408 protein-coding genes, 1 tRNA gene and 1 pseudogene (2 of these 410 cut by a window edge) are annotated in these 456,148 nt (G+C 66.2%); 220 read left to right on the forward strand and 190 right to left on the reverse strand.

What is annotated here, in order from left to right:
- The 4 genes from FBY20_RS22150 to FBY20_RS22165 all read left to right on the forward strand — a co-directional run.
- Window positions 1–295, forward strand: partial view of a CaiB/BaiF CoA-transferase family protein gene (locus FBY20_RS22150; RefSeq protein ID WP_142056149.1) — the final stretch only. Its footprint begins 935 nt before the window's first position; 295 of the gene's 1,230 nt are visible here — the last part of the coding sequence; its start codon lies beyond the left edge, outside the window; the stop codon is at window positions 293–295.
- Between the two features lie 56 nt (window positions 296–351).
- Window positions 352–1,356: a cyclase family protein gene (locus FBY20_RS22155; protein WP_142054628.1), complete on the forward strand. Its 1,005-nt coding sequence runs from the start codon at window positions 352–354 to the stop codon at window positions 1,354–1,356.
- 65 nt (window positions 1,357–1,421) lie between these two features.
- A complete protein-coding gene (locus tag FBY20_RS22160; protein ID WP_142054630.1) occupies window positions 1,422–2,408 on the forward strand; it encodes a tripartite tricarboxylate transporter substrate binding protein in 987 nt (328 codons plus the stop codon).
- Window positions 2,409–2,474: 66 nt separating this feature from the next.
- Window positions 2,475–2,921, forward strand: coding sequence for a carboxymuconolactone decarboxylase family protein (locus FBY20_RS22165; protein ID WP_056324655.1), 447 nt, complete (start codon window positions 2,475–2,477; stop codon window positions 2,919–2,921).
- Between the two features lie 57 nt (window positions 2,922–2,978).
- Here the strand turns inward: FBY20_RS22165 and hpnE are convergent, their stop codons facing one another.
- The 3 genes from hpnE to hpnC are packed head-to-tail and all read right to left on the reverse strand — an operon-like array spanning window position 2,979 to window position 6,005.
- Complete coding sequence (hpnE, locus tag FBY20_RS22170) at window positions 2,979–4,301, reverse strand: hydroxysqualene dehydroxylase HpnE (RefSeq protein ID WP_142054632.1); 1,323 nt, start codon at window positions 4,299–4,301, stop codon at window positions 2,979–2,981.
- The gene (gene hpnD / locus FBY20_RS22175) at window positions 4,298–5,161 is read right to left on the reverse strand and encodes a presqualene diphosphate synthase HpnD (protein WP_056324191.1); all 864 of its coding nucleotides are present in this window, start codon (window positions 5,159–5,161) and stop codon (window positions 4,298–4,300) included. Before hpnD ends, hpnE begins: the two co-directional genes overlap by 4 nt.
- A 13-nt stretch (window positions 5,162–5,174) precedes the next feature.
- Complete coding sequence (hpnC, locus tag FBY20_RS22180; RefSeq protein WP_142054634.1) at window positions 5,175–6,005, reverse strand: squalene synthase HpnC; 831 nt, start codon at window positions 6,003–6,005, stop codon at window positions 5,175–5,177.
- A gap of 149 nt (window positions 6,006–6,154) precedes the next feature.
- On the opposite strand from hpnC, the gene alr reads away from it, so the two are divergent.
- The 6 genes and pseudogenes from alr to FBY20_RS28045 all read left to right on the forward strand — a co-directional run.
- Window positions 6,155–7,282, forward strand: coding sequence for an alanine racemase (gene alr, locus FBY20_RS22185; protein WP_056324196.1), 1,128 nt, complete (start codon window positions 6,155–6,157; stop codon window positions 7,280–7,282).
- Window positions 7,283–7,409: 127 nt separating this feature from the next.
- Window positions 7,410–8,129, forward strand: a complete 720-nt coding sequence (locus FBY20_RS22190; protein ID WP_056324199.1) for an SDR family oxidoreductase — start codon at window positions 7,410–7,412, stop codon at window positions 8,127–8,129.
- 134 nt (window positions 8,130–8,263) lie between these two features.
- Window positions 8,264–8,815 (forward strand): sigma-70 family RNA polymerase sigma factor, encoded by a 552-nt coding sequence (locus tag FBY20_RS22195; RefSeq protein WP_255452443.1) that lies wholly within the window; start codon window positions 8,264–8,266, stop codon window positions 8,813–8,815.
- Window positions 8,812–9,795: a FecR domain-containing protein gene (locus FBY20_RS22200; protein WP_142054636.1), complete on the forward strand. Its 984-nt coding sequence runs from the start codon at window positions 8,812–8,814 to the stop codon at window positions 9,793–9,795. Before FBY20_RS22195 ends, FBY20_RS22200 begins: the two co-directional genes overlap by 4 nt.
- Window positions 9,796–9,882: 87 nt before the next feature.
- Window positions 9,883–12,309, forward strand: a complete 2,427-nt coding sequence (locus FBY20_RS22210; protein WP_255452444.1) for a TonB-dependent siderophore receptor — start codon at window positions 9,883–9,885, stop codon at window positions 12,307–12,309.
- Window positions 12,310–12,311: 2 nt separating this feature from the next.
- Window positions 12,312–13,463: pseudogene (locus FBY20_RS28045) on the forward strand (PepSY-associated TM helix domain-containing protein); the annotation flags it as partial.
- Between the two features lie 23 nt (window positions 13,464–13,486).
- Here FBY20_RS28045 and hpaI read toward each other — a convergent pair.
- The 3 genes from hpaI to FBY20_RS22230 all read right to left on the reverse strand — a co-directional run bounded on the left by hpaI (window position 13,487) and on the right by FBY20_RS22230 (window position 15,581).
- Window positions 13,487–14,287 (reverse strand): 4-hydroxy-2-oxoheptanedioate aldolase, encoded by an 801-nt coding sequence (gene hpaI, locus FBY20_RS22220; protein ID WP_142054642.1) that lies wholly within the window; start codon window positions 14,285–14,287, stop codon window positions 13,487–13,489.
- A gap of 38 nt (window positions 14,288–14,325) precedes the next feature.
- Entirely contained in the window at window positions 14,326–14,787 is a 462-nt protein-coding gene (gene hpaR / locus FBY20_RS22225; RefSeq protein ID WP_142054644.1) for a homoprotocatechuate degradation operon regulator HpaR, read from the reverse strand.
- Between the two features lie 107 nt (window positions 14,788–14,894).
- Window positions 14,895–15,581 (reverse strand): hypothetical protein, encoded by a 687-nt coding sequence (locus FBY20_RS22230; RefSeq protein ID WP_056324214.1) that lies wholly within the window; start codon window positions 15,579–15,581, stop codon window positions 14,895–14,897.
- 419 nt (window positions 15,582–16,000) lie between these two features.
- Between FBY20_RS22230 and radA the strand changes: the two genes are divergently transcribed.
- From radA to FBY20_RS22245, 3 genes are all read left to right on the forward strand, one after another.
- Entirely contained in the window at window positions 16,001–17,362 is a 1,362-nt protein-coding gene (gene radA, locus FBY20_RS22235; protein WP_056324216.1) for a DNA repair protein RadA, read from the forward strand.
- 28 nt (window positions 17,363–17,390) lie between these two features.
- Window positions 17,391–18,170, forward strand: coding sequence for a sulfite exporter TauE/SafE family protein (locus tag FBY20_RS22240; protein WP_056324218.1), 780 nt, complete (start codon window positions 17,391–17,393; stop codon window positions 18,168–18,170).
- 146 nt (window positions 18,171–18,316) lie between these two features.
- Window positions 18,317–18,535, forward strand: coding sequence for a hypothetical protein (locus FBY20_RS22245; RefSeq protein ID WP_056324221.1), 219 nt, complete (start codon window positions 18,317–18,319; stop codon window positions 18,533–18,535).
- A 161-nt stretch (window positions 18,536–18,696) separates the two neighbouring features.
- On the opposite strand, the gene FBY20_RS22250 is transcribed toward FBY20_RS22245, so the two are convergent.
- The 3 genes from FBY20_RS22250 to FBY20_RS22260 form a co-directional block, all read right to left on the reverse strand.
- Window positions 18,697–19,653, reverse strand: coding sequence for a 2-hydroxyacid dehydrogenase (locus FBY20_RS22250; protein WP_142054646.1), 957 nt, complete (start codon window positions 19,651–19,653; stop codon window positions 18,697–18,699).
- Between the two features lie 130 nt (window positions 19,654–19,783).
- Window positions 19,784–20,755, reverse strand: a complete 972-nt coding sequence (locus FBY20_RS22255; protein ID WP_128828550.1) for a tripartite tricarboxylate transporter substrate binding protein — start codon at window positions 20,753–20,755, stop codon at window positions 19,784–19,786.
- A gap of 75 nt (window positions 20,756–20,830) precedes the next feature.
- A complete protein-coding gene (locus tag FBY20_RS22260; protein ID WP_062840791.1) occupies window positions 20,831–21,832 on the reverse strand; it encodes a tripartite tricarboxylate transporter substrate binding protein in 1,002 nt (333 codons plus the stop codon).
- Window positions 21,833–22,055: 223 nt separating this feature from the next.
- Here FBY20_RS22260 and FBY20_RS22265 point away from each other — a divergent pair, with 223 nt between their 5' ends.
- The 5 genes from FBY20_RS22265 to garL all read left to right on the forward strand — a co-directional run bounded on the left by FBY20_RS22265 (window position 22,056) and on the right by garL (window position 27,681).
- Complete coding sequence (locus FBY20_RS22265) at window positions 22,056–22,985, forward strand: dihydrodipicolinate synthase family protein (protein ID WP_142054648.1); 930 nt, start codon at window positions 22,056–22,058, stop codon at window positions 22,983–22,985.
- Window positions 22,986–23,100: 115 nt separating this feature from the next.
- Window positions 23,101–23,874, forward strand: a complete 774-nt coding sequence (locus tag FBY20_RS22270) for a FadR/GntR family transcriptional regulator (protein WP_142054650.1) — start codon at window positions 23,101–23,103, stop codon at window positions 23,872–23,874.
- Between the two features lie 47 nt (window positions 23,875–23,921).
- The gene (locus FBY20_RS22275; protein ID WP_142054652.1) at window positions 23,922–25,034 is read left to right on the forward strand and encodes an Ldh family oxidoreductase; all 1,113 of its coding nucleotides are present in this window, start codon (window positions 23,922–23,924) and stop codon (window positions 25,032–25,034) included.
- A gap of 84 nt (window positions 25,035–25,118) precedes the next feature.
- Window positions 25,119–26,864: an L-arabinonate dehydratase gene (gene araD, locus FBY20_RS22280; RefSeq protein WP_142054654.1), complete on the forward strand. Its 1,746-nt coding sequence runs from the start codon at window positions 25,119–25,121 to the stop codon at window positions 26,862–26,864.
- A gap of 49 nt (window positions 26,865–26,913) precedes the next feature.
- Window positions 26,914–27,681 carry a 2-dehydro-3-deoxyglucarate aldolase gene (gene garL, locus FBY20_RS22285; protein ID WP_142054657.1) on the forward strand — a complete coding sequence of 256 codons (768 nt, stop codon included), beginning with the start codon at window positions 26,914–26,916 and terminating at the stop codon, window positions 27,679–27,681.
- 13 nt (window positions 27,682–27,694) lie between these two features.
- On the opposite strand, the gene lysA is transcribed toward garL, so the two are convergent.
- Window positions 27,695–28,927: a diaminopimelate decarboxylase gene (gene lysA / locus FBY20_RS22290; protein WP_142056153.1), complete on the reverse strand. Its 1,233-nt coding sequence runs from the start codon at window positions 28,925–28,927 to the stop codon at window positions 27,695–27,697.
- Window positions 28,928–29,041: 114 nt separating this feature from the next.
- Here lysA and FBY20_RS22295 point away from each other — a divergent pair, with 114 nt between their 5' ends.
- Complete coding sequence (locus FBY20_RS22295; RefSeq protein WP_142054659.1) at window positions 29,042–29,959, forward strand: LysR family transcriptional regulator; 918 nt, start codon at window positions 29,042–29,044, stop codon at window positions 29,957–29,959.
- 127 nt (window positions 29,960–30,086) lie between these two features.
- Here the strand turns inward: FBY20_RS22295 and rpsT are convergent, their stop codons facing one another.
- From rpsT to FBY20_RS22345, 10 genes are all read right to left on the reverse strand, one after another.
- On the reverse strand, window positions 30,087–30,350 hold the full coding sequence (gene rpsT / locus FBY20_RS22300) for a 30S ribosomal protein S20 (RefSeq protein ID WP_043542310.1): 264 nt from the start codon (window positions 30,348–30,350) through the stop codon (window positions 30,087–30,089).
- 264 nt (window positions 30,351–30,614) lie between these two features.
- A complete protein-coding gene (locus FBY20_RS22305) occupies window positions 30,615–31,586 on the reverse strand; it encodes a FecR domain-containing protein (RefSeq protein ID WP_056324243.1) in 972 nt (323 codons plus the stop codon).
- Window positions 31,587–31,781: 195 nt separating this feature from the next.
- Window positions 31,782–33,341 (reverse strand): murein biosynthesis integral membrane protein MurJ, encoded by a 1,560-nt coding sequence (murJ, locus tag FBY20_RS22310; protein ID WP_056324247.1) that lies wholly within the window; start codon window positions 33,339–33,341, stop codon window positions 31,782–31,784.
- A gap of 103 nt (window positions 33,342–33,444) precedes the next feature.
- Window positions 33,445–34,203: a 3-hydroxyacyl-CoA dehydrogenase gene (locus tag FBY20_RS22315; protein ID WP_056324250.1), complete on the reverse strand. Its 759-nt coding sequence runs from the start codon at window positions 34,201–34,203 to the stop codon at window positions 33,445–33,447.
- A 134-nt stretch (window positions 34,204–34,337) separates the two neighbouring features.
- Window positions 34,338–34,994 (reverse strand): adenylate kinase, encoded by a 657-nt coding sequence (gene adk, locus FBY20_RS22320; protein ID WP_056324253.1) that lies wholly within the window; start codon window positions 34,992–34,994, stop codon window positions 34,338–34,340.
- Window positions 34,995–35,085: 91 nt separating this feature from the next.
- Window positions 35,086–35,850: a 3-deoxy-manno-octulosonate cytidylyltransferase gene (gene kdsB, locus FBY20_RS22325; protein ID WP_142054661.1), complete on the reverse strand. Its 765-nt coding sequence runs from the start codon at window positions 35,848–35,850 to the stop codon at window positions 35,086–35,088.
- Between the two features lie 10 nt (window positions 35,851–35,860).
- Window positions 35,861–36,043 carry a Trm112 family protein gene (locus FBY20_RS22330; RefSeq protein ID WP_056324258.1) on the reverse strand — a complete coding sequence of 61 codons (183 nt, stop codon included), beginning with the start codon at window positions 36,041–36,043 and terminating at the stop codon, window positions 35,861–35,863.
- 69 nt (window positions 36,044–36,112) lie between these two features.
- Entirely contained in the window at window positions 36,113–37,282 is a 1,170-nt protein-coding gene (gene lpxK, locus FBY20_RS22335; protein WP_142054663.1) for a tetraacyldisaccharide 4'-kinase, read from the reverse strand.
- Window positions 37,279–37,692: a biopolymer transporter ExbD gene (locus FBY20_RS22340; protein ID WP_062840673.1), complete on the reverse strand. Its 414-nt coding sequence runs from the start codon at window positions 37,690–37,692 to the stop codon at window positions 37,279–37,281. The genes lpxK and FBY20_RS22340 overlap by 4 nt, the downstream gene beginning before the upstream one ends.
- Window positions 37,689–38,312, reverse strand: a complete 624-nt coding sequence (locus tag FBY20_RS22345) for a MotA/TolQ/ExbB proton channel family protein (protein WP_056324265.1) — start codon at window positions 38,310–38,312, stop codon at window positions 37,689–37,691. The genes FBY20_RS22340 and FBY20_RS22345 overlap by 4 nt, the downstream gene beginning before the upstream one ends.
- 350 nt (window positions 38,313–38,662) lie before the next feature.
- Between FBY20_RS22345 and xseA the strand changes: the two genes are divergently transcribed.
- The 6 genes from xseA to pcaF all read left to right on the forward strand — a co-directional run bounded on the left by xseA (window position 38,663) and on the right by pcaF (window position 48,874).
- On the forward strand, window positions 38,663–40,030 hold the full coding sequence (xseA, locus tag FBY20_RS22350) for an exodeoxyribonuclease VII large subunit (protein ID WP_142054665.1): 1,368 nt from the start codon (window positions 38,663–38,665) through the stop codon (window positions 40,028–40,030).
- A 45-nt stretch (window positions 40,031–40,075) separates the two neighbouring features.
- A complete protein-coding gene (locus FBY20_RS22355; protein ID WP_142054667.1) occupies window positions 40,076–43,285 on the forward strand; it encodes an ankyrin repeat domain-containing protein in 3,210 nt (1,069 codons plus the stop codon).
- A 154-nt stretch (window positions 43,286–43,439) separates the two neighbouring features.
- The gene (gene sodB, locus FBY20_RS22360) at window positions 43,440–44,018 is read left to right on the forward strand and encodes a superoxide dismutase [Fe] (RefSeq protein WP_056324270.1); all 579 of its coding nucleotides are present in this window, start codon (window positions 43,440–43,442) and stop codon (window positions 44,016–44,018) included.
- A 278-nt stretch (window positions 44,019–44,296) separates the two neighbouring features.
- A complete protein-coding gene (locus FBY20_RS22365; RefSeq protein WP_142054669.1) occupies window positions 44,297–46,012 on the forward strand; it encodes a methyl-accepting chemotaxis protein in 1,716 nt (571 codons plus the stop codon).
- Between the two features lie 95 nt (window positions 46,013–46,107).
- Window positions 46,108–47,502: a chloride channel protein gene (locus FBY20_RS22370; protein ID WP_142056155.1), complete on the forward strand. Its 1,395-nt coding sequence runs from the start codon at window positions 46,108–46,110 to the stop codon at window positions 47,500–47,502.
- A gap of 166 nt (window positions 47,503–47,668) precedes the next feature.
- The gene (pcaF, locus tag FBY20_RS22375; protein WP_142054672.1) at window positions 47,669–48,874 is read left to right on the forward strand and encodes a 3-oxoadipyl-CoA thiolase; all 1,206 of its coding nucleotides are present in this window, start codon (window positions 47,669–47,671) and stop codon (window positions 48,872–48,874) included.
- 97 nt (window positions 48,875–48,971) lie between these two features.
- On the opposite strand, the gene FBY20_RS22380 is transcribed toward pcaF, so the two are convergent.
- Both FBY20_RS22380 and FBY20_RS22385 read right to left on the reverse strand, forming a co-directional pair.
- Entirely contained in the window at window positions 48,972–49,415 is a 444-nt protein-coding gene (locus FBY20_RS22380) for a DUF192 domain-containing protein (RefSeq protein WP_370458354.1), read from the reverse strand.
- A gap of 195 nt (window positions 49,416–49,610) precedes the next feature.
- Complete coding sequence (locus tag FBY20_RS22385) at window positions 49,611–49,856, reverse strand: cold-shock protein (RefSeq protein ID WP_006220277.1); 246 nt, start codon at window positions 49,854–49,856, stop codon at window positions 49,611–49,613.
- A gap of 226 nt (window positions 49,857–50,082) precedes the next feature.
- Here FBY20_RS22385 and clpS point away from each other — a divergent pair, with 226 nt between their 5' ends.
- From clpS to FBY20_RS22450, 13 genes are all read left to right on the forward strand, one after another.
- Window positions 50,083–50,397, forward strand: coding sequence for an ATP-dependent Clp protease adapter ClpS (gene clpS / locus FBY20_RS22390; RefSeq protein WP_142054676.1), 315 nt, complete (start codon window positions 50,083–50,085; stop codon window positions 50,395–50,397).
- Window positions 50,398–50,563: 166 nt separating this feature from the next.
- Window positions 50,564–55,786: an alpha-2-macroglobulin gene (locus FBY20_RS22395; protein ID WP_174245442.1), complete on the forward strand. Its 5,223-nt coding sequence runs from the start codon at window positions 50,564–50,566 to the stop codon at window positions 55,784–55,786.
- Window positions 55,783–57,993, forward strand: coding sequence for a penicillin-binding protein 1C (gene pbpC / locus FBY20_RS22400; protein ID WP_142054678.1), 2,211 nt, complete (start codon window positions 55,783–55,785; stop codon window positions 57,991–57,993). Before FBY20_RS22395 ends, pbpC begins: the two co-directional genes overlap by 4 nt.
- A gap of 55 nt (window positions 57,994–58,048) precedes the next feature.
- On the forward strand, window positions 58,049–60,361 hold the full coding sequence (gene clpA, locus FBY20_RS22405; RefSeq protein WP_056324674.1) for an ATP-dependent Clp protease ATP-binding subunit ClpA: 2,313 nt from the start codon (window positions 58,049–58,051) through the stop codon (window positions 60,359–60,361).
- Entirely contained in the window at window positions 60,361–61,677 is a 1,317-nt protein-coding gene (locus tag FBY20_RS22410) for a paraquat-inducible protein A (RefSeq protein ID WP_056324285.1), read from the forward strand. Before clpA ends, FBY20_RS22410 begins: the two co-directional genes overlap by 1 nt.
- 47 nt (window positions 61,678–61,724) lie before the next feature.
- Entirely contained in the window at window positions 61,725–63,389 is a 1,665-nt protein-coding gene (locus tag FBY20_RS22415) for an intermembrane transport protein PqiB (protein WP_142054682.1), read from the forward strand.
- Window positions 63,390–63,395: 6 nt separating this feature from the next.
- Entirely contained in the window at window positions 63,396–64,079 is a 684-nt protein-coding gene (locus tag FBY20_RS22420; protein ID WP_062840680.1) for a membrane integrity-associated transporter subunit PqiC, read from the forward strand.
- A gap of 173 nt (window positions 64,080–64,252) precedes the next feature.
- Window positions 64,253–68,074 carry a trifunctional transcriptional regulator/proline dehydrogenase/L-glutamate gamma-semialdehyde dehydrogenase gene (putA, locus tag FBY20_RS22425; protein ID WP_056324293.1) on the forward strand — a complete coding sequence of 1,274 codons (3,822 nt, stop codon included), beginning with the start codon at window positions 64,253–64,255 and terminating at the stop codon, window positions 68,072–68,074.
- Window positions 68,075–68,313: 239 nt separating this feature from the next.
- Entirely contained in the window at window positions 68,314–69,459 is a 1,146-nt protein-coding gene (locus tag FBY20_RS22430) for a branched-chain amino acid ABC transporter substrate-binding protein (protein ID WP_056324296.1), read from the forward strand.
- Window positions 69,460–69,690: 231 nt separating this feature from the next.
- On the forward strand, window positions 69,691–70,542 hold the full coding sequence (locus FBY20_RS22435) for a branched-chain amino acid ABC transporter permease (protein WP_370458370.1): 852 nt from the start codon (window positions 69,691–69,693) through the stop codon (window positions 70,540–70,542).
- The gene (locus FBY20_RS22440) at window positions 70,539–71,627 is read left to right on the forward strand and encodes an ABC transporter ATP-binding protein (protein ID WP_056324301.1); all 1,089 of its coding nucleotides are present in this window, start codon (window positions 70,539–70,541) and stop codon (window positions 71,625–71,627) included. Before FBY20_RS22435 ends, FBY20_RS22440 begins: the two co-directional genes overlap by 4 nt.
- Window positions 71,624–72,427 (forward strand): ABC transporter ATP-binding protein, encoded by an 804-nt coding sequence (locus tag FBY20_RS22445; protein ID WP_056324304.1) that lies wholly within the window; start codon window positions 71,624–71,626, stop codon window positions 72,425–72,427. The genes FBY20_RS22440 and FBY20_RS22445 overlap by 4 nt, the downstream gene beginning before the upstream one ends.
- Window positions 72,424–73,152 (forward strand): ABC transporter ATP-binding protein, encoded by a 729-nt coding sequence (locus FBY20_RS22450; RefSeq protein WP_056324308.1) that lies wholly within the window; start codon window positions 72,424–72,426, stop codon window positions 73,150–73,152. Before FBY20_RS22445 ends, FBY20_RS22450 begins: the two co-directional genes overlap by 4 nt.
- Before the next feature lie 46 nt (window positions 73,153–73,198).
- Here the strand turns inward: FBY20_RS22450 and FBY20_RS22455 are convergent, their stop codons facing one another.
- The 3 genes from FBY20_RS22455 to FBY20_RS22465 all read right to left on the reverse strand — a co-directional run bounded on the left by FBY20_RS22455 (window position 73,199) and on the right by FBY20_RS22465 (window position 76,380).
- Window positions 73,199–74,473: a CaiB/BaiF CoA-transferase family protein gene (locus FBY20_RS22455; RefSeq protein WP_056324311.1), complete on the reverse strand. Its 1,275-nt coding sequence runs from the start codon at window positions 74,471–74,473 to the stop codon at window positions 73,199–73,201.
- 21 nt (window positions 74,474–74,494) lie between these two features.
- On the reverse strand, window positions 74,495–75,295 hold the full coding sequence (locus FBY20_RS22460) for an enoyl-CoA hydratase/isomerase family protein (protein ID WP_056324314.1): 801 nt from the start codon (window positions 75,293–75,295) through the stop codon (window positions 74,495–74,497).
- An 89-nt stretch (window positions 75,296–75,384) separates the two neighbouring features.
- On the reverse strand, window positions 75,385–76,380 hold the full coding sequence (locus FBY20_RS22465) for a tripartite tricarboxylate transporter substrate binding protein (RefSeq protein ID WP_142054686.1): 996 nt from the start codon (window positions 76,378–76,380) through the stop codon (window positions 75,385–75,387).
- Between the two features lie 127 nt (window positions 76,381–76,507).
- Here FBY20_RS22465 and FBY20_RS22470 point away from each other — a divergent pair, with 127 nt between their 5' ends.
- On the forward strand, window positions 76,508–77,209 hold the full coding sequence (locus FBY20_RS22470; RefSeq protein WP_142054688.1) for a GntR family transcriptional regulator: 702 nt from the start codon (window positions 76,508–76,510) through the stop codon (window positions 77,207–77,209).
- 54 nt (window positions 77,210–77,263) lie between these two features.
- On the opposite strand, the gene FBY20_RS22475 is transcribed toward FBY20_RS22470, so the two are convergent.
- Window positions 77,264–78,547 carry an MFS transporter gene (locus tag FBY20_RS22475; protein ID WP_142054690.1) on the reverse strand — a complete coding sequence of 428 codons (1,284 nt, stop codon included), beginning with the start codon at window positions 78,545–78,547 and terminating at the stop codon, window positions 77,264–77,266.
- 127 nt (window positions 78,548–78,674) lie between these two features.
- On the opposite strand from FBY20_RS22475, the gene FBY20_RS22480 reads away from it, so the two are divergent.
- Window positions 78,675–79,301, forward strand: coding sequence for a TetR/AcrR family transcriptional regulator (locus tag FBY20_RS22480; RefSeq protein ID WP_142054692.1), 627 nt, complete (start codon window positions 78,675–78,677; stop codon window positions 79,299–79,301).
- A 172-nt stretch (window positions 79,302–79,473) separates the two neighbouring features.
- Window positions 79,474–79,695: a hypothetical protein gene (locus tag FBY20_RS22485; protein WP_056324328.1), complete on the forward strand. Its 222-nt coding sequence runs from the start codon at window positions 79,474–79,476 to the stop codon at window positions 79,693–79,695.
- A gap of 79 nt (window positions 79,696–79,774) precedes the next feature.
- On the opposite strand, the gene FBY20_RS22490 is transcribed toward FBY20_RS22485, so the two are convergent.
- Together FBY20_RS22490 and FBY20_RS22495 are read right to left on the reverse strand one after the other, a co-directional pair.
- Window positions 79,775–81,064, reverse strand: a complete 1,290-nt coding sequence (locus FBY20_RS22490; RefSeq protein WP_142054695.1) for an Nramp family divalent metal transporter — start codon at window positions 81,062–81,064, stop codon at window positions 79,775–79,777.
- A 129-nt stretch (window positions 81,065–81,193) separates the two neighbouring features.
- Window positions 81,194–81,619, reverse strand: coding sequence for an OsmC family protein (locus tag FBY20_RS22495; RefSeq protein WP_056324334.1), 426 nt, complete (start codon window positions 81,617–81,619; stop codon window positions 81,194–81,196).
- Window positions 81,620–81,897: 278 nt separating this feature from the next.
- Here FBY20_RS22495 and FBY20_RS22500 point away from each other — a divergent pair, with 278 nt between their 5' ends.
- The 6 genes from FBY20_RS22500 to FBY20_RS22525 all read left to right on the forward strand — a co-directional run bounded on the left by FBY20_RS22500 (window position 81,898) and on the right by FBY20_RS22525 (window position 87,447).
- Window positions 81,898–83,052 carry an ABC transporter substrate-binding protein gene (locus FBY20_RS22500; protein ID WP_063955464.1) on the forward strand — a complete coding sequence of 385 codons (1,155 nt, stop codon included), beginning with the start codon at window positions 81,898–81,900 and terminating at the stop codon, window positions 83,050–83,052.
- Window positions 83,053–83,229: 177 nt separating this feature from the next.
- Window positions 83,230–84,141 carry an ectoine/hydroxyectoine ABC transporter substrate-binding protein EhuB gene (gene ehuB, locus FBY20_RS22505; protein ID WP_142054697.1) on the forward strand — a complete coding sequence of 304 codons (912 nt, stop codon included), beginning with the start codon at window positions 83,230–83,232 and terminating at the stop codon, window positions 84,139–84,141.
- 9 nt (window positions 84,142–84,150) lie between these two features.
- The gene (gene ehuC, locus FBY20_RS22510; RefSeq protein WP_062840689.1) at window positions 84,151–84,804 is read left to right on the forward strand and encodes an ectoine/hydroxyectoine ABC transporter permease subunit EhuC; all 654 of its coding nucleotides are present in this window, start codon (window positions 84,151–84,153) and stop codon (window positions 84,802–84,804) included.
- Window positions 84,801–85,472, forward strand: coding sequence for an ectoine/hydroxyectoine ABC transporter permease subunit EhuD (gene ehuD / locus FBY20_RS22515; protein WP_056324341.1), 672 nt, complete (start codon window positions 84,801–84,803; stop codon window positions 85,470–85,472). The genes ehuC and ehuD overlap by 4 nt, the downstream gene beginning before the upstream one ends.
- Window positions 85,469–86,239 carry an ectoine/hydroxyectoine ABC transporter ATP-binding protein EhuA gene (gene ehuA, locus FBY20_RS22520; RefSeq protein WP_056324344.1) on the forward strand — a complete coding sequence of 257 codons (771 nt, stop codon included), beginning with the start codon at window positions 85,469–85,471 and terminating at the stop codon, window positions 86,237–86,239. The genes ehuD and ehuA overlap by 4 nt, the downstream gene beginning before the upstream one ends.
- A 95-nt stretch (window positions 86,240–86,334) precedes the next feature.
- Window positions 86,335–87,447 carry an NADH:flavin oxidoreductase/NADH oxidase gene (locus FBY20_RS22525; protein ID WP_063955467.1) on the forward strand — a complete coding sequence of 371 codons (1,113 nt, stop codon included), beginning with the start codon at window positions 86,335–86,337 and terminating at the stop codon, window positions 87,445–87,447.
- 22 nt (window positions 87,448–87,469) lie between these two features.
- Here FBY20_RS22525 and FBY20_RS22530 read toward each other — a convergent pair whose 3' ends face one another.
- The 7 genes from FBY20_RS22530 to FBY20_RS22560 form a co-directional block, all read right to left on the reverse strand.
- On the reverse strand, window positions 87,470–88,492 hold the full coding sequence (locus tag FBY20_RS22530; RefSeq protein ID WP_142054699.1) for an SUMF1/EgtB/PvdO family nonheme iron enzyme: 1,023 nt from the start codon (window positions 88,490–88,492) through the stop codon (window positions 87,470–87,472).
- An 18-nt stretch (window positions 88,493–88,510) separates the two neighbouring features.
- Entirely contained in the window at window positions 88,511–90,844 is a 2,334-nt protein-coding gene (locus tag FBY20_RS22535) for a hypothetical protein (protein WP_160144429.1), read from the reverse strand.
- Complete coding sequence (locus FBY20_RS22540; protein ID WP_062840694.1) at window positions 90,841–91,743, reverse strand: DUF4123 domain-containing protein; 903 nt, start codon at window positions 91,741–91,743, stop codon at window positions 90,841–90,843. The genes FBY20_RS22535 and FBY20_RS22540 overlap by 4 nt, the downstream gene beginning before the upstream one ends.
- Window positions 91,706–93,760 (reverse strand): type VI secretion system Vgr family protein, encoded by a 2,055-nt coding sequence (locus FBY20_RS22545; RefSeq protein WP_142054703.1) that lies wholly within the window; start codon window positions 93,758–93,760, stop codon window positions 91,706–91,708. Before FBY20_RS22545 ends, FBY20_RS22540 begins: the two co-directional genes overlap by 38 nt.
- Before the next feature lie 349 nt (window positions 93,761–94,109).
- Window positions 94,110–94,760 (reverse strand): dUTPase, encoded by a 651-nt coding sequence (locus FBY20_RS22550; protein ID WP_142056159.1) that lies wholly within the window; start codon window positions 94,758–94,760, stop codon window positions 94,110–94,112.
- 81 nt (window positions 94,761–94,841) lie between these two features.
- On the reverse strand, window positions 94,842–95,393 hold the full coding sequence (locus tag FBY20_RS22555) for a hypothetical protein (RefSeq protein ID WP_142054705.1): 552 nt from the start codon (window positions 95,391–95,393) through the stop codon (window positions 94,842–94,844).
- Between the two features lie 13 nt (window positions 95,394–95,406).
- Window positions 95,407–96,045 carry a DedA family protein gene (locus tag FBY20_RS22560; protein ID WP_062840698.1) on the reverse strand — a complete coding sequence of 213 codons (639 nt, stop codon included), beginning with the start codon at window positions 96,043–96,045 and terminating at the stop codon, window positions 95,407–95,409.
- Window positions 96,046–96,152: 107 nt separating this feature from the next.
- Between FBY20_RS22560 and FBY20_RS22565 the strand changes: the two genes are divergently transcribed.
- From FBY20_RS22565 to FBY20_RS22590, 6 genes are all read left to right on the forward strand, one after another.
- A complete protein-coding gene (locus FBY20_RS22565; protein ID WP_056324384.1) occupies window positions 96,153–97,193 on the forward strand; it encodes a metal-dependent hydrolase in 1,041 nt (346 codons plus the stop codon).
- A gap of 145 nt (window positions 97,194–97,338) precedes the next feature.
- A complete protein-coding gene (locus FBY20_RS22570; protein WP_056324387.1) occupies window positions 97,339–98,106 on the forward strand; it encodes an IclR family transcriptional regulator in 768 nt (255 codons plus the stop codon).
- A gap of 71 nt (window positions 98,107–98,177) precedes the next feature.
- Window positions 98,178–98,882: a dipeptidase PepE gene (pepE, locus tag FBY20_RS22575; protein WP_063955477.1), complete on the forward strand. Its 705-nt coding sequence runs from the start codon at window positions 98,178–98,180 to the stop codon at window positions 98,880–98,882.
- Window positions 98,879–99,808 (forward strand): DUF1177 domain-containing protein, encoded by a 930-nt coding sequence (locus FBY20_RS22580; protein WP_142054707.1) that lies wholly within the window; start codon window positions 98,879–98,881, stop codon window positions 99,806–99,808. Before pepE ends, FBY20_RS22580 begins: the two co-directional genes overlap by 4 nt.
- On the forward strand, window positions 99,805–100,494 hold the full coding sequence (locus tag FBY20_RS22585; protein WP_142054709.1) for an AroM family protein: 690 nt from the start codon (window positions 99,805–99,807) through the stop codon (window positions 100,492–100,494). The genes FBY20_RS22580 and FBY20_RS22585 overlap by 4 nt, the downstream gene beginning before the upstream one ends.
- Before the next feature lie 114 nt (window positions 100,495–100,608).
- Entirely contained in the window at window positions 100,609–101,598 is a 990-nt protein-coding gene (locus FBY20_RS22590; RefSeq protein ID WP_142054711.1) for a tripartite tricarboxylate transporter substrate binding protein, read from the forward strand.
- A gap of 161 nt (window positions 101,599–101,759) precedes the next feature.
- Here the strand turns inward: FBY20_RS22590 and coaBC are convergent, their stop codons facing one another.
- The 4 genes from coaBC to FBY20_RS22610 all read right to left on the reverse strand — a co-directional run bounded on the left by coaBC (window position 101,760) and on the right by FBY20_RS22610 (window position 107,465).
- Window positions 101,760–102,953: a bifunctional phosphopantothenoylcysteine decarboxylase/phosphopantothenate--cysteine ligase CoaBC gene (gene coaBC, locus FBY20_RS22595; RefSeq protein ID WP_142054713.1), complete on the reverse strand. Its 1,194-nt coding sequence runs from the start codon at window positions 102,951–102,953 to the stop codon at window positions 101,760–101,762.
- Between the two features lie 156 nt (window positions 102,954–103,109).
- The gene (lspA, locus tag FBY20_RS22600; RefSeq protein WP_062840705.1) at window positions 103,110–103,640 is read right to left on the reverse strand and encodes a signal peptidase II; all 531 of its coding nucleotides are present in this window, start codon (window positions 103,638–103,640) and stop codon (window positions 103,110–103,112) included.
- 2 nt (window positions 103,641–103,642) lie between these two features.
- A complete protein-coding gene (ileS, locus tag FBY20_RS22605; protein ID WP_142054715.1) occupies window positions 103,643–106,510 on the reverse strand; it encodes an isoleucine--tRNA ligase in 2,868 nt (955 codons plus the stop codon).
- Window positions 106,500–107,465: a bifunctional riboflavin kinase/FAD synthetase gene (locus FBY20_RS22610; protein WP_063955488.1), complete on the reverse strand. Its 966-nt coding sequence runs from the start codon at window positions 107,463–107,465 to the stop codon at window positions 106,500–106,502. The genes ileS and FBY20_RS22610 overlap by 11 nt, the downstream gene beginning before the upstream one ends.
- Before the next feature lie 158 nt (window positions 107,466–107,623).
- Between FBY20_RS22610 and purN the strand changes: the two genes are divergently transcribed.
- Both purN and FBY20_RS22620 read left to right on the forward strand, forming a co-directional pair.
- Window positions 107,624–108,280 (forward strand): phosphoribosylglycinamide formyltransferase, encoded by a 657-nt coding sequence (purN, locus tag FBY20_RS22615; RefSeq protein WP_174245488.1) that lies wholly within the window; start codon window positions 107,624–107,626, stop codon window positions 108,278–108,280.
- 925 nt (window positions 108,281–109,205) lie between these two features.
- Window positions 109,206–110,576: an RsmB/NOP family class I SAM-dependent RNA methyltransferase gene (locus FBY20_RS22620; protein WP_142056161.1), complete on the forward strand. Its 1,371-nt coding sequence runs from the start codon at window positions 109,206–109,208 to the stop codon at window positions 110,574–110,576.
- Here FBY20_RS22620 and FBY20_RS22625 read toward each other — a convergent pair.
- On the reverse strand, window positions 110,560–110,940 hold the full coding sequence (locus FBY20_RS22625; protein WP_227741253.1) for a hypothetical protein: 381 nt from the start codon (window positions 110,938–110,940) through the stop codon (window positions 110,560–110,562). The genes FBY20_RS22620 and FBY20_RS22625 overlap by 17 nt on opposite strands.
- 343 nt (window positions 110,941–111,283) lie before the next feature.
- On the reverse strand, window positions 111,284–111,460 hold the full coding sequence (locus FBY20_RS28155; protein ID WP_370458371.1) for a hypothetical protein: 177 nt from the start codon (window positions 111,458–111,460) through the stop codon (window positions 111,284–111,286).
- On the opposite strand from FBY20_RS28155, the gene FBY20_RS22630 reads away from it, so the two are divergent.
- From FBY20_RS22630 to FBY20_RS22640, 3 genes are read left to right on the forward strand one after another with little or no spacing between them, the layout of a single operon-like run.
- On the forward strand, window positions 111,380–112,516 hold the full coding sequence (locus tag FBY20_RS22630; RefSeq protein WP_369818561.1) for a fatty acid desaturase: 1,137 nt from the start codon (window positions 111,380–111,382) through the stop codon (window positions 112,514–112,516). The two genes, FBY20_RS28155 and FBY20_RS22630, sit on opposite strands and share 81 nt — an antisense overlap.
- Window positions 112,513–114,807 carry a UvrD-helicase domain-containing protein gene (locus FBY20_RS22635; protein WP_056324422.1) on the forward strand — a complete coding sequence of 765 codons (2,295 nt, stop codon included), beginning with the start codon at window positions 112,513–112,515 and terminating at the stop codon, window positions 114,805–114,807. Before FBY20_RS22630 ends, FBY20_RS22635 begins: the two co-directional genes overlap by 4 nt.
- Window positions 114,808–114,812: 5 nt before the next feature.
- Entirely contained in the window at window positions 114,813–115,118 is a 306-nt protein-coding gene (locus FBY20_RS22640) for a chorismate mutase (protein ID WP_056324424.1), read from the forward strand.
- A 140-nt stretch (window positions 115,119–115,258) separates the two neighbouring features.
- Here the strand turns inward: FBY20_RS22640 and FBY20_RS22645 are convergent, their stop codons facing one another.
- From FBY20_RS22645 to dapC, 5 genes are all read right to left on the reverse strand, one after another.
- A complete protein-coding gene (locus tag FBY20_RS22645; RefSeq protein WP_142054720.1) occupies window positions 115,259–117,193 on the reverse strand; it encodes an ABC-F family ATP-binding cassette domain-containing protein in 1,935 nt (644 codons plus the stop codon).
- Window positions 117,190–118,095, reverse strand: a complete 906-nt coding sequence (gene prmB / locus FBY20_RS22650; protein ID WP_142054722.1) for a 50S ribosomal protein L3 N(5)-glutamine methyltransferase — start codon at window positions 118,093–118,095, stop codon at window positions 117,190–117,192. Before prmB ends, FBY20_RS22645 begins: the two co-directional genes overlap by 4 nt.
- A 95-nt stretch (window positions 118,096–118,190) precedes the next feature.
- Window positions 118,191–119,330, reverse strand: a complete 1,140-nt coding sequence (gene dapE, locus FBY20_RS22655; RefSeq protein WP_142054724.1) for a succinyl-diaminopimelate desuccinylase — start codon at window positions 119,328–119,330, stop codon at window positions 118,191–118,193.
- Complete coding sequence (dapD, locus tag FBY20_RS22660; RefSeq protein ID WP_056324432.1) at window positions 119,330–120,151, reverse strand: 2,3,4,5-tetrahydropyridine-2,6-dicarboxylate N-succinyltransferase; 822 nt, start codon at window positions 120,149–120,151, stop codon at window positions 119,330–119,332. Before dapD ends, dapE begins: the two co-directional genes overlap by 1 nt.
- A gap of 24 nt (window positions 120,152–120,175) precedes the next feature.
- On the reverse strand, window positions 120,176–121,372 hold the full coding sequence (gene dapC / locus FBY20_RS22665; RefSeq protein WP_174245443.1) for a succinyldiaminopimelate transaminase: 1,197 nt from the start codon (window positions 121,370–121,372) through the stop codon (window positions 120,176–120,178).
- 47 nt (window positions 121,373–121,419) lie between these two features.
- On the opposite strand from dapC, the gene FBY20_RS22670 reads away from it, so the two are divergent.
- Window positions 121,420–121,506 (forward strand) — tRNA-Leu (locus tag FBY20_RS22670).
- A gap of 301 nt (window positions 121,507–121,807) precedes the next feature.
- Window positions 121,808–123,028, forward strand: coding sequence for a diguanylate phosphodiesterase (locus FBY20_RS22675; RefSeq protein ID WP_142054728.1), 1,221 nt, complete (start codon window positions 121,808–121,810; stop codon window positions 123,026–123,028).
- 24 nt (window positions 123,029–123,052) lie between these two features.
- Here the strand turns inward: FBY20_RS22675 and FBY20_RS22680 are convergent, their stop codons facing one another.
- Window positions 123,053–123,604 (reverse strand): hypothetical protein, encoded by a 552-nt coding sequence (locus FBY20_RS22680; protein ID WP_056324441.1) that lies wholly within the window; start codon window positions 123,602–123,604, stop codon window positions 123,053–123,055.
- Between the two features lie 263 nt (window positions 123,605–123,867).
- Between FBY20_RS22680 and aqpZ the strand changes: the two genes are divergently transcribed.
- From aqpZ to FBY20_RS22695, 3 genes are all read left to right on the forward strand, one after another.
- The gene (aqpZ, locus tag FBY20_RS22685; RefSeq protein WP_142054730.1) at window positions 123,868–124,581 is read left to right on the forward strand and encodes an aquaporin Z; all 714 of its coding nucleotides are present in this window, start codon (window positions 123,868–123,870) and stop codon (window positions 124,579–124,581) included.
- Window positions 124,582–124,715: 134 nt separating this feature from the next.
- Complete coding sequence (gene kdsA / locus FBY20_RS22690; protein WP_128828510.1) at window positions 124,716–125,573, forward strand: 3-deoxy-8-phosphooctulonate synthase; 858 nt, start codon at window positions 124,716–124,718, stop codon at window positions 125,571–125,573.
- A gap of 68 nt (window positions 125,574–125,641) precedes the next feature.
- Window positions 125,642–125,950, forward strand: coding sequence for a hypothetical protein (locus FBY20_RS22695; protein WP_056324448.1), 309 nt, complete (start codon window positions 125,642–125,644; stop codon window positions 125,948–125,950).
- 26 nt (window positions 125,951–125,976) lie between these two features.
- On the opposite strand, the gene FBY20_RS22700 is transcribed toward FBY20_RS22695, so the two are convergent.
- Complete coding sequence (locus FBY20_RS22700) at window positions 125,977–126,462, reverse strand: GNAT family N-acetyltransferase (protein ID WP_056324451.1); 486 nt, start codon at window positions 126,460–126,462, stop codon at window positions 125,977–125,979.
- A gap of 161 nt (window positions 126,463–126,623) precedes the next feature.
- Between FBY20_RS22700 and FBY20_RS22705 the strand changes: the two genes are divergently transcribed.
- Both FBY20_RS22705 and FBY20_RS22710 read left to right on the forward strand, forming a co-directional pair.
- Window positions 126,624–128,273, forward strand: a complete 1,650-nt coding sequence (locus FBY20_RS22705) for an intermembrane transport protein PqiB (protein ID WP_174245444.1) — start codon at window positions 126,624–126,626, stop codon at window positions 128,271–128,273.
- 99 nt (window positions 128,274–128,372) lie between these two features.
- Window positions 128,373–128,630, forward strand: a complete 258-nt coding sequence (locus tag FBY20_RS22710) for a hypothetical protein (protein WP_056324457.1) — start codon at window positions 128,373–128,375, stop codon at window positions 128,628–128,630.
- A 25-nt stretch (window positions 128,631–128,655) separates the two neighbouring features.
- On the opposite strand, the gene FBY20_RS22715 is transcribed toward FBY20_RS22710, so the two are convergent.
- Window positions 128,656–128,964, reverse strand: coding sequence for a hypothetical protein (locus tag FBY20_RS22715; protein WP_056324458.1), 309 nt, complete (start codon window positions 128,962–128,964; stop codon window positions 128,656–128,658).
- 166 nt (window positions 128,965–129,130) lie between these two features.
- Between FBY20_RS22715 and FBY20_RS22720 the strand changes: the two genes are divergently transcribed.
- Complete coding sequence (locus tag FBY20_RS22720; protein WP_056324461.1) at window positions 129,131–129,529, forward strand: RidA family protein; 399 nt, start codon at window positions 129,131–129,133, stop codon at window positions 129,527–129,529.
- Between the two features lie 13 nt (window positions 129,530–129,542).
- On the opposite strand, the gene FBY20_RS22725 is transcribed toward FBY20_RS22720, so the two are convergent.
- Complete coding sequence (locus tag FBY20_RS22725) at window positions 129,543–130,457, reverse strand: LysR family transcriptional regulator (protein WP_142054732.1); 915 nt, start codon at window positions 130,455–130,457, stop codon at window positions 129,543–129,545.
- 123 nt (window positions 130,458–130,580) lie between these two features.
- On the opposite strand from FBY20_RS22725, the gene FBY20_RS22730 reads away from it, so the two are divergent.
- The 3 genes from FBY20_RS22730 (at window position 130,581) to FBY20_RS22740 (ending at window position 132,539) form a co-directional block, all read left to right on the forward strand.
- Window positions 130,581–131,738, forward strand: a complete 1,158-nt coding sequence (locus tag FBY20_RS22730) for a DSD1 family PLP-dependent enzyme (RefSeq protein WP_142054734.1) — start codon at window positions 130,581–130,583, stop codon at window positions 131,736–131,738.
- On the forward strand, window positions 131,728–132,150 hold the full coding sequence (locus tag FBY20_RS22735; RefSeq protein ID WP_304503148.1) for a RidA family protein: 423 nt from the start codon (window positions 131,728–131,730) through the stop codon (window positions 132,148–132,150). Before FBY20_RS22730 ends, FBY20_RS22735 begins: the two co-directional genes overlap by 11 nt.
- Before the next feature lie 95 nt (window positions 132,151–132,245).
- The gene (locus FBY20_RS22740; RefSeq protein ID WP_142054736.1) at window positions 132,246–132,539 is read left to right on the forward strand and encodes a hypothetical protein; all 294 of its coding nucleotides are present in this window, start codon (window positions 132,246–132,248) and stop codon (window positions 132,537–132,539) included.
- Between the two features lie 40 nt (window positions 132,540–132,579).
- Here the strand turns inward: FBY20_RS22740 and FBY20_RS22745 are convergent, their stop codons facing one another.
- Window positions 132,580–132,885 carry a DUF2513 domain-containing protein gene (locus tag FBY20_RS22745; RefSeq protein WP_128828503.1) on the reverse strand — a complete coding sequence of 102 codons (306 nt, stop codon included), beginning with the start codon at window positions 132,883–132,885 and terminating at the stop codon, window positions 132,580–132,582.
- Window positions 132,886–133,008: 123 nt separating this feature from the next.
- On the opposite strand from FBY20_RS22745, the gene FBY20_RS22750 reads away from it, so the two are divergent.
- From FBY20_RS22750 to FBY20_RS22775, 5 genes are all read left to right on the forward strand, one after another.
- A complete protein-coding gene (locus FBY20_RS22750) occupies window positions 133,009–133,407 on the forward strand; it encodes a hypothetical protein (protein WP_056324475.1) in 399 nt (132 codons plus the stop codon).
- Window positions 133,408–133,499: 92 nt separating this feature from the next.
- On the forward strand, window positions 133,500–133,820 hold the full coding sequence (locus FBY20_RS22755) for a hypothetical protein (RefSeq protein ID WP_056324478.1): 321 nt from the start codon (window positions 133,500–133,502) through the stop codon (window positions 133,818–133,820).
- A 371-nt stretch (window positions 133,821–134,191) separates the two neighbouring features.
- Complete coding sequence (locus tag FBY20_RS22760) at window positions 134,192–134,395, forward strand: cold-shock protein (protein WP_006220190.1); 204 nt, start codon at window positions 134,192–134,194, stop codon at window positions 134,393–134,395.
- A 137-nt stretch (window positions 134,396–134,532) separates the two neighbouring features.
- Window positions 134,533–135,096 carry a DUF924 family protein gene (locus tag FBY20_RS22765; RefSeq protein WP_056324481.1) on the forward strand — a complete coding sequence of 188 codons (564 nt, stop codon included), beginning with the start codon at window positions 134,533–134,535 and terminating at the stop codon, window positions 135,094–135,096.
- A gap of 322 nt (window positions 135,097–135,418) precedes the next feature.
- Window positions 135,419–135,625: a cold-shock protein gene (locus tag FBY20_RS22775; RefSeq protein WP_042794090.1), complete on the forward strand. Its 207-nt coding sequence runs from the start codon at window positions 135,419–135,421 to the stop codon at window positions 135,623–135,625.
- Between the two features lie 92 nt (window positions 135,626–135,717).
- Here the strand turns inward: FBY20_RS22775 and FBY20_RS22780 are convergent, their stop codons facing one another.
- Window positions 135,718–136,263 (reverse strand): TIGR00645 family protein, encoded by a 546-nt coding sequence (locus FBY20_RS22780; RefSeq protein ID WP_128828500.1) that lies wholly within the window; start codon window positions 136,261–136,263, stop codon window positions 135,718–135,720.
- Between the two features lie 259 nt (window positions 136,264–136,522).
- Between FBY20_RS22780 and FBY20_RS22785 the strand changes: the two genes are divergently transcribed.
- The 5 genes from FBY20_RS22785 (at window position 136,523) to lon (ending at window position 143,521) form a co-directional block, all read left to right on the forward strand.
- Window positions 136,523–137,278, forward strand: a complete 756-nt coding sequence (locus FBY20_RS22785; protein ID WP_056318844.1) for a M48 family metallopeptidase — start codon at window positions 136,523–136,525, stop codon at window positions 137,276–137,278.
- A 164-nt stretch (window positions 137,279–137,442) separates the two neighbouring features.
- Window positions 137,443–138,753 carry a trigger factor gene (tig, locus tag FBY20_RS22790; protein ID WP_056318847.1) on the forward strand — a complete coding sequence of 437 codons (1,311 nt, stop codon included), beginning with the start codon at window positions 137,443–137,445 and terminating at the stop codon, window positions 138,751–138,753.
- Window positions 138,754–138,757: 4 nt separating this feature from the next.
- Entirely contained in the window at window positions 138,758–139,411 is a 654-nt protein-coding gene (gene clpP / locus FBY20_RS22795; RefSeq protein ID WP_056318852.1) for an ATP-dependent Clp endopeptidase proteolytic subunit ClpP, read from the forward strand.
- Between the two features lie 102 nt (window positions 139,412–139,513).
- Window positions 139,514–140,812 (forward strand): ATP-dependent Clp protease ATP-binding subunit ClpX, encoded by a 1,299-nt coding sequence (gene clpX / locus FBY20_RS22800; protein ID WP_142054738.1) that lies wholly within the window; start codon window positions 139,514–139,516, stop codon window positions 140,810–140,812.
- 258 nt (window positions 140,813–141,070) lie between these two features.
- On the forward strand, window positions 141,071–143,521 hold the full coding sequence (gene lon, locus FBY20_RS22805) for an endopeptidase La (RefSeq protein ID WP_056318855.1): 2,451 nt from the start codon (window positions 141,071–141,073) through the stop codon (window positions 143,519–143,521).
- A gap of 183 nt (window positions 143,522–143,704) precedes the next feature.
- On the opposite strand, the gene lexA is transcribed toward lon, so the two are convergent.
- On the reverse strand, window positions 143,705–144,355 hold the full coding sequence (gene lexA / locus FBY20_RS22810; protein ID WP_056318858.1) for a transcriptional repressor LexA: 651 nt from the start codon (window positions 144,353–144,355) through the stop codon (window positions 143,705–143,707).
- A 146-nt stretch (window positions 144,356–144,501) separates the two neighbouring features.
- Complete coding sequence (locus FBY20_RS22815) at window positions 144,502–145,701, reverse strand: amino acid aminotransferase (protein ID WP_056318860.1); 1,200 nt, start codon at window positions 145,699–145,701, stop codon at window positions 144,502–144,504.
- Window positions 145,702–145,776: 75 nt separating this feature from the next.
- Between FBY20_RS22815 and uvrB the strand changes: the two genes are divergently transcribed.
- From uvrB to FBY20_RS22870, 11 genes are all read left to right on the forward strand, one after another.
- Window positions 145,777–147,843 (forward strand): excinuclease ABC subunit UvrB, encoded by a 2,067-nt coding sequence (uvrB, locus tag FBY20_RS22820; RefSeq protein ID WP_056318862.1) that lies wholly within the window; start codon window positions 145,777–145,779, stop codon window positions 147,841–147,843.
- Between the two features lie 251 nt (window positions 147,844–148,094).
- A complete protein-coding gene (locus FBY20_RS22825) occupies window positions 148,095–148,586 on the forward strand; it encodes a low molecular weight protein-tyrosine-phosphatase (RefSeq protein ID WP_006386176.1) in 492 nt (163 codons plus the stop codon).
- 192 nt (window positions 148,587–148,778) lie between these two features.
- Window positions 148,779–149,318 carry a Fe-S cluster assembly transcriptional regulator IscR gene (iscR, locus tag FBY20_RS22830; protein WP_142054740.1) on the forward strand — a complete coding sequence of 180 codons (540 nt, stop codon included), beginning with the start codon at window positions 148,779–148,781 and terminating at the stop codon, window positions 149,316–149,318.
- A 21-nt stretch (window positions 149,319–149,339) separates the two neighbouring features.
- Window positions 149,340–150,551: an IscS subfamily cysteine desulfurase gene (locus FBY20_RS22835; protein WP_056318868.1), complete on the forward strand. Its 1,212-nt coding sequence runs from the start codon at window positions 149,340–149,342 to the stop codon at window positions 150,549–150,551.
- A gap of 33 nt (window positions 150,552–150,584) precedes the next feature.
- Window positions 150,585–150,989, forward strand: coding sequence for a Fe-S cluster assembly scaffold IscU (gene iscU, locus FBY20_RS22840; protein ID WP_056318871.1), 405 nt, complete (start codon window positions 150,585–150,587; stop codon window positions 150,987–150,989).
- Between the two features lie 2 nt (window positions 150,990–150,991).
- On the forward strand, window positions 150,992–151,315 hold the full coding sequence (gene iscA / locus FBY20_RS22845; RefSeq protein ID WP_056318874.1) for an iron-sulfur cluster assembly protein IscA: 324 nt from the start codon (window positions 150,992–150,994) through the stop codon (window positions 151,313–151,315).
- 3 nt (window positions 151,316–151,318) lie between these two features.
- The gene (gene hscB, locus FBY20_RS22850; RefSeq protein ID WP_142054742.1) at window positions 151,319–151,831 is read left to right on the forward strand and encodes a Fe-S protein assembly co-chaperone HscB; all 513 of its coding nucleotides are present in this window, start codon (window positions 151,319–151,321) and stop codon (window positions 151,829–151,831) included.
- Window positions 151,832–151,902: 71 nt separating this feature from the next.
- Window positions 151,903–153,765, forward strand: coding sequence for a Fe-S protein assembly chaperone HscA (gene hscA / locus FBY20_RS22855; RefSeq protein ID WP_056318879.1), 1,863 nt, complete (start codon window positions 151,903–151,905; stop codon window positions 153,763–153,765).
- Window positions 153,766–153,774: 9 nt separating this feature from the next.
- The gene (fdx, locus tag FBY20_RS22860) at window positions 153,775–154,116 is read left to right on the forward strand and encodes an ISC system 2Fe-2S type ferredoxin (protein WP_056318881.1); all 342 of its coding nucleotides are present in this window, start codon (window positions 153,775–153,777) and stop codon (window positions 154,114–154,116) included.
- The gene (gene iscX, locus FBY20_RS22865; RefSeq protein ID WP_056318884.1) at window positions 154,116–154,310 is read left to right on the forward strand and encodes a Fe-S cluster assembly protein IscX; all 195 of its coding nucleotides are present in this window, start codon (window positions 154,116–154,118) and stop codon (window positions 154,308–154,310) included. Before fdx ends, iscX begins: the two co-directional genes overlap by 1 nt.
- 165 nt (window positions 154,311–154,475) lie before the next feature.
- Window positions 154,476–155,360 (forward strand): methylglyoxal synthase, encoded by an 885-nt coding sequence (locus FBY20_RS22870; protein WP_056318885.1) that lies wholly within the window; start codon window positions 154,476–154,478, stop codon window positions 155,358–155,360.
- Between the two features lie 3 nt (window positions 155,361–155,363).
- Here the strand turns inward: FBY20_RS22870 and FBY20_RS22875 are convergent, their stop codons facing one another.
- Window positions 155,364–156,305, reverse strand: a complete 942-nt coding sequence (locus FBY20_RS22875; RefSeq protein ID WP_142054744.1) for a LysR family transcriptional regulator — start codon at window positions 156,303–156,305, stop codon at window positions 155,364–155,366.
- A gap of 125 nt (window positions 156,306–156,430) precedes the next feature.
- Here FBY20_RS22875 and FBY20_RS22880 point away from each other — a divergent pair, with 125 nt between their 5' ends.
- Genes FBY20_RS22880 through FBY20_RS22890 form a run of 3 tightly spaced genes read left to right on the forward strand, consistent with a single transcriptional unit; the run spans window position 156,431 to window position 159,419 of the window.
- The gene (locus tag FBY20_RS22880; protein ID WP_142054746.1) at window positions 156,431–157,405 is read left to right on the forward strand and encodes a tripartite tricarboxylate transporter substrate binding protein; all 975 of its coding nucleotides are present in this window, start codon (window positions 156,431–156,433) and stop codon (window positions 157,403–157,405) included.
- A gap of 20 nt (window positions 157,406–157,425) precedes the next feature.
- The gene (locus FBY20_RS22885) at window positions 157,426–158,637 is read left to right on the forward strand and encodes a CaiB/BaiF CoA-transferase family protein (protein WP_142054747.1); all 1,212 of its coding nucleotides are present in this window, start codon (window positions 157,426–157,428) and stop codon (window positions 158,635–158,637) included.
- A complete protein-coding gene (locus tag FBY20_RS22890; RefSeq protein ID WP_142054748.1) occupies window positions 158,634–159,419 on the forward strand; it encodes an enoyl-CoA hydratase/isomerase family protein in 786 nt (261 codons plus the stop codon). The genes FBY20_RS22885 and FBY20_RS22890 overlap by 4 nt, the downstream gene beginning before the upstream one ends.
- A gap of 2 nt (window positions 159,420–159,421) precedes the next feature.
- On the opposite strand, the gene FBY20_RS22895 is transcribed toward FBY20_RS22890, so the two are convergent.
- The gene (locus FBY20_RS22895; RefSeq protein WP_062840738.1) at window positions 159,422–160,225 is read right to left on the reverse strand and encodes an enoyl-CoA hydratase/isomerase family protein; all 804 of its coding nucleotides are present in this window, start codon (window positions 160,223–160,225) and stop codon (window positions 159,422–159,424) included.
- Window positions 160,226–160,478: 253 nt separating this feature from the next.
- On the opposite strand from FBY20_RS22895, the gene FBY20_RS22900 reads away from it, so the two are divergent.
- Genes FBY20_RS22900 through FBY20_RS22935 form a run of 8 tightly spaced genes read left to right on the forward strand, consistent with a single transcriptional unit; the run spans window position 160,479 to window position 168,978 of the window.
- Window positions 160,479–161,303: an ABC transporter ATP-binding protein gene (locus FBY20_RS22900; RefSeq protein ID WP_056318900.1), complete on the forward strand. Its 825-nt coding sequence runs from the start codon at window positions 160,479–160,481 to the stop codon at window positions 161,301–161,303.
- Complete coding sequence (locus FBY20_RS22905; RefSeq protein WP_062840739.1) at window positions 161,303–162,181, forward strand: branched-chain amino acid ABC transporter permease; 879 nt, start codon at window positions 161,303–161,305, stop codon at window positions 162,179–162,181. The genes FBY20_RS22900 and FBY20_RS22905 overlap by 1 nt, the downstream gene beginning before the upstream one ends.
- 3 nt (window positions 162,182–162,184) lie before the next feature.
- On the forward strand, window positions 162,185–163,222 hold the full coding sequence (locus FBY20_RS22910; protein WP_142054751.1) for a branched-chain amino acid ABC transporter permease: 1,038 nt from the start codon (window positions 162,185–162,187) through the stop codon (window positions 163,220–163,222).
- Window positions 163,223–163,274: 52 nt separating this feature from the next.
- Window positions 163,275–164,456, forward strand: a complete 1,182-nt coding sequence (locus tag FBY20_RS22915) for an ABC transporter substrate-binding protein (RefSeq protein WP_056318909.1) — start codon at window positions 163,275–163,277, stop codon at window positions 164,454–164,456.
- 52 nt (window positions 164,457–164,508) lie between these two features.
- A complete protein-coding gene (locus FBY20_RS22920; RefSeq protein WP_142056167.1) occupies window positions 164,509–165,330 on the forward strand; it encodes an ABC transporter ATP-binding protein in 822 nt (273 codons plus the stop codon).
- Window positions 165,327–167,171 (forward strand): long-chain fatty acid--CoA ligase, encoded by a 1,845-nt coding sequence (locus tag FBY20_RS22925; RefSeq protein WP_142054753.1) that lies wholly within the window; start codon window positions 165,327–165,329, stop codon window positions 167,169–167,171. Before FBY20_RS22920 ends, FBY20_RS22925 begins: the two co-directional genes overlap by 4 nt.
- Window positions 167,168–168,322, forward strand: coding sequence for a thiolase family protein (locus FBY20_RS22930; RefSeq protein WP_142054755.1), 1,155 nt, complete (start codon window positions 167,168–167,170; stop codon window positions 168,320–168,322). The genes FBY20_RS22925 and FBY20_RS22930 overlap by 4 nt, the downstream gene beginning before the upstream one ends.
- A 5-nt stretch (window positions 168,323–168,327) precedes the next feature.
- A complete protein-coding gene (locus tag FBY20_RS22935; protein WP_062840744.1) occupies window positions 168,328–168,978 on the forward strand; it encodes a TetR/AcrR family transcriptional regulator in 651 nt (216 codons plus the stop codon).
- On the opposite strand, the gene FBY20_RS22940 is transcribed toward FBY20_RS22935, so the two are convergent.
- From FBY20_RS22940 to prfB, 4 genes are all read right to left on the reverse strand, one after another.
- Entirely contained in the window at window positions 168,962–169,282 is a 321-nt protein-coding gene (locus FBY20_RS22940; RefSeq protein ID WP_142054757.1) for a preprotein translocase subunit TatB, read from the reverse strand. The genes FBY20_RS22935 and FBY20_RS22940 overlap by 17 nt on opposite strands.
- A gap of 15 nt (window positions 169,283–169,297) precedes the next feature.
- Entirely contained in the window at window positions 169,298–170,821 is a 1,524-nt protein-coding gene (gene lysS, locus FBY20_RS22945) for a lysine--tRNA ligase (RefSeq protein WP_056318923.1), read from the reverse strand.
- Between the two features lie 10 nt (window positions 170,822–170,831).
- A complete protein-coding gene (locus FBY20_RS22950) occupies window positions 170,832–171,587 on the reverse strand; it encodes an SDR family oxidoreductase (RefSeq protein WP_056318924.1) in 756 nt (251 codons plus the stop codon).
- Between the two features lie 43 nt (window positions 171,588–171,630).
- Window positions 171,631–172,735 (reverse strand): peptide chain release factor 2 gene (gene prfB / locus FBY20_RS22955; RefSeq protein ID WP_108696343.1). Its coding sequence is split into 2 segments (ribosomal slippage): window positions 171,631–172,653 and window positions 172,655–172,735, totalling 1,104 coding nucleotides; the frame shifts between segments, so codons are not numbered across the junction.
- A 255-nt stretch (window positions 172,736–172,990) separates the two neighbouring features.
- Here prfB and FBY20_RS22960 point away from each other — a divergent pair.
- Entirely contained in the window at window positions 172,991–174,301 is a 1,311-nt protein-coding gene (locus tag FBY20_RS22960; RefSeq protein ID WP_142054759.1) for an MFS transporter, read from the forward strand.
- A 62-nt stretch (window positions 174,302–174,363) separates the two neighbouring features.
- Here the strand turns inward: FBY20_RS22960 and recJ are convergent, their stop codons facing one another.
- Window positions 174,364–176,064 (reverse strand): single-stranded-DNA-specific exonuclease RecJ, encoded by a 1,701-nt coding sequence (gene recJ / locus FBY20_RS22965; protein ID WP_056318931.1) that lies wholly within the window; start codon window positions 176,062–176,064, stop codon window positions 174,364–174,366.
- A complete protein-coding gene (locus tag FBY20_RS22970; RefSeq protein WP_142056169.1) occupies window positions 176,046–176,996 on the reverse strand; it encodes a hypothetical protein in 951 nt (316 codons plus the stop codon). Before FBY20_RS22970 ends, recJ begins: the two co-directional genes overlap by 19 nt.
- 130 nt (window positions 176,997–177,126) lie before the next feature.
- Between FBY20_RS22970 and FBY20_RS22975 the strand changes: the two genes are divergently transcribed.
- The 3 genes from FBY20_RS22975 (at window position 177,127) to FBY20_RS22985 (ending at window position 180,012) form a co-directional block, all read left to right on the forward strand.
- Complete coding sequence (locus FBY20_RS22975; RefSeq protein ID WP_056318935.1) at window positions 177,127–178,407, forward strand: lipoprotein-releasing ABC transporter permease subunit; 1,281 nt, start codon at window positions 177,127–177,129, stop codon at window positions 178,405–178,407.
- Window positions 178,400–179,113: an ABC transporter ATP-binding protein gene (locus FBY20_RS22980; protein WP_056318936.1), complete on the forward strand. Its 714-nt coding sequence runs from the start codon at window positions 178,400–178,402 to the stop codon at window positions 179,111–179,113. Before FBY20_RS22975 ends, FBY20_RS22980 begins: the two co-directional genes overlap by 8 nt.
- An 80-nt stretch (window positions 179,114–179,193) precedes the next feature.
- Complete coding sequence (locus FBY20_RS22985) at window positions 179,194–180,012, forward strand: TatD family hydrolase (RefSeq protein ID WP_142054761.1); 819 nt, start codon at window positions 179,194–179,196, stop codon at window positions 180,010–180,012.
- A 37-nt stretch (window positions 180,013–180,049) separates the two neighbouring features.
- Here the strand turns inward: FBY20_RS22985 and FBY20_RS22990 are convergent, their stop codons facing one another.
- Both FBY20_RS22990 and FBY20_RS22995 read right to left on the reverse strand, forming a co-directional pair.
- On the reverse strand, window positions 180,050–181,453 hold the full coding sequence (locus FBY20_RS22990; RefSeq protein ID WP_056318943.1) for an ATP-binding protein: 1,404 nt from the start codon (window positions 181,451–181,453) through the stop codon (window positions 180,050–180,052).
- Window positions 181,453–182,166: a response regulator transcription factor gene (locus tag FBY20_RS22995; RefSeq protein WP_056318945.1), complete on the reverse strand. Its 714-nt coding sequence runs from the start codon at window positions 182,164–182,166 to the stop codon at window positions 181,453–181,455. The genes FBY20_RS22990 and FBY20_RS22995 overlap by 1 nt, the downstream gene beginning before the upstream one ends.
- Window positions 182,167–182,377: 211 nt before the next feature.
- On the opposite strand from FBY20_RS22995, the gene FBY20_RS23000 reads away from it, so the two are divergent.
- The 5 genes from FBY20_RS23000 to FBY20_RS23020 all read left to right on the forward strand — a co-directional run bounded on the left by FBY20_RS23000 (window position 182,378) and on the right by FBY20_RS23020 (window position 188,144).
- Entirely contained in the window at window positions 182,378–184,399 is a 2,022-nt protein-coding gene (locus tag FBY20_RS23000; protein ID WP_142054763.1) for a ligand-gated channel protein, read from the forward strand.
- 42 nt (window positions 184,400–184,441) lie between these two features.
- Window positions 184,442–185,392 (forward strand): siderophore ABC transporter substrate-binding protein, encoded by a 951-nt coding sequence (locus FBY20_RS23005; RefSeq protein ID WP_082586212.1) that lies wholly within the window; start codon window positions 184,442–184,444, stop codon window positions 185,390–185,392.
- Between the two features lie 28 nt (window positions 185,393–185,420).
- Window positions 185,421–186,413 carry an ABC transporter permease gene (locus tag FBY20_RS23010; protein ID WP_056318951.1) on the forward strand — a complete coding sequence of 331 codons (993 nt, stop codon included), beginning with the start codon at window positions 185,421–185,423 and terminating at the stop codon, window positions 186,411–186,413.
- Between the two features lie 91 nt (window positions 186,414–186,504).
- Window positions 186,505–187,389, forward strand: a complete 885-nt coding sequence (locus tag FBY20_RS23015; RefSeq protein ID WP_142056171.1) for an iron chelate uptake ABC transporter family permease subunit — start codon at window positions 186,505–186,507, stop codon at window positions 187,387–187,389.
- Window positions 187,386–188,144 (forward strand): ABC transporter ATP-binding protein, encoded by a 759-nt coding sequence (locus tag FBY20_RS23020; RefSeq protein WP_142054765.1) that lies wholly within the window; start codon window positions 187,386–187,388, stop codon window positions 188,142–188,144. Before FBY20_RS23015 ends, FBY20_RS23020 begins: the two co-directional genes overlap by 4 nt.
- Before the next feature lie 13 nt (window positions 188,145–188,157).
- Here FBY20_RS23020 and FBY20_RS23025 read toward each other — a convergent pair whose 3' ends face one another.
- From FBY20_RS23025 to FBY20_RS23035, 3 genes are all read right to left on the reverse strand, one after another.
- A complete protein-coding gene (locus FBY20_RS23025) occupies window positions 188,158–190,278 on the reverse strand; it encodes a 5'-nucleotidase C-terminal domain-containing protein (RefSeq protein ID WP_142054767.1) in 2,121 nt (706 codons plus the stop codon).
- Between the two features lie 74 nt (window positions 190,279–190,352).
- Entirely contained in the window at window positions 190,353–191,168 is an 816-nt protein-coding gene (gene thiM / locus FBY20_RS23030) for a hydroxyethylthiazole kinase (protein WP_142054769.1), read from the reverse strand.
- Window positions 191,169–191,296: 128 nt separating this feature from the next.
- Window positions 191,297–191,776 carry a DUF2846 domain-containing protein gene (locus FBY20_RS23035; protein WP_255452451.1) on the reverse strand — a complete coding sequence of 160 codons (480 nt, stop codon included), beginning with the start codon at window positions 191,774–191,776 and terminating at the stop codon, window positions 191,297–191,299.
- A gap of 249 nt (window positions 191,777–192,025) precedes the next feature.
- On the opposite strand from FBY20_RS23035, the gene FBY20_RS23040 reads away from it, so the two are divergent.
- Window positions 192,026–192,661: a glycoside hydrolase family 19 protein gene (locus tag FBY20_RS23040; RefSeq protein ID WP_142054771.1), complete on the forward strand. Its 636-nt coding sequence runs from the start codon at window positions 192,026–192,028 to the stop codon at window positions 192,659–192,661.
- Between the two features lie 84 nt (window positions 192,662–192,745).
- Here the strand turns inward: FBY20_RS23040 and FBY20_RS23045 are convergent, their stop codons facing one another.
- The 5 genes from FBY20_RS23045 to FBY20_RS23065 all read right to left on the reverse strand — a co-directional run bounded on the left by FBY20_RS23045 (window position 192,746) and on the right by FBY20_RS23065 (window position 197,706).
- Window positions 192,746–193,195 (reverse strand): PA2169 family four-helix-bundle protein, encoded by a 450-nt coding sequence (locus tag FBY20_RS23045; protein WP_142054773.1) that lies wholly within the window; start codon window positions 193,193–193,195, stop codon window positions 192,746–192,748.
- A 119-nt stretch (window positions 193,196–193,314) separates the two neighbouring features.
- Entirely contained in the window at window positions 193,315–194,604 is a 1,290-nt protein-coding gene (locus tag FBY20_RS23050) for a M28 family peptidase (protein WP_160144430.1), read from the reverse strand.
- 46 nt (window positions 194,605–194,650) lie between these two features.
- A complete protein-coding gene (locus tag FBY20_RS23055) occupies window positions 194,651–195,628 on the reverse strand; it encodes a tripartite tricarboxylate transporter substrate binding protein (protein WP_142054777.1) in 978 nt (325 codons plus the stop codon).
- Window positions 195,629–195,766: 138 nt separating this feature from the next.
- Entirely contained in the window at window positions 195,767–196,690 is a 924-nt protein-coding gene (locus tag FBY20_RS23060) for a LysR substrate-binding domain-containing protein (protein WP_160144431.1), read from the reverse strand.
- Window positions 196,691–196,761: 71 nt separating this feature from the next.
- Window positions 196,762–197,706 carry an AraC family transcriptional regulator gene (locus tag FBY20_RS23065; protein ID WP_142054780.1) on the reverse strand — a complete coding sequence of 315 codons (945 nt, stop codon included), beginning with the start codon at window positions 197,704–197,706 and terminating at the stop codon, window positions 196,762–196,764.
- A 128-nt stretch (window positions 197,707–197,834) separates the two neighbouring features.
- Here FBY20_RS23065 and FBY20_RS23070 point away from each other — a divergent pair, with 128 nt between their 5' ends.
- Complete coding sequence (locus FBY20_RS23070; RefSeq protein ID WP_142054782.1) at window positions 197,835–198,365, forward strand: carboxymuconolactone decarboxylase family protein; 531 nt, start codon at window positions 197,835–197,837, stop codon at window positions 198,363–198,365.
- Between the two features lie 49 nt (window positions 198,366–198,414).
- Here the strand turns inward: FBY20_RS23070 and FBY20_RS23075 are convergent, their stop codons facing one another.
- Complete coding sequence (locus FBY20_RS23075) at window positions 198,415–199,374, reverse strand: GlxA family transcriptional regulator (protein WP_341465770.1); 960 nt, start codon at window positions 199,372–199,374, stop codon at window positions 198,415–198,417.
- 228 nt (window positions 199,375–199,602) lie between these two features.
- Here FBY20_RS23075 and FBY20_RS23080 point away from each other — a divergent pair, with 228 nt between their 5' ends.
- The 3 genes from FBY20_RS23080 to FBY20_RS23090 all read left to right on the forward strand — a co-directional run bounded on the left by FBY20_RS23080 (window position 199,603) and on the right by FBY20_RS23090 (window position 203,853).
- The gene (locus FBY20_RS23080) at window positions 199,603–200,388 is read left to right on the forward strand and encodes an SDR family oxidoreductase (protein WP_142054784.1); all 786 of its coding nucleotides are present in this window, start codon (window positions 199,603–199,605) and stop codon (window positions 200,386–200,388) included.
- 51 nt (window positions 200,389–200,439) lie between these two features.
- Window positions 200,440–201,204 (forward strand): SDR family oxidoreductase, encoded by a 765-nt coding sequence (locus FBY20_RS23085; protein ID WP_142054786.1) that lies wholly within the window; start codon window positions 200,440–200,442, stop codon window positions 201,202–201,204.
- A 267-nt stretch (window positions 201,205–201,471) separates the two neighbouring features.
- Window positions 201,472–203,853 carry a DNA internalization-related competence protein ComEC/Rec2 gene (locus FBY20_RS23090; protein WP_142054788.1) on the forward strand — a complete coding sequence of 794 codons (2,382 nt, stop codon included), beginning with the start codon at window positions 201,472–201,474 and terminating at the stop codon, window positions 203,851–203,853.
- Window positions 203,854–203,887: 34 nt separating this feature from the next.
- On the opposite strand, the gene FBY20_RS23095 is transcribed toward FBY20_RS23090, so the two are convergent.
- From FBY20_RS23095 to FBY20_RS23115, 5 genes are all read right to left on the reverse strand, one after another.
- Window positions 203,888–205,267: a four-carbon acid sugar kinase family protein gene (locus FBY20_RS23095; protein ID WP_142054790.1), complete on the reverse strand. Its 1,380-nt coding sequence runs from the start codon at window positions 205,265–205,267 to the stop codon at window positions 203,888–203,890.
- Window positions 205,264–206,541, reverse strand: coding sequence for a ribulose-bisphosphate carboxylase large subunit family protein (locus tag FBY20_RS23100; protein ID WP_142054792.1), 1,278 nt, complete (start codon window positions 206,539–206,541; stop codon window positions 205,264–205,266). The genes FBY20_RS23095 and FBY20_RS23100 overlap by 4 nt, the downstream gene beginning before the upstream one ends.
- A 25-nt stretch (window positions 206,542–206,566) precedes the next feature.
- The gene (locus FBY20_RS23105; RefSeq protein WP_056318999.1) at window positions 206,567–207,106 is read right to left on the reverse strand and encodes a VOC family protein; all 540 of its coding nucleotides are present in this window, start codon (window positions 207,104–207,106) and stop codon (window positions 206,567–206,569) included.
- Window positions 207,107–207,173: 67 nt separating this feature from the next.
- A complete protein-coding gene (locus FBY20_RS23110; RefSeq protein WP_142054794.1) occupies window positions 207,174–209,054 on the reverse strand; it encodes a TRAP transporter large permease subunit in 1,881 nt (626 codons plus the stop codon).
- An 11-nt stretch (window positions 209,055–209,065) separates the two neighbouring features.
- A complete protein-coding gene (locus tag FBY20_RS23115) occupies window positions 209,066–210,088 on the reverse strand; it encodes a TRAP transporter substrate-binding protein (protein WP_056319004.1) in 1,023 nt (340 codons plus the stop codon).
- A 112-nt stretch (window positions 210,089–210,200) separates the two neighbouring features.
- Between FBY20_RS23115 and FBY20_RS23120 the strand changes: the two genes are divergently transcribed.
- Window positions 210,201–211,262 carry a LacI family DNA-binding transcriptional regulator gene (locus FBY20_RS23120; protein ID WP_056319007.1) on the forward strand — a complete coding sequence of 354 codons (1,062 nt, stop codon included), beginning with the start codon at window positions 210,201–210,203 and terminating at the stop codon, window positions 211,260–211,262.
- A 338-nt stretch (window positions 211,263–211,600) separates the two neighbouring features.
- On the opposite strand, the gene FBY20_RS23125 is transcribed toward FBY20_RS23120, so the two are convergent.
- Window positions 211,601–212,449, reverse strand: coding sequence for a class I SAM-dependent methyltransferase (locus tag FBY20_RS23125; RefSeq protein ID WP_056319008.1), 849 nt, complete (start codon window positions 212,447–212,449; stop codon window positions 211,601–211,603).
- A gap of 125 nt (window positions 212,450–212,574) precedes the next feature.
- Here FBY20_RS23125 and FBY20_RS23130 point away from each other — a divergent pair, with 125 nt between their 5' ends.
- The 5 genes from FBY20_RS23130 to FBY20_RS23150 all read left to right on the forward strand — a co-directional run bounded on the left by FBY20_RS23130 (window position 212,575) and on the right by FBY20_RS23150 (window position 219,627).
- Window positions 212,575–214,716, forward strand: a complete 2,142-nt coding sequence (locus tag FBY20_RS23130) for a transcriptional regulator (RefSeq protein WP_142054796.1) — start codon at window positions 212,575–212,577, stop codon at window positions 214,714–214,716.
- A 115-nt stretch (window positions 214,717–214,831) separates the two neighbouring features.
- Window positions 214,832–215,287, forward strand: a complete 456-nt coding sequence (locus FBY20_RS23135) for a MarR family winged helix-turn-helix transcriptional regulator (RefSeq protein WP_056319013.1) — start codon at window positions 214,832–214,834, stop codon at window positions 215,285–215,287.
- Between the two features lie 79 nt (window positions 215,288–215,366).
- Complete coding sequence (locus tag FBY20_RS23140) at window positions 215,367–216,875, forward strand: efflux transporter outer membrane subunit (RefSeq protein ID WP_142054798.1); 1,509 nt, start codon at window positions 215,367–215,369, stop codon at window positions 216,873–216,875.
- Between the two features lie 44 nt (window positions 216,876–216,919).
- Window positions 216,920–218,089: an efflux RND transporter periplasmic adaptor subunit gene (locus FBY20_RS23145; protein WP_142054800.1), complete on the forward strand. Its 1,170-nt coding sequence runs from the start codon at window positions 216,920–216,922 to the stop codon at window positions 218,087–218,089.
- 11 nt (window positions 218,090–218,100) lie between these two features.
- Window positions 218,101–219,627, forward strand: coding sequence for an MFS transporter (locus tag FBY20_RS23150; RefSeq protein WP_142054802.1), 1,527 nt, complete (start codon window positions 218,101–218,103; stop codon window positions 219,625–219,627).
- Between the two features lie 55 nt (window positions 219,628–219,682).
- On the opposite strand, the gene FBY20_RS23155 is transcribed toward FBY20_RS23150, so the two are convergent.
- From FBY20_RS23155 to FBY20_RS23185, 7 genes are all read right to left on the reverse strand, one after another.
- Complete coding sequence (locus FBY20_RS23155; RefSeq protein ID WP_142054804.1) at window positions 219,683–220,945, reverse strand: nitrate- and nitrite sensing domain-containing protein; 1,263 nt, start codon at window positions 220,943–220,945, stop codon at window positions 219,683–219,685.
- Window positions 220,946–220,989: 44 nt separating this feature from the next.
- Window positions 220,990–221,766 carry a uroporphyrinogen-III C-methyltransferase gene (gene cobA / locus FBY20_RS23160; RefSeq protein ID WP_142054806.1) on the reverse strand — a complete coding sequence of 259 codons (777 nt, stop codon included), beginning with the start codon at window positions 221,764–221,766 and terminating at the stop codon, window positions 220,990–220,992.
- A gap of 12 nt (window positions 221,767–221,778) precedes the next feature.
- Complete coding sequence (locus FBY20_RS23165) at window positions 221,779–223,524, reverse strand: bifunctional protein-serine/threonine kinase/phosphatase (protein ID WP_142054808.1); 1,746 nt, start codon at window positions 223,522–223,524, stop codon at window positions 221,779–221,781.
- Between the two features lie 12 nt (window positions 223,525–223,536).
- The gene (locus FBY20_RS23170) at window positions 223,537–224,349 is read right to left on the reverse strand and encodes a formate/nitrite transporter family protein (RefSeq protein ID WP_056319032.1); all 813 of its coding nucleotides are present in this window, start codon (window positions 224,347–224,349) and stop codon (window positions 223,537–223,539) included.
- Window positions 224,350–224,415: 66 nt separating this feature from the next.
- Window positions 224,416–224,766, reverse strand: coding sequence for a nitrite reductase small subunit NirD (gene nirD, locus FBY20_RS23175; protein WP_056319035.1), 351 nt, complete (start codon window positions 224,764–224,766; stop codon window positions 224,416–224,418).
- Window positions 224,766–227,327 carry a nitrite reductase large subunit NirB gene (gene nirB, locus FBY20_RS23180; RefSeq protein WP_142054810.1) on the reverse strand — a complete coding sequence of 854 codons (2,562 nt, stop codon included), beginning with the start codon at window positions 227,325–227,327 and terminating at the stop codon, window positions 224,766–224,768. Before nirB ends, nirD begins: the two co-directional genes overlap by 1 nt.
- A gap of 360 nt (window positions 227,328–227,687) precedes the next feature.
- Window positions 227,688–228,563 (reverse strand): LysR family transcriptional regulator, encoded by an 876-nt coding sequence (locus tag FBY20_RS23185; RefSeq protein ID WP_142054812.1) that lies wholly within the window; start codon window positions 228,561–228,563, stop codon window positions 227,688–227,690.
- A gap of 221 nt (window positions 228,564–228,784) precedes the next feature.
- On the opposite strand from FBY20_RS23185, the gene FBY20_RS23190 reads away from it, so the two are divergent.
- On the forward strand, window positions 228,785–230,401 hold the full coding sequence (locus FBY20_RS23190; RefSeq protein WP_142054814.1) for a GMC family oxidoreductase: 1,617 nt from the start codon (window positions 228,785–228,787) through the stop codon (window positions 230,399–230,401).
- A gap of 69 nt (window positions 230,402–230,470) precedes the next feature.
- On the opposite strand, the gene cfa is transcribed toward FBY20_RS23190, so the two are convergent.
- Window positions 230,471–231,664, reverse strand: a complete 1,194-nt coding sequence (gene cfa / locus FBY20_RS23195) for a cyclopropane fatty acyl phospholipid synthase (protein WP_174245446.1) — start codon at window positions 231,662–231,664, stop codon at window positions 230,471–230,473.
- 352 nt (window positions 231,665–232,016) lie between these two features.
- Here cfa and FBY20_RS23200 point away from each other — a divergent pair, with 352 nt between their 5' ends.
- From FBY20_RS23200 to greB, 3 genes are all read left to right on the forward strand, one after another.
- Window positions 232,017–232,883 (forward strand): alpha/beta fold hydrolase, encoded by an 867-nt coding sequence (locus FBY20_RS23200; protein ID WP_255452535.1) that lies wholly within the window; start codon window positions 232,017–232,019, stop codon window positions 232,881–232,883.
- 69 nt (window positions 232,884–232,952) lie between these two features.
- Complete coding sequence (locus tag FBY20_RS23205; protein ID WP_062841093.1) at window positions 232,953–233,798, forward strand: 3',5'-nucleoside bisphosphate phosphatase; 846 nt, start codon at window positions 232,953–232,955, stop codon at window positions 233,796–233,798.
- A gap of 68 nt (window positions 233,799–233,866) precedes the next feature.
- Entirely contained in the window at window positions 233,867–234,418 is a 552-nt protein-coding gene (greB, locus tag FBY20_RS23210; RefSeq protein ID WP_056319052.1) for a transcription elongation factor GreB, read from the forward strand.
- 141 nt (window positions 234,419–234,559) lie between these two features.
- On the opposite strand, the gene FBY20_RS23215 is transcribed toward greB, so the two are convergent.
- The 3 genes from FBY20_RS23215 to FBY20_RS23225 form a co-directional block, all read right to left on the reverse strand.
- Window positions 234,560–235,588: a DctP family TRAP transporter solute-binding subunit gene (locus FBY20_RS23215; protein ID WP_063952197.1), complete on the reverse strand. Its 1,029-nt coding sequence runs from the start codon at window positions 235,586–235,588 to the stop codon at window positions 234,560–234,562.
- Between the two features lie 84 nt (window positions 235,589–235,672).
- Entirely contained in the window at window positions 235,673–236,971 is a 1,299-nt protein-coding gene (locus FBY20_RS23220; RefSeq protein ID WP_056319056.1) for a TRAP transporter large permease, read from the reverse strand.
- Window positions 236,968–237,510: a TRAP transporter small permease gene (locus tag FBY20_RS23225; RefSeq protein WP_062841090.1), complete on the reverse strand. Its 543-nt coding sequence runs from the start codon at window positions 237,508–237,510 to the stop codon at window positions 236,968–236,970. Before FBY20_RS23225 ends, FBY20_RS23220 begins: the two co-directional genes overlap by 4 nt.
- Before the next feature lie 361 nt (window positions 237,511–237,871).
- On the opposite strand from FBY20_RS23225, the gene purL reads away from it, so the two are divergent.
- Complete coding sequence (gene purL / locus FBY20_RS23230; RefSeq protein ID WP_142054816.1) at window positions 237,872–241,921, forward strand: phosphoribosylformylglycinamidine synthase; 4,050 nt, start codon at window positions 237,872–237,874, stop codon at window positions 241,919–241,921.
- 191 nt (window positions 241,922–242,112) lie between these two features.
- A complete protein-coding gene (locus FBY20_RS23235) occupies window positions 242,113–243,744 on the forward strand; it encodes a methyl-accepting chemotaxis protein (RefSeq protein WP_142054818.1) in 1,632 nt (543 codons plus the stop codon).
- 109 nt (window positions 243,745–243,853) lie between these two features.
- On the opposite strand, the gene FBY20_RS23240 is transcribed toward FBY20_RS23235, so the two are convergent.
- Together FBY20_RS23240 and FBY20_RS23245 are read right to left on the reverse strand one after the other, a co-directional pair.
- On the reverse strand, window positions 243,854–244,837 hold the full coding sequence (locus tag FBY20_RS23240; protein WP_056319064.1) for a tripartite tricarboxylate transporter substrate binding protein: 984 nt from the start codon (window positions 244,835–244,837) through the stop codon (window positions 243,854–243,856).
- A 19-nt stretch (window positions 244,838–244,856) separates the two neighbouring features.
- Window positions 244,857–245,813, reverse strand: a complete 957-nt coding sequence (locus FBY20_RS23245) for an alpha/beta fold hydrolase (RefSeq protein ID WP_142054820.1) — start codon at window positions 245,811–245,813, stop codon at window positions 244,857–244,859.
- Window positions 245,814–245,977: 164 nt separating this feature from the next.
- Between FBY20_RS23245 and FBY20_RS23250 the strand changes: the two genes are divergently transcribed.
- The 5 genes from FBY20_RS23250 (at window position 245,978) to FBY20_RS23270 (ending at window position 251,576) form a co-directional block, all read left to right on the forward strand.
- On the forward strand, window positions 245,978–246,895 hold the full coding sequence (locus FBY20_RS23250; RefSeq protein ID WP_062841086.1) for a LysR family transcriptional regulator: 918 nt from the start codon (window positions 245,978–245,980) through the stop codon (window positions 246,893–246,895).
- An 82-nt stretch (window positions 246,896–246,977) separates the two neighbouring features.
- A complete protein-coding gene (locus tag FBY20_RS23255) occupies window positions 246,978–248,450 on the forward strand; it encodes a M20 family metallopeptidase (RefSeq protein ID WP_062841085.1) in 1,473 nt (490 codons plus the stop codon).
- A gap of 69 nt (window positions 248,451–248,519) precedes the next feature.
- Window positions 248,520–249,077 (forward strand): DUF1415 domain-containing protein, encoded by a 558-nt coding sequence (locus FBY20_RS23260; RefSeq protein WP_056319076.1) that lies wholly within the window; start codon window positions 248,520–248,522, stop codon window positions 249,075–249,077.
- Window positions 249,078–249,265: 188 nt separating this feature from the next.
- On the forward strand, window positions 249,266–250,255 hold the full coding sequence (locus FBY20_RS23265; RefSeq protein ID WP_142054822.1) for a tripartite tricarboxylate transporter substrate binding protein: 990 nt from the start codon (window positions 249,266–249,268) through the stop codon (window positions 250,253–250,255).
- Between the two features lie 25 nt (window positions 250,256–250,280).
- A complete protein-coding gene (locus tag FBY20_RS23270; protein ID WP_056319081.1) occupies window positions 250,281–251,576 on the forward strand; it encodes an acyl-CoA thioesterase/bile acid-CoA:amino acid N-acyltransferase family protein in 1,296 nt (431 codons plus the stop codon).
- 12 nt (window positions 251,577–251,588) lie between these two features.
- On the opposite strand, the gene FBY20_RS23275 is transcribed toward FBY20_RS23270, so the two are convergent.
- Together FBY20_RS23275 and FBY20_RS23280 are read right to left on the reverse strand one after the other, a co-directional pair.
- Window positions 251,589–252,173 (reverse strand): YceI family protein, encoded by a 585-nt coding sequence (locus tag FBY20_RS23275; protein ID WP_056319084.1) that lies wholly within the window; start codon window positions 252,171–252,173, stop codon window positions 251,589–251,591.
- Window positions 252,174–252,320: 147 nt separating this feature from the next.
- Window positions 252,321–252,785, reverse strand: coding sequence for a MarR family winged helix-turn-helix transcriptional regulator (locus tag FBY20_RS23280; protein ID WP_142054824.1), 465 nt, complete (start codon window positions 252,783–252,785; stop codon window positions 252,321–252,323).
- Between the two features lie 53 nt (window positions 252,786–252,838).
- Between FBY20_RS23280 and FBY20_RS23285 the strand changes: the two genes are divergently transcribed.
- Entirely contained in the window at window positions 252,839–253,309 is a 471-nt protein-coding gene (locus tag FBY20_RS23285) for a cupin domain-containing protein (RefSeq protein WP_062841081.1), read from the forward strand.
- Window positions 253,310–253,322: 13 nt separating this feature from the next.
- On the opposite strand, the gene FBY20_RS23290 is transcribed toward FBY20_RS23285, so the two are convergent.
- Both FBY20_RS23290 and FBY20_RS23295 read right to left on the reverse strand, forming a co-directional pair.
- On the reverse strand, window positions 253,323–254,624 hold the full coding sequence (locus FBY20_RS23290; RefSeq protein ID WP_142054826.1) for a UDP-N-acetylglucosamine 1-carboxyvinyltransferase: 1,302 nt from the start codon (window positions 254,622–254,624) through the stop codon (window positions 253,323–253,325).
- 127 nt (window positions 254,625–254,751) lie between these two features.
- The gene (locus FBY20_RS23295; RefSeq protein WP_255452457.1) at window positions 254,752–255,477 is read right to left on the reverse strand and encodes a GNAT family N-acetyltransferase; all 726 of its coding nucleotides are present in this window, start codon (window positions 255,475–255,477) and stop codon (window positions 254,752–254,754) included.
- Window positions 255,478–255,568: 91 nt separating this feature from the next.
- Here FBY20_RS23295 and FBY20_RS23300 point away from each other — a divergent pair, with 91 nt between their 5' ends.
- Window positions 255,569–256,615 (forward strand): GlxA family transcriptional regulator, encoded by a 1,047-nt coding sequence (locus FBY20_RS23300; protein ID WP_142054828.1) that lies wholly within the window; start codon window positions 255,569–255,571, stop codon window positions 256,613–256,615.
- Here the strand turns inward: FBY20_RS23300 and FBY20_RS23305 are convergent.
- The 5 genes from FBY20_RS23305 to FBY20_RS23325 all read right to left on the reverse strand — a co-directional run bounded on the left by FBY20_RS23305 (window position 256,524) and on the right by FBY20_RS23325 (window position 260,041).
- Window positions 256,524–257,003, reverse strand: a complete 480-nt coding sequence (locus tag FBY20_RS23305; RefSeq protein WP_142054829.1) for a hypothetical protein — start codon at window positions 257,001–257,003, stop codon at window positions 256,524–256,526. The genes FBY20_RS23300 and FBY20_RS23305 overlap by 92 nt on opposite strands.
- Before the next feature lie 26 nt (window positions 257,004–257,029).
- A complete protein-coding gene (locus FBY20_RS23310) occupies window positions 257,030–257,665 on the reverse strand; it encodes a hypothetical protein (RefSeq protein ID WP_142054831.1) in 636 nt (211 codons plus the stop codon).
- 170 nt (window positions 257,666–257,835) lie between these two features.
- Window positions 257,836–258,318, reverse strand: a complete 483-nt coding sequence (locus tag FBY20_RS23315; RefSeq protein ID WP_142054833.1) for a nucleoside deaminase — start codon at window positions 258,316–258,318, stop codon at window positions 257,836–257,838.
- A gap of 58 nt (window positions 258,319–258,376) precedes the next feature.
- Complete coding sequence (locus FBY20_RS23320) at window positions 258,377–258,970, reverse strand: YSC84-related protein (protein ID WP_142054835.1); 594 nt, start codon at window positions 258,968–258,970, stop codon at window positions 258,377–258,379.
- A gap of 150 nt (window positions 258,971–259,120) precedes the next feature.
- Window positions 259,121–260,041, reverse strand: coding sequence for a CAAX protease (locus tag FBY20_RS23325; RefSeq protein ID WP_142054837.1), 921 nt, complete (start codon window positions 260,039–260,041; stop codon window positions 259,121–259,123).
- A gap of 238 nt (window positions 260,042–260,279) precedes the next feature.
- Between FBY20_RS23325 and FBY20_RS23330 the strand changes: the two genes are divergently transcribed.
- The gene (locus FBY20_RS23330; protein WP_255452458.1) at window positions 260,280–261,326 is read left to right on the forward strand and encodes a hypothetical protein; all 1,047 of its coding nucleotides are present in this window, start codon (window positions 260,280–260,282) and stop codon (window positions 261,324–261,326) included.
- A gap of 3 nt (window positions 261,327–261,329) precedes the next feature.
- On the opposite strand, the gene FBY20_RS23335 is transcribed toward FBY20_RS23330, so the two are convergent.
- From FBY20_RS23335 to FBY20_RS23345, 3 genes are all read right to left on the reverse strand, one after another.
- The gene (locus FBY20_RS23335) at window positions 261,330–261,908 is read right to left on the reverse strand and encodes a hypothetical protein (protein ID WP_056319104.1); all 579 of its coding nucleotides are present in this window, start codon (window positions 261,906–261,908) and stop codon (window positions 261,330–261,332) included.
- Window positions 261,909–262,023: 115 nt separating this feature from the next.
- Window positions 262,024–262,812 (reverse strand): DUF899 domain-containing protein, encoded by a 789-nt coding sequence (locus FBY20_RS23340; RefSeq protein WP_142054839.1) that lies wholly within the window; start codon window positions 262,810–262,812, stop codon window positions 262,024–262,026.
- A gap of 120 nt (window positions 262,813–262,932) precedes the next feature.
- Complete coding sequence (locus FBY20_RS23345) at window positions 262,933–263,832, reverse strand: LysR family transcriptional regulator (protein ID WP_142054841.1); 900 nt, start codon at window positions 263,830–263,832, stop codon at window positions 262,933–262,935.
- A 109-nt stretch (window positions 263,833–263,941) separates the two neighbouring features.
- Between FBY20_RS23345 and FBY20_RS23350 the strand changes: the two genes are divergently transcribed.
- Window positions 263,942–264,970, forward strand: coding sequence for an NADP-dependent oxidoreductase (locus FBY20_RS23350; RefSeq protein WP_142054843.1), 1,029 nt, complete (start codon window positions 263,942–263,944; stop codon window positions 264,968–264,970).
- 32 nt (window positions 264,971–265,002) lie between these two features.
- Here FBY20_RS23350 and FBY20_RS23355 read toward each other — a convergent pair whose 3' ends face one another.
- Together FBY20_RS23355 and FBY20_RS23360 are read right to left on the reverse strand one after the other, a co-directional pair.
- Window positions 265,003–265,425, reverse strand: coding sequence for a hypothetical protein (locus FBY20_RS23355; protein ID WP_056319114.1), 423 nt, complete (start codon window positions 265,423–265,425; stop codon window positions 265,003–265,005).
- A 45-nt stretch (window positions 265,426–265,470) separates the two neighbouring features.
- Window positions 265,471–267,228 carry a DUF4157 domain-containing protein gene (locus FBY20_RS23360; protein ID WP_255452459.1) on the reverse strand — a complete coding sequence of 586 codons (1,758 nt, stop codon included), beginning with the start codon at window positions 267,226–267,228 and terminating at the stop codon, window positions 265,471–265,473.
- A gap of 219 nt (window positions 267,229–267,447) precedes the next feature.
- On the opposite strand from FBY20_RS23360, the gene FBY20_RS23365 reads away from it, so the two are divergent.
- From FBY20_RS23365 to FBY20_RS23375, 3 genes are all read left to right on the forward strand, one after another.
- On the forward strand, window positions 267,448–268,197 hold the full coding sequence (locus FBY20_RS23365) for an SDR family oxidoreductase (RefSeq protein ID WP_142054845.1): 750 nt from the start codon (window positions 267,448–267,450) through the stop codon (window positions 268,195–268,197).
- A gap of 115 nt (window positions 268,198–268,312) precedes the next feature.
- Window positions 268,313–268,918, forward strand: coding sequence for a hypothetical protein (locus FBY20_RS23370; RefSeq protein ID WP_142054847.1), 606 nt, complete (start codon window positions 268,313–268,315; stop codon window positions 268,916–268,918).
- A 145-nt stretch (window positions 268,919–269,063) separates the two neighbouring features.
- Window positions 269,064–269,279, forward strand: a complete 216-nt coding sequence (locus FBY20_RS23375; RefSeq protein WP_056319125.1) for a hypothetical protein — start codon at window positions 269,064–269,066, stop codon at window positions 269,277–269,279.
- Between the two features lie 101 nt (window positions 269,280–269,380).
- Here FBY20_RS23375 and FBY20_RS23380 read toward each other — a convergent pair whose 3' ends face one another.
- The 6 genes from FBY20_RS23380 to FBY20_RS23405 all read right to left on the reverse strand — a co-directional run bounded on the left by FBY20_RS23380 (window position 269,381) and on the right by FBY20_RS23405 (window position 274,176).
- The gene (locus tag FBY20_RS23380) at window positions 269,381–270,157 is read right to left on the reverse strand and encodes an aldolase/citrate lyase family protein (RefSeq protein ID WP_142054849.1); all 777 of its coding nucleotides are present in this window, start codon (window positions 270,155–270,157) and stop codon (window positions 269,381–269,383) included.
- Window positions 270,158–270,165: 8 nt separating this feature from the next.
- Complete coding sequence (gene hpaH, locus FBY20_RS23385; protein ID WP_056319129.1) at window positions 270,166–270,948, reverse strand: 2-oxo-hept-4-ene-1,7-dioate hydratase; 783 nt, start codon at window positions 270,946–270,948, stop codon at window positions 270,166–270,168.
- Window positions 270,949–270,957: 9 nt separating this feature from the next.
- A complete protein-coding gene (locus FBY20_RS23390; RefSeq protein WP_142054851.1) occupies window positions 270,958–271,824 on the reverse strand; it encodes a fumarylacetoacetate hydrolase family protein in 867 nt (288 codons plus the stop codon).
- Window positions 271,821–272,693, reverse strand: coding sequence for an amidohydrolase (locus FBY20_RS23395; RefSeq protein WP_142054853.1), 873 nt, complete (start codon window positions 272,691–272,693; stop codon window positions 271,821–271,823). The genes FBY20_RS23390 and FBY20_RS23395 overlap by 4 nt, the downstream gene beginning before the upstream one ends.
- 12 nt (window positions 272,694–272,705) lie before the next feature.
- Window positions 272,706–273,086 (reverse strand): RidA family protein, encoded by a 381-nt coding sequence (locus FBY20_RS23400; RefSeq protein ID WP_056319137.1) that lies wholly within the window; start codon window positions 273,084–273,086, stop codon window positions 272,706–272,708.
- Window positions 273,087–273,207: 121 nt separating this feature from the next.
- Entirely contained in the window at window positions 273,208–274,176 is a 969-nt protein-coding gene (locus tag FBY20_RS23405) for a tripartite tricarboxylate transporter substrate binding protein (protein WP_062841059.1), read from the reverse strand.
- 242 nt (window positions 274,177–274,418) lie between these two features.
- On the opposite strand from FBY20_RS23405, the gene FBY20_RS23410 reads away from it, so the two are divergent.
- Both FBY20_RS23410 and FBY20_RS23415 read left to right on the forward strand, forming a co-directional pair.
- Window positions 274,419–275,051: a flavin reductase family protein gene (locus tag FBY20_RS23410; RefSeq protein WP_142054855.1), complete on the forward strand. Its 633-nt coding sequence runs from the start codon at window positions 274,419–274,421 to the stop codon at window positions 275,049–275,051.
- Window positions 275,048–275,839: an IclR family transcriptional regulator gene (locus FBY20_RS23415; protein ID WP_142054857.1), complete on the forward strand. Its 792-nt coding sequence runs from the start codon at window positions 275,048–275,050 to the stop codon at window positions 275,837–275,839. Before FBY20_RS23410 ends, FBY20_RS23415 begins: the two co-directional genes overlap by 4 nt.
- Before the next feature lie 21 nt (window positions 275,840–275,860).
- Here FBY20_RS23415 and FBY20_RS23420 read toward each other — a convergent pair whose 3' ends face one another.
- From FBY20_RS23420 to FBY20_RS23485, 14 genes are all read right to left on the reverse strand, one after another.
- Complete coding sequence (locus FBY20_RS23420; protein ID WP_142054859.1) at window positions 275,861–276,916, reverse strand: RNA methyltransferase; 1,056 nt, start codon at window positions 276,914–276,916, stop codon at window positions 275,861–275,863.
- 57 nt (window positions 276,917–276,973) lie between these two features.
- Window positions 276,974–277,528, reverse strand: coding sequence for an SMI1/KNR4 family protein (locus tag FBY20_RS23425; RefSeq protein WP_142054861.1), 555 nt, complete (start codon window positions 277,526–277,528; stop codon window positions 276,974–276,976).
- 24 nt (window positions 277,529–277,552) lie between these two features.
- Window positions 277,553–278,401 carry an SAM-dependent methyltransferase gene (locus tag FBY20_RS23430; RefSeq protein WP_056319153.1) on the reverse strand — a complete coding sequence of 283 codons (849 nt, stop codon included), beginning with the start codon at window positions 278,399–278,401 and terminating at the stop codon, window positions 277,553–277,555.
- A gap of 166 nt (window positions 278,402–278,567) precedes the next feature.
- Entirely contained in the window at window positions 278,568–279,737 is a 1,170-nt protein-coding gene (locus FBY20_RS23435) for a CMD domain protein (protein WP_142054863.1), read from the reverse strand.
- A gap of 24 nt (window positions 279,738–279,761) precedes the next feature.
- The gene (locus FBY20_RS23440) at window positions 279,762–281,111 is read right to left on the reverse strand and encodes an acyl-CoA thioesterase/bile acid-CoA:amino acid N-acyltransferase family protein (RefSeq protein ID WP_056319155.1); all 1,350 of its coding nucleotides are present in this window, start codon (window positions 281,109–281,111) and stop codon (window positions 279,762–279,764) included.
- 3 nt (window positions 281,112–281,114) lie between these two features.
- Window positions 281,115–282,686: an ABC transporter substrate-binding protein gene (locus tag FBY20_RS23445; protein ID WP_056319159.1), complete on the reverse strand. Its 1,572-nt coding sequence runs from the start codon at window positions 282,684–282,686 to the stop codon at window positions 281,115–281,117.
- Window positions 282,687–282,760: 74 nt separating this feature from the next.
- On the reverse strand, window positions 282,761–283,786 hold the full coding sequence (locus tag FBY20_RS23450; RefSeq protein ID WP_142054865.1) for an ABC transporter ATP-binding protein: 1,026 nt from the start codon (window positions 283,784–283,786) through the stop codon (window positions 282,761–282,763).
- On the reverse strand, window positions 283,783–284,796 hold the full coding sequence (locus tag FBY20_RS23455; RefSeq protein WP_142054867.1) for an ABC transporter ATP-binding protein: 1,014 nt from the start codon (window positions 284,794–284,796) through the stop codon (window positions 283,783–283,785). The genes FBY20_RS23450 and FBY20_RS23455 overlap by 4 nt, the downstream gene beginning before the upstream one ends.
- On the reverse strand, window positions 284,793–285,710 hold the full coding sequence (locus tag FBY20_RS23460; RefSeq protein ID WP_056319169.1) for an ABC transporter permease: 918 nt from the start codon (window positions 285,708–285,710) through the stop codon (window positions 284,793–284,795). The genes FBY20_RS23455 and FBY20_RS23460 overlap by 4 nt, the downstream gene beginning before the upstream one ends.
- Window positions 285,707–286,681: an ABC transporter permease gene (locus tag FBY20_RS23465; RefSeq protein ID WP_056319244.1), complete on the reverse strand. Its 975-nt coding sequence runs from the start codon at window positions 286,679–286,681 to the stop codon at window positions 285,707–285,709. The genes FBY20_RS23460 and FBY20_RS23465 overlap by 4 nt, the downstream gene beginning before the upstream one ends.
- Complete coding sequence (locus tag FBY20_RS23470) at window positions 286,678–288,153, reverse strand: NAD(P)/FAD-dependent oxidoreductase (RefSeq protein ID WP_142054869.1); 1,476 nt, start codon at window positions 288,151–288,153, stop codon at window positions 286,678–286,680. The genes FBY20_RS23465 and FBY20_RS23470 overlap by 4 nt, the downstream gene beginning before the upstream one ends.
- Complete coding sequence (locus tag FBY20_RS23475; protein ID WP_142054871.1) at window positions 288,150–289,127, reverse strand: LysR family transcriptional regulator; 978 nt, start codon at window positions 289,125–289,127, stop codon at window positions 288,150–288,152. Before FBY20_RS23475 ends, FBY20_RS23470 begins: the two co-directional genes overlap by 4 nt.
- A gap of 159 nt (window positions 289,128–289,286) precedes the next feature.
- Window positions 289,287–290,264: a tripartite tricarboxylate transporter substrate binding protein gene (locus FBY20_RS23480; protein ID WP_128828243.1), complete on the reverse strand. Its 978-nt coding sequence runs from the start codon at window positions 290,262–290,264 to the stop codon at window positions 289,287–289,289.
- The gene (locus FBY20_RS23485; RefSeq protein ID WP_142054873.1) at window positions 290,261–291,037 is read right to left on the reverse strand and encodes an IclR family transcriptional regulator; all 777 of its coding nucleotides are present in this window, start codon (window positions 291,035–291,037) and stop codon (window positions 290,261–290,263) included. Before FBY20_RS23485 ends, FBY20_RS23480 begins: the two co-directional genes overlap by 4 nt.
- Before the next feature lie 66 nt (window positions 291,038–291,103).
- Between FBY20_RS23485 and FBY20_RS23490 the strand changes: the two genes are divergently transcribed.
- Window positions 291,104–292,153: a cyclase family protein gene (locus tag FBY20_RS23490; RefSeq protein WP_142054875.1), complete on the forward strand. Its 1,050-nt coding sequence runs from the start codon at window positions 291,104–291,106 to the stop codon at window positions 292,151–292,153.
- A gap of 7 nt (window positions 292,154–292,160) precedes the next feature.
- On the opposite strand, the gene FBY20_RS23495 is transcribed toward FBY20_RS23490, so the two are convergent.
- The 4 genes from FBY20_RS23495 to FBY20_RS23510 all read right to left on the reverse strand — a co-directional run bounded on the left by FBY20_RS23495 (window position 292,161) and on the right by FBY20_RS23510 (window position 294,914).
- A complete protein-coding gene (locus FBY20_RS23495; RefSeq protein WP_226846115.1) occupies window positions 292,161–292,418 on the reverse strand; it encodes a hypothetical protein in 258 nt (85 codons plus the stop codon).
- Window positions 292,419–292,485: 67 nt separating this feature from the next.
- Window positions 292,486–292,779 (reverse strand): hypothetical protein, encoded by a 294-nt coding sequence (locus FBY20_RS23500; protein ID WP_062841045.1) that lies wholly within the window; start codon window positions 292,777–292,779, stop codon window positions 292,486–292,488.
- Window positions 292,780–292,896: 117 nt separating this feature from the next.
- Window positions 292,897–293,862, reverse strand: coding sequence for a 2-hydroxyacid dehydrogenase (locus FBY20_RS23505; protein WP_142054876.1), 966 nt, complete (start codon window positions 293,860–293,862; stop codon window positions 292,897–292,899).
- Between the two features lie 56 nt (window positions 293,863–293,918).
- Entirely contained in the window at window positions 293,919–294,914 is a 996-nt protein-coding gene (locus FBY20_RS23510; RefSeq protein ID WP_142054878.1) for a tripartite tricarboxylate transporter substrate binding protein, read from the reverse strand.
- 175 nt (window positions 294,915–295,089) lie between these two features.
- Here FBY20_RS23510 and FBY20_RS23515 point away from each other — a divergent pair, with 175 nt between their 5' ends.
- On the forward strand, window positions 295,090–295,992 hold the full coding sequence (locus FBY20_RS23515) for a LysR family transcriptional regulator (protein ID WP_056319188.1): 903 nt from the start codon (window positions 295,090–295,092) through the stop codon (window positions 295,990–295,992).
- A gap of 22 nt (window positions 295,993–296,014) precedes the next feature.
- Here the strand turns inward: FBY20_RS23515 and FBY20_RS23520 are convergent, their stop codons facing one another.
- Both FBY20_RS23520 and FBY20_RS23525 read right to left on the reverse strand, forming a co-directional pair.
- A complete protein-coding gene (locus FBY20_RS23520) occupies window positions 296,015–296,398 on the reverse strand; it encodes a hypothetical protein (protein ID WP_142054880.1) in 384 nt (127 codons plus the stop codon).
- A 43-nt stretch (window positions 296,399–296,441) separates the two neighbouring features.
- A complete protein-coding gene (locus tag FBY20_RS23525) occupies window positions 296,442–296,888 on the reverse strand; it encodes a DUF4189 domain-containing protein (RefSeq protein ID WP_160144432.1) in 447 nt (148 codons plus the stop codon).
- Window positions 296,889–297,049: 161 nt separating this feature from the next.
- Between FBY20_RS23525 and FBY20_RS23530 the strand changes: the two genes are divergently transcribed.
- The 3 genes from FBY20_RS23530 to FBY20_RS23540 all read left to right on the forward strand — a co-directional run bounded on the left by FBY20_RS23530 (window position 297,050) and on the right by FBY20_RS23540 (window position 299,105).
- Window positions 297,050–297,472, forward strand: a complete 423-nt coding sequence (locus tag FBY20_RS23530; RefSeq protein ID WP_056319198.1) for a hypothetical protein — start codon at window positions 297,050–297,052, stop codon at window positions 297,470–297,472.
- Window positions 297,473–297,499: 27 nt separating this feature from the next.
- The gene (locus tag FBY20_RS23535; protein ID WP_142054884.1) at window positions 297,500–298,594 is read left to right on the forward strand and encodes a PHB depolymerase family esterase; all 1,095 of its coding nucleotides are present in this window, start codon (window positions 297,500–297,502) and stop codon (window positions 298,592–298,594) included.
- A gap of 109 nt (window positions 298,595–298,703) precedes the next feature.
- Window positions 298,704–299,105 carry an Imm1 family immunity protein gene (locus FBY20_RS23540; protein ID WP_056319201.1) on the forward strand — a complete coding sequence of 134 codons (402 nt, stop codon included), beginning with the start codon at window positions 298,704–298,706 and terminating at the stop codon, window positions 299,103–299,105.
- On the opposite strand, the gene FBY20_RS23545 is transcribed toward FBY20_RS23540, so the two are convergent.
- The 3 genes from FBY20_RS23545 to FBY20_RS23555 form a co-directional block, all read right to left on the reverse strand.
- Window positions 299,095–299,595: a hypothetical protein gene (locus tag FBY20_RS23545; protein WP_142054886.1), complete on the reverse strand. Its 501-nt coding sequence runs from the start codon at window positions 299,593–299,595 to the stop codon at window positions 299,095–299,097. The genes FBY20_RS23540 and FBY20_RS23545 overlap by 11 nt on opposite strands.
- Window positions 299,596–299,749: 154 nt before the next feature.
- The gene (locus FBY20_RS23550) at window positions 299,750–300,127 is read right to left on the reverse strand and encodes a DCC1-like thiol-disulfide oxidoreductase family protein (RefSeq protein WP_142054888.1); all 378 of its coding nucleotides are present in this window, start codon (window positions 300,125–300,127) and stop codon (window positions 299,750–299,752) included.
- Window positions 300,128–300,261: 134 nt separating this feature from the next.
- Entirely contained in the window at window positions 300,262–300,882 is a 621-nt protein-coding gene (locus FBY20_RS23555; RefSeq protein WP_142054890.1) for a DUF2239 family protein, read from the reverse strand.
- A gap of 193 nt (window positions 300,883–301,075) precedes the next feature.
- On the opposite strand from FBY20_RS23555, the gene guaB reads away from it, so the two are divergent.
- Window positions 301,076–302,536, forward strand: coding sequence for an IMP dehydrogenase (gene guaB / locus FBY20_RS23560; RefSeq protein ID WP_056319209.1), 1,461 nt, complete (start codon window positions 301,076–301,078; stop codon window positions 302,534–302,536).
- 100 nt (window positions 302,537–302,636) lie between these two features.
- Window positions 302,637–304,229: a glutamine-hydrolyzing GMP synthase gene (gene guaA / locus FBY20_RS23565; RefSeq protein ID WP_062841038.1), complete on the forward strand. Its 1,593-nt coding sequence runs from the start codon at window positions 302,637–302,639 to the stop codon at window positions 304,227–304,229.
- A gap of 106 nt (window positions 304,230–304,335) precedes the next feature.
- Here guaA and FBY20_RS23570 read toward each other — a convergent pair whose 3' ends face one another.
- Window positions 304,336–304,725 (reverse strand): hypothetical protein, encoded by a 390-nt coding sequence (locus tag FBY20_RS23570; RefSeq protein WP_142054892.1) that lies wholly within the window; start codon window positions 304,723–304,725, stop codon window positions 304,336–304,338.
- A 78-nt stretch (window positions 304,726–304,803) separates the two neighbouring features.
- Here FBY20_RS23570 and FBY20_RS23575 point away from each other — a divergent pair, with 78 nt between their 5' ends.
- Window positions 304,804–305,940, forward strand: a complete 1,137-nt coding sequence (locus FBY20_RS23575; RefSeq protein WP_255452460.1) for a hypothetical protein — start codon at window positions 304,804–304,806, stop codon at window positions 305,938–305,940.
- A 44-nt stretch (window positions 305,941–305,984) separates the two neighbouring features.
- Here the strand turns inward: FBY20_RS23575 and FBY20_RS23580 are convergent, their stop codons facing one another.
- The gene (locus tag FBY20_RS23580) at window positions 305,985–306,782 is read right to left on the reverse strand and encodes an aminoglycoside adenylyltransferase family protein (protein WP_142054894.1); all 798 of its coding nucleotides are present in this window, start codon (window positions 306,780–306,782) and stop codon (window positions 305,985–305,987) included.
- 131 nt (window positions 306,783–306,913) lie between these two features.
- On the opposite strand from FBY20_RS23580, the gene FBY20_RS23585 reads away from it, so the two are divergent.
- Window positions 306,914–307,726, forward strand: coding sequence for an SDR family NAD(P)-dependent oxidoreductase (locus FBY20_RS23585; protein ID WP_142054896.1), 813 nt, complete (start codon window positions 306,914–306,916; stop codon window positions 307,724–307,726).
- 16 nt (window positions 307,727–307,742) lie between these two features.
- Complete coding sequence (locus FBY20_RS23590; RefSeq protein WP_142054898.1) at window positions 307,743–308,402, forward strand: imm11 family protein; 660 nt, start codon at window positions 307,743–307,745, stop codon at window positions 308,400–308,402.
- A 63-nt stretch (window positions 308,403–308,465) separates the two neighbouring features.
- Here the strand turns inward: FBY20_RS23590 and FBY20_RS23595 are convergent, their stop codons facing one another.
- Complete coding sequence (locus tag FBY20_RS23595) at window positions 308,466–310,079, reverse strand: NAD(P)/FAD-dependent oxidoreductase (RefSeq protein ID WP_142054900.1); 1,614 nt, start codon at window positions 310,077–310,079, stop codon at window positions 308,466–308,468.
- Window positions 310,080–310,428: 349 nt separating this feature from the next.
- Between FBY20_RS23595 and FBY20_RS23600 the strand changes: the two genes are divergently transcribed.
- The 5 genes from FBY20_RS23600 (at window position 310,429) to FBY20_RS23620 (ending at window position 318,429) form a co-directional block, all read left to right on the forward strand.
- Window positions 310,429–311,142: a gluconate 2-dehydrogenase subunit 3 family protein gene (locus tag FBY20_RS23600; protein ID WP_142054901.1), complete on the forward strand. Its 714-nt coding sequence runs from the start codon at window positions 310,429–310,431 to the stop codon at window positions 311,140–311,142.
- A gap of 3 nt (window positions 311,143–311,145) precedes the next feature.
- On the forward strand, window positions 311,146–312,921 hold the full coding sequence (locus tag FBY20_RS23605) for a GMC family oxidoreductase (protein ID WP_142054903.1): 1,776 nt from the start codon (window positions 311,146–311,148) through the stop codon (window positions 312,919–312,921).
- Between the two features lie 12 nt (window positions 312,922–312,933).
- A complete protein-coding gene (locus FBY20_RS23610; protein ID WP_142054905.1) occupies window positions 312,934–314,253 on the forward strand; it encodes a cytochrome c in 1,320 nt (439 codons plus the stop codon).
- 262 nt (window positions 314,254–314,515) lie between these two features.
- On the forward strand, window positions 314,516–316,162 hold the full coding sequence (locus tag FBY20_RS23615) for a VRR-NUC domain-containing protein (RefSeq protein ID WP_056318114.1): 1,647 nt from the start codon (window positions 314,516–314,518) through the stop codon (window positions 316,160–316,162).
- On the forward strand, window positions 316,159–318,429 hold the full coding sequence (locus tag FBY20_RS23620) for an ATP-dependent DNA helicase (protein ID WP_142054907.1): 2,271 nt from the start codon (window positions 316,159–316,161) through the stop codon (window positions 318,427–318,429). Before FBY20_RS23615 ends, FBY20_RS23620 begins: the two co-directional genes overlap by 4 nt.
- Window positions 318,430–318,441: 12 nt before the next feature.
- Here FBY20_RS23620 and FBY20_RS23625 read toward each other — a convergent pair whose 3' ends face one another.
- Window positions 318,442–318,804, reverse strand: a complete 363-nt coding sequence (locus tag FBY20_RS23625; RefSeq protein ID WP_056318787.1) for a group III truncated hemoglobin — start codon at window positions 318,802–318,804, stop codon at window positions 318,442–318,444.
- 366 nt (window positions 318,805–319,170) lie between these two features.
- Between FBY20_RS23625 and FBY20_RS23630 the strand changes: the two genes are divergently transcribed.
- The 8 genes from FBY20_RS23630 (at window position 319,171) to FBY20_RS23665 (ending at window position 329,365) form a co-directional block, all read left to right on the forward strand.
- Window positions 319,171–320,637 (forward strand): amidase, encoded by a 1,467-nt coding sequence (locus tag FBY20_RS23630; RefSeq protein WP_142054909.1) that lies wholly within the window; start codon window positions 319,171–319,173, stop codon window positions 320,635–320,637.
- A 252-nt stretch (window positions 320,638–320,889) separates the two neighbouring features.
- Complete coding sequence (locus FBY20_RS23635; RefSeq protein ID WP_142054911.1) at window positions 320,890–322,509, forward strand: methyl-accepting chemotaxis protein; 1,620 nt, start codon at window positions 320,890–320,892, stop codon at window positions 322,507–322,509.
- Between the two features lie 8 nt (window positions 322,510–322,517).
- On the forward strand, window positions 322,518–323,060 hold the full coding sequence (locus FBY20_RS23640) for a chemotaxis protein CheW (protein ID WP_142054913.1): 543 nt from the start codon (window positions 322,518–322,520) through the stop codon (window positions 323,058–323,060).
- On the forward strand, window positions 323,057–324,343 hold the full coding sequence (locus FBY20_RS23645) for a CheR family methyltransferase (protein ID WP_142054915.1): 1,287 nt from the start codon (window positions 323,057–323,059) through the stop codon (window positions 324,341–324,343). Before FBY20_RS23640 ends, FBY20_RS23645 begins: the two co-directional genes overlap by 4 nt.
- Window positions 324,344–324,347: 4 nt before the next feature.
- Entirely contained in the window at window positions 324,348–324,998 is a 651-nt protein-coding gene (locus FBY20_RS23650) for a chemotaxis protein CheW (protein WP_142054917.1), read from the forward strand.
- Window positions 324,995–327,310, forward strand: coding sequence for a hybrid sensor histidine kinase/response regulator (locus tag FBY20_RS23655; RefSeq protein ID WP_142054919.1), 2,316 nt, complete (start codon window positions 324,995–324,997; stop codon window positions 327,308–327,310). Before FBY20_RS23650 ends, FBY20_RS23655 begins: the two co-directional genes overlap by 4 nt.
- Window positions 327,307–328,317, forward strand: coding sequence for a chemotaxis response regulator protein-glutamate methylesterase (locus FBY20_RS23660; protein ID WP_056318132.1), 1,011 nt, complete (start codon window positions 327,307–327,309; stop codon window positions 328,315–328,317). Before FBY20_RS23655 ends, FBY20_RS23660 begins: the two co-directional genes overlap by 4 nt.
- A 34-nt stretch (window positions 328,318–328,351) precedes the next feature.
- Window positions 328,352–329,365, forward strand: coding sequence for a PleD family two-component system response regulator (locus FBY20_RS23665; RefSeq protein ID WP_056318137.1), 1,014 nt, complete (start codon window positions 328,352–328,354; stop codon window positions 329,363–329,365).
- Between the two features lie 27 nt (window positions 329,366–329,392).
- On the opposite strand, the gene FBY20_RS23670 is transcribed toward FBY20_RS23665, so the two are convergent.
- From FBY20_RS23670 to FBY20_RS23690, 5 genes are read right to left on the reverse strand one after another with little or no spacing between them, the layout of a single operon-like run.
- On the reverse strand, window positions 329,393–330,052 hold the full coding sequence (locus tag FBY20_RS23670; protein ID WP_142054920.1) for a GntR family transcriptional regulator: 660 nt from the start codon (window positions 330,050–330,052) through the stop codon (window positions 329,393–329,395).
- Window positions 330,053–330,106: 54 nt separating this feature from the next.
- A complete protein-coding gene (locus FBY20_RS23675; RefSeq protein WP_142054922.1) occupies window positions 330,107–331,159 on the reverse strand; it encodes an NAD(P)-dependent oxidoreductase in 1,053 nt (350 codons plus the stop codon).
- 2 nt (window positions 331,160–331,161) lie between these two features.
- The gene (locus FBY20_RS23680) at window positions 331,162–331,833 is read right to left on the reverse strand and encodes an RraA family protein (protein ID WP_056318150.1); all 672 of its coding nucleotides are present in this window, start codon (window positions 331,831–331,833) and stop codon (window positions 331,162–331,164) included.
- A 36-nt stretch (window positions 331,834–331,869) separates the two neighbouring features.
- Window positions 331,870–332,835, reverse strand: coding sequence for a tripartite tricarboxylate transporter substrate binding protein (locus tag FBY20_RS23685; RefSeq protein ID WP_062841021.1), 966 nt, complete (start codon window positions 332,833–332,835; stop codon window positions 331,870–331,872).
- Between the two features lie 59 nt (window positions 332,836–332,894).
- Window positions 332,895–333,770, reverse strand: a complete 876-nt coding sequence (locus FBY20_RS23690; protein ID WP_142054924.1) for an NAD(P)-dependent oxidoreductase — start codon at window positions 333,768–333,770, stop codon at window positions 332,895–332,897.
- A 220-nt stretch (window positions 333,771–333,990) separates the two neighbouring features.
- Here FBY20_RS23690 and FBY20_RS23695 point away from each other — a divergent pair, with 220 nt between their 5' ends.
- Window positions 333,991–335,274, forward strand: coding sequence for a cystathionine gamma-synthase family protein (locus tag FBY20_RS23695; protein ID WP_056318157.1), 1,284 nt, complete (start codon window positions 333,991–333,993; stop codon window positions 335,272–335,274).
- 50 nt (window positions 335,275–335,324) lie between these two features.
- Here the strand turns inward: FBY20_RS23695 and FBY20_RS23700 are convergent, their stop codons facing one another.
- On the reverse strand, window positions 335,325–336,845 hold the full coding sequence (locus FBY20_RS23700) for an MFS transporter (protein WP_056318160.1): 1,521 nt from the start codon (window positions 336,843–336,845) through the stop codon (window positions 335,325–335,327).
- 137 nt (window positions 336,846–336,982) lie between these two features.
- On the opposite strand from FBY20_RS23700, the gene FBY20_RS23705 reads away from it, so the two are divergent.
- Window positions 336,983–337,855 carry a LysR family transcriptional regulator gene (locus FBY20_RS23705; RefSeq protein ID WP_056318163.1) on the forward strand — a complete coding sequence of 291 codons (873 nt, stop codon included), beginning with the start codon at window positions 336,983–336,985 and terminating at the stop codon, window positions 337,853–337,855.
- Between the two features lie 16 nt (window positions 337,856–337,871).
- Here FBY20_RS23705 and FBY20_RS23710 read toward each other — a convergent pair whose 3' ends face one another.
- From FBY20_RS23710 to FBY20_RS23740, 7 genes are all read right to left on the reverse strand, one after another.
- The gene (locus FBY20_RS23710) at window positions 337,872–338,558 is read right to left on the reverse strand and encodes a GntR family transcriptional regulator (protein ID WP_056318165.1); all 687 of its coding nucleotides are present in this window, start codon (window positions 338,556–338,558) and stop codon (window positions 337,872–337,874) included.
- 161 nt (window positions 338,559–338,719) lie between these two features.
- The gene (locus FBY20_RS23715) at window positions 338,720–339,703 is read right to left on the reverse strand and encodes a tripartite tricarboxylate transporter substrate binding protein (RefSeq protein WP_142054926.1); all 984 of its coding nucleotides are present in this window, start codon (window positions 339,701–339,703) and stop codon (window positions 338,720–338,722) included.
- A gap of 39 nt (window positions 339,704–339,742) precedes the next feature.
- Complete coding sequence (locus FBY20_RS23720) at window positions 339,743–341,683, reverse strand: acyl-CoA synthetase (RefSeq protein WP_255452465.1); 1,941 nt, start codon at window positions 341,681–341,683, stop codon at window positions 339,743–339,745.
- 16 nt (window positions 341,684–341,699) lie between these two features.
- Window positions 341,700–342,833 (reverse strand): acyl-CoA dehydrogenase family protein, encoded by a 1,134-nt coding sequence (locus tag FBY20_RS23725; RefSeq protein ID WP_142054928.1) that lies wholly within the window; start codon window positions 342,831–342,833, stop codon window positions 341,700–341,702.
- A gap of 9 nt (window positions 342,834–342,842) precedes the next feature.
- Window positions 342,843–344,039, reverse strand: coding sequence for an acyl-CoA dehydrogenase family protein (locus FBY20_RS23730; RefSeq protein ID WP_142054930.1), 1,197 nt, complete (start codon window positions 344,037–344,039; stop codon window positions 342,843–342,845).
- A 9-nt stretch (window positions 344,040–344,048) separates the two neighbouring features.
- Window positions 344,049–345,230 (reverse strand): acetyl-CoA C-acyltransferase, encoded by a 1,182-nt coding sequence (locus FBY20_RS23735; protein ID WP_056318180.1) that lies wholly within the window; start codon window positions 345,228–345,230, stop codon window positions 344,049–344,051.
- A 24-nt stretch (window positions 345,231–345,254) separates the two neighbouring features.
- Entirely contained in the window at window positions 345,255–347,375 is a 2,121-nt protein-coding gene (locus FBY20_RS23740; RefSeq protein WP_142054932.1) for a 3-hydroxyacyl-CoA dehydrogenase NAD-binding domain-containing protein, read from the reverse strand.
- A gap of 207 nt (window positions 347,376–347,582) precedes the next feature.
- Between FBY20_RS23740 and FBY20_RS23745 the strand changes: the two genes are divergently transcribed.
- The 4 genes from FBY20_RS23745 (at window position 347,583) to sodC (ending at window position 351,881) form a co-directional block, all read left to right on the forward strand.
- A complete protein-coding gene (locus FBY20_RS23745; RefSeq protein WP_056318184.1) occupies window positions 347,583–348,515 on the forward strand; it encodes a LysR family transcriptional regulator in 933 nt (310 codons plus the stop codon).
- Window positions 348,516–348,568: 53 nt separating this feature from the next.
- On the forward strand, window positions 348,569–349,783 hold the full coding sequence (locus FBY20_RS23750) for an AI-2E family transporter (RefSeq protein ID WP_056318187.1): 1,215 nt from the start codon (window positions 348,569–348,571) through the stop codon (window positions 349,781–349,783).
- Between the two features lie 78 nt (window positions 349,784–349,861).
- The gene (locus FBY20_RS23755; RefSeq protein ID WP_062841004.1) at window positions 349,862–351,190 is read left to right on the forward strand and encodes a DUF445 domain-containing protein; all 1,329 of its coding nucleotides are present in this window, start codon (window positions 349,862–349,864) and stop codon (window positions 351,188–351,190) included.
- 166 nt (window positions 351,191–351,356) lie between these two features.
- Window positions 351,357–351,881, forward strand: coding sequence for a superoxide dismutase family protein (sodC, locus tag FBY20_RS23760; RefSeq protein ID WP_142054934.1), 525 nt, complete (start codon window positions 351,357–351,359; stop codon window positions 351,879–351,881).
- 31 nt (window positions 351,882–351,912) lie between these two features.
- On the opposite strand, the gene FBY20_RS23765 is transcribed toward sodC, so the two are convergent.
- A complete protein-coding gene (locus FBY20_RS23765) occupies window positions 351,913–352,536 on the reverse strand; it encodes a glutathione S-transferase family protein (RefSeq protein ID WP_142054936.1) in 624 nt (207 codons plus the stop codon).
- Between the two features lie 243 nt (window positions 352,537–352,779).
- Between FBY20_RS23765 and FBY20_RS23770 the strand changes: the two genes are divergently transcribed.
- From FBY20_RS23770 to FBY20_RS23790, 5 genes are all read left to right on the forward strand, one after another.
- A complete protein-coding gene (locus FBY20_RS23770) occupies window positions 352,780–353,481 on the forward strand; it encodes a response regulator (RefSeq protein ID WP_056318199.1) in 702 nt (233 codons plus the stop codon).
- Window positions 353,474–354,781, forward strand: coding sequence for an ATP-binding protein (locus FBY20_RS23775; RefSeq protein WP_142054938.1), 1,308 nt, complete (start codon window positions 353,474–353,476; stop codon window positions 354,779–354,781). The genes FBY20_RS23770 and FBY20_RS23775 overlap by 8 nt, the downstream gene beginning before the upstream one ends.
- Window positions 354,782–354,941: 160 nt before the next feature.
- The gene (locus tag FBY20_RS23780; RefSeq protein WP_056318206.1) at window positions 354,942–355,898 is read left to right on the forward strand and encodes a glycosyltransferase family 9 protein; all 957 of its coding nucleotides are present in this window, start codon (window positions 354,942–354,944) and stop codon (window positions 355,896–355,898) included.
- The gene (locus FBY20_RS23785) at window positions 355,873–357,030 is read left to right on the forward strand and encodes a glycosyltransferase family 4 protein (RefSeq protein ID WP_142054939.1); all 1,158 of its coding nucleotides are present in this window, start codon (window positions 355,873–355,875) and stop codon (window positions 357,028–357,030) included. Before FBY20_RS23780 ends, FBY20_RS23785 begins: the two co-directional genes overlap by 26 nt.
- Window positions 357,027–357,893, forward strand: coding sequence for a carboxylesterase (locus FBY20_RS23790; RefSeq protein WP_160144433.1), 867 nt, complete (start codon window positions 357,027–357,029; stop codon window positions 357,891–357,893). The genes FBY20_RS23785 and FBY20_RS23790 overlap by 4 nt, the downstream gene beginning before the upstream one ends.
- Here the strand turns inward: FBY20_RS23790 and FBY20_RS23795 are convergent.
- From FBY20_RS23795 to FBY20_RS23825, 7 genes are all read right to left on the reverse strand, one after another.
- On the reverse strand, window positions 357,871–359,121 hold the full coding sequence (locus FBY20_RS23795; protein ID WP_142054943.1) for an MFS transporter: 1,251 nt from the start codon (window positions 359,119–359,121) through the stop codon (window positions 357,871–357,873). The genes FBY20_RS23790 and FBY20_RS23795 overlap by 23 nt on opposite strands.
- A 105-nt stretch (window positions 359,122–359,226) precedes the next feature.
- On the reverse strand, window positions 359,227–360,018 hold the full coding sequence (gene map / locus FBY20_RS23800) for a type I methionyl aminopeptidase (RefSeq protein WP_142054945.1): 792 nt from the start codon (window positions 360,016–360,018) through the stop codon (window positions 359,227–359,229).
- A complete protein-coding gene (locus FBY20_RS23805) occupies window positions 360,019–360,264 on the reverse strand; it encodes a ParD-like family protein (RefSeq protein WP_056318213.1) in 246 nt (81 codons plus the stop codon).
- Window positions 360,265–360,338: 74 nt separating this feature from the next.
- On the reverse strand, window positions 360,339–361,058 hold the full coding sequence (locus FBY20_RS23810; RefSeq protein ID WP_142054947.1) for a DUF2894 domain-containing protein: 720 nt from the start codon (window positions 361,056–361,058) through the stop codon (window positions 360,339–360,341).
- The gene (locus FBY20_RS23815) at window positions 361,048–361,698 is read right to left on the reverse strand and encodes an OmpA family protein (protein WP_056318218.1); all 651 of its coding nucleotides are present in this window, start codon (window positions 361,696–361,698) and stop codon (window positions 361,048–361,050) included. Before FBY20_RS23815 ends, FBY20_RS23810 begins: the two co-directional genes overlap by 11 nt.
- Entirely contained in the window at window positions 361,695–364,991 is a 3,297-nt protein-coding gene (locus tag FBY20_RS23820; protein ID WP_142054949.1) for a DUF802 domain-containing protein, read from the reverse strand. The genes FBY20_RS23815 and FBY20_RS23820 overlap by 4 nt, the downstream gene beginning before the upstream one ends.
- Before the next feature lie 10 nt (window positions 364,992–365,001).
- Window positions 365,002–365,850 carry a DUF3348 domain-containing protein gene (locus FBY20_RS23825; RefSeq protein ID WP_142054951.1) on the reverse strand — a complete coding sequence of 283 codons (849 nt, stop codon included), beginning with the start codon at window positions 365,848–365,850 and terminating at the stop codon, window positions 365,002–365,004.
- A gap of 186 nt (window positions 365,851–366,036) precedes the next feature.
- Between FBY20_RS23825 and FBY20_RS23830 the strand changes: the two genes are divergently transcribed.
- From FBY20_RS23830 to fhuE, 4 genes are all read left to right on the forward strand, one after another.
- Window positions 366,037–366,615: a M23 family metallopeptidase gene (locus tag FBY20_RS23830; RefSeq protein WP_081101038.1), complete on the forward strand. Its 579-nt coding sequence runs from the start codon at window positions 366,037–366,039 to the stop codon at window positions 366,613–366,615.
- Window positions 366,616–366,683: 68 nt separating this feature from the next.
- A complete protein-coding gene (locus FBY20_RS23835) occupies window positions 366,684–367,913 on the forward strand; it encodes a helix-turn-helix domain-containing protein (protein WP_142054953.1) in 1,230 nt (409 codons plus the stop codon).
- 32 nt (window positions 367,914–367,945) lie between these two features.
- On the forward strand, window positions 367,946–368,590 hold the full coding sequence (locus tag FBY20_RS23840; RefSeq protein ID WP_142054954.1) for a glutamine cyclotransferase: 645 nt from the start codon (window positions 367,946–367,948) through the stop codon (window positions 368,588–368,590).
- Window positions 368,591–368,694: 104 nt separating this feature from the next.
- A complete protein-coding gene (gene fhuE / locus FBY20_RS23845) occupies window positions 368,695–370,890 on the forward strand; it encodes a ferric-rhodotorulic acid/ferric-coprogen receptor FhuE (RefSeq protein ID WP_142054956.1) in 2,196 nt (731 codons plus the stop codon).
- Between the two features lie 12 nt (window positions 370,891–370,902).
- On the opposite strand, the gene FBY20_RS23850 is transcribed toward fhuE, so the two are convergent.
- Window positions 370,903–371,832 carry a LysR family transcriptional regulator gene (locus tag FBY20_RS23850; RefSeq protein ID WP_142054958.1) on the reverse strand — a complete coding sequence of 310 codons (930 nt, stop codon included), beginning with the start codon at window positions 371,830–371,832 and terminating at the stop codon, window positions 370,903–370,905.
- Between the two features lie 119 nt (window positions 371,833–371,951).
- Between FBY20_RS23850 and FBY20_RS23855 the strand changes: the two genes are divergently transcribed.
- The 6 genes from FBY20_RS23855 (at window position 371,952) to FBY20_RS23880 (ending at window position 380,027) form a co-directional block, all read left to right on the forward strand.
- Entirely contained in the window at window positions 371,952–373,298 is a 1,347-nt protein-coding gene (locus FBY20_RS23855; protein WP_142054960.1) for a D-serine ammonia-lyase, read from the forward strand.
- A gap of 48 nt (window positions 373,299–373,346) precedes the next feature.
- On the forward strand, window positions 373,347–374,327 hold the full coding sequence (locus FBY20_RS23860; protein ID WP_062840986.1) for a tripartite tricarboxylate transporter substrate binding protein: 981 nt from the start codon (window positions 373,347–373,349) through the stop codon (window positions 374,325–374,327).
- Window positions 374,328–374,339: 12 nt separating this feature from the next.
- The gene (locus tag FBY20_RS23865; protein ID WP_142054962.1) at window positions 374,340–375,863 is read left to right on the forward strand and encodes an amidase; all 1,524 of its coding nucleotides are present in this window, start codon (window positions 374,340–374,342) and stop codon (window positions 375,861–375,863) included.
- A 300-nt stretch (window positions 375,864–376,163) separates the two neighbouring features.
- Window positions 376,164–377,291 (forward strand): TRAP transporter substrate-binding protein, encoded by a 1,128-nt coding sequence (locus tag FBY20_RS23870; RefSeq protein WP_056318248.1) that lies wholly within the window; start codon window positions 376,164–376,166, stop codon window positions 377,289–377,291.
- A 127-nt stretch (window positions 377,292–377,418) separates the two neighbouring features.
- Window positions 377,419–378,042 carry a TRAP transporter small permease subunit gene (locus tag FBY20_RS23875; protein WP_142054964.1) on the forward strand — a complete coding sequence of 208 codons (624 nt, stop codon included), beginning with the start codon at window positions 377,419–377,421 and terminating at the stop codon, window positions 378,040–378,042.
- Window positions 378,039–380,027 carry a TRAP transporter large permease subunit gene (locus FBY20_RS23880; RefSeq protein ID WP_142054966.1) on the forward strand — a complete coding sequence of 663 codons (1,989 nt, stop codon included), beginning with the start codon at window positions 378,039–378,041 and terminating at the stop codon, window positions 380,025–380,027. The genes FBY20_RS23875 and FBY20_RS23880 overlap by 4 nt, the downstream gene beginning before the upstream one ends.
- Window positions 380,028–380,546: 519 nt before the next feature.
- Here the strand turns inward: FBY20_RS23880 and FBY20_RS23890 are convergent.
- Window positions 380,547–381,296 carry an SDR family oxidoreductase gene (locus FBY20_RS23890; RefSeq protein ID WP_142054968.1) on the reverse strand — a complete coding sequence of 250 codons (750 nt, stop codon included), beginning with the start codon at window positions 381,294–381,296 and terminating at the stop codon, window positions 380,547–380,549.
- 102 nt (window positions 381,297–381,398) lie between these two features.
- Between FBY20_RS23890 and FBY20_RS23895 the strand changes: the two genes are divergently transcribed.
- Both FBY20_RS23895 and FBY20_RS23900 read left to right on the forward strand, forming a co-directional pair.
- Complete coding sequence (locus tag FBY20_RS23895) at window positions 381,399–382,316, forward strand: LysR substrate-binding domain-containing protein (protein WP_056318259.1); 918 nt, start codon at window positions 381,399–381,401, stop codon at window positions 382,314–382,316.
- 78 nt (window positions 382,317–382,394) lie between these two features.
- Window positions 382,395–383,195: a DUF169 domain-containing protein gene (locus tag FBY20_RS23900; RefSeq protein ID WP_142054970.1), complete on the forward strand. Its 801-nt coding sequence runs from the start codon at window positions 382,395–382,397 to the stop codon at window positions 383,193–383,195.
- On the opposite strand, the gene FBY20_RS23905 is transcribed toward FBY20_RS23900, so the two are convergent.
- On the reverse strand, window positions 383,186–384,097 hold the full coding sequence (locus FBY20_RS23905) for a LysR family transcriptional regulator (protein WP_142054972.1): 912 nt from the start codon (window positions 384,095–384,097) through the stop codon (window positions 383,186–383,188). The two genes, FBY20_RS23900 and FBY20_RS23905, sit on opposite strands and share 10 nt — an antisense overlap.
- A gap of 100 nt (window positions 384,098–384,197) precedes the next feature.
- On the opposite strand from FBY20_RS23905, the gene FBY20_RS23910 reads away from it, so the two are divergent.
- The gene (locus tag FBY20_RS23910; protein ID WP_142054974.1) at window positions 384,198–385,406 is read left to right on the forward strand and encodes a CynX/NimT family MFS transporter; all 1,209 of its coding nucleotides are present in this window, start codon (window positions 384,198–384,200) and stop codon (window positions 385,404–385,406) included.
- 126 nt (window positions 385,407–385,532) lie between these two features.
- Window positions 385,533–386,201 carry an HAD family phosphatase gene (locus FBY20_RS23915; RefSeq protein ID WP_142054976.1) on the forward strand — a complete coding sequence of 223 codons (669 nt, stop codon included), beginning with the start codon at window positions 385,533–385,535 and terminating at the stop codon, window positions 386,199–386,201.
- Window positions 386,202–386,215: 14 nt separating this feature from the next.
- Here the strand turns inward: FBY20_RS23915 and FBY20_RS23920 are convergent, their stop codons facing one another.
- The 4 genes from FBY20_RS23920 to FBY20_RS23935 form a co-directional block, all read right to left on the reverse strand.
- Window positions 386,216–387,373, reverse strand: coding sequence for a nitronate monooxygenase family protein (locus tag FBY20_RS23920; RefSeq protein ID WP_056318276.1), 1,158 nt, complete (start codon window positions 387,371–387,373; stop codon window positions 386,216–386,218).
- Window positions 387,374–387,494: 121 nt separating this feature from the next.
- The gene (locus tag FBY20_RS23925) at window positions 387,495–388,883 is read right to left on the reverse strand and encodes a tripartite tricarboxylate transporter permease (RefSeq protein ID WP_056318279.1); all 1,389 of its coding nucleotides are present in this window, start codon (window positions 388,881–388,883) and stop codon (window positions 387,495–387,497) included.
- Window positions 388,880–389,404: a hypothetical protein gene (locus FBY20_RS23930; RefSeq protein ID WP_142054978.1), complete on the reverse strand. Its 525-nt coding sequence runs from the start codon at window positions 389,402–389,404 to the stop codon at window positions 388,880–388,882. Before FBY20_RS23930 ends, FBY20_RS23925 begins: the two co-directional genes overlap by 4 nt.
- Before the next feature lie 70 nt (window positions 389,405–389,474).
- Complete coding sequence (locus tag FBY20_RS23935; protein ID WP_142056193.1) at window positions 389,475–390,764, reverse strand: hydroxymethylglutaryl-CoA reductase, degradative; 1,290 nt, start codon at window positions 390,762–390,764, stop codon at window positions 389,475–389,477.
- Window positions 390,765–390,895: 131 nt separating this feature from the next.
- Here FBY20_RS23935 and FBY20_RS23940 point away from each other — a divergent pair, with 131 nt between their 5' ends.
- Window positions 390,896–392,314 carry a PLP-dependent aminotransferase family protein gene (locus tag FBY20_RS23940; protein WP_142054980.1) on the forward strand — a complete coding sequence of 473 codons (1,419 nt, stop codon included), beginning with the start codon at window positions 390,896–390,898 and terminating at the stop codon, window positions 392,312–392,314.
- Here FBY20_RS23940 and FBY20_RS23945 read toward each other — a convergent pair.
- The 4 genes from FBY20_RS23945 to FBY20_RS23960 all read right to left on the reverse strand — a co-directional run bounded on the left by FBY20_RS23945 (window position 392,305) and on the right by FBY20_RS23960 (window position 395,880).
- On the reverse strand, window positions 392,305–393,132 hold the full coding sequence (locus tag FBY20_RS23945) for an anaerobic ribonucleoside-triphosphate reductase activating protein (RefSeq protein WP_062840971.1): 828 nt from the start codon (window positions 393,130–393,132) through the stop codon (window positions 392,305–392,307). The two genes, FBY20_RS23940 and FBY20_RS23945, sit on opposite strands and share 10 nt — an antisense overlap.
- Window positions 393,098–393,280, reverse strand: a complete 183-nt coding sequence (gene nrdD / locus FBY20_RS23950) for an anaerobic ribonucleoside-triphosphate reductase (RefSeq protein ID WP_056318292.1) — start codon at window positions 393,278–393,280, stop codon at window positions 393,098–393,100. Before nrdD ends, FBY20_RS23945 begins: the two co-directional genes overlap by 35 nt.
- A 93-nt stretch (window positions 393,281–393,373) precedes the next feature.
- Window positions 393,374–395,368 (reverse strand): ribonucleoside triphosphate reductase, encoded by a 1,995-nt coding sequence (locus tag FBY20_RS23955; protein WP_142054982.1) that lies wholly within the window; start codon window positions 395,366–395,368, stop codon window positions 393,374–393,376.
- Window positions 395,369–395,529: 161 nt separating this feature from the next.
- On the reverse strand, window positions 395,530–395,880 hold the full coding sequence (locus FBY20_RS23960; protein ID WP_142054984.1) for a DUF3325 domain-containing protein: 351 nt from the start codon (window positions 395,878–395,880) through the stop codon (window positions 395,530–395,532).
- A 306-nt stretch (window positions 395,881–396,186) separates the two neighbouring features.
- Between FBY20_RS23960 and FBY20_RS23965 the strand changes: the two genes are divergently transcribed.
- The 3 genes from FBY20_RS23965 (at window position 396,187) to FBY20_RS23975 (ending at window position 399,887) form a co-directional block, all read left to right on the forward strand.
- The gene (locus FBY20_RS23965; protein WP_056318301.1) at window positions 396,187–396,801 is read left to right on the forward strand and encodes a hypothetical protein; all 615 of its coding nucleotides are present in this window, start codon (window positions 396,187–396,189) and stop codon (window positions 396,799–396,801) included.
- A 12-nt stretch (window positions 396,802–396,813) separates the two neighbouring features.
- The gene (locus FBY20_RS23970; RefSeq protein WP_142054987.1) at window positions 396,814–399,189 is read left to right on the forward strand and encodes a catalase; all 2,376 of its coding nucleotides are present in this window, start codon (window positions 396,814–396,816) and stop codon (window positions 399,187–399,189) included.
- A 176-nt stretch (window positions 399,190–399,365) separates the two neighbouring features.
- Entirely contained in the window at window positions 399,366–399,887 is a 522-nt protein-coding gene (locus FBY20_RS23975) for a YSC84-related protein (protein ID WP_255452466.1), read from the forward strand.
- A gap of 51 nt (window positions 399,888–399,938) precedes the next feature.
- Here the strand turns inward: FBY20_RS23975 and FBY20_RS23980 are convergent, their stop codons facing one another.
- Window positions 399,939–400,922, reverse strand: a complete 984-nt coding sequence (locus FBY20_RS23980) for a tripartite tricarboxylate transporter substrate binding protein (protein WP_056318309.1) — start codon at window positions 400,920–400,922, stop codon at window positions 399,939–399,941.
- Window positions 400,923–400,939: 17 nt separating this feature from the next.
- Window positions 400,940–402,361, reverse strand: coding sequence for a M20 family metallopeptidase (locus FBY20_RS23985; RefSeq protein ID WP_056318312.1), 1,422 nt, complete (start codon window positions 402,359–402,361; stop codon window positions 400,940–400,942).
- A 111-nt stretch (window positions 402,362–402,472) separates the two neighbouring features.
- Here FBY20_RS23985 and FBY20_RS23990 point away from each other — a divergent pair, with 111 nt between their 5' ends.
- Window positions 402,473–403,399 carry a LysR family transcriptional regulator gene (locus FBY20_RS23990; protein ID WP_056318314.1) on the forward strand — a complete coding sequence of 309 codons (927 nt, stop codon included), beginning with the start codon at window positions 402,473–402,475 and terminating at the stop codon, window positions 403,397–403,399.
- A 1-nt stretch (window position 403,400) separates the two neighbouring features.
- Here FBY20_RS23990 and FBY20_RS23995 read toward each other — a convergent pair whose 3' ends face one another.
- From FBY20_RS23995 to FBY20_RS24025, 7 genes are all read right to left on the reverse strand, one after another.
- Window positions 403,401–403,883: a transporter suffix domain-containing protein gene (locus tag FBY20_RS23995; RefSeq protein WP_142054990.1), complete on the reverse strand. Its 483-nt coding sequence runs from the start codon at window positions 403,881–403,883 to the stop codon at window positions 403,401–403,403.
- Between the two features lie 11 nt (window positions 403,884–403,894).
- A complete protein-coding gene (locus FBY20_RS24000; protein ID WP_142054992.1) occupies window positions 403,895–404,971 on the reverse strand; it encodes a DUF2955 domain-containing protein in 1,077 nt (358 codons plus the stop codon).
- Window positions 404,961–406,124 carry an HlyD family secretion protein gene (locus FBY20_RS24005; RefSeq protein WP_142054994.1) on the reverse strand — a complete coding sequence of 388 codons (1,164 nt, stop codon included), beginning with the start codon at window positions 406,122–406,124 and terminating at the stop codon, window positions 404,961–404,963. Before FBY20_RS24005 ends, FBY20_RS24000 begins: the two co-directional genes overlap by 11 nt.
- Window positions 406,117–407,676 (reverse strand): efflux transporter outer membrane subunit, encoded by a 1,560-nt coding sequence (locus tag FBY20_RS24010; protein WP_142054996.1) that lies wholly within the window; start codon window positions 407,674–407,676, stop codon window positions 406,117–406,119. Before FBY20_RS24010 ends, FBY20_RS24005 begins: the two co-directional genes overlap by 8 nt.
- Before the next feature lie 259 nt (window positions 407,677–407,935).
- A complete protein-coding gene (locus FBY20_RS24015; RefSeq protein ID WP_142054998.1) occupies window positions 407,936–411,001 on the reverse strand; it encodes an efflux RND transporter permease subunit in 3,066 nt (1,021 codons plus the stop codon).
- Complete coding sequence (locus FBY20_RS24020; RefSeq protein WP_142054999.1) at window positions 410,998–414,078, reverse strand: multidrug efflux RND transporter permease subunit; 3,081 nt, start codon at window positions 414,076–414,078, stop codon at window positions 410,998–411,000. Before FBY20_RS24020 ends, FBY20_RS24015 begins: the two co-directional genes overlap by 4 nt.
- A complete protein-coding gene (locus FBY20_RS24025; protein WP_142055001.1) occupies window positions 414,075–415,262 on the reverse strand; it encodes an efflux RND transporter periplasmic adaptor subunit in 1,188 nt (395 codons plus the stop codon). Before FBY20_RS24025 ends, FBY20_RS24020 begins: the two co-directional genes overlap by 4 nt.
- Before the next feature lie 153 nt (window positions 415,263–415,415).
- Here FBY20_RS24025 and FBY20_RS24030 point away from each other — a divergent pair, with 153 nt between their 5' ends.
- On the forward strand, window positions 415,416–416,372 hold the full coding sequence (locus FBY20_RS24030; RefSeq protein WP_142055003.1) for a molecular chaperone DnaJ: 957 nt from the start codon (window positions 415,416–415,418) through the stop codon (window positions 416,370–416,372).
- 42 nt (window positions 416,373–416,414) lie between these two features.
- On the opposite strand, the gene FBY20_RS24035 is transcribed toward FBY20_RS24030, so the two are convergent.
- Window positions 416,415–417,665, reverse strand: a complete 1,251-nt coding sequence (locus tag FBY20_RS24035) for an NnrS family protein (protein WP_142055005.1) — start codon at window positions 417,663–417,665, stop codon at window positions 416,415–416,417.
- 242 nt (window positions 417,666–417,907) lie between these two features.
- On the opposite strand from FBY20_RS24035, the gene FBY20_RS24040 reads away from it, so the two are divergent.
- From FBY20_RS24040 to FBY20_RS24110, 15 genes are all read left to right on the forward strand, one after another.
- Window positions 417,908–419,167, forward strand: a complete 1,260-nt coding sequence (locus tag FBY20_RS24040; protein ID WP_056318336.1) for a nitrate/nitrite transporter — start codon at window positions 417,908–417,910, stop codon at window positions 419,165–419,167.
- Window positions 419,168–419,193: 26 nt separating this feature from the next.
- Window positions 419,194–420,579 (forward strand): NarK family nitrate/nitrite MFS transporter, encoded by a 1,386-nt coding sequence (locus tag FBY20_RS24045; RefSeq protein WP_056318339.1) that lies wholly within the window; start codon window positions 419,194–419,196, stop codon window positions 420,577–420,579.
- Window positions 420,580–420,796: 217 nt separating this feature from the next.
- Entirely contained in the window at window positions 420,797–424,540 is a 3,744-nt protein-coding gene (locus tag FBY20_RS24050; protein WP_142055007.1) for a nitrate reductase subunit alpha, read from the forward strand.
- Window positions 424,537–426,102 (forward strand): nitrate reductase subunit beta, encoded by a 1,566-nt coding sequence (gene narH / locus FBY20_RS24055; RefSeq protein WP_056318344.1) that lies wholly within the window; start codon window positions 424,537–424,539, stop codon window positions 426,100–426,102. Before FBY20_RS24050 ends, narH begins: the two co-directional genes overlap by 4 nt.
- A 15-nt stretch (window positions 426,103–426,117) precedes the next feature.
- Window positions 426,118–426,765, forward strand: coding sequence for a nitrate reductase molybdenum cofactor assembly chaperone (gene narJ / locus FBY20_RS24060; RefSeq protein ID WP_142055009.1), 648 nt, complete (start codon window positions 426,118–426,120; stop codon window positions 426,763–426,765).
- An 18-nt stretch (window positions 426,766–426,783) separates the two neighbouring features.
- The gene (narI, locus tag FBY20_RS24065; RefSeq protein ID WP_056318352.1) at window positions 426,784–427,467 is read left to right on the forward strand and encodes a respiratory nitrate reductase subunit gamma; all 684 of its coding nucleotides are present in this window, start codon (window positions 426,784–426,786) and stop codon (window positions 427,465–427,467) included.
- Window positions 427,468–427,489: 22 nt separating this feature from the next.
- Complete coding sequence (locus FBY20_RS24070; protein ID WP_142055012.1) at window positions 427,490–428,251, forward strand: peptidylprolyl isomerase; 762 nt, start codon at window positions 427,490–427,492, stop codon at window positions 428,249–428,251.
- Complete coding sequence (gene moaA, locus FBY20_RS24075; RefSeq protein ID WP_142055014.1) at window positions 428,248–429,246, forward strand: GTP 3',8-cyclase MoaA; 999 nt, start codon at window positions 428,248–428,250, stop codon at window positions 429,244–429,246. The genes FBY20_RS24070 and moaA overlap by 4 nt, the downstream gene beginning before the upstream one ends.
- Before the next feature lies 1 nt (window position 429,247).
- Window positions 429,248–429,913, forward strand: a complete 666-nt coding sequence (locus FBY20_RS24080) for a carbonic anhydrase (RefSeq protein ID WP_056318361.1) — start codon at window positions 429,248–429,250, stop codon at window positions 429,911–429,913.
- A complete protein-coding gene (mobB, locus tag FBY20_RS24085) occupies window positions 429,910–430,407 on the forward strand; it encodes a molybdopterin-guanine dinucleotide biosynthesis protein B (RefSeq protein WP_056318363.1) in 498 nt (165 codons plus the stop codon). The genes FBY20_RS24080 and mobB overlap by 4 nt, the downstream gene beginning before the upstream one ends.
- Before the next feature lie 92 nt (window positions 430,408–430,499).
- Window positions 430,500–432,437 carry a type IV pili methyl-accepting chemotaxis transducer N-terminal domain-containing protein gene (locus tag FBY20_RS24090; RefSeq protein ID WP_056318366.1) on the forward strand — a complete coding sequence of 646 codons (1,938 nt, stop codon included), beginning with the start codon at window positions 430,500–430,502 and terminating at the stop codon, window positions 432,435–432,437.
- Between the two features lie 14 nt (window positions 432,438–432,451).
- Window positions 432,452–433,117: a response regulator transcription factor gene (locus tag FBY20_RS24095; protein WP_142055016.1), complete on the forward strand. Its 666-nt coding sequence runs from the start codon at window positions 432,452–432,454 to the stop codon at window positions 433,115–433,117.
- Window positions 433,118–433,200: 83 nt separating this feature from the next.
- Window positions 433,201–434,217: a peptidase U32 family protein gene (locus tag FBY20_RS24100; RefSeq protein ID WP_056318371.1), complete on the forward strand. Its 1,017-nt coding sequence runs from the start codon at window positions 433,201–433,203 to the stop codon at window positions 434,215–434,217.
- Complete coding sequence (locus FBY20_RS24105; protein ID WP_235512626.1) at window positions 434,214–435,107, forward strand: U32 family peptidase; 894 nt, start codon at window positions 434,214–434,216, stop codon at window positions 435,105–435,107. Before FBY20_RS24100 ends, FBY20_RS24105 begins: the two co-directional genes overlap by 4 nt.
- The gene (locus tag FBY20_RS24110; RefSeq protein WP_056318374.1) at window positions 435,104–435,568 is read left to right on the forward strand and encodes an SCP2 domain-containing protein; all 465 of its coding nucleotides are present in this window, start codon (window positions 435,104–435,106) and stop codon (window positions 435,566–435,568) included. Before FBY20_RS24105 ends, FBY20_RS24110 begins: the two co-directional genes overlap by 4 nt.
- Window positions 435,569–435,580: 12 nt before the next feature.
- On the opposite strand, the gene FBY20_RS24115 is transcribed toward FBY20_RS24110, so the two are convergent.
- The gene (locus FBY20_RS24115) at window positions 435,581–437,752 is read right to left on the reverse strand and encodes an ABC transporter permease subunit (RefSeq protein ID WP_056318378.1); all 2,172 of its coding nucleotides are present in this window, start codon (window positions 437,750–437,752) and stop codon (window positions 435,581–435,583) included.
- Window positions 437,753–437,912: 160 nt separating this feature from the next.
- Window positions 437,913–438,935 (reverse strand): amino acid ABC transporter substrate-binding protein, encoded by a 1,023-nt coding sequence (locus FBY20_RS24120; protein ID WP_142055018.1) that lies wholly within the window; start codon window positions 438,933–438,935, stop codon window positions 437,913–437,915.
- Between the two features lie 168 nt (window positions 438,936–439,103).
- Between FBY20_RS24120 and FBY20_RS24125 the strand changes: the two genes are divergently transcribed.
- Window positions 439,104–440,243: an aminotransferase class V-fold PLP-dependent enzyme gene (locus FBY20_RS24125; RefSeq protein WP_142055020.1), complete on the forward strand. Its 1,140-nt coding sequence runs from the start codon at window positions 439,104–439,106 to the stop codon at window positions 440,241–440,243.
- A gap of 36 nt (window positions 440,244–440,279) precedes the next feature.
- Window positions 440,280–441,575 (forward strand): O-acetylhomoserine aminocarboxypropyltransferase/cysteine synthase family protein, encoded by a 1,296-nt coding sequence (locus FBY20_RS24130; RefSeq protein ID WP_128828269.1) that lies wholly within the window; start codon window positions 440,280–440,282, stop codon window positions 441,573–441,575.
- A 29-nt stretch (window positions 441,576–441,604) separates the two neighbouring features.
- On the opposite strand, the gene FBY20_RS24135 is transcribed toward FBY20_RS24130, so the two are convergent.
- Window positions 441,605–442,066: a surface-adhesin E family protein gene (locus tag FBY20_RS24135; protein ID WP_235512614.1), complete on the reverse strand. Its 462-nt coding sequence runs from the start codon at window positions 442,064–442,066 to the stop codon at window positions 441,605–441,607.
- Between the two features lie 148 nt (window positions 442,067–442,214).
- Here FBY20_RS24135 and FBY20_RS24140 point away from each other — a divergent pair, with 148 nt between their 5' ends.
- Window positions 442,215–443,633, forward strand: a complete 1,419-nt coding sequence (locus FBY20_RS24140; protein ID WP_142055022.1) for a hypothetical protein — start codon at window positions 442,215–442,217, stop codon at window positions 443,631–443,633.
- Window positions 443,634–443,660: 27 nt separating this feature from the next.
- Here the strand turns inward: FBY20_RS24140 and FBY20_RS24145 are convergent, their stop codons facing one another.
- Window positions 443,661–444,350, reverse strand: coding sequence for a GntR family transcriptional regulator (locus FBY20_RS24145; RefSeq protein ID WP_142055024.1), 690 nt, complete (start codon window positions 444,348–444,350; stop codon window positions 443,661–443,663).
- Between the two features lie 139 nt (window positions 444,351–444,489).
- Between FBY20_RS24145 and araD (FBY20_RS24150) the strand changes: the two genes are divergently transcribed.
- The 5 genes from araD (FBY20_RS24150) to FBY20_RS24170 all read left to right on the forward strand — a co-directional run bounded on the left by araD (FBY20_RS24150) (window position 444,490) and on the right by FBY20_RS24170 (window position 449,683).
- On the forward strand, window positions 444,490–446,223 hold the full coding sequence (gene araD, locus FBY20_RS24150; RefSeq protein WP_142055026.1) for an L-arabinonate dehydratase: 1,734 nt from the start codon (window positions 444,490–444,492) through the stop codon (window positions 446,221–446,223).
- Between the two features lie 53 nt (window positions 446,224–446,276).
- Window positions 446,277–446,987: a ribonuclease activity regulator RraA gene (locus FBY20_RS24155; RefSeq protein WP_062841452.1), complete on the forward strand. Its 711-nt coding sequence runs from the start codon at window positions 446,277–446,279 to the stop codon at window positions 446,985–446,987.
- 65 nt (window positions 446,988–447,052) lie between these two features.
- Window positions 447,053–448,042, forward strand: coding sequence for a tripartite tricarboxylate transporter substrate binding protein (locus FBY20_RS24160; protein WP_142055028.1), 990 nt, complete (start codon window positions 447,053–447,055; stop codon window positions 448,040–448,042).
- Window positions 448,043–448,135: 93 nt separating this feature from the next.
- Complete coding sequence (locus tag FBY20_RS24165; protein ID WP_142055030.1) at window positions 448,136–448,828, forward strand: HAD-IA family hydrolase; 693 nt, start codon at window positions 448,136–448,138, stop codon at window positions 448,826–448,828.
- A 42-nt stretch (window positions 448,829–448,870) separates the two neighbouring features.
- The gene (locus tag FBY20_RS24170) at window positions 448,871–449,683 is read left to right on the forward strand and encodes a class I SAM-dependent methyltransferase (protein ID WP_142055032.1); all 813 of its coding nucleotides are present in this window, start codon (window positions 448,871–448,873) and stop codon (window positions 449,681–449,683) included.
- Between the two features lie 15 nt (window positions 449,684–449,698).
- On the opposite strand, the gene FBY20_RS24175 is transcribed toward FBY20_RS24170, so the two are convergent.
- Window positions 449,699–450,304: a TetR/AcrR family transcriptional regulator gene (locus tag FBY20_RS24175; RefSeq protein ID WP_142055034.1), complete on the reverse strand. Its 606-nt coding sequence runs from the start codon at window positions 450,302–450,304 to the stop codon at window positions 449,699–449,701.
- Window positions 450,305–450,327: 23 nt separating this feature from the next.
- Window positions 450,328–450,924 (reverse strand): NAD(P)H-dependent oxidoreductase, encoded by a 597-nt coding sequence (locus FBY20_RS24180; RefSeq protein WP_142055036.1) that lies wholly within the window; start codon window positions 450,922–450,924, stop codon window positions 450,328–450,330.
- Between the two features lie 169 nt (window positions 450,925–451,093).
- On the opposite strand from FBY20_RS24180, the gene FBY20_RS24185 reads away from it, so the two are divergent.
- Window positions 451,094–452,047: a cation diffusion facilitator family transporter gene (locus FBY20_RS24185; RefSeq protein ID WP_142055038.1), complete on the forward strand. Its 954-nt coding sequence runs from the start codon at window positions 451,094–451,096 to the stop codon at window positions 452,045–452,047.
- Window positions 452,048–452,077: 30 nt separating this feature from the next.
- On the opposite strand, the gene FBY20_RS24190 is transcribed toward FBY20_RS24185, so the two are convergent.
- Genes FBY20_RS24190 through FBY20_RS24200 form a run of 3 tightly spaced genes read right to left on the reverse strand, consistent with a single transcriptional unit; the run spans window position 452,078 to window position 456,044 of the window.
- A complete protein-coding gene (locus FBY20_RS24190; RefSeq protein WP_142055040.1) occupies window positions 452,078–452,419 on the reverse strand; it encodes a hypothetical protein in 342 nt (113 codons plus the stop codon).
- Window positions 452,420–452,421: 2 nt separating this feature from the next.
- Entirely contained in the window at window positions 452,422–454,956 is a 2,535-nt protein-coding gene (locus tag FBY20_RS24195; RefSeq protein ID WP_255452473.1) for a cbb3-type cytochrome c oxidase subunit I, read from the reverse strand.
- Complete coding sequence (locus tag FBY20_RS24200; RefSeq protein ID WP_255452474.1) at window positions 454,953–456,044, reverse strand: cytochrome c oxidase subunit II; 1,092 nt, start codon at window positions 456,042–456,044, stop codon at window positions 454,953–454,955. The genes FBY20_RS24195 and FBY20_RS24200 overlap by 4 nt, the downstream gene beginning before the upstream one ends.
- A 56-nt stretch (window positions 456,045–456,100) precedes the next feature.
- Here FBY20_RS24200 and FBY20_RS24205 point away from each other — a divergent pair, with 56 nt between their 5' ends.
- Window positions 456,101–456,148 carry the beginning of a cytochrome c family protein gene (locus tag FBY20_RS24205; RefSeq protein WP_056318411.1) on the forward strand. The gene runs 381 nt beyond the window's last position, so only the first 48 of its 429 coding nucleotides appear in the window; the start codon lies at window positions 456,101–456,103; its stop codon lies off the right edge, out of view.

Genomic DNA, 456,148 nt, shown 5'->3' on the forward strand with positions numbered 1-456,148 from the left:
GTGCGCGGAGGTCCGGCCCGTTGAAGACATGTTCGACCACCCGCAGGTGGAGGCGATGGGATTCATGCGCCCCTATCGCAGCGAGCAGGCGGGCAACTATCTCGGGCTGGCGCAATGGGCGCACTTCGGCGGCGCCGTGCAGGATGGCGCGCAAGCAGCCGCCCATGAAGCCGGACAAGATGCCGCCGGACGCGCCGCGCCGGCGTTGGGCGAGCACAGCCGCACAATTCTGTCCGCCCTGGGATACACAGCGGACGAAATCGACCACTTGCTGCACGCCTCCGTGGTGCAATAAGCCGTAACAAACAAAGACAGGCATCGTCCGGCGAAAAGGGCGAGGAGACACAAATCATGAATGCAGCGCAACGATATCTGCGCCGTCCGGATGGATCGAACTGGGGCGATTTTGGCAGCGAAGACCAGCTGGGCACGCTGAACCATCTGGACAGCCAGGCGCGCCTGGCCGCCGTCGCCGAGATCCGCACGGGCATGTCGTTTTCGCTGAGCCTGCCGCTGACCGTGCCGCGCGCGCCGGTGCTCAATCCGCGCCGCAAGGGGCCGGTGATCTTGCCGGCCGAGAAAAACGGCGTGCCGGTCTACCGCTATCCGCTGGACCGTGACGTGCCGGGCGCCACCGACGTCATCAGCGATGACCGCGTCACGCTGTCGCCGCAATATTCCACGCAATGGGACGCGCTGGGCCACGTGGGTTCCATGTATGACGCGCACGGCACGGGCCAGCCGCAGCCCACCGGCTACAACGGCTTCGCGGTCAGCGAGCCCGCCGCCGAAGGCTTCACCGGCACGCGCGACCTGTCGATTGCGCCGATGGCGCGCCACGGCATCCAGGGGCGCGGCGTCATGGTGGACCTGCGCGCGCATTTTGGCGATGCGCAGCGCAAGGTATCCCACCGCGAACTGATGGACGTGATGCGCGCCGATGGCGTCGAGGTCCGGCCCGGCGATGTGCTGTGCCTGCATACCGGCCTGGCCGACCTGGCGTTGACGCTGGGCGATGACGAGCAGGAGCGGCTGAAGACGAGCTGCTGCGTTCTGGACGGCGCGGATGCGGACCTGCTGGCGTGGATCAAGGACAGCCGCATCGCGGCCATTGCCGCCGACAACCACGCGGTCGAGCTGCGCAACCATCACCTGGACGCGGGCAAGGGGGCGCTGCTGCCCCTGCACGAACAATGTCTTTTCAAGCTGGGCCTGCCCTTGGGCGAGCTCTGGCACCTGACCCCGCTGGCGCAATGGTTGCGCCAGCACGGCCGGCATGCCTTCTTCCTGACCGCGGCGCCCATGTATGTGCCTGGTCTGGTGGGCGCGCCGGTCAACCCCATCGCGACCGTCTGACGACGGATCGCGCCACGACCCTTGAACGATTGAACATCCCCGCAGGGGAGATCCGAGGAGCACACATGAAGAAAACCCGTCGCACGGCCCTGGCCGCCATTCGCCCGCTGGCAGCCGCCATCGGCCTGGCCACCGCATTTGGCACCGCCAACGCCGCCGGTTATCCGGAGCAGCCCATCACCGTGGTGGTGCCGTATTCCGCTGGTGGCGGCGCGGACAACGCCGCGCGCATCATCGCGCAAGGCATGGGCGAAGTCGCCGGCCAGAGCGTGGTGATCGAGAACAAGGGCGGCGCCAGCGGTTCCATCGGCGCGGCGTTCGTGGCGCGGGCCAAACCCGACGGCTACACGGTGCTGTTCGACGCGTCGTCCTTCGCGATCAATCCGGTGCTGCGCAAGCTGCCCTACGATGCCAAGAAGGACTTCATCCCGGTCTCGCAGGCCATCAGCGTGCCCAACATCCTGGTGGCCGCGCCGGGCTCCAGCTTCAACAACCTGCAGGACTTCATTGATGCCGCGCGCGCCAAGCCCGGCCGTCTGACGTTTGCGTCCTATGGACCGGGCAGCCTTGCGCAGATGGCCGCCGAGCTGCTCAAGAAGGATGCGGGCCTGGATATGGTGCACGTGCCCTACAAGGGCGGCGCACCGGCCATCGTGGACGTCATGGGCGGCCAGGTCGACGTCTACTTCGCCAACGCCGCGTCCAGCCTGAACTACGTCAGCGGCGGCAAGTTGAAGGCGCTGGCGGTCTCGTCGGACAAGCGCATGCCCGAACTGCCCAATGTGGCAACGGTGGGCGAAGCCGGCATCAGGAACTTCAACGTGGTCGAGTGGAACGGCTTCTTCCTGCCGGCCGGCACCAGCCCGGAAGTGGTGGCCAAGCTGCAGGAACTCGTGCAAAAGGCGCTGACGCGTCCCGATACCCGCGAAAAGCTCGCCAAGCTGGGCCTGACGCCGGTCGGCAGCAGCGCCGCGGACTTCGCCAAGTTTGTCGACGCGGAACAGACCCGCTGGGCCGAGGTCGTGAAAACCAATAACATCCAGGTGAATTGATCCTCCGGGGGCGGGCGCGGCATCGTTTGCACGCGCCAGCCCCCGATCCGAATGGAGATTGACCTGATGAGCCGGCAAGACGATTTCGAACGCGGCCTGGCGAACCGCCGCGCCGTGCTGGGCGATGAATGGGTGCAGCGATCGCTCGATCGCGCCACCACGTTCACCGCCGACTACCAGAACATGATCACGCGCTACGCCTGGCACGACATCTGGAGCCGCCCCGGCCTGCCGCACAAGGCGCGCCGCATGATGGTGCTGGCGGTGACGTTGTCGCTGGGCCGCTGGGAAGAATTCGAGCTGCACGTGCGCGCCGCGCTGACGGCGCAGGATGCCTCGCGCCTGACGCCCGACGAGCTCAAGGAAGTGCTGCTGCAGAACGCCATCTATGCAGGCGTGCCGGCGGCCAATACCGCCTTCAATCTTGCGCAGAACATCCTGCGCGAGGTCGCCGCGCAGATCGGCTATGAGCTGGCCCCGGCGGACCCGCGCCAAGCCGATCTGTTCGACTAGCAGGCCGGCTGACCGGCCCTTTCAAGGCAAGGGCGACGCACGATTCGCCCGGCCTTTTCAGTCCGCGCGGGGGTTGAGCACGCGGGCAGCCAGCAAGCCGCTGCGCACGGCGCCTTCCAGCACCCCGGGGTAGCCCGTGTCGGTCCAGTCGCCGGCCAGCGCCAGCGTGGGCCACGGCGTGGAGTTCAGCGGGCGGATAAGTCCTGGCACCGCGGCGAACGTCGCGCGCTTCTCAATGAAGAGTTCGGCGGCCGACACGTCCGGCATCGGCGGCAGCCTGAGCGGATGCGCGGCGGCCTGTTCGGCCACCTGGTCGATCAGGGCTTCGATCACCTGCCGCCGGTTGCGTTCGCCCATGCCGACCGCGGCGCTGGCCACCAGCGCCAGTTCGCCGGCCTTGGTATCGCCGGCAAGCTGAGCGCGGTCGAACACCCACTGGCCCGCATGACCGCGGGCCGCGTCCTCACGCAGCATCATCATCGGCTCGGGCAAGCGCCACGGGCTTGCCAGGCGGATGTTCAGCGTCGCGATGGGCAGGTAGTCGAAGGCCTTGAGCGCATCGAGCAGCCCTGTGGCGCCGGCCTTGCGCAGCGGGCCGTCCAGCAGCCGCGCGGCGAAGGTGGGCGGCACGGCCAGCACGGCGGCGTCAAAGCGCTCCTGGTTGATGTCGATGCCATCGGCTGACGGATGCAGCTGGCGCACCGTGCTGCCATACCGCATGGTGACCTGGCGAGCGGCGGCGTCCGGCCACAGCGCCGACAGGTCGGTGCAGGGCAGAAGCAGATCGCTGTCCTCGCGCGCGCCGGCCAGGCTGTCGCGCAGCACCCGGGCGAACAGCACGGCGCTGGCCGTGGCGATCGGCGTGTTCAGCGCAGCCAGGCATAGCGGTTCCCATACCTGCCGGATCAGCACGTCGGACTGCGCGTGATAGTGCAAGAGATGCAGCACCGTCCAGTCGCGCGGCGGCGTCCAGGACATGGTCTTCAAGCCGCGCATCAGGCGCAGCATCGCAAACCGGTCGCCCCAAGAAAGGCCGCGCGCACGCAGCACGGCCAGGGCCATGTTCAGCGGCGCCGGAATGCGAGGTGCGGACAGGTTAAAGCGCCCATCCAGACTGGCAAGCCGCAGGGGGCGCCGCATCAGCAGGGCGTCCGGGTTGCGGCCCACGCGGCGCATCAGCGCCAGGGTTTCCTTGTAGGCGCCGCACAAGAGGTGCTGGCCGTTGTCCAGCGGCGCATCGAATTCGTCGTGAAAGACGCGCCGCGCGCGTCCGCCCGGGGTGTGCCCGGCCTCGAACACCGTGACTTTCGCGCCGGCTTCGCGCAGGGCGACGCTGGCCGCCAGCCCGGCCCAGCCTGCGCCAATGACTGCCGCCTTCACCGCGCCAACCGGCGGACCAGGCCGCGTCCGCCGCCCACCCAGGTTTTCCAGGCAAGCCAGAGTTTGCGTAGGGGCGTGAGCGAAATGCGCTGGTGCAGCACCTGCCAGTTGTCGCGCTCGATCTCGTCGAGCAGCGCGTGGTAGATGGCGGCCATCATGAGTCCGGGCCGCTGCGCGCGGCGGTCCGCCTCGGGCAGGTTGCTCATCGCCTCGCGGTACAGCTCGCGGGCGCGGTCGGCCTGGAATTTCATCAGCGCGCTGAAGCGGTCGGAATACTCGCCATTCAGGATGTCCGAGGCCTTGACCTCGAACTGCTGCATGTCGTTGACCGGGATATAGATGCGGCCGCGGCGGGCGTCGTCGCCCACGTCGCGGATGATGTTGGTCATCTGGAACGCCAGGCCCAGCTTTTCGGCGTACACCAGCGTCTTGGGATCGGAATAGCCGAACACGCCGGCGGACAGCTCGCCCACCACGCCCGCGGCATGCCAGCAATACTTGCGCAGGCCGGGCCAGTCCAGGTAGCGGGTCTGGTCCAGGTCCATTTCCATGCCGTCGATCACGGCCAGCAGGCGGGCGCGGGTGATCGAACAGGTCTCCAGATGCGGTTGAAGTGCGCGCGTCACGGGGTGATCGGGCTTGCCGTCGAACATCTGGTCGACCTGCGTGCGCCACCAGGCGAGCTTGATGCGCGCCAGCGACGGATCGGTGCATTCGTCGACCACGTCGTCCACTTCGCGGCAGTACGCGTACAGGGCCGTGATGGCGCGCCGGCGCTCGGGAGGCAGGAACAGGAAGGAATAGTAGAAGCTGGAACCGCTTTTGGCGGCTTTTTCCTGGCAATACTCGTCAGGGGTCATTAGGCACGGCCTGTTACTTGATGGAGCGCCACAACATGATGGCCCAGTCTTTGGCGCCCAATTCGGGGCGATTCATGAAAACATCGTAGCCGCTCGCCTCGATCCGCTCCAGGACGCGCAGCCCGCCTTGCACCACCAGGCGCAGCTCCAGGCCGATGCGGCCGGGCAGGCGGCGCGCCAGCGGAGCGCCGAAGTGTAGCAGCGCCCGCGTGCGTTCGACCTGGAAGGCCATCAGCTCGCGCCAGGCGGGCGTAAGGCGGCAGGCGGCCAGGTCTTCGTCCGAGACGCCGTGGCGGCGCAGGTCTTCCTGCGGCAGATAGACGCGGTGCTTGTGCCAGTCCACCCGCACGTCCTGCCAGAAGTTCACCTGCTGCAGGCCCGTGCAGATGGCGTCGGACTCGGTGATGTTCTGCGGCGTGCTGGCTTCAAAAAGGTGCAGCATCAGGCGCCCGACCGGATTGGCCGAGCGGCTGCAGTAGTCCATGAGGGCAGGGTAGTCTTCGTAGCGCTTGACGGTCAGGTCCTGCTCGAAGGCGGACAGCAGGTCGTAGAAGGGCGTGATCGGCAACTGATGCCGGGCGATCGTCTGCGCCAGCGGCGCGAAGATGTCGGACAGGGGCGGCAGGCCGGGCGCCGGGGGCGTGCCGGGTTCGGCGCCGATGCGGTGCAGCTCGGTGCGGAACGCGGCCAGTTGGGCCAGGCGCTCCTCGTCGGTCGCGCTGCCTTCGTCGGCAATGTCGTCCGCGGCGCGGGCGAACCGGTAGATATCGGTCACGGCGCCGCGCAGCCTGCGCGGCAGCAGCAGCGAGGCAACGGGAAAATTCTCGTAGTGATCGATGGACATGGAAAGTAGCCTGTGAACAGACCAGGTCTGCAAAGACGGCGCAAAGCGGAAAACGGTCTCATTTTAGAGTAGTCGCCCGCGCTTGATCGGACCGCCTGCCGTCGGGGGCGCCGGATCAGTTAGACTTGGACGCCACAGGATCTCACACCATGCCGCGCCCAATCTCCGCTACCGTTTCCGTTTCTGCCCTTGCGCACAACCTTGACGCCGTGCGCCGCCACCTGGACCAGACCGCCGCCGCTGCCGGCGGGGTGCCGCCTTCGATCTGGGCCGTCATCAAGGCCAACGCCTACGGACACGGCATCGAGCAGGCGGTGGCCGGCTTTTCCAAGGCGCAGGGCCTGGCCATGCTGGACCTCGAAGAGGCCGTGCGCTGCCGCGAGGCCGGCTGGGGCGGGCCGATCCTGCTGCTCGAAGGGTTCTTCAACCCATCCGACCTGGACATCGTCGACCGCTACCACCTCAGCACCACCGTCCATCAACGCGATCAGCTCGACATGCTGGCCCGGGCCCGCCTGTCGCGCCGCGTGGACATCATGCTCAAGCTCAACAGCGGCATGAACCGCCTCGGTTTCACCCCGGCGGCCTTTCCCGCCGCCTTCGAGCGCGCCATGCTGCTTCAGCAGCAAGGCACGCTGGGCTCGGTCGGCAAGATGACCCATTTCGCCTGCGCGGACGGTCCGCAGGGCGTGAACGAACAACTCAGCGTCTTCAATTCGGTGACACATAAGCTGCCGGGCGCGATCAGCGTGTGCAATTCGGCCGCCGCCTTGCGCTTTGCCGACATCGCCGTCGGCTCCGAGAGCCAGTCGCACTGGGTGCGCCCGGGCATCTGCCTCTACGGCGCGTCGCCCTTTGCGGACGCCGAAGCCGCGTCGTTCGGGCTCAAGCCCGCCATGTCGCTCAATTCGGAAATCATCGCTGTCCAGGAAATCAAGGCCGGGGACTCGGTGGGCTATGGCGCCTTGTTCCGCGCGGAACGCGCCATGCGCATCGGCATCGTGGCCTGCGGCTACGCCGACGGCTACCCGCGCCACGCCTCCACCGGCACGCCGGTCGTGGTCGCCGGCATCCGCACCCAATTGCTGGGCCGGGTGTCGATGGACATGCTGGTCGTGGATCTGGGGCCCGTGCCGTCCGCAGGCGTCGGCTCGCCGGTTTGCCTATGGGGCGAAGACGGCCCCTCGGTGGATGAAGTCGCCAGCGCGGCCGGCACCATCGGCTACGAATTGCTCTGCGCCCTGGCCCCGCGGGTGCCGGTCACCCGGGATGCCTGACGCGTCCGGTGGGCAAGAATTGCTACGCAAATTACAAGACACACGACGCCGGATGGTGTCTACTTTGAAAACCGGGCGCTCAGGCGCCCGTTTTTGACCAAGAAAACAGACTGCGAGGTTTCATCCCATGAAGGACAAATGTGTGCTCATTACGGGCGCCACCAAAGGCATAGGCTGGGCGCTTACTCAGCGGTTGTCCGACATGGGCTGTCATGTGGTGGGCATCGCGCGCAACACGGCTGACGTCGATTTTCCGGGGTACCTGTACGCCTGTGATCTGGCCGACGCCGGCCGTACCGAAGAAGTCCTGCGCGAAATCCGCGAAAAATTCCCGGTCGACGCCGTCGTCAACAATGTGGGCATCGTGTCGCCGCAGCCCCTGGGCGAAATCGACCTGGCCACGCTGTACAACGTGCTGGACTTGAACGTGCGCGTGGCGGTGCAGGTGACGCAGGCGTTCATCGAATCCATGAAGGCCCGCCGCGCCGGGCGCATCGTCAACGTGGTCAGCCGTTCCATCCACGGCGCACTGGACCGCACCGCCTATTCCGCCGCCAAGAGCGCGCTGGTGGGCTGCACGCGCACCTGGGCGCTGGAACTGGCCGAATACGGCATCACCGCCAATGCGGTTGCGCCGGGCCCCATCGAAACCGAAATGTTCCGCGCCACCCGGCCCGCCGGCAGCGACAACGAAAAGCGGGCGCTGGCATCGGTGCCCATGAAGCGGCTGGGCACCCCCGCCGAAGTGGCGGCTGCCATTGCTTTCCTGCTGTCGGACGACGCCGGCTTCATTACCGGCCAGGTGCTGGGTGTGGACGGCGGCGGCAGCTTGGCCGGCCGTTCATGAACCCGGCACTGTCCGCATGAACCCACGCACCTTCGGGTGCGTTTTTTTTGCCTGGAGCAAAGGGAGAACCCGGCCAACCCGCCCAGCCGTTGTTTGTATAATAATAACTATCATTTCCATTTTGGATGCTCGCCGTGTCGGACCGAGAGCACGCAGTTGCCGCATCGCTTTCTGCCCTGTACACCGCGCATTGCGGCTGGTTGCAGAAGTGGCTGAATCGCCGTCTTCAGGACAATCATCAGGCCGCCGACCTGACGCAAGACACCTTCGTGACCTTGCTGGTGCGACGCCATGCGCTGGCCGACGTGCGCGAGCCGCGCGCGTTCCTGACCACCATCGCGCGTGGCCTGCTGGTCGATTTCTGGCGCCGCCGCGACATCGAGCACGCATGGGCCGAGACCCTGGCGGCGCGTCCTGAAGTCACCCACCCATCCCCCGAAGTGCAGGTCCAGGCGCTCCAGGCGCTGGTCGAGATCGATCGCAAGCTTCATCGCCTGGGCGTGCGCGCGCGCGCAGCCTTCCTGATGCATCGCATCCACGGCATGACGCACGAGGCGATCGCGGCGCAATTGCGGGTGTCCGAACGGACCGTCCGCAACGACATTGCACAGGCCATGCTGTGCTTTCTGCTCGACACCGATCTGCAGCCGGACGGCTTGTGCCGCGGCACGGCGAGTAGCCGATGAGCGCCGCCGCCGTCGACTCACGCATCCTGGAAGCGGCCGCCCATTGGTATGCGCTGCTTACCTCGGGCGCTTCCAGCGCAGAAGAACGCGAGCGTTGGCAGGCTTGGCTGGACGCCGATACGGCGCATCGCCGGGCTTGGCAGCGCGTCGAGGACGTTGGCGCGCACTTCGATGCGTTGATCGCGCAGCCGATGGGCCGTGAAGCCAGCGTGGCAAGCCTGAACGCCGCGGCGCAGGGCCGGCGTGAGCGCCGCAGGTTGTTGACGGTTGCGCTGATCGGCGGCGCAGCAGGATTGTTGGGATTGGGCGTCGCGCAGTCGCCAGTGGGGCGCCGCACGTGGGCGGCCTGGCAGGCTGACCTGGTCACGCCGGTGGGCGGCTCACATGAGGCCCAGCTTGCCGACGGCACCCGGGTCCGGCTCAATACCGATACCGCTTTGAAGGTGGACTACACCCGCGACCAGCGCCGCCTGGTGCTGCTGCGCGGCGAGATCATGATCGCCACCGCAGCCGACCCGGGGCGCACCTTCGTGGTGGACACGCCCGAAGGCCGGATGCAGGCGCTTGGCACGCGGTTCAACGTGCGCAGCCTTGATGGAGAAACCACGCTGGCGGTGCTGGAGGGCGCGGTGCAGGCGCATTTCACGGGCGCGCCGCCGGCGGGCTATCGGGTCGACGCCGGCATGCGCATGCGCGGCGGCGCGCAAGGCATCGAGGCGCCCGCGGCGCTGCGAGCCGCCGACCACAACTGGACGCGCGGCATCGTGCAATTCGAAGAGGCGCCGCTGGCGCAGGTCGTGGCGGAACTGGCGCGATACCGCCGCGGGCATCTGGGCTGCGCAGACGACGTGGCCGCGCTGCGCGTGACGGGCACGTTCCCTCTGCATGACAGCGATCGCGCGCTGCGCCTGCTGAGCGAGGCCTTGCCGCTGCGGATCAGTCAGCCGATGCCGTGGTGGACGACCCTGCAGCCACGCTGAGATCCCGCCGTTACAAATTAGTTTGCCGCTTTTGCCGCGCTCATCCGGCCTATGGGCAATTCAACACCCATATCGCGGATTCGTGGCATGACCAACCCCCTGATTGTTTTTCCCCTCCGTCCGATCCGCCGTGCGCGCATCCTTCCGCTGGCGCTCGCGGTCGGCGTGGCGCTGGGCGTCGCGGCGCCCGTCAGCGCCGTCCACGCGCAGGCGGCCGAAACCCAGGTCCGCCAGTTCGACATTCCACCCGGCCCATTGAGCCAGGTGCTCAATCTGTACTCCGCCGAAGCCGGTCTGTTCGTCAGCGGCCACGGCGACCTGAGCGCCGGCCGCCATAGCCCCGGCGTGCGCGGCCGCTATTCGCCCGAGGCCGGCATGGCGGCGCTGCTGACCGGCACGGGCCTCGTGGCCGAACGCCTGCCCGACGGCGGTTTTGTGCTGCGCCAGGGGCGCCAGGACGTGACCTTGCTGGAACCGATTGCGGTCACCGCCCAGATCGAACGCCCGGACGGCCCGGTGCTGGGCATCGCGGCCACGCGCAGCGCGACAGCCACCAAGACCGACACGCCGATCATCGAAACGCCGCAATCGATTTCCGTGGTGAGCGCGGCGCAGATCAGCGATCAAAAGGCGCAGAGCTTGCAAGAGGCGCTGGGCTACACCCCTGGCATCATGCCCGGCCTCGTCGCCAAGAGCTCGGTCTTCGAAGACACCATGTTCATCCGCGGCTTCGAGGCCAACCCGCAGACCGGCAGCTACTACCGCGACGGCATGCGCTACATGATCAATCAGTACAACGGCAAGCAGGAGCCGTACGGCCTGGAACGCGTGGAGGTGCTGCGGGGGCCGTCATCGGTGCTGTACGGCGCCGCCGCGCCGGGCGGCATCGTCAATACCGTGACCAAGCGCCCGCCCGGCGAATCGATGGGCGAAATCAATGTGGACGGCGGCAGTTTCGACCGCCGGCAGATTTCCGCGGACATCGGCGGCCCCATCGATGAGGCTGGCGTGTGGTCCTATCGTCTGACCGGCCTGTTCCGCGAAAGCAAGCAGTTCGTCGATTACGGCTCCGACGATCGCACCTACTTCGCGCCCGCCCTGACGTGGCGTCCGACGACGGCCACCTCGGTCACGCTGCTGGCCAACTATCAGCGCAGCAAGACGTTCAATCCGCCGGAAGTGCCGGTCACCGGCTCGCTCTGGACCAACCCGAACGGCCAGATCCCGCGGTCGCGCTTTCTGGGCGAGCCCAACCACAATCGCTTCGATATCGAATCGACCTCGCTGGCCGTGCTGATCGAGCACGCGTTCGACGACACGCTGAAGTTCCGCCAGTCGATGCGCTATTACGACGCAGACCTGAACATGCGCTATGTGCTGTTGCAGGGCGACGTGGATGCGGCGACGCAGCGCCGGGTGACCCGCTCCGCACGCGGCTTTAACGACCGCACCACGGTGCAGACGATCGACACCAACATCGAGAAGCGGTTCGAGACCGGCCCCGTCACGCAGACGTTTCTTGCAGGCTTCGACTACACGCGCTCGACCTACAACAGCGACCGCCTGCGCGGCAATCTGCCGCCCATCGATGTCTTCGATCCGGTGTACCTGCCCGGCGACGTCGTGGCCTTGCCCTGGCAGCAGCGCCGCAACACCGAGCATCGCCTTGGCATCTACCTGCAAGACCAGATCAAGATTGCGGACAAGGTCGTGGTGCTGCTGGGCGGGCGGCATGACAACGTGCGCGCGGAAAATCGCGCCTTGCATGCGCCGTCCACCAATTCGAACGACAAGGACTCGGCCTTCACGGGCCGTGCGGGTGTCGTGTACCTGGCCGACAACGGCCTGGCGCCGTATGCCAGTTTCAGCCAGTCGTTCGAACCCACCAGCGGCCGCGATCGCAACGACGGCAGCTTCGAGCCCAGCCGCGGGACGCAGTACGAAGTCGGCATCCGATACCAGCCCGCGGGCGAAGACGTGATGCTGAGCGCCGCGCTTTTCAACCTGGAGCGCAAGAACGTGCTCACGCCGGATCCGGTCGATCCGACCTTTCTGGTGCAGACCGGCAAGGTGCGCTCGCGCGGCCTGGAACTCGAAGCGCGTGCGCGCGTCACGCCGCAGGTCGACGTGATCGCCGCCTACACCTACACCGACGCCCGTGTGGTCCAGAGCAATCTGCCGGGCGAGGAGGGCGAGCGCTTCAACACGCCATTGCATGCCGCGTCCATATGGACCGACGTGAACCTGTCGGAATGGGTGTTGATGGGCTTGAAGGCGGGCGCCGGCCTGCGCTATGTGTCGGCGCGTCCCGACCTGCCGTCCAGCGGTTCGCTGGGGGGCGCGGGCTACACCTTGATCGATGCGCGGGTCAGTTATGAAAGCGGCCCGTGGCTCTATGCGCTCAACGTCACCAACCTGACGGACAAGACCTACATCCCGTCCATTTGCTACAACGGCGCGTGCAACTACGGCGAGCCGCGCCGCATCATCGGCACGGTGAGCTACCGCTGGTGAACGTGCGCGCGGCGCTGCTAAGCCTGCATCGCTGGACCGGCCTGGTGCTGGCCGGCTTTCTCTGCCTGGTCGCGCTGACTGGCATCCCGCTCGCGTGGTATGACGCGCTGGACGCCGCGGCAGCTCCCGCGTTGCACCGCGTGCCGCCGCCATCGGACGGCGCCGCGCGGCTTGACGCCTTGGCGCTGCGCGAGCGCGTGGCCCGCTTTGTGCCGGGGGCAGTAATGCCTGCCACGCCGCTTGGCGGGCAGGCCGGCCGCAGCGTGGCGTTCCCGGTGTGGTTGCACGAGGACGGCGCCGCAGGACCCGTGCTGCACGAGATATTTGTCGACCCGTACGATGGCGGCATTCTGGGCCAGCGCCGCTGGGGCGTCCTGCGCGAAGGGCTGCGCAACCTGATGCCGTTTCTGCATCGCTTCCATACGGCGCTGCTCTTCGAGGGCATCGGCGAACTGTTGCTCGGCATCGTCGCATTGGCCTGGACGCTCGATGGTTTTGTCGGCGCCTGGCTCACGCTGCCGCCGCGAAACCGCTCGCGCAGGCAGGCCCCGTCCTCATCGGTGTGGCAGCGCTGGGCGCCCGCCTGGCGCATCCGTTTGCAGGGTGGTCCCCACAAACGCAATTTCGATCTGCACCGCGCCGGTGGGCTGTGGCTGTGGGCGGCCTTGACGCTGATGGCATGGAGCAGCGTCGCGCTCAATCTGCCGGCGGTCTACGATCCGGTGATGCGCGCTGGCTTGAGTTATCAACCCGATCCCCGGCGCGGCGCAACCGCCACGGCCGGCGACCCGATGCCCCCCGAGCGCGCGCGCGACGCGGGCCGGCAATTGATGGCGCAGCTGGCCGCCCGCGAGGGGTTTGCGGTGCTGGGCGAACACTGGTTGGCGCTGGATGCGCGCCGCAACCTGTACCGCTACAGTGTGCGCAGCAGCCGCGATCTGCGCACGCGAAGCGGGGCCACGTCGGTGGTGTTCGATGCCGTGAATGGACAGCTGGTGGGCAGCCATCTGCCGACGGGCCGGGCGGCGGGCGACACGGTCAAGCATTGGCTGACCAGCCTGCACATGGCGGCGCTATGGGGCTGGCCGTTGCAGGTGGCGGTGGCGCTCGTCGGCGTCGTCACGCTGGTGCTTAGCCTGACCGGCGTCTGGTTGTGGTGGACGCGCCGCCGCGCCCGTCAGTACGGACCGTTGCCCGCGGCCACTGCCGCCACTTCCTTGAACTCGCCCGCCAGCGCTTCAGCCGCGCGTGCCAGCAGCACCGCGTCCACGCCTACTGCCACGAACGTGGCGCCCAAGGACAGATAATGCTTGGCCTGCGTCACGCCGCTGTGCAGGATGCCCGCGGCCTTGCCGGACCGCACGATGCGCGTGATCGCGTCATCGATGGTCTTTTCGACTTCCGGGTGCTCGGGCTGGCCCAGATATCCCATGCTGGCCGACAGATCGGCCGGTCCGATGAAGACGCCATCCACGCCGTCCACGGCCAGGATGGCGTCCAGCGCCTCGATGCCGGCGGGCGTCTCGATTTGCACCAGCACGCACATTTCGTCGTTGGCGCGTTCAAGGTAGTTCGGGATGCGGTTCCAGCGCGACGCGCGCGCCAGCGCGCTGCCCACGCCGCGGATGCCTTGCGGCGGATAGCGCACGGCGGCCACCGCGTCGGCGGCTTCCTCGGCAGACTGGATCATGGGCACCAGCACCGTCTGCGCGCCGATGTCCAGGATCTGCTTGATCTGGACCGGGTCGTTCCAGGCCGGGCGCACCACGGGCGCCACCGGGTAGGCCGCCACGGATTGCAGTTGGGCCAAGGTGGAGTCCAGCGTGTTGGGCGCGTGTTCGCCGTCGATCAGCAGCCAGTCGAAGCCGGCGCCCGCAAGAATTTCCGAGGTGTACGCGCTGGCCAGGCCGGCCCACAGGCCGATCTGAGGTTTGCGGTCGCGCAGGGCTTGCTTGAACGAATTCGTCAGAAGGTCCATGGACGTTGGATTGCCTAAGAGGGAAGGGGGGAACGGCGTCAGGGCGTGCCGGCATCGCGCGCGGGGCCGTCGCGCTTGATGAGATCGACCATCGCGTCCACGTCGCGGTACAGGCGATCGAGCAATTCCTTGCCGATCCTTTCTTCGATTTCCTGGTACTTGGCGTCAACCATGGGACGCATGCGGTCGATGAGCTTGTTGCTTTTGACGGTCAGGGAAATTTCCTGACGGCGCTGGTCGGCGCTGGAGCGCGTGCGCTTGATGAGTCCTTGCTCTTCCATGCCGGCCAGCATGCGCGTCAGGCTGGGGCTCAGGATCTGACAGGCGCGGGCGATCTGGTTGGGTTCCAGCGAGCCCACCTCGCTCAGCGTGCGCAATACCCTCCATTGCTGTTCGGTGACGCCCGCCGCGTGCAGCACGGGACGGAAATGCGCCATCAGCGTTTCGCGCGCATAGAGCAGCAAATGGGGAAGATTGCGGTGGTGGAAGCTCGGACTCATGGCGGCTATGTTAGCAAGAAGCCGCCCAAAAATTGCTCAATTCTTCGGGCCTGGGGGTGGCCCGCGCCGGCGCGGGGGCGGGCCGGCGCAGGGGCCGGCCCGGTGGATCACGCCGGGTTTTGGCGGGACAGCTCCTGCAGGTCGTCCGGCAGCGCGAAATCCGGCGCGCCGCGCTGCAACTCGCGCAATGCGTGAACGGCGTCTTCTTCGCGGTCGTCCACGATCAGGCCCCGAATCTGGGCCACCCGGGCTTCGATGTCCTGCTCGGTGAAGGCGGCGACCTGTTGCGATTCCGCGGGGGCTTCCTGGGCAGCGGCCGGCGCCGCTTCCTGGGCCGCAGTCTCGGCTGCCGCCGTTTCAGCCGCTGCCGGGGCGGGCGCTGCGGGAGCCGCGGCAGTCACGGCCATGGCCGGTTGCGCCGCGGCAGGTTGGGCGGGAACCGCCGGTTCCTGCTGCAAGGCGACGACGCGGCGCAGGGGCGGCGCATCGCTGGCCGGCGCCGCCGACGCCGAGGCGGCCTCTTGCGTTGCCTCGTTGGCCTGCACGGCGACCAGCTGCATCTGGGGTTCGGTGTCGTCGATGGCCTCGCGCATGTCGGTCCAGGCGAACAGGCCCGCCACCATCACGGCGCAAGCGGCAGCGCCCCAGCCGGGGTGCCAGCTATGGCCAGGGTGCCATCTGCGTCGTACCGCCGCATCCAGTTCCGGATTGGCGCCGGGACCCGGCTTGCGGTACAGGGCGCGCAGATCCCGTTCATCGTCTTCGTCAAATGGGGGGCGATAGGTAATGCTCATGCGCGTACTCCTCGCATATACGCCGGGTGGCACGACGTATCCGCGTTTGACCTTTGCGTGCGCCGCGCCGGTGGTCCGGCGTCTAGTCGTGCTGGGGTCGTGTTCCGGTTTGAGCGGCCTCTGGGGGAGGCTGCGGGTGATTGCGCCGCGATTGGCCACGAAGTGCGTCCAGAGGACGTCCATCGTGCCGGATGCCGTCCGGTCTGGACGGTTCGACAAGATGCGCTGCACTTGGCGATTATGCGCGATTTGAAACGGATCGGGCAGTAAATTTCTTGTGTTTGCATCATGTAACTGCTGTGTGTCCCTTTTTGTGAAAGCTGCCTGAAAGAAATGACCTTCGGGCCACGTCTCGCGGCGTGACATTCCGGTCATTGTTCCCGCGCGGCGCGGGCGCGTTGCCGGGTACACTTTCGCGCATGGCAAAAACCCGTACCGTTTATGTGTGCGCCGACTGTGGCGGCACCACCCCGAAGTGGCAGGGCAAATGCCCGCATTGCAACGCCTGGAACACGCTTGAAGAAACGGTGGAGTCGTCTGCGCCCGCGGCGGCCGCACATCGTTATGCGCCGCTGGCCTCGTCCAGCCCGGTGCGCAGCCTGTCCGAGATCGAGGCCCGCGAAACGCCACGCCAGCCCACCGGCCTGGACGAATTCGACCGCGTGCTTGGCGGCGGCCTGGTGGCCGGCGCCGTGGTGCTGATCGGCGGCGATCCCGGCATCGGCAAGTCGACGCTGCTCTTGCAGGCGCTGGCCTCGCTGTCCGAAACCACCAACGTGCTGTACGTGACGGGCGAAGAGTCCGCCGAACAGGTCGCGTTGCGCGCGCGCCGGCTTGGCCTGCAAACCGGCAACGTCAATCTGCTTGCCGAAATCCGCCTCGAAGCCATCCAGGCTGCGGTGTCGGAACAAAAGCCCACCGTCGCCGTCATCGACTCCATCCAGACGCTCTACAGCGGCGAACTCACGGCGGCGCCGGGATCGGTGTCGCAGGTGCGTGAATGCGCGGCGCAGCTCACGCGGCTGGCCAAGCAGACCGGCATCGCCATCGTCATGATCGGCCACGTCACCAAGGACGGCGCGCTGGCCGGACCGCGCGTGCTCGAGCACATCGTGGATACCGTGCTTTATTTCGAGGGCGACACGCATTCGTCGTTCCGCCTGGTGCGCGCCTTCAAGAACCGCTTCGGCGCCGTCAACGAGCTTGGCGTGTTCGCCATGACCGACCGCGGCCTGCGCGGCGTGGCCAATCCGTCCGCGCTGTTCCTGTCGCAGCACGAACAGCAGGTCGCCGGTTCGTGCGTCATGGCCACGCAGGAAGGCACGCGTCCGCTCCTCGTCGAGATCCAGGCGCTGGTCGACAGTTCTCACGCGCCCAATCCGCGCCGGCTGACGGTCGGCCTGGAAGGCAACCGTCTCGCCATGCTGCTTGCTGTGCTGCACCGGCATGCGGGCGTGTCGACCTTCGACCAGGACGTCTTCGTCAATGCGGTCGGCGGCGTGCGCATCACCGAACCCGCGGCCGACCTGCCGGTGCTGCTGGCCATCATGTCGTCGCTGCGCGACCGGCCGCTGCCGCGCGGGTTGATCGCATTCGGCGAAGTGGGCCTGGCCGGCGAGATCCGGCCCGCCCCGCGCGGCCAGGAACGTCTGCGCGAAGCCGCCAAACTGGGTTTCTCGGTGGCGCTCATTCCCAAGGCCAACGCGCCGCGCCAGCCCATCGAGGGCCTGGAGATCTGGGCGGTCGATCGCCTGGACGCGGCATTGGAAAAGCTGCGTTGATGCATCGCGACGTCGGTTGGAGCAACAAGTGAGTCTGTTCGTCATCGCCGCCTGCCTGGCAGCCGGCGGCCTGATCGGTTTCATGGGCGGCGTGCTGGGCATCGGGGGCGGACTGATCGCCATTCCAGCCCTCGTCCTCCTGATGGGAATGTCCCAACAGCTTGCGCAGGGCACGGCGCTCATCATGGTGTTGCCGACCATCATGATGGCGGTGCGCAAGTACAACCAGCAGACCCGCATCGACAAGCGCGTCGCGCTAGCGGGCGCGGCGGGCGCCGTGGTGTTCACGTGGGTGGGCGCGCGGATGGCGCTGGGCATCGACTCGACTTTGCTACGCCAGAGCTTCGCGGTGTTCCTGTTCTTCATCGCGCTGTTCTACGTCTGGCAGACCTGGCGCGCCTCGCGTCCGGCGGCGCGCCGCGCGCCACCGCCCAAGCGCCCGGCGCCGGTCTTCACGCCGCGCCGCGCAAGCGTCCTGGGCATCCTGTGCGGAACGCTGGGCGGATTCTTTGGCGTCGGCGGCGCGGTGCTGGCCGTGCCCATCATCACCACGGTCTTTCGCCTGCCGCAGACCACCGCACAGGCGCTCGCGCTCAGCATGGTGATCCCGGGTTCCACCATCGCACTCATCACCTATACGTGGGCGGGACAGGCGAACTGGATGGTCGGCGCGCCGCTAGCCATCGGCAGCCTGATCTTCGTGCCCATCGGCGTGCGGCTCGCCTACCGGCTTCCTGAACGCAAGCTGAGAGCTTGCTTCGCACTAATGCTGTTCGCCACCGTGGCGTTGCTGGCATTCGAGGGATAGCAACAATTCTTGAGTGACGGAAAAATTGTGGTTCGGAAGTGAACCTTCTGAAGGGGCGGGCTTCAAACCGCATACGGGACTTGCGGCATCGTGCCGCCCCGTAACGGCAAAAGGCCTTCGGCCTTCACCAACCAGGAGTACCACAAATGACGACTCACTCCCGCATTGCTGCGTTTCTTTCCACCTCGGCCCTGTGCCTGGGCCTCGCCGCCGCACCGTCGGCGTTTGCGGCCGGCGCCAGCAAGACCGGCGACACCAAGACCCAGGCGCATCACAAGCATCACAAGGCTGACAAGTCGTCCGCCAAGCATTCGGCAGGCGCAGCAAATACGCACAAGTCTGGCGCCACGACGCCGACGAAGTAACCGCGCCGGGCGGCAACGCCCACGTTCCTTTGCGCGACAAAGACTGACCGGACACGCGGGGGCCGGAAAGTCGAAAGCCTCTCGGTATGGGCGCCGAGAGGCTTTTTTGTGTCTGATGCCCGGCCGGGCGCCGCGCAGGCGGCCCGGACGAACAAAGCCGGTTATTCCACCGGCGTGATCACGCGGCCGGTTTCAAAGAACGACTGCAGGTTTTCCAGCATCATGTTTTCCATGGCCAGGCGCGTTTCCTCGGTGGCGCTGCCGATGTGCGGCAGCAGCACGGCCTTGTCGCTCTTCATCAGCGCTTCGGGCACCTTGGGTTCGTGCTCGAAGACGTCGAGCGCCGCGCAGCCCAGCTTGCCGTCTTCCAGGGCCGCGACCAGCGCGGTTTCGTCGATGACCGGGCCCCGCGCGATGTTGACGATGATGCCCTTCGGGCCCAGGGCTTCCAGCACGTCGCGATTCACGAGGTGGCGCGTGCTGGGACCGCCCACGGTGGCCACGATCAGGAAATCGGCCCACTTGGCCAGGTCCGTCAGCGATGCTTCGTAGCCGTAGGCCACGTCGTCGCGCTTTCTGCGGTTGTGATACCGCACGTCCATGTCAAAGCCCGTGCCGCGCTTGGCGATCGCTTCGCCGATGCGGCCCAGCCCGACGATGCCCAGTTTTTTGCCGCTGACGCGCAGGCCCAGCGGGATGCTGCCATGCACCTGGCCCCATTGGCCGGCCCGCACGAAGCGTTCGCCCTGACCCATGCGGCGCGCGCCGGCGATGAGCAGGCCCCAGGCCAGGTCCGCCACGCAATCGGTCAGCACGTCGGGCGTATTGCTGACCAGCACGCCACGCTTGCGCGCGGCCTCGACGTCGATCGTCTCGTAGCCCACGCCCCAGCTGCAGATGGCCTTCAGGTCCGGCAGCGCGTCGATGAGCTCGGCGTTGGCGCCGAAATTGGCGGACGTGACGACGGCGGTGATGCCCTTGCCGTGCTCGGCCAGCGCAGCCTTGCGGTCCGGGTACTTCCACAATTCGATGACGTCATAGCCATCGGCCAGGCGCTGGTTGGCGGAAGGGGAGCCGGCCAGCGAGCCGACCTGGATGATGCGTTGCTTGGTGGTCATGTTGTCGTACGGTTGGGTGGCGAAGGTTTCATGCTACTTGATTCAAGCGGGGACCTTGCGGGCCGGGCGCGCAGCCAAGGCGGCTGCGCACCCGCTGCGGGACGCCCGCATGCAGGCATCCCGCGAAGCTTTACTCCAGCTGGATGTTGGCCTTCTGGATCACGTCCTTCCAGCGCTTGACTTCAGCCTGCTGGAAATCGGCGAACTGCTGCGGCGTGTTGGCGACGACTTCGAAGCCCATGCCTTGCAGCGTTTTCTGGGTCTGGGGCTCGCGCAGCGCGGTGCGCAGCGCCTCGGCCAGCTTGTCGACGACGGGCTGCGGCGTGCCCTTGGGCACGGCAAAACCCTGCCAGGAATACACCACCATGTCCTTGATGCCGGCCTCCGTCAGCGTCGGCACATCGGGCAGGTCCGGCGTGCGGGCGTCGCCCGTGATGGCTAGCGCCTTGAGCTTGCCTGCCTTGATGTGGTTCTGCACCGCGCCCAGGTTCTGGAAGGACACGTTGACCTGTCCGCCGATGAGGTCCGCGATGGCCGCGCCGCCGCCCTTGTAAGGCACGTCCACGCCGGTGCTTTGCGTGCGCTGGCGGAACAGCACGGCCGACAGGTGATCCGACGAGCCCGTGCCCGACGAGGCGTACGACACGCGATTCGGATTCTTCTTCGCGTAGTCGACCAGCTCGGCGACCGTGCTGGCCGGGAACGAAGGCGCCGCGACCAGCACGTTGGGATTGCGCACTGCCTGCGTCAGGTAGGTGAAATCCTTGCTGGGGTTGTACGACAGGTTCTTGTACAGGGCTTCGTTGATGGCGAAGGTGCCAATGGAGCCGACCATCATGGTGTAGCCGTCCGGCGTGGAGCGGGCCAACGCCTGGGCGCCGATGGCGCTGTTCGCGCCGGGCTTGTTCTCGACGACGAAGGTCTGTCCCAGGGTCTTGGACAGCGCCGGCGTGACCGAACGCGCGGTAATGTCGGAGGACCCGCCTGGCACGAAGGGCACGATCATGGTGACGGGCTTTTCGGGGTAACCGGCGGCGTGGGCCGCCGGCGCCCCAAGCACAACGGCGCCCGCCGCGAAAACGGCGCTGATCAGTTTGTTCATGGTGTCTCCTGGTTCGCGTGATGATGAAGAGCCCGCCGCTCACGCGTTGCGGGCGGGCCCCGGATCGGTGCAGGGTCAGTCGACCTTGGCGCCGGATTTCTTCACAACGTCGGCCCACTTGACGGTTTCCTGGGCCATGAACTGCTTGAATTGGGCGGGCGTGTTGCCGGACGGCGTCGCGCCTTGCGCCTGGAGCTGCGCGCGTACGGGCTCCTGCTGCAAGGCGGCGGCCACGTCGCGCTGGACCTTCTCGACGATCTCGGGCGGTGTGCCGGCCGGCGCCAGCAGCCCGAACCAGCTCGATGCCTCGTACCCCTTCACGCCGGCTTCGGCCATCGTGGGCACGTCGGGCAGGGCAGGCGAGCGGTTGGCCGTCGTAACGGCCAGGGGGCGAAGCTTGCCGGCCTTCAGAAATCCCATGGACGAGGGCAGGTTGTCGAAGATCAGGTCCGCCGATCCGGCCATCACGTCCGTCAGCGCGGGGCTGCTGCCCTTGTAGGGCACGTGCGTCATGCGCGTGCCGGTCATGCTCTGGAAGAGCTCGCCTGACAGGTGCGTGGACGTGCCGTTGCCCGTGGACGCCATGTTGACGCTGTCGGGATTGGCCTTCAAGTACTTGATCAGGTCGGCAACGGTACGGATGCCGTGCTTGTCGGCGAACTTGGGGTTGAGCTCAAGGATATTGGGCACCGGAATCACCAGCGTGACGGGCACGAAGTCCTTGACCGGGTCATACGGCAGCTTGGCGTACACGGACTGGTTGATGGCGTGCGTGCTGACGGTGCCCATCAAAAAGGTGTAGCCGTCGGGCGTGGCGCGCGCGGCTTCGGCCGAGCCGACGTTGCCGCCGGCGCCCGCCTTGTTGTCCACCACCACGGGCTTGTTCCAGCTTTTGCCCAATTCGGCCGCCACCACGCGCGCGGCGATGTCGGCGGTGCCGCCGGCGGGGAAGGGGACGATGATCTTGACTTCCCGCTCGGGGTAGTCGGCGAAGGCCGGCGAGGCCGGCAGGGCAAAGGCGGTGGCCGTCAGGAGGGCGGCGGCAAGAAGCCGGCCTCGCGCAGGGGCTGCATACATGGAATTCGTCTCCTCGGTGTGCGCGTGGCCGCGCATCGTTTCTGGGGGTATTCCGCTCCCGGCGAGCCGGGAACTCGAAGACGCATGCGGCCCGCGCCTCATGCGCCTTGCGTGCTGCCGATCAACTTGTAAAACAAATATAGGTATTGAGCTATAGCTTGTCAACCAAGTATACTTTTTCGACCCTACTTCTCTGACAACTGCACCCGCCAGGAGCCCTTCCATGAAAACCACCCCGGTCACCGCCCAGGATCTGCAGCGCTCGGTCATCGCCGTGCCGCCGCTGGCCCGCAATGCCGACCTGTCGCTCAACGAATCGGCCAACAAGGCGTTGCTCGGCCACCTGGAAGCGGGCGGCGTGCGCAACGTCATGTATGGCGGCAACGCCAACTTCTACAACGTGGGTGTGAGCGAATATGCCCGCATCGTGGACATGCTGGCAAGCCTGGCGGGCCCGGACACCTGGATCCTGCCGTCGGTGGGCCCCGACTACGGCAAGATGATGGACCAGGCCGCCATCCTGCGCTCGCGCGCCTTCCCGACGGCGATGCTGCTGCCCATGTCCTTTCCGTACACCGACGCGGGGCTTGCCGACGGCGTGCGCCGTTTCACGGATGCGCTGGGCAAGCCGGCGGTGGTCTACATCAAGTCGGCGGACTACCTGGCGCCGGAAACCGCGGCGCGCCTGATCGAGGAAGGCCGCCTGGTCGCCTTCAAGTACGCCGTCGTGCGCGACGATCCGTCCGAAGACGCCTACTTGTCGGCGCTGCTGCAGGCCGTGGATTCGCGCTGGGTTGTCAGCGGCATCGGCGAGCGCCCGGCCATCGTCCACTACCGCCAATTCGGGCTCAAGAGCTTTACGTCCGGATCGGTTTGCGTGGCGCCGCGCGGGTCGATGCGCCTGCTGCATCTGCTGCAGGAAGGCCGCTACGACGAGGCCGAAGCCGTGCGCGAACAGTACCTCGGGCTGGAAGACTGCCGCGACAGCATCAGTCCCATCCGCGTGCTGCACGACGCCGTGACGCTGTCGGGCGTGGCGGACATGGGCCCGATGCTGCCGCTCTTGACCGGCATCTCCAGCGCCGAGCGCGAACGCGTGGCGCCCGTGGCCCGCGCGCTGGCCGCCTGGGACCGCGAGACCGCCACGGCGTGACGGCCGCGGCGCGCCGGACCCGCATTGCGGGTACGATGAGCGCCGTCCGCGTGTCGCAGCAGTCTGTCAGGGCCTGTTCCCCGCGCGTGGACAGGCCCTACTACCAGGAGGTTACGTGGCTCGACCCAAAGCATCCCCCCAACCCGCGCCGACTGCGTCCGGCGACCCGGAGGCGTCCGCCGCGCCGGTGCTGGAACGCGGGCACCGGGTACGGCTGGCGGACCAGCTTTACGGCCAGATCTTCGAACAGATCGTCTCCGGCGGACTGAACGTCGGCGACAAGCTGCCCTCCGAAAACGAAATTTCCGAACGCTACGGCGTGTCGCGGCCGGTCGTGCGCGAAGCGTTGCTGCGGCTGCGCGCCGACGGCCTCATTACCGCGCACCAGGGCTTGGGCACCTTCGTGAGCCACCAGCCCGCGCCGCGCCTGAAGGCGTTCAACGACGTGCAGAATGTCGGCGCCTATCTGCGCGCGCAAGAGGTGCGCGTGGCGCTTGAAGGCGACGCCGCGCGCCTGGCGGCCTTGCGGCGCACCGACGAACAGCTGGGCAAGATCGCCGACGCGCATGCGGCATTTGCCGATACGCTTGCCAAGGGCCAGGTGTCGGCGGAAGCGGACCTGGCGTTTCACGCCAGCATCGCCGAGGCCAGCGGCAACGACTTCTATCTGGGCGTGCTGGAAAGCATCCATGAATCCATCAGCGGCTTCATGCGCCTGACGCTCAATCTGACGCGCACGGGTTCGCGCCAGCGCGCGCAGCGCGTCGTGGACGAGCACGCGACCATCCTGGAAGCGATCCGCGAACAGGACGGCGAACGCGCGCGCGTCGCGATGCAGTTCCATCTGGGCCAGGCCCGTCACCGGTTGGTCGACCGGGACCGGGACTGACGCCGCCAACGCCGCCCGCCACACAACAAGACAACAGGAGACAGACAGTGTCAGGGAACGGAGCAAACGCCACGGCCGTGCCGGTGGAAGAGGTGCGTGAGCAGATCTTGCAGGTGCTGATGGCGTGGGGAATGGCCGAGGATCTGGCCCACACCACGGCCGGCCTGATGGCGCGCACGGACCTCTTCGGCATCGATTCGCACGGCATCTCCATGCTGCCCGCCTACGAGGAAAAATGGCGCGCCGGCACGCTGCGGCTGGACGCTCGCGCGCGCGTCGTGCGCGACAGCGGCGCCAGCGCGCTGATCGACGGCATGGGCGGGCTGGGCTATCCGGTTGCGGCGCAGGCCATGAACCTGGCCGTGGACAAGGCGCTGGAGCATGGCGTGGGCGCCGTCTCGGTCTGCAACTCGCATCACTTCGGCGCGGCGGGCGTCTACGCGCGCATCGCGGTCGAACGCGGCGTGGTCGGGCTGGTCACCAGCAGCGCAAACGGCGTCATCATGGTCCCCACGCGCGGCGCGATGCCGATGCTGGGCACCAATCCCATCGCGTTCGGCGCGCCCGCGGCCTACAACGAGCCCTTCGTGCTCGACATGGCCACGACCACCGTGGCGGCCAACAAGGTCAAGGTCTACGACTTCCTGGACAAGCCCTTGCCGCCGGGCTGGGCGGTGGACGGGCAGGGCGCGCCGGTCACGAACGCGGACGACGCGATGCAGTTCATCTTCAAGCGCCCGGAAGGCGGCCTCACGCCGCTCGGCGGCACCACCGCCATGAGCAGCCACAAAGGCTATGGCCTGGCGATGATGGCGCAGATCCTGGGAGGCACGCTCAGCGGCAGCGCGTTCGCGGCCCGTCGCGCCGCCACGCGCCGTCCCGGGGAGCCCGACGACGTCGGGCACTTCTTTCTCGCGCTCAATCCCGACGCCTTCCGCGCGGCTGGGTCGTTCGAGTCGGACATGGACGACATGATCGACGCCATGCACGACACGCCGCCGGCCGACCCGGCCGAACCGGTGCTGGTGGCCGGCGAGCCCGAAGCGGCCGAGCGCGTGCGCCGGCTGCGCGAAGGCATCCCGATTCCCGCGGCGCTGGCCGAACGCCTGCGCGGCATCTGCGAGCGCGCCGGCACGCCGTACCTGCTGGATCCCGCCTGAGTCCGTGTTGGAGATCGCGCCCCGACGGGGCGTCTTATGGTATGAACACGCATTGACCCCGCCACAGAGCAGAGGAAGCGAGACATGAGCCATTCCAACAATCGCAAGAAACCCGAAGACCTGCGCAGCCACCGCTGGTACGGCGTGAAGGACCTGCGGTCCTTCGGCCACCGGTCGCGGACCGCGCAGATGGGCTATCACCGCTCCGATTACGCGGGCAAGCCGGTGATTGCCATCATCAACACCTGGAGCGACATCAACCCCTGTCACAGCCACTTCAAGCAGCGCGTCGAAGAGGTCAAGCGCGGCATCTGGCAGGCGGGCGGATTTCCGGTGGAGATGCCGGCGATGAGCCTGTCCGAGCCCTTCCAGAAGCCCACCACGATGCTCTACCGCAACCTGCTGGCGATGGAGACCGAGGAACTGCTGCGCTCGTATCCCGCCGATGGCTGTGTGCTGATGGGCGGCTGCGACAAGACCACACCGGCGCTCATCATGGGCGCGGTGTCGATGGACCTGCCCACCATCTTCGTGCCGGCCGGGCCGATGCTGCGCGGCAACTGGAATGGCAACACGCTGGGCTCGGGGTCCGACACCTGGAAGTATTGGGCGGAACTGCGCGCGGGCAACATCACCGAGGAAGATTGGCAGGGCGTGGAAGACGGCATCGCGCGTTCGCCCGGCCATTGCATGACGATGGGCACGGCGTCCACCATGACGGGCGCGGTCGAGGCCCTGGGCTTGTGCCTGTCGGGCGCATCCTCGATCCCCGCACCGGATTCACGCCACGCGCAGATGGCCAGCCTGACGGGCAAGCGCATCGTCGACATGGTCTGGGAGGACCTGAAGCCCTCGGACCTGCTGACCGCTGCCTCTTATGACAACGCCGTGCGCACCGTGCTGGCGTTGTCGGGCTCGACCAATGCCGTGGTGCACCTGATCGCCATGGCGCGCCGCAGCGGCTTCGGGCTGGACCTGGACCGCTTCGATCACCTGGCGCGCACCACGCCCGTCCTGGCCAATCTGCGGCCGGCGGGCAAGTACCTGATGGAAGACTTCTACTACGCCGGGGGCCTGCGCGCGATGCTGGTGCAGCTGGGCGACCTGCTGGACACCGCGCAGCGCACGGTGGATGGCCGCACGCTGGGCGAGAACATCGCGGGGGCGCGCATCTTCAATGAAGACGTGATCCGTCCGCGGGCGCAGGCGCTCATCGAACGCGATGGCCTGGCGGTGCTGCGCGGCAATCTTGCGCCCGATGGCGCGGTGATCAAGCCGCCCGCGATGGAGGCGCGCCTGCAGGTGCACACCGGCCGCGCCGTCGTCTTCAAGGATTACAACGACATGGCCGAGCGCATCGACGATCCGGATCTGGACGTGGATGCCGATAGCGTCATCGTGCTGCAGAACGCCGGGCCGCAAGGCGCGCCGGGCATGCCGGAATGGGGGCAGCTTCCCATCCCGCAAAAGCTGCTCAAGCAAGGCGTGCGTGACATGGTGCGCATTTCCGATGCGCGCATGAGCGGCACCAGCTATGGCGCCTGTGTGTTGCACGTCGCACCCGAATCGTATGTGGGCGGACCGCTCGCGCTGGTCAAGGACGGCGACCGCATTACGCTGGACGTGCCGAACCGCCGGCTGGACCTCTTGATTCCGGACGCGGAACTGGCCGAGCGGCGTGCGGCCTGGCAAGCGCCGCCGCCCCGCTTCGAGCGCGGCTATGGCGTGCTGTATCTCAAGCACGTCGGCCAGGCCGACACCGGCTGCGACTTCGATTTTCTGCAGTCCGAGGAGCGCGCGGCGCCCGCGGGCGAGCCCGAGATCCATTGATGCCGATCGTCCGGGAGACACGGCATTTTTTTCTGACATGAAGGCGGCAATGAACTCACCTCTTCCCAATCGTTTCCGGCAACGCATCCTGGCCCGCGAACGGCTTATCGGATTCTGGATGTGCATGTCCAGCCACATCACCGCCGAGCTCGTCGGCCTGGCCGATTTCGACTGGCTGCTTCTGGATGGCGAGCATTCGCCCAACGAGGTGCCGATGTTCCTGCAGCAGCTCCAGGCCCTGCAGGGCAGCGCCAGCGCGGCCGTCGGCCGTCCGTCCTGGAACGATCCGGTCGAGATCAAGCGCCTGCTGGATATCGGGTTCTACAACCTGCTGATTCCCTTCATCGAATCCGAAGAGGATGCGCGCCGCGCGGTGGCCGCCACGCGTTATCCGCCGCAAGGCATCCGTGGCGTGGCAGGTGCGCAGCGCAGCAACCGATATGGCACGGTGCCCGACTACCTGCACACGATCAACGACAACATCTGCGTGCTGTTGCAGATCGAAAGCCGTCCCGGCATCGAGGCCGTGGATGAGATCGCCGCCGTCGAGGGCGTGGACGGCGTGTTCATCGGCCCGTCGGATCTGGCGGCGGCGCTTGGCCATCTGGGCAATCCCGGCCACCCCGAAGTGCAGGAAGCGATCCGCCATCTGTACCAGCGGGTGACCGCGCAGGGCAAGGCCGTGGGCATCCTGGCCCCCGTGCATGCCGACGCGCGGCGCTACCTGGACATGGGGATGCACTTCGTGGCCGTGGGCACCGACCTGGGCGTGTTCAAGCAGGCGACCTTCGCGTTGCGCGAGGCGTTCCCCACCTGAGGCCCAGGTTCGCTCAAGCCTCCAGCGCCAGCAGCTCCGCGACGGTCTGGCGCCGGCGGATCAGGCGTGCCTCGCCCTTGTCCAGCAGGACTTCGGGCGCCAGCGGGCGGCTGTTGTAGTTCGAGGACATCGACGAGCCGTACGCGCCGGCGTTGTGAAAGACCATGAAGTCGCCGATGCGCGGACGCGGCAGCAACTGGTCGGACATGACGCCGCCTTCGTTCTGCGTGAACACATCGCCCGATTCGCACAGCGGACCAGCCACCGCGATGCGCGTTTCGGGCGCGTCCTGGGGCTGTGAACCATCCGGCGCATGCACCGAGATCCGGTGATAGCTGCCGTACATGGCCGGGCGCATCAGGTCGTTAAAGCCTGCGTCGACCAGCGCGAAATCACGCTCGGGACGGCGGTTGATGGCATGCACCTCGGCGACCAGCACGCCGGATTCGGCGATCAGGAAGCGCCCGGGTTCGATCTCCAGGCGGATCTCATGCCCCAGGTACGCTGCGATCCGCTGGCGCGCCGCATCCCATTGCGAGAAGTAGTGGTCGCAGTCGATGCGCGGCTCGCCATCGCGGTAGGGGATCGACAGCCCGCCGCCCGCCGAGATGGCCTCGATGTCGTGATCCAGCGACTTCACCACGTCCACCATGGCATCGCACACGCTGGACAGATGGCCGTAGTCGACACCCGAGCCGATGTGCATGTGCACGCCCACCAGCTTCAGGCCGTGGCGGCGCACGATGGAAATAGCCTCGGCCACGTCGCCGATCCAGATGCCGTGCTTGCTTTGCGGGCCGCCGGTATTGGTCTTGTTGCTATGGCCGTGGCCAAAGCCGGGGTTGATGCGCAGCCAGACGCGATGGCCCGGCGATGCCTTGCCCACGCGGTCCAGCATGTCCAGCGACCCGGCGTTGACCGTGATGCCGTGCTTGAGCGCGGTGGCCAGCGTGGCGTGGTCGATGAGGTCCGCCGTGAAGACGATGCCTTCGGGTTCGCTGCGCGGATCAAAGCCGGCCGCCAGGCTGCGCTCGATCTCGCCCAGGGACACCGCGTCCACCACCACGCCTTGCTCGCGCATCAGGCGCAGGATGTGCAGGTTGGAGCACGCCTTCTGGGCGTAGCGGATCGTATCGAAGCGGCGCAATTGCGCAATGCGTTCGCGGATGACGGCGGCGTCGTACACCCAGAGCGGCGTGCCGTGTTCGGCGGCAAGTTGGGTGAGCTGGCGCGGATCGAAGGTCATGATGGAAGCGGAACCGTGAGGAAAGTGAATCGAAGGCGGCATGATGCCTGCCCTACGTCATCCAGTAAAATGCTTTGATTTTCGGGATCGATTCATTCCTGATATGGAGTTGGGATGCTGACGCATCGCCACATTGAAGTCTTTCGTGCCGTGATGATCGCCGGCAGCGTGACCCGCGCGGCCGAGTTCATGAACACGTCGCAGCCAACCGTGAGCCGCGAGCTGGCGCGCATGGAACAGACCATCGGCTTCGCGCTGTTTGAACGCGTCGCGGGGCGTCTGCGGGCCACCAGGCCCGCGCTGGCGCTCTTTGAAGAGGTGCGGCAGTCCTACGCCGGCCTGGAGCGCGTGGCGTCCGCCGCCGCGCGTCTGCGCGCGTTCCGGGAAGGGCAGCTCTCGGTGATCTCCCTGCCGGCGTTCTCGCATTCGATCCTGCCCGATGCGTTTCTGCGCTTTCACGGCCGCCACCCCGGGGTAAGCCTGTCGGTCGAAACGCAGGAGTCGCCGCTGCTGGAAGAATGGCTGACCGCGCAGCGCTACGATCTGGGCCTGACCGAGCAGGATTCGGCTCCCGCCGGCACGCGGCTGGAGTTGCTGACTCAGGTTGATGAGGTCTGCGTGCTGCCTGACGGCCATCCGCTGCTGGCCCGCGCGGCTCTCGGCCTGGCCGATTTCGAAGGGCAGGCCTTCGTCAGCCTGTCCGCCAACGATCCCTACCGCGTCCAGATCGACGAAGCATTCGCCCAGGCGGGCGTGCTGCCCCGGTCCATCGTGGAAACGCCCACGGCGGTGTCGGTTTGCACGTTCGTGCGTCAGGGGCTGGGCGTGGCCATCGTCAATCCGCTGACGGCGCTGGACTTCGTGGGGCGGGGGCTGCACATCCGGCCGCTGACGCGGTCGTTTCCGTTCCGCGTCAACGTGGTGTTTCCGGAACATCGACCCGGCAACCCGCTGGTCGGCGCCTTCATGGAATCGCTGCGCGACGCCGCGGCCGCCATCGAGGCCAAGCTGGCAGCCGCGCAGGGCACGTAGCAGGGACGGTGGCCTGTGGCGTCTTGCGGCCGCGAAAACCGGCAGCCAACAAAAAAAGGATGCCCGCGGGCATCCTTCTTCATTTGCCGTATTCGTGACGCCCCGAAAACCGGGGCGGCAGAATGGCTTAGGCCAGCGCCTTGATGGCGGCAGCCAGGCGGCTCTTGTGGCGAGCGGCCTTGTTCTTGTGGATGATGTTCTTGTCAGCCACGCGATCGATCACGCTGGTGGCCTTCTGGAACACTTCGCCAGCCGCAGCCTTGTCGCCAGCGGCGATGGATTGGCGGACGCGCTTGATGGCGGTGCGCAGCATCGAGCGCAGGCTGGAATTGTGCTTGTTGCGCTCAACGGATTGGCGAGCGCGCTTGCGGGCTTGGGCGGTATTGGCCATGTTGCTTTGTAAGTTGAATTCGGCAAAGTCGAACATTGTAGCAAGCCCCGTGGGGAATGCAAGCTTTTAATGTCGCTTCAACCGATGGAGCGCCCGTCAACCGGGCGGGAGGGCGCTGCTGGGAAGAATTCCCGGGTTGGAGAACCCTTGCGAGTGATCCTCTTGAAAACGCGAGGAAAATTCGCGGCGCCTACTGGATAAAAACACGGTGCGTAGTATACAACGGAAAGCGCCGCGCCCGGCAGACCTTCGTGGCCGCCGTTGTCAGGCCGCGACGCTGATGGACACGAACCAGGGCGTGAACCGGCGCACCTGGATCGGCATCAGGTCCTGCAGGCTGTCCAGCGCGGCGTCGGTGTCGTCCAGGGGGAAGTGGCCTGACACGGGCAGGCCCCCGGCGGCCATCGACACGCGCAGGGTGCCGCTGCGATAGGGGCGCAGGGCGGCGATGACTTCCGCCAGCGGGCGGCCGCGGGCTTCGACCCACCCGGACTCCCAGGCGGCTTCGGCCATCAGTTCGGCACGGGGGGTGTCCATGCGGGCATTGTCGAAGCGGGCGCCGGTGCCGGCGCGGATGGTGCCGTGAGCGCCCGACATGGTCTCGACTTCGACTTCGTGCTCGTGCACGACCACGACCGTTCGTTGCGCCTGCTGGCGCACCATGTAGCGGGTGCCCAGTGCGCGGACCGTGCCCTGCGCCGTCTGGACCAGGAACGGACGGCGGGCGTCCGGCGCGACCGACACCGTGACGGCGCCATCGAGAAGACGGACCTGGCGGTACGCGGCTGTGAAATCCAGGTCGACGCGGCTGCGGGCGTCGAGCAGGAGCTGGCTGCCGTCGGACAGCAGATAGCGGCGGCGTTCGCCGGTTGCCGTGGCTGCGTCGGCGGCGACGTTGTTCAGCGGGTAGAAGGCGTTGCCGACGTAAGCGGCGGCCGCGCCCGTACCGGCGAGCGCAAGCGCACCAGTCAGGAATCGGCGGCGGGGCGGCATGATGGCCGCGGGCGGGGGAGGGATCAGCGAGGCGGCCGCGCCCGAGGCGCCGCCGCCGCTGCCGGTGGCGTAAACATCGCCAAGCCGGCCGAACGACGATCCCGCCAGGGTACCCGTCAATTGCTGCCAGGCGTTCTCATGGACAGGGTCGGCCGCTCGCCACGCCAGGAAGTCGTTGTAGTCCTGGGCCGTTGCTTTGCCGGAGCGCAGCAGTAACAGCCAATTGATCACCTGGTCCGCCATGGGTTGTCCTTGGGCGTACTTCACTTCATATTCCCGCCAGCCGGGGCCAGCAGGGGGTCCTCTCAGTCGCAATTTTTAAATCATAAAGGTTTTTTACCAAAGATTACGGCCCGCTTGTCAATTCTTGACGAATTTAGTGCGAAAAGCCGGCGTTTGGCCGGCTTTTGGATGGCAATGTAGCCCAAACAGGGGGAATTACGGCTTCGGGCGTCGTCCGAAGTCCCTGGGGCGAAATCCAAACAGTAACAACATGCCGAAATACACCACGCCGCTGGCGGCCAGAACGCCGGCCAAAAGGAGCGCGCGCTGGCCGGCATGCGCCTGCAGGGCGATCCAATCTATGCGGGTGTCCGCATACCAGAGCAGCGCGGCCAGTCCGGCCAGGGCGGGCACCAGGCGCAAGGCAAACGCCGTCCAGCCTGCGCCCGGCTGGTAGACGCCACGGCGGCGAAGGCCGATCAACAGCGCCAGGGCATTCAGGCACGCGCCCAGGCCGATCGCCAGGGCAAGTCCGGCATGCGCCAGCGTGGGGACGAGCGCCACGTTCAGCAGCTGCGTCACCACCAGCACGGCGATGGCGATCTTCACGGGCGTGCGGATGTCCTGTTTGGCGTAAAACCCGGGGGCCAGGATCTTGACTGCAAGCAGGCCGATCAATCCCGCCGAGTAGGAGATCACCGCCAAGCGCGTCTGCAACACGTCCTGCGCGTCGAAGGCGCCGTAATGGAACAGCGTGGCGACCAGCCCATCGGACAGCAGCGCCATGCCGACGGCGGCGGGCAGGCCCAAGAGCAGGACCAGGCGCAGTCCCCAGTCGAGCAGTGCGCTGTAGCCGCCGTGATCGTCGCGGGCGTGCGCGGCGGACAGGCTTGGCAGCAGGACGGTGCCCAACGCCACGCCCAGGAGCGCCGTGGGAAATTCCATCAGGCGGTCGGCGAACGACAGCCACGTCACGCTGCCGGGCGTCAGCCACGTCGCGATATTGGTGTTGATGAGCAGCGAGATCTGCGCGACGGATACGCCCAGCGTGGCGGGCGCCATCTGCTTGAGGATGCGCTGCACGGTGGGATCGGCCCAGGCCTGGCCAAAGCGCAGCGAAAACCGCGGCGTGAGGCCCAGGCGCGCCAGCGCGACCCACTGAACGGCCAGTTGCGCCACGCCGCCGATCATGACGCCGACCGCCAGCGCATACACCGGCACGTCCATGCGCGGCGCAAGCCAGATGCAGGCGCCGATCATGGACAGATTCAGCAGCACGGGCGTGAAGGCCGGAACCGCGAAGCGGCGCCACGTGTTGAGCACGCCGGACGCGAAGGCGATCAGGGACATGCAGAGGATGTAGGGGAACATCATCCGCGTCATCCAGACCGCCGCGCCGAATTCGGTGTCGCGCGCCGCCCCGCGCAGGCCGCTGGCCATCGCCGACACCACCCAGGGCGCCGCGATGATGCCGATCAGCGTGACCAGCATCAATGCGGCGGTCAGCAGCAGGGCGACGCGGTCCAGCAGCGTGCGGACTTCGTCCTCGGAGCGGTTGTTGCGCGCGGCGCCCAGGATGGGCACGAAAGCCTGGGCGAAGGCGCCTTCGGCGAACAGGCGGCGCAGCAGGTTGGGAATGCGGAAGGCAACCCAGAACGCGTCGGTAATGGGGCCGGCGCCAAAGGCGCGGGCCACCAGGATGTCGCGGACCAGGCCGGAAATACGGGACAGCAACGTGAAACTGCTGACCGTGGCGGCCGAACGGAACAGGCTCATGGATGACTACTGAAGAGAATGCGGGCCGGATCGCCGCGGAGGAGGGGGACGGAATGCCGGCCGCCAGCACGGCCGGCCCAGGCGGGCCGGCCATTGCGCTGGATTACTTCGGCGGCATGCGGATGGCGCCGTCCAGACGGATCGTTTCGCCGTTGAGCATGTCGTTGGTGATGATGCTGTGGACCAGCTTGGCGTAGTCTTCGGGCCGGCCCAGGCGTGCGGGGAAGGGGATGCTGGCGGCCAGCGAATCCTGCACTTCCTGCGGCATGCCGAAGATCATCGGGGTGCCGAAAATGCCCGGGGCGATGGTCATGCAGCGGATGCCGGTCTTGGCCAGGTCGCGCGCGATGGGCAGCGTCATGCCGGCCACGCCCGCCTTGGAGGCGGCATAGGCCGCCTGGCCGATCTGGCCGTCAAACGCGGCGACCGACGCCGTGTTGATCATCACGCCGCGCTCGCCGGTGGGCTCGGGCGTATTGGCGCTCATGGCCTCGGCGGCCAGGCGCATCATGTTGAAGCTGCCGATCAGGTTGATCGACACGACCTTCTGGAACAGGTCCAGCGGATGCGCGCCGTTCTTGCCGACGATCTTGGCGGCGGGGGCAACGCCCGCGCAGTTCACCAGACCGAACAGCGAGCCCAGTTCCAGCGCGGCGGCCACGACCTTCTTGCCGTCGGCTTCCTGCGTCACGTCGCAGTGCACGTAGCGCTGGCCGAGTTCCTTGGCGAGGGCTTCGCCCGGCTCGTCCTGCAGGTCGGCAATGACGACCTTGGCGCCATTTTCAACCAGCATGCGGGCGGTGCCGGCGCCCAGGCCGGATGCGCCGCCGGTAACGATGAATACCTTGTTCGCGATTTCCATGTGTGTACCACCAGATCAGTTCAAGGGAAGGAAGGCGGCGCGCCGGGCGCCGGATGCGACAAGGCCTTCGGGCCAGGGCCGGAACGCGGTGCGTCCGGCCGGCGCCGAAGGCCTTTGGGCCGTCGAGGCGCCGATCAGCTTTGAACGGCTTCGAACAGGCGCGACTTGATTTCGTCGACCGCGCCCACGCCGGAGATCTTGCGGTACTTGGGGGCGGCGGCGGGATCCTGCTGCGCCCAGGCCGAGTAGTAGTCGACCAGGGGACGGGTCTGTTCGCGATAGACCGACAGGCGGTGGCGCACGGTTTCCTCGCGGTCGTCGTCGCGCTGGACCAGGTCTTCACCGGTGACGTCGTCCTTGCCTTCGGTCTTGGGCGGGTTGAAGCGCACGTGGTAGCTGCGGCCGCTGGGCTGGTGCACGCGGCGGCCGCTCATGCGTTCGATGATGTCTTCTTCGGGAACGGCGATTTCCACGACGTAGTCCAGCTTGACGCCGGCGCTCTTGAGCGCGTCGGCCTGCGGGATCGTGCGGGGGAAACCGTCGAACAGGTAACCGTTGGCGCAGTCGGGCTGCGTCAGGCGATCTTGCACCAGGCCGATGATGATCTCGTCGGAAACCAGGCCGCCGGCGTCCATGACCTTCTTGGCTTCGATACCCAGCGGGGTGCCCGCTTTCACGGCGGCGCGCAGCATGTCGCCGGTGGAGATTTGGGGAATGCCGAAGTGCTGCGTTAGAAACGCAGCCTGGGTGCCTTTGCCGGCGCCGGGGGGTCCGAGCAAGATGAGACGCATGAGTGCTCCTGAAGGGGTTTATTTTTTGTGATCCGGGGGATTATGCCGCAACGCAGCAGCCAATGCGGGGCTGCGCCATGCGAAATAACCCTTATATCGGTTTGCTGTAGATCAAGCGGACGCGCTCCAGGTCGGCCGGGGTATCTACCCCGCCTGCAGGAGGCGTCGACGCCCGATGGACGACGATCGTGTGGCCATGCTCCATGGCGCGCAGTTGTTCCAGCGATTCGAAGCGTTCCAGCGTGCCTTGCGGCAGCGTGGGGAACCGGCGCAGGAACGAGGCGCGGTAGGCGTACAGGCCGATGTGATGCCAGGCGGGCAGGCCGTCGGCCAGCACGCGGGCGCCGCCCGCCAGCGCGTCGCGCGCCCACGGAATGGGGGCACGCGAAAAGTACAGCGCGCGATCGTCCGCGGCGCAGACGAGCTTGACGACGTTGGGATTGAACAGCGCCTCGGCGTCGGCCAGCGGGCACGCGCAGGTGGCGATGTCCGCTTGCGGATAGGCCTGCAGCTTGGCGGCGACTGCGTCGATGAGTTCGGGTTCGATGAGGGGCTCGTCGCCCTGCACGTTCACGACGATCGCGTCGTCGGGCAGGCCCAGTTGCTCGACCGCTTCGGCCAATCGGTCCGTGCCGGTGGGGTGGTCGCCGCGGGTCATCAGGGCGCGCAGCCCGTGCGCCTGCACCGCCTGCTGCACGCGCAGGTCATCGGTCGCGATGAAGATCTGCGAGGCGCCCGACAGCGCGGCGCGATCCGCGGTGCGCACGACCATGGGTTTGCCGGCGATGTCGGCAAGCGGCTTGTCGGGCAAGCGGGTCGAGGCGGTGCGCGCCGGAATGATGGCGATGAAGCTCACGATGCGGCGGTCAGCGGGGGGCTGCGGCGTCGTCCAGCGCGCGCGCTTCGGACTCCAGCATGACCGGAATGCCGTCGCGGATCGGGAAGGCCAGGCGATCCGCACGGCAGATCAGCTCGGCCTGCTGGCGGTCGTGTTCGAGGCGGCCCTTGCACAAGGGGCAAACGAGGATGTCGAGAAGGCGGGATTCCATGACCGGGATTCTAAAACAGTTTTGCCGCCGGACAGCGCGCGGCTCGTCGGTGTTGCGGCAAGCCGCCGGTTACGCCGCTGGGTTGTGACCCCGTTTTTTGGCGCCGCCGTTCTGGCCTCGGCCCGGGCGCGCTTTTCGGGCGTGCAGCGCGTCGGCCAGCCAGTCAAAGAGCGCCGGGTCGGAGAACGCGGCTTGCACGGGCACTTCCCACAGCCGGGGATCGTTCAGGGCGCCGCATTTGATGGCGTCCTTGGCGGTGACGAGGATGACGTCGGCGTCCAGCGCCTGGAACGGCGACGTGGCGTAGTCGTGGTGGTCGGGTAGCGGGAGCGTCGCGGACAGCGTGATGCCGGCTGCCCGCAGCGTGGTGAAAAAGCGCTCCGGATTGCCGATACCGGCCGCGGCCGCGATGCGGGGCTGGCCGGCAAAGGCGGACAGCGGCTGCGTGTTGCGTCCCCCGATATGGCGCGCCAGACCGGGTTCGAGCCACATCTGGACCTGGCGCGGAGGGGCGCTTTCGGTGTCTGACACCCTGGGGAGACGGCCGTCAGGCTGCGAACGTGCCGCAAGGGTGTCAGACACGGACAGAGGGGTGTCTGACACCGCAGGACCGGCGCCGGGCGTGCCGATATTGGTCACCACGGCGTCCACGTCGGCCAGCCGGCTGGCGGGCTCGCGCAGCGGGCCGGCGGGCAGCAGGCGCCGGTTGCCCACCCCGCGCAGGTCCTGCACCACGATTTCGATGTCGCGCGCCAGCGCCAGGTGTTGCAGGCCGTCGTCCGAGACGATGACGTCCACCCGGGGATGGGCGTCGAGCAAGGCCTGGGCGGCAAGGGCGCGCCTGGGGTGGATGGACACCGGCGCACCGGTGGCGCGGGCGATCAACGCCGGTTCGTCGCCGAAGCGGGCGGCTTCCAGGTCGCCCAGTCCGACGCGGGGGTGGGGGCCGACCTTGACCCCATAGCCCCGGCTGACCACGCCCGGCGTGTAGCCGCGCGCCCGCAGGTTCTCGACCGTGGCGATCACCATCGGCGTCTTGCCCGTGCCGCCGACGTAGATGTTGCCGATCACGACCACCGGCACAGGGGCGCGGTACGCCACCTTGGCGCCGCTGGTGTAGCGTTCGCGCTTGCGCGCCACCGCCCAGGCGGTCAGCGCGGACAGGGGGCGCAGGGCGGTGGACAGCCAGCCGCCGCGCTGCCATTGGCGGGCCAGCAGTGATGCGCGTCTGTTTTTCAACGGTTGGTCTGGGCAGCGAAGTTGACGCGGCCGATGCCGGCGAGGCGGGCGGCTTCCATGATGTTGATCACGGACTGGTGGGTGGCCTGGGCGTCGGCGTTGATGATGATGAGCGGCTCGGTCTTGCCGGCCGCGGCCTGGCGCAGGGCCTCGGCGATTTCGGGCGGGGTCGAGACGTCGATCAGGGTGCCATTCAGGGCGTAGCGGCCATCCTGGCTGACCGCGACTTCCAGCGCGGGCGGCGTGTCCTGTTCGGAGGACGCCTGCGGCAGCGTTACCTTCAACTGCGTGAAGCGCGTGAACGAAGTGGTGGCCGCCAGGAAGATCAGGATGACCAGCAGGACGTCGATGAGCGGGATCAGGTTGATGTCCAGCTCATCGCGTTCGCCCCGGGATCCGCGGAAATTCATGGACGGGCCTCGCGGGGGGCGCGCGCCGGCGCGAGGGCGCGGATCAGGCGCGAGGCGGCCTGTTCCATCGCATTGAGGTAGTTGTCGACGCGGCCGCGCAGGTAGCGGTGCGCGATCATTGCGGGAATGGCGATGAGAATGCCGAAACCGGTGTTGTACAGGGCGATCGAGATGCCGCGCGCCAATTGGGCCGGATCGCCGCCGCCGGGGGTGTAGGAGCCGAAGATTTCGATCATGCCGACGACGGTGCCGAACAGGCCCATCAGCGGCGCGACCACGGCGATGGTGCCGATGGCGGAAATGTAGCGGGAGAGATCATGCGCGACGGCGCGGCCAGTGTCTTCGACCACGTTGCGCAGCTCTTCGCGGGGCAGGTGACGGTGACGCATCACTTCGGCCAGCACGCGGCCCAGCGGCGAATTGCGTTCCAGCCGGTGGATCGATTCGGGTGTGTCCTGGTGATTGCGCAGCATATCGGCGACCTGATCGTTCAGGCCGCGCGGCATCACCAGGCTTCGGCGCAGGGACAGGAAGCGCTCGAAGATCAGCGCCAAGCCCAGCACGGATGTCGCCAGCAGGGGCCAGATGGGCCAGCCGGCCTCGCGCAAAATGGAAAGCAAAGCGTCAACTCCTGAGAAGCCGAAGGCGCCGGAGGGGGCGCGTCGTGGCGTCTGAATAAGCCGAAACTGTAACGGCGCGGCGCGCATGTGGCAAGGCGGGGCGATCCCAAACTATCCACAGAATCTGTGGATAATTCTGTGTAGAACTCAGCCAGAAGGCTTATGGGCACAGGGCTTGCGCTTGTTTGCTTCAATTGAGTGCAGCGGCTTATCGCATAAAAATATTTATAAATCATGCGCTTACACCGAATTTGCTGCGTTTCTGGGCCGTTGCTGCAAATTCCTGGGGACGCGGTATCATTGCGGCCCGCTCCGCCTGCCCTGTGGACAGGTTCGCATCGGAAAGCCCCATGACAATTGAACTCCCAGTCACAAACAACGCATTTGCGCGGGAAATCCTTACAGTTGCCCAGTTGAACCAAGCAGTGGGGCAGTTGTTGGAGCGCAGCATCCCGGCGCTGTGGGTGCGTGGAGAGATTTCCAACTTCACGCAGGCGGCATCCGGGCATTGGTACTTCACGCTCAAGGACAGCCGGGCCGCCGTGCGGGCGGTCATGTTCCGCAGCCGCGCCAGCGCCGTGGGTTTCGTGCCCCGGGCGGGCGACCAGGTCGAGATCCGCGCCCGGGTTTCCCTGTACGAGCCGCGGGGCGACTATCAGCTGCAGGCTGACGCCATGCGACGGGCAGGATTAGGCAATCTGTACGAGGCCTTTCTGCGACTGAAAGAGCAGCTTGCTTCCGAAGGGCTGTTCGATCCGGCCCGCAAGCGCGAGCCGGTCCGGCTGCCCCGCGCGATCGGCGTGATCACCTCGCTGCATGCGGCGGCGCTGCGCGACGTGCTGTCGGCGCTGGCCCGGCGGGCGCCGCAGGTTCCGGTCATCATCTATCCGGCCCCGGTTCAGGGTGCGGACGCCGCGAGCAAGCTGGCCGCCCAATTGCGGCTGGCCAATGAACGAGCCGAAGTGGATACGCTGCTGCTCGTGCGCGGCGGCGGCAGCATCGAAGACCTCTGGAGCTTCAACGACGAGGACCTGGCGCGCCAGGTGGCGGTCAGCGAGATCCCCGTCATCAGCGGCGTGGGCCACGAAACCGATTTCACCATCGTGGACTTCGTATCCGACCTGCGGGCGCCCACGCCCACTGCCGCTGCAGAACTGGCATGCGCGCCGCGCGCCGAATTGCTCGGCCGCGTCATGCAGACCCTGCAGACCATGGTGCGGGGCCAGCAACGGCGGCTGGAGCGGGCGGCGCAGCGCCTGGATCGCGCCACCGCGCAGCTCGTTTCCCCGGCGCAGCGCTTGCAGCACCAGCGCGAACGCTTGAACAGCCTGCAGTACCGGCTGGCTTCGGCCTGGTCGGCGCCGCAAGGCCGGCGCACCGCGCGGGTCAATCTGCTGGCGCAGCGCCTCAGTCATCGCGTGCCCGACACCGGCCGGGCCGCGGAACGCCTGGCCGGCGTCGTGCGTCAGTTGGGCCAGGCCCAGGCGCGATTGCTCGTCGAGCGTCGCAACCGGCTCGCCGCCGCGTCCGCGCAATTGCGCGCGTTGGATCCGGGCAACACCCTGGCGCGCGGTTACGCGATCGCTCGAGACGAGCAGGGCCGCATTGTTCGCGACGCGGCCGCGCTATCGGCGGGCCAGCCGCTGGACCTGAGCTTTGCGCAGGGAGGCGCGCAGGTCCAGGTGCAATCCACGCGTTCCACGCGCGACCCAAGCTGATCTTTCCGCGCCGCAAATCCTTTCCACCCAAACCCTGGCGGCAGGATGTTCCACGACAGAAATCTGAAATGGGCGGCTACCGGTCTGGCCGCGGCGATATGGGCAACGGGGGTTGGCTCCGTGGCAGCGGCGGCAGCGCCCGCAGCTACTGCGCCCTCAGTCACGCCGCCCGCAGCCGCAGCCGCCGATTGCAACTGTGCGTCGCCGTACCGCGAATATAAAAACGCCGACACCCCGCAAACCGAGGCGCTGTTCGCGGCGGTCAGCCGCAACGACGAGGCGGCGTTTCTGGCCGCGCTGGCGCAGTTGGAACGCCCTGGCGACTATGCCTTGAATGGCGTGCCGTTGCTGCACGCTTTGCTGATGCCGCCCCGCGGCCTGCGATCGCAGTACGTGTATTGGGACCTGACGCCGGAAGATTCCGCGCGGCTGCGCCAGGCCCACGAGGCCGGCCTGCCGGCCCGCGCGCGGATGCTGGCGGCATTGCTGGCCACCAAACCCGCGCTGGATGACATCACGTACGAGTCGCGGCGCCCGCCGCTGCACCTGGCCCTGCTGTACGGCTCGCCAGAGACGGTGGAGGCGCTGCTGGCCGCGGGCGCCAACCCGGACCAGCGCGGCGACGCCAACGAAACGCCCCTGGAATTCCTGCTGAATCGCGATTTCGAATATGCGGTGCGCATGACCTACCTGCCGCGCCTTGTCGATCGCAAGAACATGACGCGGATGGTGGTTGCCTTGTTCGGCGCCGGCGCCAGCCGTCCCTATGCGGCGCTGGACGCTGCGGACAAGGCCGCCGCGTCGAGCGCAATGACGGACGGACAAGGCCGGGTGCGGCCGGCGGCCGACTTCCTGTGCTGGCTCCCGTTGGTGGAATTGACCGAAGGGGCAGAAGCGCTGCGCGCGTTGGCCGCTTCGGGCAGCCGTCCCGCTTATGAAGAGGAGCTGACCGCGCTGGCGTTCGCCGCCTACCAGGGTGATGCGCAGGCGGTGTCGTTCTTGATGGAGCAGGGACCGCGCACGATCCCCGCCACGGGGTGGGGCGAGAGCGGGGAACGCGATGTGTGGCTGGACGCGGCGCAGGCGGCGGTCGAAGGCGGGCACCCCGAGGCCGCCGGGTTGCTGCTGCGCGCGGACATGCCCTTTGCGCAACGCGGCCCGCAGGTGGGCTCAGGCGGTCTGCTCTTCGCCAAACCCGAGATGGGCAACCGGCCCATCATGAACCTGGCCGCACAGCGCGGCGACGCGCTGACGGTGCGGCGCCTGCTGGCCCTGGGGGCGTCGGTCGATGGCGACGCCGCGGAGCCGCATGGCAACACACCGCTGGCCGATGCCGTGCAAGCCGGCAAGCCTGACGTCGTCAAGACGCTGCTCGCCGGGGGCGCCGATCCCGGCTTGCGGCGCGATGGCTATGACCGCCAGTCGGCGCTGGACGCCGCGGTGCGGGCCGGGGACACGACGCTGCTGCGCACCCTCTTGTCCGCGATGACGCCCGGCGCCTTGCGCGCGGCGCTGCAGGATCCCGGCAACTCGCCGGTGGCGCAGCTGTTGCGGCAACCGGGCGGGCAGGGCGCGGCGGTCCTGCGCATGTTCGCGGACGCGGGGTTCGACATGAAAACCCTGGACGCGGGCGCCATCCGCCAGGCGCTGGAAAACAGCGATACGGCGCTCGCCCTGATGCTGATCGACGCTGGCGTGCCGGTGAATCCGCCGGCGCCGGCGGCCGGGCGGAATGCCGCGCCAGCGGGGGCGGAGGATGCGGGCGGCACGCCGCCCCTGTTGCTGGCGGCCACGTCCGGCCACGTCGCCGTCGTCGACGCGCTGCTCGCCAAGGGCGCGGACCCGGCCGCCATCGCACCGGACGGCGAGAGCGCCTTGTATTGGCTGATCGGCCGTCAGGACGCCACCATGCTGGATCGGCTGCTGCGCGCCGGCGCCCGCTTCGACGACCCGCGGCTACCGGCAGCGCCCAACCCATACGCGCTGCTCAACGCCGCCGTGGCGTCAGGCGACATCGACATGGTGCGCCGCGTGAGTGCCGCGAATGGCCAGGCGATTGCGCAGGCCTGCCTGCCGGACAACGCCGAGTTCGTGCTGGTCGACAAGCCCCGCTACTTTGCGCAACTGCATGCGGCCGGGTTCACCGGCCACGAATCGGCATGCGCGCGTGATGGACGCCGCCTGCCCGAGCGCGTCGTGTCGATGCTGTTGCAAAGCCGGCAACTGATCACCGCGCGGCACGAGACCGTGGTCCAGGTGCTGCGCCAGTTCAAGGACGCGGGAACCGATCTGGACGCGCCGGTGGCCGGCGACGACACGCCGCTGACGGCCGCGATACGGCTGGGCCGCCAGGACCTGGCGAATGCGCTGCTGGAGGCGGGCGCGAGCCCTGACGCCGGCGCCGCCTCGGGGCGTGGGCCTGCATGGGTTGCGCTAGAAACCGGCCAGCCCGGGATGCTGGCCTTGCTGGCGCGCCATCACGCGCGGTTCGATGCGGCTGTCGCGCCGTCCGGGCAGTCGTTTCGCATGGCGCTCGTCTGCCAGTCCGATCCGGTCTTCGCGCAGACCCTGCAGGACGCGGGCGTCACGCTGCAGGCGGACTGCGCGCCACCGGCCGCGCAAGGCCCGCGCCTGGGCGCGAAGGCCGCGAACAAATCCACCGAAGCCATCCGCGTTCCCGGGCACTATTTTCTGAGCGGTGTTCGGGAGGTCGGCAGCGAATTGCTGCTGCGCGAGGACGGCAGCTTTGAATACTTCCTGAGCTATGGCGCCGTCGACATCAACGCGCACGGCGCCTGGCGCGCCGACGGCAAGCAGATTTTCCTGGATACGCCGCCGCTGCGGCCGTTTTCAGCCATCGCCAGCGTGCGCGCCGACAGGCTGCCCGCCGAGCCCGGCATGCTGACGGTGCGGGTGTATCACCGGGGCAGGCCGGTCAGCATCGATGTGGCGGCGTCGTCGGCTGATGCCGATTACGGCGGCGGGCCGCGCCGATCGGAAGGCGCGGACGGCGTCAGCGTGCCCATTGCCGAGGGCGCGCTGAAGTCCCTGGCCGTATTCGTGCCGTTGCCGGCTGGCGAACGCTGGCATGAAGTGGATGTGAGCCGCATCGATCCGGCCACGCGGTCCATTCGCATCGATATCGACGTGCCGGACGGCGCGGCCAGCGCGCCGCTGCACAAAGTCCTGGCCGTGGCCGACGACGGCGCCTTGGTCGAGACGGCCGGCGGCAGGGAACTGCGCTACACGAAGTGACCAGATGCCCGCGGTCGCTCGCGGGCGCGGGGACGGCCCGGTAATAAGCATGTGCCCGTTAACCCCGCGCCAGCGCGGGGTTAACACGGTATCCTCAGGAGTTGCCGATACAATTGACCGGCTTGATCGTGCTCTCAACAGAAGGAACCATCACATGGCACATACTCTTCCCCCCCTGCCTTACGAACTCGACGCCCTGGCGCCGCACATCTCCAAGGAAACGCTGGAGTTCCACTACGGCAAGCATCACCAGACGTACGTCACGAATCTGAACAACCTGATCCCGGGCACGGAATTCGAAACGCTGTCGCTGGAAGACATCGTGAAGAAGTCCTCGGGTGGCATTTTCAACAACGCCGCTCAGGTCTGGAACCACACCTTCTACTGGAACAGCCTGGCTCCCAAGGCCGGCGGCGCTCCCACCGGCGCGCTGGCTGACGCCATCAACGCCAAGTGGGGCAGCTTCGACGCCTTCAAGGAAGCCTTCAACAAGTCGGCTGCCGGCAACTTCGGTTCGGGCTGGACCTGGCTGGTCAAGAAGGCCGACGGCTCGGTCGACATCGTCAACACCAGCAACGCCGCCACCCCGCTCACGACGGCCGACAAGCCGCTGCTCACCTGTGATGTCTGGGAACACGCGTACTACATCGACTACCGCAACGCGCGTCCCAAGTATCTGGAGAATTTCTGGGCACTGGCAAACTGGGATTTCGCGGCCAAGAACTTCGCCTGATCTCCAGTTCCGGGCGCCATGCGGCCCCCGCGCCGCACCCCGTGAAAACGACCCCTCGCCCCGGCGAGGGGTTTTCTTTTGTTCAGGAAAAATTCAGTTTCGAAAACCCGTGTCGACTGTCGATTTCATTACACGAAACTGACACGGGAACTGGCTTCTCTTCAGGGTAAGCCCTAGGCCAAACGTCGCTATCGTTTCCTCCGGCCTGCGCCTGCACCCCGGAGCGCAGGGCTGCGGCAACGCCGCCATAAGCCGGGGCACTCACAGGGAAGGGAAGCATGTTGCGGTTATTTTCGGGAATGCGCATCGGGTCACGCCTGACGGGCGCGTTTTTGCTGGTGGCGGTGATAGGCGGGGCGATCGGGGCGTTCGGCGTATGGGGGCTGTCGCGCATCAATGAAATGAATGACAGGCTTTACGACACCGAACTGCGCGGCATTTCGGATCTGAAGGAAGCCAACCTCAACCTCATCTACGCGGGGCGTGCGCGTAACGCCTACTTGGCCGCATCCTCCGAGGACGCGCGGCTGGCGCTGCGCAAGCAGTTCGACGATGCGGTCAAGACCATGGACGGCCTGCGGGACAAGGCGGCCGAGAATTTCTACGGCGAACCGGCCAAGCGCCTGCTGGCGCAATTCAATGAAACCGAGCAGGCATGGAAGCGCGAGGCCATGGCGTTCTTCGAGGCGGCCAAGTCGCAGCCGTTGACGCAGACCGACGCACGCGTGGCCGAGATCGACAAGCGCGTCATCGCGACGTCGCAAAAGCTCGATGATCTGATGACCGACCTGGCGGTCAACAAGGAAAAGTCCGCCGAGCTTTCCGTGCAGGACGGGACGGATCTCTACAACACGGTTCGTGCTGTCATGATCGCGCTTGCGATCGCCGGCGTGGCCATCGGCATGCTGCTGGGATGGCTGGTGACGCGAGGCATCGTGCGTCCGCTGAGCGAGGCCGTGTCGGCGGCGCGCCAGGTGGCCGCGGGCGACCTGACTGCCGATATCCGCGTTGCCACGCGCGACGAAACCGGCGACCTGATGGCGGCGCTCAAGGCCATGAACGAAAGCCTGGCTCGCATCGTCAAGGACGTGCGCGACGGCTGTGAGAACATCGCTTCGGCGTCGTCCCAGATCGCGCAGGGCAACTCCGACCTGTCGCAGCGCACGGAAGAGCAGGCGTCCTCGCTGGAAGAGACCGCGGCGTCGATGGAGCAACTGACCAGCACGGTGCAGCAAAACGCCAACAACGCCGGGGAAGCCGACCGTCTGGTCAGCCAGGCGTCCAGCGTTGCCGTGCGCGGCGGCGAAGTGGTCGAAGGCGTGGTGCAGACCATGAGCGCAATTTCCGACAGCTCGCGCCGCATCGCCGACATCACGGGCGTGATCGACGGCATTGCATTCCAGACCAACATCCTGGCGCTCAACGCCGCGGTGGAAGCCGCGCGTGCGGGCGAGCAGGGCCGCGGCTTTGCCGTCGTGGCGGGCGAGGTGCGCACGCTGGCCCAGCGTTCCGCCGTGGCCGCCAAGGAAATCAAGGCCTTGATCGATGAATCGGTGACCCGCGTCGAAGGCGGCACGCGTCAGGTCGACGAAGCCGGACGCACGATGCGCGAAGTGGTCGACAGCGTGCGCCAGGTTGCAACCCTGGTGCGCGAGATCTCGGGCGCCTCGGAAGAGCAATCGGCCGGCATCGGCCAGGTGAATCAGGCCGTGTCGCAGATGGACGCCGTGACCCAGCAGAACGCCGCCCTGGTCGAGGAAGCGGCAGCAGCCGCAGCCAGCATGCAGGAGCAGGCCACCCGCCTGGCGCAGGAAGTGCGCCGCTTCAAGGTCGATGCAGGTGGTGCGACGGCGGTTCAGGCGCAAGCCCGGTTGCTGCCGTCGGAACGCACCGCCGCGCGCAAGCCCGCCGCTGCCGCGCCGGCCGCGCGCCCGGTGCAGGCCCGGCCCGCGCTGGCCAACGCCTCGCAGGACGACGACTGGTCGTCCTTCTAAGGCGGACGGCCGCCGCGATGGGCGGCGGCCGTTCGGTTACGGGTCAGGAGGGGATGGTATGGTTGGCAACCCGCCACACCACCCATTTCTCGTCCATGCCCCTGCCCGACCCCGTCCGCCGCGTCATTGCCCGAACACGCCGGCTTACGCGCCGCAAGGTGCGTCAGGTCAACCGGCTGTCACGCAAAAGCGTGCAACTGGGGCTGCTGCTGGGTGGCGCCGCGCTGGTGGCGCTCATGTCGCTGGGTTTTGCCTATCTTGCCGACAAGGCGCTGGCGTGGAACCGGCAGTGGGTGGCCTACAACGGATGGCTCGCGCTGCTGGTGATGCCGTTCGGCCTTGCCGCCTTGCGCTGGCTCACGTTGCGCTTCGCGCCCAACGCCTCGGGCAGCGGCATTCCCCAGGTCATTGGCGCGTTGTCGCTGCCGCCGGGGCCCAGCCAAAGCAGCCTGGTGTCCTTGGCGCAAAGCCTCTGGAAAATCCCGTTGGCGTTCTTTGGCATGCTGGCGGGCGCGTCGATTGGCCGCGAGGGGCCTTCGGTGCAGGTTGGCGCGGCGCTGATGCTGGCATGGGGCGACTTCTGGAAGCGCCGCGGCTTGCAGTTGCGCGGCTTTCACGCCAACGAGCTGATCGCTGCGGGCGCCGCGGGCGGCCTGGCCGCGGCATTCAATGCGCCGCTGGCCGGGGTCATCTTCGCGATCGAGGAACTGGGCCGCGGCACGGTGCTGCGCTGGCAGCGGCTGGTGCTGATCGGCGTATTGGCCGCCGGCTTTCTGGTCGTGGCCGTTGAAGGCAACAATCCCTATTTCGGCGTGTTCGGCGGCGCGCCGCTGTCCCAGAACATGCTGATGTGGATCGTCATCTGCGGCGCGCTCAACGGCGCGCTGGGCGGCATCTTCGCGCGGTTGCTGGGCAAGGGCCCCGTCCTGGCGGCGCCGCAATCGTGGCGCGGCTGGATCCGGGCGCATCCGATCTGGACGGCGTTCATCATGGGCCTGGCCCTGGCGGTCATCGGCCTGTGCACCGCGGGCAGCGTCTACGGCACCGGCTACGCCGCCGCCGCCGATCTGCTCAACGGGAAGGACTCGGTGCCGGACGGCTTTGGCATCGCCAAGCTGTTCGCGACCGTGGCGTCGTACTGGGCGGGCATACCCGGCGGCATCTTCACGCCAGCGCTGACCACGGGCGCGGGCATCGGCCACCACGTCTGGGAGCTCGCGGGCAACGGCGTTGACCAGCGCGTGCTGGTGTTGGTGTCGATGGCCGCCTTTCTGGCGGCCGCCACGCAGGCGCCGTTGACGGCCAGCGTGGTGGTGATGGAAATGACGGGCAGCCAGCCCATGCTGTTCTGGCTGCTGGTGGCGTCGCTGCTGGCGTCCGGCGTGTCGCGCCAATTCTGCCCGCAACCGTTCTACCATCTGGCGGCCGGCCGTTTCCGCCGGCAAGCCATCGTCGAGGCAGGCCGAGCGGCCAAGGCCGGGACGCACTGATCGCGTGCACGGGCGCCCGTTTTCGGGCGCCGCACGGCCGGCTAATGTGAACGTCCATTGGACACTGTCCGTGTAGCGGACATCCGTGCAACGCACCAACTTGGCGCGAAACCGCTGCGTTAAGATCGTCCGATCCCGAGTTCTTTCACTTCACTCCGAGCTTCCCATGACCGTGAATGCCTTTATCTGTGATGCGATCCGTACCCCCTTCGGCCGCTATGGCGGTGCGCTGGCTTCCGTGCGGCCCGACGATCTGGCTGCCGTAGCCATCAAGGCCCTCGTGGCGCGCAACCCCGGCGTGCGCTGGGAAGAACTCGACGACGCCATCATGGGCTGCGCCAACCAGGCGGGCGAAGACAACCGCAACGTGGCCCGCATGGCCACGCTGCTGGCGGGCCTGCCGATCGAAGTGCCCGGCGCCACGGTCAACCGCCTGTGCGGTTCGGGGCTGGATGCCATCGGCACCGCCGCGCGCGCCATCCGCGCCGGTGAAGCCGGCCTGATGCTGGCCGGTGGCGTGGAAAGCATGAGCCGCGCCCCGTTCGTCATGGGCAAGGCCGACAGCGCCTTCTCGCGCAGCGCCGCCATCTACGACACCACCATCGGCTGGCGCTTCATCAACAAGCTGATGAAGGCGCAGTACGGCGTGGACTCGATGCCCGAGACCGCCGAAAACGTCGCCGACGACTTCAACATCAGCCGCGCCGACCAGGACCTGTTCGCGCTGGCCAGCCAGGAAAAGACGGCTCGCGCTCAGAAGGAAGGTGTCTTCGACGCCGAGATCGTGCCCGTGTCGATCGCCCAGAAGAAGGGCGATCCCATCGTCGTGTCCAAGGACGAGCACCCGCGTGAAACCTCGCTGGAGTCGCTGGCCAAGCTCAAGGGTGTGGTCCGCGAAGGCGGCAGCGTCACCGCTGGCAACGCGTCGGGCGTGAACGACGGCGCCGCGGCGCTGCTGCTGGCCGACGAAAAGGCCGCCGCCCGCCACGGCCTGACCCCGCGTGCCCGCGTGGTCGGCATGGCGACTGCAGGCGTCGCGCCGCGGATCATGGGCATCGGCCCGGCGCCTGCCACGCAAAAGGTGCTGGCCCAGACCGGCCTGACGCTGGACCAGATGGACGTGATCGAACTGAACGAAGCGTTTGCCGCGCAAGGCCTGGCCGTGTTGCGTCAGCTCGGCATCGCCGACAACGACCCGCGCGTGAACCCCAACGGCGGCGCCATCGCCCTGGGCCACCCCCTGGGCGCCAGCGGCGCGCGTCTGGCCACCACGGCAATCAACCAGCTTCATCGCACCGGTGGCCGCTATGCCCTGTGCACGATGTGCATCGGCGTCGGCCAAGGCATCGCGCTGATCGTCGAACGCGTGTAAGGCAGTGACCCCGGGCGGACAGTACCCGCCGCCCCAACGACAAGGGAGCCCTCGGGCTCCCTTTGTCTTGTATCGGTGCTGACAGTTGCCGGCCGAATCAGGGCAGCCCGTCCAGCTTCTTGCCCGCGGAGATGCCGTGGGCGTCGAACCACCCCTGCGCCATCTCCAGGGCGTAGCGCACGGGCTTTTTCGCGCAATGCGGATCCTCGGTCTGCGGCGCCATGTCCTCGATGTTGACGATCGTGCCGTCGTCGGCGATAAAGGCAATCGACAGGGGCAGCAGCGTGTTGCGCATCCAGAAGCACTGCACGTCCGGGCGGTCAAAGACGAACAGCATGCCGTCGTTGCCGGGCAATTCCCTGCGGAACATCAGGCCGTCGCGCCGCGTGGCGTCCGTGTCTGCGACTTCCGCGCGGATAATATGGATGCCTGCCGACAGCTGGGTGGTCGGCAGCTTGGGTTGCGGACCGGCCTGTTGCTGGGCGCTGGCCGGCAAGGGCAGGGCGGCGGTTGCGAACGCGATGGCTGCGGCGGCAATCACCGAACCCTTGCGGCCCGCCGAAGTTCCCGCTGACGATGCCTTGGTGAACGTTGTTTTGAACAGTGAGCGCACAATGGGAAACAAAACTGCAATCTTCAGCATGGTCCGGCGGAGTAATTAGAAAATAACAAGGCGGGGCCCGAAAGCCCCGCCTGGATAATGGCGCAACCTTACCGTTGCGCTTTAAAGGGTAACTCAGGCTGCCGTAATATTGAGCGCCTGTTTGCCTTTAGGCCCCTGAATAATCTCGAAGGCCACTTTCTGGCCTTCTTTCAGGGTTTTAAAACCATTCATCTGGATGGACGAGAAATGGGCGAACAGATCTTCACCGCCATCGTCGGGCGTAATGAAGCCAAACCCCTTTGCATCGTTGAACCATTTGACGGTGCCCGTCGATTTGGGATTGTCCCCTTGGACGGCGGTTGCGGTCGTATCAGACATGCGGCCTGCCTCATTGAATCGTATGTTGACAGAAGGGCATTGTGGTCTAGACCCCTGTCCCCCCTCCGGCTTCCTGGCAGATTTTCGGTGAATTGAAAACCCCAGAATGCGTGGATAATGCGCCGCTTTTCTTGACCTAGTCAAGTATGGATACTACGTATTTCTGCGTGTAATTTTCGGTAAGTTGAGTGGTTGCCGTCCCCAGTTTAAATAGAATACCCGCCCTATGAGTTCTACCTTGGATTCCCAGCATGACTTGGTCGTCGAAAAGGCGCCGGCTCGCGCTGCGCCGCCACCGATGTACCAGGTGCTGCTGCTCAATGACGACTACACCCCAATGGACTTCGTCGTGAAAGTGCTGCAGAAATTCTTCAATAAGAATCAGGAAGAGGCGACGCGGATCATGCTGCAGGTCCATCACGAAGGTCGAGGCGTCTGCGGTGTTTACCCGCGCGACCTCGCGGCCACGCGCATCGCGCAGGTCGGTCAATATGCGCGGGCGCGCCAGCACCCGTTGCAATGCGTGATGGAACCGGTTTGAAAACGAAAAAGACAGCGCCGCCAGCAATGGCGGCGTTGTGCTGCCGGTTGCATCCGGATGACGGGATGAACGGTTTTGCCGCGTAACGGGAAGCGCGCGGCGCATGCGGGTCGGCAGCTCCGCCGCTAAGGAGCGTTGCATTCTAGTGGGCGGGGAGGGTTTCGCCGTGAGTGGAAAGTTCAACAAGACCTGGCTGGCAGTAGCCGGGGTCGCAGTCTTGGCCGGCGCCCTTGGCGTGGGCTGGTGGATGGGCAAGGGACAGCAGCCGGCAACGCCGGCCGCGGTTCCGGCGGCGCAGACGGCAACTGCCGCTGCCCCGCAGGCGGCGAACGGCGGTGCGCCAGCGCTGCCGGCCACTGCAACGGTGGGTGCCGCGGATCCCTTCGCCGCGTTGAACTGCCAGCCTCGCCAATACAACGATGCCTTGTCGCTGGCCGTGACCTTCACGCAACCAGTGGATGCCAAGAGCAATCTGGATGCCTTCCTTCAGGTGACCGACACGGGTTCGACTGCGGGCAAGGCCGACGAGGACAGCGAATCGGCCGCCGCGGCGGGCCAGCAGCCGGCCTCCGTGCGTCCTGGCGATTCCGCGCCCAAGGGCAAGATCGTCAAGGGAAACTGGGTCGTCGGCGACAACCCGCGTGTCGTGTACTTCCCCTACGTGCAGCCGCAGCGCTCGTACGCCATCACGGTCCGCTCGGGCCTGCCGGGCGCGGGCGAGAAGGTCGCGCTGGCCGAGGCCTCACATTGCGAAGTCAGCACGCAGGCCATGCCGCCTTCGTTCTACTTCGCCAGCCGCGGCGTGGTACTGCCCGCCGGCCAGAACGGCGGTCTGCCGGTGGCCACGGTCAACGTGCCCGAGGTCGACGTGCAATTCCTGCGCGTATCGCCCGAACGTGTGCCCGAACTCTTCGACACCGTGTTGGGCGTGGGCCGCACTCCGGCTGCCTCGGACGACGAGGACGACAACGGCTACGACGAGAACGACTGGCGCTATGCCGGTAACCGCAGCCTGAAGGGCTCGGTCAGCAACTGGGACCTGGACCGGCTGAATTCGCTGACGACCAGCGTCTATCAGGGCCGCTTCATCACCGACGACAAGCCCAACCGCCGCCACGTCACGTTCCTGCCGGTCGAAGGCATCAAGGAACTGCAGGAGCCGGGCATCTATGTCGCGGTCATGAGCCAGCCGGGCCGGTTCCGTTACGAATACCAGGTCACCTATTTCTACGTCAGCGACATCGGGCTGCACGCGCGCCGTTACAGCGATCGCATCGAAGCGTATTCGGTGTCGCTTAAGTCCGGCCAGGCCATTTCGGGCGCCGTCTTCGAACTGGTGGACGGCGCCGGCAAGCCGCTTGCCAAGGCGGCTGCCGATGCGCAGGGCCATGTCCGCTTTGACGGCAGCTTTGCCAACGCACGCGTCATCCGCGCCTCGCGCGACAAGGAAATGACCGTGCTGGCGCTGGGCGAACCGGCGCTGGACCTGTCCGAGTTCGACACGGGCGGCCACGCGTCGCGCGCCAACAATCTGTTCGTCTATGCGGGCCGCAACCTGTACCGCCCTGGCGAAACGTTCCATGTGTCGGTGCTGCCGCGCGACCTGGACGGCCGTGTGCTGACGCCGTCGCCGCTGACCGCCACCATCAAGCGCCCCGATGGCCGCACGGTGCAGACCGCACTGTGGCAGCCGCAGAAGGACCTGCCCGGCTACGTCGAGCGCGCGATTGATCTGCCGCTGGATGCGCAGACCGGCACGTGGATGCTGGAGTTGCGCGTCGATCCGGCCTCGCGCGCCCCGGATGCCTCCTGGAAATTCCAGGTCGAGGAATTCCTGCCCGAGCGCATGAAGATGGCTTTGACCTCGGGCCAGGACGTGTTGTCCCCCGATGAGGAACTGACCGTCGATGTGCAGGGCGATTACCTGTACGGCGCGCCGGCGGCGGGCAACCGCCTGCTGGCCACCTTCCAGGTCAAGCGTGACCGCTTCGCGCTGGCCCAGCAATGGCCCGGCTTTATCTTCGGCGACGTGGCCGACGATACGCGGCGCAGTTTTGGCGAATTGCCGGAAACCGCGCTGGACGACAAGGGCCGCGCGCAACTGGACGTGAACCCGAACGCCTCCGGCACGCATTCGCCGATGAAGGTACGCGTGTCGGCCAGCCTGCTGGAATCCGGCGGCCGCCCCGTGGTGCGTTCCATCGAACGCACCGTCTGGCCCGCCGACAAGCTGATCGCCGTGCGTCCGCAGTTCGACAGCGACGTGGCCCGCGAGAACGCGCCGGCAGGCTTTGAAGTGATCCGCGCCAACGCGCAGGGCAAGGTCGAACCGCTTGCGCAGGCGCAAATGCGCCTGTTCCGCGAAGAGCGCCAATACTATTGGCGCTTCGACGACCAGCGCGGCTGGAACAGCGGCTATACCGAAACCGAGGAACTGGTCGATTCGCGCGAAATTGCGTTGAAGGATCGCACCCAGCTGACGGTGCCGGTCAAGTGGGGCCGTTACCGCCTGGAAATCACGGATCCGGAAACCGGCGAAACGATGCGCTATCGCTTCTATGCCGGCTGGAATGCGCAGGACGCCGACGCGATGGGCAACCGTCCCGACCGCGTGCAGATGAAGCTGGAAGGCGTGCCGGCCAAGCCGGGCGACACCGTCAAGCTGACGCTCACGCCGCCGCATGACGGCCAGGCGCTCATCACCGTCGAAGGCGACCGCATGTTGTGGTCCAAGTGGGTGGCGGTAAAGGCGACCGGCACCGAGGTCGAGATTCCGGTCGACAAGGAATGGAAGCGTCACGACCTGTACGTGGCGGCCGCGGTATTCCGCCCGGGCAGCGAAGGCGACCGCGTCACGCCGGCCCGTGCGCTGGGCCTGGCATTCCTGCCGATCGCCAGCGCCGACCGCAAGCTGGACGTCAAGCTCACCGCCGCGCCCAAGGTCGTGCCGGAGACGAAGACGACCGTGCGCGTGAAGGTCGACGGCGCGCAGGGCAAGCAGGCGATGGTGACGCTGTCCGCGGTCGACGTGGGCATCCTCAACATCAACCAGTACGCCACGCCCGATCCGCTGGATTACTTCTTCGGCAAGCACCGCTACGCGCCCGAGTTGCTGGACATGTACGGCAAGCTCATCGAAAAGATGGACGGCACCAAGGGCAAGCTGAAGTGGGGCGGCGACGCCGCGATGCGCGGCGACAGCAAGAGCCTGCCCAAGAAGGTCAAGCTGGTGGACCTGTTCTCGGGGCCCGTTGCGCTGAACGCGCAGGGCGAGGCCGACATTCCGCTGGATCTGCCGGACTTCAACGGCACCCTGCGCCTGATGGCCGTTGCGTTCACGCCCGACAACTACGGCAGCACCGACGCCGAAATGGTGGTGGCCGCGCCGATCGTGGCCGAACTGAACACCCCGCGTTTCATCACGCCGGGCGACCAGGCCGCCATTGCGCTGGACGTCACCAACCTGAGCGGCGCCGAGCAGAAGATCTCGGTCAAGCTCGAGGCGCTGGATCCGCTGGCCATCGTCGATGGCGTGCGCACCGTCACGCTGAAGGACAAGCAGCGCACGACCCTGCGCTTCACGGCCACCACCACCGGTTCGTACGGCCTTGGCCTGATGCGCCTGACGGTGGACGGGCAGGGCGGCGCCAAGCCTGTGCACATCGTGCGCGAGTCCGTGCTGCAGGTGCAGCCGGCGCACGCGCCCGAGCGCCAGGTCCGGCGTCTGCGCTTGAATCCGGGCGAATCGCAGCCGGCGCAGGCATCGTGGGTCGCGTCCTACTACCCGGACTCCACCACCGTCAGCCTCACGGTGTCCAACCGTCCGCCGTTCAACGTCAACCGCCTGGTCGAGGACCTGCTCAACTATCCGTACGGATGCACCGAGCAGACCATCAGCGCGACCATGCCGTGGGTGATGCTCGATGAGGATTCGGCCAAGCAGTTCGGCCTGAAGCCGCGCACCCAGGCCGAGCGCGCCGCCAAGGTGGCGGGCGCCATTGGCCGCCTGTCCGGCATGCGCAATTCGGTGGGTTCGTACAACCTCTGGAGCGGCTCGTCCTCGCGCGATGTGTGGCTGACGGCCTATGCCGTGGGCTTCATGCAGGACGCCCGGGACCGCGGTTTCGACGTGCCCGAATCGTCGCTGGACCGTTCCCGCACCTGGCTGCTGGAACAGGTGCAGCAGAGCACGGGCGCGTTCGGTACGTGGTCGGCCAACCTGCGCCGCAACGTCGAGGCCAACCGCATCGACAGCAGCGACGCCAACGTGCTGCGCGAAGACCATCGCCGCTTCGCCGGCCTGGCCACCGCCGCGCTCGTGCTGGCGCGCGACAAGAAGGCCCCGTTGTCGACGGTGCGTCAGCTCTTTGACAACTACCAGGAACGCGCACGTTCGCCGCTGCCGCTGGTGCAACTGGCTGCCGCCTTCAAGCTGATGGGTGACGAAGGGCGCATGAAGCAGGCGCTCGACCTGGCCATGACGCGCGCCTATGGCATCAACATCAACAACCGCAGCAGCGCCTACTACGACGAATGGATGGGCGATTACGGCAGCAGCGTGCGCGACTACGCGCTGTCCTATGCGCTGGTTTCGCAGTACGAGTTGCGTCACGAGCGCAGCGAAAACCTGCTGAACCAGCTCTCCAGCCGCCTGGGCAATCGTTCGTACCTGTCCACGCAGGAACAGATGGCGCTTCTGTTGGCCGCGCGTGCCGCGGGCGGCAGCAAGAACACGCCGTGGGAAGCCGTGCTGACCGTCAATGGCGAGCGCAAGCCGCTGTCCGGCGGCAAGAGCGACCAGACGGTCTCGCTGGCCGCGGCGGACCTGGCGGGCACGCAGCTCCAGAACACCGGCAGCCAGTCTCTGTTTGTCGAGTACGACATCCAGGGCAGCCCGACCGCGACCCCCGCGCCGCGCAACGACATCATCCAGCTCAAGCGCGGCTGGTACCGTCCGGATGGCCGCCCGTGGGATGGCGGCACGCTGCAGACCGGCGACATGCTGGTGGTGTGGGTCCAGGCCAGCGCCAACCAGAACATCCCGGACGGGCTGCTGGTTGACCGCGTGCCGGCGGGCTTCGAGGTCGAAAACCTGAACCTGTCGCAAAGCCCCGAGATGCAGGACTGGAAGATCGGCGGACGCCGCGTGGCCGACGCCATGTCGGATTCCAACATCAAGCATCGCGAGTTCCGCGACGACCGCTATGTGGCGGCGGTATCGCTGGGCCGTGGCAAGGTGGACGTGTTCTATCTGGTGCGCGTCGTGACGCCGGGCCGCTATGCGGTGCCGTCGACGGTGGCCGAGGATATGTACCGCCCCGAAATCCGCGGCGTGGGTGAGCAATGGAGCACGGTCGAAATCCGCGATCGCGGCGCCAAGCGTCCTTGAACGCCGCCGCCGCACCCGGGGCGGGCGCATCGCGCGCCCGCCGCTGGCGGCGGCGCGGCATCTTCGCGGCCAGCGCGTTGTCAGCTCTGGCCGCGTTGTTATTCGCGCTGGACCGCCTGTATCCGCTGCCCCCCATCGACTCGGGCGGGGCGGCGGTCGTCGTCGCGGCCGATGGCACGCCACTGCGCAACTATCCCAGCCGCGACGGCATCTGGCGTTATCCGGTCCAGCCCGGCCAGGTCTCGCCCCGCTACCTGGAAACCTTGCTCACCTATGAGGACCGCTGGTTCTACTGGCATCCGGGGGTGAACCCCGTGGCCCTCGTGCGCGCCGGGTGGCAGTGGGCCACCAACCGCCGCATCGTGTCGGGCGGATCGACGCTGACCATGCAGGTGGCGCGGCTGATCGATCCGCAGCTTGCCGGCAAGCCGTCGCGCACGATGTCGGCCAAGCTGCGGCAGGCCTGGCGCGCCGTGCAGCTTGAAATGCACTACAGCAAGGACGAGATCCTGTCCCTGTACCTGACGCATGCGCCCATGGGGGGCATCGTCGAGGGCGTCGAAATGGGTTCGCGGCTGTGGCTGGGCAAGCCCGCCCGCGACCTGGGGCCCGCCGAAGCCGCCATGCTGACTGCCTTGCCGCAGGCGCCGTCGCGGCTGCGCCCCGACCGCCACCCCGAAGCCGCTCAAGCCGCGCGCGACAAGGTGCTGGACCGCATGGCCGAACTGGGCCGCTGGACGCCGGCCGAGGTGGCCGACGCCAAGATCGAGACCGTGATTGCGCCACCGCTCAGGGCGCGCTGGCTGGCGCCCCTGGCCGCGCAGCGCCTGCTGCTGGAGGCGGGCGGCCCGCGCCGCGCCGGCGGACGGCCGCCACTCGTCACGTCCACGCTCGATGCCGACATGCAGGCGTCGGTGGAACAAATGTTGCTGGACCGGGTCGATAACCTTCCGCCCAAGGTGTCGATGGCGGTGCTGGTAATGGACAACGACTCGCTGGAGGTCAAGGCTTACGCCGGATCGGCAGATTTTTCCGACGATTCCCGGTATTCCCATGTGGACATGGTGCGCGGCGTGCGTTCGCCGGGCTCCACGCTCAAACCGTTCCTGTATGCGCAGGCGTTGGACGAGGGGCTGATCCACTCGGAAAGCCTGCTGATGGACGCGCCCATGTCGTTCGGCGGGTACGCGCCCGGCAATTTCCAGGCGGCGTTCGCGGGGCCAGTGAGCGTGGCGCAGGCCTTGCAGCGGTCGCTCAACGTGCCTGCGGTGGACCTGCTGGACCGGGTCGGACCGGTCAGTTTTGCCTCGGTTATGCTGGCGGGAGGCGTGAAGTTACGTATGCCCGCAGGGGCGGAGCCGAATCTGAGCTTGATTTTGGGCGGGGGCGGCACCACATTGGAAGAACTGGTCGGCGCTTATCGCGCGCTGGCCCGGGGCGGCGTCTCGGGGCGGCCCCGCCTGACGGCGGAGCAACCCCTTGTCGAGTCCCGTATGATGAGTCCTGGCGCGGCCTGGATCGTCCGGGACATCCTCGAAGGTGGTGGACACCCGGACCGGCCGTTCTACCAGTCGGGCAGCCCTGGACGGCAACTGGCCTGGAAAACCGGGACCAGTTTTGGCTTCCGGGACGCCTGGGCGGTCGGAGTGACCGACAGATGGACGATCGGCGTATGGGTCGGCAGACCCGACGGTACGCCGAACCCGGGATTTTTCGGGGCGAATGTGGCGGCGCCGCTACTGCAAGACATTGTGGCGGCGTTGCCGGAAGGCGCCCAGCAGGTCCGCGTCAGGCCCGAAACGGTGCAGGCGGTGGTGACATGCTGGCCCCTGGGTTACAGGCTGGGCAGCGAGCCCTCGGGCGCGTGTCCCGAGCAGCGGGCCGCCTGGATGCTCAATGAAACGGCGCCGCCCTCGTTTGCGGGCTATGCCGATGCCACCCAGGGACCGCTGCGGCTCGGCGGCGTGGCCAACGGTTCGGTGCTGCGGCCCGTGCCCGGCATGCGGCAAGTTGCGCTGGACGTCGACGTCCAGGGCGCTGAAGGCGAAGTATGGTGGATGCTCGATGGTCGTGTCGCAAGTCATGGCGCCGCGGGTCATCCGTTTAATTTGGTGCTGGCGCACGACGGCCGGTATACGCTAACCGTCATGGATACACATGGCCGGCACGACAGCGTGGTTTTTGAAATCGCTGGCGTTACGCCATGATCGGCATAGAATATGAATCGTGTATTAGCCCGCTTCGATGCGTTACGGAGGAAGCGTGATTTCTCAAGAGCTTGAAGTCAGCCTGCATATGGCTTTCGTCGAGGCCCGTTCGGCCCGGCACGAATTTATTACCGTCGAGCACCTGCTGCTCGCCTTGCTCGACAACGCTTCGGCGGTCGAGGTCCTGCGCGCGTGCGCGGCCAACCTGGATGACCTGCGCCGCAACCTGCGCCAGTTTGTCTCGGAAAACACCCCGGTGATCCCCAGCGGCGCCGAAGTCGACACGCAACCCACGCTAGGTTTCCAGCGCGTCATTCAGCGCGCGATCATGCATGTTTCGGCCGGCGGCACGGGCAAGAAGCCCGTCACGGGCGCGAACGTGCTGGTGGCCATTTTTGGCGAAAAGGACTCGCATGCCGTGTACTACCTGCAACAGCAGGGCGTCACGCGTCTGGACGTGGTCAATTTCCTGTCTCATGGCATTACCAAACAGCCGCAGGTGGAGTCCGCCGCCGTGCAGAAAGAGCAACAGCCCAATGGTGAAGAGCAGGGCGATTCGCGTCAGTCGCCGCTGGATCAGTACGCCACCGACCTGAACGCCGCCGCGCTTGCGGGCCGGATCGATCCCCTGATCGGCCGCGAGCACGAAGTCGAGCGCGTCATCCAGGTGCTGTGCCGCCGCCGCAAGAACAACCCGCTGCTGGTGGGCGAGGCCGGCGTTGGCAAGACCGCCATCGCCGAAGGCCTGGCCTGGCGCATCACGCGCGGCGAAGTGCCCGAAGTCCTGCAGGCCGCTCAGGTCTATTCGCTGGACATGGGCGCGCTGCTGGCTGGCACCAAGTACCGCGGCGATTTCGAGCAGCGCCTGAAGGGCGTGCTCAAGCAGATCCGCGGCAACCCCGACGCCATTCTGTTCATTGACGAAATTCACACGCTGATCGGCGCGGGTTCCGCATCGGGCGGCACGCTGGATGCCTCCAACCTGCTCAAGCCGGCCCTGTCGTCCGGGCAGTTGAAGTGCATTGGCGCCACCACCTATACCGAATACCGCGGCGTCTTCGAAAAGGACCACGCGCTGTCGCGCCGGTTCCAGAAGATCGACGTGGCCGAGCCCAGCATCGAGCAGACCGTGCAGATCCTGCGCGGCCTGAAGAGCCGCTTCGAAGAGCACCATAGCGTGCGCTATTCGGCCGCGGCGCTGTCGGCTGCCGCTGAATTGTCGGCCCGCTTCATCAACGACCGTCACCTGCCCGACAAGGCCATCGACGTGATCGACGAGGCCGGCGCCGCCCAGCGCCTGCTGCCGCGTTCGCGCCAGAAGAAGGTGATCGGCAAGGTCGACATCGAAAACATCGTTTCCAAGATCGCGCGCATTCCGCCGCAGTCCGTCTCCAACGACGACCGCAGCAAGCTCGCCACGCTGGACCGCGACCTGAAGACAGTGGTGTTCGGCCAGGACGGCGCCATCGATGCGCTGTCCGCCGCCATCAAGATGGCGCGCTCGGGCCTGGGCAAGCCTGAAAAGCCGATCGGCGCCTTCCTGTTGTCCGGCCCCACCGGGGTGGGCAAGACCGAAGTGGCGCGCCAACTGGCCTTCACGCTGGGCGTGGAATTGCTGCGCTTTGACATGTCCGAGTACATGGAGCGTCACGCGGTGTCGCGCCTGATCGGCGCGCCGCCGGGGTACGTTGGCTTCGACCAGGGCGGCCTGCTCACCGAGGCCATCACCAAGCAGCCGCATTGCGTGCTGCTGCTCGACGAAATCGAAAAGGCGCACCCGGATGTGTTCAACATCCTGCTGCAGGTCATGGACCACGGCACGCTGACCGACAACAACGGCCGCAAGGCAGACTTCCGCAACGTCATCCTCATCATGACGACCAATGCGGGCGCCGAGACCTTGAACCGTCCGTCGATCGGTTTTGCGAATTCGCGGATGGTGGGCGACGAAATGGCGGAAATCCGCCGCATGTTCACGCCTGAGTTCCGCAACCGCCTGGACGCGATCATCCCGTTTGCCGCGCTGGACCACGAGGTCATCATGCGCGTGGTCGACAAGTTCCTCATGCAGCTGGAAGACCAGCTGCACGAGCGCCGCGTGGAAGCAGTCTTTACCACGCGCCTGCGTGAACACCTTGCCAAGGAGGGGTTCGATCCGCTCATGGGCGCGCGTCCCATGCAACGCCTCATTCAGGACACCATCCGGCGCGCGCTGGCCGACGAGCTGCTGTTCGGCAAGCTGGTCGACGGCGGTTCGGTCACGGTGGATCTGGACGAGTCGGGCAAGGTCACGCTGGATTTTGACGAAAGCGGCAAGCCGCCTTCGTCGGACGCGCCGGACAAGCAGGAAGTCGAACTCGTCGACTGATGACCGCGGACCGCCAGCCGCTGATCGAGTGCGAACACTGCGCAAGCATTTATCGCCGACATCAGCTTGAACCTGGCGAGACCGCCAATTGTGCCCGCTGCGGCGCCGTGCTCTGGCGCTACAGCGGGCTTACTTTGTCCAATTGGCTGGCGCTCGCCATCACTGCCCTGATCGTCTTCGGGGTTGCCAACGCCTACCCGGTCGCGTCGATGTCCGTGCAAGGCATGGTCCAGCAGGCCTCGCTGCTGGACGCCATTTCCATCACTTGGCGCCAAGGCCACTGGGTGGTCTCCATCATGACCGGCCTGGCCGGTTTCGCGCTGCCGCTGCTTCAGTTGTCCGTGCTGCTGTGGGTGTTGGGGCCGCTGTCGCAACACCGCGAGCCCGCCGGGTTTCACGGCGCGATGCGCCTGTTGGGCCTGCTGCGGCCGTGGTGCATGGTGCCGGTGTTTCTGCTGGGCGTGCTGGTCGCGGTGGTCAAGCTGGCCGGGATGGCCGCGGTGTCGCCGGGCATTGGGCTGGCCGCGTTCGGCATCCTGACCGTGCTGCTCACGATGCTCGGCAGGCTGTCGCCGCACGTGCTGTGGCGGTATGCCGAATCCGTCGACGTCGTGCCCGTGCATGTGCCCGAGGCCGGGCCGGACGTCGTCCTGACCGGTTGCCACGTCTGCGGCCAGGTGCAGGCCCTGCCGCGCGATGCCGATCCCGAAGCGCACCATCACTGCGTGCGTTGCGACGCCGTGGTGCATTACCGCAAGCCCGATCATCTGGCGCGCACGTGGGCGTTGCTCTTGGCGGCCGTGGTGTTTTACATACCGGCGAACGTGCTGCCGGTGATGAACGTCAACTCGCTGCTTGGCGACAGCGCGCACACCATCCTGGGCGGCGTCGTCGAGCTGTGGCAGATGGGTTCCTGGGACATCGCGCTTATCGTCTTCATTGCCAGCGTGGCCGTGCCGTTGACCAAGCTGATGGCGCTGATCCTGCTGCTGCTGACCGAACAGTGGCGTAGCACAACCAATCTGGGGGCGCGTACGCGGTTGTATCAGATGGTTGAATTCATTGGCCAGTGGTCAATGCTGGATGTTTTTGTCGTTATATTGCTGGCGGCTCTGGCAGACTTCAAAGGCCTGATGGAAATCAGCGCTGGCGCGGGCGCCGCCGCGTTTGGCGTGGTCGTCATCCTGACCATGCTCGCGGCCATGAGCTTTGACCTGCGCCGTAGCTGGGACCTGGAAGATCAGGCCGAAATCGAATCAGCGCCGGTGGAGGGCCGGCATGCGCCGGCGTCTGCCGCCGGCAAGCAAGCGGGCTAGGAAAGGCCTCGCGCCGTTGTTTTCCGCTCAGAACAAGGAAAAAGTAGATGTCCGAGCAAGCACCCGGATCCGGTGAAGAGAAGTTCGCGTCACCCGCGATCTCGCGCAAGAAGAAGAGCCGGATCTCCTGGATCTGGCTGGTGCCTGTAGTGGCCGCATTGATGGGCCTGTCGCTGGTCGTGCGGACCTGGATGCAGGCCGGCCCCGACATTTCGATTTCGTTCAATACCGCCGAAGGGTTGGAGGTGGGCAAGACCCAGCTTCGCTACAAGGACGTGAACATCGGCACGGTCAAATCCATCGGCTTCAATTCGGACCGCAGCAAGGTCGTCGTGAAAGCCGAGCTGGCCAAGGACGTTTCCGATCTGGCGCGCGAGGGCACCAACTTCTGGGTGGTGCGGCCGCGGCTGGACGTCAGCGGCGTATCGGGCCTGGGCACGCTGCTGTCGGGCGCCTACATCGGCGTGGACGCGGAAGAGGGCAAGGACGGCACCGAACGGGCCACCAAGCTGTCTTTCGAAGGCCTGGAAACCCCGCCCGCCGTGACCCACGACCGCGCGGGCAAGCGCTTCATGCTCAAGGCGTCGGACCTGGGCTCACTGGATATCGGGTCGCCCGTCTATTTCCGCCGCATCAATGTGGGCCGCGTGATCGGTTATGCGTTGGACGAGAACGGCCGCGCCGTGAACGTCGAAGTATTCGTCGATGCGCCCAACGACAAATTTGTGACCAGCGGCACGCGCTTCTGGAACGCCAGCGGCGTGGACTTCAGCGTCAATGCCGACGGCCTGAAGGTGCGCACCCAGTCGCTCGTGTCGATGGCGGTGGGCGGTGTGGCCTTCGCAACCGTGCAGACCGCGCGTGACGGCGACACGCCTGCCCCGGCGGACTCCGAGTTCGACCTGTACGCCACCGAGGCCGCCGCCAAGGCCAACCCGGACGGCGAAGCCTTCCCCATCCGCATGCGCTTTGACCAGTCGATCCGCGGGCTGGCCGTGGGGGCGCCGATCGACTTCAACGGCATCACGCTGGGCGACGTCACGCAGATCACGCTGGACTTCGACCCCGAGACCAAGCGCTTCTATTCGCTGGTGGACGCCACGCTGTATCCCGAACGCCTTGGCCGCGTATACGAAGAGGTGCGCGAGCGCGCGATCAAGGACGGCGACGTGGCCGGCGGCCGCTTGCTGGGGGTGATGGTCAAGCATGGTCTGCGTGCGCAGCTGCGCACGGCCAACCTGCTGACCGGCCAGCTTTACGTGGTGCTGGACAACGTCCCGAACGCCAAGCCGGTCGAGTTCCAGATGTCAGAACCGGCGATCATCCCGACGGTGCCCGGCAATCTGGATCAGCTCCAGCAGCAGGTCACCAACATCGTCACCAAGATCGAGAAGATTCCGTTCGACAAGATCGGCGAGGACCTGCGCGCCACGCTGGCCAGCACGTCCAAGCTGATGAACCGCCTGGACAAGCAGGTGGCGCCCGAAGCGCAGAAGGCGCTCAAGGCGGCCAAGGACTCGATGGCGAACATCAACTCGCTGCTGGCCACCGACGCTTCGCTGCCGGTCAATGCGGAACGGGCCATGCAGGAACTGAGCCGCGCCGCCCGTTCGCTGCGGGCGCTGGCCGACTTCCTGCAATCCAACCCTGAAGCCCTGCTGCGCGGCAGAGGCGACGACCCCATCCCGGGCGCCGGCCCAGTCAGGAACTAGACGCTCATGAAAAGCCGACTCTCTTGCCTCGCAACCCCGTTTGCCCGCGGACGCAGCCGTGCCGCGCTGGCCGTGCTGGCGCTGTCCGGCGCGCTGGCGGCCTGCGGCTCGTCGCCGCCCGTTCACTACTACACCCTGCAGACGCCCGAGCGGGCAGGGGCGCCCGGCGCGGCGCCCGGCTCCGCCTCGTTCCTGATCGAGGTGCAGCCCGTCACGCTTGCCACGCAGGCTGACCAACCCCAACTCATGGTCCGCACCGGCGACGGCAGCATTTCCGCCCTGTATTCCGAGCGCTGGAGTTCGCCGCTGGGCGACGAGTTGCGCAATGCGTTGTCCGACGCGCTCAAGCGCGAGCTGGGCGCGCTGGACGTGCAGATGGTCAAGCCCGGGCCGGGCGCGCCGATCTGGCGCATTCAGACCGACGTCCAGCGCTTTGAGATGGTGTCCGGGCGCATGGCACAGCTGGACGCCACCTGGCGCGTGCGCCCCGTGGATGCCAAGGGCACGGGCCTGTTGTGCCGCAGCGTGGTCACCGAAGACGTGCCGGACGACGCGATCCCCAGCCTGATCGCCGCGCAGCAGCGCGCGGTGGTGAGCCTGGCCGGCGTAATGGCGGCGGCAATCCGCGGCCAGACGCCTGCGGGATCGGGCTCGGTTCAGATGATGGGATGTTCCGCGCTCAAGGAATGATCTGCCCGGACGATCCGGATAACCGCCGCGATCTCAATCGGTTAACTAGGGTTTAACCTAGGGTTAACCTTAATACAAACGCGGTTGCAACCTGTCTAGCATACGGTCCTACCCCTACTGGGTTCCGATCGGGCCCAGTTACACCTTTGCCATGCGACAGGAAGCAATCTCTTATGGCCAGCACGACCCTCGGCGTCAAAGTCGATGACGCACTCCGCGACCGCCTGAAAGCCGCCGCCCACAAGCTCAACTGCACGCCTCACTGGCTGCACAAGCAGGCGATCCTTTCCTATCTGGACAAGATCGAGCGCGGCCATCTGCCCGCCGAGATGTCGCACCTGAGCGCGGACGCCGCTGGCGAGGACGACGCGGCCGACGCCCATTCCGCGCCCACGCCGCCGTTCTACGAATTCGGCCAGGACGTGCAACCGCAATCCGTGCTGCGCGCCGCCATCACGGCGGCCTACCGCCGGCCCGAGCCCGAGTGCGTGCCGCTGCTGCTGGGCCAGGCCCGCGTGCCCAATCTTGAAAAGGTGCATGCGATGGCAGCCGGCCTGGTCAAGAAGCTGCGCGGCAAGCGCACCGGCGGCGGGGTGGAGGGCCTGATCCAGGAATTCTCGCTGTCCAGCCAGGAAGGCGTGGCGCTGATGTGCCTGGCCGAAGCGCTGCTGCGCATTCCTGACCGCGCCACGCGCGATGCGCTGATTCGCGACAAGGTGGCCCGCGGCGACTGGAAGTCGCACATGGGCGGCTCGCAGTCGCTGTTCGTCAACGCCGCCACGTGGGGCCTGATGATCACCGGCAAGCTGGTGGCCGTGAGCAGCGAGCAGTCGCTGTCCAAGGCGCTGACGCGCCTGATCGGCAAGGGCGGCGAGCCGCTGGTGCGCAAGGGCGTGAACATGGCCATGCGCATGATGGGCGAACAGTTCGTGTCGGGCCAGACGATCTCCGAGGCGCTGGCCAACAACCGCAAGATGGAATCGCGCGGCTTCCGCTATTCGTACGACATGCTGGGCGAAGCGGCCACCACGGCCGAAGACGCCGAGCGCTACTACGCGTCGTATGAGCAGGCCATTCACGCGATCGGCAAGGCCGCCGCGGGACGCGGCATCTACGAAGGCCCCGGCATCTCCATCAAGCTGTCCGCGCTGCACCCGCGTTATTCGCGCGCCCAGCGCGAGCGCGTCATGGCCGAGCTGCTGCCGCGCGTGAAGGCTCTGACCATCCTGGCGCGCAGCTACGACATCGGCCTGAACATCGACGCCGAAGAAGCCGACCGTCTGGAAATCTCGCTGGATCTGCTGGAAGCGCTTTGCTTCACACCCGAACTCGAAGGCTGGAGCGGCATCGGTTTCGTCATCCAGGCCTATCAGAAGCGTGCGCCGTTCGTCATCGATTACGTGATCGACCTGGCCCGCCGCAGCCGTCACCGCGTGATGGTGCGCCTGGTGAAGGGCGCCTATTGGGATAGCGAAATCAAGCGCGCGCAGGTCGATGGCCTGGAAGGCTATCCGGTCTACACCCGCAAGCTGTACACGGACGTGGCCTACATTGCCTGCGCCCGCAAACTGCTGGCCGCGCCCGAAGCCGTGTACCCGCAGTTCGCCACGCACAACGCATACACGCTGGCGGCGATCTATCAGCTTGCCGGCCAGAACTACTACCCCGGCCAGTACGAGTTCCAGTGCCTGCACGGCATGGGCGAACCGCTGTACGAAGAAGTCGTCGGCCCACTGGCGCAGGGCAAGCTCAACCGCCCCTGCCGGATCTACGCGCCGGTCGGCACGCACGAAACGCTGCTGGCGTACCTGGTGCGCCGCCTGCTGGAGAACGGCGCCAACACGTCGTTCGTGAACCTGATTGGCGATGATTCCATCGCCGTCGAGACGCTGGTCGCCGATCCGGTGGAAGCCGCTTCGCGCATCACGCCTCTGGGCGCGCCGCACGAGAAGATCCCGCTGCCGCGCGAGCTCTTCGGCAATCCCCAAGACGGCGCGCGCGCCAATTCGGCGGGTCTTGACCTGAGCAACGAACACCGCCTGGGATCGCTGTCGGCGGCGCTCTTGGCCAGCGCCGGCACGCCGTGGCGCGCCGGTCCCATGCTGGGAGAAGGCGGCGAACACTGGGATGCCGCCAAGGCCATCGAGGTGCGCAACCCCGCCAACCTGCGCGACGTGGTGGGTCATGTCATCGAGGCCGATTCCGCCGATGCGGACATCGCCCTGCGCGCGGCCGCCAACGCCGCGCCGATCTGGCAGTCCACGCCCGTGGCCGAGCGCGCCCAGTGCCTGCGCCGCGCGGCGCAATTGCTGGAAGAGCAGATGCAGACCCTGTTGGGCCTGATCGTGCGCGAAGCCGGCAAGTCGCTGCCCAACGCCATCGCCGAAGTGCGCGAGGCCGTCGATTTCCTGCGCTACTACGCCGATCAGGCCGAGCAGGAATTCAGCAACGACACGCACCGTCCGCTGGGCACCGTGCTGTGCATCAGCCCGTGGAATTTCCCGTTGGCAATCTTTACCGGCCAGGTGGCGGCAGCGCTTGCGGCGGGCAATACCGTGCTGGCCAAGCCGGCCGAGCAGACGCCGCTGATCGCCGCGCAAGCCGTGGCCATCCTGCGCGCGGCCGGCGTGCCCGCCGGCGCCGTGCAGTTGTTGCCGGGCCGCGGCGAGACCGTGGGCGCGCAACTGGTGGCCAACCCTGGCGTGCGCGGCGTGATGTTCACCGGCTCAACCGACGTGGCGCGCATCATTGCCCGCACGCTCGCCGATCGCCTGGACGATAACGGACACACCATTCCCCTCATCGCCGAAACCGGCGGCCAGAACGCCATGGTGGTGGATTCGTCGGCCCTGTCCGAGCAGGTGGTGTTCGACGTGCTCAGTTCCGCGTTCGATTCGGCGGGCCAGCGCTGTTCGGCGCTGCGCGTGCTGTGCGTGCAGGAAGACAACGCGGACCACGTGCTGACCATGCTGCGCGGCGCGATGCGCGAACTCGCCGTCGGCAACCCCGACCGCCTGTCCGTCGACGTCGGTCCCGTCATCGACACGGAGGCGCGCAACGGCATCCAGCGTCACATCGAAGCGATGCGCACGGCCGGTCATCGCATCGACCAGGTCGAGCTGAACGGCGAATGCCGCCATGGCACGTTCGTGCCGCCGACCATCATCGAAATCGACAACGTCAGCGAGCTGACCCGCGAAGTCTTCGGGCCGGTCCTGCACGTGGTCCGCTACAAGCGCGACGAACTGGACGCGCTGCTCGACGCGATCAACGGCACGGGGTACGGGCTGACGTTCGGCGTGCACACCCGCATCGATGAAACCATCGCGCATGTGACGGGCCAGGTTCACGCCGGCAACGTCTACGTCAACCGCAACATCGTGGGCGCCGTGGTGGGCGTGCAGCCGTTCGGTGGCGAAGCCCTGTCGGGCACGGGTCCGAAGGCGGGCGGTCCGCTGTACATGTACCGCCTGCTCGGCACGCGCCCCGCAGGTCTGCCGCCGGCGCTGGACGCCGCGGCGCCGCTGCCGCAGCGTATCGCCTTGCCGGGTCCGACCGGCGAGACCAATACCTACATGGTCGAGCCGCGCGGCGCCGTGTACTGCGTGGCCGCCACCGAGGCGGGCGCGCGCGCGCAGTGGTCCGTGGCGCGCCTGACCGGCAACCACGCCTGGTTTGCCGACACGCCGGCCGCGCAGGCGCTGCTGGCGACGCTGGACGCCGAACAGCAGGGCCAGGCGGGCATTCTGGCTGATACCGACGTCGACGACGCCGACTACCAGGCGGTGCTGTTCGAAGGCGATGGCGATGCGCTCAAGGCGCTGAATCAGCGCATCGCGCGTCGCCCGGGCGCCATTCTGGCGGTGCACGGCCTGACGTCCGACGCGCTGGCGGCCGGCGCCAGCTACGTGCCGGAGCGCCTCTTGACCGAGCGTTCCGTCAGCGTCAACACTGCCGCGGCGGGCGGCAACGCCAGCCTCATGACGATCGGTTAAACGTCACCAGGGGTAACCCTTGGGTATCCAAGGGTTATCTCCAATATCGGGCTAGGTTGCACTGGAACGAAAATCCGGTCGCACCTCTGGTCTGGCTGCCGCAATCCGGCATTCAGACTCTGCAGAAAATGCATGCGCGGGACCCGGAGATCACTGGGCCCGCGGTAGTAAAAAACCAAAAGCCTGGCTAAAAGCTCAGGTATAACAAGGCCTTAGTCCGATACCTCGGAGGATTCCCCATGAAGTTGCGCACCACTTTGAAGCTCCTCGCCGCCAGCATCGCCGCCGCTGGCATGACCGCCGCCGCGCAGGCCGCCGACATCAAGTTCGGCTTTGCCGCCCCGCTGACCGGTCCGCAATCGCACTACGGCGAGGACATGCAGAACGGTCTGAACCTGGCGCTCGAAGAAGCCAACAAGAAGGGCATCAAGGTTGACGGCGAGACGGCCAAGTTCGTGCTGGTTTCGCGCGATGACCAGGCTGACCCGCGCGTGGGCGTGCAGGTGGCCCAGCAGCTCGTCGATCAGGACGTCGTGGGCATCCTGGGACACTTCAACTCGGGCACCACCATCCCGGCATCGCGCGTCTACCACGAGGCCGGCCTGCCGCAGATCGCCATGGCGACCTCGCCCGAATACACCAAGCAGGGCTACGAAACCACGTTCCGCATGATGACCAGCGACACGCAGCAGGGCGCCGCGGTCGGCAAGTTCATCGTGCAAAACCTGAAGGCCAAGAAGGTTGCGATCATCGACGACCGCACCGCCTACGGCCAGGGTCTGGCCGACGAGGTCGAGAAGGCCGTCAAGGCCGCTGGCGGCCAGGTCGTGCGCCGCGAGTACACCACCGACAAGGCCAACGACTTCACGGCCATCCTGACCAACATCAAGGGCTCCGCGCCTGACGCCATCTTCTACGGCGGCCTGGACGCGCAGTCCGGCCCCATGAAGCGCCAGCTCGCCACGCTGGGCCTGAAGGCGCCGCTCGTGTCCGGCGAAATGACGCGCAGCGACACGTTCATCAAGCTGGCGGGCGACGCCGCCGACGGCACCTACGCGTCGCTGGCCGGCGTGCCGCTGGACAAGATGGCCGCGGGCAAGGACTTCGAGCAGCGTTACCAGGCCCGCTTCAAGAAGGCCCCCGGCGTGTACGCGCCGTACGCCTACGACGGCGCCTGGAACATGATCACGGCCATCGAACAGGCCGGTTCCGCCGAACCCGAAAAGTATCTGCCCAAGCTGGCCAAGCTGAACCGCAAGGGCGCGACGAGCGAGCACATTTCCTACGACGACAAGGGCGATCTGAAGGAAATCTCGGTCACCATCTACGAAGTCAAGAACGGCAAGTGGGAGATGGTTGAAACGATGGTCAGCCAGGCCAACTAAACCGGCTCGAAACCAGGGCGGCGCAGGCCACGCGCCACGATCCGCCCGCTTTTTTCCGCACGCGCCGTCCGGCGCTGCGGCGCGCGACGCGCGGCCAGGCCTTTGCGCCCTGGCCGCCCCGCGCGATTCTTCCAGGCTTATTCAGCGGCCCCTATGGATATCTTCATTCAACAACTGATTAACGGCGTCACGCTTGGCAGCGTGTACGCCCTGGTCGCCCTTGGCTACACCATGGTGTACGGCATCATCGGGCTGATCAACTTCGCGCATGGCGACGTCGTCATGATCGGCGCGATGGCGGCCACCACGATCGCCATTTCGCTGGTGGGCGGCGATCCCGGCGTCTCGGCCTTTGTGGTCCTGGGCGTGGGCCTGCTGGTCTCGGTGCCCCTGTGCATGGCGGTGGGCTGGACGGCCGAACGCGTGGCCTACCGGCCGCTGCGCCGCGCGCCCCGCCTGGCGGCTCTCATCACGGCCATCGGCGTGTCCATCATCCTGCAGAACGTGGCGATGATGGGCTGGGGCCGCAACTACCTGAACTTCCCGCAAGTGCTGTCGCCGCAGGTGTTCGAGTTTGCCGGCGCGCGCATGAGCACGCTGCAGATCGCCATCGTGGTGATCGCGGCGCTCATCATGGGCGGCTTGCTGGCCGTCGTGTACAAGACCCGGCTGGGCACCGCGATGCGCGCCACCGCGCAGAACCGCGAGGTCGCGGGCCTGATGGGCGTGAACATCAATACGGTGATTTCGGCAGCCTTCCTGATCGGGTCGGCGCTTGCTGCCGTGGCGGGCATGATGGTCGCCACGTATTACGGCGTGTCGCAATACACGATGGGCTTCATGCTGGGCCTGAAGGCGTTCACCGCCGCCGTGCTGGGCGGGATCGGCAACCTGGTCGGCGCCATGGCCGGCGGCTTGCTGCTGGGCATCATCGAATCGCTGGGCGCGGGCTACATCGGCGACCTGACCGGCGGCTTTTTGGGCAGTCATTACCAGGACGTGTTCGCGTTCTTCGTGCTGGTGCTGGTGCTGATCTTCCGTCCCTCGGGCCTCCTGGGTGAACGGGTGGGGGATCGCGCATGAACGCCCATCTGAAGAAAAGCGGGTTCTCCACCCGCAACCTGATCGGCATCGCCCTGATCGGCGTCGTCCTGGCCGTGCTGCCGTTCGTCATCGGCATGGCCGGCCAGAGCTGGGTCCGCATCCTGAACTTTGCGTTGCTGTACGTGATGCTGTCGCTGGGCCTGAACATCGTGGTGGGCTTTGCCGGTCTCCTGGACCTGGGCTATATCGCGTTCTACGCGGTGGGGGCCTACACGTGGGCGCTGCTTGCCTCGCCGCATTTCGGGCTGCACCTGCCGTTCTGGGCGATCCTGCCGATCGCGCTGGCGGTCGCGTGCCTGTTCGGGGTGCTGCTGGGCGCGCCGACATTGAAATTGCGAGGGGACTACCTGGCCATCGTGACGCTGGGCTTTGGCGAGATCATCCGCATCTTCCTGAACAACCTGAATGCGCCGATCAACATCACCAACGGGCCGCAAGGCATCAACCGCATCGACACCTTCAAGGTGGGCGAGTTTGTCTTTGGCCGAACGCAGAACCTGATGGGCATCCGGTTCACCGGGCCGGAAAAGTACTACTACCTGCTGCTCGCGCTGACGCTGATCATCGTCGTGGTGTGCGTGCGTCTGCAGAACTCGCGCATCGGCCGCGCGTGGGAAGCCATCCGCGAAGACGAAATCGCCGCCAAGGCGATGGGCATCAACACCCGCAACATCAAGCTGCTGGCCTTTGCGATGGGCGCATCGTTCGGGGGCGTCGCGGGCGCGCTCTTCGCATCGATGCAGGGCTTCGTCAGCCCCGAGAGCTTCTCGCTCATGGAGTCCATTTCGATCCTGTGCATGGTGGTGCTCGGCGGCATGGGCCACATTCCGGGCGTCATCCTGGGCGCGCTGATCCTGGCCGCGTTGCCGGAATTCCTGCGCGCCGTCGTGGAACCCGTCCAGCACATGCTGTTCGGCGCCGTGGTGCTGGATCCGGAAGGCATCCGCATGCTGCTGTTCGGCTTGGCGATGGTGTGCGTGATGCTGTTCCGTCCGGCCGGCCTGTGGCCGTCGGCAGTGCGCAAGCGCGAACTTGCCACCAAGACGCAAGGAGGCGCGGCATGAGCAAGCTGTTGCAGGCCCAGGGACTGGGCAAGCGCTTCGGCGGTCTGCAGGCGCTGTCGGGCGTCAGTTTCGACATCGAACAAGGCGAGATCTACGGCCTGATCGGCCCGAACGGCGCGGGCAAGACGACGCTGTTCAACGTGCTGACCGGCCTCTACATCCCCGAGGAAGGCACCTGCACGTTCAACGGCGAATCCATGTCGGGCAAGAAGCCGCACGAGGTCGCGTATGCAGGCCTGGCGCGCACCTTCCAGAACATCCGCCTCTTCGCGAACCTGAGCGCGATCGAGAACGTGATGATCGGCCGCCACATGCGCACCCGCGCGGGCGTGCTGGGTGCGGTGCTGCGCACCCGCGCGACCCGTGCCGAAGAAGCCGCCATCGAGGCGCGCGCCCAGGAGCTGTTGGACTACGTGGGCATCGGCCATCGCGCGAACGACGTCGCGCGGTCGCTGCCTTATGGCGACCAGCGGCGTCTGGAGATCGCCCGCGCGCTCGCGACGGATCCGAAGCTGCTGGCGCTGGACGAACCCGCCGCGGGCATGAACGCCTCGGAAACGGTCGTGCTGCGCAAGCTGGTGGAAAAGATCCGCGCCGACGGGGTCACCGTGCTGCTGATCGAACACGACATGAAGCTCGTCATGGGCCTGTGCGATCGCGTGCTGGTGCTGGAATACGGGAAGGTGCTGGCGATGGGCAAGCCTGCCCAGGTGCAGCGCGATCCCAAGGTCATTGAAGCGTATCTGGGCGCCGGGGCTGCGCAGGATCCGCTCATCCACAACGAGGGCCAGGCAACATGACGGCATCCCAACCCCTGCTCGAGCTGCGGGGCCTGCAAGTGTCCTACGGCGGCATCCGCGCGGTGCGCGGCATCGACCTGCGCGTGGACGACGGCGAACTGGTCTGCCTGATCGGCGCCAACGGCGCGGGCAAGAGCACGACGCTGCGCGCCATCTGCGGCCTGGTGCCGCTGGCCGGCGGCGAGGTCGTCTATGCCGGGCAATCCATCGGCGGACAGAAGTCGCACGAACTGGTCCGCAAGGGCCTGGTCATGGTGCCCGAGGGCCGCGGCATCTTCGGGCAGCTCACCATCGAGGAAAACCTGGCGATGGGCGGGTACATCCGCCGCGACGCCGCCCAGATCCGCCAGGACACGGACCGCGTCTTCACCTTGTTCCCGCGCCTGGCCGAACGCCGCAAGCAGGCCGCCGGCACGCTGTCGGGCGGCGAGCAGCAGATGGTGGCGATGGGCCGCGCGATGATCGCGCGCCCCAAGCTGCTGCTGCTGGACGAGCCGTCGATGGGGCTTGCGCCGCTGATGGTCGAAAAGGTGTTCGACGTGGTTCGCACCATTGCCAGCGAAGGCGTGACGATTCTGCTTATCGAGCAGAACGCGCGCCTGGCCCTGGAAAACAGCCATCGCGGCTACGTGATGGAGTCGGGCGAGATCACCCTGTCGGGACCCGCGCGCGACATGCTGCACGATCCCAAGGTGCGCGCCGCGTACCTGGGCGAAGTGGAGTAAGCAAGACCTGACGCAAGGCGGTCTCCCGCCTTGCGTTCTGCTGGCATCAAGCCTGCACCGGCTCGCGGTCCACGGCCGCGACCACACCGGCGTCGATCAGCGCGTCGATCTCCTGCCTGTCATAGCCGAACTCGCCCAGGATCGCAATGGAATCCTCGCCCAGCCGCGGCGCGGCGCGATGATACCGGGCTGGCGTGGCGGACAGTTTCACGGGCATGCCCACCGTGCGGACCTTGCCCGCTACCGGATGGTCCTGTTCGACCACCATTTCACGCGCCAGCGTCTGCGGGTGCGACAAGGCCTGCGCGATCGAGTGCACCGGACCGGCGGGCACGCCGGCCGCATCGAAGATGTCCAGCCATTCCTGCGCGTCGCGGGTTTTCAGGATGGCGGAAATCTCCTCGACCAGTTCGTCGCGGTTCTGCATGCGGTCGCGGTTGCGCGCAAAGCGCGGATCGTCGGCCCATTCGGGCTTGCCCAGCGCCTGCGCGATGCGCTGCCAGTTCTTTTCGTTGGCGCCGCCGATGATGATCCAGTCGGTACGCGTGGGAAACGCCTGATAGGGCGCGCTCAGCACGTGCGCCGACCCCGTGGGACCCGGCGAGACGCCGCTGCCGAAGTAGATGGCGGCATGCCAGTAGAGCTGCTGCAGGCTGGCCTCCAGCAGCGAGGTCTCCACGATCTGGCCTTCGCCAGTGCGCTGCTTGTGCTGGTAGGCCGCCAGCACGCCGAACGCCGCGAGCAGGCCCGCGTTTATGTCGGCCACCGAGTTGCCGGTGCGCAGCGGCGGCCCGCCGGGTTCGCCGGTGATGGCCATCAACCCCGAGAAGCCCTGCGCCACGAGATCAAATCCGCCCTTGTCGGCATAGGGGCCCGTGGTGCCATAGCCCGAGACGGCGCAATAGATGAGGCCCGGGTTCTCCTTGCGCAGCGTGTCGTAGCCCAGGCCCAGTTTCTCCATCGTGCCCTTGCGGAAGTTCTCGGTCACCACGTCGGCGTCGCGGATCATGCGCAAGAGCACCTTCTTGCCGTCGGGATGCTTCAGGTCCAGCGCAATGGCGCGCTTGTTGCGGTTGAGCATCAGGAAAGGCGCGGAGATGCCGTTGATCTGCGGATCGCGGTATTGGCGCGAATCGTCGCCGCCGTCGATCTTCTCGACCTTGATGACATCGGCGCCCAGGTCCGCGAGCATCATGCCGCAGGTGGGGCCGGCCATGATCTGCGACAGCTCGATGACGCGCATGCCGGCCAGCGCGCCGGCGGCGGGAGCATCGGAAGCGGGGAAGGGCGGGCGGCCGGAGCCGCGGTTGTCGTTGTGCATGCGTGTTCCTCGATCGTTCGTTCAGCGGCCGCTGAATTGCGGTTTGGCCTTGGCCAGGAAGGCGCGGTAGCCGGCGCGGAAATCCTCGGTGTCGAAGCAGTCGAAAGCTTCGTCGCGGTCGGCATCGGTCAGCGCCTTGCCTTGCACCAGGTTGCGCACGAACTTCTTGTGCCAGCGGGCCACCAGCGGCGCGCCGTCCGCGATCCGGCGGGCCGTTGCCTGGGCGTCGGCCGCCACCTGGTCATCGGCCACCACGCGCGAGACCACACCCAGGCGCAAGGCCTCGGCGGCGTCGAAGATGTTGCCTTCCAGCAGCACCTGCAGCGCCACGGTGGGACCGACCAGTCGAACCAGCGGGGCCAGTTCCGAATACGACATCACCAGCCCCAGATTCTTGATGGGCACGCCGAACCGCGAGCTTTCCCCGCAGATGCGCACGTCGGCCAGGCTGGCGATCTCCAGCCCGCCGCCCACGCAGATGCCATGGATCTGCGCCACCACGGGGTGGCGGCACCCGCCGATCGCCTCGATCGTGCGGCGCATGACGGCGCCGTACTCCACGGCCTGCCGCTTGTTGCTGCGGGCCGTCTCGAACTCTCCGATATCGTTGCCCGGCGAAAATGCCTTCTCGCCCGCGCCGCGCAGCAGCACGCAGCGCACGCCGTCGTCACGGTCCAATTCGAGAAAGGTGTCGCCCAGCAGGCGCCAGCCGTCGATGGTGAAGGCGTTGAGCTTTTCCGGCCGGTTCAGCACCACGGTTGCGATGTCGCCGTCGCGGTGCAGCAGGATGGGCGAGGAGCCCGGGGTGGAAGTAGCGGTCATGGGATTCCTTTTGCATGCGCGGGGGGAGCGTCCCCCGCCAGGTGAGTCGTGCCCGTTGTTGGGGCTTACTGCGGGGCTTTTTGCGGGCCTTACTGCTTCGTCAGGCCCAGGCTTGCGGTGAGCTTGCCGTACTTGCTCCATTCGTCCCGCACGTACGAGGCGAAGGCGGCGGGGGATTGCGGACCGCCGCCCAGGTCCATGCCCTGGTCGGCGAGCTTGGCGGCGACCTCGGGGTCGGCCAGCGTCTGGGCAAGCGCCCGGTCGAGCTTTTCCATGATCGGGTGGGGCAGCTTGGCCGGAGCCAGGACCGCGTACCACTGCACGACGTCCAGGCCCTTGATGCCGGATTCGGCCAGCGTCGGCACATCGGGCAGCCGCTTGCTGCGCTGCGCACTGGTCACGGCCAGCGGCCGCAGCTTGCCGGCCTGGATCTGGTTGATCGCGCCCGGCAGCGTGTCGAAGTTCAGGTCCACGCTGCCGCCCAGCAGGTCGGTCATGGCCTGGCCGCTGCCCTTGTACGGCACGTGCTCCATCTGCACCCCGGCAATCTGCGAGAAGCGCGCGGCGCTCAGATGCTGCGGGCTGCCCATGCCGGACGACGCGTACAAGAGTTGCTTGGGCTTGGCGCGGGCGTCGTCCACCAGGTTCTGCACCGTGGTGTACGCGTGCTTGGCGGGATTGACGACCAGCACGTTCGGCACCGACCCGATGTACCGCACCGCCGTGAAATCCTTGTTGGGATCGATGTTGGACTGGACGACGTAAGGCGCGGCCACGGTGGACTGCATATTGGCCAGCAGCAGTGTGTAGCCGTCCGGATCCGCCTTGACCACATAGTCGGCCGCAATCAGGCCGGAAGCCCCCGGCTTGTTTTCGACCACGACCTGCTGGCCCAGCAGGGTGGACAGGCGCGCCGACAGGATGCGGGCAGACACGTCGGTGCCGCCGCCGGGCACGAAGCCGACGACCAGCCGGATGGGACGTTCCGGCCACTTGACCGGGTCCTGCGCCACGGCGGGGGTGGCCGCCGCCAGGCCGGCGGCCAGCATCAATACGCCTGTCAAGGCGCGAGCATGCTTGTTCATAGGGTCTCCTTTGGTGGATGAGTCCTGCCCAGGGGCTGCTTGCTCTATGATTGGGTCAGGTTGGTATGCCTTTGGTGTTTGGTATACCAGATACAAAAATAGTCGATGTTGCGAGCATGAACAACCCATGGCTAACCCTGAACCCTTGATTGCCGATGTGTCCGTCCCCGATTTGGCCATTCACCATCCCACACTGCCGGCGGTCGTGGCGGAACGGCTGCGCCAGCTCATCATCGATGGCACGCTCAAGCCCGGCACGTGGCTGAACGAACGGGATCTGTGCGATCAACTGAAGATTTCGCGCACGCCGCTGCGCGAGGCGTACCGGATGCTGGCCTCGGATGGCCTGGTGACGCTGCAGCCCAAGCGCGGCGCAATGGTGATCGAGCTGTCCGCCGAGGACATCGAGAACATCTTCGATGTGCTGTCGGTGCTGGAAGGGCTGGCGGTGCGCAGCGCCGCCGAGCGCGCGTCCGACGCGGAGCTGGCGCAGATCGGGCGGCTGCATGCGCAGATGCTTGAAAACTATGAAAAACGGGACATCCGCGCGTATTTTGCGGCCAGCATGGGCACGCACATCGCGATCAATCGCGCCGCGCACAACCCGGCGTTGTCACACTCCTACGACCGGCTGAACCTGCAGGTGCAGGCGCTGCGCTACAAATCCAATTTCGACCTGGACGAATGGACGACGGCGGTGGCCGACCATGAGGCCTTTGTGCAGGCGTTGATGGCGCGGGAAGGCGAACGCGCCGAAGCCCTCATCCGCAAACACGTGGGCGGCAAGAAAGCCTATAACCTGCGCGGGCGCACCGGCGGCGCGGCCTGAGGGCAGGGTGGCCCGTCCGCATGCAGGCGCCTGCCTGCAAGCGCAAGAGCGAGTTCAGGCAGGTTGCGCCACGACGCGCTTTCTGCCGATCATGAGCGCCAGCACGGCGGCGATGATGCCGGTCGAGCCCGAGATCACAAAAGCCATCAGGTAGCTGCCCTGGGCTTCGCGCAGCGCGCCCGCCATCCAGGCGGCGCTTGCCGCGCCCATCTGGTGGCCCGCCACGATCCACCCGAAGACGATCGAGGCGTCGCGTTCGCCGAAGGCTTCCGTCGTCAGGCGCAACGTGGGCGGCACCGTGGCAATCCAGTCCAGACCAAAAAAGATCGCGAAGATCGACAGGCTGTAGAACGAGAAATCGGAATAGGGCAGGTACATCAGCGACAGGCCGCGCAGCGCGTAGTACACGAAGAGCAGCTTGCGCGGGTCGTAGCGGTCGGTCAGCCAGCCGGAGGCCGTGGTCCCAAGCAGGTCGAAGACGCCCATCATGGCCAGCAAGCCGGCCGCCTGCACTTCGGGCATGCCGTGGTCGCCGCAAAGTGCGATCAGGTGCGTGCCCACCAGGCCATTGGTCGTGAACCCGCACACGAAAAAGGTGGCGAACAAATACCAGAACGTGCGCGTGCGGGCCGCGCGCGCCAGCGTGCCGAAGGTGGCGGCCACCATGCCGGTGCGCGGCGCGGCGGGGGCGGGCGTCGCGTGCGGATCGCTGCCAAAGGGCACGAGACCCACGCTGGACGGGCGGTCGGGCACCAGCCACCAGGCCAGCGGCACGAGCGCGGCCGCGGCGCCGGCCACCGTCCAGACCACGCGCGTCCAGTCGCCCGACGAGGCCAGCGCGGCCAGCACCGGCAGGAACACCAGCGTGCCGGTGGCAGCGCTGGCGGTCAGAAGGCCCATCATCAGTCCGCGGTGCTTGACGAACCAGCGGTTGACCACGGTCGCGCCCATCACGATCGCCACGGCGCCCGAACTGATGCCCGAGAACACGCCCCAGGTCATGATCAGATGCCAGGGTTCGGTCATGTAGGCGCTGACGGCGCTGGAAGCCGACATCAGGATCAGCGCCGTGATCAGCACGCGCCGCAATCCAAAGCGCTCCATCGCCGCGGCTGCGAAGGGGCCGACCAGTCCGTACAGAAAAATGCCCAGCGCGGCGGCAAACGAGATCGAACTTCGGCTCCATCCGAACGTTTCCTCCAGCGGCACCAGCAGCACACTGGGCGAAGATCGCAGGCCGGCCGCGACCAGCAGCGACAGGAAAATCACGGCAACCACCACGAACGCGTACTTCTGACCGGCGCGGCGGAAGGGGAATGGAGGCTGGGCTATACTCATGTTACTGACCGGTACGTATTGAGGTTTGCGGATAGTACGTACCGGTCAGTAACATCGTCAAGCGATTTTTGGCGACCCTGTTTTCGAAGATGGCCGCTCGCGCTGTTTCGCAGAAAAGGAGCCTCGTATGGCCAGCAAGAGTTCCCCCACGTCCGCCGCACCGGGCGCCACTCCATCCAAGCCGCTGCTGGCGGCCGACCGCATCCGTAAGACCGCGCGCGAGATGTTCTACCGCGACGGCATCCGCGCCGTGGGCGTGGACGCCATCGTCAACCAGGCTGGCGTGACGAAACCCAGCCTGTACCGCAGTTTTTCCTCGAAGGACGAATTGGCGGCTGCGTACCTGCGCGATTACGACGCCGAATTCTGGGCGCGCTTTGACGCCGCGTGCGCCGCCCATCCGGGAGATCCGCGCGCCCAATTGCTCGACTACCTGACAGGCATGGCAGGACGTGCGGTGCAGAACGGCTACCGGGGATGCGGGCTGACGAACGCCGCGGTCGAATACCCCGAACCCAATCATCCGGCCCGCGCCGTGGCCGTGGAACACAAACGCGAATTGCGCCGCCGGCTGAACGCCATGGCCGCCGGGATGGGCGCGGAAGATCCCGAAGCCCTGGCCGATGGACTGCTGCTATTGATCGAAGGCGCGTTCGTCTCGAGCCAGCTTTTCGGGGCGGGTGGGCCCGCCGGGCGGGTGGCTTCGATGGCCGACAAGCTGATTCAGGCGCACCTGCCCGGCCGAACGGCCTAGGGCGTCGCACAATCACGGTGCGTAACCGCGTGCGGCATGCACCGTTGTGGTGGTGTTTGTACCCATTGCGCAACGCGGAAAAAAATGTTTGTGGTTTTTATTGCAACGCAGCATACGCGGATCTAAGATGGATTCACGTTGTTCCACATCGCGCTTTCTCAAGGAGAGAATCATGAGCGATACCGCGTTGAAAAATGCCCGTATGTCGGATGCGCTGGAGCGGTCCCTGATCCGCGAGGCCATCAAGGCGGAAACCCTGTCCGGTCCCACCGCACGCTCGCGCTGGTTGCGCCTGAAGCTGCGCATGGCTGCACTGGGCGGCGCTGTCGGCGAGGTCCTGCACAATATGGACGCCGGCCGCCGTCAACACCCGGTCGTGTCCGCGTACCACTGAAGCACCCCGCCAGAAAAAACGCCAGCTTTGATCGCTGGCGTTTTTTTTTGCCTGCCGCTGGCAGGCGGCGCTGGCCCCATCAGGCCACGATATCCAGCAGCAGATAGGCGTCCAGCACGATGATGCCCACGGTGGCGCCGATGGCGGCCCAGGCCCACGCGCCTTTCAGCACGTAGCGGCCCATCAGGCTCTTGCGGCAGGCCAGCACGACCAGCGGACCCAGCGCGAAGGGCAGGGCAAGGCTCAGGATGACCTGGCTCAGCACCAGCAACCCGTCCGGATCGTTGCCGCCCGTGAACGCCAGCAGGCCGACGGCGGCAGCGCCCGCCACCAAGCGCGTCATCAATGCGCGGCGGCGGTCGGACCAGTTGCTGCCGACCTGGAATCCCTTGGACAGGATGCGTCCGGCCAACACGCCCGTGATGGTGGAGCTTTGGCCCGCGGCGTACAGCGCCACGGCAAACACGACTGCCGCCCCGATGCCGAGCGTGTGGCCGATCACCGCATGCGCATCGTCCAGACTGGACACCGTCATGCCGGATCCGGACAGCGAGGCGGCGGCCACGATCATGATGGCCGAATTGATGAGCATGGCCACGCCCAGCGACATGATCGTGTCGTTGCGCGCCACGCGCATCGCCATGCCCAGCGCCTGCGGCGGCAGGTCCCGCGCCCGCTGCGCAAGCGAGCCCGAATGCAGATAGAGGTTGTGCGGCATGAGGGTCGCGCCCAGAATCCCCAGCGCGATCAAAAAGCCTTGCGGATCGCGCAGCGCGCGGCCGGTCTCGGTGACGCCATGCGCCACTTCCTTCCAGGCCGGATTGGCCTTGAACAGCAGGAACACAAACGACAGCGCGACCACGGACAACAGCAGGGCGATCACGCGTTCATGCCGGTCGGCATTGCCGCGCGTCATCGCCAGCACGGCAAAGGTGCCGATCCCCGTCACCGCGACGCCCGCGATGAGCGGCAGTCCGAACAGCAGCCGCAGCGCGATCGCGCCGCCGATCAGTTCGGCCAACGCGGTCGCCAGAATGGCGGCCTCGCCGGCCAGCCAGGCTGCCTTGGCCAAACGCGGGGAAAGGTGGCGGGCGGTGAGGGTGGCCAAATCCTGACCCGTGGCAAGCGCCAGGCGCGACACCAGCACCTGAAAACCCAGCGCCAGAAAGGCCGACGTGATGACGACCATCAGCAGGCCGTAGCCAAAGCCGCTGCCGCCGGCGATGTCGGTCGCCCAGTTGCCCGGATCGATGTAGCCGACGGCGACCAGGATGCCCGACCCGACCATGCGGCGCAGGTTCGCGGAAACCCGCGCGTCCTGCGCCAGGGCGGCATTGCCGCCTGATATTGCGTAGATGAATCCGGTCATGTGCTGCTCCTGAGAATGGTTCTCATTTTTCAGGAGCGCACCTGCACCGTCAAATTGATTTTGGCCACGCTCGGGATAGGGCGGGCCAATGATCCGGCCCCGTCAGGAGCCGGATTACCCTCGCGCCGGTCAGGACTTCAGCTTGGCGTCCATCGAGATCTTGGCGTTCAGCACCTTGGAAACCGGGCAGCCCTTTTCGGCCTTGCGGGCGGCTTCCTCGAACGCCTGGGCGGAAGCGCCGGGAATGACGGCCTCCACGGTCAGATGCACGGCGGTGATGGAAAAGCCGTCATCGACCTTGTCCAGCGTGACTTCGGCCTTGGTGTCCAGGCTTTGCGCGACCATGCCCGCTTCGCCCAGGATGTTGGACAGCGCCATGGTGAAGCACCCGGCGTGCGCCGCGCCCAGCAGTTCTTCGGGGTTGGTGCCCGGCGTGTCGCCGAAGCGGGTGTTAAAGCCGTAGGGTTGGCTCTTGAGCGCGCCGCTCTGCGTGGAAATCGTGCCTTTGCCAGTCTTCAGATCGCCCGACCAGGCGGCGGTTGCGGTTTTCTTCATACGTGACTCCTGTGTGGGAACGCAGCCGCGTGCGGCGCGTCCGGGGTGGGGAGAGGCACCGCCGCGGGGGCGGCGCGCCTTGCCTCAGGCGGCATCGTCGATGATACGGCCCGCCACCCCGCCCATCGCGTAAGAGACCGGTACGCAACGGCAAGCCGATGTAACGATGGCCTGGCGGGGCATTCACCTCCAACAAGGGTTGGCCACGTCAACAACCGCCGCTGGCGCATCAGGCAAAATAGCGGCATCTCCTTCACTCCCATCCAAGAGCCGTAGTCATGCCTCGCATCCTTGCCCGCTACGCCTGCGCCGTCGCGCTGGCCGTCCCCGCCCTGTCCGCCCAAGCCGAAATCGTGATCGGCGTGGACGTGTCCACCACGGGCCCCGCCGCCGCCATCGGCATCCAGACCAACAACGCGATCCGCCTGTGGCCCAACACGTTGGGCGGCGAACCCGCGCGTTACGTGGTGCTGGACGACGGCACGGACGTCAGCCGGGCGGTCAAGAACATGCGCAAGCTGACCTCCGAGGACAAGGTGGACGCCATCGTCGGCCCCAACATCACAGCTTCCGCGCTGGCCGCCCTGGACGTGCTGGCCGAAACCAAGACGCCGATGATCGCGCTGGCCGCGTCCAGCGTCATCGTGGAACCGCAGTCGGATCCCAAGCGCACCTGGGCCTTCAAGATGCCGCAGAACGACTCGCTGATGGCCACGGTGCTGGTCGAAGACATGAAGAAGAAGGGCCTGAAGAACGTGGCCTTCATCGGCTTTGCCGATTCGTATGGCGACAGCTGGCTGAAGGAGTTCACGGCCGCGGCCGGGTCCGATCTGAAACTCGTCGCCCAAGAGCGCTTCCAGCGCACCGACGCGTCGGTGGTCGGCCAGGTGCTCAAGGTCATTGCCGCCAAGCCGGACGCAGTGCTGATCGCCGGTTCGGGCACGCCGGCCGCGCTGCCCCAGAAGACGCTGCTCGAACGCGGCTACACCGGCGCCGTCTACCAGACGCACGGCATCGGCACGCTTGAATTCCTGCAGGTCGGCGGCAAGGACGTGGAGGGGACGCTGTTCCCCACCGGCCCGGGTGTGGTGGCGCGCGAGTTGCCCGATTCCAACCCGGTCAAGAAGGTGGCGGTGGCCTTTGCGGACAAGTACGAGCAGCAATACGGCCCGCATACGCTGACCCAGTTCGCCGGGGACGCCTATGGCGCCTGGATGCTGCTGGATTCGGCGGTGGCTCGGGCGCTCAAGACGGGCGCCAAGCCTGGCACACCAGAGTTCCGACTGGCGCTGCGCGACGCGCTGGAAAACACCCGTGACCTGGTCGTTCCCAATGGCGTCTTGAACATCACCAAGGAAAACCACCAGGGATTCGATGAGCGCGCCCGGGTGATGGGCACGGTCAAGAATGGACGCTTTTCCTACGCCCAATAAACGGTGCCATATCTATCTACCGTTCGTAACGTGTCCTAACGCGTCATAGGGCAACGAACGTCAAAAGCAGGCTTAGGCCTGCTTTTTCACGTCTATATCATTCGTGTAGAAATCATTTCTTAGCGTATTATTTTTAGCGAAGCCATGTACCTAGAAATAAATTCGGGAGAAAGATTCATGAACCTCATCCGATCCAGACGACTGCTGTTGGCCCTTGGCCTGGGCGTTCTCGCGGCGTGTTCGGACTCGGGCGGCGACAAGACCGCGGCAGCAGGCGATGCGCCAGCCAGCAGCGCCAGCACACTGGAAGCCGCCAAGTCGGCCGGAAAGATCCGTATCGGCTACGCCAATGAGGCGCCGTTTGCCTACATGGACAGCAAAGAGGCCAAGGTCACCGGCGAGTCGGTGGAAATCGCCCGCGTGGTGCTCAAGCGCATGGGCATCAACGAGGTGGAAGGGGTCCTGACCGAATTCGGTTCGCTCATCCCGGGGCTGGCGGCCAAGCGCTTCGACATCATTGCGGCGGGCATGTACATCACGCCCGAGCGCTGCCAGCAGGTGGCGTTCTCCAACCCCACCTATGGCGTGGGCGAAGCGTTCCTCGTCAAGGACGGAAATCCCAAGAACCTGCACAGTTACGAAGACGTGGCCAAAAACCCAGACGCCAAGCTTGGCGTGGTGGTGGGCGCCATCGAGGGCGATTACGCGCAGAAGGTCAACATCCCGGCAGGGCAGGTGGTCGTGTTTCCGGATGCGGTCAGCGCGCTTTCCGGGGTGCAGGCCGGCCGCGCCGATGCCTATGCCGCGACCGCGCTCACCATCAACGACCTGATGGGCAAGACGCAGGCGGGCAGCGGGCTGGAAAAGGCCGAGCCGTTCACGGACCCGGTCATCGACGGCAAGGGCGTGCGAGGTTACGGCGCCTATGCCTTCCGCACGGACGACAAGGCCTTCGCGGACGCCTTCAACGCCGAGCTCGCCAAGTTCATCGGCACCGACGAACACAAGAAGCTCGTCGAGCCGTTCGGCTTTACAGCCGACGAACTCCCCCAAGGGGTGACCGCGGACAAGCTCTGCAGCGGACAGTAAGGGGCGCCGATGCAGTTGATGTCTGAACATATCGCGCAGCTTGTGCCGCCCCTGCTCGAGGGGCTGGTCGTCACGCTGCAGATCATGGCGGGCGCCGTGGTCCTGGCGGTGCCGCTTGCGCTGCTGTCGGGGCTGGGCCGCTTGTCGTCCCTGCGGCCAGTGCGTTGGGCGGCGTCGATCTACGTCGAGGTCTTTCGCGGCACGTCGGCCCTGGTGCAGCTCTTCTGGTTCTACTTCGTGCTGCCGCTCTTTGGCGTGCAGCTGCCGGCCATGCTGGTCGGCATCGTGGTGCTGGCGCTGAATGCGGGCGCCTATGGGGCGGAAGTGGTGCGCGGCGCCATCCGGGCCGTGCCGCCGGGGCAGCGTGAAGCCGGCGTGGCGTTGAACCTCACGCGCCGTCAGATCATGCAGCGCATCGTGCTGCCGCAAGCCGTGCCGGCCATGCTGCCGCCCGCCGGCAACCTGCTGATCGAACTCCTGAAGAACACGGCCCTGGTGTCGCTGATCACCATCACCGACCTGACGTTCCGCGGCCAGCTGCTGCGCAGCGAAACCCTGCGCACGACCGAGATCTTCACGCTGATGCTGCTGATGTACTTTGCCGTGGCCCTGTTGATCACCGCGGGCGTGCGTCTGCTTGAGCGGAGGGTCCGAGTCCGATGACACCGATATTTGACTGGTCTTTCGCCCTGGAAATCCTGCCCACGCTGGGGTCGGCGCTCGTCATCACGATCCAGGCCACCGTGCTCGGCATGCTGGTGGCGGTGACGTTGGGGCTGGTGCTTGCCATGCTCCGGCGGTCGCGACTGCGCATCGTGTCGATGCCCACGGCGTTTTTCATCGAGTTCGTGCGCAGCACGCCGCTGCTGGTGCAGATGTATTTCCTGTTCTATGTCTTGCCGCTGACCGGCGCGCAGATGTCGCCGCTCATGACGGGGATCGTGGCGCTGGGCCTGCACTACGCCACCTATTGCGCCGAGGTTTACCGCGCCGGCATTGAAGCCGTGCCACGCGGCCAGTGGGAAGCGGCCACGGCCCTGAACATGTCGCGCTGGCGCACGGCGGTGGGCGTGGTGTTGCCGCAGGCGATCCCGCCGGTGGTGCCCGCGCTGGGCAACTACCTGGTGGCGATGTTCAAGGACACGCCGCTGCTGTCGGCCATCACCGTGGTCGAGCTGCTGCAGCAAAGCAAGATGATCGGATCCGCGACGTTCCGGTACACCGAACCCCTGACCCTGGTGGGCCTGCTGTTCCTGGCGCTGAGCCTGGTCGCGGCCTGGGGCGTGCGCGGCCTGGAGGCCCGCCTGCAACGATATGGAGGAAAGCGATGAGCGCCAGCGTGAGCATCAAGAATCTGCACAAGCGTTTTGGAGACGTGGAAGTCCTGCGAGGCATCAACCTCGAGATCCCGGCGGGGCAGACCGTGGCTGTCATCGGCCCGTCGGGTTCGGGCAAGTCCACGTTGCTGCGCGTGCTGATGACGCTGGATCCGCCCACCAGCGGCGACATCGAGATCGATGGCGAGCCGATGTGGACCGATGCCCAGGGCCGGCCTGCCGGCGTCAACTCCGCGCACTTGCGCCAGGTGCGCGGCAAGATCGGCATGGTGTTTCAGCACTTCAACCTGTTCCCGCACATGACGGCGCTGGGCAACGCCATGGAAGCGCCGCTGCACGTGCTGGGCATGCCGCGCGACCAGGCGCGCGATCGCGCCGTCGAGTATCTGGAAATGGTGGGCTTGGGCGACAAGCTCGACGTTTATCCCGCGCAGCTGTCGGGCGGGCAGAAGCAGCGGGTGGGCATCGCGCGCGCGCTGGCGATGTGCCCGCAGGTGATGCTGTTCGATGAAGTCACGTCCGCGCTCGACCCCGAGCTGGTCGGCGGCATCCTGCAGATCCTGCGCGACCTGTCCGCCCGCCGCAGCATGACGATGATCATCGTCACTCACCAGATGAAGTTCGCCGAACGCAGCTCGGACCGCACACTGTTCTTCGATCAGGGCAACATCGTCGAGGATGCCGAGTCGTCCGTGCTGTTCAGCCAACCCAAGGAGGCGCGCACGCGCCAGTTCCTGGATTCGGTGATCGAAGGGCAGTAGGCGCTGGGGTAACCCTGCCGGGGGCGTTGGGATTGACGGCGTTTGCCCGGCCGGGCGCTATGCTGTGTCGTCCAACGCACCCGGAGCCTGCCCGCATGAGCCATCTGTTCAGCCCCACGTCAATCGGCAATGTCGCCTTAGCCAATCGCATCGTCATCGCACCCATGTGCGAATACTCCGCCGAAGCGGGCTGCGCCACGGATTGGCACATGATTCACCTGGGGCACCTGGCGCTGTCGGGCGCCGCGCTGCTCTTTACCGAGGCTACCGCGGTCGAGGCCGACGGCCGCATCTCTCCCGGAGACCTGGGCCTGTGGTCCGACGAGACCGAAGCCGCGCTGGGCAAGGTGGTTGCCGCCGTGCGCCGTTACTCGCCCATCAAGCTGGGCATCCAGCTGGGCCATGCCGGCCGCAAGGCTTCCAGCGACGCGCCTTGGAACGGCGGCCAGCTGGTGCCCGAAAGCGCTGGCGGCTGGCAGGGATGGGCGCCGTCCGCCGTGCCGCACAACGCCCACGAGCCCGCGCCGCATGCGCTGGACGCGGCGGGCCTTGAGCGCATCCGCCATGCGTTCGTCGACAGCGCCCGGCGCGCGCTACGCCTGGGCTTTGACGCCATCGAAGTGCATGCCGCGCATGGCTATCTGCTGCACCAGTTCCTGTCGCCGCTGTCGAATCAGCGCGACGACGCCTACGGCGGATCGCTGGAGAACCGCATGCGCTTTCCGCTGGAAGTCTTCCAGGCCCTGCGCGAGATCGTGCCGCAATCGGTGGCGCTGGGTGTGCGCGTGTCCGCGACCGACTGGGTCGAGGGCGGCTGGGACCTGGAACAGACGTTGACCTTCGCCGAAGCGCTGAAGGCGCGCGGCTGTGAGTTCATCGACGTCTCGAGCGGCGGCGTGTCGCCGCAGCAGAAGATCCCGGTCGGGCCGAACTACCAGGTTCCCTTCGCCGAGGAAATCAAGCGCCGGATCGGCATGCCTACGATCACGGTGGGCCTGATCACCGAGGCCCAGCAGGCCGAGGACATCATTGCCCAGGGCCAGGCCGACATGGTCGCGCTGGCGCGCGGCATGCTTTACGACCCCCGCTGGCCGTGGCACGCGGCCGCCCAGCTGGGCGGCCAGGTCAGCGCGCCAAAGCAATACTGGCGGTCGCAGCCGCGCGAGTTGAAGGCGTTGTTCGGCGAGACGCGCTTCGGCCAGCGCTAGCGCCGATAGGGCATCGCGAGCTTCATTTTTTCAATGGCTCGGCTTGCTGGACGGAACAGCGATAACTGATGCCGGCGTAGTAGTCTTTCATTGTCGGCGTCTCAGGAAAGCGGAACGTGGTCATGGCAGAGAACTGAGTGGTTTCGTAATAGATGCCACCCCGCATGACTTTCTCTGTGCCGCTTTCCGGGCCGCGCGGATTGTCGACCGGCGAGTGCTGGTAGTACTGGGGGTCGTACCAGTCGTTCACCCATGATCTGGCATTCTCTCCCATTTCGTAAAGGCCAATCGGGTTCGGGGGGAATGAACCGACGTCGACCAAACGGAAGGTGCCGAACTCCGTGCTGTGCACATTTCGGCCATAGTCCAGGCTGCCGGTGTCGGTGGGATAGACGACATATCGGCCGCCGGAGCGGGCGGCATACTCGTATTGCGCTTCGGTGGGCAGGTCCACGGGCAGGCCGCTCATCTCGCCCAGCCACAGGCAGTAGTCCTTGCCGTCTTGCCATTGGCTGCGCGCTGGAAAATCAGGTTTGAACTGGCGGGCCTCGCTGATGCGATACGGGATGGTCAAGCCGAGGGCTCTCTCCTCGTCAGTGAGTTCCGAGCGGTACAGGGGCTTACCATTCATCAGACGATAGCGATCATCCTCGCCGATGGTGGTGTGGTACTTGGCCATGTAGAAGCTGTCGAGGCGGACCTTGTGCAAGGGGCGGGCATCGGATTCGGGCACCAGCGGCAACAACGCGTCGAGCTCCTGCCCGCATGGCCATTCGCACATGTTGGTGGGGTCGTATTCGCTCACCCAGCCAAAATCGCCCATCTCAAAGGTGCCGCCTTCGATAAAGACCATGTTGTCGATGGCGGTGACGACCTGCTTGAGCAAGGCCAGGCGCTCTTGGGCAGGATGCTGGTGGTAGCGCTGTTCGATGCGCTTGGCGATGGCGGCGACGTGAGTCGCGGACAGGCTCTGGCTGTCGACAGGGGGGGCGTGACAGGCGCTCAGGGCGAACGCCCCTGCTACGGGCAATAGAAGACGGTGCATCGATAAAATTCCCTAAGTTCAGGCTTTCATGCTTGAGCCACGGCGAAGAAGTTCTTTGTTGTGCGCCGTCACCAGCACTTGATGTTTGTTATGAGGAAGGACAGGATTCCAGGGCGACATCGCCAACTGGGTGTTGACCGGGGCTTGACCGGGGGAAGCAGCCAGCGCATCAAGGAACCGCGTAAACTCCCTTGTCTGCTGATCATTCAGGAAGCTTCTGATGTGTTTGAGTCCATCCTCGGCCGATTCGCGCGTTCCACTTTCGTTCACGCGCTCCAGCGTCAAGTAGAAGTGCCGCCAGGTCCGCACGGCGCGCAGCAACTTGATGATTGCTCGTTCGCGGTCCTCGCTGTAGGTCAGCACATAGTCGACCCCCAATAGGTAGATCGCCGGCCCCATGACCTCGGGCGGGAGTTCATTGAGGGCAATACTTTGACCATGAACTTCCAGGGGTTTGCCTTCGAGAATGCGCTTGGCGAGTCCCTGGGCTGCGCCGATACGTCTATTTCGGTTGGCCCACCATTCTTCGATCGACCGTAGCCCTCCCTTGAGTATCGATTCGATGGTGGCGCCGGGGGTGCTCAACGTCTTCATCACGACTTGAGCGAACAACGTAAAGGCTTTCTCATCAATGCTCAGAAGGTGCCGATAATCGATGCTGCTCAGGTTGCGGTAGACCACCATGATGAGGTTGCCGATGTGTTCCAGGTTGACCATGGTCGCGAAGCCGCCTGCTGCGCCAGGCCCGAGCACCACCTGCGCCTTGACGTGGAAATACAGCCGAAGGCCGGTCATCACGATTTTGAAGTCCAGCTCCGCGCCCGCGCCGAAGGCCACGTTGCCTTCGCCCTTTACCTCAAGCAACGCCTGCCAGGTGGCGTCAGGGTGATGCTGGTTTTCGGGGGACATCCATTCAAATGCACCCATCAATGAACCGCCCGCTTGTGCGCCGGCGAAGGCGCTTCCCTGCAGTCTGACCGCACCGCCGCGGCTGCTGAGCTCAGGCGATGTCAGCAGGGCGCTGCCACCCGCGGGGCTGCTTTTCCACTTGACGCCCGCGGTTGCGGACCCCGATGCCACTGCCCCGACAAAGCAGCTCAGCTCCAGCGCGCCCTTGATGCGGAAGGCGCCGAAGCGGTGGTAAATCATTTGACGGTCGGCATTGCGATAGGCAAAGAAGCAATCGTATCCGCCTTGGCTGGGAAGGTATCGCTCCAGGCTGATCTTGCCCTCGGCAAGCGAAAAGCTTGCCTGCGCCTTCATGCCAACGGATATCTCCCCGTTCTTGGGGTCAAAGCCCGTGAACCCCACACTGGCCTGCGCGGCAAATCGCAGCAAATGCGCTTCTGCGTTGGCAGCGTAAGGGGCGCTGTCGTGCTTGTTCGAGCTCAAGTTGATCGCTTCATAGTGCAACGCATTGAGCGCGCAGTCGTCCTTGGCAGTCCATGTCACAAGCTTGGCTTCCAGGTTGCCAAGCGGTTTGGCGCTGTCTTCGTTCAGCCCGCGGGCCACCCGTTCGCGGATTCGGGTGATCAGCTGCTTGCCGCGAATCCGCAAGTCGTCGTCGTTTAGCGGGGATTTCGCATTAAGCACGCTGACATCCACGCGGAAGTGCTCGCGAAGCACGGCGAGGTAGCGCTGCGGGATGTAGTAGTGCTTGTCGGGACGGCTGACGACGATGATTTCGACGATGCCGTTTCTGTCGGCGGCGACGGTGACTTGACGTTGCCGCTGCTCTCGGCCACCTTCCGAAACCGATGGCATGGTGGCGCTGGCGGTGGTTTCGGTGTCTTTGACGGCGGCAGGCAGTTGTTTTTCGAGGTCGGCGATGATGCCATCGATGGCTGTCGGCATGTGCTGACCAATCTTGCAGGTGAGTTCCCGGTTCCACCAATTGCACATATCGGCAAATTCTTTGCGCTGTTCGCGCAGCTGAGACAGGCGCCCTCGGATGTCTTCGGCGGATTCGATTCTTTCCAGCTCGGCTGTTGGCGTGATGTCGTCGAGTGCCATCAAGCCCGCGGCTTCGGCTTGCCTGGCCCAACGCAGCTTGCGGCAGCCCTGGCAGGGACAGGTGTCTACACTTGCCTTTCCGCTGGAGGCGGCGCAAGGAGTCGGCTTGACGGCGTCGGCGATTATTTCCCGGAACCGCTTCATGAGCGCATCGACTGTTTCGATTTGCTTGCGAAGCGCAGCCTGCTGTTTTTCCGTCAGCACGTAGTAGATGTTGCCTTCGCCCGTGATGTGGACGATGTCGGCCATGGGTTCCGAACACCGCGGTGCGCATTCGGCCTTGCTGTCGAGATCGCTGTCGGCATGTTTGGGGGGAGGGAGCGTCGCGGCGCTTGTCATGAGGCCTTTCCTTCTTCAAAGAGGTCTTCCAGCAAGGAGAGGCGCTCCGACTGCAGGCGGGTAGCGTCGCGCAGCAGGGACTCGACGTGCGGATGGCGACGATGGAAGTCCTGGCCATGGACCAAGGCAAGGCGAAACCAGCGTTCCAGCCTTGCGAGCTGCGTGATGCCATAACAGGCGGCATCCGTTAGTGTCCGGTAGCTCCATCGATGATCCGCATCACTGTCTCCGCGCGGAAAGCATTGCTCGTAGTCCAGCGTCAGCGCGGCGGCGGTATCCCAACGGCGTTCATCATCCAGGTGGGCCAACAGTGCCTTGTCGAAGACGGGACGTGTCCATTCTTCCTCGGCATCGAGTGGGTCAGACGCCCAATGGTTCCAGCGCCCCATGTCGTGCCACGACAACGCCTGCCACGGACCGGCCAGGGCTTGGCGTTGCACCGGCGTCAGCACCGTCAGCAAGGCGCGAGTCCAGCGCGGGTCAAACCAGCGCAGCTGCATGGGCCTTTCACCTTCTCCCGTGACGCTGAGCCATGTTCGGCAGTGATTGCAGAGTTGCTCCCAGGTTGCGCCGTCCTTGGGGAACAAGGTGATGCCCATCGGTTCGTGTTCCATGCGGCTGAGGATGTCGCCGATGACACGGCTGCCGCGCCATGTCTGGATGAGATGTGGTCCCACGTTGCTCAAAGGTTGAAGCGGGGTGCCCAGAAAGAGCGGCTCGACCGCCCACCCCTCGGCATCGCGTTCCGCATAAAGGGATGCGAGCAAGTTGTTGTCAATTGCGGCATCCAGAAGCACACAATGGCGATCCAGGTCCGGCGGCAACGGAATTTCCGCCTGCTGGATCAACCCGGGTAACCGGTCAGTGGCGTAGGTGAATTTTGCAGCGTCCATCAGCATCGAACTCGCAGGTTGGGGAAACAAGCAGTGCGCCTTCCTGCGCGGCGCGCAGGTACTCGTGCGGTGCTAGCGTCAAGGGTTCGGAGTCCCATGAAGTCAGCGGACGCGGCGCGGCGCCTAACCGGATGGGCACGCTGCTGTGGATTCCGCTTGGGTCCAGGCGAATTGCCTGCCCCCCGGCCTGAAGGGTGAGACTGATGCCGCCATCAAGGACGAGTTCGTCGCCCGCGTTAAGTTGCATGCGTCTGCCGGCACGGATGAGATAACTGCCGCCTATGCTCGTGGTTTGGTCCCCCCCGACATGCAGGACGTCGTCGGCTTGAGCATTTACCGTGCGTTTCCCCTGCACCAATAGCGTCGAGGTTGCCTGCACCTGGGTCGTGTCGGTGCCGGCGACGCTCAGGGCGCGGTTGCCGGTGATATGGATGGTCTCGTCGTTTTCGACGCGCTCCACGCGGTCATGCCCGATGAAGGTGGTTTCGTCGTTGTTGACGTGGTTGTTCTGATCCTTCTGGGCATGGAAGTAGATTTCTTCCAGCCCGGCCTCGTCCTCGAAGCGCATCTCGTTAAAGCCCTGGCCCTTGTGGGTCTGGCTTTTGATCGTCATCCGGGTCTTGTGCCGGGGCAGGTCGTAGGGCGGTGGCTGGGTGGCCATGTAGGTGCGGCCAACGATGATGGGTTGGTCGGGATCGCCATTCATGAAGTTGACCAACACCTCCTGTCCGATGCGCGGGATGGCCATGTGCCCCCATGCCGCGCCAGCCCAGTTCTGCACCGCACGTACCCAGCAGGAGCTTTGGCCGTCAAAGTTGCCCAGGCGGTCCCAGGGGAATTGAATCTTCACCCGGCCCCATCCATCACAGTAAATCTCTTCGCCGGGCGGGCCGACGACGGTGGCCGGCTGACTGCCGTCAATGCGCGGCTTGGGTAGCGGCTCGGCGCGCCATTCGGTGCAGTCGGTGACCAGTTCGGCAGCATAGCTGTAGCGGGTGCCCTGCTCGGAATCGGCGCCGTCCTCGGCTTGGCTGGTGTGCTGGATGCCATGGTGCTGGATGCGCACCGGGCGCCAGGCGCTGTTCCACTCATCTCGGGGGTGGCCTGCCAGCTCGAAGGAGATGCCGGGTAGCAGCCGTGGGTCGTCGCCTTCGACCCGGGCAATGCGCGCGTCGCGGCGGTGGCCGCGCAAGCGGTTCTCGGTGAAGGGTTTGCCAGCCTCGTTTCTCTTGTAGCGGCCGGGGTAATCGTAGCGCTCGTAAGGCCGACGAGCGTCCTGCGCAAGGTCACGGCCGCGCAGGCTGTGTTGCTGGTCGTAGCCGGGGTTGGTGAACACGTAGTCGCGCTGGGTTTGTTGCGCGGTGCGTACGTTCTCGACGTAGCGAAAGCGGCGCAGCGCTGGGGCGGCCGCGTCGCCGCCGGCGTTGGGGTTGTACAGCACCGGGGCGTCGCCGATGCTGCCCTGGACGGCCAGCCGGTCGCTGTGAATCAGCCGGTGGCCATCGGCGTTATGCAGGAAGGTGTAGTAGAAACCTTCCTCGCGTGCAATGCGCTCCAGGAATTGGTAGTCGGTGTCGCCAGCCTGCACGCAGTACTCGCGGGGCAGGTGCTGATTGGTGACGATCGAGCCATGGTTGAGAATGCCATGGCGCTTGAGCGCACCCTCGATGATCTCCGGGACGCTCTGGGTTTGGAAGACGCGCCAATCCGAGGACAGTTTGAGCCGTGCCAGTTCGGGCTCGATGACGGCACGGTAGCGGGTGCGGCGGAAACCAGTCTCGCCCTGTTCCAGCGCGCTGACCAGGCCGTGGACGTGGCGCACCGGCTGTTCGCCGTGCCACAGTGTGAACAGCGCGGGCCGGTCCAGCACTTGGCCGAAGTCGACCGCGGGATCGGAGCTGGCCAGGTCCAGTTCAAGGCGGAAGGTCTCGGACAGCGCTTCGTCCAGGGTAAATTCGATGACGTCGAATTCCATCCCGTCGACCACGCGGAAGGTGAAGCGCAAGTCACTCTGGTGGGCCATCCTTGTCTTCCATGGGAGTCAATCAAGTGTCAAACGTCACTTGTATTGCCAGGGACCATGGAAGGAAATCAGAGGATATCTAAACTGCGCTCAAATGCGGGGGCTTTGGATTCGGCCGTGCCTGGAGCTCCCGGCCTCCCACGTAGAGGTCGGAGGCTGACATCGGTTCGTTTTTTTATTCCCACACCGAGGCAGGCCAGGCGCGACGCTTCCCCAAGGTTCGAAGTAATGGGGAAGTGCCGAGTGCGAGGGGGCCATGTACGGCACTAGGCGCCTACTATTCCTCGGCGCAGGAAGGCGGCATTTGGCTAAAGCTTGGCCGCGGGGTCTTTAAGAGGGCAGCAGCGGCTTACAGCCGCGCGTAGGCCGCTTCCAGTTCGCGATGCAGGATCTCGGCAAAGTCCGCGCTGGCGGGATCCTGCTGCGACAGCAGGCGCGCCAGCACGACGTTGTCTTCCTCGCCGTTCCAGATCTTGATGTACGTGCCTTCCTTGTAGCCGTGCTGCTGGCGGAAGATGTTGAGCACGTTCTTGGACACGTACTGCGTGTAGGCGTCGTTCCAGGTCATGTCGCACGCGGTCATGGTCTGCTCCAGGACCTTGAAGCTGGCGCGGCCGCATACCGCCAAGCCGCCGATCAGCTCGAGCAATTCCGGCACGTTCAGGGCGGCGAGGTCATGGGACTTGCCGTCCAGCGTGACGGTGGCGGGCGAGGCCAGGTCAGCGACCAGCGCGCGCGCGGCGGTCTCCACGTCGCCCGCCGATTGAACGATCGTGTGCGACAGGTAAAAGTGCAGGATGTCGACCAGTTCCATCTGGACCTGGGGCAGGTCGATGGTTTGCTTCTTCCACCACTTCCAGCCGTAGTGTTCCAGCGCTTCGGCCGACTCGACGAAGGCGGCGCGCAGGAAGCGGGCGCCGCCATTAACCCAGTCCGGATTGATCATGCTGTTCAGGTGGCCTTGCAGCTTCAGCATCGTGGCCGCCTGGGCCTGGTTCAATCCGACTACGTTGTTCACTTTCACTCCGGGGTGGGGCAGGTTCAATGGCCGGAAATGTTAGCACCAACGCCCGCGGGCGCGTCAGGCGCCGTCCTTGCGATACGAGGAAGGCGTCAGGGGCGGCAACTTGTTCAGGGGCGTCTTGCGGGGATTGCGGGCGCCGCGGGCTGCCTTGAACAGCATGAAGGCAAAGAACGCCAGGAATAGGGCGGGCATCAGCTCATCCAGTTCGAACTGGGGGCTGTGCAGCGCGCGGAAGGCGATGTTGGCGGCGGCCCAGCCCGCCATGATGCCGGCCACGGTCAGCACGACGCCGAGCTTGCGCCGTCCCGCCTGCCGGGCGAGGGTGATGTTGGCTTCGTCGGGCTGGCCCGGCCCCGTCGCCAAAGGCGCTTGGGACGCAGAGCGCGACCGCGGGACGGACGAAGCCGTATTGCCCCACGGGGCTTCCGACAGCGAAGCCGGGGTGGGAGAGGGCGACGCCGCCACGGGCGTGGACACGGTCACCGGGGACGTTTGCCTGCGGGCGTCGCGCCGGCTTGCGATGCGGCCGGGCGAGGCGCCGCCGGCGCTGGTCAACTCTTCGATATAGCGCGCGAAATCGCCGTTCTTGGGCTCGGCATCGATGGCCATGACGCTCTCCGGATCAATTGCCCCGCCGCACACGCACCGGTTGGCGGCGCTTGCGCACCATGGCGAGGAGAAGCCCGCATCCTAGCAAAACCGACAGCCCTGCGCCGATCATCATGGCAATTTGCTGCGCGTTTTCCGCTGTGCCCAGGCTGCGCGCGGTGATGTAGCCGGGCGCCAGCATCAGCGGCATCCACAGCACGGCCGACAGCACGTTGGCCATCTGGAAGCGGCTGTGCGCCATGCCCATCACGCCCGCCACCGTGGGAATCGTGGAGCGGATGGGGCCCAGGAACCGGCCGATCAGCACGGACGCAAAGCCGTAGCGGTAGAAGAACAGGCGCGCCCGGGCCACGCCGGTGCGCTGCTGCTTGAGCGGCCAGCGCCGCAGCACGCTCGGGCCCGCCCAGCGCCCCAAGTAGTACGACAGTGCGTCGCCCACGATGGCGCCCGCGATGCCCCAGGCGATCACGCCCCAGGGCGCAAGCGTGCCGGAGCCGATGAGGCCGCCCGTGAGCAGCAGCAGCGCGGTGGCGGGAATGAACAGTCCCAGGAGCACCATGGACTCGCCCATCGTGAGGAGGAATGTGATCGGTCCGGCCCACGCCTGGTTGGCCTCGATGAACTGGCCGATCTGAGTGATGTATTCATCCATGAATGCAAAGTTGAAAATTAGCTGAACGCAATCGGGTATGTTAACGCCTGCAGGGCCAGCCGTATCGCGGGTAGGCCTTTTGGTGGAACGCTCGACGTTGGAGAAACATGGATTCAGTTACACAAGCGGTGCTGGGCGCCGGCATCCAGGGCGCCATGCTGGGGCGCGTGCAGGGCAGACGCGCCCTTGTATATGGCGCGGCGCTGGCCACCCTGCCGGATCTGGACGTCCTGATGCGCTACCCGGATCCGGTGTCGCTCATGACGTATCACCGGGGCTTTTCGCATTCCGTGTTCGTGCTGACCGGACTGGCGATGTTGCTGGCGTGGCTGATACGCAAGTTCTGGCCCAATGCGCCCTATAGCGGGCGGCGGCTCTTTCTGACGATATGGCTGGTGCTGATCACACACCCCATCCTGGATGCCTTCACGGTATACGGCACCCAATTGTTCTGGCCGCTGGCGCTGACGCCGGAGAGCTGGTCGTCCGTCTTCATCATTGACCCGGTGTACACCGTGCCGCTGCTTATTGCCGTCGTGTTTGCGGTCATCGCCGGCATGACCCGCATCGCTCGGCGCGTGCTGGTGGGGGCGCTGGTGTTCAGCACCGCTTATCTGGGCTTCGGGCTGGCAGGCAGGATGGCGGCCGAGCAGCGCGTGCACGAGGTGATGCAGGCGCGGGGCATTGCGGTTACACAGGTGCGGGCCATCCCCATGCCGTTCAACACGCTGGTGTGGCGCGTGATCGCCAAGAGCGGCGATGGCAGCTATTACGAATCGGTCAGCAGCATCTTTGATCGCCATCCGCCGGAATGGGTGCGGCTGCCGCTCAACCTGGAGGCGGGCCGCGTCCTGGCCGGTGTGCCGCTGCATGAACGCTTGCGCTGGTTCACGGACGACTGGCTGCGCTACGACGTCATCGACGACGCGCTGGTGGTGTCGGATCTGCGCATGGGCATGGCAGGGCATTACACGTTCCGCTTCAAGATGGCCGAGCGTGCGCCGGACGGCGCATGGAACGCCATCACACCGTCGGTCTGGCCCACCAACCGCGGCGGCTGGGATGAAATGAAGCTGGTGCTCGGCCGCATCCTGGATGCGCACCCGCCCTTGCCGTTGGCGCAATGGTCCGAGTTGGCCACGAAATAAGACCCGCCGGATACTCGTCCGCCCTTTGAAGGCCTCCGCGAACGCGGGGGCCTTTTACTTTCCGGGGCCGTATTGACCTGTTTCCATCGCTTGCATTATTCTTGTTCTCTAATAAGGAACTTAGGTTCCGTTTTGTGGAACAAGTATGAGTATTCTTGAAGGCGCCCAGCGCGTGCTCTCGCTCTACGCGGAAGGCGCGGCCGAATTGAGCTTCACGGAGGTCGCGGCGCGGCTGTCCATGCCCAAAAGCACGGCGTCGCGCCTGTTGAACCAGATGCAGAACTACGGCCTGCTCGACCAGGACGCGGCCACGCGCCGCTACCGCCCCGGCGCGCTGCTGGCGCAGGCGGTGCGCGCCGGCATGGCCGCCACGCCGCTGGACGAAGCCTGCCGCGGGGTGCTGGCCCGCTTGTCCGACGACAGCGGGTTGACCGCCTATCTCTCCACGCTCAACCAGCGTGAAACCGTCGTGCTGCAACGCTTGAATGGCTCGCACCCGGTGCAGGTACTGTCGCCGCCCGGCTCGCGCCGTGCCGCGTCCGGCACCGCGATGGGGCGCGCCCTGCTGTCGCGCCTGACCGATGCCGAATTCGAGGCGCTGTACGGCGCCGACCCCGCCCAGCCGCTGCCCGTCGAAGGGCGTGACTGCCCGGCCACCGTGGGCGACCTGGCACGCCTGGTGGCCCAGACGCGCGCCGACCATTGCGGGGTCGCCATCGACCAGGCCATGCCCGGCATCGGCGCCGTGGCCGCCGCCGTGCGCGACCCGGCCACCGGCGAGCTGCGCGGGCTATGCCTGTCGTTCGTCTCCTTCCAGGCCGACGAGGCGCGCGTGGCCGTGCTGCGCGAATCGGTCCTGCAGCAGGTGGGCGCGCTGGGCCGCGAGTTGAACGATCCCTACTGGCTGAACTGACCGCCTGAATTCACGGCGCCGGGCGCAATGCGCCGGGCCCAGAACCCTTACCCCTTCGGACTCTGAATTCCATGAATCTTCTGCTCCTCAGCAATTCCAGCAGCGACGCCGGCTATCTGGTGCACGCCATGCCGGACATCCGCGAACTGATCGAATCCCTGCCGCAAGGCGCGCCGGCCGTGTTCGTGCCGTACGCCGGGGTCACGCGCAACTGGGACGACTACACGGCGCTGGTCTCGTCCGCGCTGGCCGACACGGGGCTCGCCATCCAGGGCCTGCATACGGCCGAAGATCCCGTTGCCGCGCTGGAGGCCGCGTCGGTCATCATCGTCGGCGGCGGCAACACGTTCAATCTGCTGGGCCAGCTGCGCCGCCAGGGCCTGCTCGAGGTCGTGACGCGGCGTGTGCGCGCGGGTGCGGCCTATCTGGGCTGGAGCGCGGGCTCCAACCTGACGTGTCCCACCATCTGCACGACGAACGACATGCCCATCACCGACCCGCAAGGCTTTGATGCGCTGGGCCTGTTGTCCTTCCAGATCAACCCGCACTACACCAACGCGCACCCTCCGGGCCACCGCGGCGAAACGCGCGCCCAGCGTCTGGCCGAGTTCTGCACGCTGAATCCGGCCATGCCGGTGCTCGGCCTGCCCGAAGGCGCCGGTCTGCGCGTGCGCGGCCAAAACATCGCGCTGGTCGGTCCGCACGATGCGCCGCTCTTCCTGGGGCGCGAGGAACCGCGCATGTTCCGTCCCGGCCCCGTGGAAATCCCGGCATGAAGCAGGTCATCGACGTCATTGAATTGCTGTCGTCCGCGCACGTCACGGGCGAGTCCGTGGCGCAGGTGCTGCGCGACGCCGGCCATTGCGAAGTGCAGGTCACGCACCTGGAGCGTGACGGTCTTGCCACCGACTTCCTGTCCATCGTGATTCCCGGCGCGGATGCCTCGGCCCCGCAATTGGGCATCGTGGGCCGCTTGGGCGGCATCGGCGCGCGCCCCGCGGTGACGGGCCTGGTGTCAGACAGCGACGGCGCCGTCGTCGCAATCGCCGCCGCGCTCAAGCTGATGGCGATGGCGCGGCAGGGGGACGTACTGCCCGGCACGGTCCGCATCCGCACGCACATCTGCCCGCGCGCCGGCACGCGGCCGCATCATCCGGTGCCGATGATGCGCTCGCCGTTCCCCATGCGCGAGATGATGTCGCACGAAGTGGATCCGCGCATGGACGCGATCCTGTCGGTGGACACCACGCGCGGCAACCGCCTGGTCAACAAGCGCGGCGTGGCGCTGACCCCGGTGGCCAAGCAGGGCTACCTGCTGCGCATCCCCGAAACCATGCTTGACGTCATGGGCTGGGTTAGCGGCGAGCTGCCGGTCACGCTGCCGTTGACCACCCAGGACATCACGCCCTACGAAAACGGCTTGTGGCACGTCAATTCGCTGATGCAGCCGGCTATCGTCACGGACGCGCCGGTCGTCGGCGTGGCGTTGACCGCGCAGACCACCGTGCCCGGTTGCGCCACGGGCGTGACCAACGCCGTGGACGCGGACGTCGCCATGCGCTTCTGCATCGAGATCGCCAAGTTGTACGGCCAGCGCGCCATGACCTTCTTCGACGACGCCGAGTGGCACGCGCTGCAGGCCCGCTATGGCTCGATGGCGCACTTGCAGACCGTGGGCCGCGAAGACGGAGCCGCGCAATGAGCGCCCGCACACCGCGCCGCGTCGCGTTCTTCACGATCGGTCAATCTCCGCGCAGCGACGTCGTGCCCGAGATGGCGCCCGTGCTGGGCGCCCACGTGCGCATCGACGAGTTCGGCGCGCTGGACGGCCTGGACGCTGCGGGGCTGGCCGCGCTGGCGCCGCGGCCCCGCGAATACCGCTTTGCCACGCGCCTGCGCGACGGTTCCCAGATCGAACTGGACGCCGCGGCCGCCGAGGCCCGGCTGGCGCACGTGATGCGAGAGGCCGACGGGCAGGGGTACGACGTGCTGGTGCCGCTGTGCACCGGCACGGCCATCGCGCCCATGCGCACGCTGGTGGTGGAGCCGCAGCAGGTCGTGGACCACCTTGTTGCTGGCCTTGCGCAGCACTGCCGCAAGGTCGGGCTGGTCGTTCCGCTTGAGGCCCAGGTCGACGCCTTTCACATGGCCGTGCCGCTGGAATGCGAAACGCAGGTCGTGCACGCCACGCCCTACGAGGCCGACGCGCAGCAGGCCGCCCGCAACTTCGAGGCAGCCGGGCGCGAACTGGCGTCCTGCGACCTGATCGTCATGCATTGCATGGGCTACGCGCAGCGCATGCGCGATGCCGTGGCGCATGCGTCGGGGCGCCCCGTGCTGCTGTCCAACCGCCTGGTGGCCCAGGCCCTGGCACAAATACTGGAATAACGCCGCCGGACGTAATCCCGAAGCTCTGGCCGCACGGACTCGCGCGGCCGCTTCGGGCGAGCGGCGAGAGGAGACGAAGCCGACTTCGTCAATCAACTGTTGGGAGTTTTTTTCATGATCAGCCGTACCCTGCACCGCGCCGCTGGCGCACTGTTCGCCGTTGCCGCGCTCTCGGCTGCCCCGGCCCATGCCGCCGACGCCTGGAAGCCTGTCAAACCCGTGCGCCTGCTCGTGGGCTTTGCGCCGGGCGGTTCGGCCGACACGCTGGCCCGCCTGCTGGCCGAGCCGCTGTCGGCCCGCCTGGGTCAACCCGTCGTGGTCGAGAACCTGGCCGGCGCCGGCGGCAACATCATGGCGTACCGCCTGAGCCAGGCGCCCGCCGACGGCTACACCATCGGCATCGCCGCCGCCGGTTCCATGGCCATCACCCATGTCCTGAACCCCAAGGGCACGAACTACAAGCCCACCGACTTCACGCCCATCACGCTGGCTGCCGTGCAGCCCAATGTGGTCATCGTCAACAAGGACGTGCCCGCCAATAACCTGGCCGAACTGAAGGAATACTTCCAGAAGACGCCGACGGCCACTTACGGCACCGCGGGCGTGGGCATCTCGAACCACCTGATCGCCGAGACCATGCTGTACAAGCTGGGCGTGAAAGTGCCGCACGCCGCCTACCGCGGCGCCGCGCCGGTCATCACCGACCTGCTCGGCGGCCACATCGCCATGACGATGGACAACATCTCGACCGCCGCGCCGCTGGCTTCGCAAGGCAAGGTCAAGGCGATTGCCGTCGCCTCGATCAAGCGCGCCGCCCAGTTGCCCAACGTGCCGACGCTGGACGAGCAAGGCCTGAAGGGCTTTGACATGCCGACGTGGCAAGGTGTCTTCGCGCCCGCCGGTCTGCCCGCGGACGTGCTGGCCGCCTATTACGCCGCGCTGCAGGACGTGCTGAAGCAACCGGCACTCGTCGAGAAGATGGCGGGCCTGGGTTCGGAGCCCGTCACCGGCATGACGCCCGAGAAGTTCAGCGCATTCCTGGACAACGACCGCAAGCAATGGGCGGACATCGTCAAGGCCGCGAACATCAGCCTGGAGCAGTAACGCGCGGGTGGCGGCTTCAGTCGCCATAGCCGCCATGGTCGCGATAGTCGCCATAAAGCAAAACGCCAGACCCTTTCGGGACTGGCGTTTTTTTTTGATGCGTGGCGCCGGATAAGCCGGCGCGCCTTAATGCAAGCCGGGGTATCCGATATACCCCCCGGTCAGGCTGGCATGCGCGCCGCGATTTCGGCGATGAGACGGCGCGCGGCGTCCAGCTTGTTGCCGGCCGGCAGCGGGTGGGTGCCTTGGGCATCGAACAGCACCAGCTCTGTGGTGTCGGCGTCCATCACCTTGTGCGCCAGATTGCCCACCAGCAACGGAATGCCCTTGCGCGTGCGCTTGGCTTCAGCATGCTCGGCCAGTTTTTCGGTTTCGGCGGCAAAGCCGACGCACCACGGACCGTTCTCAAGCTTGGCCACTTCGGCCAGGATGTCCGGATTGGGTTCGAATTCCATCACCGGCGCGCCGCCTTCGCTGGTTTTCTTGAGCTTTTGCGTGCTGACGTTTTTCACGCGCCAGTCAGCCACGGCGGCCACGGCAATGAAGATGTCCGCGTCGCCCACGCTGGCCATGACGGCGTCGTGCATCTGGCGGGCGGTCATGACGGGCAGGGCGGTCACGCCGCGAGGAATGGGCAGGAAGGTCGCGCCAGTGATCAGCGTGACGCGGGCGCCGGCTTCGCGCGCGGCGCGCGCCAGCGCGTAGCCCGTCTTGCCGGATGACCGGTTGCTCAGCACGCGCACCGGGTCCACGGGTTCGGACGTGGGGCCGGCGGTCAGCAGCACGTGGCGGCCGGCAAGCAGCTTGGGCTGAAAGAAGGCGATCAGGTCGGTCAGGAGCTCATGCGCTTCCAGCATCCGGCCATCGCCGGTCTCGCCGCAGGCCTGTTCGCCCGCCGCGGGTCCCAGCACCGTGACGCCGTCGCCGCGAAGGGTCTCGACGTTGCGCTGCGTGGCCGGGTTGGCCCACATCTCGCGATTCATGGCTGGCGCCACCAGCAGCGGACAGGCACGCGCCAGACACAGCGTGGACAGCAGGTCGTCGGCCAGTCCGTGCGCCACCTTTGCCATGAAGTCGGCGCTGGCGGGGGCGATCAGCACGGCGTCCGCGCCGCGCGTCAGGTCGATGTGCGCCATGTTGTTGGGCACCCGCGCGTCCCAGGCGTCCACGAACACGGGGCGGCCCGACAGCGCCTGCATGGTGACCGGCGTGATGAAGTGCGTGGCCGCCTCGGTCATCACCACGTCCACCGTGGCGCCTTGTTCGGTCAGGCGCCGCACCAGCTCGGCGATTTTGTAGCAGGCGATGCCCCCGGTCAGGCCAAGGACGATGCGTTTGCGGGCGAGATCGAGCATGAGGGCGTGGCGGCGGGTTCAGCGCCGTGTAATCGAGGAATTGGAAGGGATTTTATTCTGCATTGCCGCAACGCGCCGTTCGTCATGGATTAGAGGGGGCATCAATGCAGACGAAAACCGCTGGAAACGAAAGGGGGGCAACATGCCCCCCTTTTGTCATGCTTGCGGCTTGCGGGCGCGCAGCAGTTCGTCCAGCACCAGCAGCACCGCGCCGCAGGTGATGCCGACGTCGGCCAGATTGAAGGCGGGGAACTGCCAGTCGTTCCAGTAGAAGAGCAGAAAGTCCACCACGTGCCCATACACCACGCGGTCGATGACGTTGCCGATGGCGCCGCCCAGGATCAGCGTCAGCGCCAGGCAAAAGCGCGGCTGGCCGTGCGTGCGGCGCAGCATCCAGACGATGACCACCGCTGCCACGCAACCCAGGCCGGTGAAGAGCCAGCGCTGCCAGCCTTCTTCGGAGGCCAGGAAGCTGAAGGCTGCCCCGCGGTTGAACACCAGCGTGAAGTCAAAGAAAGGCAGGATGTTGACGCGCTCGCCGTACTGGAAGGCCGTGTTGAAGTAGATCTTGGTCAACTGGTCCAGCACGATGATCAGCAAGGCCAGCGCCAGCCAGCCGCCCACGCGCGCCGGCGCGGCGCGGGCGGGGGCGGCGTCCGTCACCCCGTGTTCGGAGGGGCGGGCCATGTTCAAGCCTTGTCGCGGGCTTCGCCCGAGCCGAACAGGTTGGACACGCAGCGGCCGCAGATCTCGGGATGATCGGCGTCCTGGCCCACATCAAGGCGCCAGTGCCAGCAGCGTTCGCACTTCTTGTGAGCCGACGGCGTGACCTCGATGCGGGTTTCGCCTTCGCCAGCGTGCACGGTGGCGCGCGAGACAATCAGCACGAAACGCAGGTCGTCGCCCAGGCTGGCCAGCAATTGCTGGTCTTCGCCGTTGGCGTACAGGTCGACCTCGGCTTGCAGCGACGAACCGATGTCGCCCGCCGTGCGCACTTCTTCCAGCTTGCGCTGGACCTCGGCGCGGATGGCGCGCAGGCGCGCCCACTTGGCGGTAAGCGTCTCGGCGTCGGCAAACGGCGGCAGCACGTGATAGACCTCGGTGAAGATCGTCGTGCGGGCCGCATCGGCCTGGTTCTTCAGGGCCGAAGCCGCCAGTTCCTTCCAGGCCTCTTCGGCCGTGAACGACAGGATGGGCGCCATCAGCTTGAGCAGCGTCTGCGTCACATCCAGCAGGGCCGTCTGCGCCGAGCGGCGCGCGCGGCTGTCCGGCGCGGATGTGTACAGGCGGTCCTTCAGGATGTCCAGATAGAACGCGCCCAGGTCTTCGGAGCAGAAGGTCTGCAGGCGCGAGACGGCCGGATGGAAATCGTAGCGCTCGTAGTTCGCTTGGACTTCCGCCTGCATCTGCGCCGTCATGGCGAGCGCGTAGCGGTCGATCTCGAAGAGCTCGCCGTAGGGCACCGATTGCGACACGGCGTCGAAGTCGGCCAGGTTGGCCAGCAGGAAGCGAAGCGTGTTGCGGATGCGGCGATAGCCTTCCACCACGCGCTTGAGGATTTCGTCCGAGATGGAGAGCTCGCCGGAATAATCGGTGGACGCGACCCACAGGCGCAGGATTTCGGCGCCCAGGGAATCGGACACCTTCTGCGGGGCAATCACGTTGCCGACCGACTTGCTCATCTTGCGTCCCTGGCCGTCCACCACGAAGCCGTGCGTGAGCAGGGCCTTGTAGGGCGGCTGGCCGTAGAGCATGCAGCCAGTCAGCAGCGACGAATGGAACCAGCCGCGATGCTGGTCCGAGCCTTCCAGGTAGAGGTCGGCGGGCCAGCCGAGTTCGGCGCCGTGCGAGCCGGCGAATTCTCCGTCCTTGCCGCCCAGCACCGTGGCGTGCGTGCTGCCCGAATCGAACCACACGTCGAGCGTGTCGCGGTTCTTTTCGTACTGGTCGGCTTCGTCGCCCAGAAGCTCGCGGGGATCGAGCGCCTGCCAGGCCTCGATGCCGCCTTGTTCGACGCGCTGCGCCACCTGTTCAAGCAGCTCGGACGTGCGCGGATGCAGCTCGCCTGTTTCCTTGTGGACGAAGAACGCCATCGGCACGCCCCACTGGCGCTGACGCGACAGGGTCCAGTCCGGGCGGTTGGCGATCATGGCATGCAGGCGGGCGCGGCCCCAGGCAGGGTAGAACGCCGTGGCGTCGATGCCGGCCAGCGCCGATTCGCGCAGGGTGGGGTTGCCGTCCTTGGGCGCGACGTCCATGCCGGCGAACCATTGGCTGGTCGCGCGGTAGATGATGGGCGTCTTGTGGCGCCAGCAGTGCATGTAGCTGTGCTTGTGCTTTTCGACGTGCATCAGCGCGCCGGCTTCCTTGAGGGCTTCGACGATCTTGGGATTCGCGTCCCAGATCGACAGGCCGCCAAAGAGCGCCAGGCTGTCGACGTACTTGCCGTCGCCCATGACCGGGCTGATGAAGTCGGTGTCCTTCATGCCGTGCTCCTTGCATGACATGAAGTCCTCGATACCGTAGGCAGGCGCCGAGTGCACCACGCCAGTGCCGGAGTCGGCCGTGACGTAGTCGCCCAGGTAGACGGGCGCCTTGCGGTCGTAGGCCGCATTGAATTGCGCCAGCGGGTGGCGGAATTCAATGCCGGACAGCGCCTGGCCGGGCGCCGTGGCGATGACTTCGCCTTCGAGTGCCCAGGACTTCAGGCAGTCTTCGACGCGTTCCTTGGCGATGAGCAGCAGGGGGCCGAACTTGGGCGTGGTTTCGGACGTGACCCGCACCAGCGCGTATTCGATTTCCGGATGCACGTTCAGCGCCTGGTTGGACGGGATGGTCCAGGGCGTGGTCGTCCAGATCACGATGGCGCCGTCTTCGACCGATTCCAGGCCGAAGGCCTTGGCCAGTTTGGCGGGTTCGGCAAACGGGAAGGCCACGTCGACAGCCGGGTCCACGCGATCAGCGTATTCCACCTCGGCCTCGGCAAGCGCCGAACCGCAGTCGAAACACCAGTTCACGGGCTTCAGGCCGCGGAATACATAGCCCTTGTCCAGGATACGGCCCAAGGCGCGGATCTCGTCGGCCTCGTTGCTGTAGTTCATCGTCATGTACGGACGATCCCATTCGCCCAGCACGCCCAGGCGCTTGAAGTCCTTGCGCTGGCGGTCGATCTGCTCGAGCGCGTAGGCCCGTGCCTTGGACTGCACGTCCGCCACGGGCAGGTGCTTGCCGTACTTCTTTTCGATCTGGATCTCGATGGGCATGCCGTGGCAATCCCAGCCCGGCACGTAGTGCGCGTCGTAGCCGGCCATGTTGCGGCTCTTGACGATGATGTCCTTCAGGATCTTGTTGACCGCGTGGCCGATGTGAATGTCGCCGTTCGCATAGGGCGGGCCGTCATGCAGGACGAAGCGGGGCCGGCCGCGGCTGGCCGCACGGATCGCCTGGTAGACGTGGTTTTCCTCCCATTGCGCAATCCAGGCGGGCTCGCGCTTGGCGAGGTCGCCCCGCATGGGGAAGGGAGTATCGGGCAGGTTGAGGGTCTTTTTATAGTCCATGAACGGCAAAATAGGCGCGCGCGTTTCGCGCGTCTTCGGCGATGGCGGCAGTCAGGGAAGGGAGATCAGGAAATTTTTCTTCGTCCCGCAGCTTTTGCAGGAATTCGACGCGTACGAGTTTACCGTATGCGTTGACGGTCTCATCGAGCAAGTGTGACTCAAGCAGCACTCTGCCGCGGTCCTCGACCGTCGGCCGCACGCCCAGGCTTGCCACCGCAGGCAGCGCGCGGTCCGCCAACCCGTGAACCTGCACCACGTAGATGCCCGAACGCGCGGCGCATCTTTCGGCCACCCGCAGGTTCATCGTCGGATAGCCCAGGGTCCGGCCAAGCTTCTGGCCGTGGATGACGTGACCGCTGATATGGAAGGGGTGCCCCAGCAGATGACGGGCGCGCTCCAGGTCGCCCACCGCCAGCGCGGTGCGCACCTCGGAGCTGGAAATGCGGTGGCCTTGGCGGTCCGTGACATCGGCCAGCGTCTGGACCTCGAAACCATGCACCATGCCGGCCTCGCGCAGCAGATCGATGTCGCCGCTGCGCTTGTGCCCGAAACGAAAGTCCTCGCCCACCAGCAGCCATTTGGTCTGCAAGCCCTGCACCAGCAGGTGTTCGATGAAGGCATTGGCCGACATTTCAGCCAGCCGGGCATTGAAGCGCTCGACCACGACCTGCGTGATGCCGTAGCGCGCCAGCGCGGCCAGCTTGTCGCGCAGCCCGGAAATGCGGGTCGGCGCCAACTCCGGACGCTGGTTCAGGGTGGCGAAATACTCCCGCGGGTGCGGCTCGAAGGTCATCACGGCCGGGGTGAGACCGCGTTCGCGGGCCACCTGGCAGACGCGGGCAAGCATGGCCTGGTGGCCGCGATGGACGCCGTCGAAATTGCCGATCGTCAGCGCGCAAGGGGCGCGCCGGTCGGGCGGGGGCAGGGATCGGTAGATACGCAGCGATGGTTTCACGAGCGAGAGTTTACAATTTTGGATTACGGGTTTGTTCGTATCCCGCCAGCGTCCTCTCGCGCCGGCGCTCCCGCGCTGCGCGCGCGGGTCGTTTTCCGATGCCGGATCACGGGGGCGGACCCGCCCGATTTCCCTTGGAATTCTTCATCTTGCCGGAAATATCTTCTATCAAGCGCCGCCTCGTCATCCTGATCTCGGGACGGGGCAGCAACATGCAGGCGCTGGTCGAGGCCTGCCGCGACGAATCCTGGCCGGCGGAAATTGCCGCTGTCATCGCCAGCCGTCCCGACGCCGCGGGCCTCGAATGGGCTGCCGGCCAGGGTATCCCCACGGCCGCCCTGTATCACAAGGACTACGCCAGCCGCGAAGCCTTCGACACCGCGCTGGCCGCCGAAATCGACCGGTACGAGCCCGACTACGTCATCCTGGCTGGATTCATGCGGGTGCTCACGCCCGGTTTCGTGAATCACTACGCCGGCCGCCTGGTCAACATCCATCCTTCCTTGCTGCCCGCGTTTCCGGGGCTGCATACGCACGCCCAGGCCCTGGCGACGGGCGTGCGCGTGCATGGCTGTACCGTGCACTTCGTCACGCCGGTCCTGGACCACGGCCCCATCATTGCCCAGGGTTGCGTGCCGGTCCTGGCCGGCGACACCCCGGAGTTGCTGGCCGAGCGCGTGCTGGCCGTCGAACACCAGGCTTTTCCGGCTGCCGTTCGCTGGCTGGCCGAAGGCCGGGTTACCCTGACAAACGATCACCGCGTGGCCGTCCAGGGCGACCCCGTGCGCCTTTTTTCCTGGACGCCGGCCGTCTGAACGGCCTGAAAAGCATTTATCGGGCGCGAGCGCCTGCGCCCCACTGGACTACACCATGACCAAACCCCAATCCCCGCGTTCCCGGCTGGCCGGCTCCTTCGGCGCCGCCACGGAAGGCCGCGACGGCCGATCCTTCTTCTCCCGCCCCAAGGGCGACGCCCGCAAACCGGCGCCCCGCGACCGGTCCGAATCCGGCGACCGCGCCCGTGACGATCGCGGTGGCGATCGCGGCGGCTATGGCCAGGAGCGCGGCGAAGCCCGCGGTGGCGACCGCAATTCGTACGGCCAGGATCGCCGCGAAGGCCAGGGCCGCCCGGATTCGCGCTCGTCCTTCGGCGGGCAGCGTGGCGAAGGCCGCGGCGGCGACCGCAATTCATACAGCCAGGATCGCCGCGAAGGCCAGGGCCGCCCGGATTCGCGCTCGTCCTTCGGCGGGCCGCGCGGCGAAGGACGCGGTGGCGACCGCAATTCGTACGGCCAGGATCGCCGCGAAGGCCAAGGCCGTCCGGATTCCCGCGCGTCTTTCGGCGGCCCGCGTGGCGAAGGCCGCGGTGGCGACCGCAATTCGTACGGCCAAGATCGGCGCGACGGCCAGGGCCGTCCGGATTCCCGCGCGTCTTTCGGCGGCCCGCGTGGCGAAGGCCGCGGTGGCGACCGCAATTCGTACGGCCAGGACCGCCGCGAAGGCCAGGGCCGCCCAGATTCGCGCTCGTCGTTCGGCGGACAGCGCGGCGAAGGCCGTGGTGGCGACCGCGGTTCGTATGGACAGGACCGCCGCGAAGGGCAGGGCCGCCCGGATTCCCGTTCCTTCGATTCCCGTGCCTCCAGCGGTCAACGTGGCGAACACCGTGGCGGCGATCACGCCCCGCAAAAGCCCCAATCCAACCGCCCGCGCCTCTCGCACGGCGCCATCCGCATCGACCAGGTGCAACGCGTACTGGGCGAGATCCTGCAATGGACTTATCCGGCCGACGCTGCGCTGTCGCACTGGCTGCGCCACCACCCGAACCTGGGCGCGCGCGACCGCTCCGAAGTCGCAGAGGCCGTTTATGACGTGCTGCGTCACCTTCGACGCTACCGCCAGTACGCGGAAAGCGGCGTCGGCCCCGCTTCGCGCCGCCTGGCCATTCTGGGACTGAATGCCACGGTGGGCGCAGAACCCCTGCAAGAGGGCATGGACGCTGCCGAAGCCGAATGGCTGCAGCGCGTGTCGCGCATCGACGTGGCGACCTTGCCCCGCGCCGTGCGCGGCAGCATTCCCGATTGGCTGGACGAGCGCCTGAGCGCCATGGAAAGCCCGGACACGCTGGTCGAGGCCTTGAACCGTCAGGCCAGCCTGGACTTGCGCGTGAACCCGCTCAAGACCGAGCGCGACGCCATGCTGGCCGAACTGCAGCAAAGCGCGGGCCGCTATGAGCCGACGGCGATGCCTTTTTCGCCGTGGGGCATCCGCATGCAAGGGCGGCCCGCCATCAACCGGTGGCCCCAATTCGAGAACGGCAGCATCGAAGTCCAGGACGAAGGCAGCCAGTTGCTCGCGCTCCTGGTCGCTCCCCGGCGCGGTGAGATGATCATCGATTTCTGCGCGGGCGCGGGCGGCAAGACGCTGCTTCTGGGCGCGCTGATGCGTTCGACCGGCCGTTTGTACGCCTTTGACGTCTCGGCGGCCCGGCTGGCGCGCGCCAAGCCGCGTTTTGCGCGCAGCGGCCTGTCGAATGTCGTGCCGGTGGTGATCGACAATGAAAACGATGCGCGCGTGAAGCGCCTGGCTGGCAAGGCGCAACGCGTGCTGGTCGATGCGCCCTGCAGCGGCATCGGCACCCTGCGCCGCAATCCGGACCTGAAATGGCGTCAGCACCCCGAGGCGCTGGCTGAACTGGGTCAGCTTCAAGAGCGCATCCTGAACAGCGCGGCGCGCTGCGTCGCGCCCGGCGGGCGTCTGGTCTACGCCACGTGCAGCCTGCTGGCCGAAGAGAACGAAGTCCAGGCCGACCGGTTTCTCGCCAGCCACCCGGATTTCGAACGCGTGGACGCCGCCGAAATCCTGGGCGCGCGGTGCGAGACCCTGAAGCTGGAAGGTCCTTACGTGCAGTTGCGCCCGGACGTGCACGGCACCGACGGGTTCTTTGCCGCCGTGTTCGAGCGCAAGAAGAAGGCAGCGGCTACCGGTGCCGCTGAAGCTTCGGAGAGCGCCGAAGACGCCAAGGAGTCGGAGTTTGCCGAGCCGGTGGCCGCCGAGGAAGCCGGCGCCGAAACGGCCTTGCAGGAGGAAGCCGGCGTCAAGGACCCGGCGTGACGCCTACCGTCGCGCTGTAGCGGCGGGTTCCGATCGTCTTGTTCTGGTACTTCACTTCCCAGGACAGGGTGTCGGAGCCCGGCCGGTCGGCCTGGTAGACCACCTGCGCCACCGGCACCGACTTGTAGGCGCAGCGCCCGGAATCGTTGGATTGTCCGCGCGTCTGCAGGATGCTGGCCTTGCCCAGCGTCGGCATCTGGGTGATCGCGACGCGCGGCGCCCGCAACGCCAGGCAGTCCGACCCACGAATCTCATAGTAAGAGGCCAGGACGGCAACGTCTCCGGACTTCAGCGTTTGCGCCTGGGCAGAGGCCGAAAACCCCACGCCAAGCGTGGCGAGGGCGATGAAAAAACGGTGACGCATTGGATTCAGGGACATTAGTGGGACAAAAGAGACAGTTTTGGGGCGCGACGGCGGGCAGTGTGCCCGGCTATCGTGGCGTCTTCAAGACGGCTGGCTTGCCTGACTGGAACTTTAATCGCCAAATGTAGCCAAAACCCGGTGCCGTTGCGAAAGTCGCAGCTCTCCCTCTCGGGGGGGCGTGGACACCGGAATGGCGCCGTTGAAGGCTCTGCGTGCGCCCAAAGCGCCGCGAGCGCGGCTTTTTTGGTCAAAACCGCGGCTTAGTCCTTGATTTCTCTCAATAACTATTTTGAAACTAGATTGTCATCAGACGGCTAAGGTAAGCTAAACTTTCAGCCACTTCTCATGCGAGGCTCATAACAGCTTTATGGATTACATCCTCTCCTTCATTGCCGGCGGCCTGACCCAAGCGACTTGGTGGCAGATCGTCGTTTTCACTTTGGTCGTGACGCACATCACGATTGTTGCGGTCACGGTTTTTCTCCATCGCAGCCAAGCGCACCGCGGTCTGGATCTTCATCCGGCTGTCATGCACTTCTTCCGCTTCTGGCTCTGGATGACGACCGGCATGGTCACCAAGGAATGGGTGGCCATTCACCGCAAGCATCACGCCAAATGCGAAAAAGAAGGTGACCCGCACTCGCCCATGCTGTTCGGCATCTGGAAGGTGCTGTTCCGCGGCGCGGAGCTGTACCGCGAAGAGTCGAACAACAAGGAAACCATGGCCAAGTTCGGTCACGGCACGCCTGACGACTGGCTCGAGCGCAACGTCTACAGCAAGCACAGCCTGTGGGGCGTGCTGACCATGCTCGCCATCGACATCGCCCTGTTCGGCGCCATCGGCGTCACCGTCTGGGCTGTCCAGATGGCCTGGATTCCCTTCTGGGCCGCCGGCGTCGTCAACGGCATCGGCCACTTCTGGGGCTACCGCAACTACAACAGCCCGGACACCAGCACCAACGTGTTCCCGTGGGGCATCGTGATCGGCGGCGAAGAGCTGCACAACAACCACCATGCCCACGGCACGTCCGCCAAGTTCTCGGCCAAGTGGTATGAGTTCGACATCGGCTGGTGCTACATCAACATCCTGAAGTTCTTCGGCCTGGCCAAGATCAAGAAGGTTGCGCCCAAGCTCAAGCTGGACGACTCCCGCACGGGCATCGACCTGCGCACGCTGCAAGGCGTGATCACGCACCGCTACGAAGTCATGGCCCGCTATGCGGACGTGATCAAGAGCGCCGCCCGCGAAGAGCTGGCCAAGCTGAAGGCCTCGCGCCAGGAAGGCAACGCCGAATGCGGCTACACCAAGCTGCACAGCGTGCGCCGTGCCATCCATCGCAACGAAGAAATCCTGCAGCCCGAGCAACTGGCTGCCGTGGACAAGGCCATTGCCCAGAACAAGTCGCTGTCGACGCTGGTGCAGATGCGCCGTGAACTCGGCCGCATCTGGGAAAGCTCCAGCGCCAGCAGCGAACAACTTCTTCATGACCTGCAGGCCTGGTGCCAGCGCGCCCAGCAAAGCGGCATCGCTGGGCTTGAGCAGTTCGCTCAACATCTGCGCCGCTACGCGGCATGATGCTAGAGAAGCTCAATCCTGAACAACGCGCCGCAGTAACGTTAGAACCGCAGCACGCCCTGGTCTTGGCCGGGGCGGGCAGCGGCAAGACCCGGGTGCTCACCACCCGCATGGCCTGGCTGATTCAAACCGGCCAGGCTTCGCCTTTTGGGCTTCTGGCGGTCACGTTCACCAACAAGGCAGCCCGCGAGATGCTGGCGCGCATGTCGGCCATCCTGCCGATCGATACGCGCGGCCTCTGGATCGGCACGTTCCACGGCCTTTGCAACCGCATGCTGCGCGCGCATCACCGCGACGCAGGCCTGCCGCAGAGCTTTCAGATCCTGGACGTCACGGACCAGCTTGCGGCCATCAAGCGCCTCATGAAGGCCAACGGCGTGGACGACGAAAAGTACCCGCCCCGCGATGTGCAGCGCTTCATCAACGGCGCCAAGGAAGAGGGGCTGCGCCCCGCCGACGTCGAAGCATACGACGCGCACCGCCGCCGCCTGATCGAGATCTACCAGCTCTACGAAGCGCAGTGCCAACGCGAAGGCGTGGTCGACTTTGCCGAGCTGCTGTTGCGCGCCTATGAGCTGCTGTCGCGCAACGCGCCCGTGCGCGAGCACTACCAGCGCCGGTTCCGCCACATCCTCGTCGACGAGTTCCAGGACACCAACACGCTGCAGTACAAGTGGCTTCGCCTGCTGGCGGGCGGTGGCGCGGCCATCTTCGCCGTGGGCGACGACGACCAGTCCATCTATGCCTTCCGCGGCGCCAACGTCGGCAACATGGCCGACTTCGAGCGCGACTATGCGCATGGCACCGTGATCCGCCTGGAGCAGAACTACCGCTCGTACGGTCATATCCTGGATTCGGCCAACGCGCTCATCGGCCACAACTCGGGACGCCTGGGCAAGAATCTCTGGACCGACCAGGGCGAGGGCGAACCGGTGCGCGTCATCGAGCAGCCGTCCGATGGCATGGAAGCGCAGTGGATCGTGGACGAGATCCGTTCCCTCATCCACGAAGGCAGCGACCGCCGGGAAATCGCCGTGCTGTATCGCAGCAACGCGCAGTCGCGCGTCATCGAGCACGCCATTTTCTCGGCCGGCATCCCGTACAAGGTGTATGGCGGCCTGCGCTTTTTTGAGCGCCAGGAAATCAAGCACGCGCTGGCCTACCTGCGCCTGATGGCCAATCCGCACGACGATACGTCGTGGATGCGGGTGGTCAATTTCCCGACGCGCGGGATCGGGGCACGCACGCTCGAACAGCTGGCCGATGCCGCGCGCGAGCACGACACCAGCCTGTATGGCGCGGTAGCGCGGGTTGCGGGCAAGGGCGGATCCAATCTGGCCCAGTTCGCGCAGCTGATTCATCGGCTCATCGAAGAAACCCGCGAGCTGCCGCTGCCCGAAATGGTCGAGCACATGCTCGAGGCCAGCGGCCTGAACGCCCACTACAAGGCCGAGCGCGAAGGCGCCGAACGGCTGGAAAACCTGAACGAACTCATCACGGCCGCGGCGGTGTTTGCGTCCGAGGAAAACTACGACGGCATGCCCGCCGGCCAGGTGCCGGACGGTGACACGTCCTCCACGCTCATGCCGGGTGTGGTGGACGCGCCGGCGGTTGCAGGCGACAACCTGACGCCCCTGGCCGCGTTCCTGTCGCATGCGGCGCTCGAGGCCGGCGACAACCAGGCCCAGCAAGGCCAGGATGCCGTCCAGCTCATGACGGTGCATGCTGCCAAGGGCCTGGAATTCGACGCCGTGTTCATCACCGGCCTGGAGGAAGGGCTGTTCCCGCACGAGAACAGCATCCTCGAGCCGGCCGGCCTGGAAGAAGAACGCCGCCTCATGTACGTGGCGATCACGCGCGCGCGGCAGCGCCTGTACATCAGCCTGGCGCAAAGCCGGATGCTGCATGGCCAGACGCGATACGCCATGCGCTCGCGCTTTCTGGATGAAATTCCCGAGCAGCACCTGAAGTGGCTGACCCCCAAGGCCGGACTGGCCCCGGTCAGCGCGACGGGTGCAGGGTGGGGCGGCGGCAACCGCGGCGATGCCTTTGGCCGCAAGCCGACCAACACCATTGCGCCGCGTCAACCCCGCGGTGTCGCTACCGGCGTCACGGTGGGCGACAAGCAGTATCGTGTGGGGCAGGGTGTGCGTCACGCGCGTTTCGGCGACGGCACGATCATCGGCCTGAGCGGCGCGGGACAGGACGCCCAGGCGGAAATCCACTTCCGCGATGTCGGCGCCAAAACCTTGGCGCTTGGCATCGCCAAGCTCGACATTGTTCAGGGTTGACACATATGGCCAACAACGATTCCCCCAAAGCCGAGCTGGCGTCCCTGCGCGCCGAAGTCGACGAGATCGACCAGCAGATCATGCTGCTGCTGGGTGTGCGGTTCCGTTGCACGGACATGATCGGCGAACTGAAAACCAACCACGGGATGGATCTGGTGGACCCCAGGCGCGAGGCCCAGCAGGTCGAGCGCATCCGGCGCCTGGCCCTGGAAGCCGGCGTGCCGCCCGATCTGGCCGAGACCATCCTGCGCGAAGTGATCGACACCGTGATCGACAACCACACCCGCCTGCGCGAGCGTCCTTACTCGTGACCGCCGGCGCGCGCCCGAGGCCTGTCAGGCAAGTGCGCGGGTATAGGCCAGCCGAAAACAGCTAGCCCAAAAAAACCGGCCCCAATTTGGGGCCGGTTTCTATTTGAAGCCCGCTTATATTTGGGCCCGCTTCTTTTGGGTCAGGCTTCGCTCTGGTCGATCTCTTCCAGCGAGCCCTGCAGCTCCAGCCACTGCTCTTCCAGTTCCCCCATGCGCTTGCCGTGTTCGCCGTGGTCCGCCATCACTTTCTGGCGCTCGGCGCGACGCGCGTCGGAATACAGGTCCGGATCGGCAATCACCGCGTCCAGGGCCGCGAGCTTGCCCCGAAGCTTTTCCATTTCGGATTCCACCTTGGCCAGCTTGGACTCCAGCGGCTTGCGCAGGGCGGACAGGCGTTGCCGCTGTTCGGCTTCGGCGCGGCGCTGCGCCTTGCGATCGACGACGGGGTCATTGCCGTTTTCGGCGTTTTCCCGCGCCTCGGCGCGTTCGTCCGCATTGCGCGCGGCCAGCCAGTCGCGGTAGTCCTCCAGGTCGCCGTCGAACTCGCGCACCGCGCCGTCCGCCACGATCCAGAAGCTGTCCACGGTAGTGCGCAGCAGATGTCGATCGTGCGACACGAGCAGCATGCTGCCGCCGAAGTCTGCCAGGGCGGTGGCCAAGGCCTCGCGCGTCTCGACGTCCAAGTGGTTGCTGGGCTCGTCCAGCAGCAGCAGATTGGGCTTCTGCCAGACGATGAGCGACAGCGCCAGGCGCGCCTTTTCGCCGCCCGACATCGGGCCCACCTTGCTGGTGACGGTATCGCCCGAGAAACCGAAACCGCCCAGGTAATTGCGCAGTTCCTGCTCGCGAGCCTCGGGCGCCAGGCGGGCCAGGTGCGCGATTGGCGTGCTGTCCACGTCCAGCATGTCGAGCTGGTGCTGGTGGAAGTATCCGATCGCCAGACCGCGCGAGGCGCGGCGCTCGCCGGCCTGCACGGGCAGTTCCTCGGCCAGGGTCTTGATCAGTGTGCTCTTGCCGGCGCCGTTGGCGCCCAGCACGCCCACGCGGCTGCCCGCGCGAACCATCAGCGTCACATCGCGCAGGATGGGCACGGCATTGCCTTCGGCGTCCGTGTAGCCCGCCGACAGATGCTCAAGCGTCAGCAGCGGATCCGGCACCTGGTCGGGTGAGGGGATGCGAATGTCGATGCCGGCTTCCGCTTGCAGCGGCGCCAGCACCTGCATGCGCGCCAACGCCTTCACGCGGCTCTGCGCCTGCTTGGCCTTGGACGCCTTGGCCTTGAAGCGGTCGATGAAGCCTTGCAGGCGGGCCGCCTCGCGTGTCTGGCGGTCGTAGGCGATGCTGGACTGGCGCAGGCGCTCGGCGCGCTGCGTCAGGAAGTCGCCATAGCCGCCGCGATACCGCGTCAGCTTGGCATGGTCGAAATGCAGGATCGACCGCGCGACCGCATCCAGGAACTCGGTGTCGTGGGAGATCAGCATGACGGTGCCTTCATAGGCGGCCAGCCATTTCTCCAGCCACAGCATCGCGTCCAGATCCAGGTGGTTCGTGGGCTCGTCCAGCAGCAACAGCTCGGATGGGGCCATCAGCGCGCGGGCCAGCGCAAGGCGCATGCGCCAGCCGCCCGAAAAGCTCTCGACCGGTTGCGTCCATTCGGCAGGCTTGAAGCCCAGGCCGGCCAGGAGTTGCTCGGCACGGGAGGCCGCGCTCCAGGCGCCGGCTTCCACCAGCGCGGCTTCCACTTCGGCGATCTGCGTGCCCTGGTCGTCGGACAGCGCCGCGCGCTGCGCCTGCAATGCGCGCAGATGCGTGTCGCCGTCGATCACGAACTCGCGGGCAGGGCGGTCGTCCGCGTGCAGTTCCTGCTCGACGCTGGCGATGCGCCAACCGGCGGGTAGCGACAAGGTGCCGGCGTCTGCGTCCAGCGCGCCGGTCAGCAGCGCGAACAGCGAGGACTTGCCCGCGCCGTTCTTGCCCACGATGCCTACCCGTTCCCCCGGGTTCACGACAAATTCGGCGCCGTCCAGCAGCACTTTCGTGCCGCGGCGCAGGGTCAATCCGTTGGCGCGTATCACAGGCTCAGTTGCTCGCGGGTAAGGAGCAGAAGCTGGTCCGAGGCTTCCTCGGTGTCCAGCCAGACGGGCGACAGCTGCGGGAAGGCGGCCTCGAAGAAATCGCGCTCATGGCCGATTTCAAGCACCAGCACGCCGTTCTCCGACAGGTATTGCGGGGCGGCTTGCAGGATGCGGCGCACGAGGTCCATGCCGTCGTCGCCGCCGGCAAGCGCCAGTTGCGGTTCGTGCAGGTATTCCTGCGGCAGGGCACGCATCGAGCCGCTGTTCACGTAGGGAGGATTGCAGACGATCACGTCGTATTCGCGCGGGGGCAGGGCGTCGAAGAGGTTGCTTTCGTGCAAATCCAGGCGGTCGGCAAGCCCGTAGTCGTCGACGTTGCGGCGCGCGACTTCCAGGGCGTCGGGGGACACGTCCACCGCGTCCACGTGCGCGTACGGGAAGGCCAGCGCCGCCAGGATCGCCAGGCAGCCGGAGCCGGTGCACATGTCCAGCACGTTTTCCACGGCCAGCGCATCCTGCACCCACGGCGACAGCCCCTCGTCCAGCAGCTCGGCGATGGGCGAGCGCGGCACGATCACGCGCTTGTCCACGTAGAACCGGTGGCCGCGAAGCCAGGCTTCGTTCGTCAGGTACGCGGCGGGCACGCGCTCGGCCACGCGACGGTCCAGCAGGTCCAGCACACGCTCGCGCTCTTCGCGCACGACGCGCGCATCCAGGAACGGATCCAGCGTGTCCAGCGGCAGGTGCAGCGCGTGCAGGGTCAGGTAGACCGCCTCGTCCCAGGCATTGTCGCTGCCGTGTCCCAGCGACACCTGGGCGCCGTTCAGGCGCGAGACGCCGTAGCGGATCAGGTCGCGCACGGTCTGCAGTTCGTCGCGGGAGGTTGCGTTCGTATCAGGCATTCAAATCACCGTCCCAGGGGGAAAACGGAAAAACGCCCCCTGAAAGGGGGCTGGAAAGCGTGCGCGGCAGGACTGGCGTCCCGCCGGCGCGGGCATCATGCGGGCAGCAGCAGGTTTTCCAGCGTGCGCCGATAGATGTTCTTGAGCGGTTCCAGCGAGGCGACCTCGATGCGCTCATTGACCTTGTGGATCGTGGCGTTGCCGGGGCCGAACTCGATGACTTGCGGGCAGATCTTGGCGATGAAGCGGCCGTCCGACGTGCCGCCGGTGGTCGACAGCTCGGCGGTCACGCCGGTTTCCGCGTGGATCGCCTGCACCAGCGCGTCGGTCAAGGATCCGCGCGGGGTCAGGAAGGGCTCGCCGCCCAATTCCCAATCCAGCTCGTACTCCAGGCCGTGCTTGTCCAGCACGGCGTGAACCTGCTGCTTCAGGCCTTCAGGCGTGCTGGCCGTGGAAAAGCGGAAGTTGAACAACGCCACGGCCTCGCCGGGCACGACGTTGGTCGCGCCCGTTCCCGAGTTCAGGTTGGACACCTGGAACGTCGTGGGCGGGAAATACTCGTTGCCCTGGTCCCATTCGATGCTGACGATCTCGGCCAGCGCCGGCGCAAGCTGGTGAACAGGGTTGCGCGCCAGGTGCGGGTAGGCCACGTGCCCCTGGATGCCCTTGACCGTGAGCTTGCCCGACAAGGAGCCGCGGCGGCCGTTCTTGCAGGTGTCGCCCAGCACATCGCCCGACGTGGGCTCGCCCACGATGCAGTAATCCAGCTGCTCGCCGCGCGCCTTGAGCGCGTCGCACACGATGGCGGTGCCATCGATGGACGGGCCTTCCTCGTCGGAGGTGATCAACAGGGCGATCGAGCCGTCATGCTGCGGGTGGGCCGCCACTAATTCCTCGGCCGCCACCACAAAGGCGGCGATCGAGCTTTTCATGTCGGCCGCGCCGCGGCCGTACAGCCAGCCGTCGCGTTCCGTGGGAACGAAGGGATCGCTGTTCCACTTCTCGCGCGGGCCCGGGGGCACCACGTCGGTGTGGCCGGCAAACACCGTCAGCGGCGCGGCGCTGCCGCGCCGTGCCCACAGATTGGTGACGCCGCCCTGCGCGATGGTCTCGCAGGTAAAGCCGATGCGTTCGAGCCGGGCGGCAATCGCCGCCTGGCAGTCTTCGTCCGCGGGCGTGACGGAGGGACGGGCGATCAGGTCCTTGACCAGATCCAGTACGGCCGAATTGCTCATCAAGCCCTCAGCAGGTCGTTGATGCTGGTCTTGGCGCGGGTCTGCGCGTCGACACGCTTGACGATCACGGCGCAGGCCAAGCTGTGCGTGCCGTCGGCCGAGGGCAGCGAGCCCGGCACCACGACCGAACCCGAGGGCACGCGGCCGTAGGTGATCTTGCCGGTGGCGCGATCGTAGATCTTGGTGCTTTGCGACAGGAACACGCCCATGGCCAGCACCGAGTTCTCTTCGACCACCACGCCTTCCACGACTTCGGAGCGCGCGCCAATGAAGCAGTTGTCTTCGATGATGGTGGGGTTGGCCTGCAGCGGCTCAAGCACGCCGCCAATGCCCACGCCACCCGACAGGTGGACGTTCTTGCCGATCTGGGCGCACGAGCCGACGGTGGCCCAGGTGTCGACCATCGTGCCTTCGTCGACGTAGGCGCCGATGTTCACGTACGAGGGCATCAGCACCACGTTGCGGGCGATGAACGAGCCGCGGCGGGCCACGGCCGGCGGCACCACGCGATAGCCGCCTTGCTTGAACGCGTTGTCGCCGAATTCCGAGAACTTGAGCGGCACCTTGTCGTAGAACTGCAGGGGCGCCTGGCCCATGATGGCATTTTCGTTCAGGCGGAAGGACAGCAGCACGGCCTTCTTGATCCACTGGTGCACGACCCAGTCGTCATTGATCTTCTCGGCCACGCGCAGGCGGCCCAGGTCCAGCCCGTCGATGGTGTGCTCAACGGCTTCGCGCACTTCGGCGCTGGCGTCGGTGGGCGACAGGTTGGCCCGGTTCTCCCAGGCTTGTTCAATGGTGGTCTGCAGGTCGAGAGTCATAGCGGCTCAGCTTTTAAAGGTTGGTCAAACAGAAGTATGTACAAAATGGGCGATGCGCTCGGCCGCCTGCACGCAGTCGGCCAAGGGCGCCACCAGGGCGATGCGGATGCGTCCCTGGCCCGGATTCATGCCGTGCGCCTCGCGCGCGAGGAAGCTGCCTGGCAGCACGGTAACACCGGTACGGCCATAGAGGTCGCGCACGAACGCCGTATCGGAACCGGGCGTCGCCGCCCACAAATAAAACGAAGCCTGCGGCCGCGACACATCCAGCACCTTTTGCAGGATGGGCAGCACCGCGTCGAATTTCTCGCGGTACTGGCGGCGGTTTTCCTTCACGTGCGCCTCGTCCGTCCACGCGGCAATGCTGGCCGCGGACACGATGGGGCTCATCGCACTGCCATGATACGTGCGATACAGCAGAAACCGGCCGATCAGCGCCGCGTCGCCCGCCACGAAGCCCGACCGCAGGCCCGGCACATTGGACCGCTTGGACAGGCTGGAGAACACCACCAGATTGCGGTAGTCGTCCCGCCCCAGTCGCCGCGCCGCCTGCAATCCGCCCAGCGGGGGATCGCCCTCGTCCAGATAGATCTCGGAATAGCATTCATCCGACGCAATCACGAAACCATGGCGGTCCGACAGCTTGAACAGCGTTTCCCATTCTTGCAGCGACATCACGTTGCCGGCAGGGTTGCCCGGCGAGCACACGAACACCAGGCGCGTCTTCTTCCAGATGTCTTCGGGCACCTGGTTCCAGTCGCTGCCGAAATTGCGTACCGGATCGGCATTGACGAAGTAGGGCGTCGCACCCGCCAGCAGCGTGGCGCCTTCGTAGATCTGATAGAACGGGTTGGGGCAGATCACCACGGAACCGGCCGCGGGATCGATCACGGTCTGCGTGAACGCAAACAGCGCCTCGCGCGACCCCAGGGCCGGCAGCACTTGCGTTTCGGCATCGGGCGCCGGAATGCTGTAGCGGCGCGCCAGCCACTCCGAAATCGCCCGGCGCAGGGCCGGATCGCCCTTCGTCGACGGGTAGACGGAAAGCCCGGCCATGCCGTCGCGGATGGCTTGCGCCACGCGTTCCGGCGCGGCGTGCTTGGGCTCGCCGATCGACAGGTTGATGGGCGTAATGCCGTCCGGCTGCGAGCTGGCAGAAGCCTGCAACGCGCGCAATTTTTCGAACGGGTAGGGGTGCAGGGCATCGAGGCGCGGATTCATGACGCAAGATTTTAACAAGCAAGCTACAATAGCGGGCTTGGCCTATTGCGAAGGTGGCGAAATTGGTAGACGCACCAGGTTTAGGTCCTGACGCCGTAACAGGTGTAGGGGTTCGAGTCCCCTCCTTCGCACCACCAGACTTCCCATGTTTTTCCGTGAGTTAGGTTTCAGACCTATCAGGTTTCGAGCTAACCATTTCGGGAATTAGGAAGGAATGGCTGGACGGGAACATTTTCCCTTTTTCCACGCCGTCCTTCATCTTGCCGCTGGCCACGATCCGCATCCGCCGCGGACGCGCCTTCCACGCCACTGAAACGGGCCCGGCCGCCAAGGCCTCCTTGCCTCGCGCCCAATCTTCGCGTGCCCAACCCTGCCGCGTCTTGGCAACGCCGCCGCACCCGTCCAACGTCCGACCCGTTCGTGAAAGAACACGACATGATTTCCACACTGATATACCGCAGCCGTGCTGTCGACACCATGAATGCGCAGGATCTGACCGATCTGTTGACGCCCGCCCGGGCGCGCAACGCCGCATTGGACGTGACCGGCATCATGCTCTTTGACGGTGTGCACTTCGTGCAGCTGCTGGAAGGGCCCGATGAAGCGGTATCGCGCCTTTTCGATTCGATACGGCGCGACGACGCCCACAAGAACGTCGTGCTGCTGATGCAGGACCAGGGGCCGGCCCGCCGGTTCGGCGGCGATGCGATGGCCTTGCTTGATCTGCGCGAGCTCGGCCCGCAAGAGGTGTCCTCACGCATTCTTGCCAAAATGACAGTTTCCGCCCGGCTGGCGCGTGGAGACGACCGGGTCGTGAAGATCCTGGGCTGGTATGCCGCCGTGCGGGGGACCGATCATATCGTCGAGGGCGAGGATGCTGCCCACTGGCGGTTTGCGGCGAGCGGCGCGGCTGCGATCCAGGAAGACCCCGCAGCGCCCGCCCGCGCGTATCCCTTTGCGCTGCAACCGATCGTCGATCCCATGCGGCGCGAGGTCACATCCTTCGAGTTCCTGATCCGCGGCAGATCCGGAGAATCCCCCGAACAGATGTTCGCCAGTCTCGATCCCGCTCAGCGTTACCGCGTCGATCTGGAGTCGAAAGCCGCGGCATTCGAACTGGCGCGGCGGTTGGGCCTGGACAAGGTGAAGCTGTCGGTCAACCTGCTGCCGATGTCGCTGATCGAAGACCCGTCGGCGGTCAGCCGCCTGGTGGATCAGATTGCGGCCTGCGACCTCTTGCCGCAGCACGTGATCGTGGAAATCACCGAACAGGAGGCCATTGAGCGCCCGTTCGCCTTCAGGGACGCGATCGCACGCCTGCGCCGGGCAGGCATCGGGGTCGCGATCGATGATTTCGGGGCAGGGTTCGCGGGCCTGTCGTTGCTGGCCGAATTTCAGCCGGACAAGCTCAAGATCGACCGGCAACTCATCCAGAACATTCATCTGGACGGCCCCCGCCAGGCGATCGTTTGCGGCATTGCGCGCGCTTGCAGCGCCATGGGCATCACGCCCGTCGCGGAGGGCGTGGAACGGGTCGAGGAATGGTGCTGGCTCCAGGCCGCCGGATTTGAACGCTTCCAGGGGTATCTGTTCGCAAAGCCCGCGCTGAACGGGGTGCCCGACGTACATTGGCCCGAACGCATTCATCCAGGTTGACGCCTTCCGGTCATTGGTTTGGGGTCACGCCCGCACTTGCCGCTTGGCCGCCTTCGGCAGCCACGCAGTAAACCAGGCCGCGGCAGCGAGCGCCGCCAGGATGACGACCGTGCCTGCGGTGGCGGTGAACGCCGGCACGTACATCATCGCGAGATCCGCGAGAACGATGACCATGAACGCACCTGCCCATGCCCAGGCGATCCGATCCGCCGTGCGCCGGAACGCGGGCAGGGCGGCAACTTCGGGCGACACGCGTTCCTTTGCGTACTGAAGCGTGAAGGGCCGGCCGGCAAAGATCGACCCCAGCACGATGGCCAGGAGGCCCGCGTCCACCAGCAGGCGCACGCTCAGCAAAGAGGGGCTGAATCCGGCGACGCGCGTGGCGAAGGCGAGTGCGCCGAACAGGATCAGCGAGCCCACTTCGAGCGTTTTGGGCGAAGCATGAAGAATGAACCGGTCCCGTATCACCAGAAGGGCGGAGACGGCCGTGGCCGCCACGAGAGCCGCGTGCGTGCCGATGCGGTGTTCCAGCAAGGCAAAGGCGATGAAGGGAACAAATGCGAGCAGCAGTTTCACGGTGTTCCTCCGTCGAGGGCGGGCCGCTGAAACATAGCACTCGCCGTTTTTTGCCGTCAACGAGCGGGGATGTCCGGACACTGAAAATCGTTCGTCGCATCGCCCATCTGCACGATCCCACGTCGCGCGCCGCCGGGCTATTTTGACCACCACCTATGCGCCCGCCGCGCCGGGCATACAAGAATCGTCAAGATTATCAATTCTTGAATGTTGCCTTCCGCGCATGCCGATACCTTAAGGGCTTTCGATATCGAGGAGTGGTCATGTATTCATTACCCAAGCGTTGCGGCGCGGAGTTCTTCGGCACGTTCTGGCTGGTGCTGGGCGGGTGCGGCGCGGCGGTGCTCGCCGCCGGATTTCCCCAGTCGGGCATCGGATTCTTGGGCGTGGCGCTGGCTTTTGGCCTGACCGTCCTGACGATGGTCTTCGCAGTGGGTCACATCTCCGGCGGGCACTTCAATCCTGCGGTCACGGTGGGGCTGGTGGCGGGCGGACGCTTTCCCGCCAAGGAAATCCTGCCGTACGTCATCGTGCAGGTGCTGGGCGCGATTGCGGCGGCGGCGGTCCTGGCATGCATTGCAAACGGCAAGCTGGGCTTTGACCTGCGGGCAAGCCACTTTGCCGCCAATGGCTATGGCGCGTATTCACCCGGCAAATACACATTGCTGTCCGCGCTGGTGACCGAATTGGTGCTGACGGCCGGCTTTATCTTCGTGATTCTTGGCGCGACCAGCCGGCGTGCGCCGGCGGGCTTTGCAGCCATTCCCATCGGCTTCGCGCTGACCCTCATCCACCTCATCAGCATCCCGGTCACCAACACGTCGGTGAATCCGGCACGGTCGACCGGGCCGGCACTTTTTGTAGGCGGCTGGGCGCTGGAGCAATTATGGCTGTTCTGGGTGGCGCCCATTGTGGGCGCGATCATCGGCGCGGTGGCCTACCGGCTGGTCAGCGATCCGGCGCTCGAGCGCGCATGACACGTCCGATCCGCATCGCGCGCGTGATTTAGGGCTACCGCGGGCAGGAAAATGGGGGCAGTCAGATGATGCGGCGGTGAGGCAGGTTGTACATTACGCACTATCACCTGCCTTACCTTTACAGGATTCCCATCATGACCGCCCCAGAAGTCGTAATTTCCTCCTCGATCGCCTGCGCGAACGATCGGCCTTTCGTGCTGTTCGGCGGCATCAATGTCCTGGAATCCAAGGAACTGGCACTGCGCGCGTGCGAGGAATACCAGCGCGTGACGCGCAAACTGGGCATCCCCTACGTGTTCAAGGCGTCGTTCGACAAGGCCAACCGCTCGTCCATCCATTCGTATCGCGGTCCCGGACTGGAAGAGGGCATGAAGATCTTCGAAGCAGTGAAAAAGGAGTTCGGCGTGCCGGTCATCACCGACGTGCACGAGCCTTGGCAGGCCGCGCCGGTCGCCGAAGTCGCCGACATCCTGCAACTGCCTGCATTCCTGGCCCGCCAGACCGACCTGGTCGTCGCGATGGCCAAGACGCAACGCGTGGTCAACATCAAGAAGCCGCAGTTCCTCAGTCCCACGCAGATGCTCAACATCGTCGAGAAGTTCACCGAGGCCGGCAACGACAAGCTGATTCTCTGCGACCGCGGCACGAGCTTCGGCTACGACAACCTGGTCGTCGACATGCTGGGCTTTGGCGTGATGAAAAAAGTATCCGGCAACCGTCCGCTGATCTTTGACGTGACCCACGCGCTGCAGCAGCGATCGGCCCTGGACGCCGCATCCGGCGGGCGCCGCGAACAGGTGGCCGAACTGGCGCGCGCGGGCATGGCGGTCGGTCTGGCGGGCCTCTTCCTGGAAGCCCATCCCGATCCCAAGAACGCAAAGTGCGACGGTCCCAGCGCCTTGCCGCTGGACAAGCTGGAGCCCTTCCTGACGCAACTCAAGCAGCTTGACGACTTGGTGAAGTCCTTTGCGCCCATCGACATCGAGCCCTGACGCTGGCGCGGTCATGCCGCGGACGCCAAGCTGTTATACGATCCAGGCCACACATTAGGGAGGCCTGGATGTCTTTGTATGTGATCGTCGCCGTGCGCAAGGAGGCCATGAGTGGCCATATCGCCTACGTGCGCTGGGGGCAGGCCGTGCGCGGCGTTCCCGGGTGGATATCGGAGCCCACGACGGCGGCAGCCTCCGAAGTCATTGAACTTCTCAAGGAAGGCGCCGAGGTCGAGACCGCGATCAGCGTGGACGGCCTGACCGTCGCATCGCGCGCGGTGCGCGTGCTGGTGGATGCGCGGGGCCGCGAGCATCTCGCATCCGTCCCGGTGCCCAGCTCCACCTTGCACACGCTGTTCGACCTACCGGAGTTCTGATCGGTCTGGCTGCCGTGGTGGCCGCCTCAGCGGCGGCCTTCGGCGAAATTGCGCAATGCGTCGCCGGCCATCCGATAGCGCACCCATTCGTCCTGAGGCAGGGCGCCAATGGATTGATAGAAATCGATCGCGGGCTGGTTCCAGTCCAGCACGCTCCATTCAAGCCGCCCGCAATCGTTTGCGACCGCCTCGCGCGCCAGATGGCGCAGCAGATCGCGTCCCGCGCCGATGCCTCGATGTTCGGGCGTGACGTACAGATCCTCCAGGTAGATGCCGTTCTTTCCAAGCCAGGTGGAGTAGCTGTAGAAATAGACGGCGTAGCCGATGGCCTTGCCCTCGACCAGGCACATCAAAGCGCGGGCCGGAGCGCCTTGCGCAAACAAGGTGCGCTCGACGTCTTCAGCGCTGGCGATCACCTCATGGGCGGCGCGCTCGTAGACCGCCAGTTCGGTGATGAAGGCATGGATCTGGGCCGCGTCCGAAGGCACGGCAGGACGGATTTCGATATTCACGGAAGTTTCCTGTTTGCTGGGATGGCTATCCTACTCTTTCTTTGTGCAGCGGGCATGCGCAAACGTCGGGATTACCCTTGTTGCGCGGCGGCCCCGCTGGCGCGACGCTTTACCGGGATTGCACCCAGAGTCCGGACGCGTGCTCACGAAGGATGCCTTCAATGCCCGAGACTGCTCCTGCTGTTGCTCAAAAGCGCCCGCCGGCCCGCCGTGGCCGCCGGCTTTCCTGGATCTGGCTGGTGCCGATCGTCGCGGCGCTGGGCGGCTTGCTGCTGGTGTTGAAGGTCTGGATGGACGCCGGCCCGCAGGCCACCATCAGTCTCCAGACGGCGGAAGGGCTGGAGGCGGGCAAGACGCAGGTCCGATACAAGGAAGTGAATGTCGGCCTTGTGGAGCGTGTGGCGCTCAACGCAGACAGAACAGGCGTGATCGCGACGGTGCGGCTCAACAAGGATGCGGCAGGCCTTTTGCAAGAAGGCACCTTGTTCTGGGTGGTGCGGCCCCGGCTCACGCTTAGCGGCGTCTCCGGCCTGAGCACCTTGCTGTCCGGCGCCTACATCGGCCTGGATCCGGCGGGCCTGCGCGGTGGCGTCGATCCCGGCAAGGCAACCAAATTCGCGTTCGTCGGCCTGGAGGTCCCGCCCGAAGTGACGCAGGACCGGCCGGGCAAGCGCTTCACGCTCAAGGGCCGCGACCTGGGATCGCTGGATATCGGATCGCCGGTCTATTACCGGCGCATCGCGGTCGGACAGGTTGTGAACTACCGCCTGGACAGCACCGGCAAGGGGGTGGACATCCAGGTGTTCGTGGATGCGCCGAACGATGCATATGTGAACGAAGGCACGCGCTTCTGGAATGCGAGCGGCGTGGATTTTTCGGTGGATGCGCGGGGGCTTGACGTGCGCTCGCAATCCCTGCTGTCCGTGATCGTGGGGGGCGTCGCCTTCGATTCGATAGAGACCCGCCATCATGCCGCGGCCAAGCCGGAGGCCACGTTCGTCATCTACCCCTCGGAAACCGCTGCGCGGGCGCAGCCGGATGGCATGCCGTTGCATATCCGCATGCGGTTTGACCAGTCGGTGCGGGGCCTTTCCGTCGGCGCCCCGATCGACGCGTTTGGCGCCTCGGTCGGGCAGGTCGACGCCATCGGGCTGGAATTGGACCGCACGACCAACCAGTTCTACGCGCTGGTGGATGCCACGCTGTACCCGGAGCGGCTGGGGGCGAAGACGTTCGAAGAGATCCGGGAGTATTCCGGATCGTCGCTGGAGCATCCCAGCGGCAAGCTGATGGCGGCCATGATCGAACAGGGCCTGCGTGCGCAATTGCGCATCGGCAACCTGCTGACGGGCCAGCTGTACATTGCGATGGCGGTGTTTCCCGATGCCAAGCCCGTCACGTTCAAGATGGAAGAGGCGCCTTTCATCCCCACGGTGCCAAACAACCTGGATCAGCTGCAACTGCAACTGAACTCCATTCTGACCAAGATCGAGAAGATCCCGCTGGAGGGCCTGGGCGCGGAACTGGGCAACCTGCTTCAGGGCACCTCCAGACTGGTCAAGCGGCTGGACACGCAGCTTGCGCCCGAGGCGTCCGCGATGCTGCGCCAAGCCAGCCGATCGCTGGGCGCCGTGGGCGGGTTGCTGAGTCCCGATGCGGGCTTGCCGGTCAACACGAGCACGCTGCTGCAGGAACTGGCCCGCACCGCGCGGTCGCTGCGCGAACTGGCCGACTACCTGCAAGCCCATCCGGGGTCGCTGTTGCGGGGACGCGCGCCGGATCCGGTGACTGGGCGGGCACCAGCGCGTTGATTCATACGTTTCGCATCAGGAACGCCACTTGCTGCAAGCCATCCGGGGGCGCCAGGCGATAGCGGATCGAGCGGCGCCGCGACAGAGGGGAGACTCAGCATGGACCATAGTGAAATGATGGCGCGCATGATCACGTTGCCGGTGGCGCCTGGCAGGTTTGACGGCTGGGACGGCGTGCTTTCCACCTTGGCCGACTGCCTGTTGCACGTGCAGGGAAAGCTCTCGGACGCCGACGTGAAGCGTTTTCTGGACGTCGGCGCGCTGGTGTATCGCACCTGCTGTCAGGACGAAGCGCGCCAGCGCTGGACGGCCGAAGAACTTGCGGCGTATCACCGCAAGGGGCCTGTCGACGCCTGAGACGCAGGCGTAGCGCACCTCGGGGTCAGAAAAGACACTGCCTCAGCGCAAAAGTCCGCCCGAAGGCGCGGACTTCGTCGCCGTCCACCGACGCCGACACATCCCAATGCTCACCGCGCGTGACCAGAATGGACTGGCTGGAAAAGGCGTGCCGCAGGGCAAACTGCCAGAAAGCGCCTTCCGATCCTTGGGGCGCCAGATCATGCGGGCCGATCTGCAGGCGCGACGGCCGGGGCGTGGCGCCCAATGACCATTTCAGGGCAATCACCAGGAACGCGAAACGCGCGGACGTCGTTGCGGGCTGGATGCATAGAACTCGGATCTTCTCGCTCATGGCCGTGACCCTGGCTGAACAGACCAGCCCAGCGTAGCAAACGGCATGCCGCGGCACCATACCGCGTTTGGTCGACTCGACGCGCGTTGCCGCTGGCGCTCCGTTGGCCTCAGCGCGGTTGCTAGAATGACCAGCCGTCCCACGCCGGACTGCACAGGAGAAGCCCATGTCCCGAGTCGTCGTCAATCCCGATACGGTGTTCAATTCCGTGCAGTACGGTTTCAGCCAGGCGGTGATCGTTACCGGACAACGCCGCATGCTGCTGTCCGGCCAGGTCGGCGTCGATGCCAACGAGCGCACGGTCGGACCCGGGCTGCAAGTGCAGACCGAAGCGGCCCTGGATAACGTCGAACGTGTCCTGGCGGCCGCGGGCGGCAACCTGTCGCAGGTCATCATGCTGCGGATCTACATTTGCGACACGGTCAGCACCGAACAGGAGGTCGTGGCGCAGGCCCTGCGCGACCGCTTCAAGGTCGATCCGCCGCCTTCGTCGTGGATCATCGTCAGCGGGTTGTCGTTGCCCGAATGGCTGATCGAGATCGAGGCGGAAGCGATGCTCGATTGAGCCGTCCTTCCACCTAGGACGCCCCGCCGCGCCAGGGCGGCGCGGCGAACGCCGCGCGCAGCGCCGCCAGAAACCCTGCCGTGCGCGCGGACAGTTCCTGCCGCGATTTCACCAGCGCCACCACATTCGCATCGGGCAGGCTCCAGCCGGCCAGCAACGGGACCAGCGCGCCCGCACGGACGTGCGTGGCCACGTCCCATTCCGAACGCGCGACGATGCCGTGTCCGCCCAACGCCCACTCCAGCGCAGTGGCCCCCGCGTTGCACGACAACACGGGCGCGATGCGAACCCCGACTGCTGCGCCCCGGGCGCGCCTGAACCGCCACAGGGTCACGTCTTCGTCGTTCTCGCGCAGGGCGATGCAGTCATGGTTGCGCAGGTCTTCAGGCATGGCCGGCGTGCCGCGCCGCTTCAGGTACGCGGGCGACGCGCACAGCATGCGCCGGTTCGGCGCCAGCGGGTGCGCGACAAGGGTGGAGTCGCGCAGTTCGCCAATGTGCACCATGACGTCCCAGTTGTCCGACGCCAGGCGGGGAGGGCCGTCCGACAGCGTCAGGCTGGCCGTTACGTTCTCGCTGCGCGCTCGGAAGTCGGCCACCAGCGGGGCGATGTAGCGCTGGCCAAAGCCCAGCGGCGCCACCACCCGCAGATGCCCCGCCACAACGCCGCGCCTGCCCGCAAGTTCATCGGCCAGCACCGTCAGGTCATGACTTATCTGCCCCGCGCGCATGGCCAGCAGGCGGCCCTCGTCGGTCAGTGCGATGCCGCGGGCCGATCGGTTCACCAGTCTCACGCCCAGCCGTTTTTCCAGCGCATTGAGCCGCTGCGTGACTGCTGGGGGCGTCACGTCCAGCGAGCGCGCCGCCTGCGCCAGCGATCCGGCAGTGGAAAGACCCAGGAAAAAGCGCAGGTCGTCGGTCGTAATCATTCAGGCTGGTATTAATGGGATATTAATTTCGAATTAAACATGGGAAGCGGCGAGCGCGCCATACTTCGTCCTGATCCCGACGGGCCAGCGGTGTCCGCGCCCCTCATACCTAAAGAGATTCCCATGACCCTTGAAAGCCCCGCGCCCACCCTGGATTCGCTGGAAACGCCCTGCCTGCTGCTGGACGAAACGCGCATGACGCGAAACATCGACCGGCTGAACGCCCTGATGGCCGGCCACGGCGTCAGGTTGCGTCCCCATCTGAAAACGCCCAAATCCATCGAGGTCGCGCGCCGTCTCATGACGACCCCGCAAGGGCCAGCCGCCGTCTCGACGCTGCAGGAGGCCGAGCAATTCGCGGCCGCTGGCGTCACGGATCTGCTGTATGCCGTCGGCGTGTCTCCGTCCAAGCTCGACCGTGTGCTGGCCTTGCGCCAGCGCGGCATCGACCTGACGGTGGTGGTCGACAGCATCGAGGCCGCGCGCGCGGTGTTGGCGCGTTCCAAGGCCGCCGGCGATGCCATCCCGGCGCTGATCGAAATCGATTGCGACGGGCACCGCGCCGGTGTGCAGCCCAAGGACACCGGCCAGTTGCTGGCCATTGCGCGCGTGCTGCACGAAGAGGGCGCCTGCCTGCGCGGCGTCATGACGCACGCGGGCGAATCGTATGGCTGCCGTAGCGTCGAGGCGATCGCGGATATGGCCGAACAGGAGCGGTGGGCCGCCGTCAGTTGCGCGCAGGCGATTCGCGACGCGGGGTTGCCGTGCCCGGTGGTCAGCGTCGGCTCAACGCCCACCGCGCACTTTGCCCGCAACCTCGATGGCGTCACGGAAGTCCGTGCCGGCGTGTACGTCTTTTTTGATCTCGTGATGGCCGGCCTGGGGGTGTGCAGCGTGGACGACATCGCCGCCACGGTGCTGACCACCGTTATCGGCCATCAGCCCGATAAGGGCTGGATCCTGGTGGACGCTGGGTGGATGGCCATGTCGCGGGATCGTGGCACGGAAAAACAGCCGGTGGACCAGTTGTACGGCCTGGTGTGCGACGTGGACGGCACGGTCTACCCGGACGTGCTGCTTGCCGAAACCAACCAGGAGCAGGGCATCATCAAGGTGCGCCCTGGCAGCAACGCGGTGTTGCCCGACCTGCCGATCGGCGCCAAAGTGCGTATCGTGCCGAACCACGCTTGCGCAACGTGCGCTCAGCACGACGCCTACGAGGTCGTGCGTACCGGCGAGCCGGGCGTGGTGGCGCACTGGGAACGCTTCCGTGGCTGGTAAGCCGCGCATCATCATGGACGCTCGCATGGATCTCATCCAGACGCCCGACGCCACCCCGCCCGCGGGCCATTATTCTCAGGCGATTCGCGCCAACGGGTTCGTCTTCGTCTCGGGGCAGTTGGGCTTTTTGCCGCCTGCCGCGCCTGGCGTGCGCCCCGTCCTGGCGGCGGATGCGGCAGGCCAGACGCGGCAGGCGCTGCGCAGCGTGCGCGCAATCCTGGACGCTGCCGGTTCCTCGCTGTCGTCGGTGGTCAACGTGACCGTGTACATCCCGGACGTCAGTCTGTGGGATGAGGTCAACGCGGTGTACGAGGAATGCTTTGGCAGCCACCGGCCAGCCCGCGCCATCGTGCCTACCCGAGAACTGCACTACGGCGCGTTGGTGGAAATCAGCGTCGTGGCGCTGGCCTGATCGGGGGGGGGGCGGCCGGGCAGCGGGGGCAAACGGCGGCAGGCAGGCGCCGCCTATAATGCGTGCGCCTCAATGCCTTGGCGGAGACCGTTCCCATGCACTACGAGTATCTGTTCTGGTCCATGGCTGCCATGGTGGCCGCCGCACTTGCCGGCGGCGCCTTGTGCGGCCGCCTGCGGACGGTCAAGCAGCTGCTGATCGGCCTTGTGGCGTGGTCGGTGGCGATATTCGTGGCCGTGCTGGTGTTGTCGCGGCAGGGGGGATTCGATGAGCCGGCGGCGATGCTGTCGATCGCCGCCTTCATGTTCAGTCTGGTGATCAGCGCCGCGGCGGCGCTGTTGACGCGGCGCATCCGGCAACGCCGGCAAACGGCGCAATCATTGCGCTAAGCCGCGCGGATCGTCCGGCTGCGCCTTTCGGCGCAGCGTCTCATTCTTCGGCGTCGAAGTCCTCGTCGTCTTCGTCTTCGTCGTCCTCATCCTGCTCCAGGGCGTCGTAGCCCTTCCACGTGATGCGCCAACGCGTGGCGCCAGCGGTCGCCGCGGTCTCGCTGATCTGCTTGACCAGGCCGGCATCTTCCAGCAGGTCCAGGTGATGCGCGATGAGCTGCAGGCCCTGCTCTTCGGGGTGCGGCGCCAGGGCGGCGTTCTTGATGTCGTGCGTGCTCAGGTTGGGGCCGGGGGCGTCGCGCAGGGCGCCCAGAATCGTGACGACCAGATCGAAATCGCGTTGCATGATGTCCACCATGTTGGGATGAAAGAACACGTTGACGATAGCAGACTTCCGCGACGGCAATAGGACGGCGGGCGCGCCTGCGTTACAGTCCGGGGTTCTTGCTAAACCACATTCGAAAACACCATGAAAAAACCCGCAGAACGGGATTGTCTGGCGGTCGTTCCAGGCTACACGGGCCAGTCCGCCAAGCTATTCCTCTCCCGCGGCGAGGATGAGCGCATCGACGGCGTGACCGTCTACGACCTGCTCGGGCACGTCAAGCAGCAAGGCGATGCCGAGGCTGCCGCGGCCTGGGTGGGCGAATGGCTCGCCAAGGAAGCCGACAACCGCAAGGCGCGCCGCACGCAACTCCAGGCTCAGTTGTTCATCTGCAAGCTGGCCGCCGACGAAAAGACGGCGTTCCTCGCCGCCCAGAAGCCGCTGGCCCGGGTGCTGGCCGAAGCCGGGGTGCGTTGCCGTACCGTGGCGGCCACTTCCGGGGCCGCTCGCCAGTCGCTTGGCCCCAACGTCAAGAAACGTTAGCCTAAGGCTGTTATAGTCGCGCCTGGGCGTGCGTGTGCACCTGTGAGGTGCGTGCCCAGGCGGGCTCAGCCCGCAAATCAAGGAAGATGGAAATGGAAATACTCAGTCGGCACGTTGCCGACGTAGCGGGCGGCGTCGAGCTGCACACCACCCTGGACGGCGAGAGCATCAGCGCTTATGTCGTCATGGGCGTGGATGATCTCAATGCAATCGCAGATATCGTGCCTCGCGAAAAAGTCGATGCCGGAGCGGATATACACGCCGCCAATGTCGACAATGTTGATAATGCTCAAGAACAGATCGACCAAGTGCTGGAAAATATGAACCCCGGCGACGTGGCGGTTTTCCTTTGCTCGGGCCCCGATGCTTTTGGCGCGGCGCTCGACTTGTTGGGTTTACCTATCGACGAGTAAGCCTGGCGGCAAACCATAGTGTCATCCGAACGGCGTATTGCAGGTCGTACGCGCTTTTGATGGCATTTATATAAGCCTTGTTTGTTTTTTTATGATGTATGGGTGTTAACACCTATGCAGGGACTCGTTTACCCTTTAAAAACGTGCAGAATAACCGCGCAGTTTCTCTTTGTTGCATTATTGGCACGTGTTTTTTAGGATTATGTTGACTTGTGAGGGGAATATAACGATAGTGTCGGCACACGATCACAAGCGTTGCGATTTTCGATCAGTGCGGTGCCTTTTCCGGCTCAGCGTTATTGTTCTACTGTCCCCTCCTTGATTGATTCGTGACCTCCGGGCATTTGCCCATTATCTCTAGGAAATACAGTATGGAAACCGGCGTCGTTAAGTGGTTCAATTCGGAAAAGGGTTATGGCTTCATCACCCCGGAAGCGGGTGGCAAGGATCTGTTCGCTCACTTCTCCGAAATTCAGGGCTCGGGCTTCAAGTCTCTGGAAGAGAACCAGCGCGTCAGCTTTGTGACGGCCAATGGCCCCAAGGGCCCGCAAGCCACGAAGATCCAGGTCCTGTAAGGCTCTGAATTTTCGCAAGAAGGCCCCCTAGCGGGGCCTTTTTTGTTTTCTGCGCGTTATGCTGGGCGGCTGATTTTCCGTCGCGCTACCCGTTCTTTTGGGAATGCCAGCGCGCTCACCCTTACGCACGCATCGCCATGACCGCAACCACCCCCACGCCGTTTGTCACGCAACCTCAGGATGTGGTCGCCTTCTGGCTGCAAGCCGGGCCACCCCAATGGTTCAGCAAGAACGCACAGTTTGACGCCAGCTTTCGCCAGCGCTTCGAAGCGGCGCATATGGCAGCAGCCGCGCGCCGGCTCGATGCCTGGCTGGATGACCCCTCGGGCGCGATCGCGCTCATGATCCTGCTGGACCAGTTTCCCCGCAATGCCTACCGGGACACCGCGCATATGTTCGCCACCGACGCGCTGGCGCTGCATTTCGCGGAACGCGCGATCGCCGCGGGGCACGATCTGGAAGTCGATGCGTCGCTGCGCCAGTTCTTCTACATGCCGTTCGAGCACGCCGAGAGCCTGGCTGCGCAGAACCGCGCTGTCGCCCTGATGGAACCGCTGGGTGCAGAAGCCGTGAAGTGGGCCGTCCTGCATCGCGACATCATCAAGCGCTTCGGACGCTTTCCGCACCGCAACGCGGCGCTGGGACGGCAGACGAGCCAGGCCGAACGCGAGTTTCTGGAATCCGGCGGATTCGCCGGGTAGGACGCGCAGCCTCGCGAGGCGGGCTCCAGCGTGACGGTTTCCACGTGTATCGGTGCGTGGCAAGTTGAAAATGTTCAACCCGCCCAGCGGCCCGGCTTGCGCTTTTTAGCGGGTGTAGGGCCCGTTTTGGGGATCAAAAACAGGCCTTTCGGACATTTGACGTTTTTCCAGATTCGCCAATAAACTGGTTTCAGCGAGATTCTCAAGCGACGCGGTCTGCGTTCTCCTTGGTCGCCGTCAGTGGTGCCGCGGTTGCTATCCTCTCCCATCCTTGAAGATCTGGCGTCCCGCGAGCAATCGCTTTTTAGGTCAAGGACATCCCATGGCAACCGGCATCGTCAAGTGGTTCAACGCCGAAAAGGGTTATGGCTTCATCATGCCCGACGACGGCAGCAAGGATCTTTTCGCTCACTACTCCGAAATCCGCAGCGAGGGCTATAAGTCGCTGCAGGAAAACCAGCGGGTCACTTTCGACGTTGGAACCGGCCCCAAGGGCCCCAGCGCCAAGAACATCAAGGTAGCGGCCTGAGACCTCTCGGGTAGCGCGCCGGGTGCGCCCGGTGTTCTATCCATAAAAAAGCCCCCACGTTTGTCGCGTGGGGGCTTTTTTTGCGCGAGCGCTCAGTGCTTGGCGTTGCTGCCGGTCGAGAGCTTGTCCACCAGTGCGATCCCCAGTGCCGAAAGAATGAAGATGGCGTGGATGATGGTCTGCCACATCACGCCGGCTTCGGTGAAGCGCGCATTCGGCGTGCCGATCGTGCCTGCTTCGATGAAGGTGCGCAGCAGGTGGATCGAGGAGATGCCGATGATGGCCATGGCCAGCTTCACTTTCAGCACGCTGGCGTTGACGTGGCTCAGCCATTCCGGTTGGTCGGGATGGTTCTGAAGGCGCAGGCGCGACACGAACGTCTCGTAGCCGCCAACGATCACCATCACCAGCAGGTTGGAGATCATGACCACGTCGATCAGGCCCAGCACGATCAGCATGATCTCCATTTCGCCGAAGCTGGTGGCGTGGGTGACGAGGTGCCACAGTTCCTTGAGGAACAGCATGACGTATACGCCCTGCGCGACGATAAGCCCCAGGTAAAGCGGAAGCTGCAGCCAGCGCGAGCTGAAGATGAGATTGGGCAGCAGCCCGAGGCGAGGAGGGGGATTCGGGATCATGATGGGTGCGAGCCGTTGTGGTTTTGCGAAAAAATGCGCGGCGGCAATTCTATCAACGCCATGAGACAGCGGACATCTCTTTCAACCGGCGGCTTGCCGCTGGGCCGGATGCTTAGCATGGCGTCCTTCGAAGCGCTCGGCTTTTTGGTAAGCGAAATTCGCATTTGCGAAACTCTGTGCCGAAATACGTCGAAAGCTGGGGGCGTATATAGAATTGCCGCCTCGTTTGCATAGAACAAGTCAATAGGAGTTTGTTCCCATGAAGATCCGCTACACCGTCGCCGCGTTGGCCATTGCGCTCGCCCCTTACTCGGCCGCACATGCGTTGGATATCGGTGGGCTCGTCGGCGCCGGCGCCAAGGTCGTCCAGGCGGCCACGCTGAGCGATGCCGAGATCAAGACCCTGTCGGACAAGGCATGCGCGCAGAGCGATTCGCAGGAAAAGATCGCCGCGCCGGGCAGCAAATACGACGCTCGTCTGCAAAAGATCGCCAAGTCGCTGGGCAGCACGGTCAATGGCCAGAAAGCCAGCTACAAGGTCTATGTCACCAAGGACGTGAACGCCTGGGCAATGGCCAACGGCTGCATCCGCGTCTATAGCGGCCTCATGGACATGATGACGGACGACGAAGTGATGGGCGTGGTCGGCCACGAAATCGGTCACGTGGCGCTGGGCCACACCAAGAAGGCAATGCAGACCGCCTACACGGTGTCGGCTGCGCGTGACGCGGCTGGCGCGGCGGGCGGCGCGACCGTCTCCCAACTGAGCTCCTCGCAACTGGGCGACCTGACCGAGAAGTTCATCAATGCGCAGTTCTCGCAATCGCAGGAAAGCGCGGCGGACGATTATTCGTTCGACCTGCTGCAGTCCAAGAAGCAGAATACGCGCGGTCTTGTGACCGCGTTCCAGAAGCTGGCCGAGCTGGATGGCGGCAAGAGCGATATGATGAGCTCCCACCCGTCCTCGACCAAGCGCGCGCAGCACATCGAAGACCGCATCGCCAAGGCCAAGTAACCTCTGAGCCAGGCGTCGATCCTCGCTTTTTGGGCGATAAACGGGGCGCGAGCATCCGGGCAAATCCGGGGCTCGCGCCCCTTTGCGTCAGGGTTCCGGAAGTTTCCGGTAAAATGCCGCGTTTATCCGCCCGTAATCTCATCTCTCGGAAAATAGGTCTTTTAATGCAGCCTGTGGTTGAAACCCTCTCCGGCCTGGAGCGCCGTGTTGATCTGGCCGTCTCGGTGGCCGACGTCGAAAAGGAAGTCCAGGCGCAATTGAAGCGCGTGGCTCGGACCGCCAAGGTCCCCGGCTTCCGTCCGGGCAAGGCGCCGCTCGCCATGCTCGAGCGCAGCCATGGTCCCAGCATCCGCTACGACGTGATCAATAGCCAAGTTGGCCGTGCCTTTGAACAAGCCATCGACGGCGCCAAGCTGCGCGTCGCCGGCGCCCCGAACCTCGAGCCCAAGACGGAAGGCGTTTCCGACGACACGCTGGCGTTCACCGCCACGTTCGAGGTCTACCCGGAAGTCGCCGTGCCGGACCTGTCCGCCCTGGCCGTCACCCGCTACGAAACCGCCGTCACCGATGCTGAAGTTCAGCAGACGCTGGATGTGCTGCGCAAGCAACGCGCCACGTTCGAAGCCCGTGAAGGCCGCGCCAGCGCCGACGGCGATCGCGTGACGCTGGACTTTGCCGGCACCATCGACGGCGTGCCGTTCGAAGGCGGCAAGGCCGAAGACTTCCCGTTCGTGCTCGGCCAAGGCCGCATGCTGCCGGAATTCGAAGAAGCCGCGCGTGGCCTGAAGGCTGGCGAAACCAAGGTTTTCCAGCTCAAGTTCCCCGATGACTACCAAGGCGTGGAAGTTGCCGGCAAGACCGCCGAATTCACCATCACCATCAAGGAAGTGGCTGAAGGCGTCCTGCCCGAACTGAACAGCGAATTCGCCAAGTCGCTCGGCCAAGCCGAAGGTGACGTCGAAAAGCTCAAGGCCGACATCCGCAGCAACATCGAGCGCGAAGTGAAGGTCCGTTCGCAAGGCCGCACCAAGTCCAGCGTCATGGACGCCCTGGTCGAAGCCGGCAAGTTCGACGTGCCGAAGGCCCTGGTCGACAACGACGTGCAAGGCCGTATCTCCGCTGCCCGCGAAGAACTGAAGCAGCGCGGCGTGCCCAATGCCGAATCCGTGCCGATCCCGGCCGAAGCCTTCTCGACCGAATCCGAGCGCCGTGTCCGCCTGGGCCTGCTGGTCTCCGAACTGGTCAAGCAAGCTCAGCTGCAAGCCAAGCCGGAACAGGTCCGCGCGCGCATCGAAGAATTCGCCCAGAACTACGAACAACCCGCCCAGGTTGTCAGCTATTACCTGGCAGACCGCCAGCGTCGTGCTGAAATCGAGGCTATCGTGCTGGAAGACAACGTCGTCGCGCACGTGTTGGAAAAGGCCAAGGTCACCGACGAAAAGGTGCCTTTCGATCAGTTGATGGGGATGGCGTAACACTATGCAGAGATTCACCGATTTCTATGCGGCAATGAATGGCGGGTCTTCGGTGACCCCCACCGGCCTGGGCTACATTCCCATGGTGATCGAGCAGTCGGGGCGCGGCGAGCGCGCCTACGACATCTATTCGCGTCTGCTCCGCGAACGGCTCATTTTCCTGGTGGGACCGGTGAACGACGCCACGGCCAACCTGGTCGTGGCTCAGTTGCTGTTCCTGGAATCGGAGAATCCTGACAAGGACATTTCCCTGTACATCAACTCGCCCGGCGGGTCGGTGTACGCGGGAATGGCCATTTTTGACACCATGCAGTTCGTCAAGCCGGACGTGTCCACCCTGTGCACCGGCCTTGCGGCCAGCATGGGTGCGTTCCTCTTGGCGGCTGGCAAGAAGGGCAAGCGTTTCACCCTGCCCAACTCGCGCATCATGATCCACCAGCCCTCGGGCGGCGCCCAAGGGCAGGCCTCCGACATCCAGATCCAGGCTCGCGAAATCCTGGACCTGCGCGAGCGCTTGAACCGCATCCTGGCCCACAACACCGGGCAGAGCATGGAGCGCATCGAGCTGGATACGGAACGTGACAACTTCATGTCGGCCGAAGATGCGGTATCGTATGGACTGGTGGACAAGGTCATGGCCTCCCGGTCCGAAGGCTGACTTCCCGGTTGATCCAGACCCGCTGCCATCATGTTTGAGTAAGCGCATGCGCTAGGCCATGTACCCGGCCTGGCGCATCTTTACCTGAGATACGAAAGAAATATGCCTGAAAAAAAGGGATCGGCAGACGCTAAGGTGCTGCATTGCTCGTTTTGCAATAAAAGCCAGCACGAAGTCCGCAAGCTGATCGCGGGTCCGTCGGTATTCATCTGCGATGAATGCATCGACTTGTGCAACGACATCATCCGCGAAGAGGCGCAGGCAACCGCGCGCGCGGCGATTCGTTCCGAGCTGCCCACTCCGGCTGAAATCAAGACTTTCCTCGACCAGTACGTTATTGGGCAAACGTCACCCAAGCGCATGCTGGCCGTGGCCGTCTACAACCACTACAAGCGCATTCGCCACGGCGAGATCAAGGGCGACGAAGTCGAGCTCTCCAAGAGCAACATCATGCTGATCGGGCCCACCGGCTCCGGCAAGACGCTCCTGGCCCAGACGCTGGCTCGCATGCTGAACGTGCCTTTCGTCATGGCCGACGCCACCACGCTGACCGAAGCGGGCTACGTGGGTGAAGACGTCGAAAACATCATTCAGAAGTTGCTGCAGAACTGCAACTATGAAGTCGAAAAGGCCCAGCGCGCCATCATCTACATCGACGAGATCGACAAGATCTCGCGCAAGTCCGACAACCCGTCCATCACGCGCGACGTGTCGGGCGAGGGCGTGCAACAGGCCCTGCTCAAGCTGATCGAAGGCACGGTGGCGTCGGTTCCCCCGCAGGGCGGCCGCAAGCATCCGAACCAGGACTTCGTCCAGGTCGACACCACCAACATCCTGTTCATCGTCGGCGGCGCCTTCGACGGGCTGGAAAAGGTCATCCGTGACCGTACTGAAAAGTCGGGTATCGGCTTTTCGGCGTCGGTACGTGCCAAGTCTGAACGCGGTGTGGGCGAACTCTTCTCCGAAGTGGAACCCGAAGACCTCATCAAGTTCGGTCTCATTCCCGAACTGGTCGGTCGTCTGCCCGTGGTCGCGACGCTGGACGAGCTGGACGAAGCCGCACTGGTCCAGATCCTGACCGAACCCAAGAACGCCTTGCTCAAGCAGTTCCAAAAGCTGTTCGCCATGGAAGGCGCCGAGCTCGACGTGCGCCCGGCTGCGCTCAAGGCCATCGCCCGCAAGGCGCTGCGCCGCAAGACGGGGGCCCGCGGCCTGCGTTCCATCATCGAACAGGCACTGCTCGACACCATGTATGACCTGCCTTCCCAGGGCAACGTCAAGCGCGTGGTCCTCGACGAAAACGCCATCGAAGGCGAGGGCAAGCCCCTGCTGATCTACGCGGATGAAAATGCCGCGCCAGAGAAGTCGGAGCGCGGAGAAGTCCGCGACGCCGCCGCCTGATATTTCAAAAAAGCCCGTTCTCGTAACGGGTTTTTTTACCTAGGGCGCGCCTACATCCCCGATCGCACTTTTCAGCCGCCCGTCATGGCCGCATACTGAAGGCGGTTCCAGGGCCTTTTTGGGGCCTTTTGGTGATCCAGGCGGCCGAGATCTTGAATTTTCGGCTATTGTTCCCATAACAGACGTAATTGACGAGTTTGCTCGGGTATTACCCGGGTGCCCCGTCCCCATACGCCGAGTCATACCGAGGAACCTCATATGTCTGCCAGCCAGACCCTGCCTTCCGACCCGATCGACCTTCCCCTGCTGCCGCTGCGCGATGTCGTAGTGTTCCCGCACATGGTCATCCCGCTGTTCGTCGGCCGACCGCGCTCCATCCGCGCGCTCGAGGTCGCGATGGAAGCGGGCAAAAGCATCATGCTGGTGGCCCAAAAGTCCGCCGGCAAAGATGACCCCACGCCTGAAGACGTCTACGAGATCGGCTGCGTCGCCGGCATCCTGCAGATGCTCAAGCTGCCTGACGGCACCGTAAAGGTGCTGGTCGAGGGTACGCAGCGCGCCCGCATCAACTCCATCGAAGACGCCGATTCGCACTTCACCTGCCAGGTGTCGCCAATCGAACCGGACGCCATGCAGGGCTCCGAAACCGAAGCCTTGCGCCGCGCCATCGTTGCGCAGTTCGAGCAATACGTAAAACTCAACAAGAAGATCCCGCCCGAGATCCTCACCTCGCTGGCTGGCATCGACGATGCTGGCCGCCTGGCTGACACGATCGCCGCGCATCTTCCCCTGAAGCTCGAGCAGAAGCAGAAGATGCTCGAGATCACGGGCACCTCCGAGCGCCTCGAAGGTCTGCTCACGCAACTCGAAACCGAAATCGACATCCTCCAGGTCGAGAAGCGGATTCGCGGCCGCGTGAAGAAGCAGATGGAAAAGAGCCAGCGCGACTACTACCTGAATGAGCAGGTCAAGGCCATTCAGAAAGAGCTGGGCGAAGGCGAAGAGGGCGCGGACATCGAAGAGCTTGAAAAGAAGATCATCGCTGCCCACATGCCCAAAGAGGCGCGCAAGAAGGCCGATGCCGAGCTCAAGAAGCTCAAGCTCATGTCGCCCATGTCGGCCGAAGCCACGGTGGTGCGCAACTACATCGATACGCTCATCAATCTCCCCTGGAGAAAGAAGAGCAAGATCAACAACTCGATCAGCAACGCCGAAACGGTGCTGGACAACGACCACTACGGTCTCGAAAAGGTCAAGGAACGGATCCTCGAGTATCTTGCCGTGCAACAGCGCGTGGACAAGGTGAAGGCGCCGATCCTGTGCCTGGTCGGCCCTCCGGGCGTCGGCAAGACCTCGCTGGGTCAGTCGATCGCCAAGGCCACGAACCGCAAGTTCGTGCGCATGGCCCTGGGCGGCGTCCGTGACGAGGCCGAGATCCGCGGCCACCGCCGTACGTATATCGGTTCCATGCCCGGCAAGATCGTGCAGAACATGTCGAAGGTCGGCGTGCGCAATCCCCTGTTCCTGCTTGATGAAATCGACAAGCTGGGCATGGATTTCCGCGGCGATCCCTCGTCGGCCTTGCTCGAAGTGCTGGATCCGGAACAGAACCATACGTTCCAGGACCACTACATCGAGGTCGATTTCGATCTGTCGGACGTCATGTTCGTGGCGACCAGCAACACGCTGAACATTCCGCCGGCGCTGCTGGACCGCATGGAAGTGATCCGCCTGTCGGGTTACACCGAGGAAGAAAAGATCCACATTGCCCGCGACCATCTGCTGCCCAAGCTGATGAAGAACAACGGCGTGAAGGATACCGAGCTGACCGTGGACGACAGCGCGCTGCGCGATATCGTGCGCTACTACACCCGCGAAGCCGGTGTCCGTGCACTCGAACGCGAAGTCGGCAAGATCTGCCGCAAGGTCATCAAGCAATTGCTGACCCAAAGCGATCGCGCCAAGGCCGAGGGCAAGACGCCGGAGGTCAAGGCGGTCAACGTCACGGCCGACAACCTCAGCGACTACCTGGGCGTGCGCCGCTACGCGTTCGGCATGGCCGAAAAGGAAAACCAGATCGGCCAGGTGACCGGCCTGGCGTGGACAGAAGTCGGCGGCGACCTGCTGACGATCGAAGTCGCGGACATGCCCGGCAAGGGCGTCATCCAGCGCACGGGCTCGCTCGGCGATGTGATGAAAGAGTCGGTCGAGGCGGCGCGCACGGTTGTGCGTTCGCGGGCTCGCCGTCTGGGCTTTGCCGATAGCGTCTTCGAAAAGCACGATATGCACGTGCACGTGCCGGAAGGCGCGACGCCCAAGGACGGTCCGTCCGCGGGTATTGCGATCACCACCGCCATGGTCTCGGCGCTGTCGCGCATCCCGGTGCGCGCCGACGTCGCCATGACGGGCGAGATCACGCTGCGTGGTGAAGTCCTGCCGATCGGCGGCCTGAAGGAAAAGCTGCTGGCGGCCCACCGCGGCGGTATCAAGACGGTTCTGATCCCGGAAGAAAACGTCAAGGACTTGGCGGAAATCCCGGATAACGTCAAGAACCACCTTGAGATCGTGCCGGTCCGCTGGATCGACAAGGTGCTGGAACTGGCCTTGGAGCGTCTGCCGGAGCCCCTGGCCGAGGAAGAAGCCGTAAAGGAGCCGTTGGTTGCCAAACCTGCGGAACCTGGCTCGACCGACCCGGTGATGAAGCACTGATGGCGTCTTGAACGCCGGGGCGCCCTCGAAAGAGGGTGCCCGAAGCCGAAAGGCGTCACCAGGCCTTGTTGACGCCCGAAAGCAAAAAACCCCGCTCTCATGAGCGGGGTTTTCTTTTTGGTGGGCTTGCCTGCCAGTTTGGCCGGGTGGGGTGGGGGGGGGCGCCCGCCAGAGGACTGCAGCCTAGTGCAGCGGTTGAGTGCGGATGAGACCCACCGCAATGCCTTCCAGCGCAAATTCCTGATCGGCGTTAACCACGATCGTTTCGAAGTCGGGGTTTTCAGGCAGCAGTTCGATATGGCCGTTCTGGCGTTGGAGGCGCTTGACCGTGACGTCGTCGCCCAGACGGGCCACCACGATTTGGCCATTGCGCGCTTCAGACGCCTTCTTGACGGCCAGCAGATCGCCTTCGAGGATGCCCGCGTCGCGCATGCTCATGCCGCGCACCTTGAGCAGGTAGTCGGGGGCTTGGGCGAAAAGGCTGGGATCCACGCCAACTTCGCGCTCGACGTGCTCGGCTGCAAGGATGGGGCTGCCAGCTGCCACGCGGCCGACCAGTGGCAGGAGAAGCTGGGCGAGGGCGGGGATGGGAAGCGACGATTGCACCGGCGCGGCGGCGGCATCTTTGAGCCGGATGCCGCGTGAGGCACCGGCCGTGAGTTCGATGGCCCCCTTGCGTGCCAAAGCCTTGAGGTGGTCTTCTGCGGCGTTGGGAGAGCGAAAACCCAAGGCCTGGGCAATTTCGGCGCGGGTCGGCGGAAAGCCGGTGCGCGCGACCGTTTGCCTGATGAGGTCCAGGATTTGTTGTTGGCGATCCGTGAGTTTGCTGGCCATGGCGATGATCCGGTGTGAGCGGACTGTACATATATACAGCGCCATTCTGGGGGACGTAGCGCAAAAAAGCAAGCGGGGCACGATGCCAACAAAAACGGGACCCGAAGGTCCCGTTTTGACTGCTGACGGCGTACCGCCGACGTGATTCACAGCACGGCTGCGATGCCGGCTGCCACCTTGTCGATGTTGCCGCTGTTCAGCGCGGCCACGCAGATGCGGCCGCTGGACACGGCGTAGACGCCGTGTTCTTCGCGCAGGCGGTCCACTTGGGCGGCGGACAGGCCCGAGTACGAGAACATGCCGCGTTGCTTGAGCACGAAGCTGAAGTCCTGCTTGCCGCCGTGTTCCTTGATCTTGTCGACCAGTTGAGCACGCATCAGGCGGATGCGATCACGCATGCCGGCCAGTTCTTCTTCCCACAGGGCAAACAGCTCGGGCGTGTTCAGCACCGTCGAGACGACCGTGCCGCCGTGCGTGGGCGGGTTGGAGTAGTTGGTGCGGATGACGCGCTTGAGCTGGCTCAGCACGCGCGTGGCTTCGTCCTTGCTGCCGGCGACAACGGTCAGCGCGCCGACGCGCTCGCCGTACAGCGAGAACGACTTCGAGAACGATGAGCTGATGAACATGGTCATGTCCATGTCGGCGAACAGGCGCACGACTGCAGCGTCTTCCTTGAGGCCGTCGCCGAACCCTTGGTAGGCGATGTCCAGGAACGGGACCAGGTTGTTTTCCTTCACGACGGCGGCGATCTGCTTCCACTGGTCGGCGGTGGGGTCAGCGCCGGTGGGGTTGTGGCAGCATGCGTGCAGCACGACGATGGTCTTGGCGGGCGCGGCCTTCAGGTCGGCCAGCATGGCTTCGAAGTTCAGGCCACGGGTGGCGGCGTCGTAGTAGGCGTACGTGCCGACTTCAAAGCCGGCGCGTTCGAACAGCGCGCGGTGGTTTTCCCAGCTGGGATCGCTGATCAGCACCTTCGAGCCCGGCAACAGCTGGCGCAGGAAGTCGGCGCCGATCTTCAGGGCGCCGGTGCCGCCCAGGGCTTGCGTGGTCAGCACGCGGCCGGCGGCGGCCAGCGCGGAGTCCTTGCCCAGGAGCAGGGCCTGCGCACCGGCGTTATAGCCGGCAATGCCTTCGATCGGCAGATAACCGCGGGCGGCAGCGGCTTCGATGCGGGCGGTTTCGGCCTTGCGCACTGCGCCCAGGAGCGGGATCCGTCCCTGATCATCGTAATACACGCCCACGCCCAGGTTCACTTTACCGGGGCGGGTATCCGCGTTGTATTGTTCGTTCAGACCAAGAATGGGGTCGCGCGGCGCGAGCTCGACGGAATCGAAAAGGGTGCTCATGGGACTCTGATGAGGTGGGTGGACGCAGTACGAGGTGCTGTGGATAATGGGGGGTTTACCCTGGAACAGTCTAGCATGCCTAAGAGCGCAATAGACCCAAGCGCGGGGGCTCCCGCCGCAGGTCCGGGATTCGTCGATTTCCCTGACAGCCCGTTTCATCTCTACCAACCCTATCCGCCGGCGGGAGACCAGCCCACGGCCATCGCAGGGCTGACCCAGGGTGTCGAAGACGGCCTCATGTACCAGACGCTTTTGGGGGTGACCGGGTCGGGCAAGACGTACACCATGGCCAACGTCATTGCTCGCATGGGCCGTCCGGCGCTGGTGCTTGCGCCCAACAAGACGCTGGCCGCGCAGCTCTACGCCGAAATGCGCGAGTTCTTCCCGAAGAACGCGGTCGAGTACTTCGTTTCTTACTACGACTACTATCAGCCCGAGGCCTACGTGCCGACGCGCGACCTGTTCATTGAGAAGGATTCGTCCATCAACGAACACATTGAGCAGATGCGGCTGTCGGCCACCAAGAGCCTGCTAGAGCGCCGCGACACGATCATCGTGGGCACCGTGTCCTGCATCTACGGTATCGGTAACCCCGGCGACTATCACGCGATGGTGCTGATCCTGCGTGCGGGGGACCAGATCGCCCGGCGCGAGATCCTCGCGCGCCTGGTCGCCATGCAGTACACCCGCAACGACGCGGAGTTCACGCGCGGGGTGTTTCGCGTGCGGGGCGAAACCATCGATATCTTCCCGGCGGAAAGCGCCGAGCTCGCGTTGCGCGTGACGCTGTTCGACGACGAAATCGAAAGTCTGGAATTGTTTGACCCGCTGACTGGCCGTATCCGCCAGAAACTGCCGCGCTTCACTGTCTATCCCGGTTCGCACTATGTGACGCCGCGCGACACCGTGCTGCGCGCCATCGAAACCATCAAGGAAGAACTGCGCGAACGCGTCAAGCGCTTCGTTGACGACGGCCATCTGGTCGAGGCGCAGCGTCTCGAGCAGCGTACCCGCTTCGATCTGGAGATGCTGCAGGAGCTGGGATTCTGCAAGGGCATCGAGAACTACTCGCGCCATCTGTCCGGCGCCGCGCCGGGCGAGCCGCCGCCGACCCTGATCGACTACCTGCCGTCCGACGCGCTGATGTTCATCGACGAAAGCCACGTGACCATCGGCCAGCTTAGCGCCATGTATCGCGGAGACCGGTCGCGCAAGGAGACGTTGGTGCAGTACGGTTTTCGTCTGCCGTCCGCGTTGGACAACCGCCCGCTCAAGCTCGAAGAGTTCGAAGCGCGGATGCGCCAATGCGTGTTCGTTTCGGCAACGCCGGCCGCGTACGAACAAGAACATGCGGACAACGTCGTGGAGCAGGTGGTGCGCCCCACGGGGCTGGTCGATCCGCTCGTGCAGGTGCTGCCCGCCCGCACGCAGGTTGACGATCTGCTCGGGCAGATCAAGGCGCGTGTCACGCAAGGAGATCGCGTGCTGGTCACGACGCTCACCAAGCGCATGGCCGAAGACCTGACCGACTTCCTGAGCGAGCATGGCGTGAAGGTGCGCTACCTGCACTCGGACATTGATACGGTCGAGCGTGTCGAGATCCTGCGCGACTTGCGCCTGGGCACGTTCGACGTGCTGGTGGGCATCAACCTGCTGCGCGAAGGGCTGGACATTCCCGAAGTGTCGCTCGTCGCCATTCTGGACGCCGACAAGGAAGGCTTCCTGCGTTCGGAGCGCAGCCTGATCCAGACCATCGGCCGCGCGGCGCGCAACCTCAATGGTCACGCGATCCTCTATGCCGACCGGATCACGGACTCGATGAAGCGCGCCATGGATGAAACCGCCCGCCGGCGCGCCAAACAGCTGCAATTCAACCTCGACAACGGCATCACCGCTCGCGGTGTGCAGAAGGCCGTGCGCGAGTTGATCGACGGCATCGTGGCGCCCGCCCAGCATGACACGCTGGAGGCCGCAGTGCCCGCCGAACTGCTGAAGGACGAAAAGGCGCTGGCCCGCGAGATCAAGCGCCTGGAAAAGCTGATGATGGACCACGCGCGCAACCTCGAATTCGAGCAGGCGGCCGCGGCTCGGGATTCGCTCAATGCGCTCAAGCAGCGGGTGCTGCTCGACGGGGCGGTGTAGCGGGCTATGGATGTTTCAATTCATGTCTGCACGCTTACTGTTTCCTGAATGGCTGCAAAAAGTGGTGCGTTGCAATCATGGTGTAACCATTCGGGAATTTTGCGGGGTTTACATCTCAGTGGTTACCTGAATATAAGCTTGCAAGCCCATGATTTTGTTGTGGTTATGCCGGCCCCTGATTTGCGCTGCGTCAATTGCGCGGGCGCAAAAAAAGCTTGCCTTATCTCGGGTTTTCCCGCACACTTGCTTCCATGATGACCAAGGTACTTTTCGTTTGCATGGGCAATATCTGTCGCTCGCCGAGCGCAGAGGGCGTGTTTCGCCATTTGGTGAATGACGCGGGTTTGGGCGATGTCGTTCGCATCGACTCCGCGGGTACGCACGCGTTTCACATTGGCGAGGCGCCTGATGCCCGGGCGCAGGCTGCAGCTCGCAAGCGCGGCTACGAGATCACTCACTGCGAGGCGCGTCAGGTCACCGCGGAAGACTTCCGTGACTTCGATCTGATCCTCGCCATGGACTGGGACAATCTGTCCGCCATGCAGCAGCAATGCCCCAAGGCATACCAGCACAAGCTGATGCTGTTGATGCGCTTCGCCAATGAATTCGAAGAAGCCACCGTGCCCGATCCTTACTACGGCGGCGCCGACGGCTTCGGCAAGGTTCTGGATTACCTGGAAGATGCCTGTCAGGGCGTCCTCGAATTGGTCCGCAAGCGCGCTACCCAGTACCAGGCTGCCTGATTGCATGGTCTTGGAGCCGCTCGCAGAGCGGCTCTTCAGGTATAAGGCAGTGAAAAACCGCGCAGATGCGCGGTTTTTTATAGCCCGGAGCCATACCAAATTAGTCGGGAATAGGCTATACTTGAGCCAATTACTCGGGTATTGACCGCTGGATTCGCTGGCGGCCACTGCCGGAATCACAGGGAATTCACCATGCGGCTAACTACCAAAGGGCGTTTCGCCGTGACTGCCATGATCGACCTGGCTATGCGGCAGCATAGCGGTCCGGTCACTCTTGCGGCCATCAGCCAGCGTCAAAACATTTCGCTTTCGTATCTTGAACAGCTTTTCGGCAAGCTCCGCCGTCACGAGCTCGTGGACAGTGTCCGCGGCCCGGGCGGCGGTTATTCGCTTGCGCGTCTGGCGCGCAACGTGACGGTCGCGGACATCATCTTCGCCGTCGACGAACCGCTGGATGCGACCAGCTGTGGTGGCAAGCGGGACTGTACGAGCGGCAACGACGGCAAGCCGGGCAAGTGCATGACGCACGAACTCTGGGCGACGTTGAATCGCAAGATGGTGGATTACCTGGATTCGGTGTCCCTGCAGGATCTCGTTGATCAGCAGCGTGTGCGCCAATTGCAGGAAGCCACCAATCAAGCGCAGGCCTGCGCAGTGCGTGTGAACCGGGTGGGAGGCGCGACCGCCGCCAACGCCCTGACCACGACTGTGGCTGCCAACGCCTCCGTATAAGAAGCATCAGGAGTTGTAGAAATGACCACCCGTCCGATCTATCTGGATTATTCGGCCACGACGCCTGTCGACCCCCGTGTCGTCGACGCCATGGTGCCCTGGCTGTACGAGAACTTTGGCAACCCGGCCTCGCGCAGCCACGCGTTTGGCTGGGAGTCCGAAGAGGCCGTCGAACGCGCCCGCGAAGAAGTCGCCAAGCTGGTCAATGCCGACCCGCGCGAAATCGTCTGGACCTCTGGAGCCACCGAATCCGACAACCTGGCCATCAAGGGCGCAGCCAACTTCTACGCCGAACGCGGCAAGCACATCATCACGGTCAAGACCGAGCACAAGGCTGTGCTCGACACCTGTCGTGAACTGGAACGCCAAGGCTTTGAAGTCACGTACCTGAACGTCAAGGACAACGGCCTGATCGACCTGGATGTCTTCAAGGCTGCGCTGCGTCCCGACACCGTGCTCGTGTCGGTGATGATGGTGAACAACGAAATCGGCGTGATCCAGGACGTGGAAACGCTGGGCGAAATCTGCCGCGAAAAGGGCATCATCTTCCATGTGGACGCCGCTCAGGCGACCGGCAAGGTGGAAATCGATCTGCAAAAGCTGAAGGTCGACCTGATGTCGTTCTCGGCCCACAAGACTTACGGCCCGAAGGGCATCGGTGCGCTGTATGTGCGTCGCAAGCCGCGTATCCGCATCGAAGCGCAGATGCATGGCGGTGGCCATGAGCGCGGTTTCCGCTCGGGCACGCTGGCCACGCACCAGATCGTCGGCATGGGCGAAGCGTTCCGTCTGGCCCGCGAAGAAATGGGCACCGAGAACGAGCGCATCCGCATGCTGCGCGATCGCCTCTGGAAGGGGCTGTCGGAAATCGAAGAGGTCTACCTCAACGGCGATATGGACCAGCGCGTGCCGCACAACCTGAACGTCAGCTTCAATTACGTCGAAGGCGAGTCCCTGATCATGGCGATCAAGGAACTGGCAGTGTCCAGCGGTTCGGCTTGCACGTCCGCCAGCCTGGAGCCCTCGTACGTGCTGCGCGCCCTGGGCCGCAACGATGAGTTGGCGCACAGCTCGATCCGCTTCACGCTGGGTCGATTCACGACCGAAAAGGAAGTGGACTTTGCGGTCGAACTGATCAAGAGCCGGGTTGGCAAGCTGCGCGATATGTCGCCGCTGTGGGAAATGGCCAAGGAAGGCATCGACTTGAACACCGTGCAGTGGGCCGCGCACTAAGCGCCCGCGCCTCGAAATACGTGGAGAATTAACATGTCTTACAGCACCAAAGTTCTGGATCACTACGAAAATCCCCGCAACGTCGGTTCGTTCGACAAGTCGGACGAGTCGGTGGGTACCGGCATGGTCGGCGCGCCGGCCTGTGGCGACGTCATGAAGCTGCAGATCAAGGTGAACGAAGCCGGCGTGATCGAAGACGCGCGCTTCAAGACCTACGGCTGTGGCTCGGCCATCGCTTCCAGCTCGCTCGTGACCGAGTGGGTCAAGGGCAAGACGCTGGATCAAGCGATGAGCATCCGCAACACGCAGATCGCCGAAGAGCTGGCCCTGCCGCCGGTGAAGGTGCACTGTTCCATCCTGGCCGAAGACGCGATCAAGGCCGCGGTGCAGAACTACAAAGAAAAGCATTCGGCCACTGCCGAAGCTGTGGCGGGCTGATCATGTCCGTTACCCTGACCCAACAGGCTGCCACCCATATCGGCCGCTACTTGCAGAAGCGCGGAAAGGGTATCGGCTTGCGGCTCGGCGTTAGGACGACGGGCTGTTCCGGCATGGCCTACAAGTTGGAGTATGTCGACGAGGTCGAGGCGGAAGATGTCGTCTTCGAGAGTTTTGGCGTGAAGGTCTTCATTGACCCCAAGAGCCTTTCCTATCTCGATGGCACGGAGCTGGACTACGCCCGCGAGGGCCTGAACGAAGGCTTCAAGTTCCGCAACCCCAACGAGAAGGCGACCTGCGGCTGCGGCGAGTCGTTCACGGTGTAAGTCTTGGCTGGTGACGATCACTTCAGCCTGTTTGGCTTGCCGGCACGATTCGACCTGGACGGCCAGGCGCTTGAACACGCCTGGCGCAGCGTCGCCGCGAAGGTTCACCCCGACCGGTTCGCGACGGCCAGCCCTGCGGAGCGCCGCGTGGCGATGCAGTGGGCCGCCCGCGCCAACGAGGCATATCGCGAATTGAAGGATCCGCTGCTGCGGGCGCGCTACCTGTGCGAGCAGGCGGGCATGGACCTTCAGACGGAAAGCAACACGTCCATGGACGCGGCCTTTCTGATGCAGCAGATGACCTGGCGCGAGATGCTGGACGATGCGCGCGATGACGCCGGCGTGCTGGACTCGCTGCAAGCCGAGCTGGAAGCGGCGCGCGCCGAGATGCGAGCCACGCTGACGCGCCTCTTGGATGAGGAACGCGATTACGCGGCTGCCGGGCGCAAGGTGCGGGAATGGATGTTCGTGGAAAAGCTGGCGCAGGAGCTGGCCAACGTGCAGCCCGCGGGATAGCCAACGGCGCGCTGGGGCGTGCCCGACACGGGCGCCTGCACGGCGCGGCCTACTGACCAGAAAAAAGAATCATGGCCTTATTGCAGATATCCGAGCCCGGCGAATCGCCCGCGCCGCACCAGCGCAAGCTGGCGGTCGGGATTGACCTGGGCACCACCAATTCGCTGGTTGCTGCCGTGCGCAGCAGCGTTGCCGAAGTGCTGCCCGACGCGCAAGGCCATGCCTTGCTGCCGTCGGCAGTGCGTTATTTTCCCGGCGGCAAGGTCACGACCGGCCGTGAGCCCCTGGCCCAGCAAGCCGAGGATCCGCTGAACACGGTCGTGTCCGTGAAGCGTTTCATGGGCCGGTCGCTGGAAGAGGCGCGCGCGACGCGTGCGCCGTATGAATTCGTGGATGCCCCCGGCATGGTGCGAATCCGCACGGCGCAGGGCGATCTGAGCCCGGTCGAAGTGTCCGCGCAGATCCTGGCGGTGCTGCGCCAGCGCGCCGAAGACGTGCTCGGCGACGAACTGGTGGGTGCGGTCATTACCGTGCCCGCGTATTTTGATGACGCACAGCGTCAGGCCACGCGCGACGCCGCGCGCTTGGCGGGCCTGAACGTTCTGCGCCTCTTGAATGAGCCGACCGCGGCCGCGATTGCCTACGGCCTGGACAATGCTGCCGAGGGTGTTTACGCGGTTTATGACCTGGGCGGCGGCACATTCGATATCTCCATCCTGCGCCTGACGCAGGGTGTGTTTGAGGTGATCTCCACGGGCGGCGATACGGCGCTTGGTGGCGACGACTTCGATGTCCTGATCGCGGACCACGCCGTGGCGAAGCTGGGCTTGGGCGAGCTGTCGCCCGCCGAGCGCCGGGGCCTGCTGATGGCCGCGCGCGCCGCGCGTGAAACGCTGTCGGATTCCGACGTGACGACCTTGCAGCTGACGCTGTCGGGCGGACGCGACGTCGCGCTGACGCTGACCCGTGAAGAATTCGAAGCCCTGGCCCAGCCGCTGATCGAGCGCACGCTGGACACGGCGCGCCGCGCGCTGCGCGATGCGGCGCTCAAGCCGGCCGACGTGCGCGGCGTGGTGATGGTGGGCGGCGCCACGCGCATGCCCGTCGTGCGCGCTGCCGTGGCCAAGGTGTTTGGCACGGAGCCGCTGACCGATCTGGATCCCGACCAAGTGGTGGCGCTGGGCGCCGCGCTGCAGGCCAATCTGCTGGCGGGCAACCGCGCGCCGGGCGAGGACTGGCTGCTGCTGGACGTGATCCCGCTGTCGCTGGGTCTGGAAACGATGGGCGGCCTGGTCGAACGCATCATCCCGCGCAACAGCACCATTCCGGTCGCGCGCGCGCAGGAATTCACGACCTTCAAGGATGGCCAGACGGCCATGAGCATCCACGTGGTGCAGGGCGAGCGCGATCTGGTGTCGGATTCCCGTTCGTTGGCGCGCTTTGAACTGCGCGGCATTCCGCCCATGGTGGCCGGCGCGGCGCGTATCCGTGTGACCTTCCAGGTGGACGCGGACGGCCTGCTGAGCGTCACCGCGCGCGAGCAAAGCCAGGGCGTCGAGGCGATGGTGTCGGTCAAGCCGTCGTACGGCTTGTCCGATGACGAGATCGCCAAGATGCTGGCCGACAGCGTGGCGCAGGCCGACACCGATGCGAAGGCGCGCATGTTGCGCGAGCAGCAGGTGGATGCGCGTCAGCTGGTGGAATCGGTGCAGGCCGCGCTGGCCGTCGACGGCGACCTGCTGGACCCGGACGAACGCAAGCGCGTGGATGAATGCCTGCAAGGGGCCATTGCTGCGCAGCAGGCGCAGGACGTGGACACCGTGACGCAAGCCGTGCAGGCCCTGTCGGCCGCGACGGATGAGTTCGCCGCGCGCCGCATGGACCGCAGTATCCGCGCCGCGCTTGCCGGCCGCAAACTTGACGAAATCGCCTGATAAGAAGTTATGCCGAAACTGACTGTATTGCCTCATCCCGACTACTGTCCCGAAGGCGCGGTGATCGAAGACGCGCCCAAGGGTGTGTCGATCTGCCGTGTGCTGCTGGATAACCACATCGATATCGAGCACGCGTGCGAATTGTCGTGCGCCTGCACGACCTGTCATGTGGTGGTCAAGCAAGGGTATTCGTCGCTGGAAGACGCAACGGACGACGAGGAAGACCTGCTGGACAAGGCCTGGGGCCTGACCCCGACCTCGCGGCTGTCGTGCCAGGCGCTGGTAAGCGACGCCGACCTGACGGTCGAGATTCCGAAGTACACGATCAATCACGCCAAAGAGGGCCATTGATGAAGTGGACCGACACCTACGAGATTGCCGCCGCGCTGTACGACGCGCATCCTGACGTCGACCCCAAGGCGCTGCGCTTCACGCAGTTGCGCGACTGGGTCATGGCGCTGCCGGGCTTTTCCGACGATCCCGCGCACTGCGGCGAGAAGATCCTGGAGGCCATCCAGATGGCCTGGATCGACGAAGCCGACTGAACGTGATTTGCCTAGGACGCTCCCTTTCCGGGAGCGTTTTTTTTGGGCGTGGCCGCGCCGTGCCGTTGGCCGGCGAGGGCCTCCGCCGTGTTTGACATGCCGGCGCCGCGCAGGCCACGGTATCATCGGGGATCCGTTTGTTGTCCTTTCCAGCCGAGTCTACCGATGCCCGCTGCCCAACTGCGTTTTGGCCTGGCCGCCAATCGTTTGCACCACGAAACCCCCGACGCTGCCTTGTTCACCTGGCTGCGTTCGTGCTCGTCCACCATCCGCGAGCTGGGCGTGCAGTTGCACACGGTGGGGCGCACCCATGATGCGATCGTGCGCGAGGGCATGCTGCAGGGTTACTCCGGCCTGATTCGCTACCCGTACGGCCGCGAGGGCGGTCTGATGAAGCTGGTGGCGCGCGTGACCGAAGGCCGCGATGGCCAGGCGCCGTTCGACGGCGCGATCTACCTGATCGATCCCGTGGATCCGTCCTCGATTTTTCCGGAAGCGCTTGCGCTCAAGCGGCAGTGCATCACGCATGGCCGGCCTTTCATTTCGACGCTGGCCGGCGCCATCGAGTGGATGGAGGTCGAACGCATCCATGCGGGTCTGGCGCCGGACGCGTCCGTGTCGCGCCATTTCAATTTCTCGGGCCAGACGCTGGCGATGATCGCCCACGATGCGCTCAAGGACGAAATGGTGGCCTTTGCCAGCGAGCACTTCGATGTGCTGTCCCGCTTTGCGCGGCGCGTGGCCACGGGTACGACTGGCGGCCGCCTGAACGAGCTGGCCTGGTCGCGCGGCTGGCCCAAGGATACGCCGTGGGTTCACCGTTACCTCAGCGGCCCGCTGGGCGGCGATGCGCAGATTGCCGAATTGGTGCTGGAGCACCAATGCCAGCGCGTCATCTTCTTCGAAGACCCCCACGTCGCGCGCCAGCACGAGGCCGACATCCAGTTGCTGGAACGCGCGGTGCGCGTGGTGACCGAGTCCGCCACCTGCGCCACGTCTCCCACCGTCGCGCGCCGTTGGGCGCAAGCCGTCGAAAAGCGGGGCATCTGACCGCTACGCGTGCGTCGCGGCGGTGCCTGCGCCGGTGATGATGCGGGCGACGCGGTCCGCGACGGCCGCTGCCGCCATCGATAGCGGCAAGACATCCGAACGGCACAGAAAGACCGGCCGCGTCAGCCTGGGCTTGGCGATCCGATGCAGCACGACCAGGCCGCGCTCGGCTTCCTGGCGCACGGCCTCGTAGGAAAGGATCGTACTGGCAATGCCGGCCTGCGCCAGCTCGATGAGCTGCGGAATGGCGTTGGCCTCGGCAATGATGCGAAATTGCACCTGTTCGCGTTGCTGGTATTGGTCGAGCAGCCTGCGCAGGCTGTGCGGGTTGCCTGGCAACACCAGCGGCAGCGCCGACAGCGCGCGCAGGGTGATGGATGGTAGTCCAGCGAGATCCGAAGCCGCACGCTTGCCGCGCTTTGCCGCGGGCGGCGACACCACCACCAGCTCTTCGTCGATCAGATGCTGAAATCGAAGGTCGACCGACGCCTCGTCGCTGAACGTGAGGCCCAGATCGGCATGGCCTGAGCTGACAAAGCCGGGGATGTAGCCGGTGCTGGATTCAATGATCTTCAGATAGACGCCCGGCCACTGGGCGAGGGAAAAGCGCAGGAGCGGCACGGTCAGCAACTTGGCCATCGACATCGACATTGCCAGCGATACCGTTCCGCGCGGGGCGTTGATGTCTTCGCGCACGTCCGCGCGAGCCGCGTCGATGCGGCCCAGGATCTCGCGCGCATGCGCCAGTAGCCGTGAACCGGCGGCGGTGGGCGTGACGCCACGCGCGCTGCGATGCAGCAGCACGACGCCCAGATCTTCCTCGAGGTTGCGGATCAGCAGGCTGAGCGCCGGTTGGGCTACGTGCAGCGCGGCGGCCGCACGGCTGATCGAACCCGTTGAAACCACGGCGACAAAGCACTGCATCGCACGGATGGACATGGACATGAGAGGGCTCCGGACGGTGCGGGCCATCATTGTTTTATTATGGCCTGCATATTTAAACGGTATTTCTAATATATCAATCCACTTTCCATAATGAGCGTCATCCAAGAAAAAACACAGGAGACAACATGACGCTCAACAAACTATTCGCTGCCTGCCTTGCTTCGGCGGCGCTGTCGGCCCCCGCGTTTGCAGATGCCTGGCCCGCCAAGCCCATCACGCTGGTCGTGCCGTTTTCCGCGGGCGGCCCGACCGATTTCATCGCGCGCCTGGTGGCCGAGCCGCTGGCGCGCGAACTGGGCCAGCAGGTCATCGTGCAGAACAAGCCGGGCGCGAGCGGGAACGTGGGCTATCAAAGCGTGCTCAATGGCCCGGCCGACGGCTACACGCTCATGCACAACACGGTGGCCATGCAGGCCATCAATCCGTTGATGTACCCCAGCGCAAAGATGCACCCGGCCAAGGATTTCGTGCCCGTTGGCACGACGGGCGCCATGCCGAACCTGCTGGTCGTCAACCCCGAGCGCACGCCCGTCAAGACGCTGGCTGAACTGGTGGAGCGCGGGCGCAGCGCGCCGCAGGGCTTGAGCTACGCCACGTTTGGTCCTGGCAGCTCGCCGCACGTGTATGGGGCCTCGCTGCAGAAACTGGCCAATTTTCAGGCCGTGGGCGTGGCTTACAAAGGCAGCGCCAACGCCGTGACGGACGTGATCGGCGGTCAGGTCGACTTTCTGTTCGACAGCATGTCCACCAGCATCGGCCAGGTGCAAGGCGGCCGGCTCAAGGCGTTGGCGATCACGTCGGCGGCGCGTTCGCCGCTGTTGCCGGACGTGCCGACGCTGAAGGAGGCAGGCTATCCCGCCCTGGATCTGAAATTCTGGTTCGCGCTGCAGACGCCCGCCGGCACGCCGGATGACGTGGTGCAGAAACTGCGGGCCGCGGTCGCGAAGGTGGTGGCCAGCGACGCTTACCGCCAGGCCATGCAGGAGCGGGGCGCGGAGGCCTTTCAGGTGGCGCCGGTCAAGCTGGACGAGTTCTTCAAGCAGGAAACCGCGCAATGGACGCAGGCGGCGAAGACGATCGGGTTGAAGGCGGAGCAGTGAACATGGAAGGCGGGCATCGCATGACCCCACTGAAGAACATCACGGTCCTGGATCTGAGCAAGGTGCTGGCAGGCCCGTTGTGCGGGCAGTATCTGGGCGAACTGGGCGCGCGCGTGATCAAGGTCGAGCCGGTGGGCACCGGCGACGACACGCGCGCGTGGCTGCCGCAGGAGGCCGGTGAGTCCGCGACGTTCCTGGCGGTCAATCACAACAAGCGCAGTCTCGCGGTGGACCTGAAGACCGAAGCGGGGCGGGCGGTGGTCCATCGCCTGGCCGGCCAGGCCGATGTTGTGCTGCAGGGGTTTGGCGGCAAGACCGCGGCGCGCCTGGGCGTCGATTACGAGACGCTGAGCCGCCTCAATCCGCGTCTCGTGTACTGCGAGATCTCGGGCTACGGCCGTGAAGGGCCGATGGGCGACGAGCCGGGCTACGACGTCATGCTGCAGGCCTTCAGCGGCATGATCAGCACGATGGGCGAGCCGGATGGCAATTTTGCGCGCGCCAGCTTTTCGCCGGTGGATCTGGGCACGGGTTCGTTTGCGCTGAGCGGCATTCTGGCGGCGCTGCTCGAGCGCGGGCAGACGGGCAAGGGGCAATACCTGGATGTGTCGCTGCTGGATACGTCGCTGGGGCTGATGTCTTACATGGCGCAGAATTATTGGCGCACGGGGAAAGTGCCGCGCCGGATGGGCACGGGCCATCCGGCGATGTGTCCGTACCAGGCGTTTCGTGCGTCCGATGGCGACCTTATGCTGGGTGTGGGCAATGACGCGCAGTGGCAGCGCTTCTGTGCGGCGGCGGGGTTGCAGGAATATGTGAACGATCCGGCGTTTGCGACCAATGCCGAGCGAGTCCGCAACTTTGACGCGACCGTCGCCCTGGTGCAGTCGCGCATCGAAACGCGGTCGGTGGCGCAATGGCTGGCGTTGCTCAAACCAAAGGGAATCGCGTGTTCGGCGATCCATACGCTGGACCAGGCGTTGGCGCATCCGCAGGTCGCGGCGCGCGAACTGATCGTGACGACCGAGCATCCGGCGCTTGGCGAAGTGCGCAATATAGGCCTGCCCGTGCGTTTTGGGCGGCAGCCGCGCAAGGCCGCGCGGCCCGCGCCGATGTTGGGCGAGCACAGCCGTGAAATCCTGGCGGAGCTGGGCTTTGAGGCAAGCGAGATTGCCGCGATGCTGGTTAGTGGCAGCGTGCAGCAGCACCCCTTCGATAAAGGAACGACATGAATCCGGTGCGTTACGAAGTCCGCGATGGCATCGCCGAAATCCATCTATGCCATGCGCCCGTCAACGCGCTGGACGTGGGTGTGCTGGACGCGCTGATTGGTGCGCTGGAAAAGGCGAATGCGGATGCGGGCGTGCGGGCGGTGCTGCTGGCCAGCAGCCTGCCCGGGCGATTCTGCGCCGGGCTGGACATGAAGCAGTTGCTGCAAAGCACGCCCGCGCGTGTGCGGGAGTTGCTGACCCGGCTCTACATCAAGCTGTATGACGCGCAGTTCAACCTGACCAAACCATCGATTTCGGTGGTGTCTGGCGCCGTGCGCGGCGGCGGCATGACGGTGGCGATTTCCAGCGATATGATCGTGGCCGCCGACAGCGCGACGTTTGGCTACCCGGAGATCGACGTGGGCGTGCTGCCCGCCATTCATTACGTGCATCTGCCGGCGGTGGTGGGCAAGCATCGGGCGTTCGATCTGCTCTTTACCGGCCGCACGTTCAGTGCAGACGAGGCGCAGGCGATGGGGCTGGTGTCGCGTGTCGCCGCCGAGGCCGAACTGCTGGACGAGGCGCGCACGCTGGCTCGGTCGCTGGCGCAGAAGCCGCCGGAGGTCCTGGCGATGGGCCGGCGCGCGTTCGTGTACAGCAACGACAACGAGTATCGGCGCCGGGTGGCCACGGCGGTGGAAGTGTTCTGCAACGCCGCGGCCACGCCCGAGGCGCGCGAAGGCTTGAGCGCCTTCGTGCAGAAGCGGGCGCCGGACTGGGCAAGCGTCGGCGAAACGCGCTAACGCTATTGGCCGGTGAAGCGGGGAGGCCGCTTCTCGCGGAACGCCGCCACGCCTTCGGCGAAATCGGCGCGTGCGGCCGACTGCAGGAAGCGCGCCGTTTCCTCGGCCAACTGGGCTTCCAGCGGCGCGTGCGCGGCGCTGCGCAGCAATGCCTTGGCGCCCGCAATGCCGTGCGGCGCGTGGCGAGCGATGTCCTGGGCATAAGCTTGCCCCGCGGCAGCAAGTTCGCTGGCAGGCGCGGTGCGCGTGATGATGCCCCAGGCCTGCGCCTCGTCGGCTGTGAAGGCGTCATGACGCAAGAGAAGATCGAGTGCGCGCTTGGGGCCGGCGGCGCGCATGAGGCCATGCGTCATGCCGGCATCGGGCGTCGCGCCGAGCTTCAGGTAGGCCGTCATGAAGCGCGCGCCCGCATCGGCGATTGCGAGGTCGCAGGCCAGGACGAGCGACAAGCCGGCGCCGGCCGCCACGCCGTGAACCTGCGCGAGCCAGACCTTGTCCATGCGCGGGATGCGCGCAACGAATGCATTGAGGGGCGTGAACAGTTCCGACAGCGTGGCGCGCACCTTGTCGGGCTCTCCGGTGAACATGCCGATGTCTCCCCCCGCGCAGAATGCCTTGCCCGTGCCGCGCAGCAGCACGACTCGCACCGCGTCGCACGTTTCGATCCACTGCGCGGCGCGCAACAGGTCGCACGCCATGGCCACGTCGATGGCGTTGAGCGCGTCCGCGCGATTGAGGGTGAGCGTGGCGACGGGGCCGTCGGTCTCGAGCAACAGCGTCTGGAACTTCGGTGGTTCCTGGGTCATGGCGAGTCTCCGTTGTCGGGTAAATACCAACTGTCGATCAAAAAACCGCGATGCTATGTTTTGAACCAAGCGCTTGCTTGGTTGGGTTTTGAGCACGCTTAGCGTAACGCATAGAACGATTTTCCGGCGCTGTACTGGCGAAGGTAAAGACAGGTTCGTTGCATCTCCTGCCTCGCAGGGCCGCCAGGTTCACCGTCGTAAAAAATGTCCGCCCCAGGCGGCAAAATAACTTCGCATCAAAGCGGGGAGACAAATGGTGGATCAGTCCGACAGGCCTGCCTTGTTGCAGGCCGATGGGGTGACGCTGGCGTTTGGCGGCGTCAAGGCGCTTACCGACGTGGGCTTTCGCGTGGAGCAGGGCTCCATCACCACGGTCATCGGTCCGAATGGCGCCGGCAAGACCTCGCTGTTCAACACGATCTCCGGTTTCTACAAGCCCGCGGCGGGACGGATCCACTTCGAGGGCCGCGACATCACACGCATGCACGCGCCCGATCGCGCCAAGCTGGGTCTGGCGCGCAGCTTCCAGAACATTGCGCTGTTTCGCGGCATGACGGTGCTGGACAACATCAAGCTGGGCCGCCACGCGCACCTGCGCACCAATGTGCTGGATGCGCTTTTTTACCTGGGCCGCGCGCGCCGCGAGGAGATGGCGCTGCGGGCGGACATCGAAGAACGCATCATCGATTTCCTGGAGATCGACCACATCCGCCACGCGCCGGTTGCGGCGCTGTCGTATGGGCTGCAGAAGCGGGTGGAGCTGGCGCGGGCGCTGGCGATGCAGCCCAAGGTACTGATGCTGGACGAGCCCGTGGCGGGCATGAACCGTGAAGAGACCGACGACATGGCGCGCTTCATCCTGGATGCGCGCGCCGAGTGGGGCGTGACGGTGCTGATGGTCGAGCACGACATGGGCATGGTGATGGACCTGTCCGATCACGTTGTGGTGCTTAACTTCGGGCAGGTGATTGCCCACGGCACGCCGGCGCAGGTGCAGTCCAATCCGGAAGTCATCAAGGCGTATCTGGGCGCGGGCGACGTGGGCGATTTGCGGCGGCGGCTGCGGGAGGCGGCCTGATGGACTGGCTGTTCTTCCTGGAGGTGTCGCTGGCGGGACTGGGCAGCGGCGGCCTGTATGCGCTGGCCGCGCTGGCGTTCGTGATCGTCTACAAGGCGACCCGCGTGGTGAACATTGCGATTGGTGAATTTCTGATGCTGGGCGCGTACGTGTTCTATGCATTCGCATCGGGGATGGAGTGGCCGATCTGGCTGGCCATCGCGGGCGCGGTCGTGGTGTCGGGCGCGCTGGGCGCCGTCGTCGAGCGGCTGACCATACGCCCGATGCTGGGCGAATCGCCGATCTCTGTCTTCATGATTACCGTGGGTCTGGCGTCGATATTGGTGGGCGCGGTTGAGCTTATCTGGACGGCGGACCAGCGGCGCCTGCCGGAATTCATGCCGCGCGCGCCAGTCATGGTGGGCGAGGCGTTCGTGGCACCCAAGGTGTTCTACGGCTTCTGGGTGGCGGTGGTGCTGGCGCTTTTGGTGCTGGTGGTGTTCCGCTACTGGCGCGGCGGCGTGGCGCTGCGTGCGACGGCGTCGGACCAGGGCGCGGCCTATGCAATGGGCATCAATGTGCCGCGCGTGTTTTCGCTGGCGTGGGTGACGGCGGGCGCCATCGCCGCGGTGTCCGGCGTGATCGTGGGCGCGATCGGCGGGATCTCGTCGTCGATGGGCGTGTTCGGGCTGTCGGTGCTGGTGGTGGTGATCGTCGGCGGTCTGGACAGCGTCGCGGGCGCGCTGGTCGGCGGCATCTTCATCGGCCTGCTGGAGGCCTGGGCGGGCGCCTATCTGGGCGGCGAGTACAAGCTGCTGGCCACGTTCGTCGTGCTGGTCGTCGTGCTGATGGCCAGGCCCTACGGCCTGTTCGGCACCCGTGAAATCGAGAGGCTCTGATCCATGCGTATCGCGACCGCCAAACAGACCTACCTGGCCGACGAGGCGCTTTTCGACACGCGCACGCAGCATGTGTGGCTGGCGCTGCTGGCGGCCTCGCTGGTGCTGTTTCCCTTCGTGGCGAATGCCTATTGGCTTTATCTTGCGTGCCTGGTCGCGATCAACATCGCCAGCGCGACGGGGCTGAACATCCTGACCGGCTACACCGGATTGGTCAGCCTGGGGCAGGCGGCGTTCATGGGCCTTGGCGCGTACACGGTCGCAGTCATGGAGCTGCACCTGGGCACGCCGGTCCTGGTGAATCTGCTGGCGGGCGGCGTGGTGGCGATGTTGGGTGGGCTGCTGGTGGGTATCCCCTCGCTGCGGGTGAAGGGACTATACCTGGCGATCTCGACGATTGCCGCGTCGTTCATCGCGCACTTCATCTTCGCGAACTGGCAGTTCACGGGCGGTACCTCAGGGTTGCAGGTGCCGCCGGCGCGCATCCTGGGGCTGGACCTGGATACGTCCTTCAAGATCTATTGGCTGATCGTGCCCGTGACCGTGCTGATGGTGCTGGGCGCGGCGAATCTTTTTCGCACGCGCATCGGCCGCGCGTTCATCGCGATCCGCGACCGCGACATTTCCGCCGAGGTGCTGGGCATCCGCCTGCTGCGCTACAAGCTGCTGTCGTTCGGGCTGTCCTCGTTCTATGCCGGCGTGGCGGGCGGTCTGTGGGCGTATTTTTTCCGGGTGGTCACGCCCGAGAGCTTTCCGCTCATCATGTCGATCTTCTTTCTGGCGGCGATCATCGTGGGCGGCATGGGCTCGATCCTGGGATCCATCCTGGGCGCGCTTTTCATGACGATGGTGCCGGAGTTTCTGAAGCTTGTTGTCGGCTGGCTGCCCGTGGGCGGCGATGCGCTGCGGCTGATCTCACCGGTGCGCACCATCGTTTTCGGCCTGCTGATCGTGGGCTTTCTGATCTTCGAGCCGCACGGGCTCGCGGAAATCTGGCGGCGCGTGCGCCGATTCTTTCACCTCTGGCCTTTCCGTACGTAGCGCGATGCGTGCGGCGTGACGGCGGCCACCCATAAGACCCAGGAGACAAACCATGAAGCGCATCCGGATAGGCAGCGGTTTATCGAGGTTGTTGGCCCCGTTGGGCCTGGCGGCGGCATTGGCGGCGGCGCCCGCGGCGCAGGCGGCAGAGGACCTGGTGCTGGGCGGCTCGATTCCCTTGAGCGGCGTGTTTGCCTTTGCCGGGCAGGGCATCCACGCCGGGATCACGGACTACGTGAAGATCATCAACGACCAGGGCGGCATCAAGGGCCGCAAGCTGCGCTACGTGCCCGAGGACACGGCCTACAAGGTGGATGCGTCGGTGGCGGCGTTCAAGAAGATCACCAGCCAGAACAAGGTCAACTTCTACTACGGCGATTCGACCGGCTTTTCCAAGACCATCAATGCCGAGCTGAACCGCACGGGCGACATCCTGATGACGGGCGCGTCCTTCGCGACCGAGCTGAACGATCCGGCCAAGTATCCCGCCCAGTTCATGCTGGGCCCCGACTACACCGAGATGTTCGGCATCCTGCTGCGCTACATCGCCAAGGAGCAGCCGGGCGCCAAGGTGGCGTTCGTGTATTCGGACACGGAGTTCGGACGCGATCCGATCGCCAGTTCGCGTGCGGTGGCCGAAAAGCTGGGCCTGAAGGTGGCCACCGAGATCATGACGCCGCCGGGCAGCGTGGACGTGTCGACCGAGGTCATCAAGCTGCGCCGCGCCGACCCTGACTTCACTATCTTCCATGGCTACGTGCTGGCGCCGATTCCCGAGTTTGTGGGGCAGGGCAAGCGCATGGGCCTGAAGACGCGCTACATGGGCACGTTCTGGACGATGGACAACTCGACCGTGATGCAGATGGGCGAGGACGCCGAGGGCTTCATGGGCGTGATGCCGTACCGCTATTACTACGACCAGGCCGCCGACGCGCCGATGCTCAAGAAGATCCGCGAAATGCGGCCGCAGTACCAGAGCACGGGCTACATGCAGGGATTCCTGGCCGCCATGCTGTTCTCGGAAGTCGCCAAGCGCACGCTGGACGCGGGCAAGGAACTGACCGCCGCCAACATGAAAGCCTCGTTGGACGGCATCAAGGATTTCGATACGGGCGGGCTGATCGGCGTGCCGATCACCATCAAGGGCAATTCCATTCCGGTGGGCCGGATCTATCGCGCGGACGTCAAGCAAAAGCAGATGGTGCCGGCGTCCGACTGGATCGTGCTCAAGTGAGGCTGCCGTGAACCAGGGACAGGACGTGGCAGGACAGGGCGTTCGTTCAGGCATGAACGCGGCCGCGCCGCCCAAGGCGGTGCTCGACATCAACAACATCGAGGTCGTCTACAACAAGGCGGTGCAGGTGCTGCGCGGCTTGTCCCTGTCGGTGCCGGCCGGCAGCATCGTCGCGCTGCTGGGCAGCAACGGGGCTGGCAAATCCACCACGCTCAAGGCGGTATCCGGTCTGCTGGACCTGGAGGACGGGGAACTGGTGCGCGGCCAGATCGTGTTCGCTGGCGGCGACACGGCGGGCATCAAGCCGCAGAACCTGGTGCGGTCGGGCCTGGCGCACGTGATGGAAGGGCGCCGCGTGTTCGAAGACCTGACCGTCGAAGAGAACCTGGTGGCGGCGACCTATGCGCTGACCGGAAGGCCCGCCGCACGCGCGGACTTCGATCTGGTCTACGGCTACTTTCCGAGGCTTTTCGAGCGGCGGCGCGGGCTGGCCGGTTATCTGTCCGGCGGGGAACAGCAGATGCTGGCCATCGGGCGCGCGCTGATTGCGCAGCCGACGCTGATGCTGCTGGACGAGCCATCGCTGGGCCTGTCGCCCATGCTGGTCGAGAGCATTTTTTCGATCATCGCGCGCATCAATATCGAACAGGGGGTGTCGATGCTGCTGGTGGAGCAGAACGCTTCGGTTGCCCTGGCGGTGGCGCATTACGGCTACATCATGGAGACCGGCAAGGTGGTGATCGACGGTTCGGCCGACAAGCTGGCGGCGGACCCCGACGTGCGCGAGTTCTATCTGGGCGTGGGCGGAACGGGCGAGGCCAGGGGCTTTCGCGACACCAAGCACTACAAGCGCCGCAAGCGCTGGCTGTCATGATGGACGCGCACAGGGATCCGGGCGCCTGGCCTGAACTGACGCTGCCGCAGATGCTGCGCGAGCAGGCGCGCCGCCAGCCATCGGCGGTTGCCATCCGGCAAAAGGACTTTGGCATCTGGAAGCCGCTGACCTGGGACCAGTACTGGCAGCGCGCATGCCGCGTGGGGCTGGGACTGCGCGCGCTGGGGCTCAGCGCGGGCGGCCGGGTCGCGATCGTCTCGGACAACCGGGTGGAGTGGCTGCTGACGCAGATGGGGGCGTGCGCGGCCGGCGGCGTGGCGGTGGGCGTCTATTCCACAAGCCCGGCCGAAGAAATGGGCTACGTGCTGGCGCACGCGGACGTCGAACTGGTGGTCTGCGAAGACCAGGAGCAGACCGACAAGGTGCTGCACGTGGCGGACCGGCTGCCGAATTTGCGCCGCATCGTGGTCATTGAAACGAAGGGTCTGCGCGCGTATGGCGCGGCGGATCGGGCGCGCATCGTGACCTTTGCCGAAGTCGAGGCCGATGGCGGCCAGCGCGAAACCGTGGAGCTGGCCGCGCTGAACACGATGCTGGACGGGCAGCGCCTGGACGACACCGGGCTGATGATCTACACGTCGGGTTCCACCGGCAAGCCCAAGGGCGCGATGCTGAGCTACCGCAACATGCGCGGCGTGGCGCCGGGCATCGCCGATCGCCTGTCGATGGATGCGTCCAGCGTGCACCTGTCGTACCTGCCGCTGTGTCACGTTGCCGAGCAGATGCTGTCCACGTTCGTGCCCATCTACCTGGGCACGCAGGTGAATTTTGGCGAGTCGCTGCGCACCGTGCAGGAGGACCTGCGCGAAGTCGCGCCGACGATTTTCCTGGGCGTGCCCCGCATCTGGGAAAAACTGCACGCCGCGATCTCGATCAAGATGCAGGAGGCCGGCCGGTTGCAGCAGTGGCTGTACCGCAATGCGCTGGCACAGTGCGCGCCGTTTCTGGAGAAATCCCCCGCGCAGTATCGCGTGGGCGAGCGGCTGACGCATTGGCTGTGGTACTGGCTGGTGCTGCGCGCGCTGCAGAATTTCATTGGCCTGCGTCGTGTGCGGGTGGCAATGACAGGCGCCGCGCCGATTCCGCCGGACGTGGTGCGCTACTTTCGCACGCTGGGCGTGCCGCTGATCGAGGTGTATGGCCTGACGGAGTCGGCGGGCATGATCTTCGGACAGCATCCGGACCGCGTGAAGGTGGGCACGGTGGGCGAGGCGATCCTGGGCGTGGAATGGCGCATCGGCGAATCCGGCGAACTGCTGGTGCGTGGCGACATGGTGTTCCAGGGCTACTACAAGAACCCGGAGGCGACCGCGGACACCGTGCGTGACGGCTGGCTGCACACGGGCGACGTCGTGGCGCAGGAAGACGGGCGCGTGCGCATCGTGGACCGGCTCAAGGACATCATGATCACGGCGGGGGGCAAGAACCTGACGCCGTCCGAGATCGAGAACGCGGTCAAGGGCAGTCCGTATGTGAAAGAGTGCATCGTCATTGCCGACGGCAGGAAGTACGTGACGGCATTGATCCAGCTGGAATTCGACACCGTGGGCAAATGGGCCGAATCGCGGCGCATCGCGTTCACGCATTTCCGGTCGCTGGCGGAATGCCCGCAGGTGCGCGAACTGGTCCAGCAGGAGGTCACGCGCGCCAACGCCGGGCTGGCGCCCGTCTCGCAGATCAAGCGTTTTCATCTGCTGACCAAGGAACTGGACCATGACGACGGCGAAGTGACTGCAACGATGAAGGTGCGGCGCGCCAGCATCTACCGCGCCTACGCCAACGAAATCGAATCGCTCTATGTTGAGGAGACGACGGCATGAACCAAGCCGTGATCCTGGAAGCCGTGCGCACGCCGTTCGGGCGTCGCGGGGGATGGTGGGCCGAGACCCGGCCCGACTCGCTGCTGGCGGACACCGTGCAAGCGCTGCTGGCGCGCGCGGGCCTGACGGGCGACAAGGTTGAGGACCTGATCGCCGGCTGCGTCAGCCAGGCGGGCGAGCAGGGCGCCAACATCGGCAGGCTGGCCGCGATGCTGGCCGGGCTGCCCGAGAGCGTGCCGGGGGTGGCGCTGAACCGCATGTGCGGGTCCAGCCAGCAGGCCGTGCATTTTGGCGCGCAGGCCATCGCCGCGGGCGACATGCGTTATGTGGTCGCCGGCGGTGTCGAGAGCATGAGCCGCGTGCCGATGTTCCTGGACGTGACGCTGGGCCAAAGCGAATTCCGGGGATTCGAATCGCTGAACCCGGCGTTGCTGGCGCGTTATCCGCTGATTCACCAGATCGAGAGCGCCGAGCGCATCGCCAGCCAATGGGGGCTGTCGCAGGCCGATATGGACGCGTGGGCGCGCGAGAGCCACGCGCGCGCGTGGGCGGCTGCCAGCGCGGGGCTGCATGCCGAGCTGTTGCCGGGCCCGGCGCAAGCCGCGCGCCGCGACGAAGGCATCCGCGAAACGACGGACGCCGCCCGGATGGCGGCTATGGCGCCCGCAATGCGCGCGCCGGGCGAGGGCGGTGTGACGGCGGCCAACGCCAGCCAGCTCGCCGATGGCGCGGCGGCGGTGCTGCTGGGCGACAAGGACGCGGCGCTGGCCGATGGCTTGCGGCCCCGGGCGCGCTTCCTGGCGCGTGTGGTGGTGGGTTCGGACCCCGTGATGCAGCTGACGGGCGTGATCCCCGCGGCGCGGCAGGCGTTGGCGCGCGCGGGCCTGGCGCTGGAGGACATCGACTGGATCGAGATCAACGAGGCCTTTGCAAGCGTGGTGCTGGCCTGGCAGCGCGAACTGGGCGCGGACCTGGCGCGCGTGAATCCGTGGGGTGGCGCGATCGCGCACGGCCATCCGCTGGGCGCCACGGGCGCGGGCCTGATGGCCAAGATGCTGGCGGGGCTGGAGGCGACCGAAGGCGAGCTGGGCATGCAGCTCATGTGCATCGGCCACGGCATGGCGACCGCGACCATCATCCAGAGGGTTTGACCTGCATGGACAAGACCGGGACGGCTGCGTCGCGGGACGAGGGCGCGGAGACGCAACGGCGCCGGGAACTGGTCCTGGCGGCGGGCCGGCTCTTCAGCAAGCGCGGTTATGAGCGCACGACGGTGCGTGAGCTGGCCAAGGCGGTGGGGTTGCAGTCGGGCAGCCTGTTCCACCATTTCCGCAGCAAGGAAGAGATTCTGGTCGCCGTGATGAACAACGGGATCCAGGAAGTCATTGACCTGGGCGAGAAGGCGCTGGACTGCTATGCCGTGCCGGCAGACCGGCTGGCGGCGCTGTTTCGCGTGCATATGTGGAGCATGCTGCACGGCGCGGGCGGGGATGCGATGAACGCGCTGGTGTACGAATGGCGCAGCCTGTCGGCGCCCAGCCAGGCGTCGGTCAAGGTGCTGAGCGACCGCTACGAGGCGATGTGGCAGTCCGTGGTGGCGGGGGCGGTGCAGGCGGGTTTGCTGCGGGGCGATGCGCGCGTCATCAAGCGATGCGTGCTGGGCGCGATGAACTTGACGGTCCAATGGTACAAGCCGGGCGGGCGGCTGGCCCCCGCCGCGTTCATCGACGCCATGTTGCAGGCGGCGTTGCCGGCGCTGCCCGCCGGTGCGGGCAGGTGGCCCGTGGAGCCTAGCCGCGCCGCTTGATGAAGGCGCCGACGGCGCAGGCGACCGACAGCGCCAAAAGCGAGGCCGCGACGGGCAAGAGGAAATCGGCTTCGCCGTGATAACCGCCGCCCGTAACGCCGCCAGCCACGCCACCCATCCAGAGCAAGGCAGTCAGGATTGCAGCGATGAGCGAGATGGCGGTGGCCACGCACAAGGCAATGAACGCCGGCCGCCGCACGGGGGCGGACCGGTAGGGCGTGCCCGGCTGGACGCGGCGGGGTTGCTTGATCCAGTAGACCAGCCCCGCCACGACCAGCAGCAGCATCAGGATCTTGAAGATCATGACGCGCGCCGACGATCAGTCTTCACGGCGCAGGTGCGGGAAGAGGATGACGTCGCGGATGCTGGGGCTGTCGGTCAGCAGCATGACCAGGCGGTCGATGCCGATGCCGCAGCCGCCCGTCGGGGGCATGCCGTATTCCAGGGCGCGGATGTAGTCCGCGTCGTAGAACATGGCTTCCTCGTCGCCGGCGTCCTTGGCTTCGACCTGCGAGCGGAAGCGCTCGGCCTGGTCTTCGGGGTCGTTCAGCTCGGAGAAACCGTTGGCGATCTCGCGGCCGGTCATGAAGAGCTCGAAGCGCTCGGTGATGCCTTCGCGGGTATCGGAGGCGCGCGCCAGCGGCGAGACTTCGACCGGGTAGTCGATGATGTAGGTGGGGTTCCAGAGCTTGGCTTCGGCGGTCTCTTCGAAGAGCGCCAGTTGCAGCGCGCCCAGGCCGGCGCGAGACAGCACGGGGCCGTCTGCGTCGGCGCCCAGCTTTTTCAGTTCGGCGCGCACGAAGGCCGGATCATCGAGCTGGGCCTGGGTGTAGCCGTCGGTGTACTTGAGGATGGCTTCGCAGATGGTCAAGCGGTCGAAGGGCTTGGACAGGTCCAGCTCGCGTTCCTGGTAGGTCAGGACGGCGCTGCCGGTGGCCGAGATGGCGGCCTGGCGGATCAGCTCTTCGGTGAAGTCCATGAGCCAGCGGTAGTCCGCGAAGGCTGCGTAGAACTCCATCATCGTGAATTCGGGGTTGTGCCGCGGGCTCACGCCTTCGTTGCGGAAGTTGCGGTTGACTTCGAACACGCGTTCGAAGCCGCCGACGATCAGGCGCTTGAGGTAGAGCTCGGGCGCGATGCGCAGGAACATTTCCATGTCCAGCGCGTTGTGGTGCGTGACGAAGGGCTTGGCCGCCGCGCCGCCCGGGATCGGGTGCAGCATGGGCGTTTCGACTTCAAGGAAGCCCGCGTTCAGCATGAACTGGCGGATGCTGCCCACGGCCTTGCTGCGCGCCTCGAAGGTGCGGCGCGTGGCGTCGGTCATGATGAGGTCGACATAGCGCTGGCGGTAGCGCAGTTCCTGGTCGGCGACGCCGTGGAACTTGTCGGGCAGGGGGCGCAGCGACTTGGACAAGAGGCGCGCCGAGGCGGCGTGCACCGACAGTTCGCCCTTGTTGGTCTTGAAGACCGACCCTTCGATCGCGATGATGTCGCCGATGTCCCACTGCTTGAACGCGGCGTAGACGTCTTCGCCGAGCGTGCCGCGGTCCAGGTAGATCTGGATGCGGCCGGTGCTGTCCTGAAGCGTGGCGAAGCTGGCCTTGCCCATGACGCGCTTGAGCATCATGCGGCCGGCGACCTTGACGTTGACGGCGGCGGCGGCCAGGGCTTCCTGCTCCTGGCCGTCGTACTTGTCATGCAGGGCCGCGGCGCGGGCGTCCGGGACGAAATCGTTGGGGTACGCGACCCCGGCTTCGCGCAGTTTGGCCAGCTTGGCGCGCCGTTCGGCGATCAAGCGGTTTTCATCCTGGGCGGGTGCCGGAGTGGTCGAGTGGTCGGTCATGGTCGGGGGATCAGTCGTAATTGCGGATGTCGTCGATTTCGGTCGTGCCGAAATCTTCGCGATCCAGGTAGGCGAGGATGCGGGAGGCTACGTTGGCGGGCGAGGACAGCTTGCCGGTGGCATGGAAGTCCTGGAACTTGGCCAGCGCGGGGAAGCTTTCGGGGTCGCTTGCGCGGATGGCGGCCTGCATGTCGGTGTCGACGATGCCGGGGGCCAGCGCGACGATGCGGGCGCCGTCGGCGCCTTGTTCCTGCTTGACGACGCGGGCGTGCATGTCGAGCGCGGCCTTGGTGGCGCAGTACACGCCCCAGCCGGCGTTGGGATTGCGGCCCGCGCCGGAGGAGATGTTCAGGATGCGGCGGTCGGCCTTGATGTCAGCGACGGCGGCGAGGAACCGCCCCGTGAGCAGCATGACGGCCGTGACGTTCAGGTTGAAGGCGGCGGTGATGGCCGCGCCGTCGGTGAGTTCGTCGGTGCGCGCCACCGGATGCACCGTGCCCGCGTTGTTGATCAGCAGATAGCGTTTGGCGTCGCGCGGCAGCGCGGCGCAGATGCGTTCGGCTGCGGATTCGGCCGCTTTCAGGTCCGAGAGGTCCACGGACAGTTGTTCCAGCTGCACATCCTGCGAGCGCGCGTGGGCGGCGAGGTCGGGGTCTTCGCGGCGCGCCAGGGTAATCAGGCGGGTGCCGGGTTTGACCAGGCCGCGCGCCATGGCGGCGCCGATGCCGCGCGAAGCGCCGGTGAGAATAGCAATGGTGTCGGACATTCGTGGACCTCTGGGTGCGTGAAAGCGGGAAGAATCGCGGAACTTAGACGTTTTGCTTCAGGCTGGCCTGGATGAAGGGATCCAGGTCGCCGTCCAGCACTTTCTGCGTGTTGGAGATTTCGACGTTCGTGCGCAGGTCCTTGATCCGGCTCTGGTCCAGCACGTACGAACGGATCTGGTGGCCCCAGCCCACGTCGGTCTTGGAGTCTTCCAGCTTCTGCTGCTCGGCCATGCGGTTGCGCATTTCCAGTTCGTAGAGCTTGGACTTCAGCATCTGCATGGCTTCGGCGCGGTTGCGGTGCTGCGAACGGTCGTTCTGGCACTGCACGACGATGCCCGTCGGGATGTGCGTCAGGCGCACGGCCGAGTCGGTCTTGTTGATGTGCTGGCCGCCCGCGCCCGAGGCACGGTAGGTGTCCACGCGCAGGTCGGCGGGGTTCACTTCGACCTCGAAGGAATCGTCGACTTCCGGATACACGAAGACGCTGGCGAACGACGTGTGACGGCCGCCCGACGAGTCGAAGGGGCTTTTGCGGACCAGGCGGTGCACGCCGGTTTCGGTGCGCAGGTAGCCAAAGGCGTAGTCGCCCTCGATCTTGATCGTGGCCGACTTGATGCCCGCGACTTCGCCGTCGGATTCTTCAAGGATCTCGGCCTTGAAGCCCTTGCGTTCGGCGTACTTGAGGTACTGGCGCAGCAGCATCGACGCCCAGTCCTGCGCTTCCGTGCCGCCCGCGCCGGCCTGGATGTCCAGGAAGCAGTTCAGGGGATCGGCCGGGTTGGAGAACATGCGGCGGAATTCCAGGGCTTCGAGCTTTTCCTGGAAGGCGTCGGCGTCCTGTTCGATCGCTTCGAGGGTGTCGCCGTCATCGTCGGCGGCGGCCATTTCGAAGAGTTCCTGGGAATCGGCCACGCCGGCGCCCAGGCTCGTGAGCGTTTCCACCACGTCCTCGAGCGATTTCTTTTCACGGCCCAGGTCCTGGGCGTGCTTGGGGTCGTTCCAGACGGCCGGGTCTTCGAGTTCGGCGTTTACGACCTGGAGGCGTTCAGCTTTGGCATCGTAGTCAAAGATACCTCCGTAGAGCCTGTTCGCGCTCCGCGTAGTCGGCGAGGCGGGCTGCGAGCTGGTTCTGACGTTCGGCTTCCATGATGATCCTGTCCTGATGACTTTGTGCGAAACCTGGCATTTTACCGTGGATGGAGCCTGTTCGCGGGCGTGCGTCGCGGGCACGGGCGGCGCGTCCTATTTCCGGGGTGATGCAGGGGCGAATCCAGTTGTTCAGTTTTTTGTCAACCCGACGGCTCTAGCCTTGGCTGGTGGCCGCGATGTCCCCGTTTGGGATGCGGACCGCGACAACGCCGGCCCCGCGCCGGCCTATCCCGCCAGAGGAATGGAGACAGTGATGGAAAACACGATGCCCCCCGGGGTCTCGCCGGCGCTCGGCGCCAGCGAAGAGGACCGGATCTACCGCAAGGTGGGCTGGCGGCTGGTGCCGCTGCTGGTGGTCTGCTATGTGGTGGCGTACCTGGACCGCGTGAACGTGGGGTTCGCCAAGCTGCAGATGCTGCAGGAACTGCAGTTCAGCGAGACGGTGTATGGACTGGGCGCCGGTATTTTCTTCATCGGCTACTTTCTCTTCGAGATTCCCAGCAACATCATCCTGCACAAAGTGGGGGCGCGGATCTGGATCGCCCGGATCATGATCACGTGGGGCATCATCTCGGCGTGCATGATGTTCGTGACCAGCGTGCATATGTTCTACCTGCTGCGATTCCTGCTGGGCGCGGCCGAGGCGGGCTTCTTCCCGGGCATCATCCTGTACCTGACCTATTGGTACCCGGCCGCCCGGCGCGGACGCATCACCACGTTCTTCATGACCGCCGTGCCCATGTCCGGCCTCATCGGCGGCCCGATTTCCGGGTGGATCATGGCGACGTTCCACGGCGACCACGGCCTGTCGGGCTGGCAGTGGCTGTTCCTGCTGGAAGGGATTCCGTCGGTGGTGATCGGCGTGCTGGTGCTGATCTATCTGGATGACCGCATCAACAAGGCCAAGTGGCTGACGGCCAATGAAAAGGCCGTGCTGATCCGCAACATTGCGGCCGAGGAACAGCAAAAGGAAGATCCGCCGATCCGCGCCGCGCTGACCAAGCCGCGGGTGTGGGCGATGGCGCTGATCTACTTTTCGTTCGTGATGGGGCTGTATGGGGTGGGCTTCTGGATGCCCAGCCTCATCAAGAACACGGGCGTGCAGAGCCCGCTGGCCATCGGCCTGCTGACGGCGGTGCCCAACCTGTTCGCCGTGATCGGCATGATCCTGATTTCGCGCAATTCGGACCGGCAGCGCGAGCGGCGCTGGCACGTGGCGTTGCCGGCGCTGTTTGGCGCGGTGGGGCTGTTCCTGTCGGCGGTGTGGAGCGGCAATACGGCGCTGGCGATTCTGGCGCTGACGGTGGCCAATATCGGTATCTGCACGGTCCTGCCGCTGTTCTGGAGTCTGCCGACGGCGCTGCTGGGCGGCACGGCGGCCGCTGCGGGCATTGCGCTGATCAACTCGGTGGGCAATCTGGCCGGCTTTGTCAGCCCGTATCTGGTGGGCTGGTTGAAGGACATGACCGGCACCACGAATACGGGGCTGTACATGCTGGCCGGCTGCCTGGTGGTGGGAGCATTGGTGGCGCTGGCGCAGCCGGCGAAGCTGGTGAATAAGTAGCGCCGTTGGGAGGCGGTGTCTGACACCCAGGGAAGAGGCGCGGTGCGAGACACCGCCGCGCACTACCCGGCGTGTTCGATCACCAGTTGCACCGACACCATCCCATTCCACACGTTCTGTTCCAGACGGTACGCCGCCTGGATATGTTCCGGCAGCGATTGGTCGTGGCCGAACCAGATGGCGTCAAAGCGTTGGTGGCCGCGTTCCAGGGACAGTTTCAGGTGCTTTTCGCCGACCAGCCGCTGGTTGCGCACGACGAATTCGTCCAGGAACAGGGGGGCGGCAAAGCCGGCACCCCACACCTGCTGTTGCAGCATGCCGGCCACGTCAGCGTTGGCGTAGCCGGTTTCCAGCGACCCGTCGGTTTCGATGATGGGTTCGAAGGTGTCGCGTCCGGTGAGTTCGCGCACCGCCGCGTCGAAGGCGGGGGCGAAGGCCGGGAAATCGGCCTTGCCCAGCGTTAATCCGGCTGCCATCGCGTGGCCGCCGAACTTGCGGATCAGGTTGGGATGGCGCTTGGACACCAGGTCCAGCGCGTCGCGCAGGTGGACGTCGGGGATCGACCGGCCAGAGCCGCGGATCTCGTCGTCGCCCGCGGGCGCGAAGGCGAGGGTGGGGCGCCAGAATTTTTCCTTCAGGCGCGAGGCGACCAGCCCCACGACGCCCTGGTGCCAACCCGGGTCGAACACGCAGACGGTCGCGCCTGCGGCGGCGTCGGGCGCTTCCATGGCGGCCAGCGCCTGCTCGCGCATCTCGGCTTCAATCGTGCGGCGTTCGCGGTTGATGTTGTCCAATTCACGCGCCATTTCCAGGGCCTGCGCCTCGTCGTCCGTGGTCAGGCAAGCGATGCCCAGGCTCATGTCGGCCAGGCGGCCCGCGGCGTTGATGCGCGGACCCAGCGCGAAACCCAGGTCGAAGCCGTTGGCGCTACGCGGCTCGCGTCCGGCGACGGCGAAGAGCGCGCGCAGCCCCGGCTGCAGGCGGCCGCTGCGCATGCGCTGCAGGCCTTGCGTGACCAGCAGGCGGTTGTTGGCATCGAGCTTGACCACGTCGGCCACGGTGCCCAGCGCAACCAGGTCGGACAGCGCATCCAGGCGCGGGCCGCCGTCGGGGGCGTACACGCCGCGGCGGCGCAGTTCGGCGCGCAGCGCCAGCATCATGTAGAAGATGACGCCCACGCCGGCCAGGTTCTTGGACGGAAAGCCGCAGCCCGGCTGGTTGGGATTCACGATGGCCAGCGCGTCGGGCAGGGTGTCGCCCGGCAGGTGGTGATCGGTGATGACGACGCCGATGCCGGCGGCATTGGCGGCGGCCACGCCGTCGACGCTGGCGATGCCATTGTCCACGGTGATGATGATGTCGGGCTTGCCGGCGCGGTGGCGGCAGGCCAGCTCGACCACGGCGGGCGACAAGCCGTAGCCGGTTTCGAACCGGTTGGGCACCAGGAAGTCGACATCGGCGCCCATGGCCGACAGCGCGCGCAGGCCGACCGCGCAGGCGGTGGCGCCGTCGCAATCGTAGTCGGCCACGATCAGCAGCTTCTTGCCTGCCTGGATGGCGTCGGCCAGGACGGCGGCGGCATGCGCCGAGTGCGTCAGACCCGCCGGCGGCAGCAGGGACGGCCAGGCGAGGCGGGTCTGGTCGGGATGGGTCACGCCGCGCGCGGCCCACAGGCGGGCCAGCAGCGGATGGATGCCGGAGGATTCGAGGATTTGGCAGGCGGCCAGGTCGGCCGGACGGATCGTTAAGCGGGGTGAGACCACCAGGCGCTCCAGTTCTTCTTGGGCGCGGGCAGCAAGCCAAGCAGGCCCCCGCGCGGTTTCAGGTCAAGGGCGGCCTGGCGGTCATCGCCCAGCAGCAACAGTTCGATGGGCGTGGCGGGCAGGCCTTTGGCGGCCGCCAGCGGGCGCAGATGGCGCGCGTCCAATTCAGCCAGCGCGTCGAGCCAGGCGGCCCAGTCGCCGGCGCGTTGCGGCGCGTCCAGTTCCGTCAGCACCTGGGCCGGGCTGGCGGGCGCCGCCGTCCAGGGCGTGCCGCCGCCATACAGCCACAGGGCGTTCACGGGCGGCAGGCCGCGCGCGGCCCGGTCGTCGTTGACGGGGTGTTCGTGCCACGCCATCTGGATCTCATTGAGCAGGCGCCGCCACGGACGCGCATCAGCATCCTGGCGCCACCAGTCATTCAGGCGCTTTCCCGCCACCGCCGCCGGGCTGGCCGTCTGGGGGCGCAGGTCCGCCGGCAGGCGCAGGCGCCACCGCTGCGGCGAAAGCGGCTCGACCGAGAAGCCGGTGCCGTCAAAGAGGGGGCGGGCGGTCTCCAGCAGGGCGGCCGTTTCGGATTCCGTGAGGTCCATCAAGGCGGGATCCAGCAACGAGGCCTGGTCCGCGCCCAGGGCAAGATGAACCAGTTCGCAGAGCCAGACGGGCTCTTGCGGCGAGGCACTGGACCGTTCTGCGGCCAGCAGCGGGCCGAGGCCCGCGCTTTGCAGCAGGCCGGGCTCGGCGGCGTACCCCGCGCGTGCAAGTTGCCAGGATTCGAAGGCCGTGCAGCCGTGGGCGCGCAGGTCGTAAGCCTGCGGACGGGCGGTCGCGGCCTGCAGCCAGCCGTGCAGGGTGGGCGCGCGCTCGGGCAGGAGCTTGGCCAGTTCGGCGGCGACGGGAAGGGCGGGCAACGCGCCCGGAATGACGATCAGCATGGCCGCGATTGTAGTCCGCGGCGGCATGGGGAACTTCACGCCGTCCGGAACTGCCATACGTTGTCACGGCTGGTCTAGGATCCGCACATCCGCGCGGCGATTTGCGGACGGTTAATGCAATAATGCGCACGTGCTGAAAATACCCTACGAACTTTGGATCGGCGCCCGCTATGCGGGTCTTGCCCGTATCCGCCAGCGACGCGGCCGCCGCGATCGCTTCATCTCCTTCATCGCCGCCAGCTCCATGGCGGGCATCGCGCTGGGCGTCGCCGCCCTGATCGTGGTGCTGTCCGTGATGAACGGCTTTCAGAAAGAAGTGCGCGACCGCATGCTGTCGGTGCTGCCGCACATCGAACTCTACCTTCCCGGCGCGTCGCCCGAACGGGTGCTGGAGCAGTGGCAACAGTTTGCCACCGCCGCCGAGCGCAACCCCGAGGTCAAGGCGGGCGCGCCCTTCGTCGCGGCGCAGGGCATGCTGGTCAGGGGCCAGGCGCTACGCGGCGTTCAGGTGCGCGGCATCGATCCGGCCACCGAGGGCAATGTGTCGGACCTGCCCCGGCAAATGGTGTCGGGCAAGCTGACAGACCTGAAACCCGGCGGCTTCGGCGTGGTGCTGGGCAATGAACTGGCCGACGGCATGGGCGTCAAGGTGGGCGACACGCTGCTGATGATGGCGCCCCAGGGCTCGATCAGCCCGGCCGGTTTCGCGCCGCGCATGCGTCAGTTCACCGTGGTGGGCGTGTTCTCGTCCGGCCACTATGAATACGATTCCTCGCTGGCTTTCGTCGACAACGAAGACGCCGCCCGCGTCTTCCGAGAAAGCGGCACCGCCGGCGTGCGCCTGCGCATCGCCGACATGCAGAAGGCGCCCGAGGTGGCGGCCGAGCTGCGCAACGTCCTGCCGCCCTATGTCATGGCCAGCGACTGGTCGCGCAACAACCGCACCTGGTTTGCCGCGGTCCAGACCGAAAAGCGGATGATGTTCCTGATCCTGGCGCTGATCGTGGCCGTGGCCGCGTTCAACCTGCTGTCCTCGCTGGTCATGGCCGTCAAGGACAAGCAATCGGACATCGCCATCCTGCGCACGCTGGGCGCGGGGCCCGGCGAAGTGGCCCGCATCTTCCTGGTGCAAGGTGCGCTGATCGGCGTGATCGGCACCTTGCTGGGCGTGGCCGGCGGCATTGCCATCGCCTACAACGTCGATGTGATCGTGCCGTTCATCGAGCGCATGCTGGGCGTGCACTTCCTGCCGCGCGAGATCTATTTCATCAGCGCGCTGCCGTCCGATCCCCAGGTGGGCGACATCGTCACCATCGGCGTGACCTCGCTGGTGCTGTCCCTGCTGGCGACCTTGTATCCGAGCTGGCGCGCCTCGCGTCTGCAACCCGCACAGGTGCTGCGCCATGATTGATTCCCCGACGCACACGCCCCAGGCCGGCGCCACCCCGGCGCTGCAGGCCGAGAACATCGTCAAGGTCTACGACGAAGGCCCCGCCCGCATCGAAGTGCTCAGCAACGTCAGCCTGTCCGTCGCGCGCGGCGAGATGGTCGCCATCGTGGGCGCTTCGGGATCCGGCAAGAGCACCTTGCTGCATATCCTTGGACTGCTCGACGTGCCCACCAGCGGTTCGATCACCGTTGATGGCCAACTGGGCATCGGGCTGTCCGAATCGCGGAAAAGCGCGGTTCGCAACCGCAGCCTGGGCTTTGTCTACCAATTCCACCATCTGCTGGCGGAGTTTTCGGCGCTGGACAACGTGGCGATGCCGCTGATCGTGCGCCGCGAGAACCGCGACAAGGCGCGCGAGGCCGCGCGCGAGGTCCTGGGCCTGGTGGGCCTGTCGGCCCGCGAAGGCCACTTTCCGGGGCAGTTGTCGGGCGGCGAACGCCAGCGCGTGGCGCTGGCGCGTGCCCTGGTGACGCGACCGGTGTGCGTGCTGGCCGACGAGCCCACGGGCAACCTGGACCGCCACACCGCCCACAACATGTTCGAATTGCTGACCCGGGTGAACCAGGAGTCGGGCACGGCATTTGCGATCGTGACGCACGATCCCGAACTTGCCGCCCGTGCCGACCGTCAGTTGCTGATGGAAAACGGCCGCCTGGTGTCCGGCTAGCCCGGTCCGCAGCGAAAGCCGCCGGTCGCTGGTCCGCGCGGCGGCCGCGGGCGGATAATCCGCATTCGGAGGACACGCCCATGCTCATCGACACGCATTGCCATCTGGACGCCGCTGAATTCGACGCCGACCGCACCGAGGTCGCGGACCACGCCGCCCGCTCGGACGTCCAGGTCATCGTGATCCCGGCCATCGAACGGGCCAACTTCGCCATCGTGCGTGACCTGGCTGCCAGCGTCGCCGGCGGCGCCTACGCGCTGGGCATTCATCCCTTGTACGTCCAACGCGCCGACGACGCCGATCTGGACGCGTTGCGCGAGGCGATCAAGGCATCGCTTGGCGATCCGCGCTTTGTCGCCATTGGCGAAATCGGACTGGATTTCTTCGTGCCGGAAATTGCGTCCGGCGAGCCGCGCGAGCGCCAGGAGCGCTTCTACGCCGCGCAGCTGGACATGGCCGTCGAATTTGGCCTGCCGGTGCTGCTGCACGTGCGCAAATCCCAAGACATCCTGCTGAAATACCTGCGCCGCCATCCGCGCATCGGCGGCATTGCGCACGCGTTCAATGGCAGCGCCCAGCAGGCGCAGGCCTTCATCGATCATGGATTCGCCCTGGGAATGGGCGGCGCGATGACGTTCGAGCGCGCGCTGCAGATTCGCCGGCACGCGGTGGACGTCGGGCTGGAGCATCTGGTGCTTGAGACCGACGCGCCCGACATTCCGCCTGCCTGGCTGCACGAGCCCAACCGCCGCAATCGTCCCGGCGAACTGGCACGTATTGCCGAGGTGCTGGCGGAGTTGCGCGGCATCACGCCGGGGCAGGTGGCGCACGCGACGACCGCGAATGCCATGCGGGTGTTGCCCAGGCTGCCCGCAGCCATCCTGGCCGACGCGGACTGACCGCCACGTCCTCGACCCGGGCGCCGTGCCCGCCGTCTTACGCTGGCGTAGTCAGCAGCGGCAGGTCCATGCGCACGCTCAGGCCCTGCGGCGCCACGTTGCGGGCCGATATCGTTCCCTTGTGCGCGGCGATCGCGGCTTGCGCGATCGACAGGCCCAGCCCCGCGCCGCCGCCTGGCGTGTGGGCGGCGGCGGCCGATCCCGCGCGATAGAAGGGCTCGAACAACGACGCGAGTTCCTGCGTGGCGACGCCCGGACCGCGGTCTTCGATTTCAAGGCTGGCCTCGGTGGCGCTGGTCAGCAAGCGCACGCGGATGACGCTTTCGGCGGGCGCGTAGCGCAGGGCGTTGCGCAGCACGTTCTCGATCGCGCTGGCCAGGCTGGCGCGGTCGCCGGCGATCAGGATGGGCGCCGGCGTTTCCCAATCGATGCGCAGTCGCCGGCCCTCGGCCTCGTAGCGCGCGTCGTCCACCACGCCCGATACGACTTCGGACAGATCCAGCGGTTCGGTGGGCACGGGTAGCGCGCCCACACGGGCAAGCCGCAACGTGTTGCCCACCAGCGCGTCCAGGCGTTCGCATTCGCGTTCGATGCGGTCCAACTGCAGGTCGCGCCGTTCGTCGTTGCGCCGCGCCAGTTCCGAGGCCAGGCGCAAGCGCGCAAGCGGCGACCGGAGTTCGTGCGCGACGTTGTGCAGGAGCTGCTCGCGCGTATCGACCAGCGCCTTCAGGCGCACGGCCATGGCGTCGAAGTCGCGCGCCAAGAGGCCGAGTTCGTCCTTGCGCGTGGCGAGCTTGGCCGGGGTGTGCGTGTCCAGGCGTCCCGCGGCCAGGGCATGCGTGGCCTGGCGCAGTTGCGCGAGCGGCGCGGTGATGTGGCGGGTCAGCGCCCAGCAAAAGGGAGCGGTGACCGCCAGCGCGAACAGCAGCAGCGCGAGCGCGACGGGCGACAACGCCAGCACCTCCCAGCGCGACGAGTCAAAGGGCAGGAACAGCATCAGCATTTCCGAGCCGTCCGGCAGCATCAGCGTCTGGGGTTCCCACCAGGAGACGCGCTCGCCGGCGGGATCGGCCGGCGCGTAGTCGGACTGCGTCGCCCGGTCGGGTCCCGCGCGGTACGCGACCAGCCAGTCATGCAGCCGCGTGGGCAGGCGCCTGCCCAGGATGTCCCGGTCCTCTGCATCCATGATGTAGATCTTCAGCGCCGAGTAGTTGTCGTCCATGGCGCGGACCCAGCGCGCCAGGCCTCCTTCGCCCTGCGTGCGCGCCACCTGCGCGGCGTCGCGCGTGAGGTTGCCCGGGTTCAGGCCATCCAGCGAATTGAAGCGGTACCAGGCCACGCTGGCCGTCAGCACCATGCCGCAGACCAGGATGACCGCCATGGCGCCCCAGAACGTCAGGAATGCGCGCCAGAAAAGCGAGCGGGCGGGCAGCAGCGTCATCACGCGGCGCCCGCCAGCACGTAGCCCAGCCCGCGCAGATTCCGGATGGACAGCATGTCTGCATGTTGATCCAGGCGCAGCTTCTTGCGCAGGCTGCTGATGTGCGTGTCGATGCTGCGGTCGTACCGGTCTGGGGCGCGGCCCAGCGCATACAGGCCGATCTGGTCGCGTGCGATCACCTGGCCGGGCGCGCGCATGAGAATTTCCAGGATGCGCTGTTCGGCGCCGGTCAGCATGACCTCGTCCGCGCCCAGGCGCGCGCGGCCCGTCGCCGGATCCAGCGAGAGCGCGCCCAGGCTGAGGGACGGGCTGGCGGGGGCGGGGGCGTGCTCGAAGCGGCGCAGCACGGCCGTGATGCGCGCCTTCAGTTCGCGTGGGCTGAACGGCTTGGCCAGGTAATCGTCGGCGCCGAATTCCAGCCCCAATACGCGGTCGGTCTCGCCGCCGTGCGCCGTGAACATGATGACGGGGCGGCGTGAGCGCTGGCGGTAGTGCTTGAGCAGGTCAAGACCATTGCCGTCGGGCAGCATGAGATCCAGCAGCACGAGGTCAAAGTCGTCCTGCGCCAGCAGGGTCTGGCCTTGCGAGCGGGTGTGCGCCAGCGTGAGCTGGCACTGATTCGGTTCCAGGTATTCACGCAGCATCTGCGCCAGCTCGACGTCGTCGTCGATGAGCAGGATGCGGCGCGCCACCGCTGAATGATTCAAGAGCATGCGTGTTGGGCGTCGTGCATCCGGCAGTTTGGCCGAAGGGTGCACGGCGAAGTGTCAAGAAGTGCAAAGAAGATAAAAGTTGCGGAAAGCGTGTTGCCGCGTGCTGCAAGCCCCAATTCTAATATGAGAATGGTTTTCATTAATAAGTGGGAGCCGGCGTAACGCCGCGCGTGGGGTGCGGTGCAAACCGGGGACGGGAGAAGTTGGAATCATGAGCAGGAAAGAAGTGGCCACGGGCCAGCGCATCGCCGCGTCGCGCACGCAACTGGCCGCCGCCTTGTGCGCCGCGGGTTTCGGCATTGCGCCGCAAGCGGTCTGGGCCCAGGCCGCCGACGCCACCACGACGATGGACACGGTGGTCGTGACCGCCAGCGGTTTTGAGCAGCGCATCCAGGATGCGCCCGCCTCGATCAGCGTGATCACGCGCGAAGACCTGGACAAGAAGTTCTACCGCGACTTGAACGACGCGCTGGTGGAAGTGCCCGGCGTCATCGTCACGGGCGGCGGCGACCGCCAGGACATCAGCCTGCGCGGCATGGGACCGAAGTACACCCTGATCCTGATCGACGGCAAGCGCCAGAACTCGCGCGAAACCCGCACCAATTCGGATTCGACGGGCGTCGAAGGCGGCTGGACGCCGCCGCTATCGGCCATCGAGCGCATTGAAGTCGTGCGCGGGCCGATGTCGTCGCTGTACGGCTCGGACGCGATGGGCGGGGTGATCAACATCATCACGCGCAAGGTGCCTGAAGAATGGCATGGCGAAATCCGCATGGATACGACCATCCAGGAAAGCAGCAATTCGGGCGACATTTACCAGGGCAATTTCTACCTGGCCGGTCCGATCAAGAACGACCTGCTGGGCCTGCAGATCTACGGCCAGGCCACCCAGCGCGACGAAGACGACATCTACAACGGCTTTCGCAAGCGCAATGCCGAAAGCGTGACGGCCAAACTGGCGCTCACGCCCAACCGCGATCACGACATCGTGCTGGAAGCGACCACGATGCGCCAGAAGTTCCAGGACACCCTGGGCAAGACGGTCGAGCCGCTGCCGCCCGGCACCGCGTGCCCGCGAACGGGCTGCCCGTCGTCCTCGGAAACCGATTACCGCAGCAGCAAGTGGGCGCTGTCGCACACTGGCCGCTGGGGCTGGGGCGTATCCGACAGCTACGTGCAGCAGGAAGAGTTCGACAACCGCTCGCGCCAGATGAAGATCAAGAACCTGGACCTGCAGACCAGCTGGTCGCTGCCGCTGGGTTCGCACATGCTGACGTTGGGCGGCAGCTACCTGAACCAGCGCCTGAACGATCAGACGGGCAACCAGCTTGCCGGCGGCCCGAGCAAGGTCGAACGGTATCAATGGGCATTGTTCGCCGAGGACGAATGGCGCCTGACCGAAAGCTTCGCCGTCACGACCGGCCTGCGCATGGACCAGGACGAGAACTTCGGCAGCCATTTCAGCCCGCGTCTGTACGGCGTGTGGCACATGGCCGAACGCTGGACCCTGAAGGGCGGCGTCTCCACGGGTTTTCGCGCGCCCGACCTGCGCCAGACCGTGGCCGGCTGGGGCCAGACGAGCCGTGGCGGCAACATGTACGGCAACCCGGACCTGACGCCCGAAAAGTCCGTGACCCAGGAAATCGGCCTGCTGTATGACGATGGCCAAGGCGTGAGCGCCGGCGTCACGCTGTTCAACAACGACTTCAAGGACAAGATCACCCGGGTGGCTTGCCCCTTGACGCAGTGCACGGACGGCCCCAACCAGTTCGGCTCGAATCCCACCACCTACATGAACGTGGACAAGGCCGTGTCGCGCGGCGTCGAAGCCAGCCTCAAGTTGCCGCTGGCGGCCGATTGGTCGATGACCAGCAGCTACACCTTCACGAAGTCCGAGCAGAAGTCGGGCCAATACAAGGGCGAGCCGCTGAACCAGTTGCCCAAGCACCTGTTCACCACCACGGTGAACTGGCAGCCGTCCGACGCGCTGCAGGCCTGGGCCCGCGTGAACTTCCGCGGCCGCGAGAGCCAGCCGGTGACCGGCCCGTCTTCGGACGCGCTGGTGGCCCCGTCCTACACCTTCGTGGACCTGGGCGGTTCGTACGCCGTGAACAAGACCGTGTCGGTCTACGCCGGCATCTACAACCTGTTCGACAAAGAGGTCGCCTACGACGACTTCGGCTATGTCGAGGACGGCCGCCGCTACTGGCTGGGCGTGGGCGTGAAGTTCTGAGTTTGACGGGGCGCGAGAGCGCCCCATGACAGAGAGGTTTGCATGAACAATGGAAAACAAGCGGGCGCTGCCCGCCGCTGGGCAACGCGCACCGGCATGGCCTTGGCGCTGAGCGCCGCGGCAGCGGTTTGCGCCGCGCAGTCCACCACGCCGGTCAAGCATGCGCGTGGCGTGACCGCGGTGCCGTCGAACCCAACCAAGGCCATCGTGCTGGATCTGGCCGTGCTCGATACCCTGCACACGCTGGGCGTAGACCCCGTGGGCGTGCCCAGCGCCGCCAAGCTGCCGCCGCACCTGAGCCAGTTTGCGGACAAGCGTTACCTCAAGGCGGGCACGATGTTCGAGCCCAACTACGAGGTCATCCACGCCGCCGCGCCGCAGGTCATCTTCGTGGCGGGCCGCTCGGCGCCCAAGTACGACGAGCTCTCCAGGATTGCGCCCACGGTCGACCTGACGGTTGACGCCAAGGATATGGTCGGCAGCGTCAAGCGCAACACCGAAATGCTGGCCGCGCTGTATGGCAAACAAGACGAGGCGAAGACAAAGCTGGCGGCGCTGGACGCGTCCATTGCATCGCTGAAGGGCAAGGCGGCCAACGCCGGCACGGCGCTGATCGTGCTGACCACCGGCGGCAAGATGAGCGCCTACGGCCCGGGCTCGCGGTTTGGCGTGATCCACGACGCCTTCGGCGTCAAGCCTGCCGCGACGGGTCTGAACGTGTCGAACCACGGCCAGGCGATCTCGTTCGAGTTCATCGCCCAGACCGATCCGGACTGGCTGTTCGTCATCGACCGCGACGCCGCCATCGGCCGCGAGGGCGTGTCGGCCGAGCGCATGCTGGACAACGAACTGGTGCGTCCGACCAAGGCCTGGAAGAACCAGCGCGTGGTGTACCTGAACGGCTTTAACTGGTACCTGCTGGGCAGCGCGGGCCTGACCGCGATGCAGCAGAACGTGGACCAGATCGCGGCGGCGTTGACGCAGGGAAAGTAAGCAGCATGCAAGACGGGAAGGGCGGCTGGTGAACTGGCGGCGCGCAATCGGCGGGTGGGGCGGCCTGGCCGCCGTGGTGGTGGTATTGCTGCTGTTGTGCGTGGCCAGCGTCAGCGTGGGCGCGGGCCAGATGCCGTGGACCGCGCTGTGGGACGGCGGCGAGGCGGGCGAGCGCGCGTGGCGCCTGCTGATGGTCAGCCGCATTCCGCGCACGCTTGCGCTGCTGCTGGCGGGCATGGCGCTGGCCGTGGCCGGCCTTATCATGCAGATGCTCGTGCGCAACCGCTTCGTCGAGCCCACGACGGCCGGCACCGTCGAGTCCGCCACCCTTGGCATTCTGGTCATCACGCTGCTGGCGCCCGATACGCCCGTCATCGGCAAGATGCTGACGGCCACGGGCTTCGCGCTGGCGGGCACCTTGCTGTTCTTGGCCCTCTTGCGACGCGTGCCGCTGCGCACGCCGTTCATCGTGCCGCTGATCGGGCTGATCCTGGGCGGCGTGATCCAGGCGGTCACAACCTTCGTGGCGTACCGCTTCGATCTGCTGCAATCCCTGCATGCGTGGACGACCGGCGACTTCTCCGGCGTGCTGCGCGGCCGCTACGAACTGCTGTGGATCGGCTTTGCGCTGGCCTGCGCGGCCTATGCCGCCGCCGACCGCTACACGGTTGCCGGCATGGGCCGCGAGTTCGCGTCCAACCTGGGACTGAATCATGCAAGGCTGACGCTGGTGGGCCTGTTGATCGTTTCCGCCATTTCAGCGGTGGTGGTCGTGACGGCCGGCAGCATCCCATTCCTGGGCCTCATCGTGCCCAATGCCGTCAGTCTGGTGCTGGGCGACAACATGCGCCGGGCCATTCCGTGGGTGGCGCTGCTGGGCGGCGTGTTCGTGCTGGCCTGCGACATCATTGGCCGCCTGGTCATCCATCCCTACGAAATCCCGATCGGGACGGTGGTGGGCGTGCTGGGCAGCATTCTGTTCTTGTGGCTGCTGCGCACGCGGAGGAATCGCGTTGGCTGATATCTCGATAACGCCCTTTGCCGCGCGCGCGCCGCAGACATGGCGCCTTGCGGCGCTGGGGGCTTTTGCGCTGCTCTGCATCGTGGCCTTCATGACGCTGGGCGCCAATGGCCAGTGGTCATTCGTCATTCCTTTTCGCGGCGGCAAGCTGCTGGCGATGTTGCTGGTGGCCTATGCGGTGGCCGTGTCTTCGGTGCTGTTCCAGACGATCACCCACAACCGCATCCTGACGCCCGCCATCATGGGCTTCGATGCGATGTACCTGCTGATCCAGGCGGTTGTGGTGTTTGGCTTTGGGCAGGCGGCGGCCACCGCCAGTCATCCGGTCGAAGCCTTTCTCCTGGAAGTGTGCGCGATGACGGCGTTCGCGTGCCTGCTGTTCCGCTGGCTGTTCTCCGATGCCGTGCGCAGCCTGCATCTGATGATGCTGGTCGGCATCGTCTTCGGACTGCTGTTTCGCAGCCTGTCCAGTTTCGTCGTCCGGCTGATCGATCCGAATGAATTCCTGGTTCTGCAGGACCGCATGTTCGCCAGCTTCAATTCGGTGCGCATCGAGTTGCTGCCGATCGCGCTGGCGGCCGTCTGCGCGGCGTCGCTCCTTATCTGGCGCATGCGCCGGCGCTACGACGTGCTGGCGCTGGGGCGCGATATTGCCTTGAACCTGGGCGTGGACTACCGGCGCACGCTCATGCTGACATTGGCGGCCATTGCGGTGCTGGTGTCCGTGTCGACGGCGCTGGTCGGGCCCGTCACGTTCTTCGGCCTGCTGGTCAGCAACCTTGCGTATCACGCCATGGCGTCGGACCGGCACCGGCACACCGTGCCGGCCGCGATGCTGCTGAGCGTCATATTCCTGGTCGGCGGCCAGACGCTGCTGGAGCGCGTGCTGGGGCTGAACACCACGGTCAGCGTGGTGATTGAATTCGTGGGCGGCGTGATGTTCCTCGTCCTGATCCTGCGCAGGGGGCGCCGATGATAGAAATCCAGAAGGTCAGCAAGCAATACGGCGACACCGTCGTCATCGACGATGTCAGCCTGGATCTGCCGGCAGGCGGCGTCACCGCCATCATCGGGCCCAACGGCGCGGGCAAGTCCACCTTGCTGTCCATGGTGAGCCGGCTGTTGCCGATGAGCGCGGGTCGGGTGCTGGTCGAAGGCCTGGACGTGACGCGCGCCGACAGCCGTGAACTGGCCCGGCGCCTGGCCATCCTGCGTCAGGACAACCACCTGCCGCTGCGGTTGACGGTCAGGGATCTGGTGGCGTTTGGCCGCTACCCGCACACGGGCGGGCGGCTGACGATGGATGACAAGGTCCATATCGACCAGGCCATCGCGTATCTGAATCTGGAGCCGCTGGCCGGCCGCTACCTGGACGAGATGTCCGGCGGCCAGCGCCAGCGCGCGTTCGTGGCCATGGTGCTGTGCCAGGGCACGCGCTACGTGTTGCTGGACGAGCCGCTGAACAGCCTGGACATGAAGCACGCCGTCGCCATGATGGGCACGCTGCGCCGGGCAGCCGACGAACTGGGCAAGACGGTGGTGCTGGTGCTGCACGACATCAATTTCGCATCCAGCTACGCGGACCGCATCGTGGCGATGCGTCAGGGGCGGATCGCCCGGCACGGCACGCCGGCCGAACTGATCCGGCCGGACGTGCTGAGCGATCTGTACGAGCTGCCGATTGACGTGCACGAAATCGGCGGCAAGCGCATCTGCGTCTACTACCGGTAAGGCGGCGGGCCGCTTACTGGTTCAGATCGATCGCGTAACGCGACAGCTGCGTCACCGGGTCCGGCGTCGCGTCGTACACCGAGACGTTGGTCACGCCGTGCGCCGTGGCCATCGCCAGTGTGCCCGGCACCGACGAAAACACCACCGGTCCGGCAAGCCCGCTCACCTGCGTGAAGCGCCAGCTGCGATCCAGCCCGAAAGTGGCCAGGTCGAGCGTCGGGTTCTTCTTGATGTAGGCGATCAGCACGTCGCGGCTGGCATCCGGCGCTTGCAGCACGATGTCGCCCTTGCCGCCGGCCAAACCCGGGAAATCGCCGCCACCGCTGGCGCGGTAATTGTTGGTCACCACCAGGAACTGCGCGGTCAGGTCCAGCGGCGCTCCGTTGTACGTCAGCGCCGTGATGCGCGAGCCCTTCGGCTGCGTCACGTCGATTTCATACCGCAGCGCGTTGCCCGCCGCATACAGCACGTCGAAGTTGAACGTGGGAAAGCCGGTGTCGATCAGGTCCTGCGGCGCGACCTGTGCGGGGTCGATCTGCTTGAACTGCTCGGCCGTCTTCTCCAGCCACTGGCGGACGATGTCGCCGCTGACTCGCACCACTTGCAGCGTGTTCGGGTACAGGTACAGGTCGGCCGCGTTGTTGATGGCCACGTTGCCTTGCTTCACATACGTGAAGTCCCCGGGACCGTTGCGGCCGCCCTTGAACGGCGCCGCGGCCGACAGGATCGGCAGGCCCGCGTACGACGGACTGTTCTTGGCGATGTAGTCGGACAGGTAGTCGATCTGCGCCATGTTCACGATCTGCAGCGCGGACACGTCGCCTGCCAGCGCGTAGTACGTGGCCATGTCGAACTGGCTTTGGCCGATCGGCGTCTTTACGTAGCCGATGGTCGCGTCGTGCTCGGCCTGCACCAGCTGCTGCGCGGCCGAGTCCGGCGCGACGTAGGTCGCGGGCGTGGATCCGCTTTGCGCGGTCAGCCTTGTCGAGATGCGTTGCACCTGCGTGGCGTCCTTCTGCACCTTCCAGCCCTGGTCATACGCCAGCTTGAGCGTGATCTGGCCCAGGTTGTTGCCCCATTGGCCGGCCTGCACGGTGGGCACGCCGTTGATCAAGCCCTTTTCCAGTTCGACGCCCGGCTGCCCGGCAAACTGCGACTTGGCGTTCGTGTCGGGAAAGAGCAGATGCTGGTGGCCCGTGATGAGCGCATCGATGCCCGCCACCTGACTGAGATAGCCCGCGCCGTTTTCCATGTCGGGGCTGTAGGCCGTGGCCAGGTCGATGCCGCCGTGCGCCAGCGCCACCACCAGGTCCGCGCCCGCGGCCTTCATCTCCGGCACATAGCGCGCCGCGGTCTCCTTCCACCCCGTGACTTCCACGTGGCCTTCCAGATTGGCCTTGTCCCATTGCATGATGGGCGGCGGCGCAAAGCCGATCACGCCCACCTTGAGGGGCACGTCGATGGACTTGCCGGTGGTGTCGGTCGCCTTGAAGGTCTTTTCCAGCAGCACATACGGCTTGAAGATCGGCTGCTTGGAGGCGGCCGAGACAACGTTGGCCGACACGAACGGAAATGCTGGGGCGGCGCAATCCTTGGCGCCCGCCGGGTTCGTCTGCGCCGTGCCCTTGCCGACGCCGGCCAGCCCGAAGTCCACATTGGTGATCTGCGACAGATAGGGCAGGCCATAGTTGAACTCGTGGTTGCCCATCGTGGCCGCGTCGTACGACAGCAGCTTCATCTGCTTGTAGATCGCGATCATGTCGGAACACTGCACCGGCGACACCAGCGCCTGATAGTCCGACAGCGCCGTGCCCTGCACCGTGTCGCCGTTGTCGAACAGCAGCGTGTTCGGGTGCTGCTTGCGCGCATTGGCGATCAGCGTGGCCGTGCGGTCCATGCCGTAGCTCTTGTCTTCGGCAAGCTTGTAATAGTCATAACCGAGCACGTTCGCATGCAGGTCCGTGGTGCCCAGAATCGCGACATCCAGCGTGGCGCCTTGCGGCACGCTGGCCTGCGGCGGCGTCTCGGGCGCGGTGGTGTCGTCATCATCGTCATCGCCGCCGCAGGCGGACAGACCGGCTACCAGCGCAAAGCTGGCGGTGACTGCATAGATCTTGCGTAGGTGTGGCTTCACCGTCTTTCCTCCGTGTTGAAGGAAAGAATTTTGGGGACGGTGTGTGACCTACCCGTGACATGCACGGGGCCAAATCAACGCAGGGGAGACTCGCGCGTCAGGCAATCCGCTTCCAGCGCGGCCAGCGCATCCAGGAACCGCCATGCGAACGATCCCGGTCCGTCGGCATGTAACGCGGCGCGCTGGCCCGCAATGCCGAAGCACGACAGCGCGGCCACGGCCGCGGCAAACGCATCGTTGCGCGATACCGCGGCAAACGCCCCGACCACCGCGCTAAGCGCGCACCCGGTGGCGGTCACGCGCGGCATCAGCGGCGAGCCGCCCGTGATGTGTACGGCGCGTGCGCCGTCCGTCACGTAATCGGTTTCTCCCGTCACTGCCACCACCGTCTGGCGCTGCGTGGCGATGTCCCGGGCAGACTGCTCGGCATGCGCCACGGCGTCGCGCGCATCCACGCCTTTGCCCGAGCTGAGGCCGCCGGCCAGCGCAATGATCTCGGATGCGTTGCCGCGGATGATGGCGGGCTTGAGGTCCAGCAGCCGCTGGATGGCGTCACGGCGAAAGGCGGTGGCGTGGTGTGCGACCGGATCAAGCACCCAGGGAGTACCCGCGTGCGCGGCGGCCTGGGCCGTCAGCAGCATGCTTTGCAGCCAGGGCGAGGAAAGCGTGCCGATATTGATGACAACCGCGCCGGCGAATCCGGCGAACTCGGGGGCCTCTTCTTCGGCGTGGACCATGGCGGGCGACGCCCCGATCGCCAGCACGGCGTTGGCCGCGTAGTTCATGGAAACGAAGTTGGTCAGGCACTGCACCAGCGGCGCGTCACGGCGGACGGCGGACAGCAGGTCCTGGGCGTGATGGGCGAGGGGAGTCAGAAGGGAATGGGGCATGCCGGGCGGATGTTGCGCGGGGACGCGCTCCCCGGGTTGATGGCGTATGTTCCCGGGGGCAGGGGGAAGGTGTCAAGCTCCCGCGAGGGACGCGAAGGATTCGGTCCTGGCGCGGGAGGCCGCACTGCCTAGCCGCATTGTCCTTCGACGGCCAGCTTCACTTCGGGCTTGGAGATCACGCGTTTGCCTTCCTCTTCGGACACCTGTTCGACGCCAGCGCCGCCCACAAACACGCCCAGCTTGATGAACTGACGGACAAAATAGTTTTTGCCGGATTCCATGGTCAGCAGCAGATCGTTTGGCGAGAATTCCGATTCGGTCGACACCTTATGCTGTTTGTCGCCTTCGACCTGGGTGTAGAAGAAAACCCGGTCGGCAGTTTCGCCCAGGCAATTGCCATTGATATACACGTCTTTCTTCAATGCCTTGCCCGCATAACTGTCGCGATAAACAAACAGTCCGGATTTTCCGGCGTCCGGCGCCGCAAAGGTTTTGGCCTTTTGATTATCTTCTGCGGAAGCCAGCGGAACTTTCGCGCATCCGGTTGCCGCCAGGACGGCGGTGCAGGCAACAGCGAGTTTCAGCATATTCTTGGTCGATCGATTCATGGTCGTGGTGTCGGTTGATTGACGAGAAAGTAAGAACGTATCCAAAAATATCTGAGTGTGTCATAAATTGTTTCCCGCGTCCACGGCATGGAAGCGCAAGCTCGGGGCGGCGCGTGTACGCAATTTGAGGTATGGACGGTTTTCCCGGCAGGCTCACAATCATTGACCGGCCCCGGATCGTCGTGAAAATCGGGCACGCGACGTTATCGCCCGGGCGGCACGAACCTTTAAGCAAGCAGAGGAACCGCCATGCTGAGTTCCGAACAACTTCAACGCGTGTTTCCCGACTGCAGAGCCCCCGCCGAGTGGGCGCAAGCGTTGGCGCCCGCGTTTCAGAAATACGAAATTGAAACTCCTGACCGCATGGCGAGTTTTCTGGCGCAGACGGGCTATGAATCCAGCCAATACAACCGGATCGAGGAAAACCTTAATTACTCGACCGCCGCGCGGTTGACCAAGGTGTGGCCCAAACGATTTCCGGATGAAGCGTCCGCGATGCCTTACGTGAATAATCCGCAGGGACTCGCAAATCTGGTATACGCAAACCGGATGGGCAATGGCGATGCGCTAAGCAACGATGGTTACCGATATCGCGGACGAGGCATCATCCAGCTGACGGGACGCAGCAATTACGATTCGGCAGGCGATGCGATGGGCGTGGACCTGGTCAAGACGCCCGAGTTGCTGGCCGACCCGAAATGGGCGGCGCTGAGCGCGGGTTGGTATTGGCAGTCGCGCGGGTTAAATGAGTTGGCCGATGACCGGACCCATGACGACGATCTGGAAGACTTTGCCCGGATTACGCGGCGCATCAACGGGGGACTGGCGGGGCTGAAGGAGCGCTTTGCCTTGTTCAAGCGCGTTTATGCCGAACTGATGCGATAGCCCGGCGGCAACGCGCCGCCTGCCCGGCGCATGTTGCATCGGGCAGGCGGCGTTTCATGTACTGCTTGGTTCGCAGCGCGACGCTTACGTCGTGGCGCGGTAGCGGTTACGCAGGTCGCGGATCTGGTCGTGGTTGTGCAGCACGCCCTGGTATTGGCGTTCGACGATGGCACGCACGTTTTCCGGCAGCGTTTCCTTCAGCGCCTTGTCGTAGTCGGCCTTGGCCACGTCCTCGCCTTTCTCGCATTCCTCGAGCAGCGTCAGGTCGGTGCGGCTGGAAACCGCTGCCTTGATGTTGGTCCAGCCACGGTGCATGGCGCCGGCCACCGTGCCGCTGTCCTCGGGCTCGCCGCCCATCTGCGCCACGAGCGCTTGCAATTCCGCGGCGCCGGCGGCGCAATCGCGGGAGCGGTTGCGAAAGAGTTCCTGCAACTCGGGAGCCTTCGCGTCCTCCGCCGCCGAAGCGAAGCCCTTCTCGCCGTTCTTCGACGTTTCGATGAGGTTGTTCAGCACCTTGATCACATGATCGGCCATATCGGTCTCCTTGGTTTGGAAGGATCAGGCAGCGGGGTGCTGCCTGTGGAACCGGATATTCAGCAAGCGGCGTGCCCGGCCCGCATCGCGGCCGGGCAATCAAGGTCGCCGAGGTTGCGCTAGACGCGCGGGCAAGTGGAACCGGCTTTCAACGCATCCAGTTCCGGATCGGTCATTTCCAGCGCCAGCGACGCCATCGCGCAGGTGACGGCCAACGCGTTGCGCAGTTCGTCTTCCCGGATGATGTCCGGCAAATCGCCGCGAGACAGGATGTGGCGCACGCGGGATTCGGGCTTCTCGAAGCCTGCAACCAGACGCAGGGCAGGAATGCCTTGCTTGGCGAAATTGGCGTGGTCGGAGTTCGGCATGAAAGGCAGCCAGTGCGACACGGGCAACCCGGCGCGCGCGGCGGTGTCCTGGACCACCTCCGCCAGCGCCGGATAGTCGCTGATCAGCGCGCAGAGCGTGTCGTCGCCCGCAACGGTGTCCAGGTTGATGTCGAACTTCAGCCGTTGACGCTCGGCGGCCGGCATGTCGGCCAGATAGCGGGCCGACCCGGCCAGCGCCCATTCTTCAGCGGTGAAGAAGCAGATGCGCAGTCCGGGCGTGCCGGGCCCCAGCCGTTTAGCCAGCAACCGCGCGGCAGCCAGCGCGACGGCAACGCCCGTGGCATTGTCCAGTGCGCTCTGGCCGAGGTCGTGGCCGTCCATGTGGGCGCTGATCACGATCCGGCTGTCCCGGCCGCCGGGCAGATCCAGAACGCCCGCGCAGGCCATCGAATCGCGCAACTCTTCGCCCTGGATCTGCAAGCGGACACGGGCGCCGGGCCGGGCGGTCAATGCGGATGCGGCTTCGTGGCCAATATAGGCCGCGGGAATGCCCGCGCCGTCGCGGGGGCGGCCGGAGGAGCCGGACAAGGGGCCCGCGCCGGGCAGCGTGTTGGCAATGAGGAAAGCGGCGGCGCCCTGAGCGACCGCCATGTCGTATTTGCGGCGGCGGTGCACGTGCGTTTGCGAGAACGGATATTCATGGCGCACCAGCACGATCCGGCCGCGCACGGCATCGCCGGCACGCTCGAAGTCCTCTGGGCGGCCCGCGCCGACATCCAGCACTTCGCCTTCCAGGCCTTGCGCGGACGTGGAGGCCGAGCGCAGCAGGGGCACGCACTCCAGATCCTCGGGCGCGTCGCCCAGCAGGGTCAGGCGGCTGGACAGGCAGCGCCAGCCATCGTAGGGCACCGGCACGCGCCGCACGTCGGGTCCGATTTCCCGGAGCCGGTTCAGCGCCCAGTCCATGGCCGCATCGTCCTGCCCGGTGCCGGACAGGCGTCCGCCAAAACTGCAAAGGGTTTGAAAATCGTGCATCAAGGCCGCGTCGTCGGCGGCCTGCTGTTGCCAGCTTGTCGTCATCAATGTCTCCGGCGCCGCGCGCATGCCGCGCGGCGCTGCGTGCGTGTTATTCGAAGGTGATATTGGCGCGCTGGACCAGATCGGCCCAGCGGGCGAAGTCCTGCGTCAGCAACGCCTTGAGGGCTGCGGCGCTGGTGTCGGGCGGCAGGTTCATGCCCACGCTGGCGAGCCGCTGCTTGACGGGCTCGGACTGCATGACCTTGGCCATCGCTTCCGACAGTTTTTTCTGGACGGGCTCAGGCGTGCCGGCCGGCGCGACCAGTCCCCACCAGCTCTGCACGGTCAGGCCCGGGTAGCCCAGTTCCTGGAAAGTCGGCACGTCCGGCGTGCCGGCCTGACGGGCGGGCGAGGACACGCCAATCGGCTTGATCTTGCCGCTCTGGAACAGGGCAACGGCCGAGGCCATTGTCGTAAAGCTGGCGTCGATCTGGCGGCCGGCCAGGTCATTGACCGAAGCCGACGCGCCTTTGTAGGGGATATGTGCGAGCTTGGTGCCGGTGTTCTGCATGAACAGTTCGGCCATCAGATGGGTCAGCGAGCCGTTGCCGCCCGAACCGATGGAGACGGTGTCCGGCTTGGCCGAAGCGATCTTGACCAGCGACGGCACGTCCTGCGCCTCGAACCCGGGATTCACGAACAGGTACATGGGCGACAAGCCCAACAGCGTGATCGGCGCGAAATCCTTTTTCGCGTCGTATTTCACCCGGTCCTTGTACAGCGCCGGGACGATGGTGAACGGCACGTCGGCCAGCAACAGCGTGTAGCCATCGGGCGCTTCGGTCGCCACGTAGGCGGTGCCCAGCATCGATCCCGCACCGGCGCGGTTTTCCACCACGACGGATTGCCCAAGCTCGGCACTCAATTGATCGCTGATCGCCCGCGCCACCACGTCCGAGCTGCCGCCCGCCGAATACGGCACGACGATCTTGACGGGTTTATCGGGATAGGCGGCCGAGGCGGATTGCACGCTTGCAAAGCACGCGGGAATGGCCATGGCGGCCAGCAGTTTTTTCCACTTGAACATGATTTCTATGGTGATCCATGAATTATTCACGTCATTGTGGTGCGCGCGCTGGCCCCCCGCAAAGGAAGTATGCGCATAGGATATTCCAAACTGGAATAGGTGCTTTTGCGGGGCCGGCGGCCTGAAAGCAGTCAGGTTCTAGGCGATGCCCGCGTATTGCCGCGTTTGCCTATTCAGCGCCTGGCCCTGGGCGATGACCCACTCGCAGAACGCTTCGCAGTAGGGGCCGCCCACGTTGGGACGAGGCTGCATCAGGTGATAGCCGTAGCGGCCTTCGATGGCCTCGCCGAAAGGCCGCACCAGGCGTCCCGACTCCAGATGCTCCAGCACCATGCACAGCGGCATGATGCCCGCGCCCAAACCATTGAGCACCGCCGGCAGCAGGATCGAAAAGCCTTCGTATTCCGCCGCGGTGGCGGGGGGGCCGGACCACAACGGGGCGACGTCGGCCCGCCACTCGTCCCAGCCATAGCCGCGCTGGGCGCGCTTGAGCAACGGCAAGCGGGCGATGTCGTCCACGCACTTGACCGGATGGCGCTTGATCACCGAGGGTGCGGCCACCAGCGCCATTTCGCGGCCGCACAGATACTGCGCGCTCATGCCCGACACATATCCCGTGTGAAGCTGGATCTCCGCGTCGAACCGTTCGGAGCGGTCGCGGCCATGCAGCAGGCGAGGGCGGATGTTGACGCGGATCTCAGGGTGCAATTCAAAGAACTCGGCCAGCCTGGGCAGCAGGAAAAACTGCGCAAACGACGGCGAGACCGCCACGTTCAGTGCGACGCGCGACGCGGGGTTGGCGACCAGCGCGTCAGCCTCGTCGATGAGCCGCACCGCCGCGCTGATGCGCTCCAGGTAAAGGGCGCCCGCGTACGTCAGCCGCAGCCCCGCAGGCATACGCTTGAAGAGCGCGGTGCCCAATCGGCCCTCCAACGCCGCCACGTGTTTGCTGACCGCGCTTTGCGTCAGGCTAAGCGCTTCGGCCGCGCGGCTGAAGTTCAGCGTTTCGGCGGCGGTGAGGAAAATGCGCAGCGAAGACAGGGAGTTGCGGGAGCCTTTCATGGGAAGCGGGGCTTGATGGTTGGGTGGCGCTACTGTACTGCGTGCGTACGTCACACCATAGTCAGGGGTAATCAATTCGCCAGATCGGCTCGAGGTGATTTTCGCCATTGCGCGGGAGTCACGCCAAGATGCTGCTTGAACACGCGCTGAAACGCCGCGTCCGACTGATAACCCACGCGCTCGGCGATGCCGCCGATGGATTCGCCACTTTCGCGCAAGAGTTGTGCAGCCTTTGACATGCGTATGTCCGTCAAATACTCCGTTGCTGAACAATCCAGCGCTTCCTGGAAATGCCTGACGAAAGTGGCGCGGGACATATTGCAAAGGGCAGCCAGGTCAGGGAGTGTCCAGGCTTGTCCCGGCGCTTGAAACATCTGATTCAAGGCCGGCGCCAAGCGCGGGTTGTTGGTTAAAGCAAGCAATCCAGATGCGGCTTGTTCGGCTTTTGCCGCATGTCTCAATGCGACCGCCATCAGAGCAGTGGACAAGGCGTTAAGGATGGCGAGACCGCCTAGCTGCTCATTCATTGACTCATTGCGGATTAAACCGATCAGGTTATTGAGCTCGGTGCTCCGGTCCGCCAGATTATCCGGATTGGTGTTGACGATCAGAGCGGGAGGCAGATGCTTGCGCATGAGTCTGTCATAGGGTTGCTTCAGCATGAAGCGTCCACACAACATGTCCATCTTGGCACCCGGCCCTTGATTTTCGCCGACCGTGATGTTGGCGAGACTGCGCTTTTTGATCGGCAGGGGCGCCTTGCCACTTCCGTCATGCAGGACATGCGGGCCACCGTCAACCGCCATGAAAATCGTCCCTGCCTCAAGAAGCTGCGGCGGCTGATCTGGAAGTTCAAGCACTGCATTGCCGCTCAGTATCACGTGATAGGGAATCTCGTCGGCAGGCGCCTGTTCAAACGTCTCGCGCCAGGGGGCACCAAACAGGCAGCGCACCTCCAGGCGTCCTCTCACTGTCACGATATCCAGCAGGTTGCTTAGCCAGTCAGTATTGGTCATGTTCGCGAATTCTGCGCTTTCAGGTGTGTGAGACGAATGAGCATATTGTTGAGCCTCGCTCGTCTTCAGCAACGTCGTTTAGAGAAATACAGTGACTACTCCCATCTTTGCTCTCAAAGGAGTTAGTCATGTCCCGAATCGTTACCCCTCCGGTTGAGTCTGCCTCTGGAGCCACTGCAGAACTCTTTTCACAGATCAGCAAGGCGGCTGGTCGCGTCCCGAATGCCTACGCGGCCATCGGCGCACACAACCCTGCCGCCCTGAAAGCCATCTTGCAGGCGGACAGTGTGCCCGGCACCTTGAGCAGACAGGAAAAGGAAGTCATCAAGCTGGCCGTCAGTTCGGCATCGGGTTGCGATTACTGCCAAGCCGCGCATTTTCTGGTTGGCAAGCTGGCAGGCGTTCCGCAAGAGACGTTGAAGCAGGTCATTGCAGATCAATCTACCGGAAACGTGCGTTTCGATGCGCTTACCCGCTTTGTTCGCAAGCTTGCAAGCAACCCTGGCACGCTTGCCGACGAGGCCTTTACCGATATCAAGTCCGCCGGATTCAGCGATGCCGAAATCGTTGAAATTGGCTTGGTCGTCTCTGTGATCACATTCACCAACATCTTCAATCGCGTGAACGATACGGCAATCGATTTTCCAGAAATTCCGTAATCGCGGCGCGCGGAAAACACGCCGGGAACATTTTTCCGGCGTGTTGGAATCAGTTGATATAAACGTTGTCGCGCTTGCTGCGTGCCTGCAAGACCAAGGCCTTCGGCGTGACGCCATGCGACCGCATGAATGCGCGACGCATGCGCTCTTCATCGCCAAATCCCGTCAGCGAGGCAATACGGCTTATTGATGCATGGCCCTGATCAATGAGCGTCTCGGCAGCCTCGATTCTTAGCTTTTCAATCGCCTTCGCGGGCGCCATGCCTGTTTGCATTTGAAAAATCCGGCTGAAATGACGGGGACTCCAATGCACGTGTTCCGCCAGGTCCTCGACGCTCAGATCCTTGCTCAGGTTCTCCTTCGCAAATCTTAGGGCTTCCTTGACTCGATCAGAGCTAGGCTCCATTTCCGCCATCGCTGAGAACTGCGACTGCCCACCCGTACGGCGGTGGTAGACGACCATGAGGCGCGATATGGTCTTGGCGATTTCCACGCCTAGGTCAGCCTCGACCAGCGCCAACGACAAGTCGATGCACGCTGTCACACCGGCCGATGACCACATGTCGCCATCCTTGACGAAGATCTTGTCCTCATCAACCTGAATTTCGGGATTTTGCTCCTGCAGAAGTCTTCCGAAGTACCAGTGCGTAGTGGCCCGTTTCCCGTTCAACAGGCCAGTCTGGGCCAGGATGAAGGCACCTGTACAGATGCTTGCCACGCGCCGGGTTGCTCCGGCTGCGTGCCGAATTTTATCGATCAGGTCAGGTGTCGCATTTGGAATGCTTGTAGCGCCTGCGATGAGCAGCGTGTCATAGCTTCCCCAACCTATCGCCTCGGTGCCGACAACGACGCCGGTCGAACTTTCGATGAGTCCGCCCGAGACCGATAAGGCAGCGAATTCGTACACCACGTCTTTCTGCAAGCCGTTTGCAAATTCGAAAACGGTGAGGGCAGCCAAATCCAAAGCTTGGAAGCCCGGATAGACGACCAGTCCGATGCGCTTGATCATGGAAGTCCTTAAATGCGTGTTTTTGATTGTTGAAGACATTGCCACCAAAGCTCTGCATTGTCAATTGTTGCTTATTAAACAGTCACTTAAGGTCGTGTCTGTTATGTCTTGTCGTCAGTGATGGCAGAAATTGCGTGTTTGTTGTCTGAAATGTCTTTTCCGCTGGAAGCACAATGGCTCCATCGCATCAACAACGCAACGCGGCACTTCCAACCAAGGAGCTTGACCATGACTGACAAAACCGCACTTATCACTGGCGCGTCTTCCGGAATCGGCGCCGTCTATGCCGATCGACTGGCTCGTCGGGGCTTCGACCTGATCCTGGTGGCCCGCAACCAGGATCGACTGAGCGCGGTCGCAGAAAGGATCTCGACCGCCACCGGGCGCAACGTGCAAACCGTCAACGCTGATCTGGGCAGCAACGAGGGAGTGGCGCGAGTGGAAACCATTCTGGCCAATGGCGGCATTGACCTGCTGCTCAACAACGCCGGCTTCGGCGCGGTGACGCCGCTTGCGCAGAGCGAGATTGGCGAGATGGTCAAGATGATCGACCTCAACGTCACAGCCCTTACTCGCCTGACCTATGCCGCCGCGCCCGTCTTCATCAAGCAAGGTGGCGGCACCATCATCAACATCGCTTCCATCGCAGCCATCGGCCCGGAAATCCTGAACGGCGTGTACGGCGGCACCAAGGCGTATGTCCTGGCGCTTACACAATCCCTGCATCATGAATTGGCAGCCAAGGGCTTGCGCATTCAGGCCGTATTGCCAGGCGCCACCGCGACCGAATTCTGGGACGTGGCAGGACTGCCGCACAGCAACCTTCCGGGCGAGATCGTCATGCGCACGGAGGACATGGTCGATGCCGCTCTGACCGGCCTCGATATCGGGGAGGTCGTGACCATTCCCCCCCTGCAAGACGGCGCGGATTGGGACAACTTCGAAGCCGCTCGCAAGCAACTTTCCAGCCGCTTTGGCCACTCGTCGCCGGGCGCACGTTACTTGGTCAAGTGATTCCGCCTCGCTGCAGAACCCGTTATCTCACTTGTTGTTAAAGGATTCATCATGAACATGACCGGAAATACGATATTCATCACTGGCGGCACCTCAGGCATTGGTCGCGCTATTGCGGAGGCCTTTCACAGGCTGGGCAACCAAGTCATCATCAGTGGCCGTCGCAAGGCTTTGCTGGATGAAGTGACCCGCGCCAATCCGGGTATGCAAGGCATCGAGCTGGATGTCCAGGACCCGACTCAGATCAAGGCGGTGGCAGCAAAACTGGTTGCCGACTATCCGAAACTGAATGTGCTTTTCAACAATGCCGGCATCATGCCCTTTGACGATGCCGCCGGCGATGTGGACGAGGCCAGCATTCTTGCAACGGTGAACACCAATCTGCTTGGCCCCGTCCGCATGACCGCCGCATTGCTGCCCCATCTTAAGCAGCAAGCCAATGCCGTTGTGATTCATAACTCGTCGGTGCTGGCATTCGTCCCGATCGCCACCAACGCTTTCTATTCGGCTACCAAGGCCGCGATGCACTCCTACACGCTGTCGCAACGCTTTTCCCTGCGTCAGAGCGGAGTGAAGGTCATCGAGGTTGCGCCGCCCTGGGTGGATACTGACCTGATTTACAAGAGTGGGGATGCACGCGCCATGCCGCTGGCCGACTTCGTGGCGGACACCATGAAAGGCTTGGCGAGTGGCAAGGACGAAGTGTATGTCGATGCCATTCAAGCAATGCGAGACAACCCTGGCTCCAGCGAGCATGAACTCGTCAACGCCTTCAACCAGTCGATCGCCGACAATCCGATTCCGGTCGGCAATTAACCTCAACTTTGAAGAGCCCCCAGGCCGTGTGCTGCCGCTCAAGCAATGGCGTGCACATGGTCTGACGGGGAGTCAGACCCAATCCATTTCTTCGTTTGGCGTACTGCATTGACGCCCGGACGATGTCGGCTGGCCGAGGGGGATCGATTCGTTCACTTGCCGCTAATCCCATTCTTGCCGTGACCTACTCTCTTCGGTTTCTGGGAGAAGACCATCACGGGCCGCTCGTTCTGTATTGCGTTTGTCGCGGGCTCGGGGCTGGTGCAGATGCTGCCATCTCTGCCGGGTTCGCTCGTGCTGTGGCTAGGGGCCGCCGGGGGCTTTGCGTCCTGCGCCGTGTGGGTTCGCGTCGGGAATCTTCAATGGCGGGTACTTGCGGCGCTGGCGTTGGGGCTTTCGGCCGGCTTCTTGAATGCGGCGCTGCAAGCGCAGCAACGGTTGGACGATGGGCTTGCCGACGCGCATCAGGATCAGGTGTCGCGGCTGGTGCTGCGCGTGGCCGCATTGCCCGATGGCGACGCGAAGCGCCAGCGCTTCCTGGCCGAGGTGATGCCGCCCGCTCGTCCCGGCATTCCCTCGCACGTCCAGGTCACCTGGCAGGCGGGTGCGGGGTCCAACCAGGCCGTGCCGCAGGTGCTGCCCGGGCAAGTGTGGCGGATGGCGCTGGTGCTGCGGCGGCCGCGCGGTTTGCTCAATCCCGCGGGGCCGGATGTGGAGGGGCGCATGTTTGCCAACGACATTCGCGCCACGGGAACCGTGCGCGGGCAGCCCGTCCTGCTGGACGACCGGCCGTGGGCCACGCCCGGCATTGCCATCGAACGCGCCCGGCATCTCGTGCGCGAGGGCATGCGCGCGGCGTTGGGCGAGCATCGTTACGCGCCGGTGCTGATTGCGTTGGCGATTGGGGATCAGGCCGGCGTGGCGCGAGACGACTGGCGGATCTTCAATCGCAGCGGCATCACGCATCTGGTGTCGATCAGCGGCATGCACGTGACATCGATTGCCGGTATCGCTGGGTTGCTGGCGTCTTCGCTTTGGCGGCGCGTGCGGTGGCGGGGCGTGGGACTTGCCGAGCGGATCCCTGCGCGCGTTGCCGGCGGGGCGGTAGCGGCGGTGATCGCGTTGCTGTATTGCCTGCTGGCGGGGTGGGGCGTGCCCGCACGCCGCACGTTTTTCATGTTGCTGGTGGTGTTGGGGGCGGCGTTGTCGCGGCTGCCCTTGTCGGGTGATCGGGTGCTGGCCTGCGCGGCGGCGGCGGTGGTGGCGCTGGACCCGTGGGCTCCGATGTCTGCGGGCTTCTGGTTGTCGTTCGGCGCGGTGGCGGTGCTGTTGCGCATCGTGGCCGCGCCGATCGATGTAGACGCCAGCTGGCGCGCGCGATGCGCGGCCCGGCTGGGGCAAGCCGCGCACGTGCAACTGATGGTCACGGTAGGGCTGATGCCGTTGCTGGCCTTTCTGGTGCATCAGGTGTCGCTGGGTTCGCCGTTTGCCAATGCCGTCGCCATTCCGTCGGTGACGTTCATCGTGACGCCGCTGGCGCTGCTGTGCGCGGCGCTGTCGTCCGTGCCCGGCGCCGAGGCGCTGGCGGCGTTGGCCGGGCAAGCCGGGTTGGCCGCGTTTGACCTGACCATGACGCCGGTTGCGTGGGTCGGCAATGCAAGCTGGTCGAGCGTGCCGGTTGCCGCGGCCGGCTGGCCCTGGCTGCTGCTGGCGGTGGCGGGCATGATCTGGGCCCTGCAGGCGAAGGGCTGGCCAGGACGGCACCTTGGATGGTTCTGCATGCTGCCGTTGCTGTTCTGGCGGCCCGACAAGCCTGAGCCGGGCCATTGGCGCATGAGCGCGATGGACGTGGGGCAGGGCAGCGCCATCCTGGTGGAAACGGCGACACAATCGTTGTTGTTTGACGCGGGCCCGCGCAGCTACGGCGGCAGCGATGCGGGCGAACGGGTCGTCGCGCCGTTCCTGCAAGCGCGGGGGATCGGGCGGCTGGATGTGCTGGTGCTGTCGCATGCCGACATGGATCATGTGGGCGGCACGCGGGCGGTGCTGGGGGCGGTGCCGGTGGGGCGAAGTTATACGTCGTTCGATCTGCCCGCTTATCTACGGCGCGACGCAAGGTTGTGGCCCGACGTCGGCAATGCCGAACCGGTGTTGCCCGATACGATGGCGCGGTGCGAACGAGGGCTGGGGTGGGAAGCGGACGGGGTGGTGTTCACCTTCCTGCACCCGGGGCCGTCAGAACGCAGCGCGAAGGCAGATGACCGCAATGCCGACAGTTGCGTGCTGCGCGTGGAGGGGGCAAGCCATTCCCTGTTGCTGACAGGGGATGTCGGCGTGGCGCAGGAGCGGGACATGGTGGCGCAGGGGCTTGCCAGTGCCGATGTGGTGGTGGCGCCGCATCACGGGTCTGGGTCGTCGTCGGGGCATGACCTGGTGAACGCGACGCAAGCCGTCCATGCCATTGCGCAGGCTGGGCACCTGAACCGGTTCCGTCACCCGGCACGGGCGGTGGAGCTGCGTTGGAGTCGGGCGGGCGCCAGCTTCTGGCGTAGCGACCGGGACGGCGCCGTGATGGCGGCGTCTTGGCCGGATGTGTTGGAAGTGTGGGGACAGCGCGAGCGTGCGAGACGGTATTGGCATGGTCGTTAGCCGCCCCGGCACGTCAGAGCGCGTGGCCCGGAGGTCAGACCTTGCCGGCCGCCAACTCGTCAAACAGCCGATCCCCGCCCATCTGCCCGCCCTTGAGCATCAGCTCAATCCCGTCTGTCACCGGATCGTCGCTGCGTGCAACGCTGACGGTCACGCCCGGCGCCAGCACGCAGCGAAACGCCAAGCCCCACAATCCCAAGGCAAGCGTTGCCTGGCTGGACGTGTCGCCGCCGGCAATCCCAATGCGGTTCAGCCGGTGACCGGCCTGGGCGCTGGCGCGCACGATGTCGGCAACCAGCCTGGCGGTGGCGCGGGCGGTGGCGGTGGTCAGGTCTGCGTTGACGGCGCCGGCAGGTTTGTCAGTATGCACCAGCACGTTGCGGCCTTGGGCCAGCGTGGCGGCGGCCAACGCGACCTGTTGCGCGGCGTAGTCGTCATCCGCCAGCAGCCGTTCGACGTGCAACGCTTGGCGCGTATAGGTTTCGCATGCGGCGATCTGCCGGGCGGTGACGGGCGACAGGCTGCCCGCGACGACCAGCACCGGGCTATTGGCAGGGCCGAGTGGTGTCGCCGGTGCTGCGTCGGCGTACCCCTCGGGCCGAGCCCGGGCCAGCGCCTGTTGCACGCTGCTGGGGCCGACGGCCAAAAGGGGCGCGCGGGAAGCCGCGCGTTGAATCAAACGGCCGATCACCGGGAGCTGCGATTCGTCCACCAGATCCAGCAGCAGCGGACCGTCGGTGCTTTCGATGACCTGATCGATCCAGGCATCAAGCGCGGCTGAGTGCGCGGCGGTGTACTCAGCTGTGGCTGCAGCCGCCTTCGCACCCGGTTCCAAGGCCGAAGGGTAGGCCGTGTGCGGCACCGAGCGGATGCCCGCCAAACCCTGCGCCTCCAGGTGCAATCGCAAATCCGCCTCGTGCATGGGTGTTACGGGATGCACGCTCATCACGGGATGGCGATCAATGCGGTGAACCTCCGGCGCGGAACCTGCACGCGCGAATAGATTGGCAAAGCTGCAATACCGGCCGATGCTGGGCTGCCCACCCACGATCGGCACGATGGGATTCGCAAAATGCTGACGCAATTCGCGCACCGCCACCCCAATGCTGCCGACGTGCGGCGCGCTGTCAAAGGTGGAACAGCACTTGTAGTGCAGCACGCGCGCGCCTGTGCCTGCCATGAATGCACCGACCGCGCGCAGCTCGTCCGTCATCTCCGCTGGCGCCATGCCGCGGGCCGCGCCCGCGATGCCGATGGCATCCAATGGCCCGGCACGTTCCAGTTGCGCGGCAGAAGGCACGCTCAGAAAAAGCAGGCTGCGCAGTCCGGCGCGGGCGACCTCGGCCAACGTGTCGGTGGCGCCGGTGAAGTCGTCGCCATACCAGCACACCTGCGGCGCGGTGCCGCCAATCATGCGCGGCTTCCGAAAAATTCCAGCGCGCGCTGCAGTTCGGGTGCGTTGCGGGCGTAGTCTTGCAGGGTCTGGTTGTCGCGCACTGCGTGCCAGGCCTGGCGGATGCTTTGCATGCCGGCGGCGGGGCCGTCGGGGTGGGCCAGGATGCCGCCGCCCGACATGAAGAGCAGGTCGTCGCTGCGCACGGCGGCCCAGGTGGCGGGCACGGTGCCGGCCCATTGACCCGACGAGAAGGCGGGCATGACGGCGTCGTCGATGCCCGGGGTCAGCGATGCCAGGCAGTCGCGCGCGGACTCGACGACCTCGCTGTCTTCCTGCGAGAACTTGCCTTGCAGGCCGTGCACGTGCATGTGATCCACGCCCGCCAGCCGCCACAGCGTCTGGTACGCCTGAAATCCCATGCCCAGCAACGGATGGCGCGACAGCGCGCCGAAACCGTTGCGGTGGCCGTGCAGCGCCAGCGGCGTGTTGCGGCGCAGGGTCTGGATGGCCGAGTAACCGCACCAGTTCAGGCTGGCCATGACGCAGGTGCCGCCTTCGCGTTCGATCAGGTCGGCGTGGCGGCGCATGGCGTCGGTTTCGTCGGTGATGTTGAAAGCCACCATCACGTTGCGGCCGGTGCGTTCGCGGTGCGCGCGCACCACGGCCATGACTGCGGCGACGCGTTGGGCGAGCGGGGCGTGGGCCGGGTTGGCGCACACCTCGTCGTCCTTGATGAAGTCCACGCCAGCCGCGCAAAGCTGGGCCACCAGATGCGCGGTCTGCTCGGGCGAAAGGCCGACGTTGGGCTTGATGATGGTGCCGACCAGCGGCCCTTTGTCCACGCCGGTCAGCGCGCGCGTGCCAGCGATGCCCACCTGCGGCAGGTCGAATTGTGCGCGGTAGTTGGCGGGCAGTTCCATGCTTTCGAGCCGCAAGCCGGTGACCTCGCCCAAGTCGTACAGATTGCCGCCGACGGTGGCCGCCAGCGTGGGCAGGTTGGCGCCCACGTTGGCGACGGGAAACGCGATGCGAATCCGCGCGCGCTGGAATTTGCTAGGCATGCCGCCCGGCTGGCGCGCCAGGTAGGCGTTGGGCAGGCTGGGCGCGTCGACCGTTTCCAGCGTTTCGATAGATTCGATGCGCGCGCGCGCGCGGGCGCGCAGCTCGTCGGTTTCGCCCTGAACGCGCGTGAAGGTGCCGCAGGACTGCTCGCCGGCCATGACTTCCGCGACCTTGGCGGGGTCGACGGGGGTTTCAATCAGGTAGGTGGCGGTAAACGATTGGGAATTCATGGTGGCGGTGTGCGGCAGGGGCGTATCAGAGGCGGCTCAGGTCGGGGAAGGCGCGGACGGGGTCCTTGCCGTCCCAGTTGACCGAGCTTTCGCGGATCAGGTCGAAGAGGCGGCCCTTGGGGCCGGCGACTTCGGAGAGCTCGATGACGGTGCCGGGGTGGTATTCGGTGTCGAAATAGATGAAGCGGCCCTTTTCGCCGACTTCGCCGCTCATTTTGGGTTTGAAGCCCTGCGCCAGCAGGCGCTCCAGATCGGCGTCGTAGCTTTCGGTCCAGTAGGCGACGTGTTGCAGCCCGGTGCGGCCGGCCTGCAGGAAGTCGCGGTACATGGACGGCACGTCGTTGCGGGTCTGGATCAGTTCGACCTGCACGTAGCCGGAGTTGGCCAGCGCGACGGAATTGTGGGGCTCGTGGCGTTGGCCGTCGTATTCATAGTTCACGATCGGCACGCGGGGGTTGTAGTACCAGGGGCCCACGCCGAGCTTGGTGCTCCAGTAGTCCATGGCGGCTTCGATGTCGTGCACGACATAACCGAGTTGGCGGATCTCGCCCAGGAAACGACTCATGATGGATCTTTATAAAAGGGGTGGCTGAGGGACGGGAAGGGCGCGGCCCGCGAGGGGCCGCGTCGCGTCACAGGAAACCGATGGAGAACCAGGGGAAGGCGGCCACGACGATCAGGCCGATCAGCAGCGCGCCGATGTAGCCCCAGATCGGGCGGATGCCTTCGTTGGGATCGACGCGGCTGATGGCGCAGGCGCCGTAGTAGCCGACACCGAAGGGCGGGGCGAACAGGCCAATGCCCATCGCAAAGATCACGACCATCGCGTAGTGGACCTCGTGCACGCCGGCCTGCACCGCGATCGGGAACAGCAGGGGACCGAACAGCACGATGGCGGGGATGCCTTCCAGCACGCTGCCCAGGATGATGAAGGCCACGATGGACACCGCCAGGAAGCCGTAGCTGCCGCCGGGCATGCCCGCCATCAGCTTGGCCAGGTCGCCCGAGAAACCGGATTGCGTCAGCGCCCACGCCATGGCGGTCGCGCAGCCTACGATCAGCATGATGGCGCCAGACAGCGACGCGGTTTCGATCAGCATGGGCTTGACACGCGCCCAGTCGAAGCAGCGGTAGATCAACAGGCCCACGACGGCGGAGTACACGATGCCGATGGTGGAGACCTCGGTGGCGGTCGCCACGCCTTCGACGACGGCGGCGCGTATCACGAAGGGCAGGGCCACTGCGGGCAGCGCGATCATGAAGAAGCGGCCGATCTCCTTGAAGGTGAAGCGCTGCACACGGCTCAGGTCTTCCTTGCGGTAGCGCCACCAGACCACGGTGCACAGGGCCAGGCCCAGCACCACGGCGGGCAGCAGGCCGCCCGTGAACAGCGCGGCAATCGACACGCCCGTCACCGAACCGATGGTGATGAGCACGATGGACGGCGGAATCGTTTCGGTCTGCGCGCCGGTGGCCGACAACAGGGCGACCAGGTCGCCGGGCTTGGCGCCACGCTTCTTCATTTCGGGGAACAGCACGGGCGCGATCGCCGCCATGTCGGCGATCTTGGAACCCGAGATGCCGGACACCAGGTACATGGCGCCGATCAGCACGTAGGACAGCCCGCCGCGCACGTGGCCAAGCAGGCTGGCCAGAAACTGGATCATGGCGCGCGCCATGCCCGTCATTTCGATGAGCGAACCCAGGAAGATGAAGAGCGGCACCGCCAGCAGCATCAGGTGCGACATGCCTTCGTCCAGCCGGCCCACCATGACGACCATCGGCGTGTTGGTGGTCAGCGCCAGGTACGAGAACGTGGCAAGCGCGAAGGAAAACGCGATCGGCACGCCCGAGAACACGGTGGCGGCGACGATGCCTACGAAGAAGATCACCAGGTTCAGCTTGCCCAGCCCCGAGAACAGCGGCTGCGCCATCCAGAAGATGCCGACGACGGCGGCCACGCCGGCCAGCGCCATCGCAACCTGCGGTAGCGGCTGCGTGCGCAACAGGCGCAGCAGCGCGATGATGCCCATCAGCCCCATGCCGACCGGGATGGCGGCGGCGCGCCAGGCGTTGCTCAGCTCCAGCGCGGGGGTGATGATGAAATGCTCTTCGTGCGCATATTCGATGGCGGGCGCCAGGATCAGCACCAGAAAGGCCAGCGATGCCGCCAGCGCCGCGGTTTCCAGCTGCGCCCGGCGTGCCGGGCTGACGTTGTTCACCAGCGCCGTCATGCGCATGTGTTCGCCGCGCCGCAGGGCCACGACGGCGCCCAGCATGGACAGCCAGAGGAACAGGATGGAGGCAAGTTCATCGGACCAGACCAGCGGGCTATGGAACACGTAGCGCGACACCACGCCAGCAAACAGGACGATGATCTCGACCAGCACGATGGCTGCGGCAACGTGTTCGACCACGGTGCCCAGCACGGTGTCGAGCGCGCCGGCCGCCCGGCGCAGGGGATTGGCCGGCAGCGCGGGCGCCGCGGCGTGGGGAGCGGACAGGGAGGCCATGACGCGCGACCTCAGGCCAGCTTGCCGACGGACTGCTCCAGGAGGCCCCAGGCCTCATTGCCGAAGCGGCCCTGCCATTCCTTGTAGAAGCCCGCGGTGCGCAGTTGCTCGCGGAAGCTGTCGGCCGACGGCTGGTTGAACACCAGGCCCTTGGCTTCCAGGTCCGCCTGCACCGAGGCGTTGAGCTTCTTGATGTCTTCGCGCTGCGCGAGGCCCGCTTCATTGATGCCGCGCGCGACGACCGTCTTCAGGTCGGCGGGCAGGCCTTCCCACATGCGGCCGTTGGCGATGAACCAGTAGCCGTCCCAGATGTGCTTGGTCAGCGAGCAGTACTTCTGCACTTCGTACAGCTTGGCGACCTGGATGATCGGCAGCGGGTTTTCCTGCGCGTCCACCACCTTGGTCTGCAGCGACGAATAGACCTCGCTGAATTGCAGGCTGGCAGGCGCGGCGCCCAGGCCCTTGAACATGGAGATCGGCAGCGAGCTCACGGGCACGCGGATCTTCAGGCCGTCCATGTCGGCGGCGGTATTGACCGGGCCCTTGCTGCTGGTGGTCTGGCGAAAGCCGTTGTCCCACATCTTTTCAAAGGCATAGAGCTTGCGCTGCGCGATGGCGGCGCGCACGTGGGCGCCCAGCGCGCCGTCCATGGCGTTCCAGACCTGGTCGTAGTCCTTGAACGCGAAGCCGACCGCATTGATGGCGGCCACCGGCACCAGCGTGGCGATCACCAGGGCGGACGGCGTGAAGAAGTCGATGCCGCCGGAACGCACCTGGGCCAGCATGTCGGTGTCGCCGCCAAGCTGATTGTTCGGGAAGATCTTGATGTCGACGCGGCCGTTGCTTTCCTTGAGGATGCGTTCGGCCGCTTCCTGCGCGCGGATGTTCAGCGGATGCGTCACCGGCAGGTTGTTGCCGTACTTGAGCGAGTAATCGGCGGCGCGGGCGATCAGCGGAAAGCCGGTGCCGGCGACGGCAAGGGCGGGGACCGCGCAAAGGCGGCGCAGGGCACTGCGGCGTGTAAGCAGCTTCATGGTTGTCTCCGTTGTCGTGCTTATGATGTTTTTTGATGTGCCACAAAACCGCCTAAGCCGTGCGGCAGAATGGACAATAGTGAATAGGCGGTATCATCGTCAAATCTTATTCATGATGGTTTTTGATGTGAATAAAAACGCCTCCTCTCGTGGACTTGCCCGCCTGGCCGATGTTGCCGCCCGCGCCGGCGTGTCCACCGCCACCGCCGACCGCGTGCTCAATCGCCGCCCGGGCGTGCGCCCGGCCACCGCGCAAAAGGTCTTCAAGGCGGCCATCGATCTGGACTACCTGCCGGACGAAGCCGCGTATGCGGCGGCCGCCCCCGAGCCGATGCGGCTGGTGTTCCTGCTGCCGCGCGGCAGCAACCGTTACTTGCGCATGCTGGGCGACACCGTCAACTTTGCGCACGAGCACTTTGCGCCGCTGAACGCCAAGTGCCACGTCGAATACGTGGAGAGCTTCAATCCGGACGCACTGGCGCAGGCGCTGGCCAAGCACGGCAAGCGCGCCGACGGGATCGCATTCATGGCCCTGGAACACCCGGTGGTGCGTGAGGCCGTCAACGCGCTGGCGCAGCAGGGCGTGCCCACGGTGACGCTGATTTCCGACATCGCCAACAGCGCCCGCACGGCGTACGTGGGGTTGGACAACCGCGCGGCGGGGCGCACGGCCGGCTACCTGATCGCGCGCTTCATCGGCCTGCGCGCGGCGCACGTCGCGCTGATCGCGGGATCGCGGCACTACCGCGCCCATGAAGAGCGCGAGAGCGGATTTCTGCAGTTGTATGCCGAACAGTTTCAGGCGATGCAGGTGGTGGACCTGCGTGAAGGCTATGACGATGCGCAGCGCAACTACGAGCAGACGCGCCAGTTGCTGGAGCAGTATCCGCAGCTCGCCGGCATCTACAACATCGGCGGCGCGTCGGACGGCGTGGCCCGGGCGTTGAAAGAGGCAGGGCAGCAGCACCGCGTGGTGTTCATCGGGCACGGGTTGACGCCCGACACGCGTGCGCTCCTGATCGACGGCACGATGGACGCCGTCATCACGCAAAGCCCCATGGAAGCGCTGATGAGCTGCGTGCGCATTTTCAGCAATTTGCGGGATAAACGCAGTGCGATGAACGGGGTGGAATTGGCGCGCAGCCAGGTGATATTTCGGGAAAACTTGCCGTAGGGGCTGCTGCGCCGGTGGGCCGGTGTCTGACACCCTTGGGGCACATCCGTGGTGCGGCGACCGTCTCGCCAGGGTGTCAGACACCTAGTCTTTACACGTCAGATTCACGCGCGCCTGCATTTGCGCCGATCGGCGAGTCGCGGGCGTATGATTTCGGCTATGGGCTCGCACCCAGTGCGGCAACGGCGGGGCATGCCGCTGCCTACTTCAACGGAAGGTTCCTCTACAACGGTTGCCCGGCGCCCGCCGGACGACAGCCGGGAGGGCGCTGCGCCATGGACCACACAGCCGGCCGCCAGGAAGCTCCCGCCTCTTGCGAGGCGGGGTTTGCCATGCGCTTACCGGCGGGTGATCACGATTTCCATGTATTCGCTGGGCACCACCACCGCCGAATCGCCGGACCGGTTGAAGCGGTCGATCTGCGCGGTGATGTCGGCCGTCAGCGCCGTCTGCGCCGCGGGGTCCAGCGCGCCGAACGCCTTGAGCAACGGGCCGTAGTAGGTCTTGAAGACCTGCATCCAGTGCTCGGGCGAGCGGTAGCGGAACACGAAGTGACGCGCCTCGCACGTGATCGATGCGGCCTGCGGCCCGAACATTTCTTCGATGCGCGCCTTGGTTCCCCACAACGCGGGGGATTTGACGCCGGCGGGCGGGGGCAGGTGCTTGCCGATGGTCTTGAAGATCTGGCCGATGAAGCCGTCGGGCGTCCAGTTTGCGAGGCCGATCTTGCCGCCGTGCTTGCACACGCGCATCAGCTCGGCGGCGGCCTTGTCCTGGTCGGGCGTGAACATGACGCCGAAGGTCGACATCACGACATCGAACGACGCGTCCGGGAATGGCAGCGCCTCGGCGTCGGCCTCCTGGAATTCGACCTTCAGGCGCTCCGCGGCGGCGCGTTCGCGGCCCCGGCTCAGCAGCGCGGGCACATAGTCGGTCGAGGTCACGTCGCACCAGCGGCGGGCGGCGGCCAGTGTCGCATTGCCGTTGCCGGCGGCGACGTCCAGCACTTTCTGGCCGGCGCGGACATCAAGGGCTTCGCAAAGCTGTTCTCCTACGATCTGCAGCGTGGTGCCGACGACGGCGTAGTCCCCGGAGGACCAGGTGCCTTGCTGGCGGGTCTTCAAGGCAGCCAGGTCGGGCTGTGCGGTTTCGCGCACGTCACTGGTGGCAAGGGAGGAAATGGACATGGTGAGTCTCCGTTAGTGCGTGGGGTGCGCGACGGCATCCGTGGCCAGCGCGCCGGGGTGATGCAACCAGCGCCGCGACGATGTTCGCGTGCCGTGCGCCCCGGAAACAACGATAGGAACGGGACGTGGAGGCAGGCGTGGTAGCGGGCGTGGAATCCGGCGTGGATTCGTCAGGCGTGGATTCGTCCGGCGCGGGCATCCACGTGCACATGCTGGGGCCGATGCGCATCAGCCGGGGCGGCGTCCCGCTTGCGCTGCCGCCGTCGCGCAAGCTGCGGGCGCTGATCGCGTACCTGGCGCTGGCCCCGAACGCCGTGATGCGCTCGCACCTGTGCGAACTGCTGTGGGACATTCCGAACGATCCGCGCGGCGAACTGCGCTGGTGCCTGAGCAAGGCGCGGGGCCTGCTGGACGAGCCCGGCCGCCGCCGGGTCGAGACGATGCAGGACGCCGTGCGCCTGGACCTGTCCGACTGCCGTGTGGACGTCATCGACATCGGGGCGGCCATGCAGGCGGGTATACGCAAGGCCAGCCCGGAGCGTCTGCGCGCGCTTGCGGCCATGTTCGCGGGCGACTTCTTGGAAGGGTTGGAGATTGGCCGCAGCCCGTTCTTTCACAGCTGGCTGACCGCGCAGCGGCGGCGGCTGCGGGCCTGCCACACGGCCGTGCTGGCGCATCAGGTCGTTCTCCTGCCCGAGGGGTCGGAGGAACGGTTTGCCTGCCTGGACACGTGGCTCGCGCTCGTGCCGTTCGATCCGCAAGCCCACGAACTGAAGCTGGACGCCTTGGGACTGCGCGGGCAATGGCGTGAAGGCGAGGAGCATCTGGCCGCGGCCGTGCGCGCCTTCGAAGCCGAGGGGCTGGATGGGCGGCCGCTGCGCGAGGCGTGGCGCGATGTGCGCGCCCGGCGGGCAGGCGGCGGCCCTTCATCGGTTCAAGCGTTGAGTCCGGCCCCGGCAGGCGCCGCGGCGCCGATGAAACCTGCCCCATTGCCGGAAGCGTTCGCGGCCGGGATCGCGCCGCAGGACGTGGCCGACACGGAGTTACCAATGCGTCCGGCCGACGCGCTGCCGTACCGGCGCGGACGGGCATCGATCGCCGTCATGCCGTTCGTGGACCGGTCGGCGCAAGCGGGCGTCCGGGGCGGGCTGGCGGACGGGCTGGCGTTTGACGTCATCGCGCGGCTGGCAAAGCTGCGCAGCCTGTTCGTCATCGCGCAGGGCACCGTGTTTGCGCTGGACCAACGCAGCGTGGGACCGGAGGAGGCCGGGCGCACGCTCAACGTGGACTACGTGGTCAGCGGCTCGCTGCGGCGCCATGGGCACCGCCTGGCGGTGGACGTGCAGCTCGTCGAATCCCGCACCGCGCGTATCGTCTGGGCGGACGTGCTTGACCATCCGTTCGACGACGCCTTGCTGGCGCTGGACGAGATCGGCAACCGGATCGTGGCGTCGGTCGACATCGAGATCGAGGCCGCCGAGCGCAACCGCGCCATCCTGACGCCGCCCAATTCGCTGGACGCCTGGCAGGCGCATCATCGCGGCCTGTGGCATATGTACCGGTTCAATCGCACCGACAACGAACAGGCGCGGCACTTCTTCGAGATGGCGGTGCGGCTGGACCCGACGTTCTCGCGCGCCTACGCGGGCTTGTCCTTCACGCATTGGCAGACGGCATTCCAGCGCTGGGGCGAGCAGGAGGCGGCCATCGATCAGGCATTCGAGTCAGCCGGGCAAAGCCTGATCGCCGATGACCGGGATCCGGCGGCGCATTGGGCGATGGGGCGTGCGCTGTGGCTGCGCGGCAGCCAGGACCAGTCGGTGAGCGAGTTGCGGATCGCCGTGGACCTGAGTCCGAATTTCGCGCTGGCGCATTACACGTTGGGTTTTGTCGATTGCCAGATGGGCGATGCCGAAGCGGCCATCGGCGCCTCAGACCATTCGCGTCACCTCAGCCCCTTCGATCCGCTGCTCTTCGGCATGCTGGCCGTGCGTGCGCTGGCGTTGGTGCGGCTGGGCCGGATCGACGAGGCGGCGGGGTGGGCGGTCAAGGCGGCCGCCCGGCCCAACGCGCACGTGCACATCCTGGCAATAGCGGCGTGCTGCCTGGCGCTGGCTGGCAGGACGGACGAGGCGCTGGGATTTCTGCCGGCGATCCGCAAGGCGCAGCCGTCCTACCGCGTAGAAGACTTTCTGGCCTCGTTCCGGCTGGAGCCCGACACGCAGGCTCTTTTCCGCGAGGGCGCGCGGCGGATCGGCATCGGGTAACGCCGGATCCCGCGTTCCGAATTCACCACGCCTCAAAAGATTCCCCTTGCTATTTAACTGCCTAGGCAGCTAATATCCCGTTCATTGATTTCAACCGCGACGCGCCAGACCCATCATGAGCAACGCAACGCCTTCCGTGCTGGACGAACTGTGCACCGGCGAACTGGGTTTCCTGGTGACCTCCGTGCGCAACGGCATTCTGGATGCGCTGGACCGCGAATTGGCGCCGCTGCAGATCACGGTTCAGCAGTACGTCGTGCTCAATTGCATCGTCAAGGGGTGGGGCCGCACGCTCAGCGACTTCTGCCGCGTGCTGTCGTATGACTCGGGCGCGATGACCCGGCTGCTGGATCGGATCGTGGCCAAGGGCTTTATCCGCCGCGTCGAAAACGAAGCCGACCGCCGCAGCTCGCTGATCGAGCTGACCGAGCAGGGCAAGGCGGCGTTTCCGCAGGCTCGCCAGGCCACCGAAATCGCGTTTCGCCAGTTGCTGGATGGTTTTTCGGAAGCCGAAGCGCAGGTGCTGCACAAGCTGCTGTCTCGCATCCTGATCAACACGCGGGCGGAGTAGGTTTTCCGCCGGCGATTTTTTTTATCCATTTATCTGCCTAGGCATATACAGCCTGGGCATATTAAAAGCTCTCTCGACCATGCAAGCGCCCATCTCGTCTATCCATTGCCTCCCGCGCCTGTGGCGCAGTGCGGGCCTCGTCCTGGCTGTGTTTGTTCTGGCCGGATGTGCAAGCACGGGCGGTCTGCATACCCAATCGTCGATCGGCAGCGCGAGCGGGCTGGCAGTCAGCGCATCTTTGCAAGGATCGCCCGTCTCGCCGGCCGCGTGGCCAACGCAGGCGTGGTGGGAGACCTTCGGCGACGCGCAGTTGAACCAGCTTGTGCAGGCTGCGCTGGCCGAACAGCCCAGCCTGCGGGCGGCGGCGGCGCGGGTGCGGCAGGCCGACGCGTTGGCCAGCGTCGCGGGGGCGCCGCTGTCGCCGCAAGGAAACTTGAGCGGCCGCGCGACGCGCCAACGTTTCAGCGAGCACAGCACCACGCCGCAGCCGCTGGCCGGCGCGTGGGATTGGACGGCCGACCTGCAGGCGGGCGTGGGCTACGAGATCGATTTCTGGGGCAAGAACCGGGCGGCGCTGGACGCGGCGCTGCAACGCGCGCAGGCCGCCGAGGTGGACCTGCATGCCGCCGAGTTGATGCTCACGACCTCGCTGGTCCGCGCGTATCTGAAACTGGACGCCGCCTACCAGCTGCGCGATCTGGCCGAAGAGACGCTGCGTCAACGCGAGACCACGCTGGCGTTGACGCAGCGCCGCGTCGACGCGCAGCTGGATTCACGCCTGGACATGACGCAGGCCGAAGCCGCGCTGCCCGCCACGCGCGAGCGCATTGCCGCGTTGAACGAACAGATCGCGCTGACGCGCAATCAGGTCGCCGCCTTGGTGGGCCGGGGCCCCGACGCGGGCATCCAGTTGGGGCGGCCGGCGCTTCGCGGGCGTTTTGCCGAGGCGATCCCGACGACGGTGCCGGCGGAATTGATCGGCCGCCGGCCCGACGTGGTGGCGCAGCGCTGGCGCGCCGAAGCAGCCGGCGCCGAGATCAAGGCCGCTCGCGCGCAGTTCTATCCCAACGTCAGCCTGACCGCGTTTGCCGGCTTGCAGAGCTTGGGGCTATCGGACCTGTTAAACGCCGGCAGCCGCGTGTTGGGCATTGGCCCGGCGGTGTCGTTGCCGGTCTTTGACGGTGGCCGGCTGCGCGGCAACCTGGGCGCGCGCCAGGCGGAATACGACGCGGCGGTCGAAAAGTACAACGGCACGCTGGTCACGGCGCTGCATGACGTGGTGGACCAGCTGGTTTCCCTGCGGTGGCAGGCTGAACGCTCGGCCCAGCAGCGCGAGGCGCTGCGGCTGACGCAGCAGGCCTACGACATGGCGTCGGCGCGCTACCGGAGCGGCGTGGGCAGCTACCTGCAGGTGCTGTCCGCCGAAGGCCAGGTGCTGCAGCAAAAGCAGCTGCTGATCGAACTGGACACGCGCAACCGCACGCTGCATTTGGAACTCATCCGCGCGCTGGGCGGCGGCTATCTGCCCGGCGCATCCGGGACGCCCGCGACGGCCGATTCCGGCGCTGCGACGCAAACCCGGTCATAAGCCGCCATCCCGCCCGATCATCCTTCTCTCAACACTTGCAAGCCATGAACACCGAAGCCGCCCCAAATTCTCCATCCCCCTCATCCCGGCCGCGCAACGCCTTCGCCCGCAAGGTGGCTGCCGGCGGCGCGGCAATCCTGGCGGTCGCGGTGCTGGCCGGCGCGTATGCCGCGCATGCAGACGGCCGCTGGGTGTCGACGGAAGACGCCTACGTCGAAGGCAATGTCGTGCAGGTGACGCCGCAGGTGGGCGGGGTGGTGACCGCGATCCGCGCGGACAACACCGACAGGGTCGAACCGGGGGCGGTGCTGATCGAGTTGAACGGGGTGGACGCGCAACTGGCGCTGGACGCGGCGCGCGCCAATCTGGCGCGCAGCGTGCGGCAGGTGCGCGGCCAGTTCGCGATGGCCGGGCAGGACGGCGCCACCGTGGCGCTGCGCAAGGTGGACCTGGCCCGCGCCGAGGAAGACGTGGCGCGCCGGTCGGCGCTGGCCAAGATCGGCGCCATTCCGGGAGAGGAACTGGTGCACGCGCAGCAGGCCGTGCGCACCGCGCGCGCCGCGCTGGCGGTCGCCAGCGAACAGCTCAAGCGCAACCATGCGCTGATCGACGGCACCACGGTCGAATCGCATCCGGACGTGCAGGCCGCCGCCGTGCAGTTGCGCAACGCCAGCGTGGCCCTTGCGCGCACGAAAGTCGTCGCGCCGGTGGGCGGGGTGGTGACCAAGCGTGGCGTGCAGGTCGGACAGCGCGTGGCCGCTGGCGCGCCGCTGATGTCGGTGGTGCCGCTGGACCAGCTGTGGGTCACGGCGAACCTGAAGGAATCGCAACTGCGCAATGTGCGTATTGGCCAGCCTGTCCGGCTGACGACCGACCTGTATGGCGATGGCGTGGTCTATCACGGCCGCGTGCTCGGCCAGGACGCCGGCACCGGCAGCGCCTTCTCGCTGCTGCCCGCGCAAAATGCCACCGGCAACTGGATCAAGGTGGTGCAGCGCGTGCCAGTGCGGATCGCGCTGGACCCGGCGGAGGTGGCGGCGCAACCGCTCCAACTGGGGTTGTCGATGCGGGTCGAGGTGGACACCGAGGCGCGCGACGGCAAACGGCTGGTCGCGGCCCAAGGACAGCCGCAGGTCTACACGACGGCCGTGTACGCCGACGAACTGGCCCAGGCCGACGCGCAGGTGCGCGCCATCATCGACGCCAACCGCTGAGCCCGCGCATCATGTCCCAACCGAAACCCCCGGTCGCGCTGCTGCTGGTCATCGGCGCCCTGACGTTCATCGATTTCCTGCAGAACGGCATGGCGACGTTTGGCGCGGCGCCCATCATGGGCGAAATCGGCGCCAGTCCCGAGGAATACACGCATATCGCGCTCATCTACGCCTGCGTGGCGGTGATGGTGATCGCCTTGCAGGGGTGGCTTACGCATCGGCTGGGCCTGCGCGCCTACCTGCTCGCGTCATTGGCCGCCACCGGCGTGGGGGCGGCGGTGTGCGCGCTGTCGCAGGATCCGGGGCAATTTCTGATGGGCCGCGTCCTGATGGCGGCGGGCTGCGCGGCGATGCTCACGTCGTCGCGGCTTACGGTCAACCTGATTCCGCCCAGTCCGGCTCGATTCCTGGGCATCAAGGCCCTGGCGACCGGGCTGTGCGTGGGCACGGCGCTGGCGCCCTGGCTGGCCGCGATGGCGGTCGAGCACGACGGCTGGCCGTTGATGTTCTGGCTGATCGCGGCGCTGTCGTTGCTGGCAATGGCGCCGGTGATGCTGGTCATGCCGGGCCGCGAGGCGGGGTCGGTGCTGTCCGGCAACGTGCGCCTCGCGCCGATCGGCGCGCTGGGCGCGGGCAGTTTCCTGGTGCTGCATGCCTTGCAGCGCGCCTACTACGACTTCTTCAGCGAGTTCGCGTGGTTGGCGTTGTCCGCGGCGGCGGGCGTGGCCGCGCTGGGCTACTTCGTGTGGTCCGAAACGCGCAACGGCGCGCCGCTGCTGCGGCTGGGCGGCATGAAGGAAGTGCGTTTCCTTTGCGGGCTGGGCCTGTTCATGGCCTGCTATGTGATGCTTGGCGCCAATGGCTATCTGGTGCCGCTGATGCTGCAACGCGGGCTGGGTCAGGCCTGGTTGACGGCGGGCGAGTTCTTTGCGATGGGACTGGGGGCGGGGGTCATGACCTGGGCCGTGATGTCGCAATTGCTGCCGCGCTGGCCGTCGCCGCGCAAGTTCTTCGTGACCGGCTTTCTGGCGCTGGCGGCGTTCGGCGTGTTGATGTCGCGCCTGACTCCTACTGCCAACCTATGGACCGATGTGCTGCCGGCGCTGGCCTGCTATGGCGTCTTCATCATGATGCTCATGCCCACGACCGCGATGCAGACCTTCACCGGCTTGACGGGCGATCCCGCGGTGTTCGCCCATGCCCAGCAGGTCAAGAACATGCTGGCGCAGGTTGGCCAGGCGCTGGGCATCATGTTGGCCACCGTCGGCCAGCAGTGGTTCACGTCGCGGCACTACACGGTGCTTCAGACGGGCATCGCAACCGGCAACGCGCATTTCGAAGCGGTGATGGCACAGCTATCCGCCCACTTTGCGGCGGTGGCGGGGCCGGGGCAGGCCCAGCAGCTTGCCACGGCGCGGATCGCGCAGTTGCTGAACGAGCAGGCGGTGCTGCTGGCCAGCCTGGACCATTTCCGGGTGGTGGCGGGCGTGGCACTGGCGGCAGCGGCCGTCAGCCTGGTGCAGCGGGTGTTCCGCTAGCGTGTGTTCCGCTGGGCCGTATTCAGCAGGGCCGGCTGCAGCAACCCGCTGCGATTCAGTTGCCGCCGAGCTGGGCGATGATCTGCCGCGCCACGTCCGCCAGCGACAGGCCGCCGTCCATTGCCGCGCGTTGCAGGCGTTCGTGCGCGGCTTGCTCGGTCAGGCCGTAGCGGCTGATCAGAAGCAGCTTGGCGCGGTCGATGCGCTTTCTTTCGTCCAGCGCGCCGCGCACGCTGCTAAGCGCGTCGTCGGCGCGCTGCATGCGCAGGGTCTGCTCGCGCATCATGTCCAGGATCGAGCGTTCCATTTCGTCGCCCACGCCGTCTTCGGGGGGCACGTCCAGAATGCGGCTTTGCACGCTGAACACCATGCTGGGCGCGCGGCCGCTGGCGTGATCCGTGTACCGGCTGAGCAGCAGGCGGCGGTCGTCCAGTTCCTGGCGGGTGTCGGCAATGCGTCGCGCGCACTGTTGCGCCAGTTCCTGCGCCAGTTGCGTCTCGACCGTGCGCATGGCGTCGATGCGCGTAGTGCACAGGTCGAACCACAGTTCGGCCAGACCGGTGTCCACGCGCTGCGCGTCGCTGGTGTGTTGCGCCATGTCGCGCATGCGTTGCACCGGCTGCGCCTGTTGCTGAACCTGATCCCACGCCTGTAGCGGTGCGCCTTGCGCGTACTGCGTGAAGACACCGAAGCTGCGCGCCTGGTTCGCCGCCAAACCCAGCATCCGCGCCTTGCGCGCGTCGTCGAACCAGCCGGCGGTAAAGCCCATGACGCCGCAGGCGCGCTCCTGGCCGCTCAGTTCCTTGCCCTGCATGAAATTCAACAGCGCCACCAGCAAGCGCGTCACACCGGGGTCGAGCGAGGCGTCGGCGGCCTCGAAGACCACCGCCAGCAGGCTGCCGATCACCTGGGTGAAACGGGCGTCGGCGTCTTCGACCGGCACGCGCCGGTCGCGGACCTCGCGGCGCAAGGCGGGCAATTCGTCCAGCCGGAATAGGGCATACGCGATGCAATTGAGCAGGCGCGCCCGGCCGCTGGCGCCTGCCGGGTCGGCTTCCAGGCCGTCCAGAAAGGCGCGCACGTCGGTCTCAACCGCCTGCGCATCGCTGGACAGGCCCGCCAGCGCCGGCTCAAGCCGGTCGGCGGGGCTGCACAGGGTCAGGTTGGAATAGCCGCGCTCTTTTTGCAGCGCGTGCACCAGCGCGCTGATGCGCAGCACCAGATCGCAGGTGGCGGCCAGGGCTTCGAGGCCCTGGAGCTCGCTGCGGCGGGCGGCGAGCAGAAAGCGCAGCGGCGGCGGCATGTGGCGTTCGGCCATCGGAATCTCTATGCGTTATCAATGCGCGGGGCACCGCGCAAACCTCAGGCCATGCGGCGTTGCGGGATCGTCGCGCCGGCCGCGTCGTCCAGCACACCGAACATCCGGCAAGCCGCAACGTCGCCAATGACCAGCACGGCCGGGCTGCGCAACCGGAAGGCCTGGGCGTCGGCCGCCATGGCGGTCAGCGTCGAGGCGCAGACCCGCTGGCCGGGCAGCGAAGCGCGCTCGATCATTGCGACGGGCGTGTCCGGGGCCATGCCGGCAGCCAGCAACTGGCTGCGCATTTCGTGCACCTTGGCCACGCCCATGTAGACGACCAGCGTCGTGCCGCTGCGCGCCAAACCAGACCAATCGGGCGTCGCGCCGTCCTGCGAATGCGCGGTGATGAGTGTAACGCCCTGGGCCATGCCGCGCTGCGTGAGCGGAATGCCGGCGGACGTGGCCGCGGCCAGCCCGGCCGTGATGCCGTTGACGATGTCACAGGCGACGCCGTGGTCGCTGAGCCACTGCGCTTCTTCGCCGCCGCGGCCGAAGATGCAGGGGTCGCCGCCTTTCAGGCGCGCCACGCGCAGGCCTTGGCGGGCGTAGCGCAGCATCAGGCGCTGGATGAACTCCTGCGGCGTCGAGCGGCAGCCCCCGCGCTTGCCCACGTGCACGATGCGGGCGCGCGGGCAGTGCTGCAGGACTTCGGGATTGACCAGGTCATCGACCAGGACCACGTCCGCGCGGCCCAGGGCCTTGACGGCCTTGAGCGTCAGCAGCTCGGGATCGCCAGGGCCGGCGCCGATCAGGGATACGGTGGGGAGGTGGGCGGACATGGTGGCCTCGGTTCAACGGTTGAAGGCAAGTATCACGATCACGATGGCCAGGATCAGGCAGAGGCCCTTCCAGAAGGCGACCGGATTGCGTTCCAGCAGGGGCATGCGCTCGGCGCCGCGCATATCGCCCGGGTGGCGCAGCGCGTGCGTGAATTCGGACAGCTCGGGCGTGCGGTGCTGCGGATCGGGGTGCAGGGCGCGGCTGAGCACCCCGTCGACCCATGCGGGAATCTCGCGCTCGCGGTCCAGCACGGACACATACGTCAGGCGCAATTGCGCGGCGCGGCTGCGCGAGCGCGCGACCTCGGCGCCGTAGGGCAGCCGTCCCGACAGCATCTGGTACAGGATCGCCGCCAGCGAATAGATGTCGGACCGCGCGGTGCCGGCTTCGCCCAAAAAATACTCGGGTGCGGCGTACTGGGCGGTGCCCAGCACGGGCATGGCGTCGTCGCCCTCGGCGCCGAGCTCCTGAATGCCCGCCGTGCGCGCCGAGCCCAGGTCGATGATCTTTGCCGTGCCGTCCGGCGTGATGATGATGTTGTCCGGCCGCAGGTCCTGATGCACGATCTCCAGCCGGTGAAAGGCCTGCAGGCCGCGCGCGACCTGCTCGATGATGGCGATTGCCGGTTCCAGTTCGGGGCGCGGATTGGCGGCCATCCACTGGGTCAGCGTGCGGCCTTCGAGGTATTCGCTGACGGTGTAGAGCGAACGGCGCTGGCGCGTGCGCGGCCAGGCTCGCACGACGTGTCGGCTGTCGATGCGGCGCGCCAGCCATTCCTCGGTCAGCAGGCGCTCCAGGTAGGCCGGGTCATGGCGCAGGTCCAGCGACGGGATCTTGATGACCACCGTGTCGCCGCTGTCCAGGTCTTGGGCCAGGTAGACGTGGCTGCGGCTGCTGGCGCGCAATTCGTCCGTGATGCGAAAGCCTTCGAAGGTCTGGCCGACCTCCAGAAGCGGGGGACAGGGCAGGCTGCCCGAGTACTGGGCGATCTCGCCCGCCTGGCGCGCGGACAGGGCGTCCACGCGCACGATCTGCACGGTCAGGTTGTCGTCGCTGCCGCGCGCAAGCGCCTGGCCGACCAGCCCTCGGGCGGCGTCGTCCAGATTGTCCGCGTGCGCCGCGACGGCGTGGCGCAGGTCGTCGTCCGTCACGTGTTCGTAGACGCCGTCGGTGGCCAGCACGAACACGTCGCCCGGCTCGACGGCTTGCGTGTGATAGTCGATCTCAAGGTGGGGCGCCAGGCCCAGCGCGCGGCCCAGATAGCTTTTGTCGTGCGCGACCCAGACGCGATGGTCTTCGGTCAGCTGCTCCACCGCGCCGTCCCGCAGGCGATAGATGCGCGCGTCGCCAATGTGCAGGATGTGCGCGGTGGCGCCCTTGAGCACCATCACGGTCAGCGTGCAGACATAGCCGCTGTCCTGGTCCTGACCGTGGCGCTGGCGGCTCTGCGCGTGCAGCCACGCATTGGCCGCGCTCAGCACCTTCTGTGCGGACTTTTTCACCGACCAGGTTTCGGAGGTGCAGTAATAGTCTTCCAGGAAGCTGGCCACGGCCGTTTCGCTGGCAATGTGGCTGACGTTGCTGCTGCTGATGCCGTCGGCCAGCGCGATGGCGATGCCCTTGGCGCCCAGCAGCGGTTCGTCCGGCACGCACAGCCCGTGGAAGTCCTGGTTGACGGACTTGACGCCGGGATCGGTGTGCTGGCCCACCGCCACCTTGAGCGAGGCGGCGGGCGCGCCGGGCGTGTAGCTGTCCATGCTTGGCGGCAATCAGCTGAAGCGGCGCTTGGGCGCGGTCTTCATGTGGGTGGTGTAGAGGGTCAGGCCCGTCAGCGAGATGCCGCCGATCAGATTGCCCAGCACCACGGGGATTTCGTTCCAGATCATGTAGTCCATGATCGAGAAATTGCCGCCCATGATCATCGCCGACGGGAACAGGAACATGTTGACGATGGAGTGTTCAAAGCCCATTGCAAAGAACAGCATGACCGGCATCCACATGGCGATGACCTTGCCGCTGACGGTGGTCGAGATCATGGCGCCCACGACGCCCAGCGACACCATCCAGTTGCACAGCACGCCGCGGATGAAGATGGTCAGCATGCCCCCCGCGCCGTATTCCTTGTAGCCCAGCGTGCGGTTTTCGCCGATGTGCGAGATGACCTGGCCGACCTTGTTGGGCGGCACCGAAAAGCCGTACGTGAAGACGATGGCCATCAGCACGGCCACCGTCAGCGCGCCGAGGAAGTTGCCGATGAACACCAGGCCCCAGTGCTTGAGAATGCCGCCCATCGTGACGCCCGGCCGTTTGTCAAAGAGCGCCAGCGGCGTCAGCACGAACACGCCGGTCAAGAGGTCGAAGCCCATCAGGTACAGGATGCAGAATCCCACCGGAAAGAGCGCGGCGCCCAGGATGGGCGAGTCGGTCTGCACCGTGACGGTGACGGCAAAGACTGCGGCAATCGCCAGGATGGCGCCGGCCATGAAGGCGCGGATGAGGACGTCGCGCGTCGCCATGTAGAGCTTGGATTCGCCCGCGTCCACCATCTTGGTGACGAACTCGGAAGGAGCTAGGTAGGACATGATGTTTCCTGTTGCTTTGCTGAAGGTATGAATGAATCCGGGTATGAATGAATCCGGCGGCGCCCGTCAGGCGATTTCCACCGCGTCGCCGTTAAAGCGCGCCTGCCAGGTCTGCAGGCGTTGTTCCGGGAATTGCACGCAGCTGCCGTCCGCCAGCCGGAAATGCTGCTTGTAGAGTGGGGAGGCCACCACCAGGTCGCCAGCCAGCTGGCCGACGATGCCTCGGCCGATCACGTTGGCGCCCGATTTCGGGTCGCGGTTCGACACGGCGTACAGCGTCTGGCCGCCGGCGTCCGGCAGGTAGAAAAGCGCCACTTGCGCGCCGTCCACCAGCGCCACGACGCCGGAATTGGCCACGAGGTCGCGGCGGTCGCAGGCGTGGCGCCAGACAGGGTGTTGAGCAGGTTGGGCGGCCATCAGACGATCTCCTCGGCAATGGGAATGACGCGTTGCGCGGCGGGCGCCGGCGCGGGCCGGGGCTGGCCACGTTCCTGCACGAACTTGATGTCGGGATCGCCCTGGCTGTCGTTGACGAAGGTGCGAAAGCGCTTGAGCTTTTCGGGATCGCCGAGCGCGTTGGCCCATTCGCATTCGTAGCGGTCCACCACCAGCTGCATCTGCGCTTCCAGCTCGGCGGCGAGGCCCAGGCTGTCCTCGATGACGACCTGCTTCAGGTAGTCCAGCCCGCCTTCCAGCGATTCGCGCCACACGGACGTGCGCTGCAGCTTGTCGGCCGTGCGGATGTAGAACATGAGCAGGCGGTCGATGTAGCGGATAAGGGTGGCGTCGTCCAGGTCGGTCGCAAACAGTTCCGCATGGCGCGGACGCATGCCGCCGTTGCCGCACACATACAGGTTCCAGCCGTTCTCGGTGGCGATCACGCCGATGTCCTTGCTCTGCGCCTCGGCGCATTCGCGGGTGCATCCGGACACGGCGAACTTCAGCTTGTGCGGGGCGCGCAGGCCTTTGTAGCGGTGCTCGATGTCCAGCGCCATCTTCACGCTGTCCTGCACGCCGAAACGGCACCAGGTGCTGCCCACGCAGGACTTCACCGTGCGCGTGGACTTGCCGTAGGCGTGTCCCGTCTCGAAGCCGGCGGCGATCAGTTCCGACCAGATGCCAGGCAGCTCGTGCAGTTGCGCGCCGAACAGGTCGATGCGCTGGCCGCCCGTCACCTTGACGTACAGGTTGTATTTCTTGGCGACGGCGCCGACGGCGATCAAGCCGTCGGGCGTGACCTCGCCGGCGGGCATGCGCGGCACCACGGAGTAGGTGCCGTTCTTCTGCATGTTCGCCATGAAGGTGTCGTTGGTGTCCTGCAGCGGCACCAGGTGCGGGTCCTGGATGGGGCGGTTCCAGCAGGACGCCAGGATCGAGCCCACCGCGGGCTTGCAGATCTCGCAACCCACGTGGCCGCGGCCGTGGCTGGCCAGCAGTTCGTCGAAGGTCTCGATGCCGTTCACTCGCACGATCGCGTACAGCTCCTGGCGGGTGTAGGCAAAGTGCTCGCACAGGCTCTTGTCGACCACAACGCCGCGGCTGGCCAGTTCGTGCTCGACCACCTGCTTGAGCAGGCCCGCGCAGCCGCCGCAGCCCGAGGCCGCCTTGGTGCAGGCCTTGACGCCGGCCAGGTCCGTACAGCCGCCGTCGATGGCGTCGCAGATCGCGCCCTTGTTGACGTTGTGGCACGAGCAGATCGTGGCGGTGGCGGGCAGGGCGTCCACACCCAGCAGCGGCGCGGCCTGGCCTTGCGGCAGAATCAGGCTGGACGGATCCGCGGGCGGCGCGATGCCGTTCTGCGCGTATTGCAGCAGGGTGTCGTAGTAGCTGTTGTCGCCCACCAGGACGGCGCCCAGCACGCGCTTGCCGTCGGCGGACACGACCAGGCGCCGGTAGCTAGCGCCCGCTTCGTCGATGTACCGGTAGCTGCGCGAACCCGGCGTGGCGCCGTGGGCATCGCCGATCGAGCCCACGTCCACGCCCAGGAGCTTGAGCTTGGTGGACATGTCGGCGCCCGAAAAGGCCGCTTCGGGCGCGCCGCACAGTTCGGCGGCAACGATGCGCGCCATCTGGTAGCCGGGCGCCACCAGGCCGAAGACCGTGCCGTTCCAGGACGCGCATTCGCCGATCGCGTAGATGTGTTCGTCGCTGCTGCGGCAGTGGTCGTCGATGGCGACGCCGCCGCGCTCGGCCAGCGCCAGTCCGGCCTTGCGCGCCAGGAACACCTGCGGACGGATGCCGGCCGAAAACACGATCAGGTCGGTTTCCAACGGCGCGCCTTCGGCAAAGCGCATGCGGTAGCGGTACTGCGTGCCGGGCTTGATGTCCTGCGTGGCGCGTGACAGGTGCACGCCCACGCCCAGCGCCTCGATGCGCGCCTTGAGCGCGGCGCCGCCGGCCTCGTCCAGCTGCACCGGCATCAGGCGCGGCGCGAACTCGACGACGTGGGCTTCCAGATTCAGCGACTTGAGCGCATTGGCCGCTTCCAGGCCCAGCAGACCGCCGCCCACCACGACGCCGCGCCGCGCGCCGCTGGCCGCCTCGCGGATCAGGTCCAGGTCGTCGATGCTGCGGTACACCAGCCGCGAATGGCCTTCGGCGCCCGCGATGGGCGGCACGAAGGGATAGGAGCCGGTTGCCAGCACCAGTTTGTCGTAGGCGAAGCGGCCATTGGCGGTGACGACTTCCCGGGCGCGGCGGTCGATGTCCACCACGGGCTCGCCCAGGCGCAGGGTCACGCCTTCCTGCGCATAAAGCGCGGCGTCGCCCAGCGCCATGGACTCGGCGTCGCGGCCGTTCAGGTATTCGGACAGATGGACGCGGTCGTAGGCGCGGCGGGTTTCCTCGCCGAAGATGGTGATGCGATAACGCTCAAGGGCGCCGCGGGCGATCAATTGCTCGACGCAATGATGGCCCACCATGCCGTTGCCGATGACAACCAGCGTCTGCAAGGAATCGGATGTGGCCGCTGCATTCATGGGATTTCCCCAGGCTCGGATATTCGGATTTCAAAAGACAAACGGCGCCCTGGACCTTTCGGTCGGGGCGCCATTGCCGGTAATGCTCACGTTGTCTTGCCGGGTTTGCACCCGCACAAGAGCTATCAAGCAAAGTCCATGCCAGGTATGTTGAATGCCGTGCAGACGGCGGGAATTTCCTTGCGGCTCATAGGGAAAGCGGGCGCGCCGGCGGCCTCGCGGAGGAAGGCGCGGCTGTTGCGGTCGTGGGCGGGCATGCCTCGGATCGGTGCATATCCGTGTGCGGTCTGCACTTGTTTGGCGCAGCGCAACATGACGTATTGCCGCTTGATCGGGATTAAGGCCGCGGCGCGGCCGGTGTCAGGCGAACGCCGCTTGCACCGCGGCAAAGGCAGCCGCGACCAGGGGATCGTCGCGCCGCGCCGTCTGTGTGATGAACGACAGCTCGGCCTGGATAGACAAGCCTTTGACCAGTTGCAGGCCGCTGGACTGCGATTCGCGCAGGGCGAGCGAATCGCGGGCGAGCGACAGCCCAACGCCCGAGCGAACCAGATCCAGCATCGAGGCCTCCTGATCCACCTCGGCCACCGCGTGGGGCGTGATGCCCAACGCGTCGAACTTGTCGGACAGCAGCCGGTGATGGACGGAATCCGGCGGGGTCCAGATCCAGGGCAGCGCTGCAATCTCGGCCCAGCCCCGGCCGGCGACCTGCGCGCTCCAGCCTTTGGGTGCGACGACGTAATAGGAAAACGAAGCGAGCGGTTGGGCATGCAGGCCGGACGGGTGCGGGGGGCCCAGGTAGAAGCCCACATCCAGATCGCCTGCACGCACCTGCCGGCCGACCGATCCCGACATGCCGTGCCGCAGGGTGGGGCGGATCTTCGGGTAATGCTCGACCAGGTATTGCAGCGTGGCGCCCAGGCGCAGGAACTCCGGATCCAGGATCGTGCCGATCCGCAGTTCGCCCTGGACGGTGTCGCGCAACGCGCCGATGGCGCGCTGGAAGTCGTCCAGCGCATCCAGCACGCGCTGCGCCGGCGCCAGCAGCGCCCGGCCGTCTGCATTCGGCGCTAGCCCTTGCGCGGTGCGGGTGAAAAGCGTCAGGTCCAGCGATTCCTGGAAGTTCTTGAGCTGCAGGCTCAGCGCGGGCTGCGTCAGGTGCAGATGCTCGGCCGCCCGGGTCAGATTGCCCTCCCGCGCGACGGCGGCGAAAGTGCGGATGTGCTTCAGATCCATGAATGCTTCCAGAAGAAGTGGGGGCGTCTGACCCCTGATGCGCCGTGAAACTGCCGAGCATTATTAGAGACACTAATAAAGCCCTTTTCAACATTTCATTGGACAGCCGCCTCGCCGTGCGCCAGAGTCTCGGCAGATTCCCGGCGCGCGCACCGCGTCGCAGCCGGGGCGGCTCACCGTGCCGGCGTCCGAATCGGGCCCGGACTTGATAAGAAGAGCTTATGGAGACTTACGACTACATCATCGTGGGTGCGGGTTCGGCGGGCTGCGTGCTGGCCAACCGCCTGAGCCGCGACCCTGCCGTGCAGGTCCTGCTGCTGGAGGCCGGCGGGCGCGACAACTATCACTGGATTCACATCCCGGTCGGATACCTGCACTGCATCGGCAACCCGCGCACCGACTGGATGTACCGCACGGCCGAGGAACCCGGTTTGGGCGGGCGTTCGCTCATCTATCCCCGCGGCCGCGTGCTGGGCGGCTGCTCGTCGATCAACGGCATGATCTACATGCGCGGCCAGAGACAGGACTATGAGGACTGGGCCACACTGTCCGGCGACGCAGCCTGGAGTTGGGATCAGGTGCTGCCGGTCTTCAAGCGGAGCGAGGACTACCACCGGGGCGCCGACGAATTTCATGGCGCGGGCGGCGAGTGGCGCGTCGAGCAGCAGCGGCTGCGCTGGGACATTCTGGAAGCCTTTGCCACCGCAGCCGAACAGGAAGGCATTCCGCGGGTGCAGGACTTCAACCGCGGCGACAACTTCGGCAGCGGCTATTTCGAGGTCAATCAGCGTAGCGGCTGGCGCTGGAACACGTCCAAGGCATTCCTGCGCCCCGTGCAGAAACGCCCGAATCTGCACGTGATGACGGGTGCGCTGGCCGAGCAGCTTGAATTCGACGCGAAGCGTTGCGTGGGCGTGCGCGTCAACCGCGCCGGGCGCGCGATGTCGCTGCGGGCGCGGCGGGAGGTCGTGCTGGCCGCGGGCGCCGTGAACTCGCCGCATCTGCTGGAAGTCTCGGGCATCGGCGAGCCCGCGCGCCTGCGCGAAAGCGGCATCACGCTGCGTCATGCCTTGCCGGGCGTGGGCGAGAACCTGCAGGACCATCTGCAACTGCGGGTCATCATCAAGGTGAACGGCGTCAAGACATTGAACCGGATCGCCTCCACGTGGCTGGGCCGCGCGGGCATCGGGCTGGAATACCTGATGAGCCGCAGCGGGCCGATGAGCATGGCGCCCTCGCAGTTGGGGGCGTTTGCAAAATCCGATCCCGGCCAGGACCGCGCCAACGTCGAGTTTCACGTGCAGCCGCTGTCGCTGGGCGCCTTCGGCGAACCCCTGCATGGCTTCGACGCCTTCACCGCCAGCGTCTGCAATCTTCGCCCCACGTCGCGCGGCAGCGTGCATGCGCAAGGCCCGGGGGGGCAGAAGGGCAGCGAGGCCCCTGTCATCCGCCCCAACTACCTCAGCACCGAAGAAGACCTGCAAGTCGCCGCCGATTCGATCCGCCTCGTGCGCCGCATCGCCGCCGCTCCCGCCCTGCAGCGTTACCAGCCGGAGGAATGGTTGCCGGGTCCGGCCTTCCAGACCGAGGACGAACTGCGCCAGGCCGCTGGCAAAATTGGCACCACGATCTTCCATCCGGTGGGCACCTGCGCGATGGGCCGCAACGCCGACCAAGGCGCGGTGGTCGACGCGCGGCTGCGCGTGCATGGTCTGCAAGGGCTGCGCATCGCGGATGCATCCATCATGCCGCGCATCACGTCGGGCAACACCAATTCGCCGACGATCATGATCGCGGAACGCGCGGCGGACATGATTCGGGAAGAAGCGGGCGCATAGCAGCGCGCCATTGACAACAAGCCGCCCGGTACGGGGCGGCTTGCCGATGCAAGTGGGGCCGCGCCGGCTTCAGCGCAGCGACCGGTAGGTGTCCTGCCGCTGCGGATGCGTCAGGATCACCTGCCAAAGCTGGCCCTCGCGCGACCGGAAAAAGCCCGCGCAACACATCAGGTAGTACTTCCACATCCGGTAGAACCGGGTGCCGTAGCGCGACTCCAGCGTCGGCCAGGCGCGCTCGAAGCGTTCCCACCAGGCCATCAGCGTGCGGTCATAGTCGGCGCCAAAGTTGTGCCAGTCCTCGATGATGAAGCGGCCCTCGACGGCGGTGGCGATCTCGCGCGCCGACGGCAGCTTGCCGTTGGGGAACACGTAACGGTCGATCCACGGATCGGTGCTCTGGCTGGTCGCGGCGATGCCGATCGTGTGCAGCAGGAAAATGCCTTCCGGGGCCATCAGCCGCTGCACGTTGGTGAAGTAGGTGTCGTAGTTCTTGGGGCCGACGTGCTCGAACATGCCGACCGAGACGACCTTGTCGAAGCGGCCCTGCAAGTCGCGGTAGTCCTGCAGCAGCAGCTCGACCGGCAGGCCCTTTACCCGTTCCTGCGCCAGCGCAAGTTGCTCCTTGGACACCGTCACGCCCGTGACCTTGACGCCATAGCGCTCGGCCGCGAACTTGGCCAGCCCGCCCCAGCCGCAGCCGATGTCCAGCAAGGTCTCGCCTTCCTTCAGTTGCAGCTTGCGGCAGATCATGTCCAGCTTGGCGACCTGCGCCTCCTCCAGCGTCTGCGCGTGTTCCCAATAGGCGCAGGAGTAGATCATCCGGCTGTCGAGCATGGCCTCGAACACGTCGTTGCCCGCATCGTAGTGCTGCTCGCCGACCTCGAATGCGCGGTGCTTGGATTGCAGGTTGAACAGCTTGTGGCGCAGGTGCTCGGCGATCAGCTTGATGCGGGCCACGCCCAGCGCCGCGGATCCCATGTCGGCGCGCAGCAGGCGGGTGAAGAGTTCGTCCAGTTGCTCGCAGTCCCATTCGCCGTCCATGTACGACTCGCCCAGCCCCAACGACCAGCTGGCGAACACCCGCTCGTACATGTGCTTGTCGTGCACCTGCATGTCCCAGGGGCGCGACCCATTGATCTGCACGTCGGCGCGGGCCATCAGGTCCTGCAGGATCTTGGGGGGGGCGGGGGGAGGGGAGACGACGACGCCGGTTTGAACGGCGGGCTGTTCGGTCAGCGGGGGGACGGGACTGCTTTGCTGCATACGGACTCCATATCAATTTTGGGAAGACTGATCTGGCAATGCCTGAAGCTTTTTACTGTGCGCCTTGAAAGGTGTGCAACTCCAATTTAATGAATGCATCGCGCCGATAGCCATAGGCAATGTCGGACGGGCGCCAGGCGGCAGCGGTGGCTCGGAGATGCAGGGATCGTAGCCACGAAGTCCGCGATAGTCCAGAGCCGGCCGCACCGGCCTTTCATAACCGATAAGATAGCGGCCAAAGCGGCGCCGCCGTGCCGGCCGCGCGCAACCCGTGGAGCGTACCGAAGTGCAAGCCAGCCTGGAACCCCGTTTGGAATTCGTCACCTGCGCCAGCCCGGCGGGTCTGCACCGCATGGCCTATTGGGAGTGGGGCGACCCCGCCAATGACCGCGTGCTGCTCTGCGTGCACGGCCTGACCCGCAGCGGGCGTGACTTCGATGTGCTGGCGCGCCGGCTGGCCGGCCACTACCGGGTGGTCTGCCCAGACGTCGTGGGGCGCGGCCGCTCGGATTGGCTGGTCAATCCGGCGTTCTACACGGTGCCGCAGTATGTGTCCGACATGGTGACGCTGATCGCGCGCCTGCGCCCGGCCAGCCTGTCGTGGGTCGGCACGTCCATGGGCGGGTTGATCGGCATGGCGCTGTCGGGCGCCGCCGCTTTCGCCAAGGCCATGGCCGCGATGCGCCCGCATGCCGGGATGTTGCCGCCTGCCCAGGGACTGCGTCTGGACAGAATGGTGCTCAATGACGTGGGGCCGCGTCTGGAGAACGGCGCCCTGTCGCGCATCGGCCAGTACGTGGGCGCGCCCGGCGAATTCGCCACGTTCGAAGAGGCCGTGGCGACGATGCGCGCCAATTCGGAAACCTTCGGTCCGCACACCGATGCGCAGTGGGCGGAGCTGGCCAAATACCTGTATCCGGAACAGGGCGGCAAGTGGGTCAAGCATTACGACCTGGCGATTGCCCAGGCTTTGGGGGCCCAGACGCCCGAGGAACTGGCAGCGGCCGAACAGATCCTGTGGCGATCGTATGACGCGATCGATTGCCCGGTCCTGATCGTGCGCGGCGAACTGTCCGACCTGCTGACCCGCGCCACTGTTGAAGAAATGTGCAAGCGCAATCCGCGTGCCCGGGCGCTCGAAGTGCCCGGTGTGGGCCATGCCCCCACGCTTATCGTGGACGACCAGGTCAATCCGGTGGCGGACTTCCTCTTGGCCTGAACGGGCGGGCGGCATTGTGGGGACAGGCCGGCGCTAGGCGCGCCGCCGGGCCTTCTCTACAATAGCCCCATGAAATCGCCCACGCTGAACATCGACCTGCATTGCCATTCCACCGTCTCGGACGGCGCACTCGCGCCCCGCGACGTGGCGCAGCGCGCGTTCGCCAATGGCGTCGACGTCTGGGCGCTGACCGACCACGACGAAGTGGGCGGCATCGCCGAAGCCTCGGCGGCGGCCCAGGAACTGGGCATGCGGTTTGCCACCGGCGTCGAGATCTCGGTCACCTGGGCCGGCCTTACGGTGCACATCGTCGGCCTGCGGTTCGATCCCAACAACGCGGATTTAATCGAAGGCCTGCGCAAGACCCGCTCGGGACGCGCCGCCCGTGCCAAGCGCATCGGCGACCGTCTGGCGGACATGGGCATGCCCGGCGCGTATGAAGGCGCGCTGCCGTTTGCCGGCAATCCCGAACTGATCAGCCGCACGCACTTTGCGCGTTATCTGGTGCAGGCCGGGTATTGTCCGGATGTGCAGACCGTGTTCAACAAGCACCTGGGCGACGACTGCCCCGGTCACGTGCCCATGCAGTGGGCCACGCTGGCCGACGCGGTGGGCTGGATCCGCGGCGCGGGCGGTCAGGCCGTCATTGCGCATCCGGGCCGCTACAAGTACACCCCGCTGCAGTTCGCCGCGCTGTTCGACGAATTCCTGCAACTGGGCGGCGTGGGCATCGAGGTCAACACGGGCAGCCATACCGTGGAAGAAGCGCGCCAGTACGCCGAGGTGGCGCGCCGCTACGGCTTCCTGGCCTCGCGCGGCTCGGACTTTCACAGTCCCAAGGAAAGCCGGATGGACCTGGGCCAACTGCCGCCGCTGCCTCCCGACCTGAAGCCGGTCTGGCACGACTGGTTCTGACGCGGGCGGCCCGCGCCGCCCATTTTCACAAGCTTCGACAGTGATCGCGCCATCGCGATGCAACCGCCATGAACAAAGCCTTTGTTAAAGAGTCCGACCACGAGGACGACGACGACCTGCCGCAGGCCCAGGCGCTGCCGGCCGGCACCAAGAACTACATGACGCCCGAGGGCTACGAACGCCTGCGCGGCGAGCTGACGCAGCTGATGAACGTGGAACGACCGGCCGTCGTGCAGGTCGTGTCGTGGGCCGCGTCCAACGGCGATCGTTCGGAAAACGGCGACTACCTCTACGGCAAGAAGCGTCTGCGCGAGATCGACCGGCGCATGCGCTTTCTGACCAAGCGGCTGGACATTGCCGAGGTCGTGGACCCCAAGGCCCAACCCAATCGCGATCAGGCCTTCTTCGGCGCAACGGTCGTCTATGTCGACAAGGCGGGCGAAGAACACACCGTCACGATCGTGGGCGTGGATGAAGCCGAACCCCTGGCTGGCAAGATCAGCTGGATCTCGCCGGTGGCCCGCGCTTTGATCAAGGCGCGGGAAGGCGACACGGTCGTGCTGCGCACACCGGCCGGCATCGATGAGCTGGATATCCTGGAAGTCAGCTACCCGGAATAGGGCGGGTGTCTGCCACCAAAAAAATAACGGGCGCCGGTTTGTGGCCGGCGCCCGTCTGGTGGGCGGGATTCTAGCGTCCCTGCCTCGGTTGGCGGCTTGCGCCGCCGGTTCCCCTGGGGCTTGCTGCGAAACTTTCGCGGGTTACTTCTTGCGCTCAGCGATCGATTTTTCGGCCTTGTTGACCAGGTCCTCGCCGATCTGCTTCTTCCACTTTTCGTAGACCGGCTTGGTGGCCTTCACGAAGGCGTCGTGGTCGGCTTGCGACAGGGTGGTCACGGTGACGCCGTGACCGGCGATTTCCTTGAGGAGCGACGGGTCTTCAGGCGTCACGCCCTTGCGCGCGATGACGATCTGCTGCTTGCCGGCGTCCAGCGCGGCCTGGCGCACGATGTCGCGGTCCTTTTCCGACCAGGAATTCCAGACTTCGCGGTTGACCACGAAGATCAGCGGATCGGCCACGTAGTTCCAGAGCGTCAGGTACTTCTGGCCCACGGTGTAGAGCTTGGAGCCGGTGTAGATCGACAGCGGGTTCTCCTGCCCGTCGACCGCGCCGCTGGCCAGCGCGGGTTGCGCATCGGCCCAGCTCATCTGCGTGGGGTTTGCGCCCAATGCGGTGAAGGTGTCGATGTACAGCGGCGACCCCACCACGCGCAGCTTCATGCCCTTCATGTCTTCGGGCCGCTTGATCTCGCGCTTGGAGTTGCTGACCTGGCGGTAGCCGTTCTCGCCCCAGGCAAGCGGCACCACGCCCGCCTTTTCGATGAGCTTGAACATGTCCTTGCCCACGTCGCCTTGCACCAGCGCGTCGATGGCGGCGTAGTCGGGCATCAGGAAGGGCAGCGAGAACAGGTTCAGCTGCTTGACCTGCGGCGACCAGTTGATGGTCGACCCGACGGCCATGTCGATCACGCCCTGGCGGATGGCGGTGAATTCGCGGGTCTGGTCGCCCTGGACCAGCGAGGTGCCTGGGTAGACCTTGATGTTGATGCGGCCTTCGGTGCGCTCGCGCACCAGGTTCGACCAGATCTCGGCGCCCTGGCCCCACGGGAAGGTGGTGCCCACGACGATGGAGAGCTTGTACTCGGGCTTGTAGTTCTGCGCATGCGCGGGCGCCATGCCCACCACGGCCGCCGCGCACAGCGCCGCGCCGATCAGGTTGCGGAATTTCATGTTGCGTCTCCTCTCTATGCGAGTCTTTCTGTTGTTGTCATCCATGGCCGGGCACCCAGTCGGGCCGGCCCCGTCCAGCCTCTCTCAATAACCCAGCTTGCGCGGCAGCCACAGCGCCAGTTCGGGAAACACCAGCACCGCGACCAGCACCAGGAACATCGCGCCCAGCAGCCACACCACCCAGCGCACGGTCGACTCCATCGGCACGCGCGCGATGCGGCACGACACCATCAGATTCACGGCCAGCGGCGGGGTGAACTGGCCCAGCGCCACCTTCAAGGTCAGGATCACGCCGAACCACACCGGATCCCAGCCGTAGGCATTGGCGATCGGCATGAGCAGCGGCACGAAGATCAGGAAGATCGAGATGCCGTCCAGGAACATGCCGACGGTCATCAGCAGCAGGATCAGCAGCGCCAGCACGCCCCATTCGCCCAAGCCCGAATTGACGATGGCGTGGGTGATCGGGTCGATCACGCTGAGCGTGGACAGCGCCCACGCAAAGATCCCGGCCAGCGTCACCACCAGCATGATCACGGCGGACAGCTCGGCGGCTTCGCGCAGGATCGTGTACAGGTCCCGGAACTTGATGGTGCGATGGATGAAGCCGCCCACGAAAAGGCCATAGAACACGGCAACGACCGCCGCCTCGGTGGGCGTGAACCACCCCAACCGCATGCCGCCCAGGATCAGCACCGGCGCGGCCAGGCCCCAGGACGCCTCGCGCAGGCTCTTCCAGAAGGGCGGGCGGGGCAAGTGCGCTTCCAGCGCGCCCATCTTGTATTTACGCGACAGCCACACGGCCGGAATGATCAGCGCGAAACCGGCCAGGATGCCCGGGATCATGCCGGCGGCAAACAGCGCGGGCACCGAGGCGCCCGGCACCAGCACGGAGTAGATGATGAAGGCCACGGAGGGCGGGATCAGGATGTCGGTGGCCGCGCCGGCGGCCACCACGGATGCCGAGAACGACCCCGGATAGCCCGCGCGCGACATCGCGGTGATCATCACCGCGCCCACGGCCGCCGCGCAGGCCGGCCCCGAACCCGAAATGCCGCCCAGGAACATCGCCACCGCGATCGACACCAGCGGCAGCATGCCGGGACCGCGACCGACGATGGCGATCGCAAAGTCCACCAGCCGCTTGGCCACGCCGGACCGGTCGAAGATCGATCCGACGAGCACGAACATCGGAATCGCCAGTAGCGGGTACTTGGCCAGGCCGGCGTAGAAGTTCTGTGGAACGGTCAGAAGGCCGTACCACGGCGTGTCCAGGTTGGTCAGCACGATCGCGACCGTGCCGCCGATGCCCAGCGCAACGCCGACCGGCACGCCGATCACCATCAGGACGATGAAAACGGTAAAGAGGATGACGGCGATCATCGCGGGGCATCCTGGACCGGGGCGCGCGCCAGACGGCGCAGGGTGCCCAGGGTGCGCAGCGAAATGGCCGCGGCCATGACCGGCAGCCAGATCGAATACCACCACGTCGGCACGCCGATGGCCGGCGACGTTTCCTCGTAGATGAATTCGTCGTACACCAGCTTCACCGACAGCACGGTCAGCAAGACGAAGAACGCCAGCACGCAGCTGTTCGCAATCAGCGCCATGATGCGCTGGCGGCGCGGCGAGCCCGAGTCCGCCAGGATCTCGATCCGGATGTGATGGTTGCGCACGAAGGCCACACTGCCGCCCGCCATCGTCAGCACGATCAGCAGGAACACGGAAATTTCTTCCGTCCACGCAAACGACTGATCGGTGAAATAGCGCACCAGCACATTCAGGAAAGTGATGATGGCCAGGGTCGCCAGCAGGATCACGGCCAGCCAGTCCTCGACGGCCAGCGGCACCTTGACGGCGGGATCTGCTTCTACGGGGATGATCGGTTCTACAGGCTCGGCGGGGGCGTCGGGGCGGGACATCTGAGGCAACGGCCAGCGGGCGTGGGGCGCCGCTTTTCTTGTTGGATAGGGTCGCTGCATCCTACCGTCGCACCGCGGGCGAGGGTGTTCGTGTTTTCCCGCAATGCGGGGCGGCTGCAACATGCTGCATTGCGCAAAGCGTCTGCAGGCGGGCAGGGCCCGCGAGGGGAAAACCGCCATTGCCCCCAGCGGTGGCGGACCGATATTGCTGTGCACCATCCACGCCAGACACCACGCGGAATTCTTTTGTAACAATGGCCGGATGAGTGCGGCAGAACCTCCATTGAACTTCGGCTCCGGGAAAACCCCTTAAACGGGTAAAATCCCTGCTTTGCACCCCTCTTTATACGGCGCCCGCATCGTGTCCCTAGTTCAGCATCTGCCTGGTTCCTCCGTCCTGTCCTCCTTTCGACGTGATCGCCTTCTGGCGCAATTGAAGGAAGCCGGCCTGCCGGTGGCCGACATATCCGCCCGCTACGAGCACTTCGTCAGCACCGACGCCGCCTTGACGGCCGAACAGCAGCAGCAGCTTACCCAGCTGCTGGACTACGGCACGCCCAGCACCGCCGACGCGCCCGCCAAGAGCGTGTCCCTGCTGGTGATCCCGCGCCTGGGCACGATTTCCCCCTGGGCCAGCAAGGCCACCGACATCGCCCACAACTGCGGCCTGTCGTCGGTGCATCGCATCGAACGCGGCGTGCGCTACGTCATCACGCCCGAACGCGGCCTGCTCGGCGCCAAGTCGCTCGACGAAGCCATGCTGGCGCGCGCGGCCGACTGCCTGCACGACCGCATGACCGAAACCGTGGTGGACGCCAGCTTCGACGGCCAGGCGCTGTTCCAGCCGCTGGCGGGCAAGCCCATGCGCACGGTCGACGTCCAGACGCGCGGCGCCGATGCCCTGGTCGAAGCCAACACCACGCTGGGCCTGGCCCTGTCCGACGACGAGATCGAATACCTGGCCAAGTCCTTCACCGACCTGGGCCGCGATCCCACCGACGTCGAACTGATGATGTTCGCGCAGGCCAACAGCGAACACTGCCGCCACAAGATCTTCAACGCCGAATGGGTCATCGACGGCCAGTCGCAGCCCAACACGCTGTTCGGCATGATCCGCGCCACGCACAAGGCGCAGCCGCAAGGCACCGTCGTCGCTTACTCGGACAACGCCGCCATCATGGAAGGCGGCCCCGCGCAGCGCTTCCAGGCCGGCGTGCCGGGTCTGGCGGGCGAGGGCGCCACCAGCGCCAAGTACATCCGCCGCGACACCATCGTGCACACGCTCATGAAGGTGGAAACGCACAACCACCCGACCGCGATCGCGCCGTTCCCCGGCGCCTCCACCGGCAACGGCGGTGAAATCCGCGACGAAGGCGCCACCGGCCGCGGCTCCAAGCCCAAGGCGGGCCTCACGGGCTTCACCGTGTCACACCTGCGCTTTGACGACGCGCTGCAACCCTGGGAAGCCGACCACCACGGCCTGCCCGATCGCATCGCCTCGCCGCTGTCCATCATGATCGACGGCCCCATCGGGGGCGCGGCGTTCAACAACGAATTCGGCCGTCCCAACCTGCTGGGTTACTTCCGTTCGTTCGAGCAGACCGCCGGCGGCACGCGCTGGGGCTACCACAAACCCATCATGATCGCGGGCGGCCTGGGCAGCATCGACGCCGGCCTCACGCACAAGGAAGTCATTCCTCCTGGCGCGCTGCTGATTCAATTGGGCGGCCCCGGTTTCCGCATCGGCATGGGCGGCGGCGCCGCCTCCAGCATCAGCATGGGCAGCAACTCGGCTGAGCTGGACTTCGACTCCGTCCAGCGCGGCAACCCCGAAATCGAACGCCGCGCGCAAGAGGTCATCGACCGCTGCTGGCAGCAGGCCGAAAACAACCCCATCATCGCGATCCACGACGTGGGCGCGGGCGGCCTGTCCAACGCATTCCCCGAGCTGGTCAACGACGCCGGCCGCGGCGCGATCTTCGATCTGAAGCGCGTGCCCCTCGAAGAATCGGGCCTGTCGCCCGCCGAAATCTGGAGCAACGAATCGCAGGAACGCTACGTCCTGTCGATCCTGCCCCAGGACCTGGAACGTTTTGACGCCATCGCCCGCCGCGAACGCTGCCCGTACGCGGTGGTGGGCGTGGCCACCGAAGAGCGCCAGCTGCGCGTGGTGGACGGCGAGGGCCTGCCCGGCCTGGACACGATCCGCCCGCAAAATGAGGCCGAAGTGCGCCCCGTGGACGTGCCCATCGACGTCATCCTGGGCAAGCCGCCGCGCATGACCCGCGACGTCTCCCGCCTGCCCGGCGTGTCCGAGCCGCTGGACCTGGCCGGCATCGACCTGACCGAAGCGGCCTACCGCGTGCTGCGCCACCCCACGGTGGCCAACAAGTCTTTCCTCATCACCATTGGCGACCGCACCGTCGGCGGCCTCTCCAGCCGCGACCAGATGGTCGGTCCGTGGCAGGTGCCGGTGGCCGACTGCGCCGTCACGCTGGCCGACTACGAAGGTTTCCGCGGCGAAGCCATGTCGATGGGCGAGCGCACCCCCATCGCCATGCTGGACGCCCCGGCCTCGGGCCGCATGGCCGTGGCCGAAGCCCTGACCAACCTGGCCGCCGCCGACGTGGCGCGCCTTGAAGACATCAAGCTGTCGGCCAACTGGATGGCCGCCTGCGGCGTGGCCGGGCAAGACGCCGCGCTGTACGACACCGTGTCCGCCGTCAGCGAACTGTGCCAGGCCACCGGCCTGTCCATTCCGGTCGGCAAGGACTCCCTGTCCATGAAGACCTCCTGGGAACAGGATGGCGAGCAGCGCCAGGTCGTCGCGCCGGTGTCCTTGATCATTACCGCGTTTGCGCCGGTCGCCGATGTGCGCGCCAGCCTGACGCCGCAGCTGCGCACCGACGCGGGCGACAGCGTCCTGATCCTGATCGACCTGGGCCGCGGCCGCCATCGCATGGGCGGCTCGATCCTGGCGCAGACGTATAACCAGGTCGGCCAGACCGTGCCGGACATCGATTCGCCGCAAGACCTGCGCGCGTTCTTTGTCACCATCCGCACGCTGGCCGAAGCCGGCACCATCCTGTCCTACCACGACCGCTCCGACGGCGGCCTGTTCGCCACGCTGGTCGAAATGGCCTTCGCCGGCCGCACGGGCATCTCGGTGAACCTGGACATGCTGACCTTCGATCCGCAATCGGCGGATTGGGGCGATTACAAGATCCGTCCGGAACAGGTCGCCGTGCAGCGCGACGAACTGACCCTGAAGGCCCTGTTCTCGGAAGAAGCGGGCGCCGTCATCCAGGTGCCGGCCTCGCAACGCGACGCCGTGATGCAGGTGCTGCGCGGCGCGGGCCTGTCGGCGCACTCGCACGTCATCGGCGGCCTGAATGCCGCCGACGAGGTCGAGTTCTACCGCGACGGCCGCAAGGTCTGGGGCCAGCCGCGCGCCGACCTCGGCCGCGCCTGGTCCGAAGTCTCGCACCGCATCATGGCGCGCCGCGACAACCCCGCGTGCGCCCAGGCGGAACTGGACGTCTGGAACGACACCAAGGATCCGGGCATGAGCCCGAACGTGGCCTTCGACCCGCAAGAGAACGTGGCCGCGCCGTTCATCAACACCGGCAAGCGTCCGCGCGTGGCCATCCTGCGCGAGCAAGGCTGCAACAGCCAGGTCGAAATGGCCTGGGCCTTCGACACCTCGGGCTTCGAGGCCATCGACGTCCACATGACCGACCTGCTGTCCGGCCGGCTGGACCTGGCGGAAATGCAGGGGCTGGTCGCGGTGGGCGGCTTCAGCTACGGCGACGTGCTGGGCGCCGGCGAAGGCTGGGCGCGCACCATCCGCTTCAACAGCAAGCTGTCGGACCAGTTCGCCGCGTACTTTGCGCGTCCCGACACCTTTGCGCTGGGCGTGTGCAACGGCTGCCAGATGATGGCTGCGCTGGCGCCGATGATCCCGGGCGCCGAGCACTGGCCGCGCTTCACGCGCAACCAGTCCGAAAAGTACGAAGCCCGCCTGTCGATGGTGGAACTGGCCAAGTCGCCGTCCATCTTCTTTGCCGGCATGGAAGGCGCCCGCGTCCCGGTCGCCGTGGCCCACGGCGAAGGCTTTGCCGACTTCTCCCAGCAGGGCGACGCCAGCCGCGTGCTGGCTGCCGCCCGTTTCATCGACAACTACGGCCAAGCCACCGAAGCCTATCCGTTCAACCCGAACGGCAGCCCCGGCGGCCTGACCTCGGTGACCACTGCCGACGGCCGTTTCACGGTCATGATGCCGCACCCGGAACGCGTGACCCGCAACGTCATGATGTCGTGGGCGCCCGAGAAGTGGGGCACCGCCGATTCGGGCGGCGCGTTCAGCCCGTGGATGCGCATCTTCCGCAACGCGCGCGCCTGGCTGAAGTAAGCGTCCGGGGGTGAACCCCCGAACCGTAGCCTCATAAACCGCCGCGGCACGTCCGCGGCGGTTTTGCGTTGCGCGCTTGCGTGAGGCCCGGGTCCGGGCGCCGCCCGCATGTAACCCAATGAGATATTTAACTTTTCATTGCATTGCGCCGTTAAGGGGAGAGCGTTACGCAACCCCCGGAGTGGCTTTCAATGTTCAAGAATTTAAGTATCCGCGCAATCCTGACGACCGCCCTGGCCGTCTTCTTTGCCCTTTTCCTGGTGACCGGCATCGCGGTCTATCAGCAACTGACGTCCAACCGCACCTCGATCGAGGTGATGCTGGACACCAACCTGGTCCGCGCCAATTCGCTGGACGACGCGGCATCGGACCTGCTGCGCGCCCGCGTGGTGCTGCTGGCCGCGCACAGCGCGCTGCTGGAAGGCAAGAGCCTGGACACCGCCGCCAGCAACATGCAACGCATGGACAGCTACGTCGCCAAGGCCACCAGCCAGATCGAGACCGCGCGCAAGCTGCCCGAAACCTCGCCGCAGGGCAAACCCCTGTTCGAGGCTGCGCTGGCCGCCTACGACGTCTACGTGCGCGAAGCCATCTTCCCCCTGATCGCCGCCATTCGCGCCGGCGACGCCGCGGCGGCCGGCCGCGTCAACCAGGAGAAGGTGAGTCCGCTGGGCACCAAGTTCACGCAGGCCATTCAGCAATACGTGGACTTTGCCGACGAAATCGGCCAGCGCGTGGCCCACGATTCGGCCGCGCGCATCAACACCGCCATCGTCTTCCTGATCTGTCTGCTGGTCGTCGTGGCGGCGCTGGTCGTGGGCCTGTATGTGGTCTTCGGACGGGCGGTCTTCCGTCCGCTGCATGAAGCCGGACGCCTGTTCGACCGCATCGCCAGCGGCGACCTGACCAACCGCATCGAGCAGCGCGGCAACAACGAAATCGGCGTGCTGTACGCTGCCGTCAAGCGCATGCAGGACAGCCTGGCCCGCACCGTGTCGGCCGTGCGCCTGGGGGTTGAAGAGATCCACACCGGCTCGCGCGAAATTGCCGCGGGCAACATCGACCTGTCCTCGCGCACCGAGCAGCAGGCTGCGTCGCTGGAAGAAACGGCCGCCAGCATGGACGAACTGTCCTCCACCGTGAAGAACAACGCCGACAGCTCGCGCAGCGCGGCACAACTGGCGATGGCCGCGTCCGAAGTGGCCACGCGCGGCGGCCAGGCCGTGGGCGACGTGGTGGGCACGATGCGCGGCATTGCCGACAGCTCGCACCGCATCTCCGATATCGTTGGCGTGATCGACGGCATTGCGTTCCAGACCAACATCCTGGCGCTGAACGCCGCGGTGGAAGCCGCCCGCGCGGGCGAGCAGGGCAAGGGTTTTGCCGTGGTCGCAAGCGAAGTGCGCGCGCTGGCGCAGCGCAGCGCGGCGGCCGCCAAGGAGATCAAGGGCCTGATCGACGATTCCGTGCAGAAGGTGTCGGTGGGCTCCGACCAAGTGGAGGCCGCCGGCGCCACCATGCAGGAGATCGTCACGTCGGTGCGCCGCGTGGCGGACATCATCAACGAGATCTCCAGCGCTTCCGAGGAACAGTCGCAGGGCATCGAGCAGGTGAACCAGGCCGTGTCGCAGATGGACAGCGTGACGCAGCAGAACGCCGCGCTGGTCGAAGAGGCGGCGGCTTCGGCGGCATCGCTGGAAACACAGGCCCAGCGCCTGCGCGAAGCGGTGGCGGTGTTCAAGCTGCAATCCGGCCGGGTGATCGAGGCCGATGCGCCGGCGCTGGACAGCCGCGGCGGCGAGCCGGCGCTCATCGGCGCCTGATCCCGCCCTGCAACGTTAAGCGCCAACAAAAAGCCGGCTCTGAAGGCCGGCTTGCAAGCTTCCTGCAAAGACCCCGCCGCGCAACGCGCCGGGGTCTTTTGTTTGGCGCTTACTGGTCGAGCTGGATCTTGGCGTCGTTGGCGACGTTCTTCCACTTCTTCACGTCGCTGGCGATCACTTGCTGGAAGGCGTCCGACGAACCGGCCACCACGGTGCCGCCCAGGCTGGCCATCTTGGCCTTCACTTCGGGCGTGTTCAGCGCCTTGACCGAGGCGTCGTGCAGCTTCGTCTTCACGGCTTCCGGCAGGTTCTTCGGGGCCAGCAGGCCGTTCCACGCATTCGCTTCGTAACGCGCCAGGCCGGCTTCCTTGAAGGTCGGCGTGTCGGGCAGTTCCGGCGAACGCGCGTCGGCGGCGATGGCGATCGGGCGGATCTGGCCGCTCTTGATGTAGGGCAGCGAGGCCGGCACGGGTTCCCAGATCATCGACACCTGGCCGCTGATCACGTCGGTGAAGGCGGGACCGGCGCCGCGGTAGGCGATGTGCATCAGATGCGCGCCCGTCATCGACTTCATCAGTTCCATCGCCAGGTTGCCCAGGCCGCCCGCGCCGGACGAGGCGTAGGTGTACTTGTCCGGATTGGCCTTCGATTGCGCGATCAGCGCGTTCAGGTCGGCCGCCGGGAAGTCCTTGGTGACGCTGAGCACGCCGGGCACGGTGACCAGCTGCGTGATGGCCGTGAAATCCTGCGACGCATCGTAGGTCAGGTTCTTGTAGACGGCCGGGTTGGTGCCGTGGGTGCTGGAGGAAGCCAGGAGGATCGTGTAGCCGTCAGGCGCGGCGTCGGCAACGTAGCGCGTGCCGATCGAGCCGCCCGCGCCGGCCTTGTTCTCGACCACCACCGTCACGCCCAGTTCGGTGCCCAGTTGCGCGGCGAAGACGCGGCCGATGATGTCGGCGGTGCCGCCCGGGGCGAACGGCACGATCATGCGGATGGGCTTGCTCGGGTAATCGGACTGCTGGGCCGACGCGCCGGCTGCCAGCGTGGCGCCGGTCAGGAGCGCCAGGGCAATGGTGGTTTTCTTCAGGGTCATCGGTGTCTCCACGAGAAGGTTAGTCGAGGCTGCGGTCGAGCCAATCGACGATCAATCCGGCAATGTGGTCGCTGTTGCGATCCAGCATGCAGAAGTGCGAGTTGCCGGCAATGCCGGCAGCGGGCAGGTCCAGCACGTCGGCGCGTTGGCCGGCCGCGCGCAGGGCGTTCCAGTAGGCGTCCGTCTGGGCGCGGTAGCGCTGCCAGGTGTCGTCCGCGTTGAAGTGATCGCCCCAGATCAACAGCTGCGGGGGCAATTGGCAGCTGGCCTGGGCCGGGGTGCCGGTGGGCTCGACCGCCACGACGGCGCGCACGGTCGCCGCGTATTCCTGGGCCAGTTGCGTGGCAAAGCCGCCGCCCTGGCTGTGGCCGATCACGATGCACGGGCCCGCCAGGTCCAGCAGCGCGCGGTACGCGTCCAGCGCCATGTCGCCGTGGGTCAGCCAACGCGGCACGAACTGCTTGGAAAAGGTGTCGAACGCGTCGACGGGAAATTGCTGTTCGGGATACGCCTGCCGCGGCTCGCCGGCGCGTGCATAGCCCGAGGCCGGGCCAATGCGAAACAGCCGCCACGCTTCTTCCTTCGAGCGGAAGATCGGGGCCGAGTCGTAGATCTCAGGAAACATCGCCCAGGAAGCGCGGCCGCGTTCCGGCGCGTCGGACACGAAGACGTCGTAGCCGGCCTGCAGCAGCCGCCACAGCCAGCCATCGCGCCCGTCCGGCGTGCTTTCCCACTGCGCGCCCGTCATGCCGCCGCCGTGCCACAGCAGCACGGGGTAGGGGCGGGTCGGCTGGGCCAGCCGGTACTCCTGCACGTACAGTTGGCCGGCGCTGTAGCCGCCATTCATGTCGATCAGCCGGGGCGACGCGTTGCCGACCACTTTTTGCTGCTGCATCGGCAAACCGCCGGCCACCACTTCGGCGCCGCCAACGTAATGGCTGCGGATGGACTTGAGCAGGACGGGGGAGTCGGGCATAGGGTTTTCCAGGAGTGGTCGAAGGGATGTTAGTTGCAAGGTGTTTCTGTCTTGTGCAAAATGCGCAAGCGTTGTGCCGGATCGGCACAGCCGCTGAGCCGCTGGAAAACACACGCCCAGCCCCGGGCAGACATGGGGCGGGCCGGGGATGGAGGAGAGGACACATGGACATCAAATGGCTCGAGGACTTCGTCGCGTTGTCGAAGTCGCGCAACCTGTTTCAGGCCGCCGAGTCGCGCAACGTGACGCACCCGGCCTTCGGGCGCCGCATCAAGGCGCTGGAGGAATGGGCGGGCGTGCCGCTCATCGAGCGCGGCCACCAGGTGTCCACGCTGAACGCCGCCGGCCGCAGCGTGCTGGCCGCCGCCATCGACGTGCTGGACATCCTGCAAGAGACGCGCGAGGCGCTGCAAAAGCCGGAGCAGGAACGCGCCCGCAAGATCACCATTGCGTCCGGCAAGACGCTGGCGCATTCCGTCCTGCCCGGGCTGATGGCGGGCGTGCAGCGCAGCCTGCCGGCCTTTCAACTGAAGGTGATCACGACAACGCTGAATTACGGCGTGGACATGCTGGAGGACGGCGAGGTCGATTTCCTGCTGTGCCATGCCCACGAACCGCTGTACGCCAAGATCGACAATCCCAATTACCGCTGCCGCCGCGTGGGCGCGGACAAGCTGGTGGCGGTCAGCGCGCCGGTCGCGCCTGGCGGGCGCCATCCCCGCCATGCCGTGCCCAAGCTGGCTTCGGACCCGCCCGTGCCGTTTCTGGCCTACGCCGACAGCATGTCGCTGGGTCGCATCCTGCACGACAAGCTGCGCGGCCTGTGCGAGGTGCCGCTCTTGCAGACCACGTACGAGTCAGACCTGGCCGACGCCTTGCACGCGATGGCGCGCCAGGGCTTCGGCCTGGCCTGGCTGCCGCACACGCTGGTCGAACCCGACCTGCGTAACGGCAGCCTCGTGCGGGCCGACGGCGCCCGCAACGACATCCACATGGAAATCCGCCTGTACCAGTCGGTCGGCAACGCCAAACCCCTGGCCCGCGAGGTCTGGAGCCGGATCGAGGCCTACGCAGCCAAATAGCGCCCCATGAAAATCTGCCGGCGCTCGCGCGCAGGCATAAAATAGCGGTTTGCCCCTTTTCCGCACACAGGAAGCCAGCGCCATGAACGCACGCATCCCCGAAGACGCATTGCCGCCCACCCTTGATCCCAAAGCCCTTCAGGACTTTGTGGACGACAAGTGGGACAACGAGATCATCCCCGCGCTGACCGATTACATCGCCATTCCCGCCAAGAGCCCGGCCTTCGATGCCGACTGGGAAAAGAACGCGTTCATCGAGCGTGTGGTGCGCGACGCGGCGCAGTGGGTCGAAGCGCAGAAGGTTTCCGGCCTGAAACTGGAAGTGGTGCGCCTGCCGGGCCGCACGCCCGTCATCTTCTTTGACGCGCCCGCCACCCGCAGCGACAACGGCGACACCGTGCTGCTGTACGGCCATCTGGACAAGCAACCCGAATTCTCGGGCTGGCGCGCCGGCCTCGGCCCGTGGACGCCCAAATACGAAGACGGCAAGCTCTACGGCCGCGGCGGCGCCGACGACGGCTACGCGGTGTACGCGTCGCTGACCGCCATCATGGCGCTGGACAAGCAAGGCATTCCGCGTCCGCGCTGCGTGGGCATCGTCGAAACCTGTGAAGAATCGGGCAGCTATGACCTCTTGCCGTACGTGGACGCGCTGCGCGACCGCCTGGGCAACGTGGCGCTGGTGGTGTGCCTGGACTCGGGCGCCGGCAACTACGATCAGCTCTGGATGACCACTTCGCTGCGCGGCATGGTGTCCGGCACGCTGGAAGTCCAGGTCCTGGACGAAGGCGTCCATTCGGGCGACTCCAGCGGCGTCGTGCCGTCTTCGTTCCGCATCCTGCGTCATCTGCTGGACCGCCTGGAAGACAGCGGCACCGGCCGCCTGCTGCCGCAAAGCCTGCACTGCGAAATCCCCGCCGAACGCATCGAACAGGTTTCCGCCACCGCCCGCATCCTGGGCGACGAAGTGTGGCGCCGTTTCCCGTGGAGCTGCGGCGCCGACGGCGGCTTCGTGCTGCCCATGACCACCGAACCCGAGCAGGCGCTGCTGAACCGCACCTGGCGTCCGACGCTGTCGGTCACGGGCGCGGAAGGCTTGCCGCCCCTGTCCAGCGCCGGCAACGTGCTGCGTCCGCGCACCGCGTTCAAGCTGTCGCTGCGCCTGCCGCCGCTGGTCGACGCCGTGGCCGCCTCCCAGGAAATCAAGGAACTGCTTGAAGCCGATGCGCCCTACAACGCCAAGGTGATCTTCAAGGCCAACGAAGGCGCCGCCACCGGCTGGAACGCGCCCGCCACGGTGCCCTGGCTGACGCAGGCGCTGGACGCGGCCTCGCAGCAATACTACGGCGCACCTTGCGGCTATATCGGGCAGGGCGGCACCATTCCGCTGATGAGCATCCTGCAAAAGGGGTTCCCGCAGGCGCAATTCATGGTCTGCGGCGTGCTGGGTCCCAAGTCCAACGCGCACGGTCCCAACGAATTCCTGCACGTGCCGTACGGCAAGAAGCTGACCGCCGCCGTGGCCCAGACCATGGCCGCCATGCCGGCCGCCTGATACACACGCGTGCCATGCAGAGCGCGGGGCCCGGGGCCTTGCGCTCTTTCTTTTTCCAGGACTGATTCCATGATTTCCACTTCCGACGCCTACGCCAATGTGGTCGCAGAAACCCGCCATTGGCTGAACCAGGCCGTGATCGGCCTGAACCTCTGTCCCTTCGCCAAGGCGGTGCAGGTCAAGGACCAGATCCGCTTTGCCGTCAGCGACGCCACCGACGCCGAGGGCGTGCTGACCGATCTGCAGGACGAACTGGCGCTGCTGGCCGACACCGATCCCGACAAGATCGACACAACGCTGCTGATCCTTCCCGATGCGCTGGACGACTTCCTGGAGTTCAACGAATTCGAAGATCTCTCGGACCGTCTGCTCAAGCGCATGCGTCTGGTGGGAGAGCTGCAGGTTGCCACTTTCCACCCGCAGTTCCAGTTCGCCGACACGCAGCCGGACGATATCGAGAACTACACCAACCGCTCGCCGTATCCCATCCTGCACCTGCTGCGCGAAGACAGCATCGACCGCGCAGTGGAGTCGTTTCCGGACGCCGCCGAGATCTACGAAAAGAACATCGACACGATGAACAAGCTGGGTCTGGAGGGCTGGAAGAAGCTGATGACCAAGCCCTGACCGGCGGGCCTTGGCGCCAACGCTTGCGGGATATCCCTAGATAGCCCGTCGGTTGTATTGCATACAACATACGATCATTGTGACCGTCGCCGTTCGGCGGCGGCCTGTACGTCCTTCCCCTTTTCATTGTCTTGCCTCGCGGCCCTTGTCGGCCGCGCGTTGGCCTTTGCCTTTGTCTGGAGAGCCGTATGCGATTCACCCGCCGTCATGCCCTGGGCGCGCTTGCCGCCTTGCCGTTGATCTCGCGCCCGGCCTGGGCCCAGCAGAATGCCTTTCCCACGCGGCCCGTGCGCCTCTTGGTAGGCTTTGCGCCCGGCGGCTTGACCGACATCGCCGCGCGCGCGCTGGCCGATCGCATGGGCAAGACGCTCAAGCAGAACGTCGTCGTCGAGAACCGGCCGGGCGGGCAGGCCATCATTGCCACCGTCGCGGTGGCGCGCGCCGAGCCGGACGGCTACACGCTGGGCTTTGCCGGCACCAACGGCATGATCCTGAACCCCTTGCTGTACAACAACCTGCCGTACCAGCCGTCGGACTTCAAGCAGCTTGGATCCATGGGCAAATCGCCCATGCTGCTGATCGTGCATCCCGACCTTGGCGTGAACACCGTGCAGGAATTCATTGCCCTGGCCAAGAAAAAGCCCAACGACATCACGTGCGCGCACGCGGGCCGCGGTGTCATCGACCACCTCGCGCTGCTCCATTTCCAGTCCAAGACCGGCACGCAGTTCCAGGACGTGCCCTACAAAGGCAGCGGCCCGGCGCTACTCGACCTGATGGCCGGCACCGTGCAAAGCACGTTCGACTTCCCGACCTCGGCGCTGCCCAACATCAAATCCGGCAAGCTGAAGGTCCTGGCCGTGACCGCGGACAAGCGGCTGTCCAGTCTGCCCGATGTGCCGACCATGAAGGAAGCGGGCGTGGACGACTTCGAACTCTACACCCGCATGATGATCTCGGGCCCCGCCGCAATGCCCGCCGACGTGGTGAAAACGCTGGAACACGCCGTGCGCGAAGGCACGCGCGACCCCAGCCTGATCCAGCAGTTTGCCGACCAGGGCGTGGCCGTGGAGTTCACGTCATCCGCCGACCTGGATAAGGTCATCGCCGACGAATCGGCGATGTGGGCGCAGGTCATCAAGGCCAACGGCGTGCCCAAGACCGATCTGAAGGCATGAGACCGCGACTGCCAGGGAGACGACCGTGACGCACCCCCGTATCACCGTAACGCCCGAACGCGCGCTCATCGACGTCGAGCGTGACATCCACATCGAAGGTTTTCCGGCGTATGCCTTCATCACCGTCACCGCCAGCATGAGCATGTGCGGCGCGACGTGGCGCTCGGAAGCCGTGTTCATGGCTGGCCATGACGGACGGCTGGACCTGCGGCGCGATTGCCCGGTGTCCGGCTCGTATGCCGAGCCTTCGGCCATGGGACTTGTCTGGTCCATGGTGTGCCAGGACATGGACCGCGTGGTGTTCCCGCCCGACAACACCCAGGCGCTGACCGTGCGTATCCATGCCGCCAGCGGCACGCTCACGGCCGACGCCACGATGGTCCAGGACTTCCTGGCCGACGGCGTCACGCACCGGTCCGTGCGAGAAACGGTGGACGGCATGTTGGTGTCCGGCGAACTCTACGTGCCCGCCGGCCCCGGTCCGCATCCCGTCGTGGTCTACATGAACGGCTCGTCGGGCGGCGTCAATGCGCCCCGCGCCGCGCTGTTCGCCGCCCGCGGCTACCAATGCCTGGCGCTGGCGATCTTCAACTACGATGGCCGGCCGAAATACCTGAACGACATGCCGCTGGAATACTTCGAGGCGGCGCTGAAGTGGGTCCGTAAATCGCTGCAGCCCCGCGACGGCTTCGTGGCGGTGTCCGGCATCAGCCGCGGCGGCGAGACCTCATTGCTCGTGGCCTCGCATTTCCCCGACCTGGTAAGCGCCGTCGTCGCTTATGTGCCGTCGCCCGTGACACACGGGGTGGTCAGCGCGGGCGCGCCGGGCACGGGACGCAACGCCCAGGTCTGGACCCGGCATGGCGAGCCCTTGCCGCACTTGTGGCAGGACAACGCCACGGCCGACTGGGACGCCGCCTATGCCTCGGATCCGCCGTACCGCCAGACCCTGGCGTTCCTGAGCGCCACGCGCGATGCGGCGGCCGTCGAGCGCGCGCGCATTCCCGTCGAAAACTATCCCGGCCCGGTCATGCTGGTAAGCGCATCGGACGATGGCTTCTGGCCCAGCACCGCGTATTCCGAAATGGTGGTGCGCCAGCGCCAGGCGCATGACCTGCCGACGCGTCATTACGTCTGCGCGGGGGCAGGGCACCACGTTCACTATCCTTGTCTGCCGGCCACGCTCATCAACAAGCCGCACGCGATGTCCGGGCTGCTGCTCGATGCGGGCGGCACGCCGTCCGCCAATGCGGCCGGCAACGAAGGATCGTACCGGGCGGTGCTGGACTTTCTGGCGCAGGCGCGGGCCGGACAAGGGTAGGACGGCTGGGCGTTACTGCCGGCGGATCGCCTCGACCTGGATCTTCAGTTTCACTTCCGGCTTGAAGCCCATGTCCAGCCCGAAGTTCATGCCGAAATCCTTGCGGCTGAATTCCGTGGAGGCATCGGCGCCGCAGACCTCGCGCTTGACCATCGGGTGGTCGATGCACTTGAAGTCGTCGATCTCTAGCTTGACCTGGCGCGTGACGCCGCGCAGCGTCAGGTCGCCCGTCGCTTCTTCGGGCTTGTCGCCGTCGAATTTGGTGAACTTGCCCTTGAACGTGGCGGTGGGGTACTTGGCCGCATCGAAGATGTCGGGCGCGATCGCGTGCTGGTTCATCTCGTCGTGGCCGAAGTCGACCGATTTGATGTCCACGGTGACTTCCAGCGTGCCGGTGCGCGCCTGGCGGTCCAGCACGACCACGCCGCTGGACTGGTTGAATTTGCCGCGCCAGGTCGACAGGCCGCCGAAATGATCGGCCTCGAAGCTGGGATACGTATGCGAGGGATCAAGATCATAGGTGACCGGCGCGGCAGTGGCGCCCACGGTCAGCGATAGCGCACTTGCGCCCAGCAGCAGGGTCGGGATCAACTTCATTGCGGCTCCTTGAATATGGCGTTCACGTCACGGCTGCGGCAGGCCGCAAGCGTGCAGGGAAGGCAAGACAATAACATTCAGTTCTGTGTCAGCCGCGTGGCTTAAATCAAAAACTCGCGGTCCTGCATTGCGCACCGTCCGATGGCATCAATCCACTTTGCCCAGCCACGCCGACAGGTCCTGCAAGGTCTCTCGCAGCGCGTTAAAGCGCTGTTCGCCCAGGTGTTCCTTCCATTCCTGTTCGACGTCGGCCACGCAGGTGCGCATCAGCGCATACATCTCCTGGCCGCGCGCCGTAAGCTGCAGCTCGGTCGAATTGGAGGCCGGGCCAGGCCGTCGCAGCAGATAGCCCCGCCGCTCCAGTTCAGCCAGGACGTAGTTCATCGCCTGACGCGACACATTGCATTGGCGCGCCAGCTCGATTGGCCGGCGGCCGTGCGGGCCGGGGTACATGAAGACGCCGAGTTCGGTCAATGACACGTCGAAACCCTGCGCGTTGACGGTGGTCAGCATGCGCGCGACGACATGCTCGCGCGGCAGCCGCAGCAAGGAACCGATCATCGGCAGGCCAGCTTGCGGTTCGGATGCGGCGCTATTTTTTCTGCTGGACATGGAGTAAAAAATTTGTACACTGCAAAGTAAAGGAACTTTACGCGGAGTATGCCATGAACGAAGACGCCGTATTCGATGCAGACGAAGTGATCCGGATAGGCCAACTGGAGATTCGCTATCTTCAGCCAAGCGGGCAAGGCAACCACATGGGGGCGTTCGAATTGCGGGTGCCGCCGGGCTCGAACGTGCCGCCGCCCCACAGTCACGACAATGAAGAGCTGATCTACGTGCTGGAGGGGACGCTGCGCTTTACGGTCGGCGGGCAAACGCGGGACTTGGGGCCGGGCGACTCGATGACCACGCCCACCGGCGTGGCCCACGCGTTCAGCAATCCGCACAGCGTCATGGCCCGGGCGTTGGTCATGAACACGCCTGAAATCAGCGCGGATTATTTCCGCGAGATGGCAGCGCTGATCAATGGCGGCGGCCCGCCGGACAAAGCCCGGATGATGGAAACGATGAAGCGATTCGGCCTGACCCCGATCGCGCCGGCGCCGGCAGTTGCGGCGCCGCCGGCAAGTTGACCGGGCTGTCTGTTTACTCGTCGTTCGCCCACTCGACCTGCACGCCCAGGCTGCGCAGGTTTTCGACAAAGCGCGGGTGCGCCCGGCGGATCGGCGTGGCATTGCGGATCTCGGAACGGCCCTTGATGCTGCTGGCCACCATGAACAGCGCGATCGCCACGCGGATGATGTAGGGGCTTTCGACCACGCCCGGCGTCAGCGGATTGCCGCCGAAGGTCACCACGCGGTGCGGGTCTGACGAGAACACATGCGCGCCGAACTTGGACAGTTCGCCCGTCCAGCCCAGCGCGCCGTCGTAGACCTTGTTCCAGAACATCGCATTGCCCTCGGCGCATACGCCCAGCGCAATGAAGATCGGCAGCAGGTCCACCGGAAAGTACGGCCAGGGCGCCGCTTCCACCTTGGTCAGCACGTTGCTGGTGAACGGCGTCTGCACCTTCAGCGGACCCTCGCGCAGCGCGCGCGACCAGCCGTCCTTGTGTTCGATCCGCACGCCGAACTTGGCGAACGTGCGGTCGATCAGCGGGAAGTTGCCCGGCGTGCGGTTGCGCACCACCACGTCGCCGCCGGTGATCGCGCCCAGCGCGAGGAACGTGGTGATTTCGTGGAAGTCCTCTTCGAACGTGAACTCGCCGCCGCCCAGGCGCTTGCCGCCGCGCACCACCAGCCGCGACGTGCCGATGCCGTCGATGTCGGCCCCCATCATGGCCATGAAGCGGCAGAACTCCTGCACGTGCGGCTCGGACGCCGCATTCGTCAACGACGACTCGCCTTCTGCGGCGGCGGCGCACAACACGAAATTCTCGGTCGTGGTCACCGACGCGTAGTCCAGCCAGTGATGCGTGGGCTTGAGCGGGCCGCCCGCGCGCACCAGCAGCGATCCGCTGGCGCGCTCCACCTCGCCGCCGAACGAGCGGAAGATGTCCACGTGCGGATCGATCTCGCGCACCCCCAGCGTGCATCCCTTGACGTTGTCTTCCAGCCGCGCCACGCCAAAGCGGGCCAGGAGCGGCGGCACCAGCATGATCGACGAACGCATCTCCTCCGGCAGCCGGTGCGCCGCCGCGTCGAACACGGTGTTCTTGTGATGCAGTTCCAGCGTGCGCGTCGCATCGTCCAACCGCACGTCGCTGCCCAACGTGCGAAAGATATCCAGGATCTTGCGCACGTCGGTGATGTCCGGCACCCCGTGCAGCCGCAACGGCTGGTCGGTCAGCAGCGTGGCGCACAGGATCGGCAGCACCGCGTTCTTGTTGGCCGAGGGGACGACGCGGCCGCGCAAGGGCGTGCCGCCGTGGACGATGAGATTGGACATGGGGATGGGACAGCCGGGGAAAGAAATAGGGGAGAGCGCGGGGATTGTACCGGGGTCCTTCAAGGGGTCATTTTGACGAAAGGCGGCTAAACGTTTCAGACTGCAATGTTCTAACGCAGATGCCGTTCTAATTCTGGTCACCGTCTACCGGTGCGCGTCCCACCATCGTCAAATGAAATCGCTGCCGCAGCCGAAACCCCAGGCGCTCATACAACGCAATCGCACCGGCGTTCTGGCCAAGCACGTGCAGGAACGGCGATTGGCCCTGCCGCCAGATCAGCGCTTGCAGGTTTTGCACCAGCCGTTGGGCCAGTCCCTTGCCACGCCATTGCTCGTCGACACAGACGGCGCTGATCTCGATGTGGCCGGCCGGGCGCATCCGTTCGCCCGCCATCGCGACGAGGCGGCCTTGCCATCGAATTCCGATGTAGCGGCCCATCTCGTGGGTGCGCGGGCAGAACGGACCCGGCTTGGTTTTGGCGGCCAGCGCCTGCATCTCGGCAGCATCGGCCGCGGTGAGCGCGACCATGTCGGCGGTGTCGGCGACACAGGGCCCGCGCCGCGTCGCAACCATCTGATGGATCACGCCGACCGGATTGGCGCGAAGCCGGGCGGGGGGCTTGAGCGGGTCGAACGAAAGCAGCGCCACCTGCTCGCCCGGCGGCAAAAGCTGTGCAAGCGCCGCCCATGCCTCGGGTGAGTCATCGGACGCCATCGCGGCAAACGGCGCGACATTTGGGTGATAGCGGCGGGCAAGGTGCTCGCCGGTGCTCAGATGCGCCTGCTCCGTGACGAGGGCCGTCCAGATCGGGTTGTCCAGACTGTGTGCTTGTTGGTCCATGCGGGCTCCCATTGATCCGCGCCAAGGGCGCGTGGGGCCAATGTAGACAGGAACGGGGCGCCGTTCTATGGTCGCAAATGACATTTTTGGAGTTGTTTCCGCCATGAAGATTTCCGTGCTGGCGCTGGAGGGCTGCTTCGACACAGGGCTGTCGGCCATCCTGGACGCATTCACGACGGCCAACGAGCTGGCCGACCTCCAACAGCCCGGCGAAGGGCCGCGGTTTGACATCGACATCATCGGTGTGCGGAGCGAGGTGCGCACGGGTCTAGGCATGCGCGTTCCGGTCAAGCCTGTCAGCGCAATGGGCAATCCCGATTGGGTCGTGCTGCCAGCCATCGCCACCAAGATGCCGGAGCAACTGCTGCCGGCGCTGGAGCGCCGGGACGTCAAGGACGCGCAAGGGGTGCTGCGGGATTCCCATGCTGGCGGCGCCAGAATCGCGGCCGCGTGTATTGGCACCTTCGTGCTGGCCGAATCCGGGTTGCTCGATGGACACGAGGCTACGACGTCATGGTGGCTGGCGCCGCTGTTTCGCCAGCGGTATCCGGAAATTGAACTGGACAGCGCACGTATGATGGTGCCGTCCGGCAGCTTCACGACCGCGGGCGCGGCGATGGGTCATCTGGATCTGGCCCTGTGGCTGGTGGGCCAGGCCAGTCCGGCGCTGGCCGCCGTGGTCGTGCGTTATCTGCTCGTGGACGCGCGGCCGTCGCAGGCGCCGTACATGATCCCCGATCACCTCGCGCGCGCCGACCCGCTGGTCGAGCGTTTCGAGCGTTGGGCCCGCCAACGATTGGCGCAGGGGTTCTCTGTGGCCGACGCCGCGGACGCGCTTGCGACCAGTACCCGCACGTTGCAACGCCGTATCGAGGCGGTGCTGGGCAAGTCGCCGCTGTCTTACTTCCAGGACTTGCGCGTCGAGCGGGCGGTCCATCTGCTGCGAACCAGCCACCTGAACATCGATGCGATTGCCACAGAGGTGGGCTATGAGGACGGCGCGACATTGCGGACGTTGCTGCGCCGCAAGCTGGGTAGAGGGGTGAAAGAGTTACGGCTTACGCGGGCTTATCCCGATTCTTGCGAATCAGCACCGCGCCGCCGATCGTCAGCAACAAGCCGCCGCCCAGATACGGCAGGCCAAAGATGAGCAGGAAGAAGAACAGCGCGGTGTTTGCATCCCGCGCGTCCGCGCCGCCGCCGGTGTGCATGGCCGGGTCCATCTGCAATAGCGCAATCGGCACGGTCAGCAGCAGCGTCACGCCTAGAGCAAGGCAGCCCCAGCCGATCAGCCGGCGCAAATTCCCGATCCGCGCCAGCAATACGGCGGCAATCACCGCGATCACCGCGTAAAGCACGGCGCTGGCGATCTGCATCCGCTGCAGCGCGGTGTCGTCCAGCGGCACGTAGGCGCCGCCGGCGGGCTGGTTCAGGCCGAACAGGGCTTGCAGCAGCGGATTGGTGACGCCAAAACTGGCGCTGCCGATCAGCAGACCCAGGACAATGCTGGCCAGCCATTTGATCGCGGTCGGGGGCATGGGGGCGGCGGGTCGCTTCTTGTGGATCAGTAGTAGATGTCGACGTAATCGGTCAGGCCGCCGCACGCTTCCATCTGCTGCAGACGCCAGTATTTGCGCTTGCCGGTCGCCTTGAATTCGTAGTCGCCGGTACGCTCGCAGCGGCGGCCCTTGTCGGGCGCGTCCAGGATCAGGATCGTGCCGCGCAGCACGAAGCTGTCGCGGCCAATGGAGACGACCTCGCCTTTGACCTTCAAGGTGCCTTCATGGTTGGCCTGCGTGCCGTCAAGACGCACCACATCGTTGTCGTCGATCGCGTTCATCTTGCCGCGCTTGGCGGACCACAGCCATTGCAGCGTCACGCCGCTGTTGTTCAGCAGCCGCTCGTAAGCGGCCTGGTCGTTGATCTGTGTTTTTTGCACCGGCGCAAGGGCGCCGCCGGCGGGGGCCTGTTGCGCGGGCGCTTGACGGGCGGGCGCCTGTTGAACCTGGGGTTGCGCAGCGGGGGCCTGCTGCGGCGCCGGCGCCTGGCTGCCCGAATTGGCGCGCGGAGGCAGGATGGCCGCGCCGGGATCCTTCTGCGCGAAGGCGGGAGCGGCGGCTGCGAAGGCCATTCCCAGAGCAAGAAGCAGATTACCGGACTTGCGTTTGATTCCCGAGGCGCGGGCAACGTGAGTGTGCATGGTCTGTATCAAGAGAGGAAAGGGATGTGCCGTACAAACCTGACCCCGATTACGGCACGGGCGCCAACTTATCACGCCCGTGCGCGCAAATAATTGCGGTGTTTAGCGTGTCTGTATCCATTCGTTAGGCGGAAAACAGAATGCTTCACCGTCTCGCCCGTGCGATCCCCTCAGGCTCGCCGCCGCACGTTCTCTTCGTGGAGCAATCGCACGGGTTCCACGAATTCCGGGACCGGCCCCTCCGCCTCGATCCCGCTGACCACCTCGGAGATGGGCAGGGACCGCACGGGCGAGGGCGGTACGCCCCATTCGCGCATCCATTCGGCGTACTGGGCGGACGACACGGCGTACACGATCCGGCCGAGTCCCACCCAGCCGTGCGCCGCCGAACACATGGCGCAATGCTCGCCGGACGTGTACACCGTGCAGGCCGCGCGGTCCGCGGGCGGCACGTTGTTGGCCGCCCAGCGCGCGATCTCGAATTCCGGATGCTGCGTGCGGTCGCCGCTGGAGACATGGTTATGGTCTTCAAACAGCACCCGTCCGTCGCCCGACACCAGCACCGACCCAAACGGCTGGTCTCCCGCATCGAGCGCCTGCCGGGCCAGCTCGACGCAGCGTGAAAGGTGCTTCTTGTCCTCTGCGGTAATCACGCGTGATCTCCTTGTAAAGATTGAGCCGGCGCGCGATGTGCGCACCGGCCGTTTTGTCCTACAGCAGCAGCGGCGAAATCTTGCTGCCGTCCACCGAGACGCCCGCCATCAGGCCGCCGTTGTTCATCACGAACCCCACGATGGGCTGCTGCGCGGTATAGGAATCGATGCTGCCGTTCACGCCCACGTTGGCCACGGCGACGGTGGCGTCCGCGCCGATGGTCCAGCCGCTGCTGGCGCGGAACTTCGCCAGCGCGTCGTCCGTCATGAAGAGCAGCACCATCGCCTTGGACTGCGCGCCCGCCTGAAAGCCGATGGAGCCGCCCGTGATGCTGTAGTAGCCCTTGTCCTGCCCGCCGACCTGCAGCACGCCCGAGCCATGCTGGGCGCCGACGATGAAGCTGGCGCTCAACACAGCCGGAAACACCAGCACGCCGCGGGCACGTTCCACCAACTGCGTGGACTGCGGCGCGGACTCATAGAGCTTGGACAGCGTCGCCGCCGCAGCGGTATCCAACTCTTGACGCTTTTCAGCGGCGGTTGCCGTGGCGCGCGAGTCTGTCGTGGTGCAACCCGCAAAGAGCAGTCCGGCCATGCCGAATGTGACGGCCGCCACGGCGGTTCTGCGGAATTTTGAATTGATATCAAGCATTTGCGCTTCCTTTTTGTAGGGGACCACGGTGCACTTCGAATCATCTCCTGGCTGGAGATTACTCCGGCTTGCGCGCGCAGGCGATGGGGGCGATCTTGCGAGGACAAAAATGTCCGCTTGTTAGGAAAGCCGCCTCGGCTGCTCGCGCGCTCAAGGCGAGCGAATCAAAAATCGTTGCTGTGGCCGCTGCGGTATTTGTGCGGCCAGGATGGTGTTCTCCCGCGCGCAACAAGCGGCCAGAGCGGTCAAGTCATCCATCGAATTGACCTGATGGGTTCGGGCAAGGTGCTGAAAGCGCCGAATCTCCGCTGACGAGCAGGCGCGATGCGCGTCCCGCAGCAGGCCATTGGCTTGCAACAGCCGCAGGTTTTCCGGGTGGATCAACGCCAGCAGGCTTTCCACCTTGCCGATTTTTTCTCGAAGGTGCTGTAGGGCATCCGGTTCGCTCAACACGCCGTATCGCTTCCATGCCGGTTCATGGTGGAAAAGGCGGTTGCGGAAGTCACGCAAGGTCGCGACCAGATCATGCGCATGGGCCAGCATCGCTGCGGCGCGATGCACCGGCCACGGGCCGCGGAATACCGCCGACAAGTGCTTCGGCCAGATCATTCCGCGGCCCATGAACTCCGCGTCCAGCAAAAACTCCCAGGTCGAGAATTCCGTCTTCGCAATAATGCCGTGATGTTGCGGCATTACGTTGCCGCGCACGGCGTGGCGGCGGCGCTGTTCGGCAGCATGGCTGCGAGTCGCTTTGGCGAAGTTTTCGCGCACCGCCTGCACTGGATGCGGCGCGTCGGCGCCGGGCGCGAATGTGCGGTACCGCAGCTTGCCACCCGCCCACCAGAACCGGCCCATGTCGGCGACGAGCGCTTGGTCGATCGCGTTGCGCAAGGTGATTTCCACGGCGGCCATCAGAGGGTAAAGCGCGCCGCAGACGAAGCCGTTCCATAAGTACACGCCCATCAGTTCCACATCGTTGCCGGGAAGAAATACGTTCTGATAGCTGCTGATGCGCTCGTTGCTGATGAGCGCTTCGATCAGAAGGGGACGGTATTGCAGTGTTTGGGGCATGTTGCCGCGCCTTGAATGGAAAAACTGCCGCCGTGGTTTGACCGTGCCCGACGGGAAAGCATAGAATCCCTTCAAGGTTGGTGATGGCTTCCAATGTGCGCAAGCCTACGACCCATCATTTAAGACCTGATCCCACCCCGGCCTTGAGCCGGGGCTTTTATTTGCGGGTCCCCGATGCCTGTGGCCAGCTGAATCCCGGTGGCTCAAGACCGAAGCTCTCCACGGTTAACTTCGCGCCATGCTATTCATCATCTTTCTCTGGATCGCGCTGGCCATCGTGGTTGGTTTCATGGCGCGTAAGCGTGGCCGCAATGGGGTGGGGTGGACGGTGTTGGCTTGTCTGATCAGTCCGCCGGTGGCGGCCGTTTTTCTGGCAAACATCGCCAATCGTTCGCCGCTGGCCGGCCAGCCGATTCTGTCATCGCACGTCGATTGCCTGCACTGCGGCAAGCCCATCCTGCGCGAGGCGCGCGTGTGCCGGCATTGCGGCGGCGACGTGACGGAAAGCGGGCTTGCGCCGGTGCGTCAGGCAATGCCTGTCGGGTACTGGTTCGATCTTCCCGATCCCGCATTCAAGCTGATTCGATCCGCGGACCGCGTGTCGCTCGTCAAGCCCGTTCCGCCATGGATCGTGGTGGACCAGACGCTTGACTCCATCGTCATCGGAAGCCGCTGGCCGGGCCGGCTGTGGCGCGTGCGGGTCGAAAAGCAGGGCGACATGTCCGATCTGGTCGCCCAGCCCGGCTATTGGCGCGCCAGTGCAATTGCTTTGCTGGAAGAATTGCCGCTCTCCGCCCTGTTCGGGCCGAAAGGCGAGGGCGTGCTGGAGATCGTTGACCAGATCGGGACGTTGTCGCGCAGCCAGGCGCAGGCGTTGGCGGACAACCTGCCTGAAGACGCCTGGCGGGCGTACAGCCGGGCCTGGATGCGTTGGTCCCAACAGGGCGGCGAGCCAACCTCGAACGGCGAGGACGACTGGCGCGGCACGCTGGCCGCCGCGCGGCGGGACGACAAGGCGCGTTCGCCGGTCCATGCGGGCTTTCTGCTGATCCATGACCAGTTGCGCAAGCGCGCCGAACAAGTGGATGGCGGCGGCGCCTTCATCCTGGTCGAGGAAGATGGCGAGACCGAACAGGTGTTGAACCCGTTGTGGCAAGCCGCTTGCGATGCGTTGCTGTTTGCCGCCATGGCGCGGGGGGCGCCGCAGTACGTGACCGAAGCAGACGCGCTGACGTTGACGCAGGCCTGGACCCGCGTTCTGGATGGGGCCAGCCAGCGCGCCTGAGCGTCACCACATTGCTTCGTTCAGGATCTTTCGGGCCCGCCTGAAGGTAATCACCGCCGCCCAGCCAGCCAGCACCAACGCGATCCAACCGTTCATGTTGAATTGCACTTTGCGCGAATGGCTTTCGTCATGGATCTGCTTGGCATCGACCAGCGTTTCGCCGTTCTTGCGCACGCCATAGACCCGCACGGGAATGGCCATGTTGTATTGGCGCGCAATCGTGCCGTCGGTAAGCTGCTGTTGGTCTTCAAGCACCATGAATTCGACGTGCTCGCCCTCGGTGTACCGGACGTTGTAGGTCGCCTTGAAGAACTTGAACACCATGTAGGGATAGTTGCCCGAATAGACGCAAGGCACGGTGTAACGCTCCAACCGTCCGCGTATGCGCGCCTGGGCATCGCAGCTGGCGACCTTGTCGACACGAAGCTGGATCGTGTTCAGCTTGGCGGGGTCATAGGGCAGGCGGATGTCCTTTGCCGCATTGAAGCAGTAGATGGCAATGCCCAGGAGCACAAGTGCGGCAATCGCGGGAATGCGGCAAGGCTGGAAGGCGCTTTTCCAGTCAGCCAGTTCACCCGGCATGCAGGCTGACTCGGAAACGCTGGCGACGATTGCGGGAACCAGTATCGATGTTCATGAGGCGCGCTGCGGAATTTGCCAGCGCGTATCTTAAAACAGCCGCTTGCCGTGACGCAGGCTACTTCGGGTCGCAGTGATTGCGAAACGCCTTTTCGCCCGCGTCGGACACCTCGACCCATTTCTGGTCTGGCGGCGCGTCCGGTGCGTAGCTGTCGTGCCAGTTCCACCATTTGTAGGGCGGCGTCTGCGGATAGCCGGCCGGAGAATCCTCCCAGGTTTCCTGTCGCCCCAGCGGCGTGATGTCCAGGTAGTTCCACGTGCCGCCCATTTGCTCGTCGCCCCGGTTGTTCAGGAAGTACGTGCGATAGATGCGGTCGCCGTCGCGAAAGAACACGTTGGTGCCGTGCCATTCGTCCACGCCGAAATCGGCGTCGAAACTGTCGGTCAGCGTGAACCACGGCATCGTCCAGCCCATGCGCGCCTTCAGCCGGTCGATGTCCGCCTGCGGCGCGCGCGACACGAAGACCAGCGTCGTGTCGCGGGCATTCAGGTGCGAAAGGTGGGCCACCTGGTCCGCCACCATCGAGCAGCCGCGGCACGCATGATCCGGCCATCCGAACACCGCCGGCTCGTGAAACGCGCGATAGACGATGAGCTGCCGGCGGCCGTCGAACAGGTCGCGCAGCGTCACCTTGCCCGTCGGGCCTTCAAAAACATATTCCTTGTCCACCGGCGTCCAGGGCATGCGGCGGCGCTCCGCAGCGAGCGCGTCGCGGGCGCGGGTGTGGGCCTTTTCCTTGATGAGCAGTTGCTGGCGGGCGGCTTCCCAGTCTTTGCCGGAAACGACCGGGGGCGTCAGCATGGCGGGGCGGGCGCCATTGCCGGGGGATTCGGGGGGCGTGGTCATGACTGGATCCTCCTGAGGGGTTCGGTGCCAAAGGCGCCAAGCGAGCGGCGCGGGTACGGGAATAGTGTGGCACCGGGAGGCGGCGGCCAGGAGTAACAAATCTGGCGCGTGTCTGGCGGCTCAGGCGGTAAGCAGCACGGCCTCTCGCGGCATGGCCTGTGCAGTCCACCCCCGCAGGCTTTCACGCAACAGCGTTACGGCGGCCTGACCGCTTTCGTTCAGACGGTGCGCCGCGTACAAGCCGAATTGCGCGGTCAGCGGCAGCGCGCCTTCGTCCCCGATGGAAATCACGCGCATGGTGTCGGGCCGCAGGCACTCGGTCGTCAGCAAGGCCACGCCCAGGCCGTTCTCGACGGCGGCGATCGTGGCGCCCACGTTGTGGCTGGTCAGCGACACCCGGAAATCGCGCCCCGACGCCGTCAGCGCGTCGAACGCCAGCCGGCGCCATGAGCACGGCTCGGCGTACACGATCACGTCAAGCGGCTGGTCCGGGTCCAGGGTTTCGTCGATCCCGCAGGCCCAGTGCAAATCCACCGTCCACGTATCGATGGGTTCTTCGGTGAATCCCACGCAGGCGCCCACGGCCACGTCCAGCGTGCCGTCCTGCCAGCGCGCGGCCAGCCGCTCGCCGTCGTCGATGACAACCTCCAGATGCAGGTTGGGGCACGCGCGCCGCAGCCGCCCCAGCGCCGCCGGCAACGCGGCCACCGCCACGTCCTCGGACAGCCCGATGCGCACGCTGCCCGCCACCGCCCGTTCGCGCAGCCGCGCCGCGGCCGCCTCGCCCAGCGCAAGGATCCGGTTGGCGTAGCTCAGCAGCAACTCGCCCTCGGTGGTGGGGGCCATGCCGCGGCCGGTGCGATGCAGCAGCCGCTTGCCGACCATGTCCTCCAGCCGGCGGATCTGCGTGCTAAGCGCCGACTGCGCGCGGCCCGATATTTCGGCGGCGCGGCTCAGGCTGCCGTATCGGCAGACCGCGACAAAGGTGCGGAGCAGGGCGGGGTCGAAGTCGGCTGACATTATCAATCCATGAAATCTGGTTTACGAGCTATTAGTCTATCTGTAACTCTGCGGCGTACCTAGGATGACCCTTGTCGCGAAATGTCCGACTCAACTCAAGGAGCCATCCATGACACACCCCCAGAACCTGCGCGTCGTCCTCGCATCCCGGCCGGTTGGCCGCCCCAAGGCCAGTGATTTCCGCGTCGAGCGCGCGCCCATTCCCGAACCGGCCGACGGCCAGGTGCTGCTGGAAGTCCAGACCCTGTCGCTGGACCCATACATGCGCTGGCGCGTCAGCGACGAAAAATCCTACGCCGAGCCCATGCAAATCGGAGACGTCATGGTCGGCGGCACCGTTGCCCGGGTAAAGACGTCCCGCCATCCCGACTGGCGTGAGGGCGACATCGTGCTGTCGTCTGCCGGCTGGCAACGCTACGCGCTGTCCGACGGCAGCGGTCTGCGCCGCCTTGATCCGGAGATTGCGCCGCCGTCGACGGCGCTGGGCGTGCTGGGCATGCCCGGCCTCACGGCGTACGTCGGGCTGCTCAACATCGGCCAGCCCAAACCGGGCGAAACCGTGGTCGTTGCGGCTGCTAGCGGCGCCGTGGGCTCGGTGGTTGGCCAGATCGCGCGGATCAAGGGCGCGCGCGTCGTGGGCATCGCGGGCGGGCCCGAAAAGTGCGCGTTCGTCAAAGAGGAACTGGGCTTTGACGTGGTCGTGGATCACCACGCGCCCGACTTTGCGCAGAAGCTGGTCGAGGCCTGCCCCGACGGCATCGACGTCTACTTCGAAAACGTCAGCGGCCATGTGTGGGACGCCGTGCTTCCGCTGCTGAACGATTTTGCCCGGGTGCCGGTGTGCGGCCTGATCGCCAACTACAACGATAGCCCCGCGGACCGCCGCGGCCCGGACCGCCTGCCCGCCACCATGCGCGAGATCCTGTCGCGCCGCATCACGATGCAAGGGTTTATCGTGTTCGATTTTCCGAAGGAACAGGAAGACGAATTCCTGCGCGTGGCAGGGCAGTGGATCCGCGAAGGCAAGCTGCGCTGGCGTGAGGATGTTGTCGACGGGCTGGAACAGGCGCCCGAAGCGCTGATCGGTCTGCTTGAAGGAAAGAACTTCGGGAAGCTGGTGGTGCGGGTGGGTGACTGACCCGCGGCGCGTGGCGCGGGTGCCGGGGGGGTTTACTGGCCGATGGTGCGCGCCTTGCTGCGCCGCGCCCTGGGTTTGGGCGCCACCCCCATCCGCGGATCCCGCGCCAGCGCCAACGCCGCCAGCGTGGCCGCGGTCGATTCGAAGGATTCGCTCGACTGCGGCAGATACAGCCACTTGCCCAGCACCGGATGCGGCAGCAGCTCGGGAATGTCCGCCAGCAGCGCCGCGTGGCGGTCCTGCGACGTGCTGACCATCACCCCGTTCCAGGGATCGTCGCGGTCGGCGACGATCAGATACAGCAAGCCGTCCAGGTAGGCTGCGTCGGCGCCGAACATCTTGCGATGCATGTAGCCGGCGTCGCGCGCCAAGGGCTCCAGGATCCAGAGCAGCGAATTGGTTTTCGCGGCGCGCTGCTTGCGGGGTGGGGCGAAGGGATCGGGTGGGGTGCGCATGAAGGGAAACCGGGCGGGCTGGGCACGGGAAATATGCCACAGCCGCTATTGCTCGAACAAGGGCGCCAAAGGCATCAGCGGGCCATATTTCTTCAGTTTTTCCCAGTTCTCGGCAGCCTGGCGCAGCTCCTCGTTCTTGCGCGCTTCCTCCAGGATTTCATCGATGCGCGGCGCCAGCGCCACGGACAGGTCGATGATGTCGTAGGCGGTATAACCGCGCTCCCAGCGCGCACGCAGGGTCACATCGTCGCCTTTGGCGCGCATGGCGCGCGTGCCTTCCTTCAGCATCGCCTTGCGTTGATCGGCATTAAGCCGCTCGGCAAACGAAATGCCCGCCACCAGCCCTTGCACCACCCCTTTCTCTCGATACCCGGTGGTGGCTGCCACCTCGCTCGCGACGCTGCGGCTGATGACTTTCGGCGCCAGGTTCTCGCGTATCCAGCTGCGGCTCAACCGCAGCAACCCGGCTGCCAGACCATGGCCAAAGCCCGTGCGCATCCCTTCCGCGCGCGCCGCTTCCTGCGCCTCGGCATACGTCATAGCGAACTGCACCATCAGCATGATCGCGTCCTGCGGCCCCGGCATCAGGAAGTCGGCGACCCAGCCCGCGGCGCTGCCGATCTTGCCGAGCGCCGAAGCGGTACGGCCCGAAACCTTCAGAAGTGAACCGGCTTCCTCGGCCACGACCGTACTGGCGGCGGTGGCGGGCACCGCGGTGGGCGCCTTTCCATACCGCGCTTCCAATTCCGCCATGCGGGGCGGTCCCGAGCCGACCTTCGGCGCTTCGCCGGGCACGCGAGGCTTGGTGGCGGGCTGTTCGACAGGCAGTTGCGGCAAGGACGATTTGGGGCGAGGCCGCACGGCGGTTTCGGGATGCTGGATGAACTTTTCGTCGGGCAATCCGGCCTGCACAGCGGGCTCACGCATGCTGGACAACGACCGGTAGTGACCCGATCCGTCGTTCCAGGATTTGACCTTGCCCGCCTCGAATTCCACCTGTCCCGCCCAATTTACGCGCCCGCCGCGCGCCGCCTCGGTGTGGCCTAGCGGGTTCATCGTGTTCTTGGCTTTGACCGCGTAGATTTCGCCGTCCTTGATGACAAAGTCATAATTTCCACGCGCCGTCCTGCCGTATTTTCCGCCGACCTCGCGCCAGGTGCCGTTTACGTTCTGCAGCTTGATGACGTTGCGCGACGACCCGAACGCGGGCGCGTCCCGCGGCAGATTGCCGTACGTCGGCCCGCTGGGCTCGCGCTGCAACAGGCGAGGGCCGTGCGCGCTGATCGACGACTGCTGGACCACATGCGCGAGTTCGTGCGCCAACAGCGCTTGGCCCGCGGCGGTGCCGGGCGCGTACTCGCCTGGTCCTAGGACGATGTGATGGCCGACGGTGAATGCGCGGGCTTGGACGGCGCGGGCTGATGCGCCAGCCCGCGCGTCCGAATGCAGCCGGACGTTGCTGAAATCTTTCTGGAATCGCGGCTCCATGAATGCGCGGGTATCGGCGTCGAGGGGATGGCCGCCGGCCGCCAGCACGTTGGCAAGCGGCAACGGGTCGGTCATCGATGCCGCGTTGCGCAGGTCGACGGGGTGCAGGGGGATCGGCGAAAAGCCCTGCGCGGGGTCGAGCCGTGGGAAGCGCATCACCTGTTCGGACGCCCGCTGCGCTTCCTGCTCCGATGCATCGCCTGACCGTGACATGGCAAGGCGGGCATCGGGGGGATGCGCCGCTGCGGTTCGTGCGCGCCGTTCGGCCGGTGCGGGGTGAAAAGCCGCTTTGGGCTTCTGTACGAAAGCGCGCATGAGGTCGCTCCTTTCGTTCGGCCTGTCGAAAGCCGGGAATTCAACATGCGGTGTTGGGCCCGGCAGGGGGGTGCGATCTCAGGCGGGCAACGCGGATTATTGTGCGCCTTTTTCAGGGCGCGCGCACCCACCTGCAAACAGGAGAGCGCAAAAACCGGATAGCCGCTGCGGCGCACGGTTCCGACAATGGCGGCACGCTATTCGCTCAGGACAAACATCATGCCCCTCTTGCAAGGAAAGGTCGCCCTAATCACCGGCGCATCGTCCGGCATCGGCCGCGCCGCCGCATTGCTATTCAGTGCCGAAGGTGCCGACGTCGTGCTCAATGCCCGAGGCGAGGCGGCCCTGGACGCCGTGGCCGCCAGCATCCGCGACCGGGGCGGGCGGGTGCGTACCGTCGCGGGCGACGCCAGCCAGCCCGACACGCACGCGCGGTTGATTGCCGAGGCGAATGACGCCTTCGGCGGCCTGGACATCGCCTTCAACAACGCCGGCGCCACCGGCCCGATCGGCCCGCTGGCCGACATCAGCTTTGCCGATTGGCAAGCCACGATCGACGTGAATCTCACCGCTGCCTTCCTTGGCAGCGCCCATCAGATCCCGGCCATGCTGGCCCGAGGCGGTGGCGCCATCATCTTCACGTCCAGCTTCGTGGGCACCAGCGCCGGATTGCCCGGCATGGCGGCGTACGGCGCGGCCAAGGCGGGGCTGATGGGGCTGGTCAAGGCCATCGCCGCGGACTACGGCGGCAAAGGCATCCGGGCAAATGCGCTGATGCCGGGCGGTGTGGACACGGCGATGGCCGGAGACGCTGCGCAAAAGGAATGGGCGGCGGGATTACACGCCATGAAGCGGATTGCGCGGCCAGAAGAAATTGCGTCGGCCGCCTTGTTCCTGGCCAGCCCGATGGCAAGCTTCGTCACCGGCTCCGCACTGTTCGCCGACGGGGGAAACGCGGCGGTCAAGTGATGACGAACACGCCGTGGCGCGCGCAGTTTCTGTAATACTGCGGCTTCGTCGCTTTGGCGTGAATCGGTCCTCATCCGGTTTCGCGCCATCCCTCCCAGCGCCTGGATGACCGGTCATGTCTGAACACCATCAATTCATCTTCCCCCGTGATTTTCATCTGGCGCCGCCCGACTGGCCCGCCCTGCAAGCGCGGCTGCTGGAAGGCGGTTACGTCCTGCCCCCGCAAGGCGACAACATCCCCTACAGCGCCAGCCGCGACAGCTTCGACGAAGCCGACGCGGCTTGGCATAGCGTCCAGTATTGTCTCGGTCCGGCGGCCCGGCCCTACCTCAGCGCCGCGGTCAGGGACGATTACGACGCCGATCCCCGGAACTTCCCGGTCCTGCTGCTGGCGTTTGACGGCGCGAACCCGCGCGTCATGGTCGGCGAGAATCTATGCGCACCCAGCCCCCCGGGATCGAACGAACCCGCCGCTCCCATGCCGGCCGACTCGCATGTGGACTTCATCGGCCAAGCCTACGAGAACCCGGCCGCGCAATGGCACTGCGAACAGAGCGGACGCAGCTACCGAATTCTTGAGCTGGACTGGCACTACAGCCTGGCCATGGGGTTTCGAATGGTGCGCTGTGAAGGGCTGGACCGGGAAAGCGCGCAAGGTCTGGCGCGGTTGATTGGCGAGCTGACAGGGCAGGTGATGGGCTGCAGTCATCGGCATCTTTGATGGCGAATCGCCGCGCCGTTAACCTGCCTGCGGCCAGAGACAATTCGATACGCAACGTGTTGCGGACCCTCGTTTCTTCGTCCATGCTGAACGGCATTGCTGCGCCGGACCGACCGGCGCTACAGACCCATTCTCAAGGAGCGATATGTCGATTCAAACGTTAGGCCGTTGCAGTGTCTTGTTGTTTCTCGCGGCGTTGAATGCCGGCTGTTCCTCGGTCGTTGGCGAGTGCGGAATGCTGCGCAGCAGCTGCATGTACGAAGGTCAGTACGAGTCAGGCGAGGAAGGCTACGCGGAAGACGAAGCGAAGCGCTTGAACAAGGAGTCGACGGATCGGCTGCGCCGAAGCTCGGGCGATTGATTGGAAGCGATTGATTGGCAGGCGGTTGACGGGCAGGCGCTTGATGGGCAGGCGATTGGCGTGCGCGCGGCACGCCAGAGGCCCGCGAAATTGAAACGACCCTATTCAGGCTCGATGGTCGCGAACCGCGCCGCCAGTTGATCGCAGTGGCGCGCCAGGATCGCCGCGTCCACGCCCACCGCCGTATACAGGCTTCCCGCGGCCATGTAGCGCCGTGCCAACGTCTCATCCGTGGTCAGCACGCCCGGCGCCTTGCCCGCCGCCCGCACCCGGCGGATGGATTGTTCAACGGCCGCCACCACGTTGGGATGCTGCGGCTCGCCGGGATATCCCAGGCTGGCCGCCAGGTCGGCTGGCCCGATGAACACGCCGTCCACGCCGTCCACCGCAATGATGGCGTCAAGATTCTCCAGGGCTTCGCCGGTCTCGGCCTGAACCAGCAGGCAAAGCTCTTCCTCACAGCGGCGCATGTAGTCGGGCACCCGTCCGTAACGCGTGGCGCGCATGGTGCCGCTTACGCCGCGCACGCCGCGTGGCGCATAGCGCATGCCGGCCACGGCGCTTTCGGCTTCCGCCGCATTTTGCACGTACGGCAGCAAGAGCGTCTGCGCGCCAATGTCCAGGTATTGCTTGATCTGCACCTTGTCGTTCCACGACGGGCGCACGACCGGATGGCTGCCATATGCGGCCGCGGCCTGCAGCTGCGCCATGACGGTGGGCAACAGCGCCGGCGTGTGCTCGGTGTCGAGCAGCAGCCAATCGAAGCCGCTGGCCGCCACCAGCTCGGTGCTGTTCGGATGGGCAAGCGTGACCCAAAGCCCCGTCTGGTGACGCTGTTCGCGCAGCGCGCGCTTGAACGTATTGATGGGAAGTTCCACGTCTGGTCCTATGAAAAGTGCACCGAAATGCTGCCGAGCTTGCCGTAGTCGGCATGCAGCGTGTCGCCCCGCTTGACTGCGACCGTGCGGGTGAACGACCCCGCCAGCACGATCTGCCCCGCAGCCAGGCCCGTATCGTGCAGGGCCAGCTTGTTGGCCAGCCACGCAATCCCCAGCGCCGGATGCCCCAGGACCGCGGCGGATACGCCCGATTCCTCGATCACGCCGTTCTTCAAGAGCAGGGCGCCCACCCAACGCAGATCCACGTCCATCGGACGCACGGGCCGGCCGCCCAACACGATGCCGGCGCATGCGGCGTTGTCGGCGATGTTGTCGACGATACGGCGCGGATACTTGCTGCGTCCGTCGATCAGCTCCAGCGCCGGCACCACGTAATCCGTGGCATCCAGTACGTCAAACAGGCTCACGTCCGGCCCGCGCAGCGGCTTGCCCAGTACGAACGCCAGCTCCACCTCGACGCGCGGCACGATGAGCTTGTCGGTCGGGATCGTCTCGCCGTCCTGATAGAACATCGTGTCCAGCAGATGTCCGTAATCCGGTTCGTCGATGCCGACGGTGCTTTGCATCGCCTTGGACGTGAGGCCGATTTTGTGGCCGCGCAGTTTGGCGCCCGCAGCCAGCTTGTCGTCAATGATGCGCTTCTGGATCGCGTAGGCGTCCGCGATCTCGATGTCCGGAAAGACCTGGTCCAGTTGCGTGGTGGGCACGCCGCTGCGCTCTGCTTCCAGCAGCAGGCTCGCGGCGCGGTCGCGGTCTTTTTCATTCAGCATGTCGGCTCCTTATGCGGACACGGCCGGTTCATCGGCCACGGGATTGGACAGGACGCCGATGCCGGCGACTTCCACCTCGACCACGTCGCCGGGTTTAAGGAAGCGCGGCGGGGTGAAGCGCACGCCCGCGCCAATCGGCGTGCCGGTCGAGATCACGTCTCCTGGCTTGAGCGTGGTCCAGATCGAGATGTAGCGGATCAGTTCGGCGAACGGGAACATCAGGTTCTCGGTCGTGTCCTGCTGGCGCAGTTCGCCGTTCACGCGCGTGCTGACCGTGAGGGGGGCGGCCGGATCGAACTCATCCGCGGTCACGAGCCACGGTCCCATTGAACCGCTGGCGTCGAAGTTCTTGCCCTGGGTCACATTGAACTTGCCGTGCTTGAGCCAATCTCGCACCGTGCCTTCGTTCAAGCACGTCAGGCCCGCGACATGGCTCCAGGCGTCCGCTGCGGCAATGCGGCGGCCGGCCTTGCCGATCACGACGGCGATCTCGCCCTCGTAGTCCAGCTGTTCGGACTCCGGCGGGCGCAGCAAGGGTTCGCCATGTCCCACGAAAGATCCCGGAAAGCGCGGGAATACGCTGGGATAGGCCGGCGGCGCGCTGCCGTCCTGGTATTCCTCGTTGCGCTTGCCGTAGTTCACGCCCACGCAGATGATCTTCTCGGGGGCGGGGATGGGCGGCAGCAGACGCACCTGATCCAGCCGGTGCGTCGCGGGCAGCGACTCGGCCAGGCGCGCCAGCGCAGGCAGATCGCCAGCTTCCAGCGCGGCCTGCAAGCTGTCGTGGCCGTGGCCGTCCAGCGCTACGATCTCGTCCTGGCCACGCAGCGCGCCAAAGCGCGCCTGGCCGTCATGCGTAAAACTGAGCAGTTTCATTCGTCGAATCCAAAAAGGTGCGCGGGGTTGTCGACCAGGATCTTCCTGAGCGTGGCTTGATCGCCGGCATAGCGCGCCAACTGGTCGAGCAGCCGGCCTTCGTTGGGCGTGGCTTTCACCGACACCGGATGCGGCCAGTCGCTGCCCCACACCACGCGGTCCGGGTTCGCGGCGATCAGCGCCTGAGCCAGCGGGATCACATCGTCCCAGGGCTCGCCCGTGCGCGAGATCTTCTCCGTCAACGACAGCATCACCCAGAAGTTGCCGCGCGAGAGCAGCGACTCCAGCAAGCGTCGCGTGGGGTCGGCGGCGCCCGCGCCCGGGTCCGCCCGGCCCATGTGGTCCAGCAGCACAGGGATGTCCAGGTTCTCGAACTGTGCTGCCTGCGCCATCATTCCGTCAGGTTCGGGCTGGAACTTGGCGTACCAGCCCAGCTCGCGGATGCGTGCGATGGCGCGGTCGAAGACCTCGGGCGCCATGCTGATGCCCAGCCCCTGGCGCGTGAACCGCGCGCCGCGCACGCCGGCGTCGTGCAGCTTCTGGATATAGGCGTCGTCGCATTCGGCCAGCACCACGGCATTTGCGCAGCCGCGATACGACGGGCCAGCCGCGGCCAGTCCGTCCAGCACCACCTGGTGATCGGCGCCGTACGTGGTGGCTTGCACGATCACGCCGCGCTGGATGCCCAGCAGCCGGTGCAGCCCCAGCGCCGTCTCGATGGTCGCACTAGGCATCTCATAGGCCGCGCCCGGGCGCACCGGGTAGCGGTCGGCGGGGCCGAACACGTGGAATTGGCTATCGCACGATCCGGGCGGCAGGCGATAGGCCGGCGCGGTCGGGTTGGGATTGAAGGCTTGATATTGCGGCATCGTCCGGCTCCTTTATTCGATCACGGCCACGAAGTCGCACTCGATGAGCTTGTCGCCATCCAGGTCCGCCTGCATGGTGTGACGCGCCGGACGATTCTGCGCATCCGGAAAGGCTTGCAGCCACACCGCGTTCAGTGCCGCGCGCTGGCTGCGATCTCGCATCCACACGGTCATCTTGGCGATGTGATCGAGCGAGCCGCCGCCTGCCTGCACGATGCGGCGCACGTGGTCGAACATCAGCTCGCACTGGCGTTCCAGCGAGTCGCCATATCCGCCCGTCGCGGGGTCCGTGCCCTGGATGCTGCCGGAGTACAGCATGGGCCCGATCCGGCAGGCGGCGGGAATGGGGTTCTTGTGGCTGAAGCCTTCGGCATAGATGCTGCGTCTGCTCATGGCGTTTTCCGTCTCAGTCGAAGTGTCGGGGAAGGGGGCCGGCGTTGCCGCACCCCGGGATTCAGTGGGCTGCCGGGCTGGCTGCTCAGTTGTCGGGTCAGTTGTCGGCTCTGGCTGCCGCTCAGTTCGCCGTGATGCCGGCGCGCTTGATGATCGGCGTCCACCGCGCATCTTCCGCGGCCAGATAGCGCGTGAATTCCTCCGGAGAGCTGCCGCGCGCCTGTGCGCCCAGATCGTCAAAGCGCTGGATGATCGTCGGCTGCGCCAGGATCTTGGTCAGCGCCTCGCTCAGCTTGTTCAGCACCTCGGGCGGCGTGCCCTTCGGGGCCAGCAATCCAGTGAAGGTCGCCGCTTCCATGCCCGGCACGCCGGCTTCCGCAAACGTTGGCACGTCCGGCATCGATGGCACGCGCTTGGCCGTGGTTACGGCCAGCGCGCGCAACCGGCCTTCCTTGACGTAAGGCAACGCCACCGAAATCTGGTCGAAATTGAAATCCACCTGGCCGCCCAGCAGATCCGTCGTCGCGGGTGCATTTCCCTTGTATTGCGCCGTCGTCCAGCGCGCCCCGGTCAGCGACTGCAGCAGTTCGCTCACCAGGTGATTCGTCGTCCCCGCGCCGGGCGATGCCATGTTCAGCTTGCCCGGCTCCTTCTTGGCCAGCGCCAGCAGCTCTTCCAGATTCTTGGCCTTGAGCTCCGGCCGCACCTGCAACACCAGCGGCGTATAGGACACCGAACTGATCGGCGCAAAGTCCCGGTCCCATTTGTAGGCGTCGCGCTTGAAGATCAGCGGCGAAAACAGCAGGGGACCGTTGGCCGCCATGAACAGCGTGTAGCCATCCGGTTCCGACCGCGCCACCTGCTCGCCGGCAATCATGCCGCCCGCGCCCGGCTTGTTCTCCACGATGAACGGCTGTCCCAGCGCCGCCTGCAACCCCGGCGCGATCAGCCGCGCCGCCACGTCCACATTCCCGCCGGGCGGGTAGGGCACAACGATCTTCACGGGTTTGTCGGGCCAGGCGGCGTGCGCCATCGAGGTAAGGACGGTCAGCGCCACTGTGGCGCAGGCGCGGAGCGCGGTGCGGTTCATGGTGAGTCTCCTGTGCGTGTCATCGCGTTTTGTTTGTTTGTTGACACTCTAGGAATTTGCGCCGCGCTGAACAACGGCAATTTTTCAAAAAGGTCCGGATATTGGACTCTTTTGGAACGCAGGTTTGGGCGCTCCTTTCGGTCGGCCCCTGCTTCACGGGAAAATGACGCTCGGCGCACGAAGTCCGCATGGACGCGCCCTTAAACTGATGTTCAATATCCGGACTACGGAGCGAGACGACCATGCACTTTCCCGCCAGTGACCTGAACCCCGAGCAGACCTACCGCCTGATGAGCGGCATCATCGTGCCCCGGCCGATCGCCTGGATCAGCAGCGTCAACGCCCACGGTGTCGTCAACCTGGCCCCCTTCAGTTGCTACACCTTCGTCTCCAACCAACCGCCCATGATTGGCGTGAACATCGGCAGAAAGGCCGGCCAGCGCAAAGACACCGGCCGCAACATCATGGAAAACGGTCATTTCGTCGTGAACATTGCCGACGAAACGCTGCTGGACCCGTTGCACGAAAGCGCTCAGGAACATCCGCCCGAAGTCAGCGAAGCCGATTTGCTTGGCCTGCCCGTCATCCCCGGCGTGGTGGTTGCCACCCCCCGCCTGGCCGCCGCGCCCATCAGCCTGGAATGCCGGCTGCACAGCGTCACGCCGTTTGGCAACACCGGCGCCGAGTTCTTTGTGGGTGAAGTGGTGATGTTCCACATCCGCGAGGGCCTGATGCAAGACGGCAAGATCGACACCGCAACACTGCGCCCGATCTGCCGCATCGGCGGGCCAAACTATGCATCGCTGGGCGAAATCATCACCAAGCGCGGCATCGCCCAAACGGCAAAATCCGTCATGAAACCGGAGGCGGCATGAGCGGCTCCGAGGATAAAAGCGCGGCCGGCGCCCAGACCGTCCGGCGCGCATTGGCCCTGCTGCGGTTGATCGCGTGCGGGCAGGAAAGGGGCGTGCGCTTGGTGGATCTGGAGCGCATGTCCGGCCTGAACCGGCCGACCGTGCATCGGCTGCTCAAGACCTTGGTGCAGGAAGAGGCGGTAGAACAGGACCCGGAGACGCGGCGGTATTTGATTGGACAGGAAATCACCTTGCTCGGTCTGGCGCGAACGCGGCGGTTCCCGTTGTTGACGTTGGCCGATCCGTATATGGCGGAGCTTGCGGATCAAGTCGGGGATACCGTGTTTCTAAGCATCCGGCATGGGCATGACTCGATCTGCATTGGGCGCCGCACGGGAAGGCATCCGATACAGGTGTTGTCGATTGAGGTGGGCGTTCGACGACCGCTTGGGGTGGGGGTCTCCGGGGTGGCGTTGTTGGCCAGCCTGGACGCAGACGAAAGCACGCGGCTGGTCCGCAGTAATGCGGCGCGGTTGGAGGTGTTGGGCGAGCGGGTGGAAGATGTGATCGCGCGGGTTGATGCGGCCCGCCGGGAGGGTTTGGCACATGCGCCCGTGGGCCTGATGCCAGGGACCAGTGCGGTGGCCGTGCCGATCATGTCGGCTAAAGGGGAAGCGCTGGGGGCGATTACGGTGACGGCAATGGCGGAGCGGTTGGGGGTCGGGAGATTCGGAGAGGTCGTGGACAGGATGAGACAGGCGGTGGCCGGAATTGCGGCAAGGTGGGGACAGGTATCGGCTCGGGCGTGACAGGCCAGCCCGATAGGCTGACTAGGCGGCGGCCGGTCTGGCAGCGCGCGTGCGGCGCAGCTCGACCACTTGCTCGGCGCCTACGGCACGCGCGCGCAGCTGGCCACAGCCGCCGTCCACATCCTGCCCCGCGCTATTCCTGACTTTGGTCAGCACGCCACGGCTGTGCAGATAGCGGACGATTTCGCGGGTGCGCTCGGCATCGGGGCGCTGGTAGGTATCGCCTTCAAGACTATTGAACGGAATGACGTTGAGCACGCCGTACTTGCCCTTGAGCAAATCCGCGACCGCATCGAGTTCGTCGTCGCCGTCGTTGACGCCCTTGAGCAGCGTCCATTGATACTGGATCGGATAGTCCGTGTCGCGAGCATATCGCTCGCCAAGTTCGATCAGTTCTTCCGGCGAAATCCTGGGCGCGCGTGGCAGCAGATGCTCTCGCAACTCGGCTTTGGTCGTGTGCAGCGACAGCGCCAGCGCAGGCTTGACGCGTTGCCGCGGCAGCGCGTCGAACACGCGCTGGTCTCCCACGGTGGAGAACACGAGATTCTTGTGCCCGATATTGCCTTCGGTGCCCAGCAGGTCGATGGCTTCGAGCACGTTGTCGAGGTTGTGCGCCGGTTCACCCATGCCCATGAATACGACTTTCTTCACCGCACGCTGCCGCCGCGCCAGCACGACCTGGGCAAGGATTTCCATGCTGGTGACCTGACGAATCAAGCCGCTCTTGCCGGTCATGCAGAAGCGGCAGCCGACCGCACAACCGACCTGGGTGGACACGCACAATCCGTCGCGCGGCAACAGCACGCTTTCCACCATCTGCCCGTCGGCCAGTTCGACAAGCAAGCGCGAACCGTCGCTGCCGGCATGTTCGGAACGGATGCGCGCAAGGCCGTCCAGTTCTGCCGTCAACGCGGGCACGGCATCGCGAACCGCGAGGGGCAGAAAATGCTCCGCGCTACGGCGCCGCGTGCCGGTGTCGAGCGCTTGTCCTTGCAGCCAGACGCGCATGACCCGCCCGCGGTGAACGGGCAGCGCGCCGAGCGCGGCGAGGCGTTGGTCAAAGTCAGAGAAGCGCATGGGGAGCGGATTTTACTTCGGTCGTGGGAATGGGCGGGGGGCTTCTGACCCCCAGCCTTAAAAATCCCCCAGAAATTCCTCGGGGTCGGCTTCGACCTCCGCGATTGATCCCGTCAGTAGCGCGGTGAAGGTCGGCGCCACCCACGTGATCTGATCCGGGTCATGGGTGAATGCGATGATCTGCCCCGGTGTGCCGGATTCGCTCGGGGAGTGGTCGACCATCAGCAGCATCGTTGCGCCGCCAAAGCTGGCGAACGGGAGCCAGCCCGGGTGAAACCAGCCGTCCCTGATGCGCGCATCTCGTGGCTCTGGTTCCATATATCCGGCATACCGCGGGGCGCGGTCCGCCATCCGCGCTCGTCCCGCAATCGCCTTTTCCAGCGGCAGAAAATCATAGGCCGTCAGATAGCCTGGCCGCATGAATACCGGCACATCGCGCTCGGCCCCATTGGCCAGAAGCCAAGCCTGCCTGGCGTGCGCAGAGATGGGGAAACCAAGTTCCGCCTCGACCGCTTCAAGCCTCGATTCCGCCGCACCCGGGTTGAGGTGTAGCGCGTGGCCATGTGCGTCGCACACCGCACGAAGCCGATCAAGATAATGGGAAAAATCCATCGCCGCAGGCGGTCCTTTTCAGTATTACGCAGCTTGCGGCAAGAAAAACCGATCCTTCAATTCCTGCAACCCGATCCGATCCAGCATCTCGGTCAAACGCTGCGCGGGCTTGCGCGTCGGCAGGTTTTTATATTGCGCGATGATCAGCTCATTCTTCATCGAATGCTCCCACCCGACCAGTTCGGTCACGCTGACTTGATATCCATGCGCCTCAAGCTGCAGACACCGCAGCACATTCGTAATCTGGCTGCCAAACTCCCGCGTATGCAGCGGATGCCGCCAGATCTCAGCCAACGGATCGGCCAGCGCCTTCGCCTTGTTCTTGCGCAGCACCGAAGCCACCTCGGCCTGGCAGCACGGCACGACCACGATGTATTTGGCCTTTTTCTCCAACGCAAAGTGAATCGCGTCGTCGGTAGCCGTATTGCAGGCGTGCAGGGCGGTCACCACGTCTATCGACGCGGGCAGTTTGTCCGACGTGATCGACTCCGCCACCGACAGGTTCAGGAACGACATGCCGCCAAAGCCCAGCCGCTTGGCCAGATCTTCCGATGACTTCACCAGTTCTTCGCGGGTTTCGATGCCGTAGATGTGCGAGCCGTTTTTCAGCGCCTCGGGCTGATCCTTGAAAAACAGGTCATACAGGATGAAGCCCAGATACGACTTGCCCGCGCCGTGGTCGGCCAGGGTGACGGCGCCGCGTTGGTCTTGGACATCCTTGAGCAGCGGCTCGATGAACTGGAACAGGTGATAGACCTGCTTCAACTTGCGGCGGCTGTCCTGGTTCATCTTGCCGTCGCGGGTCAGGATGTGCAGGGCCTTGAGCAGTTCGATCGACTGGCCGGGGCGGATGTCGTGGGTTTTTTCGGACATGGGGAAAGGCAAAGCGCCCCGCTGAGGCGGGGCGCGTGTAGGTGCGGGAAGGGACAGTGTAACAAGCCGATCCTTCCGAGTGTCTGACACCCGTATGCGCAGGCGAGGGAACCCAAGCGAGCGTATGCGGGTGTCAGACACCGGCTGAATGTAGGGACGCCCCGCGTCAGACCGTTACAAGGACCGGCTCACCCAAATTCAACATCAACCGGTTCGCCCACGCAAAGATCGCGTCCGAATGCAGCAGATCCAGGATCTCGCCGTCATTCAGACCCACATCCTTCAGCGCCTGAATGCTGGCCGCGTTCACGTCGGCCTGCGCCTCGGTGATCTGGATCGAGAACTTGCCGATCGCCTGTTCGCGCTTGGTCGTGCCTGCGGTGATGGGATCCTCAAACACCTGCCCAATCACGTCATTGCGCTTGGCCAGTTGCTCGAACCGCTGCGCGTGCACCGACGCGCAGTACACGCAGCCGTTCACGCGCGACACCACGGTGGCGCCCAGTTCGCGCTCGGCGCGCGACAGGCCGCCCGGCGCGTACATGATGGCGTTGAAGGCGGTGGACCGTTGGCGCAGGATTTCCGGCTGGTGGACCAGGAACAGGTAATAGTCCGAGACCTTGGCCTTGGGGTGGCTTTCTTCCAGGACGGCGATCTGTTCGGGGGTGGCGGTGTCGACGTTGACGACGTCCAGCCATGCCTTCCATTCCAGGACTTCGTTGGTGAAGCCATGGGCCTTGATGACGGCGCCGGGTTCGGTGTTGCCAGGGTTGATGACGGACGTGGCATCCGCGGCGCCAGCACCCGCCTCAAGCCCTTCAGCCGCTTTCATCGCGACCAATCCGGCCACCAGGCGCGTCTGATACGACAGGAAGGCGATCAGCTGCGACAGCGTGACGACAGCCGGGGTGGAAACCCCCGCAGCCGGCAGCGTCTTCAACGCGGCTTCGTCGCCTTCGACCGGCTTTTCGATCAGCTTGCGGGTGAATTCCAGGATGGCAGCCAGGCGGGGGTCGGCGGCATCGGCCGGCTTGCCGGATTCGGCGACGGCGATGTCCGCGGCCGGCACGCCGGCCTCGACCGCACGGGCGCGATAGTGCGCGGCCAACAGCGGCGACGGCGTGATGCGCGTGGCGTACAGCGCGACCAGAAGGCGGTCGGCCAGCGGCAGGCCGGGCAGGGCGGGGTCGAAGAGGGCGTCGTAGCTGCCTTGCGTGGCGGCGGCGACCTTGTCGCGCTTGTGGCGCACGTCAAAGGTCTGGGTGCCGGGCGCCAGGCCCACGAGCTGGTCGACGATGTCTTTGCTGATGTCGTAGACGATCGGTTGTTGTGCCATTGAGGAGGTCTCCTAAAGTTTCGTTCAGCGGACGTTGCCCGAGGCATCGTTCGCGGTCGCTACCGGCTTGCCAGCCGCCGCGCCCTTGGCCTTTACCGCCGCGTCCAGGAACGTCTTCACGCCTTCCCAGGATTCCTGGTCGGCGCGGGCGTTGTCCTTGGGGTTGCCGCCGCTGGTGCTGATCTTGCCCGACACGGGGTGGGCATACACGAGCTGGGTGGTGGGCACGTAGGGGAACAGGATCGAGTGGCCTCCGTTCTCGTAGTCCAGCCACTGGACCGGGTACGGGTGCCGCACGTCGGTCAGCTTGTCCTGCACCATCTTCGAGTACAGGCTGGACGGCCACGAGCCGTCGTCGGTGCCGGACAGCAGCATGACCGGGCCTTCGATGTCTTCCACGCGGATGCGCGCGCGCGCCACGGCGTCCGGGTCCTGCAAGGCCGTCAGGATGGCTTTCTCGTGGCGATGGGGCGCGGGGCCTTCATCGAACGGGGCCCAGGTGGCCGTGCGGTTGTTTTCCCAGACGTGGGGGATGGGCTTGCCGCCCAGCAGCCAGGTCGGGCCTTCGCGGCCGATCTTGGGGTCGCAGGCGTTCTGGCCGCTGTGCACGACGGCGCCAGGCACGTAGGCGACGACGGCCGACACTTCCTTCGGGAAGGTGGCGCCCAGCAGCAGCACCAGCTCGCCGCCGCGCGACTGGCCGCTGATGGCGACGAAGTCGTGCAGCGGCTGGACCGTCTTGCGCAACCAGCGCAGGCCCGTCTGGAAGTACTCCAGCGGGGTGTTGGAAATGTAGTCCGACAGGCCGGGCGCCTTGAAGTACGCCAGCGCGAAGGCGGCGTAGCCGCGCGAGGCGTACAGGGCGGCGCGCGGTTCGTTGATGCCGCCGCCGGACCCGTTCAGGATCATGACGGCGGGATGCGATCCCGGGGCGCTGCCGGCGGGCAGGTACAGGGTGCCGACCAGGCCTTCCTCGCGGACCTCGACGCGTGTGACGCCGTCAGCCGCCAGGCGTTGCGTGAAGCTGCCGCGCGCCTCGGCGCCTTCGACGCGGACCACCACCTCGGTGACGAGGGCATCGGTCACCGGCTGGTTGAAGTACTCGCGGCTCTTGCCGTCATCGGGAGACTGCGCCCAGATCAGCCCCATCGGGGCCAGGCCGGTGTAGTCGCCCGAGACGGGCGCGTCGCGGGTCAGGTCGACGGCGCCGTCCTCGCCTGCCGTGTAGGCGGCCTGGGCTTGCCAGAGCACGCCGTTGCGGCGGGTGAGGGCGGTGATCTCGACGGTGGCGCCGGGCGCGACGTGTTCGACGCGGATCTGGCGCGGGACGTCGATCAGGGCGTCCGCGGGGCTGATGTGCAGGGTCGGCGCCATGGCTTACTTGTCCGAGACCTTGGTGACCATCATGGCGGCCGTGCGGTCGCTGGTCATCGGGGTAACCTTCAGACCCTTCTTGGTGGCCCAGATGTTCTTGTAGTGGAACAGCGGGATGATGCCGACGTCGTCGGAGACGAGCTTGACGGAGTCGCGCAGGATGGCTTCACGCTTGGCCACGTCGAATTCCGAGGTGGATTGCTCCAGCGCTGTGTCGACCTTGGGGTTCGTGTAGTGGCCCCAGTTGGAGGCGCCCAGGCCCTTCTTGGCGTCGACGGTGGCCAGGATGTTGACCAGCGCGTAGCTGGCTTCGCCCGTGCCGTTGCCCCACGCCAGCATGCTGACGGCGAATTCGTTCTTGTTGGCGCGGCCCGAATAGACGGCCCACGGCACGACTTCCACCTGGGTCTTCACGCCCACGCGGGTCCAGAACTGCGCCACCGCCTGGGCCGTTTCCGGGCCTTGCGGGTAGCGGTCGTTGGGCACGTGCATGGTCAGCTTGAAGCCGTCGGGAAAGCCCGCTTCGGCCAGCAGCTTCTTGGCTTGCGCGACGTCGTTGGGGATGTCCTTGATCTCGGGGTTGTAGCCGAAGGTGCCCTTGGGCATCCACTGGTTGGCTTCCGTGGCGGCGCCTTGCAGGATGCGGTCGGCGATGGCCTTGCGGTTGATGGCCAGGTTCAGCGCCTGGCGCACGCGCACGTCCAGGAGCGGGTTCTTGTCCAGCGGCTTGCCGTTGTTGTCGGTGATGTACTGGTTGGGCGCGGGGTTGAAGCTGGGTTGCAGCAGCATGACGCGCAGGCCGTCGTACGGGTAGACCGAGATGTTGGCGGCCTTCTCCAGCTTGGCCAGATCGGACACCGACACCTTGTCGATCACGTCCACGTCGCCGGCCAAGAGCGCGGCGGTGCGGGCGGCGGCGTTGTTGATGTAGCGGTAGTTGACCTTCTCCCAGATCTGCTTGTCGCCCCAGTAGGCGTCGTTGCGTTCCATCAGGACGCGGTCGCCGGGCGTGTAGGAGACGAACTTGTACGGGCCGGTGCCGACCATGGCCTTGCCCGAGTTGTAGTCTTCGGTCGAGGACTTTTCACCGACGTGCTTGCTGACGACGTGGATGGACGCCAGGTTCAGCGGCAGGTCGGGGTTGGGGGCCTTGGTCTTGATGATGAGGGTCAGCGGATCCTTGGCGGTCATCGTGTCGATGGTGCGCAGGTAGCCCGCGTAGGTGGCGACGCTGCCCGGCACGCCGCGGGCGCGGGTGTAGGAGTAGATCAGGTCGTCGGCGGTGAACGGCGTGCCGTCCTGCCACTTGACGCCTTCACGCAGCTTGAATTCCCAGGTGGTGTTGTCCAGCGGCTTCCAGCTCACGGCCAGGCCCGGCTGCAGCTTGTTCCACTTGTTCTCGATCAGGAGATCCCAGAAGTGCAGGGCCACCGAACGGTCGCCTGCGTGGTTGTTCAGCTGCGGGTCCAGCGACGACAGCGGGTCGGCAAAGCCGATCGACAGGTTGTCCGCGGAGGCGGCGGCCGAGGCGCCCAGGATGGCGGCGGTGAGGGTCGAGAGAATCAGGCGTTTCATTGTCCGGGATCCTTGGTGAAGGGGGAACGGTGTGGGTCCAGCGGCCGCGGCGGTCGTGCCGCGGCCAGTGATCGTCAGGCCATGTCGTTCAGGTGACAGGCGCTCAGGTGGTTGATGGCGATTCCCTTCAACGTGGGAACCTCGGTCTTGCAGCGCGGCATCGCGTGCGGACATCGCGGATGGAAATGGCAGCCGGTGGGCGGATTGAGCGGGCTGGGAATCTCTCCCTTGATCGCGGTGAACGTCTTGTGGCGCGATTTCAGGCTGGGGATTTCGGCCAGCAGGGCTTGCGTGTAAGGGTGGTTGGGACGCCGGAAGACTTCTTCCACCGTCGCCGTTTCCACGACTCGGCCCAGGTACATGATGACCACGCGATCGGACAGGTGTTCGACCACGCCCAGGTCATGGCTGATGAACAGATACGTCAGGTTCAGTTCTTCGCGCAGGTCCATGAACAGGTTCAGGATCTGCGCCTGGATCGAGACGTCCAGCGCGGCCACGGCTTCGTCGCAGACCAGCATGGACGGCTGCACCGCCAGCGCGCGGGCGATGCCGATGCGCTGGCGCTGGCCGCCGCTGAACTGGTGCGGGTAGCGCTGGCGCAGCGACGGGTCCAGGCCCGCGCGTTCCAGTTGCGCGCTGACGTAGTCGTCGAAGTCGCCGTTGCCGACCAGGCCATGGATGCGGGCGGCCTCGCCCACGATCTCGTCCACGCGCAGGCGCGGGTTGAGACTGGCGTAGGGATCCTGGAAGATCATCTGCACCTTCAGGCGCGCGGCGTGGGCCTCGGCCGGATTCATGTCGGCGGGGCGCACGCCATTGATGCGGACCTCGCCGCCCGAGGGCGTGAGCAGGCCCGCCGCGATGCGGCCCAGCGTGGACTTGCCGCAGCCGGATTCACCGACCAGGCCGACGACCTCGCCGGGATTCACGATCAGATCGACGTGGTCCACGGCGCGCGTGATGGCGGGCGGCTTGGACAGGCCCAGCGACTGCATGGCGCGGCCGGCGGCGCCGACCTTGCGTTCGCCAAAGCGCTTGCTGACCTGACGCAGGTCGATCAGTGGCGTGGGGGCGTTGGCGGTGGAGGTGGCGCTCATGCCGCCACCTCGCGGTGGATCTGAATGGAAGGATGGAAGCAGCGCACGTTGTGTTGGGGTAAGGCTTCGGTGATGCCGGGTTGCTGGCCGCAGGCGGCGGTGGCTCGCGAGCAGCGCGCCGCGAAGGCACAGCCGGCCGGCAGGTGCAGCAGGTTCGGCGTCATGCCGGGAATCTGGCGCAGGCGCTGGCCGCGCGCATTGTTGCTGGGCAGGCTGTCGATCAGGCCCACGGTGTAGGGGTGCTGCGGACGGTCCAGCACGTCGTCGACCTTGCCGTGTTCGACGATGCGCCCGGCATACATGACGGCCACTTCGTCGGCAAGGCCCGCCACCACCGACAGGTCGTGGGTGATCCAGATAAGGCTGGTGCCGTGCTGCTGAGCCAGCTTCTGCACTTCGGACAGGATCTGCGCCTGGATGGTGACGTCCAGCGCGGTGGTCGGTTCGTCGGCAATGATGAGGTCCGGCCGGTGCAGCATGGCAATGGCAATCGCCACGCGCTGGCGCATGCCGCCCGACAGTTGGTGCGGATAGGCGAGCAGGCGTTCCTCGGGGCTGGGAATGCCCATCATGCCCAGCGTGTCGCGTGCCAGGATGCGGGCCTGGGCGCTGCTCATCTTGTTATGCGCGCGCACCGTCTCGATCATCTGCACGTCCACCCGCAGCACGGGGTTCAGCGTCATCATCGGATCCTGGAAGATCATGGCGATGCGGTTGCCCTGCAGGCGGCGCAGTTCGCGCGGGGGCAGCGTGGTCAGGTCGCGGCCCTGGAACAGGACCTGGCCGCCCACAATGCGGCCGGGCGCGTCGACCAGACCCATGATGGAAAAGCCCGTCACGGACTTGCCCGAGCCGGATTCGCCGACCAGGCCCAGGATCTTGCCGCGTGGCAAGGTGAAAGAGACGTCGTCCACGGCGGGCAGCACGCCCGCGCGGGTGTGGAAGTGCGTGCGCAGGTTGCGCACTTCAAGCGTGGCCGGCGCGCCAGCCGAGGCAGAGCGGTCGGTCATTTGTGGGTCCTCGGGTTCAGCACGTCGCGCAGGCGGTCGCCCACCAGGTTGATCGCCACGATGGTGATGAGCAGCGCGATGCCGGGGTAGAAGCTGATCCAGTATTCGCCGGACAGCATGTATTGGAAGCCGTTGGAAATCAGCAGGCCCAGCGACGGTTCGGTCACGGGCACGCCCAGTCCCAGGAAGCTCAGCGTGGCTTCCAGCGTGATGGCGCGCGCAATCTGCAGCGTGCCGATGACGATCAGCGGCGGCAGGCAGTTGGGCAGGATGTGCTTCAACATGATCCGCCAGTTGGGAATGTCCAGGCAGCGGGCGGCCTCCACGTATTCGCGGCGGCGCTCGACCAGGGCCTGGCCGCGCGCGGTGCGGGCGTAGTAGGCCCATTCCAGGATCACCAACGTCAGCACCACGTTGCCCACGCCCTTGCCCAGATAGGCCAGGATCATCATCGCGACCAGGATCGACGGGAACGACAGGATCAGGTCCACGAGGCGCATGATGAAGGCGTCGACCTTGCCGCCGGCGTAGGCGGCCAACAGGCCCAGCAGCGTGCCGATGATGCCGGCGATCAACGCCGAGCCCACGCCCACCATCAGGCTGATGCGCAGGCCATACAGGATGCCCGACAGCAGGTCGCGGCCCTGGCCGTCGGTGCCCAGCCAGTAGTGGAACGTGTCCAGGCCATTCATGGAACCCGGCGGCAGGCGCGAATCCAGCACGTCGATCTGCAGCAGGTCATAGGGATTCTGCGGCGAGATCCACGGCGCCAGCACGGCGGCCAGGATCAGCAGGGTGGCGACAACCAGGCCCAGCACGGCCGTCTTGGACGACATGAACTCGGCAAGGTTGCGGCGCCACGGCGACTCGCGGCGCAGGGCGGGCGCCTGCGCGGTTTGGGATACGGAACTCATGCCGTGGCCTCCAGCCGCACCCGGGGGTCCAGCACTTTGTACAGAATGTCGACGATCAGGTTCAGCGTCACGAACAAGCACACCACCACGATCAGATAGGCCACGATCACGGGGCGGTCCAGCGCGTTAAGGCTGTCCAGGATCAGCTTGCCGGCGCCGGGCCACGCAAAGATGCTCTCGGTGATGACGGCAAAGGCGATGGTCGAGCCCAGCTCCAGGCCCAGCACCGTCACCAGCGGAATCATGGTGTTGCGCAGCACGTGCACACAGACCACGCGAAACGGCGACAGGCCCTTGGCGCGCGCGAACTTCACGAAGTCCAGCGGCATCACGTCGCGCACGCCGGCGCGGGTCAGGCGGATCACCAGGGATATCTTGAAGAGCGACAGGTTCAGCGCCGGCAGGATCAGGTGGCGCCAGCCGTCGGCCGTGAGCCACGACCACTGAAAGCCCAGGAACTCCACCGTCTGGCCGCGGCCGCTGGCGGGCAGCCAGCCTAGCGACACGCTGAACGCCATGATGAGCATCAGCGCCACCCAGAAGGTGGGCAACGAGAAGCCGACGATGCTGCCCGCCATGATCATCTTGGCCGCGCGGCTGTCCGGATACAGCCCCGCAAACAGGCCCAGCGGCAGGCCGATGATGACCGCAAAGGACAGGGCGGTGATGGCCAGTTCGAGCGTGGCCGGCAGGCGCTGGATCACCAGTTCGATCGCCGGGATGTTGTAGACGAAGCTGTTGCCCAGGTTGCCGTGCAGCGCGCCGTTCAGGAAGGCCAGGTATTGCTGCCAAAGCGGCTTGTCCAGCCCCAGTTCGGCGATGATGCGCGCGCGGTCCACCTGGTCCACGTCCTGGCCGATCAGGATGTCCACGGGGTTGCCAATGGCGTGCAGGCCCACGAAGACGATCAGCGTCATCAGGAACACGACCACCGCGGCCTGCGCCACGCGGCGTAGCAGCCATGCGGTCATTGCGCGGTCTCCGCCTGCGAAGCCGTGGCCGGCGCGGCGGCCGGCGTCCACTCGTCACCGAACACTTCGGGCTCCGAGAACGCTTCCATGTTGGCGTAGTGCGTGACCACGTCTTCGCGGTAGAACAGGCCGGCAATGCCTTGCGCCAGGCGCTTGGCGCCTTCGCTGATGGCGGGGATGTCGCCCGAGATCGTGCCGTGCGTCAGCGCGGCGGGGTACGAAAAACAGTGCACGCGATCCAGGCCCGGGCAGGCGCCGGGGACCTTCTCCTGCAGTTCGAACACCGGTCCCAGATCGGGCGAGTCATGCAGTTCCTGGTCTTCCTCGCCGGGCGGCGGCGTGTAGCGGTCGCCCCAGGCGCGCACGTGAGGTGCCAGCGGCGCGAACTCCGGCCGCACGGTCCAATCGATGCGAAAGCCCGTGGAGAAGATCAGGAAGTCCAGCACGAACACGCCCTTGGGCGTGGTGACGTGGATCTCGTCATCGATCAGGGCCAGGTCCAGCACGCCACAGCCCAGGTTGAAGAACGCATTGGGATGGCGCGACACGCGCAGCGTGCTGCCGCGCGGGGGCGGCACTTGCGCGGCGTTGATGTAGTGGCGGATCTTCCACTTCCATTCGTCCGGCAGCGTCAGGTGGCCGTGGGTCAGGCCCGGGTTGCCCGCGCCCTTGCCCTTGTTGATGCGCGGGATGTCGTTGCGACGGATCAGCAGGTCGACGCTGGCGGCGCCGGCTTCCAGCGCGGTCGCCGCGCTGTCCATGGCGGACGCGCCCGCGCCCACGACGCCGACGCGCTTGCCGGCCAGCGTGTTGTAGTCCATCACGTCGGACGAATGCGCCCAGCGGTCGCGCGGCAGCTTCTTTGCAAAGTCGGGCACGTATGCACCGCCCAAGCCGTCGCGGCCGGTGGCCAGCACGACGCGGCGAGCCAGGACGGTCGTGCGTCCGGCCGGCGACTGGATGTCCAGCTCAACTAGCTGATCGGCGCGCGGCTGCACGGACAGGATGCGGTGTTCGTTGCGCACGTCCAGGTTCAGCACGCGGCGGTACCAGCGCAGATAGTCCATCCATTGCAGGCGGGGGATCTTGTCCAGGGCTTCCCAGGCCTCCTGGCCGAATTGCGCCTCGAACCAGGCGCGGAAGGTCAGTGCGGGCAGGCCAAGCGCGGGACCGGTCAGTTGCTTGGGCGAGCGCAGCGTTTCCATGCGGGCCGTCGTGGCCCACGGGCCTTCGTAGCCTTCGGGCGCCTGATCGAAGATCGGCGCATCGATGCCCAGGTGCTTCAGAGACGCCGCCGCAGCCAGGCCGGCCATGCCGCCGCCGATGATCGCCACATCCAGCACCTGCTGGCCGTCGACCAGCCGGGGCGTCACCCAGTTCTTGGCGGGAATTTCCAGCCAGGAGAGGTCTTGCCGAAGGCGCGCCTCCAGGGCGGGCAAGCCTTGCGGCGGGGCGGCGAGGGGCAGATTCATGATGCGGGTGTTTCCATGACAGGGGCGTCATCGCCGTAGATCGACTGCAGCAGCGCCGAATGCTCGGACGCGTCGTGCAGCACAAAGCCGGGCAGCAGGTCTGCGGCGGCTTCGGCCAACGCGTCGGCCATCGCCTGGCAGGCGGGCGACAGCGTTTGCGACTGCGGGGTGATGACCCCAAAGAAGAAAGGGATGTCCAGATCGATGGGACGGATCGCCACGCCCGCCATCGGCGAACCATAGGCGGTCACGGGTTCCAGCACCGATACACCCAGGCCCGCGCGGACCGCGGCCAGGGCGTTGACGGACGAATTGGTTTCGATGGTGCCCAGCGCCTGCACGTTGTGCGCGAGCGCCGCGTCCAGCCGGCGGCGCAGGCGATAGGGGTTGGCCATGGTGATGAGGCGGCGTCCGGCCAGTGCCGACACCGGCACCACGGCGTGGCGCGCGGCAGGATCGTCTTCGGGCAGGGCGGCCACGCAAGGCGCCTGCGCAATCCAGTGCACGGTCAGGCCGCGGTGCTCCAGCGGCAGGCTGGTCGCGCCCAACTGCGCGGCGCCCGACAGCACGGCGTGCACCACGCGTTCGGGCGAGGCGCTGCGCAACTGCACGCGGGCGGGTCCAAGCCGGTCTTCGATGCGTTTGAGGGCGGCCGGCACCAGGCCAGCGGCAAGGGCGGAAGTGGCAGCCATCAACAGCGGCTGCGCCTGACCGCGCGCAATTTCGTCGGCCCGGCTGCGGATCTGCTGCAGGCTGGACAACGCGCGTTCAACATCGTCGTAAAGCAGGAAGCCCTGTTCGGTGGGCGTCACGCGCGGACCGCTGCGGTTGAACAGGGGATAGCCGATTTCGGCCTCCAGTTCCTGCAGCAACCGGCTGATCGCAGGCTGCGAGCGTCCCAGCAGCCGTCCGGCCGCGGTGACGCTGCCGGTGGACATGACGGCCGCGAAGGCCTCGAGTTGACGAAGTTCCATTGGTCTTGATTTATGCCAAGGACGAATTCTGGCCCGTCAAGTATGCGCCTTACAAATAATTAAAAGGCATAAGTAAATTCCCTAACTGGGAATTTCTTATGCCTTTTCATTACCTCGAGTTATTTCAAGCGCTTAGGGCGCTGGCGCGGGGTGCAACTGTTATTCGGGCTGAATGTTGGCGTCCTTCATCACCTTGATCCAGCGCGCGCTTTCGGCCAGGTTGAAGGCTTCGGCTTCTTGGTAGCTCATCGTGCTGGGCATCGTGCCCTGCGATTTCAGCGCGTCGACCACTTTGGGCGACTTCGAGGCCTGCACCATCGCCGCATTCAGCTTGGCGATGATCGGTTCGGGCGTGTCCTTGGGCACCCACATGCCATACCAGGTGACGATGTCGAAGTCGGGCAGGACGCTTTCGGCGATGGTGGGCACGTTGGGCAAGTCGGCCAGCCGGGCTTTGGTGGTGACGGCCAGGGGGACAACCTTGCCGCTCTGGATCAGGGGCAGGGCGGGGGCAAGCGGCGCATACATCAGATCCACATGGCCGCCGGCAACGTCGGTCAGGGCCGGGCTGCTGCCGCGGTAGCCGACGTGCGAGATGGACGCCTTGGTGGACGAATTGATCAGCTCGCCCGCCAGGTGAGGCAGGGTGGCAACGCCGGGCGATGCGAAGGTCAGCGTGCCGGGCTGTGCGCGGGCATGTTCGATAAGGTCGGCGAAGGTCTTGAACTTCGACGTGGGCGGGACGACGGCCACCATCGGCACCGTGCCCAGCACACCCACCATCCGGAAGTCTTTGATCGGATCGAAGCTCAGGCTCTTGAACTGGGCCGGATAGATGCCCTGGACCGACGGGTTCATCAGCACCGTGTAGCCATCTGCCGGCGCCTTGGCGACCTGAGCGGCGCCAATGGTGCCGCTGGCGCCTGCGCGGGTTTCGATGACCAGCGGCTGGCCCAGGATTTCACCCATTTGCACAGCGACGACGCGGCCGACGACGTCCGTCGGGCCGCCCGCCGCCCACGGCATGATCACGCGAATCGGCTTGTCGGGATAACTGCCCTGGGCCAGCGCCCCGGTGACCGGCATGGCGGCGAGGATGGCCGAGCAGGCCGCGGTAAGAAAGCTGCGCTTGTTCATCTACTGTCTTCTCCTACGAAGGTGAGGTTGGCCGAGGGCAGGGCGGCGTGCATCATTGCCCTGACCTCTTCCAGCTGTTTTCCAGTGGTGGCTTCGTTCTTGAGCATGCGGCCCAGGGGGCCGGCCACCACGATGGCAAAGGGTTGTTCGTATGCGCGGAATCCGAGGGACATGGACATCACGTCTTCGACGTTCTCGCCGACCGAGCGCTGCCAGCCGCGCTCCACGCCCGCCTGCAGATCGCTGTCGAAAGCGGCGCGGGTGGTGATGGTGCGGTCGGTGAAAGCGGTAAATCCGCCATAGGCCTTGAACCATTTTTGGCGTTCTTCAGGCGACAGCATGGATAGCAGCGCCTTGCCCGAACTGGTGGCGTGGACGGCCTTGAAACCGCCCGGTTGGTGCGAGAAACGGATCGTCTGCTTGGACTCCGCCACGATCAGGTACACCACCTTGTCGTCCGCCAGTTTGGCCAGCAGGGCGGTTTCACCAGTCAGGTCGCGCACCCGTTCCAGCACGGGCTCGATCACGTCATTCAGCGGATCGTTGCGGCAGATCAGGGTAGCGACGTGGATCAGCTTCTGCGTCGGGTAATAGCCATGCTTCTTGCCGATTTCATACAGGTAGCCGCGCGCCACCATGGTCTTGAGCAACCCGTGGCAGCTGGACAGGGGGATCTGCATCTGCGTGGCGATTTCGCTGTACAGCAATGGCTTCTGCTCCTCGGCAAAGAGGTTCAGCACATCCAGAACTCGAGCTGCTGTTTTCACATCCATGATGCTAGTATCCTATACGTGATAAATTTAAGTCAATCCGCTTTCAACGCCAAGGAGTTGCGACGCATGAGATGGAAGAACCGTCCCGAAGGATCGAACTGGGGGGACTTCGGTCCTGACGATCAGCGCGGTTGCCTGAATTACATCACTCCGGACAACGTGCTCAAGGGCATAAGCGAAGTCCGCGCGGGCCTGAGTTTCTGCCTGTCTCTGCCGCTGGACTATCCGGGCGGCAACGGCGTCAACGTCCGTCGCCATCCGCCCAAGCTGCGCCCCACCGAAAGAGACGGCGACCAGTACATGAATTTCCCGCTCGGCCGGTTGCGGCCGGGCTGCGTGGATGTGCTCAGCGACGACATCGTCGAGATGAGCTTGCAGTACTCGACGCAATGGGATTCGCTGGCGCACGTGGGTGCGCTATTCGATGCGAATGGCGACGGCTTGCCCGAGCGTGTCTACTACAACGGCTACCGGCCCAACGATCATGTGGTCGGGCCGGTGGATTACGACGTGGAGAATGGTTTCGCCAAGACCGACCTGGGCCAGGGAGCCGCCTCCAACGCCAAGAAGCTGGACATCACCCACCTGGCCGAATCCTGCCTGCAGAGCCGCGGCGTCATGGTGGATCTGGCCAGGCATTACGGCCGCGCGCAGAAATCGGTGGGCTACGACGACCTGATGCGCATCCTTGAGGCGGACAAGATCGAGATCGAGCAGGGCGACATCGTGCTCTTTCATACGGAATTCGGCGATGCCTTGCTGGAAAAGCAGCGCCAGCCGGACCCGCACACGCTGCATGAAATCTGCGCCGGCCTGGACGGCAGCGACGAGAAACTGCTGCAGTGGATCACGGACGCGAAAGTCGCGGCCATGGCGTCCGACAACCATGCGCTGGAGATTTATCCCACCCAGAAGCCCAATGCCTGCTGCGCGGCGCTGCCGCTGCACCATCACTGCATCTTCAAGCTCGGCATGCCGATAGGCGAGATGTGGTATCTGGGCAAGCTTGCCCGATGGCTTGAAGCCAACGGCCGAAGCCGCTTCCTGTTGACGGCCCCGCCCTTGAACCTGCCGGGCGCGGTCGGATCGCCGGCCACGCCGGTGGCAACCGTGTAAGGCGGCCTCACGCAAGCAAGTTCCGCCCCTTTTCCGTCAGCACCACCACCGCTTCCCCGCGCACCGAGCTTTCGCCCGGCGACATGTCGATCAGGCCATTCGCCGTGGCGTCTTCCCAAGCCGACAGCCGGGGGCAATTGGTGCGCCAGGCCTCCATCGTCTCGGCATACGTGCGCGGCCGCGCGGCGATCCACAGCAGGAACTGCACCAGGTTGCCCATCTGGGACGCGCCGGCCTCGATGTCTATTTCGGGTTTTTCAGTCATGGGCGCCTCCGTTCCTGGATCAGGGATGCGTCTTGACGATACTCTCGTGCCCGCCCGCGCTCCAGTCCTATCTGGGCGCCATCCCCTTGCGCAATCTGTTGGCGGGTTCCATGAGCGCGTCCTTCATGTCGTCGCGTTCGAGCACACAGGGTTCGTGGTGCAGGTCCCGCATGAAATCGTCGTAGAGCTCGCCCGTGATGCCAGCCGGACGCTTGAAATCGCCGGACAACTGGTACGCGCGCAAAAGAATCGAGCGCAGACGCTTGACCTCCCAGAGCAGGGTGATCACATCGGGATTCCAGGGCTGACGCTCGCGGATGAAGCGCAGGTCAGCGTGGGAGAGCGGGGTTTTGAACGGCATGGCGGAAAATACTGTTTATATATCCAGTATAGTCCGCCAGCGTCGAAGGAGCGAGTGGGTGTTTTCCCAACTGCGCCCAGAACGGGCCACAGGGAGGTAGCGCAGGTCGCGCTGCGTTCACACCACCCGCGTATGCACCTGGCCTTCGCGGAACCACGAATCCAGATTCGCGCGCATCAGATCCGCCATCGCGCGGCGCGTTTCGTGGGTGCCGCTGGCGATGTGCGGCAGCATCACCACGTTATCCATGGCGTTCAATTCCGGGGGCGTGGCGGGCTCATGTTCGAACACGTCCAGCCCCGCGCCGGCGATGCGCTTATCCTGCAGCGCCGCCACCAACGCGGCCTCGTCGACCACCGTGCCGCGCGCAATGTTGATCAGCCAGCCGTCGGCGCCCAGCGCATCCAGCACCTGCGCATTCACCATGTGCCGGGTGGCGCTGCCGCCCGGCACGGCCAGCACCAGGTAATCGCATTGCGAGGCCAGGTCCACGATGGTCGGGCAATAGCGATACGCCTCGGGCGCGTCGGGGCGCGGCTTGCGGTTGGTGTAAAGAATTTCCATGTCGAAGGCCTGCGCGCGGCGGGCGATCTGAAGGCCGATGTTGCCCAGGCCGACGATGCCGCAGCGCTTGCCGGTCATGCGCGAACCCAGGCCGAATCCTTCGGTGGGCCAGCGGCCCGCGCGCACGAAGCGGTCGGCTTCGGCGATACGGCGCGAGACGGCCAGCATCAGGGCCAACGCGGTATCGGCCACGCAGGCGTCCAGCACGCCGGGCGTGTTGGTGACGACGACGTTGCGTGCCTTGGCGGCCGCGATGTCGATAGTGTCGTAACCCACGCCAAAGCTGAAGATGCCTTCCAGCGCGGGCAGGGCGTCGATCAATTCCTTCGTCGCGCCAAACCTGCCGCTGGTGGCGATGCCGCGGATGGCGGCGCCGTGCTCACGCAGCAGCGCCGCCTTGTCCTGGGCCTCCCAGAGGCGATGGACGCGGTAGCGCGATTCCAGGTCGGCCACCAGTTCGGGCAGCAGGGGACCGACCATCAGCAGATCGGCGGCGGAAGCGGGAAGGGATGCAGTCATGGATACGGCTTATCTAATTAGAGGAAAAGGCCCGCCGAAGCGGGCCGGGACCGGAATCAGTTGGTCTGGATGTTGCGGGACTTGATTATCTGCCCATAGCGTTCGCGCTCGCTGGCGGCCAGATCCTGCAGTTCCTTTGGCGTCGAGCCGTGCGCCACGGCGCCCTGCGATTCCAGCTTGGCCTTGACGGCCGGATCGGCAGCGACGGCGCGGATGGCCTCGGAAAGCTTGTCGATCACGACCTGCGGCGTGCCGGCAGGCGCCAGCACCGCCGTCCACGAGCCGCTTTGCGCGTTCTTCACGCCAGCTTCGTCGATGGTGGGCACGTCCGGCATGGCGGGCGAGCGTGTCGCGCCCGTGACGGCCAGCGCGCGCAGCTTGCCGGCCGTCACGTACGGCATGGTCTCCAGGACCGAGGCGAACAGCATGTCGACGCGGCCGGCCATCAGGTCGGTCATGGCCGGGCCGCCGCCCTTGTAGGGCACGTGCACCAGATCCACGCCTGTGGCTTGTTGGAAAATTTCGCCGGACAGATGGGGCGCGCCGCCCGTGCCCGAGCTGGCAAACGTGTGCTTGCCCGGCTGGGACTTGGTCAGCGTGACCAGTTCCGCGACGTTCTTGGCCGGCAGGCTGGCGGGCACCACCAGCACAAACGGCAGGTCCGAAAACAGCGATACGGGCGCAAACGCCTTCACCGGGTCGGAATGCAGCTTGTAGATCCAGGGGTTGATCGCCAGCATCCCCGAGTTCGCGAACAGCAGCGTGTAGCCGTCGGGCTGCGAACGGGCCACCAGGTCGGCGGCGATCTGGCCGCCCGCGCCCGGCCGGTTGTCCACCACCACCGACGACGAGAATTTTTCACCCAGGGCCGCGGCCAGCAACCGCGCCGAGATGTCGGTGCCGCCGCCGGGCGAGAAGGGAACGATGAGATTGATCGGGCGTTCCGGATAGCCGGCGGCGCTGGCTGCGTGGGGCACGGCCGTGGTGGCGGCCAGGGCCAGCGCCGCGGCGAGGAGCCGGACGCGGATCCGGGCGGGGTTCTTTGTCTCCATGGATTTTCTCTTTTATGGCGTTGATGGCGGCGAGGCCGCAAAAAATGGTGCTGCGGGTAAGGCTCCTGATGCTTGGCGGACCGGATTCGCGGCCCTGCAGGCGAGTATAGGGAGGCCTGTCCATGGATGTCCGTTCGAGCTATAAATAGCATCAATCAATTCAAGGATTGAATCGATGGAATTCCGCCAGCTCGAATGCTTCATTGCGGTTGCCGAGGAACTGCATTTCGGCCGCGCCGCCGAACGGTTGTGCATGACGCAGCCGCCGCTATCGCGCCAGATCCAGTTGCTGGAGCAGGATCTGGGCGTCACGCTGTTCGAGCGCAACAGTCGTCAAGTGGTGCTAAGCGCCGCGGGCCGGCGCTTTCTGCGCGATGCTCGCCACCTGCTGGAGTTTTCGGCGCAGGCGGCCGCCACCGCGCGCCGTACGTCGGGCGGCGAGGCCGGCCACATTACGCTGGGCTTTACTGCCGTGGCGTCGTACCGCCTGATGCCGTCGCTCATCGTGCAGGCGCGCAAGCTGCTGGCGGGCGTGGAGATCCAGCTTCGAGAAACCGTCACCACCGAACTGGCCCGTCTGCTGCTGGCCCATGAGCTGGACGCCATCCTGGCGCGCAGCGTGCCGCAGCAGGCCGGCATTGAATCGCGCCTGGTCGAACGCGAACCGCTGGTCCTGGCGCTGCCCGCCGATTCGCCGTTGTGCGAACACGCGACCGTGCCCCTGAAATTGCTTCAAGGCCAGCCGTTCGTGCTGTATTCGCCGCGGGAAGGAAAGTACTTCTATGACCGCATCGTGGGCGCCTTCGGCCTGGCGGACGTGCAGCCGCAGTACGTGCAGCGCGCCGGGCAGACGCATACGCTGCTGGCGCTGGTGCGCGCGGGTCTGGGCGTGGGCATCGTGCCGGATTCGGCGCGGGAACTGCGCTTTGAAGGCGTGGTGTTCCGGCCCATCGACCAGCGCAATCTGTACGCGGACATGTACCTGGCGTGGCACGCGCAGCACGACAACCCGGCGCTGGATGCGTTCCTGCAGCGAGTGGCAAAACTGGATACCCCGCAACCCGTCCGCGGCGGCTGACGGGCGGGGGCCGGTCTGGTTGCTACCGGCGCTTCGCGCGGTTCGGCGCAGGCAGCGGCGCGCCGACGTGGCTGGCCAGCCAGTGTTCGATCTTGTCGTCCCGGCGGGCGGCCCAGTCCTTGCCGATTTCCAGGATCAGCAGGTTGCGGGTGTCACCGTAATCCTGGCCCGGCGCCTTCTGGAACATCTCGCGCCAGATTTCGGAGGCGACCAGTTCCGTCGTCACCAGCACGCCGATTCCCTTCGCATCGATCCACAACGGCGCGGCGCGTTCATCCACATGGGTATTGATGTTTTCCAGGATCTTCTGCGCCAGCGCGGCGTTGTCTTTGGATGCCGCGATCAGGACCAGATACTGCCTGTGGTCGCCGGCCGGCTCGTCGGCATCGCCGAACGGATTTTCCATGATGTGTTCCTTTTGGGTGAACGTTGATGGGACCGACTGTAGTTCATTGGTCAAGGGGGCCGGCGTACTGGGCCTGGAAGTCCTGCTGCATCGCCCCGTCGGCACGGGCGCCTTGATCCTGCAACTGCTGCGCCTGGGTCGAGCACGCGGTCAGCACCAGCCTGCATTCGGATCCCGTCTTGTCGCGGCACAGGCCCAGAACGTAATCCCCGGTCCGCTGCCCGTCCCATGCATGCTCGCCAATGGCGACGACGTGCTGCGCGCCGTTCGCAGCCACCGCCACGCATTGGTTCTTGAAGCTGGCATACACCGCGCAGGTGGCGTGGGGCTCGTCTTCGCGGCAAGCGGCGAGCGCGCCGCCGCGCGCGGCTGCGGCGGAGCTGTACAGGATCGACGCGTAGTAGCGATACGTTGACGAGACGATCAGGGCGCCATGCAGATCGGGCGGGACCGGCTGTGCGCTGGCCGCGGTGGCGCATGCAGCAGACATGAGCAAGCCCGAAACAAGCCGTCGCGGCATAGGAATCCCCTGGGGTTCAAGACCACAGTAGCGGAGCGGCGCGCGCCTTGCCAGCATCAACCGGGCTGGCGCGGATATATCAAGTTGAAACATCCACGGACCATCCAAGTGGATGGTTTATGATTCGATCCATGCCGCCTCGCACTTCACAACTCGCCTCCACCCCCAAACCTGCGGACGAGAAGATCACGATCAACCTGGGTTATGTCGACCTTGGCCAGATCGATCTGCTCGTCCAGGAAGGGTTTTATGCAAACCGTACGGACCTGATCCGAACGGCGATCCGCAATCAACTTGCCACCCATGGCGACGCGGTGCGTCAGGCCGTCAGCCGTAAAACGCTGGTGCTTGGCATCCAGCACTACACCGCGCAGGAGCTGCTGGCGGTTCAAGCCGCGGGCGAAATGCTTCAGATACGGGTGCTGGGCCTGGCGACCATCGCCTCCGATGTCACGCCCGAGCTCGCGCTTGCCACGATCGAATCTCTAACGGTATTGGGGGCGCTGCATGCCAGCCCCGCCGTCAAAGCCGCCTTGCGTCAGCGCATCCGCTGATCGTCCACGCCGCAAAAAGGTCACTCAATGCACCCTGAATTCCAGCACCTCATGAACCGCGCCACCCAGCTCACGCAAGCCGGCGATCTGACGGCTGCCACCGCCGCGATCCAGGCCGCGCTGCGCGGCTTGCCGGCCGCTGCCGCGCCGAGCAACGACGATGCCGACGTCATCGACGTTGAGGCCTGGGAGGTTCCCGATTCCGGCCGGGCCTCTGGTGCGGCCCGGCCCGCGTTCGACGAAGCCGTCCCGCCCACGCACACCGCTGCTGTCTCGGGCGATACGTTCACGTCGGGATCATTTCGCAATGCGTCCGGACAGCGCGGCTACAAGCTGTATGTGCCGCCCAATCCGGAGGGCGCGCCGCGTCCCCTGGTTGTCATGCTGCACGGCTGCACCCAGGACGCCGACGATTTCGCGGCGGGCACCGCCATGAACGACGCCGCCCGCGAACAGGGTTTCTACGTGCTGTATCCCGTGCAAGCGCGCGATGCCAATCCCCAGAAGTGCTGGAACTGGTTCAAGCACAACCACCAGCAGCAAGGGCGCGGTGAACCCGCCATCCTGGCGGGCATGACGCGCGAGGTCATGGCCACCCACAACATCGATCCGGCGCGCGTGTATGTCGCCGGACTGTCGGCGGGCGGGGCCATGGCCGCGATCCTGGCCGGCGCCTATCCCGACCTGTATGCGGCGGCAGGCGTGCATTCGGGGTTGGCTGCTGGCGTGGCGTCGGATCTTCCGTCGGCGCTGTCCGCGATGAAGGGCGTGGGCCTGAAAACGGCCGCGCCGGCCAATGCCGGCGTGCCGGTCATCGTCTTTCACGGCGACCGCGATGCAACCGTGCACCCCGGCAATGCCGACAACGTGATCGCGGCCAGCGTGGGGCCCGGCGCGCGCGTTGAAACCGTGCGCGTTCCTGGCGCCGCCAATAAGCGGCACAGCACCCGGCATCTGTACCGCGACGCCACGGGCGACATCGTCGCCGAACGTTGGGATGTTCACGGCGCCGGACATGCCTGGGCGGGCGGATCGGAACAAGGGTCCTACACGGATCGGTCCGGTCCGGACGCCACGGCCGAGATGCTGCGATTCTTCTTCGTGCGCGCATTGACGCCCTAGTCTTCGCGCGGGCAGGGCAGTGCGGATCACGGCCGATGTAGTATCTGCCGTGATCCCTCGCTTGAAAGCGACAACCCTCACCGCGCCGCCAACGGGCGGCAGGAGCACCGTGCAGATCGTCAGAATTCTCGAAGACATGCGCCAGGGCGACCAGGTACAGACCCGCGCGCATCACACTCCCACCGAGGGCGACCTGCTCGCCGCACTGGACAGGCTGGATGGCGAGGTCTTCAGCTCGACCGCCTTCGTGATCGACGACGACACGGTCATGTCGATCGGCGGCGGCGACGGCGCCTACGTCGTGTTCATCTCTTCAGATGGGGACGCGCGTATACACACGCTGATCGATCCCACCAGATCCGAAGACCATGACCAGGATCTGGTGGCGGGCGGGCAATCAGGCAGCTATCCGCAGTTCCAATGCGTGGACCGCTCGTTGGCGGCGTCGGCGCTATTGCACTTTCATGCGCATGGAACCGCGTCGCCGGACCTGAACTGGGCTAGCGAATAGCCACCGGCTTGCCGTAGAGCACCCGCGCGCACAACAGGCCGGCCACCGCAGCGGGCAGGGCGCCCATGAATAACGGGAACCCCAGGGCCGCAAGGGACCGGTCGCGCGTGCCGAACGTCAGCAGGAAGACGAAGGCATACGCCGCGCCGATCAGACCCATGCGCAGGATTGCCAGCCAGGACGGCGCGGCAGGCTTGAGCGCGCCCGCGGTCATCCCGCAAAGCAGCGCCGGGATGCCGCCGAAAAGATAGGCCCACGGCAGCCCATAGAGACCGAACAAGAGCAGCTCCGGATCCTGCGCACCGATGGATATGACGACGGCCATCACCACCATGCCGACGGCCGGCCCCATAAATGCAAAGATTGCCGCGCCCGCAAGCATGTCGCGGGACATGGCGCGGCCCGAGTCCGCGGGCCGGCGCTGCAGGCGGCGATAGACGGCCGCGACCAGCGTGCATGCGAGAAGCAGGGCGCCAATAAGGTAGATCATCAGGTCAGTTCCGGATTGATTGGATAAAACGGCGGGGCGGGCAAGCGCCCTGCCAGCAGGGCGCGGCTGCGAGGCCCGCGGCCAGCAGGCGTGGGCGTTAGGGCGCGTAGCGTGTGCGAGTTGCGCGAGTTGCCTTGGTTGCGCGGCGTACGCATCAAGGCATCTTCTTCTTGCCCAGCAAGGCCAGCGTCAGGCTGCGGCCCGTGCGCATGAACGGATATAGCGCCTTGGACAGGCAGGCGTTGCTGAAGATGGTGGCGTTCAGGCGGTTGAACACATCGCTGCCGGTACTGAGTAACGCCAGCCGGTGGATCGCGTCGGCGCCCCAGTAATCGCGGCCATCCAGATGCAGGAGCATGCCCTGATTCAGGTCGAAGCCTTGCGCGCGATGGTGCGCGGCCAGCTCGGGATGGTCGCGCATGTTCAGCAGAGCGATGGGCCCGGCGGCCTTGCGTAGCCGCATCATCCGCACGTAGTTTGAGCAGAAGGGGCAATCGCCGTCGTAGAGGAGGTAGTTTTCGTCGGACTGCATCGTCGGGATCCGTCGGGTGTTCCGGGAACATACCTCATAAATCCGGCGGGATGGTTGCGGGGCACGCCTTCGGCTTGCGCTGTAGTTGCCGCGCGCAGGGGCGCCCATTGGCGCCGGGCAGCTCGCGGCCGGATTCAAACATCTTCGGCCGGCGCTTGGGCAGCGTCCCACGCCAGCGCCATTGCATAGCGCCGCACGTCGTGCGGCCATTGCCCCACATGCCGCGCGTACGCGTCGCGATCGTTCGCGTAGAGCGCGCGCGTGGCTTCCTCGAAACCAGGCAGGTTGCCCGCGACGCTGGTCATGAAGCGGTACGCCGCCTCCTGGCGATGGCGTCGCGCGTCCTGCGCCTCGTTGTCGCGGCGGGCCTGCTCCACCAGTTTGCGCAGCGCCACCGAAGCGCCGCCTGGTTGGGCGGCCAGCCAATCCCAATGGCGCGGCAAGAGGGTCACCTCGCGCGGCACCACGCCCAGTTTCGGTCGGCCCCGGCCGCGCGGCGCCTCGTCGGGCGGCGTGTCTTGAACCACGGGGTCGGCAGTGTCCGCCCGGGCATAACGGTCAGCGATCTGCGCATCATCTCCGCTTACGTCCAGATCGACCTGCTTGCCTGTCGAATCCTGGAACACCAGCACGGCGTCATTACGGCGCGCGGCCAGCGCCTGCTTGACCGCCAGCGCCACGTCGGCCAGCGAGCCCGCCGCCAACAGCCGATGGCCTTCGAAGGCGGTATGAGAGTCGGAAAGGTTAGGAATCATTTTTTTGTCCGGGTAAATTTATGGATTGGATTATTACCCCGCCAAAATTCCCTGTCAATATAGTCCGGGTAAAAATAAGTCACTCAGGTTGTCGTGTCGTTGCGGTGTCATAAATATCCACCTCGACCTATGGTTAACACCTAGTCAAATCAGGCTGGCGGCGTATAATCTCGCTTTGCGCCCGGAGTTACCCATGCGTCTCGTACAAAAAGCGCTCACCTTCGACGATGTGTTGTTGGTGCCTGCGTATTCCGAGGTGTTGCCGCGCGACACCTCCCTGGCCACGCGCCTGACTCGCAATATCAGCCTGAATATCCCCCTCGTGTCCGCCGCCATGGACACCGTCACCGAATCGCGCTTGGCCATCGCCATGGCGCAAGAGGGTGGCATCGGGATCATCCACAAGAATCTCTCCGCCGACGCCCAAGCGCGTGAAGTGGCTCGCGTCAAGCGCCACGAATTCGGCATCGTGATCGATCCGGTCACCGTCACCCCCCAGATGAAAGTGCGCGACGCCATTGCGTTGCAGCGCCAGCATGGCATCTCGGGCCTGCCGGTCGTCGAAGGCCGCAAGCTGGTCGGCATCGTCACCAACCGCGATCTGCGTTTCGAAGAAAACCTGGATCAGCCCCTGCGCAACATCATGACGCCGCAGGAGCGCCTGGTCACCATGAAGGAAGGCGCCACGCTCGAAGAAGCGCAGGCCCTGATGCACAAGCACCGTCTGGAACGCGTGCTGATCGTGAACGACGGCTTTGAACTGCGTGGTCTGGCCACCGTCAAGGACATCGTCAAGAACACCGAGCACCCGATGGCCAGCAAGGACGGCCAAGGCCAGCTGCGCGTTGGCGCGGCCGTGGGCGTGGGCGGCAACACCGAAGAACGCGTGGAAAAGCTGGTCGCCGCCGGCGTCGACGTCCTTATCGTCGACACCGCGCACGGCCACTCCAAGGGCGTGCTCGAAGGCGTGCGCTGGGTCAAGCAGAACTACCCCAAGGTTGAAGTCATCGGCGGCAACATCGCCACCGCAGCCGCCGCGCGCGCGCTGGTCGAATACGGCGCCGACGGCGTCAAGGTCGGCATCGGCCCCGGCTCCATCTGCACCACGCGTATCGTGGCCGGCGTTGGCGTGCCGCAAATCCATGCCATCTCGCAAGTCGCCAAGGCGCTGGAAGGCACGGGCGTTCCGCTCATCGCCGACGGCGGCATCCGCTACTCGGGCGACGTCGCCAAGGCGCTGGCCGCCGGCGCGTTCTCGTGCATGATGGGCGGCATGTTCGCCGGCACCGAAGAAGCCCCCGGCGAAGTCGTTTTGTTCCAAGGCCGGTCGTACAAGTCGTACCGCGGCATGGGCAGCCTGGGCGCCATGACGGAAGGCTCGGCCGACCGCTACTTCCAGGACCCGGCCAACAACGCCGACAAGCTGGTCCCCGAAGGCATCGAAGGCCGCGTCCCCTACAAGGGCAGCGTGCTCGCCATCATTTACCAACTGGTCGGCGGCATCCGCGCCTCCATGGGCTACTGCGGCGCCGCCACCATCGACGACATGCGCACCAAGGCCGAGTTCGTGGAGATCACCTCCGCGGGCGTTCGCGAGTCCCACGTGCACGACGTGCAGATCACCAAGGAAGCGCCCAACTACCGCGCCGACTGATCCGCACAGTCAACTACAATGTCATGCATCACGCACCGGCAGAACCGCAACGATCAGCGGGTCTGCCGGTGCGGTTTTATTTCCAACGGGTAGAGTCTCCATGCACCAGCGCATTCTTATCCTCGACTACGGTTCGCAAGTCACGCAGCTGATCGCCCGCCGCGTCCGCGAGGCCGGCGTCTATTCCGAAGTCCACCCTGGCGACGTCGACGACGCCTTCGTGCGCGAACAGATGGCGCAGGGTTTGAAGGGCATCATCCTGTCCGGCAGCCACGCTTCGGCCTACGAAGAGGGCTCCATGCGCGTCCCGCACGCCGTGTTCGAGTTGGGCGTGCCCGTGCTGGGCATCTGCTACGGCATGCAGTCCATGGCGCAGCAACTGGGCGGCGTGGTCAGCTTCTCCGACCACCGCGAATTCGGCTACGCCGAGGTCCGCGCCCACGGCCACACCAAGCTGCTGGAAGGCCTGGAAGACTTCAGCACGCCCGAAGGCCACGGCATGCTCAAGGTCTGGATGAGCCACGGCGACAAGGTCACCGAGCTGCCCCCGGGCTTCAAGCTGATGGCATCCACGCCGTCCTGCCCCATCGCCGGCATGGCCGACGAAGACCGCCGCTTCTACGCCGTCCAGTTCCACCCCGAAGTCACGCACACCGTTCAGGGCAAGGCCATGCTGGCCCGCTTCGTGAACGAGATCTGCGAGTGCTCGGGCGACTGGAACATGCCCGACTACGTGTCGGAGGCCGTCGCCCGCATCCGCGAGCAAGTCGGCACCGACGAAGTCATCCTCGGCCTGTCCGGCGGCGTGGACTCCTCGGTTGCCGCCGCGTTGATCCACAAGGCCATCGGCGACCAGCTCACCTGCGTCTTCGTCGACCACGGCCTCTTGCGCCTGGACGAAGGCAAGCAGGTCATGCAGACCTTCGCCGAAAACATGGGCGTGAAGATCATTCACGTCGACGCCACCGCGCAATTCATGGGCAAGCTGGCCGGCGTCGCCGACCCCGAAGCCAAGCGCAAGATCATCGGCCGCGAATTCGTCGAAGTCTTCCAGGAACAAGCCGGCAAGCAAAAGAGCGCCAAGTGGCTGGCCCAGGGCACGATCTACCCCGACGTCATCGAGTCCGCCGGCGCCAAGACGGGCAAGGCCACCTCCATCAAGTCGCACCACAACGTGGGCGGCCTGCCGGACACGCTGAACCTGCAACTGCTTGAACCCCTGCGCGAACTCTTCAAGGACGAAGTCCGCGAACTGGGCGTTGCCCTCGGCCTGCCGCCGCAGATGGTCTACCGCCATCCGTTCCCCGGTCCGGGTCTGGGCGTGCGCATCCTGGGCGAAGTGAAGCATGAATACGCCGAACTGCTGCGCCGTGCCGACGCGATCTTCATCGAAGAACTGCGCAACACCAAGGACGAGGCCAGCGGCCTGACCTGGTACGAACTGACCTCGCAAGCGTTTGCCGTGTTCCTGCCGGTGAAATCGGTGGGCGTCATGGGCGATGGCCGCACGTATGAGTACGTGGTTGCGCTGCGTGCCGTGCAGACGTTCGACTTCATGACCGCTGATTGGGCACCGCTGCCGCATCCGCTGCTGGCTCGCGTTTCGTCGCGGATCATCAACGAAGTGCGCGGGATCAATCGGGTGGTGTACGACGTGTCGAGCAAGCCGCCAGCGACGATTGAGTGGGAGTAAACCCGCGGCCGGCACAGACCGGCATCAAGCAGTAAGCAATACGCCGAAAGCCCGCATAAACGCGGGCTTTCGGCATTTGCATCGGGCGGCGTTTAGTGGTGTCGCCTTATTTCTTGCTCCGTGACCATCCCCAGCGAAAGCCATAGAAGCACAAGGTGAATATGGGCGCCGATACCGCGGCGGACAGCACGCTTCTGTCGAACGGGAGAAGGCGTACGTAGTACGCAACCAGATACGTCGTCGCGAAGCAGACCAGGAAAACACTGATCGCAGTCCGTCTTATGTTGGGTTTGGAAGACAGCGCACTCTTTCTGGCACTTGAGGAGGCAATGAAGATCAGGACGGTGTTCATGGCAATCATGAGGGCTTCATCGTTAGTCATGCGGCGCGTTCGAATGGCGGTGATGTTGGCCTTGAGGCTACAGTGCCGCGAAAAGGGGTGCCAATAGGAATAATCTGATTCGCCGCGGCGTTGTTGAACGCCAAAGCCATTCATCGCGCGCTCCTTAAATGGTGACCGACCATTGATATACTGCCCGATCTCATTTAGGTAACACCCCACAGGAGATATCGGATGCGCTTAAAGGCCCTTGCACTTGGCTTGATGACTGTTTGCGGTACGTCGATGGCAGCACAGGACAGCACGCAAACCTTGCAACAGGCCTTGAAGCAAGTACCGCAGGTGGTGTTGAGTGCCCCTGAAGCGATACAGATATCCTTCCTTGATATGCAGGCGTGGCGCGGCCTTGAAAAAGATGGGCCCACCGCCGATGCGATGCGCCGGTTGTCTATCGCGCAGGCGATCACGCCGCTGCAATCCATGGGCTACGGTCTGGATAAATGGTCCGACAGCGCGCATATTCCTCTCAACGATTTGTCCTATTTCGCAGGCTTTGGCCAGTCGCCCAGCAATGTCACCTACTGGGGGCTGAGGGACAAACAATCGGCGGCAAAGTTTGCCGATCGTCTGAAGCAGGCAGACTTCAAGCCCGTGGACGGCGATGTGGCCGGATTGATGGCAAACGGCGAGCCCAATAAACCCGATCTGACCAAAGCCACCGGGCAGCAACCATGGCGGGGCACGATGGGTATGCCGACGTTTGTGTTGCCGCTGGATGCGGCGTTGGTGCAGGCAGCGGCGCCCTCGGGAATGAAGGCGTTGTCTCAGCCCAAGCCTTCCGTTGCGGACAGCGAGATCGTGGCGGCTTCCATTACCGGCCTGAAGGAATCCGTACCTTCGGATGGCGGGCGGATCGTACAGGCGGCTGTCATCTCGCCGGTCTTTGGCTTGCAAGGGGTGGATCCGGCAAAGGTGTTGATGTCATCGCCGGCCGACTTTGAGGGGGCAAAGCAGAAGCTTCAAGCGGCTGCGGCATCCAGCAATGAAGGCATTCCGCCTTACTTTGGCGGCATCATTGCGGACGTGCAGGTCAAGGACGTGCCTGCGGTGGTGCTTTCGCTGTCCTACTCGGATTGCGGCGTTGCGCAGCAGGCGGTCGATGGGGTTGGCGCGGCCTGGAAAAAGGCCTTGGCGGCGACGGTGCAGGCCGATGTGAAGGGGCACACCGTTCAGGTGGGCAAGCTGTGCGCGGCCGTGATCAGCCTGACGGCGCCGAAGGCGGAGAACGCTGGCAACCCGATTCTGAGCCAGATCATTAATCGGTACATGCAGCGCGACCCGTCAGTGCTGCAGATCGGTATGGCGCGCTAAGTCAACCAAGCCGGCTGATGCCGGCTTTTTTGCATTCGCGTCGCTCAACCGGCGGCGCAAGTCCTTTCGACCGCGCGGCGCGCGTAAGCGATGAACGCCGCCGTTTCCTCTGCGTGCCGTTCGGCCAGATCGTCCGTGGCTCGTCCAAGGTAGATCGCGTGCGCCTTGCTGAGGATCGGCCGATGGGGTGGGTCGATCCTTTCCAGCAACCACGTCGCCGCGTCTGACTTTGATGCGATTTCCCCCGTCACAGCCGTGTACCAGATGCGCGCCAGCGCCAGGATGATGTTTCGCTCTTCGCCCGCCCAGTCCTCTGGATGGTTCCATTGGGCGACGGTGTCCAGCAAAGCGCGTGTCAGATCCTGGCGCGGTACGGCGTCAAGGATCTGATCGGCAGGCGGACCGACGACTGGGATGCTGTCGCCTAACACCTTGGTCAGGACGATGGCGAGGTCGTGGTCTTGCATGGGCGGCTCCACGATGCCCGCCAGCAAATCCTCGCGCAGCCATTCGCCGAATTGAAGCTCTCGCCGGGCCGGGTGACGCCAAGGTACGGCGTGCTGAAGCGTCATCACGGTGACTTCAAGCGCGCGCAAACTGGGCGACTGGCCCGGCGGTGCGGAGACCGTCAGTAGTTCCAGCGCCAAAGCATGGAGCGTTGCCGTGTCGGGCGGCTCAGTCACGGTGACGAGCAGGTCGATATCGCTGTGAGGCTGCAACCCGCCGGCGACCGCAGAGCCGAACAGATGGATGGCGGCAAGGCGGGTTCCGAGATGGCGTTCGATGACGCGTCTGGCGTCATCAATCTGCGCTGCGATGGCGATGGGCGGGGCTTGGATCATGCAAGGATAATAGCCAAGCGTTTGCGCGTTGCGCAGTCGGATGGCCTCCGCGAGCGGTCCGAATCCATTTTGAGCAGTCCGACGGCCGCAACAAGCCAGTCCGTATCCATAACAGTCTTCATCGAAGCTTCATGACCAACTACCCCCAACTATTCAGTCTCCAAGGCAAAACCGCAGTCGTACTCGGCGCCGCTTCCGGCATCGGGCAAGCGTCGGCGCACGCATTGGGTGCGATGGGCGCCTACGTGATGTGCGCGGACCGCGACGAACTTGGCGCGCAGGCCACGGCGCAGCAGATCATCGACGGCGGCGGCGCGGCGAACTGGATGCAGACCGATGCGGCCAGCGGTGAGTCCATCGCGCAGTTGGCCGCCAGGGTTTTAACCGAGCAAAAAAGGATCGACATCGCGGTGTCCACACCAGCGCTGAACATCCGCAAGCTCATCGTGGACTACACGGAAGACGAGTTCGACCAGGTGGTGAACCTGAATCTTCGCGGCGCGTTTCACTTCATGCGCCACTTCGGACGGCCGATGATGAAGCAGGGCGCGGGCAGCATGATCCTGTGTTCGTCGATGCGTGCCGTGACGATCGAGCCCGGCCTGGGCATTTACGCCGCCACGAAGGCGGGCATCGAGCAGATGGTCAAGGCGTTCGCGGCGGAGGTCGGCCCCTACGGCGTGCGCGTCAACGCAGTGATGCCCAGCATCATCGAGACCCGTCTGACCGAGCCGCTGAAGGAACGTCCCGACATCTACAACACGTATGCCGGTCATATGGTGCTGAACCGCTGGGGCCAGCCGTCCGAGGTGGGCGCGGCGGTGGCGTTTCTGGCGTCGGATGCCGCGAGCTATATCTCGGGCAGCAGCCTGGCGGTGGATGCTGGGTGGACGGCAATTGATGGGCCGCCCACGGGGCTGACGCAGACGCGGCCATCTGAATAAGCGCGTTGGCGTTACGATGGTGAGCCTTGGATCTGCCCCGGAGAATGCTCACGTGATGACGTTTGAATCGCAGAAGGGGAAATACTTCGTCCTCGGCGCGGGCCTTTGGCGTGATGGCATTGGCCCGGGCCTTGTGATCGCCAACGAGGAAAAACTGATTCGGCCCGGCATGTACACGATGGATCCGCCCAACGGCGATCCTACGCAATACTGCGAACGGCCGCACATCGTCCATGTGCCAGAGCAGGGCGGGGCGCCTCGGCAATTCGAGCAGTGGGCCGGCATCTGGATCGTCTCGGAGCCTTTGAAGCGGGTATTCGAATCGGTCGATCCCGAGGCCTTTGTATTCAGCGCTTGCGACTACACGCAGGCCGACGGCTCGCCGGGACCGCAATACTATTTTTGCAATGTGATGCGCACGCTTGATGCGCTGGATGTGGAAGCGTCGCGGGTCAAGAAGAAGTACGACCGGAATTTCCTGACGGGCGAAGACGAGCTGTACTACAGCATCCTGGGCGGCGCCAATCTCGTCTTTCGAGAGGAACGCATCGGCGATGCGCACATTTTTTGCCAGACGCAGATGTCGATCGACCCGGTTTGCGACCGGGTGATGTATGACGCGCTATGCGCTGCGGACCTGGATGGGGTGGATCTGCGGGACGCGGCGGATTTGTGATCGCGAGTGACGCCCGGCGAGTGCGCTGGGCGTCACTGGCGATCTGCGTGTATCCCTGATCCTTTATCCCTGACGGCCCATGATGCTCAACGCCACAGCCTCGGCGATTTTGATCCCGTCCACCCCCGCCGACAGAATCCCGCCCGCGTAACCCGCGCCTTCACCGGCCGGGAACAACCCCTGCGTGTTGATGCTCTGCAGTGTGTCGTTATCGCGCTTGATGCGGATGGGCGAAGAGGTGCGGGTTTCGACGCCGGTCAGTACGGCGTCGGGCATGTTGAAACCCTTGATGGTCTTGTCGAACGCAGGCAGGGCCTCGCGGATCGCGGTGATGGCGAAGTCGGGCAGAGCGGTGGCCAGGTCGGTCAGGTGCACGCCGGGCGTGTACGAGGGCTTGACGGCGCCGAACTCGGTGGATGCCTTGCCGGCGAGAAAGTCGCCCACCAACTGCCCCGGCGCGCTGTAGTCGCGGCCGCCCAGCTCAAACGCCTGCGATTCCCACTTGCGCTGAAAGTCGACGCCAGCCAGCACGTGCTCCGGATAGTCGACCTCAGGCGAAATCCCCACGACGATGCCGGCGTTCGCATTGCGTTCGTTGCGCGAGTACTGGCTCATGCCGTTGGTGACGACGCGGTTCGGTTCGGACGTGGCCGCGACGACTGTGCCGCCGGGGCACATGCAGAAGCTGTAGACGGAGCGGCCGTTGCTGGCGTGATGCACCAGCTTGTAGTCGGCGGCGCCCAGGATGGGGTGACCGGCGTTGGGGCCGAAGCGCGCGCGGTCGATGAGGGATTGCGGGTGTTCGATCCGAAAGCCGATGGAGAAGGGCTTGGCTTCCATGAAGACGCCCTGGTCCAGCAGCATCTGGAAGGTGTCGCGGGCACTGTGGCCGATGGCCAGGACGACGTGGTCGGCTTCGATGTGTTCGCCATTGGCCAGCGTGACGCCAGTGACCTTGCCGTTCTCACGGTGCAACGTTTCAACCCGGCTGGAGAAGCGGACTTCGCCGCCTAGCTTGGTGATGGTGTCGCGCATGACTTCGACCATGCCGACCAGGCGGAATGTGCCGATGTGGGGCTTGCTGACGTAAAGGATTTCCTCGGGCGCGCCGGCCAGGACGAATTCCTTCAGGACCTTTTCGCCGTAGTGCTTGGGGTCCTTGATCTGGCTGTACAACTTGCCGTCCGAGAACGTGCCCGCGCCGCCTTCGCCGAATTGAACGTTGGAATCGGGATTCAGGATGCGCTTGCGCCACAGGCCCCAGGTGTCCTTGGTGCGTTCGCGCACGGCCTTGCCGCGTTCCAGGATGATGGGCTTGAACCCCATCTGCGCCAGGACCAGGCCGGCAAAGAGGCCACAGGGGCCGGTGCCGATGACGATGGGGCGCTTGGCGAGTGTGGCGGGGGCTTGAGCGACGAATTTGTATTCGGTGTCCGGAGACGGCTTGACGTTGCGGTCGTCGTGAAAGCGCTCGAGGATTGCGGCTTCGTTGGCCACGTCCACATCCAGCGCATAGATGAGCAGGATGTTGTGCTTCTTGCGCGCGTCGTAGCTGCGCAGGAAGATGGTGAAGCCGTTCAGGTCGCTGGCCGGAATGCCCAGTTTCTTGAGGATTGCCGCGGGCAGTTCCTCGGGCGTGTGGTTCAACGGCAGCTTGATTTCAGACAGACGCAACATGCTTGGGGTCCAGACAGATGGGCGATCACAACGTCGCCAAACGCGGATTGTACTGGACGGGCGACGACGGTTTTTGTTCACCTTGCTGTCAGAAAGCAATGCATTTCCGATGTTCTTACGTTGTCCTTAATGCAAAAGACTTTTCCACGTCAAGAAATTCCATCTGATACGGTCGAACGAGCGGATCAGAAGCGCATAATGCCGACACCTGCTCTTACGTCCCTTTTCAAAGAGCAGTCTTGATCTTGAGCAAGAAAAGAGCGTGTTGTCACTAGCTCGGGCAGTTCGTGTTTCCAGGTTCATGTTCGGTAGCGCGCTAGGACAACTTGGAATATTCACGGAGATGTCCATGACTGATGACGCACAACCGCGCCGGCGGTTTCTGCAGGCGATGGCCATTGTGCCAGCGTCGACGCTGGCGGTCGGCGGCCTGACCGTCGGCTGTACCAACGCCGCCGACGGCAATGCCGCAAAGGCGGCCAAGGCTTACGAGCCCACCTATTTCACCAAGGCCGAATGGGCCTTCATCGTTGCCGCGGTGGATCATCTGATTCCTGCCGACGAGTACGGTCCAGGCGCCATCGCGGCCGGCGTGCCGGAGTTCATCGATCGTCAGATGGAAACGCCCTTTGGCCACGGCAAGCTGTGGTACATGGACGGACCGTTCCACACCGACCAGGTGCCGGAACTGGGCTACCAGCTCGACCAGAATCCCCGCCAGGTCTATCGCAACGGCATCGAGGCCTGTGATACCTGGTGCGTGAAAACGCACGGCAAGGCATACGCCGAGCTGGACAAGGCCCTGCAGGAACAGATCCTGAAGGACCTGCAGTCGGGCAAGATCGCATTCGAATCCGTGCCGTCCAAGACGTTCTTCAGCTTCCTGCTGGCCAATACCAAGGAAGGCTTCTTTGCCGATCCGATCTACGGCGGCAATAAGAACATGGTGGGCTGGAAGATGGTGGGCTTTCCCGGCGCGCGCGCCGATTTCATGGACTGGGTCGACCAGCCCAACGTGAAGTATCCCTATGGCCCCGTGTCGATCTCTGGGGAGAAGGGTTAAATCATGGCGATCAAGAAAGACAAAGTGGATGCGGTACTGGTCGGGTTCGGCTGGACCGGCGCGATCCTGGGGCAGGAGCTGACCGAAGCGGGCTTGCAGGTGCTGGCGCTGGAGCGCGGCGGCATGCAGGACACGCCCAAGGACGCCGAGTACCCCAAGGTGATCGACGAGCTGAAGTATTCGGTGCGCGGTTATCTGTTCCAGGACATGTCCAAGGAAACCGTGACGATCCGCCATGGCGTGGATGACGTGGCCGTGCCGTACCGCCAGAACGGTTCGTTTCTGTTGGGGACGGGCGTGGGCGGCGCGGGCTTTCACTGGAACGGCATGCACTACCGCGTGCTGCCCGAAGAGCTGGAACTGCGCACCCGCTACGAAACGCGCTACGGCAAGAAGTTCATTCCGGAAGGCATGACGATCCAGGACTTCGGCGTGACCTACGACGAACTGGAACCGTACTTCTCGAAGTTCGAATACGTCTGCGGCACGTCGGGCAAGGCCGGCAACCTGAACGGCAAGATCGTCGAAGGCGGCAACCCGCTGGAAGGCAAGCGCAGCAAGGAATTCCCGCTGCCGCCGCTGGCCACGACCTACGGCGCGTCGCTGTTCGAGAAGGCCGCGCGCGAAGTCGGCTTCAACCCGTATCCCACGCCCGCGGCCAACGCCTCGGGTCCGTACACCAACCCGTACGGCGTGCGCCTGGGCCCCTGCAATTTCTGTGGCTTCTGCGAGAACTACGGCTGCTACATGTATTCGAAGGCCTCGCCGCAGACCACCATTTTGCCGGTGCTGCTGAAGAAGCCCAATTTCGAGCTGCGCACGCGTTCGCAGGTCATCAAGGTCAATCTGGATTCGACCGGCAAGAAGGCCGTGGGCGTAACGTACATCGACGCGGACGGCAACGAGATCGATCAGCCCGCGGATCTGGTGATCCTGTCGGCCTACCAGATGCACAACGTGCGCCTGTTGCTGCTGTCGGGCATCGGCAAGCCGTATGACCCGAAGACCAACGAAGGCGTGGTCGGCAAGAACTACGCGTACCAGATGAACGGCGCGGTCAACGTGCTGTTGCCCAAGGGTACCCAGCTCAACCCCTTCGTCGGCACCGGCGCGGGCGGCGTGGGCATGGACGACTTGAACGGCGACCAGTTCGACCACGGTCCGCTGGGCTTTTTGGGCGGCGCCAGCATCCGCCACGTGCGCTACGGCGGCCGTCCCATCAAGCAGACGCCGACGACGCCGGGCACGCCGACGTGGGGCACGGCCTGGAAGGCGGGCGTTCAGGACGCCTATCAGCGCTTCATGACGATCGGGATTTCCGGTTCGGTGATGTCGTACCGCGACGCCTACCTGTCGCTCGATCCGACGTACAAGGACGCCTATGGTCAGCCGCTCTTGCGCATGACGTTCGACTGGCATGACAACGAGTTCGACATGCTGGGCTACATGGGCAAGCGCATGGAGACCGTGGCCAAGGCCATGAATCCTGAAAAGCACTTCGTCGCCGTGCGCAAGAAGGGCGCCCGTTACGACACGCGCGTCTACCAGAGCACGCACAACACGGGCGGCGCCATCATGGGCTCCAATCCCAAGGAAAGCGTGGTCAACAAGTACCTGCAAAGCTGGGACGTGCCGAACGTGTTCGTGATGGGCGCCTGTGTGTTCCCGCAGAACATGGGCTACAACCCGACCGGTCTGGTCGGCGCGCTGGCCTACTGGGCGGCGCAGGCGATTCGCGACCAGTACCTGAAGAACCCCGGCCCGCTGGTCCAGGCTTAAGGAGACGGAACAATGATCAAGCACACCATTGTTGCGGCCTTCTCGGCCCTCGTTGCCAGCGCCGCGTTCGCGGCCGACGGCACGCCGGCGTCCAGCGACGCGCAGATGATCAAGCAGGGCGAATACCTGTCGCGCGCCGGCGACTGTATCGCCTGCCACACGGCCAAGGGCGGCAAGCCCTTTGCCGGCGGCCTGGGCATCGATTCGCCGCTGGGCATGATCTATTCGACGAACATCACGCCGGATAAGGAAACGGGCATCGGCAATTATTCGTACGAGGACTTCGACCGGGCCGTGCGCCACGGCGTGGCCAAGGACGGACATTCGCTGTACCCGGCCATGCCCTACACCGCGTACGCCAAGGTCACGCCGGAGGATGTGAAGGCCCTATATGCCTACTTCATGCACGGCGTCGAGCCGGTGAAGCAGGAAAACAAGGACACCGACATTGTCTGGCCGATGTCGATGCGTTGGCCGCTGACGGTGTGGCGCTGGATGTTCGCGCCGGACGTTGCGACGGCGCCTGTCACGGTGAACACGAGCGGTGCGGACAAGCAGGCGCTGCTGCGCGGCCAGTACCTCGTCGAGGGCCTGGGCCATTGCAGCACCTGCCACACGCCGCGCGGCGTGGCCTTGCAGGAAAAGGCGCTGACCGACGCGGACGGCTCGGCCTTCCTGTCGGGCGGCGTGGTGGAAGGCTGGCTGGCCAAGAACCTGCGCGGCGACGCGACCGACGGCCTGGGCAGCTGGAGCAAGGAAGACATTGCGACCTTCCTGAAGTCCGGCCGCAACGGTCATTCGGCGGCGTTTGGCGGCATGGCCCAGGTGGTGGAGGACAGCACCCAGCACCTGACCGATGACGACCTGAACGCCATCGCGGTGTACCTGAAGAGCCTGCCGCCCGTGAACAAGGACGCGACCAAGCCGCTGGCCTATGACGAAACCGTGGCGCAAGCGCTGCGGTCCGGCAAGGACACGAGCGACGGCGCGATGGCCTTCCTGAACAACTGCGCGGCCTGCCATCGCAGCACGGGCAAGGGCTATACCGAAACGTTCCCGCAACTGGCATTGAGCTCGACGGTCAACTCGGCCGATCCGGCCTCGCTGATCCACATCGTGCTCAAGGGCGCGCAGATGCCGGGCACGGCCTCGGCGCCCACCGCGTACGCGATGCCGGGCTTCGACTGGCGCATGACCGACAAGGAAGTTGCCGATGTCGTGAGCTTTGTCCGGTCGAGCTGGGGCAACAAGGGCGCGGCGGTCAGCGCGTCCGACGTGGCCAAGGTCCGCAAGGACATCGGCGCGGCGCCGCAACCGGTGCGCGCGCAGTGATGTGACGATGTCGTGATTGACTGTCCCGCCGATTGGCCGGCGGGACGGCAAACGGCGCCGGAGAGCCTGAGGCTTTCCGGCGCCGTTTTTCATGCGTGGGTAGATGAGCCGCCGACCTGCCGAGCTTTCCCTGCGCGAAAGGCGGTGCGGGCAGTTTGGGACGGGCGGCGGGTTGCCGGGCGGCCCCGGGCCTGCGGTTCAGCGAAGACTGCCGGCCTGCTATGATTACTGGATAAATAAACAGTCCAGCCGGCCGCCGCCGATGTTGCCCCCGCACCGTTACTACTATCTGCACAATTTCCAGCGCGCGCTGGCGTGGGTCTCGGACCGTTACGCCGATCTGCTGGACGAGGATGATTGCCGCTTTCTGACGGACTTCGCGGCGTTGCCGCAGGCGTCGCAGGCGTTGATGGTGCGCATGCTGATGCGGCGCGGACCGTGGTTTCGGGCCAGCCGGCTGGTGTACGAAGAGATTCCGGCCGTTGAAGAGGCCGCCGGGCCGCTCGAAGCGCTGGGGTGGCTGGACCGGCGCGCGCCGATGGCGCTGGATGAACTGTTCGTGCTGTTGACCAAGCCCGAGCTCTGCCGGGTGTTCGCCTCGCACGCGGCAGCCAGGCCGGGCGTGCGCAAGGCCGACATGCTTGAAGCGCTGCGCGCCGATCTGACGCAAGCCCGGCCATTTTGCGATTGGGCGCCGCAAACCGCGGAAGCCGTCTGGCGCGTGATGGTGGCGGACCGTTGCGAACGCCTGCGCCTCATGTTCTTCGGCAATCTGCATCAGGATTGGTCGGAGTTCGTGCTGGCGGACCTGGGCGTGTTCCAGTACGAAACGGTGCCGTTCGATGCGGCGTCGCGGGCCTTTCAGACGCGGGCGGACGTGGATTGCTATCTGGCGCTGCACGCCTGCCGCCAGGCGCTGGACGAGGGCGGGGCGGTGGACGATCTGTTGCAGGCGGCGCAGGCGTGCATCAGCGGCAACGCATGGCTGGAAAAGCGCCGCGCCAAGGTGTTGCTGCGCATTGGTCAAGCCTGCGAACGCGCACAGGACTGGGAAGCCGCCCAGCGCGTGTACGCGGCCTGCGGCTATCCTGGCGCGCGGCATCGGCGCATCCGCGTTTATGAAAGGATGCAGCGCTTCGAAGACGCGATGGCGCTGGCCCAGCAAGCCGCCAGCGCGCCCGAAAGCGAGGAAGAAAGCCAGCGCGTGGCACGCATGATGCCGCGGTTGCGGCGCGGGCTGGGGCAGGGCGCGGCGGCACGCGCCGCGGCACCCATCCTGCCGCGCACGGAGCTGGCGCTGGCCCGCCCGGCGCAACCGTCCGCGGTCGAATACGTGACGCGCGATCACCTGCATCACGACGACGCGCCGGTGCACTACGTCGAGAACGCGCTGATCAATTCGCTGTTCGGATTGCTGTGCTGGCCGGCCGTGTTCGCACCGCTGCCGGGCGCGTTCTTTCACCCGTTCCAACGCGGTCCGGCGGATCTGGAAGCGCCGGACTTTCATGCCCGTCGTCAGGCGCAGTTCGAGGCCTGCCTGGCCCTCCTTGATACGCCGGCTTACCGGGACGTGATTCTGCAGCGTTATGCGGACAAGGCCGGTCTGCAGTCGCCGTTCGTGTTCTGGGGCGCCTTGTCAGATGCGTTGCTGGCGCAGGCGCTGGATTGCCTGCCGGCCGCGCACCTGAAGCTTTTCTTCACGCGGCTGCTGCGCGACGTCAAGGGCAACCGCACCGGTCTGCCCGATCTGGTGCGCTTCTGGCCCGCCGAGCGCCGCTATGAACTGATCGAGGTGAAAGGACCGGGCGACAAGCTGCAGGACAACCAGATCCGCTGGCTGCAATATTGCGTCGCGCACGGCATGCCGGTGCGCGTGTGCCACGTGAGCTGGTTGCAGGAGGCCGCATGAGCTATGCGGTGGCGGTGCGGGCGTTGTGCGAATTCACGGCGCGGGCGGGGGATCTGGACTTGCGTTTCACGCCCGCGCCCAGCGGCCTGGAAGGCATGGCTGGCCATGCGGCCGTCACAGGGCGGCGCGGGCCGGACTACGAAACCGAAGTGTCGCTGTCGGGCGTGTTTGGCGATCTGCTGGTCCGGGGGCGTGCCGATGGCTATGACGCTGCAGCCAATCAGCTCGAAGAGATCAAGACCTACCGCGGGCAGTTCGACAGCGTGCGCGAAAACCATCGCGTGGTGCATTGGGCGCAGGCAAAGGTGTACGGCCATCTGCTGTGCCAGGCGCGTGGCCTGGCCGACGTGCGGGTGGCGCTGGTGTACTACAACGTGGCGACCGAGGAAGAGACCGTGCTGGTTGAGACCCACCAGGCGGCCGACCTGGCCGCATTCTTCCAGCTGCAATGCGAGCGTTTCCTGGCGTGGGCCAAGACCGAACTCGCGCACCGGCAGGCGCGCGACGCAGCGCTGGAGACGTTGGCGTTTCCGCATGGCGAATTCCGCGCGGGGCAGCGCGATCTGGCGGTGGCCGTGTACCGCACGGCGCGCGATGGGCGCTGCCTGATGGCTCAGGCGCCCACGGGCATCGGCAAGACGCTGGGGACGATCTTTCCGCTGCTCAAGGCCGGTCCGGGCACAGGCCTGGACAAGGTGTTCTTCCTGGCGGCAAAGGGGTCGGGCCGGGGGCTGGCGGTCGAGGCGCTGGAAACCATCAATGCGCAGCCCGCCAAGCCTGGCTTGCGCATTCTGGATCTGCAAGCGCGCGATAAAAGCTGCGTGCATCCGGATCTGGCTTGCCATGGCGATTCCTGTCCGCTGGCGCGCGGCTTCTACGACCGCCTGCCGCAGGCCCGCGCCGCGGCGCTTGAGTACACGCGGCTGGACGCGCCCGCCGTGCGCGCCACCGCGCTTGAACACGACGTGTGTCCCTACTACCTGTCGCAGGAACTGATCCGCTGGAGCGACGTGGTGGTGGGCGACTACAACTACTACTACGACGCCACGGCCATGCTGCATGCGCTGACGCAGGCGCATCAATGGAAGGTGGCCGTGCTGGTCGACGAGGCCCATAACCTGGTGGATCGTGCGCGGCGCATGTACACCGGCGAACTCGACCAGAGCCGGCTGACCGCCGCGCGGTACGCGGCGCCCAAGGCGCTGAAGAAATCGCTGGACGGGCTGCACCGCTCCTGGAATGCGCTGAACAAGAAGCAGGCCGAACGCTATCAGGCCTACGATGCCGCGCCAGCCGGCGTGCTGACGGCGGTGCAGAAGGCGGTGGCCGCCATCACCGAGTTCATCGGCCAGACGCCGCTGCCGCAGGACGATCCCTTGCTGGGGTTTTATTTCGAGGCGTTGCATTTCATGCGGTTGGCCGAGCAGTTCGGCTCGCACGCGCTATTCGATGTGACGCTTGGCGACGCCGGCGTCAGCAGTGCCAAGACCCCGCCTTCGACGCTGTGCGTGCGCAATGTGATTCCCGCGCCGTATCTGGCCGCCCGGCATGCCGCGGCGCACGCGACGGTGCTGTTCTCCGGCACGCTGAGTCCGCAGCAGTTCTACCGGGACACGCTGGGCCTGCCCAAGGACACCCCGTGGATCGATGTGGCCGCGCCGTTCAAGGCCAACCAGCTGGCGGTGCGCGTCGTGGGCAACGTGTCCACGCGCTTTCGCGATCGCGAACGTTCGCTGGCGCCCATCGCGGACCTGATCGCCCGGCAGTACGGCGAGCGGCCCGGCAATTACCTGGGTTTCCTGAGCAGCTTCGACTATCTGAAACGTGTGGCCGACCTGATGCGGGAACGCCATCCGCACGTGCCGATCTGGTTGCAGACGCCGGGCATGGACGAGCCGGGGCGGGCGGCCTTCCTGGCGCGGTTTACGGAAACGGGGCAGGGGGTGGGGTTTGCGGTGCTGGGCGGCGCGTTCTCGGAAGGCGTGGACCTGCCGGGCAAGCGGCTGATCGGCGCCTTCATTGCGACGCTGGGCCTGCCGCAGGTCAATCCGGTGAACGAGAACATGAAGCGCGCCATGGACATGCGTTATGGCGAGGAGAACGGGTACGACTACACGTACCTGTACCCGGGCATGCAGAAGGTGGTGCAGGCGGCCGGCCGGGTGATCCGGACCGAACACGATGAGGGCACCGTGCACCTCATCGATGACCGCTACCGGCGTGCCAAGGTGCGCGGGCTGTTGCCGGGGTGGTGGCGGGTGGACTGACCTTGCAAGGCGTCAGGCGGGGCGCAGTTCGGTCAGCGGCTGGTTGGGGTCGCGCGACAACTGGTAGCCGTACCACAGGCTGCGGGCCATGCGCTTGGCCATTTCCTGCGCGGCGTCGGCCAGGGCGCGATTGGGCAGGGCGTCGGTGGTTTCGCCAAAAAGCACCAGCCAGCGTTCGAAGAGTTCAGCCTTCAGGTTGGGCATGGCCGCGTGCTTGGGCATGGGCATGCCCGTGAAGCGCCGGGTGCCCAGAATCACGGCGGACCAGAAATCCGAGAGCGTGGACAGGTGCTCGTCCCAGTCGTGGACCATGCCATTGAAGATGGGACCCAGGGCTTCGTCGGCGCGCGCCTTGCCGTAAAAGGTGTGGACCATGTCCTGGATTTCGGCTTCGGTGCAGATGTCGTCGGGGGCGGTGGTGGTCAAGAGGATCTCCGGGCGGGATGGCAGGAGGCGATGTTAGGACGGGGGGCGAATCGCGCGGTTTGACCTGGCGCAATTGTCGGCAGGGTTGCTTGAGCCAATCGTTAAGACCCGCCTGGCGGAAATTGCCGGGATGGGGCTGTGCGGGCTGTCACGCTGGCGGCGTCCGCCGCGCCTGACATCCGGCGCTTTTCCCAGGCGCGGAGCCGCCGATTTGCGTAGTATTGTCGCGATGCGCGCGGCCGGCCGCCGCGCTGCGCCCCATGACAATATGCGCGCCCGGCGGATCCGCGGCGTGCGCCCAGGAGACGAATAGCCATGCCGACTTCCGCCCCGCTCAATGACATCGTGGCCATGCCCGCGCATGCGCTGTCGGACGCCATCCGTGGCCGCCGGGTGTCCTGCCGCGAAGTGATGCAGGCGTATCTGGCGCATATCGACCAGGTCAATCCCAAGCTGAACGCCATCGTCGCGCGCCGCGACAGCGACGAGCTGCTGCGCGAAGCCGATGCGCGCGATGCGCAGCTGGCCGCGGGGCAGTGGCAGGGGTGGCTGCATGGCATGCCGCAGGCGCCCAAGGACCTGACCGCCGTGCGCGGCATGGTCACGTCGATGGGCTCGCTGGTCTACAAGGGCACGGTGACGCAGCATGACTCCATCCTGGTCGAGCGCATGCGCGCCGCCGGCGCAATCTTCATCGGCCGCAGCAATGTGCCGGAGTTCGGCCTGGGCTCGCACACCTACAACCGCGTGTATGGCGCCACCGGCAATCCCTACGACGCCACCAAGACGGCGGGCGGCAGCAGCGGCGGAGCGGCGGCGGCACTGGCCGCGCGCATGCTGCCCGTGGCGGACGGCAGCGACTTTGGCGGTTCGCTGCGCAACCCGGCGGCCTTTTGCAACGTGTACGGCATGCGCCCGTCCGCCGGCCGTGTGCCGTCCGGCCCGTCGCCCGAAGTCTTTCTCAAGCAACTTTCCTACGAAGGCCCGATGGGCCGCACGCCGCGCGACGTGGCCTTGCTGCTGTCGGTGATCGCCGGCCACGACAAGCGCGCGCCGCTGTCGCTGACGGACGATCCGGCTCTGTACGCGCAGCCGCTGGACGCGGACCTTGCAGGCAAGCGGGTCGGCTGGCTGGGCGACTGGGACGGCTACCTGGCGATGGAGCCGGGCATTCTGGACCTGTGCGAGCAGGCGCTGAAGGATCTGGAGACGGCCGGCTGCCAGGTCGACGCCTATCGGGTGCCGTTCGCGGGCGACCGCCTGTGGCGCATCTGGCTGGCGCACCGTCACCTGATGGTGGGCGGGCAGTTCCACGACCTGGTCCACAATCCCGACACGCGAAACCTGGTCAAGCCCGCGCTGATCTGGGAGGTCGAGGGGTTGGAAGGCATGACGGCCCGGCAGGTCTATCAGGCCACGGAAGAACGCAGTGCGTGGTATCAGGCCGTGCTGCGCATGTTTGAAGACGTGGACTTTTTGGCGGTGCCGTCCGCGCAAGTCTTCCCGTTCGACGTCAACCTGGATTGGCCCAAGGAGATCGCGGGGCGGCCCATGGACACGTATCACCGCTGGATGGAAACCGTCACGCCCAGGACGCTGGCCGGTTGCCCGGTCATCAGTGTGCCGGTGGGTTTCAATGCCGATGGGCTGCCGATGGGCATGCAGTTGATTGGTCCGCCCCGGGGCGACCTGGCCGTGCTGCAACTGGCGCACGCCTATGAAAAGGCCCGCGACTGGGTCCAGGACCGGCCGCCGGTCGCGCTGTGGCGCGCCGCCGGCTGACCGCAGATGTAACCGTTCGGACACGCGCGCGATTGATTTTATGTAAGAGACCTTTGCTTTTTTCCGACAAGGCCGCCATGTTTGGCGTTTTCCCGCGTTTTTCATGGCTGCGGCGCGGCACCTTTGTAATAATTGTCGAAATTTCCCATATTCCCGTAAAAAACGCCGGGTGCGGCTTGGCCGGCGCGGGAATAACCCAGGGGCGTCCCGGCAGGGCGTCGACGAGTCGATTTAGGACAAAGGTCTCCCGGTATGAAGAATGTGACGCTCCGCCAAAGAATCCTGGTCAGTTTCCTGGCCATTCTGGCCATCATGACGCTGATGGTGGTGGTGGACTACCGGCGGCTCCTGCATGTCGAAGCAGAGGCCCAGATGATCAACAACGACGCGGTGCCGGGCATCTACTACAGCACGTCGATCCGGGCGTCGTGGTTCGCCGGCTTCGTCGTGGTGCAGGACGCGTTCAATGCGCCGACCGAGGCCGACCGCCGTGTCGCGCTGGAAGCCCTGCCGCGTAACGACCAGCAGCTTGAAGAGAACATCGAGTTCTACCGGCGCACGATTTCCCGGCAGGACGACCAACAGATGTTCGACGCGTTCCAGAAAGAGTTGCAGGAGTACAAGCGCATCCGCACCGAGATCCTGTCGCCCGCGGTGGCGGCGGACGCGGCGCGAGCCCAGGCGCGCATCGTGAGCGAACTGCGCCCGTCGTTCTACCGGGGGCGCGACGTCCTGGCAAGGATGGTGAGCGAAAACAAGAAGCAGGCCGACGATGCCGCGGTCAGCATTCAGCAATCCGTGGAAGCGGCCGAAACCGGGATGCTGGTGTCGCTGGTGATGGCCATTGCCGCGTCGATCGTGTGCGGCTACCTGCTCATGCGCGCCATCGCCAACCCCATGCGCGACATCGTCAAGACGCTGGAAGCCACCGGCAGCGGCGATCTGACCCGGCGCCTGAAGCTGGCGCGCAAGGACGAATTCAACGCCATCGAAACGGGTTTCAACGGCATGGTCGACGAACTGACCGGCCTGGTGGGCAGGACGCAGCGGTCGGCCGTGCAGGTGGCCACGTCGGTGACGGAAATTGCCGCGACGTCCAAGCAGCAGCAGGCCACCGCGTCGGAAGTGGCCGCCACCACGACTGAAATCGGCGCCACCTCGCGTGAGATCTCGGCTACGTCGCGCGAACTGGTGCGCACCATGACCGAAGTCTCCAGCGCGGCCGAGCAGACCGCCACGCTGGCGGGCAGCGGCCAGGTGGGGCTGGCGCGCATGGAAGACACGATGCGCAACGTTGTCGGGGCAGCGGGCTCGGTCAACGCCAAGCTGGCGGTGCTGAATGAAAAGGCCGGCAATATCACGCAGGTGGTGACCACGATCACCAAGGTTGCGGACCAGACCAATCTGTTGTCGCTGAACGCGGCGATCGAGGCCGAGAAGGCCGGCGAGTACGGCCGCGGGTTTGTCGTGGTGGCCACCGAGATCCGCCGCCTTGCGGACCAGACGGCCGTGGCCACCTACGACATCGAGCAGATGGTGCGCGAGATCCAGTCGTCGGTGTCGGCCGGCGTGATGGGCATGGACAAGTTCTCCGAGGAAGTGCGCCGCGGCATGGCCGACATGCAGCAGGTGGGCGACCAGCTGTCGCAGATCATCCAGCAGGTGCAGACGCTGGCGCCCCGCGTGCAGATGGTCAATGAAGGCATGCAGGCCCAGGCCACCGGCGCCGAACAGATCAACCAGGCTTTGCAGCAGCTCAGCGACGCGGCCCAGCAGACGGTGGAGTCGCTGCGGCAGTCCAGCCTTGCCATCGAAGAACTGACGCTGGTGGCCAATGACCTGCGCAGCGGCGTGTCGCGCTTCAAGGTGTGATCGCGTCCATGACTGCTTCCGCCGTCCGCCCACGTGCCGCCGCGGGCCATGCCGGCCCGGCGCGCCGGCTGTATCTGCTTTTCCGTATCGGCGCTGACCGCTATGCGCTGGACGCCGCGGATATCGCCGAAGTGCTGGGGCTGCGCGTCTTCAAGCAGGTGCCGGGTGCGCCGCATTGGGTCGCGGGCATGATGGCGCGCCGCGGCACGGCGGTGCCGGTCATCGACATGAGCGCGCTGGCCGGTGCTGGGGCGTGCGCCGCGGTGACCAGCACGCGGCTTGCGCTGGTGCGTTACCGCGCTGGTCCCACCAGCGCCGAGCGCCTGCTAGGCCTGATCCTGGAGCAGGCCACCGAAACCGTCCACTACGACCCGGCTGCGTTTCAGCCGCATGCGCTGGACAATGCCGAGGCGCGCTACCTGGGTCCTGTTCTGTCCGACGCGCACGGCATGGTGCAAGCCGTCAGCGTGGATGACCTGTTGCCCGATTTCGTGCGGGCAATGTTGTTTCCGGCTGGTGGCGAGGCTGCGATGACTGAGGCGCAGCCATGAGCCTGATCGAGGAATTCAGCGGGCTGCTCAAGCGCCGCATGGGACTGGACAGCGGGTCCATCGGTCAGGCGGCCGTCGAGCGCGCCGTGCGGCATCGCATGCACGCGGCCGGCGTGGACGACGAGCAGGACTACCTGATGCGCGTGCAGGCCTGGCCCGACGAGATGCAGCAGCTGATCGAAGCCGTGATCGTGCCGGAGACCTGGTTCTTCCGCTATCCGGAATCCCAAGTCGCCATGGCGACGCTGGCGCGCGAGCGCCTGTTTGCGCCGGGCTGCGAAAACCGCGTGCTTCGTGTGTTGAGCGTGCCGTGTTCCAGCGGCGAAGAGCCGTATTCCATTGCGATGGCGCTGCTGGATGCGGGCGTGCCGGCGCATCGGTTCCAGGTGGATGCGGTGGACATCAGCGTGCGCATGGTCGAATTTGCGCAGCGCGCCGTGTACGGGCGCAATTCGTTTCGCGGGGGCGATCTGGCGTTCCGCGACCGCCATTTTTCCGAAGTGCCGGAAGGCCATCAGCTGGCGGCGCGGGTGCGCGGGCAGGTCCGGTTCCAGCCCGGCAACCTGTTCGATCCAAACCTGCTGGCAGGGGCCGCGCCGTATGACTTCGTGTTCTGCCGCAACCTGCTGATCTACTTCGACATGGCCACGCAGGAACGCGCCGTGCAAGTGCTCCGCCGGTTTGCGCGCGAGGACGGCCTGCTGTTCGTGGGACCCGCCGAAACCAGTCTTCTGACGGGCCGCCGCCTGCCGGCGGTGCCGCTGGCGCGGTCCTTTGCATTTCGCGCCACGCCCGCGCCGGCGCCGGCCGGGTTGCCGACCCCCGCGCGCGCGCCGCTGGCCGCCCAGCGGCCCCTTGTGCATGCCTGGACGCCGCCGCGCCGTCCGGTGGCGCAGGCGCCCGCGCCCCGGCTTCCCGTGCCGCATGCCGCGATAGCCGACGCGCCGTCCGCGCAAGGCGCGGGGCAGGCGGCCCAGGCGTCGCTGCGCGAGATCGCCGCGCTGGCCGACCTGGGCAGGGTGCGCGACGCGATGGCGCAGTGCCAGGCGCATCTGGACATTCATGGCGCCAGCGCCGAGGCCCTGCATCTGCAGGGCTTGCTGCTGGATGCGCAAGGTCAGTCGCGGCAGGCGCAGGCCGCCTACCGCAAAGCGCTCTACCTGGATCCGAACCACCGCGAGGCGTTGCTGCATCTGGCCGCGCTGGTGGCGTCGGACGGGGATCAAGAGGGCGCCCGCCGCCTGCAGGCGCGCGCAGCGCGCGGGGAGGCGCGACGTGACTGACGCAATGGCATCGCTTTCTGGCGTGGACGACTGCTGGAACCGCATCGGCATCCGTGGCGACAAAAGCTGCGGGCAGCTGGCCGAACACGTGCATTGCCGCAACTGTCCGGTGTATGCCGCGGCGGCCAAGCGCATCCTTGACCGTCTGCCGCCCGCCATGCAGGAAGACGAGGAAGCCGCGCCGCCAAAGCACGCGGCCAACCTGTCGTCGCTTCTGGTGTTCAGGCTGCATCGTGAATGGATAGGTCTACCGACGCGATCGCTGGACGAGGTTGCCGGCACGCGGGGCATCATCAGCCTGCCGCACCGGCGTGATCCCGCCGTGCTTGGCATGACCAACGTGCGCGGCACGCTGACCGTCTGCGTATCGCTGACGCGCCTGTTGGGTCTGGACGCCGCTGCGCCGCAGGCCCGCGAGCGGCCTGCCACCGCGCGCATGCTGATATTCGGCGGCGCGGGCCGCGCCGTGGTGCTGCCGGTGGACGAGGTGGAGGGCATGCACGAGGTGGACCTGGACGCGCTTGAGCCGCTGCCCTCGACGGTGCAGGGCGCCAGCCTGAAGTACTCGCGCGGCGTGGCGCGCTGCGGCGGCCGCGCGGTGGGCGTGCTGGACGAAACCCTGCTGATGCAGGCATTGGAACGGAGCCTCGCGTGAATCCCGATCAGATGCGCGATGCGTCGCTGCTCGAACTGTTCCAGATCGAGACCCGCACCCAGGTGCAGGTGCTCAACGACGGGCTGCTCGCCCTGGAGAAAAATCCCACGTCCGCGCCGCAGCTCGAGGCCTGCATGCGTGCCGCCCACTCGCTCAAGGGCGCCGCGCGCATCGTGGACCTGCATCCGGCCGTGCGTATCGCGCACGCCATGGAAGACTGCCTTGTGGCCGCCCAGGAGGGCCGTCTGCGTCTGCAGGCCGGCGACATCGACGCCTTGCTGCTGGGCACGGACCTGCTGCAGCGCGTGGCCACGCCCGGCGTGGAACTGGACGCCGAGATCGGCGACCTGGTGGCGCGGCTGAGCAGCGCGCCCAATCTGTCCGCCGCACCGCCGGCCGCGGCGGCGCGTCCTTCCCGGCCGAGCGGCCATCTGCCGCCGATACGCCTGACGGAAGATGCGCCCGTCCCGGCAGCCCCGGCGCCCGCAGACAAGCCCCAAGTGGTGGACGCGGCCGCCGCGGTCCCGCCCGCGCGCCGCAGTTCGGACCGCGGCGCGGGCGAGGGCGAGCGGGTGCTGCGGGTCACAGCCGATACGCTGAACAAGCTGCTGGGCCTGTCCAGCGAAACGCTGGTCGAGTCGCAATGGGTAGGGCCCTTCAGCGCCGCCATGCTGCGGCTGCGGCGGCTGCAGGCGGGCGCGGCGCACGCGCTGGACGGGGTGCGCGCCGTGCTGGCCGAACAGCAGCTCGATGCGCGCGGCCAGGCGGCGCTGGACGATGCCCACCGCATCCTCGAACAATGCCAGCGGGAACTGACGCTGCGCGCCAGTGAAGTCGACGAGTTCGGCTGGCGCATGAACCACCTGACGCGGCGGCTGTACGACACCGCGCTCGCGTGCCGCATGCGGCCTTTTGGCGACGGTGTGGGCGGCATGGCGCGGATGGTGCGCGACCTGGGCCGCTCGCTGGGAAAGCAGGTCCGCCTGGAGATCGAGGGCGAAGACACGCAGGTGGACCGGGACATCCTGGAAAAACTGGATGCGCCGCTCATGCACCTGTTGCGCAACGCCGTGGACCACGGCATCGAGTCGCCTGCGCAGCGCGAACAGGCGGGCAAACCGGCCGAGGGCTTGATCACACTGTCGGCGCGCCATTCGGCGGGCATGCTGCTGGTCGAACTGGCCGACGACGGCTCCGGCATATCGCTGGATCACCTGCGCGAGGAAGTGGTCGAACGCAAGCTGACCAATGCCGAGACCGCGGCACGCCTGAGCGAAGCCGAACTGCTGGAATTCCTGTTCCTCTCGGGCTTCAGCACGCGCGACGAGGTGACTGAAATCTCCGGGCGCGGCGTGGGGCTGGATGTGGTGCAGACGATGGTGCGCCAGTTGCGCGGCGCCGTGCGGGTCCACCAGCAGCAGGGCCGGGGCACGCGTTTCGTGCTGGAGATGCCGCTGTCGCTGTCGGTGGTGCGCAGCCTGCTGGTCGAGGTGCAGGACGAGATCTACGCATTTCCGCTGGCCTACGTCAGCCACGCGTTGCAGGTGGACGCCACCGACATCGAGCAGCTGGAAGGCCAGCAGCACTTCCGATTCCAGGGGCGGCAGATCGGCCTGGTGTCGGCGCGGCAGATCCTGCGCGCCGGCGAGGCCGCCCCGGCCGCCGATACCTTGTCCGTGGTGGTGGTGGGCGATCACGACCGCCTCTACGGCATCGCCGTCGACCGGTACGTGGGCGAGCGCACGCTGGTCGTGCAGCCGCTGGACCCCCGGCTGGGCAAGGTGCAGGACGTCATGGCCGGCTCGCTGATGGACGACGGCACGCCGCTCCTGATTCTGGACGTCGAGGACATGCTGGTGTCCGTTCAGAAGCTTATCGAGGGCGGGCGCCTGTCGCGGGTGGACAGCGGGGCGGGCGCGGCGGCCGCGCGCCGCCGCAAGCGCGTGCTGGTGGTGGACGATTCATTGACGGTTCGCGAGCTTGAGCGCAAGCTGCTGCTGAACCGCGGGTTCGATGTGGCGGTCGCCGTGGACGGCATGGACGGCTGGAACATGTTGCGCAACGAGGACTTCGACCTGATCGTGACCGATGTCGACATGCCGCGGATGGACGGCATCGAACTGGTGACGCGCATCAAGGCCGACCCCAGGCTGCAGGCGCTGCCCGTCATGGTGGTGTCGTACAAGGACCGGGAAGAGGACCGGCAGCGCGGGCTGGACGCCGGCGCCGACTATTATCTGGCCAAGGGCAGCTTTCACGATGATGCGCTGCTCGACGCCGTGGAAGACCTCATCGGGAAGGCTCGGACGTGAGAATCGGGATCGTCAACGATATGCCGCTTGCCGTCGAAGTCCTGCGGCGCGTCATCGCTCTGGAACCCGGGCTGGAGATCGCCTGGACGGCGTCCGACGGCCTGGAGGCCGTGCAGCAATGCGCGCGCGACCGTCCCGATGTCGTGCTGATGGACCTCATCATGCCCGTCATGGACGGCGTCGAGGCCACGCGCCGCATCATGGCGGAAACGCCGTGCGCCATCGTCGTGGTGACCTCCGACGTGGCGGGGCACACCTCGCGCGTCTTCGATGCCATGGGACACGGCGCACTGGATGCCGTGGACACGCCCATGGTGGGCGCGACCGACATGCGCACGGCGGCGGCGCCGCTGTTGCGCAAGATCCGCAACATCGGCTGGCTGATCGGCCGCTACGGCAACCGGCCGGCGCTCAGCCCGGTCAGTAAGCCCGCCGCGTCCGCCGGCGCGCGGCGCCTCCTTGCCATCGGCGCATCGGCCGGCGGCCCGGCCACGCTGGCGCAGCTGCTGCGCGATCTTCCCCTGGATTTTCCGGCCGGCATCGTGCTGGTGCAGCATGTGGACGCCTCGTTCGCAGCGGGCATGGCCGACTGGCTGAACGACCAGGTGCCGCTGCCGGTCAGGCTGGCGCGCGAAGGCGAATCGCCGCTGCCAGGCCAGGTGCTGCTCGCGGGCACGGATGATCATCTGGCGCTTTGCGAGGATGGTACCCTGCGGTACACCGACTGCCCCCGCGAAAGCCTGTATCGGCCTTCGATCGATGTTTTCTTCCATAGCGTGGCGCAGCACTGGCGCGGCATTGCGGTCGGCGTGCTGCTGACCGGCATGGGCCAGGACGGGGCGCGCGGCCTGAAGGCGCTGCGCGAACGCGGATGCCTCACCATCGCGCAGGACCAGGCCACCAGCGCGGTCTATGGCATGCCGAAAGCGGCTGCCGCCATGAAGGCCGCGGTCGAGATTCGGCCGCTCGATCAAATTGCGTCTCGCGTCATCCGGGCGTTTGCCTGAGGCGCGGCACAACGTAGGACATCAAGGACCCACTATGCTGCCATCCCCTGAAGACACGGTTTCCGCGGATCTCAATTCGCACGGGGCGATGGTGTTGCTCGTCGATGACCAGGTCATGGTGGGAGAAGCCATCCGGCGCGCGCTGGTGCCCGAAGCCAACATCGATTTCCACTATTGCTCGGATCCCTACAAGGCGCTGAGCGTGGCGATCCAGACGCGGCCCACGGTCATCCTGCAGGATCTGGTGCTGCCCGGCGTGGACGGCCTTTCCCTGGTGCGTGAATACCGCGGCCATCCCGTGACGCGCGACATCCCGATCATCGTCCTGTCCACCAAGGAAGATCCCGCCATCAAGAGCGCGGCCTTCGCGGCGGGGGCCAACGACTACCTGGTGAAACTGCCGGATTCGATCGAGCTGATTGCGCGCATCCGCTACCACTCGCGTTCCTACATGGCGCTGGTGCAGCGCGACGAAGCCTATCAGGCATTGCGCCAGAGCCAGCAGCAACTGCTGGAAAGCAACATGGAACTGCGCCGGCTCACCAATTCGGACGGCCTGACCGGGCTGGGCAACCGGCGCTATTTCGATGAGTACCTGAATGCCGAGTGGCAGCGCGCTGGCCGGGACAGCCGAGAGATCAGCATGCTGATGATCGACGTGGATCACTTCAAGTCGTACAACGACACCTACGGCCACATTGCGGGCGACGAAGCCCTCAAGCGCGTCGCCAACACCATCTTCGCCAGTTGCGACCGGTCCACCGACCTGGCGGCGCGTTTCGGCGGCGAGGAATTTGCGCTGGTGCTGCCGGGCACGCCCGGCGGCAGCGCGCGCCTGGCCGCCGAAAAGCTGCGCCGCGCAGTGGAGGCCATGCAGATTCCCCAACGCGACGCGGGCTTCGGGCCGTGGCTGACGGTGAGCATCGGCCTGGCGACCGCCGTGCCGCTGGATGGGCAACCGTGCACGGAGCTGATCCAGGCGGCCGACCGGGGCCTGTATGAAGCAAAGCGGCAGGGCCGCAACCGGGTGGTGCCGGGACAGATCTGAGGCGTCTGGCCGCCGGCCTGCGCGAGCCTACCCGCCCGTCTTCCCATCCTTCCGGTGCGAGCGGAACAGAAGATGCGTTGACGCCAGGTGAAAGCGCACCGCGATCTGCGCGCATTCGGGGTCGCGCGCGCGGATCGCGGCGATGATCTGGCGGTGGTGTTCCACGCTGCGCAGCATGTCTTCGCGGCCGTAGAAATAGAAAGAGCCGATGATGATCGGCATGTCCAGCAGGTTCTCGACCAGGGAGCGCACGCGTGCGGACTGCGCGGCCTCGAGCAGGGCGTGGTGGAACAGGTTGTTGTAGTGCTGGACCTGGGCGACGTGGTCGGGCGCGCCGGAGTTGACCGCGTCGAGCATGCACTGGTTGATGCGTTCCAGCTCGGCGATCTGTTCGGGCGCGGCGCGTTCGGCGGCGGTCTTGGCGGCGTAGGGTTCGAGCAGCATGCGCAGCTCGAAGGCTTCGTCGATGTCGCGGTCCTGCCAGCCCAGCACGACCGCGCCGCGCCGGCCTTCGCGGGTGACCAGGCCGTCCGCGATCAGGCGTTCGATCGCGTTGCGCACGGGCGTGCGGCTGACCGAGAGCTGGGTGGCGATGTGTTCCTCGCGCAGCGGCTCGCCGGGCAGGAACGATCCGGCCATCAGGCGGCGGCGCAATTCGCCGTAGACGTAATCACTGGCGCTCGACATGAGGAGGCTGGCTCTTCCCGGTTTTCAAAGCTGCGACTATACCAACGGCGGACGCTACACCTTCACCCCGTGCTCGGCCAGACGCGCCAGAAAGCGCGGCCAGACCTCGGGGTTGAGCAGGCGAGCGGGCTTGCGTCCGGCCAGCATGTCGATGATCTGCGTGGCCGAACCCTGCGCCACCTTGCGGCGGCCTTCGTGCGTGACGCCGCCCGTGTGAAACGCGGCGGCCACGTCATGGCGTTGCAGCAGGCCGCTGCCCGGTGGGGGCGGCTCCACCTGCCAGACGTCCAGGCCCGCGCCGGCAAGATGGCCGGACTCGAGTGCGGCAAGCAGCGCGTCCTCGTCATGGATGCCGCCGCGTGCGGTGGAGACGAACAGCGCGCCGCGTTTCATCAGGCGCAGCGCGGCCGCGCCGAACATTCCGCGCGTCACGGCGTTCAGCGGGCAGTGCAGGCTGACGATGTCGGCCTGTGCCAGCAGCGCATCGAAGCTGACGGGCGCGGCGCCGCGTTCGGCGATCTGCGCGTCGGCCAGCAGCGGATCGTAGGCAATGACCTTCAATCCGAATCCCGCCGCGATGCGGGCGACGCGGCGCCCGATCTCGCCGATGCCGACGATGCCGATCACGCGGCCTTCGATCTCGCGGCCCATCAGCGCCTCGCGGCTGACAGCGGTGCCCGCCCTGAGCGCGGCTTCCGACTCGCCCAACCGCTTGACCAGCGACAACAGCAAGGCGAAGGTCATCTCGGCCACCGACGCGGCGTTGGCGCCGGCCTGGTTCACCACGGCCACGCCCGCGCGGGTGCAGGCGGCCACGTCGACCGTGTCGTAACCGGCGCCGCCGGACGATACGCACAGCAGCTGGGGGCACTGGGCCAAGAGGTCGGCGGACACCTGCCACCGCGCGGGGACTTCGTCCTTGGCCGCGCTGACGTGGTAGGCGTGGGCGCCGGCCAAGCCGGCCGCGGTCACCGCGTCGCCTTGCGCCGGCAGCACGCGCAGGTCCAGCGTGGCGTCCCGCGCGATCGCCTCGTCAAACGCGGGATCGATCCACAGATCCAGGCGCACGACGCGCAGATCGGGCCTGCTGACTGCCGCATCGCGCATGGCTAGACTCCCGTGCAACCCAGCGAGCGCAGGCGGGCGTCGATCCACGACGTGTCCAGCGTGCCGGCGGCGATATCGGCCAGCATCTTGGTTTCCACGTCGTGCTTTGCGGCTGCCGCCTGATAGATGGCTTCGGCCTGTTCGTACGGCACCGCGAGCAGCCCGTCGTCGTCACCCAGGATCAGGTCGCCCGGCGCGATGGTCATGCCGTCCAGCGCGACGACGCAGTTGATCTCACCCGGGCCGTCCTTGTACGGCCCGCGGTGGGTGACGCCCGCCGCATAGACGGGGAAGGCGCTGCGGCGGATGGTGCCGCAGTCGCGGATGGCGCCATTGATGATGATGCCCGCGATGCCGCGCGACTCGGCATAGGTGGTCATGATCTCGCCGATGATCGCGTTGGTCAGGTCGCCGCCGGCATCGACCACGATGACGTCGCCCGGCTGCGCCAGGCTGAGCGCCTTGTGCACCAGCAAGTTGTCGCCGGGACGTGTGCGCACCGTGAGGGCGGGACCGGCCAGGGGCGTGCCGTCGTGCATGGGCCGCAGGCGAGCGCCGCCGGCCGTCATGCGCGACATGCAGTCGCTGACGTTGGCCACCGGCACCTGGCGGAATTTCTCGACGAGTTCCTTGCTGACCGCGCGTTGGCGGGCGTGGATTTCAAAACCTGTCATCTCTGCTCCTGATCGCTGGATGGATACGTGTGGGGCTTACTGCTTGGGAATGCCGGCTTCTTGCACGACCTTGCCGAAGGCGTCGTGATCGGCGCGGTGGCGGCGCGCCAGGTCTTCGGGCGAGCCCTTCAGGACGCTGTAGCCGGCCTCTTCAAGCTTCTTGACCAATTCGGGGTTGGATTGCACCTTCTGCAATTCGGTATTCAGCGCGGCGACGACGTCGTCGGGCGTCTTGCCCGGCGCCATCAGGCCCCACCAGATCGATTGGTTGATGGTCGGAAAGCCGCTTTCCGGGAAGGTGGGCACGTCCGGCAGGGCGGGCGAGCGCTCATTGGCGACCACGCCCAGCGCGCGCACCTTGCCGCCGCGGATCTGCGGCAGCAGCGACGCCACCGAGCCGACGTACATGTCGATCCGGCCGCTGGCCAGATCGGGGAAGGCCTGGCTCCAGCCACGGTAGGGCACGTGCATCAGCTCCATCTTGGCCGCCTTGCGCCACAGATAGCCGGTCAGGTCACCGGTGCCGCCGATGCCGGGGATTCCCAGCGAAACCAGGTTGGGTTTGGCCTGGGCGGCCTTCACGACGTCGCCGAGCGACTTGAAGGGCGAGTCGGGCAGCACGACGAAGACGCTGGGCGAAGAGGCCACGGGGCCCACCGGCTTGAAGTCCTTGAAGGTGTCGTAGCTGAGCTTGCTGTAGAGCCACGGGTTCAGCACGATGTTGTCGGTCTGCGCCATGACGAGCGTGTGGCCGTCCGGGCGGGCGCGGGCCGTGGCGTCCAGCGCCAGGTTGCCACCGGCGCCGGGCTTGTTCTCGACCACGATGTTCCAGCCGGCGTCCTGGCTGATCGCGCTGCCGATCATGCGCGTCAGCGTGTCGGTGCCGCCGCCGGGCGGGAAGGGCGAGATCAGGGTGATCGGCGCCGAGCCCAGGTCGGCGGCTTGCGCCGCGGCGCATCCCAGCACCAGGGATGCGGCCAGCAGTTTCTTGAACAGTTTCATTGTCTTCCTCACTAAGTGTTATTGCGGATTCGGTCCGCGCTCTGGGGCGCGGTGGGGTGTCAGGACTGGCGGGCCAGCGTGGTCAGCCAGGCAAGACGCGCCTGGACCGTGTCGGCGGCTGGGGCCTCGCCGTTCGCGCGCGCGGCCTCGATGCCGCGGGCGGACCGGGCAAAGAGCGCTTCGACGCCGTTGAGCGCCAGCGGCTCCAGACCCGCTTCGTGCAACTGGTCGCGCGCTTCGCGCACCTCGGCCAGACGGCGCGGCGCGTGCAGCACGTGCGAGCGCACGAACGAATCCATGAACGCCGTCAGCGGCGTGCGGTCGATGTCGGCCAGCACTTCGTACAGCGAATCGCGCAGGCCCATGCGTTCGGCCGCGACCAGGCATTCGACCGCCAGGCTTTCCATGCCCTTGGTCATGATGCTGCGCAGGAGCTTCAGGCGCACCGCATCGCCAGGCTTTCCTTCGATGATCCGGACCGTCGCGCCCGCGCTTTCGCCCAGCGCCGTCACAACCGCCGCGCCATCGCCGGCGCACAGCAGCGGCGTCTTCTCCGCCAGCAGGGCGATGGCGCCCATGATGGCGACGTCCATGAAGGGGATGCCGTGCGCGGCAGCTGCGGCGGCGGCCTTCTGCATGTCGGGGGCGCTGGCGGTGGTGAAGTCGGCGTACACCGCATCGGCGCGCATATGCGGTAGCGCCTTGGCCGCGACCTCGGCGGCGTTGTAGCCGTACACGGCGGAAACCACTACGTCCGCCTCGGCCAGCCAGGGGCCAGGTTCGGTGCGCAGGGCGGCGCCGGCTTCCCGGGCGCGCGCTGCCATTTCTTCGTCCGCGCGCAGTTCGCAGATGCCGAAGATGCGGTGACCTGCGGCGGTCCAGGCGAGGGTATAGCAGTGCCCGACTTCGCCGCATCCAATCAGTGCGATTTTCATCTTAAAAACACATAAAAAAAACAATGTGTGTTTATAGATCGCCAATTTCTTGGGGAATAGAAGGTGTTTACCCTAGGTTTTTGTCATTGTGGGTACATTAAAAAAACATTCGCTCCAGCGGGTCACAACCTGCAACCCCTCGCTCGCGCCCCGGCGTTATTGTCTGAAAGATGCGTGACGCGCCTGCCCGCTTGGCTGGAACACCAGAAAGAGGCACACCATGACGTACTCGAGCTACCACAAGAAGGACATCTTCGGCCGTCCCCTGCATGCCGAAACCCAGATGATGTCCTATGGCTACGATCCCTATCTGTCCGAGGGGGCGGTCAAGCCGCCGGTGTTTCTGACGTCCACGTTTGCGTTCCGCACGGCCGAGGACGGCGCGGCGTTCTTTGATTTGGTGTCGGGCCGCAAGCCCTTGCCGCAGGGCGAGACGGCGGGGCTGGTGTACAGCCGGTTCAATCATCCGAACCTGGAGATCGTGGAGGACCGGCTGTCGTTGCTGGACGGCTCGCAGGACGCGGCGGTCACGTCCAGCGGCATGTCCGCGATCAGCGCGGTGTTGATGGCTTTTTTGCGGCCGGGGGACCAGCTGGTGCAGTCTGTGCCGCTTTATGGCGGCACAGAGACGCTGATCGGCAAGATCTTTCCGGAGTGGGGCATTGGTTCGCATCCCGTCGCGGACGGGTTGTCGCCCCGCAGCATGCGCACGGCGCTGGACGCGGCGGCCGAGAAAGGCCCGGTCAAGCTCTTTTATGTCGAGACGCCCGCCAATCCGACCAACGCGCTGTTCGATTTCGAGGCAATGAAGAACGAGCTGGATGCGTTCGAGACGCGGCATGGTTACCGGCCGATCTCGGTATGCGACAACACGCTGCTGGGGCCCATCTTTCAGAAGCCGGCGGAACACGGGGTGGACCTGTCGGTGTACTCGCTGACCAAGTATGTCGGCGGTCACAGCGATCTGGTGGCGGGGGCGGTCACCGGCAGCAAGGCGCTCATCAAGAAGGTGCGCGCCATCCGCAGCGCCTTCGGCTCGCAACTGGACCCGCATTCATGCTGGATGATCACGCGGTCGATGGAGACGGTGGTGCTTCGCATGAAGCAGGCGGCGCGCACGGCGACGCGCGTCGCGCAGTGGCTGGCGGAAAACCCGTACGAAAAGGTGCAGGTGTTCCACCCTGAACTGATTGCGGACCGCGCCTATCAAGAGGTCTACAAGCGCCAGTGCACCGGACCGGGTTCGACCTTCGCCTTCGTGCTGGAAGGCGGCCGCGAGCGCGCGTTCCGCTTCATCAATGCCCTGCATCTGTTCCGCTCGGCCGTCAGCCTGGGCGGCACGGAAACGCTGGTGTGCCACCCGGCATCGACGACGCATTCCGGCGTGCCCGCCGAGGAACGCGATGCGGCGGGGGTGTCCGAAGGGCTGATCCGGGTGTCGATTGGCCTGGAACACGAGGAAGACCTGATCGCGGACCTGGATCACGCGTTCCGCAACGGCTGAGCGGCGCGGGCCGGGCGGTGTGCTGACGTTGCGGCCGGGCGGGCGCGCCTTCAGCCGGGTTGTGTTGTCCGCCGGGTGCGGTTCAGCAGCACGAACGCGGCCGTGCCCAGCAGCATGATCGTGGCAGTGGCGATCACCGCGGCGTAGCCGGTTTCGAAGGCGCTTCGGGCCAGCGACGTCAGCGTGGCCGCCAGGTCGGCAGGCAGGGTTTCGGCCACGACGAGCGCTTCGTCCAGGCTGTCGCGCGCCGCACCGGTGGCCGTCACGCCTGCCGGCACGGAAAGCGATTGCGCGTAGACGCCCGACAGGATGGACCCCATCAAGGTCACGCCCAGCGCGCCGCCCAGCTCGTACGAGACTTCCTCGATGGACGCGGCCATGCCGGCGCGCTCGGGGGTGGCGCTTTGCATGATGGTGCTGGAGGCGGCTGTCATGGTGGCGCCAATGCCCAGGCCCAGCACGCACAGGCTGATCAGTTGCGGCATCACGGCTCCATCGTACGTCAGCAGATAGCCGCCCATGCCCAGGCCCGACACCAGCAGCGCCAGGAACAGCAGGCGCCGGCTGCCGATGCGCCCCAGCAGCAGGCCGGCCAGCGGCCCGGCCACGAACGCGGCCAGCGGCAGCGGCAGGATGAAGAGCGCGGACTGGATCGGAGACATGCCCAGCACCAGTTGCAGCCGCTGGCTGAACACCAGTTCCATGCCCAATAGCGCCGCTGCGGCAAACAGCGCGGCCGCCACGGCAGAGCTGAAGGACGCATTGCGGAAGATCGAGAAGTCGATCAGCGGGTAGGGACGCCGCCGCTGCCGCCGCACGAAGATGGCGAGCATGGTGGCGCCTGCCGCGCAGGCCAGCGCGGCTTGCAGCCAGGAAGGCGACGCGCGGCCCAGCTCCTTGAGCGCGTAGGCGCACAGGACCATGCCTGCCATCACTTGCAGCGAGCCGGCCAGATCCCAGGGGCGCGACGCGTCAGGCCGGCTGGCCGGAATGAAGCGCCATGCCAGCGGCAGCGCCAGCAGCACGATGGGCACGTTGATGAGAAACACGGAACCCCACCAGAAATGCTCCAACAGCAGGCCACCCACGACGGGCCCCAGCGCCGCGCCGCCCGAGGCGACCGAGGCCCAGACGCCGATCGCGACGGCGCGCTCGCGCTCGTCGGCAAACGCAAGACGAAGAATGGACAGGGTGGCGGGCATCATCATCGCCGCGCCCACGCCCAGCAACGCGCGCGCGGCAATCAGGACGATTGCGCCGGGCGAGTAGGCGGCAGCCAGGGATGCCGCGCCGAACACGGCCAGCCCCATCATGAACAGGCGCTTGTGCCCCAGCCGGTCGCCCAGCGTACCCATGCCCAGCAGCAGGCCGGACACGACAAGCGCGTAGACGTTCACGATCCACAGCTTGGCAGAGGCCGTGACGCCCAGTTCGTGGGTGAGCCGCGGCAGGGCGGTGTACAGGACCGTCATGTCCACGACGATCAGCAGCAAGGCGCTGGACACGATGGCCAGCACGAGCCAGCGGCCGGGGGCGGCCGCGGCGACAGCGTTCGAATGAGTCCGCTGCATGGTTCTACTCCTTATTGAAAACCGTGATCCCGGCGCGGCGGGCGCGCTCGGGATCACGGATCGCATTATCCATCTAGATATTGGCCATAAAAAGTTGGATTCCATCTATAAAATAGATGGTTAATCAGGAGCACTCCATGCAGTGGACGTTGGATCAATTGCGGCAATTCGTGGCGGCGGCGGAAGCGGGTTCGTTTTCGGCGGCGGGGCGGCGCATCGGGCGCGCGCAGTCGGCCGTCAGCACGGCGGTGGGGCTGCTGGAGGCGGATCTTGGGGTGGAACTGTTTGACCGGTCGCGCCGCAACGCGGTGCTGACGCCGGCCGGCGAGGTGATGCTGCTGGAGGCCAAGGAACTGCTGCGCCAGGCCGGCGGGTTGTCGCAGCGGGCGCTGGCGTTCGCCGGCGGACAGGAGGCGCGACTGTCCATTGCGCTGGATGAAGCCTTGCCTTATCTGGTGCTGGGCGCGCTGGTGGTGGAACTGGCCGAGCGGTTTCCGGCGCTGGAGCTGACGCAACTGAACGGCACCGCGACCGAGGTCGCCGACTACGTGCGCCAGGGCCGGGCAAGCATCGCGTTCCACTTCGACCGGGGCGATCCCGGCAGCGACTTCGCGCACCAATCCCTGGGCAACGTGGCGCAGGGGATTTTCGTGGCGTCCGGCCATCCGCTGGCGGGCTTGCCGCAGGTGTCGCGCGAGGATCTGGCGCGTCACCGCCAGCTGGTCATGCAGATGGAAGGCGTGGAGGACATGGTGCTGAGCCCGACAGTCTGGCGCACCGACAGCTTCTACAGCATTGCGGGGATGGTGGCCGACGGGCTGGGCTTTGCGATCCTGCCCCTGAACATTGCGGAGTACGAGAGTTTTCGCACGACGCTCAGGCCGCTGCCCTGCGCGGAACTGGCGTTGCCCATGCTGTCGGTGCGCACACTATGGATGCAGGGGGCGGTGCTCAACGAGACGGAGCGCTGGCTGCAGCAGCGCATGGAACAATTGCTGCGCGCGGGATAGCGGGACGGAAAGGGCGTCAGCTCAGCAGCGCGGCGACGAGGTCGCTGCCGGCCTGCTTGTCCCCGGTGAAGTCCAGCGCGGTCAACACATGCTCCAGGTGTTCGTCCATCAGGGCGCAGGCCCGCTCGGCGTCGCCCGCGCGCGCCGCCTCGATGAAGGCGTGATGCTCGCGCGACGAGCAATTTGCGTCGTGCGAGGTCTGATACAGCACGGTGATCACCGCGCTGCGCGCCGACAGTTCGCGCAGCATGCCGGTCAGCACGGAATTGCCGACGGCTTCGGCGAGCAGGATGTGGAAATGGCTGAGCAGGCGGTTGCGCGTCTGCACGTCGCCGCTGTCGAGCGCGCGGCGTTCCTCGGCCAGGTGGTCGTCGATGCGCTTGTAATCGTCAGGTCCGGCGCGCGCCACGAATTCCCGGGCCAGCGCGGCCTCCAGGATGCGGCGCACCGCATAGACCTCGCGCGCCTCGTTCGCATCCGGCTTGCTGACGAAGGCGCCCTTGTCCGGCACGATGTTGATGAGCTTGTCCTTGGACAGCATCAGAAGCGCCGCGCGGATCTTGGTGCGGCTGACCTTGTAGACCCGGGCCAGGGCCTCTTCGCGCAACCGGGTGCCGGGCGGAAGCTTGTGCGCCACGATGGCGGCGGACACTTCCCTTGCGATGTCGTCGGCGCTGGGGTCTGGCTGGGCGTCCTGGATCATGAGGCTCGGCAGCGGCTGCCGGTGTGGAAAATCATCGGGCAGCCAGTCTAACAAAAGGCAGGCGCGGCGGTGGACATTTCTTGCATGCAAAATCTGTCCGCACGCCGCGCCGGCTGCCGGGCCCAAATGGGCGCCAACCCCGGCGCCCGGTCAGGCCACTGTTATTTGGCCATCAGCCCCAAATGCTCGATCAGGTCCTTTTCCTTGACGAAGGTCGCCTGCGCCCACGCCTTGTAGTCCTCGCTGCTGCGATAGGCCGGCTCCTGATTGAGCTGCTTCATGACGTCCATGCTGGCCTGATCGAAGAGGGCCTTCTTGAACGCGTCATGCAGGATCTTCACGACCGCCGGGTCCATGCCCTTGGGACCGGCCAGACCGTAGGGGGAAGTGGACACGACCTTGTAGCCCAGCTCCTGCGCGGTGGGCACGTCGGGCCAGCGGGTCGTGCGCTTGTCGCCAAAGGTGACCAGCAGGCGCATCTTGCCGGAATCGACGAACTGGTCCCAGCCCGTGGCGTCGCTCTGCGCCATGACGTGGCCGCCCAGCAGCGCCTGCTGCATGTCGGCGTTGCCCTTGAACGGCACATGGTTCAGCTTGACGTTCGCGTTGATGGCGATCTCTTCGATGATCAGATGCGGCGACGAGCCGATGCCGGTCGAGCCGTAGTCGATCTTGCCGGGCGCCTTGCGCGCGGCCTCGATGTACTCGTTGAACGTCTTGTAGGGCGAGTCCGAGCGGACGGTGAAGCCGAACGTATAGCCCGACAGCCCCAGGATGAAAGTGAAGTCGTTGATCGGATCCCAACTGCTTTTCTGCATGTAAGGCATGCGCAGCATTGCCAGCGTGTACAGGGCGATGGTGTAGCCGTCCGGCTTGGCGGTCTTGGCCATGGTGGCGGTGCCCAGCGTGCCGCCCGCGCCGGGGCGGTTCTCCACGATGACGGGCTGGCCCAGGGTCTTGGAGGCATCCTGCGCCACGATGCGCAGATGCCGGTCGGTCGAGCCGCCGGCCGGGAAGGGCACGATCAGCGTGATGGGTTTGGTGGGAAAGTCGGTCTGCGCACTGGCGGAAAAAGGCAAGGCGGCGCTTGCCAGGGTGAGCGTAAGGGCGGCGAGGCAAGCGCGTCGCAGGGGCAGTCGGGCCATGGGTGTTGTCTCCTGGTGGGTGTTGTTATGGGATGCCAGTCAATCGCGTACGTCGACTTTGACAGGCAGCCGGGACAGCGCCTCGCGCAGGCTGGCGATCAGCGGCGCGGGCGCACCGGCGCCGGCTTCTACGGCGACATCCGGTTGCGCATCGGCCAGCACGCGAAAGACGGGATCGTCTTGGGCGCGGCCAGCCGCTTGCAGGGTGCGCGCCACCACAGCCTCGACCGACACGGCGGTCGCCAGGCGGCGCAAATCGGGTTTGTAGATCTTGCCCACGTTGGTCATGGGCATGCTGTCCAGGATCACCACGCGCTTGGGCCGTGCCGGCCCTTCATCCACGTGCGCGGCGGCGTAGGCCACCAGTTCGGCCTCGGTCGCCTCGCGGCCTACGGCCAGCGTGACGAACGCGATCGGCAATTCCCCCGCGTAGGCGTCGGGGGCGCCGACCGCCGCGCACAGTTGCACGGCCGGATGCGTGGCCAGGGCGTCTTCGATGGTCTTGGGATCGATGTTGTGGCCGCCGCGGATGATCAGGTCCTTGGCGCGCCCTTGCAGATGCAGGCGGCCCTCGGCATCCATGAAGCCGACGTCGCCGCTGATCAGCCAGCCGTCCTCGGTGAAGGCTTGCGCGGTGTCTGCGGGATCCAGAAAGCCCGGGATGACGTTGGGCGCCTTGATGAGCACCATGCCCGGCGTGCCGGCGGGCAGGTCGAGCGCGGGCTGGCCCGCGGGCATGTCCAGCCCCACGATGCGCACCTGTACGTAGGGCAGCGGAAACCCCACGCAATTGACCGGAAATTCGCAGCCCGGCGGCGAGATCGACGTGATGCCGGCCATCTCGGTCATGCCCAGGCTTTCGCTGACATGCAGGCCAAACAGGCGCTTGAAGCGCGCGGCCAGCTCGGCGGGCAGGGGCGCCGCGCCCGTGCGGCAGTAGCGCAGCGATGAGATGTCGGCGCCGTCCAGCGGCACCTCGGCCAGCGCGGCCAGGATGGTCGGCACGCCTTGCAGCGAGGTGGCGCGGTGCTTTTCGACCAGACGCCAGTAGTTGCGCAGCACATCGCGGTTGCGCAACAGCAGGGTGGTGGGAATGACGGTTTCGACGCCAGCCGACAACGCTGCCAGCGACGCCGGCAGCACCCCCGCCACGTGAAAGAGCGGATAGCCGTTGATGACCACGTCGCCCGGCCCGGCGTTTTGCAGCTGCACGGCCGCCCACGCGGAAAACACCTGGTTGGCGTGCGTGTGGATGGCCAGCTTGGGCGCGCCCGTGGTGCCGCCGGTGTGGAAGTAGGCGGCCACATCGCTGGCGCGGATGACGCGTTCGCTGACCAGGCGGTCGGCGGGCTGGGCGGCGCGGGCCGCGTTGAAATCGCGCGCGAAGTCCGGCAGCGCGGGGCGGTCGGCTTCGGCCTCGTGCCACGGCGCCACGCGCAGCAGCGTTTTCAGGGTCGGCACGCGTTCCATCAGGCGCAGCGCCTTGGACCACGAGCCGCATTCCACGTCGGACCCATAGGCGATCAGCGCCTTGGCGCCCGCCGTGGTCATCAAGGATGCCAGCTTGTCGTCGGTCAGAAGGGGATTGAGCGGCTGCACGATGCCCGCCGCCTCGCCGCCCCACAGCGCCAGGTGGTATTCCAGGCAGCCGGGCAGCAGCACGCCCACGGCGTCGCCTTCGCGGATGCCCAGGCTATGCAACAGGTTGGCGGTCTGGTGGATGCCGGCCAGCAGTTCACGGTAGGTCCAGCTGATGGCATCGTCTGCCGGGTCGGCGCTGCGCAGGAAGGTCAGCGCCCGCCTGTCGCCGAATGCAGCCGCGGAGTTGCAGAAGATCTCGTAGGTGCTTTGTACCGTGAGCGTGTCCGCCAGCGGCCGCGCCTGCAGCCGCTGGACGTCCTGCGCCGTGCGTACCGGAAACGGCGCGGCAAAGGGCGCGGCAATGGGGCGGGCGCGGGTCAAGGAAGGGGAGTCGATCATGGCCGTGCCTGCGCGCTCATGCCTGCCCCAGCGCGATGTAGCGCCGCAGGTGGTGGTCTTCGTCGCCCAGCTGGTGGTCGATCATGACCAGGCGCTTGGCGTAGTGCGCCAGAGGCAGTTCCCACGTCATGCCGATGCCGCCATGCAACTGGATGCATTCCTCGGCCACCAGCGTGCCGATGCGGCCGATCGTGACCTTGGCCGCGGACAGCGCGCGTTCGCGCGTGGCGCGATCCGGATGGTCCACAGCGGCCGCCGCGTTGATGACGGCCGAGCGCGCCTGCTCGATTTCCAGCAGCACGTCGGCCATGCGGTGTTGCAAGGCCTGGAAGCTGCCGAGCGGCGCGCCGAACTGGCGGCGCGTGCGCAGGTATTCCAGCGTGGCGTCGCGCGCGCAGTCCATGGCGCCCACGGCTTCCGCGCACAGCGCCAGGATGCCGCGGCCCACGGCGCGTTCCAGCAGCGCGTGACCGGCCTGCGCGTCGCCCAGCAGGGCGTCGGGGGCGAGCTTGACGTTGTCCAGCACCAGTTCCGCTGCGCGACCGCCATCGATCAGTCCGTAGCCCCGCAGCGCCAGGCCCGGCGTGCCCCGGGTCACCAGGAACAGGCCGATGCCCGATTCGTCGTCGACATTGCCCGCCGTGCGCGCCGACACCAGGAACAGGTCGGCATGTTCGCCCGCGTAGACGACGGCCTTGGCGCCGTTCAACACCCAGCCGTCGGAGCTGGGTTCGGCGCGCGTGGCCACCTGATTCAGGTCGTAGCCCGACGCCGGTTCGGCGTGGGCCAATGCGGCGGTCAGGCTGCCGGCGATCAGGCCGTCCAGGGCTTCGCGCTGCGCCGGCGAGCCCGCCGCGGCGATGGCGCTGCCGACCATCACGGCGTCCAGGAAGGGCTCGACCACCAGGCCCCGTCCCAGGGCTTCGAAGACGACGGAGATATCGAAGCCCGCGCCGCCCAGGCCGCCATCGGCCTCGGTGAACAGTGCGCCGATGGCGCCCAGCTCGGCGTAGCGGCGCCAGAACTCGGGGCTGTAGCCCTCGCGCGATTCGGCGTGGCGCATGCGCGTGGTGAAGTCGTATTGCTCGGCGACAAAGCGGCGCAGCATGTCCGAGAGCATGCGCCGGTCTTCGGTGTGTTCGAAATTCATGGCCAGCCCTTACAGTCCCAGGATCATCTTGGAGATGATGTTCTTCTGGATTTCATTGGAGCCGCCAAAGATCGACAGCTTGCGGTTGTTGAAGTACTGCGCCGCGGCGCTGTTTGCGCCGTCCGGGCCGATGGGGGGCGCGTCATAACCGTCGTGCAACGCCTCGGGCACGAAGGGGCGCGCGTACGGGCCCATGGCGCGGCGGTTCAAGGCGCTGATCTCTTGGCGGATCTGCGTGCCGCGGATCTTCAGCATCGAGCTCTCCGCGCCGGGCGCGCCGCCGCCAGCCACCGCCGCGACTACGCGCAGGTTGGTCGTGCGCATGTTGGCCAGCTCGATCTCCACGCGCGCCAGGCGCGCGGCAAAATCCGGGTCTTCGGCCAGCGGGCGGCCGTGCCGCTTCTGGCGCGCGGCCACGGCTTTCAGGCGCTCTAGCGCGGCCGTGGATTGGCCGACGCCCGCGATGTTGGTGCGTTCATAGGTCAGCAGGTACTTGGCGCAGGTCCAGCCGCGGTTTTCCTCGCCGACCAGGTTTTCGGCAGGCACGCGCACGTCCGAGAAGAACACCTCGTTGACCTCGTGCTCGCCGTCCAGCGTGATGATCGGGCGCACTTCGATGCCCGGGCTGTTCATGTCGATCAAGAGGAAACTGATGCCTTCCTGGCGCCGGCCTTCCTGCGAGGTGCGCACCAGGCAGAAGATCATGTTGGCGTACTGGCCCAGCGTGGTCCACGTCTTCTGGCCGTTGACGACATAGCTGTCGCCGTCGCGCACGGCCGTGGTCTTGAGCGACGCCAGGTCCGAGCCCGCGCCGGGTTCCGAGTAGCCCTGGCACCACCAGTCCGACCCGTCCAAAATGCGGGGCAGCCAGTAGCGGCGCTGCGCCTCGGTGCCGTACTTGATCAGCACGGGTCCCAGCATGCTCAGGCCGAAGGGCACGATGCGCGGCGCATTGGCCAGCGCGCATTCGTTGTCGAAGATGTACTTCTGCGATGCGCTCCAGCCCGTGCCGCCATATTCAACGGGCCAATGCGTGGCCAGCCAGCCTTGCGCGTTCAGGATGGCATGCCACTCGGTCATGTCGTCGCGTGTCAGCAGCTTGCCTTCGCTGACCTTGTCCGACAGCCGCCGCGGCAGCTTCGCGTCCAGGAAGGCGCGCACCTCGTCGCGGAAGGCGATTTCTTCGGGGGTGAATTCCAGATCCATGCGGGTCTCTCAGTAGATTTCAAACAGGCCGGCCGCGCCCATGCCGCCGCCGATGCACATCGTGACGACGGCGTAGCGGGCGCCGCGGCGGCGGCCTTCGATCAGGACGTGGCCTGCCAGCCGCGCGCCCGTGACGCCAAAGGGATGGCCCAGGGCGATGGAGCCGCCGTCCACATTCAGGCGATCCATGGGGATGCCGAGCTTTTCCTGGCAATACAGCGCCTGCGACGCGAATGCCTCATTCAGTTCCCACAGGTCGATGTCCTGCACCTTCAAGCCGTGGCGGGCCAGCAGCTTGGGCACCGCGTACACCGGGCCGATGCCCATTTCGTCGGGCTCGCAGCCGGCGATGGCCAGGCCGCGGAACGCGCCCAGCGGCCGGATGCCGGCGCGCTGCGCTTCGGCGGCTTCCATCAGCACGCAGGCCGCCGCGCCGTCCGACAGCTGCGAGGCATTGCCCGCCGTGACGAACTGGCCCTCGCCCCGGACGGGGGCCAGGCCGGCCAGCGCCTCGTAGGTGGTGCCGGGGCGGTTGCAGGTGTCCTTGTCCACCGTCACTTCGCGCTCGGTGACGGCGCCTGTCGCGCGGTCCGTGACGGACATGGTGGTCGTGACCGGAACGATCTCCTCGCGATAGCGGCCGGCGGCTTGCGCGGCCTCGGTGCGCGCCTGGCTTTGCGCGGCAAAGCGGTCCTGCGCCTCGCGGCTGATGCCGTAACGCGCGGCCACGATGTCGGCGGTCTCGATCATGGGCAGGTACAGCTCGGGCTTGTTGGCCACGATCCATGGGTCCATGCCGCTGACGCCATCGTCGCGCGTGCGGATCTGCGATACCAGTTCCACGCCGCCGGCGATCACGGCGGGCGCACCATCCATCACGATGCGGCTCGCGGCCGAGGCGATCGCCTGCAGGCCGGACGCGCAATAGCGGTTGATCGTGGCGCCGCCGACGCTGACAGGCAGCTCGGCACGGATGACGGCCTGCCTGCCGATGTTGCGCCCGGTCGCGCCTTCCGGATAGCCGCAGCCGATGAACGCGTCTTCGATCAGGGCGGGGTCGATGCCGGCGCGGTCCACGGCGGCGCGCACGGCGTGCGCGGCCAGCGTGGGCCCGGCGATCAGGTTGAATTCGCCGCGCCCCGCCTTGGTGATGGGGGTGCGGGCAGTGGAGACGATGACGGCTTCGCGCATTGGGGTTCCTAAAAGGTATTTGGATCAGGCGGCGTTCAGGCTGCCAAAGGTGCGGCCGGATTCGGCCAGCTGCACGAGCAGCGGCGACGGCTTCCAGAACGCGGGGTCTTCGGCCGCGTAGCCGCGGATGTCGGCCAGGATTTGCGCCAGGCCCACGCTGTCGGCGTAGTGCATCGGGCCGCCGCGATGGCGCGGAAAGCCGTAGCCGGACAGGAACACCACGTCGATGTCGGACGGACGCAGCGCGATGCCCTGATGCAGCACGTTGGCGGCTTCATTGACCATGGCGGCCAGATAGCGCCGCAAAATGTCTTCCTGCGTGAATGGGCGGGGCGTGACGCCGGCGCGGCGGCGTTCTTCGTCGATGATGGCCAGCACCTCGGGGTCTGGCGTGCCCTGGCGGGCGCCGTCGGGATACAGATAGAACCCGCGGCCGGTCTTCTGCCCGAACCAGCCGCGCTCGCAGAGGCGGTCGGGAATCTGCACATAGCGCAGCGCGGGATCGCGCGTGGCGGCGCGGCGCTTGCGCGTGGCCCAGCCGATGTCGCCGCCCGCCAGGTCGGCCATCTGGTAGGGACCCATCGGATAGCCGAACGCGCGCACGGCGGCGTCGATGTCGTACGGCGAGGCGCCATCCTCCATCATCATGTCGGCCGCCTGCCGGTGCACGGCCAGGATGCGGTTGCCGATGAAGCCGTCGCAGACGCCCGCGCGCACGGGAATCTTGCGCAGCCGCCGCGCCAGCTCGAAGCCGGTGGCCACGGTATCCGGCGCGGTATGACGGCCGACCACCACTTCCAGCAGCTTCATGATGTTGGCGGGCGAAAAGAAGTGCAGCCCCAGCACGTCGGCGGGCCCGCGCGTCGCTTCGGCGATCCGGTCCACGTCCAGATAAGAGGTATTGGTGGCCAGCACCGCGCCGGGCTTGGCCACGCGGTCCAGCTGCGCAAAGACCGCCTGCTTGACGGCCATGTCCTCGAACACGGCTTCGATGATGAGATCGGCCTCGCCGAGCGCGTCGTAATCCGTGGCGCCGGTAAAGCGCGCCAGGCGGGCCGCGCGTTCGTCAGCGGTGATGCGGCCTTTCTTGACCAGCAGGTCGTACACCTGTTCGACGCGGGTGCGGCCGCGCGCCAGGGCCGCATCATCCTGTTCGACCATCACCACCGGCAGACCGGCATCCAGCACCGCCACGGCGATGCCCGCGCCCATCGTGCCGCCGCCCACGATGCCCACGCGTTCCAGACGACGGGAACGGGCTTCCTTGAGCTCGGGAATCTTGGCGCTGTCGCGCTCGGCGAAGAACGCGTGGATGAGCGCGGCGCGTTGCGGGCTGTCCAGGCATTGCAGGAACAGGGCGCGTTCGGTGCGCAGGCCCTCGTCGAAGGGCAGGTCGATCGCGGCGCGCACGGCTTGCACGATCTTGGCGGGGGAATACAGGCCACGGGTGGTGTCGGCCACGCGTTCGGCCGCCGCGTTCACCGCCGCGCGTTGCGCAGTCTGGTCCGCCAGCGCATGACCCGCGTCGCGCGTGCGGCGCGGGCCTGCGTTCAGCGCCAGCAGCTGGCGCGTGTAGGCCAGGCCGGCGTCCAATGGATCGTCCTCGGCGGCCAGGGCGTCGACCAGCCCCGCTGCCAGGGCTGCGTCGGCGGACAGGGGCTTGCCGCTCAGCATCATGTCCAGCGCCGCGGCGGCGCCCATCAAACGGGGCGCGCGTTGCGTGCCGCCCGCGCCGGGCAAAAGGCCCAGGTTCACTTCGGGCAGGCCCAGCTTGGCGCTGGCCAGCGCCACCCGGTAGTGCGCCGCCAGCGCAATCTCAAGCCCGCCACCCAGCGCCGCGCCATGCAAGGCGGCGATGACCGGCTTGGCGCTGGCTTCGATCTGGTTGCACAGGTCCGGCAGCAGGGGCGGTTGCGGCGGCTTGCCGAATTCGCGGATGTCGGCGCCCGCGATGAAATTCTTGCCGGCGCCAATGAGCAGGATCGCGCGCACCCGCGTGTCCGTCTGCGCCTGCGCGATGGCCTCGGACAACGTGCGGCGCACGGTGGCGCTCAGGGCGTTGACGGGAGGATGGTCGATGACGACGACCATAATGTCTTCATGGCGGCGCGTCTGGGCCGCGCCGGTGCTTGCGCTGTCTGTCATGGACAGTGTCTCCTTAATCGCTTCCTGCTCGCGCGCCGCGCCGGCATGCCGGAGCGCCGACGGCTGCGCGAGCGGAGCCTGGGGCGGGCCAGGCGTGGCCCGTCTGTTATGGCTTTATTCTTTCCCAGCAAAGATGTCTTGACAATGGCATCGATAATTGACACTCCGGATAAGAAAATTTGACAATGCACGGCAAGGAGCGCCGTCATGGACACCAAATCCCTCACCCTGCTGGTCGAAATCCTGGACGCGGGCAATCTCAGCGAAGCCGCGCGCCGCCTGAAAATGACGCGGGCCAACGTCAGCTATCACCTGAGCCAGCTCGAGCGATCGGTGGGCATGCAGCTCGTGCGGCGCACGACCCGGCGCGTGGAGCCCACCGAGATTGGCCTGAAGCTGTACAAGCACGGCCGCAGCATTCAGGACGAACTGGCGGCCGCGCGCGAGTCGATCGAAACGCTGGGCAAGACGCCGCAGGGAAAGGTGCGCCTGAGTGTGCCCAGCGGGTACGGGCAGTTCGTAATGACGCCCTGGCTGCTTGAATTCAAGAAGACATACCCCGACATCGTGCTGGACGTGCTGTTCGAGAACAGCGTCGAAGACCTGCTGCGCGACGAGGTCGACATCGCCGTGCGCATCATGTCCGACCCGCCGCAGCACCTGGTCGCGCGGGAACTGGGTCAGGTGCGCTACGTGGCCTGCGCGTCCCCCGACTATGCGGCAAGCCGCGGCCTGCCGCAGCGGCCGGAAGACCTGGCCGGCACGCCCGTCATCAGCGCCGCCGTGATCGGGCGGCCGCTGCGCCTGTCGGCCTACTACGGCGGCCAGCCCCGCCAGCATGTTGTGTTGGAACCCACCGTCATTTCCCGCAACTACGCTTTCCTGCGCGACGCCATCCGCGCGGGGTTGGGCGTGGGCGTGGTGCCGGACTACGTGGTGCATGAAGACATCGTGCGCGGCGAACTGTTACCGGCGCTGACGGACTGGCGGTTGAGCATTTTCGGGCGCGGCATGTATATGCTGTACATGCCCAACCGCCATCATCCGCGCGCGCTGGCAATGATGATCGAATTCATCCTCGAACGCGCGCAGCGGAGGCATGACGGCGAGCCCGGTCTGCTGGCGGTAAGCCCTGGTTGAACCGCGCGGGCACGAGACTTGCTGAAGGCCTTCGCAAATTGGATGTGAGGGGAATGATGGACAGCGCGACGCCAGTGGACACCTCGACGCCGAGGCAGGGCCCGGAGCCGGTGACGGCCCCGCCGGCCGACGATAAACCCGAACCGCCAGAAGAAAAGGTCACGGCCCAGGACGCTGGCCTTATCAAGCCGCCCGCGCCGACGCCGCTCGTGCGCGTCAGCGGCTTTTGCCTCGTGACGCTGACGGTGCTGGCGGTGCTGTTCGGCCTGAAGGCTGCGCAAGAATTCATCGTGCCGGTGGTGATGGCGATCGTGGTCGCCTACACCCTGGACCCCGTGGTGGCAATGCTTGAAAGGTACCGCGTGCCCCGGTCGCTGGGCACGGTGGTCGTCATGGGCGCCATCGCGGTCGGAATTGGCTGTGTGATCTATTTCACGCAGGACCAGGTCACCGGCATCATCAATGCGCTGCCCGAGATATCGAGCAAGCTGTCCCGTACGCTGGGCGGCCTGTTGAGCGGGGACGGGTCGTTTCTTGAAAAATTGCGCAACGCAGCAAGCATCCTGCAGGAATCCGGCGCGCCCAAGGCAGGCGGGCGGGTGGTCGTCGCGAAACCGGATGCGGGCCTGAGCGACATCTTGTTGTGGGGCTCGAAAGGCCTGGCGACCTTCGTGGGGCAGGCGACCATGTGCGTGTTCCTGGTCTTTTTCCTGCTGCTGTCGGGCAACGCGTTCAAGCGCAAGTTCGTGAAGATGGCCGGCAATACGCTGTCGCAGAAGAAGATCAGCGTGCACATGCTGGACCAGATCAACAACTCCATCCACATGTACATGGCGATGATGCTGGTGACCAACGTGGCGCTGGGTCTGCTGTCGTGGGTGGCGTTCCGCTGGCTTGGGCTGGAAAACGCCGCGACGTGGGCGGTGGTGGCCGGTGCGCTGCACATCATTCCGTACTTCGGTCCGCTGATGACGGCGGTCGGCACGGGCATTGCCGGCCTGATCCAGTTCGGAGAACTTGGCCCGGCGCTGGCGATCTCGATGAGTTCGGTTGCGATCGCGCTCTTGATCGGCGTGCTCGTCACCACCTGGATGTCGGGGCGGATCGCCCGCATGAACGCCGTCGCCGTGTTCATCGTGCTGCTTCTCTTCACGTGGCTGTGGGGCATCTGGGGCACGCTGCTGTCGCTGCCCATTGCGTTCATCGCAAAGGTGGTTTCCGACCACATCGAAGGGCTGGAGGCATTGTCCGAGTTCCTGAGCGAGTAGGCCTTGCGGGCAGGCCCGGCCGCAATGGCCGGGCGGCGTGCGATTGGTATGCTTGCACCTCGAATCACCGGATTCTCCATGACCGACACTTTCCGTTCCGACCGGCTCTCCGGCGTGCGCGCCGCGCCATCCCTGGATGCGCGGCGCACGCAATTGCGCCGCATGAAGATCGCGGCGCTGGCGCTGCTGGTGGCCATGGTCAGCGGCTTCATCACCAGCCACGTCATGGGCGGGCAGGGCGCGTGGGCATGGGTGCGCGCCTTTTGCGAGGCCGCCACCGTGGGCGCGCTGGCCGACTGGTTCGCCGTCGTCGCGCTGTTCCGGCGGCCCATGGGCCTGCCCATTCCGCACACCGCCATCATCCCCAGCAATAAGGACCGTATCGGCGACAGCCTGGCGGTGTTCGTGCGCGATCACTTCCTGGACCCCGATACCCTGATCGAAAAGCTGCGCGTCTTTGACCCCGCCGCGCGGCTCAGCCGCTGGCTGGCGCGGCCCGCCCAGGCCCGTGCCCTGAGCGACGGCGCGCGCCGGGTGGCGTTGCAAACGCTGGACCTGCTGGATGACCGCGCCGTGCGGGGCGTCATCCAGGAGTTCGTGGTCAGCAATCTGCGCCGCTGGGACGCGGCCGCCACGGCGGGCGAGGTCCTGGGCCTCTTGACCCGCGACGGGCGGCACCAGGAATTGCTGGACGCCGCGCTGGAACGCCTGGGCGGCTATCTGGCCGAGGAAGACGTCAAGGAACGGGCGTCGACGCTGCTCGTGAAGTTCGCCCGCAAGGAATGGCCGCGCATCATCGCCGCCGTCGACGTGGTCAAGTCCGTCGACAACATTGCCGACAACCTGGCCGACCGTCTGGCGCGCGCGCTGGTCGAAGAGCTGCGCGATGTGCTGTCCCAGCCCGATCATCCGGTGCGCCGGGACTACGAGGCCTGGGTGATGAACTACATCGAACGCCTGAAGACGGATCCCGCCCTGGCCGGCCAGGTCGAAGCGCTGAAGCAGCGGGCCATCGACCATCCCAAGGTCCAGGAGTACGTCCAGGGTCTGTGGGACGACATCCATGCGGCGCTGCGGCGCGACCTGGCGGACGAACACTCCGCGCTGGCCGCGCACCTGGAAAGCGCGCTGCTGGCGCTGGCCCGCAAGCTGGGCGAAGACCCGCGGCTACGCGAGGCCATCAACAACCACATCCTGGGCGGCGCGCGGCGGCTGACCGGCCGGCTGCGCGTGGGCGTCACCGAGCACATTTCACGCACCGTCAAGAATTGGGACGAGCGCCATCTGGTCGATGAACTTGAGCTCAGCGTGGGGCGCGACCTGCAATACATCCGCTTTAACGGCACGCTGGTCGGGGGGCTGATCGGCGTGCTGCTGCACGCGGTGATCCTGCTGGTGAACGGATAAACGGCGCGGTGTCCTACGCCGTGTCAAACCTTGTATCAGGAATGAAGTTTGCTGGCGGACCGCCCGGCGCCGGTGCTATCTTCATTGGCGCCACCCATCGCGCGAGGCGCGCGTCTCGCTCCGTTGGCCGCCCGCAGTTCGCGGGCATCTTTCCAGGAGGCAATTCATGAAGAAATTCTCGATGCTTGTCACGGCGCTGGCTTTGGCGGGCGCGTCCGGCGCGGCGCTGGCCGAAGACGTCTCGATGTCGTTCCTGACGCCAGAAGGCGTGGGCAAGAGCGCCGGCACCATCACCTTGAAAGACACCAAGGAGGGGCTGCAGTTTACGCCGCACCTCAAAGGCCTGCCGCCGGGCGAGCGGGGTTTCCACGTCCACGAGAAAGGCTCCTGCGAGCCGGGCATGGTGAATGGCAAGACCGCGCCGGGCGGTGGCGCGGGCGGCCATCTGGACCCGAAGGGCACCAAGGCCCACAAGGGACCGATGGCGACCGACGGGCACCAGGGCGACCTGCCGTTCCTTACCGTTGCGTCGGACGGCAGCGCGACGAAGACGGTGCTTGCCCCGCACTTGAAACTGGCCGACGTGAAGGGGCGCGCGCTGATGATCCACGCGGGCGGCGACAACTACAGCGATAAGCCCGAGCCGCTGGGCGGCGGGGGCGGACGCCTGGTTTGCGGCGTCGTGAAGTAGGAAGGATGACGGCGCCGGTCGCGTTCCGTTCTCAGGCCGTCCCGTTGCGGCCGTATTGCCGGTAGCCGTCGCGCTCGGCCAGGCGGTCGTAATAGGCCGCCACCGATGGCAGCGCGGGCTTACCGAAAGGCGTCCGGAACCACCGGTTCACGGACAGCCCAACGGGAATGTCGGCCAACGTGAAGGTGTCGCCCGCCACGTACGCCCGGGTGCCGGCCAGGCGTTGATCCAGGATTCCCATGAATCGCGCCCATTCCTTGCACGACGCCTCGATGGCAGCGGCGTCCTGGTGCGCGGGCGACTGCCGGGCCAACGCCATGAACGCGTAGCTCCAGGACCGGTTCAGGTCCGTTGCCTGCCAATCCATCCACTGATCCACCCGGGACCGCGCCTTGGGCTCGGCCGGATAAAGATGCCGCCCGTCATACTGGCCCGCCAGATAGCGGATGATGGTGTTGGACTCCCACAGCACGAAGTCGCCATCCTGAATCACCGGCACCATCGCATTCGGATTGCGCGCCAAAAATTGCGGATCGGACGTCGGCCGGAAACCGCTGCCCCAGTCTTCGCGATCGAAGGGCAGGTTCAGTTCGGCGCAGGTCCACAGCACTTTGCGCACGTTGATGGACGAGGCCTTACCCAGAATTTTCAGCATGGCAGCCAGCCCGGCGGGGCGTTCGGAAGTTCAGGATCGCCGCAGTCTAGCGGGCGGCAAGGGCCACCGCCAGATACAGATCGGCCGATGCGCAGCCAGAACAGGATCCCAGCAAACCACACGTGTCCGACTGCGCCGGTATCGCTGAGGAGCCCGCATCGCGCGCGCGGCAGAGGGCGGGCTTCGGTGTATGCTTGCCGCGCCATTGCACTGTGACGGTGCATGAACCTCTGTCTGCCCACCATGACCAAGGCCCTGTTAGTCGAAGACGATACGAAGCTGGCGCGCCTGATCGCGCAGTTTCTGGAACAGCACGGTTTCAATGTTGCCCAGGCTTATCGGGGCGATCACGCGGTGGATGCGTTTCGCCGCCACGAGCCGGCCATCACCATCCTGGACCTGATGCTGCCGGGCCGCGACGGCTTGCAGGTCTGCCGCGACCTGCGTGCGTTCTCGACTGCGCCGATCCTGATGCTGACGGCGCGCGAAGACGACCTGGATCACATCCTGGGCCTGGAGTCCGGCGCGGACGATTACGTCATCAAGCCCGTGGAACCGCGCGTCCTGCTGGCGCGGATCCGCGCCTTGATGCGGCGCCACAACCAGACCGAGCTGCAGCCTGAACGCCTGGATTTCGGCGCGCTGTCCATCGACCGCCAGACGCGCGCGGTGATGCAGTCCGGGGTCGAGGTCGACCTGACGACACTGGAATTCGAAATGCTCTGGGCGCTTGCCAGCCAGGCTGGGCAGGTGTTGACGCGCGACGATCTGCTGAACGCGGTGCGCGGCATCGAATTCAATGGGCTGGATCGCACCGTGGATGTGTGCATCAGCAAATTGCGCCGCAAGCTCGATGACGATCCGCGGGATCCGGCCCGCATCAAGACCATCTGGGGCAAGGGCTACCTGTTCTCGCCCAAGGGTCACGAGCTGGACGATGCTTAAGTTCGTCCTGCGCATCTTCGTGGTGCTGGCCATTGGCTTCGTGCTGTCCAACGAAGTCGTCGACCGGGCGGCAAACTATCTTTTTGAGTCGGAGACGGCCAATTACACGCGCGAAGCCGTCCGAGGCCAGTTGCATAGCCTGAAGCAGGAGCTGGCCCACGTGCCGCCGGACGCGCGCCCCGACTACGTGCGCAACACGCTGGCGCCGCATTACGGGCTGGCGTTGCAGGTGCTGGAGCCGGCCGACTACAACGCGGCCGATTTCGCGCTGACCGGCGATGAACGGCGCACCATCGACGCGGGCGGGTTCTTCCTGCGCGACAACCTGATGAGCTTCGTGGCGGCAATACCGGGCCCGGGGGCACAGTGGCTGATGGTCAAGCTGCCGCCCGAGCCGCTCGTCGGCACGTGGGTGATCGTCGCGATCTACGCTGCCCTGGGCGTGCTGTTGTGCGCCTTCATGCTGGTGTGGGCGCTGCCGGTCTGGCGCGACCTGGAGGCGCTGAAGACCGCCGCGCAGCGGATGGGGCAGGGCGACCTGCGGGTGCGCGCCCAGCTGTCGCGGTTTTCCAGCATCCGTGGGCTGGGCGACACCTTCAACCAGATGTCCGAACGCATCAGCGCGCTGATCAGCAATCAGCGCGAACTGACCAACGCGGTATCGCACGAACTGCGCACGCCCATCGCCCGCTTGTCGTTCGAACTGGACATGATCGAGCAAGAGGCCGATCCCGCCGCGCGCCGGCGACTGGTCGAAGACATGAAGAACGATGTCGCCGAGCTGGACAGCATGGCGTCGGAATTGCTGATGTACGCCCGCCTGGAACACAAGAGCGACGACATTCCGCTTCAAGCCCAGGACGCCCGCGGGTGGCTCGATTCCGTCGTGCAGCATGCGTCGTTCGAGGCCGACTTGTCGGGGGTGCAGTGCGTGGTGACGCACTGCGATGCAGGCGACGTGCGGCTGCACCCGCGCTACATGACGCGCGCCTTGCTCAATCTGCTGCAGAACGCCATCCGCCACGCCGGCGGGCAGGTGCAGGTCGGACTTGCCAGCCCCGCGCCACGGCAGTACGTGCTGACGGTGGACGACGACGGGCCGGGCGTGCCGCCCGCCGATCGCGAGCGCGTGTTCGATCCCTTCATCCGGCTCGACGAAAGCCGAGCGCGCGGCACTGGCGGTACCGGGCTGGGCCTGGCGATTGTGCGCCGCGTGGCGCGATGGCACAACGGCGAGGCGCTGGTGTCCGAGAGCCCGCTGGGCGGCGCCCGCTTCGTGATTCGCTGGCACGCGGCCTGATCTGACCCGCCCGCCGCGCGCGGCCGCCGGCGTTGTGCAGTGGTATGCCGGGCCGCTTAATGCTTCTTCACAATTGTTAAAGAGATCCGGGAAATTTGCCTGACGGCTCCCGATACATTGCCGGCCATCGGCCAACTGGCCGTCAATACGGAGGCTGCAGGTGTCGGAGATCGTTGTGTATGTCAGAAGCCAGCCGCAGCTGGGCGACCAGATCGTCGCCATGCCAACGCTGTATCAGCTCAAGACATGGTGGCCATCGCGCCGGCTGAAGGTGGTCGCCCGTGACGACGTGGGCAATTTCTACCGGGCGCTGCCGTGGGTCGACGAGTTCGTGCGTGCCTCGACATTCATCGATTACCTGCGCAGCCTGAAATCCGAGACCCGCATGTCCGTCAGCCTGCATCACAGCAGCGAGCGATTCGGCGTGGTCAATCTGCTGCGCCGCCCGGCGATCCGGTTGGGCTTTCGCAATGCCCGCTTCAGCGACGTGGCCTGGACGCATTGCCATCGCAAGGACATCACCGAATACATCGGCCAGGCCAATCTGCGCTTGCTGGCGTCGTACCGGCCATTCGACCTGGAAGGGGCGACTCGCGCCTGTTTCTATACGCTGGCGCGTCCGCACCTGCGCGTGCCGTTGGGCGGCGACGTGGTGATGATTCCCGGGGGCGGCGCCGGCGACTTCAAGCGCTGGAGCCTGTCGAACTACCTGCGGCTGGCCGACAGGCTGAAACCGCTGCTGGGCGCCGGCACCCGCTTTCTCTTTGTGCTGGGCCAGCAGGAAGCCGCGGAGCGGGATGCCCTGCGCGCGATGCAGCGGCCCGACTTCTCCATTGCCTATTGCCGGCCCATCGCCGAGCTGAGCGCCATCATGCTGCGCGCGCGGCTGGTGGTGGCCAACGATTGCGGCCCTTCGCACATCGCGCAAGGCGCTTGCGTGCCGTATGTGGGCGTTTTCAACGAAGCGAATCCCGAGTGGTTCTGGCGCCGGCGCGGTTCGGCGTTCGTGGTGCCGCGGCATCCGCCAAGCGGCATCAATTCGATCACGCCCGGCGAAGTGCTGGCGGCCTGTCTGAATGTATTGGATCATCATGCGCATACTGCACACGCTGGCTGAGCGCAGTCTGGGCGGATTGGAATTCCGCACGCTGGAGCAGGCGAGCTGGCTGCACCTTCACGGCTACGAAGTCGCCATTGCGTCGCCCTCGGGCAGCGCCGTGAGTCACGCCGCGCGCGAGCGCAAGCTGACGACCGTGGATATTGACTTCAACCCTGCCTACTCGCCCAGGACCGTCCTGGCGCTGCGCCGGGCCGTCCAGGCAATGCGCATCCAGGTCATCGATAGCCATAGCCGCGCAGACGCCAAGACGGCCGCGCTGTGCCGGGATCTGTGCGCGGTCGTGCGCACGCGTCATTTTGCCAAGCCCATGCGTTCGTCCCTGCGCCGCCGGCTGGAATGGAAGCTCGGCTGCGACCACGTCATCGCCACCAGCGACGTCGGCAAACAAGAACTGCTGGCGGCCCGGCTGGTGCCGGCGGACCGGATCAGCGTGGTCGGGGAGTGGGCCGGCGACGCGTTCTTTCAGTCCGGTGACGCGACGGATGCCGTCCTGCGGATCCGTCGCGGCTTGGGGATACCGGCGCCCAAGGCGTCTTACGTCATCGCCACCGTGGGGATGCTGCGCCCGGAGAAAGGCCAGGCCGATCTGCTTCACGTGGTGCAACGCCTGCGCATCCAAGGGGTGCCCGCGGTGGCCCTGGTCGTGGGCATGGCAACCGCGCGCACACAACCGTATGCATATTCGCTGTACCGCCTGGCCGTGGATCTGGGCATCGCGGAGCATGTCGTGTTTGCAGGTCATCGGACGGACGTGCCCGACATGATCCGCGCCGCGGACGTGGTGCTGGTTCCGTCCGCGACCGAAGCCTGGTCGCGCATCGTGCCCGAGTCCTTCGCCGGAGAGCGGCCCGTCGTTGCCAGCAATGTGGGTGGCCTGCCGGAGATCGTCGTGCCGGGCCGTACCGGCTGGCTTGCCGCGCCCGGTGACGTCGCGGCGTATGCCGATTGCATCCTGCAGATCCGGAACCGGCCTTGGCATGCCCAGGCCATTGTGGCCAACGCGCGGGCGTTCGCAGATGCGCATCTGCGCCTGGGAGAAAAGATGTTCCGCACGCTCGAGGCGTATCGCGTGGCCGTGGGCGCACGCTTGCCGCCCGAACGCTATCAGCGCGGGGGAGCGTCGGCTTGACCACGATCGACAGGGTCTGCAAGGTGGCGGCGCGTCCGGACCCGTGCGCGACGTCCGTCATCGGGACGGCGACGGCATGCGATGGCCCACTGCCGCCGTTGGCGCCCCAGGCCGGCGAGCAGTTGCTTGTGGGCAAGGGCGAGCGCGCGCGCACGGGAATCCTGCTGATCCACCGCCTGGGCGGCGCGCCCTGGGAAATGCACGAACTGGCGCGCGGCCTGAATGAACAGGGCTACAGCGTGATGGCGGTCAAGCTGGCGGGCCATTGCGGGTCGCGGCAAGAATTGGCCGGCGCAGGGTGGATGGATTGGCTGGCCAGCGTGCGCCGGGGGGCAGATATGCTGGCCAGCCGGACCGATCGCGTCGTCGTCGGCGGAATCGCCACGGGCGCCGTGCTGGCCCTTGCGCTGGCGCAGGAACGGCCGTTCCACGTCGCTGGCGTCCTGGCGTTATCGCCCGTGCTCCGTCATGACGGCCGTGCGGGTCCGCGCCGGGCAAGCAGGGCCTTCCTGCTGCCGGTGTTGCGTGTGCTGGGCATCGCCCGGCATCGCGCGCTGCCGGGACGGCAGCGCCGCGCGGGCTTGCCGGGCACGCCGTGGGGGGCGCTGGGCCAGATGCGTAAGCTGGCGGCCGCGGTACTGCGCCGGATGGACATGGTGCGAGCGCCGTGCCTCGTCATCCATGCACGGCACGACGACGTCGCGACCGTATCCGGCGCGTTCGAGATCGCGAAAACGGCGCGCAACACGAATGTGCACTTGCAGCTGCTGGCAGACCGTGAGCATGTGATCACGATGGGCCGCGGATGCGGCGATGTCGTCTCGCGAGCCACGGCATTCGTCAGCGGGATTGCTTGGCCTTGATAGCGGGTTGCGCAGGAACCAATTCTGGCTGCCTTTCCACCCGCAGCACCGGCGACGTGAACAGCACGGCGAACTGGATGAAGAAGCCGGCGGTCGATACCCAGAGGCAGGCTTCTACGCCGAACTTCGCAGCCAGGGTGGCGCCGATCAGGGCTCCAATGGGCCGCGCGCCGAAGTTGGCCGTCACGATGACGGATGACACACGGCCCAGCAAGGCGTTGGGCGTGACCGATTGGCGCAGGGTGGTCGTGGTGATGGTCCACAGGATGGGCCCTGCGCCGAACAGGAAGAAGCCCACGGCCGCCCATGCGCCCGATGGAAAGGCCAGCGTCGTCAGCAGGATGATGCTGGCCAGCAACGCGGATAGCGGTCCCGCGCCGATCATCGCGCCGAACGACAGCCGGCGCGCGAGCCACGGTGCCGCCAGCGCGCCGGCCAGCATCCCCGCGCCGTAGATGCCCAGCGTGATGCCGACGCCCGCGGCCGACAAGCCCAGCCGATCCACGGCGTAGGCAACGTAGATGGCCAGCAGGACAAACCACGCGGTATTGAAGAAGAGGGCGGTCAAGAGAACCGGGCGCAACAAGGGATGTGTGGCGACGAATGCCGCACCTTCGCGCAGTTCGGTCAGCGGATGGCGCCGCATGGCGGGCTTGGGCGCATCTTGCGGCAGGCCGGCAAGAAACACGGCGGCCAGCAGCGACAGGGTGGTGGCAAGCACGTAAGCGGTGGATGCGCCCATCCACCCGACCAGTGCGCCGCCCGCGGCCGGACCGGCGGAGAAGGCGGCGCTGCGCGCCAGCTCCAGCCAGCGGTTCGCGTTGGACAGTTCGGCAGGTGGAACCAGCTTGGGCACCAACGCGGGGGCCGCGACGTTGTAGGCGACAGTGCCCACCGCCCCGGCAAAGCCCAGCGCCGCCAGCCATTGCAGGCTGAGGCCGCCCGTCCACAAAAGCGTCAGCAGTGCAATCAGGCTTGCCGCGCGCACGCACTCGGCGCCAGTCATGAGGGTTCGGCGCGACATCCGGTCGGCCAGCACACCGGCGGGCAGGGAAAGCAACAGGAACGGCAGCGTTTGCGCGGTCTGCAGATAGCCGGTCTGCGCCGCGGTGGCGCCCAGCGTCAGCACGGCATACAAGGGCGCAGCCGCCAGCGCGATCTGCTCGGAGAATTGCGCGGCAAGGTTCGACGCCGCAAGGCGGCGGAAGGCGGAGGGCAGGGCGGGCATGGGAAGGGAGCGGCGGGCGCCGCGCAAACGGCAAGGGCACGATGTTGATCGTACCCTTGCGGCCCCGCACTCCGGTCCTTGCGCTGCGGCAAGGACGCGCTTCGGTCAGGGAATGGGCGGGTAGTCGCCGAAGCCGTCGGGCCAGGTGGTCAGCACGTCGTAGCCGGTCTCGGTGACGACGACCATGTGTTCCCATTGGGCGGACAGCGAGCGGTCCTTGGTGACGACGGTCCAGCCGTCGGGCAGTTGCTTGGTCTGCGGCTTGCCGGCATTGATCATGGGTTCGATCGTGAACATCATGCCGGGCTGCAGCACCAGGCCTTCTCCAGGCCGGCCATAGTGCAGCACCTGCGGATCGTCGTGGTAGATCTGGCCAATGCCGTGGCCACAGTATTCGCGCACGATGCTGAAGTGCTCGCGGTGCGCGACGGTCTGGATGGCGTGGCCGATGTCGCCCAGCGTGGCGCCGGGCTTGACGGCCATGATGCCGGCGCGCATGGCTTCATAGGTGGTGTTGACCAGGCGGCGCGCCAGGGGGCTGGGCTGGCCGACGTAGTACATGCGGCTGGTGTCGCCGAACCAGCCGTCCTTGATGACCGCGACGTCGATGTTCAGGATGTCGCCGTTCTTGAGCACCTTGGCCGACGGAATGCCGTGGCAGATCACGTGATTGACCGACGCGCAGATGGTCTTGGGAAAGCCGTGGTAGCCCACGTTGGCGGGCGTGGCTTTCAGCACGTTGACGATGTAGTCGTGACAGACGCGGTCAAGCTCGTCGGTGGTGACGCCGGGGCGAACGTGTTCGCCGATCATGTGCAGCACTTCGGCCGCCATGGCGCCCGCCTTGCGGGCCATTTCGATGTCGGCGGGCGATTTGATGGAAACTTTCTTGGCCATTTATGCGGCCTCCTGCTGCGCGGGTTGCGGCAACCCTTGCGAGAGGGAGGCGATGGTGAAGCCTTCGGCCTGGTCGATGCGGATCAGCAATTGGCAGATGTCGGCATGGCGCAGTTCGGGATAGAGCTCGGAAAGCATGCCGATGCGCATCCAGTGTTCGGCCTGGGAATTGATGGAGCGGCTGAGGGCGCCGCTGGCGACGCGCAGGTTCTCGTGCATCTGCTCGGAAATTTTGACGATACCCATGGTGGATGTAATCCGTATATGTTTCGTATATGGAACGTATCGTACTGCGCCGAGCCGCCGCGTGCAAATCGGCCTCAGGCGGATTCCTTGCTTTCCTTGGCTGGCTTGCGGGGCTTACTGCGCGCGGACTTTTTGGCGGCGCCGGCACGGGGCGCTTCCTTGGGCGCCGGGGCGGCCGCCGCGGTCATTTGCTCCATCCACATCAGCGCGTCCGTGTATGACAGGAACTGCTGCAGGTAACCGGGCGACATTTCGCGCATCAGGGAGAGCGCGCGGTGCACGAGCTGATTGGAGTTGAGCGGGCCGGCGTTCTTGTGGACCTGTTCCTGCGACTGGCGAACCTGGCGGTCGGCGCTGAAGCGGGACCAGAGCGTCTGGAATTCGTCGAGGAGCGGCAGCTCGGGATAGGCGGCGCGCAGGCCCAGCGGGTCGAACCGCTCGGCGCACGCGCGGTCGGCTTGCGCGTCCGCAGCCTGCGGTTGGCCCGGTGCACCGGGGTTGTCCAGGTAGGCGACCAGGCCGGCGAGGGGGCCGTGTTCGGGGGCAGGCGGTGGGGCAGGGAAGTCCTCGGCGGCGCCCGCGTTCGTCAGAGCCGATTCGTACGCCTGGATCAGTTCGGCCAGCCGCCCATCCAGCCGCTCGCGGGCGAGGCCGTCATACGCGGCCGCGCGCCGTGCCAGCGCGTCGATCAGATGAAAACGCAGCGGGTCGGCGCGGTCGGCGCCGCTGGCGCGCCAGCCGTCCAGCACGGCGCGCGGGTCCAGGACCGCCTCGCGGCTGCCGTCACTGCTCACCGGGCTTACCCGCTTCGTTCGAGGGTTTGGGGATGGGCGTGATTTCGACGCGCCGGTTCTTGGCGCGGCCTTCCTCGTCCGCGTTGGACGCGACCGGCTGCTCGGCGCCGAAGGCCGCGGCAAAGACCATTGACGACGGTACGCCTTCGTCGATGAGCGCGCGCGTCACGGTGAGGGCGCGCTGCGCGGAAAGATCCCAGTTGTCGGCAAAGCGCCGGTTGCCCTCGCGCACCTGCTGGTCGTCAGTGAAGCCGCTGACCATCAGGATTTCGTTGTGGGTCTTCAGGTAGGCGGACAGCGGTTCGATCAGGCTTTTCAGGATCTCGCGGCCTTCGGGTTGAAGCTGATCGGAGTTCAGGGCGAAGAGCACGCTGCCGCTGATGCCGATGCGGCCGTTCACGAGCGTCACGCGGCCAGCGGCAAGCGGGCCGGCCAGCGCCTGTTCCAGCGTCTCGCGGCGCTGCGTCTCTTCCTGGCGCTGCTTGACCTCTTCCTCAAGCTGCGTCGACAACTGCAACTGCACCGCGACGACGCTGACCAGGATGAGGACGAAGGCGCCCAGCAACACCGACATCAGGTCGCCAAAGACGGCCCAGGCCGGCGCCGTCGGCTCCACGCCGCCGTCGATATCCTCGCTCATGCCGTTTCCGCTCCGGCCGTGGCGCGCTGGGCGGCGAGCTGCTGCAGGTTCTCGATGATCTGCTTTTGCGACATGAGGCTCAGGTCGACGACCTCACGGGCCTGCGCCACGTAGTACGACAGTTGCTCGTCGCCGCGCGCGATGGATTTGTCCAGCGCCGCTTCGATGCGTTGCAGGTGCGCCGTGAGCTTGTCGTTCGATTCGCCGAAGGCCTGCACGGCGGCGCCGAAGGATTCGCCCAGGCTGGCGACCTCGACCGCGCTGCTGGTGACCAGCGAGGCGACTTCGGTCAGCTTGCCGGTTTCGGACTCGACCTTGTCGGTGAACTGCGCGCCCACGCGCTCCAGCATGTCTGCCGACGACGCCACCAGGGCATCGACGGCCGTGCGCTGCTCGGCCGCGGTGTGGTTGACGGCGTCCAGCAGCGTGCCGAGCGTCTCGAGCAGGCGGTTGCGCTCTTCGAGCATGTCGTTGTCGCGCACCATGCTGTCCGACAGCTTCTGGCGCAGTTCGCCGATGACTTCGGCGGCGGCGCGCGGCGCCTCGGACGCGGCCTGGACCAGACGGCCGATCTCGGCGATGGTTTCGCTGGCGTGGGCCTGCGTTTGCGCGGTGATGTCCTGCGCAGTGAGGCTGAGGGTGTCGCAGATCTCTTGTTGCAGGCCGGCCGCCTGCGCGCCCGCCTGCTGCCATTCGGTGCGCAGCGCATTGGCCATGTCCGCCAGCTTGGCCGTCCAGGCGGCCAGGCGTTCCTCGTCGTTGGCGGCCAGTGCCGCTTGCAGGGCGGTGTGCGATTGTTCCAGCGTCTGCAGCAGCTCGGCCGAATGCGCGCCGAAGGCGGCAGACGCGGTTTGCAGCGCGTCGCGGTTGTCGTCGGCTAGTTGCTTGCCGACGGTTTCCTGGCGGGTCTGCGCGTCTAGCCAGGCTTGCGTGACGCCGCCGGCGGCCGTCTCCAGACGAGACGACACGGTTTCCAGAAGCGCGGCCTGTTGCTGCGTCTGGGCGGTGATGTCGCGGGCGGTCTGGCTGAGCGCGTCGCTGATTTCCAGCTGGCGCAGGGCGGCCTGCGTGCCGGCCTGTTCCCATTCTTCGCCCAGCTTGGCGGCCATCGCCGTCAGCGAGCCGGTCCAGGCGGTCAGGCGTTCTTCGTCGCGCGAAGCCAGCGCGGCCTGCAGGTCGGCGTGCGACTGGTCCAGCGTGCGCAGCAGCGCGTCGGCATGCTGGCCGAAGGCGGCCGCCGCCGTTTCGAGGGCGCGCTGGTTGTCGGCGGCCAGTTGTTTGCCCAGGTCTTCCTGGCGGGTCTGGGCGTCCGTCCAGGCCTGCGTGACGCTGCCGGCCGCCGTTTCCAGGCGGGTCGACACGTCTTGCAGCAGCCGGGCTTGCGCTTCGGTCTGGCCGGCGATGCCGCGCGCGGTCTGGGCGAGCGCGTCGTTGATTTCCTGCTGGCGGGCGACGGTGTTCGCGCCGGCTTGTTCCCAGTCCTGGCCCAGCTTGGCGGTCATGGCCCCCAGCGTGCCGCTCCACGCAGCAAGGCGTTCTTCGTCGCGCGCGGCCAGGGCAGCCTGCAATTCGGTGTGCGACTGGTCCAGCGTGCGCAGGAGCGATGCGGCGTGTTGCTCGAATGCCGCCGTGGCGGCTTCCAGCGCGGCCTGGTTGCCGGCGGCCAGCTTGCTGCTGGCTTCTTCCTGGCGGGCAAGCGCGCGGGTCCATTGGTCCGACACGCCGTTGGCGGCGGCCTCCATGCGGGCCGACACGCCTTCGAGCAGGGCAGCCTGCGCGGCGGCTTGTTCGGCAACGTCGCGCACGGTCTGCGCCAGGGTGTCGTTGATTTCCTGCTGGCGGACGGCGGCCTGCGCGCCGGACTGCTCCCATTCCTGGCGCAGCGTGGCGCCCATCGCGCCCAGCGTCTCGGTCCAGGCGGCCAGGCGCTGCTGGTCGCGCGAGGCAAGGTCGGTTTGCAGCGCGGCGTGCGACGCGTTCAGGGTGCGCAAGAGCGACGCCGAATGCTGCTCGAAGCTGGCGGCCGCGGCGGTGAGCGCCTGCAGGTTGTCGCCGGCCAGTTTTTCGCCGGCCTGCTGCTGGCGCGACAGCGCTTCGGTCCAGGCTTGCGACATGTCGCCCGACGACGCCTCCAGACGTGCCGACACGCTGTCCAGCAGGCTGGCCGAGCGTTGTTCGAAGGTCTGGGCGAAGCGGTCGAGCGATGCCCGCAGGTCTTGGGCCATGGCCTCGCTGGCGCGTTGCTGGCCAGCGACCGCCTGGCTCCAGATGCCGGCGACGTCCGTCGTTGCGGCTTGCAGGCCTGCCGTCAGGCCTTCGAGCTGCTGGCGCACGGCTTGGGTGACGGTGTCCTGCAGGGTGGCGGTTTCGCGGGACAGGCTGTCCATCGTGGCCTGCACGACAGGCTGCAGGGCCTCGCCGGCAGAGCGCGCGCTTTGCGCCACGCTGTCTTTCATGGACTGTTCCATGACGGACGCCAGCCGGGCGTAGGCGGCTTCGGCCTTGCCCTGAAAGGCGGTCTGGCTGGCGATCTGGCGTTCGTTTAGCGCCTGGTTCTGCTGTTCCATGCTCTTCATCATGGATTCCAGCTGGCCGACGATGGCGGGCATGGCTTCGGCCTGCCGCTGCATGATCTCGGCCTGGCGCTGGAGCAGCTTGAAGGATTCTTCGCGCTGGTAGCCTTGCGAGTACACGCGCAGCGTGGTCGCGGTCCTGGTATCGAGAAGCTGCGCCGCGTGGACACGGTCGCGCCGAGAAAGCGCGGCCAACAGGCCCAGCATGGCGGACGCGGCAACGCCGGCGATCGAGGTGCCGAAGGCAAAGCCCAGGCCCTTGACGGGGGCGGCCAGCGACGCGCGGATCGCGGCCAGATCGGTCGAGCTTTCAAGCGCAAGGCCAGTGCCGCGCAGCGTGACGACCATGCCAAGAAAAGTGCCCAGCATGCCCAGAAGGACCAGCAGGCCCACCAGATATGGCGTGAGCGACGGGCCGGGCAGGCCCACGCGCTCGCCTTCGATGCGCAGGCGCACGGCGTTGCGCAGTCCGGCCGGAAGCTTGTCCAGCCAGGCGCCGAGGCTGCCCGGCGCTTCGTTCAGGTCCGATACGGCGCGCGTCAGCGACGACGTTGCCTGCTGGTAGCGCAGCAGTTCAAGCGCGCCCGCCAGGTAACAGACGCCGATCAGCAGCGTCACGGCCAGCGCCAGCGGGTTCGTACCCGCGTAACCCGCGCCGATCCAGCCCACAACGGCCAGTCCGGCCAGGAAAACCACGATATTGATCAGATTCTTGGACATAGTGTCCTAATTAGCTGGTGCGAAGGGCGGCGAGCAGCCCTTCGACCGGTTGTAAACGAACATCCAATTCGGCCAGCAGAACGGCGCGCATGTCGGCACGGAACGTGTCCAGCCACGCGCCGGCGGTAATGGCCGGGGCGGGCGGCGACGTCCCGGCCTGCGCGGCGTCAACGGCGGGCGCCTCGGTATCGCCTTGCACGTTGGCCGCCGCATCGGCCGGCGCGCCCGGTTCAGCCAGGGCCTGCTCCGCAGCCTGCGCCAGCGCCGCTTCCTCGGCCTTGCGCAGGCGGTCGAAGTGCGCCTGCAGCAGTTTCGGGATTGCGCCCAGCAGGGCCCGCTCCTTGGGCAGCAGCGCGCGGTCCATGATCGCGTCCACGACGGCCAGACGCGTCCATTCCCCGTTGCGGGCGGCCACCATTCCGCGCAGCCGGCTGCGCAGGTTGCCAATGCTGGTTTCCATCGTGTGCTGCAACGACAGATACCGCTGGCGAAAGCTCGAATAATCGAACTCATCCTCGGTCAGGACGGCCGCCAGATTCTTGGCGGGCGTCCGAGCCGGGGCAACCCGCTTGGCGGCCGTGGCCGCCGTGTCGCTGGCGATGGCGTCGGCAAGCGTGGTGCGCACCCGCACGCATTCGCGTTCTTCGGCGCTGCTGAACATGCGGGCGCCGGGCGCAATCACGGGCGGAGCGGTATTGAGCGCCGCCGACAGGGCGATCGCGTCCGTCCAGCCAAGCCATTGGCTCAGATGGTCGGATAGCGACTGCCTGGACTGCTGGACTTCCGCGTCCGTCAGGCGAGTCAGCAAGCGAATGAGCGTCGGGCCGCTTAAACCTGTGCGCTGGGGGGCTTGCAACATACCACCAGAGTCAAAAAGGGGGGAGTTTACACGCTGCGACGGCCCCGGAGGGCCTGTCGGGACGCCCGGACCGGGGACAAAGCAAAAAATGGGGCCGCATCATGGCCGGCGCGTCGCCGCTGCCGCAACACTGTGTCGCCACCCGGCGGGCAGGAACCCTCGGCCCGCCCGTCCGTCGAACCCTGCATGGATGCCCGCACCCCCTGGCGATTTACCCGACGACTCCTCATGCTTGCCGCGCTGGCCGCCTTGGCGGTTTGGGCCTGGCCGCGCCTGCCCGAAGCGGCGCGCGCACCCTGGCACATGGCGCGGCTTTCCTGGCAGGACGCGCCGCTGTCGTTGCCCGTACCCGTGCAGGGCGTCGCGCCCCGGCGGCTGGCCGACACCTGGGGCGCCGCGCGGTCGGGCGGGCGCACGCATCAGGGCATCGACATCTTCGCCAAGCGCGGCACGCCGGTGCTGTCGGCAACCGAAGGCGTGGTTACGCGCATCGGCGAGAACACGCTGGGCGGCCAGGTGGTCTGGGTGATGGGCCCGGGCCGGCAGATGCACTATTACGCGCACCTGGACGGCTATGCGGATATCCGCCGCGGCCAGCTTGTTGCGCCGGGCGACGTGCTGGGCTTTGTCGGCAATACGGGCAACGCCAAAGGCACGCCGCCGCATTTGCACTACGGCATCTATGCCGGGGGCGGGGCGCTCAATCCCTATCCGCTCCTGATTTCGCCCGGCGGTTCCCCCATGCCGGTGTCGTCCCCGCAATAACCGCGCGGCGCGACGGTGTAGATTTGTGTCCTGGCCAGAACAATGGGGCAAGGCGTGGCGCACTTTCCATGGACTTTCTGATCTCGGCTGCGGCGCGCGCGCTGGCGGCGGGCGACCCGCTGGGTGCGTTGAACCACGTGGCGCTGCGTAGCGACGCGCCCGCGCTGGCCTTGCGCGGCATCGCCATGGCGCAGCTGGGCGATCTGGCGCGCGCGCGTAGCTTGCTGCAAGGCGCCGCCCATGCTTTTGGGCCGCGGCAGGCCGTGGCGCGGGCCCGCTGCGTCGTCGCCGGGGCCGAAATCGCGCTGGCTTCGCGTGACCTGGGCAATGGCGAGAAAGCGCTGGATGCCGCGCGCGCCACGCTGCAGGCGCACGGCGATGTGGTCAATGCCGCGCATGCCGGTCACCTGGCGGCCCGCCGCCAGTTGCTGCTGGGGCGTCTTGACGAAGCCGAGCGCACGCTTGCCGGATTGGACGTGGCCGCGTTGCCGTGGGCGTCGCGGGCCATTCATGAACTCATCGTCGCGGGCATCGCCATCCGGCGCCAGCAGGCTGCGGCAGGCCGGGCCGCACTCACGCGCGCGGCGCAGTGCGCCGGCCAGGCAAGAATCCCGGCGCTGATGGCGGAAGTGGAACACGCCGAACGGGCGCTGGACGCGCCGGCGGCGCGGCGCATCGCACCCGACGGCGAAAGAAACCTGTCGCTGGACGAGGTCGAGGCGTTGCTCGCGTCCGGGGCGCTGGTCGTGGATGCCTGCCGGCACGCCGTGCGCGCAGCGCATGGGACCATCGCGCTGGCCGGCCGCCCCGTGCTGTTTGCGCTGTTGCGGGCGCTGGCGCAAAACTGGCCCGGCGAGGCGACGCGTGAGGCGCTCATCGCCCAGGCCTTTCGCACGCGCTATTTCGACGACACGCACCGCGCGCGCCTGCGTGTCGAAATGGGCCGTCTGCGTGCCGTGATCGGCCCACTGGCCGGCGTGCAGGCCACCCGGCACGGCTACGCGCTCAAGCCCCGTGTGGCGAGCGACGTGGCGCTGCTGGCGCCCGCGGGCGAGGAATCGGATCCGGAGGCGGGCGCGCTGCTCGCCTTTCTGGCCGACGGCGAGGGCTGGTCGAGTTCGGCGCTGGCGCTAGTCATCGGGTCCAGCCAGCGCACCGTGCAGCGCGCGCTTGAGACGCTGGCCGCGGCCGGCAAGGTGCAGGCCTTCGGCAAGGGGCGCGCGCGGCGCTGGATGCTGCCGCCCGTGCCGGGATTCACGACAAGCTTGTTACTTCCGGTGATTCTGCCGGGCCATTAGCATGAACGGACCCCCTACAAAAGGAAGCCGACATGAAACGATCCCAAGCCGAAATCCTGCGTGAATATGGTCCGTTCCCCGGTGTCGATGCGGTCCACGGGCTGACCTACGACGGCGAACAGGTGTGGTTTGCCACGGGCGACCGCCTCGTCGCCATGGACCCCGTGACCGGACAGACCTCCCGCGCGCTCGACATCACGGCCAACGCGGGCACGGCCTTCGACGGCACCTATCTCTATCAGATTGCCGATGGCCACATCCAGAAGGTGGACCCCTCGAGCGGGGAAGTCCTGTCCACGATCCCCGCGCCGGGCGGCGACTGCGTGTCCGGCATGGCGTGGGCCGAAGGCAGTCTGTGGGTCGGCGCCTACCGCGACCGCAAGATTCATCAGGTCGATCCCGGCACCGGCAAGGTGCTGCGCACGATTGATTCAAACCGCTACGTGACAGGCGTGACGTGGGTGGACGGCGAGCTGTGGCATGGCACCTGGGAAGCGGAAGAAAGCGAGCTGCGGCGCCTGGAACCGCGCACAGGGCAAGTGCTGGAGACCGTGGAGATGCCGGCGGGCGTGGGCGTGTCAGGACTGGAATCCGACGGCGGCGGCACGTTTTATTGCGGAGGCGGCGAGAGCGGCAAGGTGCGGGCGGTGCAGCGCCCCGCAAAAGCGTCCAGTTGACCCTGGACAATGGGAAAAGTACAACATTAGTGGATATGAGAAGTATTTGCATTTAAACTTCGTGCCGATTTGTCACTTTTATTCCAATTCGGTAGGAAGCCACAATGCAAGATCAGAGACGCGTCGCGCGCGGCCCCCTCGTTCACCCTCGTTTTGTGCTGCGCCGCACGTCGGCGATGGTTTTTCTGGCGTTGGCCTCGGCAGGCGCGGTCGCGCAGGAGGCCGCTGTCGCCACGCTGCCGTCGGTGCAGGTGGTGGGCGACACCGCCAACGCGAACACGACCGAGGGAACCGGTTCCTACACGCCGCGCGCCACGGCGGCCAGCACCGGGCTGTCGCTGTCGCTGCGCGAGACGCCCCAGTCGGTCACCGTCATGACGCGCCAGCGCATGGACGACGAGGACATGCGGTCGCTGGCGGACGTGATGGCCAGCACGCCCGGCATTTCGGTGCAGAACTTCGATAGCGAGCGCTACACCTTCAATTCGCGCGGCTTCAGCATCACCAACTACATGTACGACGGCGTGCCCACGGCGTTCGACGTGGGCTATGCGGCAGGCGAGTCGTCCGTCGACCCGATCATCTACGACCGCGTGGAAGTCGTGCGCGGCGCCACGGGCCTGATGACGGGCGCGGGCAATCCGTCGGCCTCGATCAACCTGGTGCGCAAGCACGCCGACAGCCGCGAGTTCAAGGCGGACCTGAGCGCGGGCGTGGGCACGTGGGACACCTATCGCGCCACGGCTGACCTGTCCACGCCGCTCAATGCCGAGGGCAGCGTGCGCGGCCGCATCGTGGCGGCGTACCAGGACAACCATTCGTTCCTGGACTACTACCAGAACAAGAAGAAGGTTTTCTACGGCGTGGTGGACGCCGACCTGACCTCGCGCACGACGCTCAGCGTGGGCTACAACTACCAGGACAACGAGCCAAAGGGCAGCACGTGGGGCGGCTTTCCGCTCTGGTATGCGGACGGCGGGCGCACCGATTGGCGCCGGTCGCTGAACACCGGCGCGCGCTGGTCCTCGTGGGGCAGCACCACGCAGGGCGCGTTTGCCAGCCTGGAGCACCGCTTCGACAACGACTGGCGCGTGCAGGCCGTGGGCTCGTATTCCAAGAATGAAATGGACGGCAAGCTCTTGTACCTGTACGGCTGGCCGGACCGGGAAACCGGACTGGGCATGGGCGCCTCGCCGGCCTGGTATCTGGGCGATCGCAAGCAGAACGCGCTGGACCTGAAGGCAAACGGCCCGTTCACGCTGTTTGGCCGCCGCCACGAGGCCGTGGTGGGTGCAAGCTTCAACCGGCAGAAGGGCGACTTCAACTACCGGTCTGCCATCGGCGCTGCCGCCGTGGGCAATTTCCTGGACTGGGACGGCTCGTATCCTGAACCCGGCTGGAACGATTCGATCATTGCCAACCGCTACACCACCACGCAGACCGGCTGGTACGGCGCGCTGCGCCTGAACCTGGCCGACCCGCTCAAGCTGATCGTGGGCGGCCGCTACAGCACCTGGAAGACCAATTCGGTCGGGTTTGGCGGCGAAGGGCGCACCGAATTCGACAAGAACGACTTCACGCCATACGCCGGCCTGCTGTACGACATCAATGACACCTACACGGCGTACGTCAGCTATACCGGCATCTTCAATCCGCAGACCTATCAGGACCGCAACGGCAACTGGCTGGACCCGCTGGAAGGCAAGTCGTATGAAGCCGGCATCAAGGGCGAATGGCTGGACGGCCGCTTGAATGCCAGCGCCGCCGTCTTCCAGATCGACCAGGACAACGTGGCGCAGGCGGATCCCGGTCAGATGGTGCCGGGCACGACCAACCAGGCGTACACGGCGGCGCAAGGCACGCGCAGCCGCGGGTTCGACCTGGAGCTGTCGGGCGAAGTGACGCCGGGCTGGAACGTGGCGGCCGGGTGGTCGCACTGGACCGCGCGCGATGGCGACGGCAACGCGATCCAGACCGACCAGCCGCGCAGCCTGGTGCGCGTCTTCACGACCTACCAACTGCCGGGTGACTGGAACCGCCTGACGGTGGGCGGGGGCGTGAACTGGCAAAGCCACGTTTACACCATCGCCAGCGGCCCCAACGGCGACGAGCGCGTGGGGCAGGGCAGCTATGCCGTGACCAACCTCATGGCGCGCTACCGTTTCAACCGCAATCTGTCGGCGCAACTGAACGTGAACAACGTGTTCGACCGCAAGTACTACAGCCAGATCGGCTTCTACAGCCAGGGCGCGTGGGCCGCGGGCCGCAGCGCGATGCTGACGATGCGCTACCAGTACTGATCGCAGGCGCGCCTAGGCGGGGCCGATCGGCCCCGACGCCGCCCGCGCGGCCTCGGCAATGCTGGCAATGAAGGCCTTGGCGGCTTCCGGCATGATGCGCCCGGCCAACGTCTGCACCTCGAAGTGGCGCTCGTTCATCTCGCGGTCGCGCAGGGGCACGGCGACGATTTTTCCCCACGCCAGGCGGTTGCGGATCGCCAGTTCGCCGCAGAAGGCGACCCCGCCGCCCGCGCTGGCAAAGCCGACCAGCGCGTCGATGCTGCGGCTGGTGAACGCCGGCTCGCAGTGCAACTGCTGGCGGCTGCAGCTGATGTCGATCAGCTGGCGCAGCGTGGAATCAGGCGTAGGCAGTGCAAGCGGATACGCCACCAATTGCGCCAGCGCCAACTCGCGGCGGTCGGCCAGCGGATGGCCAGCCGAAAGGATCGCGCGCACCGGCGCGGGCACGCGCGCTTCCACGCGGATATCGCGTTGAGACGTCAGGCTGAGCGTGACGCCGATGTCCGCCGAGCCGTCCCGGATGCGCTGGGGAATCTCCTGCTGCGAGCAGACATCCAGCGAAAACCGGATACCGGCGTAGTGCTGCCGGAACGCCGCGATGGCGGCCGGGACGAATTCCGACGCATAGCCCTCGGTGCTGACGATGCGCACATGACCCTGGCGCAGCCCGCGCAGCGCCAGGATGTCGCCCGCCACGCGCTCCACGTCCTGCTGCATGCGCTTGGCGTGCGCGGCCAGCAGTTCGCCGGCGGCGTTCGGAACCATGCCGCGCGCACGGCGCTCGAACAGCAGCGTGCCCAGTTCGCGTTCGACGCGGGCAATCTGCCGGCTGACGGCCGACGGGGCGACATCAAGGCGGGCGGCGGCTTCGCTGACCGAGCCGGTGCGCACGACTTCCAGGAAATAGCGCAGGGAAATCTCCTGCAGGACGCGAGGGTTCATGGTCGGATCCAAGGTTTGCGGAAAGCGCAAAGAAGAATTCTAACCATTGATATTGCTGCAAAGCGTCGGCCGCCTCTAGGATGTGGGCATTCCTTGCGCTCTCATTCGCTAGCACAGCCATGTTTCAATCCGACGCTCCCTCCAAATCCCCCGTTCTGGATTCGCTCCGTCAAGCAAAGCCGGTGCTGTGGACCGGCCCTGAAACGCGTGCGGCTGCTGGGCCGGGCGCGCACTTCCTGATGGACCAGGTGCTGTCCGCGCAAGAGCGCTTTGCGCGGTTTGCGCCGCTCTTGGCGGAATTGTTTCCCGAGCTGGCCGCAACGGGCGGCGTGATCGAGTCGCCGCTGTTGCCCGCCGCCGCCATGCAGGCGGCCATGGGCCTGCCGCAGGACGCGGGCCGGTTGTGGATCAAGGCAGACCACGCGCTGCCGGTGGCCGGGTCGATCAAGGCGCGGGGCGGGATCCACGAGGTGCTGGAATTTGCCGAATCCTTGGCCATGCGTGAGGGTGTGCTGCGCCAGGGCGACGACTACCGCAAGCTGGCCGGCCCCGAGGCCCGCGCCGTGTTCGGCCGTTATCAGGTCGCCGTGGGGTCCACGGGCAACCTGGGCTTGTCGATCGGCGTGATCGCGTCGGCGCTGGGATTCCGCTCGGCGGTGCATATGTCGGCCGACGCGAAGGAATGGAAAAAGGCGCGGCTGCGCGCGCGCGGGGTCGAGGTCGTCGAGCACGCGGGCGACTACGAAAAGGCCGTGGCCGCGGGCCGGGCGCAGGTCGAAGCGGATCCGTTCGGTTATTTCGTGGACGACGAGCGGTCGGCGTCCCTGTTCATGGGCTACGCCGCCGCCGCGCTGCACTTGCGCGTGCAATTGGGCGAAGCCGGCGTGCGTGTGGATGCCGAGCATCCGCTCTTTGTCTACCTGCCTTGCGGCGTGGGCGGGGCGCCGGGCGGCATCGCGTTCGGCCTGACGCAGCTTTTCGGCCCCCACGTGCATTGCTTCTTTGCCGAGCCGGTGCAGTCGCCGTGCTTCCTGGTGCGAATGATGGCGGGCCGCGGCGAGCTGCCGGGCGCGCCGGCGTCCGCATCGGTGTACGACGTGGGTCTGACCAACGTGACCGAGGCCGACGGCCTGGCGGTGCCGACGGCCTCCGAATTGGCCTACGCGGCCGTGGGCGCGCAACTGCGCGGGGTCTACACCGTGGAAGACGACACCTTGTACGCAGACCTGGCGCGCGTAAAGGACAGCGAAGGCCTGCGCATCGAACCGTCTGCCGCCGCGGGTTTCAGCGGCCCCCGCCATCTGTGCGGCACCGATGCCGGCCGGGCGTGGCTGCGGGCGCAGGGCCTGCAGGCGCACCTGCCGCAGGCCACGCATCTGGCCTGGACGACGGGCGGGCTGTTCGTGCCCGACGAAGAATATGACCGATTCCTGAGCCGTGGGCGTTCGCTCACGGCCGGCAACTAGGCGCCGGCAGACGCGCCGCATCTCCACCACCTACCATCGAGCACCGCCATGAAAACCTCGTTTCTTGCAGTCAGTCTCGCTTTTGCCAGCACCCTCGGCGCGGCCGCGCCCGCCGTGGCCCAGGACGCCTATCCCTCGCGTCCGCTCACGATGATCGTCCCGTTTCCGCCGGGGGGCGCCACGGACGTGCTGGGGCGCGTGGTGGCCCAGAAGCTGGGACAGGAACTGGGACGCACGGTCGTGGTGGAAAACCGCGCCGGCGCGGGCACGGTGATCGGCGCGAGCTACGTGGCCAAGGCCGCGCCCGACGGCTATACGCTGCTGGTGAGCTCGGGCACGACCTTCACGGTCAATCCGGCCATCCAGGCCAACCTGCCGTATGACCCGGTCAAGAGTTTCGAGCCCATCGGCATCGTCGGCCGCACCGGCCTGGCCCTGCTGGCCAACCCCAAGGTGCCGGTCAAGGACCTGAAGGAGTTCGTCGCGTACGTGAAGGACCCGGCGCATGACCAGCCGCCGTACGGCTCGTTCGGCACGGGCACGACCGCGCATTTCGTGGGCGAGGCGTTCATCTCCGCCGCCAAGCTGAAAATGACGCACGTGCCGTACAAGGGCAGCGCGCCCGCGATGACCGACCTGATCGGCGGCCAGATTCCTTTCTCGGTCGATACCGTGGCCGCAGCGTTGCCGCAAAGCAAGCAGGGCAAGGTCCGTGTGCTGGCGGTGTCCAGTCCCAAGCGTTCGGCCTTCCTGCCCGACGTGCCCACGTTCGCCGAACAGGGCTATCCCTCGGTCGCGATGGACACGTGGCTGATGGTCGCCGCGCCGCGCGGATTGCCCGCCGACGTGAAGACGCGTCTGGAGCAGGCGCTCAAGGCCACGGTGGAATCGCCCGAAGTGGTCAAGAGCCTGGAGGCGCAAGGCTTTGAGGCCGCCTTCGCCAGCGCCGCGGAAGGCGAGGCGCTGATCCAGAAGGAACTGCCCATCATGCGCGAAGTCGCGCAACGGGCCAACATCAAGATCGACTGAAGGAAGACGACGATGGCTTTGGACGACTCCCTGGTATCGCTGACCGCCGTTGAATTGCGGCGCATGATCGGCGCCCGCCAGCTTTCGCCGGTGGAACTGCTGGAAGCGTGCATCGCGCGCATCCAGGCCGTGAACCCGTACATCAACGCCGTCACCGCCACCGCCTTTGAGCGGGCGAGGGCGGAGGCCCGCGCGGCCGAGCGCGCGGTGATGGCGGGCGAGCCGTTGGGCCTCCTGCACGGTTTGCCGATGGGGGTGAAGGATCTGGAGCCCACGGCCGGCGTGCTGACCACCTACGGTTCGCCTCTGTATCGCGGCCACGTGCCGGACGAGGACATCGAACTGGTCGCGCGCCTGCGCCGCGCGGGGGCCATCGTCGCCGCCAAGACCAACGTGCCCGAGATGGGCGCAGGCGCCAACTCGCGCAACACGGTGTGGGGCGCTACCGGCAACCCCTTCAATCCCAACCTGAATGCGGGCGGTTCGTCGGGCGGTTCGGCCGCCGCCCTGGCCAGCGACATGCTGCCGGTCTGCACGGGCTCGGACACGGGCGGCTCGCTGCGCATTCCCGCGTCCAAGTGCGGCGTGGTCGGATTCCGGCCATCCCCGGGCATCGTGCCCAGCGTGCGCAAACCGCTGGGCTGGACGCCGATCTCGGTGGTGGGACCGATGGGCCGCACCGTGGCTGACGCCTGCCTGCAGATGGCGGCCTCCGCCGGCCCGCACGCTGGCGATCCGCTCAGCTATCCGCTGGACCCGCTGCAATTCTTGAACCCCGGCATCGCCGACCTCGGCTCGCTGCGTGTGGCCTACACGGAAGACTTCGGCGCGTGCGACGTGGACGACGGCATCCGCGCCACCTTCCGCGAAAAGATCGCGGCCATGCGTCATCTGTTCGCGGCCTGCGATCCGATCGACCTGGATGTCGGTGAGGCCCATCGATGCTTTGACGTGCTGCGCGCCGAGGCCTTCGTCGCCGGCATGCGCGACGCGTACGAGAAGGATCCGTCCAGCCTTGGCCCCAACACCCGCGCCAACTTCGAGATGGGCGCGGCGATGAGCCTGAAGGACTGCGCATGGGCGCAGGCCGAGCAGACACGCCTGATCAAGCGTTTTCAACGCGCTTACGACGATTACGACCTCATCCTTTCGCCCACGACGCCCGTGTCGCCCTTCCCGTGGACGCAGTTGTATGCAGACAAGATCAACGGTGTCGCCCAGGAGAACTATTACCGCTGGCTGGCGCTGACCTATGTCGTCACGCTGACCACGCACCCGGCGCTTACCTTGCCTTGCGGGCGCGATGCGAACGGCATGCCGTTCGGCCTGCAGATCGTGGGCCGCTTCCGTGGCGACCTTCAGGTGCTGGCCGCGGCGCAGGCGATGGAGCAGGCCTTCGCGGGCACGGACGCGCTGCGTCGTCCGCGCCCCGACCTGGCCGCGCTGCGCCCGGCGGAACCGGCGCTGACGTCGATCGTGACGGCCCCGCCGCTGCTCGATGGCGGCGGTGAGGCGGGGTCGGTGTCGGCGGTGTAGCGCACCGTCATCACGCTGCGGGCCTCGCACGGGCCCGCGCCTGGTCAGCAACAAGGCCAGCACGCCGCAACACGCGGTTTGCTGGCCTTTCGCTATTACGGCCTAGTCCGTCTTCTAGGGTTATTCCTGACTAAAAGCTGATTGTCAGCCGTTTGTCAGGAAGGTTTAATCACTCCAAAGTTGCGCATCAGACGCATCAGACGGCAGACGAAAGCCCATCGCAGGCCGTTCGCGCCGCACCCTTGCAGCCGTAGTAACTACACGCTGGTCCATGTAGTCCACCCCAGGAGACAACAAGCCATGCAACACGTTACAAAGCCCCGCCGCCGCAAGTTCATCTCCGGCGCCGCCGCCGCCGGCGCTGTGGCGCTAGGATTTCCCGCCATCACCAAGGCGCAGAACGCACCCATTTCCTTCCGGTTCCAGAGCACCTGGCCCGCGACCGACATCTTCCACGAATTCGCCCGCGACTACGCCAACAAGGTCAACGAGATGGCCGGCGGCCAGTTGAAGATCGAAGTGCTGCCCGCGGGCGCCGTGGTCAAGGCGTTCGATCTGCTGGACGCGGTTTCGGCGGGCACGCTGGACGGCGGCCACGGCGTGGTGGCGTACTGGTACGGCAAGAACACGGCCGTGGCGCTGTGGGGGTCGGGTCCGTCGTTCGGGATGGATGCCAACATGCTGCTGGCGTGGCACGAATACGGCGGCGGCAAGGAGCTGTTGGTCGAGATTCAGAAGGCCATGGGCGTGAACGTGCAGTCGCTGATGTACGGACCGATGCCGACCCAGCCGTTCGGATGGTTCAAGCGGCCTGTCACGAAGGTCGAGGACGTCAAGGGCGTGAAGTTCCGCACCGTGGGCCTGGCCATCGACATGTACACGGCGATGGGCGCGGCCGTGAACGCGCTGCCGGGCGGTGAAATCGTGCCGGCGCTGGACCGGGGGCTGCTGGATGGGGCGGAATTCAACAATGCCTCGTCGGACTTGGCGCTGGGTTTTCAGGACGTGTCCAAGATCTGCATGCTGCAGAGCTTTCACCAAAGCGCCGAACAGTTCGAGGTGCTGTTCAACAAGGCAAAGTACGACGCCTTGCCGGAACACCTGAAGCACATCCTGAGCTATGCCGCGCAGGCCTCCAGCGCGGACATGTCCTGGAAGGCGGCGAACCGCTACTCGCAGGACTACATCAAGCTGCAGAAGGATCACAACGTCAAGTTCTACAAGACGCCGGACGCAATCCTGCAGCAGCAGCTCAAGATCTGGGACGAGATGATCGCCAAGCGGTCGGCCGAGAACCCGCTCTTCAAGAAGGTCCTGGATTCGCAGCGCGCGTTCGCCGAGCGGGTGGGGCGCTGGCACGGCGACACCACCGTCAATTACCGCATGGCTTACAACCACTACTTCTCGCGTAGCACCAAGCCAGCCTGACGCGGTTTCACGCAGGCCACGCGCGCCGCTGAGCCGGCGCGCGGCGCCTCGCCATGCGTGTCCAGGGTCCGTGCGCGTCAGCGGCAGGATAGCCGCTTCGTGAGCGGGCCCGACTCCAGGACCTTCGATGATCCGAATCGTACGTTTCATAGACAGCATCTCCACCCTGGTGGGCAAGACGTTTGCCTGGCTGATCGTGGTGCTGACGCTGCACGTGTGCTGGGAAGTTGCCGCACGCTACATCCTGAACCAGCCCAGCGCCTGGGCCTTCGACCTGCAGATGATGTATTACGGCATCCTGTTCATGATGGCGGGCGCCTACACGCTGGCCAAGAACGGGCATGTGCGCGGCGACATCCTGTATGGCTTTCTGCCGCCGCGCGTGCAGGCCGGCCTGGACCTGCTGCTGTTCATCGTCTTCTTCTTTCCCGGCGTGATCGCCCTGGTGTGGGCCGGCTGGTATTACGCCGGCTATTCCATCGCCATCCGCGAACACTCGTCACTGATGGCCAACGGGCCGCCCATCTATCCCTTCAAGGCCTTCATCCCCGCCGCCGGCGCGGTCCTGCTGCTGCAGGGCGTGGCCGAGGTCATGCGCTGCATCCTGTGCCTGAGGCAAGGCGACTGGCCGTCGCGCGAAGAGGACGTCGAGGAAGTGGACGTCGACAAGCTCAAGGAGATGGTGCACGTGAAGGACGAAGACATCGCCCAGCTCGATCGTTACGTCACACCCGGGGAGTCGAAGCGATGAAAGTCCACAAGGCTTTGTGGTTCGGCCTGTCGTGCATCGCGCTGGTGCTCCTGATGATCGCGTTCCTCACGCCGTGGGACAACCTCACCACCGGTCATATCGGGTTGCTGATGCTGGCCCTGATCGTGGTGGCGATCATGCTGGGATTTCCGACCGCGTTCACGTTGATGGGCATGGGCGTGCTGTTCACGTTCCTGGCGTACTACATGCAGAGTTCGGACCCGGGGCGGTCCCTGGGCCAGACGCTGGATCTGATGGTGCAGCGCACGTACGCCACCATGACCAACGACTCGCTGATCTCGATCCCGCTCTTCGTGTTCATGGGCTATCTGGTCGAGCGCGCCAACCTCATTGAAAAGCTGTTCCGGTCGATGCACCTGGCGCTGGCGCGGCTGCCGGGCGCGCTGGCGGTCGCAACGCTGGCTACCTGCGCCATCTTCGCGACGGCCACGGGGATTGTCGGGGCGGTGGTCACGCTGATGGGGCTGCTGGCGATGCCGGCGATGCTCAAGGCCGGCTACAGCGTGCGCCTGACGGCCGGCTCCATCACGGCGGGCGGGTGCCTGGGCATCCTGCTGCCGCCGTCGGTGATGCTGATCGTGTATGGCGCGACCACCGGCGTGTCGGTGGTGCAGCTGTATGCGGGCGCGCTGTTTCCCGGCATCATGCTGGCCATCCTGTACATGGTCTACGTCATCATCGTGGCCAAGCTGCGTCCCGACATGGCGCCGCCGCTGCCCGAGAACGAACGCGGCGTGCCGCTGCCGCCCGGGACGGCGGCGCTGGCGGCCGGGCCCTACACGCGCGCCGTGTCCGGCATGCTGGCCGCAATGTTCAAGGGCCGGCGCAACAGCGCGGTGTCGTTCGGGTACCTGACGCGCAACATGGCCATGGCGTTGACGCCGCTGGTCGTCACCGTGCTGATGCTGGCGGTCGTGCACCACGCACTGACAAAGCCGCCCGAGGTCTACGAGATTCCCGCTGAATTGCGCCTGGGCTCCAGCGACTTCGATTCCGGCTCGGGGTTGAGCGAGCCGCCCGTCGATGGGCTGGCCGAGCCGCCCTCGAACGACCTGCCCGAACCGCCTTCCAACGAGCTGGCCGAACCCCCTGGCAGCGCGCCCGCGGCGTCCGGGCTGAGCGAGCCGCCCGGCACGCCCGCCGCCCAACCGCCAGCCGGCGCCGCAGCACCCGCGCAATCCGGCGCTGCCGCCGAGGCCGAACCCCGGATCGCGGCGCCCACGGGCTTCTGGATCTTCGCGGGCATATGCGCGGTGATTCTGGCGGTGTTCTACGCCGCGCTGACGTGGGCGCGGCTGGAAATCTTCAAGATGCTGATGGGCTCGTTCTTCCCGCTGGCGGTCATGATCGCGGCCGTGCTGGGGTCGATCGGCTTCGGCCTGGCCACCCCCAGCGAGGCCGCCGCGATGGGCGCGATGGGCGGGGCCTTGCTGGCGTTGGCCTATCGCCGGTTAAACCTGCCGGTGCTGCGCGAATCGGTGTTCCTGACCGCCAAGACCAGCGCCATGGTCTGCTGGCTGTTCGTGGGATCGTCCATCTTCTCGGCGGCGTTCGCCCTTTTGGGCGGACAGCGCATCATCGAGGAATGGGTGTTATCCCTGGGATTGACGCCGATCCAGTTCCTGCTGCTGGCGCAGATCATCATCTTCCTGCTTGGCTGGCCGCTGGAATGGACCGAGATCATCGTGATCTTCATGCCGATCTTCGTGCCGCTGCTCAATACGTTCGGCATCGACCCGCTGTTCTTCGGCCTGCTCGTGGCGTTGAACCTGCAGACCGCATTCCTGTCGCCACCGGTGGCCATGTCGGCCTTCTACCTGAAGGGGGTGTCACCGCCGCACGTGACGCTGAACCAGATCTTCCTGGGCATGATGCCGTTCATGGGAATCCAGGTCGTCGCCATCTTCCTGTTGTACATGTTCCCGGGGATCGGCATGTGGCTGCCGACGGTGCTGTACCGGTAGGGCGCGATACGGTGTCTGACACCCGCGAGATGTCGTCGCACATTGACGACGCGCTTGCCCGGGTGTCAGACACTGACTTTTTCAGCGATGCCGCACCGGTGTCTGACACCCTGGGGAGATGATCGTCAGCCCGCAACAGCGTCTCAACGGGTGTCTGACACCTTGAATTTTTACTGCCCGGACGCCGCCGACAGCGACACCTGGCCGAACGTCATCCATACATGCGCGGTTTCCGATGCCTGCGCGCGATAGGTGCCGCTGGCTTCGCCCAGACGCATTGCGACGGCGGCGAACTCCCAGGCCTGGGAGTCATCGCAATCGACCTTGCGCCCACGATCTGCACCGGCGCGGTGGCAACGACGCCACCCGGCAGCTGGAACACGATCAGCCCACTGTCCATGTCCACCGACCACTGCTCGGCCGCATCCAGATGTCAGGTCGCGCAATGCGCCGTGGTGGCGGCCTCGTGCGGCATGCACGCATCCTGGCACCACGCGGCCATCGCCCCGGCCGTCTGGCTTACAGCTGGCTCATGCCGCCGTCCGCGATGATCTCCGTGCCCACGATGAAGGCCGACTCGCGCGCGGCCAGGTGCAGCACGGTCGCCGCGATCTCCTGGGGTGTGCCGAAGCGGCCCAGCGGCACCTGCGCCTGGATGCTGGCGGCGGTCTTTTCCAGCGTGGCGGGATCCAGCCCCAGCTTGTTGTAGATGGGGGTGGCGACCGGCCCGGGGCTGACGACGTTGACCCGGATGCCGCGCGGCAGCCATTCGGCCGACAGCGTCTTGGCCAGGGAGATCAGCGCGGCCTTGCTGGCGGCGTAGATCGACGATGCCGGCATGCCGATGTGGGCGTTGATGGACCCGTTGAGCACGATCGACGCGCCCGAGTTGAGCAAGGGGTCCAGCGCCTGGAGCTGGAAAAAGACGCCCTTGACGTTGGTATTGAACGTCTGGTCCCAGAGGTCTTCCGTGGCGTCGGCCAGCGTCGCGAACTTGGCGATGCCTGCGTTGACGAAGACGGCATCCAGGCGCACGCCTGCCGATGCCAGGGCGCCCGCCAACGCGGCAGCCGCGCCGGGCGCGCCGGCCGTGTTCTGGATGGCCAGCGCGTTTGCGCCCAAGGCGGCGCGGGTCTTTTCCAGGGCGGCGGCGTCGCGGCCGGTGACGATGACGCGGGCGCCTTCGGCGGCAAAGGCTTGGGCGGCCGCAAGGCCGATGCCGCTGGTGCCGCCGGTGACCAGGACGGTCTTTTGTTCAAAACGGTTCATGATGGATTCCTTGGGAAGTGGGGATGAGGTGTAGCCATGTTGCGCCTTGCCCGGCGCTTTGTCGTACGATCTGGCGCATAAACACGTTCGAAGGAATCGCACATGTTGAGCCCGAATGAACTGGCGCTGCTGGAAGCCATCCGCGACAGCGGCAGCCTGTCCCGGGCAGCCGCGAAGCTGGGCAAGGCCCCGTCGTCGGTGTCGCACGCCGCCCGCCAGCTTGAGGAGCGCTTTGACGCCCTGTTGTTCGACCGCCGGGGCTACCGGATGCAACTCACGCCCGCGGGGCAGTTGCTGGCCGACGAAGCCGGGCGGCTGGCCCAGGACGTCAGCCGGCTGACGCAGCGGGTGCGGCAGGTCGCCAGCGGTTGGGAGGACCGGCTGCGCATCGTCAGCGACGAAATCCTGGAATTCGAGCTCATGGCGCCGCTCATCCAGGCATTCGACAAGCTGGACTCGGGCGTGCGGCTGCGGTTCACGCACGAGGTGCTGGGCGGCACGTGGGAGGCGCTGCGCGAGGGCCGCGCGGACCTGATCGTGGGTGCCACCAACGAACCGCAAACCATGCCGAACCTGCAGTGGGCGGCGCTGGGCGAAATGGAGTGGCTGTTCGCCGTGTCGCCGCGCCATCCGCTTGCGCGCGCCAAGGCGCCGCTGCGCCAGGACCAGATCCAGCAGCATCGTGCCGTCGTCGTCGCCGACACGGCGCGCGGCGCGGCGGCTCGCGGCTACGGCGGGGTGGGCGGGCAGGCCACGCTGGCGGTGCCCAGCATGCGGGCCAAGATCCTGGCGCAGCGCGCCGGACTGGGGGTGGGCTGGGTGCCGCGGCACCGCGCGGCATCGCTCCTGGCGCGAGGCGAACTCGTGGAAATGGCCACGGAAACCCCGCGCGAACCGAACCTGCTGTACCTGGCGTGGCGCAGCGATCACGATGGACGCGCGCTGCGCTGGTGGCTGGACCAATTGCGCCAACCCCGGATGGCGGCGGCGCTGATGCGGGGCATCGACGGGTTCGCCTGACGCGTTGTAGTCTTAGCCGCGTGCGGCAGCCCCGGCGGACGGCCGGCCAGACCGCGTACAACAGTCCCAAGGACGAACATGGAAGAGACAAGACAGGAACCCCCGCTCGATTGGGCGGCGCTGGTCGACGACCTGAACCGGCTGCTGCGCCTGAAGACCACGGTCATCGGCATGAAGCTGTACGAGCACGAGGCGGACATGGCAGGCGTGAAAGGCCTGCGCCGGCCCCAGGCCACCCACACCACGGACCAGATCGTGGGCATGGCCGCGCGGCTGGGCTGGACGGTGGGCATCACGGGGGACGATCTGGTCGGCGCGCAATGCCGCGCCGTCATCGGGCTGGGCCCGCAGGACGAGGCATGGAAGCAGGGCAAGGAATACGTGGGCGTCTGGCACGCGACCGAAGCGGACGCTCGGGCGCGCCAGGAGGCCCTGTCCTGTGTGCCGGCCGGCAAGTACCGGGCGATGGTGGTGTCGCCGCTGGCATCCGGACGCCTGGACCCGCCCGACATCTGTCTGGTGTATGCCACGCCGGGCCAGATGATCATCCTGATCAACGGCCTGCAATGGAAAAACTACCGGCGCTTTGACTGGAGCGTCGTGGGCGAGACAGCCTGTGCGGATTCCTGGGGCAGGGCGCTCGCCACGGGCGAACCCAGCCTGTCGCTGCCCTGTTTTGCCGAGCGCAGATATGGCGGGGTGCCCGATGAAGAAATGCTCATGGCCCTGCCGCCGCGCTATCTGCCCATTGCCATAGAAGGTATGAAGGCGTTGTCGGCCAACGGCCTGCGCTATCCCATTGCGCCGTATGGCATTCAGAACGACGTGCGTGCAGGCATGGGCGTGAGCTACGCCCAACCGCCCAAGGCTCAGGGTTGAGCGCCGGCTTGCAGCGCCGCCGCCAGCGCGCGCGCGGCCGGCCCCAGCGGCCGGTCGATGCGGTGCGCAAGGTAGGTTTCCATGGCGATCTGGCTGTCGCGGCCCAGGCTGGCGGCGGGCACGCGCAGCAGGCGGCCTGCGGCCAGATCGCGGGCCACCTGCCAAAGCGGCAGGCGGCCCCAGCCGAGTCCGGACAGGATCAGCGCATGCTTGGTGTCCTGTCCGCTGACGCGGCATGTCTGCGGCGACAGGACGGCGAAGTCGCGTCCTTCGGACAGGGGCGACGGATCGGATTGCACGATCTGCAAGTGATCCGCCAGATCCGCCGCCGCAAGCGCCTGCCCGGCGCGCGCGTTCTGCGCCAAGGGGTGCGAGGCGCCGACGACGGCCACCATCTGTACGGCGCCCAATGCCTGCACGGCGATGCGCGGATGCCTGAAATGTTCGCCGGCCAGAATGCCCAGCGTGTGCGTGCCGGCCAGCAGCGCCTCTAGCGGGCCGCCCAGCGGCAGCACCGACACGCGCAGCGACACCGAGGGATAGGCGGCGCGCATCCGGTTGAGCGCCGCGCCCGCCTGTTCGATGGGAAAGAGCGTATCGATGACCAGCGACAGTTCCAGTTCCACGCCTTCGCCCAGCCCCTGGGCGCGGGCGCGCATCGCATCGACCCGCAAGAGGATGTCGCGGGCGTTGGCAAGCAGGGCTTGCCCCTGCGGCGTCATGACGGGATGATGGCCGGTGCGGTCGAACAGCGGCACGCCCAATTGCGCCTCCATGTTGGCGATGGCGTGGCTGACGGCGGATTGCACCCGCGCCAGGCGGCGCGCGGCCGCACGAAAGCTGCCCGTGTCCGCCACGGCGGCGAATACGCGCAGTTGGTCCAGGGTCAGGGCATCAATCATGTTGATCTATTTCTTCGATCAAAAACGTCAAGAGGTTATCACTTCGCGGGATCGGTTTTGCGCGGCATGATGCCGGAATTCCGGCAAAAACGAGGGCAGGATGGACAAGGTTGACGGGGTGGCGGCAGACAGCCGCGCAGCGGGACAACATTGGGGCGCGGTGCTGGCCATCGTCGGCGCGGGCGTCGTGGCGGCGTTGCAGGTGGGTAAGGTCATCATTGCCGCGCCGCTCCTGCGCAAGGACATGGGACTGGATCTGGCCTCCATCGGCACATTGACGGCGGTGTTCTCGGTGCTGGGCATGGTGGGCGGCATCGCCGCGGGCGGCGTGATTGCACGTTTTGGCGCGCGGCGCATGCTGATACTGGGCCTGGCGGCCACGGCCGCCGGCACCGCGGCCGGTGCGCTGGCGCCGACGTACGGTCTGCTGCTCGGGTCGCGGATCGTCGAGGGACTGGGTTTCCTGCTCGTCACGGTAGCCGGCCCCGCGGCGTTGCAGCGCATCGTCGCGGGCGGCAGGCGCGACTTCGCCTTCGCGCTCTGGAGCTGCTACATGCCGGCCGGGATGGCGATCGCGATGCTCGCCTCGCAGGCGTTTGACGATTGGCATGCCTATTGGTGGTGCGCGGGCATTGCCGCCGGCGTGGCGCTGGTCAGCATCGCCGTGCTGGCCCCGCCCACGCCCCGGGGAGCCAGCCTGTCGTGGCAGGGCCTGCGCCAGGACACCGCCGACACCATGGGCGCGGCCGGCCCGGTGCTGCTGGCACTGTCCTTCACGCTCTACAGCCTGATGTTCTTCGCGCTCTTCACGTTCCTGCCGGTGCTGCTGATGGAGCAATTGGGGCTGACGCTTACCAAAGCCGGCTTGTACAGCGCCATCGCCAGCGCCGCCAATGTGGTGGGCAACCTGGGCGCGGGCGTACTGCTGGCGCGCGGATGGCGCCGGTCCACATTGATCGCGCTGGCCAGTTCGGTGATGGCGGCCGTGGCGCTCCTGATCTTCGGATCGGCGCTGCCCGCCATGACCACCTTTCTGTTGTGCGTGCTGTTCTCGGCCGTGGGCGGACTGATCCCGGCCACGCTGCTGGGCACCGCGCCGCTGGTCGCCCCGCGTCCGGCGCTGACCGCCGCATCCGTGGGACTGGTCATGCAGGGCAGCAACCTGGGGCAGGTGATTGGACCGGTGGCCGTGGGCGGGGCGATCGACCGCTTTGGCTGGACGTCCGCCTCGTTCATCGTCGCGGCCGCGGGTTTGGCGGGCGTGGCGGTTGCCTGGCGTCTGCGGCGCGTGAAAGGCGTCCGTCTTTGACGCGCGCTGGCCGGCACGTGCGCGCGGGGCCTCGCCTGCTTGCGCCGCCAGGCGCAGGTCATCCGGCCAGGTCGGCGCGGTAACCCGGCTGGCCTATCATGGAGCGCACGACACGATGGAGGTTGCATGCACACGTCCGCTCCACGCCTGGTGATCTTCGATTGCGACGGCGTCCTGATCGACAGCGAAATCATTGCCGCGCGCGCCCAGTCCCGCGCGCTGGCCGAACACGGCATCGCGATCACGCCTGAAGAGGCCGCGCAACGCTTCGCCGGCATTCCCGATGCGGACATGTGGCGCACGTTGCAGGCCGAAAACGCCTGCTCGCTGCCCGACGAATTTGCCGGGCAGTATGCCGACCGGCTGGAGCGCTCGTTCCGCACCGAGCTGCGCGCGCTGCCGCACGTGCATGAAACCTTGAAGGTCTTGCGCGAACGCGGCCTGGACCTGTGCGTGGCGTCCAGCAGCATGCCCGCCAAGCTTGAGGCGGCATTGAAGATGGTGGGTCTGTGGGAGATGTTTGCGCCCCACGTGTTCAGCACGGCGCAGGTCGCCAAGGGCAAGCCAGCGCCCGACATATTCCTGTATGCAGCGCGGCAGATGCGGGCCGCGGTGCTGGACTGCGTCGTGGTCGAGGACAGCGTGCCAGGTGTACGCGCCGCCCGGGCGGCGCGCATGCGGGCGGTGGGATTCGTCGGCGCCTCGCACAACGGGCCGCAGCAGCGGCAGCTGTTGCTGGACGAGGGCGCCTTTGAAGTGATCGATGATCTGCGGCGCCTGCCGGAGATCATCTGAGGGTTGCTAAGGCCTTAGGCCGCGGCGGGCATTTCGCCGTGCAGCAGGTAATCCATCAGCTCGCGCACCGAGCGCATTGCGCTGCCGAACGGCAGCTTGGATGCGCCGCGGAAGAACAGGCCGCGGCTGACTTCGCCGCGCATGGCGGCCGCAAGCTTCAGGTCGATGCAGAACTGGCCGAACTTGGCGATGCCGTCGCGCAGGCCGCATTGCGTCAGGCAGTCCATGCGCTGGCTGCAGCGGCGCGGATCGGCGCGGGTGTTGGCCTGAAGCGTGCCTTCCTGGCGCAGGTAGCGCGTAAGCCACGGCGTGGCGACCGCGCGGGCCGGCAGGCCGGCCACGCTGGTGAATTCCGCCAGTTGGGTGGGATCGGCGTCGATCAGCACGCGCTTGAAGTTTTCGTGGGCGTCGCCTTCGTGGGTGACGGCGAACGCGGTGCCGACCTGCACGCCGTCGGCGCCGTTGCTGAGCCAGTGGCGGACCTGTTCGTGGCTGCCCACGCCGCCCGCGACGATCAGGCGGGGCGCATCGCGGCCCAACTGCAATTCACTGAAGAGGGCGTGGCATTCGGCCAGCACCTTCTTGAAATCGAATCGTTCGCTGTGCAGGTCGTCCAGCCGGGCCGCGCCCAGGTGGCCGCCGGCATAGCCGGGGTGTTCGATGACGACTGCGTCGGCCAGGCGACCCTTTTTCATCCATTTCTTCAGGACGGCGGCGACGCCGCGAGCCTCGGACAGAATGGGCACGAGCGCCACTTTGGGGAAGTCGGCGGTCATTTCGGGCAGGTCCAGCGGCAGGCCGGCGCCCATGACGATGGCCTCGGCGCCGCTTTCGCAGGCCTGGCGCACCAGCGCGGGGTGGTCGCGCACGGCCTTCATGACGTTCACCGCCACCAGGCCGCGGCCTTGCGCCGTATCCAGCGCGGCGCGCACTTCACGATGGAGGGCTTCGCGGTTGGCCGTGTCGATCGTGTCGCGGTCATTGCATTTTTCGGTTTTTTCCACGAGATCCGCGTGGTGATGGCGCAAATCGACGCTGGCAATGGTGCCCACGGCGTTCTGGCTGGCAACCGCGCCGGCCAGGCGATGGGCGGATACGCCAACGCCCATGCCGCCCTGCACGATGGGCAGCAACTCGCGTCCGGCGAGGGTGAGTGATTTGAACCACGTCATGATATGAGTCTTTCCTCTGGTCAAGAGACCAGAGGCTAGAGCAAGGTGGGGAGCGCCGCCTTGCGAAGGATCAAGTGGCGCGGCAATGGGCGGGGCTAAATGTCCGCCCATCCGTCACGCTTTATCCCAGCAGCTTGACGATCGCCGGCACCGAGAGCACGGCGGTGTAGTAGCCCATGAACTGCACGCCGGTGTTGAAACCGAACAGGCGCGACAGCAGGCCGCCGATGAGGCCCATGGTCAGGATGACGAGCAGGCCCAGGAATTGGCCTTCCCAGACGCTGATCACGATGATCAGTCCCACGAACGTGGCGATGATGGCTTCGTGGCTGACTCGGCGCGAGACGAACAGCGCGGCGCGGCGCGCGAAGTTCATGGCGAAGGGGTAGGACACGACCGCCGCCAGCAGCACCGCCAGCATGCCGTATCCCAGGAATTCCCAGTGGTTCAGCAGGTTGTGCAGGTTGTGCGTCTGGCCCGTTGCCGCATCCACCGTAAAGCGGGGCGGCGCGTTAAAGAGCGGCGCGGCGGGTCCCGCGGCCACGGGGCTCAGGGGCAGCCCGAACGCGATCAGCGGAATCAGGGCCTCGGCTATGTAGGTGGCCTCGGTCACGCCGTTGCGCGCGCTGAGCACCGTGGTCAGTCGGTGGTAGGCGTGCTTGACGCGCGAGCCCACCAGTTCGCCCAGCACGACCGTCATGGCGACCGGACTGAACACGAACGTGGCGCTGGAGACGGCCGCGGTGGCAAGCGTCCAGCGCGTCTGCACGCGGTCCATGACCTTCAGCGGGTTCGGGAAGTAGCCCGACCAGCCCTTCACATCGGGCGCCAGCGAGAACGTGCGCACCTTGTCGCGCATCATCTTGCCGCGGCCTTGCGGCGAGAGGACAGTGAACAGGTCGGCGATCAGCGGGCCGATCGCAATGCCCAGGAAATAGCTGATGCTCAGCTTGACGCCGTATTTTGCCGTCAGGCTTTGCAGCGCAATGATGACCATGACGAACGGCACCAGCAGCGCCACGGCGGCCCAGCGTCCCGCGGAAAAATACGCGATCAGCAATGCGGCCGCCAGGAAGATCCAGGGGGCCGACTTGGTGATGGCGGCGCCGAACGGCGCAAGCAGCACGGCAAACAGCACCGCCAGCGGCACCGCGACAAAGGCCGCCACGATGGCGCCGGACACCATCTTGCGCAGCGCAATGTGCGGCACGCCCAGTTTGCGCAGCATGTTTGCATCCTGCAGCAATGGCGTGGCCAGCGTGTCGCCCGGGATGCCCAAGAGCGCGGTGGGCACGGCGTGCGTCATGTGCTTGGCCACCGCGCCCGCCAGGAAAAACGTGAAGACGCCGGCAGGCGGCACGCCCAGCAGCACCACCAGGAGGGTCAGCGGGGCCAGCGTGGTGGTTTCGTCGGTGCCGGACACCAGGCCGATGGCGGCGAACACCACCGCGCCCAACAGGCCCATGCCGGCAGCCACCATGATTTGTTCAAGCAGTGCGGGGTCGCTCATGCCAGTGCCTCCTTGGCGGCGCCGCGCCGCGCGGCGGCGGCATTGGCGGCGCTGTCTGTGATGCCATCGTTGACGCCATCAGGGGCGCCAGAGGCGGCCGTGGCCGCCGGCTGTGCGAACAGGTCGTACAGATCCAGTTCCTTCAGTTCGCGCACGACCGGCTCGGGCAGGTCCGCCAGCGTGCCCAGGCCGCCCGGCTGCTCGGCCAGTTCGGCCAACACCTCGGCGCGCCAGGCGGGATCGTGCGTGGCGCTGCGCTCGATGACCTCGCGCTTGGGCGGAAACAGCCGTGCGCAGATCACGCCGGCCAGCACGCAGCCCGCCAGCCCGGCCAGCATGGCGTAGGCGTGCGCCAGCTCGGGCGAGGCGACCATGCCGCGCAACCAGCGGCTGGCGGCAAAGAAGCCCGCCACGCTGATCGTGATGCCGATGCCGATGGCCCAGGCCAGATGCCTGAGATCCACGGTGTCGCTCCAGACTTCAGCCAGGCGCGTGGAGGGCGCCGGGAGGCTTTGTTTCATGTCTCTCTCCTGTGTTTATCGGACGGCGCGCGTTGGGGACCGGCGCCGTCTCGGATACCTGCCTTGCGGGTTATCGGGCTGCGCGCAGTTCCTCCAGCAAGGCCAGCGCGCGATCGGTGCGGACATCCTTTTCCGCCGCCATGCGCTTGGCGACCTCGTCGATCTCCGCGCCGGTTGCGCCCGCCACCAGGGCAATGTTGCGGGCATGCAGCGCCATGTGGCCGCGCTGGATGCCTTCAGTGGCAAGCGCGCGCAGCGCGCCCAGATTCTGCGCCAGGCCGACCGCGACGGCGACTTCGCCCAGCTCCTGCGCCGAGCGCACGTCCATGATCTTCAGTGCAAGGCGCGCCAGCGGATGGGTCTTGGTGGCGCCGCCCACCAGGCCCACGGGCATGGGCATTTCGATGGTGCCGACCAGGGCGCCGGAGGTGTCCTTTTCCCAGTGCGTCAGCGACGTGTAGCGGCCCGAGCGGCTGGCGTAGGCGTGCGCGCCGGCCTCGACCGCGCGCCAGTCATTGCCCGTGGCCACGATCACCGGGTCGATCCCGTTCATGATGCCCTTGTTGTGCGTGGCGGCGCGGTAAGGGTCGATGGCGGCGAACGTGTAGGCATCCAGCACGCCCTCGATGATCTCGGCCCCGCTGCGCTCCTTGGTGTCCAGCGTCTGCGGGGTCAGACGCACGCGGGCGCGGGCCAACCGCAGGTCGGCCAGGTTGGACAGGATGCGCAGCCGCACCGACCCGCCTACGATCTCCTCGACCAGCGGCGCCACGGCCTCGGCCATGGTGTTGACGGTGTTGGCGCCCATGGCATCGCGCACGTCGACGATCAGATGCATCACGATCATCTGGCCGCGCGGCGTGTCGGGAAAGACGTGCACTTCGATGTCCTGGCAGCCGCCGCCCAGTTCGATCAGCACCTTGTCGCGGCTGTTGGCCAGCGTCAGGATGCGCTCCCGCTCGCGCAGCAAGGCCAGGCGCGCGCCATGCGGGTCGGTCAGGCCAAGCACCTGCACCTGCGCACGCATGAGGGGCCGGGTGCTGGATGTCTCGAAGCCGCCGCACTCGCGCGCCAGCTTGGCCATGAACGACGCGGCAGCCACGACGGACGGTTCTTCCACCGCCATCGGCACCAGCACGTCGCGGCCATTGACCTGGAAGTTGCCCGCCACGCCCAGCGGCAGCTCGAAAGTGCCCAGCACGTTTTCGATCATGCCGTCGGCGCGGGCAAGGCCCAGGGCGCCGGGCTCGGCGAGCAGGCGGCGCTCTTCTGCCGTAAGCGAGGCGGCGTCGGCAATGGCAGCGAGGCGTTGGGCGGGCGTGAGGGCCCGGAAGTTGGGCAGGCGTGAATCGGCCACGATGGCGTGTCTCCGTATAAGAATCGAGTGGCCTGATTCTAGGTAAACTGTACCGCTATTCAGAGGTACAGTTTGGGCAAACAGTACCATTGCACTGCACCAATTTTCGGCAACGCATTCATGGGGATCCCAACGTGGCAGACGCCAATCCGCCTGGCAGGCCGCAGCGCCCGGCGCCCATCGCCGAAAGCCTGGCCAACCTGATCGGCCAGCAGATCGCAGACGGCGTCTATCGCGCCGGCGACAAGTTGCCGTCTTTGCGCGAGCTGGCGCAATTGCACCGCTATGCCAAGAACACGGTCGTCGTGGCATTTGAAATGCTGGTGGCGCGCGGGCTGGTGGAGCCGCGGCGCGGCTCTGGCTTTTACGTGCTGGACGTCGACCATGCGCGCCCCGCGGCGGACGAGGAACCGGGGCAACTGAGCCGGGCGATGGATATCGTGTGGCTCATGCGCGAGCAGCTCAAGACCCAGCCGGACGCGGTTGCCGTGGGAGATGGATTTCCGCCGGTGGAGTGGCTGGCGGACATGCGCATGGACCGCTACCACCAGAAGGTGGTGCGCACGGGGCTCGGGGCGTTATTCCGCTATGGCAGCCGTTTCGGCTACGCGCCGCTGCGCGAAAGCCTGGTGCGCAAGCTGGGCGATGTGGGCATCAACGCCGCGCCGTCGCAACTGGTGCTTACGCATGGCGCCAACGAGGCCATGGACCTGGTGATCCGGTACTTCCTGCCGCCAGGGTCGACGGCGCTGGTGGATGACCCAGGCTACTACCCGCTCTTTGGCAAGCTGAAGCTGGCCGGGGTGCGGATGGTGGGTGTGCCGCGCTTGCCCGACGGGCCGGACGTGGTGGCGTTGGAAGCATTGCTGCAGCGCGAAAAGCCGCGGCTTTTCTTCACGCAATCGATCGCGCACAACCCGACAGGCTCGGACATGTCGCCGGCCAAGGCCTACAAGATCCTGCAGTTGGCAGAGCGCTACAACCTGATGGTGGTCGAGAACGATCCGCTGGCGGACTTCAAGCCCACGTCCTCCGTCCGGCTGTCGGCGCTGGATCAGCTTGAGCGCACGCTGTACATCGGCAGCTTCTCCAAGTCATTCTCGGCGGCGCTGCGCGTGGGCTTCATCGCCTGCAATGCGGCACTGGCCAGCGATCTGGCCGACCTGAAGGCGCTGGTGCATGTCAGCAGTTCCGAATACTGCGAACGCATGGTGGACGTGATGCTGCGCGAGGGCCATTACGAGCGGCATCTGGTGCGGCTGCGTCAACGGCTGGAGGCCGCGACCGGACAGGCCTTGCAGGTGCTGGACGCGCTGGGCGCCCACGTGTTTACGCGGCCAACCAGCTCGCTGTACCTGTGGGCGGCGTTTCCGGGCGTGCGGGACTCGCTGACGCTGGCCGAGGCGCTGATGCCCGAAAAGGTCATCATGGCGCCGGGCCGCGTGTTTAGCGTGGACCCCAAGGCGGTGTCGCCGTGGTCCCGCTGCAATGTAGGCGCCGTGGTGTCCCCGCGGTTTCATGCCACCCTGGCCGCGCACCTGGCTCAGCGATAGGCAAATTCCTCGAAGGTTTGCCGCAGCTCTGCCTGCGCCTGGTTGCTGAGCGCGCGGGCAACCGGGGCGCCGGGCGCGGCGCGTGCCGCCTGCACCGCAAACTGGCGCACGCCGCGGCGCGAGAGTTCGCGCGCCAGCGTCATCAGGCGCGGTTCGTCCAGCCAGTCCGGATGCCAGGTGATGCGGCATTCGAAGTCCGTGCCGGCCGATAGCAACTGCGTCAGGCACGCGAGCGCCGGGCGCTGCGAGTCGCGGCGGCCCGTGATGTCGTCATAGCCCTTGGCGTCCGCCTTGATATCCATGCCCACCCAGTCCAGATGGCGCAGCACGTCGGCCAGCCGCAACGGATAGATGCCTGCGGTGTGCAGGCCCACGCGGTAGCCCATGCGTTTGATGTCGCGGATCATGGCGGGCAGGCGCGGTTCGCTCAAGGGCTCGCCGCCGGAGAACACGACCGCATCCAGGAGGCCCTTGCGGGTTTCAAGGAAGGCACGGACTTCGCGCCAGTCATAGCGTGCGGCGCGCGTCTGCAGCTCGGTGTTGTGGCAATAGTGGCACCGCCACGGACACCCCGAGATGAAGACGACCGCCGCCAGCTGGCCCGGCCAGTCCACGGTGGAAAAGGGGACCAGCCCCCCGACCGCGGGCGAGTGCCGGGGCAGGGGCTGGATGACGGGCTGGGGCGGCGAGGCATAGGCTGGCCGGTCTGTCAGCAGGCGCACGGCCTGGCTGGCGGGCCGGCCGGCGCCGCCGGCCTGCGAAGCGCCCACGGGCGAGCCGCCTTCAGGCACTGCGTTCGACGAAGAAGCGGCGCTCATTGAATTCGCCCTGTTTGCCGGTGTTGAAGGAAGAAACCGGGCGGTGGTAGCCCATCACCCGGGTCCAGACTTCGCAGCGCACGCGCTGGCTGTCGTCCAGTTGGACGGCGGGAGCGGACGTGGCGGCGGGGGCGGTCAAGGTTTGCATGAGATTTCCTCGGGAGTGAATGCCGGACGCATGCCCGGCGGGTGAAGGACAGCGCGCGCCGGGAGGCCACGCGCCGGTCCGGGTCCGGAAACGCTACGCCGGGGTGCAGCAGGCCGATTGCTTGGCCAGCAGCTCCGCGTCGCACTTGGGGCAGAACTCGTGGTGCCCGGCCAGGTAACCGTGATTCGGGCAGATCGAGAACGTGGGCGTGACGGTGATGTAGGGCAGGCGGAAATTGGTGAGCGCGCGGCGCACGAGCTGTTTGCAGGCCTCGGCGGTGGACACGGCTTCGTTCATGTACAGGTGCAGCACCGTGCCGCCCGTGTACTTGCCTTGCAGCGTTTCCTGCAGTTCCAGCGCGTGGAAGGGATCGTCCGTGTAGCCCACCGGCAACTGGCTGGAGTTGGTGTAGTAAGGCTGCGCGTCCGTGCCCGCTTGCAGGATGCCGGGATAGCGCTTGCGGTCTTCGCGGGCAAATCGGTATGTGGTGCCCTCGGCGGGCGTGGCCTCCAGGTTGTAGAGATGGCCGGTTTCTTCCTGGAATTCGGTCATGCGCTGGCGCACGCGATCCAGCAGGCGCACGGCAAAGGCGTGGCCGGCGGGCGTGGTCACGTCTTCGGCGTCGTCGGTGAAGTTGCGGATCATCTCGTTGATGCCGTTCACGCCCAGCGTGCTGAAGTGGTTGCGCAACGTGCCCAGGTAGCGGCGGGTGTAGGGGTAGAGCCCCTGGTCGATGTAGCGCTGCACCACCTTGCGCTTGGTTTCCAGGACATCGCGGCCCAGCGCCAGCAGATAGTCCAGGCGTTCCATCAGGCGTGCCTCGTCGCCGCGGCACGTATGGCCCAGGCGGGCGCAGTTCACGGTCACCACGCCGACCGACCCGGTCTGCTCGGCCGAGCCGAAGAGCCCGTTGCCGCGCTTCAAGAGTTCGCGCAGGTCGAGCTGGAGGCGGCAGCACATCGAGCGCACCATGTGCGGTTCCAGGTCGGAATTCAGGAAGTTCTGGAAGTAGGGCAGCCCATAGCGCGCCGTCATTTCAAAGAGGCGCTCGGTGTTCGGGTGGTCCCAGTCGAAATCCGGCGTGATGTTGTAGGTGGGGATGGGGAACGTGAACACGCGGCCCTTCGCGTCGCCGGCCATCATGACCTCGATGTAGGCGCGGTTGATCATGTCCATTTCGGCTTGCAGGTCGCCGTAGGAGAACGGCATTTCCTCGCCGCCCACGTACGGGATCTGGTCCTTCAGGTCGGCCGGGCAAGTCCAGTCGAAGGTCAGGTTGGTGAAGGGCGTCTGCGTGCCCCAGCGGCTGGGCACGTTCAGGTTGAAGATCAGTTCCTGGATGGATTGCTTGACGTCCGCGTAGGTCATCGCGTCGCGGCGGATGAAGGGCGCCATGTAGGTGTCGAACGAACTGAATGCCTGCGCGCCGGCCCATTCGTTCTGCAGCGTGCCCAGGAAGTTGACGATCTGGCCGATGGCGGCCGACATATGCTTCGGGGGCGTGGATTCGACCTTGCCCGGGATGCCGTTGAAGCCTTCGGTCAGCAACTGGCGCAGCGACCAGCCGGCGCAGTAACCGCTGAGCATGTCCAGGTCGTGGATGTGAATGTCGCCTTCGCGGTGGGCGTGGCCGGCTTCGGGCGTGAAGACGTTGGACAGCCAGTAGTTGGCGGTGACCTTGCCGGCCACGTTCAGGATCAGGCCGCCCAGGCTGTATCCCTGGTTGGCGTTGGCATTTACGCGCCAGTCGCGCTGTTCCAGATACTCTTCCATGGCGCTTTCCACGTCGACCAGCGTGTGGCGCAGGGAACGCAGGCGGGCGTGCTGCTCGCGGTGGACGATGTAGGCGCGCGCCGTGCGCCAATGGCCCGCCTGGACCAGGGCTTCCTCGACGCGGTTCTGGATGGTTTCGACGCCGGGGCAGACATTGCCGTCCAGCTTTGCGATGACGGTGCCGGTCAGGGCGCGTGCGCCTTGCAGGTCCAACTCCCCGGTGCTTTGGCCCGCCGCCGCCATGGCTTGCGCGATCTTCTCGCTATCGAATGCAACGACGCGGCCGTCGCGCTTGAGGATGTGTTGGATTTCCATTGTTGGCACCATATGTAGTGGAGTTCGAAAACTCTACCACCACATATGGTGCTGAATGGTCGGCATCTGGGCGCAGGTTGACCGGCGTCAAATAGGCAAAATCGTCTGCGAAATTGCGCAATGCGGCGATGGGGCGCGGCCAGGTGCTCAGTAAAACACCGTCAAAACCCGATGCCGACGCCCAGCAGGGATATCGCCACCGCCAGGGCGGCGGCGCCTGCGGCAGGCCGGGGCGTCCAGGACAGTTTGCCAAACCACAGCAGCGCGCCCGCGCAGAGCCAGCCCAGCCACACCATCATGCCCAGCGCATCGCCCCACAGTCCGACGCAAGGCAGGATCGCCAGCCCCATCAGCAGTGCGCCAGCGCCGCGCAGCACGCGCGTGTGGGCCGCGCGGGGATTGCGCGTCCAGACCTGGTGGTAGTGGCGGGGGGTGGCCAGGGCCAGGCAAGCCATGCCGGCGTAAGTCAGCAGCAAGGCCATCGCGATGGCGCAGAGGTCATTCAGGGTCATGCGGCTGCACGTCTTGCGCAAGTTGCCGACCCTGTGTGAGGGTGCGGCGCGCTAGCGCTTTGATGGGTAACGACCCTGATTCTACGGGAATCGGCGGCGCGTCCGGCGCGCGGGGCTTTGTATTTTCTTCCGGGCGATGCGGAACGTGTGCGGATTGGTCGGCCTCCGCGACGCCCCGCAAGGCCCGTCTGCGCGGCGTTTGCAGGCGCTTTTCCATCGCAGGAACGGCAATTGCTGGGTTCGCGCCTCCATCCGGAACGATCGCCGCGTGCGGATCGTTGATGACCTACCACAAGGAGCCCGACCATGAAGCGCAAAGCCGGAAACGCCGATCAGATCAAGGAACTGCTGTACCAGGCCCTGGAAACCGAAATTGGCGGCCTCGCCATCTACGAGACCGCGGTGTCGTGTGCCATCAATGAAGACCTGAAGAAGGAATGGCTGGGCTATCTGGAAGAAACGCGCACGCATCGCCGCGTGCTGCTGACCGTCTTCGAGCAACTGAAGCTCGACCCGCAGGCCAAGTCGCCGGGCCGCGACGTGGTGCGGCACTTGGGCGAATCGTTGGTGAAGGCCATGAAGATGGCCATTTCGGCCGGCGATCCCGAAGCCGCGCAGCTCGTGGCCACCGAATGCGTGGTGCTGGCTGAAACCAAGGACCACGCCAATTGGTCGCTGATCGGGTTGATTGCCGAGCAGCAGTCGGGCGAGCAGGCCAAGGTCCTCAAGCAGGCCTACGACGCGGTGGCTACCGACGAGGACCACCACCTCTATCACACGCAGGGCTGGTCGCGCGAATTGTGGATCGAGTCGCTCGGCTTCCCCGCCGTGCTGCCGCCGCCCGAAGAAGTAAAGAAGGTCGAGACCGCCATTGGCGCATCCCGCGCCGAACAGGCGCGCGACTCGATGCTGACCCATTAAGGAGAAAGACTCATGGCAAGCAAAAAGCCAGCCAAGGCCGGCCAGGGCGGTGCACTGGATACCGCCTACATGAACACCGACAGCGGTCCCGCAAGCGGTCCGGCCGGCAAGCCGAGCCACCCCGCGCTCAAGCGCGCGGCAGCGGTGGGCGCCACCGTGGGCGCGATGCCCCATAACACCAACAAGGAAGCCGAGTACGGCGAGCAGGCCGCGCGCTGCCCGTACGCCGGCGCGCACGTGGGGGCCGTGGACCCCGCCGTCGGCGCAAGCTCTCTGTCTGAAAAGGAAGTGTCGGACAAGACCGGCGACGCCGCGACCCCGGGCGTGAATCGTGTCGACGGCCAACTGCCGCGCGTGCGCGCGGACGGCGGCGGCCAGGAACTGACCACCAACCAGGGCGTGCGCGTCAGCGACAACCAGCATTCGCTGAAGGCTGGCCTGCGCGGGCCGGCGCTGCTGAAGGATTTCATCCTTCGCGAGAAGATCACGCACTTCGACCATGAGCGAATTCCCGAGCGCATCGTGCACGCCCGCGGCTCTGCGGCCCACGGCTACTTCGAGTGCTACAAGCCGCTGACCGACCTGACCGCCGCGTCGCTGTTTGCCGAGGCCGGCAAGCGCACGCCGGTGTTCGTGCGCTTTTCGACGGTGGCGGGCGAGCGCGGATCCAAGGACACGGCGCGCGACGTGCGCGGCTTTGCGGTCAAGTTCTATACCGACGAGGGCAACTGGGACCTGGTGGGCAACAACATGCCGGTGTTCTTCATCCAGGATGCGATGAAGTTCCCGGACCTGGTCCACGCGGTCAAGCCCGAGCCGCACCATGGCATGCCGCAGGCCGCGTCCGCGCACGATACCTTCTGGGACTTCGTGTCGCTCATGCCCGAGTCCACCCACATGCTGATGTGGGTGATGTCGGACCGCGCGATCCCGCGCAGCTACCGGATGATGCAGGGCTTTGGCGTGCACACGTTCCGGTTCGTCAACGCGCAGGGTGAATCGCGCCTGGTGAAATTCCACTGGAATCCCATCCTGGGAACGCATTCGCAAGTGTGGAACGAGGCGGTCAAGGTGTCGGGCGCTGACCCCGACTATCACCGCCGCGACCTCTGGGAAGCCATCGACGCGGGTCATGGTCCGCAATGGGAGTTGGGCGTGCAGGTCTTCACGGAAGACCAGGCCGAAGGCTTCAGCTTCGACGTGCTGGACGCCACCAAGATCGTGCCCGAGGAACTGGTGCCGGTCGTGCCCATCGGCCGCATGGTGCTGGATCGCAACCCCGACAACTTCTTTGCCGAGACCGAGCAGGTGGCCTTCTGCGCCGCGCACGTGGTGCCCGGCGTGGACTTCACGAATGACCCGCTGCTGGCTGGCCGCATCCATTCCTACGTCGACACGCAGATCTCGCGCCTGGGCGGTCCGAACTTCCACGAGATCCCCATCAACGCGCCGCTGGCGCCGGTGCACAACAACCAGCGCGACGGCATGCATCGCCAGACCATTCATCGCGGCCGCGTGTCCTATGAGCCCAATTCCCTTGCCGGCGGCTGTCCGTTCCAGGCGGGAATGGACGGGTTCGTGTCGTTTCCGGAGCCGGTGACAAGCGACGAACTGCGCGGACATCCGGAAAAATTTGCCGAGCACTACAACCAGGCCACGCTGTTCTACGACAGCCAGACCGCCTGGGAACGCAAGCACATCATCGACGCGTTCGCGTTCGAGCTCAGCAAGGTGACGGTGCCGCAGATCCGCGAGCGCATGGTCGCTTCCCTGCGCAATGTGTCGGACGAACTGGCGCAGGGCGTGGCCGATGAAATCGGCATGCCCTTGCCGGATCCGTTGCCGCGCGCGACGAAGAATCCGCCCAAGCCCGAAGTGCAGGTGTCGCCCTCGCTGTCGCTGACCGCCCGCCCTGGCGACGGCGGCGTGGCGACGCGCAAGGTCGCCATCCTGGCGGCGGAAGGCGTGGACGGCAAGGCGCTGTCCGCCGTGGCCGACGCGCTCATGCAGGCAGGCGCCGTCGTGCGGCTGGTGGGCCAGCGCATTGGTCCGATGCAGACCGGCGAGGGCGGCGCGTTCGATGCGGATGCGTCGCTGGACAACCATCCGTCCGTGGTGTTTGACGGCGCGGTGGTTGTCGGTGGTGCCGACGCCGTGCAACGCCTGGCGGCCGACGGACGGGCCCTGGAGTTCCTGCGCGATGCCTATCGCCACGGCAAGACGCTGATGGGTGTCGGCGACGGCGTTCAGGTGTACGCCGCGGCGGGCATCGACCCCGATCCGAACGATGGCGGACTGCTGCTGGGCGGCGAGGATCCGCAAGCGTTCATTGCCGCCTTGGGCAAACATCGCCATCCGGAACGGGAGACGACGCCGCCCAAGGTATGAGGGGCGCGGCAGCACGGGTAAGCAAGGACCATTGACACCTGCGGGACGCCTCTCGAATACTGAGCCGGCAGGTCGGGCGAGCGCATCGGGCGCTCGCCCTGTCTAACCGGGGAGGCCGTATGAACCGAGCGTCCGTGTTGCCTGTGAAATTCGTTGGCTGGCTTTGTGCCAGCCTTTTGTCTTTTTCCGCCCTGATCAGCGTCTCTCCGTCCGCGCGGGCGGCGTCGGCGGCGGAGATAAGCGCCGACGCAACGGCGGCGCTGGAGCAGCTTTACACGCAGGACCCGCGCATCCGCCAACTGGGCGACAAGGCTGTTGCGGTGCTGGTGTTTCCCAACATCATCAAGGGCGGTTTCCTGGTGGGTGGCGAGCGCGGCTCGGGCGCCTTGATCCGGCGCGGTCAGGTCGAGGGCTTTTATTCGATCTCGGCGCTGTCGTTCGGACTGCAGGCGGGCGCGCATCAGTTCTCGTACGCGCTGTTCTTCATGAACGAGCCCGCGCTGGCGTATCTGAACCAGAGCGACGGCTGGGCGCTGGGCGCCGGCCCGAGCCTGGTCGTGGTCGACCAGGGCTACGCTGCCAGCATCTCGACCACGACCCTGACGCAGGACGTGTACGCGGTGCCGTTTGGCGAGCAGGGCTTGATGGCGGGGATGGGGCTGGAAGGATCCAAGATCAGCAGCATGGTGCCGGACTGACGGCGCGGCACGCAAAGCAGGCGGGACGCCGGTGGGCGTCCCGTGTTGCGGTCACTCAAGCGTAATGCCTGCGCGCTGGGCGACGGCGCTGAATCTGGCGATCTCGATCGTGATCTGGTCCCTGAAGGCCTGGCCGGGCAGGAAGACGGGATTGAGCGATAGGTCCGATACGCTCTTGCGCACTTGCTCGTCGTGCATGATTTCCGTCATGGCCCGGTTCAGCGTGTGCATGACGGTGGATGGCGTCTGGGCCGGCGCGACCAGGCCGTACCAGCCCACGAACGACACATCCGCCATGCCGGCTTCCGCGAAGGTCGGCACGTCCGGCAATTGCGGCATGCGCTGATCGCCGGTGACGGCCAGCGCGCGGACCTTGCCGGCGCGCGCCTGGGCCGCCGACGCCGACACCGTGTCCACGGCCAGGGCGATCTCGCCGCCGATCAGCGCGGTGATGAGCTGCGCGCTTCCCTTGTAGGGAACCGGCACCATTTTGGCGCCGGCTGCCTGGGCAAACATTTCGCCCGTGAGGTGGGGGGCGGATCCCGGCCCGAACGTGCCGTACATCAGGCCGCCCTTGGCAGTCTGCTGGCGCGCGAGTTCGGCCGCCTCGTGAGGCGTGGCCGCGGGCAGCGAATTCTGCGCCAGCAGCACGACAGGGGCCATCGCGACGATGCCCACGTGCTCGAAGCTGCGCACGGGATCGTAGGGCAATGCGGGCTTGAGTGCCGGCAGGACGCTGTAGGTTGTGCTGCCCGACAGCATCAACGTGTAGCCGTCCGGCTTGGCGCGGGCGACCGCTTCGGCGCCGATGAGGGTCGACGCACCGGGGCGGTTTTCAACGATGACGGGCTGGCCGAACTTTCCCGACAGCTTGGTGGCAAGCAGGCGCGCCACCGCATCGGTGGCGCCGCCGGGTGTGAAGGGGACAACGATCTTGATGGCCTGGTCCGGATAGGCCGCGTGGGCGTCTTGGGCGTGGGCGGCGGTGGCGGCAAGGGTCAACGCCAACAGGGCGGTGCGAAATCTGGCGGTCATGGCGGGGCTCGGTCTTGTCAGGCGTAAGTGGACGATTGGGCGCAGGCTTGTTCGAGGACGTCGGCGCCCTGGGATCCGAGGTCCCAGAACAGGCCGGCCATGATGGCCAGGCCTTCCCGGGCGACGCTGCCCAGCAGATGCTCGTTGGGCGCGTGCTGCGCGCAGGCGGGGTAGGAATGCGGGACCCACAGGGTGGGCAGGCCAAGCTGGTCGGCAAAGATGTCGTTGGGCAGGGAGCCGCCCAGGTTGGGCAGGAGCGCCGGGCGCTTGCCGGTGGTGTGTTCCAGCGAGGCGGCGGCCCAGCGTACCCACGGGGTGTCTGGCGACAGGCGCGTTGCCCCGGCCTGCATGCCGATGCGCACGTCCACGTCGTCAAAGCCGCGCTGGCGCAGATGATCGACCACGTGATCCTGCAGGCCGCGCCAGTCGGTGCCCACCACGAAGCGCAACTGGCACCAGGCCACGGCTTCGGGGGGGATGGCGTTCACGGGCTTGGCCGGGTCGCCCGCGCCGAAGGTCAGCACGTCCAGGCTGTTCCAGCCAAACACCTTTTCAGGCGAGGTCAGGCCGGGTTCGCCCCACCACGTGTTGATGGCCGGATCGTCTTGCCCGCCGCCGACTTCAAGGTCGGCCAGGGCCTGGGCGACCGCGGCGGGGATGGGCGGGGGACGCAGCCCGGGGACGGCGATGCGCCCGTTGGCGTCCACGAGCGAGCTGATGGCGTGCGACAGGCGGATGGCCGGATTGGCGAGCAGTCCGCCCCAGTTGCCGGAGTGGTAGCCGCGGTCCCGTGACCGCACCCTGAGTTCGAAATTGATCGCGCCGCGCGAGCCCATGAACAGCGTGGGCCGGGCGGCGTTCAGGCGCGGTCCGTCGCTGGCGATGAAGACGTCGGCGGCCAGGAGATTGCGGTGCGTCTTGCAGAAGTCGGACAGGCCCGGCGAGCCGGCTTCCTCGCCGGTTTCGATGAGCCAGATGGTATTGAAACCGAGCGCGCCGCCGCGCGCATCAATGACGCGGGACAGCGCTTCAAGGTTGATCGAATGCTGACCCTTGTTGTCGGCCGTGCCGCGCCCGTACCAGCGGTCTCCTTCGACCTTGAGCTGCCAGGGGTCGCGGCCGGATTCCCATTTGGCGGCGTTGCCCCGCACCACGTCGCCGTGGCCGTACATGAGGACCGTGGGCAATTCGGCCGCTTCGATGCGGCGCGCGACCAGGATCGGCAGGTCCACCCCGGCCGGATTCGCGTGCACCTCACAGGAAAAGCCCAGCGCCGACAGGCGCGGAACCAGTTCGTCCTTCAGGTAGGCATGCTGCGCCGCGGCCTGCGTGGGCACTTCGCTTTCGGTCGCAAATGCGACCCGGCGCGCCAGGGTGTCCAGAAGGACGCCGCTGTCATACGCTTGTACGGCGTGGAGAATGGCTTGTTCGCGGGTCATGGCGGTTCTCGGTGCGGGTTGGAAGCACAAATTTATTGCGCTTCTTAACGTGCCACAATTAGATATTTCGCACTTTTGCGTTGCTTAAATGGCATGTCTTCGGGAGCCCCCATGATTTCCCTAGGCCTCAGATATTTCCTGGAAGTCGCGCGCTGCGGATCGATCGCGGGCGCGGCGGCGGCCCTGCACGTGGCGGCTTCCGCCGTGAGCCGGCAGATCGCCAAGCTGGAGGACAGCTTGGGCATCGTGCTGTTCGAGCGTCAGGCGCGCGGCATGGAGCTCAGCGAGGCAGGCTTGCAACTGGCCGCCTACGCCCGGGCCGCCGCCCTGGAGGCCGAACGCGTCACCACCGAGATCCGGCGGCGCAGTGCGCTGGGCGACGTCACCATCCGGCTGGCCTGCAGCGAGGGCTTCGCGCACCGTTTCATGCCGATGTGCATGGCCGACTTCAAGCAAATGCGGCCCGAGGCGCGCTTTCATCTGCAGGTGGACCGGCCGGAAGAGGTGATTCGCCGGATTCTGGAGGGACTGTCCCAGATCGCGCTGCATTACACGGTGGCGCAGGACGATCGGCTCAAGACCGAGCTGCTGACCCGGGCCCCGGTGTACGCGGTGATGTGCCGGCGGCATCCGCTTGCCAGCCGCCGCACGGTCAGCCTTCGCGACCTGGCGGAGGTGCCGGTGTCGGTGGGCGATACCGGCACGACCGTCCGGCAGTTGTTCGACAACGCCTGCGCCAACGCCGGGCTGCACATCGAGCCGGCCTACGTATCGAACAATTCGGCGGCCTTCCTGCCCATGCTGCCGGGCAGCCGCATCGTGGCGCTGACCGGCTACCTGACGCTGATGGGCGACCCGCAGGGGGCTGCGCTGGCCGCGGTGCCCTTCAGCAACCCCGAGATGCGCCAGCGCAGCATTCAGGCGGTGACGCTGCAGGGGCGCACCTTGCCGCCGCTGGCCAAGGAGTTCCTGGAGTTCATGGCGCAGCGGCTCACCGCCACGCCCCGCGCGCCGGATGCGGACAAGGGCGACGCGTGAGCTAGACCGACCGCACGAACAACGCCCGCAGCTTGTTCCAGAAATCGCCGCCCAGAACGAAGAAGCTGGCCACCAGCATGACGTCGCCCAGCAGCTGCGCCTGCCATATCCGGGGCCGAAAGCCGGGCCAGATCTGGTCGACATAAGGTTCGAGCATCGAGGTCAGCAGCGGCAGGATGAACATCACCAAGCCGATCGCATGGCGCACCGGTCCCACCTTCTGCACGGGCGCCAGCTTCTTCGCGTGACCGCCGATGATGGCCTTGAGCTGCTGGAATCCCTCTTTGCCCATGACGGCGATGCAGGTGATGAGCAGCACCTTGTTGGCGATGAAGATGGCGCCCGTCAACGCCGCGATGCGTGACCCCGGGATGTCCATCACGGCGCCAATGGGGATAAGGAACCAGAGCGCGAAAGCCAGGATGAAGAGGGCGATTCCGCACTTGAAGCGCCAGCCCATCGCTGGCGCAGGGGGGGTAGGCATGTCTTGGACACTCATGGCGGACTCCTTTTAAGGCGTGAGAACGGATGGCGTGCGGAAAATCCCGGTCCGCGCGGCCGGGGTTCGAGCAACTGCAGCATCAGGCACGCATATAGCGTGACCGCGATGAACAGACCCATGCGAATGGCGAAGGCCGTGTAGACATCATTGCCCGCAAAGCTGTCCTGGACCGACTGGCCAAGCAGGATGATGAGCGTGATCAGGGTGTTCAACCAGAAGCTCGGGGCGTGCGGCGTGGGGCTCAGCCGATACAGCTTGCGCGCGATCACCAGCGCGAACAGCAGCATCCAAAGGAAGTACATCCACAGGCTGGGAAACGGCCTGAGTCCGATCCAGAACGCCACGGCAAGCACGCCGGCCAGCAGGGTGGAACCGAGTATTTCGCGCGCCGCGCCGTGCGCTGCCGTGACGCAGCTCTGCCTTCCCAGGCTGACCGCCTTCAGGATGATGGGCATGTAGCCCAGCGGATCGGTCATCGCCAACAGGAAAGCCGGCAGCACCACCAGCGCCGCGCGCAGGGCCATGCGGTTGGCCTCGCCGGCAGATAGCACGGGCGGGGGCGGCGGGGCCGGAAGGCCAGGCGGATCCGGGAACAGCGCGTGGCTGACGCCCAGCATCAGCGCCGCGAGCAGCAGGCCTTTGACCAGCGCCTCGATCACCGTCACGGCCAGACCGAAGTCGAAGGTGCCCGCCGCCGAAATCATGGTCAGGCCGATGATGAGAAACGTCGATACCAGGTTGTTGCCCCCGCGCAGCCCGTGGCGGAACGCGAGGAACAGGCACAGGCCGACGATCAGGACGCCGGCGGCCGGGTAATAGCGCAGCAACGGGATGAGCACGAGGCCCGTGCCCGTGGTGAACGCCGCCACCAGCGCCAGGCCCACGCCGGCCTTCAGGGACAGCGGCCGGTTCATCTGCGCCAGCAGGAAGACGCCCAGCACGGGCGCGACCATCGGGATCGGCATGTCCAGCCCGAAACTGATCGCCAGGCACAGCGCCGTCCCGACGCCCAGTCGCAGGGCGCGCTGGCCGCGCGGGTCGCGGGGAGCGGAGCGGTCGTCAGTACGCATAGGAAAGCCAGCTCATCAGCCGCAAATAGATGCGGCCCAGCGGATTGAGCGGATTGCCCGGTTGGGGAAATGCCATCACTTCCGCCTGTCCGCCCACGCGAATGCCACGCAGGGAGGGGAGTTGCCCGGGATCGAGGTCGATGGCCACCGGGAAGCGTTGCGCCGGACGCAGCCAGTCGCGGCTGTTCTGCACCGTGGGCAGGCTGCCGGGCTGCGTGGGCGTGCCGACGCTCACGCCATAGCCCACGCTGCGCACCCGGCCTTCGAAGATCTGGCCTGGCAGCGCGTCCAGGATGATCGCCACCGGCGTGCCGGGGTCGACGTGCCCCAGATTGTTCTCGGTCATTTCCGCGTTGATCCACACGTCATGGATGGCGATGAGCGTCATGACGGGCTTGCCCGCCGCCGCGAACTGGCCCACATCGGTGCGCAGGTCGGTGACCAGGCCGGCCGCGGGCGCGCGCACCTGCGTGTTGGCAAGGTCCAGCTCGGCCTTTGCGACGGCGGCGGCTGCGCTGCGCAGCTTGGCGTTGTCTTCTTCGCTGCCGCCTTCCTGCTCGCGCGCCCGCTGCACCTCGGCGCGCGCGGCCGCAACCTGGCTGACCGCCTGCGCCAGGTTGGCCCGCGCAATCTCCAGGCGGCGCAGCGAGACCGTGCCGCGGTCGTCGCTGTACAGGCGCTCGAGGCGGGTGCTGTCCTGTCGCGCGCGGACCTCGTTGGCTTGCGCCGCGCGCAATGACGCTTGCGCCGAATCGATGCCGGCGGTGCTGGCGCCGATCTGGCGGCGCGTGGCGTCCAGGTCGGCCCGCGCACGGTCCAAGGCGATGCGGTACTGCTCGGCGTCGACGTCGAACAGCACGGCGCCCGCCGGGACGTCCTGGTTGTTGCGCACGCGAACCTGGGTCACCCGGCCCGCCACTTCGGACGCCACCGGGACCACGAAGGCCTCCACCCGCGCCTGCTGCGTGTAGGGCGTATAGCGGTCCGCCAGCAGATACCAGACCAGGCTGAGGACGATCACCACGACGACCCACCGGATACCTTTGCGGGCGGGATCCGGCGCGGGCGGCGGCGCGGCGGGCGGCGGGGGGGTGGCTGCGGGCGCGGGGCTGGCTGGGCTGCCCGATGGCTGCGCGGACCGGGGACTAGTCATCGGATCGCCTCGTGGTCTTGGAAATCGCGGAGGCCGGGGCGGGGCGCCCGGCTTCGGTCAGCAGGTCGCCCCAATTGGTGCGTTGCTGCATCTGGTCTCGTGTGGCCGGATCGATCAGCGGCTGGCCGCTATACCAGCCGCCGCCCACCGCCTTGTACAGCGCGATCAGATCGCTCACGGCGTTGCCCCGGTTCACCAGATAGGTGTCCTGCTGGGTCGCGAGCGCGCGCTGGGCGTCCAGTACCCGCTGGAAGTCGGAATAGCCCTCGCGGTACAGCGCATTGGCCAGCGTGAGCGAACGCTTGGCCGCAAGCGCCGAGTCATAAAGAATGGCGTCCCGCTCCAGCGCCTTGATGAGCCCCGTGGCCGCGTCGTCGGCTTCGCGCGCCGCCTGACGCACGGCGTCCTGGTAGATGACGATGAGCTGCTGGAGGCGCGCGTCCTGCAGGCGCACCGTGTTGGTGATCCGGCCGTGGTCGAACACGTTCCAGTTCAGGCTGGGACCGGCAAGCAGCGCCGCGCCGCCCGACGTGCCGGCCAGCGACGTGGCGGTCCAGACAATGCTCCCCAGCAGCGTCAGCGAGGGGTAGAGTTCCGCCTTGGCCACGCCCACCTGCGCGGACTGCGCCGCGATCCGCAGTTCGGCGGCGCGAATGTCCGGGCGCCGCAGCAGCAGGTTTGCGGGCACGTCCTGCAGGACAGCTTTGTCGATCAGCGGAATCACGGCCTCCTTGGATGCCAGGTCGGGCAATTCGGGCATCGGACCAGGCGGCTTGCCGACCAGCACCGCCAGCGCATTGCGCGTGCGCGCGATCTGGCTTTCGAATTCCGGGATGGTGCTGAGCGTGCCCAGGTATTGCGTGCGGGCCTGCTGCAGGTCCAGTTCGTCGGTCTCGCCGCTTTTGAACAGGCGTTCGGTGATCTCGTAGCTGCGCTTCTGGATCGCCGCATTGTCGCGGGCAATGCGCAGCCGCGCCTCGGCCGTGCGCAGCGCGTAATAGCTTTCGGCGACCTGCGCGTGCAGCAGCACCAGCACGTCTTCGCGATTGGCTTCGGCGGCGAAGTAGGCGGCGTCGGCGGACTCGATGGCGCGGGAAAACCGGCCCCAGAAATCCAGCTCCCAGCCGATGTTGAAGCCCGCGCTGTATTGCCAGAAACTGCTGGGGCGGGGATTGCCCTCGGCCGAGCGCGACGCGCGATGCTGGTACAGCGCGTCCGCGCCCACAACCTGGGACTGTGGAAACAGGCCGCTGCGGGCGATGCCCAGTTGGGCGCGCGCTTCCATGATCTGCAGGCCGGCCACCTGCACGCCCGGATTGTTCGCGTCCGCTTGGGCGATCAGGGATTCAAGAACGGGGTCGTTGAAGATGCGCCACCATTGCCGCGCATCCGGCTGGGCGCCGGATTCGGTGGCCTGCCGCAGCGCCGGCGTATCCCACTGGCTGGACCAGTCGACGCGCTGCGGCGCAAAGTCGGGCCCCACCTGCACGCATCCGCCGAGGCTGAGCATGCCCATCAGCAGCAGTCCATTCGAACAAGTCATCGGCCACATTGGGCACCATGTCTGTCAGAGGCCAAACTGCGAGTTCCGGTGTCGGCGCTTTTGGGGCCCCGCACCGCGAACGCCGGAAAGCCCGGCAGCGACGCTTAGTCAGGCGTGCGCGCCGGCATCGCCGGCGGAAAGCCGCATTCCGGGGGCGCAAATGTGCACCGGGGCCGGATCAGGCGGCTTTCGTCAGCGTGCCAAACGATTCTATTGAGCTTTTTATTTTCCGGCTAGCGGGAAGATGGCGGGCCTGCAGGATGCGCGGTCAGGCCGTGTGGCGCTTTCGCCAGGCCAGCCGGCGCAGGCGTTCCAGCGCCAGATAGACGATCGGGGTGGTGTACAGCGTCAGGAACTGGCTGATCATCAGTCCGCCGACGATCGCCACGCCGAGCGGGCGGCGCAGTTCCGACCCTTCGCCCATGCCCAGCACCAGGGGCAGGGCGCCCAGCAGGCCCGCCAGATTGGTCATGACGATGGGCCGCAAGCGCAGCATGGCGGCGCGGTGGATGGCCTGTTCGGGCGTCAGGTTTTCGCGCCGCTCCAGGCTGAGGGCAAAGTCGATCATCAGGATGGCGTTCTTCATGACAATGCCCACCAGAAGGAACAGCCCCAGCAGCGCAATGAGGGTGAACTCGATGCCCGCCAGCCGCAGCGCCAGCAGGGCGCCGACGCCCGCTGAGGGCAGGGTGGACAGGATCGTCAGCGGATGCAGCGGGCTTTCATACAGGATGCCCAGCACCAGATAGATGGCGACCAAGACGCCCAGGATCAGCCAGGGCTGGTCCTGCAGGCTCTGCTGGAAGTTGCGCGCATCGCCGCCCAGCCGGGTCTGGATGTGCGAAGGCACCATCAGCTTTGCCGTGGCCGCGTCGATGGCGGCCAGGCCTTGTTCCAGCGACACGCCAGGCGCCAGCGAGAACCCGACCCACACGGCGGCGAACAGCCCGTCGTGAAAGACGCGGTCGTTGACCAGGCCATTGTCGTAGGTGGCGAACGCGGTCAGCGGCACGCGGTTGCCGTCAGCGGCCACCACGTGCACCCGTTCCAGGACCTCGGGATCCTCGGTGTAGCGGGGGTCCAGTTCCAGCACGACGCGGTACTGGTTCATGGCGTCGTACAGCGTGGCGACCTGGCGCTGGCTGAACGAATTGCTCAGCACGCTGCTGATGGTCTCCATGTCCACGCCCAGTCGCTGCGCCGCGCTGCGGTCGATGTCGATCACCACCTGCTGCGTGGCGCCGTCGCCCTGGGCGTCGACGTCGCGCAGCTCGGGGATCTCTTGCATGGCCTTGGAAATCTTGCGCGACCATTCGCGCAGCGCGGGCACGTCGCTGGCCATGATGGCCAGCTCGTGGTCGCCGGAATTGCCGAAGCCGCCGGGCATGCGCAGGTCCTGGTCCACGTTCAGAAAGAACATGCCGCCCGGCACCGCCGGGGCGTGGGTGCGCATCCAGTTGATGACTTCGGTCGAGGACTCGTTGCGTTCGGCGGCAGGCTTCAAGCGGATGAGGAACAGCGAATTGCTGATGCCCAGGCCGCCGCCGTTGTAGCCGATGACGTCCTCGACGGCGGGGTGCTTCAGAACCAGTTGCCGGTACTGGTCGATCTTCGGTTGCATCACCTGGAAGGAAAACCCGTCGTCGCCCCGCACGAAGCCCATGAGCTGGCTGGTGTCCTGCACGGGCAAAAAGCCCTTCGGCGCCTGCACGTACAGGTAGACGTTCAGCCCCACGACGCCGGCCAGCAGCAGCAATGTCAGGCGTGCATGGCCAAGCACGCGCGCCAGCGTCACGCCATACCAGTCGTGCAGGCGGGCAAACACGGCCTGCATGCGCGACGGCTTGGCCGCGGCGGGGCTGACGGACTGCAGCCACCGCGCGCATAGCGCCGGGATGATGGCCACCGAGACAACCAGCGAAATCACCGTTGCGGCCACCAGCGTGATCGAGAACTCGCGGAACAGCCGTTCCACCAGCCCGCCCATGAAGAGGATCGACACGAAGACCACGCTCAGCGCGACCGTCATCGCCACCAAGGTGAATCCCACTTCCCGCACCCCACGCAGGGCGGCCTTGACCGGCGTCAGCCCGCGCTCCAGGTGGCGCGAAATGTTCTCCAGCACGACGATGGCGTCGTCCACGACCAGGCCGGCCGCCACGATCAGCGCCATCAGCGACAGGTTGTTCAGCGAAAAGCCCCACGCGTACATGACGGCAAAGGTGGCGATCAGGCAGACGGGAATGGCCACGCTGGGAATCGCGGCGGCGCGCGCGTTGCCCAGGAACAGCCACACCACCAGGATGACCAGCCCGGCGGCCAGCGCCAGGGTGATGTGGGCTTCGCGCAGCGTCGCCTTGATGCCGGGCGAGCGGTCCAGCGCCACTGTCAGGTCCACGTCGGCGGGCATCAGCTGGCGCAGGCCCGGCAGCGCCTGGTTGATGGCGTCGATGGTTTCGATGATGTTGGAGCCGGGCTGGCGGCTGATGGTCAGCACCACGGCCGGATTGCGATTGTGAAAGCCGCTGCTGTAGCGGTTCTCGACCGAATCGCTGACGCGAGCCACCTGCGACAGCCGGATCACCGCGCCGTCCTGGTAGCGCACGATCAGGCTGTCGTAGTCCTGGGCGCGGCGCGGCTGCTCGGGGGCGCCGACCTCCCAGCGCCGCGCGGCTGAATCCAGTTGGCCTTGCGGACCCATCGGCGCCGCGTTGGAGATGGCCTCGCGCACGTCGTCCAGGGCCACGCCGTAGTGCGCCAGCGCGTTGGGGTTCACCTGGACCCGCACGGCGGGCAGCGAGCTGCCGCCCATCGTGACTTCGCCCACGCCGCTGATCTGCGAGAGCTTTTGCGCGAGCACGGTGGAACCGAGGTCGTAGAGCTGGCCCGCGGGCCGGGTCGCGGAACTGAGGGCCAGCGCCATGATGGGCGCCTGCGACGGATTGACCTTGCGATAGCTGGGATTGCCCGGCATGCCCGCCGGCAGTTCGGCCCGCGCGGCGTTGATTGCGGCCTGCACGTCGCGCGCGGCCTCGTCGATGTCGCGGTCCAGGTCGAACTGCAGCTGAATGCGCGTTGCGCCCTGATTGCTGGAAGAGCTCATGGAACTGACGCCGGCGATGCTGCCGAGCGCCCGCTCCAGCGGCGCCGCGACCGTGCTGGCCATGCTTTCGGGACTGGCGCCGGGCAGGTCGGCTCGCACTTCGATGGTCGGAAAATCGACCTGCGGCAGCGGCGCCACTGGCAAGAGCCGCCATGCCACGGCGCCCAGCAGCGTGAGCGCCAGCGCCAGGAAAATGCAGGCGACTGGACGGTGCAGCAACGCGCGGATCATTTCACCGGGCCTTCGGCGTTGGGCGCCGGTGCGGCTTGAGCGCGCCGGTGGCCCAGACGGTGAAAGAACAGGTAGACGGCGGGCGTGGTGAACAGCGTCAGGACCTGGCTGACCAGCAGCCCGCCTACCATGACCCAGCCCAGCGGCTGGCGCAATTCAGCGCCCGAACCCGTCGCCAGCATCAGCGGCAGCGCGCCAAACAGCGCGGCCAGCGTCGTCATCAGGATGGGACGCAGGCGCAGCAGCGCGGCCTCGCGGATGGCGGCCTGCGGCGCCAGGCCGCGCGTGCGCTCGGCCTCCAGCGCAAAGTCGACCATCATGATGCCGTTCTTCTTGACCAACCCGATCAAGAGGATGATGCCGATGACCGCGATCAGGTCCAGCGGCCGGCCGGTCAACAGCAGCGCCAACAGCGCACCCACGGTGGCCGAGGGCAGCGTGGACAGGATGGTGACCGGGTGGATGGCACTTTCGTACAGCATGCCCAGCACCAGGTACATGGTCACCACCGCGGCCAGCATCAACCACAACGTGTTCGACAGCGACGCCTCAAAGGCGGAAGCCGCGCCCTGCAGCCGCAGCTCGACGCTCTCGGGCATGCCGATCTCCTGGCGCGCCGACTCGATGGCGGCGATGGCCTGGCCCAGGGATCCGCCGGGCGGCAGGTTGAAAGACAGGTTCACTGCGGGGAACTGCGACAGGTGATTGACCGCCAGCGGGACGGCGCGCTCGCTGACGGTGGCCAGCGCAGACAGCGGAATGGCCTGCCCGGCTTCGGTCTGCAGGTGAATGCGTTCCAGCGCTTCGGGGCTGGCCGCCATCTTGCGGTCAACTTCCAGCACGACGCGATATTGGTTCGACTGCGTAAAGAGCGTGGCGACCTGACGCTGGCCGAATGCGTTGTACAAGGCTTGCGCCACATCGTCCATCGTGAGGCCCAGACGCGCGGCGGCGTCGCGCGAGACCTCCAGATAGGCCTGGCGGCCGTCGCCCTGCAGGTCGGACGAAACGTCGGCCAGTTCGGGCGCTTGCGCCAGGCGCTCCATGAGCGCGCGGGTCCAGCGCGACAGCAGCGCGCCATCCGGCGAGGTCAGGCTGAACTGATACTGGCCTCGGCTGACGCGATCCTCGATGTTCAATTCCTGCACAGGCTGCAGGTAGAGCGAGATGCCGTGCACCTCGCGGGCCCGCGCGTCCAGCCGCGCCATGATGTCCGCCAGGGGAGCGGTGCGCTCGTTCCAGGGTTTCAGGTTGATCAGCAGCCGCCCCGTGTTCAGCGTGGCGTTCATGCCGTCGATGCCGATGAAGGAAGACAGCGTGGCGACGTCGGGATCCGCGAGCAGGCTTTGCGCCACCGCCTGCTGGCGGCGCGACATGGCGTCGAACGAGGTGCTTTGCGACGACTGCGTCACGCCTTGCAGCACCCCGCCGTCCTGCGCCGGGAAGAAACCCTTCGGCACCGCGAAATACAAGAGCCCGGTGAGCGCCACGGTCGCCAGCATCGCCAGCAGCGTCAGCCGCTGATGACGCAGCGTCACGTCCAGCCAGCCTGCATAGCGCGCCTGCAGGCGATCCAGCACTCCAGGCTTGGACGGCGCGTGCGGCGGTAGCAGCCGGGCGCACATCATGGGCGTGAGGGTCAGCGATACGGCCAGCGATATCAGGATGGCAACGGCCAGCGTGATGGCGAATTCGCGGAACAGCCGGCCCACCACGTCTTCCATGAACAGCAGCGGGATCAGCACCGCGATCAGCGACAGCGTCAGCGAAACGAGCGTGAAGCCGATCTGCCCCGCGCCCTTGAGCGCAGCCGCCATCGGGCTGTGCCCCTGTTCCCGGTAGCGTGCGATGTTCTCCAGCATGACGATGGCGTCGTCCACCACGAACCCCGCGCCGATCGTCAGCGCCATCAGCGTGAGGTTGTTGGTGGAAAAGCCGGCCAGATACATGAATCCGAAGGTCCCGATCAGCGACAGCGGCACGGCCAGGCTGGGGATCAGCGTGGCGGGCAGGTTGCGCAGGAACAGGAACGTCACCAGCACCACCAGCCCCACCGCGAACCCCAGTTCCCACTGCACGCCGCGCACGGACGCGCGGATGCTTTCGGTGCGGTCGGTCAGGATGCGCACCTCCACGGCGGCGGGCAGGCTGGCGGTCAATTGGGGCAGCAATGCCTTGACCTGGTCGGCCACCGCTATGACGTTGGCGCCGGGCTGTCGCTGGATGTTCACCAGCACGGCGGGCTGCCTGTCGACCCACGCCGCCAGGTAGCGGTCCTCGGCGCCGTCCTCCACCGTCGCGATCTGGCCCAGCCGCACGGGCGCGCCGTTCTTCCAGGCGACGATCAGGTCGCGGTACTCCTGCGCGCTCTGCAACTGGTCATTGGCGTCCATGATGACGGACCGCACGGGGCCGTCGAAGCTGCCCTTGGGCTGATTGGAATTGGCCTTGGCGATCGCCTCCTGCACGTCCGACAGCTTCAGGCCGCGCGCGGCCAGCGCCATCGGATTGACCTGCACGCGCACGGCCGGACGCTGCCCGCCGGCCAGGCTGACCATGCCCACGCCCGACAACTGCGACAGCCGTTGCGTCATGCGCGTGTCCACCAGATCGTAGACCTTGGGCAGGGGCAGTGAATTCGACGTGACGGCCAGCGTCAGGATCGGCACGTCGGCGGGGTTGACCTTGCGGTACACGGGCGGGGTGGGCAGATCGCCCGGCAGCAGCGAATCGCTGGCGCTGATGGCGGCCTGCACTTCCTGTTCGGCCACGCCCAGCGGCACGTCCAGCGCGAACTGCAACGTGATGACCGAGATGCCGCTGCCGCTGGTGGACGACATCTGCTTCAGTCCCGGTATCTGCCCAAAGCGCCGCTCCAGCGGCGCGGTGACCGCGCGCGCCGTCACATTGGGGCTGGCGCCCGGATACTGCGTGGTCACCTGGATGATCGGGTAGTCCACCTGCGGCAACGCGGCCACGGGCAGCATGCGCCAGGCCAGGATGCCCGACAGCAGCAGGGCAATCATCAGGAACGACGTCGCGACCGGACGCAGGATGAATGGGCGTGACAGGCTCATGCGGACTCCTCGTCGTGGCCGGGCGGGTCGACGATCTGCACGTCGCGTCCGTCGTGCAGGCGGTCCACGCCTTCGACGACCACGCGCTCGTTCGCGGCCAGGCCCGTCAGCACCACGATGCGGCCGGCGTTGGCCGGGCCCAGCGTCAGCACCCGGCGGGTGGCGCGGTTGTCGTCGCCGATGACGAACACGAACGCGCCTTGCGAGCCGTATTGCACGGCCGCGGCCGGAATGGTCACCACGTCATCTTCCTGCACCACGGCCAGCCGGATGTTCACGAACTGATTGGGAAACAGCGATTCGTCGGCATTGTCGAAACGGGCGCGCAGCCGCACGGTGCCGCTGGCGGCCTGGATGCGGTTGTCCAGCGCCTCGAGCGTGCCTTCGGCAAGCAAGCGGCGGTCGTCGGCATCCCAGGCCTGCACGCGCAGCACGGCGGTCTTCGCCTGCGCCTGCCGCAAAAGAGCCAGGCGCGTTTCCGGGATGCTGAAAAGGGCCGAGATGGGGGCCATCTGAACCACGGTGGTCAAGCCCTCCGCGTCCGTCGCGCGTACGTGGTTGCCGGCGTCGACGCGCCGCAATCCCACCCGGCCGGCATGCGGCGCCACGATGCGCGTGTGATCGAGCAAGCGCTGGGCATCCGCGACTTGCGCCTGGTTTCGTTGACGCCGCGCGGCGTAGGCTCGCACCTGGGCCTCGGCGGTATCGAGCTGCTGGCCCGCCACCGCCTCCTGCCGCGCCAGCCTGCGATAGCGCCGCAGGTCTGCTTCGGCGTTGTCCAGCAGCGCCTGCGTCTGCGCCAGTTCGCCCTCGGCCAGCGCCAGCGCGGCCACGAAGGGGCGCGGATCGATCTCGGCCAGCAACTGGCCTTGCGTGACGGCCTGGCCTTCCCGGTAGTGCAGCTTGACCAGTTCGCCATCGACCTGGCTGCGCACGGTCACCCGCGCCAACGGCGTGATGGTGCCCAGCGCGTGCAGGTCGCGCTGCAGCGGACCGACACGCGCTGCGGCGACGCTCACCGCGACGGGAAGCTTCCCGTAGTTCGGGGGAGGCGGAGCGGCCGGGCCTTTGTTGCCCCCCAGCCAAAGCGCCACACCAATCAGCAGGGCCAGCGCCATGGCGGCCGCGATCAGGATCAGGCGTTTGCGTGAGGGGGTGGGGCCCGCAAGGAAGCGCAGGGACATCAGGGCTGCCAGGCAAGGGGATAGCGGACAGCCGAGATTCTATATTAATAATAATGATTAGCGTTATTGACGCCGATATTCAAGAAGGGTTTGCGCGTATCGTTTAGAGTGGCGGCTGTTTTCAATACCCCGGTTTGCAACAGGAGTGGGTCCATGAGCGAAAAATCCCTCGAAAGTCCGCGTGAATTATGCGAACGCCTGCAGGAACGACTGACGGCCGAGCGGGCCCGGCTGGCGCAATGGCAGTCGATCGAGGCGGATTACCACCACAAATACACCGAGACGCTGCGGCCGCTCGAAGACAAGCTCAACCAGCTGCGCTACAAGCTGGTGCTGTGCTTTGACCACGCCTACAAGGAAATGGGCCTGTCCAAGGCCGAACGCGAGTTCGTGTCCGAACTGGTCACGGAGTTCTCGGAAGAACTGCTGGTGCTGTCGGCCAAGTCGGCGCTACCGGCCGGTTGCGACACCGCGCGGCTCAAGACGCTCTACAAGAAGCACCGCGGGGCCGATTACGACGCCAATCTTGCCGAATTGACCGAAAGCGCGCGGCAAGAACTGGCCGACGCGCTGGACCTGGACGTTGCCGACCTGGACACGATGTCGCCCATGCAGTTGCTGCAGGTCATCCAGGATCAGTACGACGACGAAGACGCGGAAGAGCTGCTGGAATACGCTCGCGTGGTCCGCATGCCGACCGTGACGAACGCCGTCGCCTGGAACGCATTGCAAGCGGCCGAGCGGGAGCGGCTGGCCCAGGCCGCCCAGGATCCCAACCTGCGCGCCACCGTGCAGGCCGCCGCCGACATCCCCGACGATCAGCTGGAAGCGGCCAATGCGGTGCTGGCCGCTCAGCTCGACGAGATCCTTACCCAGGTTCAGTTTGCCGAGGAAGGCTTCACGCTGCGCTATGAGCTGGACCCGTTCGCCACCTTCGATCCGGAAACGGTGATGCAAGAGCTGGACGACGACATCAAGGACATCCAGGAGTACATCCAGGAACTTGAACACGAGGTCATGCAGTTCTCGGACGAATCGCTGCTCAAGGCTTGGCTCAAGGCCATGCGGCGTGAAGTTGCCGCGATGGAGCGGCGCGAAGGCCGGTCGTGAAGCGTTAGGGCGGGGGCAGGCGGTGTCTTTGACGCGGCGCCCTCAGCTCTTGGGCCGCGACACCGGCATCACCCGCATGACGGGCGCCGCCTGCTTGGCCGCCGCGTCCGCGCGCGGGCGGATCATCATGGGGAAGAACCGCCATAGGTACAGTCCCAGCGTCAGCGCCCACGCGGTGGCCGACGCATGCAGCAGGCCCAGCGTTGCCGCGGTCGGCAGCAGGGCCGCCAACCGCAGCAACGCCGCCAGGATCATCAGCGCGTAGCTCAGGACCATGCTGCGGTCCGTGTGCAGCGGACGACCCAGATGGCCGAGTGCGGTGCGGGTCACCATGCCCAAAATCAACACCGAGAACCCGGCCACGCCGATGACGTGCGCGGGCCAAGCCTGCCGGACCACAATGCCCGCCAGTTGCGCCGCGCCCACCAGCAGGCCGATCCCCAGACCCAGATAACCCGCATAGAGAATCCACAGGAGCGGCACGCGCCGCACGGCCCACGGCTTCCAGGACACCCACTGCACCAGCGCAATCGCGCCGCTTGCCGCAAGCGCCAGCGCGGCGGCCTGCTGCACGCCGGCCAGCAGGCACGCGATGGCGACGACGCCAAAGCCAAGCTGCCAATGACCGCTCTTGGTATGGGGAGGAATGTCCAGGCCCGCAACGGCGCGCTTGGCGAAGAATGGCATGACCCGCCGGGCGATCAGCAAGGTCAGCACGGCCATCGACAGCAGCCCGGCATTGAAATAGCGCATCAGCGTCACGTAGTCGCCCTGGACCGTCGCCCACAGGTACAGCCCGTTGGTCGCGCCCAGCGCCAGCAGAAGGAACGGGACGCCATAGTTGCGCTGGTTCCGGGTGACCACGACGGCGCGTCCCAGTGCCCCGGCCGCCCACAGGAAAAACAGCAGGTCCGCCGCCGCCGCGACGACGAAGGCAGTGGGCCCGGGGACCAGATACCCCACGCGCGCCACGATCCACAGCCCGCACAGTGCGGCAAGCGGATTGCCTTTCAGGGGATTCTTGCCCGTCCAGTTGGCGCCCGCCGTCAGCAGGAAGCCCACGGCGATCGTGGCCACGAAGCCCCACAGCATTTCATGCGCATGCCAGAACATGCCGTTCAGCACGCCGGTCAGCCGCGCGGGTGCGTGCACCCATAGCAACACCGAGAAAAGCGCCCAGAAGCAGCCCGCCAGATACAGCGGGCGGAAACCCATTTCAGTGAACGCGCCCCACTCGGGCGGGGCGGGGCGCGGCTTCTTTGCGGGTTCGTCGATGGAAAGCAGGATGGTCATGGTGTGGCCCGTGCGCGCGGGGCGCGCGTCGTTGCGGTTTTGAACGTGTATTTGAAATACATATTACATCTGGCCTCATCGCGACGCGATCCGGGCACTTGATCCAGCGCAAGGCTGTCCGGAACACCCGCATGACTAGGCACTTCGGAAATAGCCCTTTGGTCGGCTGGGGAATGGTTGCAAATGGGAGGGCTGCTTAGGCTACCGACATACGTATTTGTCAGCAAAAAGCGAGACTAACCATGGCAGCACATCAATCCTCGGCCGGTGCGCCGATGCGGGTCCTGATATCCAGCACGTTTGCCTTCACCATCTGTTTTGCGGTGTGGATGATCTTTGCCGTGCTGGGGATCCCAATCAAGGCGCAGCTCGGCCTGTCCGAAACGCAATTCGGCCTGCTGGCCGCCATGCCGGTCCTGACCGGCTCCCTCGTGCGCGTGCCGCTCGGCATCTGGACCGATCGGTACGGTGGCCGTCCCGTGTTCTTCGTGCTGATGCTGCTGGCGGTGGTGCCGATCTGGCTGCTGTCCTACGCCACGGAGTATTGGCAGTTCCTGGTGCTGGCGCTGTTCGTCGGCCTGACCGGCGGCTCGTTCTCCGTGGGCACGCCCTATGTGGCCCGCTGGTTCCCGCGCAACAAGCAAGGCCTGGCCATGGGCGTCTTCGGCGCCGGCAACTCGGGCTCGGCCATCACCAAGTTCGTGGCCCCCGCGCTCATCGCGGCTGCCGGCGGCGCCTGGGTCATCGTGCCGCAGGTCTACGCCGTGGCGCTGCTGGTCACCGCCATCCTGTTCTGGATGTTCTCGTCGTCCGATCCGTCTCACCGCGTCGCGGGCGGCGCCTCGTTGTCGGCCCAGTTCGCCATGCTGAAGGATCCGCGTGTGTGGCGCTACTGCCAGTATTACTCGGTCGTGTTCGGCGGCTATGTGGCGTTGGCCCTGTGGATGACCAAGTACTACATCGGCGAATACGGCTTCGACATGAAGCTGGCCGCGCTGCTGGCCGCGTGCTTCTCGTTGCCCGGCGGCGTGCTGCGCGCCGTCGGCGGCTGGATCTCCGACCGCTACGGCGCCTACAAGACCACGTGGTGGGTGATGTGGGTGTGCTGGGTTGCGTTCTTCCTCCTGAGCTATCCGCAAACCGAATTCACCGTCATGACCGCCGGCGGCCCGCGTTCCTTCGGCATCGCGCTCGGCCCGGTCACCTTCACCATCCTGCTGTTCGTCGTCGGCATCGCCATGGCGATCGGCAAGGCCTCGGTCTTCAAGTTCATCTCCGATGAATTCAGCGACAACATCGGCGCCGTGTCCGGCATCGTCGGACTGGCTGGCGGCCTGGGCGGCTTCGTGCTTCCCATCATGTTCGGCGTCCTGCTCGACCTGACCGGCATCCGCTCCAGCGCCTTCATGCTGCTGTACGGCACGGTCTGCGTCTCGCTGATCTTCATGCACTTCAGTTTCCGGCCCGAAAGCGCGGCCATCGCCCGGCAGCAAGCCGCCTGACCCACCCACCATCCTGAGAGAACCTCATGTCCACTCAAGTCCTTGCGCGCTGGGAGCCGGATAATCCCGGTTTCTGGAAACAGACGGGCGCGCGCGTCGCCAACCGCAATCTGTGGATCTCGATCCCGGCGCTGATGCTGGCGTTCAGCATCTGGATGCTCTGGAGCGTGGTCGTCGTCAACCTTGACCGCGCCGGCTTCATGCTGTCCAAGAACCAGCTCTTCTGGCTGACGGCGCTGCCCGCGCTGTCGGGTGCGACGCTGCGCATCTTCTACTCGTTCCTCGTGCCCGTCTTCGGCGGGCGCAAATGGACGGCCATTTCCACCGCCTCGCTGCTGATTCCGGCGCTGGGCATGGGTTTCGCGCTGCGCGATCCCACCACCTCGTTTCCGACCCTTCTGGTGCTGGCGCTGCTGTGCGGCCTGGGCGGCGGCAACTTCAGCTCCAGCATGGCCAATATCAGCTTTTTCTTTCCCAAGGAAAAGAAGGGGCTGGCAACGGGCCTGAACGCCGGCATCGGCAACCTGGGGGTGTCGCTGGTGCAGTTCGTCGTGCCGGTCGTCATCACCATGGGCGTCTTCGGCGTTGCCGGCGGCGAACCTCAGGTCATCAACGCCAATGGCGCGCAGCAAAATCTGTGGCTGCAGAACGCGGGCTTCATCTGGGTGATCCCCATCGCGCTGGCGTCCATCGCAGCATGGTTCGGCATGAACGACATCGCCGATGCGCGCGCTTCGTTCGCCGACCAGGCGGTCATCTTCAAGCGCAAGCACAACTGGCTGATGTGCTGGCTGTACGTGGGCACGTTCGGGTCGTTCATCGGATTCTCGGCGGGCTTCGCCATGCTGACCAAGACGCTGTTTCCCACCGTCAATCCCATGGCATACGCCTTCCTGGGGCCGCTGGTCGGATCGCTGACGCGTCCCGTGGGCGGCTGGATCTCCGACAAGCTGGGCGGCGCCCGGGTCACGCTCTTCACCTTCGCGGCCATGATCGCCGCGGTGGCTGGCGTCGTGACGTTCCTGCCGGGTGAGGGCCGCCTAGGCGACTTCAACGGCTTCTTGGCCATGTTCATCGTGCTCTTCGCGCTGACCGGCCTGGGCAACGGTTCCACGTTCCGCATGATTCCGGTGATCTTCCTGCGCGAACGCACGCAGGCGGCGCAGGGCAAGGGTCCGGCCGCGCAAAAGCAGGCCATGTCGGAGGCGGCCAAGGAATCGGCCGCGGTGCTGGGCTTTTCCGGCGCCATCGGGGCCTACGGCGGCTTTTTCATCCCGCGCAGCTTCGGCACGTCGCTCGAAATGACGGGCAGCGTCCAGACCGCGCTGTTCTGCTTCATCGGCTTCTATGCCACCTGCATGCTGATCACGTGGTGGTACTACGCACGCCGCAACGCGCCCATTCCCTGCTAAGGACCGTTCGCCGGGGCCCGGCCGCGCACACGTTGCGTGGCCGGGCCCCGGCGGCCTTGCGGCCCGACTAGTTCGGCCTACCCGGGTAACTAGTCACTCTGCCGAACCCGGGTTGTGCCACCGGCGAATGGTCGGCCAGACAGCCCAGCCCTAAAGTTGTTTCATCAGCATTGATCGCAGTACGCGCCGGCCTGGCCGGCGTTCTTGGAGAAACACAATGAGTCATTTTCTGGACCGGTTGAAGTTCATGTCGCGGGTGAAGTCCACCTTCGCGAACGGTCACGGCGAAACCGTCAACGAGGACCGCAAGTGGGAGAACGCCTACCGCGCCCGCTGGCAGCACGACAAGGTGGTGCGTTCCACCCACGGCGTGAACTGCACCGGCTCCTGCTCCTGGAAGGTGTATGTCAAGAACGGCCTGATCACCTGGGAAACCCAGCAGACCGACTACCCCCGCACCCGTCCCGACCTGCCCAACCACGAGCCCCGCGGCTGTCCTCGTGGCGCGTCGTACAGCTGGTATGTTTATTCGGCGCAGCGCGTGAAGTACCCCATGATCCGCGGCCGCCTGGTCGAAATGTGGCGGGAAGCCCGCAAGACGATGGACCCGATCGCGGCCTGGGAATGGATCAGCCAGGATCCCAAGCGCGCCAAGCGCTACAAGTCGGTGCGCGGCCTGGGCGGCTTCGTCCGCGCCGATTGGGACACCGCCACGGAGATCATTGCCGCGGCCAACGCGCTCACCATCAAGAAGTACGGCCCGGACCGCGTGATCGGGTTCTCGCCGATTCCCGCCATGTCGATGGTCAGCTACGCCGCCGGCGCCCGCTACCTTAGCCTTTTGGGCGGCGCCTGCCTCAGCTTCTACGACTGGTACTGCGATCTCCCCCCCGCCAGTCCTCAGATCTGGGGCGAACAGACCGACGTGCCCGAATCGGCCGACTGGTACAACTCCACCTACCTGATGGTCTGGGGCTCGAACGTCCCGCAGACCCGCACCCCGGACGCGCACTTCTACACCGAAGTCCGCTACAAGGGCACCAAGACCGTGGCCGTGTCCAGCGACTTCGGCGAAATGGTCAAGTTCGGCGACATCTGGCTGGCGCCCAAGCAGGGCACCGACGCCGCGCTCGCCATGGCCATGGGCCACGTCATCCTCAAGGAATTCCACCTGTCGGGCAAGTCGGCCTACTTCACGGATTACGTGCGCCGCTACACCGACATGCCGATGCTGGTGCAGCTCAAGGAACGCGACGGCTTCTACGCCCCTGACCACTTCCTGCGCGCCTCGCAGCTGGACAACGCGCTTGGCGAACAGAACAACCCCGACTGGAAGACGCTGGTGCTGGACGAGTCCACCGGCGATCTGGTGGCGCCCAACGGCAGCATCGGCTTTCGCTGGGGCGAGGGCGCCGTCAACGGCGGCGAAAAGGTCGGCCGCTGGAACCTGGAATCCAAGGATGGCGGCTCGGGCCGCGAAATCGTCCCCACGCTCAGCCTTCTGGACAAGTCCGACGACGTGGTCGGCGTGGGCTTCCCGTACTTCGGTAGCGAACACGACGAGCTGCTGGTGCGCAACGTGCCCGCCCGCCGCATCCGCCTGGCTGACGGCACCGACGCGCTGGTGGCTACCGTGTATGACCTGCAGATGGCCAACTACGGCCTGGATCGCGGCCTGGGCGGCGGCAACGTCGCGTCCTCTTACGATGACGACGTTCCCTACACGCCCGCCTGGCAGGAAAAGCACACCAGCGTGCCGCGCGCGCAGGTCATCCAGGTGGCGCGCGAGTTCGCCCAGAACGCGCACGACACCGAAGGCAAGTCCATGGTCATCGTCGGCGCCGGCCTGAACCACTGGTACCACATGGACATGATCTACCGCGGCATCATCAACATGCTGATGATGTGCGGTTGCGTGGGCAAGAGCGGCGGCGGCTGGGCGCACTATGTGGGCCAGGAAAAGCTGCGCCCGCAGTTCGGCTGGGCCCCGCTGGCGTTTGCCGCCGACTGGGTGCGCCCGCCGCGCCAGATGAACGGCACCTCGTTCTTCTACGCCCATACCAGCCAATGGCGTCACGAAAAGCTGAATGTGCAGGAAGTGCTCGGCCCCACCGCCGACCGCGCCAAGTACAGCGAACTCAGCATGATCGACCTGAACGCCCGCGCCGAGCGCATGGGCTGGCTGCCGTCGGCGCCGCAGCTGCGCACCAATCCGCTGGACGTCGTGGCACAGGCCGACAGTCTGGGCAAGGATCCCGTCGCGCACGCCGTCGAACAGATGAAGTCGGGCGAGCTGCGCATGTCCTGCGAAAACCCGGACGATCCCGCCAATTTCCCGCGCAACATGTTCGTGTGGCGCTCCAACATCCTGGGCTCCAGCGGCAAGGGCCACGAGTACTTCCTGAAGTACCTCCTGGGCACCCAGAACGCCGTGTTCGGCGACGAAGCCGACGCCATCAAGCCGTCCGAAGTCACCTTTGAGGACGACGCCGCCGAAGGCAAGCTCGACCTGCTAACCGTGCTGGACTTCCGCATGAGCACCACGTGCCTGTACGGCGACATCGTGCTGCCCACCGCCACCTGGTACGAAAAGGACGACCTCAACACGTCCGACATGCACCCCTTCATCCACCCGCTCAGCGAAGCCGTGCAGCCGCTCTGGGAAAGCAAGACCGACTGGGAAATCTACAAGCTGCTGGCCAAGAAGTTCAGCGAAATCGGCGGCCCGTACCTGGGCAAGCGCCGCGACCTGGTGCTGACCCCGCTGATGCACGACACCCCGGGAGAACTGGGCCAGGCCTTCGAACCCAAGGACTGGAAGCTCGGCGAATGCGACCTGATTCCGGGCAAGACGGCGCCGTCCATGACGGTGGTCGAGCGCGACTACAACGATATTTACCGCAAGTTCACGTCGGTGGGTCCGCTGCTGGACAAGCTGGGCAACGGCGGCAAGGGCATCAACTGGAACACCCAGCACGAGGTCCACGAGCTGGCCGGCATCAACGACAGCGTCACCGAAACCGGCGTCAGCCAGGGCCGTCCGCGCCTGGATACGGCGATCGACGCGGCCGAGATGATCCTGACCTTCGCACCCGAGACCAACGGCCATGTGTCGGTCAAGGCTTGGGAAGCGCTGGGCAAGATCACCGGACGCGACCACACGCACCTGGCGGTCGGACGCGAACACGACAAGATCCGCTTCCGCGACATCCAGGCGCAGCCGCGCAAGATCATTTCGGCGCCTACCTGGTCCGGTCTGGAAAGCGAAGAGGTCAGCTACAACGCCGGCTATACCAACGTCCATGAACTGATCCCATGGCGCACCCTGACCGGCCGCCAGCAGTTCTACCAGGATCACCGCTGGATGCTGGACTTTGGCGAAGGCTCCTGCGTGTACAAGCCCGCCATCGACACCAAGACGGTTGCGCCCATGCTGGGCAAGTACCCGAATGGCGAAAAGGAACTGGTCCTGAACTGGATCACGCCGCACCAGAAGTGGGGCATCCACAGCACGTACTCGGACAACCTGCGCATGCTGACCCTCAGCCGCGGCGGCCCCCACGTGTGGGTGTCCGAAGCCGAGGCCAAGCAGGCCGGACTGGTCGACAACGACTGGGTGGAAGTGTTCAACGTGAACGGCACGCTGACCGCCCGGGTGGTGGTGAGCCAGCGCGTGCCGGTTGGCATGTGCCTGATGTACCACGCACAGGAAAAGATCGTGAACGTGCCGGGCGCTGAAACCAGCGGCAAGCGCGGCGGCATCCATAACTCGGTCACGCGCACGGTGCTCAAGCCCACGCACATGATCGGCGGATACGCGCAGCAGGCCTACGGTTTCAACTACTACGGCACCGTGGGCGCCAACCGCGACGAGTTCGTGGTCGTGCGCAAGATGAAGAAGGTGGACTGGCTGGAAGGCCCGCTCGTCGAAGAACTGCAACAAGAAGAGAAGCAATCATGAGGATACGCGCCCAAATCGGCATGGTGCTGAACCTGGACAAGTGCATTGGCTGCCACACTTGCTCGGTCACCTGCAAGAACGTCTGGACCAGCCGCGACGGTGTCGAGTACGCATGGTTCAACAACGTTGAAACCAAGCCCGGCATCGGCTATCCGAAGGAATGGGAAAACCAGGAAAAGTGGAAGGGCGGCTGGAGCCGCACGGCCGCCGGCAAGCTGGAACCGCGCCAAGGCGGCAAGCTGCGCATCCTGGCCAACCTGTTCGCCAACCCGAACCTGCCCGCCATCGACGACTACTACGAGCCGTTCACCTACGACTACGAGCACCTGAAGAACGCGCCGCTGTCGCAGACGCCGCCCACCGCGCGTCCGGTGTCGGTGCTGACGGGCAAGAAGATGGACAAGATCCATTGGGGCCCGAACTGGGAAGACGACCTGGGCGGCGAATTCAGCTCGCGCAGCCGCGATGCGCTCTTCGAAGGCGTTCAGAAAGAGATGTACTCGACGTTCGAGAACACCTTCATGATGTACCTGCCGCGCCTGTGCGAACACTGCCTGAATCCGGCCTGTGTCGCCAGCTGCCCGTCCGGTTCCATCTACAAGCGCGAAGACGACGGCATCGTCCTGGTTGATCAGGACAAGTGCCGCGGATGGCGCATGTGCATCTCGGGCTGCCCGTACAAGAAGATCTACTACAACTGGAACAGCGGCAAGGCCGAGAAGTGCACGTTCTGCTATCCGCGCATCGAGGCCGGCCAGCCGACCGTGTGCTCGGAAACCTGCGTGGGCCGCATCCGCTACCTGGGCGTGCTGCTGTATGACGCCGACCAGATCGAAAATGCCGCCGCCACCGCGAACGAGCAGGATCTGTATCAGTCGCAGCTCGACCTGTTCCTGGACCCGCATTCACCCGAAGTGATTGCCGCGGCGCGCGAGCAGGGCATCCCGGAATCGTGGCTGGAAGCCGCGCGCAATTCGCCCGTCTACAAGATGGCCGTCGAATGGAAGGTGGCCTTCCCGCTGCACCCCGAATACCGCACGCTGCCGATGGTCTGGTACATCCCGCCGCTGTCGCCCATCCAGACGGCCGCCGAGTCCGGCAAGATGCCCCAGCGCACCGTGGGCAAGAGCGGCATGATCCCCGACGTGTCGACGCTGCGCATCCCCGTGCGCTACCTGGCCAACCTGCTGACCGCCGGCAAGGAAGCGCCGGTGCTGCAAGCCCTGGAACGCATGCTGGCAATGCGCGCGTTCAAGCGGTCCGAGACCGTCCACGGCGAACGCGACACGGCCCTGCTGGATCAGGTCGGCCTGACCGAGGAAACGGTGCAGGACATGTACCGCATCATGGCCATCGCCAACTACGAAGACCGCTTCGTCGTGCCCAGCAGCCACAAGGAAGTGGTCGAAGACAGCTTCAACGAGAAGGGAAGCTGCGGCTTCACCTTTGGCAACGGCTGCTCGGGCGGCGTGTCGGAAGGCACCCTGTTCGGCCGCAAGCCGCAGGGCAGCGAGATCTTCATCGAAATGCCCAAGTCGCGCAAGAAGGCCGTTTCGGCCTGAGGAAAGGAGAACACCATGAGCCTGTACCGACTGCTTTCCGCCATGCTGTGCTATCCCGAGCCGGAGCTGCTGGACTACCTGGGCGAACTGGAAGAGGCCCTGGCGGCCTATCCGGACGCCGAGGAAACCCTGCAACCCCTGGTCAGCTACCTGGCCTCGAACGACCTGATTCCCCTGCAAGAGAACTACGTCGCCACCTTTGACCGCAACCGCTCGCACTCGCTGCACCTGTTCGAGCACGTCCACGGAGAAAGCCGCGACCGTGGCCAGGCGATGGTGGACCTGCTGGAAACCTACCGCGCGCACGGCTTCGAGCCGATGGTGTCGGAACTGCCGGACCACGTGCCGCTGTTCCTGGAATTCCTGGGAGTCATCGATCCCGACACGGCCCAGGAGCTGCTGGACGAAGCCATCCACGTGCTGGCGGCCATCGGCGCGCGCCTGGCCAAAAGCGAAAGCTCCTACGCCTGCGTCTTTGCCGTGCTGCGCGCCCAGTCCCGCGTGATTCCGCGCGTGCAGACCGAGGCGCCGGTGCGCGACATGGACGAGGCGATGGAGGCCCTCGGGGCCGGCCCCGACGGCGTGGAACCGCTGCTGCGGCCGTTTGCGGGAGGCGGGGTGCAGACCGTGCACTTCCATCCCCGTTCCGCCGCGACTCATTAATGCCCAGGACGACGCATCATGAACTCCCTGAATCAGTTTCTTTTCGGCATCTATCCGTACATCGCACTGACGATCTTTCTGCTCGGCAGCCTGGCGCGTTTTGAGCGCGAGCAATACACCTGGAAATCCGACAGCTCGCAACTGCTGCATCGCGGCCAGTTGCGGCTGGGGAACATCCTGTTCCACATCGGCATCCTGGGCCTGTTCTTCGGGCATCTGGTCGGCCTGCTTACCCCCGTCATCGTGTGGGACACGCTGGGCGTTTCGCACTCGCTCAAGCAGATGGTTGCGATGGTGGCGGGCGGCGTGATGGGCGGGCTGTGCCTGATCGGCCTCTTGATCCTGATCCACCGCCGCCTGACCGACCCCCGCATCGCCCACGCCACGCGGCCGGGCGACAAGATCCTGCTGCTGTGGATCCTGGTGACGCTGCTGCTGGGGCTGTCCACGATCGTGCTGTCGGCTGGCCACATGGACGGCGAAATGATGGTGCACCTGATGACCTGGGCGCAGCACATCGTCACGTTCCAGGGCGACGCCGCCAGCTACCTCGCCGGCGTGCCGCTGCTGTTCAAGGCGCACCTCTTCATGGGCCTCACGCTTTTCGTGATCTTCCCGTTCACCCGTCTGGTGCACGTCTGGAGCGGTTTCGCGTCGGTGGGCTACCTGGGCCGCGCCTGGCAACTGGTCCGTCCGCGCTGATTCCCCGTCTTAGGAGCCGAACATGCCTGTCATCGTCAACGGCGTCGAACTGAACGACGCGGATCTCGAACGTGAACTGCCCTTGCACGCAGAAGCCGGCAATCCCATGCGCGAGGCCGTCACGGCCCTGGTGCTGCGGCGCGTCCTGCTGGACGAGGCCGGCCGGCAGGGCCTGGATGTGTCCGACGAGGAAAGCGCCATTGGCGCCTTGCTCGCCAGTCAGGCCCCGGCGCCCGAAGCCGACGACGCCGCTTGCCGGCGCTTCTACCAGATGCACCCCGAACGCTTCATGGTGGGCGAACTGGTCGAGGCCGACCACATCCTGTTCCAGGTCACGCCCGACGTGAACCTGGACATGCTGAAGGCGCATGCCAACGTGGTGCTGGCCGAGCTGCTGGCCGACCCGTCGCGGTTCGCCGAGGTGGCCCGCGAACAATCCAGTTGCCCGTCCGCGGCCGTCGGCGGCAACCTGGGTCAACTGGGGCGCGGCGACACCGTGCCGGAATTCGAACGCGCGGTGTTCGCGCTGCCTTCGGGCGGGTTGCTGCCGCAGTTGCTGCAGACGCGGCACGGCCTGCACATCGTGCGCGTGGTTCGACGTGTCGAAGGGCGGCTCTTGCCCTACGAACACGTGGCCAAGCAGATTGCCACGGCGCTCACGTCCATGAGCCGCGATACCGCCTGGCGGCAATACACCAAGCTGCTGGTCGATCGTGCCAAGATCTCGGGCATCGATCTGGACGACGGCGAACCCGAGCGGGTCTTCGCCGGGAGCGCCGCATGATGGACGAGCCAGCCCCCGCTGCCCTGGCGGACGGCTTCGGCCGCCGCATCGACTATCTGCGCGTTTCGGTCACCGATCGTTGCGACCTGCGGTGCAGCTATTGCCTGCCCAAGGATTTCAAGGGTTTCGAAACGCCGGCCAACTGGATGACCCACGACGAAATGGCCCGGCTGGTCGGACTGTTCGTGAGCCTGGGCGTGGCCAAGGTCAGGCTTACGGGCGGCGAGCCGCTGCTGCGCAAGGGTGTTGCCGGGCTGGCCGCCACCATCGCCGCCATGCCCGGGCTGCGCGACCTGTCCGTGTCCACCAACGCCACGCAGCTATCGCGCCATGCGCAGTCGCTGCGGGCAGCGGGGGTGGACCGTCTGAACATCAGCCTGGACACGCTGGACGCGGCAGCGTTCTCGCAGATCACCGGGCGCGATTGCCTGGATGCCGTGCTGGCTGGATTGTCGGCCGCGCGGCAGGCGGGCTTTTCCCCCATCAAGCTCAACAGCGTGGTGCATGCGGCCACGCCGGAATCCGAAGTGCGCCGCCTGCTGTCCTATGCGGTGGAGCAGGGCTTCGTGCTGAGGCTGATCGAGCCGATGCCGATGGGCGAGTGCGGCCGCGGCTTTACGCACACCGACCTGAACGCAATGGGCGCGCGCCTGGCCGCCGATGCCGGGCTGGTGCCGTCGCTGGCCGAATCGCGCAACGGCCCGGCGCGCTACTGGACCAGCGGGCAGGGCGCGCCCGTGCTGGGCGTCATCACCCCCATGTCGCGTCATTTCTGCGCCACCTGCAATCGCGTGCGGTTGGGCGTGGACGGCACCTTGTATCTTTGTCTGGGTCAGGAAGACCAGGTGCCGCTCGGACGGTTGCTGCGCGCGGGCGCCAGCGACGCTGACCTTGTTCAGGCCATCCGGGCGGGCATCGCCGCCAAGCCGGAGCGCCACGAATTCAATGCCCGGCCCGAACGCATCGTGCGCTTCATGTCGCAAACGGGAGGCTGACATGCAGGATCTTGAACGACTGGTTGGCGGCTTCCAGCGCTTTCAGCAGCAGTACTACGAAGACGCGCCGTCGCTGTATCGCAACCTGCGCGACGGCCAGCATCCCAGCACATTGCTGATCGGCTGTTGCGATTCCCGCGTGGACCCGGCCATGCTGCTCGGTTGTGATCCCGGCGACATCTTTACCGTGCGCAATGTGGCCAATCTGGTGCCCCCGTGCAGCAAGGACCGCGGCCTTCAAGGCGTCCTGGCGGCAATCCAGTTTGCCGTCGAACAATTGCAGGTCAGCCGCATCATCGTGCTGGGACACGCCCAGTGCGGCGGAATCCGCGCACTGATGGAGCGCGGCATCCGCCGCGACGGCGAGACCGACTATCTTGGGCGCTGGATGGACATCGCCGAACCCGCGCGCGAGCAGGTGCTGCGGCAGATGCCGGACGCCACCAAGGAAGAGCGCCGGCGCGCGTGCGAACAGGCTTCCATCCTGATCTCGCTGCGCAACCTGGAGGACCTGCCGTTCGTGCGGCGGGCGGTCGACGCGGGAAGCCTGTCCCTGCATGGGTGGTATTTCGACCTGGTGGCGGGCGCTTTGCTGGCATACTCCCCGCGGGCGGACACGTTTTTGCCCATCGTATGTCCCTTGCTGACGGAACCCGCACTCGTATGACTCCCGTATTCGGTATCGCCGGCCGCTCCGGCAGCGGCAAGACCACCCTGATCGAGGCCATGCTGCCGCTGCTTGGCGCGCGCGGCCTGCGGGTGAACGTCATCAAGCACAGCCATCATGATTTTCAGATGGAGCCCCCCGGCAAGGACAGCGCGCGCTTTCGGACTGCGGGCGCGCAGGAAGTCATGATTGCCTCGCCATACCGGTATGCCATCGTGCATGAACTGCGCGACACGCCGGAACCCACGCTTGAGGCGCAACTGGCGCGCTTGTCGCCCGCCGATCTGGTGCTGGTCGAGGGCTTCAAGCAGGCCGCGATTCCGCGCATCGAGGTCTACCGCCCCGCGCTGGGCAAGCCGCCGCTGCACACCGAAGATCCTTCATTCCTGGCCGTCGTGACGGATGCGCCGCTTGAGATCGCCTTGCCCTGCCTGCCCCTGAACGACCCCGCCCAAGTTGCCGATTTTCTGTGCCGCACCCTCGGTTTGGCCTGATCGCATGGGGCTAAAACGCGCGCAATCGCGCCGGAAGGCGGGCGGGAAGCGACTACACTGATACCCGATCCGCGCTTTTCGCCCCGACACCCATGAAGTCCTCGAATACCGCCACTCCCTCCGACGTGCTGCCGTCGCCCCGGCACCGGCTGTCCACGCGCATCGTGGCAAGCTCGCTGCTGGCGTTGGTCGTGGTGCTGTCCATGGTGAGCTGGACGCTGTGGCTGTCCTGGCAACTGGAAGGCGCGGGCGCTGCCATCAACGATACCGGCAGCCTGCGGATGCGGGCCAATCGCGTCGCCGTCGAACTGATGCGGCCGCAGGCCGGGCGCGAAGTGCGCACTACCGAACAAGTTGCGATTCTGGACGACACCATTGCGCGCCTGGCGCGGGGCAATCCCGCGCGGCCGCTGTTCATTCCCAACGACAACGCGATACGCGCCCAATGGCACGACGTGGCCGCGTATTGGCGCGACATCATGAAGCCTGCGGCGCTGCGCGCCATTGGCCAGCCGGACGCATCAAGCTACCTGGAAACGCTGCCCGAATTCGTGGCGCGCGCCGATACGCTGGTCCGGATGATCGAACAGGACAACGCCGGCAAGACCACGTCGCTGCGGCTGTCGCAGGGCGTGTTGGCGGCAATTGCCAGCGCGGGCACGCTTGCCATGATCTACCTGCTGTATCTGTGGATCATTTCGCCGGTGCTGCGCCTGCGCGACGGCCTGCAGCGCATGGCCGACCGCGAGTTCAGCACGCGACTGCCGGTCGAAAGCCAGGACGAGTTCGGCGTGCTGGCCCGCGGCTACAACCGCATGGCGGACGAACTGCAGGACCTGTACACCAGCCTGGAGCAGCGGGTGGAACAGAAGACGGCGCAGCTGGCCGCGCAGAACCGCGACATCGGGGCGCTGTACGACATGGCGGCGTTCCTGAACCAGCCCAATGAAATCGAAGCCATGTGCGATGGCTTCCTGCGCCGCGTGATGCTGCAGTTCGATGCCGAAGCAGGCAGCATCCGGGCGCTGGATCCCAACAACGAAAAACTCAACCTCGTGGTGTCCGTGGGCCTGTCTGAAGAATTGGTCGAGTCCGAACACTGCATGAAGGTCGACGACTGCTATTGCGGTGTCGCCACGCGCAAGGCGGGCGTGATCGTCATCCAGGACTTCCGCCAGTCGCCACCCGAGCTGGATCTGAACTGCCAGCGCGAGGGCTTTGCCAGCGTGGCGGTGTTCCGTATCGTGACGCGCGACGAAGTGCTGGGTTCGTATTCGCTGCATTTCCGCACCCACCGCCGGCTGGCCGCGTCCGAGTCGCAACTGCTGGAAACGCTGGGCCAGCACCTGGGCGTTGCGCTGGACAACCGGCGCCTTAGCGCGCAGGCGCGCCAATTGGCAGTCGTGCAGGAGCGCGGGCTGGTGGCGCAGGGCCTGCACGACAGCCTTGCCCAAGGCCTGAATTTCCTGAACCTGCAATTGCAGATGCTCGATGCCGCCATCAAGCGCGGCGACGAAGAAGAAGTCAGCGAGATCCTGCCGCTCTTGCGCACCGGCGTGGACGAAAGCTACCAGGACGTGCGCGAACTGTTGACCAACTTCCGCAGCAAGTTGTCGCAGGGCGACCTGCAAGCCGCCATCGAGGACACGGTTTCGCGTTTTCGCCGCCAGACCGCCATCGAGACCGACCTGACGTTTACCCAGGGCGAGGGCGCGCCGCTGCAGCCGGAGCAGCAGTTGCAGGTGCTGTTCATCCTGCAGGAAGCGCTGTCCAATGTGCGCAAGCACTCGGAAGCCAGCCGCGTGCGGATCGCCGTTGAGAACGGCCGGGATTTCACCTTGCTGATTTCGGACGACGGCCAGGGCTACGACCCGGCCGACGTCGCCGAACGGGGCGAATCCCATGTCGGCCTGCACATCATGCGCGAGCGCGCCGCCCGCATGCGCGCCGTGATAAAACTCGAATCGCAGCCCGGCGCCGGCACGCGCGTGGCGCTCACCTTGCCTGGCGCCGAACGCCAGGCAGCCTGACATCCTTGCCCATCATGACCATCCGCATCCTGCTCATCGACGACCACACCCTGTTCCGCTCCGGTGTCCGCCTGCTGTTGCAGCGCCAACCCGACTTCGAGGTCGTGGCCGAGGCGGGCGACGGCGTCGAAGGCATAAAACGCGCCAAGGAGCTCAAGCCCGACGTCGTGCTGCTTGACCTGAACCTGCCCGGCCTGTCGGGTCTGGAAACACTGCAGCTGCTGACGCAGGACCTGCCCAATTGCGCGGTCATCATCCTGACCGTCTCGGAAGAGGCCGACGAGCTGGGCCAGGCGCTGCGCGACGGCGCTCGCGGCTATCTCGTCAAGAACATCGACGCGGACGCGCTGGTGTCCGCCATCCGCCGCGCCGCCAACGGCGAAGCCGTCATTGCCGACAGCATGACGGCCAAGCTCGTCGAGCAGTTCCGCGGCCAGGCCAGCCAGACGCCGCCGCCGCCGCCCGGCTCGGCCGAGCGCCATCGTCTTACCGCGCGTGAAACCCAGATCGTGCAATGGCTGGCGCGCGGGGCCAGCAACAAGGTCATCGCGCGCGAACTGGACGTGAGCGAAAGCACCGTGAAGATCCATGTGCAGAACGTGCTGAAGAAGCTCAACCTGACGAGCCGTGTGCAGGTCGCTGTCTATGCCGTGGAGCGCGGCCTGTACACCGAGGAATAGGCCGCACAAAAAGGCGCCGCGCGCGCCACGCCGTTTGATTTTCGACAAGGCCCGGGGGACGGGCGGCCCATAGACTGGCCGTCATGCAAACTCGAACCTCTCCCATAGAGCTCGTGGCCCCGGCAGGCAGTCTGGCCGCCTTGAAAGCGGCGATCGAAGCGGGCGCCGACACCGTCTATCTCGGGCTCAAGAACGCCACGAACGCCCGCAATTTCGCCGGGCTCAATTTCACCGAAGCCGACATCCGCGCCGGCGTCGAACTGGCGCATCGCCACAACCGGCATGTGCTCTTTGCCATCAACACCTTTGTGCAGGCAGGCCGCATGGCCGAATGGCAGGCCGCCGTCGATGCCGCCCACGACCTGGGCGCCGACGCCGTCATCATGGCCGACCCGGGACTGCTGGCCTATGCTAGCGACCGCTATCCGGACCTGCGGCTGCATCTGTCGGTGCAGGGCTCGGCCACCCACGCGGACGCCATTGAACTCATGAAAGAGCAGTTCGGCATCCGCCGTGTGGTCCTGCCGCGCGTCCTGACGCTGACGGAGATTGCCCGCATCTGCGCCAACGTCAGCGTCGAAGTCGAGGTCTTCGGCTTCGGCAGCCTGTGCGTCATGGCCGAGGGCCGCTGCCTCTTGTCGTCGTACGCCACCGGCGATTCCCCCAACAACAAGGGTGTCTGTTCGCCCGCGCACGCGGTGCGCTGGGTCGAAGAAGACGGCCGCATGGACGCGCGCCTGTCGGGCATCCTCATCGACCGCTACGAACCGGGCGAGCCCGCCGCGTATCCCACGTTGTGCAAGGGGCGCTTCGAAGTGGACGGACAAGCCGACCACGCCCTCGAAGAACCCACCAGCCTGAACGCCATCGGCCTGTTGCCCAAGCTGGCGGAGATGGGCGTATCGGCCATCAAGATCGAAGGGCGCCAGCGCAGCCCGGCCTATGTCACGCAGGTGGTGTCCACGCTGCGCGCCGCGCTGGACAGCGTGCATGCGGACGCATCGCGCTTTTCTCCGCGCCCCGAGTGGAACGCCATGCTGGCGCGCCATGCCGAGGGTTCCCAAGTCACACAAGGCGCTTTCGAACGTCCATGGAAATGACCCCCATCCCATTTCAGATTTCTGTCGGCCCCTTGCTGTACTACTGGCCGCGCCAACGCACCATGGATTTCTACGCCGCGCTGGCCGAAAGTCCTGCGGACATCATCTACGTGGGCGAGACCGTCTGTAGCCGGCGTCACGAACTGCGCGCCGACGATTGGCTTGAACTGGCGCGCGACTTGCGCGCAGTGGGCAAGACGGTGGTGCTGTCTGGCCGCACCTTGATCGAGACGGGCGCCGAGGCCAGCGCCTTGAAGAAGCTTTGCGACCAGCAGGATTTCATGGTCGAGGCAGGCGAGTTGGGCGCGGTGCGCCACCTGAGCGGCCGTGGCTTTGTCGCCGGTCCGCACATCAACGCCTACCATGGGGGCACGCTGGCCTGGCTGGCCAATCGCGGCGCTGTGCGCTTCGTCGCGCCGCTTGAAATGGACGGCACCACGCTCGAGCGCCTGCTGCAAGAGCGTCCCGCTGGTATGCAGGCCGAAGTGATGGTGTGGGGCAGGATGGCGCTGGCGTTCTCCGCGCGCTGCTTCACGGCCCGCCACTTCCGCCTGAAAAAGGACGATTGCGGCTTTCGCTGCATCGAGCATCCCGATGGCCTGGACATGCGCACGCGCGAATCGCGCGAGTTCCTGGGCATCAACGGCATCCAGGTTCAATCGGCCGCCTGCCTGGACCTGTTGGCCGAAGCGCCGGAACTGGCGGGAATGGGCGTCGATGTGCTGCGCGTCAGCCCGCAATCGGCGGGCACGCTTGAGGCCATCGCCGCGCTGGACGCGATGCGGCAAGGCGCCAAGCCCGAGCCGGTGTCGCCACCCGCGGGCATCGGCCGCTGCAACGGTTACTACTACGGCAAGGCCGGCATCGGCCTCGAGGAGGCCGTCGCATGAGCGCCGCCCTGAATTTGCCGCCTGTGTTCGCCAAGCTGGGCCGCCGCGTGCCAGGCCCGTTTGTGTCGCTGCATTTCGTGGCGGGGCTTGAGCTGGCGCGCCGGCTCAAGTGGCTTGAGCCACCCGCGGAACTGAACGGCCGCAGCTTTGCCATCACCGTCGAAGACCTGGGTCTGCGCAGCAGCTTTGTCGTGCGCGATGGTGCATTCCGGCCCCTCTGGAACCGCGGGTCCACCGGCGCCGCGGAGCTTGAACTGGGCGCGAAGCTGGCGGACTTCCTGGCGCTCATGCGCGAGGAAACCGATGCCGACACCTTGTTCTTCCAGCGCCGCCTGCGTATCTCCGGCGACACCGAACTGGGGTTGATCGTCAAGAACTGGCTGGACGCGGCGCCCCGGCCAGCGTGGCTGCAACGCATGACTGCCGCAAACAGCGGCATGGCGGGTGGGGCAGGCGGCTGATCTCCCCGCTGTTCAAGCACGCCGGCCTTCCATGCGGCGTGCCACGCGCGATAGCGCCAGGCTGGCGGCCAGATACAGCAGCGCCACGGCCAGATAAACCTCGACGTGATATGGGCGCCAGTCGGTGCCCGCCACGACTGCCTTGGCCGCGCCCAACACGTCAAACACCCCAATAATGCTGACCAGCGACGTGTCCTTGACCGCGCCCACAAACACGCCCAGCGCGGCGGGCGAGGCGATGCGGCGGGCCTGTGGCCAGATCACGCACGCATAGGCCAGCGCGGGCCGCATGCCCAAGGCGCGCGCAGCCATCATCTGGCCGGGCGGAATTGCCTGCAGCGCGCCGCGCAGCACTTCGGCCAGCACACAAGCGGTATGCAGGGTCAGCGCGGCCAGCGCCATGCTGAACTTCGACACGCCACCACCCAGCAGCATGGGCAACACAAAGGACGCGAACAGCAGCTGGGTCACCAGCGGCACACCGCGTACCGCTTCGATCAGAACGGAGGCGGCCAGTGAACCGGCCGGGCTGCCCGACCGGCGAAGCAGGGCGAGCGCGAAGGCGAGCGGCACGGCCGTAACCAGCGCTGCTATCGCCAGGATCAACGTGACGAGCAGTCCGCCCCAGCGTTGCGGGCCAATGAGGTCGCCGCCCCACGGCCAGCCCGTCAGGGCTGCCACGGTAATGTTTGATAGTGCAGTCAATAGGGCAATGCGTAGGCCCGCCGGCACGCGACGTGCGCCCAGGAAGACGGCAATGGCGGCCAAAAGCGCCAGGCACGCGGTCAGCGCCGGCCCCCGGTGCGCTTCGGACATGGTGCCGTAGAACAACAGCGGCAGGTTTTCGCCCACGGCGGCCCAGCAGGCGCCTGCCGCCTTTGCGCAGGTCGCCGGATCGCCCCACCACACGGCGCGTAGCACTGCCCAGTCGATCAGTAACCAGGCCACGGTGGCCAGCAGCAATGTCAGAACGGCCGACATCGCTTTGCGTCGAAGCGTCCTGGCCTTGCCCCCAGCGCCATCCCAGAATGCCCGGTCACCCAGGCGCACCCCGTGCGTGTCGCCCGGGCCGTGTCGGGTATTGCGCGCATTCCAGGCGGAGAGCCCGCCGCCCAGGCAGACCGCCAACGTCAGGTAAATGGCCATGGCGAGCGCAATGCCTTCCAGCGCCAGTCCGGTTTGCGTGATGGCCGTGTTGATGACGGCCATCAGCTCCTGGTAGCCGATTGCGATGGCGAGCGTGCTGTTCTTGACGAGCGCCAGGCATTGGTTGGCATACGGCGGCAGCGCGACGCGCGTGGCGTAGGGCGCGATCACCAGCCGGAGCACCTTGTAGGGCGTGAGGCCCATGGCCTGGCCGGCTTCGACCAGGCCAATGGGAACTGCGCGTACCGCGCCGCGCACGATGTCGGCGATGTAGGCGGCGTGAAAGACCACGAGGCCGATGGTCAAGGCGGCGAACTCGATGCTGGGTTGCCAGCCGCCCTGCAAGCCGAGTCCGCGTTTGACGGGAAGGTCGACCTGCATGGGCGGCAATAGTGCCCACGCGATTCCGGCGGCGGTCAATATTGCAGTCAACGCGGCGGTGAACGCAGCATGGGTCCACCGGCGGCGGGCTCGCCACCCCAGCGCCAGCGCGGCCAATGCCACGCCCGCATAAGACAGCCAGCCATGCAGCGCGGGCAAGGCCAAGCCGCGATTGGACAGCAGCACGGAAGGCAGCGGCGACCATGCTTGCCGCAAGTCAGGCAGGCGCAGCAGCAACCCATACCAGACGAAGAGCTGCAACAGCACGGGCGTATTTCGCAAGGGGGCAATGACAAGGGCGGCGACGCGCGCCGCCAGCGGGTTGGACGACAACCCCATGAATCCCAGGCCCGCGCCCAGGACGGTCGCCAGCGGTATTGCCACGAAGGCGACGGTCAGCGTATTGACCAGTCCCGCCGCAAGCGACATCCAGTAAGGATCTTCGGGCCTGACATTGAGCAGGCTTTCCGAGATGCGGAATCCCGCCGGCTGAAGCAGGAAGCCGAACCCGCCCTGGATACCGCGCGCGGCCTGCACCGATTCGATGTGCAGCACCAGCATGGCGGCCATTGCGCCCAGTCCCAAAACCCACGCCAACGCAGGCAGCCAGCGGCGCCACGGCGCAGTCAACGGGAAGGGGAACGTGGTGGCGGTCATGGCGGGTCGTGCGGCAGAAGAAATAACAAGAAGGGCGGACCCGGCGGCCCGCCCGCTAATCATCATGAAGTGCGCATCAAGCAATGCGCATCAAGCAACGCGCATCAAACGATTTGCGTCACGCGATATGCATCGCGCGATAGGCATCAAGCGACAAGCGTCACTGGAACGGTGGCGAATACAGCAGGCCGCCCTTGTTCCACTGCGCATTCAGGCCACGCTCTAGTTTGAGCGGCGTGGCTGCGCCCAGGTTGCGGTCCCACACCTGGCCATAATTGCCCACGGCTTTGATGGCGTTTCGTGCCCAGGTTTCGTCCAGGCCGAAGCTCTTGCCAATGCCGGGATCCGCGCCCAGCAGGCGCCGCACCTGCGCGTCGCTGCTTTGTGCCTGGCTGTCGGCGTTCTGGGCGGTGATGCCCAACTCCTCGGCGGCGACCAGCGCGTTGACCGTCCAGCGCACGATGGCGGCCCAGTTCGGGTCGTCCTGGCGTACGAAGGGGCCGAGCGGTGATTTGTTGATGCGCTCGGGCAGGATGATGAAGTCGTCCGGCTGGCTGGCGCGCGCCGCGCGGCTGGCGGCCAGCGTGGACGCATCCGACAGGTAGACGTCGCAGCGTCCTGCATAGAAGGCCTGTTCAAGCTCGACCAGATTCTCGATAACGACGGGCCGATAGGAAAGTTTGTTCTTCTTGAAGTAGTCGACCAGGTTTTGTTCGTTCACCGTGCCGGGCTGCACGCAAACCTGCGCGCCTTCCAGTTCGGTGGCGCTCTTGACGCCCAATTTGCGCGGCACCAAAAAGCCCTGTCCGTCGTAGAACACGATGCCGGCGGACACGATACCCAGCCCGGCGTCGCGGCCCGAGGTGATCGTGGTGTTGCGGTTCAGCACGTCGATCTCGCCGGACTGCAGGGCCGGAAAGCGCTGCTGCGAACTCAGCGGCACGAAGCGGGTCTTTTCCGGATCGCCCAGCACGGCGGCCGCAAGCGCGCGGCACAGGTCCGCGTCAAGGCCGGTCCAGCGGCCTTGCTTGTCCGCGATCGACAAGCCTGCCGAGCCCTGGCTGACGCCGCAGACCAATTCACCGCGCTTCTTGATGGTGTCCACCGTGCTGGCTTGCGATGTGCCCGCAAGCGTCATCGCGGCGGCCACGCCCGCGGCCTTGAATAGATGAATCAAACGCATGCTGTTCCCAAGGTTGTTGTGTGCAAGAGAGGCACGAATTCTATGGGCGGGGCGTGGCTTGCCGAGCGACTTAATACGCATATCAATATGAAAACTAAGCCTTATCCAGATGCGCGTCATATACCTAGAATGCCCGCATGCCGGATGGTCTGGCGGAGTAGGTTGCGCATGGCGTGGCAGGACGAATTCAGACAGATCTTTCCCATCACGCACGGCAAGGCATACGCCAACATTGCGTACACCAGCCCGTTGTCGCCGCGGGTGTCGGACGCGGTGGCTGGCTTCTTTGACAGCATCACGCATGCGCGCAGCGACAAGCCGCAATGGCTGCGCGATGCCGACGCGTTGCGTGTGCGGCTGGCGCGGCTGATCGGCGGCGACGCGCGTCGTCTGGCTTTTACCAAGAACACCACCGAGGGCTTGAACACGGTCGCGCAAGGACTGGCCTGGCAGGAAGGCGACAACCTCATCGTCGACGACCAGGAGCATCCGTCGAACGCCTTGCCATGGCTGAATCTGCGCCGGCGCGGCGTGCAGGTGCGTGTGGCGCAGGCGCGCGCGCATCGCTTTACAGTGGACGACCTGTGGCAGCACGTCGACGCCCGCACGCGTTTGATTGCGGTGTCCTGGGTGCAGTACGGCACCGGACTGCGAACGGACATCCGGGAGCTGGGACGCCGCTGCGCCGAACGCGGCATCTGGCTGGTGGTCGACGGCATTCAGGGCGCGGGCCTGCTGCGCGCCCAGGTGGACGACTGGCACGTCGATGCGTTTGCGTGCGGCGCGCACAAGGGCATGTTGGGACCGCTGGGGGTAGGGCTGCTGCACGTGTCGCCGCGGCTGCTGGCGGCACTGGATCCGCGCTACGTCGGCCCGTCCGGCGTGACCACGCTGGACAAGTCCGGCCTGCAATGGCAGGTGGCGGTATCTGACGCGACGGATGCGCGCCGGCTGGAAACCGGAAACCTGAACTATCCCGGCCTTGCGGGCTGGGCGGGAGCGCTGGATCTGATCGAACTGGCCCGGCCCGAGCGCATCGAGCCGTGGGTGCTCGAGCTGTCGCAGGCGCTGAGCGATGGACTGCGAAGCCTTGGGGCGCAGGTCGTGTCGCCACCGGGCGATGACGCGCGCAGCACGACGACGGCGCTGCGCGTGGCCGATCCCGCGGCCGCGCTAGCGCACTTGACGCGGGCGGGTGTCGTGGCAAGCGTCGTGGAGTATGGTTACGTGCGCCTGTCTGTCGGCGCTTACAACAACCATGAAGACATCGAACGCATTCTGCGCGCCGCGCGCGCATTTGCGGCCTGATCTGAATTTTCAATCACGCATTTACCGGAGAGACTGATGACTGAAGCGAAGAAGCCCAACTGGCGCCTGGAAACCGTGGCTGTCCACGGCGGCTACCGGCCCGATCCGACCACGCGCGCGGTGGCCGTGCCCATCTACCAGACGGTAGCCTACGCGTTCGACGACACGCAGCACGGCGCGGACCTCTTCGACCTGAAGGTCGCGGGCAACATCTACACCCGCATCATGAATCCGACCACCGACGTGCTGGAGCAGCGCGTGGCGGCCCTGGAAGGCGGCATCGCCGCGCTGGCGCTGGCCTCGGGCCAGGCCGCCGTAACCTACGCGATCCTGACCATTGCCGAAGCCGGCGACAACATCGTGTCGTCCAGCACGCTGTATGGCGGCACCTACAACCTGTTTGCGCACACGCTGCCGCAGTACGGCATCACCACGCGCTTTGCCGATCCGTCCGACCTGGCCGCCTTCGAGGCGCAGATCGACGACCGCACGAAGGCCATCTTCGCGGAATCGGTTGGCAACCCCCTGGGCAACATCACCGACATCGCCGCGCTGGCCGAGCTGGCGCATCGCCACGGCCTGCCGCTGATTGTCGACAACACCGTGCCGTCGCCGTACCTGCTGCGTCCCATCGAGCATGGCGCCGACATCGTGGTGCAGTCGCTGACCAAGTATCTGGGCGGACACGGCACCAGCTTGGGCGGCGCCATCATCGACTCGGGCAAGTTTCCGTGGGCCGAGCACAAGGCGCGTTTCAAGCGTCTGAACGAGCCGGATGTGAGCTACCACGGGGTGGTGTACACCGAGGCCTTCGGACCGGCCGCGTACATCGGACGCGCCCGGGTGGTGCCGCTGCGCAACACGGGCGCCGCGATCTCGCCGTTCAACTCGTTCCAGATCCTGCAGGGGATCGAGACCCTGGCCCTGCGCGTGGACCGCATCGTGGAGAACGCGGTCAAGGTCGCCAGCTACCTGCGCGAGCATTCAAAGGTGGAATGGGTGAACTACGCGGGCCTGCCGGACCATCCCGACCATGCGCTCGCCAAGAAGTACCTGGGCGGCAAGGTGCCGGGGCTTTTCACGTTTGGCGTGAAGGGCGGCCGCGAGGCCGGCGCGCGCTTCCAGGATGCGTTGCAGCTGTTCACGCGACTGGTCAACATTGGCGATTCCAAGTCGCTGGCGACGCATCCGGCGTCCACCACGCACCGCCAGCTCAATGCCGAGGAACTGAAAAAGGCCGGCGTGCGCGAGGAAACCGTGCGCCTGTCCATCGGGATCGAGCACATCGACGACCTGATCGCCGACCTGGACCAGGCGCTGGCGCAGGTCTGACCCCGGGCGGTTTCGACAGGAAAAGCGCGCTATTTCCGCGCGCTTTTTCCGTTGGCCGCGCAGACCAGGTCGCGCAGCCGGCGCTGCACCGGGTCGCGCGTGACGGGGGCATTGCGAATGCCCGCCACCGGAATCGATTCGACGATCGCCCCGGTGGCGTCGTTGCCCGCGTGGTGCAAGACCTCGGTGACCGTATACGTGTTGGCGCTGCAGTTCATCGTCACCGGCTGGGTGACCGAGCCGTAGGGCTGCCCGTTGGCCTCGGAAATCCGGGGCTGGGCGTAGAACCAGCCCACGGTCACTGCCCGGACAGCCGGATTCTCCGACACGGCGCGGATCGAATGGCTGTCGTAGAACACCCCCGGCATCGCCTGCGGGTCGACCGGCACCCATGCCGGATCGTTGGCGGCGGCGCCGTGCGCGATCGGGCTGCCGCTAGCCGCGACAAACAGGGCCAGGGCGAATAGGGCAGAGGGAGGCCTTGCGGTCATGGGCGGTTCCGTGGTGTCGGGGCAGGGGCGCGCGTCCGGCAAGACGTGAGCATGCGTTACGCCAGTATAGAGAACCGGGCGCAACGCGCTATAGTTTCGTCCGTTCGATAAATGGCTGGCGGCGCGGGGGGCTGGCATTATGCCCAGCATGCCTGGACCCAAGACCATCAGACTCGTGGCCGCCGGCCTTGCGGTCATCTCCGCCGCCCTGCTGGCCCGGGGCATCTATCAGATCATCCCAATGGGCGATCCGCTGCCGCGCAGCGAGTTCGTGGGAGAGCTGAACGGGCCCGCGCTGGCGTCATACTCGCGGGTTGCCATCCAGCGTTTCGGCGAGCGCCAATTGCTGACCGGCCAACTTCTGGTCACGGCCAAGGACATCGAGGGCCTGGCGCAGGCGCCCGTGCTGGATACGCAGGTTCCGGCCCTGAAGGAACGCCTTCAGAAGCAGCGGATCCGGCTGGCGCAGGCCGGCGCGATCACCACGCTGGCCCACGGCCAGGGCGATCTGGCCCTGACCATGCTGCAGACCGGCCGCACCACCACCGACGCCCGCAACCTCATTTATGGGGGCCACGGCACGGGTGTGTTCGAGCTGCTGGGCTCCATCAGCGGCGATACCGGCGTGACCCTGATCGGCGCGCCGGGCGGCCAGCCTCTCTACCTCATCACCAGCACGCTGCGCAGTTCGGGCGAAGGCGATCAGCCGCCCGCCTGGGACACCCTGCGTTCGGACGACCTGGGCGCGACCTGGACCTATGATCCCGACGTGACGCTGGGCGTGCCGCAGCAGCACACCGCCTTTCTGACCGACCAGCTGGCGATTGCGCTGGAGCACCATGAGACCGGCGTGCGCCTGCTCTATAGCTGCGACGGCGCCAAGCGTTGGGCGGCGACCCGGCTCAAGGAACAGGTCTGGCCGGATTCGGCCGCCTTCGAACGCAGGTTTGCCGAGACGGCGGAGCGGGACCGCAAGGCCTACGGCGTCGAGCAGCTTGGCTATGGCTGGTCGTTGTATCCGCTGGACGAGACGCGCGCGGTGGGCTGGAGCTGGCGCACGCGGGTGCGTCCCGAAGGCCAGGAGGCGCCCCAACTGATCGAAACGCGGCGCTTCGAGGTGCAATTCCAGGAAGGCGCCTCGCCGGCGTTCCGCATTACCCCGGAGGTGCCCCGGGTTCCGTCGCAGGATGCCCATGCGCTTTTGACGCGTGACCAGCCCGTGTTCGAGACCGAGGGCGACAGCATCTACCAGCTGGACAAGCCGGGGATGGCCTGGGTGAAGCGGTCGCGATCGCCCGATGTGCGCGGCGCCTCGTCCTGGATCGGGCAGGCGTGGTTCGGCCGCAATGCGTGGGTCATCAAGACCTATGCCGAGCATCTGTTCTCGGGCGCCGACTACACCAAGACCTATTTCTACAGCCGCGACAAGGGCCGCTCCTGGCGGCCGTTCCAGTTGTCGCATGCGCAGGAGCGCGGGCTGCTGGGCCTGGACCAGACGGGCGACGCGCTGTTGACGCTTGCCGAGCGCGGCGGCAAGACCGTCATCCAGCGCTATCCGCTGGACTGAGTCGAAACGCGGATCCCGCGCCGGCGGCTAGTCGGCCACCACGTACTCGGGATAGCGCTTGCAGATTTCCGCGACCTGGCTGAGCGTGCCGGACAGGTGCTCGCGTAGCACCTGCTGCGCCCGCGCCGGGTCCTGCGCTGCGATCGCATCCAGCAGGCGCTGATGATCGTCCAGGATGCGTTCGGCCTTGCCGGTTTCGGGCAGATGCAGCCGGCGCAACCGGTCCAGATGGCCGCTGTAGCGCTGCGCCATCTCCCACAGGCTGGCCACACCGGCGGCTTCGTGCATGTCGCGGTGAAATGCCTGGTCCGCGTTGATGAACTGCTGGTATTGCCCGCTGGCATGGGCGGCGCGCTGCAGGTCGATGGAGGACTGCAGGCGCTGGAGCAGCAGCGGGTCGGCCCGCTGGGCCAGCAGGTGGACGATTTCCAGCTCCAGCGAGCGGCGCAGGAAATGCGCCTGGCGCGCGGCGGCGATGTCGATCCGGCTGACCACCGTGGTGTGCTGCGGATAGATTTCGACCAGCGCTTCCTCGGCCAGGCGCATGAGCGCGTCGCGGATGGGCGTCTGGCTCAGTCCGTAGCAGTCCGCCAGCGTGACGCGCGACAGCGGCGCGCCGGGCGCGAGCTCCAGCGAGATGATCTGGCGCCTCAGATGGTCGAAAACCTGGGGGGCCGCATGGCGGGAGCGATCCAGTCTGAGCTTTTGGCTTTGCATCAGGTAAGCGTGTCCGGGTCCCGCGTGGGGAAAGGCTGATAACGAATGTAGCAGTGTAGCGGGTTTTCACCTAGCTGACGCACTAATGTATTAGTGTTTAAATGCCTTCACTCCGACTTCCGCATCCCTCGTATCTCCCATGAAACGCACCTACGAAAGCTTGCGCAGCGCCGCCTGGATGGCCAAGGACGACCTGCGTTCATTCGGCCACCGCTCCCGCATGATGCAGATGGGCTACGGCCCGGACGACTGGGCCGGACGCCCGGTCATCGCCATCATCAACACCTGGTCCGACCTGAATCCCTGTCACAGCCATTTCAAGCAGCGCGTCGAAGACGTCAAGCGCGGCGTGTTCCAGGCCGGCGGCTTTCCGGTGGAGTTGCCCGCCATTTCGGTGTCCGAATCCTTCGTCAAGCCCACCACCATGCTGTACCGCAACTTCCTGGCAATGGAGACCGAGGAGCTGCTGCGCAGCCACCCCGTGGACGGCGCGGTGCTGATGGGCGGCTGCGACAAGACGACGCCTGGCCTCATCATGGGCGCCATCAGCGCCGGCCTGCCATGCGTCTACGTGCCTGCGGGCCCCATGCTGCGCGGCAATTGGAAGGGCAAGATCCTGGGGTCCGGATCGGATGCCTGGAAGCTCTGGGACGAACGCCGCGCCGGCAAGATCACGCAGGAGCAATGGACGGAGGTGGAAGGCGGCATTGCTCGCAGCTACGGCACCTGCATGACGATGGGCACGGCCAGCACCATGACCGCCATCGCCGAGGCCATCGGCATGACGCTGCCCGGCGCCTCGTCGATCCCGGCGGCGGACGTGAACCACATGCGCATGTCGGCCGAATGCGGCCGGCGCGTGGTCGAGATGGTCTGGGACGACCTGACGCCGCAGCGCATCCTGAGCGTGGCCTCGTTCAAGAACGCCATCAATGTCGCCATGGCGATGGGCTGTTCCACCAATGCCATCGTCCACCTGGTCGCCATGTCGCGCCGCGCGGGCTGCGCGGTGGGGTTGGACGACTTCGATGCGGCGAGCCGCAAGGTGCCGGTCATCGCCAACATCCGGCCCAGTGGCGACACCTACCTGATGGAAGATTTCTACTACGCGGGCGGGCTGCCCGCGCTGATGACCCGGCTGCAGGATGATCACCTGGACCTGTCGGCCATGACGGTCACGGGCAAGACGCTGGGCGAGAACATCGCGGGCGCCGAGGTCTACAACGACGACGTGATCCGCAAGCTGGACGAGGCGATCTACGACGAGGGCGCGCTGGCCGTGCTGCGCGGCAACATCGCGCCGGACGGCTGCGTCATCAAGCCCAGCGCGTGCGCGCCGCAATACCTGCGTCACACGGGCCCGGCGCTGGTGTTTGACGACTATCCCAGCATGAAGGCCGCCGTGGAGGACGAAAACCTGGACGTGACCGCGGACCACATCATGATCCTGCGCAATGCCGGCCCGCAGGGCGGTCCGGGCATGCCCGAATGGGGCATGCTGCCCATCCCGACCAAGCTGGTCAAGCAGGGCGTGCGCGACATGCTGCGCCTGTCCGATGCGCGCATGAGCGGCACGAGCTACGGCGCCTGCATCCTGCACGTCGCGCCGGAAAGCTACATCGGCGGGCCCTTGGCGCTGGTGAAGACGGGCGACACGATCACCGTGGACGTGCCCGCGCGCACCATCAACCTGAACATCAGCGACGAGGAGCTGGCTGCGCGCCGCGCCGCCTGGACGCCGCCGCCCAAGCGCTACGAGCGTGGCTACGGCTGGATGTACTCCCGGCACATCCTGCAGGCCAACGACGGCTGCGACTTCGATTTCCTGGAAACGGAATTCGGCGCGCCCGTGCCCGAGCCCGCGATCTTCTGATTCCCTTCATCACCCAACATCCGCCCCAAACTCCCGGAGCCATCGTGTCCCAAATGAATCCCGAAACCCGCGCCAGGCTGGCCGGTGTCAGCACCGCCACGCTGTGCACGGCGCTTTTCAAGCGCGGCCTGCGCAATCAGTTCATCCAGGACGTGCGGCCGCTGAACGCCAACCTGCCCAACATGGTGGGCCCGGCCTTCACGCTGCGCTACATCCCGGCCCGCGAAGACCTGAACACCATCAAGGTCTTCGAGGATCGCGCGCATCCGCAGCGCGCCGCGGTCGAGACCTGCCCGGAAGGCGCGGTCTTCGTCATCGACAGCCGCAAGGATGCGCGCGCCGCGTCCGCGGGCTCCATCCTGGTCACCCGGCTGATGAAGCGCGGCGTGGCGGGCGTGGTGACGGACGGCGGCTTTCGCGACTCGCCCGAAATCGCCGAGATGGGCTTTCCCGCCTATCACCAGCGTCCGTCCGCGCCCACCAATCTGACCTTGCACCAGGCGCTGGACATCAACGCGCCCATCGGCTGCGGCGACGTGGCGGTGTGGCCGGGCGACATCGTCGTGGGCGATCGAGAGGGCGTGGTGGTCATTCCTGCGCACCTGGCCGACGAGATCGCCATCGAAGCCGTGGAAATGACGGCCTTCGAGGACTTCGTGACCAGTCAGGTGCAAGGCGGCGCCTCCATTCTTGGCCTGTATCCCCCGACCGACCCGGGCACCAAGGACAAGTTCGCCGCCTGGCGCAAAGAACAAGGCCGCTGAGCCTTGCCGCCGGCGCTGCCGGCACCCCCATACGCATACCTATAAAACAAGGCAGGAGACACATGATGAACACGCAACGACGCGGCGCGCTTGCCGCGCTACTGGCCGGCGCCGTCCTTGGCACGCTGGCCTTGCCCGCCAGCGCCGCCGACTGGCCCACGCAAAAGCCGATTTCCTACGTCGTCCCGTTTACCGTGGGCGGCTCGACCGACGTGGTCGGCCGGGTACTGGCGCAGAAGCTGGGCGACCGCCTGCATCAGAATGTCATCGTCGAGAACAAGCCGGGCGCCGCGGGCGGCATCGGCGCTACCTACGTGGCCAAGGCGCCGCCCGACGGCTACACCCTGTTCGGCGGCACGATCAGCACGCACGCCATCAATGCCAGCCTCTACAAGAACCTGAAGTACGACCCGGTCAAGGACTTCGAGCCGGTGTCGCTGATCGCGTTCCTGCCCAACGTGCTGCTGGTGGATCCGAACCTGGGCGTCAATTCGGTGGCCGACCTGATCGCGCTGCTCAAGCGCGACCCCACCAAACGCACGTTCGCGTCCTCGGGGGCGGGCACCTCGACGCACCTGGCCGGCGAGCTCTTTTCCGGCATGATCGGCGTGCCCCTCACGCACGTGCCCTACAAGGGCACGCCGCCCGCGATGGTCGACGTATCGTCCGGCGCGGTGACCTTCATGTTCGACCAGATGACGGCGGCGCTGCCGCTCCTGCAGACCGGCAAGCTCAAGCTGCTGGCCGTCACCACCAAGGACCGCATTGCGCTCGCGCCCGAGGTGCCGACCATGCAGGAAGCGGGCGTGCCCGGCTTCCAGATGGCGTCCTGGCAGGCGGTTTACGCGCCCAAGGGCACGCCCAAGCCCATCCTGGACAAACTGGCCGCCGAGATCGCCCTGATCCTGAAAGAGCCCGACGTGCAGGAAAAGCTGGGCAAGACCATGGGCATGGAGCTGGTGGGCAGCACGCCCGAGCAGCTGCGCGACCTGATGGCCACCGAGATTCCGCGCTGGGCGGAAGTCGTGAAGAAGTCGGGCGCGTCGGTGGAGTGATGGGGCGCGGCTAGTGTAGGCGAGGCGGGTCGGCGTTAAGCTAGAGTCTGTGGGGTCTGGTGTGCCGCCGGACCCCAATCAGAGAGTTTCACCATGACCGACCTTAGCGCCCTGGCAGGGGCCACTATTGCCTTCGACCTTGACGGAACCTTGGTCGAGTCGGCGCCCGACCTGATCGGGGCGGTGAACGCCGTGCTGATCGCGCATGGCTATCCGCCCTTGCCCTATGAAAGCGGGCGTCCCCACGTCAGCCGCGGCGCGCGGTGGCTGTTGCAATTTGGCCTAGAGACTGCGGGCGAACCGGAACCAGCCGCGCGCGCGGCCGCGCTGTTTGGCGGCTTTATCGCCTATTACAGCGACCATATCGCCGATGAAACCCAACCATTTCCAGGCGCCATAGATGCCTTGAAACGGCTTCGCACGGCGGGTGCGATCCTGGTCGTCTGCACCAACAAACCCACAGGGCTGTCACGCAACTTGCTGACCAAGTTGGGAATGGCCGGGCTGTTCGACGGGGTCGTGGGCATTGACGCGGTGTCAGCCGCCAAACCCAATCCAGCGCATTTGATCGAGGCCGTGCATGCGGTGTCGGGCGATCTGGCGCGCACGGTCATGGTTGGGGATGCCGATACCGACGCGGGCGCCGCTCGAGGGGCAGGAACGCCGCTGGTGCTGGTCGACTTCGGATACTCCGAAATTCCCGCAGCCCAACTCGCGCCGGACGTTCTCCTGCATCGCTTCGACGACTTGGTGGGCGTCTGTGCATCCTTGCTCGACTCTCGTTGAGCGGATGTCGGGCATCGGCAACGCCGTTAAAGGAGCCGCATCATGGCCGACTTCGACAAGGTGTTTGCGGGATCTATTCCGGCGCTTTACGACACGCTCATGGTGCCGCTGATCTTCCAGGGTTACGCCGGCCACATGGCGGCGCTGGTCGCGGGGTTTGCGCCTCAGGCCGTGCTGGAGACCGCGGCAGGCAGCGGGGCGGTGACGCGGGCGCTTGCGCCTCTGCTGGACCCCGGGGCGCGTTATGTGGCGACCGACCTGAATCAACCGATGCTCGATTACGCGGCCGCCCGGCAGGGTGCCGGTTGCGCGGTGCAATGGCGCTGGGCGGATGCGCTGGATCTGCCGTTCGACTGCGCGTCGTTTGACGTGGTGTGCTGCCAGTTCGGCGTCATGTTCTTTTCGGACCGGGCTGCCGGCTTTGCCGAGGCGCGCCGGGTGCTGAAGTCCGGGGGGCGCTTCGTCTTCAGCGTGTGGGACCGCATCGAGGAAAATGACTTCGCCGACGACGTGACGCGCGCGATGGCGGCCGTGTTTCCGCAGGACCCGCCACGCTTTCTGGCGCGCACGCCGCACGGCTACCACGACGTGGAAAAGATCCGCGACGACCTTCGCCGCGCAGGCTTTGACGATATTCGGGTGGACACCCGTGCGGACGTCAGCCGCGCGGCGGGGCCATTGGAGGCGGCCACCGCCTACTGCCAGGGCACGCCACTACGCAACGAGATCGAAGCGCGCGACGCGGGCCTCATGCAGCTGGCCACGGAACGGGCGGCTGAGGCGTTGGCCGACCGCTACGGCGCGGGCCCGATCACGGGCCGGATCCAGGCGCACGTGATCGTCGCGACAAAGTAAGGCCGGATCGGGACGCTAGCTGGCGGGAGCGTGCTTGACCAGGTCCACGATGATCCGGAACAGCTCGGCTCGCGCGGCTTCCTGGGTGATTTCGCCCGCAACGGCAGCTTGCGAGAGCGCGTCGGCCGCGCCGAGCATGCCCCACATGCCGGCCAGGGAGACGCCTTGCCGGCCGGCGAACGGGGCGAGGATGTCCTGGCATTTCGTGATGAAGGCGTGCTGATACTGCCGTTTGACGGCGGCCAGTTCCGGCGAGCCGTTCAGCGCCGCAAGCACCCCCGGAATCTCGCGCCCCTGCACCGACACGCATTCCACATACTGCGTGGCGATAACGTCTGCCTTGCCGGCGAGGGTCGGCTTGCTGGCGGCGATGGCGCTGTCGATGATCGCGGTCTGGCGCAGGTCGAAATCCTGGTAAAGCGCCGCCAGCAACCCGTTGCGGGTGCCGAAGTGGTCGTAGACGACGGGCTTTGAGATGCCCGCTTTCTCGGCAAGCCGGCCCAGCGTCAGGGCGTCCGTGCCTTCATCGCGGATCAGCGCCCAGGACACCTCAATGAGCTGGCGTTGGCGCGCGTCCTTGGACAGCCGGCGGCGGGGAGGAGGGGCAGGGTGGGACGTCATCAGGGCGGCTATCGAGGTCGGTTTCAGGGTTGCGGGGCAAAGATGCGTTGGCCGATGGCCCGGGCGGTGGCCAGGTGCGCTTCGGGATAGCCGGCGTCGGACGCCACCAGCAAGTCGGATGTTGCCACGCGCGCGCCGCAATAGCCGAAGATTCCGTGATCGATCTGGGTCTTCATCGCGCCGAAGTAACCGTGACGGGCATAAGTGCGCATATCCGCGCCGCCGCTGGCGATCAGATGCACCTGCAGGCGTTGCAGCCGCTTGATGACCTTGCCGTCGGGATTGGCATCGTAGGCCCAGCCGTTGGTGAACACTCGGTCGATCCATCCCTTGAGCAGCGCGGGAAACGACCACCAATGCACGGGATACACCAGCACCAGCGCGTCGGCCCGATCGATGCGCGCGTGTTCGGCCGCTACGTCGGCGGGCGGGTTGGATGGGGTCAGGTGCAGGGCGGCGTCGGCTTGGGAGAACCGGGGATCGAAGCCTTCGGCGGCTAGATCCGCAAGCTCGAAGGAATGTTGGGGCCCTGCGTTTGCAATGCCTTGGGCGACATGATCGGCAATGGCGTGCGTGAGGGACGCGGGGTCCGGATGGGCAACGACGATGAGGGCGTGCATGGTGAAAGTCCTGTTCGCAAGGGATTAACCTACCAATCGTACCCTACGTTAAGTAGGTTGTGGCAAAAGACCTTCGCGGCGGTGGGGTATCCCGTCATGGCGTCGTTGTCCCCCTAATCGGGGGCAATACGGTTATCGTGAGCGCCACGGCAGTCCCCTCGGAGGAACCATGACCTCAGGCACGGCATTGTTCGACCTGCGCACGGAGCAGGGCGTGTTGCGGATCTCGATTGCGGTCACGCTTTGCATCGCCGTCATCGGCATCGGTTTCGGGGTGGCTTCCGGTTCGTTCTCCATCGTGTTCGACGGCGTTTATTCACTGGTGGACGCCAGCATGAGCGCGCTGTCGTTGGTGGTGGTGCGGCTGATCACGTCGTACGCGACGGCCCGCGGGCTGCCGCGCAAGCTTCGCGAACGCTTCACGATGGGCTTCTGGCATCTGGAGCCCATGGTGCTGGCGCTGAACGGGATACTGCTTAGCGGGGTGGCCGTCTACGCCCTCATCAACGCGGTGAGCAGTCTGCTCAAGGGAGGCCGCGAGCTGGAGTTCGGCCTGGCGCTGATCTATGCCGTGCTGACCCTGACCGCCTGTGTGGCGATTGCGCTGGCCGAGGCGCGCGCCAATCGCCGGATCCGCTCGGCATTCCTGCACATGGACCTGAAGGGCTGGATCATGTCGGCCAGCATCACGGCCGCGCTGCTGGTGGCCTTTTGCATTGGATACGGCGTGCAGGGCACCCGGTACGAGTGGATTTCGCCCTATATCGACCCAGCCGTGCTGGCGGTCGTGTGCGCGGTGATCATCCCCTTGCCGCTGTCGGTCATCCGCCAGGCGTTGTCCGAGATGCTGCTGGTCACGCCCGCTGACCTGAAACAGCACGTGGACTCGGTGGCGCAGGCGTTCGTGGAACGCTATCGCTTCGCGTCCTATCGCGCGTATGTCGCCAAGGTGGGGCGCTCGCAGGAAATCGAACTGTATTTCATCGTGCCGGCCGATATGCCCGCGCGCACCGTCGCGGCATGGGACAGTCTGCGCGACGAGATCGGCAACGCGCTGGGCGCCGACAGCCCGGACCGCTGGTTGACGGTGGTGTTTACCGGCGACCCGGAATGGGCGGAATAGCGTTGCCGCAGGGGCGACCGGCGCGCCTTTCTACCGGCATGCCGTCAGCAGGAAAACCGGCAGCGTTTCCCACACGACCGCCACCGCGGACAGGCCGCATAGCGTGGCGGCAAGCCAGGCGTGAAACGGCGGTGCGTTCCGGGCCCGCACCCGCGCCCGCTGGCGCCAGGCAGCCGCCGCCATCGCCGCCAACGCCGCGGCGCTGCCCGCAACGATGATCCATGACGAGATGGGCAGGCCCAGCCACAACCCGGCCAGCACCGACCGGGCGCAGGCCAGCGCGTTCACGATGTAGATGAAGAGGAAGTGCGCCAGCCATATCAGCGGGCCGGCGATGAGGTACAGCAGTTCGACCGAAAAGCGCGCTTTCATGGTCATCCCGTCAGCCGCGTAAAGGCGTGCAGCAGCGCCAATGCGATGAGCCCTTGCGCCGCGGCGTACAGCAACATCGCCCGTGTGGCGTCGAGCGCGGCGCAGCGCGTGGGGCGCAGCCGCCCCGCGATCGACCGCGCCACGGTAAAGGCGGCCATCACCACAGCCAGGCCGCCAAAAAACGCCTGCAGGCCCGCGACTGCGTAGGTGGCTGCGGTGTAGGCGCTGGCCTGCGGCCGAAGGCCGGCCTGCCAATGCGTGACCAGATCCAGCGCCGGCGCGGCGGCCAGCAACAGCGCGGCCCCGGCCACGCAGCCGCGCAGCGCCGTTTGGCGGTTCTGCGTCATCATCCGCCCGGCGGCCAGGGCAAGGGCGGCGGCCGCAAGCAACATCATGGCCGACAGCATTGGCCGGACCGGTGAGGGCAAGCCGCCGGGATCGGGCCAGGCCTGCGGGTTCGTGGTCCACAGGAACAGGTAGCTGAACATCAGCGATCCAAAGATGCTGGTGCAGACGATCAGCAGCAGCACCATCGCCCACGACGCGTGCGACGCGCTGCCCGAGCACATCATGGGCAGCCGCAGGCCGCCGCCAATGTCCACCGGCGGGTGGTCGGGGCCGGTGTCCGCGTCCCACAGCCAGCGCCATAGCGAGACAACGGCCAGCACGCCAAACGCCGCCGCCAGCGGCAGCAGCTTGAAGGTCAGCAGCAGGAAAAAGCCGGCCGTGCCCACGGCTGCCAGCAGGGGCGACCACGCGGGGCCGGGCAGCGGCAGCACATAGTGGGGCCGGGCCTCCAGGGCGCTGGTCACGAGGGTGGTTCGCAGGCCGGCGGGCGCGTTGGGCAGATAATGCTGGCCGTCGTCCACCTGCTGCGCCAGGCCTGGTTGGTCCCACAGCGGCTCGCGGCTGTTTACCGCAGGCACGCTGCGCAGCCCGTAGCTGCCGCTGGGCAGCCATTCCAAGGTGCCCGCGCGCCAGACGTTGCCCGCGTTGTTGTCGATGGTCGGCCGGAAATTGCGCGCCAGGTCGATCAGGAACACCAGCACGCCCGCGGCGATCAGGTATGCGCCCACGGTCGAGAGCAGGTTGAGCGGGCCAAGCCCCTGGCTTTCGGCATAGGTGTACACCCGGCGCGGCATGCCGGCCAGGCCGGTGAAGTGCATCGGGAAGAAGGCCACGTTAAAGCCCACGAACATCAGCCAGAAACCCCAGCGGCCCAGCCGCTCGGACAGGGGCCGCTTGCTGATGAACGGTGTCCAGTAATAGAAGGCCGCGAACAGCGGAAACACCATGCCGCCGAACAGCACGTAATGCAGATGCGCCACGACGAAGTAGGTGTCGTGCGCCTGCAGGTCGAACGGGATCACGGCGACCATGACGCCGGTCAGGCCGCCGATGACGAACACGAAGAAGAACCCCAGGATGTACAGCATCGGCGTCTTGAGCGGCCTTAACCGCACCGCCGCGGCAAGGGTCGCGATCCAGGCAAATATCTGTATCGCGGTCGGCACCGACACCGCCATGCTCGCGGCCGACGCGAAGCTGAGCGACAACTGCGGGATCCCGGTGGCGAACATATGGTGCACCCACAGGCCAAAGCTCAGGAATCCCGTCGAGATGACCGCCAGCACCACCAGCCGGTAGCCCACCAGCGGCGTGCCCGTCATTGCAGGAATCATCATCGACACCATGCCGGCGGCGGGCAGGAAGATGATGTAGACCTCGGGGTGGCCAAAAAACCAGAACAGATGCTGCCAGAGCAGCGGGTCGCCGCCGCGTCCGGTGATGAAGAACGGCATGTCGAAGGCGCGTTCCAGTTCGAGCAGCGTGGTGGCGACGATCACGGCCGGAAAGGCGACGATCACCATGCCGCAGAAGACCAGCATGACCCAGGCGAACACAGGAATCTTGTCCAGCGTCATGCCCGGGGCGCGCGTGCGCAGGATGCCCACGGCAAGCTCGATCGCGCCCGCGATGGCGGAGATCTCGATGAAGCCAATGCCCAGCAGCCACAGGTCGGCGTTCATGGCGGGCGAGTATTGCGCGCTGGTCAGCGGCGGGTACATGAACCAGCCGCCATCGGGCGCCAGCCCCACGAAGATGCTGCAGAAGAAAACCAGTCCGCCAATGGCATAGGCCCAGTAGGCGTAGGCCGACAACCTGGGAAACGGCAGGTCGCGCGCGCCCAGCATGTTGGGCAGCAGCAGCACCGCCACGGCTTCCACCGCGGGCACCGCGAAGAGAAACATCATCACCGTGCCGTGCATGGTGAAAAGCTGGTTGTATAGCGCGTGACCGATCAGGTTGCTGTCGGGCGCGGCCAGTTGCGTGCGCATCATCAGCCCCAGCACGCCGGCCAGGATGAAAAAAAGCAACGCGGTGCCGATGTATAGCAGGCCAATGGACGTGTTGTTGACGACCGTCAGCGACCGCCATCCCGTTGGCCGCTTCCAGGCGCGCTCGAGCTGCGCGAATTCGTCCGCGGGCCGCGGCAGCGCGTTGGGAAGCGGGGGCGGGGTGGTCGGGGGCGTCACTTCAGGCTTTCCAGGTAGCTGGCCACGGCGCGCAGGTCCTCGCCCGGCCATCGGTCAAAGGACGGCATGGCATTGCCGGGCTTGATCTGCTGGCTGCCGGCGATCCAGCCGCCCATCGCGCCCACGTTGTTGGGCAGGATGCCGGCCGCCAGGGTAGGCCGGCTGCCTACATGGGTGAGGTCCGGTCCCAGCGTTCCGCCAGCCGCCGTGCCGCGCACGGTGTGGCATTGCGCGCAGGCCTGGACGAATAGCCGCTCGCCTTGCCGCAGCGCCGGTTCGGCCGCCCGGGCAGGCTGGCGTTGCGCCTGCACCCACGCGTCGAACGCCGCGGCGTCCACCGCCTGCACGTCGAACCGCATCTGGGCGTGTTGTGCGCCGCAATACTCGGCGCAATGGCCGCGAAACGTGCCGGGCGTGCGCGCCAGCGCGCGCATCGTGTTCACGCGTCCAGGGATCATGTCGAGCTTGCCGCCCAGTTCGGGGATCCAGAAGCTGTGGATCACGTTGCCCGACTTGAGCAGGAATTGCACCGGCTTGCCGGCCGGAATGCGGATCTCGTTGGCCGTCTCGAAGAGCAGCCCGCCTTGCGCGTCCAGATAGCGCACGCGCCACCACCACAGCTCACCCGTCACCTCGATGCGCGCCGCGTACGCGGCCTCGCGTGCCGCGGTCGGTGATGGCGTCAACACGTAGACCAGCAACGCGGTCAGCGCCACGACCGGAAACACGATGCCCGCGCTCACGATAAGGGCAGGACGCGAAATCCTGTGGCGCAGCGGCGCCGGGCCAAACATCGACAGCGCGATCAGTGCGGCCACCCCCACGAAGATCGCCGTCGCGCCCACGTAGAGCACCCAGCCGATGTCGGCGATCCGCGCGGCGTCTTCGCCGCTGGGCTGCGCCCATGCGGCGGTCGGCAATCCGGCGATCAGGATGAGAAGGAGTTTCGCCATGTGCTTGGAGTGGATGATCCCCGCCGGGAGCCGGCAGACCGTCGCGGCGGTGGCCCGGTGGGTGGATACCGCCGGCCCCGCGATGGGCGGGGTCAGCACTTTCCATTCCCGGGTGCGCATGCGGGCACTGGGCACGCGGTTTGCTGGCGGGTGCGCGTTTAGCGTGGTTCCGCGCGAATCAGGAGACCGCCTTGCGCCGGATTGCCCGACCCAACCGCATCTTGCCCGCGTTGCTGGCG

Source organism: Achromobacter sp. SLBN-14 (assembly GCF_006715415.1).
In the GTDB taxonomy this organism is placed as follows: domain Bacteria; phylum Pseudomonadota; class Gammaproteobacteria; order Burkholderiales; family Burkholderiaceae_B; genus Achromobacter; species Achromobacter mucicolens.

Coding starts and splice junctions, on each gene's coding strand:
- FBY20_RS23070 (WP_142054782.1), top strand. CDS start 197,835: ATGTCCCGAATCGTTACCCCTCCGGTTGAGTCTGCCTCTGGAGCCACT.
- FBY20_RS23690 (WP_142054924.1), bottom strand. CDS start 333,770: ATGAAAATCGCACTGATTGGATGCGGCGAAGTCGGGCACTGCTATACC.
- FBY20_RS23110 (WP_142054794.1), bottom strand. CDS start 209,054: ATGGCCTCCCTGTCCGCTCCCCACGCCGCGGCGCCCGCGCTGCCGGCC.
- FBY20_RS22410 (WP_056324285.1), top strand. CDS start 60,361: ATGACCGCGGACCGCCAGCCGCTGATCGAGTGCGAACACTGCGCAAGC.
- FBY20_RS22475 (WP_142054690.1), bottom strand. CDS start 78,547: ATGAGTATAGCCCAGCCTCCATTCCCCTTCCGCCGCGCCGGTCAGAAG.
- guaB (WP_056319209.1), top strand. CDS start 301,076: ATGCGTCTCGTACAAAAAGCGCTCACCTTCGACGATGTGTTGTTGGTG.
- FBY20_RS23235 (WP_142054818.1), top strand. CDS start 242,113: ATGTTCAAGAATTTAAGTATCCGCGCAATCCTGACGACCGCCCTGGCC.
- FBY20_RS23410 (WP_142054855.1), top strand. CDS start 274,419: ATGCACTTTCCCGCCAGTGACCTGAACCCCGAGCAGACCTACCGCCTG.
- FBY20_RS23420 (WP_142054859.1), bottom strand. CDS start 276,916: ATGCGCTTCTCTGACTTTGACCAACGCCTCGCCGCGCTCGGCGCGCTG.
- FBY20_RS23685 (WP_062841021.1), bottom strand. CDS start 332,835: ATGAAACTGTTCAAGAAACTGCTGGCCGCATCCCTGGTGCTGGGATGC.
- FBY20_RS22200 (WP_142054636.1), top strand. CDS start 8,812: ATGAGCGCCGCCGCCGTCGACTCACGCATCCTGGAAGCGGCCGCCCAT.
- clpX (WP_142054738.1), top strand. CDS start 139,514: ATGCCTGAAAAAAAGGGATCGGCAGACGCTAAGGTGCTGCATTGCTCG.
- FBY20_RS24010 (WP_142054996.1), bottom strand. CDS start 407,676: ATGTGGCCGATGACTTGTTCGAATGGACTGCTGCTGATGGGCATGCTC.
- FBY20_RS23570 (WP_142054892.1), bottom strand. CDS start 304,725: ATGAATGGCTTTGGCGTTCAACAACGCCGCGGCGAATCAGATTATTCC.
- FBY20_RS22230 (WP_056324214.1), bottom strand. CDS start 15,581: ATGAGCATTACCTATCGCCCCCCATTTGACGAAGACGATGAACGGGAT.
- iscX (WP_056318884.1), top strand. CDS start 154,116: ATGAAGTGGACCGACACCTACGAGATTGCCGCCGCGCTGTACGACGCG.
- FBY20_RS24050 (WP_142055007.1), top strand. CDS start 420,797: ATGAGTCATTTTCTGGACCGGTTGAAGTTCATGTCGCGGGTGAAGTCC.
- FBY20_RS22530 (WP_142054699.1), bottom strand. CDS start 88,492: ATGCACCGTCTTCTATTGCCCGTAGCAGGGGCGTTCGCCCTGAGCGCC.
- FBY20_RS23240 (WP_056319064.1), bottom strand. CDS start 244,837: ATGACCCTGAAGAAAACCACCATTGCCCTGGCGCTCCTGACCGGCGCC.
- FBY20_RS22420 (WP_062840680.1), top strand. CDS start 63,396: ATGAAAAGCCGACTCTCTTGCCTCGCAACCCCGTTTGCCCGCGGACGC.
- FBY20_RS23600 (WP_142054901.1), top strand. CDS start 310,429: ATGACTGATGACGCACAACCGCGCCGGCGGTTTCTGCAGGCGATGGCC.
- FBY20_RS22950 (WP_056318924.1), bottom strand. CDS start 171,587: ATGTCCGACACCATTGCTATTCTCACCGGCGCTTCGCGCGGCATCGGC.
- fhuE (WP_142054956.1), top strand. CDS start 368,695: ATGCAAGATCAGAGACGCGTCGCGCGCGGCCCCCTCGTTCACCCTCGT.
- putA (WP_056324293.1), top strand. CDS start 64,253: ATGGCCAGCACGACCCTCGGCGTCAAAGTCGATGACGCACTCCGCGAC.
- FBY20_RS22880 (WP_142054746.1), top strand. CDS start 156,431: ATGACGCTCAACAAACTATTCGCTGCCTGCCTTGCTTCGGCGGCGCTG.
- FBY20_RS23695 (WP_056318157.1), top strand. CDS start 333,991: ATGACGTACTCGAGCTACCACAAGAAGGACATCTTCGGCCGTCCCCTG.
- FBY20_RS23525 (WP_160144432.1), bottom strand. CDS start 296,888: ATGTCTGCTGCATGCGCCACCGCGGCCAGCGCACAGCCGGTCCCGCCC.
- FBY20_RS23990 (WP_056318314.1), top strand. CDS start 402,473: ATGATTTCCCTAGGCCTCAGATATTTCCTGGAAGTCGCGCGCTGCGGA.
- map (WP_142054945.1), bottom strand. CDS start 360,018: ATGGCCAAGAAAGTTTCCATCAAATCGCCCGCCGACATCGAAATGGCC.
- FBY20_RS22255 (WP_128828550.1), bottom strand. CDS start 20,755: ATGAACAAACTGATCAGCGCCGTTTTCGCGGCGGGCGCCGTTGTGCTT.
- FBY20_RS24155 (WP_062841452.1), top strand. CDS start 446,277: ATGAATCCCGAAACCCGCGCCAGGCTGGCCGGTGTCAGCACCGCCACG.
- FBY20_RS23870 (WP_056318248.1), top strand. CDS start 376,164: ATGCAACACGTTACAAAGCCCCGCCGCCGCAAGTTCATCTCCGGCGCC.
- FBY20_RS23035 (WP_255452451.1), bottom strand. CDS start 191,776: ATGAATCGATCGACCAAGAATATGCTGAAACTCGCTGTTGCCTGCACC.
- FBY20_RS22470 (WP_142054688.1), top strand. CDS start 76,508: ATGGCTAACCCTGAACCCTTGATTGCCGATGTGTCCGTCCCCGATTTG.
- ileS (WP_142054715.1), bottom strand. CDS start 106,510: ATGGACTATAAAAAGACCCTCAACCTGCCCGATACTCCCTTCCCCATG.
- FBY20_RS23925 (WP_056318279.1), bottom strand. CDS start 388,883: ATGAGCGACCCCGCACTGCTTGAACAAATCATGGTGGCTGCCGGCATG.
- FBY20_RS22545 (WP_142054703.1), bottom strand. CDS start 93,760: ATGGCCCACCAGAGTGACTTGCGCTTCACCTTCCGCGTGGTCGACGGG.
- FBY20_RS24120 (WP_142055018.1), bottom strand. CDS start 438,935: ATGCGTTTGATTCATCTATTCAAGGCCGCGGGCGTGGCCGCCGCGATG.
- FBY20_RS23265 (WP_142054822.1), top strand. CDS start 249,266: ATGCGATTCACCCGCCGTCATGCCCTGGGCGCGCTTGCCGCCTTGCCG.
- FBY20_RS24040 (WP_056318336.1), top strand. CDS start 417,908: ATGGCAGCACATCAATCCTCGGCCGGTGCGCCGATGCGGGTCCTGATA.
- FBY20_RS23905 (WP_142054972.1), bottom strand. CDS start 384,097: ATGATTGATGCCCTGACCCTGGACCAACTGCGCGTATTCGCCGCCGTG.
- FBY20_RS23350 (WP_142054843.1), top strand. CDS start 263,942: ATGACACACCCCCAGAACCTGCGCGTCGTCCTCGCATCCCGGCCGGTT.
- FBY20_RS22560 (WP_062840698.1), bottom strand. CDS start 96,045: ATGGATGAATACATCACTCAGATCGGCCAGTTCATCGAGGCCAACCAG.
- FBY20_RS23670 (WP_142054920.1), bottom strand. CDS start 330,052: ATGTCGAGCGCCAGTGATTACGTCTACGGCGAATTGCGCCGCCGCCTG.
- lysS (WP_056318923.1), bottom strand. CDS start 170,821: ATGACCGACCACTCGACCACTCCGGCACCCGCCCAGGATGAAAACCGC.
- alr (WP_056324196.1), top strand. CDS start 6,155: ATGCCGCGCCCAATCTCCGCTACCGTTTCCGTTTCTGCCCTTGCGCAC.
- hpnC (WP_142054634.1), bottom strand. CDS start 6,005: ATGTCCATCGATCACTACGAGAATTTTCCCGTTGCCTCGCTGCTGCTG.
- FBY20_RS23775 (WP_142054938.1), top strand. CDS start 353,474: ATGCTTAAGTTCGTCCTGCGCATCTTCGTGGTGCTGGCCATTGGCTTC.
- FBY20_RS23245 (WP_142054820.1), bottom strand. CDS start 245,813: ATGCCCGACTCCCCCGTCCTGCTCAAGTCCATCCGCAGCCATTACGTT.
- FBY20_RS23755 (WP_062841004.1), top strand. CDS start 349,862: ATGACCGACACTTTCCGTTCCGACCGGCTCTCCGGCGTGCGCGCCGCG.
- FBY20_RS23060 (WP_160144431.1), bottom strand. CDS start 196,690: ATGAAAGGCTCCCGCAACTCCCTGTCTTCGCTGCGCATTTTCCTCACC.
- araD (WP_142054654.1), top strand. CDS start 25,119: ATGAGCCATTCCAACAATCGCAAGAAACCCGAAGACCTGCGCAGCCAC.
- FBY20_RS22780 (WP_128828500.1), bottom strand. CDS start 136,263: ATGATCCCGAATCCCCCTCCTCGCCTCGGGCTGCTGCCCAATCTCATC.
- FBY20_RS23335 (WP_056319104.1), bottom strand. CDS start 261,908: ATGCCGGGTGAACTGGCTGACTGGAAAAGCGCCTTCCAGCCTTGCCGC.
- FBY20_RS22625 (WP_227741253.1), bottom strand. CDS start 110,940: ATGCGTCACCGTTTTTTCATCGCCCTCGCCACGCTTGGCGTGGGGTTT.
- FBY20_RS23355 (WP_056319114.1), bottom strand. CDS start 265,425: ATGCGCACCCCACCCGATCCCTTCGCCCCACCCCGCAAGCAGCGCGCC.
- ehuD (WP_056324341.1), top strand. CDS start 84,801: ATGACACCGATATTTGACTGGTCTTTCGCCCTGGAAATCCTGCCCACG.
- FBY20_RS24100 (WP_056318371.1), top strand. CDS start 433,201: ATGCAAACTCGAACCTCTCCCATAGAGCTCGTGGCCCCGGCAGGCAGT.
- FBY20_RS23325 (WP_142054837.1), bottom strand. CDS start 260,041: ATGCCCCAAACACTGCAATACCGTCCCCTTCTGATCGAAGCGCTCATC.
- FBY20_RS22715 (WP_056324458.1), bottom strand. CDS start 128,964: ATGAGCGAGAAGATCCGAGTTCTATGCATCCAGCCCGCAACGACGTCC.
- FBY20_RS23050 (WP_160144430.1), bottom strand. CDS start 194,604: ATGACGACAAGCTGGCAACAGCAGGCCGCCGACGACGCGGCCTTGATG.
- hpnD (WP_056324191.1), bottom strand. CDS start 5,161: ATGACCCCTGACGAGTATTGCCAGGAAAAAGCCGCCAAAAGCGGTTCC.
- xseA (WP_142054665.1), top strand. CDS start 38,663: ATGACAATTGAACTCCCAGTCACAAACAACGCATTTGCGCGGGAAATC.
- FBY20_RS22885 (WP_142054747.1), top strand. CDS start 157,426: ATGACCCCACTGAAGAACATCACGGTCCTGGATCTGAGCAAGGTGCTG.
- FBY20_RS22930 (WP_142054755.1), top strand. CDS start 167,168: ATGAACCAAGCCGTGATCCTGGAAGCCGTGCGCACGCCGTTCGGGCGT.
- thiM (WP_142054769.1), bottom strand. CDS start 191,168: ATGCCCCATTCCCTTCTGACTCCCCTCGCCCATCACGCCCAGGACCTG.
- FBY20_RS22765 (WP_056324481.1), top strand. CDS start 134,533: ATGACCGCAACCACCCCCACGCCGTTTGTCACGCAACCTCAGGATGTG.
- FBY20_RS23855 (WP_142054960.1), top strand. CDS start 371,952: ATGTTTCAATCCGACGCTCCCTCCAAATCCCCCGTTCTGGATTCGCTC.
- guaA (WP_062841038.1), top strand. CDS start 302,637: ATGCACCAGCGCATTCTTATCCTCGACTACGGTTCGCAAGTCACGCAG.
- garL (WP_142054657.1), top strand. CDS start 26,914: ATGAACTCACCTCTTCCCAATCGTTTCCGGCAACGCATCCTGGCCCGC.
- FBY20_RS24180 (WP_142055036.1), bottom strand. CDS start 450,924: ATGCACGCCCTCATCGTCGTTGCCCATCCGGACCCCGCGTCCCTCACG.
- iscU (WP_056318871.1), top strand. CDS start 150,585: ATGTCTTACAGCACCAAAGTTCTGGATCACTACGAAAATCCCCGCAAC.
- FBY20_RS24185 (WP_142055038.1), top strand. CDS start 451,094: ATGACCTCAGGCACGGCATTGTTCGACCTGCGCACGGAGCAGGGCGTG.
- FBY20_RS23980 (WP_056318309.1), bottom strand. CDS start 400,922: ATGACCGCCAGATTTCGCACCGCCCTGTTGGCGTTGACCCTTGCCGCC.
- FBY20_RS22960 (WP_142054759.1), top strand. CDS start 172,991: ATGGAAAACACGATGCCCCCCGGGGTCTCGCCGGCGCTCGGCGCCAGC.
- FBY20_RS24140 (WP_142055022.1), top strand. CDS start 442,215: ATGCCTGGACCCAAGACCATCAGACTCGTGGCCGCCGGCCTTGCGGTC.
- FBY20_RS22535 (WP_160144429.1), bottom strand. CDS start 90,844: ATGACAAGCGCCGCGACGCTCCCTCCCCCCAAACATGCCGACAGCGAT.
- FBY20_RS23005 (WP_082586212.1), top strand. CDS start 184,442: ATGAACAATGGAAAACAAGCGGGCGCTGCCCGCCGCTGGGCAACGCGC.
- FBY20_RS23185 (WP_142054812.1), bottom strand. CDS start 228,563: ATGGATCTGAAGCACATCCGCACTTTCGCCGCCGTCGCGCGGGAGGGC.
- FBY20_RS24015 (WP_142054998.1), bottom strand. CDS start 411,001: ATGATCCGCGCGTTGCTGCACCGTCCAGTCGCCTGCATTTTCCTGGCG.
- FBY20_RS23145 (WP_142054800.1), top strand. CDS start 216,920: ATGAACACCGAAGCCGCCCCAAATTCTCCATCCCCCTCATCCCGGCCG.
- FBY20_RS22160 (WP_142054630.1), top strand. CDS start 1,422: ATGAAGAAAACCCGTCGCACGGCCCTGGCCGCCATTCGCCCGCTGGCA.
- FBY20_RS23465 (WP_056319244.1), bottom strand. CDS start 286,681: ATGACCGCATGGCTGCTACGCCGCGTGGCGCAGGCCGCGGTGGTCGTG.
- dapD (WP_056324432.1), bottom strand. CDS start 120,151: ATGACTCTCGACCTGCAGACCACCATTGAACAAGCCTGGGAGAACCGG.
- mobB (WP_056318363.1), top strand. CDS start 429,910: ATGACTCCCGTATTCGGTATCGCCGGCCGCTCCGGCAGCGGCAAGACC.
- FBY20_RS23555 (WP_142054890.1), bottom strand. CDS start 300,882: ATGATTCCTAACCTTTCCGACTCTCATACCGCCTTCGAAGGCCATCGG.
- FBY20_RS23665 (WP_056318137.1), top strand. CDS start 328,352: ATGCTGCCATCCCCTGAAGACACGGTTTCCGCGGATCTCAATTCGCAC.
- FBY20_RS23705 (WP_056318163.1), top strand. CDS start 336,983: ATGCAGTGGACGTTGGATCAATTGCGGCAATTCGTGGCGGCGGCGGAA.
- FBY20_RS23280 (WP_142054824.1), bottom strand. CDS start 252,785: ATGTCCAGCAGAAAAAATAGCGCCGCATCCGAACCGCAAGCTGGCCTG.
- FBY20_RS23910 (WP_142054974.1), top strand. CDS start 384,198: ATGGACAAGGTTGACGGGGTGGCGGCAGACAGCCGCGCAGCGGGACAA.
- FBY20_RS22430 (WP_056324296.1), top strand. CDS start 68,314: ATGAAGTTGCGCACCACTTTGAAGCTCCTCGCCGCCAGCATCGCCGCC.
- FBY20_RS22705 (WP_174245444.1), top strand. CDS start 126,624: ATGCCCGAGACTGCTCCTGCTGTTGCTCAAAAGCGCCCGCCGGCCCGC.
- FBY20_RS23320 (WP_142054835.1), bottom strand. CDS start 258,970: ATGCTTGATATCAATTCAAAATTCCGCAGAACCGCCGTGGCGGCCGTC.
- FBY20_RS24105 (WP_235512626.1), top strand. CDS start 434,214: ATGACCCCCATCCCATTTCAGATTTCTGTCGGCCCCTTGCTGTACTAC.
- FBY20_RS23155 (WP_142054804.1), bottom strand. CDS start 220,945: ATGGCCGAACGCCACATGCCGCCGCCGCTGCGCTTTCTGCTCGCCGCC.
- iscR (WP_142054740.1), top strand. CDS start 148,779: ATGCGGCTAACTACCAAAGGGCGTTTCGCCGTGACTGCCATGATCGAC.
- FBY20_RS23300 (WP_142054828.1), top strand. CDS start 255,569: ATGAAGATTTCCGTGCTGGCGCTGGAGGGCTGCTTCGACACAGGGCTG.
- FBY20_RS23225 (WP_062841090.1), bottom strand. CDS start 237,510: ATGTCCCGCCCCGACGCCCCCGCCGAGCCTGTAGAACCGATCATCCCC.
- FBY20_RS23170 (WP_056319032.1), bottom strand. CDS start 224,349: ATGTCCTACCTAGCTCCTTCCGAGTTCGTCACCAAGATGGTGGACGCG.
- moaA (WP_142055014.1), top strand. CDS start 428,248: ATGATGGACGAGCCAGCCCCCGCTGCCCTGGCGGACGGCTTCGGCCGC.
- FBY20_RS22940 (WP_142054757.1), bottom strand. CDS start 169,282: ATGATCTTCAAGATCCTGATGCTGCTGCTGGTCGTGGCGGGGCTGGTC.
- nirB (WP_142054810.1), bottom strand. CDS start 227,327: ATGAATGCAGCGGCCACATCCGATTCCTTGCAGACGCTGGTTGTCATC.
- FBY20_RS22250 (WP_142054646.1), bottom strand. CDS start 19,653: ATGACCACCAAGCAACGCATCATCCAGGTCGGCTCGCTGGCCGGCTCC.
- FBY20_RS22190 (WP_056324199.1), top strand. CDS start 7,410: ATGAAGGACAAATGTGTGCTCATTACGGGCGCCACCAAAGGCATAGGC.
- sodB (WP_056324270.1), top strand. CDS start 43,440: ATGGCACATACTCTTCCCCCCCTGCCTTACGAACTCGACGCCCTGGCG.
- lysA (WP_142056153.1), bottom strand. CDS start 28,927: ATGACCTTCGATCCGCGCCAGCTCACCCAACTTGCCGCCGAACACGGC.
- narI (WP_056318352.1), top strand. CDS start 426,784: ATGAACTCCCTGAATCAGTTTCTTTTCGGCATCTATCCGTACATCGCA.
- FBY20_RS23650 (WP_142054917.1), top strand. CDS start 324,348: ATGGCATCGCTTTCTGGCGTGGACGACTGCTGGAACCGCATCGGCATC.
- FBY20_RS23480 (WP_128828243.1), bottom strand. CDS start 290,264: ATGAACAAGCGCAGCTTTCTTACCGCGGCCTGCTCGGCCATCCTCGCC.
- FBY20_RS22295 (WP_142054659.1), top strand. CDS start 29,042: ATGCTGACGCATCGCCACATTGAAGTCTTTCGTGCCGTGATGATCGCC.
- FBY20_RS23450 (WP_142054865.1), bottom strand. CDS start 283,786: ATGAGCGCCACCTCCACCGCCAACGCCCCCACGCCACTGATCGACCTG.
- FBY20_RS22570 (WP_056324387.1), top strand. CDS start 97,339: ATGAGTATTCTTGAAGGCGCCCAGCGCGTGCTCTCGCTCTACGCGGAA.
- FBY20_RS22500 (WP_063955464.1), top strand. CDS start 81,898: ATGCCTCGCATCCTTGCCCGCTACGCCTGCGCCGTCGCGCTGGCCGTC.
- FBY20_RS23105 (WP_056318999.1), bottom strand. CDS start 207,106: ATGAGTCGTTTCCTGGGCGAGATCCGCCAACTCGGTTATGTCGTGCAC.
- FBY20_RS24110 (WP_056318374.1), top strand. CDS start 435,104: ATGAGCGCCGCCCTGAATTTGCCGCCTGTGTTCGCCAAGCTGGGCCGC.
- FBY20_RS22490 (WP_142054695.1), bottom strand. CDS start 81,064: ATGACCGGATTCATCTACGCAATATCAGGCGGCAATGCCGCCCTGGCG.
- cfa (WP_174245446.1), bottom strand. CDS start 231,664: ATGCAGCAAAGCAGTCCCGTCCCCCCGCTGACCGAACAGCCCGCCGTT.
- FBY20_RS23055 (WP_142054777.1), bottom strand. CDS start 195,628: ATGTTCAAGTGGAAAAAACTGCTGGCCGCCATGGCCATTCCCGCGTGC.
- FBY20_RS24020 (WP_142054999.1), bottom strand. CDS start 414,078: ATGAGCCTGTCACGCCCATTCATCCTGCGTCCGGTCGCGACGTCGTTC.
- FBY20_RS23590 (WP_142054898.1), top strand. CDS start 307,743: ATGGTGAGCCTTGGATCTGCCCCGGAGAATGCTCACGTGATGACGTTT.
- FBY20_RS23330 (WP_255452458.1), top strand. CDS start 260,280: ATGCTATTCATCATCTTTCTCTGGATCGCGCTGGCCATCGTGGTTGGT.
- FBY20_RS23205 (WP_062841093.1), top strand. CDS start 232,953: ATGAAATCGCCCACGCTGAACATCGACCTGCATTGCCATTCCACCGTC.
- adk (WP_056324253.1), bottom strand. CDS start 34,994: ATGCGTCTCATCTTGCTCGGACCCCCCGGCGCCGGCAAAGGCACCCAG.
- FBY20_RS22640 (WP_056324424.1), top strand. CDS start 114,813: ATGGCCAACAACGATTCCCCCAAAGCCGAGCTGGCGTCCCTGCGCGCC.
- FBY20_RS22835 (WP_056318868.1), top strand. CDS start 149,340: ATGACCACCCGTCCGATCTATCTGGATTATTCGGCCACGACGCCTGTC.
- FBY20_RS24095 (WP_142055016.1), top strand. CDS start 432,452: ATGACCATCCGCATCCTGCTCATCGACGACCACACCCTGTTCCGCTCC.
- FBY20_RS22355 (WP_142054667.1), top strand. CDS start 40,076: ATGTTCCACGACAGAAATCTGAAATGGGCGGCTACCGGTCTGGCCGCG.
- FBY20_RS23475 (WP_142054871.1), bottom strand. CDS start 289,127: ATGGAACTTCGTCAACTCGAGGCCTTCGCGGCCGTCATGTCCACCGGC.
- clpS (WP_142054676.1), top strand. CDS start 50,083: ATGAGTTCTACCTTGGATTCCCAGCATGACTTGGTCGTCGAAAAGGCG.
- FBY20_RS22385 (WP_006220277.1), bottom strand. CDS start 49,856: ATGTCTGATACGACCGCAACCGCCGTCCAAGGGGACAATCCCAAATCG.
- FBY20_RS23765 (WP_142054936.1), bottom strand. CDS start 352,536: ATGCTGAAAATTCTGGGTAAGGCCTCGTCCATCAACGTGCGCAAAGTG.
- FBY20_RS23345 (WP_142054841.1), bottom strand. CDS start 263,832: ATGTCAGCCGACTTCGACCCCGCCCTGCTCCGCACCTTTGTCGCGGTC.
- FBY20_RS23900 (WP_142054970.1), top strand. CDS start 382,395: ATGGAAGAGACAAGACAGGAACCCCCGCTCGATTGGGCGGCGCTGGTC.
- FBY20_RS23970 (WP_142054987.1), top strand. CDS start 396,814: ATGGCAAGCAAAAAGCCAGCCAAGGCCGGCCAGGGCGGTGCACTGGAT.
- FBY20_RS22540 (WP_062840694.1), bottom strand. CDS start 91,743: ATGCTGATGGACGCTGCAAAATTCACCTACGCCACTGACCGGTTACCC.
- FBY20_RS22720 (WP_056324461.1), top strand. CDS start 129,131: ATGTCCCGAGTCGTCGTCAATCCCGATACGGTGTTCAATTCCGTGCAG.
- FBY20_RS23340 (WP_142054839.1), bottom strand. CDS start 262,812: ATGACCACGCCCCCCGAATCCCCCGGCAATGGCGCCCGCCCCGCCATG.
- FBY20_RS22695 (WP_056324448.1), top strand. CDS start 125,642: ATGTCTTTGTATGTGATCGTCGCCGTGCGCAAGGAGGCCATGAGTGGC.
- FBY20_RS23945 (WP_062840971.1), bottom strand. CDS start 393,132: ATGAGCGCCGCTTCTTCGTCGAACGCAGTGCCTGAAGGCGGCTCGCCC.
- FBY20_RS23215 (WP_063952197.1), bottom strand. CDS start 235,588: ATGAAATTCCGCAACCTGATCGGCGCGGCGCTGTGCGCGGCGGCCGTG.
- FBY20_RS22555 (WP_142054705.1), bottom strand. CDS start 95,393: ATGGCCATCGATGCCGAGCCCAAGAACGGCGATTTCGCGCGCTATATC.
- FBY20_RS23065 (WP_142054780.1), bottom strand. CDS start 197,706: ATGACCAATACTGACTGGCTAAGCAACCTGCTGGATATCGTGACAGTG.
- FBY20_RS23485 (WP_142054873.1), bottom strand. CDS start 291,037: ATGGATGTGAAAACAGCAGCTCGAGTTCTGGATGTGCTGAACCTCTTT.
- FBY20_RS23000 (WP_142054763.1), top strand. CDS start 182,378: ATGAGCAGGAAAGAAGTGGCCACGGGCCAGCGCATCGCCGCGTCGCGC.
- FBY20_RS23595 (WP_142054900.1), bottom strand. CDS start 310,079: ATGTTGCGTCTGTCTGAAATCAAGCTGCCGTTGAACCACACGCCCGAG.
- FBY20_RS22935 (WP_062840744.1), top strand. CDS start 168,328: ATGGACAAGACCGGGACGGCTGCGTCGCGGGACGAGGGCGCGGAGACG.
- FBY20_RS23295 (WP_255452457.1), bottom strand. CDS start 255,477: ATGGGAGCCCGCATGGACCAACAAGCACACAGTCTGGACAACCCGATC.
- FBY20_RS23615 (WP_056318114.1), top strand. CDS start 314,516: ATGTTGCCCCCGCACCGTTACTACTATCTGCACAATTTCCAGCGCGCG.
- FBY20_RS24130 (WP_128828269.1), top strand. CDS start 440,280: ATGACTGAAGCGAAGAAGCCCAACTGGCGCCTGGAAACCGTGGCTGTC.
- radA (WP_056324216.1), top strand. CDS start 16,001: ATGGCAAAAACCCGTACCGTTTATGTGTGCGCCGACTGTGGCGGCACC.
- narJ (WP_142055009.1), top strand. CDS start 426,118: ATGAGCCTGTACCGACTGCTTTCCGCCATGCTGTGCTATCCCGAGCCG.
- FBY20_RS24070 (WP_142055012.1), top strand. CDS start 427,490: ATGCCTGTCATCGTCAACGGCGTCGAACTGAACGACGCGGATCTCGAA.
- FBY20_RS23720 (WP_255452465.1), bottom strand. CDS start 341,683: ATGATCGACTCCCCTTCCTTGACCCGCGCCCGCCCCATTGCCGCGCCC.
- FBY20_RS23930 (WP_142054978.1), bottom strand. CDS start 389,404: ATGAAACAAAGCCTCCCGGCGCCCTCCACGCGCCTGGCTGAAGTCTGG.
- FBY20_RS23880 (WP_142054966.1), top strand. CDS start 378,039: ATGAAAGTCCACAAGGCTTTGTGGTTCGGCCTGTCGTGCATCGCGCTG.
- FBY20_RS23260 (WP_056319076.1), top strand. CDS start 248,520: ATGATTTCCACTTCCGACGCCTACGCCAATGTGGTCGCAGAAACCCGC.
- FBY20_RS22330 (WP_056324258.1), bottom strand. CDS start 36,043: ATGGAATCCCGCCTTCTCGACATCCTCGTTTGCCCCTTGTGCAAGGGC.
- FBY20_RS22895 (WP_062840738.1), bottom strand. CDS start 160,225: ATGACCCAGGAACCACCGAAGTTCCAGACGCTGTTGCTCGAGACCGAC.
- FBY20_RS22465 (WP_142054686.1), bottom strand. CDS start 76,380: ATGAACAAGCATGCTCGCGCCTTGACAGGCGTATTGATGCTGGCCGCC.
- FBY20_RS23115 (WP_056319004.1), bottom strand. CDS start 210,088: ATGAAGCTGCTTACACGCCGCAGTGCCCTGCGCCGCCTTTGCGCGGTC.
- FBY20_RS23955 (WP_142054982.1), bottom strand. CDS start 395,368: ATGGAAATCCAACACATCCTCAAGCGCGACGGCCGCGTCGTTGCATTC.
- kdsA (WP_128828510.1), top strand. CDS start 124,716: ATGACCGCCCCAGAAGTCGTAATTTCCTCCTCGATCGCCTGCGCGAAC.
- FBY20_RS23840 (WP_142054954.1), top strand. CDS start 367,946: ATGAAACGATCCCAAGCCGAAATCCTGCGTGAATATGGTCCGTTCCCC.
- FBY20_RS22440 (WP_056324301.1), top strand. CDS start 70,539: ATGAACGCCCATCTGAAGAAAAGCGGGTTCTCCACCCGCAACCTGATC.
- FBY20_RS23515 (WP_056319188.1), top strand. CDS start 295,090: ATGGAATTCCGCCAGCTCGAATGCTTCATTGCGGTTGCCGAGGAACTG.
- uvrB (WP_056318862.1), top strand. CDS start 145,777: ATGCCTAAGAGCGCAATAGACCCAAGCGCGGGGGCTCCCGCCGCAGGT.
- FBY20_RS23635 (WP_142054911.1), top strand. CDS start 320,890: ATGAAGAATGTGACGCTCCGCCAAAGAATCCTGGTCAGTTTCCTGGCC.
- FBY20_RS23150 (WP_142054802.1), top strand. CDS start 218,101: ATGTCCCAACCGAAACCCCCGGTCGCGCTGCTGCTGGTCATCGGCGCC.
- lon (WP_056318855.1), top strand. CDS start 141,071: ATGTCTGCCAGCCAGACCCTGCCTTCCGACCCGATCGACCTTCCCCTG.
- FBY20_RS22580 (WP_142054707.1), top strand. CDS start 98,879: ATGAAGCAGGTCATCGACGTCATTGAATTGCTGTCGTCCGCGCACGTC.
- FBY20_RS23415 (WP_142054857.1), top strand. CDS start 275,048: ATGAGCGGCTCCGAGGATAAAAGCGCGGCCGGCGCCCAGACCGTCCGG.
- FBY20_RS23580 (WP_142054894.1), bottom strand. CDS start 306,782: ATGATCCAAGCCCCGCCCATCGCCATCGCAGCGCAGATTGATGACGCC.
- FBY20_RS23140 (WP_142054798.1), top strand. CDS start 215,367: ATGCAAGCGCCCATCTCGTCTATCCATTGCCTCCCGCGCCTGTGGCGC.
- hpaI (WP_142054642.1), bottom strand. CDS start 14,287: ATGGACCTTCTGACGAATTCGTTCAAGCAAGCCCTGCGCGACCGCAAA.
- FBY20_RS23850 (WP_142054958.1), bottom strand. CDS start 371,832: ATGAACCCTCGCGTCCTGCAGGAGATTTCCCTGCGCTATTTCCTGGAA.
- FBY20_RS22210 (WP_255452444.1), top strand. CDS start 9,883: ATGACCAACCCCCTGATTGTTTTTCCCCTCCGTCCGATCCGCCGTGCG.
- FBY20_RS23530 (WP_056319198.1), top strand. CDS start 297,050: ATGCCGCCTCGCACTTCACAACTCGCCTCCACCCCCAAACCTGCGGAC.
- FBY20_RS23020 (WP_142054765.1), top strand. CDS start 187,386: ATGATAGAAATCCAGAAGGTCAGCAAGCAATACGGCGACACCGTCGTC.
- FBY20_RS28155 (WP_370458371.1), bottom strand. CDS start 111,460: ATGAAGATCCAGACCGCGGTGCGCTTGGCTGCGATGGAGAAAAACCGT.
- FBY20_RS23165 (WP_142054808.1), bottom strand. CDS start 223,524: ATGGACAGCTACACGCCCGGCGCGCCCGCCGCCTCGCTCAAGGTGGCG.
- FBY20_RS24135 (WP_235512614.1), bottom strand. CDS start 442,066: ATGACCGCAAGGCCTCCCTCTGCCCTATTCGCCCTGGCCCTGTTTGTC.
- FBY20_RS23770 (WP_056318199.1), top strand. CDS start 352,780: ATGACCAAGGCCCTGTTAGTCGAAGACGATACGAAGCTGGCGCGCCTG.
- FBY20_RS23125 (WP_056319008.1), bottom strand. CDS start 212,449: ATGTCCATTTCCTCCCTTGCCACCAGTGACGTGCGCGAAACCGCACAG.
- aqpZ (WP_142054730.1), top strand. CDS start 123,868: ATGTATTCATTACCCAAGCGTTGCGGCGCGGAGTTCTTCGGCACGTTC.
- FBY20_RS24170 (WP_142055032.1), top strand. CDS start 448,871: ATGGCCGACTTCGACAAGGTGTTTGCGGGATCTATTCCGGCGCTTTAC.
- FBY20_RS23795 (WP_142054943.1), bottom strand. CDS start 359,121: ATGCCCGCCCTGCCCTCCGCCTTCCGCCGCCTTGCGGCGTCGAACCTT.
- FBY20_RS23080 (WP_142054784.1), top strand. CDS start 199,603: ATGACTGACAAAACCGCACTTATCACTGGCGCGTCTTCCGGAATCGGC.
- FBY20_RS22755 (WP_056324478.1), top strand. CDS start 133,500: ATGGAAATACTCAGTCGGCACGTTGCCGACGTAGCGGGCGGCGTCGAG.
- FBY20_RS22740 (WP_142054736.1), top strand. CDS start 132,246: ATGCACTACGAGTATCTGTTCTGGTCCATGGCTGCCATGGTGGCCGCC.
- pepE (WP_063955477.1), top strand. CDS start 98,178: ATGAATCTTCTGCTCCTCAGCAATTCCAGCAGCGACGCCGGCTATCTG.
- FBY20_RS22775 (WP_042794090.1), top strand. CDS start 135,419: ATGGCAACCGGCATCGTCAAGTGGTTCAACGCCGAAAAGGGTTATGGC.
- FBY20_RS23425 (WP_142054861.1), bottom strand. CDS start 277,528: ATGGATTTTTCCCATTATCTTGATCGGCTTCGTGCGGTGTGCGACGCA.
- FBY20_RS23585 (WP_142054896.1), top strand. CDS start 306,914: ATGACCAACTACCCCCAACTATTCAGTCTCCAAGGCAAAACCGCAGTC.
- FBY20_RS22495 (WP_056324334.1), bottom strand. CDS start 81,619: ATGAAGAAAACCGCAACCGCCGCCTGGTCGGGCGATCTGAAGACTGGC.
- ehuA (WP_056324344.1), top strand. CDS start 85,469: ATGAGCGCCAGCGTGAGCATCAAGAATCTGCACAAGCGTTTTGGAGAC.
- FBY20_RS23610 (WP_142054905.1), top strand. CDS start 312,934: ATGATCAAGCACACCATTGTTGCGGCCTTCTCGGCCCTCGTTGCCAGC.
- narH (WP_056318344.1), top strand. CDS start 424,537: ATGAGGATACGCGCCCAAATCGGCATGGTGCTGAACCTGGACAAGTGC.
- FBY20_RS23965 (WP_056318301.1), top strand. CDS start 396,187: ATGAAGCGCAAAGCCGGAAACGCCGATCAGATCAAGGAACTGCTGTAC.
- FBY20_RS24165 (WP_142055030.1), top strand. CDS start 448,136: ATGACCGACCTTAGCGCCCTGGCAGGGGCCACTATTGCCTTCGACCTT.
- FBY20_RS24045 (WP_056318339.1), top strand. CDS start 419,194: ATGTCCACTCAAGTCCTTGCGCGCTGGGAGCCGGATAATCCCGGTTTC.
- FBY20_RS23735 (WP_056318180.1), bottom strand. CDS start 345,230: ATGCGCGAAGCCGTCATCGTCTCCACTGCCCGCACCCCCATCACCAAG.
- FBY20_RS22585 (WP_142054709.1), top strand. CDS start 99,805: ATGAGCGCCCGCACACCGCGCCGCGTCGCGTTCTTCACGATCGGTCAA.
- FBY20_RS23625 (WP_056318787.1), bottom strand. CDS start 318,804: ATGGTCCACACCTTTTACGGCAAGGCGCGCGCCGACGAAGCCCTGGGT.
- FBY20_RS23255 (WP_062841085.1), top strand. CDS start 246,978: ATGAACGCACGCATCCCCGAAGACGCATTGCCGCCCACCCTTGATCCC.
- FBY20_RS23200 (WP_255452535.1), top strand. CDS start 232,017: ATGGCCTATTGGGAGTGGGGCGACCCCGCCAATGACCGCGTGCTGCTC.
- FBY20_RS23275 (WP_056319084.1), bottom strand. CDS start 252,173: ATGAAGTTGATCCCGACCCTGCTGCTGGGCGCAAGTGCGCTATCGCTG.
- FBY20_RS23505 (WP_142054876.1), bottom strand. CDS start 293,862: ATGACTGCATCCCTTCCCGCTTCCGCCGCCGATCTGCTGATGGTCGGT.
- FBY20_RS23785 (WP_142054939.1), top strand. CDS start 355,873: ATGCGCATACTGCACACGCTGGCTGAGCGCAGTCTGGGCGGATTGGAA.
- prmB (WP_142054722.1), bottom strand. CDS start 118,095: ATGCCTGATACGAACGCAACCTCCCGCGACGAACTGCAGACCGTGCGC.
- FBY20_RS22730 (WP_142054734.1), top strand. CDS start 130,581: ATGACCCTTGAAAGCCCCGCGCCCACCCTGGATTCGCTGGAAACGCCC.
- FBY20_RS23715 (WP_142054926.1), bottom strand. CDS start 339,703: ATGGCCCGACTGCCCCTGCGACGCGCTTGCCTCGCCGCCCTTACGCTC.
- FBY20_RS23815 (WP_056318218.1), bottom strand. CDS start 361,698: ATGAGCGAGGATATCGACGGCGGCGTGGAGCCGACGGCGCCGGCCTGG.
- FBY20_RS23620 (WP_142054907.1), top strand. CDS start 316,159: ATGAGCTATGCGGTGGCGGTGCGGGCGTTGTGCGAATTCACGGCGCGG.
- FBY20_RS23440 (WP_056319155.1), bottom strand. CDS start 281,111: ATGGCGCCGACCCTGCACATCAGCCCCGCGGACGCCCTGATCGACGTC.
- FBY20_RS24175 (WP_142055034.1), bottom strand. CDS start 450,304: ATGACGTCCCACCCTGCCCCTCCTCCCCGCCGCCGGCTGTCCAAGGAC.
- FBY20_RS23895 (WP_056318259.1), top strand. CDS start 381,399: ATGTTGAGCCCGAATGAACTGGCGCTGCTGGAAGCCATCCGCGACAGC.
- FBY20_RS23820 (WP_142054949.1), bottom strand. CDS start 364,991: ATGTCCAAGAATCTGATCAATATCGTGGTTTTCCTGGCCGGACTGGCC.
- nrdD (WP_056318292.1), bottom strand. CDS start 393,280: ATGCAAACCTTGACCGCCCCCGCCGCCACGTCCGCTCCCGCCGTCCAA.
- FBY20_RS23310 (WP_142054831.1), bottom strand. CDS start 257,665: ATGCACACTCACGTTGCCCGCGCCTCGGGAATCAAACGCAAGTCCGGT.
- FBY20_RS23400 (WP_056319137.1), bottom strand. CDS start 273,086: ATGAGCAGACGCAGCATCTATGCCGAAGGCTTCAGCCACAAGAACCCC.
- FBY20_RS23830 (WP_081101038.1), top strand. CDS start 366,037: ATGGATGCCCGCACCCCCTGGCGATTTACCCGACGACTCCTCATGCTT.
- FBY20_RS23120 (WP_056319007.1), top strand. CDS start 210,201: ATGATGGTTTTTGATGTGAATAAAAACGCCTCCTCTCGTGGACTTGCC.
- FBY20_RS22990 (WP_056318943.1), bottom strand. CDS start 181,453: ATGACGCTGCTGCCCGCCCGCTCGCTTTTCTGGCGCGCATTCCTGACG.
- hpaR (WP_142054644.1), bottom strand. CDS start 14,787: ATGAGTCCGAGCTTCCACCACCGCAATCTTCCCCATTTGCTGCTCTAT.
- FBY20_RS23190 (WP_142054814.1), top strand. CDS start 228,785: ATGGAGACTTACGACTACATCATCGTGGGTGCGGGTTCGGCGGGCTGC.
- FBY20_RS23495 (WP_226846115.1), bottom strand. CDS start 292,418: ATGACTGAAAAACCCGAAATAGACATCGAGGCCGGCGCGTCCCAGATG.
- murJ (WP_056324247.1), bottom strand. CDS start 33,341: ATGAGCCTGTTCCGTTCGGCCGCCACGGTCAGCAGTTTCACGTTGCTG.
- FBY20_RS23745 (WP_056318184.1), top strand. CDS start 347,583: ATGGACACCAAATCCCTCACCCTGCTGGTCGAAATCCTGGACGCGGGC.
- FBY20_RS24030 (WP_142055003.1), top strand. CDS start 415,416: ATGAGCGAAAAATCCCTCGAAAGTCCGCGTGAATTATGCGAACGCCTG.
- FBY20_RS22305 (WP_056324243.1), bottom strand. CDS start 31,586: ATGGCGGACCAGGTGATCAATTGGCTGTTACTGCTGCGCTCCGGCAAA.
- FBY20_RS23630 (WP_142054909.1), top strand. CDS start 319,171: ATGCCGACTTCCGCCCCGCTCAATGACATCGTGGCCATGCCCGCGCAT.
- FBY20_RS23360 (WP_255452459.1), bottom strand. CDS start 267,228: ATGCGCGCTTTCGTACAGAAGCCCAAAGCGGCTTTTCACCCCGCACCG.
- FBY20_RS22635 (WP_056324422.1), top strand. CDS start 112,513: ATGATGCTAGAGAAGCTCAATCCTGAACAACGCGCCGCAGTAACGTTA.
- FBY20_RS23700 (WP_056318160.1), bottom strand. CDS start 336,845: ATGCAGCGGACTCATTCGAACGCTGTCGCCGCGGCCGCCCCCGGCCGC.
- pcaF (WP_142054672.1), top strand. CDS start 47,669: ATGACCGTGAATGCCTTTATCTGTGATGCGATCCGTACCCCCTTCGGC.
- FBY20_RS23405 (WP_062841059.1), bottom strand. CDS start 274,176: ATGAACCGCACCGCGCTCCGCGCCTGCGCCACAGTGGCGCTGACCGTC.
- FBY20_RS23395 (WP_142054853.1), bottom strand. CDS start 272,693: ATGCCGCAATATCAAGCCTTCAATCCCAACCCGACCGCGCCGGCCTAT.
- FBY20_RS22435 (WP_370458370.1), top strand. CDS start 69,691: ATGGTGTACGGCATCATCGGGCTGATCAACTTCGCGCATGGCGACGTC.
- FBY20_RS23040 (WP_142054771.1), top strand. CDS start 192,026: ATGCTGAGTTCCGAACAACTTCAACGCGTGTTTCCCGACTGCAGAGCC.
- FBY20_RS23835 (WP_142054953.1), top strand. CDS start 366,684: ATGGACTTTCTGATCTCGGCTGCGGCGCGCGCGCTGGCGGCGGGCGAC.
- iscA (WP_056318874.1), top strand. CDS start 150,992: ATGTCCGTTACCCTGACCCAACAGGCTGCCACCCATATCGGCCGCTAC.
- hscA (WP_056318879.1), top strand. CDS start 151,903: ATGGCCTTATTGCAGATATCCGAGCCCGGCGAATCGCCCGCGCCGCAC.
- lexA (WP_056318858.1), bottom strand. CDS start 144,355: ATGGCCAGCAAACTCACGGATCGCCAACAACAAATCCTGGACCTCATC.
- ehuC (WP_062840689.1), top strand. CDS start 84,151: ATGCAGTTGATGTCTGAACATATCGCGCAGCTTGTGCCGCCCCTGCTC.
- FBY20_RS23640 (WP_142054913.1), top strand. CDS start 322,518: ATGACTGCTTCCGCCGTCCGCCCACGTGCCGCCGCGGGCCATGCCGGC.
- FBY20_RS23015 (WP_142056171.1), top strand. CDS start 186,505: ATGACGCTGGGCGCCAATGGCCAGTGGTCATTCGTCATTCCTTTTCGC.
- FBY20_RS23085 (WP_142054786.1), top strand. CDS start 200,440: ATGAACATGACCGGAAATACGATATTCATCACTGGCGGCACCTCAGGC.
- FBY20_RS24125 (WP_142055020.1), top strand. CDS start 439,104: ATGGCGTGGCAGGACGAATTCAGACAGATCTTTCCCATCACGCACGGC.
- FBY20_RS22725 (WP_142054732.1), bottom strand. CDS start 130,457: ATGATTACGACCGACGACCTGCGCTTTTTCCTGGGTCTTTCCACTGCC.
- FBY20_RS23535 (WP_142054884.1), top strand. CDS start 297,500: ATGCACCCTGAATTCCAGCACCTCATGAACCGCGCCACCCAGCTCACG.
- FBY20_RS23430 (WP_056319153.1), bottom strand. CDS start 278,401: ATGTCCGAAAAAACCCACGACATCCGCCCCGGCCAGTCGATCGAACTG.
- FBY20_RS24090 (WP_056318366.1), top strand. CDS start 430,500: ATGAAGTCCTCGAATACCGCCACTCCCTCCGACGTGCTGCCGTCGCCC.
- FBY20_RS23470 (WP_142054869.1), bottom strand. CDS start 288,153: ATGAATCTGCCCCTCGCCGCCCCGCCGCAAGGCTTGCCCGCCCTGGAG.
- araD (WP_142055026.1), top strand. CDS start 444,490: ATGAAACGCACCTACGAAAGCTTGCGCAGCGCCGCCTGGATGGCCAAG.
- FBY20_RS22365 (WP_142054669.1), top strand. CDS start 44,297: ATGTTGCGGTTATTTTCGGGAATGCGCATCGGGTCACGCCTGACGGGC.
- FBY20_RS23460 (WP_056319169.1), bottom strand. CDS start 285,710: ATGAGTTCCGTATCCCAAACCGCGCAGGCGCCCGCCCTGCGCCGCGAG.
- FBY20_RS22415 (WP_142054682.1), top strand. CDS start 61,725: ATGTCCGAGCAAGCACCCGGATCCGGTGAAGAGAAGTTCGCGTCACCC.
- FBY20_RS22340 (WP_062840673.1), bottom strand. CDS start 37,692: ATGAATTTCCGCGGATCCCGGGGCGAACGCGATGAGCTGGACATCAAC.
- FBY20_RS23730 (WP_142054930.1), bottom strand. CDS start 344,039: ATGGATCTGGAATTCACCCCCGAAGAAATCGCCTTCCGCGACGAGGTG.
- FBY20_RS22450 (WP_056324308.1), top strand. CDS start 72,424: ATGACGGCATCCCAACCCCTGCTCGAGCTGCGGGGCCTGCAAGTGTCC.
- FBY20_RS22815 (WP_056318860.1), bottom strand. CDS start 145,701: ATGAGCACCCTTTTCGATTCCGTCGAGCTCGCGCCGCGCGACCCCATT.
- FBY20_RS23250 (WP_062841086.1), top strand. CDS start 245,978: ATGGACATCAAATGGCTCGAGGACTTCGTCGCGTTGTCGAAGTCGCGC.
- FBY20_RS23390 (WP_142054851.1), bottom strand. CDS start 271,824: ATGAAACTGCTCAGTTTTACGCATGACGGCCAGGCGCGCTTTGGCGCG.
- clpP (WP_056318852.1), top strand. CDS start 138,758: ATGCAGAGATTCACCGATTTCTATGCGGCAATGAATGGCGGGTCTTCG.
- FBY20_RS23500 (WP_062841045.1), bottom strand. CDS start 292,779: ATGCCGTTCAAAACCCCGCTCTCCCACGCTGACCTGCGCTTCATCCGC.
- FBY20_RS22785 (WP_056318844.1), top strand. CDS start 136,523: ATGAAGATCCGCTACACCGTCGCCGCGTTGGCCATTGCGCTCGCCCCT.
- FBY20_RS23095 (WP_142054790.1), bottom strand. CDS start 205,267: ATGATTGGCGGCACCGCGCCGCAGGTGTGCTGGTATGGCGACGACTTC.
- FBY20_RS23750 (WP_056318187.1), top strand. CDS start 348,569: ATGATGGACAGCGCGACGCCAGTGGACACCTCGACGCCGAGGCAGGGC.
- FBY20_RS24115 (WP_056318378.1), bottom strand. CDS start 437,752: ATGACCGCCACCACGTTCCCCTTCCCGTTGACTGCGCCGTGGCGCCGC.
- FBY20_RS22980 (WP_056318936.1), top strand. CDS start 178,400: ATGATTGATTCCCCGACGCACACGCCCCAGGCCGGCGCCACCCCGGCG.
- FBY20_RS22245 (WP_056324221.1), top strand. CDS start 18,317: ATGACGACTCACTCCCGCATTGCTGCGTTTCTTTCCACCTCGGCCCTG.
- lspA (WP_062840705.1), bottom strand. CDS start 103,640: ATGGCCCGCCCCTCCGAACACGGGGTGACGGACGCCGCCCCCGCCCGC.
- FBY20_RS23220 (WP_056319056.1), bottom strand. CDS start 236,971: ATGATCGCCGTCATCCTCTTTACCGTTTTCATCGTCCTGATGGTGATC.
- FBY20_RS22445 (WP_056324304.1), top strand. CDS start 71,624: ATGAGCAAGCTGTTGCAGGCCCAGGGACTGGGCAAGCGCTTCGGCGGT.
- FBY20_RS23045 (WP_142054773.1), bottom strand. CDS start 193,195: ATGGCCGATCATGTGATCAAGGTGCTGAACAACCTCATCGAAACGTCG.
- FBY20_RS23995 (WP_142054990.1), bottom strand. CDS start 403,883: ATGCCTACCCCCCCTGCGCCAGCGATGGGCTGGCGCTTCAAGTGCGGA.
- FBY20_RS22315 (WP_056324250.1), bottom strand. CDS start 34,203: ATGGAAATCGCGAACAAGGTATTCATCGTTACCGGCGGCGCATCCGGC.
- FBY20_RS23365 (WP_142054845.1), top strand. CDS start 267,448: ATGCCCCTCTTGCAAGGAAAGGTCGCCCTAATCACCGGCGCATCGTCC.
- FBY20_RS22480 (WP_142054692.1), top strand. CDS start 78,675: ATGGCCAGCAAGAGTTCCCCCACGTCCGCCGCACCGGGCGCCACTCCA.
- FBY20_RS24035 (WP_142055005.1), bottom strand. CDS start 417,665: ATGACCATCCTGCTTTCCATCGACGAACCCGCAAAGAAGCCGCGCCCC.
- FBY20_RS23920 (WP_056318276.1), bottom strand. CDS start 387,373: ATGACGTGGTTCAAATCACTCACCCTCGCCGGACGCGAGTTGCTGCCC.
- dapE (WP_142054724.1), bottom strand. CDS start 119,330: ATGAGCAATTCGGCCGTACTGGATCTGGTCAAGGACCTGATCGCCCGT.
- FBY20_RS22910 (WP_142054751.1), top strand. CDS start 162,185: ATGCGTATCGCGACCGCCAAACAGACCTACCTGGCCGACGAGGCGCTT.
- FBY20_RS24145 (WP_142055024.1), bottom strand. CDS start 444,350: ATGCAAAGCCAAAAGCTCAGACTGGATCGCTCCCGCCATGCGGCCCCC.
- FBY20_RS22525 (WP_063955467.1), top strand. CDS start 86,335: ATGAGCCATCTGTTCAGCCCCACGTCAATCGGCAATGTCGCCTTAGCC.
- FBY20_RS22265 (WP_142054648.1), top strand. CDS start 22,056: ATGAAAACCACCCCGGTCACCGCCCAGGATCTGCAGCGCTCGGTCATC.
- FBY20_RS23290 (WP_142054826.1), bottom strand. CDS start 254,624: ATGTCCAATCTCATCGTCCACGGCGGCACGCCCTTGCGCGGCCGCGTC.
- FBY20_RS22875 (WP_142054744.1), bottom strand. CDS start 156,305: ATGTCCATGTCCATCCGTGCGATGCAGTGCTTTGTCGCCGTGGTTTCA.
- FBY20_RS23445 (WP_056319159.1), bottom strand. CDS start 282,686: ATGAAACGCCTGATTCTCTCGACCCTCACCGCCGCCATCCTGGGCGCC.
- greB (WP_056319052.1), top strand. CDS start 233,867: ATGAACAAAGCCTTTGTTAAAGAGTCCGACCACGAGGACGACGACGAC.
- FBY20_RS22675 (WP_142054728.1), top strand. CDS start 121,808: ATGATTTCCACACTGATATACCGCAGCCGTGCTGTCGACACCATGAAT.
- FBY20_RS23915 (WP_142054976.1), top strand. CDS start 385,533: ATGCACACGTCCGCTCCACGCCTGGTGATCTTCGATTGCGACGGCGTC.
- FBY20_RS23075 (WP_341465770.1), bottom strand. CDS start 199,374: ATGATCAAGCGCATCGGACTGGTCGTCTATCCGGGCTTCCAAGCTTTG.
- FBY20_RS22750 (WP_056324475.1), top strand. CDS start 133,009: ATGAAAAAACCCGCAGAACGGGATTGTCTGGCGGTCGTTCCAGGCTAC.
- FBY20_RS24160 (WP_142055028.1), top strand. CDS start 447,053: ATGAACACGCAACGACGCGGCGCGCTTGCCGCGCTACTGGCCGGCGCC.
- FBY20_RS22710 (WP_056324457.1), top strand. CDS start 128,373: ATGGACCATAGTGAAATGATGGCGCGCATGATCACGTTGCCGGTGGCG.
- FBY20_RS22915 (WP_056318909.1), top strand. CDS start 163,275: ATGAAGCGCATCCGGATAGGCAGCGGTTTATCGAGGTTGTTGGCCCCG.
- FBY20_RS23545 (WP_142054886.1), bottom strand. CDS start 299,595: ATGATCTACCTTATTGGCGCCCTGCTTCTCGCATGCACGCTGGTCGCG.
- hpaH (WP_056319129.1), bottom strand. CDS start 270,948: ATGCTGAATGAAAAAGACCGCGACCGCGCCGCGAGCCTGCTGCTGGAA.
- FBY20_RS23520 (WP_142054880.1), bottom strand. CDS start 296,398: ATGGAAAATCCGTTCGGCGATGCCGACGAGCCGGCCGGCGACCACAGG.
- FBY20_RS23865 (WP_142054962.1), top strand. CDS start 374,340: ATGGCTTTGGACGACTCCCTGGTATCGCTGACCGCCGTTGAATTGCGG.
- FBY20_RS23375 (WP_056319125.1), top strand. CDS start 269,064: ATGTCGATTCAAACGTTAGGCCGTTGCAGTGTCTTGTTGTTTCTCGCG.
- nirD (WP_056319035.1), bottom strand. CDS start 224,766: ATGGCCGCCCAACCTGCTCAACACCCTGTCTGGCGCCACGCCTGCGAC.
- FBY20_RS22260 (WP_062840791.1), bottom strand. CDS start 21,832: ATGTATGCAGCCCCTGCGCGAGGCCGGCTTCTTGCCGCCGCCCTCCTG.
- FBY20_RS23740 (WP_142054932.1), bottom strand. CDS start 347,375: ATGACAGACAGCGCAAGCACCGGCGCGGCCCAGACGCGCCGCCATGAA.
- FBY20_RS22485 (WP_056324328.1), top strand. CDS start 79,474: ATGAGCGATACCGCGTTGAAAAATGCCCGTATGTCGGATGCGCTGGAG.
- FBY20_RS22985 (WP_142054761.1), top strand. CDS start 179,194: ATGCTCATCGACACGCATTGCCATCTGGACGCCGCTGAATTCGACGCC.
- rpsT (WP_043542310.1), bottom strand. CDS start 30,350: ATGGCCAATACCGCCCAAGCCCGCAAGCGCGCTCGCCAATCCGTTGAG.
- FBY20_RS23550 (WP_142054888.1), bottom strand. CDS start 300,127: ATGCAGTCCGACGAAAACTACCTCCTCTACGACGGCGATTGCCCCTTC.
- FBY20_RS23860 (WP_062840986.1), top strand. CDS start 373,347: ATGAAAACCTCGTTTCTTGCAGTCAGTCTCGCTTTTGCCAGCACCCTC.
- FBY20_RS24025 (WP_142055001.1), bottom strand. CDS start 415,262: ATGTCCCTGCGCTTCCTTGCGGGCCCCACCCCCTCACGCAAACGCCTG.
- FBY20_RS23305 (WP_142054829.1), bottom strand. CDS start 257,003: ATGCCCCCGACCGCGATCAAATGGCTGGCCAGCATTGTCCTGGGTCTG.
- dapC (WP_174245443.1), bottom strand. CDS start 121,372: ATGAATCCGCGCCTCGATGCCCTGCACCCCTACCCGTTCGAAAAATTG.
- FBY20_RS23725 (WP_142054928.1), bottom strand. CDS start 342,833: ATGAATTTCGAACACACCGAAGACCGGCGCATGCTCTCGGACATGCTG.
- FBY20_RS22870 (WP_056318885.1), top strand. CDS start 154,476: ATGCCCGCTGCCCAACTGCGTTTTGGCCTGGCCGCCAATCGTTTGCAC.
- FBY20_RS23370 (WP_142054847.1), top strand. CDS start 268,313: ATGTCTGAACACCATCAATTCATCTTCCCCCGTGATTTTCATCTGGCG.
- FBY20_RS24000 (WP_142054992.1), bottom strand. CDS start 404,971: ATGCGTACTGACGACCGCTCCGCTCCCCGCGACCCGCGCGGCCAGCGC.
- FBY20_RS22970 (WP_142056169.1), bottom strand. CDS start 176,996: ATGCTGATCGTCATTCCGGGCGCGTTGCCCGCCCTTCCCGTCGCCGCC.
- FBY20_RS23435 (WP_142054863.1), bottom strand. CDS start 279,737: ATGGCACAACAACCGATCGTCTACGACATCAGCAAAGACATCGTCGAC.
- FBY20_RS22925 (WP_142054753.1), top strand. CDS start 165,327: ATGATGGACGCGCACAGGGATCCGGGCGCCTGGCCTGAACTGACGCTG.
- FBY20_RS22165 (WP_056324655.1), top strand. CDS start 2,475: ATGAGCCGGCAAGACGATTTCGAACGCGGCCTGGCGAACCGCCGCGCC.
- FBY20_RS23605 (WP_142054903.1), top strand. CDS start 311,146: ATGGCGATCAAGAAAGACAAAGTGGATGCGGTACTGGTCGGGTTCGGC.
- fdx (WP_056318881.1), top strand. CDS start 153,775: ATGCCGAAACTGACTGTATTGCCTCATCCCGACTACTGTCCCGAAGGC.
- FBY20_RS23875 (WP_142054964.1), top strand. CDS start 377,419: ATGATCCGAATCGTACGTTTCATAGACAGCATCTCCACCCTGGTGGGC.
- FBY20_RS23455 (WP_142054867.1), bottom strand. CDS start 284,796: ATGACCGACCGCTCTGCCTCGGCTGGCGCGCCGGCCACGCTTGAAGTG.
- FBY20_RS22760 (WP_006220190.1), top strand. CDS start 134,192: ATGGAAACCGGCGTCGTTAAGTGGTTCAATTCGGAAAAGGGTTATGGC.
- FBY20_RS23645 (WP_142054915.1), top strand. CDS start 323,057: ATGAGCCTGATCGAGGAATTCAGCGGGCTGCTCAAGCGCCGCATGGGA.
- FBY20_RS23805 (WP_056318213.1), bottom strand. CDS start 360,264: ATGGGTATCGTCAAAATTTCCGAGCAGATGCACGAGAACCTGCGCGTC.
- cobA (WP_142054806.1), bottom strand. CDS start 221,766: ATGTCCGCCCACCTCCCCACCGTATCCCTGATCGGCGCCGGCCCTGGC.
- FBY20_RS22565 (WP_056324384.1), top strand. CDS start 96,153: ATGGATTCAGTTACACAAGCGGTGCTGGGCGCCGGCATCCAGGGCGCC.
- FBY20_RS23710 (WP_056318165.1), bottom strand. CDS start 338,558: ATGATCCAGGACGCCCAGCCAGACCCCAGCGCCGACGACATCGCAAGG.
- coaBC (WP_142054713.1), bottom strand. CDS start 102,953: ATGCTCGATCTCGCCCGCAAACGCATCGTCCTTGGCCTGACCGGGGGC.
- FBY20_RS23575 (WP_255452460.1), top strand. CDS start 304,804: ATGCGCTTAAAGGCCCTTGCACTTGGCTTGATGACTGTTTGCGGTACG.
- FBY20_RS24005 (WP_142054994.1), bottom strand. CDS start 406,124: ATGACTAGTCCCCGGTCCGCGCAGCCATCGGGCAGCCCAGCCAGCCCC.
- ehuB (WP_142054697.1), top strand. CDS start 83,230: ATGAACCTCATCCGATCCAGACGACTGCTGTTGGCCCTTGGCCTGGGC.
- FBY20_RS23090 (WP_142054788.1), top strand. CDS start 201,472: ATGCTGCCATCTCTGCCGGGTTCGCTCGTGCTGTGGCTAGGGGCCGCC.
- FBY20_RS23135 (WP_056319013.1), top strand. CDS start 214,832: ATGAGCAACGCAACGCCTTCCGTGCTGGACGAACTGTGCACCGGCGAA.
- FBY20_RS24190 (WP_142055040.1), bottom strand. CDS start 452,419: ATGAAAGCGCGCTTTTCGGTCGAACTGCTGTACCTCATCGCCGGCCCG.
- FBY20_RS23680 (WP_056318150.1), bottom strand. CDS start 331,833: ATGACAGGTTTTGAAATCCACGCCCGCCAACGCGCGGTCAGCAAGGAA.
- FBY20_RS23890 (WP_142054968.1), bottom strand. CDS start 381,296: ATGAACCGTTTTGAACAAAAGACCGTCCTGGTCACCGGCGGCACCAGC.
- FBY20_RS23100 (WP_142054792.1), bottom strand. CDS start 206,541: ATGAATTCCCAATCGTTTACCGCCACCTACCTGATTGAAACCCCCGTC.
- FBY20_RS22460 (WP_056324314.1), bottom strand. CDS start 75,295: ATGACCGCTACTTCCACCCCGGGCTCCTCGCCCATCCTGCTGCACCGC.
- FBY20_RS22455 (WP_056324311.1), bottom strand. CDS start 74,473: ATGCACAACGACAACCGCGGCTCCGGCCGCCCGCCCTTCCCCGCTTCC.
- FBY20_RS23960 (WP_142054984.1), bottom strand. CDS start 395,880: ATGACCCTGAATGACCTCTGCGCCATCGCGATGGCCTTGCTGCTGACT.
- FBY20_RS23675 (WP_142054922.1), bottom strand. CDS start 331,159: ATGCGCGATGCGGCAGTCAGCAGGCCCGATCTGCGCGTCGTGCGCCTG.
- FBY20_RS22590 (WP_142054711.1), top strand. CDS start 100,609: ATGATCAGCCGTACCCTGCACCGCGCCGCTGGCGCACTGTTCGCCGTT.
- FBY20_RS24080 (WP_056318361.1), top strand. CDS start 429,248: ATGCAGGATCTTGAACGACTGGTTGGCGGCTTCCAGCGCTTTCAGCAG.
- FBY20_RS22900 (WP_056318900.1), top strand. CDS start 160,479: ATGGTGGATCAGTCCGACAGGCCTGCCTTGTTGCAGGCCGATGGGGTG.
- FBY20_RS22825 (WP_006386176.1), top strand. CDS start 148,095: ATGATGACCAAGGTACTTTTCGTTTGCATGGGCAATATCTGTCGCTCG.
- FBY20_RS22995 (WP_056318945.1), bottom strand. CDS start 182,166: ATGCTCTTGAATCATTCAGCGGTGGCGCGCCGCATCCTGCTCATCGAC.
- FBY20_RS22920 (WP_142056167.1), top strand. CDS start 164,509: ATGAACGCGGCCGCGCCGCCCAAGGCGGTGCTCGACATCAACAACATC.
- sodC (WP_142054934.1), top strand. CDS start 351,357: ATGAAGAAATTCTCGATGCTTGTCACGGCGCTGGCTTTGGCGGGCGCG.
- FBY20_RS23510 (WP_142054878.1), bottom strand. CDS start 294,914: ATGGAGACAAAGAACCCCGCCCGGATCCGCGTCCGGCTCCTCGCCGCG.
- FBY20_RS23490 (WP_142054875.1), top strand. CDS start 291,104: ATGAGATGGAAGAACCGTCCCGAAGGATCGAACTGGGGGGACTTCGGT.
- FBY20_RS23825 (WP_142054951.1), bottom strand. CDS start 365,850: ATGTTGCAAGCCCCCCAGCGCACAGGTTTAAGCGGCCCGACGCTCATT.
- FBY20_RS22155 (WP_142054628.1), top strand. CDS start 352: ATGAATGCAGCGCAACGATATCTGCGCCGTCCGGATGGATCGAACTGG.
- tig (WP_056318847.1), top strand. CDS start 137,443: ATGCAGCCTGTGGTTGAAACCCTCTCCGGCCTGGAGCGCCGTGTTGAT.
- FBY20_RS22745 (WP_128828503.1), bottom strand. CDS start 132,885: ATGCAACGCGATTTCGATCTGGTCGTCACGATTCTGGGCGCCCTGCGC.
- FBY20_RS22905 (WP_062840739.1), top strand. CDS start 161,303: ATGGACTGGCTGTTCTTCCTGGAGGTGTCGCTGGCGGGACTGGGCAGC.
- FBY20_RS23985 (WP_056318312.1), bottom strand. CDS start 402,361: ATGACCCGCGAACAAGCCATTCTCCACGCCGTACAAGCGTATGACAGC.
- FBY20_RS23285 (WP_062841081.1), top strand. CDS start 252,839: ATGAACGAAGACGCCGTATTCGATGCAGACGAAGTGATCCGGATAGGC.
- FBY20_RS22370 (WP_142056155.1), top strand. CDS start 46,108: ATGCCCCTGCCCGACCCCGTCCGCCGCGTCATTGCCCGAACACGCCGG.
- FBY20_RS22890 (WP_142054748.1), top strand. CDS start 158,634: ATGAATCCGGTGCGTTACGAAGTCCGCGATGGCATCGCCGAAATCCAT.